Annotated in this window: 440 protein-coding genes, 5 tRNA genes, 1 pseudogene and 2 riboswitches; of the genes and pseudogenes, 223 read left to right on the forward strand and 223 right to left on the reverse strand. The window is 60.3% G+C overall.

Translation table 11 applies throughout. The features are described from left to right. The 3 genes and pseudogenes from AQS8620_RS17175 to AQS8620_RS00015 form a co-directional block, all read right to left on the reverse strand. Window positions 1-583, reverse strand: a pseudogene (locus AQS8620_RS17175) (transposase); the annotation flags it as partial. A gap of 451 nt (window positions 584-1,034) precedes the next feature. After that, window positions 1,035-2,453 (reverse strand): KAP family P-loop NTPase fold protein, encoded by a 1,419-nt coding sequence (locus AQS8620_RS00010; protein ID WP_370737869.1) that lies wholly within the window; start codon window positions 2,451-2,453, stop codon window positions 1,035-1,037. 891 nt (window positions 2,454-3,344) lie between these two features. Continuing rightward, window positions 3,345-3,420, reverse strand: a tRNA-Lys gene (locus tag AQS8620_RS00015). A gap of 145 nt (window positions 3,421-3,565) precedes the next feature. On the opposite strand from AQS8620_RS00015, the gene dapF reads away from it, so the two are divergent. From dapF to AQS8620_RS00030, 3 genes are read left to right on the forward strand one after another with little or no spacing between them, the layout of a single operon-like run. Continuing rightward, on the forward strand, window positions 3,566-4,402 hold the full coding sequence (gene dapF, locus AQS8620_RS00020) for a diaminopimelate epimerase (RefSeq protein WP_085834784.1): 837 nt from the start codon (window positions 3,566-3,568) through the stop codon (window positions 4,400-4,402). Beyond that, the gene (gene mtaB / locus AQS8620_RS00025) at window positions 4,403-5,662 is read left to right on the forward strand and encodes a tRNA (N(6)-L-threonylcarbamoyladenosine(37)-C(2))-methylthiotransferase MtaB (protein WP_085834785.1); all 1,260 of its coding nucleotides are present in this window, start codon (window positions 4,403-4,405) and stop codon (window positions 5,660-5,662) included. Beyond that, window positions 5,659-6,294 carry a glutathione S-transferase gene (locus tag AQS8620_RS00030; protein ID WP_085834786.1) on the forward strand — a complete coding sequence of 212 codons (636 nt, stop codon included), beginning with the start codon at window positions 5,659-5,661 and terminating at the stop codon, window positions 6,292-6,294. The genes mtaB and AQS8620_RS00030 overlap by 4 nt, the downstream gene beginning before the upstream one ends. Here AQS8620_RS00030 and AQS8620_RS00035 read toward each other — a convergent pair. Next, entirely contained in the window at window positions 6,291-6,956 is a 666-nt protein-coding gene (locus tag AQS8620_RS00035) for an outer membrane protein (protein ID WP_085834787.1), read from the reverse strand. The genes AQS8620_RS00030 and AQS8620_RS00035 overlap by 4 nt on opposite strands. Before the next feature lie 379 nt (window positions 6,957-7,335). Here AQS8620_RS00035 and petA point away from each other — a divergent pair, with 379 nt between their 5' ends. The 3 genes from petA to AQS8620_RS00050 are packed head-to-tail and all read left to right on the forward strand — an operon-like array spanning window position 7,336 to window position 10,039. Continuing rightward, window positions 7,336-7,896: a ubiquinol-cytochrome c reductase iron-sulfur subunit gene (petA, locus tag AQS8620_RS00040; RefSeq protein WP_085835319.1), complete on the forward strand. Its 561-nt coding sequence runs from the start codon at window positions 7,336-7,338 to the stop codon at window positions 7,894-7,896. Window positions 7,897-7,907: 11 nt separating this feature from the next. After that, window positions 7,908-9,233, forward strand: coding sequence for a cytochrome b (petB, locus tag AQS8620_RS00045; protein WP_085834788.1), 1,326 nt, complete (start codon window positions 7,908-7,910; stop codon window positions 9,231-9,233). Between the two features lie 17 nt (window positions 9,234-9,250). Continuing rightward, the gene (locus tag AQS8620_RS00050) at window positions 9,251-10,039 is read left to right on the forward strand and encodes a cytochrome c1 (protein ID WP_085834789.1); all 789 of its coding nucleotides are present in this window, start codon (window positions 9,251-9,253) and stop codon (window positions 10,037-10,039) included. A 54-nt stretch (window positions 10,040-10,093) separates the two neighbouring features. Here AQS8620_RS00050 and AQS8620_RS00055 read toward each other — a convergent pair whose 3' ends face one another. From AQS8620_RS00055 to AQS8620_RS00070, 4 genes are all read right to left on the reverse strand, one after another. Further along, window positions 10,094-10,792, reverse strand: coding sequence for a thiamine ABC transporter ATP-binding protein (locus AQS8620_RS00055; protein ID WP_085834790.1), 699 nt, complete (start codon window positions 10,790-10,792; stop codon window positions 10,094-10,096). Continuing rightward, on the reverse strand, window positions 10,779-12,338 hold the full coding sequence (locus AQS8620_RS00060) for a thiamine/thiamine pyrophosphate ABC transporter permease ThiP (RefSeq protein WP_085834791.1): 1,560 nt from the start codon (window positions 12,336-12,338) through the stop codon (window positions 10,779-10,781). Before AQS8620_RS00060 ends, AQS8620_RS00055 begins: the two co-directional genes overlap by 14 nt. After that, on the reverse strand, window positions 12,314-13,297 hold the full coding sequence (thiB, locus tag AQS8620_RS00065) for a thiamine ABC transporter substrate binding subunit (RefSeq protein ID WP_085835320.1): 984 nt from the start codon (window positions 13,295-13,297) through the stop codon (window positions 12,314-12,316). Before thiB ends, AQS8620_RS00060 begins: the two co-directional genes overlap by 25 nt. Window positions 13,298-13,347: 50 nt before the next feature. Then, a riboswitch (TPP riboswitch) is annotated at window positions 13,348-13,446 on the reverse strand. 87 nt (window positions 13,447-13,533) lie between these two features. After that, entirely contained in the window at window positions 13,534-14,910 is a 1,377-nt protein-coding gene (locus tag AQS8620_RS00070) for a dicarboxylate/amino acid:cation symporter (protein ID WP_200809573.1), read from the reverse strand. 159 nt (window positions 14,911-15,069) lie between these two features. Between AQS8620_RS00070 and aroC the strand changes: the two genes are divergently transcribed. Next, a complete protein-coding gene (gene aroC / locus AQS8620_RS00075) occupies window positions 15,070-16,173 on the forward strand; it encodes a chorismate synthase (RefSeq protein WP_085834792.1) in 1,104 nt (367 codons plus the stop codon). A gap of 2 nt (window positions 16,174-16,175) precedes the next feature. Here the strand turns inward: aroC and AQS8620_RS00080 are convergent, their stop codons facing one another. The 7 genes from AQS8620_RS00080 to ade all read right to left on the reverse strand — a co-directional run bounded on the left by AQS8620_RS00080 (window position 16,176) and on the right by ade (window position 24,385). After that, entirely contained in the window at window positions 16,176-18,083 is a 1,908-nt protein-coding gene (locus AQS8620_RS00080) for a nucleoside-diphosphate sugar epimerase/dehydratase (protein ID WP_085834793.1), read from the reverse strand. A 127-nt stretch (window positions 18,084-18,210) separates the two neighbouring features. Continuing rightward, window positions 18,211-18,831 (reverse strand): sugar transferase, encoded by a 621-nt coding sequence (locus AQS8620_RS00085; RefSeq protein WP_085834794.1) that lies wholly within the window; start codon window positions 18,829-18,831, stop codon window positions 18,211-18,213. Further along, window positions 18,828-19,640, reverse strand: a complete 813-nt coding sequence (locus tag AQS8620_RS00090; RefSeq protein ID WP_085834795.1) for an NAD-dependent epimerase/dehydratase family protein — start codon at window positions 19,638-19,640, stop codon at window positions 18,828-18,830. The genes AQS8620_RS00085 and AQS8620_RS00090 overlap by 4 nt, the downstream gene beginning before the upstream one ends. Next, the gene (locus AQS8620_RS00095; protein ID WP_085835322.1) at window positions 19,641-20,507 is read right to left on the reverse strand and encodes a DMT family transporter; all 867 of its coding nucleotides are present in this window, start codon (window positions 20,505-20,507) and stop codon (window positions 19,641-19,643) included. 155 nt (window positions 20,508-20,662) lie between these two features. Then, window positions 20,663-20,950 carry an HU family DNA-binding protein gene (locus tag AQS8620_RS00100; protein ID WP_085834796.1) on the reverse strand — a complete coding sequence of 96 codons (288 nt, stop codon included), beginning with the start codon at window positions 20,948-20,950 and terminating at the stop codon, window positions 20,663-20,665. A gap of 130 nt (window positions 20,951-21,080) precedes the next feature. Next, window positions 21,081-22,565 (reverse strand): AMP nucleosidase, encoded by a 1,485-nt coding sequence (locus AQS8620_RS00105; protein ID WP_085834797.1) that lies wholly within the window; start codon window positions 22,563-22,565, stop codon window positions 21,081-21,083. 2 nt (window positions 22,566-22,567) lie between these two features. Further along, complete coding sequence (ade, locus tag AQS8620_RS00110; RefSeq protein WP_085834798.1) at window positions 22,568-24,385, reverse strand: adenine deaminase; 1,818 nt, start codon at window positions 24,383-24,385, stop codon at window positions 22,568-22,570. A 75-nt stretch (window positions 24,386-24,460) separates the two neighbouring features. On the opposite strand from ade, the gene AQS8620_RS00115 reads away from it, so the two are divergent. Both AQS8620_RS00115 and AQS8620_RS00120 read left to right on the forward strand, forming a co-directional pair. Next, window positions 24,461-25,330, forward strand: coding sequence for an SDR family oxidoreductase (locus AQS8620_RS00115; RefSeq protein ID WP_085834799.1), 870 nt, complete (start codon window positions 24,461-24,463; stop codon window positions 25,328-25,330). Between the two features lie 54 nt (window positions 25,331-25,384). After that, window positions 25,385-25,987: an exopolysaccharide biosynthesis protein gene (locus AQS8620_RS00120; protein WP_085834800.1), complete on the forward strand. Its 603-nt coding sequence runs from the start codon at window positions 25,385-25,387 to the stop codon at window positions 25,985-25,987. Here AQS8620_RS00120 and AQS8620_RS00125 read toward each other — a convergent pair. The 6 genes from AQS8620_RS00125 to AQS8620_RS00150 all read right to left on the reverse strand — a co-directional run bounded on the left by AQS8620_RS00125 (window position 25,980) and on the right by AQS8620_RS00150 (window position 31,693). Further along, the gene (locus AQS8620_RS00125; protein ID WP_085834801.1) at window positions 25,980-27,164 is read right to left on the reverse strand and encodes an MFS transporter; all 1,185 of its coding nucleotides are present in this window, start codon (window positions 27,162-27,164) and stop codon (window positions 25,980-25,982) included. The genes AQS8620_RS00120 and AQS8620_RS00125 overlap by 8 nt on opposite strands. A 160-nt stretch (window positions 27,165-27,324) precedes the next feature. Continuing rightward, entirely contained in the window at window positions 27,325-29,259 is a 1,935-nt protein-coding gene (gene dxs, locus AQS8620_RS00130) for a 1-deoxy-D-xylulose-5-phosphate synthase (RefSeq protein WP_085834802.1), read from the reverse strand. Between the two features lie 18 nt (window positions 29,260-29,277). Continuing rightward, window positions 29,278-30,144: a polyprenyl synthetase family protein gene (locus AQS8620_RS00135; RefSeq protein WP_085834803.1), complete on the reverse strand. Its 867-nt coding sequence runs from the start codon at window positions 30,142-30,144 to the stop codon at window positions 29,278-29,280. A gap of 9 nt (window positions 30,145-30,153) precedes the next feature. Then, window positions 30,154-30,396, reverse strand: coding sequence for an exodeoxyribonuclease VII small subunit (locus AQS8620_RS00140; RefSeq protein ID WP_085834804.1), 243 nt, complete (start codon window positions 30,394-30,396; stop codon window positions 30,154-30,156). A gap of 89 nt (window positions 30,397-30,485) precedes the next feature. Continuing rightward, window positions 30,486-31,184, reverse strand: coding sequence for a response regulator (locus AQS8620_RS00145; RefSeq protein WP_085834805.1), 699 nt, complete (start codon window positions 31,182-31,184; stop codon window positions 30,486-30,488). Then, a complete protein-coding gene (locus AQS8620_RS00150) occupies window positions 31,181-31,693 on the reverse strand; it encodes a MarR family winged helix-turn-helix transcriptional regulator (protein ID WP_085834806.1) in 513 nt (170 codons plus the stop codon). Before AQS8620_RS00150 ends, AQS8620_RS00145 begins: the two co-directional genes overlap by 4 nt. A gap of 203 nt (window positions 31,694-31,896) precedes the next feature. On the opposite strand from AQS8620_RS00150, the gene AQS8620_RS00155 reads away from it, so the two are divergent. Both AQS8620_RS00155 and AQS8620_RS00160 read left to right on the forward strand, forming a co-directional pair. After that, window positions 31,897-32,766: a branched-chain amino acid aminotransferase gene (locus AQS8620_RS00155; protein ID WP_085835323.1), complete on the forward strand. Its 870-nt coding sequence runs from the start codon at window positions 31,897-31,899 to the stop codon at window positions 32,764-32,766. Window positions 32,767-32,913: 147 nt separating this feature from the next. Then, window positions 32,914-33,393, forward strand: a complete 480-nt coding sequence (locus tag AQS8620_RS00160) for a hypothetical protein (RefSeq protein ID WP_085834807.1) — start codon at window positions 32,914-32,916, stop codon at window positions 33,391-33,393. 6 nt (window positions 33,394-33,399) lie between these two features. Here the strand turns inward: AQS8620_RS00160 and AQS8620_RS00165 are convergent, their stop codons facing one another. The 6 genes from AQS8620_RS00165 to AQS8620_RS00190 all read right to left on the reverse strand — a co-directional run bounded on the left by AQS8620_RS00165 (window position 33,400) and on the right by AQS8620_RS00190 (window position 43,151). Further along, complete coding sequence (locus AQS8620_RS00165; protein WP_143267366.1) at window positions 33,400-34,350, reverse strand: DMT family transporter; 951 nt, start codon at window positions 34,348-34,350, stop codon at window positions 33,400-33,402. Window positions 34,351-34,438: 88 nt separating this feature from the next. Continuing rightward, the gene (gene queG, locus AQS8620_RS00170) at window positions 34,439-35,473 is read right to left on the reverse strand and encodes a tRNA epoxyqueuosine(34) reductase QueG (protein ID WP_085834809.1); all 1,035 of its coding nucleotides are present in this window, start codon (window positions 35,471-35,473) and stop codon (window positions 34,439-34,441) included. A 15-nt stretch (window positions 35,474-35,488) separates the two neighbouring features. Then, on the reverse strand, window positions 35,489-36,154 hold the full coding sequence (fzlA, locus tag AQS8620_RS00175; protein WP_085834810.1) for an FtsZ-binding protein FzlA: 666 nt from the start codon (window positions 36,152-36,154) through the stop codon (window positions 35,489-35,491). Between the two features lie 69 nt (window positions 36,155-36,223). Beyond that, window positions 36,224-36,952, reverse strand: coding sequence for a monofunctional biosynthetic peptidoglycan transglycosylase (gene mtgA / locus AQS8620_RS00180; protein WP_085834811.1), 729 nt, complete (start codon window positions 36,950-36,952; stop codon window positions 36,224-36,226). Between the two features lie 99 nt (window positions 36,953-37,051). Further along, window positions 37,052-41,587, reverse strand: a complete 4,536-nt coding sequence (gltB, locus tag AQS8620_RS00185; protein ID WP_085834812.1) for a glutamate synthase large subunit — start codon at window positions 41,585-41,587, stop codon at window positions 37,052-37,054. 124 nt (window positions 41,588-41,711) lie between these two features. Beyond that, window positions 41,712-43,151 (reverse strand): NAD(P)-dependent oxidoreductase, encoded by a 1,440-nt coding sequence (locus AQS8620_RS00190; RefSeq protein ID WP_085834813.1) that lies wholly within the window; start codon window positions 43,149-43,151, stop codon window positions 41,712-41,714. A gap of 215 nt (window positions 43,152-43,366) precedes the next feature. On the opposite strand from AQS8620_RS00190, the gene AQS8620_RS00195 reads away from it, so the two are divergent. Further along, the gene (locus tag AQS8620_RS00195; RefSeq protein WP_085834814.1) at window positions 43,367-44,197 is read left to right on the forward strand and encodes an undecaprenyl-diphosphate phosphatase; all 831 of its coding nucleotides are present in this window, start codon (window positions 43,367-43,369) and stop codon (window positions 44,195-44,197) included. 79 nt (window positions 44,198-44,276) lie between these two features. Here the strand turns inward: AQS8620_RS00195 and AQS8620_RS00200 are convergent, their stop codons facing one another. Continuing rightward, window positions 44,277-45,263 (reverse strand): complex I NDUFA9 subunit family protein, encoded by a 987-nt coding sequence (locus AQS8620_RS00200; RefSeq protein ID WP_085835324.1) that lies wholly within the window; start codon window positions 45,261-45,263, stop codon window positions 44,277-44,279. Between the two features lie 140 nt (window positions 45,264-45,403). Between AQS8620_RS00200 and AQS8620_RS00205 the strand changes: the two genes are divergently transcribed. From AQS8620_RS00205 to AQS8620_RS00235, 7 genes are all read left to right on the forward strand, one after another. Continuing rightward, window positions 45,404-45,488: transfer RNA gene (locus tag AQS8620_RS00205), tRNA-Leu, on the forward strand. A 93-nt stretch (window positions 45,489-45,581) separates the two neighbouring features. Further along, window positions 45,582-46,211 (forward strand): ribonuclease D, encoded by a 630-nt coding sequence (locus tag AQS8620_RS00210; protein ID WP_085834815.1) that lies wholly within the window; start codon window positions 45,582-45,584, stop codon window positions 46,209-46,211. Window positions 46,212-46,247: 36 nt separating this feature from the next. Beyond that, complete coding sequence (lptC, locus tag AQS8620_RS00215) at window positions 46,248-46,853, forward strand: LPS export ABC transporter periplasmic protein LptC (RefSeq protein WP_085834816.1); 606 nt, start codon at window positions 46,248-46,250, stop codon at window positions 46,851-46,853. A gap of 21 nt (window positions 46,854-46,874) precedes the next feature. After that, entirely contained in the window at window positions 46,875-47,354 is a 480-nt protein-coding gene (lptA, locus tag AQS8620_RS00220; RefSeq protein WP_085835325.1) for a lipopolysaccharide transport periplasmic protein LptA, read from the forward strand. Beyond that, window positions 47,351-48,097, forward strand: a complete 747-nt coding sequence (lptB, locus tag AQS8620_RS00225) for an LPS export ABC transporter ATP-binding protein (RefSeq protein WP_085834817.1) — start codon at window positions 47,351-47,353, stop codon at window positions 48,095-48,097. Before lptA ends, lptB begins: the two co-directional genes overlap by 4 nt. 240 nt (window positions 48,098-48,337) lie before the next feature. Continuing rightward, entirely contained in the window at window positions 48,338-48,913 is a 576-nt protein-coding gene (hpf, locus tag AQS8620_RS00230; RefSeq protein ID WP_085834818.1) for a ribosome hibernation-promoting factor, HPF/YfiA family, read from the forward strand. Window positions 48,914-48,955: 42 nt separating this feature from the next. Further along, window positions 48,956-49,420 carry a PTS sugar transporter subunit IIA gene (locus AQS8620_RS00235; RefSeq protein ID WP_085834819.1) on the forward strand — a complete coding sequence of 155 codons (465 nt, stop codon included), beginning with the start codon at window positions 48,956-48,958 and terminating at the stop codon, window positions 49,418-49,420. A gap of 49 nt (window positions 49,421-49,469) precedes the next feature. Here the strand turns inward: AQS8620_RS00235 and AQS8620_RS00240 are convergent, their stop codons facing one another. The 9 genes from AQS8620_RS00240 to cysQ form a co-directional block, all read right to left on the reverse strand. Then, window positions 49,470-50,912 (reverse strand): sulfotransferase family 2 domain-containing protein, encoded by a 1,443-nt coding sequence (locus tag AQS8620_RS00240; protein WP_085834820.1) that lies wholly within the window; start codon window positions 50,910-50,912, stop codon window positions 49,470-49,472. Between the two features lie 6 nt (window positions 50,913-50,918). Next, window positions 50,919-52,616, reverse strand: coding sequence for a DUF5927 domain-containing protein (locus AQS8620_RS00245; protein ID WP_085834821.1), 1,698 nt, complete (start codon window positions 52,614-52,616; stop codon window positions 50,919-50,921). Continuing rightward, on the reverse strand, window positions 52,613-53,599 hold the full coding sequence (locus AQS8620_RS00250; RefSeq protein WP_085834822.1) for a glycosyltransferase family 2 protein: 987 nt from the start codon (window positions 53,597-53,599) through the stop codon (window positions 52,613-52,615). The genes AQS8620_RS00245 and AQS8620_RS00250 overlap by 4 nt, the downstream gene beginning before the upstream one ends. A gap of 68 nt (window positions 53,600-53,667) precedes the next feature. Beyond that, window positions 53,668-54,855, reverse strand: a complete 1,188-nt coding sequence (locus AQS8620_RS00255) for a glycosyltransferase (RefSeq protein WP_085834823.1) — start codon at window positions 54,853-54,855, stop codon at window positions 53,668-53,670. Between the two features lies 1 nt (window position 54,856). Further along, the gene (gene galE, locus AQS8620_RS00260) at window positions 54,857-55,843 is read right to left on the reverse strand and encodes a UDP-glucose 4-epimerase GalE (protein ID WP_085834824.1); all 987 of its coding nucleotides are present in this window, start codon (window positions 55,841-55,843) and stop codon (window positions 54,857-54,859) included. Window positions 55,844-55,867: 24 nt separating this feature from the next. Then, a complete protein-coding gene (gene galU, locus AQS8620_RS00265) occupies window positions 55,868-56,764 on the reverse strand; it encodes a UTP--glucose-1-phosphate uridylyltransferase GalU (protein ID WP_085834825.1) in 897 nt (298 codons plus the stop codon). 89 nt (window positions 56,765-56,853) lie between these two features. Continuing rightward, entirely contained in the window at window positions 56,854-58,104 is a 1,251-nt protein-coding gene (locus AQS8620_RS00270; RefSeq protein ID WP_085834826.1) for a glycosyltransferase family 2 protein, read from the reverse strand. Beyond that, a complete protein-coding gene (locus AQS8620_RS00275) occupies window positions 58,101-58,901 on the reverse strand; it encodes a 3-deoxy-manno-octulosonate cytidylyltransferase (RefSeq protein WP_085834827.1) in 801 nt (266 codons plus the stop codon). Before AQS8620_RS00275 ends, AQS8620_RS00270 begins: the two co-directional genes overlap by 4 nt. A gap of 3 nt (window positions 58,902-58,904) precedes the next feature. Next, window positions 58,905-59,702 carry a 3'(2'),5'-bisphosphate nucleotidase CysQ gene (cysQ, locus tag AQS8620_RS00280; RefSeq protein WP_085834828.1) on the reverse strand — a complete coding sequence of 266 codons (798 nt, stop codon included), beginning with the start codon at window positions 59,700-59,702 and terminating at the stop codon, window positions 58,905-58,907. 165 nt (window positions 59,703-59,867) lie between these two features. Here cysQ and AQS8620_RS00285 point away from each other — a divergent pair, with 165 nt between their 5' ends. Continuing rightward, on the forward strand, window positions 59,868-60,689 hold the full coding sequence (locus AQS8620_RS00285; protein WP_085834829.1) for an ABC transporter permease: 822 nt from the start codon (window positions 59,868-59,870) through the stop codon (window positions 60,687-60,689). Here the strand turns inward: AQS8620_RS00285 and AQS8620_RS00290 are convergent. Further along, on the reverse strand, window positions 60,686-61,348 hold the full coding sequence (locus tag AQS8620_RS00290) for an alpha-ketoglutarate-dependent dioxygenase AlkB family protein (RefSeq protein ID WP_085835326.1): 663 nt from the start codon (window positions 61,346-61,348) through the stop codon (window positions 60,686-60,688). The two genes, AQS8620_RS00285 and AQS8620_RS00290, sit on opposite strands and share 4 nt — an antisense overlap. A gap of 170 nt (window positions 61,349-61,518) precedes the next feature. Between AQS8620_RS00290 and dnaK the strand changes: the two genes are divergently transcribed. The 3 genes from dnaK (at window position 61,519) to radC (ending at window position 65,533) form a co-directional block, all read left to right on the forward strand. Continuing rightward, complete coding sequence (gene dnaK / locus AQS8620_RS00295; RefSeq protein WP_085834830.1) at window positions 61,519-63,441, forward strand: molecular chaperone DnaK; 1,923 nt, start codon at window positions 61,519-61,521, stop codon at window positions 63,439-63,441. 83 nt (window positions 63,442-63,524) lie between these two features. After that, window positions 63,525-64,679 (forward strand): molecular chaperone DnaJ, encoded by a 1,155-nt coding sequence (dnaJ, locus tag AQS8620_RS00300; RefSeq protein ID WP_085834831.1) that lies wholly within the window; start codon window positions 63,525-63,527, stop codon window positions 64,677-64,679. A gap of 92 nt (window positions 64,680-64,771) precedes the next feature. Then, complete coding sequence (gene radC, locus AQS8620_RS00305) at window positions 64,772-65,533, forward strand: RadC family protein (protein ID WP_085834832.1); 762 nt, start codon at window positions 64,772-64,774, stop codon at window positions 65,531-65,533. Window position 65,534: 1 nt separating this feature from the next. Here radC and AQS8620_RS00310 read toward each other — a convergent pair whose 3' ends face one another. The 3 genes from AQS8620_RS00310 to secA all read right to left on the reverse strand — a co-directional run bounded on the left by AQS8620_RS00310 (window position 65,535) and on the right by secA (window position 71,026). Then, the gene (locus AQS8620_RS00310; protein WP_085834833.1) at window positions 65,535-67,091 is read right to left on the reverse strand and encodes a phosphate ABC transporter substrate-binding/OmpA family protein; all 1,557 of its coding nucleotides are present in this window, start codon (window positions 67,089-67,091) and stop codon (window positions 65,535-65,537) included. Between the two features lie 36 nt (window positions 67,092-67,127). Continuing rightward, the gene (locus tag AQS8620_RS00315) at window positions 67,128-68,105 is read right to left on the reverse strand and encodes a hypothetical protein (RefSeq protein ID WP_085834834.1); all 978 of its coding nucleotides are present in this window, start codon (window positions 68,103-68,105) and stop codon (window positions 67,128-67,130) included. A 221-nt stretch (window positions 68,106-68,326) separates the two neighbouring features. Continuing rightward, window positions 68,327-71,026: a preprotein translocase subunit SecA gene (secA, locus tag AQS8620_RS00320; protein WP_085834835.1), complete on the reverse strand. Its 2,700-nt coding sequence runs from the start codon at window positions 71,024-71,026 to the stop codon at window positions 68,327-68,329. A gap of 179 nt (window positions 71,027-71,205) precedes the next feature. On the opposite strand from secA, the gene AQS8620_RS00325 reads away from it, so the two are divergent. The 4 genes from AQS8620_RS00325 (at window position 71,206) to AQS8620_RS17115 (ending at window position 74,073) form a co-directional block, all read left to right on the forward strand. Then, on the forward strand, window positions 71,206-72,108 hold the full coding sequence (locus AQS8620_RS00325; protein WP_085834836.1) for a peptidylprolyl isomerase: 903 nt from the start codon (window positions 71,206-71,208) through the stop codon (window positions 72,106-72,108). A 21-nt stretch (window positions 72,109-72,129) separates the two neighbouring features. Continuing rightward, the gene (gene argJ, locus AQS8620_RS00330) at window positions 72,130-73,371 is read left to right on the forward strand and encodes a bifunctional glutamate N-acetyltransferase/amino-acid acetyltransferase ArgJ (protein ID WP_085834837.1); all 1,242 of its coding nucleotides are present in this window, start codon (window positions 72,130-72,132) and stop codon (window positions 73,369-73,371) included. Between the two features lies 1 nt (window position 73,372). Then, window positions 73,373-73,771, forward strand: coding sequence for an 8-oxo-dGTP diphosphatase MutT (mutT, locus tag AQS8620_RS00335; RefSeq protein ID WP_085834838.1), 399 nt, complete (start codon window positions 73,373-73,375; stop codon window positions 73,769-73,771). Window positions 73,772-73,929: 158 nt separating this feature from the next. Beyond that, on the forward strand, window positions 73,930-74,073 hold the full coding sequence (locus AQS8620_RS17115; protein ID WP_200809574.1) for a hypothetical protein: 144 nt from the start codon (window positions 73,930-73,932) through the stop codon (window positions 74,071-74,073). A 209-nt stretch (window positions 74,074-74,282) separates the two neighbouring features. Here the strand turns inward: AQS8620_RS17115 and infB are convergent, their stop codons facing one another. The 5 genes from infB to pip form a co-directional block, all read right to left on the reverse strand. Further along, window positions 74,283-76,796, reverse strand: coding sequence for a translation initiation factor IF-2 (infB, locus tag AQS8620_RS00340; RefSeq protein ID WP_085834839.1), 2,514 nt, complete (start codon window positions 76,794-76,796; stop codon window positions 74,283-74,285). Then, window positions 76,793-77,425 (reverse strand): RNA-binding protein, encoded by a 633-nt coding sequence (locus AQS8620_RS00345; protein ID WP_085834840.1) that lies wholly within the window; start codon window positions 77,423-77,425, stop codon window positions 76,793-76,795. The genes infB and AQS8620_RS00345 overlap by 4 nt, the downstream gene beginning before the upstream one ends. Before the next feature lie 26 nt (window positions 77,426-77,451). Continuing rightward, window positions 77,452-79,059 (reverse strand): transcription termination factor NusA, encoded by a 1,608-nt coding sequence (gene nusA / locus AQS8620_RS00350; RefSeq protein WP_085835327.1) that lies wholly within the window; start codon window positions 79,057-79,059, stop codon window positions 77,452-77,454. 5 nt (window positions 79,060-79,064) lie between these two features. Continuing rightward, window positions 79,065-79,676 (reverse strand): ribosome maturation factor RimP, encoded by a 612-nt coding sequence (gene rimP, locus AQS8620_RS00355; RefSeq protein WP_085834841.1) that lies wholly within the window; start codon window positions 79,674-79,676, stop codon window positions 79,065-79,067. A 204-nt stretch (window positions 79,677-79,880) separates the two neighbouring features. Next, window positions 79,881-80,858 carry a prolyl aminopeptidase gene (gene pip / locus AQS8620_RS00360; RefSeq protein ID WP_085834842.1) on the reverse strand — a complete coding sequence of 326 codons (978 nt, stop codon included), beginning with the start codon at window positions 80,856-80,858 and terminating at the stop codon, window positions 79,881-79,883. A gap of 63 nt (window positions 80,859-80,921) precedes the next feature. Here pip and ubiG point away from each other — a divergent pair, with 63 nt between their 5' ends. Then, window positions 80,922-81,701, forward strand: a complete 780-nt coding sequence (gene ubiG, locus AQS8620_RS00365) for a bifunctional 2-polyprenyl-6-hydroxyphenol methylase/3-demethylubiquinol 3-O-methyltransferase UbiG (protein WP_085834843.1) — start codon at window positions 80,922-80,924, stop codon at window positions 81,699-81,701. Here ubiG and AQS8620_RS00370 read toward each other — a convergent pair. Genes AQS8620_RS00370 through AQS8620_RS00385 form a run of 4 tightly spaced genes read right to left on the reverse strand, consistent with a single transcriptional unit; the run spans window position 81,698 to window position 84,033 of the window. Next, complete coding sequence (locus tag AQS8620_RS00370; RefSeq protein WP_085834844.1) at window positions 81,698-82,138, reverse strand: MarR family winged helix-turn-helix transcriptional regulator; 441 nt, start codon at window positions 82,136-82,138, stop codon at window positions 81,698-81,700. The genes ubiG and AQS8620_RS00370 overlap by 4 nt on opposite strands. Beyond that, entirely contained in the window at window positions 82,135-82,977 is an 843-nt protein-coding gene (locus tag AQS8620_RS00375) for a carbon-nitrogen hydrolase family protein (RefSeq protein WP_085834845.1), read from the reverse strand. Before AQS8620_RS00375 ends, AQS8620_RS00370 begins: the two co-directional genes overlap by 4 nt. 9 nt (window positions 82,978-82,986) lie before the next feature. Further along, the gene (gene grxC / locus AQS8620_RS00380) at window positions 82,987-83,244 is read right to left on the reverse strand and encodes a glutaredoxin 3 (protein ID WP_085835328.1); all 258 of its coding nucleotides are present in this window, start codon (window positions 83,242-83,244) and stop codon (window positions 82,987-82,989) included. Between the two features lie 60 nt (window positions 83,245-83,304). Continuing rightward, window positions 83,305-84,033 (reverse strand): ComF family protein, encoded by a 729-nt coding sequence (locus tag AQS8620_RS00385; protein WP_085834846.1) that lies wholly within the window; start codon window positions 84,031-84,033, stop codon window positions 83,305-83,307. A gap of 75 nt (window positions 84,034-84,108) precedes the next feature. Here AQS8620_RS00385 and AQS8620_RS00390 point away from each other — a divergent pair, with 75 nt between their 5' ends. Then, on the forward strand, window positions 84,109-84,969 hold the full coding sequence (locus AQS8620_RS00390; protein WP_085834847.1) for a methyltransferase domain-containing protein: 861 nt from the start codon (window positions 84,109-84,111) through the stop codon (window positions 84,967-84,969). Window positions 84,970-85,006: 37 nt separating this feature from the next. Beyond that, entirely contained in the window at window positions 85,007-86,092 is a 1,086-nt protein-coding gene (gene hemH, locus AQS8620_RS00395; RefSeq protein ID WP_085834848.1) for a ferrochelatase, read from the forward strand. Window positions 86,093-86,182: 90 nt separating this feature from the next. Here the strand turns inward: hemH and AQS8620_RS00400 are convergent, their stop codons facing one another. Both AQS8620_RS00400 and AQS8620_RS00405 read right to left on the reverse strand, forming a co-directional pair. Next, on the reverse strand, window positions 86,183-86,365 hold the full coding sequence (locus AQS8620_RS00400; protein ID WP_085834849.1) for a hypothetical protein: 183 nt from the start codon (window positions 86,363-86,365) through the stop codon (window positions 86,183-86,185). 135 nt (window positions 86,366-86,500) lie between these two features. Then, window positions 86,501-87,118, reverse strand: a complete 618-nt coding sequence (locus AQS8620_RS00405; protein ID WP_085834850.1) for a L,D-transpeptidase — start codon at window positions 87,116-87,118, stop codon at window positions 86,501-86,503. Window positions 87,119-87,289: 171 nt separating this feature from the next. Here AQS8620_RS00405 and dalA point away from each other — a divergent pair, with 171 nt between their 5' ends. Next, entirely contained in the window at window positions 87,290-87,838 is a 549-nt protein-coding gene (dalA, locus tag AQS8620_RS00410; protein WP_085834851.1) for a divisome-associated lipoprotein DalA, read from the forward strand. A gap of 57 nt (window positions 87,839-87,895) precedes the next feature. Here dalA and AQS8620_RS00415 read toward each other — a convergent pair whose 3' ends face one another. The 6 genes from AQS8620_RS00415 to hslO all read right to left on the reverse strand — a co-directional run bounded on the left by AQS8620_RS00415 (window position 87,896) and on the right by hslO (window position 94,330). Beyond that, window positions 87,896-88,390: a L,D-transpeptidase family protein gene (locus tag AQS8620_RS00415; RefSeq protein ID WP_085834852.1), complete on the reverse strand. Its 495-nt coding sequence runs from the start codon at window positions 88,388-88,390 to the stop codon at window positions 87,896-87,898. Window positions 88,391-88,482: 92 nt separating this feature from the next. After that, window positions 88,483-89,697, reverse strand: coding sequence for a class I SAM-dependent RNA methyltransferase (locus AQS8620_RS00420; RefSeq protein ID WP_085834853.1), 1,215 nt, complete (start codon window positions 89,695-89,697; stop codon window positions 88,483-88,485). Then, window positions 89,694-91,544 carry an ABC transporter ATP-binding protein gene (locus AQS8620_RS00425; RefSeq protein WP_085834854.1) on the reverse strand — a complete coding sequence of 617 codons (1,851 nt, stop codon included), beginning with the start codon at window positions 91,542-91,544 and terminating at the stop codon, window positions 89,694-89,696. The genes AQS8620_RS00420 and AQS8620_RS00425 overlap by 4 nt, the downstream gene beginning before the upstream one ends. Window positions 91,545-91,604: 60 nt before the next feature. Continuing rightward, window positions 91,605-92,729 carry a CCA tRNA nucleotidyltransferase gene (locus AQS8620_RS00430; protein WP_085835329.1) on the reverse strand — a complete coding sequence of 375 codons (1,125 nt, stop codon included), beginning with the start codon at window positions 92,727-92,729 and terminating at the stop codon, window positions 91,605-91,607. Continuing rightward, window positions 92,719-93,327 (reverse strand): CoA pyrophosphatase, encoded by a 609-nt coding sequence (locus AQS8620_RS00435; protein ID WP_085834855.1) that lies wholly within the window; start codon window positions 93,325-93,327, stop codon window positions 92,719-92,721. The genes AQS8620_RS00430 and AQS8620_RS00435 overlap by 11 nt, the downstream gene beginning before the upstream one ends. Then, on the reverse strand, window positions 93,311-94,330 hold the full coding sequence (gene hslO / locus AQS8620_RS00440) for an Hsp33 family molecular chaperone HslO (protein ID WP_085835330.1): 1,020 nt from the start codon (window positions 94,328-94,330) through the stop codon (window positions 93,311-93,313). Before hslO ends, AQS8620_RS00435 begins: the two co-directional genes overlap by 17 nt. Window positions 94,331-94,408: 78 nt before the next feature. On the opposite strand from hslO, the gene AQS8620_RS00445 reads away from it, so the two are divergent. Beyond that, window positions 94,409-94,858: an NUDIX domain-containing protein gene (locus tag AQS8620_RS00445; RefSeq protein ID WP_085834856.1), complete on the forward strand. Its 450-nt coding sequence runs from the start codon at window positions 94,409-94,411 to the stop codon at window positions 94,856-94,858. Window positions 94,859-94,861: 3 nt separating this feature from the next. Here AQS8620_RS00445 and AQS8620_RS00450 read toward each other — a convergent pair whose 3' ends face one another. Beyond that, window positions 94,862-96,088: a PP2C family protein-serine/threonine phosphatase gene (locus AQS8620_RS00450; protein ID WP_085835331.1), complete on the reverse strand. Its 1,227-nt coding sequence runs from the start codon at window positions 96,086-96,088 to the stop codon at window positions 94,862-94,864. A gap of 210 nt (window positions 96,089-96,298) precedes the next feature. Here AQS8620_RS00450 and AQS8620_RS00455 point away from each other — a divergent pair, with 210 nt between their 5' ends. Further along, window positions 96,299-96,631: an Hpt domain-containing protein gene (locus AQS8620_RS00455; protein ID WP_085834857.1), complete on the forward strand. Its 333-nt coding sequence runs from the start codon at window positions 96,299-96,301 to the stop codon at window positions 96,629-96,631. A 13-nt stretch (window positions 96,632-96,644) separates the two neighbouring features. Here the strand turns inward: AQS8620_RS00455 and ilvA are convergent, their stop codons facing one another. Continuing rightward, window positions 96,645-97,892, reverse strand: a complete 1,248-nt coding sequence (gene ilvA, locus AQS8620_RS00460) for a threonine ammonia-lyase IlvA (RefSeq protein ID WP_085834858.1) — start codon at window positions 97,890-97,892, stop codon at window positions 96,645-96,647. Beyond that, the gene (locus AQS8620_RS00465) at window positions 97,885-98,655 is read right to left on the reverse strand and encodes a hypothetical protein (protein WP_085834859.1); all 771 of its coding nucleotides are present in this window, start codon (window positions 98,653-98,655) and stop codon (window positions 97,885-97,887) included. Before AQS8620_RS00465 ends, ilvA begins: the two co-directional genes overlap by 8 nt. A gap of 137 nt (window positions 98,656-98,792) precedes the next feature. On the opposite strand from AQS8620_RS00465, the gene AQS8620_RS00470 reads away from it, so the two are divergent. After that, window positions 98,793-100,028: an argininosuccinate synthase gene (locus tag AQS8620_RS00470; RefSeq protein ID WP_085834860.1), complete on the forward strand. Its 1,236-nt coding sequence runs from the start codon at window positions 98,793-98,795 to the stop codon at window positions 100,026-100,028. Between the two features lie 76 nt (window positions 100,029-100,104). Here AQS8620_RS00470 and AQS8620_RS00475 read toward each other — a convergent pair whose 3' ends face one another. Together AQS8620_RS00475 and AQS8620_RS00480 are read right to left on the reverse strand one after the other, a co-directional pair. After that, on the reverse strand, window positions 100,105-100,980 hold the full coding sequence (locus AQS8620_RS00475; protein WP_085834861.1) for a ribokinase: 876 nt from the start codon (window positions 100,978-100,980) through the stop codon (window positions 100,105-100,107). A 38-nt stretch (window positions 100,981-101,018) separates the two neighbouring features. Beyond that, window positions 101,019-103,283: an NADP-dependent malic enzyme gene (locus tag AQS8620_RS00480; protein WP_085834862.1), complete on the reverse strand. Its 2,265-nt coding sequence runs from the start codon at window positions 103,281-103,283 to the stop codon at window positions 101,019-101,021. 174 nt (window positions 103,284-103,457) lie between these two features. Between AQS8620_RS00480 and mutS the strand changes: the two genes are divergently transcribed. Next, window positions 103,458-106,082 carry a DNA mismatch repair protein MutS gene (gene mutS / locus AQS8620_RS00485; RefSeq protein ID WP_085835332.1) on the forward strand — a complete coding sequence of 875 codons (2,625 nt, stop codon included), beginning with the start codon at window positions 103,458-103,460 and terminating at the stop codon, window positions 106,080-106,082. A gap of 5 nt (window positions 106,083-106,087) precedes the next feature. Here mutS and AQS8620_RS00490 read toward each other — a convergent pair whose 3' ends face one another. After that, window positions 106,088-106,639 (reverse strand): nucleotide exchange factor GrpE, encoded by a 552-nt coding sequence (locus tag AQS8620_RS00490; RefSeq protein WP_085834863.1) that lies wholly within the window; start codon window positions 106,637-106,639, stop codon window positions 106,088-106,090. Window positions 106,640-106,652: 13 nt separating this feature from the next. Next, window positions 106,653-107,714: a heat-inducible transcriptional repressor HrcA gene (gene hrcA / locus AQS8620_RS00495; protein ID WP_085835333.1), complete on the reverse strand. Its 1,062-nt coding sequence runs from the start codon at window positions 107,712-107,714 to the stop codon at window positions 106,653-106,655. Window positions 107,715-107,834: 120 nt separating this feature from the next. Between hrcA and rph the strand changes: the two genes are divergently transcribed. From rph to hemW, 4 genes are read left to right on the forward strand one after another with little or no spacing between them, the layout of a single operon-like run. Continuing rightward, entirely contained in the window at window positions 107,835-108,548 is a 714-nt protein-coding gene (rph, locus tag AQS8620_RS00500) for a ribonuclease PH (protein ID WP_085834864.1), read from the forward strand. Further along, window positions 108,548-109,168: an RdgB/HAM1 family non-canonical purine NTP pyrophosphatase gene (rdgB, locus tag AQS8620_RS00505; protein ID WP_085834865.1), complete on the forward strand. Its 621-nt coding sequence runs from the start codon at window positions 108,548-108,550 to the stop codon at window positions 109,166-109,168. Before rph ends, rdgB begins: the two co-directional genes overlap by 1 nt. After that, window positions 109,165-109,551, forward strand: coding sequence for a RidA family protein (locus tag AQS8620_RS00510; RefSeq protein WP_085834866.1), 387 nt, complete (start codon window positions 109,165-109,167; stop codon window positions 109,549-109,551). Before rdgB ends, AQS8620_RS00510 begins: the two co-directional genes overlap by 4 nt. Continuing rightward, a complete protein-coding gene (gene hemW, locus AQS8620_RS00515) occupies window positions 109,551-110,702 on the forward strand; it encodes a radical SAM family heme chaperone HemW (protein WP_085834867.1) in 1,152 nt (383 codons plus the stop codon). Before AQS8620_RS00510 ends, hemW begins: the two co-directional genes overlap by 1 nt. On the opposite strand, the gene AQS8620_RS00520 is transcribed toward hemW, so the two are convergent. From AQS8620_RS00520 to hemJ, 7 genes are all read right to left on the reverse strand, one after another. Continuing rightward, window positions 110,694-111,617, reverse strand: a complete 924-nt coding sequence (locus AQS8620_RS00520; protein ID WP_085834868.1) for a ParB/RepB/Spo0J family partition protein — start codon at window positions 111,615-111,617, stop codon at window positions 110,694-110,696. The genes hemW and AQS8620_RS00520 overlap by 9 nt on opposite strands. Continuing rightward, a complete protein-coding gene (locus AQS8620_RS00525; RefSeq protein WP_085834869.1) occupies window positions 111,614-112,429 on the reverse strand; it encodes a ParA family protein in 816 nt (271 codons plus the stop codon). Before AQS8620_RS00525 ends, AQS8620_RS00520 begins: the two co-directional genes overlap by 4 nt. Beyond that, window positions 112,422-113,036 carry a 16S rRNA (guanine(527)-N(7))-methyltransferase RsmG gene (gene rsmG / locus AQS8620_RS00530; protein WP_085834870.1) on the reverse strand — a complete coding sequence of 205 codons (615 nt, stop codon included), beginning with the start codon at window positions 113,034-113,036 and terminating at the stop codon, window positions 112,422-112,424. The genes AQS8620_RS00525 and rsmG overlap by 8 nt, the downstream gene beginning before the upstream one ends. Beyond that, a complete protein-coding gene (gene mnmG, locus AQS8620_RS00535) occupies window positions 113,036-114,913 on the reverse strand; it encodes a tRNA uridine-5-carboxymethylaminomethyl(34) synthesis enzyme MnmG (RefSeq protein ID WP_085834871.1) in 1,878 nt (625 codons plus the stop codon). The genes rsmG and mnmG overlap by 1 nt, the downstream gene beginning before the upstream one ends. A gap of 3 nt (window positions 114,914-114,916) precedes the next feature. Beyond that, window positions 114,917-116,206, reverse strand: a complete 1,290-nt coding sequence (mnmE, locus tag AQS8620_RS00540; protein ID WP_085834872.1) for a tRNA uridine-5-carboxymethylaminomethyl(34) synthesis GTPase MnmE — start codon at window positions 116,204-116,206, stop codon at window positions 114,917-114,919. Between the two features lie 18 nt (window positions 116,207-116,224). Next, window positions 116,225-117,499, reverse strand: coding sequence for a transcription termination factor Rho (gene rho, locus AQS8620_RS00545; RefSeq protein ID WP_085834873.1), 1,275 nt, complete (start codon window positions 117,497-117,499; stop codon window positions 116,225-116,227). A 130-nt stretch (window positions 117,500-117,629) separates the two neighbouring features. Then, on the reverse strand, window positions 117,630-118,082 hold the full coding sequence (hemJ, locus tag AQS8620_RS00550) for a protoporphyrinogen oxidase HemJ (protein ID WP_085834874.1): 453 nt from the start codon (window positions 118,080-118,082) through the stop codon (window positions 117,630-117,632). Between the two features lie 415 nt (window positions 118,083-118,497). Between hemJ and AQS8620_RS00555 the strand changes: the two genes are divergently transcribed. Genes AQS8620_RS00555 through dnaQ form a run of 4 tightly spaced genes read left to right on the forward strand, consistent with a single transcriptional unit; the run spans window position 118,498 to window position 121,217 of the window. After that, window positions 118,498-119,097, forward strand: a complete 600-nt coding sequence (locus tag AQS8620_RS00555) for a Maf family protein (RefSeq protein ID WP_085834875.1) — start codon at window positions 118,498-118,500, stop codon at window positions 119,095-119,097. Further along, window positions 119,094-119,927 (forward strand): shikimate dehydrogenase, encoded by an 834-nt coding sequence (locus tag AQS8620_RS00560; RefSeq protein WP_085834876.1) that lies wholly within the window; start codon window positions 119,094-119,096, stop codon window positions 119,925-119,927. Before AQS8620_RS00555 ends, AQS8620_RS00560 begins: the two co-directional genes overlap by 4 nt. Beyond that, window positions 119,924-120,532 (forward strand): dephospho-CoA kinase, encoded by a 609-nt coding sequence (gene coaE / locus AQS8620_RS00565; protein ID WP_268805282.1) that lies wholly within the window; start codon window positions 119,924-119,926, stop codon window positions 120,530-120,532. Before AQS8620_RS00560 ends, coaE begins: the two co-directional genes overlap by 4 nt. Beyond that, window positions 120,525-121,217, forward strand: a complete 693-nt coding sequence (dnaQ, locus tag AQS8620_RS00570) for a DNA polymerase III subunit epsilon (RefSeq protein WP_085834877.1) — start codon at window positions 120,525-120,527, stop codon at window positions 121,215-121,217. Before coaE ends, dnaQ begins: the two co-directional genes overlap by 8 nt. A 51-nt stretch (window positions 121,218-121,268) precedes the next feature. On the opposite strand, the gene secB is transcribed toward dnaQ, so the two are convergent. Next, complete coding sequence (gene secB / locus AQS8620_RS00575; protein ID WP_085834878.1) at window positions 121,269-121,787, reverse strand: protein-export chaperone SecB; 519 nt, start codon at window positions 121,785-121,787, stop codon at window positions 121,269-121,271. 97 nt (window positions 121,788-121,884) lie between these two features. Beyond that, window positions 121,885-122,397 carry an FxsA family protein gene (locus tag AQS8620_RS00580; RefSeq protein ID WP_085834879.1) on the reverse strand — a complete coding sequence of 171 codons (513 nt, stop codon included), beginning with the start codon at window positions 122,395-122,397 and terminating at the stop codon, window positions 121,885-121,887. Window positions 122,398-122,550: 153 nt separating this feature from the next. On the opposite strand from AQS8620_RS00580, the gene AQS8620_RS00585 reads away from it, so the two are divergent. From AQS8620_RS00585 to AQS8620_RS00595, 3 genes are read left to right on the forward strand one after another with little or no spacing between them, the layout of a single operon-like run. Then, window positions 122,551-123,210: a Tim44/TimA family putative adaptor protein gene (locus AQS8620_RS00585; protein WP_085834880.1), complete on the forward strand. Its 660-nt coding sequence runs from the start codon at window positions 122,551-122,553 to the stop codon at window positions 123,208-123,210. Further along, entirely contained in the window at window positions 123,207-124,253 is a 1,047-nt protein-coding gene (gene mltA / locus AQS8620_RS00590) for a murein transglycosylase A (RefSeq protein ID WP_085834881.1), read from the forward strand. Before AQS8620_RS00585 ends, mltA begins: the two co-directional genes overlap by 4 nt. After that, the gene (locus AQS8620_RS00595; RefSeq protein ID WP_085834882.1) at window positions 124,250-124,837 is read left to right on the forward strand and encodes a Smr/MutS family protein; all 588 of its coding nucleotides are present in this window, start codon (window positions 124,250-124,252) and stop codon (window positions 124,835-124,837) included. Before mltA ends, AQS8620_RS00595 begins: the two co-directional genes overlap by 4 nt. A 9-nt stretch (window positions 124,838-124,846) precedes the next feature. Here the strand turns inward: AQS8620_RS00595 and hslU are convergent, their stop codons facing one another. Both hslU and hslV read right to left on the reverse strand, forming a co-directional pair. Beyond that, window positions 124,847-126,151, reverse strand: a complete 1,305-nt coding sequence (gene hslU, locus AQS8620_RS00600) for an ATP-dependent protease ATPase subunit HslU (RefSeq protein ID WP_085834883.1) — start codon at window positions 126,149-126,151, stop codon at window positions 124,847-124,849. Next, entirely contained in the window at window positions 126,148-126,705 is a 558-nt protein-coding gene (gene hslV / locus AQS8620_RS00605; protein ID WP_085834884.1) for an ATP-dependent protease subunit HslV, read from the reverse strand. The genes hslU and hslV overlap by 4 nt, the downstream gene beginning before the upstream one ends. Window positions 126,706-126,837: 132 nt before the next feature. Between hslV and AQS8620_RS00610 the strand changes: the two genes are divergently transcribed. After that, window positions 126,838-127,770 carry a hypothetical protein gene (locus AQS8620_RS00610; RefSeq protein ID WP_143267367.1) on the forward strand — a complete coding sequence of 311 codons (933 nt, stop codon included), beginning with the start codon at window positions 126,838-126,840 and terminating at the stop codon, window positions 127,768-127,770. A gap of 59 nt (window positions 127,771-127,829) precedes the next feature. On the opposite strand, the gene trxA is transcribed toward AQS8620_RS00610, so the two are convergent. The 8 genes from trxA to regB form a co-directional block, all read right to left on the reverse strand. Further along, entirely contained in the window at window positions 127,830-128,150 is a 321-nt protein-coding gene (trxA, locus tag AQS8620_RS00615; RefSeq protein WP_085834886.1) for a thioredoxin, read from the reverse strand. Window positions 128,151-128,207: 57 nt separating this feature from the next. Then, a complete protein-coding gene (gene addA, locus AQS8620_RS00620; RefSeq protein WP_085834887.1) occupies window positions 128,208-131,609 on the reverse strand; it encodes a double-strand break repair helicase AddA in 3,402 nt (1,133 codons plus the stop codon). Continuing rightward, window positions 131,606-134,587: a double-strand break repair protein AddB gene (gene addB / locus AQS8620_RS00625; RefSeq protein ID WP_085834888.1), complete on the reverse strand. Its 2,982-nt coding sequence runs from the start codon at window positions 134,585-134,587 to the stop codon at window positions 131,606-131,608. The genes addA and addB overlap by 4 nt, the downstream gene beginning before the upstream one ends. Further along, window positions 134,580-135,269 carry a nucleotidyltransferase family protein gene (locus AQS8620_RS00630; protein WP_085834889.1) on the reverse strand — a complete coding sequence of 230 codons (690 nt, stop codon included), beginning with the start codon at window positions 135,267-135,269 and terminating at the stop codon, window positions 134,580-134,582. Before AQS8620_RS00630 ends, addB begins: the two co-directional genes overlap by 8 nt. Further along, window positions 135,245-136,267, reverse strand: coding sequence for an aminoglycoside phosphotransferase family protein (locus AQS8620_RS00635; protein ID WP_085834890.1), 1,023 nt, complete (start codon window positions 136,265-136,267; stop codon window positions 135,245-135,247). Before AQS8620_RS00635 ends, AQS8620_RS00630 begins: the two co-directional genes overlap by 25 nt. Then, window positions 136,264-136,749: a tRNA (adenosine(37)-N6)-threonylcarbamoyltransferase complex ATPase subunit type 1 TsaE gene (gene tsaE, locus AQS8620_RS00640; protein WP_085834891.1), complete on the reverse strand. Its 486-nt coding sequence runs from the start codon at window positions 136,747-136,749 to the stop codon at window positions 136,264-136,266. Before tsaE ends, AQS8620_RS00635 begins: the two co-directional genes overlap by 4 nt. Window positions 136,750-136,792: 43 nt before the next feature. Further along, window positions 136,793-138,376, reverse strand: a complete 1,584-nt coding sequence (locus tag AQS8620_RS00645) for a PAS-domain containing protein (protein WP_159453175.1) — start codon at window positions 138,374-138,376, stop codon at window positions 136,793-136,795. Window positions 138,377-138,460: 84 nt separating this feature from the next. Beyond that, window positions 138,461-139,873, reverse strand: coding sequence for a sensor histidine kinase RegB (regB, locus tag AQS8620_RS00650; protein WP_085835335.1), 1,413 nt, complete (start codon window positions 139,871-139,873; stop codon window positions 138,461-138,463). Window positions 139,874-140,000: 127 nt separating this feature from the next. Between regB and AQS8620_RS00655 the strand changes: the two genes are divergently transcribed. Together AQS8620_RS00655 and AQS8620_RS00660 are read left to right on the forward strand one after the other, a co-directional pair. Continuing rightward, the gene (locus AQS8620_RS00655) at window positions 140,001-140,633 is read left to right on the forward strand and encodes an SCO family protein (RefSeq protein WP_085834893.1); all 633 of its coding nucleotides are present in this window, start codon (window positions 140,001-140,003) and stop codon (window positions 140,631-140,633) included. Between the two features lie 83 nt (window positions 140,634-140,716). After that, window positions 140,717-141,271: an ActR/PrrA/RegA family redox response regulator transcription factor gene (locus AQS8620_RS00660; RefSeq protein WP_085834894.1), complete on the forward strand. Its 555-nt coding sequence runs from the start codon at window positions 140,717-140,719 to the stop codon at window positions 141,269-141,271. On the opposite strand, the gene AQS8620_RS00665 is transcribed toward AQS8620_RS00660, so the two are convergent. Beyond that, window positions 141,268-141,870, reverse strand: a complete 603-nt coding sequence (locus tag AQS8620_RS00665; RefSeq protein WP_085834895.1) for an HD domain-containing protein — start codon at window positions 141,868-141,870, stop codon at window positions 141,268-141,270. The genes AQS8620_RS00660 and AQS8620_RS00665 overlap by 4 nt on opposite strands. Window positions 141,871-142,027: 157 nt before the next feature. Between AQS8620_RS00665 and ahcY the strand changes: the two genes are divergently transcribed. Together ahcY and AQS8620_RS00675 are read left to right on the forward strand one after the other, a co-directional pair. Further along, a complete protein-coding gene (gene ahcY, locus AQS8620_RS00670; protein WP_085834896.1) occupies window positions 142,028-143,419 on the forward strand; it encodes an adenosylhomocysteinase in 1,392 nt (463 codons plus the stop codon). Window positions 143,420-143,607: 188 nt separating this feature from the next. Further along, entirely contained in the window at window positions 143,608-143,949 is a 342-nt protein-coding gene (locus AQS8620_RS00675; RefSeq protein ID WP_085835336.1) for a DUF2853 family protein, read from the forward strand. 333 nt (window positions 143,950-144,282) lie between these two features. Here the strand turns inward: AQS8620_RS00675 and AQS8620_RS00680 are convergent, their stop codons facing one another. From AQS8620_RS00680 to tsaD, 4 genes are read right to left on the reverse strand one after another with little or no spacing between them, the layout of a single operon-like run. Next, complete coding sequence (locus AQS8620_RS00680) at window positions 144,283-144,705, reverse strand: EVE domain-containing protein (protein ID WP_085834897.1); 423 nt, start codon at window positions 144,703-144,705, stop codon at window positions 144,283-144,285. After that, window positions 144,705-144,977, reverse strand: coding sequence for a YciI family protein (locus AQS8620_RS00685; protein WP_085834898.1), 273 nt, complete (start codon window positions 144,975-144,977; stop codon window positions 144,705-144,707). The genes AQS8620_RS00680 and AQS8620_RS00685 overlap by 1 nt, the downstream gene beginning before the upstream one ends. Window positions 144,978-144,980: 3 nt before the next feature. Beyond that, window positions 144,981-145,940 (reverse strand): NAD(P)H-dependent glycerol-3-phosphate dehydrogenase, encoded by a 960-nt coding sequence (locus tag AQS8620_RS00690; protein WP_085834899.1) that lies wholly within the window; start codon window positions 145,938-145,940, stop codon window positions 144,981-144,983. After that, window positions 145,937-147,031 (reverse strand): tRNA (adenosine(37)-N6)-threonylcarbamoyltransferase complex transferase subunit TsaD, encoded by a 1,095-nt coding sequence (gene tsaD, locus AQS8620_RS00695; protein WP_085834900.1) that lies wholly within the window; start codon window positions 147,029-147,031, stop codon window positions 145,937-145,939. The genes AQS8620_RS00690 and tsaD overlap by 4 nt, the downstream gene beginning before the upstream one ends. Window positions 147,032-147,107: 76 nt before the next feature. Between tsaD and AQS8620_RS00700 the strand changes: the two genes are divergently transcribed. The 3 genes from AQS8620_RS00700 to AQS8620_RS00710 all read left to right on the forward strand — a co-directional run bounded on the left by AQS8620_RS00700 (window position 147,108) and on the right by AQS8620_RS00710 (window position 150,731). After that, window positions 147,108-147,833 (forward strand): uroporphyrinogen-III synthase, encoded by a 726-nt coding sequence (locus AQS8620_RS00700; protein WP_159453176.1) that lies wholly within the window; start codon window positions 147,108-147,110, stop codon window positions 147,831-147,833. 72 nt (window positions 147,834-147,905) lie between these two features. After that, complete coding sequence (locus tag AQS8620_RS00705) at window positions 147,906-149,237, forward strand: COG4223 family protein (RefSeq protein ID WP_143267368.1); 1,332 nt, start codon at window positions 147,906-147,908, stop codon at window positions 149,235-149,237. 12 nt (window positions 149,238-149,249) lie between these two features. Beyond that, entirely contained in the window at window positions 149,250-150,731 is a 1,482-nt protein-coding gene (locus AQS8620_RS00710) for a heme biosynthesis protein HemY (protein ID WP_085834902.1), read from the forward strand. A 43-nt stretch (window positions 150,732-150,774) separates the two neighbouring features. On the opposite strand, the gene AQS8620_RS00715 is transcribed toward AQS8620_RS00710, so the two are convergent. Genes AQS8620_RS00715 through AQS8620_RS00755 form a run of 9 tightly spaced genes read right to left on the reverse strand, consistent with a single transcriptional unit; the run spans window position 150,775 to window position 155,387 of the window. Further along, a complete protein-coding gene (locus tag AQS8620_RS00715; protein WP_085834903.1) occupies window positions 150,775-151,278 on the reverse strand; it encodes a flagellar basal body-associated FliL family protein in 504 nt (167 codons plus the stop codon). A 12-nt stretch (window positions 151,279-151,290) separates the two neighbouring features. Then, window positions 151,291-152,016, reverse strand: coding sequence for a flagellar basal body L-ring protein FlgH (gene flgH / locus AQS8620_RS00720; RefSeq protein WP_085834904.1), 726 nt, complete (start codon window positions 152,014-152,016; stop codon window positions 151,291-151,293). Between the two features lie 10 nt (window positions 152,017-152,026). Continuing rightward, window positions 152,027-152,482, reverse strand: coding sequence for a flagellar basal body P-ring formation chaperone FlgA (flgA, locus tag AQS8620_RS00725; protein WP_085834905.1), 456 nt, complete (start codon window positions 152,480-152,482; stop codon window positions 152,027-152,029). Beyond that, window positions 152,482-153,267, reverse strand: a complete 786-nt coding sequence (flgG, locus tag AQS8620_RS00730; RefSeq protein WP_085834906.1) for a flagellar basal-body rod protein FlgG — start codon at window positions 153,265-153,267, stop codon at window positions 152,482-152,484. The genes flgA and flgG overlap by 1 nt, the downstream gene beginning before the upstream one ends. A 12-nt stretch (window positions 153,268-153,279) precedes the next feature. After that, complete coding sequence (locus tag AQS8620_RS00735; protein ID WP_085834907.1) at window positions 153,280-153,996, reverse strand: flagellar hook-basal body complex protein; 717 nt, start codon at window positions 153,994-153,996, stop codon at window positions 153,280-153,282. Between the two features lies 1 nt (window position 153,997). Beyond that, window positions 153,998-154,264, reverse strand: a complete 267-nt coding sequence (locus AQS8620_RS00740; RefSeq protein ID WP_085834908.1) for a flagellar biosynthetic protein FliQ — start codon at window positions 154,262-154,264, stop codon at window positions 153,998-154,000. 4 nt (window positions 154,265-154,268) lie between these two features. Beyond that, window positions 154,269-154,565 carry a flagellar hook-basal body complex protein FliE gene (fliE, locus tag AQS8620_RS00745; RefSeq protein ID WP_085834909.1) on the reverse strand — a complete coding sequence of 99 codons (297 nt, stop codon included), beginning with the start codon at window positions 154,563-154,565 and terminating at the stop codon, window positions 154,269-154,271. Window positions 154,566-154,577: 12 nt separating this feature from the next. Continuing rightward, window positions 154,578-154,970 (reverse strand): flagellar basal body rod protein FlgC, encoded by a 393-nt coding sequence (flgC, locus tag AQS8620_RS00750; protein ID WP_085834910.1) that lies wholly within the window; start codon window positions 154,968-154,970, stop codon window positions 154,578-154,580. Between the two features lie 12 nt (window positions 154,971-154,982). Then, window positions 154,983-155,387 (reverse strand): FlgB family protein, encoded by a 405-nt coding sequence (locus AQS8620_RS00755; RefSeq protein WP_085834911.1) that lies wholly within the window; start codon window positions 155,385-155,387, stop codon window positions 154,983-154,985. Between the two features lie 88 nt (window positions 155,388-155,475). On the opposite strand from AQS8620_RS00755, the gene AQS8620_RS00760 reads away from it, so the two are divergent. The 3 genes from AQS8620_RS00760 to AQS8620_RS00770 all read left to right on the forward strand — a co-directional run bounded on the left by AQS8620_RS00760 (window position 155,476) and on the right by AQS8620_RS00770 (window position 158,304). Further along, complete coding sequence (locus AQS8620_RS00760; protein WP_085834912.1) at window positions 155,476-156,789, forward strand: FliI/YscN family ATPase; 1,314 nt, start codon at window positions 155,476-155,478, stop codon at window positions 156,787-156,789. A 366-nt stretch (window positions 156,790-157,155) separates the two neighbouring features. Next, a tRNA-Thr gene (locus tag AQS8620_RS00765) sits at window positions 157,156-157,231 on the forward strand. A gap of 302 nt (window positions 157,232-157,533) precedes the next feature. Then, window positions 157,534-158,304 (forward strand): hypothetical protein, encoded by a 771-nt coding sequence (locus tag AQS8620_RS00770; protein WP_143267369.1) that lies wholly within the window; start codon window positions 157,534-157,536, stop codon window positions 158,302-158,304. 243 nt (window positions 158,305-158,547) lie between these two features. On the opposite strand, the gene AQS8620_RS00775 is transcribed toward AQS8620_RS00770, so the two are convergent. The 15 genes from AQS8620_RS00775 to AQS8620_RS00845 form a co-directional block, all read right to left on the reverse strand. After that, window positions 158,548-160,839 carry a virulence-associated E family protein gene (locus AQS8620_RS00775; protein WP_159453177.1) on the reverse strand — a complete coding sequence of 764 codons (2,292 nt, stop codon included), beginning with the start codon at window positions 160,837-160,839 and terminating at the stop codon, window positions 158,548-158,550. Beyond that, the gene (locus tag AQS8620_RS16985) at window positions 160,817-161,089 is read right to left on the reverse strand and encodes a helix-turn-helix transcriptional regulator (RefSeq protein ID WP_159453178.1); all 273 of its coding nucleotides are present in this window, start codon (window positions 161,087-161,089) and stop codon (window positions 160,817-160,819) included. The genes AQS8620_RS00775 and AQS8620_RS16985 overlap by 23 nt, the downstream gene beginning before the upstream one ends. Window positions 161,090-161,525: 436 nt before the next feature. Continuing rightward, entirely contained in the window at window positions 161,526-162,695 is a 1,170-nt protein-coding gene (locus AQS8620_RS00780) for a tyrosine-type recombinase/integrase (protein WP_085835338.1), read from the reverse strand. A gap of 417 nt (window positions 162,696-163,112) precedes the next feature. After that, window positions 163,113-164,183, reverse strand: coding sequence for a DUF262 domain-containing protein (locus tag AQS8620_RS00790; protein WP_085834916.1), 1,071 nt, complete (start codon window positions 164,181-164,183; stop codon window positions 163,113-163,115). A gap of 569 nt (window positions 164,184-164,752) precedes the next feature. Continuing rightward, complete coding sequence (locus AQS8620_RS00795; RefSeq protein ID WP_085834917.1) at window positions 164,753-165,664, reverse strand: NaeI family type II restriction endonuclease; 912 nt, start codon at window positions 165,662-165,664, stop codon at window positions 164,753-164,755. A gap of 66 nt (window positions 165,665-165,730) precedes the next feature. Beyond that, window positions 165,731-166,690, reverse strand: a complete 960-nt coding sequence (locus tag AQS8620_RS00800; protein WP_085835339.1) for a DNA cytosine methyltransferase — start codon at window positions 166,688-166,690, stop codon at window positions 165,731-165,733. 605 nt (window positions 166,691-167,295) lie between these two features. Then, complete coding sequence (locus tag AQS8620_RS00805) at window positions 167,296-167,592, reverse strand: hypothetical protein (protein WP_143267370.1); 297 nt, start codon at window positions 167,590-167,592, stop codon at window positions 167,296-167,298. Between the two features lie 56 nt (window positions 167,593-167,648). After that, window positions 167,649-168,743 (reverse strand): EscU/YscU/HrcU family type III secretion system export apparatus switch protein, encoded by a 1,095-nt coding sequence (locus tag AQS8620_RS00810; RefSeq protein ID WP_085834919.1) that lies wholly within the window; start codon window positions 168,741-168,743, stop codon window positions 167,649-167,651. 2 nt (window positions 168,744-168,745) lie between these two features. Next, the gene (locus AQS8620_RS00815) at window positions 168,746-169,519 is read right to left on the reverse strand and encodes a flagellar biosynthetic protein FliR (RefSeq protein ID WP_085834920.1); all 774 of its coding nucleotides are present in this window, start codon (window positions 169,517-169,519) and stop codon (window positions 168,746-168,748) included. After that, window positions 169,519-171,603: a flagellar biosynthesis protein FlhA gene (flhA, locus tag AQS8620_RS00820; RefSeq protein ID WP_085834921.1), complete on the reverse strand. Its 2,085-nt coding sequence runs from the start codon at window positions 171,601-171,603 to the stop codon at window positions 169,519-169,521. Before flhA ends, AQS8620_RS00815 begins: the two co-directional genes overlap by 1 nt. Before the next feature lie 102 nt (window positions 171,604-171,705). After that, window positions 171,706-173,958: a hypothetical protein gene (locus AQS8620_RS00825; RefSeq protein ID WP_085834922.1), complete on the reverse strand. Its 2,253-nt coding sequence runs from the start codon at window positions 173,956-173,958 to the stop codon at window positions 171,706-171,708. After that, on the reverse strand, window positions 173,955-174,824 hold the full coding sequence (gene motA, locus AQS8620_RS00830) for a flagellar motor stator protein MotA (RefSeq protein ID WP_085834923.1): 870 nt from the start codon (window positions 174,822-174,824) through the stop codon (window positions 173,955-173,957). The genes AQS8620_RS00825 and motA overlap by 4 nt, the downstream gene beginning before the upstream one ends. A gap of 63 nt (window positions 174,825-174,887) precedes the next feature. After that, window positions 174,888-175,445 carry a MotE family protein gene (locus AQS8620_RS00835; RefSeq protein WP_234990339.1) on the reverse strand — a complete coding sequence of 186 codons (558 nt, stop codon included), beginning with the start codon at window positions 175,443-175,445 and terminating at the stop codon, window positions 174,888-174,890. A gap of 89 nt (window positions 175,446-175,534) precedes the next feature. Continuing rightward, entirely contained in the window at window positions 175,535-175,966 is a 432-nt protein-coding gene (locus AQS8620_RS00840) for a hypothetical protein (RefSeq protein WP_085834924.1), read from the reverse strand. Between the two features lie 9 nt (window positions 175,967-175,975). Next, window positions 175,976-176,476 carry a flagellar basal body-associated FliL family protein gene (locus tag AQS8620_RS00845; protein ID WP_085834925.1) on the reverse strand — a complete coding sequence of 167 codons (501 nt, stop codon included), beginning with the start codon at window positions 176,474-176,476 and terminating at the stop codon, window positions 175,976-175,978. A 130-nt stretch (window positions 176,477-176,606) separates the two neighbouring features. On the opposite strand from AQS8620_RS00845, the gene fliF reads away from it, so the two are divergent. Genes fliF through fliP form a run of 4 tightly spaced genes read left to right on the forward strand, consistent with a single transcriptional unit; the run spans window position 176,607 to window position 179,921 of the window. Further along, entirely contained in the window at window positions 176,607-178,289 is a 1,683-nt protein-coding gene (gene fliF / locus AQS8620_RS00850; RefSeq protein WP_085834926.1) for a flagellar basal-body MS-ring/collar protein FliF, read from the forward strand. Beyond that, window positions 178,286-178,909, forward strand: coding sequence for a FliH/SctL family protein (locus AQS8620_RS00855; RefSeq protein WP_085834927.1), 624 nt, complete (start codon window positions 178,286-178,288; stop codon window positions 178,907-178,909). The genes fliF and AQS8620_RS00855 overlap by 4 nt, the downstream gene beginning before the upstream one ends. Then, window positions 178,902-179,177, forward strand: a complete 276-nt coding sequence (locus AQS8620_RS00860) for a FliM/FliN family flagellar motor switch protein (RefSeq protein WP_085834928.1) — start codon at window positions 178,902-178,904, stop codon at window positions 179,175-179,177. Before AQS8620_RS00855 ends, AQS8620_RS00860 begins: the two co-directional genes overlap by 8 nt. Before the next feature lie 6 nt (window positions 179,178-179,183). Then, a complete protein-coding gene (fliP, locus tag AQS8620_RS00865; RefSeq protein WP_085834929.1) occupies window positions 179,184-179,921 on the forward strand; it encodes a flagellar type III secretion system pore protein FliP in 738 nt (245 codons plus the stop codon). A gap of 71 nt (window positions 179,922-179,992) precedes the next feature. Here fliP and AQS8620_RS00870 read toward each other — a convergent pair whose 3' ends face one another. The 3 genes from AQS8620_RS00870 to AQS8620_RS00880 all read right to left on the reverse strand — a co-directional run bounded on the left by AQS8620_RS00870 (window position 179,993) and on the right by AQS8620_RS00880 (window position 184,515). Beyond that, the gene (locus AQS8620_RS00870) at window positions 179,993-182,119 is read right to left on the reverse strand and encodes a GumC family protein (protein ID WP_085834930.1); all 2,127 of its coding nucleotides are present in this window, start codon (window positions 182,117-182,119) and stop codon (window positions 179,993-179,995) included. A gap of 75 nt (window positions 182,120-182,194) precedes the next feature. Next, a complete protein-coding gene (locus tag AQS8620_RS00875; RefSeq protein ID WP_085834931.1) occupies window positions 182,195-183,007 on the reverse strand; it encodes a metallophosphoesterase in 813 nt (270 codons plus the stop codon). Beyond that, entirely contained in the window at window positions 183,004-184,515 is a 1,512-nt protein-coding gene (locus AQS8620_RS00880; RefSeq protein ID WP_085834932.1) for an O-antigen ligase family protein, read from the reverse strand. Before AQS8620_RS00880 ends, AQS8620_RS00875 begins: the two co-directional genes overlap by 4 nt. 326 nt (window positions 184,516-184,841) lie before the next feature. Here AQS8620_RS00880 and AQS8620_RS00885 point away from each other — a divergent pair, with 326 nt between their 5' ends. Next, on the forward strand, window positions 184,842-185,267 hold the full coding sequence (locus AQS8620_RS00885; protein WP_143267372.1) for a hypothetical protein: 426 nt from the start codon (window positions 184,842-184,844) through the stop codon (window positions 185,265-185,267). Window positions 185,268-185,347: 80 nt separating this feature from the next. Here the strand turns inward: AQS8620_RS00885 and AQS8620_RS00890 are convergent, their stop codons facing one another. Then, the gene (locus tag AQS8620_RS00890) at window positions 185,348-185,806 is read right to left on the reverse strand and encodes a hypothetical protein (protein ID WP_143267373.1); all 459 of its coding nucleotides are present in this window, start codon (window positions 185,804-185,806) and stop codon (window positions 185,348-185,350) included. 335 nt (window positions 185,807-186,141) lie between these two features. Here AQS8620_RS00890 and AQS8620_RS00895 point away from each other — a divergent pair, with 335 nt between their 5' ends. The 5 genes from AQS8620_RS00895 to AQS8620_RS00915 all read left to right on the forward strand — a co-directional run bounded on the left by AQS8620_RS00895 (window position 186,142) and on the right by AQS8620_RS00915 (window position 191,949). Then, the gene (locus tag AQS8620_RS00895; RefSeq protein ID WP_085834935.1) at window positions 186,142-186,978 is read left to right on the forward strand and encodes a flagellar motor protein MotB; all 837 of its coding nucleotides are present in this window, start codon (window positions 186,142-186,144) and stop codon (window positions 186,976-186,978) included. A 92-nt stretch (window positions 186,979-187,070) separates the two neighbouring features. Beyond that, window positions 187,071-188,360 (forward strand): flagellar hook protein FlgE, encoded by a 1,290-nt coding sequence (locus tag AQS8620_RS00900; protein WP_085834936.1) that lies wholly within the window; start codon window positions 187,071-187,073, stop codon window positions 188,358-188,360. A gap of 23 nt (window positions 188,361-188,383) precedes the next feature. After that, the gene (gene flgK, locus AQS8620_RS00905) at window positions 188,384-189,838 is read left to right on the forward strand and encodes a flagellar hook-associated protein FlgK (RefSeq protein WP_085834937.1); all 1,455 of its coding nucleotides are present in this window, start codon (window positions 188,384-188,386) and stop codon (window positions 189,836-189,838) included. Window positions 189,839-189,841: 3 nt separating this feature from the next. Next, window positions 189,842-190,849 (forward strand): flagellin, encoded by a 1,008-nt coding sequence (locus AQS8620_RS00910; protein WP_085834938.1) that lies wholly within the window; start codon window positions 189,842-189,844, stop codon window positions 190,847-190,849. Beyond that, window positions 190,849-191,949, forward strand: a complete 1,101-nt coding sequence (locus tag AQS8620_RS00915) for a flagellar basal body P-ring protein FlgI (RefSeq protein WP_085834939.1) — start codon at window positions 190,849-190,851, stop codon at window positions 191,947-191,949. The genes AQS8620_RS00910 and AQS8620_RS00915 overlap by 1 nt, the downstream gene beginning before the upstream one ends. Before the next feature lie 239 nt (window positions 191,950-192,188). Here AQS8620_RS00915 and AQS8620_RS00920 read toward each other — a convergent pair whose 3' ends face one another. The 6 genes from AQS8620_RS00920 to AQS8620_RS00945 form a co-directional block, all read right to left on the reverse strand. Further along, on the reverse strand, window positions 192,189-192,983 hold the full coding sequence (locus AQS8620_RS00920) for a DUF1217 domain-containing protein (protein ID WP_085834940.1): 795 nt from the start codon (window positions 192,981-192,983) through the stop codon (window positions 192,189-192,191). Beyond that, window positions 192,980-193,384 (reverse strand): flagellar biosynthesis repressor FlbT, encoded by a 405-nt coding sequence (gene flbT, locus AQS8620_RS00925; RefSeq protein WP_085834941.1) that lies wholly within the window; start codon window positions 193,382-193,384, stop codon window positions 192,980-192,982. Before flbT ends, AQS8620_RS00920 begins: the two co-directional genes overlap by 4 nt. Further along, the gene (flaF, locus tag AQS8620_RS00930) at window positions 193,381-193,758 is read right to left on the reverse strand and encodes a flagellar biosynthesis regulator FlaF (RefSeq protein ID WP_085834942.1); all 378 of its coding nucleotides are present in this window, start codon (window positions 193,756-193,758) and stop codon (window positions 193,381-193,383) included. The genes flbT and flaF overlap by 4 nt, the downstream gene beginning before the upstream one ends. Window positions 193,759-193,848: 90 nt before the next feature. Next, window positions 193,849-195,378: a flagellin N-terminal helical domain-containing protein gene (locus AQS8620_RS00935; RefSeq protein WP_085834943.1), complete on the reverse strand. Its 1,530-nt coding sequence runs from the start codon at window positions 195,376-195,378 to the stop codon at window positions 193,849-193,851. A gap of 227 nt (window positions 195,379-195,605) precedes the next feature. After that, complete coding sequence (locus tag AQS8620_RS00940; RefSeq protein WP_085834944.1) at window positions 195,606-195,959, reverse strand: hypothetical protein; 354 nt, start codon at window positions 195,957-195,959, stop codon at window positions 195,606-195,608. After that, window positions 195,946-196,236, reverse strand: coding sequence for a rod-binding protein (locus AQS8620_RS00945; protein ID WP_085834945.1), 291 nt, complete (start codon window positions 196,234-196,236; stop codon window positions 195,946-195,948). Before AQS8620_RS00945 ends, AQS8620_RS00940 begins: the two co-directional genes overlap by 14 nt. A gap of 108 nt (window positions 196,237-196,344) precedes the next feature. Between AQS8620_RS00945 and AQS8620_RS00950 the strand changes: the two genes are divergently transcribed. Further along, entirely contained in the window at window positions 196,345-198,588 is a 2,244-nt protein-coding gene (locus AQS8620_RS00950) for a flagellar hook-length control protein FliK (protein WP_085834946.1), read from the forward strand. A 16-nt stretch (window positions 198,589-198,604) separates the two neighbouring features. Next, on the forward strand, window positions 198,605-199,276 hold the full coding sequence (locus AQS8620_RS00955; protein WP_085834947.1) for a flagellar hook capping FlgD N-terminal domain-containing protein: 672 nt from the start codon (window positions 198,605-198,607) through the stop codon (window positions 199,274-199,276). Here AQS8620_RS00955 and ubiB read toward each other — a convergent pair whose 3' ends face one another. Both ubiB and ubiE read right to left on the reverse strand, forming a co-directional pair. After that, on the reverse strand, window positions 199,277-200,812 hold the full coding sequence (gene ubiB / locus AQS8620_RS00960; protein ID WP_085834948.1) for a 2-polyprenylphenol 6-hydroxylase: 1,536 nt from the start codon (window positions 200,810-200,812) through the stop codon (window positions 199,277-199,279). Beyond that, window positions 200,812-201,576, reverse strand: a complete 765-nt coding sequence (ubiE, locus tag AQS8620_RS00965) for a bifunctional demethylmenaquinone methyltransferase/2-methoxy-6-polyprenyl-1,4-benzoquinol methylase UbiE (protein WP_085834949.1) — start codon at window positions 201,574-201,576, stop codon at window positions 200,812-200,814. Before ubiE ends, ubiB begins: the two co-directional genes overlap by 1 nt. Window positions 201,577-201,694: 118 nt before the next feature. On the opposite strand from ubiE, the gene mutM reads away from it, so the two are divergent. From mutM to gyrB, 9 genes are all read left to right on the forward strand, one after another. After that, window positions 201,695-202,567 (forward strand): bifunctional DNA-formamidopyrimidine glycosylase/DNA-(apurinic or apyrimidinic site) lyase, encoded by an 873-nt coding sequence (mutM, locus tag AQS8620_RS00970; RefSeq protein WP_085834950.1) that lies wholly within the window; start codon window positions 201,695-201,697, stop codon window positions 202,565-202,567. Window positions 202,568-202,639: 72 nt separating this feature from the next. Further along, the gene (locus AQS8620_RS00975) at window positions 202,640-203,416 is read left to right on the forward strand and encodes an enoyl-CoA hydratase (RefSeq protein WP_085834951.1); all 777 of its coding nucleotides are present in this window, start codon (window positions 202,640-202,642) and stop codon (window positions 203,414-203,416) included. 202 nt (window positions 203,417-203,618) lie between these two features. Next, window positions 203,619-203,882, forward strand: a complete 264-nt coding sequence (gene rpsT / locus AQS8620_RS00980) for a 30S ribosomal protein S20 (RefSeq protein ID WP_085834952.1) — start codon at window positions 203,619-203,621, stop codon at window positions 203,880-203,882. A 364-nt stretch (window positions 203,883-204,246) separates the two neighbouring features. Continuing rightward, entirely contained in the window at window positions 204,247-204,696 is a 450-nt protein-coding gene (locus AQS8620_RS00985; RefSeq protein WP_085834953.1) for a rhodanese-like domain-containing protein, read from the forward strand. Between the two features lie 30 nt (window positions 204,697-204,726). Further along, window positions 204,727-206,139 carry a chromosomal replication initiator protein DnaA gene (gene dnaA, locus AQS8620_RS00990; RefSeq protein WP_085834954.1) on the forward strand — a complete coding sequence of 471 codons (1,413 nt, stop codon included), beginning with the start codon at window positions 204,727-204,729 and terminating at the stop codon, window positions 206,137-206,139. Between the two features lie 168 nt (window positions 206,140-206,307). After that, window positions 206,308-207,426 carry a DNA polymerase III subunit beta gene (gene dnaN, locus AQS8620_RS00995; protein WP_085834955.1) on the forward strand — a complete coding sequence of 373 codons (1,119 nt, stop codon included), beginning with the start codon at window positions 206,308-206,310 and terminating at the stop codon, window positions 207,424-207,426. 39 nt (window positions 207,427-207,465) lie between these two features. Further along, window positions 207,466-208,575 carry a DNA replication/repair protein RecF gene (recF, locus tag AQS8620_RS01000; protein WP_085834956.1) on the forward strand — a complete coding sequence of 370 codons (1,110 nt, stop codon included), beginning with the start codon at window positions 207,466-207,468 and terminating at the stop codon, window positions 208,573-208,575. After that, on the forward strand, window positions 208,572-209,192 hold the full coding sequence (locus tag AQS8620_RS01005) for a LysE family translocator (protein ID WP_085834957.1): 621 nt from the start codon (window positions 208,572-208,574) through the stop codon (window positions 209,190-209,192). The genes recF and AQS8620_RS01005 overlap by 4 nt, the downstream gene beginning before the upstream one ends. Window positions 209,193-209,297: 105 nt before the next feature. Then, window positions 209,298-211,715 carry a DNA topoisomerase (ATP-hydrolyzing) subunit B gene (gene gyrB / locus AQS8620_RS01010; protein WP_085834958.1) on the forward strand — a complete coding sequence of 806 codons (2,418 nt, stop codon included), beginning with the start codon at window positions 209,298-209,300 and terminating at the stop codon, window positions 211,713-211,715. Window positions 211,716-211,850: 135 nt separating this feature from the next. Here gyrB and AQS8620_RS01015 read toward each other — a convergent pair. Then, window positions 211,851-211,927: transfer RNA gene (locus tag AQS8620_RS01015), tRNA-Pro, on the reverse strand. 44 nt (window positions 211,928-211,971) lie between these two features. Further along, window positions 211,972-212,940 (reverse strand): DMT family transporter, encoded by a 969-nt coding sequence (locus AQS8620_RS01020; RefSeq protein ID WP_085834959.1) that lies wholly within the window; start codon window positions 212,938-212,940, stop codon window positions 211,972-211,974. 127 nt (window positions 212,941-213,067) lie between these two features. Here AQS8620_RS01020 and AQS8620_RS01025 point away from each other — a divergent pair, with 127 nt between their 5' ends. After that, window positions 213,068-213,388 (forward strand): hypothetical protein, encoded by a 321-nt coding sequence (locus tag AQS8620_RS01025; protein ID WP_085834960.1) that lies wholly within the window; start codon window positions 213,068-213,070, stop codon window positions 213,386-213,388. 92 nt (window positions 213,389-213,480) lie between these two features. Here AQS8620_RS01025 and leuB read toward each other — a convergent pair whose 3' ends face one another. The 6 genes from leuB to leuC all read right to left on the reverse strand — a co-directional run bounded on the left by leuB (window position 213,481) and on the right by leuC (window position 219,626). Next, complete coding sequence (gene leuB / locus AQS8620_RS01030; protein WP_085834961.1) at window positions 213,481-214,587, reverse strand: 3-isopropylmalate dehydrogenase; 1,107 nt, start codon at window positions 214,585-214,587, stop codon at window positions 213,481-213,483. A 165-nt stretch (window positions 214,588-214,752) separates the two neighbouring features. Further along, window positions 214,753-215,769: an endonuclease/exonuclease/phosphatase family protein gene (locus AQS8620_RS01035; RefSeq protein ID WP_200809583.1), complete on the reverse strand. Its 1,017-nt coding sequence runs from the start codon at window positions 215,767-215,769 to the stop codon at window positions 214,753-214,755. A gap of 56 nt (window positions 215,770-215,825) precedes the next feature. Further along, window positions 215,826-216,671, reverse strand: coding sequence for a hypothetical protein (locus AQS8620_RS01040; RefSeq protein WP_234990340.1), 846 nt, complete (start codon window positions 216,669-216,671; stop codon window positions 215,826-215,828). Window positions 216,672-216,962: 291 nt separating this feature from the next. After that, window positions 216,963-217,475, reverse strand: coding sequence for an HdeD family acid-resistance protein (locus tag AQS8620_RS01045; protein ID WP_085834963.1), 513 nt, complete (start codon window positions 217,473-217,475; stop codon window positions 216,963-216,965). 123 nt (window positions 217,476-217,598) lie between these two features. Further along, entirely contained in the window at window positions 217,599-218,204 is a 606-nt protein-coding gene (gene leuD, locus AQS8620_RS01050; protein ID WP_085834964.1) for a 3-isopropylmalate dehydratase small subunit, read from the reverse strand. 12 nt (window positions 218,205-218,216) lie between these two features. Further along, a complete protein-coding gene (gene leuC, locus AQS8620_RS01055) occupies window positions 218,217-219,626 on the reverse strand; it encodes a 3-isopropylmalate dehydratase large subunit (protein ID WP_085834965.1) in 1,410 nt (469 codons plus the stop codon). A gap of 272 nt (window positions 219,627-219,898) precedes the next feature. Here leuC and AQS8620_RS01060 point away from each other — a divergent pair, with 272 nt between their 5' ends. From AQS8620_RS01060 to AQS8620_RS01090, 7 genes are all read left to right on the forward strand, one after another. Further along, a complete protein-coding gene (locus AQS8620_RS01060) occupies window positions 219,899-221,248 on the forward strand; it encodes a mechanosensitive ion channel family protein (protein WP_370737870.1) in 1,350 nt (449 codons plus the stop codon). 142 nt (window positions 221,249-221,390) lie between these two features. Continuing rightward, the gene (gene rsfS / locus AQS8620_RS01065) at window positions 221,391-221,762 is read left to right on the forward strand and encodes a ribosome silencing factor (RefSeq protein WP_143267374.1); all 372 of its coding nucleotides are present in this window, start codon (window positions 221,391-221,393) and stop codon (window positions 221,760-221,762) included. Then, window positions 221,762-222,232 carry a 23S rRNA (pseudouridine(1915)-N(3))-methyltransferase RlmH gene (rlmH, locus tag AQS8620_RS01070; protein ID WP_085834967.1) on the forward strand — a complete coding sequence of 157 codons (471 nt, stop codon included), beginning with the start codon at window positions 221,762-221,764 and terminating at the stop codon, window positions 222,230-222,232. Before rsfS ends, rlmH begins: the two co-directional genes overlap by 1 nt. 134 nt (window positions 222,233-222,366) lie before the next feature. Then, on the forward strand, window positions 222,367-223,893 hold the full coding sequence (gene gpmI / locus AQS8620_RS01075) for a 2,3-bisphosphoglycerate-independent phosphoglycerate mutase (protein WP_085834968.1): 1,527 nt from the start codon (window positions 222,367-222,369) through the stop codon (window positions 223,891-223,893). After that, window positions 223,890-225,035 (forward strand): murein hydrolase activator EnvC family protein, encoded by a 1,146-nt coding sequence (locus tag AQS8620_RS01080; protein ID WP_085834969.1) that lies wholly within the window; start codon window positions 223,890-223,892, stop codon window positions 225,033-225,035. The genes gpmI and AQS8620_RS01080 overlap by 4 nt, the downstream gene beginning before the upstream one ends. After that, window positions 225,032-226,366 (forward strand): S41 family peptidase, encoded by a 1,335-nt coding sequence (locus AQS8620_RS01085; protein ID WP_085834970.1) that lies wholly within the window; start codon window positions 225,032-225,034, stop codon window positions 226,364-226,366. The genes AQS8620_RS01080 and AQS8620_RS01085 overlap by 4 nt, the downstream gene beginning before the upstream one ends. A 105-nt stretch (window positions 226,367-226,471) precedes the next feature. Then, window positions 226,472-226,948 carry an RNA pyrophosphohydrolase gene (locus tag AQS8620_RS01090; RefSeq protein ID WP_085834971.1) on the forward strand — a complete coding sequence of 159 codons (477 nt, stop codon included), beginning with the start codon at window positions 226,472-226,474 and terminating at the stop codon, window positions 226,946-226,948. A gap of 23 nt (window positions 226,949-226,971) precedes the next feature. Here AQS8620_RS01090 and AQS8620_RS01095 read toward each other — a convergent pair whose 3' ends face one another. Genes AQS8620_RS01095 through AQS8620_RS16805 form a run of 4 tightly spaced genes read right to left on the reverse strand, consistent with a single transcriptional unit; the run spans window position 226,972 to window position 231,046 of the window. After that, window positions 226,972-228,519: a phospholipase D family protein gene (locus AQS8620_RS01095; protein ID WP_143267375.1), complete on the reverse strand. Its 1,548-nt coding sequence runs from the start codon at window positions 228,517-228,519 to the stop codon at window positions 226,972-226,974. Window positions 228,520-228,549: 30 nt separating this feature from the next. After that, complete coding sequence (locus tag AQS8620_RS01100; RefSeq protein WP_085834973.1) at window positions 228,550-230,301, reverse strand: sensor histidine kinase; 1,752 nt, start codon at window positions 230,299-230,301, stop codon at window positions 228,550-228,552. A 9-nt stretch (window positions 230,302-230,310) separates the two neighbouring features. Beyond that, complete coding sequence (locus tag AQS8620_RS01105) at window positions 230,311-230,904, reverse strand: RNA polymerase sigma factor (protein WP_085834974.1); 594 nt, start codon at window positions 230,902-230,904, stop codon at window positions 230,311-230,313. Then, a complete protein-coding gene (locus tag AQS8620_RS16805; RefSeq protein ID WP_143267376.1) occupies window positions 230,891-231,046 on the reverse strand; it encodes a NepR family anti-sigma factor in 156 nt (51 codons plus the stop codon). The genes AQS8620_RS01105 and AQS8620_RS16805 overlap by 14 nt, the downstream gene beginning before the upstream one ends. Window positions 231,047-231,154: 108 nt before the next feature. On the opposite strand from AQS8620_RS16805, the gene AQS8620_RS01110 reads away from it, so the two are divergent. Then, window positions 231,155-231,970: a response regulator gene (locus AQS8620_RS01110; protein ID WP_085834975.1), complete on the forward strand. Its 816-nt coding sequence runs from the start codon at window positions 231,155-231,157 to the stop codon at window positions 231,968-231,970. Window positions 231,971-232,046: 76 nt separating this feature from the next. Here AQS8620_RS01110 and AQS8620_RS01115 read toward each other — a convergent pair whose 3' ends face one another. Further along, window positions 232,047-232,250, reverse strand: coding sequence for a DUF1328 domain-containing protein (locus AQS8620_RS01115; RefSeq protein ID WP_085834976.1), 204 nt, complete (start codon window positions 232,248-232,250; stop codon window positions 232,047-232,049). Window positions 232,251-232,537: 287 nt separating this feature from the next. Here AQS8620_RS01115 and AQS8620_RS01120 point away from each other — a divergent pair, with 287 nt between their 5' ends. Together AQS8620_RS01120 and AQS8620_RS01125 are read left to right on the forward strand one after the other, a co-directional pair. Further along, entirely contained in the window at window positions 232,538-232,882 is a 345-nt protein-coding gene (locus tag AQS8620_RS01120) for an ElaB/YgaM/YqjD family protein (protein ID WP_085834977.1), read from the forward strand. 3 nt (window positions 232,883-232,885) lie between these two features. Continuing rightward, entirely contained in the window at window positions 232,886-233,230 is a 345-nt protein-coding gene (locus AQS8620_RS01125) for a phage holin family protein (protein WP_085834978.1), read from the forward strand. A 32-nt stretch (window positions 233,231-233,262) separates the two neighbouring features. Here the strand turns inward: AQS8620_RS01125 and AQS8620_RS01130 are convergent, their stop codons facing one another. The 4 genes from AQS8620_RS01130 to dapE form a co-directional block, all read right to left on the reverse strand. Next, window positions 233,263-234,543 carry a lytic murein transglycosylase gene (locus tag AQS8620_RS01130; protein ID WP_085834979.1) on the reverse strand — a complete coding sequence of 427 codons (1,281 nt, stop codon included), beginning with the start codon at window positions 234,541-234,543 and terminating at the stop codon, window positions 233,263-233,265. 108 nt (window positions 234,544-234,651) lie between these two features. After that, window positions 234,652-236,907: a ribonuclease R gene (rnr, locus tag AQS8620_RS01135; RefSeq protein ID WP_085834980.1), complete on the reverse strand. Its 2,256-nt coding sequence runs from the start codon at window positions 236,905-236,907 to the stop codon at window positions 234,652-234,654. 51 nt (window positions 236,908-236,958) lie between these two features. Next, window positions 236,959-237,381: a GNAT family N-acetyltransferase gene (locus tag AQS8620_RS01140; RefSeq protein ID WP_085834981.1), complete on the reverse strand. Its 423-nt coding sequence runs from the start codon at window positions 237,379-237,381 to the stop codon at window positions 236,959-236,961. Then, window positions 237,378-238,517 carry a succinyl-diaminopimelate desuccinylase gene (gene dapE / locus AQS8620_RS01145; protein WP_085834982.1) on the reverse strand — a complete coding sequence of 380 codons (1,140 nt, stop codon included), beginning with the start codon at window positions 238,515-238,517 and terminating at the stop codon, window positions 237,378-237,380. Before dapE ends, AQS8620_RS01140 begins: the two co-directional genes overlap by 4 nt. A gap of 359 nt (window positions 238,518-238,876) precedes the next feature. Between dapE and AQS8620_RS01150 the strand changes: the two genes are divergently transcribed. Beyond that, complete coding sequence (locus AQS8620_RS01150; RefSeq protein WP_085835342.1) at window positions 238,877-240,505, forward strand: Hint domain-containing protein; 1,629 nt, start codon at window positions 238,877-238,879, stop codon at window positions 240,503-240,505. Continuing rightward, window positions 240,502-241,596 (forward strand): Hint domain-containing protein, encoded by a 1,095-nt coding sequence (locus AQS8620_RS01155; RefSeq protein WP_085834983.1) that lies wholly within the window; start codon window positions 240,502-240,504, stop codon window positions 241,594-241,596. The genes AQS8620_RS01150 and AQS8620_RS01155 overlap by 4 nt, the downstream gene beginning before the upstream one ends. Before the next feature lies 1 nt (window position 241,597). Here AQS8620_RS01155 and AQS8620_RS01160 read toward each other — a convergent pair whose 3' ends face one another. Both AQS8620_RS01160 and AQS8620_RS01165 read right to left on the reverse strand, forming a co-directional pair. Next, complete coding sequence (locus AQS8620_RS01160; protein WP_085834984.1) at window positions 241,598-242,614, reverse strand: TIGR00341 family protein; 1,017 nt, start codon at window positions 242,612-242,614, stop codon at window positions 241,598-241,600. A 29-nt stretch (window positions 242,615-242,643) separates the two neighbouring features. Then, on the reverse strand, window positions 242,644-243,021 hold the full coding sequence (locus AQS8620_RS01165) for a DUF8846 family protein (RefSeq protein ID WP_085834985.1): 378 nt from the start codon (window positions 243,019-243,021) through the stop codon (window positions 242,644-242,646). A gap of 112 nt (window positions 243,022-243,133) precedes the next feature. Between AQS8620_RS01165 and AQS8620_RS01170 the strand changes: the two genes are divergently transcribed. Next, the gene (locus tag AQS8620_RS01170; protein WP_085834986.1) at window positions 243,134-243,754 is read left to right on the forward strand and encodes a hypothetical protein; all 621 of its coding nucleotides are present in this window, start codon (window positions 243,134-243,136) and stop codon (window positions 243,752-243,754) included. A 73-nt stretch (window positions 243,755-243,827) separates the two neighbouring features. Here the strand turns inward: AQS8620_RS01170 and AQS8620_RS01175 are convergent, their stop codons facing one another. Further along, window positions 243,828-244,088 (reverse strand): GlsB/YeaQ/YmgE family stress response membrane protein, encoded by a 261-nt coding sequence (locus AQS8620_RS01175; RefSeq protein WP_085834987.1) that lies wholly within the window; start codon window positions 244,086-244,088, stop codon window positions 243,828-243,830. Window positions 244,089-244,229: 141 nt separating this feature from the next. Continuing rightward, entirely contained in the window at window positions 244,230-245,057 is an 828-nt protein-coding gene (dapD, locus tag AQS8620_RS01180; protein ID WP_085834988.1) for a 2,3,4,5-tetrahydropyridine-2,6-dicarboxylate N-succinyltransferase, read from the reverse strand. An 81-nt stretch (window positions 245,058-245,138) separates the two neighbouring features. Here dapD and AQS8620_RS01185 point away from each other — a divergent pair, with 81 nt between their 5' ends. Beyond that, window positions 245,139-245,990: an LOG family protein gene (locus AQS8620_RS01185; protein WP_085834989.1), complete on the forward strand. Its 852-nt coding sequence runs from the start codon at window positions 245,139-245,141 to the stop codon at window positions 245,988-245,990. A 25-nt stretch (window positions 245,991-246,015) separates the two neighbouring features. Here the strand turns inward: AQS8620_RS01185 and AQS8620_RS01190 are convergent, their stop codons facing one another. The 3 genes from AQS8620_RS01190 to AQS8620_RS01200 all read right to left on the reverse strand — a co-directional run bounded on the left by AQS8620_RS01190 (window position 246,016) and on the right by AQS8620_RS01200 (window position 248,171). Then, window positions 246,016-246,219, reverse strand: a complete 204-nt coding sequence (locus AQS8620_RS01190) for a hypothetical protein (RefSeq protein WP_085834990.1) — start codon at window positions 246,217-246,219, stop codon at window positions 246,016-246,018. Between the two features lie 72 nt (window positions 246,220-246,291). Then, the gene (gene rlmN / locus AQS8620_RS01195; protein ID WP_085834991.1) at window positions 246,292-247,500 is read right to left on the reverse strand and encodes a dual-specificity RNA methyltransferase RlmN; all 1,209 of its coding nucleotides are present in this window, start codon (window positions 247,498-247,500) and stop codon (window positions 246,292-246,294) included. A gap of 125 nt (window positions 247,501-247,625) precedes the next feature. Further along, window positions 247,626-248,171: an invasion associated locus B family protein gene (locus tag AQS8620_RS01200; RefSeq protein WP_085834992.1), complete on the reverse strand. Its 546-nt coding sequence runs from the start codon at window positions 248,169-248,171 to the stop codon at window positions 247,626-247,628. 181 nt (window positions 248,172-248,352) lie between these two features. Here AQS8620_RS01200 and AQS8620_RS01205 point away from each other — a divergent pair, with 181 nt between their 5' ends. Next, a complete protein-coding gene (locus tag AQS8620_RS01205) occupies window positions 248,353-249,360 on the forward strand; it encodes an asparaginase (RefSeq protein ID WP_085834993.1) in 1,008 nt (335 codons plus the stop codon). 32 nt (window positions 249,361-249,392) lie between these two features. Here AQS8620_RS01205 and serB read toward each other — a convergent pair whose 3' ends face one another. Then, window positions 249,393-250,265 carry a phosphoserine phosphatase SerB gene (serB, locus tag AQS8620_RS01210; RefSeq protein WP_085835343.1) on the reverse strand — a complete coding sequence of 291 codons (873 nt, stop codon included), beginning with the start codon at window positions 250,263-250,265 and terminating at the stop codon, window positions 249,393-249,395. Window positions 250,266-250,504: 239 nt separating this feature from the next. On the opposite strand from serB, the gene AQS8620_RS01215 reads away from it, so the two are divergent. From AQS8620_RS01215 to AQS8620_RS01230, 4 genes are all read left to right on the forward strand, one after another. Then, the gene (locus AQS8620_RS01215) at window positions 250,505-251,647 is read left to right on the forward strand and encodes a phosphoserine transaminase (protein ID WP_085834994.1); all 1,143 of its coding nucleotides are present in this window, start codon (window positions 250,505-250,507) and stop codon (window positions 251,645-251,647) included. A 105-nt stretch (window positions 251,648-251,752) separates the two neighbouring features. Further along, the gene (gene serA / locus AQS8620_RS01220) at window positions 251,753-253,345 is read left to right on the forward strand and encodes a phosphoglycerate dehydrogenase (protein ID WP_085834995.1); all 1,593 of its coding nucleotides are present in this window, start codon (window positions 251,753-251,755) and stop codon (window positions 253,343-253,345) included. A gap of 87 nt (window positions 253,346-253,432) precedes the next feature. Continuing rightward, window positions 253,433-254,182: a metallophosphoesterase gene (locus tag AQS8620_RS01225; protein WP_085834996.1), complete on the forward strand. Its 750-nt coding sequence runs from the start codon at window positions 253,433-253,435 to the stop codon at window positions 254,180-254,182. Between the two features lie 124 nt (window positions 254,183-254,306). Continuing rightward, on the forward strand, window positions 254,307-256,490 hold the full coding sequence (locus AQS8620_RS01230; protein ID WP_085835344.1) for an ATP-binding protein: 2,184 nt from the start codon (window positions 254,307-254,309) through the stop codon (window positions 256,488-256,490). On the opposite strand, the gene recQ is transcribed toward AQS8620_RS01230, so the two are convergent. Both recQ and AQS8620_RS01240 read right to left on the reverse strand, forming a co-directional pair. Beyond that, window positions 256,487-258,535 (reverse strand): DNA helicase RecQ, encoded by a 2,049-nt coding sequence (gene recQ, locus AQS8620_RS01235; RefSeq protein ID WP_085834997.1) that lies wholly within the window; start codon window positions 258,533-258,535, stop codon window positions 256,487-256,489. The genes AQS8620_RS01230 and recQ overlap by 4 nt on opposite strands. Before the next feature lie 69 nt (window positions 258,536-258,604). Beyond that, entirely contained in the window at window positions 258,605-258,892 is a 288-nt protein-coding gene (locus AQS8620_RS01240) for a YggT family protein (RefSeq protein ID WP_085834998.1), read from the reverse strand. Window positions 258,893-259,012: 120 nt separating this feature from the next. Between AQS8620_RS01240 and AQS8620_RS01245 the strand changes: the two genes are divergently transcribed. The 6 genes from AQS8620_RS01245 to arfB all read left to right on the forward strand — a co-directional run bounded on the left by AQS8620_RS01245 (window position 259,013) and on the right by arfB (window position 264,308). Beyond that, window positions 259,013-259,570 carry an acyl-CoA thioesterase gene (locus AQS8620_RS01245; protein WP_085834999.1) on the forward strand — a complete coding sequence of 186 codons (558 nt, stop codon included), beginning with the start codon at window positions 259,013-259,015 and terminating at the stop codon, window positions 259,568-259,570. A gap of 68 nt (window positions 259,571-259,638) precedes the next feature. After that, complete coding sequence (locus tag AQS8620_RS01250) at window positions 259,639-261,042, forward strand: MFS transporter (protein WP_085835000.1); 1,404 nt, start codon at window positions 259,639-259,641, stop codon at window positions 261,040-261,042. Then, window positions 261,039-261,953, forward strand: a complete 915-nt coding sequence (gene mepA, locus AQS8620_RS01255; protein WP_085835001.1) for a penicillin-insensitive murein endopeptidase — start codon at window positions 261,039-261,041, stop codon at window positions 261,951-261,953. The genes AQS8620_RS01250 and mepA overlap by 4 nt, the downstream gene beginning before the upstream one ends. Beyond that, window positions 261,950-262,819, forward strand: coding sequence for an esterase-like activity of phytase family protein (locus tag AQS8620_RS01260; protein WP_234990342.1), 870 nt, complete (start codon window positions 261,950-261,952; stop codon window positions 262,817-262,819). The genes mepA and AQS8620_RS01260 overlap by 4 nt, the downstream gene beginning before the upstream one ends. Before the next feature lie 90 nt (window positions 262,820-262,909). Continuing rightward, window positions 262,910-263,548 carry a queuosine precursor transporter gene (locus AQS8620_RS01265; RefSeq protein ID WP_085835003.1) on the forward strand — a complete coding sequence of 213 codons (639 nt, stop codon included), beginning with the start codon at window positions 262,910-262,912 and terminating at the stop codon, window positions 263,546-263,548. A 346-nt stretch (window positions 263,549-263,894) separates the two neighbouring features. Continuing rightward, window positions 263,895-264,308: an alternative ribosome rescue aminoacyl-tRNA hydrolase ArfB gene (gene arfB, locus AQS8620_RS01270; RefSeq protein WP_085835004.1), complete on the forward strand. Its 414-nt coding sequence runs from the start codon at window positions 263,895-263,897 to the stop codon at window positions 264,306-264,308. Window positions 264,309-264,325: 17 nt separating this feature from the next. On the opposite strand, the gene pncB is transcribed toward arfB, so the two are convergent. Continuing rightward, window positions 264,326-265,630 carry a nicotinate phosphoribosyltransferase gene (gene pncB / locus AQS8620_RS01275; RefSeq protein ID WP_085835005.1) on the reverse strand — a complete coding sequence of 435 codons (1,305 nt, stop codon included), beginning with the start codon at window positions 265,628-265,630 and terminating at the stop codon, window positions 264,326-264,328. 90 nt (window positions 265,631-265,720) lie between these two features. Continuing rightward, window positions 265,721-266,491 (reverse strand): SDR family NAD(P)-dependent oxidoreductase, encoded by a 771-nt coding sequence (locus AQS8620_RS01280; RefSeq protein WP_085835006.1) that lies wholly within the window; start codon window positions 266,489-266,491, stop codon window positions 265,721-265,723. A gap of 163 nt (window positions 266,492-266,654) precedes the next feature. Between AQS8620_RS01280 and AQS8620_RS01285 the strand changes: the two genes are divergently transcribed. Beyond that, window positions 266,655-267,542 carry an AraC family transcriptional regulator gene (locus tag AQS8620_RS01285; RefSeq protein ID WP_085835007.1) on the forward strand — a complete coding sequence of 296 codons (888 nt, stop codon included), beginning with the start codon at window positions 266,655-266,657 and terminating at the stop codon, window positions 267,540-267,542. Here AQS8620_RS01285 and pncA read toward each other — a convergent pair. Both pncA and AQS8620_RS01295 read right to left on the reverse strand, forming a co-directional pair. After that, window positions 267,539-268,141 (reverse strand): bifunctional nicotinamidase/pyrazinamidase, encoded by a 603-nt coding sequence (pncA, locus tag AQS8620_RS01290; protein ID WP_085835008.1) that lies wholly within the window; start codon window positions 268,139-268,141, stop codon window positions 267,539-267,541. The genes AQS8620_RS01285 and pncA overlap by 4 nt on opposite strands. A 224-nt stretch (window positions 268,142-268,365) precedes the next feature. Then, the gene (locus AQS8620_RS01295; RefSeq protein WP_159453179.1) at window positions 268,366-268,692 is read right to left on the reverse strand and encodes an H-NS histone family protein; all 327 of its coding nucleotides are present in this window, start codon (window positions 268,690-268,692) and stop codon (window positions 268,366-268,368) included. Window positions 268,693-268,943: 251 nt separating this feature from the next. Here AQS8620_RS01295 and trhO point away from each other — a divergent pair, with 251 nt between their 5' ends. Next, the gene (trhO, locus tag AQS8620_RS01300; RefSeq protein ID WP_085835010.1) at window positions 268,944-269,846 is read left to right on the forward strand and encodes an oxygen-dependent tRNA uridine(34) hydroxylase TrhO; all 903 of its coding nucleotides are present in this window, start codon (window positions 268,944-268,946) and stop codon (window positions 269,844-269,846) included. Between the two features lie 30 nt (window positions 269,847-269,876). Here the strand turns inward: trhO and AQS8620_RS17265 are convergent, their stop codons facing one another. After that, on the reverse strand, window positions 269,877-272,741 hold the full coding sequence (locus AQS8620_RS17265) for a DUF4214 domain-containing protein (RefSeq protein WP_159453180.1): 2,865 nt from the start codon (window positions 272,739-272,741) through the stop codon (window positions 269,877-269,879). Window positions 272,742-272,912: 171 nt separating this feature from the next. Between AQS8620_RS17265 and AQS8620_RS01310 the strand changes: the two genes are divergently transcribed. Continuing rightward, window positions 272,913-275,738, forward strand: a complete 2,826-nt coding sequence (locus AQS8620_RS01310) for a DUF4214 domain-containing protein (RefSeq protein WP_143267377.1) — start codon at window positions 272,913-272,915, stop codon at window positions 275,736-275,738. Window positions 275,739-275,753: 15 nt separating this feature from the next. Here AQS8620_RS01310 and AQS8620_RS01315 read toward each other — a convergent pair whose 3' ends face one another. The 5 genes from AQS8620_RS01315 to gmd all read right to left on the reverse strand — a co-directional run bounded on the left by AQS8620_RS01315 (window position 275,754) and on the right by gmd (window position 283,064). Further along, entirely contained in the window at window positions 275,754-276,755 is a 1,002-nt protein-coding gene (locus AQS8620_RS01315) for a sulfotransferase family 2 domain-containing protein (RefSeq protein WP_159453181.1), read from the reverse strand. A gap of 57 nt (window positions 276,756-276,812) precedes the next feature. After that, complete coding sequence (locus AQS8620_RS01320) at window positions 276,813-277,970, reverse strand: glycosyltransferase (protein WP_085835014.1); 1,158 nt, start codon at window positions 277,968-277,970, stop codon at window positions 276,813-276,815. Beyond that, a complete protein-coding gene (locus AQS8620_RS01325; RefSeq protein WP_085835015.1) occupies window positions 277,970-279,532 on the reverse strand; it encodes a glycosyltransferase in 1,563 nt (520 codons plus the stop codon). The genes AQS8620_RS01320 and AQS8620_RS01325 overlap by 1 nt, the downstream gene beginning before the upstream one ends. 44 nt (window positions 279,533-279,576) lie before the next feature. Continuing rightward, window positions 279,577-281,976, reverse strand: coding sequence for a glycosyltransferase (locus AQS8620_RS01330; protein ID WP_085835016.1), 2,400 nt, complete (start codon window positions 281,974-281,976; stop codon window positions 279,577-279,579). A gap of 74 nt (window positions 281,977-282,050) precedes the next feature. Then, window positions 282,051-283,064, reverse strand: coding sequence for a GDP-mannose 4,6-dehydratase (gmd, locus tag AQS8620_RS01335; protein ID WP_085835017.1), 1,014 nt, complete (start codon window positions 283,062-283,064; stop codon window positions 282,051-282,053). A 130-nt stretch (window positions 283,065-283,194) separates the two neighbouring features. Here gmd and AQS8620_RS01340 point away from each other — a divergent pair, with 130 nt between their 5' ends. Further along, window positions 283,195-285,678, forward strand: a complete 2,484-nt coding sequence (locus AQS8620_RS01340; RefSeq protein ID WP_085835018.1) for a glycosyltransferase — start codon at window positions 283,195-283,197, stop codon at window positions 285,676-285,678. A 14-nt stretch (window positions 285,679-285,692) separates the two neighbouring features. Here the strand turns inward: AQS8620_RS01340 and AQS8620_RS01345 are convergent, their stop codons facing one another. Further along, window positions 285,693-286,502, reverse strand: a complete 810-nt coding sequence (locus AQS8620_RS01345; RefSeq protein ID WP_085835019.1) for an ABC transporter permease — start codon at window positions 286,500-286,502, stop codon at window positions 285,693-285,695. A gap of 137 nt (window positions 286,503-286,639) precedes the next feature. On the opposite strand from AQS8620_RS01345, the gene AQS8620_RS01350 reads away from it, so the two are divergent. Together AQS8620_RS01350 and AQS8620_RS01355 are read left to right on the forward strand one after the other, a co-directional pair. Further along, on the forward strand, window positions 286,640-288,019 hold the full coding sequence (locus AQS8620_RS01350; protein ID WP_085835020.1) for a KpsE/RkpR family capsule polysaccharide export protein: 1,380 nt from the start codon (window positions 286,640-286,642) through the stop codon (window positions 288,017-288,019). Between the two features lie 5 nt (window positions 288,020-288,024). Continuing rightward, window positions 288,025-288,684, forward strand: coding sequence for an ABC transporter ATP-binding protein (locus AQS8620_RS01355; RefSeq protein WP_085835021.1), 660 nt, complete (start codon window positions 288,025-288,027; stop codon window positions 288,682-288,684). 13 nt (window positions 288,685-288,697) lie between these two features. Here AQS8620_RS01355 and AQS8620_RS01360 read toward each other — a convergent pair whose 3' ends face one another. From AQS8620_RS01360 to AQS8620_RS01370, 3 genes are all read right to left on the reverse strand, one after another. After that, window positions 288,698-289,681 carry a glycosyltransferase gene (locus tag AQS8620_RS01360; RefSeq protein WP_085835022.1) on the reverse strand — a complete coding sequence of 328 codons (984 nt, stop codon included), beginning with the start codon at window positions 289,679-289,681 and terminating at the stop codon, window positions 288,698-288,700. A 69-nt stretch (window positions 289,682-289,750) separates the two neighbouring features. After that, window positions 289,751-290,419, reverse strand: coding sequence for a ChrR family anti-sigma-E factor (locus tag AQS8620_RS01365; RefSeq protein WP_085835023.1), 669 nt, complete (start codon window positions 290,417-290,419; stop codon window positions 289,751-289,753). Next, on the reverse strand, window positions 290,416-291,006 hold the full coding sequence (locus tag AQS8620_RS01370; RefSeq protein WP_306345898.1) for a sigma-70 family RNA polymerase sigma factor: 591 nt from the start codon (window positions 291,004-291,006) through the stop codon (window positions 290,416-290,418). Before AQS8620_RS01370 ends, AQS8620_RS01365 begins: the two co-directional genes overlap by 4 nt. Window positions 291,007-291,403: 397 nt before the next feature. On the opposite strand from AQS8620_RS01370, the gene AQS8620_RS01375 reads away from it, so the two are divergent. The 11 genes from AQS8620_RS01375 (at window position 291,404) to AQS8620_RS01430 (ending at window position 302,983) form a co-directional block, all read left to right on the forward strand. Then, entirely contained in the window at window positions 291,404-292,720 is a 1,317-nt protein-coding gene (locus AQS8620_RS01375; RefSeq protein WP_234990343.1) for an NAD(P)/FAD-dependent oxidoreductase, read from the forward strand. Next, window positions 292,720-293,499 (forward strand): DUF1365 domain-containing protein, encoded by a 780-nt coding sequence (locus AQS8620_RS01380; RefSeq protein WP_085835025.1) that lies wholly within the window; start codon window positions 292,720-292,722, stop codon window positions 293,497-293,499. Before AQS8620_RS01375 ends, AQS8620_RS01380 begins: the two co-directional genes overlap by 1 nt. Then, window positions 293,496-294,251: an SDR family NAD(P)-dependent oxidoreductase gene (locus AQS8620_RS01385; protein ID WP_085835026.1), complete on the forward strand. Its 756-nt coding sequence runs from the start codon at window positions 293,496-293,498 to the stop codon at window positions 294,249-294,251. The genes AQS8620_RS01380 and AQS8620_RS01385 overlap by 4 nt, the downstream gene beginning before the upstream one ends. A 75-nt stretch (window positions 294,252-294,326) precedes the next feature. Then, window positions 294,327-296,444: a YjbH domain-containing protein gene (locus tag AQS8620_RS01390; RefSeq protein WP_143267379.1), complete on the forward strand. Its 2,118-nt coding sequence runs from the start codon at window positions 294,327-294,329 to the stop codon at window positions 296,442-296,444. After that, window positions 296,441-297,157, forward strand: coding sequence for a YjbF family lipoprotein (locus AQS8620_RS01395; protein ID WP_085835028.1), 717 nt, complete (start codon window positions 296,441-296,443; stop codon window positions 297,155-297,157). The genes AQS8620_RS01390 and AQS8620_RS01395 overlap by 4 nt, the downstream gene beginning before the upstream one ends. 807 nt (window positions 297,158-297,964) lie before the next feature. Then, window positions 297,965-298,621, forward strand: a complete 657-nt coding sequence (locus AQS8620_RS01405; RefSeq protein WP_085835030.1) for a glycosyltransferase family 29 protein — start codon at window positions 297,965-297,967, stop codon at window positions 298,619-298,621. A gap of 83 nt (window positions 298,622-298,704) precedes the next feature. After that, window positions 298,705-299,727, forward strand: a complete 1,023-nt coding sequence (locus AQS8620_RS01410; protein WP_085835031.1) for an aspartate-semialdehyde dehydrogenase — start codon at window positions 298,705-298,707, stop codon at window positions 299,725-299,727. Window positions 299,728-300,089: 362 nt separating this feature from the next. Further along, window positions 300,090-300,338 carry a hypothetical protein gene (locus AQS8620_RS01415; protein WP_085835032.1) on the forward strand — a complete coding sequence of 83 codons (249 nt, stop codon included), beginning with the start codon at window positions 300,090-300,092 and terminating at the stop codon, window positions 300,336-300,338. A gap of 119 nt (window positions 300,339-300,457) precedes the next feature. Next, a complete protein-coding gene (locus AQS8620_RS01420; RefSeq protein ID WP_085835033.1) occupies window positions 300,458-302,137 on the forward strand; it encodes a DUF4139 domain-containing protein in 1,680 nt (559 codons plus the stop codon). A 294-nt stretch (window positions 302,138-302,431) separates the two neighbouring features. Then, window positions 302,432-302,629 (forward strand): hypothetical protein, encoded by a 198-nt coding sequence (locus AQS8620_RS01425; RefSeq protein ID WP_085835034.1) that lies wholly within the window; start codon window positions 302,432-302,434, stop codon window positions 302,627-302,629. A 54-nt stretch (window positions 302,630-302,683) separates the two neighbouring features. Next, a complete protein-coding gene (locus AQS8620_RS01430) occupies window positions 302,684-302,983 on the forward strand; it encodes a hypothetical protein (RefSeq protein ID WP_085835035.1) in 300 nt (99 codons plus the stop codon). A 52-nt stretch (window positions 302,984-303,035) separates the two neighbouring features. Here AQS8620_RS01430 and AQS8620_RS01435 read toward each other — a convergent pair whose 3' ends face one another. After that, window positions 303,036-303,683 carry a carbonic anhydrase gene (locus AQS8620_RS01435; protein ID WP_085835036.1) on the reverse strand — a complete coding sequence of 216 codons (648 nt, stop codon included), beginning with the start codon at window positions 303,681-303,683 and terminating at the stop codon, window positions 303,036-303,038. A 155-nt stretch (window positions 303,684-303,838) separates the two neighbouring features. On the opposite strand from AQS8620_RS01435, the gene AQS8620_RS01440 reads away from it, so the two are divergent. The 3 genes from AQS8620_RS01440 (at window position 303,839) to AQS8620_RS01450 (ending at window position 306,634) form a co-directional block, all read left to right on the forward strand. Continuing rightward, entirely contained in the window at window positions 303,839-304,216 is a 378-nt protein-coding gene (locus AQS8620_RS01440; RefSeq protein ID WP_085835037.1) for a hypothetical protein, read from the forward strand. A 196-nt stretch (window positions 304,217-304,412) separates the two neighbouring features. Next, complete coding sequence (locus tag AQS8620_RS01445; protein WP_085835038.1) at window positions 304,413-305,828, forward strand: leucyl aminopeptidase family protein; 1,416 nt, start codon at window positions 304,413-304,415, stop codon at window positions 305,826-305,828. Next, window positions 305,825-306,634, forward strand: a complete 810-nt coding sequence (locus AQS8620_RS01450; RefSeq protein ID WP_085835039.1) for a C40 family peptidase — start codon at window positions 305,825-305,827, stop codon at window positions 306,632-306,634. The genes AQS8620_RS01445 and AQS8620_RS01450 overlap by 4 nt, the downstream gene beginning before the upstream one ends. Window positions 306,635-306,643: 9 nt before the next feature. Here the strand turns inward: AQS8620_RS01450 and AQS8620_RS01455 are convergent, their stop codons facing one another. Beyond that, window positions 306,644-306,994, reverse strand: a complete 351-nt coding sequence (locus tag AQS8620_RS01455) for a DUF2794 domain-containing protein (RefSeq protein WP_143267380.1) — start codon at window positions 306,992-306,994, stop codon at window positions 306,644-306,646. A gap of 419 nt (window positions 306,995-307,413) precedes the next feature. On the opposite strand from AQS8620_RS01455, the gene AQS8620_RS01460 reads away from it, so the two are divergent. After that, window positions 307,414-307,854, forward strand: coding sequence for a c-type cytochrome (locus tag AQS8620_RS01460; protein ID WP_085835041.1), 441 nt, complete (start codon window positions 307,414-307,416; stop codon window positions 307,852-307,854). A gap of 9 nt (window positions 307,855-307,863) precedes the next feature. Here AQS8620_RS01460 and AQS8620_RS01465 read toward each other — a convergent pair whose 3' ends face one another. Next, a complete protein-coding gene (locus AQS8620_RS01465) occupies window positions 307,864-308,187 on the reverse strand; it encodes an I78 family peptidase inhibitor (RefSeq protein ID WP_085835042.1) in 324 nt (107 codons plus the stop codon). Between the two features lie 113 nt (window positions 308,188-308,300). Here AQS8620_RS01465 and AQS8620_RS01470 point away from each other — a divergent pair, with 113 nt between their 5' ends. Continuing rightward, window positions 308,301-309,431, forward strand: coding sequence for an S-(hydroxymethyl)glutathione dehydrogenase/class III alcohol dehydrogenase (locus AQS8620_RS01470; RefSeq protein ID WP_085835043.1), 1,131 nt, complete (start codon window positions 308,301-308,303; stop codon window positions 309,429-309,431). Window positions 309,432-309,501: 70 nt separating this feature from the next. Here AQS8620_RS01470 and AQS8620_RS01475 read toward each other — a convergent pair whose 3' ends face one another. Both AQS8620_RS01475 and AQS8620_RS01480 read right to left on the reverse strand, forming a co-directional pair. Continuing rightward, the gene (locus AQS8620_RS01475; protein WP_085835044.1) at window positions 309,502-310,122 is read right to left on the reverse strand and encodes a TetR/AcrR family transcriptional regulator; all 621 of its coding nucleotides are present in this window, start codon (window positions 310,120-310,122) and stop codon (window positions 309,502-309,504) included. A 101-nt stretch (window positions 310,123-310,223) separates the two neighbouring features. Then, the gene (locus AQS8620_RS01480; protein ID WP_085835045.1) at window positions 310,224-310,430 is read right to left on the reverse strand and encodes a hypothetical protein; all 207 of its coding nucleotides are present in this window, start codon (window positions 310,428-310,430) and stop codon (window positions 310,224-310,226) included. 202 nt (window positions 310,431-310,632) lie between these two features. On the opposite strand from AQS8620_RS01480, the gene mbfA reads away from it, so the two are divergent. From mbfA to AQS8620_RS01505, 5 genes are all read left to right on the forward strand, one after another. Further along, complete coding sequence (mbfA, locus tag AQS8620_RS01485; RefSeq protein WP_085835046.1) at window positions 310,633-311,610, forward strand: iron exporter MbfA; 978 nt, start codon at window positions 310,633-310,635, stop codon at window positions 311,608-311,610. Window positions 311,611-311,699: 89 nt separating this feature from the next. Next, window positions 311,700-312,533 carry an S-formylglutathione hydrolase gene (fghA, locus tag AQS8620_RS01490; RefSeq protein WP_085835047.1) on the forward strand — a complete coding sequence of 278 codons (834 nt, stop codon included), beginning with the start codon at window positions 311,700-311,702 and terminating at the stop codon, window positions 312,531-312,533. Next, a complete protein-coding gene (locus AQS8620_RS01495) occupies window positions 312,530-312,982 on the forward strand; it encodes a YaiI/YqxD family protein (RefSeq protein WP_085835048.1) in 453 nt (150 codons plus the stop codon). Before fghA ends, AQS8620_RS01495 begins: the two co-directional genes overlap by 4 nt. Continuing rightward, entirely contained in the window at window positions 312,979-313,611 is a 633-nt protein-coding gene (locus AQS8620_RS01500) for an HAD family hydrolase (RefSeq protein ID WP_085835049.1), read from the forward strand. Before AQS8620_RS01495 ends, AQS8620_RS01500 begins: the two co-directional genes overlap by 4 nt. A 1-nt stretch (window position 313,612) precedes the next feature. Continuing rightward, on the forward strand, window positions 313,613-314,530 hold the full coding sequence (locus AQS8620_RS01505) for an alpha/beta fold hydrolase (RefSeq protein WP_085835050.1): 918 nt from the start codon (window positions 313,613-313,615) through the stop codon (window positions 314,528-314,530). On the opposite strand, the gene AQS8620_RS01510 is transcribed toward AQS8620_RS01505, so the two are convergent. Next, a complete protein-coding gene (locus AQS8620_RS01510) occupies window positions 314,527-315,765 on the reverse strand; it encodes an MFS transporter (protein ID WP_085835051.1) in 1,239 nt (412 codons plus the stop codon). The genes AQS8620_RS01505 and AQS8620_RS01510 overlap by 4 nt on opposite strands. Window positions 315,766-315,877: 112 nt before the next feature. On the opposite strand from AQS8620_RS01510, the gene zapE reads away from it, so the two are divergent. Continuing rightward, window positions 315,878-316,969: a cell division protein ZapE gene (gene zapE / locus AQS8620_RS01515; RefSeq protein WP_085835052.1), complete on the forward strand. Its 1,092-nt coding sequence runs from the start codon at window positions 315,878-315,880 to the stop codon at window positions 316,967-316,969. A gap of 155 nt (window positions 316,970-317,124) precedes the next feature. Here zapE and AQS8620_RS01520 read toward each other — a convergent pair whose 3' ends face one another. After that, the gene (locus tag AQS8620_RS01520) at window positions 317,125-318,444 is read right to left on the reverse strand and encodes an ammonium transporter AmtB (RefSeq protein ID WP_085835053.1); all 1,320 of its coding nucleotides are present in this window, start codon (window positions 318,442-318,444) and stop codon (window positions 317,125-317,127) included. A 40-nt stretch (window positions 318,445-318,484) separates the two neighbouring features. Beyond that, the gene (locus AQS8620_RS01525) at window positions 318,485-318,823 is read right to left on the reverse strand and encodes a P-II family nitrogen regulator (protein ID WP_085835054.1); all 339 of its coding nucleotides are present in this window, start codon (window positions 318,821-318,823) and stop codon (window positions 318,485-318,487) included. A gap of 375 nt (window positions 318,824-319,198) precedes the next feature. On the opposite strand from AQS8620_RS01525, the gene AQS8620_RS01530 reads away from it, so the two are divergent. Next, entirely contained in the window at window positions 319,199-321,517 is a 2,319-nt protein-coding gene (locus tag AQS8620_RS01530) for a transglycosylase domain-containing protein (RefSeq protein WP_085835346.1), read from the forward strand. A gap of 55 nt (window positions 321,518-321,572) precedes the next feature. On the opposite strand, the gene AQS8620_RS01535 is transcribed toward AQS8620_RS01530, so the two are convergent. Beyond that, window positions 321,573-322,178 (reverse strand): MlaC/ttg2D family ABC transporter substrate-binding protein, encoded by a 606-nt coding sequence (locus AQS8620_RS01535; protein WP_234990344.1) that lies wholly within the window; start codon window positions 322,176-322,178, stop codon window positions 321,573-321,575. Beyond that, window positions 322,171-322,923: an MlaA family lipoprotein gene (locus AQS8620_RS01540; RefSeq protein ID WP_085835056.1), complete on the reverse strand. Its 753-nt coding sequence runs from the start codon at window positions 322,921-322,923 to the stop codon at window positions 322,171-322,173. The genes AQS8620_RS01535 and AQS8620_RS01540 overlap by 8 nt, the downstream gene beginning before the upstream one ends. Window positions 322,924-323,222: 299 nt before the next feature. Between AQS8620_RS01540 and AQS8620_RS01545 the strand changes: the two genes are divergently transcribed. The 7 genes from AQS8620_RS01545 (at window position 323,223) to AQS8620_RS01575 (ending at window position 330,085) form a co-directional block, all read left to right on the forward strand. Then, window positions 323,223-324,959 carry a type I secretion system permease/ATPase gene (locus AQS8620_RS01545; protein WP_085835347.1) on the forward strand — a complete coding sequence of 579 codons (1,737 nt, stop codon included), beginning with the start codon at window positions 323,223-323,225 and terminating at the stop codon, window positions 324,957-324,959. Beyond that, window positions 324,956-326,320 carry an HlyD family type I secretion periplasmic adaptor subunit gene (locus AQS8620_RS01550; protein WP_085835057.1) on the forward strand — a complete coding sequence of 455 codons (1,365 nt, stop codon included), beginning with the start codon at window positions 324,956-324,958 and terminating at the stop codon, window positions 326,318-326,320. The genes AQS8620_RS01545 and AQS8620_RS01550 overlap by 4 nt, the downstream gene beginning before the upstream one ends. A gap of 63 nt (window positions 326,321-326,383) precedes the next feature. Further along, a complete protein-coding gene (locus AQS8620_RS01555) occupies window positions 326,384-326,851 on the forward strand; it encodes a RidA family protein (protein WP_085835058.1) in 468 nt (155 codons plus the stop codon). A gap of 9 nt (window positions 326,852-326,860) precedes the next feature. Continuing rightward, complete coding sequence (locus tag AQS8620_RS01560; RefSeq protein WP_085835059.1) at window positions 326,861-327,625, forward strand: glycerophosphodiester phosphodiesterase family protein; 765 nt, start codon at window positions 326,861-326,863, stop codon at window positions 327,623-327,625. Window positions 327,626-327,686: 61 nt separating this feature from the next. Continuing rightward, window positions 327,687-328,880 (forward strand): GNAT family N-acetyltransferase, encoded by a 1,194-nt coding sequence (locus AQS8620_RS01565; RefSeq protein ID WP_085835348.1) that lies wholly within the window; start codon window positions 327,687-327,689, stop codon window positions 328,878-328,880. Continuing rightward, the gene (locus tag AQS8620_RS01570) at window positions 328,867-329,136 is read left to right on the forward strand and encodes a 4a-hydroxytetrahydrobiopterin dehydratase (protein WP_085835060.1); all 270 of its coding nucleotides are present in this window, start codon (window positions 328,867-328,869) and stop codon (window positions 329,134-329,136) included. Before AQS8620_RS01565 ends, AQS8620_RS01570 begins: the two co-directional genes overlap by 14 nt. A gap of 7 nt (window positions 329,137-329,143) precedes the next feature. Beyond that, complete coding sequence (locus AQS8620_RS01575; protein ID WP_085835061.1) at window positions 329,144-330,085, forward strand: mechanosensitive ion channel family protein; 942 nt, start codon at window positions 329,144-329,146, stop codon at window positions 330,083-330,085. Between the two features lie 70 nt (window positions 330,086-330,155). On the opposite strand, the gene AQS8620_RS01580 is transcribed toward AQS8620_RS01575, so the two are convergent. Then, on the reverse strand, window positions 330,156-330,644 hold the full coding sequence (locus tag AQS8620_RS01580) for a peroxiredoxin (protein ID WP_085835062.1): 489 nt from the start codon (window positions 330,642-330,644) through the stop codon (window positions 330,156-330,158). A gap of 78 nt (window positions 330,645-330,722) precedes the next feature. Here AQS8620_RS01580 and AQS8620_RS01585 point away from each other — a divergent pair, with 78 nt between their 5' ends. Genes AQS8620_RS01585 through AQS8620_RS01595 form a run of 3 tightly spaced genes read left to right on the forward strand, consistent with a single transcriptional unit; the run spans window position 330,723 to window position 333,156 of the window. Next, window positions 330,723-331,931 carry an NAD(P)/FAD-dependent oxidoreductase gene (locus tag AQS8620_RS01585; RefSeq protein WP_085835063.1) on the forward strand — a complete coding sequence of 403 codons (1,209 nt, stop codon included), beginning with the start codon at window positions 330,723-330,725 and terminating at the stop codon, window positions 331,929-331,931. After that, entirely contained in the window at window positions 331,931-332,491 is a 561-nt protein-coding gene (rsmD, locus tag AQS8620_RS01590; RefSeq protein WP_085835064.1) for a 16S rRNA (guanine(966)-N(2))-methyltransferase RsmD, read from the forward strand. The genes AQS8620_RS01585 and rsmD overlap by 1 nt, the downstream gene beginning before the upstream one ends. Beyond that, window positions 332,488-333,156, forward strand: coding sequence for an HAD family hydrolase (locus AQS8620_RS01595; protein WP_234990345.1), 669 nt, complete (start codon window positions 332,488-332,490; stop codon window positions 333,154-333,156). The genes rsmD and AQS8620_RS01595 overlap by 4 nt, the downstream gene beginning before the upstream one ends. Before the next feature lie 258 nt (window positions 333,157-333,414). On the opposite strand, the gene map is transcribed toward AQS8620_RS01595, so the two are convergent. Both map and sfsA read right to left on the reverse strand, forming a co-directional pair. Continuing rightward, a complete protein-coding gene (map, locus tag AQS8620_RS01600) occupies window positions 333,415-334,233 on the reverse strand; it encodes a type I methionyl aminopeptidase (protein WP_234990346.1) in 819 nt (272 codons plus the stop codon). A 67-nt stretch (window positions 334,234-334,300) separates the two neighbouring features. Further along, window positions 334,301-334,972: a DNA/RNA nuclease SfsA gene (gene sfsA, locus AQS8620_RS01605; protein ID WP_085835066.1), complete on the reverse strand. Its 672-nt coding sequence runs from the start codon at window positions 334,970-334,972 to the stop codon at window positions 334,301-334,303. Window positions 334,973-335,018: 46 nt separating this feature from the next. On the opposite strand from sfsA, the gene AQS8620_RS01610 reads away from it, so the two are divergent. Further along, window positions 335,019-335,753, forward strand: coding sequence for a competence/damage-inducible protein A (locus AQS8620_RS01610; protein ID WP_085835067.1), 735 nt, complete (start codon window positions 335,019-335,021; stop codon window positions 335,751-335,753). Then, window positions 335,750-336,676: an OmpA family protein gene (locus tag AQS8620_RS01615; RefSeq protein ID WP_085835068.1), complete on the forward strand. Its 927-nt coding sequence runs from the start codon at window positions 335,750-335,752 to the stop codon at window positions 336,674-336,676. The genes AQS8620_RS01610 and AQS8620_RS01615 overlap by 4 nt, the downstream gene beginning before the upstream one ends. 39 nt (window positions 336,677-336,715) lie before the next feature. On the opposite strand, the gene AQS8620_RS01620 is transcribed toward AQS8620_RS01615, so the two are convergent. The 4 genes from AQS8620_RS01620 to AQS8620_RS01635 all read right to left on the reverse strand — a co-directional run bounded on the left by AQS8620_RS01620 (window position 336,716) and on the right by AQS8620_RS01635 (window position 341,095). Beyond that, window positions 336,716-337,621 (reverse strand): LysR family transcriptional regulator, encoded by a 906-nt coding sequence (locus AQS8620_RS01620; RefSeq protein ID WP_085835069.1) that lies wholly within the window; start codon window positions 337,619-337,621, stop codon window positions 336,716-336,718. Between the two features lie 190 nt (window positions 337,622-337,811). Next, complete coding sequence (locus tag AQS8620_RS01625; RefSeq protein ID WP_085835070.1) at window positions 337,812-339,818, reverse strand: oxidoreductase; 2,007 nt, start codon at window positions 339,816-339,818, stop codon at window positions 337,812-337,814. A 78-nt stretch (window positions 339,819-339,896) separates the two neighbouring features. Beyond that, window positions 339,897-340,283, reverse strand: a complete 387-nt coding sequence (locus AQS8620_RS01630; protein ID WP_085835071.1) for a hypothetical protein — start codon at window positions 340,281-340,283, stop codon at window positions 339,897-339,899. Window positions 340,284-340,321: 38 nt separating this feature from the next. After that, entirely contained in the window at window positions 340,322-341,095 is a 774-nt protein-coding gene (locus AQS8620_RS01635) for a DUF6478 family protein (RefSeq protein ID WP_085835072.1), read from the reverse strand. A gap of 280 nt (window positions 341,096-341,375) precedes the next feature. Between AQS8620_RS01635 and AQS8620_RS01640 the strand changes: the two genes are divergently transcribed. From AQS8620_RS01640 to AQS8620_RS01655, 4 genes are all read left to right on the forward strand, one after another. Beyond that, window positions 341,376-342,350, forward strand: coding sequence for a CPBP family intramembrane glutamic endopeptidase (locus AQS8620_RS01640; RefSeq protein ID WP_085835073.1), 975 nt, complete (start codon window positions 341,376-341,378; stop codon window positions 342,348-342,350). Window positions 342,351-342,448: 98 nt separating this feature from the next. Continuing rightward, on the forward strand, window positions 342,449-343,459 hold the full coding sequence (gene accD / locus AQS8620_RS01645; protein WP_085835074.1) for an acetyl-CoA carboxylase, carboxyltransferase subunit beta: 1,011 nt from the start codon (window positions 342,449-342,451) through the stop codon (window positions 343,457-343,459). A 44-nt stretch (window positions 343,460-343,503) separates the two neighbouring features. Next, complete coding sequence (locus AQS8620_RS01650; protein ID WP_085835350.1) at window positions 343,504-344,736, forward strand: bifunctional folylpolyglutamate synthase/dihydrofolate synthase; 1,233 nt, start codon at window positions 343,504-343,506, stop codon at window positions 344,734-344,736. A gap of 84 nt (window positions 344,737-344,820) precedes the next feature. Next, window positions 344,821-345,858 carry an LLM class flavin-dependent oxidoreductase gene (locus tag AQS8620_RS01655; RefSeq protein WP_085835075.1) on the forward strand — a complete coding sequence of 346 codons (1,038 nt, stop codon included), beginning with the start codon at window positions 344,821-344,823 and terminating at the stop codon, window positions 345,856-345,858. Between the two features lie 72 nt (window positions 345,859-345,930). Here the strand turns inward: AQS8620_RS01655 and AQS8620_RS01660 are convergent, their stop codons facing one another. The 4 genes from AQS8620_RS01660 to smpB all read right to left on the reverse strand — a co-directional run bounded on the left by AQS8620_RS01660 (window position 345,931) and on the right by smpB (window position 349,589). After that, a complete protein-coding gene (locus AQS8620_RS01660; RefSeq protein ID WP_085835076.1) occupies window positions 345,931-347,115 on the reverse strand; it encodes an amino acid aminotransferase in 1,185 nt (394 codons plus the stop codon). Window positions 347,116-347,117: 2 nt separating this feature from the next. Then, window positions 347,118-347,969: a 3-mercaptopyruvate sulfurtransferase gene (sseA, locus tag AQS8620_RS01665; RefSeq protein WP_085835077.1), complete on the reverse strand. Its 852-nt coding sequence runs from the start codon at window positions 347,967-347,969 to the stop codon at window positions 347,118-347,120. Between the two features lie 163 nt (window positions 347,970-348,132). Further along, window positions 348,133-348,855, reverse strand: coding sequence for a MauE/DoxX family redox-associated membrane protein (locus AQS8620_RS01670; protein WP_085835351.1), 723 nt, complete (start codon window positions 348,853-348,855; stop codon window positions 348,133-348,135). A 254-nt stretch (window positions 348,856-349,109) separates the two neighbouring features. After that, window positions 349,110-349,589, reverse strand: a complete 480-nt coding sequence (smpB, locus tag AQS8620_RS01675; protein WP_085835078.1) for an SsrA-binding protein SmpB — start codon at window positions 349,587-349,589, stop codon at window positions 349,110-349,112. A gap of 6 nt (window positions 349,590-349,595) precedes the next feature. On the opposite strand from smpB, the gene AQS8620_RS01680 reads away from it, so the two are divergent. Next, entirely contained in the window at window positions 349,596-349,883 is a 288-nt protein-coding gene (locus AQS8620_RS01680; protein ID WP_085835079.1) for a hypothetical protein, read from the forward strand. Between the two features lie 164 nt (window positions 349,884-350,047). Here AQS8620_RS01680 and dapA read toward each other — a convergent pair whose 3' ends face one another. Continuing rightward, a complete protein-coding gene (dapA, locus tag AQS8620_RS01685) occupies window positions 350,048-350,920 on the reverse strand; it encodes a 4-hydroxy-tetrahydrodipicolinate synthase (RefSeq protein ID WP_085835080.1) in 873 nt (290 codons plus the stop codon). 170 nt (window positions 350,921-351,090) lie between these two features. On the opposite strand from dapA, the gene AQS8620_RS01690 reads away from it, so the two are divergent. Beyond that, a complete protein-coding gene (locus AQS8620_RS01690) occupies window positions 351,091-353,100 on the forward strand; it encodes a lytic transglycosylase domain-containing protein (RefSeq protein WP_143267382.1) in 2,010 nt (669 codons plus the stop codon). Here AQS8620_RS01690 and AQS8620_RS01695 read toward each other — a convergent pair. After that, window positions 353,097-354,038, reverse strand: coding sequence for a DMT family transporter (locus AQS8620_RS01695; RefSeq protein ID WP_085835082.1), 942 nt, complete (start codon window positions 354,036-354,038; stop codon window positions 353,097-353,099). The genes AQS8620_RS01690 and AQS8620_RS01695 overlap by 4 nt on opposite strands. Continuing rightward, on the reverse strand, window positions 354,035-354,721 hold the full coding sequence (gene mnmC2 / locus AQS8620_RS01700) for a tRNA (5-methylaminomethyl-2-thiouridine)(34)-methyltransferase MnmC2 (protein ID WP_085835083.1): 687 nt from the start codon (window positions 354,719-354,721) through the stop codon (window positions 354,035-354,037). The genes AQS8620_RS01695 and mnmC2 overlap by 4 nt, the downstream gene beginning before the upstream one ends. Before the next feature lie 73 nt (window positions 354,722-354,794). On the opposite strand from mnmC2, the gene AQS8620_RS01705 reads away from it, so the two are divergent. After that, the gene (locus AQS8620_RS01705) at window positions 354,795-355,826 is read left to right on the forward strand and encodes an NAD(P)/FAD-dependent oxidoreductase (protein ID WP_085835352.1); all 1,032 of its coding nucleotides are present in this window, start codon (window positions 354,795-354,797) and stop codon (window positions 355,824-355,826) included. A 43-nt stretch (window positions 355,827-355,869) separates the two neighbouring features. Here the strand turns inward: AQS8620_RS01705 and cobO are convergent, their stop codons facing one another. Genes cobO through AQS8620_RS01720 form a run of 3 tightly spaced genes read right to left on the reverse strand, consistent with a single transcriptional unit; the run spans window position 355,870 to window position 357,569 of the window. Then, the gene (gene cobO, locus AQS8620_RS01710; RefSeq protein ID WP_085835084.1) at window positions 355,870-356,478 is read right to left on the reverse strand and encodes a cob(I)yrinic acid a,c-diamide adenosyltransferase; all 609 of its coding nucleotides are present in this window, start codon (window positions 356,476-356,478) and stop codon (window positions 355,870-355,872) included. A gap of 15 nt (window positions 356,479-356,493) precedes the next feature. Next, on the reverse strand, window positions 356,494-357,210 hold the full coding sequence (locus tag AQS8620_RS01715; protein WP_085835085.1) for an LrgB family protein: 717 nt from the start codon (window positions 357,208-357,210) through the stop codon (window positions 356,494-356,496). Beyond that, window positions 357,207-357,569: a CidA/LrgA family protein gene (locus tag AQS8620_RS01720; RefSeq protein ID WP_085835086.1), complete on the reverse strand. Its 363-nt coding sequence runs from the start codon at window positions 357,567-357,569 to the stop codon at window positions 357,207-357,209. Before AQS8620_RS01720 ends, AQS8620_RS01715 begins: the two co-directional genes overlap by 4 nt. Window positions 357,570-357,795: 226 nt before the next feature. Between AQS8620_RS01720 and AQS8620_RS01725 the strand changes: the two genes are divergently transcribed. Further along, entirely contained in the window at window positions 357,796-358,623 is an 828-nt protein-coding gene (locus AQS8620_RS01725) for an MOSC domain-containing protein (RefSeq protein ID WP_085835087.1), read from the forward strand. A 95-nt stretch (window positions 358,624-358,718) separates the two neighbouring features. Continuing rightward, window positions 358,719-359,042, forward strand: coding sequence for a hypothetical protein (locus AQS8620_RS01730; RefSeq protein WP_143267383.1), 324 nt, complete (start codon window positions 358,719-358,721; stop codon window positions 359,040-359,042). Window positions 359,043-359,096: 54 nt separating this feature from the next. Here AQS8620_RS01730 and cobN read toward each other — a convergent pair whose 3' ends face one another. Next, the gene (gene cobN / locus AQS8620_RS01735; protein ID WP_085835353.1) at window positions 359,097-362,762 is read right to left on the reverse strand and encodes a cobaltochelatase subunit CobN; all 3,666 of its coding nucleotides are present in this window, start codon (window positions 362,760-362,762) and stop codon (window positions 359,097-359,099) included. Window positions 362,763-362,831: 69 nt separating this feature from the next. Between cobN and AQS8620_RS17120 the strand changes: the two genes are divergently transcribed. After that, window positions 362,832-363,008: a hypothetical protein gene (locus tag AQS8620_RS17120; RefSeq protein WP_200809575.1), complete on the forward strand. Its 177-nt coding sequence runs from the start codon at window positions 362,832-362,834 to the stop codon at window positions 363,006-363,008. Window positions 363,009-363,011: 3 nt separating this feature from the next. On the opposite strand, the gene AQS8620_RS01740 is transcribed toward AQS8620_RS17120, so the two are convergent. From AQS8620_RS01740 to AQS8620_RS01750, 3 genes are all read right to left on the reverse strand, one after another. Next, the gene (locus AQS8620_RS01740; RefSeq protein WP_085835089.1) at window positions 363,012-363,461 is read right to left on the reverse strand and encodes a GNAT family N-acetyltransferase; all 450 of its coding nucleotides are present in this window, start codon (window positions 363,459-363,461) and stop codon (window positions 363,012-363,014) included. A gap of 6 nt (window positions 363,462-363,467) precedes the next feature. Continuing rightward, complete coding sequence (gene cobW, locus AQS8620_RS01745) at window positions 363,468-364,592, reverse strand: cobalamin biosynthesis protein CobW (RefSeq protein WP_085835090.1); 1,125 nt, start codon at window positions 364,590-364,592, stop codon at window positions 363,468-363,470. A gap of 76 nt (window positions 364,593-364,668) precedes the next feature. Then, on the reverse strand, window positions 364,669-365,337 hold the full coding sequence (locus AQS8620_RS01750; RefSeq protein ID WP_085835091.1) for an energy-coupling factor ABC transporter permease: 669 nt from the start codon (window positions 365,335-365,337) through the stop codon (window positions 364,669-364,671). Between the two features lie 33 nt (window positions 365,338-365,370). After that, window positions 365,371-365,594: riboswitch (cobalamin riboswitch) on the reverse strand. Between the two features lie 189 nt (window positions 365,595-365,783). Between AQS8620_RS01750 and smc the strand changes: the two genes are divergently transcribed. The 4 genes from smc (at window position 365,784) to AQS8620_RS01770 (ending at window position 371,358) form a co-directional block, all read left to right on the forward strand. Then, window positions 365,784-369,239, forward strand: a complete 3,456-nt coding sequence (gene smc / locus AQS8620_RS01755; RefSeq protein WP_085835092.1) for a chromosome segregation protein SMC — start codon at window positions 365,784-365,786, stop codon at window positions 369,237-369,239. Between the two features lie 90 nt (window positions 369,240-369,329). Continuing rightward, window positions 369,330-370,280, forward strand: a complete 951-nt coding sequence (gene ispH / locus AQS8620_RS01760) for a 4-hydroxy-3-methylbut-2-enyl diphosphate reductase (RefSeq protein WP_085835093.1) — start codon at window positions 369,330-369,332, stop codon at window positions 370,278-370,280. Then, window positions 370,280-370,741, forward strand: a complete 462-nt coding sequence (gene rnhA / locus AQS8620_RS01765) for a ribonuclease HI (RefSeq protein WP_085835094.1) — start codon at window positions 370,280-370,282, stop codon at window positions 370,739-370,741. The genes ispH and rnhA overlap by 1 nt, the downstream gene beginning before the upstream one ends. Then, entirely contained in the window at window positions 370,738-371,358 is a 621-nt protein-coding gene (locus tag AQS8620_RS01770; RefSeq protein WP_085835095.1) for a trimeric intracellular cation channel family protein, read from the forward strand. The genes rnhA and AQS8620_RS01770 overlap by 4 nt, the downstream gene beginning before the upstream one ends. Before the next feature lie 23 nt (window positions 371,359-371,381). Here AQS8620_RS01770 and AQS8620_RS16990 read toward each other — a convergent pair whose 3' ends face one another. From AQS8620_RS16990 to def (AQS8620_RS01785), 4 genes are read right to left on the reverse strand one after another with little or no spacing between them, the layout of a single operon-like run. Further along, a complete protein-coding gene (locus tag AQS8620_RS16990) occupies window positions 371,382-371,531 on the reverse strand; it encodes a hypothetical protein (RefSeq protein ID WP_159453182.1) in 150 nt (49 codons plus the stop codon). A 1-nt stretch (window position 371,532) separates the two neighbouring features. Continuing rightward, window positions 371,533-372,429 (reverse strand): methionyl-tRNA formyltransferase, encoded by an 897-nt coding sequence (gene fmt / locus AQS8620_RS01775; RefSeq protein ID WP_085835096.1) that lies wholly within the window; start codon window positions 372,427-372,429, stop codon window positions 371,533-371,535. Between the two features lie 25 nt (window positions 372,430-372,454). Beyond that, the gene (def, locus tag AQS8620_RS01780) at window positions 372,455-372,952 is read right to left on the reverse strand and encodes a peptide deformylase (RefSeq protein WP_085835097.1); all 498 of its coding nucleotides are present in this window, start codon (window positions 372,950-372,952) and stop codon (window positions 372,455-372,457) included. Further along, on the reverse strand, window positions 372,949-373,470 hold the full coding sequence (def, locus tag AQS8620_RS01785) for a peptide deformylase (protein ID WP_085835098.1): 522 nt from the start codon (window positions 373,468-373,470) through the stop codon (window positions 372,949-372,951). The genes def (AQS8620_RS01780) and def (AQS8620_RS01785) overlap by 4 nt, the downstream gene beginning before the upstream one ends. 123 nt (window positions 373,471-373,593) lie before the next feature. On the opposite strand from def (AQS8620_RS01785), the gene AQS8620_RS01790 reads away from it, so the two are divergent. Beyond that, window positions 373,594-374,784 carry a MalY/PatB family protein gene (locus AQS8620_RS01790; RefSeq protein ID WP_085835099.1) on the forward strand — a complete coding sequence of 397 codons (1,191 nt, stop codon included), beginning with the start codon at window positions 373,594-373,596 and terminating at the stop codon, window positions 374,782-374,784. Between the two features lie 3 nt (window positions 374,785-374,787). On the opposite strand, the gene AQS8620_RS01795 is transcribed toward AQS8620_RS01790, so the two are convergent. From AQS8620_RS01795 to AQS8620_RS01830, 8 genes are all read right to left on the reverse strand, one after another. Then, a complete protein-coding gene (locus AQS8620_RS01795) occupies window positions 374,788-375,153 on the reverse strand; it encodes a hypothetical protein (RefSeq protein WP_085835100.1) in 366 nt (121 codons plus the stop codon). Between the two features lie 118 nt (window positions 375,154-375,271). Further along, complete coding sequence (cobM, locus tag AQS8620_RS01800) at window positions 375,272-376,036, reverse strand: precorrin-4 C(11)-methyltransferase (RefSeq protein WP_085835354.1); 765 nt, start codon at window positions 376,034-376,036, stop codon at window positions 375,272-375,274. Further along, window positions 376,033-377,883, reverse strand: coding sequence for a precorrin-3B C(17)-methyltransferase (cobJ, locus tag AQS8620_RS01805; protein WP_085835355.1), 1,851 nt, complete (start codon window positions 377,881-377,883; stop codon window positions 376,033-376,035). The genes cobM and cobJ overlap by 4 nt, the downstream gene beginning before the upstream one ends. 2 nt (window positions 377,884-377,885) lie before the next feature. Continuing rightward, window positions 377,886-378,587, reverse strand: a complete 702-nt coding sequence (cobI, locus tag AQS8620_RS01810; RefSeq protein WP_085835101.1) for a precorrin-2 C(20)-methyltransferase — start codon at window positions 378,585-378,587, stop codon at window positions 377,886-377,888. After that, complete coding sequence (gene cbiE, locus AQS8620_RS01815) at window positions 378,584-379,774, reverse strand: precorrin-6y C5,15-methyltransferase (decarboxylating) subunit CbiE (RefSeq protein WP_085835102.1); 1,191 nt, start codon at window positions 379,772-379,774, stop codon at window positions 378,584-378,586. Before cbiE ends, cobI begins: the two co-directional genes overlap by 4 nt. Then, window positions 379,774-380,202 (reverse strand): CPCC family cysteine-rich protein, encoded by a 429-nt coding sequence (locus AQS8620_RS01820; protein WP_085835103.1) that lies wholly within the window; start codon window positions 380,200-380,202, stop codon window positions 379,774-379,776. The genes cbiE and AQS8620_RS01820 overlap by 1 nt, the downstream gene beginning before the upstream one ends. Further along, window positions 380,199-380,846: a precorrin-8X methylmutase gene (locus AQS8620_RS01825; protein ID WP_085835356.1), complete on the reverse strand. Its 648-nt coding sequence runs from the start codon at window positions 380,844-380,846 to the stop codon at window positions 380,199-380,201. The genes AQS8620_RS01820 and AQS8620_RS01825 overlap by 4 nt, the downstream gene beginning before the upstream one ends. A 74-nt stretch (window positions 380,847-380,920) precedes the next feature. Next, window positions 380,921-382,141: a sirohydrochlorin chelatase gene (locus tag AQS8620_RS01830; RefSeq protein WP_085835357.1), complete on the reverse strand. Its 1,221-nt coding sequence runs from the start codon at window positions 382,139-382,141 to the stop codon at window positions 380,921-380,923. Window positions 382,142-382,525: 384 nt separating this feature from the next. Between AQS8620_RS01830 and AQS8620_RS01835 the strand changes: the two genes are divergently transcribed. After that, the gene (locus tag AQS8620_RS01835) at window positions 382,526-383,500 is read left to right on the forward strand and encodes a glutathione S-transferase family protein (RefSeq protein ID WP_085835104.1); all 975 of its coding nucleotides are present in this window, start codon (window positions 382,526-382,528) and stop codon (window positions 383,498-383,500) included. Between the two features lie 17 nt (window positions 383,501-383,517). On the opposite strand, the gene AQS8620_RS01840 is transcribed toward AQS8620_RS01835, so the two are convergent. Further along, window positions 383,518-383,880 carry a response regulator gene (locus tag AQS8620_RS01840; protein WP_085835105.1) on the reverse strand — a complete coding sequence of 121 codons (363 nt, stop codon included), beginning with the start codon at window positions 383,878-383,880 and terminating at the stop codon, window positions 383,518-383,520. Window positions 383,881-384,186: 306 nt separating this feature from the next. Between AQS8620_RS01840 and AQS8620_RS01845 the strand changes: the two genes are divergently transcribed. The 4 genes from AQS8620_RS01845 (at window position 384,187) to AQS8620_RS01860 (ending at window position 387,759) form a co-directional block, all read left to right on the forward strand. After that, the gene (locus AQS8620_RS01845) at window positions 384,187-384,582 is read left to right on the forward strand and encodes a DUF1636 family protein (protein ID WP_085835106.1); all 396 of its coding nucleotides are present in this window, start codon (window positions 384,187-384,189) and stop codon (window positions 384,580-384,582) included. After that, the gene (locus tag AQS8620_RS01850; RefSeq protein ID WP_085835107.1) at window positions 384,579-385,532 is read left to right on the forward strand and encodes a threonine-phosphate decarboxylase; all 954 of its coding nucleotides are present in this window, start codon (window positions 384,579-384,581) and stop codon (window positions 385,530-385,532) included. The genes AQS8620_RS01845 and AQS8620_RS01850 overlap by 4 nt, the downstream gene beginning before the upstream one ends. Next, window positions 385,529-386,458: an adenosylcobinamide-phosphate synthase CbiB gene (gene cbiB / locus AQS8620_RS01855; protein ID WP_085835108.1), complete on the forward strand. Its 930-nt coding sequence runs from the start codon at window positions 385,529-385,531 to the stop codon at window positions 386,456-386,458. The genes AQS8620_RS01850 and cbiB overlap by 4 nt, the downstream gene beginning before the upstream one ends. A 122-nt stretch (window positions 386,459-386,580) precedes the next feature. Continuing rightward, the gene (locus AQS8620_RS01860; protein ID WP_085835358.1) at window positions 386,581-387,759 is read left to right on the forward strand and encodes a lytic murein transglycosylase; all 1,179 of its coding nucleotides are present in this window, start codon (window positions 386,581-386,583) and stop codon (window positions 387,757-387,759) included. 77 nt (window positions 387,760-387,836) lie between these two features. Here AQS8620_RS01860 and AQS8620_RS01865 read toward each other — a convergent pair whose 3' ends face one another. Next, a complete protein-coding gene (locus AQS8620_RS01865) occupies window positions 387,837-388,397 on the reverse strand; it encodes a LabA-like NYN domain-containing protein (RefSeq protein ID WP_085835109.1) in 561 nt (186 codons plus the stop codon). Between the two features lie 106 nt (window positions 388,398-388,503). Between AQS8620_RS01865 and folK the strand changes: the two genes are divergently transcribed. From folK to recO, 11 genes are all read left to right on the forward strand, one after another. Next, window positions 388,504-389,094, forward strand: a complete 591-nt coding sequence (gene folK / locus AQS8620_RS01870) for a 2-amino-4-hydroxy-6-hydroxymethyldihydropteridine diphosphokinase (protein WP_085835110.1) — start codon at window positions 388,504-388,506, stop codon at window positions 389,092-389,094. A gap of 109 nt (window positions 389,095-389,203) precedes the next feature. Continuing rightward, a complete protein-coding gene (rpoZ, locus tag AQS8620_RS01875; RefSeq protein ID WP_085835111.1) occupies window positions 389,204-389,557 on the forward strand; it encodes a DNA-directed RNA polymerase subunit omega in 354 nt (117 codons plus the stop codon). Between the two features lie 125 nt (window positions 389,558-389,682). Next, a complete protein-coding gene (locus AQS8620_RS01880) occupies window positions 389,683-391,800 on the forward strand; it encodes a RelA/SpoT family protein (RefSeq protein ID WP_085835112.1) in 2,118 nt (705 codons plus the stop codon). 28 nt (window positions 391,801-391,828) lie between these two features. Next, window positions 391,829-392,518 (forward strand): DUF2062 domain-containing protein, encoded by a 690-nt coding sequence (locus AQS8620_RS01885; RefSeq protein WP_268805288.1) that lies wholly within the window; start codon window positions 391,829-391,831, stop codon window positions 392,516-392,518. Between the two features lie 97 nt (window positions 392,519-392,615). Beyond that, a complete protein-coding gene (locus AQS8620_RS01890) occupies window positions 392,616-393,386 on the forward strand; it encodes a pyridoxine 5'-phosphate synthase (RefSeq protein WP_085835359.1) in 771 nt (256 codons plus the stop codon). Continuing rightward, a complete protein-coding gene (acpS, locus tag AQS8620_RS01895) occupies window positions 393,383-393,799 on the forward strand; it encodes a holo-ACP synthase (protein ID WP_085835114.1) in 417 nt (138 codons plus the stop codon). The genes AQS8620_RS01890 and acpS overlap by 4 nt, the downstream gene beginning before the upstream one ends. Window positions 393,800-393,866: 67 nt before the next feature. After that, window positions 393,867-394,640 (forward strand): signal peptidase I, encoded by a 774-nt coding sequence (gene lepB, locus AQS8620_RS01900; protein WP_085835115.1) that lies wholly within the window; start codon window positions 393,867-393,869, stop codon window positions 394,638-394,640. Further along, on the forward strand, window positions 394,637-395,326 hold the full coding sequence (rnc, locus tag AQS8620_RS01905) for a ribonuclease III (RefSeq protein WP_085835116.1): 690 nt from the start codon (window positions 394,637-394,639) through the stop codon (window positions 395,324-395,326). The genes lepB and rnc overlap by 4 nt, the downstream gene beginning before the upstream one ends. Next, window positions 395,319-396,239 (forward strand): GTPase Era, encoded by a 921-nt coding sequence (gene era, locus AQS8620_RS01910; protein ID WP_085835117.1) that lies wholly within the window; start codon window positions 395,319-395,321, stop codon window positions 396,237-396,239. The genes rnc and era overlap by 8 nt, the downstream gene beginning before the upstream one ends. Before the next feature lie 3 nt (window positions 396,240-396,242). Further along, a complete protein-coding gene (locus AQS8620_RS01915) occupies window positions 396,243-396,581 on the forward strand; it encodes a DUF1491 family protein (protein WP_085835118.1) in 339 nt (112 codons plus the stop codon). Window positions 396,582-396,647: 66 nt separating this feature from the next. Next, complete coding sequence (gene recO / locus AQS8620_RS01920; RefSeq protein WP_085835119.1) at window positions 396,648-397,403, forward strand: DNA repair protein RecO; 756 nt, start codon at window positions 396,648-396,650, stop codon at window positions 397,401-397,403. On the opposite strand, the gene AQS8620_RS01925 is transcribed toward recO, so the two are convergent. From AQS8620_RS01925 to AQS8620_RS01935, 3 genes are all read right to left on the reverse strand, one after another. After that, window positions 397,368-398,378 carry an NAD-dependent epimerase/dehydratase family protein gene (locus tag AQS8620_RS01925; RefSeq protein WP_085835120.1) on the reverse strand — a complete coding sequence of 337 codons (1,011 nt, stop codon included), beginning with the start codon at window positions 398,376-398,378 and terminating at the stop codon, window positions 397,368-397,370. The two genes, recO and AQS8620_RS01925, sit on opposite strands and share 36 nt — an antisense overlap. Before the next feature lie 154 nt (window positions 398,379-398,532). Next, window positions 398,533-400,173, reverse strand: a complete 1,641-nt coding sequence (locus AQS8620_RS01930; RefSeq protein ID WP_085835121.1) for an acyl-CoA dehydrogenase family protein — start codon at window positions 400,171-400,173, stop codon at window positions 398,533-398,535. Window positions 400,174-400,417: 244 nt separating this feature from the next. Then, window positions 400,418-402,016 (reverse strand): phosphoenolpyruvate carboxykinase, encoded by a 1,599-nt coding sequence (locus AQS8620_RS01935; RefSeq protein ID WP_085835122.1) that lies wholly within the window; start codon window positions 402,014-402,016, stop codon window positions 400,418-400,420. A 358-nt stretch (window positions 402,017-402,374) separates the two neighbouring features. Here AQS8620_RS01935 and AQS8620_RS01940 point away from each other — a divergent pair, with 358 nt between their 5' ends. From AQS8620_RS01940 to AQS8620_RS01970, 7 genes are read left to right on the forward strand one after another with little or no spacing between them, the layout of a single operon-like run. Beyond that, window positions 402,375-403,076, forward strand: a complete 702-nt coding sequence (locus tag AQS8620_RS01940; protein ID WP_085835123.1) for a response regulator transcription factor — start codon at window positions 402,375-402,377, stop codon at window positions 403,074-403,076. Then, window positions 403,076-404,794 carry a sensor histidine kinase gene (locus AQS8620_RS01945; RefSeq protein WP_085835124.1) on the forward strand — a complete coding sequence of 573 codons (1,719 nt, stop codon included), beginning with the start codon at window positions 403,076-403,078 and terminating at the stop codon, window positions 404,792-404,794. The genes AQS8620_RS01940 and AQS8620_RS01945 overlap by 1 nt, the downstream gene beginning before the upstream one ends. Continuing rightward, on the forward strand, window positions 404,794-405,255 hold the full coding sequence (locus AQS8620_RS01950; RefSeq protein WP_085835125.1) for an HPr kinase/phosphorylase: 462 nt from the start codon (window positions 404,794-404,796) through the stop codon (window positions 405,253-405,255). The genes AQS8620_RS01945 and AQS8620_RS01950 overlap by 1 nt, the downstream gene beginning before the upstream one ends. After that, window positions 405,255-406,172: an RNase adapter RapZ gene (rapZ, locus tag AQS8620_RS01955; protein WP_085835126.1), complete on the forward strand. Its 918-nt coding sequence runs from the start codon at window positions 405,255-405,257 to the stop codon at window positions 406,170-406,172. Before AQS8620_RS01950 ends, rapZ begins: the two co-directional genes overlap by 1 nt. Beyond that, window positions 406,169-406,558, forward strand: a complete 390-nt coding sequence (locus tag AQS8620_RS01960) for a PTS sugar transporter subunit IIA (RefSeq protein WP_085835127.1) — start codon at window positions 406,169-406,171, stop codon at window positions 406,556-406,558. The genes rapZ and AQS8620_RS01960 overlap by 4 nt, the downstream gene beginning before the upstream one ends. A gap of 10 nt (window positions 406,559-406,568) precedes the next feature. Continuing rightward, a complete protein-coding gene (locus AQS8620_RS01965; RefSeq protein ID WP_085835128.1) occupies window positions 406,569-406,847 on the forward strand; it encodes an HPr family phosphocarrier protein in 279 nt (92 codons plus the stop codon). 45 nt (window positions 406,848-406,892) lie between these two features. Next, complete coding sequence (locus tag AQS8620_RS01970; RefSeq protein ID WP_085835129.1) at window positions 406,893-407,771, forward strand: lysophospholipid acyltransferase family protein; 879 nt, start codon at window positions 406,893-406,895, stop codon at window positions 407,769-407,771. 5 nt (window positions 407,772-407,776) lie between these two features. Here AQS8620_RS01970 and AQS8620_RS01975 read toward each other — a convergent pair whose 3' ends face one another. After that, entirely contained in the window at window positions 407,777-408,652 is an 876-nt protein-coding gene (locus AQS8620_RS01975; protein WP_085835130.1) for a 3-hydroxybutyryl-CoA dehydrogenase, read from the reverse strand. Between the two features lie 168 nt (window positions 408,653-408,820). On the opposite strand from AQS8620_RS01975, the gene AQS8620_RS01980 reads away from it, so the two are divergent. Further along, a complete protein-coding gene (locus AQS8620_RS01980; RefSeq protein ID WP_085835131.1) occupies window positions 408,821-409,648 on the forward strand; it encodes a DUF6473 family protein in 828 nt (275 codons plus the stop codon). Window positions 409,649-409,745: 97 nt separating this feature from the next. Here AQS8620_RS01980 and AQS8620_RS01985 read toward each other — a convergent pair whose 3' ends face one another. From AQS8620_RS01985 to AQS8620_RS02010, 6 genes are all read right to left on the reverse strand, one after another. Beyond that, the gene (locus AQS8620_RS01985; protein ID WP_085835132.1) at window positions 409,746-410,666 is read right to left on the reverse strand and encodes an electron transfer flavoprotein subunit alpha/FixB family protein; all 921 of its coding nucleotides are present in this window, start codon (window positions 410,664-410,666) and stop codon (window positions 409,746-409,748) included. Continuing rightward, the gene (locus AQS8620_RS01990; protein ID WP_085835133.1) at window positions 410,666-411,424 is read right to left on the reverse strand and encodes an electron transfer flavoprotein subunit beta/FixA family protein; all 759 of its coding nucleotides are present in this window, start codon (window positions 411,422-411,424) and stop codon (window positions 410,666-410,668) included. The genes AQS8620_RS01985 and AQS8620_RS01990 overlap by 1 nt, the downstream gene beginning before the upstream one ends. 151 nt (window positions 411,425-411,575) lie before the next feature. Then, window positions 411,576-412,148, reverse strand: coding sequence for a cob(I)yrinic acid a,c-diamide adenosyltransferase (locus tag AQS8620_RS01995; RefSeq protein ID WP_085835134.1), 573 nt, complete (start codon window positions 412,146-412,148; stop codon window positions 411,576-411,578). Between the two features lie 21 nt (window positions 412,149-412,169). Next, window positions 412,170-412,376: a twin transmembrane helix small protein gene (locus tag AQS8620_RS02000; protein WP_085835135.1), complete on the reverse strand. Its 207-nt coding sequence runs from the start codon at window positions 412,374-412,376 to the stop codon at window positions 412,170-412,172. Window positions 412,377-412,448: 72 nt separating this feature from the next. Next, entirely contained in the window at window positions 412,449-413,279 is an 831-nt protein-coding gene (locus AQS8620_RS02005) for an SDR family NAD(P)-dependent oxidoreductase (RefSeq protein WP_085835136.1), read from the reverse strand. Window positions 413,280-413,370: 91 nt separating this feature from the next. Next, window positions 413,371-413,916 (reverse strand): SH3 domain-containing protein, encoded by a 546-nt coding sequence (locus tag AQS8620_RS02010; RefSeq protein ID WP_085835137.1) that lies wholly within the window; start codon window positions 413,914-413,916, stop codon window positions 413,371-413,373. Window positions 413,917-414,060: 144 nt separating this feature from the next. Here AQS8620_RS02010 and AQS8620_RS02015 point away from each other — a divergent pair, with 144 nt between their 5' ends. The 17 genes from AQS8620_RS02015 to rpoC all read left to right on the forward strand — a co-directional run bounded on the left by AQS8620_RS02015 (window position 414,061) and on the right by rpoC (window position 436,787). Beyond that, window positions 414,061-416,421, forward strand: a complete 2,361-nt coding sequence (locus AQS8620_RS02015; protein WP_085835138.1) for a DNA topoisomerase IV subunit A — start codon at window positions 414,061-414,063, stop codon at window positions 416,419-416,421. A gap of 31 nt (window positions 416,422-416,452) precedes the next feature. Beyond that, window positions 416,453-417,673: a DUF898 family protein gene (locus AQS8620_RS02020; protein ID WP_234990348.1), complete on the forward strand. Its 1,221-nt coding sequence runs from the start codon at window positions 416,453-416,455 to the stop codon at window positions 417,671-417,673. Continuing rightward, window positions 417,670-418,971: a M48 family metallopeptidase gene (locus AQS8620_RS02025; RefSeq protein WP_085835140.1), complete on the forward strand. Its 1,302-nt coding sequence runs from the start codon at window positions 417,670-417,672 to the stop codon at window positions 418,969-418,971. Before AQS8620_RS02020 ends, AQS8620_RS02025 begins: the two co-directional genes overlap by 4 nt. Before the next feature lie 86 nt (window positions 418,972-419,057). Then, window positions 419,058-419,741, forward strand: coding sequence for a hypothetical protein (locus tag AQS8620_RS02030; RefSeq protein ID WP_234990349.1), 684 nt, complete (start codon window positions 419,058-419,060; stop codon window positions 419,739-419,741). A gap of 121 nt (window positions 419,742-419,862) precedes the next feature. Continuing rightward, the gene (gene tuf / locus AQS8620_RS02035; protein ID WP_085835141.1) at window positions 419,863-421,038 is read left to right on the forward strand and encodes an elongation factor Tu; all 1,176 of its coding nucleotides are present in this window, start codon (window positions 419,863-419,865) and stop codon (window positions 421,036-421,038) included. 287 nt (window positions 421,039-421,325) lie between these two features. After that, window positions 421,326-422,312 (forward strand): zinc transporter ZntB, encoded by a 987-nt coding sequence (locus AQS8620_RS02040; protein WP_085835142.1) that lies wholly within the window; start codon window positions 421,326-421,328, stop codon window positions 422,310-422,312. A 199-nt stretch (window positions 422,313-422,511) separates the two neighbouring features. Next, window positions 422,512-423,591 (forward strand): GSCFA domain-containing protein, encoded by a 1,080-nt coding sequence (locus AQS8620_RS02045; RefSeq protein WP_085835143.1) that lies wholly within the window; start codon window positions 422,512-422,514, stop codon window positions 423,589-423,591. After that, window positions 423,575-424,339 carry a hypothetical protein gene (locus AQS8620_RS02050; protein WP_085835144.1) on the forward strand — a complete coding sequence of 255 codons (765 nt, stop codon included), beginning with the start codon at window positions 423,575-423,577 and terminating at the stop codon, window positions 424,337-424,339. The genes AQS8620_RS02045 and AQS8620_RS02050 overlap by 17 nt, the downstream gene beginning before the upstream one ends. Before the next feature lie 43 nt (window positions 424,340-424,382). Further along, a tRNA-Trp gene (locus AQS8620_RS02055) sits at window positions 424,383-424,458 on the forward strand. 191 nt (window positions 424,459-424,649) lie between these two features. Further along, window positions 424,650-424,862 (forward strand): preprotein translocase subunit SecE, encoded by a 213-nt coding sequence (secE, locus tag AQS8620_RS02060; RefSeq protein WP_085835145.1) that lies wholly within the window; start codon window positions 424,650-424,652, stop codon window positions 424,860-424,862. A 215-nt stretch (window positions 424,863-425,077) separates the two neighbouring features. After that, window positions 425,078-425,611, forward strand: coding sequence for a transcription termination/antitermination protein NusG (gene nusG / locus AQS8620_RS02065; protein WP_085835146.1), 534 nt, complete (start codon window positions 425,078-425,080; stop codon window positions 425,609-425,611). 103 nt (window positions 425,612-425,714) lie between these two features. Next, entirely contained in the window at window positions 425,715-426,164 is a 450-nt protein-coding gene (gene rplK, locus AQS8620_RS02070) for a 50S ribosomal protein L11 (protein WP_085835147.1), read from the forward strand. Continuing rightward, the gene (gene rplA, locus AQS8620_RS02075) at window positions 426,164-426,862 is read left to right on the forward strand and encodes a 50S ribosomal protein L1 (RefSeq protein WP_085835148.1); all 699 of its coding nucleotides are present in this window, start codon (window positions 426,164-426,166) and stop codon (window positions 426,860-426,862) included. The genes rplK and rplA overlap by 1 nt, the downstream gene beginning before the upstream one ends. Window positions 426,863-427,104: 242 nt before the next feature. Continuing rightward, entirely contained in the window at window positions 427,105-427,620 is a 516-nt protein-coding gene (gene rplJ, locus AQS8620_RS02080) for a 50S ribosomal protein L10 (protein WP_085835149.1), read from the forward strand. A gap of 69 nt (window positions 427,621-427,689) precedes the next feature. After that, the gene (rplL, locus tag AQS8620_RS02085; RefSeq protein WP_085835361.1) at window positions 427,690-428,064 is read left to right on the forward strand and encodes a 50S ribosomal protein L7/L12; all 375 of its coding nucleotides are present in this window, start codon (window positions 427,690-427,692) and stop codon (window positions 428,062-428,064) included. Window positions 428,065-428,320: 256 nt separating this feature from the next. Further along, complete coding sequence (gene rpoB, locus AQS8620_RS02090) at window positions 428,321-432,457, forward strand: DNA-directed RNA polymerase subunit beta (RefSeq protein WP_085835150.1); 4,137 nt, start codon at window positions 428,321-428,323, stop codon at window positions 432,455-432,457. An 85-nt stretch (window positions 432,458-432,542) separates the two neighbouring features. Continuing rightward, on the forward strand, window positions 432,543-436,787 hold the full coding sequence (gene rpoC, locus AQS8620_RS02095) for a DNA-directed RNA polymerase subunit beta' (RefSeq protein WP_085835151.1): 4,245 nt from the start codon (window positions 432,543-432,545) through the stop codon (window positions 436,785-436,787). Window positions 436,788-436,880: 93 nt separating this feature from the next. On the opposite strand, the gene AQS8620_RS02100 is transcribed toward rpoC, so the two are convergent. Next, a complete protein-coding gene (locus AQS8620_RS02100; RefSeq protein ID WP_200809576.1) occupies window positions 436,881-438,713 on the reverse strand; it encodes a glycosyltransferase family 92 protein in 1,833 nt (610 codons plus the stop codon). A gap of 405 nt (window positions 438,714-439,118) precedes the next feature. On the opposite strand from AQS8620_RS02100, the gene rpsL reads away from it, so the two are divergent. From rpsL to rplP, 13 genes are all read left to right on the forward strand, one after another. Continuing rightward, window positions 439,119-439,490, forward strand: a complete 372-nt coding sequence (rpsL, locus tag AQS8620_RS02105; protein WP_085835153.1) for a 30S ribosomal protein S12 — start codon at window positions 439,119-439,121, stop codon at window positions 439,488-439,490. Window positions 439,491-439,502: 12 nt separating this feature from the next. Next, the gene (rpsG, locus tag AQS8620_RS02110; protein WP_085835154.1) at window positions 439,503-439,973 is read left to right on the forward strand and encodes a 30S ribosomal protein S7; all 471 of its coding nucleotides are present in this window, start codon (window positions 439,503-439,505) and stop codon (window positions 439,971-439,973) included. Window positions 439,974-440,050: 77 nt separating this feature from the next. Continuing rightward, window positions 440,051-442,174 carry an elongation factor G gene (fusA, locus tag AQS8620_RS02115; protein WP_085835155.1) on the forward strand — a complete coding sequence of 708 codons (2,124 nt, stop codon included), beginning with the start codon at window positions 440,051-440,053 and terminating at the stop codon, window positions 442,172-442,174. A 58-nt stretch (window positions 442,175-442,232) separates the two neighbouring features. Beyond that, window positions 442,233-443,408, forward strand: coding sequence for an elongation factor Tu (gene tuf, locus AQS8620_RS02120; RefSeq protein WP_085835141.1), 1,176 nt, complete (start codon window positions 442,233-442,235; stop codon window positions 443,406-443,408). A gap of 349 nt (window positions 443,409-443,757) precedes the next feature. Beyond that, window positions 443,758-444,066 (forward strand): 30S ribosomal protein S10, encoded by a 309-nt coding sequence (rpsJ, locus tag AQS8620_RS02125; protein ID WP_085835156.1) that lies wholly within the window; start codon window positions 443,758-443,760, stop codon window positions 444,064-444,066. 14 nt (window positions 444,067-444,080) lie between these two features. Continuing rightward, the gene (rplC, locus tag AQS8620_RS02130) at window positions 444,081-444,812 is read left to right on the forward strand and encodes a 50S ribosomal protein L3 (RefSeq protein ID WP_085835157.1); all 732 of its coding nucleotides are present in this window, start codon (window positions 444,081-444,083) and stop codon (window positions 444,810-444,812) included. Then, window positions 444,809-445,429: a 50S ribosomal protein L4 gene (gene rplD, locus AQS8620_RS02135; protein ID WP_085835158.1), complete on the forward strand. Its 621-nt coding sequence runs from the start codon at window positions 444,809-444,811 to the stop codon at window positions 445,427-445,429. Before rplC ends, rplD begins: the two co-directional genes overlap by 4 nt. Beyond that, a complete protein-coding gene (locus AQS8620_RS02140) occupies window positions 445,426-445,722 on the forward strand; it encodes a 50S ribosomal protein L23 (protein ID WP_085835159.1) in 297 nt (98 codons plus the stop codon). The genes rplD and AQS8620_RS02140 overlap by 4 nt, the downstream gene beginning before the upstream one ends. 233 nt (window positions 445,723-445,955) lie before the next feature. Beyond that, window positions 445,956-446,795 carry a 50S ribosomal protein L2 gene (gene rplB / locus AQS8620_RS02145; protein ID WP_085835160.1) on the forward strand — a complete coding sequence of 280 codons (840 nt, stop codon included), beginning with the start codon at window positions 445,956-445,958 and terminating at the stop codon, window positions 446,793-446,795. A gap of 3 nt (window positions 446,796-446,798) precedes the next feature. Further along, window positions 446,799-447,077, forward strand: coding sequence for a 30S ribosomal protein S19 (rpsS, locus tag AQS8620_RS02150; RefSeq protein WP_085835161.1), 279 nt, complete (start codon window positions 446,799-446,801; stop codon window positions 447,075-447,077). Window positions 447,078-447,080: 3 nt separating this feature from the next. Beyond that, window positions 447,081-447,461 carry a 50S ribosomal protein L22 gene (gene rplV / locus AQS8620_RS02155; RefSeq protein WP_085835162.1) on the forward strand — a complete coding sequence of 127 codons (381 nt, stop codon included), beginning with the start codon at window positions 447,081-447,083 and terminating at the stop codon, window positions 447,459-447,461. Continuing rightward, window positions 447,461-448,168, forward strand: coding sequence for a 30S ribosomal protein S3 (gene rpsC, locus AQS8620_RS02160; protein ID WP_085835163.1), 708 nt, complete (start codon window positions 447,461-447,463; stop codon window positions 448,166-448,168). Before rplV ends, rpsC begins: the two co-directional genes overlap by 1 nt. Window positions 448,169-448,181: 13 nt before the next feature. Then, window positions 448,182-448,595 carry a 50S ribosomal protein L16 gene (gene rplP, locus AQS8620_RS02165; protein ID WP_085835164.1) on the forward strand — a complete coding sequence of 138 codons (414 nt, stop codon included), beginning with the start codon at window positions 448,182-448,184 and terminating at the stop codon, window positions 448,593-448,595. 96 nt (window positions 448,596-448,691) lie between these two features. On the opposite strand, the gene AQS8620_RS02170 is transcribed toward rplP, so the two are convergent. After that, on the reverse strand, window positions 448,692-449,312 hold the full coding sequence (locus AQS8620_RS02170; RefSeq protein ID WP_085835165.1) for a TIGR02466 family protein: 621 nt from the start codon (window positions 449,310-449,312) through the stop codon (window positions 448,692-448,694). A 237-nt stretch (window positions 449,313-449,549) separates the two neighbouring features. Between AQS8620_RS02170 and rpmC the strand changes: the two genes are divergently transcribed. The 9 genes from rpmC (at window position 449,550) to rplR (ending at window position 452,953) form a co-directional block, all read left to right on the forward strand. Then, window positions 449,550-449,750, forward strand: coding sequence for a 50S ribosomal protein L29 (gene rpmC, locus AQS8620_RS02175; protein ID WP_085835166.1), 201 nt, complete (start codon window positions 449,550-449,552; stop codon window positions 449,748-449,750). Between the two features lie 12 nt (window positions 449,751-449,762). Continuing rightward, complete coding sequence (gene rpsQ, locus AQS8620_RS02180) at window positions 449,763-449,990, forward strand: 30S ribosomal protein S17 (RefSeq protein WP_085835167.1); 228 nt, start codon at window positions 449,763-449,765, stop codon at window positions 449,988-449,990. A gap of 80 nt (window positions 449,991-450,070) precedes the next feature. After that, a complete protein-coding gene (rplN, locus tag AQS8620_RS02185) occupies window positions 450,071-450,439 on the forward strand; it encodes a 50S ribosomal protein L14 (protein ID WP_038073566.1) in 369 nt (122 codons plus the stop codon). Beyond that, the gene (gene rplX, locus AQS8620_RS02190; protein WP_085835168.1) at window positions 450,439-450,744 is read left to right on the forward strand and encodes a 50S ribosomal protein L24; all 306 of its coding nucleotides are present in this window, start codon (window positions 450,439-450,441) and stop codon (window positions 450,742-450,744) included. Before rplN ends, rplX begins: the two co-directional genes overlap by 1 nt. Then, a complete protein-coding gene (rplE, locus tag AQS8620_RS02195; protein ID WP_085835169.1) occupies window positions 450,744-451,307 on the forward strand; it encodes a 50S ribosomal protein L5 in 564 nt (187 codons plus the stop codon). Before rplX ends, rplE begins: the two co-directional genes overlap by 1 nt. A 20-nt stretch (window positions 451,308-451,327) precedes the next feature. Beyond that, complete coding sequence (rpsN, locus tag AQS8620_RS02200; protein ID WP_085835170.1) at window positions 451,328-451,633, forward strand: 30S ribosomal protein S14; 306 nt, start codon at window positions 451,328-451,330, stop codon at window positions 451,631-451,633. Window positions 451,634-451,645: 12 nt separating this feature from the next. Further along, window positions 451,646-452,038: a 30S ribosomal protein S8 gene (gene rpsH / locus AQS8620_RS02205; RefSeq protein ID WP_085835171.1), complete on the forward strand. Its 393-nt coding sequence runs from the start codon at window positions 451,646-451,648 to the stop codon at window positions 452,036-452,038. A gap of 10 nt (window positions 452,039-452,048) precedes the next feature. Beyond that, window positions 452,049-452,582 carry a 50S ribosomal protein L6 gene (gene rplF / locus AQS8620_RS02210; RefSeq protein ID WP_085835172.1) on the forward strand — a complete coding sequence of 178 codons (534 nt, stop codon included), beginning with the start codon at window positions 452,049-452,051 and terminating at the stop codon, window positions 452,580-452,582. Window positions 452,583-452,593: 11 nt separating this feature from the next. Continuing rightward, a complete protein-coding gene (gene rplR / locus AQS8620_RS02215) occupies window positions 452,594-452,953 on the forward strand; it encodes a 50S ribosomal protein L18 (RefSeq protein WP_085835173.1) in 360 nt (119 codons plus the stop codon). Window positions 452,954-453,001 lie beyond the last annotated feature (48 nt).

Consider the following 453,001-nt stretch of genomic DNA (forward strand, 5'->3'; position numbering starts at 1 on the left):
CCAACTTGAAGACCCAGTTCCTTCAATTCCTGCGTCATGCGCGGACGGCCATAGCTGCCCAAGCTGAGCCGATGTTGTTCGCGGATATATGCCAGAAGGATCATGTCACGACGCTGGCGATGTGAGGGCGGCCTGCGACGCCACGCCCGTAGCCCACGATCTGAAACCTTCATCATGCGGCACAGATACGCACGTGAAAGATCTCCGCGATACTCCGCAATGAATTGAAATCTCATTGGGTCGGGCATGCCCTCGGACCAATGGCGGTCATGCCCTCCATGGCTCGCGAAGAAACCTCTCGGGACATTCTTTCAGAATGCCCTGCCGGTCAGTGGATCGCGGCCTTTTTTAACACCTCCCGCGCCTCCCGCAGAATACGGTTCTCTTTGCGCAAGCGCTCATTCTCGCGGCGCAACTCCGCGTCCTCAGCTGCTGTTGGATCTGTCGAGTACTCTCGCATCCACTTGCCCAAGGTCGAAAAACCAACCCCAAGGTCCGACGCAACCTGTCGCCGTGTCAGGCCGCTGTGCGTCGCGATCCGAACCGCCTCGCGCTTGAAGTCTTCACTATGTTTGGGGGCCATATCCGCTCTCCTTCATGGCGAGCATTGCTCGCAGAAAACCGGAACGGAAGTGATGCAAGTCCACCAGTGCTTCGCTCAGCCTTTGACAGACAACGTCCAGCGGTTGCCCTGTGAGCGATGCCTGCGACAGTCCGCGGCTATCAGCAAAAGTGCCGTCCCCGCCGAGAGAGGAGTGGACGGAGTAAAGATCGCCGCCTGTGTTATATACGCTTCCGAACCTTCGAGGGCCGACCGAGCTTCCGCCCGTGGCGGTGCGCGCATAGTGACCTAACGAGCGCTGGAGGTCGTGCGGATCTCTTGTTCGGAGGTATTTCCCGAAGCTTCGACGAAATGCCTGAAACCGTTTGGGTTCGGCCTGCGGAACCGGCTTTCCGGGCTCGTCGTCTGCCCAAGGGGGCACCAGTGGCTGATTCCGACCTGACCCTTTTGAGGAGGCTGAGGTGCCCATCCTTTATTCCCCCTGCCTCTTATCTTTCATGAGGCTCGCCATCCATGCTGGGACCTTGGGCAGAGCATCAACAAATCGGACCACCCGGGCGTGGGCCTCTTCGGACGACTGTGCGAGAAGAACGGCACCGCAAAAATCTGCGCGGATCTTCGACCAGTCGAGATCCCGTTTCATAGAGGCGCAAAGCTCGTCCATGAGATCGCCCTTTTCGGCCTCTGCAACTGTCGCAATCGCGTCCTTAGAAGCTTTCGAATTTATGGTGGCGGTTTTTCGAAGTATTTCGAGTGCCGCCGCGGCCGCTTGGCTCAGGCCCACAGAGACAGATTGAATGGGTAGGGTTTCACGAGATAGATAGAAGACGGCGCGAAGGTCTACACCGCCGAGAGCCGGCTCGAGGCGAAGCCAGTCTTGGATGAAAGGTCTGTGCTTCTGCCACTCCTTCGGGATCTCGTTTTCTATAGACTCATCGTCATCGTGCGGAATGGCCTCGAGCCGTGTGAGAAGATCAATTTTGCCCTTGTCGGCTTCGTTGACCAGTCGGCCGAATGAGCGGATTGCCTCGCCGTCCATGCAGCGCTCGAACAAAGCCAGCTTGGCGATCAAGCTTTCATCGAATGGCATCTTCCTTCGACGCGCAACCGCGGCCCGCATGCGAATGACGTTTAGAAGCCGCTTTACAATTCGAGGATTGCCTTGCACTCGCTCGGCGTAAGCGAGCTGGTTGGCGACGAGCTCCATCGTATCGAGATTTCCCCGCACTGCATGGCTGGATGAAAGCTTCAGTATCGCCGCCACCTCCTCGACAGTAATCGGCGGCTCGTCGGACCAGCTTCGGCGTAGTTTGGCGATGAGCGTGAGGCGAAGTTCCTCTACATCGTCTTCACCAAGATCACCCTGGGAAGCAGCAAGCATGAAGAGATATGCCCGGACCTCCTGAAGCCCGAGTTTCGGAACCCGAACTGGTACGTTAATCAGTTTGTCCAGATAGTCCGAGACGTGCCTGTCGCCTGGCCCGGAGAAGTGTTTTGCGACTGAATGCCTGATCATGTCTTCGTCGGCCGCAACGATGAAGGCAGTTTTCGGCAAGAACAGGAACAGCCGCATTGCCTCAAGGGTCGCAATTGTATTGGGGGGCAGGCATCGGTCAAGGTTGTCGACGAAAACGACAAGTCGTCGGTCTATCGCGCTCAAGAGACTAGAAAATTTGGCCCTGAAAGCATCGATTTCTTCCGGGGGGGGTGTTTTTCTTTCTCCCGAAGCAAGCCGCCAAGCGCTCTTCCCCGTCCTTGATCCCCTTGCGGGCGTCTCCGACATCCTCAACATCTCCCTCACCGCTAACGATGTTTCCAAGCGCTCCCAATCCCTTGGTAATGCCCCCGAAGGTTGGGATGCCCAGTGCCAACGCCCCCATGTCCATGGCAATCCCCATAACCTTCAGCTTGTCCACTCTGCGATAAAAACTGGCGGCACTTTCCTTCTTGTCTTTAGGGGCTGCCGCATAGAGGCTCTACGCGATCACAGTCATCAGAGCACACTTGGCCTCGTCGAAGTCCTGGTAGAGCCAGGCATCAAAGTCGACAACAACATACCGATCGTCCGACAGTTCCTGAGAGATAAGGCGTAATATGCTGAACTTATCACCCCCCCCAACACCCGTAGACGCCGATGGAGGTTGGCAGCATTGAATCGTCGGATAAGATTTCGGCGATCATTTCCGAAACTTCCGAGTAATTCAGATAGTCGATGCGGCTCTCGCTGTCAGACCACATAGCTGAACGCTCCCGGAAAACGCCGCCCCCCTTAAAAAATAGAATGATACGATATGCGGTGCGGGTCTCCTGCGAGACCGGCCACCAATCGTACAATAATCTCTATTTGAACTGACAAATATGCGCGTGTAAAGCCAGCATCTTGCAACTTATTGGAGATGCAGATGGCCTCGCACAGGAAACTGTTGGCCGCCACAATTAGAACAAGGGGGCAGAATCTCCACTCCGTTCCCAGAGTACACTAGACCATATTTGGGATCCGACAGCAGCTCGCTGACTAAGGCGTAGTGACGGCCTGCGCTTGGGGTAATGTCTGAATCGAGGGGCCGCAGCGCAGCATCTTTAACACCGGCTGGATGTCAGCAAAGGGTCGTAGAGTGAGCTCGAGCCTGTTCACGGACCTCCATCGGAGGTGTGCGAATCTCGCGAAATATCTGCCTGTAATAGGGCTCCTCTAAAAGCAAAAGCGCCAATCGATGTGTCGAAAGGCGCCTAACTTTTGTCGGAAACGACAAACTTACTGTCGTTCGTCAGAGAGGGAGAGTGGTGAGCCGACAGGGGTTCGAACCCTGGACCTACTGATTAAAAGTCAGTTGCTCTACCAGCTGAGCTATCGGCTCTCACCATATCAACATCATCGCGGTGCGGTGACATTGCGTCTGCCTCTTGGCGTGTGGCGGGGAACTAAACCGAGTGGCGCGGACCGTCAAGCAGAAATCTGAACATATCTTTCAAAAACCCGCAGCAGGGTTTATATGCCCGCCCATGCAAGACACCAAAATCGCCCCCCGCCCCCTGCCGTTCGTCAAAATGCACGGTCTGGGCAATGACTTTGTGATCATCGACTCACGCGGCAGGGATGCCCGCGTGACGCCTGCCCTTGCGCGCGCGCTCGGGGATCGCAACCGTGGCGTGGGATTTGACCAGCTCGGTGAAATCCGCGACGGGGACAACAGCGATATCACGCTCGACTTCTGGAATGCAGACGGCAGCCGTGCAGGCGCCTGCGGCAACGCCACCCGCTGTGTGGGGCGGCTGATGCTTGACGAGGCGGGTGTGGATCGCGTGACCATTCGCACCACGCGCGGGCTTTTGGAGGCCGTGCGCGCAGGGGATGAGGTGTCGGTCAATATGGGGCATCCGGTGCTGGACTGGACGCAGGTGCCGCTGTCGCAGGCTGTGGATGTCAAGCACCTGCCACTTCAGGGCGATCCGGTTGCCGTAGGGATGGGAAACCCCCATGCCGTATTTTTTGTCGATGACATCGCGGCGGTGGATGTGGCCGCGCGCGGCGTCAAAGTCGAACATGATCCCCTGTTCCCCGAGCGCACCAATGTCGAATTCGCCCAAGTCCGCTCGCGCAACGAGATTCGCATGCGGGTCTGGGAACGCGGCACGGGCATCACGCTGGCCTGCGGGTCGGGGGCCTGCGCCACCGCTGTGGCGGCCTCCCTGCGTGGCCTGACCGAGCGGCAGGTCCGCATGGAGGTCGACGGCGGCTGGCTGACGCTGGAGTGGCGCGAGGACGGGGTCTGGATGACAGGCCCGACCGCCCTGGTCTTCGCGGCCGAATTGTCGCCCGCCTTTCTGGAGGCCCTGTAAATGAGCACGCCGCCGATCTTTGCGACGCTGGGCTGTCGTCTGAATTCCTACGAAACCGAAGCCATGAAAGACCTTGCTGCCAAGGCAGGCGTCGAGGGGGCGGTGGTGGTCAACACCTGCGCCGTCACCGCCGAAGCCGTGCGCAAGGCACGTCAGGAAATCCGCAAGCTGCGGCGCGAAAACCCAGACGCCAAGATCATCGTTACCGGCTGCGCCGCGCAGACCGAACCGGACACTTTTGTGGCGATGTCCGAGGTTGATCTCGTGATCGGCAACTCCGAGAAAATGCAACCCGAGACATGGACCGCGCTGGGGCCGAATTTCATCGGTGACACCGAGCGCGTGCAGGTCGATGACATCATGTCCGTGACCGAAACTGCGGGCCATCTGATCGACGGGTTCGGCACCCGCAGCCGCGCCTATGTGCAGGTGCAAAACGGCTGCGACCACCGCTGCACCTTTTGCATCATTCCCTACGGGCGGGGCAATTCGCGCTCGGTTCCGGCGGGCGTGGTGGTCGACCAGATCAAGCGGCTTGTGGACAAGGGCTACAACGAGGTGGTGCTGACGGGGGTCGATTTGACAAGCTGGGGGGCGGACCTTCCGGCGCAACCCCATCTGGGCGATCTGGTGCTGCGCATCCTGAAACTGGTGCCCGACCTGCCCCGCCTGCGCATTTCCTCGATTGATTCGATTGAGGCGGATGAGGCGTTGATGCAGGCGATCGCGACCGAGCCGCGTCTGATGCCGCATCTGCATCTGAGCCTGCAAGCGGGCGATGACATGATTCTCAAACGGATGAAGCGGCGCCATCTGCGCGACGATGCCATCCGTTTTTGCGAAGAGGCGCGCAAGCTGCGCCCCGACATGACCTATGGCGCGGATATCATCGCCGGTTTTCCGACCGAAACCGAGGCGATGTTCGACAACTCGCTCAAACTCGTGGCGGACTGCGATCTGACGTGGCTGCACGTCTTTCCCTATTCGAAACGCGAAGGCACGCCTGCGGCGAAAATCCCGAGCCAGGTGAATGGCAAGGCGATCAAGGAGCGCGCCGCGCGTCTGCGCGCCGCCGGCGAGGCGCAGGTGCAAAAGCATCTGGCCGCGCAAGTCGGGCGCTCCCATCACATCCTGATGGAAAACCCGCTGATGGGGCGCACCGAGCAATTTACCGAAGTGGCTTTCGACACGCCGCGAATCGAGGGGTCTGTGGTCCGGGCCGCCATCATCGGCCTGCGCGGCAACCAGTTGCTGGCGTGAGCACTCTGCCGATTCTCTATTCCTTTCGCCGCTGCCCTTACGCGATGCGTGCGCGTCTGGCGTTGGCAAGCGCGGGTGTTGCGGTCGAGCTGCGCGAGGTGGTCTTGCGCGACAAACCCGCCGAATTGATCGCCGCCTCGCCAAAAGCCACGGTGCCGGTTCTGGTCATCGGCCCGCAAGTGATCGACGAAAGTCGCGACATCATGGATTGGGCGCTGGCCCAAAACGACCCCGAAGGATGGCGCGACATGCCTGCCGCAGGCCACGACTGGATTGCGCAGATCGACGGCCCGTTCAAACAGGCCCTTGATCGCTACAAATACGAAACCCGCTACGAGGGCGTCATCGCCTTGGACGAGCGCGCGAAAGCTGTTGATATTTTGCAACAGGTTGATGCCGCTCTGCGCGACAGCGACTGGCTGTTTGGCGCGCGACCCTGCCTTGCCGACATGGCCACGCTCACCTTCGTGCGCCAATTCGCCCAGGTGGATCGCGCTTGGTTCGACGCGCAGGGTTGGGATGGCGTCAAGCGCTGGCTGGACGCCTTTGTGACCTCCGAACGCTTTGCCGCGATCATGGGAAAATACCCGAAATGGCAGGCGGGCGATGCACCCACCCGCTTTGGCCCTTAAAAACGGTAGCTGACGCCGAAATTCAGCGCGTTGGTGATGATGTTGGTTTCCAACGTATCCCCCGCCCCGGAGTCCAGATCGGCCTTGTTCATCGAATAGGTGCCCTGGTACTCGCCAAACACGCCCCAAGTTTCGGTAATGTCATATTTGACACCTGCTGTCAGGCGCACTGCGGGGCCGGTGTACTGATAGCCGTATGTTTTCACACCGCCGGTCTTCTGCACCTCGACATGCGGCACCGCGATGCCCAGACCGGCGCCGACATAGGGCGTGAGGCCCATGAACGCATCCGTCCAGCGGCGCATGACATTGGCGGTCAGAATGTTCAGACCATCGGTGAATTCCAGCACGTCATAGCCATTGGCGGCGCGGGTGTCGTCATTGGCATAGACTTTGTCATGGGTAAATTCGGCCCCGAACCCCCATTCATTGGGCAACCAGTATGTGGCGCGAAGCCCGTAGTAGGGGGGCATTTCGAAGGATTTTCCATCCCAGCCAGCGGTGAATTCCGTGGACCCGCTGCTGTCATCCACCGTCACGACCGAATGTGGCGCGGTTTGATAGCCGGTGTAGACGCTCAACTCGGTTTCAGCCGTGGCAACAAGCGGCGTGCAAAGGGCAAGGACGGCGGCAGCACCAAGGGTGCGCAGGGTGGCGGACATTTCAAACTCCTGAAACGGATTAACTCTCTCTTGATTGCGAGTAAGTATGAGCGGCGGTGACGGGACAGGCAACCCCGCACCCGACACCGCCCCTGCGCGAAAGCGTCACATAGATGCAGGGGCGCAAGTTTGACAAAACGGGCAAGACGTTCTGAATTACTACCCAAGGGCAGGTTCCCCTTGCTCTGGGCGCTCTCATCGCGGCTAATCGGACAAAGACCGACTGTCACCCCGCGACAACGCGCCCCAGTTGAAGATCAATGTTCGCTGGACGTGAAGCATGTGCCTCGCTAAAAGCGCCTGCGAAGGGCTGCATAAAACTGCGGCCCATCACCTATTTCGCCGGGGCCCCGGCCCGAAGACAATGGAGAATACGCTCGTGTCGCACGCTGAAGAACACGAAGGCACCCGCCGCGACTTTCTGTACTACGCCACTGGCGGTGCAGGCGTCGTTGTTGCCGGTGCCGCCGTCTGGCCGCTGGTCAATCAGATGAACCCCTCTGCCGATGTGCAAGCTATGTCGTCGATCCGCGTCGATATTAGCGGCATCGAAACCGGCACGCAGCTGACGGTCAAATGGCTCGGCAAGCCCGTGTTCATCCGTCGCCGCACGCAGACCGAAATCGACGAAGGCCGCGCAGTGCCGCTGTCGGATCTGGTCGATACCGGTGCCGAAAACGCCAACCTCGCCGCAACGGCCGAAGCCACCGACGAAAACCGCACCCTCGACGAGGCCGGTGAATGGCTGGTGATGATGGGCGTGTGTACGCACCTTGGCTGTGTGCCCTTGGGTGACGGCGCTGGCGATTTCGACGGCTGGTTCTGCCCCTGCCACGGCTCGCACTACGATACCGCCGGTCGCATCCGCAAGGGTCCGGCACCGCGCAACCTGCCTATTCCGGTCGCCGCCTTTGACGGCACCGAACTGATTCTGGGCTGAGGGAGGAACTGATGTCTGGTATTCCGCACGACCATTACGAACCCAAGACCGGCGGCGAAAAGTGGGTCCACAAACGCCTGCCCATCGTGGGTCTCGTCTATGACACCCTGATGATTCCCACCCCCAAGAACCTGAACTGGTGGTGGATCTGGGGGATCGTCCTCGCCTATTGCCTCGTCCATATGATCGTCACCGGCATCGTGCTCGTCATGCACTACACGCCGCATGTCGATTACGCCTTTGCCTCCGTCGAACACATCATGCGCGACGTGAATGGCGGGCATTTCATCCGCTACATGCATGCCAATGGCGCTTCGCTGTTCTTCTTTGCGGTCTACATCCACATTTTCCGTGGCCTGTTCTTTGGTTCGTACAAAGCGCCGCGCGAAATCACATGGATCGTCGGCATGATCATCTACCTCCTGATGATGGCCACCGGTTTCATGGGCTACGTGCTTCCCTGGGGTCAGATGTCCTTCTGGGGCGCCACCGTGATCACCGGCCTGTTTGGCGCGATTCCCTTTATTGGCGAACCGATCCAGATGTGGCTGCTTGGCGGACCTGCTGTGGATAACGCCACGCTGAACCGCTTCTTCTCGCTGCACTACTTGCTGCCCTTCGTCATCGCAGGTCTTGTGATTGTCCACATCTGGGCCTTCCACAACACCGGCAACAACAACCCCACGGGTGTTGACGTGCGCACGGGCTCCAAAGAAGAGGCCAAGAAAGACACGCTGCCCTTCTGGCCCTACTTCGTGATCAAGGATGTGTTTGCCCTGGCCGTTGTTCTGGCGGTTTTCTTTGCCATCGTCGGCTTCATGCCCAACTATCTTGGTCACCCCGACAACTACATCATGGCCAACCCGCTTGCGACGCCTGCGCATATCGTGCCCGAATGGTACTTCCTGCCGTTCTACGCGATCCTGCGCGCCTTCACGGCGGATGTCTGGCTGGTGCAACTGGTGTCCTTCTTTACCGGCGGGATCGTCGATGCGAAGTTCTTCGGTGTGGTTGCCATGTTCGGTGCCATCGCGGTTATGGCGCTCGTGCCGTGGCTCGACACATCTTCGGTGCGCTCGGGTCGCTATCGCCCCGTGTTCAAATGGTTCTTCGTGGTGCTGGTGATCGACTTCCTCGGCCTGATGTGGGTCGGTTCGCAAACGCCGACGACCTTCACCTCGTGGTTCTCGCTGATCGCCTCGGCCTACTGGTTCGGCTATTTCCTCGTCATCCTGCCGCTGCTTGGCCTGATCGAGAAACCGCTGACCCCGCCCGCCACGATCGAAGACGACTTCATTTCCCACTATCCCGACGCTGCAAAAGCGCCGGCAGAGTGAGAAAGGGAACAGGGACAATGATCAAGAAACTTACCCTCTCCGCCCTCGCGGCACTGGTTCTCTCGGTTGGCAGCGCTGCTGCTGCCGAGTCCGAAGCCCATATCCACGACGTGGACTTCTCCTTCGAAGGGCCCTTCGGCAAATTCGACCAGTTCCAGTTGCAGCGCGGCCTTCAGGTCTACACCGAAGTCTGTTCGGCCTGCCATGGTATGAAGTTCGTGCCGATCCGCACCATCGGTGACGCGGGCGGCCCCGGCCTTCCCGAGGATCAGGTGCGCGCTTTTGCCTCGAACTGGGAAGTCTGGGACCCCGAGCTGCGCGACACCCGCACCGCTCTGGCCAACGACCACTTTCCCGAAAGCGCTCTGCCCAACGCACCTGACCTGTCTTTGATGGCAAAGGCGCGTGCGGGGTTCCACGGCCCCTTCGGCCTCGGGATCAACCAGTTCGTCAAAGGCATCGGTGGCCCCGAGTACATCACCAACCTGCTGACCGCCTACACGGGTGAAACCACCGAAATGGCCGGCACGACTCTTTATGAGAACCCCGTGTTTGCTTCGGGCTACATCGCCATGACGCCGCCGCTGTCCGAGGATATCGTGGAATATGCCGATGGCACCCCCGCTACGGTCGAACAGATGGCTGAAGATGTCTCTGCCTTCCTGATGTGGGCGGCGGAACCGAAAATGATGGCCCGCAAGCAGGCCGGTTTTGTCGGGGTGACCTTCCTCGCCTTGTTGGCGGTGCTGCTGTACCTGACCAACAAACGCCTCTGGGCGCCGCATAAAGGCAAAGAGCAGCACTAAGCCGCTCTTTAAAATATCCGAATGTAGAAACGCGGCCCCTCGGGGTCGCGTTTTTTATGTCGATGCGCCAATGTAGTCGCGCAGCCCCTGCGGGGGATCGGCCAGCAAGGCCCGCGTCGCGGCAGGCGCCTGCGCCACACCGTTTTCCACCCAGACAAGCTGCTCCGCAAAACGCTCGGCGTCGCCAATTGTGTGGGTCACCATCAAGACCGTCGCGCCCAGATCCGCCGCGACATCCCCCACCAGATCGAGCATCTCGTGGCGCAGCGCGGGGCCAAGAGCGGCGAAAGGTTCATCCAGCAAAATCAGCGGCTTGACCTGCACAAGCAATCGGGCAATCGCCACGCGGCTTTGCTGCCCTCCCGACAAAGCGGCGGGTTTGCGCGCGCCCATCCCCGCCAAGCCCACGCGCGCCAAGGCTGACGTCACGCGGGCGGCGTCTTCATCCTTCAGCCGCAGCGAGGGTGTGATCCCCAAGCCGACATTCTGGGCGGCGGTCATGTGGGGAAACAGGTTGTTGTCCTGAAACACCATCGCCACAGGGCGCTGCGCAGGCGCGCGCGCACCAAGGTCCTCGCCCTGCCACAGCACCCGCCCGGACGTGCGCAAATACCCGGCAATAGCACCGAGCAGCGTCGATTTCCCCGCTCCCGAGGGACCGACAACCGCGACACGCGCGCCCCTTGGCACGGAAAAATCCGCGCCGAGCCGGAAATCGCCCTGCGCAATGACAAGATCCTCAAGCGTCAGCATCCGCGCGCCCTCCCCGATCAAAACCGTAAAAAAGACCCAGCGATAGCGCGAGCAAGACAAGGGCCGCGCCCATCGCCTGATCCATCCGGTAGGCCCCCATGAGTTGGTACAGCTGCAAGGGCAGGGTCGCCGCCTTGGGATCCGCAAACAGGGTAATGACCCCCAGATCCCCCATCGACAGCGCCGCCGACAGGCCCGCAGCAAAGCCCAAGGGACGCTTGAGCCGGGGCAGAAGCACCATTCGAACGCGCGCCCAGCCTGTGAGCCCCAATTGGTCGGCCAGCGGTCCGAATCGCGCCTCGATCCCGCGCAATTCAGGCAGGATCGCGCGCAGCACAAACGGCAACGACAAGGTCGCATTGACCAATGCCGTCACCGGCAGGGCAAAATCGGAGGGCTTGGCAAAAGGAAAGATCACAATGAACAGCCCCGTTCCCATGACCAGCGGTGAGGCAGCGATCACCACCAGCCCCAGCGCCTCGATCCAGCCTGCACGCAGGCAGGCAAGCGCAACCGACAGACCGATGGCCATCGTGACAGCCGTAGACGCCAGCGCGACCATCACCGACCGGCCTGCCGCCTGCCAGACACTTGCGGGCAAGCTAAAGAGTTCCGGCGCGCCGCGCGCGATCAACACGGCCAGCGGCGTGAGCAGAAAAAGAGCCGCGAAGGCGATCCAGAACGTGTCTAGCGCGCCGGTTAGGGTCGATGTTTTACCAAAGCGCTGCACGGTGCGATCCAATCCGCCGCCACCGATCTGGGGCACTTGCACCCGCAGGGCCACCAAAGCCGCGATGACGCAGATTGCAACCTGAACCCCCGACAGAAGCGCGGCTTTTGCGAGATCGAAATCAAAGCGGAAAGCTTGGTATATCGCCAGCTCAACGGTGGTCGCCTTGGGGCCGCCGCCCAGCGCAAGGGCAACCGCGAAGGAGGTGGTGCAGATCACAAAGATCACCACAAACGCGCCGGGCAGGACTTCGCGCAGCATCGGGCGTTCGAGGTGGGCGAAGATATCGCGCGGGGTGAACCCCAACCCCGCCGCAAGACGAAACCTTTCGGCAGGAATGGCCAACCAGCCATGCAGGATCAGCCGCACCGCGAGCGGCAGGTTGAAAAACACATGCGCAAGGATCACCCCGTGGAACCCGTAGATCGAGACCGGCCCAAACCCCGCGAACGCGAGCGCCTGCGACAACAGGCCGGATTTGCCAAACACCGCGATCAACCCCAGCACCGCGACGATGACCGGCAAGATAAACGGTGCGCCCAGCAGGGTGATCAGCGCGCCGCGCCCGATGAAATCGCGCCGCGCCAGCGCGCGCGCGACGGGCACTGCCAGCGCGCAAGACAGCGCCGCCGACACCAGCGCCTGCACCACCGTAAAGCGCACGGCCAACCAGTCGTAGCGCGTCAGCGCCCCCGCGCCATCGGCACGCAGGGCCACGACCAAGACCGTGCCAAAGGTCAACGCCACAACGAGTGCTGCGGCGCTGATCCCGGGCCAGAACGGCAGGCGTTTTACTGGGTGAAGGCCGACAGCCATGCGTCCAGTGCCTCATCCTTGAGGGCCGCGGCCTCATCTTCGGAATAGAACAGCGCCGTTTCGGGGTAGTTCAGTTGCGAAAAGGCTTCCGGCCACTGATCCATCGGCAACGCAGCGGGATAGGACCAGTTTGCGGTGGCGATGAGCGATTGGAACGGTTCGGAAAGGATGAAATCCATGAACTTCTGCGCGAGTTCAGGCTGATCGGTGCTGGCAAGCTGTGCGGCGGTTTCAGCCATAAAATAGTGACCCTCGCTGAACAGCGCCGCCGATTTCGTGTCGTCCTCTTCCGCGATGATGTGATAGGCGGGCGAGGTTGTATAAGAGAGCACCATGTCCACCTCACCATCGGTGAACAGCCCGTAGGCCTCGGACCAGCCTTGGGTGACGGTGATGATTTTGGGCGCGAACTGTGCCCACATCGCGGGCGTGTCCTCCCCGAAAACCGCTTCGGCCCAAAGGATAAGCGCAAGACCGGACGCCGAGGTGCGCGGGTCCTGGATGGCGATGTTCCAGTCCTCATCGCTTTCGACAAGCGCCTTGAAGGAGGTCGGCGGATTGGCGATTTTCGTGTTGTCATAGACGAAGGCCGTGTAGCCCCAGTTGAACGGCACAAAAATATCGTCGTCCCAAGCGATCGGCAGGGTCAGCCCCGAAAGATCGACGTTCGAGGGGGCGAACAAGCCTGTCTCGCGCGCGTCTTTCATCACGTCGGTGTTAAAGCCGATGGCCACATCCGCATCCGTGCGCGCGCCTTCAAGCTTGAGGCGGGGCAGCAGATCGCCGGTCACATACTCCAATTCACACCCGTCGCACAGCTCGCCAAAGGCAGCGGCAATCGCCGGACCCGGTCCCCATTCGGAGCCGAAATAATCGGGCGCATAAACGGTCAGGGTTTCGGCGCTGGCAAGGGTCGCGGTGCTCCACAGCACGGCACTTAGGGTAAGGGTCGTTTTCATCGTCATCGCTCCAAAAGCTGGGGCGAAGGTAAAAGGCAGCTGTGTCTTGGGGACAAATCTGAAACCTTCCCTCCGCCGGTATTAGCCGGTTCAGGTTCAACGGGTCCGCTGCTGCGTCTCAGCCAATCAAGGCACCCCGAGGTGACGCTGACCATAGGCAGGCTTTGAAAAAGGCGCAAGCACATGCAAAGGGGCACCCTGACGGAGCGCCCCCTTCAGATCGCCCCGCCCGCGCCTTAGCCCGGATGCGCCGCGCGTGCCAGGGCGGCTTCGCCAGCTTCGTCGATGTGCAAATCGTCACTGCCAAGCACCCCCGCGTCGGGATCGTCGAAAATCGCCATATCGACTTTGCCTTCGCCCTTGGCGACAATCGTCGTGACCACGGCATCGCCCGTGATGTTGACCGCGGTGCGAATCATATCCATCAGGCGATCTACCCCAAGGATCAGCGCGATGCCTTCAATCGGCAGGCCCACCTGCCCCAAGACCATCGTCAGCATGACCAAACCCACACCCGGCACACCCGCCGTCCCGATGGAGGCCAGCACCGCCATCGCAATCACCGTCAGATACCCCATGACGCCCAGATCGATGCCATAGACATTGGCCAAAAACACCGTGGCGACCCCCTGCATGATCGCGGTGCCATCCATGTTGATCGTGGCGCCAAAGGGAATGCAAAAGGAGGCCACAGAATTATCCACGCCCATGCGCTCTGTCACCGAACGCAGGGTCACCGGAATCGTGGCATTCGAGGAAGCCGTGGAAAAGGCAAAGATCTGCGCGGGGCGGATTTTGGCCATGAAGGTGAAGGGATTGAGACCGGTGAAGAGCTTGAGCATCACCATCAGGGTGACAAAGAGATGCAAGAACAGCGCCAGTACCAGCGTGACGACATAGGCCGCCACGGGAATGAACAACTCGATCCCCTGCTCGGTAAAGGTCTTGGCGATCAGGCAAAACACGCCGATGGGCGCAAACGACATGACGATGGACACGATTTTCATCATCACTTCGTTCATATAGTCGCAGGCCGCGACAAAGGGGGCCGATTGCGTCCCCAGCATCAACACAGCAACGCCAAGGATGATCGTGTAGAAAATGATTTGCAGCATCTCGCCACTGGCAAAGGCCGCCACCGGATTGGACGGAACAATGGCGGCAAAGACCGACCAGACCGAGGGCGCATCCTTGCCCGCAATGTCGGAGGCCGCGACCCCGGCCATGTCAAACCCTTTGCCCGGGCCGATCAACAGCGCCAGAACGATGGCAATGCCAATCGCGATGCCGGTGGTCATGATGTAAAGGCCAAAGCTTTTTCCGCCGACGCGACCAAGCACACGAATGTCGCCAATGCCCGTCACCCCGCCGATCAGCGAAAAGAACACCAAGGGGACAACCAGCATTTTCAACGCATTGACGAACATGGTGCCAATCATCGCGAACAATCCGCCCGCGATTTGCCCGTTGATGAAGGGACTGTCGATCACGTTGAAAATGACGCCCAAAATGACGCCCGCTACCATCCCGATCAGGATTTTGACCGTCAGCGACATCTTCTTTTCGGGACCATCCGAACCCGTTTGAGGGTCCAGTTGCGCAGGTGCAGACATCGGTTCACTCCTTTTTGAAAGGCCTATCCTGCCAGCGCACCCGTTTTTGACCCCAAAAGCAATCTTGACAGGCCAAATAACATCCTCCCCGCACCGCTTTGCCACAATTGCCCATTAAAGCGACATGGGGTAAAGCGGGGTCAAACTTGGGAGGCTGCCATGAGCATGAATACATTCGGTCATCTTTTCCGTGTGACGACATGGGGCGAAAGCCACGGTCCCGCCCTCGGCGCGACGGTCGATGGCGTGCCTCCGGGGGTACGGGTGGACGCCGAGGCGCTTCAGCACTGGCTGGATCGCCGCAAACCCGGAACGTCCAAATACACCACCCAACGCCAAGAACCCGATGCGGTGGAAATCCTGTCGGGCACTTTCGAAGGGCAATCGACAGGCACGCCGATCCAGTTGATGATCCGCAACACCGATCAACGCTCCAAAGACTACGGCGATATCGTCGAGAAATTCCGCCCCGGACACGCCGATATCACCTATTGGCAAAAATACGGCATCCGCGACTATCGCGGTGGCGGGCGCTCGTCGGCGCGCGAAACCGCCGCGCGGGTTGCGGCGGGCGGTATCGCACGCGCCGCCCTCGCCCAGCTTGCCCCCGAGGTCGAAATTCAAGGCTACATGACCCAAATCGGCCCGCATGGGATTACGGGGCCGCGCGACATGGCCGAAATCGAAAACAACCCCTTCTGGGTGCCCTCGGCCGAAACCGCCGCGCAATGGGCCAGCTACCTCGACGGTCTGCGCAAATCGGGCAACTCCGTCGGAGCCATCATCGAAGTCGTGGCGCGCAACGTCCCTGCGGGTCTGGGTGCGCCGATCTACGCCAAGTTGGACACGGATCTGGCCGCTGCGATGATGTCGATCAACGCCGTCAAAGGCGTGGAAATCGGTGAAGGCATGGCGGCGGCAATGCTGACAGGCGAAGAAAACGCCGACGAGATTTTCATGGGCAATGACGGCAAGCCTGCGTTTTCCTCAAACCACGCAGGCGGCATTCTGGGCGGCATTTCGACCGGTCAGGACATCGTTGTGCGCTTTGCGGTCAAACCCACCTCCTCGATCCTGAAAACCCGCCAGACCATCACGAAGTCCGGCCAGCCGACCGAAATCATCACCAAAGGTCGCCACGATCCCTGCGTGGGCATCCGTGCCGTTCCCGTCGGAGAGGCGATGATGGCCTGCGTGGTTCTGGATCACCTGCTGTTGCACCGCGGCCAGATCGGCGCGGGCACGCGCGGCAAGATCGCTTAACGCTACTCCGCAGGGCCTGTCAAAACCGCGCCCTGCGGGTTGCGCTCTGCCTGCACCCCGTAACCGACAACGCGCTGCAACAAAAGCTGGCGCACGGTTGCCTCGTCCTGCGTCGCCGCCGCGGCCTGCAATTCGCGCAGCATATTGGCGACTTCGATTTCGGACAGGTAATCTTCCTGGGCACGCATGATTTTCGGGTGCGGCGTGGTCACACGTCCTTCCCCGATCAGCAGTTCTTCGTATAGCTTTTCCCCCGGACGGATGCCGGTGATGCGGATTTCGATGTCCCCCTCGGGATTGGCCGCGTCGCGCACGCTATAGCCCGCAGCGCGGATCATTTGATCCGCCAGATCGCGGATGCGCACCGGCTCGCCCATATCCAGCACGAACACATCGCCGCCCTTGGCATAGGTTCCCGCCAGCATCACCAATGTCACCGCCTCGGGCACCGACATGAAATAGCGGGTCATATCAGGGTGCGTCAGCGTTACAGGACCGCCGCGCTGGATCTGCCGCTCGAACAGGGGAATAACCGATCCCGACGAGCCAAGCACATTGCCAAAACGCACCATCGAAAAGCGGCATGTTTTGGAACGGGTCGCAAGATCCTGAACCACCAGCTCCGCCATCCGCTTGGATGCGCCCATGACATTTGCAGGGCGCACCGCCTTGTCGGAGGACACAAGGACGAATTGTTCGACCCCCAGTTCCAGCGCGATCTGGGCGACAATCCGCGTCCCAAGAACATTGTTGGACACGCCGCTGACGATGTTTTCCTCGACCAGCGGGACGTGTTTGTACGCCGCCGCGTGATAGATGATCTGCGGCGACCGCTCGGCGATCACGCGGCGCACCAGAGCGGCATCGCAAACCGAGCCAAGCACGCGCGTCACCTTGCATCCGCGCACTTTGATCAGGTCCGACAGTTCCTGATCCAACTGATACAGCGCGTATTCATTCTGGTCGAACATGGTCAAATGACTGACGCCACCGGCAATCAACTGTCGACACAGTTCCGAGCCGATGGACCCGCCCGCCCCCGTCACCAGCGCGCGTTTGCCGTCGAAATCCGACAACGACGCGCGATAGGCCCCGCCCAAGCGGCCGCGATCGACGAACACTTCGGGGTCATTCAGGTTCGAGACCGACAAATCGGTGAAGTCGCCCTGCATTTCTTTGAGCAAGGGCACGGAACGCACGTTCAATCCATAGCCGCGCAGCCGGCGCGAAATCAACGTGGCCTTGGTCGCCGATAGCGAAGGAATGGCCAGAAACACCGTGGTAACGCCATGATCGGCCACCAGTGCTTCGATCTGCGCGGGCGAAATGATCGGCAGGCGCGCAGCGATGGACCCAACCCGCCCCTGATCCTCGTCGATGAAGGCGACGGGCACGAATTTGTCATGGCGCTTGAGATCGGCGGCCAGCCGTGCGCCCGTTGCGCCCGCGCCATAGATCGCGACGGGCCGATGCGTGCGCGCCATTTTATACAAGGTGTACAACAGCTCAAGCGCGACAAAGCGTTGCGCGACCAACAGCACATAGAGTGCCAGCCCGTATAAAACGAAAAAGCCATCGGGGAACGGCAAACCAAAGCCGCGTGCAGCGACGAAAAAACACAGGGCAACGCCTGCGGCGACCATGCCCGAGCGGCCCATCCCGTAAAGCGCAAAATACTTGAGTTTGATTTCATGCAAGCCAAGGCGGTAGCCAAAGAACACGGTCAAAAACGAGGTTCCGGCGATAATCGGCAGAGCTTTGAAGCCGATGTCGACACCCGGCAACCCCAGCGCCCCGATCATCCCCATGGAGAGCGCCAGCGCGATCAGCGCCGCCAGACCGTCCATTCCAAGCAAAATCGCAAACTTATTGCGTCTTCGCAGGCCAATGAGCCACGTGACGATGTTCATAAACTTCAATTGGTCCGTTATCCGACTTCGCGTTAAACTTGCCGAAAGATTACTGTTTTTCCAAGAAAATTCAATCCAGCCGTCGCTGTGTGACCCAGATCGGCGGGTTCCAGCCACAGATTTGGGGTCATCTTCGCGCTGCACGCCCCCGCAGGAGGGTGCGTTTCAAAATTGCGATGTCAAAACACATATCGCGGTGTTGCGCATAGATCAGATCAAGCTGCGCTTTGCGCGGAACGCAGGCGCGACAATAGACGGCATCGGTCTCTTGCGCCGTTGTGCAGCGCGCCAAAAGCTGTTCCTCATGCGCGTGATAGACAAGGGTCGCCAGACCCGTCAGCCCCGGCTTTTCGCGCAAGACCCGGCCATAGAGATCGGGAAAGCGGTCGGTGTAGTCGCGCAACGGCGGGCGCGGTCCGACAAAGCTCATATCGCCGCGCAAGATATTCAACAATTGCGGAATTTCATCCAAGCGTGTGCGCCGCAAGAAGCGCCCCGTCGGGGAAATACGCGCCGATTTATCCCCGCCAGAGACACCGCTATTGGCTGTGCTCTGCGCCATGGTGCGAAATTTATACAGCGCAAAAGGCTGATCGGGCGTTTTCATGCGCTCGGACACGTAAAGCACCGGCCGCCCGTCGCGCAGGGCGAGGGCCGCAGCAATCACCAGCGCCGGCCCCAACAAAATCCCGCCTGCAATCGCCGCGAGCAGGACATCAAAACAGCGTTTCACCCAACGGCTCTTCATGAGGTCGCCCCCAAGGCAGCGGCAAGGCCCGTGAACTGCGTCACCATCTCCAGCGGGAGGTTTTCTTGCGCAGAAAACGAGACTATTGCAGCGATTTTAGACACATCAAGCGCGATCACGGCGGGCCCCGCCCGCAGCGGCCCTGCGTGCCACTGCCCCCCGAATGCGGCAACCAAAGCGCCCATCTCGACGGGAACGGGCGCGGCAAGGTTGTACACCCCCGTCTCCTTAGCGTGCGCGAGCCCCACGAGGACACGGCAAAGCGTCATCGGCCCGATATAGCTGCGGACGGGAAAGCCTTCAGCAAAGCGATCCAGTTGAATCGTTTCACCGCTGCGCAGGTTGCGCCCCAATTGATCAGTGCCCACAACATTCCCGAGCCGCAGGATCAGACAGTCGGGATCAAGCGCTGCTTCCATCGCGGCTTTGGCGCGCCCGTAGTCGTTTTGAGGCGCAATAGGGTCTGTTTCCCGAAAGGCGTGACCGCGCGGCGCCCCGTAAACCGCCTGACTTGACATCACGATCAATCGCGCGCCCAAGGCCTGCGCGACGCTCTGCGCGGCGCAGGCCAAATCGACCGTCTCGCCGTAGTCGCGTACATGGCCTGCGGGCGTCGGTGCGGCCAGATGCACAACAGCGTCGATCGCGCCCAGCGCAGCCATGCCCGCCAAGGGGCGCGCAAGCGTCCAAGCCGTGTGCCGGGTGGCTTTGACCACCTCGACATGCGGAAAAGCAGTCTCTATTACTGCGCAAAAGAGCCTTCCAAGCTGCCCGTTCGCGCCGGTCAAAAGAATGCGGACCCTCGCCATTTACGCGCGCACCTTGCTTAGTTGAACCGCCAAAATCCCCGCCATGATGATCGCCACACCGACCACGTCAAGCATGTGGATACGCTCGCCCAGAAACAGCGCAGCAATAGCCACGCCAAAGAAAGGGTTCAAAAAGTGGAACGTTGCCGCCTTCACCGAGCCGATGCGGTTCACCAGAGCGAACCAGATCCAGGTTGCCAGGACGCCGGGAATCAATGTTGTGTAAATGAAGGCGCCGATGATGCGGCCAGACCAGTCGATGTGCCACACTTCGAACAGGGGGGAGACCACGAAGAGCGCGGCGGCGCCGACGAACATCTGCAATCCCACGATCATCAGGACATTGCCGCCACCGCTGGCGCCGCGCACCGACAAGGTGGCCACAGCCAAGGCCAGCGCGCCAAAGGCGCACATGACAATCCCCGACACATCCGAGCCCTCGGAAATGCGCGTTCCCATGATCAGCGCAACACCGACAAAGCCCACGACCATGCCCAGCACGGCCATCGGCGCCAGACGTTCGCGCAGCACCAAGGCCGAAATCGCAGCCACCAGCAGCGGCATTGACGAGGCCATCACGGAGGCCAGCGATGCCTCGACCGTTTGCATCGCCGAGAAAAACAGACCCAGATACAGCGCGTTCTGGCACAATCCCAAGACCACCACCGCACGCCATTGCGCGCGCGAAAGAGTCCATGTCTGGCCCATCAGCCGCGCCAGCGCCACCGCGATGACGCCCGACACGAGAAAGCGCAATCCAAGCGACATCAGCGGCGGCGCGCCCGCCACGATGATCCGCGCCGAGGTAAAGGCCGAACTCCACATGATGACAAAGGCCAGCCCCATAAAAATTGCGCGAATATCCATGATTTTTCCCATTCTGACTGCCGCCGGACCGTGGCGCGCAGCGGGTCGATGTTCAAGACCCAAGCCGCAGAACCGCACGCATAGCGGTCATGCAAAAACGAAAAAGGGCCGCGCAACTGCACGACCCTTTCGCATAACGGATTACCGAAACCGGATTATTCGTTCACGCTGTCTTTGAGGGCTTTTGCGATCGTCATTTTCACGACTTTATCGGCCTCTTTGGACATCTGTTCGCCCGTGGCGGGGTTGCGCACCATACGTGCGGGGCGCTCGCGGCAGTAGATTTTGCCAACGCCGGGAAGGGTCACAGCACCACCGGCAGCCACTTCTTTGGTGATGATACCGGTGATCGCGTCGAGAGCGACACCAGCAGATTTTTTGTCGGCACCCATCTCTTCGGCGAGAGCGGCAACGAGTTGGGTTTTGGTCATCGGTTTCGACATGTCTATCTCCTCGTACTCCCCCTTTCCATGGGGGTTATGGCGGATTTGTAACCTTATATTGAGGAAAGGCACAACGCTTTGTATGCGCCCAGCGGGCATTTTCGCCTATTTCTGCACGGTTTCCCCGAAGTCAGAGGAAGGCTGTCTCCTCGAAACTGCGCAATTTACGGCTGTGGATGCGTTCAAGGGGCATCTCGCGCAAGGTTTCCATCGCCTTGATGCCGATCAGCAAGTGTCGCGCGACCTGAGTTTTATAGAAATCCGACGCCATCCCGGGCAGTTTCAACTCGCCATGCAACGGCTTGTCAGAGACACATAACAGCGTGCCGTAGGGCACCCGAAAGCGAAACCCGTTGGCCGCAATCGTGGCACTTTCCATATCCAGACCGACCGCACGACTTTGGCTGAGGCGCTGGACAGGACCGGATTGATCGCGCAACTCCCAGTTGCGGTTGTCGATGGTGGCCACAGTGCCGGTGCGCATGATCCGCTTGAGTTCGTAGCCTTCCAGCTCGGTCACCGCCTCGACAGCATCCTCAAGCGAGGTCTGGATTTCTGCCAGCGCCGGAATAGGCACCCACACGGGCAGGTCATCGTCCAGCACATGGTCCTCGCGAAGATAGGCATGGGCGAGCACGAAATCCCCCAGACGTTGGGAATTGCGCAGACCCGCGCAGTGGCCGACCATGATCCACGCATGGGGTCGCAACACCGCGATGTGGTCGGTTGCGGTTTTCGCGTTCGAGGGACCGACGCCGATATTGACCAGGGTGATGCCGCCGCCATCTGCCCGTTTGAGGTGATAGGTCGGCATCTGCGGCATCTTGAGCGTGGGCGGGATCACCGTGTCGGGATCGGTGATCTCGACATTTCCGGTGCTCACGAAACTGGTGTAGCCGCTGTCGGGATCGGCCAGCATCGCGCGGGCATAGGCTTCGAATTCGCTGACGTAGAACTGGTAGTTGGTGAACAGCACATGGTTCTGGAAATGATCGGGATCGGTGGCCGTGTAATGCGTCAGCCGCGCCAAAGAATAGTCGATGCGCTGCGCCGTGAAAGGGGCCAGCGGCGCGGAGCCATCCGGGTGGAGGTAACTTTCGCCGTTCACGATGGCATCATGGGTCACGTTGAGGTCGGGCACGTCAAAAACATCGCGCAGCGGATATTCCATCACCCCCTCTTGGGGCACAACGATATCCGCCTCTCCGGCGACCGCGAAATGCACCGGCATCGGGGTCTCGGACGCACCGATCATCACCGGCACGCCGTGATTTTCGATCAGCAAGGCGATCTGCTGGGTGAGGTAGGATTTGAACAACTCCGGCCGTGTCACCGTTGTGGAATAGGTGCCCGGGGTCGGCACGTGACCAAAAGACAGACGGCTGTCGGTGGCCGCATAGCTTGTCGTGGTAAAGCGGATTTCGGGGTAGAAGGCGCGAAACCGGTGCTCGGGCTTGGTGCCGCCTGCGGTTTGGGAAAATTTCTCGCCCAGAAATTTCGTCGCCTGCGCAAACAGCGCGATCAGTCGCTCCACCGCAGCACCCGCATCGCTAAAGGCTTCATGCGCGGGTGCGTCCGGCGAGACCACGGGCAGGTTTTGACCAAAAGATTTCATCGTTATTCGTATCCTTCAAACAGGCTTGTGACCTCGAAACTGCGCACATCCACCAGACCCTTGTCCGAGATGCGCAATTCGGGAATGACCACAAGCGCGAGCAGCGAGTGCTGCATGTAAGCGTTATTCAAGGTGCATCCGGCGGCCTCCATCGCGCGCCCCAGCGCCTCGGCCTTTTGGGCCACCTCGGCGGCGGGGCGATCCGACATCAGACCGGCGATGGGCAATTCGACCAGCGCCTGTTCCTGACCATCCGCAAACAGCACGACCCCGCCCCCGACCGCGCGCAGACGGTTGGCCGCCAGCGCCATGTTGGCACGATCCGTGCCCACAACGATCATATGGTGGCTGTCATGCGCGACCGTCGAAGCAAGCGCCATCGGCCCCTTGTAGCCGAAGCCCGACACAAAGGCGTTCACAACGCCGCCCGTGGCACGGTGGCGTTCGACCAGCGCAATCTGTGCGATGTCCTGCGCGGCATCGGGTTCAACGCGCCCGTTCGCGACCTCCATGTCGAAGCTCAGCGCCTTTGTCGGTGCCTGGTTTTCAACCATGCCGATGACGCGGGCGGTCACCCGGTTCGCCCCCTCCGGCGCATCGATGACGAAATCATCCGCCGACAGGTCCTTGGCCATATTCACCGTCTCGCGCGCATGCTGCGGCCAGTCGAGAAGCGGGAAATCGACCCTGACCTTGCCATTTTCGGCCACAACAGCGCCGCGCGCGATGACCAGCTCGATCGGCAGGCTGCGCAGATCGGAGGTCAGGATCACATCGGCCCGACGCCCCGGCGTCAGGGACCCCAGTTCGCGTTCCAGACCGAAATGCGTCGCAGTGTTGATCGTGGCCATCTGCAGCGCAACGACCGGATCGCAACCGCAGTCAATGGCGTGACGCACCACGCGGTTCATGTGACCGTCATTGACCAACGTGCCGGAGTGGCAATCGTCTGTGCAGAGGATAAAGTTGCGCGGGTCCAGACCTTTTTGCGTGATCGCCGTGATCTGCGCCTCGACATCGTACCACGCCGAGCCAAGGCGCACCATTGCGCGCATCCCCTGCCGCATCCGCGCAATCGCGTCTGCCTCGCAGGTGCCTTCGTGATCATCCGCCGGACCGCCCGCGACATAGGCACTAAAGGCCGGCCCGAGATCGGGGGAGGCGTAATGCCCGCCCACGGTTTTGCCCGCGTTCTGCGTGGCGGCAATTTCGGCCAGCATCTGCGGATCGCCATTCACCACACCGGGGAAATTCATCATCTCCCCCAGCCCGATGATGCCGGGCCAGTCCATCGCCTCGGCGACATCCTCGGCACTGATTTCAAATCCCGTGGTTTCCAGCCCCGGCGCGGAAGGCGCACAAGAGGGCATCTGGGTGAAAATATTGACCGGCTGCAACAGCGCCTCGTCATGCATCAGGCGCACACCCTCAAGGCCCAGCACATTGGCGATCTCATGGGGATCGGTGAACATGGTGGTGGTGCCATGGGGCGTCACCGCGCGGGCAAATTCCGCCGGTGTCAGCATGCCGCTTTCGATGTGCATATGCCCGTCGAGAAGACCGGGGATCATGTACCGCCCCTTGGCATCGATCACCTGCGTCTCGGGGCCGGTGCAATGCGCCGCAGATGTGCCGACATAGGCGATGCGCCCTTGGGCAATCGCGATGTCATGGCCCTCCAGCACTTCGCGGGTGTGGACGTTGACCCATATGCCGTTCTTGATCACCAGATCGGCGGGGGCGCGGCCAGCGGCCACGGCAACGAGCGTTGGCGCGGTCTCGGCCCAGCTCTTTATCTTTGTGTTTTTCGACTGTTCCATGGCCCAATCTTGTCCCGTTTCGGGCGGTGTTCAAGCCCCCTTGCACCTTTCCTGCACGTCAGGGATGAATCAGATATGACACAGCATCTTTTTTCCTTCGGCCACGGCTATAGCGCCCAAGCCCTCGCCGCGCGCCTTTTGCCCCTTGGCTGGCACATCACCGGCACCACGCGCAGCGCACAAAAGGCTCTGACCCTGCGCGAAACGGGCATCACACCGTTGATCCTTGGGCGCGACGACCTCGCGCCCGCGCTTCACAAAGCCACCCATCTGCTCGTCAGTGCCGCCCCCGACGATGCCGGCGACCCGATGCTGCGCGATTGGGCAGACGCCATCGTACAGGCCCCCAAGCTTGGCTGGATCGGCTATCTGTCGACGACCGGCGTCTACGGCGATCACGCGGGGGGATGGGTGGATGAGAGCACCCCCCTCACCCCCGCCACCAAACGCGGCCGGATGCGCGTCGCGGCTGAGGCAGAGTGGACGGAATTTGCGCAAAAAAAGTCTCTAACCCTGCAGATTTTTCGCCTTGCGGGCATCTACGGCCCAGACCGCGGCCCCTTTGCAAAGGTGCGCGCAGGGACCGCGCGGCGGATCGTAAAACAGGGCCAAGTATTTTCGCGCACCCATGTCGCAGATATTGCGCAGGTGCTTCACGCCTCTATCGCGCGGCCCAACGCGGGCGCGGTCTACAATGTATGCGACGATGACCCCGCGCCCCCGCAAGACGTGATTGCCTATGCCGCCGAATTGCTCGGCCTGCCCCTGCCCCCTCTGGAAGCCTTCGAGACCGCCGACATGACCCCGATGGCGCGCAGTTTTTATGCCGAAAGCAAAAAGGTGCGCAACATGCGGATCAAACACGAGCTTGGCGTCACGCTGATCTATCCCGACTATCGCCGCGGGCTTGAGGCGCTTTTGGCGCTTGAAACCGGTAAGGCGTGAAACCCGCGCGCCGCGCTCTGCGTTGAGATGCTCACAGACAAAGGCCCGCACCCTATGACCGCAGATTCTTCCGCCAAAGCGCAATCGCCCCAAAGCTTGCGCGATATTTTGCGTGCCCTTCATGCGGCCAGCGATGGCGACACGGTTTCGGTCGACGAGATCCTTGATCAAATCGGCCACCGCTCGTTTGCCCCCGCGATCCTGGTGCCTGCGATGATCCTTGTCTCGCCGATTTCCGGAATACCGGGCACGCCCACCATCGGGGCGGTGATCATCCTGCTGATCACCGTGCAAGCAATCTTGGGCGTGGATCACCTGTGGCTTCCGGCCTTTGTGCGCAAGCGGCGGATCAAAGGCGAAAAGCTGGAGAAAGCCGTGACATGGCTGGAGCGTCCCGTCCTGTGGATCGACGATCACACAGAACGCCGCGTGGCCTTTCTGGCGCGCAAACCGTGGTCGCTGGTCGCCCTGATGGCCATTGCCGCGCTGGCCTGCGTCATGCCCTTGCTCGAAGTGCTGCCGCTGGTCACCTCGGTGCTGTGCTTTGCGATATCCCTGCTCGCCATCGGCATGATGGGGCGCGACGGGCTTTTCATGCTGTCAGGCTACGGCTTTATCATTCTGGGCGCGTCGGGCCTTGCGTGGCTGATCAGTTAGGGCGGCGCTTTGCGTCCCAGATCGTCAGGGCAAACATCAAAATCCCCGCCAGCGACAGGCCCGCCCCCACATAGCCCGAGCTTTCAAACCCGTAGCCGCGGGCGATGAAAAACGCCGCGACGATGGGGCCAATGGCATTGGCGGCGTTAAAGGCAGAATGGTTCAGCGCCGCCGCAAGAGACTGGGCTTCATGCGCCACATCCATCAGGCGGGTCTGTAGCAAAATGGGCAGGCCGTTCGAGACCCCGACGACGACCACGATCATCGCGATCAGCGTGGGGCTGGTCGCAACCGAGGGGTAAATCAACAGCACGAGGCCCGACACCGACATCATCACGAAAGTCGAAAGGGTCAGGGACTTGTCCGCGGCCCAGCCTGCAATCAATGTGCCGATCGTCATCGCGACACCGATCAGCATCAGGTACATCGGCACCGTCGCTTCGCTGACCTGTGTCACCTCGATCAAGGTCGAGGCAAGATAGGTGTAAAAGGCAAAAAAGCCGCCAAAACAGATCATCGCAGTGGCAAGCGTCAACAACACCTGACGGTTTTTCAGGGCCGAGAGTTCACGCAGCGGGTTGGACGCCGTTCCCGGTTCAGCGCGCGGCGCGGCCACGGCCAGGGTTACAGCCGTCACAAGGGCGATGACGCCCACAAGTGCAAATCCCCAGCGCCAGCCCAAAGTCTGGCCCAGAACGTTGGAAAACGGCACGCCGATAATGGTCGCGGTGGTAATGCCGAGGAACATGCGCGACACCGCTTTGCCGCGCTGGTTCGGCCCCACGACCGAGGCCGCAAGCAAGGCCCCCGCGCCGAAATAAGCACCATGCGGCAAGCCCGACAAAAAGCGGGTGACCAGCAAGACAGGGTAGGTCGGGGCAATGGCAGAGGCGGTGTTGAACACGGCAAAGGCCACCATCAGGCCGATAAGCAGGACCTTGCGTTCCATTTTGGCAAAAAGCACCGCGATCAGCGGCGCACCAACCACCACACCAAGCGCATAGGCCGAAACCATGCTTGAGATGGCGGCTTCGCTTACGGCAAAGGCGCGCGCGATATAGGGGACCATCGCCATGGCGGAAAATTCGGCTGTACCGATGGCAAAGCCGCCCATCGCAAGGGTGAATAGCACCAGCCAAGGCCGCGCCAAAGGCGCATCGAGTGTCATCGTTGCCATTCTCAAACCTACCTATCGGGAATCTGTGCGATTGGGCGTAAAAACGCCGCCGCTCGCAACCCCTTTTCGGCATCACCGGCCCAGCGTCAACTCAAATGCGGCATTGCAGAAAGAACGGCCCGCTTTCTGCGCAAAAGCGGCCGGTTTGCGGGCTTTTGCGTCACGCCCGCTTGCTGGCGATATCCCCAAGCCCCAGCACCGACAGCACCTTGGCCTCGATATCCGCCGCCGAAAGCGCTGCTGTGCGGTACATATCCTCGGGGCTGGCTTGGTCGATGAAGATATCGGGCAGAACCATGGTGCGGAATTTCAGCCCGTGGTCAAACATCCCCTCATTCGCGAGCAGGTCTGCCACATGGCTGCCAAAACCGCCAATCGCACCTTCCTCGATCGTGATCAGCGCCTCGTGGGTTTGTGCCAGATCCAGAATCATCGCGCGATCCAGCGGCTTGGCAAATCGGGCATCGGCAATCGTGGGCGTGATCCCGCGCGCCGAAAGCGCTTCGGCGGCTTTTTTCACCTCTTCCAGTCGGGTGCCAAAGGACAGGATCGCCACGCGGCTGCCGCTTTGAATCAACCGGCCCTTGCCAATTTCCAGCGGCACGCCTTGTAGCGGCATTTCCACCCCGACACCCTCGCCCCGCGGATAGCGAAACGCGATGGGTCCATCGTCATGGGCAACCGCTGTGGCAACCATATGGACCAATTCGGCCTCATCGGCGGCGGCCATCACCACAAACCCGGGCAGGTTGGCCAGAAAGGCAACATCGAAAGACCCCGCGTGGGTCGCGCCATCGGCCCCGACCAGCCCCGCGCGGTCGATGGCAAAGCGCACCGGCAGGCGCTGGATGGCCACGTCATGCACAACCTGATCGTAGCCGCGCTGCAAAAAGGTGGAATACATCGCGCAAAACGGCTTCATCCCGCCCGCAGCCAAACCAGCGGCAAAGGTCACGCCGTGCTGTTCGGCAATGCCAACGTCAAAACAGCGCGACGGGTAGCGTTCTGCAAACAGGTTCAACCCCGTGCCATCGGGCATCGCGGCCGTCACCGCGACCACCTTGTCGTCGCGGGCGGCGGCGTCCAGCAACGCTTTGGCAAAAACACCGGTGTAGGACGGCGCGTTGGATTTGGCCTTGGCCTGCTTGCCCGTCACCAGATCGAATTTCGCGGTGGCATGGCCACGATCCACCGCCGCCTCGGCAGGCGCGTAGCCCTTCCCCTTTTGGGTGATGGCGTGAATGAGAACCGGTCCGGTGGCGCGGGACTTGACCGTGCGCAACACGCTAAGCAACTGGTCCATGTCGTGCCCGTCAATCGGCCCGATGTAGGAAAACCCGAGTTCCTCAAACAGGGTGCCACCGACCGCCAGGCCTTTGAGCATCTCCTTGGCGCGTTTCGCGCCCTCTTGCAGCGGCGAGGGCAAAAAGGACACAGCGCCCTTCGCGGCCGCTTTCAATTCCTGGAACGGCGCGTTGGCGTAGAGCCGTGACAGGTAGGACGACAGCGCACCGACGGGGGGCGCGATGGACATTTCGTTGTCGTTGAGGATCACGAACAGCCGTTTGCCCAAATGGCCTGCATTGTTCATCGCCTCAAAGGCCATGCCCGCCGACATCGACCCGTCGCCGATCACCGCAATCGCATCCCCCAGGCTCGGATCGGGCGCACCGCCCAGATCGCGCGCGACCGAAAACCCGAGAGCGGCGGAAATCGAGGTCGAGCTATGCGCCGCACCGAAGGGATCGAACGGGCTTTCCGAACGTTTGGTAAAGCCCGACAACCCGCCCTTTTGGCGCAGGGTGCGGATGCGGTCGCGCCGCCCGGTCAGAATTTTATGCGGATAGGTCTGGTGGCTTACGTCCCAGATCAGCCGGTCGCGCGGCGTGTCGAACACCGCGTGCAGTGCCACGGTCAACTCGACCACGCCCAGGCCCGCGCCCAAATGACCGCCCGTTTGCGACACGGCGGAAATTGTCTCGGACCGCAACTCGGACGCCACGCGTTTCAAGTCGCTGTCAGACATGCCCTTGAGGTCGGCAGGCACGGACACGCGGTCGAGCGTCGGGGTCGAGGGGCGTTGAGCGTCAGACATCGGGGGCCGCCTTTGCGATCAGGTTTGTCGGGAAATAACGAAACGGGCCACATCCCGCAAGGCATCGGCGCGCGTGCCGTAGGGCGAGAGCGCGTCGCAGGCGTCCTCGACCAGCGCGGCGGCGCGCGATTTTGCCCCCTCAAGCCCCAGCAAAGACACGAAAGTCGCCTTGCCTGCCTCGGCGTCCTTACCCACGGCTTTGCCCGTCAGAGCGGCATCGCCCGTGACATCCAGAACGTCATCATGGATCTGGAAGGCAAGGCCCAAGGCACGGGCGTAGGCGCCCATCGCAGAGGGGTCCGCGCCCGCAAGGAGCGGCCCCGCTTTGGCCGACCATTCGATCAGCGCGCCGGTTTTGTTGTTTTGCAATTCGGTGATCTGAAAGAGGTCAAGCGGCGCTGCGGCACTTTCAGCAGCAATGTCCTGCGCCTGCCCCAGCACCATGCCCTGCGCCCCGGAGGCCCGCGCTAGGCTCGCCACCAGCGCGATGCGGCGCGCAGGATCGGGCGCGCACTCATCGCGCGCCAGCACTTCGAACGCCATGGTTTGCAGGGCATCGCCCACCAGCACCGCCGTCGCCTCGTCCCATTTCACATGCACCGTCGGCATGCCCCGACGCAGATCATCGTCATCCATGCAGGGCAGATCGTCATGCACGAGGGAATAGGCGTGCAGCGCCTCGACCGCGGTCGCCGCCCAGACGGATTGCACCGGATCAATGCCGTGCAAAGCCGCGCTTTCCATCACCAGAAAGGCGCGCAGCCGCTTGCCCCCGCGCGAGGCGTAGCGCATCCCGGCCACCACGGGCAGATCACCCATCGGCGCAAGCACCGCGTCGAAACAGGCCTGCACCAGACCTGCGCATTGTTCCAATCCGGCTTTCATCGACCTGCCTTACAGACCTTCGACGGGCGTGGTGCCGGTGGGCTGACCATCGCGATCCAGCGTAATTTTCGCGACTTTTTCCTGCGCTTCGGCCAGCTTCGCCTCGCAGCGCGCTTTCAATCGCGCGCCCCGCTCGTAGAGGTCGATGGAGGCATCCAGAGCGACATCACCGCGCTCCAGCTGCCCCACGACGCGCTCCAGCTCTGCCATGGCTTGCTCAAAGGTCATCTGGCTTTCGTCTGTGTCGCTCATAGCTCGTCTCCCGAAATTTTCCTGACAAAAACCACAAGTGTCGCGCCCTGTCGAGGGCGCCACACGTGCGTTTTGTGACCAGAACCCCCTTATTCCGGCGTTAACATATAGCCCGCACCGCGCACGGTCTGCAGGTAGCGCGGCTGTTTGGGGTCACGCTCGATCTTGCGCCGCAGCCGCGTGATTTGCACGTCAACCGCGCGTTCCTGTGCCTGATCCCCGTCGCGTCCAAGACGTTCGACCAGATCACTGCGCGACACGGGTTCGCCAAGTGCGGCCACGAAGATCCGCATCAGCTGGGCTTCGGTGGCGGTCAGACGGACCTGTTCGACACCTTCCCACATTTCCCCGCGCTCCACCTCGTAGCGGATGTTGCCCAGATGCAGGAATTTCGGTCCGTCATCCACGGCTTCGGCCTGAGGCATCCGGCGCAAAATCGCGTTGATGCGCAGCAGCAATTCCTTTGGCTCGAACGGTTTGGACAGGTAGTCGTCCGCCCCCGCCTCAAGACCTGCGATGCGGTTCTCTGTTTCCCCCTTGGCCGTCAGCAGCAGGACGGGGGTTTTCATCTTTGAACGGATGAAGTTGGTCAGGCTCAGCCCGTCCTCGCCGGGCATCATCACATCCAGCACGATCAGGTCGAAATCCAACCCGCCCAACAAGCGGCGGGCATGGGCGGCCTCTTTGGCGACGGTGACCAGATAGCCGTTACGCATCAGGAATTTCTGCAACAGCCCGCGAATGCGCTCGTCATCGTCGACAATCAAAAGATGCGCATCACCGCTCATGCGCCGCCCTCCTTGAAGGCCTGATAATGGGTGCGCAATTCCGGCTCCATCATCGCCTCAAGCACCTGGCGAAACCCCGCCACGGCATCGGGGCCGGCCGCGCGATAGGCCGCACGCACCCGCGCACGCTGCGCTTCGGACACTTCAGCCTCCAAGGCGGCCCCCGCCTCGGTCAGGAAGAGATTGCGCTCGCGCTTGTCGGATGCGCCAACGCGGCTTTCGACCAACCCGTCGTCGATCAAGGTGCGCAGCACCCGGTTGAGCGACTGTTTGGTCACGCCCAACAGCGCGAGCAGATTGTTCACCGTCGTCCCCGGAGAGCGGTTGACGAAATGCAGGGCGCGATGATGGGCGCGCCCGTAGGCATAGTTTTCAAGAATCCGGTCGGGGTCGGCGGTAAAGCCGCGATAGGCAAAATACATCGCCTCGATCCCCTTGCGGATCTGTTCGTCCGTGAGGAACAACAGGCTTTCACCCCCTGCTCCGCCGCTGCCAACATGTTCCGCCATGGTCCTCCTGAGGCCACCTGGGCCAATTCACAATCTGCGTAATATTTGGCCAGTTTATGTCAGCCTTGTTGACATTCCAAGACTCAACTGGTAGCGAAACCACAATTTAGCGCAACTTTATGCATTCAATGCTAAAAATTACGCAACTTTCGCAAACACCCCCTCCGGTGCAACCGCCCGGATCCGAACCAAAGGAAGAGACCATGGAAGGCGCTTACGACGATCGCGACGGCAAAATCTGGATGGATGGCAAACTGGTAGAGTGGCGCGACGCCAACGTCCACATCCTGACCCATGCGCTGCATTACGCCTCCTCCGTGTTCGAAGGCGAACGATGCTACAATGGCAAGATTTTCAAAGGTGTCGAGCATTCGATCCGCCTGCGCAAATCCGCCGAACTCCTGGACATGGAAATCCCCTATTCGGTCGAGGAAATCGAAGCTGCGAAATACGCAATGCTCAAAGCCAACGGCTGGACCGACGCCTATGTCCGCGCGATTGCGTTTCGCGGCGCAGGTCAGGATATGGGTGTGTCCTCAGGCAAAAACCCCGTGCGCCTCGTGATTGCGGGCTGGGAATGGGGCGCCTACTACGGCGACGCCAAGATGAGTGGTGCCAAGCTTGATATCGCCAAGTGGAAACGCCCCTCGCCCGAAACCATCCCCACCGCCGCAAAAGCTGCCGGCCTCTACATGATCTGCACCATGTCCAAACATGCCGCAGAGGCGAAAGGCTGCTCTGACGCGCTGTTTATGGATTATCGCGGCTACGTGGCCGAGGCGACGGGCGCAAACATCTTTTTCGTCAAAGACGGTGAAGTGCACACCCCCGACCCTGACGCGATCCTCAACGGCATCACCCGTCAAACCGTGATCGGGATGCTTCAAGCCAAGGGCGTAAAAGTCAACGTCCGCCGCATCCTGCCCGAAGAACTTGCCGATTTCGAGCAATGCTTCCTCACGGGGACCGCCGCCGAAGTCACCCCCGTGGGCCAGATTGGCGACTACACCTTTGAGGTCGGCCAACTGGTGCGCGATCTGGCGGCGGAATACGAAGCCCTCGTGCGCAGCTAAGCGCCCGCCCTGCGCCAAAATCGTTAAAATCCCGCGCAAGCGCCGGATGTTAATCTTTCTTAAAGTCGCCGCCCCCTTACTGGTTTCCGGTTCGGGGGCGAACTTTTTTGGGGCCTATGAATGGCGCATGCACTACAACGAGAGTCGATGACACTATATCTGGTGGGGGCCGCAATTGTCCTCCCCGCCTTTTTGGCGCTGGCCGCCTATGCCTATACCCGCAACCCGTCTTTGCGCCCCTTGGCCATCACACGCGACAGTTTGGCGGCGGCGGGCCAGTTGGAAACCACCTCGCCGGTTCTGGTGGCCATTTCCGTTGGCACGCAGGCAGAGTTGCCTGTGACAAGCGAGGAATTGCGCAACAAGATCACGGGCGCTTTTCGCACCTATCTGATTGAACCGGACGTGATGTTTCGCCGCGTCGAAGGTTCGGCGGCGATCACCGCGACCTATATCGTGGGCAATAACCAGATCGGCCCCTACGCCTACGAGGACATCGCGCGCGGCATCGCACCTGCGACCGACGCAGTGCGTGTGCAGGCCGCTGCTGCAGCCTCGAAAGCCGCAGCGCTCGCGCGCAATCCTCCGAAATCCTTCTGGGGGCGGCTGTTTTCCGACCGCTATTAGCGCCGCTCAGAACAGCTTGTTGGTCTTGCGCAACCGCTCCGGCGCAAGTCCCAACTTGCGCTCGCGCCAGATGATGAAAATCCCTGCGGCGATGATCACCACCGCGCCGGACATCATCGGAAGGGTGGGCACTTCGCCAAAGGCCACATAGCCAATCCCCAGCGCCAAAATCATCGAGACATATTCAAACGGCGCAATCAGGGACGCATCGGCGTAGCGGTAGCAGGCCGTCAAGAACACCTGCCCGAACCCGCCGATCAGGCCGGACGCCACCAAAAGCGCCATGACTTTGGGCGAGGGAACAACCCAGCCGCCGAAGGGCAGGCTACACAAAGACACCGCGCTGGCCGTCACGAAAAACCAAAAGGCAATCGCGCTGACGCTTTCGCTGCGCACCATGTTGCGCACATGAAGCTGCACGATTGCCGCCAGAACCGCCGCCCCCAGGGCCACGACCGCGCCGAGTTGTTCGGTCACTGTGGGCACCCCGTGGATCACCGTCAGACGCGGTGAGAGCACGATAATCACCCCCACAAGGCCGATTAAAACCGCTGAAAACCGCACCAGACGCACGGTTTCGCCCATGAACATCGCGGCAAAGATTACCAAAAGCAGTGGCGAGGCATAGCCGATCGCAGTGACTTCGGGCAGGGGCAACAGCCCCAGCGAAAAGAACCCCAACATCATTGCAGAGGTGCCAATCACCCCGCGCCAGATGTGGTTGGTGACGGAGTTCACCCGCAGGCCCGCGCCCATATCCCCCTGGATCGCCACCCAGACCAACACAACGGGGATCGCCAAAAGCGAGCGAAAGAACACCGCTTCTCCGGCGGGCACTTCGACTCGCGCAGCCTTGATCATCGAGGCCATGATGACAAACAGGCTGACAGAGGCGACTTTTAACAAAATCCCGCGCAACGGGTTGTGGGACGTCAGGGACGCAGTGGCAGATGTCATCGCTCGTTCCATTTGGCAGCGTTTTCAACGCACCCTAGGGCGCGCGTGTCAAATGGCATAGCGCAAAGCGCGCATACCCGTGCCCCCGCTATTGCGCTTGCGCCAATCGCCCGACAGCCCAGCGCGCAGCTTCGGCCACCACGGGGTCTTCATCGGCCGTCAGGCTCCGGGCCACCTCGCGCAGGGCCGCATCGCCCGAATTCCCGATGGCGTAGAGCACATTGCGCACAAATCGGTCGCGCCCGATCCGCTTGATCGGGGAGCCGGAATATTGCGCCCGAAAGCCAGCGTCATCCAGCCGCGCCAGTTGCGCCAGCGCCGGCGCGTCGGTCGCAGGGCCGCCCGCATAGCGCAGCTCGCGTGCGTCTTGGGCGAATTTGTTCCACGGGCAGGCGGCAAGGCAATCGTCACAGCCGTAAATCCGGTTGCCCAGTTTCGCGCGCAACGCCAGATCCACAGGCCCGTGATGTTCGATCGTCAGATAGGAAATGCAGCGTCGTGCGTCGATCTGGAAGGGCGCGGGGAACGCATCGGTCGGACAGGCGTCCAGACAGGCGGTGCAAGAGCCGCAGTGCTCCGATTCTTCGGGGTCGGGCGCAAAGTCATGCGTGGTGAAAATCGCCCCGAGGAAAAACCAGCTTCCCAAATCGCGCGCCAGGAGATTGGTGTGCTTTCCCTGCCAGCCCAATCCCGCCGCCTGCGCGAGCGGCTTTTCCATCACGGGGGCGGTATCGACGAAGACTTTGATCTCGCCCGCCCCCTGTTCGATCATCCAGCGCCCCACGCGCTTAAGCCGCTTTTTAACCAGATCGTGGTAATCCTTGCCGCGCGCATAGACAGAAATCGCGCCGCGATCCGGCTGGCCGACAACCGCCATCGGATCGACATCGGGGGTATAGACTTCGGCAAGCATCACCACCGATTTGGCCTCGGGCCAAAGTGCGTCGGGCGCGCCGCGCCAGTGCATGCGATCGGCCATCCAGGCCATCTGGCCGTGCCGCCCCTCCTCGACAAAGGTTTTGAGCCGCGCCATCGCATCGGGCAATTGGGGACGCGCAAAGCCGACCTTGGAAAAACCTTCGTCACCTGCGCGCGCTACCAGCGCCTCTTTGGTCAGGGCCATGCGCGCGCCTTTCGCCTAGAAATCGAGGTCGGCGTAATGGGAAGGCTGCGGAAAACCGGGGATCTGGTCAACCAGCAACGAGCGGAAGGCAGGGCGTGATTTGATCTTGGCGTACCAGTCTTTGACGACCGCCGAGCGGTTCCAGTCCACATCCGAGATATAATCCAGCGACGACAAATGCGCCGCAGCCGCGAAATCCGCCAACGACATTTCGTCCCCCGCCAGCCAACGGCGGCGATCCAACAGCCAGGTCATGTAATCGAGGTGCCATTTGATCGCCTTGGCCCCCGCTTTGACATTCTTCGAATCAGGGTAGCCGGTTTTTTGGACCTTGCGGTTCACGCGTTCGTACAAAAGGTTCGAAGTCACCTCGGCATGGAATTTGTCGTCAAACCACGCCACAAGCCTGCGCACCTCGTACCGTCCATCAACATCGCGCGGCATCAGGGGGGGGCTGGGGTAAAGTTCTTCGATCAATTCGCAAATCGCCGCACTATCGGCCAGCAAACGGTCACCCAAACGCAAAACGGGCACTTTGCCCGCCGGATTGCGCCGCAAAAAATCAGGGTCCTGTTCCCAATAGCGCTCCTCGACCAATTCGACCTCAATGCGCTTTTCAGCCAGCACGAGGCGGACCTTGCGACAGAAGGGAGACAGCGGAACGTGGAAAAGTCGGTTCATGATTTGCGCACTAAGGTTGGGTGAGAAAGGAGGGCGTGCTTGGGGTATTGCAGAGAAGCGGGCGGCAATTCAACCGTCGAAACAATCCGCACGCCCGTCTCGCGCGATCAACGCCGCGCCATCGGCAATTTGCGCGGACCTTCGCCGCACAAAGTCGCTCGGATTGGCCGCATCGCGCTCCTTGGGGTTGGGCAAAACGGCCGCAAGACGCGCCGCCTGTGTGGCGCTCAGTTGATCGGGGCCGGTGTTGAAATAGCGCCGCGCCGCTGCATCCACCCCAAACACGCCCTCGTCGAATTCCGCAACGTTCAGATAGACTTCAAGGATGCGCGGCTTGGACCAGACCAGCTCGACCATGGGTGTCAGCACAGCCTCCATCGCCTTGCGCAGCCACGACCGCCCCTGCCACAGGTAGGCGTTTTTGACCGTCTGCTGGGTCAGCGTCGAGGCCCCGCGCGTGCCCCCTGCGGCCACGACCGAGCGGATTGCCGCCATGTCAAACCCCCAGTGCAGGCAATAATTCGCATCCTCGGCGGCCACGACCGAGCGCGCCATCACTGGCGCGATGTCCTCAAGGCGCACCCAGACGTGATCGGTGCCGCCCAACCTGCGCCCCTCGGCCAGAATATAGGGCGTCGTCGGTGGAGGCACGACCGCATAAAGCAGCACCGCAAACCCCCAAAAAGCAACGAACCCGAGCACGAGGCGACCCGCGGTGCGCCGCAGGCGCTGTCGCAGGGGGCGCGCCGCTGCGTTGGTTTTGCGTTTACGCGATTTGGATTTTGATGCTTTGGCCATGGCATAGGGATGCCTGCGCGCGCCCGCGCGGTCAAGCGCACCAAAGCAAAAGGCCCCGCACGCCGTGCAGGGCCTTTCAATTGCGTCACACCGCCCAATTTACTCGGCGGGAATTGCGCCTTTTTCAAGCGTCAGCGGCGCTTTGAGGTTCGCAAGCATTTCCTTCGGGCAGACCTGAAGGAAGTTCGCCTTTTCGACATCCCAATGTTGCAGGATTTCCTTGGCGCGCCGCGAGCCGGTTTCAGCGGCGTGGCGTTCGATCAGCGACTTCAGCTGATGTTCCCAATGATCCACCGTCACGCCACAGGTCACCAGCGTTTCCATGTTCATCAGATGGCCCGACATGCCGTCGGGATCATACAGGTAGGCCATGCCACCCGTCATCCCCGCACCAAAGTTCGCGCCGATTTCACCAAGGATCACCGCGATGCCGCCGGTCATGTATTCACAGCCGTTGGACCCGCAGCCCTCGATCACGGCCGTCGCCCCCGAGTTGCGCACGGCAAACCGTTCGCCCGCCCGCCCCGAGGCAAAGAGGTAGCCGTCGGTCGCGCCGTAGAGCACGGTATTGCCGATGATCGTGTTGTCGGCGGCTTTCAGCGGCGAGTTCATCGGCGGGCGCACCACGATGATACCGCCCGACAGACCCTTGCCGACATAGTCGTTGGAATCGCCGGAGACTTCGATCTTGAGGCCCGGAGCCGCAAAGGCACCAAGCGACTGACCCGCCGATCCCGTCAGCTTCACCGTGAGGTGATCGGGTTGCAGATTGTTGCGCATGCCAAAGCGCGACACGATATGCGACGAGGTGCGCGTGCCGATGGTGCGCAGCGTGTTTTGCACCGCATAGGACAGCTGCATCTTTTCGCCATCGTTGAGGAAGCGCGCCGCATCCGACACGATCTGGGCGTCCAGCGTATCGGGCACCGCATTGCGCGGCTTGGAGCGGTCGTAAACGATCCGGTCCGAGCCATCGACGGTGATCAAAAGCGGGTTGAGGTCGAGGTCATCAAGATGGGCGGAGCCACGGCTGACCTGCGTCAACAGATCGGCACGCCCGATGATTTCGTCCAGCGAACGCGCGCCGATAGAGGCCAGCAATTCACGCACTTCCTGAGCGTAGAAGGTAATGAGGTTCACCACCTTGTCGGCATTGCCCGTGAACTTGTCACGCAGCGCCTCGTCTTGGGTGCAGACACCCACGGGGCAGGTGTTCGACTGGCACTGACGCACCATGATACAGCCCATTGCAATCAGCGCAGCGGTGCCGATGCCGTATTCCTCGGCGCCAAGCATCGCGGCCATGACCACGTCGCGCCCCGTGCGCAGACCACCATCGGTGCGCAGCGTCACGCGTTCGCGCAGGTTGTTCATCGCAAGCACCTGGTGCGCTTCGGTCAAACCCATTTCCCATGGCAGGCCCGCGAATTTGATCGAGGTCGCAGGCGAGGCACCCGTGCCGCCGTTGTGGCCCGAAATCAGAATGATGTCCGCCTTTGCCTTTGCCACACCGGCCGCAATCGTGCCCACGCCCGAGGAGGCCACCAGTTTCACGGTGACTTTGGCCTTGGGGTTGATCTGCTTGAGGTCGTAGATCAGCTGCGCCAGATCCTCGATCGAGTAGATATCGTGGTGCGGCGGCGGTGAAATCAGCGTCACGCCTTTGGTCGAGTGGCGCAGCTTGGCGATCAGGTCCGTGACCTTCATGCCGGGCAGCTGCCCGCCTTCGCCGGGTTTTGCGCCCTGTGCCACTTTGATCTCAAGCTCTTCGCAGTGGATCAGGTATTCGGCGGTCACACCGAAACGACCCGAGGCCACCTGCTTGATCTTGGCCGATGCGTTGTCACCATTGGGTTCGGGCGTGAAGTCATCGGGGCTTTCGCCGCCTTCACCGGAATCCGATTTCGCGCCGATGCGGTTCATCGCGATCGACAGGGTACGGTGCGCTTCGGGCGACAGGGCGCCCAGCGACATCCCCGGCGTCACAAAACGCTTGCGGATCGAGGTGATGCTTTCGACCTCTTCGATGGGCACGGGTTTGCCCATCGGTTTGATGTCGAGCAGATCGCGCAGATGCAACGGTGGATTCGCTTTCATCTTGGCGGAATACTGCTTCCACATCTCGTAGGATGCACGATCACAGGCCGCTTGCAGCATGTGCATCGACTGCGCCTCCCACGCGTGGCTTTCACCCGATTTGCGCGCTTTGTAGAACCCGCCGATGGGCAGCGTGTTGCCGCCAAGGAAACCGGCGTGATGCACGGCCTCGACCTTGCGCTGGATACCGCCGACACCGATGCCGGAAATGCGCGAATGCATTCCGGGGAAATATTCGGCCACCATGGCGCGGCTCAGGCCCACGGCCTCGAAGTTCAACCCGCCACGATAGGAAGAAATCACCGAAATCCCCATCTTGGCCATGATCTTCAGCAGGCCCTGGTCGATGGCGTTGCGAAACCGTGCCGTTGCCTCGGTCAGCGTGCAGTCAAGCAGACCGCGCGAAATGCGGTCGGCAAGGCTGTCCTCGGCCAGATAGGCGTTCACGATTGTCGCGCCACAGCCGATGAGCACGGCAAAATAATGCGGATCGATACATTCCGCCGAACGCACACCGATAGAGCAGAAAGTGCGCAGACCTTTGCGCGTCAGCCACGAGTGAACGGCCGATGTCGCAAGGATCATCGGCATCGCCACTTTGGACTCCGACTGGTGCTGGTCGGTCAGAACGATGTGACCACCGCCCGAACGCACGGCATCCTCGGCCTCGGCGCGGATGCGTGCCAGACCGTCGCGCAGCGCGCCTTCGCCCGCATCCGCCGGGAAGGTACAGTCGATTTCCACCATCGGCGCGTTGAAATGGGTTTTCAGCGCCTCGAATTGAGCATTGCCGACAAAGGGGCTGTCCAGCACGATGATCTCGGTCTGGCTGCTGTCCTCGTCGAGCACGTTCTTGAGGTTGCCGAACCGCGTCTTGAGCGACATCACGCGGAATTCGCGCAACGAGTCGATCGGCGGGTTGGTCACCTGAGAAAAGTTCTGGCGGAAGAAATGCGAGAGCGGGCGGTACTGGTTGGACAGCACGGCAGAGGGCGTATCGTCCCCCATCGACGCCAAAGCCTCTTTGCCATCCTCGGCCATGGGCGCAAGGATTTGCTCAAGTTCTTCAATGGTGTAGCCCGCAGCGATCTGACGCTTTTTCAGCTCTGCACCTTCAAAAAGCGCCTTTTCGGTGAGACCCGAAAGCTCGCTATCGAGATCGTTGATCTTGCCGACCCAGTCCCCGAAGGGCTGGGCATTGGCCAGACGGTCTTTCATCTCGGTGTCGTTGTAGAGTTTGCCGTCTTTCATATCGACAGCAAGCATCTGACCCGGGCCAAGCGCGCCCTTTTCGACGACGGTGGCCTCGTCGGTGGGCACCATGCCCACTTCGGAGCCTGCAATCACAAGGCCGTCGCCGGTCACGACATAGCGCATCGGGCGCAGGCCGTTGCGATCCAGACCCGCACAGACCCAGCGGCCATCGGTCATCGCCAAAGCGGCGGGACCATCCCACGGCTCCATCACGGAGTTCACGTAGGAATACATGTCGCGCCAGCTTTGCGGCAGTTCAATCGCCTGCTGGCTCCAGGATTCGGGGACCAGCATGGTTTTTGCCATCGGCGCCGAACGGCCCGCGCGCACCAGCACTTCGAAGACCGCATCAAGCGCGGCCGAGTCAGAGGCCGACTGCGGGATGATCGGTTTGATGTCTTCGGCCATATCGCCGAAGGTGCCCGAGGCCATGCGGATCTCGTGGCTTTTCATCCAGTTGACGTTGCCCTTGATCGTGTTGATCTCGCCGTTATGCGCCAACATGCGGAAGGGCTGGGCCAGCCACCACTGCGGGAAGGTGTTGGTGGAATAGCGCTGGTGGTAAATCGCAAAAGCGGATTCAAAGCGGTCATCCATCAGGTCGGGATAGAACACCGCGACCTGTTCAGCCAGCATCATGCCCTTGTAGATGATCGAGCGACAGGACAGCGAGCAGAGGTAGAGATCGCGAATCCCCGCGGCAGAGGACGCTTTTTCGATGCGCCGACGGATCACATAAAGTTCGCGCTCAAAAGTTTCCTCGTCCACGCCTTTCGAGTTCGAGATCAGGATCTGCTCGATTTCGGGGCGGGTCGAATTGGCCTTTTCGCCCAGACATTGGGTGTTCACCGGAACGTGGCGCCAGCCGTAGATGTAATAGCCCATCCGCAGGACTTCGCTCTCGACGATGGTCCGGCAGGTTTCCTGTGCGCCAAAATCGGTCCGCGGCAGGAAAATCTGACCCACCGCCAACATTTCACCCTTGCGCGGCTTGTGGCCGGTGCGCGCGATCTGGTCCTCGAAGAAAGCGACGGGAATTTGCACGTGAATGCCCGCGCCATCGCCCGTTTTGCCATCCGCATCGACCGCCCCGCGGTGCCAGATGGCCTTCAGAGCGGCGATGCCGTTTTCAACAACCTTGCGGCTTTTGGAACCATCGACGGAGACGACAAGGCCGACACCACAGTTGGCGCGCTCGTCATCCATTTTGAACAGCGAATTTTCCGCCATCCACTCGCGTTTCGCTTCTTCGCGGGTAGCCCAGCTGTCATCAAATTTGGTCATATGGAAACCCTTCCTTCACTGGATAGGTCAGGGCCGTGGCCCCAATGGAATTCGGTGTGTTCGCACAGGCGGGCGCGTGCCGACGCCTGTGCGGTACGGGGCAATCCTGCCCCGCGCTACATGCCTATTCGGCGGCCACGGAAGCCGCCTGATTGATGTATTCGACCATCGCATCTGCCGCTTCACGACCATCGCGGATCGCCCAGACCACAAGGCTTGCGCCGCGCTGGATATCCCCGCAGGCATAAACACCCTCGATGGCGGTCGCATGGCTGGTAAAGTCGGCTTTGACAGTGCCCCAACGGGTCACGTCCAGCCCCTCGGCCCCCCAAAGGGTCGGCAGATCCTCAGGCTCGAACCCGAGCGCCTTGACCACAAGATCGGCCTCTTCGATGTAATCGGCCCCTTCGATCACTTCGGGGGATTGGCGCCCCGAGGCATCGGGCTGACCCAACCGCATTTTTTGCACCATCACGCCCGAAACGCTATCGCCCGCAGCCGCAAACCCCTTGGGCGCAGCAAGCCAGACGAATTCCACGCCTTCTTCCTCGGCGTTTTGCGTTTCGCGCTGGGAGCCGGGCATGTTGGCACGGTCGCGGCGATAGAGGCATTTGACCGAGGTCGCCCCCTGACGGATTGCCGTGCGCACACAGTCCATCGCCGTGTCACCACCGCCGATCACCACGACTTTTTTGCCCGCAGCGTTCAACTCGCCACTTTCGTATTCCTCGACCGTATCCCCGAATCCGACGCGGTTGGAACAGGTGAGATAGTCGATGGCCTTGACGATCCCGGCAGCGCCGGCACCGGGGCCTTGCAGGTCACGCGATTTGTAGACGCCGGTCGCAATCAGCACAGCGTCATGTTTGCCGCGGATCGCATCAAAGGTGATGTCCTCGCCGACATTGCAATTCAGCACGAACTCGACGCCGGATTTTTCCAACTGCTCGATGCGGCGCAACACCACATCCTTTTCCAGCTTGAAGCCCGGAATGCCGTACATCATCAGCCCGCCGGCGCGATCAGAACGCTCGTAGACCGTCACCTTCAGGCCCGCGCGGCGCAAACGGTCCGCTGCGGCCAGACCGCCGGGACCGGAGCCGATGATGCCCACGGTTTCTTCACGCTCGACGGCGGGTTTGATGACTTCGACCCAGCCTTCTTCCCAGGCGGTGTCGGTGATGTATTTCTCGACCGAGCCGATGGTCACAGTGCCATGGCCGGATTGTTCGATCACGCAATTGCCCTCGCACAGGCGGTCCTGCGGGCAGATGCGGCCGCAGATCTCGGGAAAGGCGTTGGTCGCTTGCGAAATTTCATACGCTTCCTTCAGGCGGCCCGTCGCGGTCAGGCGCAGCCAGTCGGGAATATTGTTGTGCAGCGGGCAGTGCGACTGGCAGTAGGGCACACCACATTGCGAACAACGCGAGGCTTGCTCGTCGGCTTTTTCGCGGGCAAACTCGGCGTAGATTTCATCAAAGTCCTGTTTACGGACATCGGCAGACCGTTTCGTCGGCATGTCCCGACCCACAGTCACAAATTTAAGCATCGGCTCTTTCGCCATAGCACACCTCTCCCATAAACGATTGTCAGCTAGATAAACCGGGTCTGAAAAAATGAAAAGTCATAAGGACTGACCTATTTGCGGATTTTTATAGCCCAGAAACTGAAATGTGGCAATATTCGATGAAAAATAGGTCAGCATAGTTTCCAAACATACCGATTTCCCTGTAGAACCTGAACATATCGTCGCGCTGCGACTCAAAGGACTTTTCGACAATGAGTATTCTCTACCTGCTGTTGGTCGCCATCATCCAAGGCCTTACAGAATTTCTACCGGTCTCCTCTTCAGGCCACCTGATCCTGCTCCCCCTGCTCACCGGAATGCAAGACCAAGGCCAAGCAATTGACGTTGCTGTGCATGTTGGCACGCTGGGTGCCGTTATTTTCTACTTTTGGCGCGAAGTGCGCGTCGGTCTGCTGGGCATTCCGCGCATGTTGACCGGAAGAATCGACACCCCCGGCGCGAAACTGGCGTTCTTGCTGCTGATCGCGACCATCCCTGTCATCATCCTCGGTTTGATCCTCAGCGCAAGCGGCCTTTCGGATGCGCTGCGGTCGGTCAAAGTGATCGGCTGGACCATGCTGATTTTCGGGCTGGTGCTGTATTGGTTCGACCAGAAAGGCCCCGAAGTCAAAGAGGACCGCGACTGGACGCTCCGCGAGGCTGTGATTCTCGGCCTGTGGCAAGCGATTGCCCTGATCCCCGGCACGTCGCGCTCGGGCATCACGATGACGGGCGCGCGCGCGATGGGCTACAAGCGCGAGGATGCGGCGCGGATTTCCATGCTGATGTCGATCCCGACCATTCTGGCCTCCGGCCTTTTGCTTGGTGTCGAAGTTGCCGGTGATGCCAACTGGGCGCTGCTCAAAGATGCGGCGATCGGAGCCGTCTTTGCCTTTGGCGCCGCGCTTTTGGCGCTGACGCTGATGATGCGCCTGCTGCGCTCGATCAGCTTTACGCCCTATGTGGTTTACCGTGTTCTCCTCGGCCTTATCCTGCTTGCGCTGGCCTATAGCGGGCACCTGCCGGATGTCTCGACCGTCTGACCCCACAAAATGCCCCCTCGCAAACATAAAAAAAGCGCCCCCATCGGAGGCGCCTTTTCATCAGTTTCAGGCATTCAGATCAGGACTGGCGCAACCCTTTGGCGCTGTCCTTGATCGCCGCATACTGCCCGGAGGGTCTGTAAACCCACAGGTAGTCGGGCAAAATCGCTTCCATTGCCGTGGGCTTGAGACCAAGTTGCGCAAAGCCCTGCGCACCCTCGGACACCACATTGTCGCGCGACAGGTTTTTCAACTGATCGCCGGTGAGAATGCTGTTATGAAACAGCCCCAAAGACACCGCCTGCAGTGCGCCAAAAGCGCCGGCCAAAATCTTGCCGACAAAAAACGGCTGGTTCATCACGAGGCGCTTGCGCTTGATGACCTTGAGCATCACCTGCATCAGGCTCGAGAGGCTTTCAACGTCGGGACCACCCAGTTCGTAAATCCCCCCCGGCGCATCGCCGGTGATACCCGCAACAGCCGCCTGGGCGACATCATCGACGTAAACCGGCTGGAACTGCGTCTTGCCGCCAAAGATCGGCAGCACGGGGGTCAGCGTGGCCATATGGCCAAAGCGGTTGAAGAATTCATCCTCGGACCCGAAAACAACGGAGGGTCGCAAGATCATCGCACCCGGGAAAGCCGACAGCACAGCCGCCTCGCCTTGCGCCTTGGTGCGCGCATAGTCGCTGTCGCTCTCGGCATCCGCGCCAATGGCCGACAGATGCACCATTTTGGCGACGCCTTCCTCGGTGGCGATCCGCGCGATGCGCCCTGCCCCTTCGGTCTGGACAGCCTCAAAGCTGTTCTTGCCCTTTTCGGTCAGAACGCCGACGCAGTTGACCACCGCATCCGCCCCCTTCATCACCGCACGCACGGAGGCGTCGTCACGAATGTTGCAAAACACCGGCTCGACCTGACCGACCGTCCCGTAGGGTTTGACGAACATGGCAAGGTTGGGGTTGCGCGTCGCCACACGGACCCGCCAACCGGCTTTGGCCATACGGCGCGCAATGTAGCGGCCGACAAATCCGGATCCGCCGTAGATCGTGACAAGCTTGGTCATCTGCATCTCCACGTTCAAATGCTGCTTTTGCATAGCTTTTGCCACGCTTGAGGACAAGCTAGTATCGCCGCGCAAAGAAATCATGAAAAACCTCGTTGACACCCCCCGCCGCTCTGTTTAAACGGCGCTTCACGACATCAGCCCAGATGGCGGAATTGGTAGACGCGCACGGTTCAGGTCCGTGTGCCGCAAGGCGTGGAGGTTCGAGTCCTCTTCTGGGCACCAAGTCTTTCCGACTACCAAAGGAAAGGCGCAGGCGGCAGGCGCAGCAAGATCGCGCCGCGCATCACGGCCCTTCATAGGAGCATTCGCAGCATTATGAAGAAGAGCCCCAAAACCACCAATTTCCTCTATCAAGGCGACCTGCCCGACGATCTCGATCTTGGCCCTGTTGTCGCGATCGATTGCGAGACGATGGGTTTGAACCCGCACCGCGACCGTCTGTGCCTTGTGCAGCTGTCAAGCGGCGATGGTCAGGCCCATATGGTGCAGATCGCGCGCGGACAAACGCAGGCCCCGAATCTGTGCAAACTTCTGCAAGATCCTGATGTATTGAAACTTTTCCATTACGGTCGCTTTGATATCGCCGCGATGTTCAACACCTTTGGCGCTTTGGCACAGCCCGTTTATTGCACCAAGATTGCCGCCAAGCTGGTGCGGACCTTCACCGACCGCCACGGGTTGAAAAACCTCTGCGAAGCGCTGTTGAAGGTCGATATCTCCAAATACCAACAGATGAGCGACTGGGGCGCTGCCGAACTGACCGCGGCGCAGCTCGACTATGCCGCGTCGGATGTGCTGTACCTCCATCGTCTGCGCGCGGCGCTCGATGACATGCTGCTGCGCGAGGATCGCATGGCGCTGGCGCAGTCGTGTTTCGACTTTTTGCCGACGCGCGCGCAACTTGATTTGGCCGGATGGCCCGACGTGGACATCTTTTCGCACTAACCGCCCAACGGGCCGCCCATCGGGAGCACTTGGTACATGGCCGTTTTCGACAACCGTCATTCGCGCGCCGTGGCCTATGCCAAAGTGATCCTGCCCCTCGCGGCTTTGGCGATGCTCGCCACGCTGTTCCTGTTTGATCGCGCCCCCGGCACCGCTGATTCGATCCCCTACGCCCGCGTCGATGTCGAAACATTGGCGCGCGAACAGCGTCTCGGCAATCCGACCTACGGGACCGTGACCGAGGATGGCACCGCCATCACCTTTCGCGCCAATGCGGTGCGCCCCGAAGCGGGTGAAAGCGATGTGGTCAATGCAGCGCGCATGACGGCGCGTTTCGAGACCCCTGACGGGGCCACGCTGGATCTGACTGCGGATGAAGGGGTCATCGACGGGCGGGCGCGGATTGCGGAACTGGGCGGGTCTGTCGACATCGTGACCTCCACTGGTTATCGCATGACCACCGACCGGATCGCCGCCGAACTGGACCGATCCACTGTCGAGACCACCGGCGCGGTGCAGGGCAGTGGCCCGGCTGGCACGCTGGAGGCGGGGCGGATGATTCTGACACAGGATGCCAGTAGCGGTCAGTATCTTCTGGTTTTCAACGCTGGCGTGAAGCTGGTATACGTGCCGCAGAAATAGACAGGACATCCCAGAGTGCCTTTGATCCGCCCCCTTGCCGTTGTCGCCTTCCTCCTGCTTTGCTCAGGCGCGCAGGCGCAGCAGATTGCCTTTGGCGGCTTGCAACAGGACCCGACTGCCCCCGTCGAAGTCACCGCCGACAGCCTTGCGGTCGATCAGGCGACGGGATTGGCCACCTTTTCGGGTAACGTCCTGATTGGACAGGGTGAAATGAGGATGAGCGCGGCGCAGGTCGTGGTCGTCTACGGCACCACCTCCGAGGAAATCGAACGTCTGGAAGCCAGCGGCGGCGTGACCTTGGCCACCCCGAGTGACGCGGCCGAGGCGGACAGCGCCAGCTACACCATCGCCAGCGGCGAAGTGACCTTGACGGGCAATGTTCTGGTAACCCAGGGCGCAAACACCATCGCCGCCGAACGCATGGTCATTGACCTCACCGCCGGGACCGGCCGCATGGACGGGCGGGTGAAAACGACATTCACCCCCTCGGGCGCGCAATGAGCGACACACGCAACAGACCGGGTTTGGGTCTGAAAGTCATCAACCTGCGCAAAAGCTACAAGAAGCGCACGGTGATCCGCGATGTCTCCCTGACGCTCGATCGCGGCGAGGTCGTAGCGCTTTTGGGGCCCAATGGCTCGGGCAAAACCACCTGCTTTTATTCCATCGCCGGACTGGTGCAGCCCGAAGGCGGGCAAGTCATCGTCGACGGGCGCGAAATCACCACGCTGCCGATGTATCGCCGCGCCAAATTGGGCATCGGCTATCTGCCCCAGGAGGCCTCGATTTTTCGCGGGCTCTGCGTCGAGGACAACATCCTCGCGATCCTCGAAATCGCGGTCAAAGATTCGGTGCAGCGCCGCGAGCGGCTGGAAGAATTGCTGTCGGAATTTTCCATCGCCCACCTGCGCCGCGCGCCCTCTGTGTCGCTGTCGGGCGGTGAGCGCCGGCGCGTCGAGATCGCCCGCTGCCTTGCGTCAAACCCCGCCTATGTGCTGCTGGACGAACCCTTTGCCGGCGTGGACCCCATCGCGGTCGGCGAGATCCGCGGCTTGGTGTCCGACCTGAAAAATCGCGGCATCGGCGTGCTGATCACGGATCATAACGTTCAGGAAACATTGGGGATTATTGATCGCGCCTATATCTTGCACGATGGGCATGTTCTCAAATCCGGCACCACGCGCGAAATCGTCGACGACCCCGTCGTGCGCAAGGTTTATCTGGGCGAGAACTTCAGGATTTAGTTACCCTGATCGCAGACCCAGTTGACAATGCATCTGTTTCAGACCCCAATATGACGGATGCATGACGTTGTTTCCATCTGTCGTGCGGCGCCTTTCTTCGGGCTGTCCAGCACTTGCCGCGCTCGACCTATCGCAGGTCGCCCAAGCTCTATGGCATGGCCCGTTTCCTCCCGAATTTCGAAGTACACGCAGGCAGTGACTTTGCCTGCGCGTACATAATCTGCATCAACAGGAGGTGTTATGCGGTACCAAGTCAGTGGCAAACAGATCGACATCGGTGAAGCGCTTCAGGCGCATGTCGAGACCGAACTCGGAGTGGTTTTGGACAAATATGCCCACAGGCCAACCGATGCGCTGATCGTCTTTTCGAAAACCGGCGGCGAATTCCAATGCGAATCCGTCGTCCACCTGTCGACGGGGCTGAACGCACAAGCCAGCGCCCATGCCCATGATATCTATGCCGCCTTCGACGCTTGCGCCGAGAAAATGGAAAAACAACTGCGGCGGTACAAACGCCGTTTGAAAGACCACCATAAGGATCGCGTCGAGCCGGTTGAACTCTTTGGCGCTTCCTCGTATATCCTCGCCGCATCGGACCACGAAGACGAGCAGGAACCCGATACGCTGACCCCGATGATCATCGCGGAGATGGAGACCAAAATCCCCACGCTCTCCGTCGGTGAAGCGGTGATGCAGATGGAACTTGCAGGAGCGCCGGTTCTGGTGTTCCAGAACGAGAAGAAGACCGGAGTAAATGTGGTCTACCGCCGCCCTGACGGGAACATCGGCTGGATAGACCCCCAGATTTCAACTTGAGGATCCCGCGCCTGTAGGCTCGGGGCAGGACTGTGGCAGTTTATGGATCTTACGAGCCTACTCAAGCCCTCGGCCGTCAAGGTCGTGGGCAAGATCACAAGCAAGAAACGTCTGTTTCAGGACTTGGGCGAAATTGCCGCAGCAAGCTATGGGATTGATTTCAACAATGCCATCGATGCCCTGCAAGAACGCGAAAGCCTTGGCCCCACAGGTGTGGGCCATGGCATCGCTTTGCCCCACGCGCGGCTGATCGGGTTGAAAACGGTTGTGGGTGCCTTTGTGCGCATCGAAAGCCCTCTGGATTTTGATGCGGTCGATCGCCAGCCCGTCGATTTGGTTTTTGCGCTATTTGCCCCTGTCGACAGCGGCGTCGAGCACCTCAAGGCCCTCGCCCTGGTGTCGCGCACGATGCGTGACCCCGCGATCTGCGCCAAGCTGCGCTCGAACAGCGATGCGGTGACGCTGCATGCGGTTCTCACCGAAGGTCCGAACACGCAGGCCGCCTGACGCCCCGCCGCGAACACCCTCCCGAATGCCCTTCGACGGCCCGCAGCGCCTAGCGCCAGCGTCCGAAGCCATACATCAGATAATCGCGCTGATAGGCCGCTTTGACCGCCTGCTCGACCTCGTCGGAGTAGACCTCCTCCAGGGAAAAGGGCGCGTCCTCCTCTGCCTGCCCCACAGCAGGAGCCGCGCTTATGCCAGCGCGTTTTGCCAGATAGGCCAAATCCTGGGCCATCTCTTCTTCACGGATCAGCGTGTCAGGTTGGGAAAACTGGCCAAATCCTTGAATCACCTCGCATTGCGACGCCCAATGATGGTCAACACGCACCGAGGTTTGCTGGTTCAAGTTGCCTTTGATGAACTGCGCAAAGGCGATAAATGCTGCACGGTGGGCCTCCAGCGTCCAGCTTTCATCCACCTGCCCCTCAGGGAGCGGCAAGGCGTAGGCTTCGCGCAGCGTGTGGCGGACTTCACCGAAATTCTGCGGCCCCGTGTCCAGAATGTAGCGGCAGAACACCGAATGCAGCCGCGCCACAGGATGGCGCAGCACCGTAAAGCTGCGATGGCCTTTGTGCTGGCGCTTCCATTTCTTCAATGTCTGTTGGGAGAAATTGCGCGCTAGATCCTCGCTTGCAATCCCATCCACGGCCGCCATCCAGTCCTCGATCACCGCAGTCGGTCCGCCCTGCACCGGCTGGAACAGCAGCCCTGCATCGGGGGTCGCAACATAGCTTGGCACCAGAGGCCCGCGCCGAGGCTCGAAACTGGGGGTCTTGGAAAGATTGAAGTAGTCGATGGTCGCCAAATCCGCGACCATTTCGTCGAAATTCTCCACCTTATCTGCCAAGCCTTCGGGATTTTGCACGCGGGTGGTTGTCGCAATCTGATCGCGCGGCTCGTCGTAGCCCAGCCATTTCACCAGCCCGTTAATGACGTTGATGTCCTGCACATCTTCGTAATTCATCCAAAAGGCCGATTGGCCGCTTTCTTGCAGCCCGCGCAAAATACGTTCCTGAAAGGCGACGCGCTGGTCTAGCATCCTGGCAAACTGCGGCGCCTTGTAGGTCGCCTTCACGCCGTCCTTTTTCTCGACAAGATCCTTCATCACCCAATCTTGCGATTCCTCTGCGATGCGCCACGACACGTAGCTTTCGATCGGATTGCGATTGAGAATGACCTTGCCGCAGCGCGGGTCTTTCATGCAGTGGTCAAACATGCGCGGATCGTGATCATGGAAAAACCGAAAGCCCGCCAAACCGTTCTTGGTGCTTTTGGTGCGTTTGCGGATGGCGTTGAGGATGCTCAAAGGATCTTCCTCGCGCATCTCCAGCGTGATGTTTTGCATCACCTGTTGACCACCACCGCCGATGAACCACGGGTTGTAGATTTCACCCCAGACACGGATGGACGGAAATTCGTTCAGATTGGACTGAAGGAAATTCGACCCCGTCCGCATTTCCGCGAAAATCACGAAATAGTCGAATTTATCTGCCATCTGCCGTTACCTCACCAAATAGGGCCGCCGCTGTTCTTTGCGCGGTCGGTCGGGTTCGTTGTTGGTGGGGAAGTCCCCCATCAAATAGGGATGCATCCCCTGATTTTTCAGGTTTTGCAAGAATTGTCCAAAGCCTGTCAAATCCACCATACGCGGCGCTTCGGCCAAACGGCGCACATTGCGCGCGCCGATTTCGTCGATGATCGCTTGCAGCGGCTCCATCGGGCTTTCGATAAAATCGGCCATCGTCCAGATGCGCACCCGTGCCTTGGTGTGGTTCGAGCGCAGAATCTCAAGATGTTCGCTTTCCACCTTTTGCAGCCATGCCGCCTCGCGCCGGATGTCAGCGAAATTGCGATTGGATTTGAACAGCGGCACGGCCCAAGCGCCCGTGATAACGCTGATCTGGGCATTGGGGTCGGTCGCCACCATCCACGAAATATACTGGTTGTCGCGCGGCCCGAACATGAAGCACTGCCGCTCTCCGCGGGTGCTCCACAGCATGGCCGTGAGGTAACCGCAGGGGTTGTAGTCGCGCAGTCGCGCATTGCTGGGCAACGCCCCCGACGAAGTCTCGCCGCCGCCGGAAAACTGGGCACCCTCGGGCGCATAGAGATGCCCGTGCACGCGCGCGCCCACCGCCTGCCCCAGCCAATCCTCGAAATTCTCGAAAATATCCGAAAACCCTTCGAAAATCGAATAGGCCGCGCAGGTTTTCCCGCGGTCCACGCCCGATCCTGGAAACCGGCTTTGCATATATAGCCCGTCGCGCCCCTGTGTGCGCCGCTCCACGGCTTTGGCAAAGATGCGGTCGATCTTGCCCGGGTTGGGTTCCGTGCCCTGCATCAACGTATGGTTCGAGCGCAGGAACGTTGCATAGAGCCGATCCGCGCGCGCCCAGATCTTGCGCGCGACGAAACAATCCGAACGGCGCAGGAGTTGCAGGTGATCGTCGTAAAACGTGTGCGGCTTGCCCTGAAAATCGAACTTGGACAGGGTCAGCGAGCGGCTTTCGACATTGTTGGAATATTTGCGCACGAGCGTTTGAAAGTAGCTCTCGTCGGGAATCCAGACGCGGGCAAAATACCGGTCGTATTCGCGGCGACGGGGGTCAGCGAGGATGGCCGAAAGGGTCTGGCGCGTCAGGCACCACCACTGGCTGCCCATATGGGGCACCAGGCCCTCCGGGATGACGCGCTTGACCTTAAACTTGCGCTGCAACTCCACGTATTTGTCAAACAGCTTGCGATGGCGTTTCCACGAAAACGGAAAGCGCAGCGTGAAGCGTTCCCAATCCAGCCCGCCAACGGTCCAAGGCACATCGTCGGTGGTCACGCTTTCGATGAAATTGGTCTGCGGGCGGGCCGCTAGGTAGCGTTTCAACTCCTCGACGGGCCGCAAGGGCAGGCAAGACCCCGAGGCCATGAAGACATGGCTGACCTGATCAAACGACTCCAGCATCACCTCGCAGGCGTCCTGCGTAGCAGCCACCAAAGACCAGCCCCCCCAATCACAGCGATGGCGACGCGAGAATTTCACGTTGGGCAGATCGGCCAGAGAGGCCACCAACGGGTCGTGCTTGGCGCTTGGCACGCGGCGATCCACGTGGATCACCACCGGACAGTCCTGCGTGGCCCAATGGCGCGCGACCTGTTCGGCGCGGTGCAATTCTTCATGAACCAGCATGACAAAGCCGACTGTCATGCCCAGTTGCCTTTCGACATGAGGCCCAGAATTTCAAGCTGGCGCCAGTTGATGTATTTCTCGGACCACTTGCACCAAAGATCAGGATTGTCGCGCAGGCGGGTGTGATAGGCTTTGTATTCCTGCGAGCCGGAATAGTGCTGGCGGCGGCTCAATTCCTCCGCGGCCTTGGCCGAAAACGTGTCGAGGAATTTCGCATGCAACAGAACGCCGGAGGCCTTTTCGCCGCCGCTCTCGTCGTAGACATGGTTCAGGCTGCGCGGCAAAAGCGAGTGGGTCGAGGAATAATAGGCGTAGCTACGATCCCATTTCACCAACGGAATCTTGTTCAACGCGGGGGCGGCTTCGGGTTTGTCGGCGAAAAAGGCCCGCATGCGCGGCCCGCCCTGAATCCACAGGTTTCCAATCACATCGTTCTTGGAAATCATGTAGTTGCCACTATCGAACCAATGGGCAATTTCCATCGGATCCTGCCCCTCGTGATAGGGCTGCGCATCCAGAGCGCCCTTGGGGTACATATCCAACAACATCGCCGAAAACGAGCGGATCGAAGAGGCATCCAGCCAATCGGTCAGGGCGCGTACCGGCCGTGTGTCGCAAAACGGAAAGACGAAAAATTCATCCGGGTCAACGACCAGCGTCCAATGGCCATGCGCATATTTGCGCTGCAGCCAGTTCAGCCAGTCAACGCCGAAACGCGCACGCCGATAGCTTGCCTTGGTGGTCCAAAGCGACACATCGTCCTGTTGCAACAGAAACTCGCGCGACCCGTCATCGCTGTCGTTGTCGACAAAGAAAAAATGGTTCACCCCGAGGTCGCGGTAATATTTCAGAAAATAGGCAAGGCGGATTTTTTCATTGCGCATCGTGCAAAACAGCAAAATGTCGCCCTTGCGGACCTGTTTGGTGCGGTTTTGAACGGACGTAAGTTCACGACGACGCCGGAACGCGCGAAACAGGCGGTACTTGCGCCGCCAACGCATCCGATACTTGTCTCTCCACGCGCCCAAAGGCTTTCCCCATTTTGCCCGATTTTACCGACTTCGGGCGGTCAGATCAGCGGCAAAACACGCGCGAAATGATCGTCCCAATCCGGCAAGTTGCGCAAGGCTCGCGCCTCACAGCTTGCATTGTAGTCGGCTTCGCTTAAATCCGCGAAATTCTTCAGCTTTGTTTCCCATAAATACATATCAGTTAAGGGCGCGTAAACGGGATAGTCACCTAATGTTTCAGCGTAGATCGCCAAATCGTTGCAAATCACCGGAACGCCCAGCGCCGCGGCCTCCATCGGGGGCAGGCCGAACCCCTCGGCAAAGCTTGGCATCAGCAAGCCGCGCGACGATATGAGCATCTGCGCGACCTGCGCATCCTCCAGCCCGTGCCACAGAAAAATATCACGCTCGAACAGGGGCGATGCGTGCAAACGGTCGAAAAAGGGCGCCATGTCCCAGCCTCTTGCGCCGATGATGTGCAGAATGGGGCGCGGAGCACTCATGCGCTCCCATAGGTCGAGCAAAAAAGCGTGATTTTTGCGCGGCTCGATCGTGCCCAGAACCACAAACGCGGGCCTTGGGGACGGGGCGCGCCCGCCCGTGGGCACAGCGATCCGCACCCCGTTGTGGGCAACGGTGATGGGCGGGCTGTCGGGCAGATGCGCCGTGATACGGGCGGCGGTATCATGGGACACCGCGATGATCCGGTCGGCAAACGCCCCCACTGTGGCCATGCGGATCGCAAAGGCCTCTGCCACGCCCGCGCGCGTGAATTGCGGAAAATCCAGGGGAATCATGTCGTGGACCAGCACGGTAATCTGCGCCCCACCTGCGCGCAGCGCCACCATGACCTCGCGGCGCAGGTTGGAATGGCCGACGTTGATATAGCTGACACCGCGCGGCACATGTCGGCGCAACATCCGCCCAAGCCCGCGCGGACGTGAGCGCGCCAGACACCAGCGGCGCAAATCGCTTTCGGCCCGGGCGCGCCGCGAGGGCGTGCGATGGGAAAGGCGCGCAAGCAGGTCGCGCGGCCCCCATTCCCCCCTCTGCAGCGCATCATGGACCCGCGCAACGCCCGCGCGATCCAACAGCACGTAGCCCAAAGTTGTGCGCACCAAAGCAAAAAGCGGCCCCTGCTCTCGCAAAAGCCGCTCCAGATATTCAAACTCGACCCGCTCGACACCAGAGCGCGCCGCGGCATCCGCGCGCGCGATCAGCCGTGTCAGGTCCAGCAGCCGCGCCATGTCAGCGGTCGTAATGCCCGCTTTGATGCCAACGCCACGCGTCGGCAATCATCGTCGGCATGTCGGATTTGTCCGGCGCCCAGCCAAGCTCGACCATGGCCCGCTCCGACCCTGACACCAGCTTGGTACAATCGCCCGCGCGCCGCGCGCCCTCGATGATCGGCACTTCCATATTGGTCACGGCACGGCTTTGATCGACGACCTCGCGCACGGAAAACCCCTTGCCGGTCCCGAGGTTGAAAACGCGGCTTCCCTTGCCTTGTGACAACCATTTGAGGCCCAGAACATGCGCATCCACAAGGTCGCAGACATGCACGTAGTCGCGGATGCAGGTGCCATCGGGCGTGTCGTAATCCGACCCGAAAACCGTCAGCGCATCCCGCTTTCCGGCAATCGCATCCAGCATGAGCGGGATCAAATGGGTTTCAGGTTGGTGGAATTCACCCACTTCGGCCTCGGGATCACATCCCGCAACGTTGAAGTAGCGGAAGATAACAGACCGTAGCCCGTGGCTTTGTTCGAAATTCTCCAGAATATCCTCAATCGCGCGTTTGGATGCGCCGTAGGAATTGATCGGAAGTTGCACGGAGTTTTCATCCAGCACCACACCATCCTGATCGCCATAGGTCGCGCAGGTCGAGGAAAAGACGAAATCCAGACAGCCCGCCGCAACCGCCGCCTCGATCAATGTCAGCGACCCGATCACGTTGTTTCGCCAGTATTTTCCGGGGTCCTTCATGCTTTCGCCAACCTGGCTGAAGGCTGCGAAATGCATCACGGCGACAGGTTTATACTGCGCGAACACCGCATCCAACCGCTCGCGGTCCAGCAAATCGCCCTTGGCAAGAGGACCGAATTTCACGGCCTCTTCCCAACCGGTCGAAATATTGTCGAAAGTGACGGGCGTATAGCCCGCCGCCTTCAACGCTTTACAGGCGTGCGAGCCGATATAGCCCGCACCGCCGGTCACCAATACATTCTGCGTCACACCGCGTCCCTTTATTCAGGCGCGTTACTGCGCCGCAGCCTTCATGGCGACGGTTTCTTCAAGATAGCCCATCAGTTCGTCACGCAGTTCTTCGCGCGCAAGGCCAAAGGCCACGGTGGCCTGCAACATGCCCGCCTTGGAACCGCAATCGAACCGCTGGCCGCGGAAGCGGAAGCCATAGACGCCACGCTCGGTTTCGATCTCGTCGGCAATCGCATCGGTCAGCTGGATTTCACCACCCGCGCCTTGCTTCATCTTGTTGAGGTTCTTCATCACATTGGGGTCAAGGATGTAGCGCCCGATCACGGCAAGGTTGGACGGCTCCTCGCCTGCGGGGGGTTTTTCGACCATCCCTTTGACGGAGACCGACGACCCCATGTCTTCCTTGATGTCGAGAACGCCATAGGAGGACACTTTGTCTGCGGGCACTTCCATTGCCGCAACCATCGAGCCGCCGGTTTGCGCATAGGCTTCGACCATCTGCTGCAAACAGGGCGTCTCGGCGGCGATCACGTCATCGGGCAGGATGACCGCAAAGGGTTCCTTGGGATCGAGGAGGCGCCGTGCGCACCACACCGCATGTCCCAGACCCAGCGCCTTGTGCTGACGGATATAGGCGATCTGGCCGCTATCCATGTTGGTCATCTTCATTTCTTCGAGCAGCTTGTCCTTGCCCTTCTTGCGCAGTTCCTGTTCCAGAACCGGCGAATGGTCAAAGTAGTCCTCAAGCGCGCCCTTGCCGCGCGAGGTGACGAAGATGAATTCCTTGATCCCCGCAGCGCGGGCTTCGTCAATCGCATACTGAATGAGCGGACGGTCAACGAGAGTCATGATCTCCTTGGGGATGGATTTGGTCGCGGGCAAAAACCGCGTCCCCAGACCCGCCACCGGAAAAATCGCCTTCGTTACTTTACGCTTCATCTTAAAAGTCCTTTCTTGCATCCGGTGTAAATCCACCGTGCAACTTCACAATGTCCATATGGATAGCGGAACGGTGATTTGACGTCATCTCAATTTCCAAGATCATCCGTCAAATTGCGTACTACCGCCACTCGGTCCACTTCCATTTTCACGCGCGCGGTCGGTTTCATCACCTTTTCGGGAGAATGCGCGCGCTCACTTCTACTCCAAACGCCACCGGTTTGTTCCCAAAAACCTGCCCTAGTGTACCGAATTCGGTGACGCTTTGGTGAAAGGTGCAACAAAAACAGGCTAACCGAGTCGCCTTTCGCCGCCAAGGCCGCTGCCTGAGCCCGCAGGGTTCGTCGCGCCAACCAGCCTCCCGCCACAACGACATCGCGGCGCGGCGTCACCGTCGGGAATCGCAAGAAAGCCACCCCGGCAACGGGCAGAGGCTGCTCCTTGCCCAGCGCGCGCTCTTGCCCTGCCGCAAGTCCGCGTCGAAAACTGTCCAACACAGGCGCGACATCGCCCGGGGCACAGCTTCCGGCGACCATATGGCGCACCAGCCTGCGCCGCTGCGCTGCGACATGTGCGGATAGAACCGGCTCGAAACGGGTGGTTTCGGGGGCGTGACGGCGCAGGAACAACACCGTACTCGCCCCCACTTCGAACAGATCCGTTGGCATCCGTGACCCCTTGCGCCGCTCGGAGGCCGCAAACCCGTGATGAACCTGCGCCAAAGGCACAAGGGCGGCGCTATGACCCCGTCGCGCAAGCCGCATCGCCAGATCGGTCTCGTCGTGGAAAAATCGGAACGCGGGATCAAACCCGCCCACCTCAAGCAGCGCGGCACGGCGAAAGGCGCAATTGGTGCCATGGGTTTTCAACACCCCCTCCCGCGATCCGGCTGCAACCAGCATTTCCTGCCCCCTGTGCGCCACGGGGTGGGTATCGCCCAGCGAATCAACCCGTTCGGCGCGGTATTGGAAACTGATGCCGTTGCGCCCGATGACATAGCCGCCCGCCATTGCGACCTCGGGGTGCACAAACGCGCCAACCAGAAACCGCGCCCAAGTCGGCTCTGCGACGGCGTCGTCGTCGATGAATGCAATCACTGCGCCGCCAGCCTGCGCGATCCCAAGGTTGCGCGCGACGGAGATATTGGCCTCGTCATAGGCCACGGTTTTCAGATTGCGCGCAAAGGGCAGCGCCGCAACAGCCGCCAGCCCCTGCGGGTCCGCGACGACGATGATTTCGAAATTATCGTGGGTTTGCCGCGTCAGGCTGGTGAGACAGCGACACAGGGCCTGCGGCCTTGCGCGACTGACCACCACAACGCTGAGCGGCGCATCGATCATTCGATACCGAGGTCTTTCAAAATACCCTCGATGCGCGGCACGTCCTCGGGGTTGTTCAATTCCCAGAATGCCCGCCCCTGTCCATCGACCTCGACACAAAGCACAGGGCGGTTTTGCTCCAGAAAGCGCAACTGCTCCAATCCCTCGAGGGTCTCCAGCGGCCCGATCGGCCAACCGGGGTAGTCGCCCAGCGCCTCGGGGCGGTAGGCATAGACCCCCACGTGGTGGAACACGGGCGTCTCGTCCGTGTCGGCGTAGGGTTTGCCGGTGTAGGGGATGACCTCTTTGGAAAAATAGAGCGCCTTTCGATCGGCGCCGAACACGGCGGTGGTGCCGCCAACGCGCCCCGCTTTGCGATCCTCCAGAAAGCCGTTGAGCGCCCGCCCGTCGCAACGCAACACGGGCGTTGCGATCACCGTGTCGGGGTTGGCACGCAGGCCAGCCACCAGATCCTCGACGAACCATGCAGGCGTCAGCGGCGCATCCCCCTGCAGGTTCACCACGATGTCAAAGCCCCCGCCCAGATTGGCGAAAGCCTCCGCGCAGCGCTCGGTGCCGTTGAAGCAGGCCTCGGAGGTCATCACAACCTCCGCGCCGAAGGCTTCGCAGGCCTCTTTGATCCGCACATCATCCGTGGCCACCACAACGCGGTCCACCCCTTTGACCGCCATCGCCGCATCCCAGCTGCGCCGGATCAGCGATTTGGCCTCACCCGATGCCCCCTTCAGCACCGCAAGCGGTTTGGCGGGATAGCGGGTCGAGGCGTAACGGGCGGGGATGACGACGAGAACGGACATGGTTCAGGCTTTCTTCAGATCAACGCCCGGAGCATAGGCGATGAAGAACGGGTTGGCGTAATCGGCTTTGCCGTAGGTTAGCGGGCTGTGATCGTCAAAGCGGATCACATCGCCGCCCGCCCCCAGCAACACGGCGTGACCGGCGGCCGTGTCCCATTCCATCGTGCGGCCCACGCGGGGGTAAAGATCCGCCTCGCCCGTGGCCACCAGACAGAACTTCAGCGAGGAGCCCGCGCTTTTCATGTCCTTGACGTTATATTTGCCGATGTAGTCGTCGGTTGCCTGATCGCGGTGCGATTTGGACGCCACGACCAACAGCGCAGCATTGTCTGGCGTGGTCACCGACATCGGGGTCATCGCGCCGACGGTGTCTTTGTGAAACGGCGCGGTTTCCTCATAGGATTTGCCGCTCGCATCCGTGATGAACAGGCGGTCTTTAGCGGGCGCATAAACCACGCCGCGCGTCGGCTTGCCGTCCTCGACATAGGCGATATTCACCGTGAAATCGCCGCGACGGTTGATGAATTCCTTGGTGCCGTCGAGCGGGTCGACAATGAGGAAGGTCGATGCTTTTTCGGAATGCGAGTCCGATTGTTCCTCGGTGATCAAGGTTACATCGGGGAAAGCGGCGCGCAGGCCTGCGGAAATCAAGGCATCGGCATTTTCATCGGCTGCCGTCACGGGGCTTTCGTCGGATTTGGATTTTACCTCGAAATCATCGGAGTTGTAGATCTCCATAATGACATCCCCTGCCTCGAGGGCCAGTTTGCGCATGACTTGGGCAAGTTTTTCGTAATCCAAAGGGTCTCTCCGTCCGATAATAACCGCGCCGTGATCAAACGATGTGGCGCGTTGAAATGAAAACACGCCTCCCTTATGATCACTCGTAAAGGGATCGGCAAGAATTCCCTGTCACAAATGGTCCCCACGCCCCACTTGGGCACTAATGCGCAACGCGGCAGGTCAATGTTTCAATATTCCCAACGCCAAAGCGGCTGGACGGCGGCGTTTTCCATCCTGACGCTGATCTTCCACAACACGGTGCGCCACCTGCGCAAAAGCCATGGCAACCCGTTGCTCGGGCTTGCCAACAACCTGATGCAGAACGTGATCCTCGTGCTCACCTTCTACTTCATGTTCTCGATCCTCGGCCTCAAAAGCAGCGCCATTCGCGGCGACTTCATGCTTTATATCATGTCGGGGATTTTCCTGTTCATCTGCCACAATAAATCCATTTCCTCGGTGTTTGGCACCGAAGGCCCCGCCTCGCCGATGATGCAGCACGCGCCGATGAACACCGCCATCGCCATCGTGTCCTCGGCGCTCTCGGTGCTCTACACACAGGTTCTGTCGATCTTTGTCATCCTGTTTGCCTATGATGTCGGCTGGCATCCGGTCACCTTCCAGCATCCGTTGTCCGCCTTTGGCATGCTGCTTTTGGCGTGGTTTTCGGGCTGTTCCATCGGGATGGTGTTTCTGGCGGTCAAGCCGTGGTTCCCCAAGCTTACCGGCATCGTGTCCAACGTGTACACCCGCGCCAATATGATCACCTCGGGCAAGATGTTCGTCGCGAACCAGACGCCCGGGTATCTTTTGGCAATGTTTTCGTGGAACCCGCTGTTTCACACGATTGATCAGGCGCGCGGCTTTACCTTTGTGAACTACACGCCGCACCATTCGAACTGGCAATATGCGGTCTATTTTTCGCTTACGCTGTTCACCCTTGGGCTTTTGGGCGAATTCTTTACCCGGAAACGCGTTTCGGCCAGCTGGTCTGCGGGCCGCTAATCCGCCCCCACGACACGCAGCGTCAAGTTGATGCGTCCCCCTTTGGGCAGCAAGCTGCTGGAGCCAAAGCGGATACGATCAACCCCGTGATAGGCAAGGCGCGCAGCCCCGCCCATCACCACCACATCGCCCGAGGTCAGCCAGTGACGTGCCGTTTTTCCACCGCGCGCAAGTCCGCCCACGCACAAGAGTCCGTCGTCTCCGAGTGATATCGACACAACCGGATAGGAATAGGCCGCCTCATCCGCATCGCGGTGCATCCCCATACGCGCGCCTTCCCCGTAAAAGTTGAGCAAACAACAATCCGGCAGGCGATTCCCGCCAACAAGATCGCGCCAGATGGACAGCACCGCCTCGGGGATGGCAGGCCACGGCGTGCCGCGTGGGTGGGTCGGGCTATAGCGATACCCGCGCGCATCCGCGATCCAGCCCAAACGCCCCGCCGAGGTCATGCGCACCGACATGGATTTGCCCGACGGGGTGATCGGTGAGAACAGCGGCGCGGCGCGAATGACATCGCGCAACTGCGCCACAAGCGACTGACACGCGGGTTTTGCAAGATATCCGCGATGCACCAAAAGCCCGCCAAGATCCAAAATAGCGCCACTTTGCTGTTCATTTTCCACCTTCATCCCCTCTTTCTGCACAAAACCAGCCATTTTTCGCAAATCCATTTGCCTCACGCGGCTTGCAGGGGCAAATCCCCCTCCTTATATACGCTCCGAAGCGCGGTTCAGGTCAGTCGGCTTGAACCATTCAACATTGGGATCCAGGGCGGGTGCCTGAACGGGCCCGTCTTTACAACATCGCCTAAGAGAGGATTTTGAGCATGGCCAAAGTCATCGGTATCGACCTCGGGACCACCAACTCCTGCGTTGCCATCATGGATGGTTCGCAGCCGCGTGTGCTCGAGAACGCCGAAGGAGCGCGCACGACGCCCTCCATCGTCGGGTTCACCGACAACGAACGTCTGGTCGGTCAAGCTGCCAAACGGCAAGCTGTCACCAACCCCGACAACACTGTTTTCGCAGTAAAACGCTTGATTGGCCGTCGTTCCGACGATGCGCACATCGCGAAAGACAAAAAGAACCTGCCCTACGACGTGGTCGATGGCGGCAATGGCGACGCTTGGGTGCAGGTGCGCGGCGAGAAATATTCGCCCTCGCAAATTTCTGCCTTCATCCTGGGCAAAATGAAAGAAACCGCTGAGTCCTACCTGGGCGAGGAAGTGACGCAGGCCGTGATCACGGTGCCCGCCTACTTCAACGATGCCCAGCGTCAGGCCACCAAAGACGCTGGCAAAATCGCCGGCCTCGAAGTGCTGCGGATCCTCAACGAGCCGACCGCTGCCGCACTGGCCTACGGTCTGGACAAATCCGACACGAAAACCATCGCCGTCTATGACCTTGGCGGCGGGACCTTCGATGTGACCATCCTCGAGCTTGGCGATGGCGTTTTCGAAGTGCAATCGACCAACGGGGATACGTTCCTTGGCGGCGAAGACTTCGACATGCGCATCGTGAACTACCTCGCGGACGAATTCAAAAAAGAGCATGGCGTCGATCTGACCAAAGACAAAATGGCCCTTCAGCGCCTCAAGGAAGCTGCTGAAAAAGCCAAGATCGAACTGTCCTCCTCGCAGCAGACCGAAATCAACCAGCCGTTCATTTCGATGAACGCCGCGACCGGCCAGCCGCTGCACATGGTGATGAAACTCACCCGTGCCAAGCTGGAAAGCCTTGTGGGCGATCTGATCAAGAACTCGATCAAACCCTGCTCGGCCGCGTTGAAAGATGCCGGTCTGAGCACCTCGGACATCGACGAGGTCGTTCTGGTCGGCGGTATGACCCGCATGCCCAAAGTGATCGAGGAAGTGACGAAATTCTTCGGCAAAGAGCCCCACAAGGGCGTGAACCCCGATGAAGTCGTGGCCATGGGTGCTGCGATCCAGGCCGGTGTTTTGCAGGGCGATGTCAAAGACGTTCTGCTGCTCGACGTGACGCCGCTCAGCCTGGGTATCGAAACGCTCGGTGGCGTGTTCACCCGTCTGATCGACCGCAATACGACGATCCCGACGAAAAAGAGCCAGGTTTTCTCGACTGCGGAAGACAACCAGAACGCCGTGACACTGCGCGTCTTCCAGGGCGAGCGTGAAATGGCGGCAGACAACAAGATGCTCGGCCAGTTCAACCTGGAAGGCATTCCGCCCGCACCGCGCGGCCTGCCCCAGATCGAAGTGACCTTTGACATCAACGCCGACGGTATCGTCGAAGTGGGTGCCAAGGACAAAGGCACGGGTAAAGAGCACCGGATCACGATCCAGGCCTCCGGTGGTCTGTCGGATGCCGACATCGAGAAAATGGTGAAAGACGCCGAAGAAAACGCCGAAGCCGATAAGGACCGCAAGGACCTCGTCGAGGCGAAAAACCAGGCCGAGAGCCTCATCCACTCGACCGAAAAGTCGATGGAAGAGCACAACGACAAGGTGGACCCGACCACCATCGAAGCGATCGAACTGGCCATCGCCGCGCTGAAGGATCAACTGGAAACCGAAGACGCGGGCAAAATCCGCTCGGGCATCCAGAACGTGACCGAAGCGGCCATGCGTTTGGGTGAGGCGATCTACAAAGCCGAGCAAGACAAAGCCGAGGGCGCGCCCGAGGATGTCGATGCGGAAGGGTCTTCTGCGGGTCATGGCGACGATGACATCGTCGATGCCGACTTCGAAGATCTCGACGACAACAAGCGCTAAGGCGCTGCTTGGCTTGAGGAAAAACGCGTTGGCGGGGGTTTTTCCCGCCTGCGCGACTTTTCCCGGAAGGGTACCGAACAACCATGGCTAAACGTGATTTCTACGAGGTTCTGGGAACATCGAAGGGCGCGTCTGCGGATGAGCTCAAGAAAGCCTATCGCAAAAAGGCGATGGAGTTTCACCCCGACCGCAACAAGGACAACCCCGACGCAGAAGCCAAGTTCAAAGAGGTGAACGAGGCCTACGACACGCTTAAAGACGGCGACAAGAAAGCCGCCTATGATCGTTTCGGCCACGCCGCTTTTGAACAGGGCGGCATGGGTGGCGGGCGGCCCGGTGGCGGCTACGGTGGCCAGCAGGGGGATTTCTCCTCTGCGTTCTCCGATGTGTTCGACGACCTCTTTGGCGACTTTATGGGCGGTCAACGGGGCGGCGGTGCGCGCTCGCGTGCTGTGCGGGGATCCGACCTGCGCTACAATCTGCGCATCGACCTCGAAGAAGCCTACACCGGCATCCAGAAATCGCTCAACGTGCCCACGGCTGTGTCCTGTGACAAATGCTCAGGCACGGGGGCGGCGAACGGGGCCGAACCGCAAACCTGCCCGACCTGTTCAGGCATGGGCAAGGTGCGCACGCAACAAGGCTTTTTCACCACAGAGCGCACCTGTCCGACCTGTTCGGGCATGGGGCAGATCATCAAAGACCCCTGCACCAAATGTGGTGGCGCGGGACGGATCGAAAAAGATCGCGCGCTCAGCGTGAACATCCCCGCCGGCGTTGAAACCGGCACGCGCATCCGTCTTGCTGGCGAAGGCGAAGCGGGCATGCGCGGCGGTCCCACGGGTGATCTCTACATCTTTATCGAAGTTGCGCCCCATGCGCTCTTTGAACGCGAAGGCCCGCATCTGCACTGCACGGTGCCCGTGTCGATGGTGTCCGCCGCTTTGGGTGGGGACATCGAGGTGCCGACGATTGATGGCGGTCGCAGCCGTGTGAAAATCCCTGCCGGGTCGCAATCGGGACGTCAAATGCGCCTGCGCGGCAAGGGGATGCCTGCGCTGCGGGGCGGTTCGGTGGGCGATATGTTCATCGAACTGTCGGTGGAAACGCCCGTTAACCTCACGGCAAAGCAAAAAGAATTGCTGCGCACCTTCGAGGAAATCGACGCCGACAATAACCCCGAAAGCTCCACTTTCTTCAGGAAAGTGAAAAGCTTTTGGGATGGCATGAAGAGTTAAGGGCGCGAGAGCGCCCTTTTTCACACCCGTTTCTGCAAAAATCTTAGCTCATCGTTAACACTTGATTCATTAGAATCGGGTGACGCTAAGGCATGACAGTCCGCACCTCACATTTCGCTGAAATGCCGCAATGGCTCTTTGATCTGGATAACGCGCGCCCCATCTCGATGCCTCCGCGCGCACCTTCCATCATCAAAGATCACCGCAAGCGGCTAAAAGAGCGCTTTTCAACCTCTGGCGCCGCTTCGGTGCCGGATGTCGAGCTTTTGGAACTGGTCCTGTTCCGTGCGATCCCCAAAGCGGAGGTTACGGTGCTGGCGGAAAAATTGATGCAGCGCTTTGGCGACTTCAATCGCGTTGTCTCTGCCCCTGAAAGCCGGTTGCGCGAGGTCGAGAATGTCTGCCCGGCAGTCATCCACGAACTCAAGCTGATCGAAGCCGCAGCTCAAAGACTGGCGCGGGCCAAAGTCATGCAGCAACATGTCATCTCCAGCTGGGATGCCGTGCTCGACTATTGCCACACAACGATGGCCCACCGCGAAACCGAACAGTTTCGGGTGCTGTTTCTGGACCGGAAAAACGTGTTGATCGCCGATGAGGAACAGGCGCGCGGCACCGTCGATCATGTGCCCGTCTATCCACGCGAAATCGTCAAACGGGCGCTGGAACTCAACGCCTCTGCGCTGATCCTTGTACATAACCACCCCTCCGGCGATCCCACACCGTCAGACACCGATATCACGATGACCTGCCAGATCCGCGATGCGGCTGAGGCTCTGGATATCGTGCTGCACGACCATCTAATTATCGGGAAATCGCGCGAACTCAGCTTTCAAGCGCAGGGGTATCTGTAGATCAGCGCAGCCAAACTTCGACGCGCCGATTGAGATCGCGACCCCACGCCGCATCGTCACAGGCGATCGGCAGCGCCTCACCATACCCGCTGACGCTCAGGGAGACCCGAGACGGGTCATAGGTGACCGCCAGCCGCTCAACAAGGCGCGCAACCGCCTGTGCGCGCCGCTCGGAGAGTTGACGATTCAGCGATGCCGCCCCTGCCCCGTCGGAAAACCCGACAAAGATCACGCTGCGGCCATCGAATGCGCCGGTTTCTATCGCACGCGCCAAGGCACTTGCGTTCGAACGCGACTGCGCATCCAGTTCACTCGATCCGCCCGTAAAGCGAAAGCTCATCGACAGCCGCTCTGCCCCCTCAAGCGCCGCAACCACCCCCTGAAGGGTGCTTAAGGACACGTCCGGCCCGGCAGCGCGAATGGCATTGGACAGGCGCGCGCCCTGATCACGCATTGGAATGGTCACGAGCCCCTGATCCACAAACCCCTGCGCACGGGTGACTTCCTGTGCCGCTGGCGCGGCGATGAAATCAAGAAAGTCGCTCGCGATTTTTGGCAAAATCCGGGCGGGTGTGAACGCATAGAGCGGCGCGAAAAGCGGGTAATCCTCGGCCTTGACCAGCGGCGCCGTGGCATAGGCGTGGAACCCGCACGCCCCCGTGAGCGATAAGGGTTTCGCGCCCATCGGGGCCGACAGGCTACCCAAACCCAAGGCATAGGGGTCCTGGCGCAGAGCCGTGGTCACACCGGCTTGGGTCGAATGCGCAATCACCGATCCGCCCAAGGACTTGCCAAACGGCGCAAGCACAGTGGCCGTTGCATCCAGTGCCAAGGCATCGCCATCGACACCGACATGGACCGAAATCGGCGCCTCCGCGCCCCCAAGATCGGCCCAATTGGTGATCTCACCGGCCAGAACCCCCGAGAGATCGCGCAAGGAAATCGCGGACACCGGATTGGCAGGCGCGACATAGGGCACCAGCGCATCCAGCGCCAACACGCGGCTGCGGCGCGCGTCATGCAGGCGCCCGATCCCCGCCGCAAGCCCGGCGGACACCTCGTCACGTGTAGCGTCACGCAGCGACAGGGCGATATCGGCCTCATCGGCAGCCAAGGCTGCGAACCCTGCGGCACTGGTCGAGAGGGTGATGGTAAAATCCGCCACCGGCGTGTCATCGTCCCTCTTGCGCAATTCCAAAAGAATGGTTTGTGGCGAGAGGGTGCGACGGTTGACCAGCAGGCCTTGCTCCTGGGCAAAGCCGCTTACCAGCGCGGGCAGCAAGCGATCCCCGATCGCGGTCGCCCCAACAAGGCGCACATCGGCGACATAGGACCCGACGTCGACACAGGCCGGCCCGTCGCAATCGACGCCCGCGCTGTCCACCGTCAAAATTCCGAATTCGGTTTCAACGCGATAAAACTGTCCGTCGAAGCTGCGAAAATCACCGTCGATCCGCACCGCGCCGTCACGCGACACCAGCGAAATATCCTGCGCCTGTGCCACCGACAGCGTCAGCCCCCAAAGAGCGACACCCAGAACCGCCTTGATTATTCGCATGAAACGCGCCCCGCCGTCAGATCCGTTCTGACTACGTTAGTTTTGCGCGAATGTCAGGTCGTCAAAGAGGTTTTTCAAGCTGATGAAACCACCGGAGGTGTCGCAGACAGGCATGGGCAGGCTAACGGGCAACATTTGCCGGCTGCCATCCTCGTTCATCACAAGCGCCTGCGCCGCAAGCGTGCGCCCGCAGGTCGTCGCACTGACGTCCACCTCGGCCTCGACACGCACGTCGAGATCGGCAGGCGCGCGATCTGCGGGGAAAGAATAGACCTGCGCGTGCAGCGCATCCGCGCCCGTTGCGCTGCCAAGGAGGGTCAAAAACCCACCCGTCGCCGCCACGCCGGTTTGCGGATCGCGCGGCATCTGGGGCGACACATGCCCGTCTTGCCCATAGGCGGCTCCCCCTTCAAAGGCATTCAGGCGAAAGCCCGCGTCGCCCGACCATTGCAGCACCGAGCGGCGATATCCCGCCAGGGTGAACATCTCGGTCTTGGTCACGACCTCAGTGCCGTCAAGAAACCGGAATGTTACCTCGCCCGCGCTTTCGAGCGCGGGCATCACGAGCGCCAATGAGCCGTTTTCGTCCAGGGTCTCGCTAAAGCGCATCCCGGCGTGGCTGATCTGGACGGGCGCATGGGCGTGGCACAGCGCGCGAAGCGACAGGGCAATCATCGCGCCATCCGAGGGCAAAGCGCTGGCCTGTGGCGCACAGCGTGGCGCGAGCGGGGAAAAACCGGGCGCGTCGGACAGCAGGCGCGGCACAGATCCCGTGTCGTTCAGCGCGATCAAACGCGGCGACAAGGCCGGCGGAATATCGGGGGGCGGCGCAAGATCCGCGAGCACAGCAGGCGGCAAAGGCACACCGGAGGCCAGCGAGGGCGTCTGTGGAACAACCGCGCGCGCAGATTGCAGATGTCCCGCCGTTGCATAGCCATCGCCCATAAACTGCCCGACGGCATAGACGATGCCACTGATCGCGATGACCGCGAAAACCCTGTTGCGCGTATTCATACCCAAACCCCTAACGAGACAAAACCTTGGGATAAGGTGCAGGATGCGTCGGGCAATTCTGTGGCTTTGGTCGGGCGAGACTGTGGTCGGACCCCGTCGCCTGAGCGGCCCGTCAATTTATCCTTAATTTTCGATGTATCTTAGCAAAGCGAATTTGGCCGCTGAACGACAAAAGGCCCCGCAGTGTGCACTGCGAGGCCCTTTGAGGCATGTCAAACCGCTTAGTGACGGCCGTGGCAGTTTTTGAACCGCTCGCCCGACCCGCAGGGGCAGGGATCATTCCGGCTCGGATTGCCCCAGGTTGCCGGATCGGCCTCGTCGAATCCGTCCAAACGCGCTTCGTTTTGGTCCTCGGAGCGATCCGCAGCTGCATCCACCGCCTGCTGCGCGGCCTGTTGTTGCTGCATAATCTGCTGCATCATCTGGTTGCGCTCTTCTTCGCTCAAGGGGCGCACGCGCGACAGTTTTTGCGTGACCTCCTGGCGCAGACCGTTGAGCAGGCTTTCGAACAGCTGGAAGGCTTCGTTCTTGTACTCGTTCAGCGGATCGCGTTGCGCATAGCCCCGAAAGCCCACAACCGAGCGCAAATGATCCAGCGTCAACAGGTGCTCGCGCCATTTGCCATCGATGGTTTGCAACAGGAACTGCTTTTCGATCTGGCGCATCTGCTCGGGACCGAAAGCGGCGGCTTTTTCGACCATCAGCTTGTCGGAAGCCGCTTCGATCCGCTCGCGGATCTGCTCTTCGTCAACGCCTTCTTCTTCGGCCCAATCCTTGATCGGCAAGTCCATCGCCAGGGTGTCAACCACGGCGGCATGCAACCCCTCGACATCCCATTGTTCGGGGTAGGAGCGCGGCGGAATGGCGGCATCGACCAGATCATCGATCACCTCGTGGCGCATATCGGCAACGATTTCCGCCAGATCCTGCGCTTCCATGATTTCGCGGCGCTGTTTGAAGATCACCTTGCGCTGGTCGTTCATCACATCGTCGAACTTCAGCAACTGCTTGCGGATGTCGAAATTGCGCCCCTCGACCTTGGCTTGTGCCTTTTCGAGCGACTTGTTCACCCAAGGGTGCACGATGGCCTCGCCCTCTTTCATGCCCAGCGAGGACAGCATTTTGTCCAACCGCTCGGACCCGAAGATCCGCATCAAGTCGTCGTCCAGCGACAGGAAGAACAAAGATTTCCCCGGGTCGCCCTGACGGCCCGAGCGTCCGCGCAGCTGGTTGTCGATCCGGCGGCTTTCGTGGCGTTCGGTGGCCAGAACATAGAGGCCGCCCGCATCAAGCACGCGCTGTTTTTCGCCCGCGTGATCGGCTTCGATCTTGCTGCGCAACGCATCGGGATCGGCGGAAGGATCGGCGGCAAGCGCCTGCATCACCTTCATATCGACATTGCCGCCCAGCTGGATGTCCGTGCCGCGACCCGCCATGTTGGTGGCGATGGTCACTGCACCGAACTTGCCCGCATCGGACACGATTTCGGCTTCTTGTTCGTGATGACGGGCATTGAGCACATTATGCGCAACGCCTGCGGATTTCAGGATTTCCGACAGCATCTCGGATTTCTCGATCGACGTGGTGCCCACAAGCACCGGCTGGCCCTTTTCGTGCGCCTTCTGGATCGCCTTGACGACTGCATCGAATTTCTCTTTGGCAGAGCGATAGACGCGGTCATGTCCGTCTTCGCGCTGGATCGGGCGGTTGGTCGGCACTTCAACCACGCCCAGTTTGTAGATTTCCATGAACTCTTCGGCTTCGGTGGTGGCCGTACCGGTCATGCCCGACAGGGTTTCGTACAAGCGGAAATAGTTCTGGAAGGTCACCGAGGCGAGGGTGATGTTTTCGGGCTGGATCGAAACGCCTTCTTTGGCTTCAATCGCCTGATGCAACCCCTCGGACAGGCGGCGCCCGCTCATCATCCGGCCGGTGTGCTCGTCGATCAGCATGATTTCATCGTCGCGCACGATATAGTGCTGACCGTTCTGGAACAGCGTATGCGCACGCAGCGCCTGGTTCACGTGATGCACCATGGACGTGCTTTCAGGATCGTAAAGCGTCTGACCCTCGGGCAGCAAATCCTGTTGGCGCAGCAGGCCCTCGATGAATTCGTTCCCCTCTTCGGTAATCGTGACCTGACGGGTCTTTTCGTCGATCTCGTAATGCTCCGGCTGGAACAGCGGGATCAGCTTGTCGATGGTGAGATACAGGTCCGAGCGGTCTTCGGAAGGGCCGGAAATGATCAGCGGCGTGCGCGCCTCGTCGATCAGGATCGAGTCGACCTCATCGACAATCGCAAAATTGTGCCCGCGCTGCATCATCTGATTTAGCTCGGACTTCATGTTGTCGCGCAGGTAGTCAAAACCCAGCTCGTTGTTCGTGGCATAGGTCACGTCGCTGGCATAGGCCGCGCGCTTTTCGCTCTCGGGCTGGTGAGGGTAGATCGCCGAACAGGTCATGCCCAGCATGTTGAACACCTTGGCCATCCATTCCGCATCGCGGCGCGCAAGGTAGTCGTTCACCGTGACGACATGCACACCTTTTTCGGTCAGCGCGTTGAGATAGGCCGGGAAGGTCGCGACCAGCGTTTTGCCCTCACCGGTCTTCATCTCGGCAATGTTACCCTGATGCAGGAAAATCCCGCCCATCAGCTGCGTATCAAAGGCCCGCAACCCCAGCGCACGGCGCGCGGCTTCGCGGCAGTTGGCAAAGGCTTCCGGCAACAGCGCATCCAGACTTTCGCCTGCCGCGAGTCGGGTTTTGAATTCGACCGTCTTTTCCTTCAGTTGCTCATCGGAGAGTGGGCTGAACACGGACTCCAAGGCGTTGATTTTGGCCACGATCGGCCTTGTGGCTTTGACTTTCCGATCATTCGGCGTGCCAAAGACCTTCTTGGCGAGTGTTCCAATGCCCAGCATGTTTTCTCCGCTCGGTGCTATTTGACGGGATCGTGTGTCGGTGGGGATTGCCCCCTTGCCGGTCTCCCCATACAAACAGGCGCGATCGGCTCCTTTTCTCGGTCCACTGAGCGATTTAAGGGTCCCAGCATATACTGTCAACTTTGGGCACTAAATGAAGTGCCGGGAAGGACCATTCGATGTTGAACCGCTTTGCACAGGGCACAGTTCTTGCAGCCTCTCTGATTGCCGCTGCCATGCCCGCGTTTGCACAAGACGCCGCAACTCCCGAGACCACAACTGAAACTGCCCCGCAGACCCGCCCCGCCCCCAGCGCCGACACGGTCGTCGCCTCGGTCAACGGCACGGATATCACCTTTGGCAACCTGATCGTCGCGCGTCTGGCCCTGCCCGCGCAGTATCAAACCCTGCCCGAAGATGTTCTGTACGACGGTATCTTGCAGCAACTCATCCAGCAAACCCTGCTGGAACAGTCGCTGGGCGATGATCTGAGCGCACGCTTGCAACTCCAGCTTGAAAATACCCGCCGCTCGGAAATCGCCGCCGCTACGCTTGAACAGATTGCGACCGCCGGTGTGACAGACGACGCCCTGAGCGCCGCCTATGATGCGAAATACGCCGAATTCGAAGCGGGCCGCGAATATCACGCCGCCCATATTCTGGTCGAAACCGAAGAAGAAGCCGCCAAGCTGAGCCAGGAAGCTCGCGACGGGGCCGATTTCGGGGACCTTGCGAAAGACAATTCCACTGGCCCGACCGGACCCAACGGCGGCGACCTTGGCTGGTTTGGCGCAGGCATGATGGTCGAACCCTTCGAGGCGGCTGTTGTCGACATGGAGGAGGGCGATATTTCCGACCCCGTCCAGACCCAGTTCGGCTGGCATGTGATCAAGCTGCTCGAAACCCGCCTTGCCGAGGCGCCCACGCTGGACGATGTGCGCGACGAATTGACGGCTGAGGTGCAAACGCAGGTGATCGAAGACCGTCTCGCCGCGCTGGAAGCGGACGCGACCATCACCCAGACCGCCGCAAGCGAGGTTGACACCTCCAAGCTGACCGACACCGACCTGCTCGACAACTGATCGCTACAGAAAGCGCATATCATGGCTAAAATCACCTCCGTATCCCCGCTCGCGCCCAAATCGGGCTTTCCGAAGATGCCGGTGATCGAGGGGGTGCGTTTTTGCGCCCTTGAGGCAGGTGTGCGCTATAAAGGCCGCGTCGATGTGATGCTGGCCGAATTATGCGAAGGCACCGTGATGGCGGGGGTGTTTACCACCTCCGCCACGCGCTCTGCGGCGGTTCTGGACTGTCAGGACAAGATCAACGGCCCGACGGACGGTGGTGCTGCGATTCTTGTCAACGCTGGCAATTCCAACGCCTTTACCGGCAAGAACGGCTTTGATGCTGTCGCGGCGATCACCAAAGCCACGGCGGATGCCATGGGGCTGGACGCGCAGCGGGTGTTTACCTCTTCCACCGGTGTCATCGGTGAGCCGATGAAATGGGAGCGCATCACAGCCAAGCTTGAGGATCTCAACGCCGGGCTTGAGGCGGACGCGCTCGAAGCAGCCGCCCGCGCCATCATGACCACCGACACCTTTGCCAAAGGCGCGACCACAACCGTGGATATCGACGGCAGCGCCGTCAAAATTGCCGGCATCGCCAAAGGCTCAGGGATGATCGCCCCCGACATGGCCACGATGCTTGTCTATATTTTCTCCGATGCCAAAATCGCGCAGCCCTTGCTGCAAAAAATGGTCAGCCGCGCCTCTGACACGACGTTCAACTGCATCACCGTCGACAGCGACACCTCCACTTCGGACACCTTGCTGATGGCGGCCACGGGCAAAGCCGGCAGTGAAATCCTTGAGGGCACCGCCCAGGCGCAGGCCTTTGAAACCGCGCTGCACGGTGTGATGCTGGACCTGTCCCATCAGGTGGTCAAAGACGGCGAGGGCGCGACCAAATTCGTCGAGGTACGCGTCAGCGGCGCAGACAGCGATGCGGATGCACGCAAGGTTGCGATGGCGATTGCCAATTCCCCGCTGATCAAGACCGCCGTCGCGGGCGAAGATCCCAACTGGGGCCGCGTGGTGATGGCTGTGGGCAAGTCGGGCGCAAAGGCCGAACGCGACCTGCTGACCATCCGCTTTGGCGACATTCTTGTGGCGGAAAACGGCTGGGTCTCGCCCGAGTATTCCGAGGATGCCGGTGCGGCCTATATGAAGGGCGAGGAACTGGTCATCGGGCTGGATATGGGGCTTGGTGGCGGGGCGGCAACTGTCTGGACCTGCGATCTGACCCATGGCTACATCTCCATCAACGCCGACTACCGGTCCTAAGATGAAGACGCTTCTGGTATCCGCCGTCGCGTTGATCGACATCGAGGGGCGCGTGCTGCTTGCGCAGCGCCCCGAAGGCAAATCCCTCGCCGGTCTGTGGGAATTTCCCGGCGGCAAGGTAGAAGAGGGCGAGACGCCGGAATCAGCCCTGGTGCGCGAGCTCCATGAGGAACTTGGCATCGAAACCTGGAACTCCTGCCTTGCGCCGCTGACCTTCGCTTCGCACAGCTACGAGGAATTCCACCTGCTGATGCCGCTGTTTGCCTGCCGCAAATGGAACGGTATCCCCCAGCCCAAAGAAGGGCAGGTCCTCAAATGGGTGCGCCCGCTTGATTTGCGCGACTATCGCATGCCCCCCGCCGATATTCCGCTGATTCCGATCCTGCGGGAATGGCTCTAGCGAAATCGGCGCCTGGTGCCATCTTAAGCGTTGATTATTACGTATTGCTCAACATTTGCGCAATTATGACGGAAATGTGTCGTTTTTTTTGGTGATTTGTTAAGGATTTCGCCGTATAAATACTTAACGCAGCCAAAACACTCTGAGGAGATAACGACATGATGCGCACGATCACACTCGGTAATTACATCTCCGTTCAGGGGACGTTTGTGTCCGAAGCAAGCAACGGCAAAGTTGTCGTTCGCGTCGGCGACCGCACCTTTGAAGGCAAACCGGTCTCTTACGAACGTAAAGTCGCCTAAGACTTACCAGCGATCCAGATTTCGAAAAGGCAGGGATTTTTCCCTGCCTTTTTTATTGCCCAAGTTCAAGCTTACCCAAGTTCAGGCTTACCTAAGTTCAGCCCCCCAAACCATAGCGTCGCGCTGGATCGCCGGATCAGCCTCTGTCGCAAACAAAAAGCGGCAGGGACCAGCCCTGCCGCTTTAATTTCTTCAGATCCGGATGACGGTTACGTCAGGGAGCGTTCAACTTCCTCGCGCTCGAAGATCTCGATCACATCGTCGGGGCGAATGTCGTCATAGGCTTCGAAGGCCATACCGCATTCCTGACCAGACTGGACCTCTTTGACTTCGTCTTTGAAGCGCTTGAGCGTTTTCAGCGTGCCTTCGTGGATCACAACGTTGTCGCGCAGCAAGCGCACACCCGCAGAGCGGCGCGCCACACCTTCGGTGACCAAGCAACCTGCAACCTTGCCGACACCGGTAACCTTGAACACCTCTTTGATGTTCGCATAGCCGATGAAGTTCTCGCGGATTTCCGCAGAGAGCAGGCCGGACGCAGCCGCCTTGATGTCATCCACAAGGTCGTAAATCACCGAATAGTAGCGAATTTCGACGCCCTTCTGGTTGGCGGCATTGCGCGCCGGTGCGTTCGCACGGACGTTAAAGCCGATAACCGGACAGCCCGACGCTTCGGCAAGGCCGATGTCGCTTTCGGTGATCGCGCCCACGCCGTAGTGCAGCACGCGCACGCGCACCTCGTCGTTGCCGATTTTCTCGACCGCCTGCACGATCGCTTCGGCAGAGCCCTGCACGTCGGCTTTCATCACGATGGGCAGCTCGGCGACCGTCTGGTCGGCTTTCGCTTTTGCCATCATCTGATCCAGCGTGGTCGCGGCACCGGCCGCGGCGCGTTTGTCTTTGGCGGCTTGTTCACGGTATTCCGCGATTTCACGCGCCTGCGCTTCGGTTTCAACCACGTTCAGCACATCGCCCGCTTCGGGGGTGCCGTTGAGGCCAAGAACCTCGACAGGCACCGAGGGGCCAGCTTCGTCGACACGCTCGCCACGGTCGTTGACCAAGGCACGGACTTTCCCCCACTGCTCGCCCACAACGAAAATATCGCCGCGCTTGAGCGTACCGGTTTGCACCAGAACGGTTGCCACAGGGCCACGTCCCACATCCAGCTGGGCTTCGATCACCGCACCCTGCGCTGCGCGCTTGGGGTTGGCTTTCAATTCGAGGATCTCGGACTGAAGCGCGATGGCTTCGAGCAGTTCATCCAGGCCCTTGCCGGTTTTGGCAGAGACTTCAACGTCCTGAACGTCACCCGACATTTCCTCAACGATCACCTCGTGTTGAAGAAGATCGGTGCGCACTTTCTGCGCATCCGCATCGGGTTTGTCGCATTTGTTGATCGCCACGATCATCGGCACTTTCGCCGCTTTCGCGTGAGCGATTGCTTCGATCGTTTGCGGCATGACCGCATCGTCGGCAGCAACCACCAGCACCACGATGTCCGTCACCTGCGCACCACGGGCACGCATCGATGTGAACGCCGCGTGACCGGGCGTGTCGAGGAAGGACAGCACGGCACCGCTTTCGGTCGTGACCTGATAGGCCCCGATGTGCTGCGTGATGCCGCCCGCTTCGCCGGAGACCACTTTTGTCTTGCGGATCGCATCCAGCAGCGAGGTTTTGCCGTGGTCAACGTGGCCCATGATGGTGATCACCGGCGGGCGCGACACAAGATCTTCGGGCGCATCGGCGTCCTGTTCGATCACTTGTTCAACGTCGGCATCCGACACGCGCTGCATGCGGTGACCGAACTCCTCGACGATCAGTTCTGCAGTATCGGCGTCGATGGATTGGTTCTGCGTGACCATCATGCCCATTTTCATGAGCGCTTTGACCACATCCGCCGAGCGTTCGGCCATCCGGTTGGCCAGTTCGCCGACCAAAATGGTTTCGGGAACCTGCACGTCGCGCACAACCTTTTCGCGCTCTTGCGTGCCACCCATGGCTTTCTGACGCATGCGTTCCTGTTTGCGCTTCATCGCGGCCATCGAGCGCTGACGCCCGCCTTCACCACCGTTGAGCGCCTGGTTCACAGTCAGCTTGCCGGAGCGACGGTTATCGCCCCCTGCATTGCGTTTCTTGTTGTCATCGTCGCGGTCGCGGCGCGCGGGAGTCGCGGTTTTCGACGGCGCACGGTCGACCTTGCCCGAGGGCTGGTCGGACCCGGGTGCCGGGGCCTCGGGCGCGGCGGCGGCGGCAGGTTTGCTGCGCGCCTGTGCTTCGCGTTTTTTCGCGTCTTCCGCTTCTTGCTTGGCGCGTGCTTCTTCTTCAGCTTTCGCCTTCAAAGCTTCTTCGCGCTCACGCTCTTCGCGTTCTTTTGCTTCAAGGTCAGCCCGACGTTGCGCACGCTCTTCTTCGCGTTGCTTTTCGTCGGCAGCCCGTTTCGCAGCTTCCTCGGCCTCGTTGGCTTTGGCCGCTTGCAGCGCCTTCAGGCGGCGCTCCATTTCCGCGTCGGAAATGCCTGCGGGACGTTTCGAGGGGTCGCCAAGGGCCGCGGAAGTTCCGCCGCCGGCTTTGGAGGCACCCGGCTTGGGAACGACAACGCGCTTGCGTTTCGTTTCCACAACAACACTCTTCGTCCGCCCGTGGGAGAAGCTCTGCTTCACGGAACCCGACCGGTTTCCGCCACCAAGGCCGAGAGGTTTTTTGCCGTCTGTATCGCTCATCTGGTCGTCTTACCCTTTCCGGCGGGCTTATCCCCACCGCTCATCTCTCGCACGCCTGTCAAACGCGAGGCTTCCTCTACAACACGGTTGCCGAGTCCACCAGCGCGGAGCGCGCCATGTATCACACTTTCGCGGCCGAAAGCCAAACCCAATTCAGCGCCCGTGAGGCAGCCGAACCAGCGACCGCCCTCAGGCGTCCACAATTTGCCCTTGCCGCGTTCCGACCCGTCAGAGGCCTGTAGCAACACTTTCGCGTAGCCATCCGCCAACCAGCCCTTCACCTTTTCGAACCCGCATACAGCGTCACCGGCCTTGCGCGCCAGTGACACCAGATGCACGAGACGATCCGCAATCCCCGCCTCGACGAGGTTGACGAAATCGTCCGCAATCTTCACATCGGTTCGCGCCACTTTGGAAAAGAGGTTCTTTTTGACCGCCTCTTCCAATGCACCGCGATCCGCAGATACCCAGATCCCACGTCCGGGCAGTTTCTCATTCAGATCGGGGACCAACTGGCCCTCCGGTCCGACCACAAAGCGGATGAGACCCCGCTTGGGTTCGGCATCGCGCGTCACAATGCAACGACGCTCTGCCTCATCCTCGTTTTTCGTCCGGCCACCACGGGTCATCGGACCACCTTACCCGAGCCCTGAAATCAGGCCTCGGCCTCTTCTTCGCCGGTGTCTTCGGCTTCGGTTTCAAGTTCGGCCGGATCGACCCAGCCCAGCTGGATGCGTGCGGTCATGACAAGCTGTTGGGCTTCTTCAAGGGACACTTCGAATTTCTCAAGCACACCTTCGTCCTTGATGCGCTCGCCATTCACCGTGGTCCAGCCACCGGCCAATTCCCAGTCGGCGCAGGTGGCGAAATCTTCAAGCGATTTCACCCCATCCAGCGCGAGGGCCTCGATCATTTGGGGTGTCAGCCCGTCGAATTCAACCAGACTGTCAACAACACCCAATTCGCGGGCATGTTCCATCGCCTTGCGGTTGGCTTCTTCGAGAACATCGCGGGCGCGGGCCTGCAATTCGCCAGCCGTATCCGCATCGACACCGTCGATCACCAGCAATTCCTCGACATCGACATAGGCGACTTCTTCGAGGTTGGTGAAGCCTTCGGACACCAGAAGCTGGGCAAAGAATTCGTCCAGATCCAGCTTGTCCATGAACAATTGCGTGCGGGCCGCGAATTCTTTCTGGCGACGCTCGGATTCTTCGGATTCCGTCAGGATGTCGATGTCCAGACCCGTCAACTGCGACGCAAGGCGCACGTTCTGACCACGACGGCCAATCGCCAGCGACAGTTGCTCGTCGGGCACCACAACCTCGATGCGCTCGGCGTCGTCGTCAAGCACGACCTTGGTCACCTCGGCGGGCTGCAACGCGTTCACGAGGAAAGTCGGCATGTCCTCATTCCACGGAATGATGTCGATTTTCTCGCCCTGAAGTTCGTTGACAACAGCCTGAACACGGCTGCCGCGCATCCCGACGCAGGCGCCGACCGGATCAATCGAGTTGTCGTTGGAGATCACCGCGATCTTGGCACGCGAGCCGGGATCACGGGCGACCGCCTTGATTTCGATGATGCCATCGTAAATCTCGGGCACTTCCATCTTGAACAGCTCGGCCATGAACTGCGGATCGGTACGCGACAGGAAAATCTGCGGGCCCCGGGCTTCGCGGCGCACGTCCTTGATATAGCAGCGCACACGATCGTTGGGACGGTAGCTTTCGCGACCGATCTTTTCGTTGCGGCGCAAAATGCCCTCGCCGCGACCGATATCGACGATGAGATTACCGTATTCTTCGCGCTTGATCGTGCCGTTGATGATCGTGCCGGCACGGTCCTGGAATTCTTCGAACTGGCGGTCGCGTTCGGCTTCACGCACCTTTTGCAAGATAACCTGCTTGGCGGATTGCGCGGCGATGCGGCCCATTTCAACGGGGGGCACCTCGTCGGTGATCTCGTCACCAACGGCAGGCTCTGCAAGGTATTGCTTGGCCTGTTCGACAGTCAATTCGGCCTGATAGTTTTCCAGCAGGTCATCCTCGACGACGGTGCGCACACGGGTGAAGGTGGCGCGACCGGTTTTGCGGTCGATGTGGACGCGAATGTCCATTTCCGAGCCGTAGCGCGACTTGGCGGCGCGCGCGAGGCTTTCCTCCATCGCTTCGACAACCAGACCGGGGTCGATCATCTTCTCGCGGGCAACAGCCTCGGCGGTTTGCAGCAGCTCGAGCTGGTTTGCAGACGTGATTGCCATTGTCATCAGTCCTTTTGGGATTCGTTTTTGGTGTCAGAGTCATCGGACTCATCGCTATCAAGTTCCTCTTCGACAGCGTCGAATTGGCTTTCGTCGATCTGACCGTTGTCCTTGCGCTGCTTGAGCATCTCGCGGATCAGATCGTCGGTCAGAATAAGTTTGGCGTCGGACAGCCAGTCGAAATGCAGCCCGACCGTGCCCTCTTCGATGTTGATCAACACCTCGTCGCCCTCAACGCCCGCAAGTTCGCCTTTGAAGCGGCGACGGCCATCAATCATCTCGGTCGTTTCGATGCGGGCCTCGTAGCCTTCGAAGGTTGCGAAATCTTTCATGCGCGTCAGCGGACGGTCGATCCCGGGGCTGGACACTTCAAGCGTATATTCGTCTTCAACGGGGTCTTCCACGTCGAGAATAGCAGAGACGGCGGTAGAAATCTCGGCGCATTCATCGACTTCGATGCCGCCATCGGGGCGTTCGGCCATGATTTGCAGCGTCTTGGACTTCGTCGAGGACATCAGGCGCACACGCACCAACTCGAACCCCATGTCCTCAATGACTGGGCCGACGATTTCCGCGAGGCGGCGGTCGATAGCGGTTTTAGCGATCAGCTCGGACATGCAGGGCCTATGGTTCAGAATTCGATCAATTCCGTGCTCTGGAAAAAGCACAAAAAAACGGGCGCGCGGCCCGTTGATATTTCCCGGTGGGCTTCGGTGTTACACCGACGCGCCGCTGTTGAGAGGCGATATAGGCGGTTTCGCCTGAGTCTGCAAGGTCTTTGCGACAGGCAGCGCGCAGAGCGGGTCCTGCCAGGAAAACCCCTAGACCAGCGCGCGCGCAAAACGGTCGGTCGCGGCCACCAGCTCGCGGGTGATCCCCACCTCCGACAGGGCATGGCCCGCACGCCCCACCATGCGCAACTCCGAGCGCGCCCAGGCCTTGTGCAGGCGATAGGCCGACAGCGGCGGGCAGATCATATCATAGCGCCCCTGCACGATCAGCCCCGGCACATGCGCGATCCTGTCGATATCGCGCAAGATCTGGCCGTCGACCTCCAGAAACCCCTTGTGGGTGAAATAGTGGTTCTCCAGCCGCGCAAAGGTGCGCGCGTAATCGGCGGGAGCTTCGCCGCCCAGACCGTCACTTTCAATCGAGGCAAGCCCGTTTTCCCAGCTCGCCCAAGCCCGCCCGAACCGGATTTCTTGCGACAGATCGCCCGAGAACAGCCGCTTGTGATAGGCTGCGATCAGGTCGTCCTGCTCGTCCTGGGGCACCAGACGGGTGAAATTTCCCCACGTGTCGGGCCAGAACCGCCCTGCGCCACCGCCATAGAACCAATCCAGCTCGCTCTGCGTCATCAAGAAGACGCCGCGCAGGATCAGGCCCAGCGCCCGCTCGGGATGGGTTTGCGCATAGATCAGCGACAGGGTTGCCCCCCAGCTTCCGCCAAACACCAGCCATTTGGCGATTCCCAGCGTCTCGCGGATGGTTTCGATATCCCCCACAAGGTGCCACGTTGTGTTGGCCTCGACACTGGCCGTCGGGCGCGAGCGCCCGCAGCCGCGCTGGTCAAACAGGATGACACGATATTTTTCGGGATCAAAATAGCGCCGCATTGACGGGCTGCATCCGCCTCCGGGGCCACCATGCAGCACGACCACCGGCAGACCCTCGGGGTTGCCGCATTGCTCGACATAAATCGAGTGGCCGTCACCCACATCCAGCATACGGCTGTCATATGCCGCGATTTGCGGATAGAGAAATTGCGATGCGCTTTTTTGACCCGAGACCTTGTCCATACCGATCCTATATAGGGGCGACAGGGCCCATTTCATCGGGGAATTGACCACAGGGGAAAGAAAATGGAAACCGCTCAAACGACTGCCCAGACCACAATCGACCCCGCCGAAGTCGCAAAATTCGAAGCGATGGCGGCGGAATGGTGGGACCCGAAGGGCAAATTCAAGCCGCTGCACATGCTCAATCCCTGCCGTCTGGATTACATCTGCGCCCAGATCGCGACGGAATTCGCACGGGATCTGAGCGATGACACCCCCTTCAGCGGCCTGCGCCTGCTGGATATCGGCTGTGGCGGGGGGCTTTTGTCCGAGCCGATGGCGCGCTTGGGCGCGACCGTGGTTGGCGCGGATGCAGCGGCGGGCAATATTCCCGTGGCGCAGGTTCACGCCGATCAATCGGGCCTGACCATCGACTACCGTCACACCACCGCCGAGGCGCTGGCCGAAGCAGGCGAGCAATTCGATGTCGTGCTGAACATGGAAGTGGTCGAACATGTCGCCGATCCGCAGGCCTATCTGACCGCCTGCCAGCAGCTTTTGAAACCCGGCGGGCTGATGGTCTGCTCGACGCTCAATCGCACCGCCAAAAGCTATGGCATGGCGATTTTCGGGGCCGAAGTGGTCATGCGCTGGCTGCCGCGCGGCACGCATGAGTGGTCGAAATTCATCACGCCCGACGAATTGTTCGCCCTGATCGAGACGGCCGGCCTTACGCCTGTCGATCGCAAGGGGTTTGTGTTCAATCCGCTGGGCTGGTCGTGGTCGCTGTCGGCGCGCGATCTCAGTGTGAACTATGTCACAGCCTCGACCAAACCGGCTCAAGAGCGGCCCGAAAGCGCCTAATCGCTTTCCAGTCGCATCCGCAACTCGCGCAGCACGGGCAGCACCGCGCGCACACGTTCGCTGCCCAGCGCATCCACGGTTTCACCGATGATCGGCGCGATGGCTTCAAGGGCCAGATCACGCGCGCGCCGCCCCGCGGGCGAAATCGACACGAATTTGCGCCGCGCGTCGTCCCAATCGGGACGCACGTGGATATGGCCGGCCCATTCCAGCTTGCTGAGCGTGTTGGTCATCGCGCCGCGTGTCACGTGAAACGCGCGCGCCAATTGCGCCGGAGCGCGCTCTTCACCAGCGCGCGCCAGATGGTTCAAAACCGAGAAATGGCTGATCTCCATGCCCTTGGGCAGGGCCTTGCTCAGGCGGTTGCGTGCCAATTGATCCGCCATGAAAATCTCGGAAAACAGCGCAATCGCCAGCGGGTCGTTGGAAGAGCTCATTGCACGGGCCTTAGGTCAAACGGACGGTCATGGGTCAGCGAGGGCACGCGCGCGCGCGCCTCATCGACAGCGGACAGGTCGTAATCAAACAGGGTGACACCCGTCTGCGTCCCCCCGTCAGCGACCACCTCGCCCCATGGGGCAACCACCAGCGAATGTCCATAGGTGGCACGCGGTTTGCCCGTTGTGATTTTATGCGTGCCGCTTTGCGCTGGTGCAAAGATCCACGTCCCGCATTCGATCGCGCGCGCGCGCAGCAACACCTCCCAATGGGCCGCGCCCGTCACCGGCGAAAAGGCGGCAGGCACGGTGATGATCTGCGCGCCACCCTGCGCCAGGGCGCGATAGAGCGCGGGAAACCGGACGTCGTAGCAAATCGTCATCCCGATCCGCCCCATCGGCGTATTTGTGACGCTGGCCTGCGTGCCCGGACGATAGCCTTTGCTCTCGAAATAGGTTTCCGTTTCGCTGACGCTCACGTCGAACATGTGGATTTTGTCGTAACGCGCCGCGATCTCTCCGTCGGGGGAAATCAGGAAAGAGCGATTGGCAAACCGCCCGTCGGTCTCGCCGGTTTTCAGGGCAAGCGATCCGATCAACAGCCAGATGCCCTGCGCTTGCGCCACCCCTCGCAGCGCTGCAAGCGTGGGGTCCTGCGCCTCCAGGTGCAAGACGGCCTCTTGCCGGGCACGCGCGGTCGATACGCAATTCGTGACCTCGGGGGTGAGCACAAACTGCGCGCCCGCCCCTGCGGCCTGTTCGATCAGATCGCAGGTGACGGGAAGGTTAGCCAACGGGTCATCGCCCGCATTCAGGGTGATCAGCGCAGCCTTGGGCATCGGGCCGCCTTACCCCGCCAACAGCGGATCAAGCTTGCCCGCCTCGTCCAGCGCATAGAGATCATCGCAGCCGCCGACATGGGCGTCACCGATGAAAATCTGCGGCACGGTGCGCACGCCGTTGGCCCGTTTGGTCATGGCGACCCGCAGGTCGGGGTCGGCAGAAACGTCGATTTCGCTGAATTCGACGCCCTTCTTGGCCAAAAGACGTTTCGCAGCCACGCAATAGGGGCAGGTCGGCGTGGTATAAAGAGTGACAGTTTGCATGTTCATATCCTTGTTGCCATCCGCCGCAGTGCGGATCGCCTTGCGCGCAACTATAGGACTTCAGGCGTCCTTCGCAACGCGCGCCAGCACAACAATATCGACACGCGCGGCCCCGCCTTCCAGGCAGACCTGCGTTGCCGCCTCCAAAGTGGCCCCCGAGGTCAAAACATCATCGACCAGCAAAACCGAACGCCCCTTGAGCAGCGCCTTGCGTTTGGGGTGAGCAATGAAGGCACCGCTGACGTTGGTAAAGCGGTCCTGCGCAGACATCCCGTGCATCACCGCCGTGGCACGCGGGCGCTGCAACAGATCGGGACAGAATTGCGCCGCCTCCAGACGGGCCACCTGCTGCGCAAGCAAAGCCGATTGGTTGTAGCCACGCTGTGCAAACCGCACCCAGTGAAGTGGCACGGGCGCCACAAGCGTATCGGGCCGGATCAGCGGTTTGGCCGCGCGGGTCAGCCAGACTCCCGCAGGCACGGCCAGATCCATCCGGTCGCCATGTTTGAGCCGCAGCACCATTTGCCGTCCCAAATCACGGTAGACCAGCGCAGCCCGCCCCCGGCCCCAGTTGCGCGGCGTCTGCAGGCAGGCGTCGCATAGATCCCCCGCGCGGGCCTCCCCGACCAAGGGCACGCCACAGCCCTCACACACCATCCCGTTCACAAAGGGCATCTGCGCCCAACACGCGCCGCAAAGCGCATTGTCTTGCGCGACCACCGCGTCACAGGCAACACAAGCGGGCGGGTAAATAAGTCGCATGAGGGAGGTCAGGCCAAAGCTTTGCATTCCCGCGCTCCTCCTCCTAGATAGGGGGCAAGATGCGACGATGACGCCCCTGCCCTAGCCGATACCTGTGCCATTATGACAACGCGCCCCCCTGACCTGACTGATCGCCCGCGGCTGGAACATGCCCGCAACCGCGCCCGAAAGCGCGGCCTTGCGCTGTTTTTGCACGAGGAGGCGCGCACCGAGGTCGAGGATCGCCTCATGATGGTTAACAAAGCGTTTACCGATGTCGCCATCGTCACCGGTTTTCCCGAAGCATGGCGCGAAAGCTTCCCGAATGCGGTGATTGTCCCCGACGAGGACCATCTGGCGCTGGCGCAGGGACAATTCGATCTGGTGATCCATGCCCTCAGCCTGCATTGGGCAAACGATCCCGTTGGCCAGCTGGTGCAAGCGCGCCGCGCTCTGCGCCCGGACGGTCTGTTGATCGCGGCCTGTTTTGGCGGGCAAACGCTTCACGAGCTGCGCAGCACTCTTGCAGAAACAGAGGTGGCCATCAGCGGCGGGCTTTCGCCGCGCGTTGTGCCGATGGGCGAAATTCGCGACCTTGGCGGCTTGTTGCAGCGTGCGGGCTTTGCCTTGCCCGTGGCTGATCTGTCGCCGCGCAACGTTTCCTATGCCTCGCTGTTCGATCTGATGCGCGACCTGCGCGCGATGGGGGAAACCAATGCGCTGGCGGCCCGCCTGCGCCGCGCGACGCCACGTGCCCTTTTTGCGCAGGCCGCCGCCCTCTACCAAAGCCGCTTCCCCGCGCCAAGCAATCCGGCGCGCATCGCGGCAACCTTTGATCTGGTGTTTCTCACGGCTTGGGCGCCCGACGAGAGCCAGCAAAAACCTCTGCGGCCGGGATCGGCGCAGGCGCGCCTCGCGGATGCACTTGGCACCCGCGAGTTGACCTTGCCCAAAAGTGATCCAAATACCCGCCAAACCCCGTAACAACGCCCACATGCGACGCAAAAGACCGAGGACAACCATGCCCACCACGCCGCCCAAACGCCTCGACTCATCTGCCCTTGATGCGACTTGCCCAGCGCATGCGGCTGATGACCACCCGCGCGTTCCAAAGCAAAAAATCGGGGTTCTTCTGGCAAACCTCGGCACACCCGACGGCACGGATTACTGGTCCATGCGCCGGTATCTTAGCGAATTCCTGTCCGACAAACGGGTGATCGACTATCCCGCGTGGAAATGGCAACCGATTCTGCAAGGCATCATCCTGTCGATCCGCCCGCAAAAATCGGGCAAAGCCTATGCGTCGATCTGGAACAACGAGGCCAACGAAAGCCCGCTTGCCACAATCACGAAAGACCAGACCGCCGCCTTGAGCACCAAGCTGAACGCGGCCTATGGCGGCAAAGTGATGGTTGATTACTGCATGCGTTACGGCAATCCGTCGACCAAATCGAAGGTGCGCAAGATGGTGGAACAGGGCTGCACCAAGATCCTGTTTTTCCCGCTCTATCCGCAATACGCGGGGGCCACGATCGCCACCGCAAACGATGCGTTTTTCCGCGCGCTGATGGACGAAAGCTGGCAACCTGCCGCGCGCACCGTTGCGCCGTATTTTGACGATGCGCAATATATCGACGCGCTGGCGCAAAGCGTCGAGCAGGCCTATGCAAAAACGGCGGATAAACCCGACATTCTGGTGTGTTCCTACCACGGTCTGCCGGAGCGGTATTTGCTGGAAAACGGTGATCCCTATCACTGCCAATGTCACAAAACCACACGTCTTCTCAAAGAACGCCTTGGCTGGGACAACAGCCAGATCATCACGACCTTCCAGTCGAAATTCGGCCCCGAGGACTGGCTTCAGCCCTACACCGTCGAAGAGGTCGCGCGTCAAGCTCAAGCGGGCAACAAGAAGATTGCCGTGATCGCCCCCGCCTTTTCTGCCGATTGCATCGAGACCCTCGAAGAAATCAACGAGGAAATCCGCGAAAGCTTCGAGCACGCGGGCGGCACCCAGTTCACCTATGTGCCCTGCCTCAACGACACCCCCGCCCATATCGACGCCCTGGCGCGGATCATCGACGACAATCTGCGCGGCTGGATCTAGGCCACGGGCCGCAATCCCCCGCAATTCCATAGAAAAAGAGCGGTGTCTTGCGGCACCGCTCTTTTCGATCTTGTCGCTGGAAAGCGTGGCTTAGTTCGACATTGCCGCGGCAACGAGGGCCACGATCAACAGCGGAACAACATAGCCACCTGCGGACGAGGCGGCCGTTTCTTCGATGATAACCGGAGCTTCCATGACAGGTGCTTCATAGCCACCAGCAAAGGCGGACGATGCGGCAACCGAGAACAGAGCGGCGGCGGCGAGCTTTTTCATAATAGTCCTCCAAGACACCCGCACTCGTACGATTCGAGGCGGAAAATGATGAGTTCGTACGATTTTATATGAGCCAGCGAAAAATAATTGCAAACATTTGCACGGGTTTTAGGCGCAACTGCACAGAGGTTGTCGTCAAATTAGCAACACTTGTGTGCCCACTTTGGCCAATCCGAAAAGCTGCGCGATATGCTCGTTATAGAGTCCGATACAGCCGTTGGACGACCGACGCCCGATCTTGCGCGTGTCATGGGTGCCGTGGATTCGGTAATATTGCCAGCTCAGGTAAAGCGCGTGTGTGCCCAACGGATTGTTGGGGCCGGGGCCGACGAATTCCGGCCATTCGGGATTGCGAATGCGCATCGCCGGTGTGGGCGACCAGCTTGGGCCTTCGACCTTGCGGATGATTTCCGTGCGCCCGCGCCGCGTCAGATCATCCGTCAACGGCACAGAGGTCGGGAACAATTTGTAGGTCAGCCCGTCCTCGGACCAGTAGTGCAGCGCGCGCGAGGTGATATCGACCAGCACGGCCCCGTTTTTGAGCGAGCTGAAATAGGGCTGCCATTCGAGCGAGCGAAAGGACGAAATGTTGTGCCGGATCGTCGCGTTCAATTCGGAGTCCATCTCGGTGGAATTGGCGGCGGTGGTTTCGCCGCTGACCTGCGCCAAGGCGGGCGTCGCCAGACCAACACCGGTCAGGGTTGTCGCAGCCAGAAAGGCGCGGCGGTCGAGGGATTTGGGCGCAGGTGCCATTGCGGTAACTCCGATGTAAACTCAGATCACAGATACGTCAGCCTTTACTCCCTTGCAGACCCTCTCGCAAATCAAACTAACGTCAATCCGGCAATTGTGATCCCGATCCCATTTGCTCCGCCGCCACTTTCGCGCTAGGCAAATGGGAAAGTTTTGTCCAAAGGACCCAAGATGACGCGTTTTTCCTATCTGCTTTCGGTTGGCCTCTTGGCGCTTGCGGCCTGTGGCACACCCTCGGCCCCTCTCGTTGGCACCGACGGCAAGCCCCTGCCCAGACTCTACAAAATCAATGATCGTGATTCTGCTGCGATCGAATACCGGATGCTCGATTCGGTGAACGTGTTGCGCCAGTCGGCAGGTGCGCCCCCCGTGCAACTGAACGCGCAACTGAACGCCGCCGCCGCGACCCATTCGCGCGATATGTCGGTGCAAAACCGTCCATGGCACTTTGGCTCTGACGGCTCGTCGCCCATCGATCGCGTGCGCCGCGCAGGCTATGCGGGTGTGATGCTGGGCGAAAATATTTCCGAAACCTACGAGACCGAACTGGAAACGCTATCGGCTTGGATGCAAGCGCCCGATACGCGCTCGATCATCCTGGATCGCAACGCAACCGACCTTGGCTTTGCGTGGTATCAAGAAGCCAGCGGCAAAATCTGGTGGACGCTCGTTCTGGGTGGCCCCTCCGGCGTGACGCAAACCATGGCCCTCGCGCAATAAGCGAAGCCGCTCAAAGCCTCAAAAAAGGGGCCAATCGGCCCCTTTTCGTTTTGCAAGCTACGGCCAGATGTCGATCTGCACGCCCAAAGGCACCATCGCATAGATTTCCTCGATCTCCGCATCGGTCACGGCGATACAGCCCGCTGTCCAGTCGTTGCCCAAACCCAGATGTTTGTTGGCTTGGCCGTGGATGAAAATATCCCCGCCCGGATTTTGACCGAGCGCTGCTGCGCGGGCCACGTCTTCCTTGTTGGGATACGAAATCCCGATCGACAGGTGATAGGCAGAATTGGGATTGCGCCGGTCGATGAAATAGCTGCCCTCGGGCGTTTTGCCATCGCCGACGAACTGCTTGGCGCCCACAGGATTGCCACCCAGACCGATCTTGTATTCCTTGATCACCTCGGCCCCGTGCAGGATGTAAAGCCGACGCTTTTCCTTGTAGATCACCAACCGTGTGACCTGAGGCCCGTAGTAGGGTTTGATCCGCCGCCCACATGCCGAAAGCGCAGCAAGGGCGATCCCCGCAAGAAAGGTCCGTTTGTTCAACATGAAACACTGCCCGTGTTATGACGCCCATTCGGGCTTTGTAGCTCTATACCTCAAATCGGGGCGCTGACGGAAGGAAAACTCTCGCCCCCCGTTCACAGCCTTGTGAACGTCGCTGCCGCCTCGATATGCGGGGACCAGCGGAATTGATCGACGACGATCAGATCCGAGATGCTGTAGCCCGCGTCGATCAGGATCTTGCTGTCGCGCGCGAAGGTCACGGGATTGCAGGACACGGACACGACTTTGGACACCTTGCTGTGCGCCAGCTCTTCGACCTGCGCTTCGCATCCCGCGCGCGGCGGATCAAGAACCACGGCGTTGAATTTATCCAGCTCATCGGGCAGCAGCGGGCGGCGGAACAGATCGCGCGCCTCTGTGGTGACCAGCTTGAGGCCCGGCGCGGCACGCCAACCGCGATCCAGCGCGCTCAACATCGCGGCCTCGCTTTCGACCGCGTGGATTTCGGCGCCCTCGGCCAGAGGCAGGGAAAATGTGCCGCATCCCGCAAACAGATCGGCGATCTTTTTGGATTTGCCCACGGCCTGCCGCACATAGGCCAGCAAAGCCGCCTCGCCCTCATGTGTCGCCTGCAAGAACGCGCCCGCAGGCGGGATCACCGTTGCACGGCCAAACCGCTGGATCGGCGCGTCCTGCGCGATTTGCTCGCCATCCCAATACAGACGCGTAAGGCCGAATGTTCCCACCACTTCCGACAGACCGATGCGCAGCGCCTGATCCAGGGGCTTGCCACCGCGCACAGCCACATCAGCCCCGCGTTCGGTTTCAATCACGGCAAGCGACATTTCCGCCTTGCGCGATGCCCCTGCGGCCACCAGCGCCTCAAGGGCTGGCAAGGCGGCCATGATTGCGGGCGACATGATGCGGCAATCGGGAACCTCCACGATCGTGCCGGACGCACGGCCATGCAGACCAACCAGCACGCCTTTTTTCGTGCGCCGACCGGAAAACACCGCCCGCCGGCGCGACCGCTCTGGCGAGGTGTCGATGCGCGCCACCGCGATGTCGATCCCATGCGCCGAAAGGGCCGCGCGCACCACATCGGATTTCCAGCTGGCGACAAACGGATCGGAGGCATGCTGCAACGAACAGCCCCCGCAGGCGCGAAAATGCCGACACGGCGCGCTGACGCGATCTTCGGAGGGGCGCAGAATCCGCGGAGTCTCCATGCGATCGCCGGTGACCTCGCCCGCGACCAATTCGCCCGGAAGCGTGAGCGGCACAAACACCGGACCTTTCGCAATCCCGTCGCCCAAATGGCCCAGCCGTTCGATCACCAATTCGCTCATTCTGCTGCCTTTTCCTCTGCCGCATCCAATCCGATGAAACCGCCGGACTGGCGTTTCCAGTAGCGGGCGTAGACGCCATCCAGCGCCAAAAGCTCCGCGTGACTGCCCTGCTCTGCGATCCGGCCACGCTCCAGCACGATGATGCGATCCATCTGGATCAGCGTCGACAAGCGGTGCGCGATGGCCAGAACGGTTTTGCCCTGCATCGCCGTCTCAAGCGCGGTCTGTATCTCTGCCTCCACCTCGCTGTCCAGCGCTGACGTTGCCTCGTCGAGCACCAAAATCGGCGCATCCTTGATAAAGGCGCGCGCGATGGCGATGCGCTGGCGCTGGCCGCCGGACAATTTCACCCCCCGCTCCCCCAGCCGCGCCTCATAGCCCAAGCGTCCGCGGTGATCCTCAAGCTCGAGAATAAAATCATGCGCCTCGGCCTGTTTGGCGGCTGCGATAATGCGCGCCTCATCCGCATCCGGCTGCCCGTAGGCGATATTCTCGCGCGCGGTGCGGTTGAACATTGCCGTCTCCTGCGTGACCATCGCGATGGACTGGCGCAGGCTTTCCTGTGTCACGTGACGGATGTCCTGCCCGCCGATGCGAATCACCCCGTTTTCAGGATCGTAGAGACGCAGCAACAGCGCCACGAGGGTCGATTTCCCCGCACCGGAGGCGCCAACAATGCCGATCCGCTCGCCCGCTTTGATGTCGAGGTCGAGGGACTGGATGCCGCCGCTGTCCCGCCCGTAGGCAAAGCTCACGCCCTCAAAGCGGATGCTGTCGGCCCGTTTCAACGCCACGGCATCGGGCGCATCCACCAGCGCATGCGGCACGGCCAGCGTGTCCATACCGTTCTCGACCTCGCCGACAAAACCGGAGATTTGCATCAGCGTCCCCGAAAACCGGCCCGTGAGCTGCGCGATGCGGATGCCGACCGCGCCCGCCGTCGCCACCGCGCCCGCCGTTGCACCGCCCTGCACCCAGACGATGACCGTGCCAAGCACCAGCACGACCGGCAAAATCCCCGCCAGCGACATCAAAAGAAACCGGAAAATCGCGGTGGTTTTTCCGAAATCCACCGCACTGAGGCGAAATTTCTCCATGGATTGAAGGGCCGTGCGATCCTCGAACGCGTCATGAGCGAACAATTTGACCGTTTTGATATTGGTGATCGTATCGACCACCACTCCCGAAATAACCGACCGCGTTTCGGCCCGCGCTTCGGCACGGACCCGAATGCGCGGCAGAAAATAGCGGATCAAAAACACATAGGCGATCAGCCAGATCACCAGCACCGCCGTGATCCGCCCGTCAATCGCCGCGATCAACCCGATGGAGCCAAGCACCGTGGACACGACAAAAACAATGGTTCCCGTGCCTTCGCTACAAATCTCGGTCATCGCGCGGGCAACCTGCATCTGTTTTTGACTGATGCGTCCGGCAAAATCATTGTCGAAGAACGGCACCGATTGCCCCAGGGTGTAGCGGTGCAGCCGCGACAGCACCAAGGGCATCAGATTGGGTTGCAGATACATCGACCCGACAGCGGCATCCCCCGCAATCACGAAGGGGCGCAACAGGATGTAAAACGCCAAAAATCCTGCCGCGACGCCCCAGTGGCTGGTGAAAATCGCAAGCGGACCCTGATCGCTCGCGACGTCGATGATGCGCCCCAAAAGATAGGCCGACAGCACTTCGACCAGCCCGACAGCGGCGGAGGTGGCAATCGACAAGCCCAAAAGCCGCCAGGCCCCCGCAAGGCACCATCTGAAAAACTTCAAAAGGCTGCGGGGCGGGGCGCCGATGGCAGGTTGATAGGGGTCAATAATCTGGAGGTCGGCCATAATTTTCATTCCAAGCGGGCTCTGTCACAAAGGTGCGATCAGAAGGCATCAAGAGAGCCGCATGGCAGATCAGGCGAGCAGCTGCCCTTTGGTAAGGGTGAAACTGCTTTTAATCCAAGCCATTTCAAGATCACGAAGCCGCGCGCCAATCGCAGCGCCGCTAAGAACAGGGTCTAAATCGGCGGCTTTGACCGGAAACCGGGAGGCAGCACCCAATGCAACTGCGTGCCTGTCCGCAGGCAGCGACGGAATTTCCAAAAGCGCACAGCGCAGGTCCAGCGCCACGCGCGCCTGCGCGGCCCCCAAGCGATAGCCCAACTCCCCCGCCGACATCGTGCCCACCGCCGCGTCGCGCAACATGTGCAACCGTTTGCTCTGCGCGCGGCTCAAACGCAACTGCGACACGTCACCGCCCAGCGCCGCCAGCCGCGCCACCGCATCCGGCTGCGACAGATGGCAAAAGCGAAAGAAGGCCTCCAGTGTTGCGCCTGCGAGGACCCGTGTCAAAACGCCGCTTTGCATCATCGCGCCCAGCGCGGTTTGAGGCTGGGGCGCCGCCAGAAGTTTCACAATCTCCGCTGTGACCCGCTCGCTCGAAAGCGTCTCCAACCCGGCGCTATGGGCCGCACAGGCTGCAAGCCCCTCGGCGTCAACGCCCTGCTGGGGGTCGCCATACCAGGCGAAAAACCGGAAAAACCGCAGGATGCGCAGATAGTCCTCGCGGATCCGCCCCGATGGATCGCCCACAAAGCGCACAATCCGCGCCTGCAGATCGTCCAATCCGCCAAGCGGGTCGATCACCTGCCCCTGTGCATCGGCATAAAGCGCGTTCATCGTGAAATCGCGCCGCATCGCGTCCTGCGCAAGACTGTCGCAAAAGGCCACGGTCGCACGCCGCCCGTCGGTATGCACGTCACGCCGGAAGGTGGTCACTTCAAAGGGCTGACCCTCGGAAACGACCGTCACCGTGCCGTGGTCAAGCCCCGTCGGGACGACTTTCAAACCCGCCTTTTGCGCAAGTTGGCACACGGTTTGCGGCACAAGAGACGTGGCAATATCAATATCGCTGACCGGCGCGCCAAGCAGCGCGTTTCGCACGCAGCCCCCGACGAAATAGGCCTGCCCCGCAGGTGCAAGCGCAGCCATCACCGCCATGCTGCGCGGATCGCGAATCCAGTCTGCCTCAATTCTGATCATGCGCGATCAGGTCTGCCAGCCCCTTCAGGATGCGCGCGGTCGCGCCCCAGATGTAATAGGGACCCCAAGGCACGGTGTAATATTCCCGCCGTTGCCCCCGCCACAGGCGGCCTTCGATGCGATAGTTGTCGAGATTGGCAAGATGGGCGAGCGGGACACGGAACACTTCTGCCACTTCCCCCACCTCGGCGCGGCTGTCAAACGCGTCTGCGATCCAGCCCACAACCGGCACCATCCGAAAGCCGGTCACGGTGACATGACTGGCGAGCGTGCCCAGAACTTCAACCTGTCCCAGCGGTAGGCCGATTTCCTCCCATGCCTCGCGCAAGGCAGCGGCGGTGGGGGTCGCGTCTTCGGGATCAACCTTGCCGCCGGGAAAGGCGATCTGACCGGGGTGGTGTTTCAAGGCAGAGGAGCGTTTCGTCAGGATCACGTCGATCCCATCCGCACCGGCAATCAGCGGCACCAGAACCGCCGCCGCGCGCAAATCGGTTTTGGGCGGCGAAACCGCAGGGTTCAGATCAAAATCGGTGGTCTGCGATCCGGCATGTGCAATGGCATGCCGGATCGCGCCAAGATCAACTGTCTGCGTCATCTCCGGCCTTATCCGTTTGGGCCTTATCCGTTTTGGCCTCGAAACCAAGCGTGGCAGGGTCGAAGGCGTAATGCGCGCCGCAGAATTGGCAATCTGCGGTGACCGTGCCTGCTTCGGTCGTCATCGTCTGGATGTCTTTTGCCGAATAGATCGAGAGGCTTTGCTGTACGCGATCCGACGAACAGGTGCATCCGAACTTCACCGGCTGCGCGTCAAACACCCGCGGCTCGTCTTCGTGGAACAGGCGCACCAACAGCTCGGTGGGCTGAACCAGCGGCCCGATCAATTCGAGTTCATCCACGGTATCAAGCAGCACATTGGCGCGGGTCCAACCTTCGGACTCATCGTCACTCAGGATATCCTCAGCCTTCAAAAGACCCTCGTCACCGCTCCCGCCGTCTTGGGCAAAGGGCGACGCCTTGGGCATTTTTTGCAGCATGACACCGCCCGCGCGCCAGCTTTCCGCGGCGCCTGCCAGTTGCGATTTTCCGAATGACAGCTCAAAACGCGTCGGCAGCTGTTCGGACTGGGCGAAATAGGTTTCAGCGCAGGCCGTCAATGAGCCGCCGGCAATCGGCGTGATGCCCTGATAGGGGGCGTTGCCAGCCCCTTGGTCGATCAAAACTGCGAAATACCCGTTGCCGATCTGCGGAAAGGCGTCACCGGTGGGATCAAGGCGCTCTTCGTCAAAAGAGGCATAGGCACGAATGCGGCCCACTTCACCTTCTTTTTGCGGCGCGTAATAGTCGGTTGCAATAAGACGCGCAGCACCACTGCCGCGCACTTGCAGCGACAATTTCCAGCGCAGCTTGATGCTTTGGCCGATCATGGCGGTGAGCAAAGCCATCTCTGCCACCAGCGCCTCGATGGCGGGTGGATAGTCATGTTGTTCGAGAACGCGGTCGAGCACCCCGTCAAGACGGGTGACGCGGCCGCGAATATCGGTACGGTCGAGTTGAAAAGGGAGGACCGTGTCGTCCCAGGCGATTTGAGAACCTAGCATTTGGGGGCTTCCTTGCGCGATGCGGTTTCGCTTATCGACCCCATATAGGAACTTGAACAGAATGCAAAAGGCCAAGCTATGATCCGACGTTACGGGGAGACCCCCAAAAAGGGCCAGATTTACGGACGCAGACCCGGTGCCTACGCCGTTTTACGCCGTGGACCTGACCTTTTGCTGACCTTTCAGGACGGGCCGACCCCCGAATTTCAACTGCCCGGCGGGGGCATCGATCAGGGCGAGCACATCCTGCCCGCCTTGCGTCGCGAAGTTTTTGAGGAAACCGGTTGGGCCATAGGCGCCGCGCAACGCCTTGCTGTGTTTCGCCGCTTTGCCTACCTGCCGGAATATGACCGCTTTGCCGAGAAGATTTGTCATATCTTCCTCGCCACGCCCGCCCTTCGGCGCGGTCCCCCCATCGAACCCCTGCATAGCGCGATCTGGGTGCCAATGGCGCAAGCTCCTGACCTGCTGGGGAATGATGGCGATCGGGCCGTGGTCGAAAATTACCTGAAATTTTGCGCGATTTGAGGCCTAGATCAGCGTCAGCCGACGCGGATATTCAAGCAGGATTGCGGAAATATCATCAGGGAAATCCTGATCTTGGGTGAAGGCGTTGAGATCCCAGATCAGGGTTTCAAAAAACGCCTCGCCACGTTGATGCCTGTTTTTGGAAATGATCGCGCGCAACCCCTCATCCCCCAGCATCCCGTCGTCTCCGTCGGGACACTCGGTGACGCCATCAGAAAGCAGGAACACCCGATCCCCTGCCGAAAGCTGGAAATGCACATCTTCATAGGTCGCATTGGGGATGAGCCCCACGGGTAGACCACCATCACCGAAAAATTCGATGTCGCCTGACGCGCGCTGACACACGGGATGGGGGTGGCCGCATTGGGTCATCACCATTTCGCCTGTTTTCAGGTTGAAATGCGCCAGGAGCATGGTGAAATACAGGTCGGTCTCCATCTCGTCCAGCATCAGCCGGTTCAATTGCGCCGCCACATCGCTGGGGGATTTCGGCACAACCTGCCCGTCTGCTGTCGCCGTCACGGCAAGATTCTGTTCGGGGGCGGTTCCGCTAAGATAGGCCGCCAATCGCGCAGTCATCAGCGCAGAGGCAATGCCGTGCCCCGAAACGTCGATTGAAAAGACGCCGATCTGGTCTTCGTTGATCGGAAACGTGCCGACAAGATCGCCCCCCACATGACCGCAGGGCCGCAGCAACAAGGACACGGTCGCGGCCCCGAAATCGTGAAACCGCTCGCGCACCAGCGATTGCTGCAATTTGCGCGCCTCGACCAAGTCGCGATCAAGCGATTCGTAGAGGGTGGATATTTCCTGCAGGGTCGAGGTGACGAGGCGGTTTTTTTCCGTCAGCTCGCGCTCCATCCGCAAGATGCGCTCTCCGGCGCGGATGCGGGCCAAAAGCTCATCACCCGCCACCGGTTTCGTGAGGAAATCATCGGCCCCGATATCCAGCCCGTGCGCCACCTCGCCTTTCTCGTTTTTCGAGGTCAGCAAAATGAAATACCCGTAGTTTTCGCGATCCAAGTCCCTGAATTCCTGGCAAAATTCCAGACCATCCATCCCCGGCATCATCCAATCGGAAACGACAAGATCAATCTCATGTGTGCGGCAGAGTTCCAGGGCCTCGACGCCTGACCCCGCCTCCACAACACTATAGCCCCAGCGACTAAGGTAAGACGACAGAATCCGGCGCTGTGCCCGACTGTCATCCACAACCAGCACAGATTTCACGACACTAAACTCTGTCGTCACCACCTCACGTGGCTTTGTATTCAGGATAACCGGCACTCAAAACTCCAGCTCGGGGATTCCGCGCATTTCCTTACCCTAGGCCCAGCCAACTTAATGCCAGCTTAAACGTAGAATTTTCAGGAAATTCGCCCCCGCGCTTAGGGGTTCTTAACGAAGTTATTCGACAATGTTTTCAACGGAGGACAGGTCATGACAACAATTGACTGGCGCCAACTTGAACAGTTGCAATCAGAAGTCGGACAAGATGCCTTCCAAGAGGTCGTGGACCTATTTCTGGATGAGGTGGATGAGGTGATCGCGCGGCTTGACGCGGCGCAGCCCGCCCGCGCCCTTGAAGAAGATTTGCATTTTCTCAAAGGAAGTGCCCTGAACCTCGGGTTCAAAGTTCTGTCGACCCTGTGCCAGGCGGGTGAAAAACGCGCCGCACAAGGCCAGACGGCGGACATAGACCTTGGGGAAATTCGCGCGGCCTATCAAACGGGGCGCGACGAGCTTGTCGCGCATTCGGCGTCCGCGTTCTGACACGGCCACGCCGTCAGAGCACAAATTCCGCGATCGCCTTATCTGTCGTGATGTCGCGAAACTCCATATCTGACGCGGAGAGGCGCTCCAGAAAGCTTGCGAAATTCGCAGGGTCCTGGGTTTCGATGCCGATCAGGACCGACCCAAAGTTACGTGCCGATTTTTTGAGATACTCGAAACGCGCGATATCGTCTTGCGGGCCCAGCAGTTCCAGAAAGTCGCGCAGCGCACCGGGGCGCTGGGGCATCCGGATAATGAAATATTTTTTCAGCCCCAAATAGCGCTGCGAACGTTCTTTGACCTCTGGCAGGCGTTCAAAATCAAAATTTCCGCCCGACGTCACACAGACCACCCGCTTGCCGCGAATTTCCGGGCCAAGCTCTGCCAGCGCATCGACGGAGAGCGCGCCTGCGGGTTCCAAAACGATCCCCTCGACGTTGAGCATCTCCAGCATCGTGCCGCAAATGCGATCTTCGGGCGCCGCAAGCACCTGATCACGTTTGACATTTCGCAACAGCTCAAAGGGTTGCGCCCCGATGCGCGCCACAGCCGCCCCGTCAACAAAACTATCGACGCGCGGCAATGTAACGGGGGCACCCGCCGCGACCGCCCCCGCAAGCGACATACCGCCCAAGGGTTCGACGTAACGCAGCGCCACCTGCGGAGCGACCTGCGCAAGGTAGCGTGTCATCCCCGCCGACAGGCCGCCGCCGCCCACCGGCAGGATCACCATATCCGGCAGCTCGGGCATTTGCGCGACCATCTCCACCGCGACCGAGGCCTGCCCTTCGATGACATCCGCATCGTCAAAAGGAGACAGGAAATAACCCCCTTGGGCATCGCAATAGGCCTGCGACGAGGCCAGCGTGTCGTCGAAATAGTCCCCCACCAGTTCGATGCGGATCGCCTCGCCGCCAAAAACCTTGGTCTTGGCGATCTTTTGCTGGGGCGTGGTAACGGGCATGAAAATCACACCCTTCACCCCGAAATGCTTGCAGGCATAGGCGACGCCCTGCGCGTGATTGCCCGCAGAAGCACAAACAAACAGCTTTTGATCGGGAAACTCCGCCAGATATTTGCGCATCGCATTCATCGCGCCGCGAATTTTATAGGATCGCACCGGCGCAAGGTCTTCGCGTTTGAGCCAGATTTCCGCACCATATTTGGCGCTGAGATGCGCGTTCAGCTGACAGGGCGTTGGCGCGAAACTTGCGCGCAACGCGGCCTCTGCGGCTTCGGCGGCACATTTGAAATCAGACATTTGTGCCCCCTTCAATTTTGCGCCCTTCTACGACCATCCCGTAAATGGTGGTCAAAAGGCTGGCCCCGACCATCAAGGTAATCCAACCCGACACCAGCGCATAGACGACGCCGATCACACCCCCGCCAACGAACACGCCGATGGCTTGCAGGGGGATCAACATCATCAAGGCGATCAGCGTGGTTTGAAAAATAGAACTGGCGTAGGGCGCTGTCGCCGCCCAAGCCTGCCCGATACGTATCTCGCGCCCCATCGCGGCGGCCGGCAGGATTGGCGACAAGCGGTAAAAGACAAAGGACAGTGCCAATCCCATCACCACCAGCATCAGAACCGGCAAGAGGGCTCTGGGAACGAAGATGCCAAGCACCCCCACGGCCATCGAGGCCAAAAAGCCGACCCCAAGCAAAATAACGCCGATAATCAGACTTTTCCCCAAGTACGCGCCGATCCTTGCCCCCCGGAAACTGGGCAGCAAACCTGTCGCTGTCTCGCCGAGCAACACGAAGCGATGCCATTCCACCGCAACCCAAAGCCCCACCGCGAAGCTGGCCATGGTCAGAAATAGCGTTGCCAACAGGGTCGTCGGTTGCACCGTACCATTTTCCAGCTGCGCGACATCAACCGGACCGATTGCACCGGAAAACAGCACCTGAAGTGCGGTTATCCCAAGCCAGGGGAGCGCCGAAATCAACAGCGCATCATCAAGGTTTCCGACGACCTGCCGGATCGAATGCTGGACAATCGCCAGACCACTTGCACGCATGGTGCTGTCTCCAATGCTCAATCTCGCCTCCCACATAAGCTCTTTCACGGCAAACGGGAACCTCACAGCGTGCAAACCTTGCGGTTCGCGTGAAAAACCGATAATCGCGCCAGCAAACCGCCGAAAAGGGAAACACCATGTCAGCCGCTAAATTCGCGCCGAAAAAAGTCGTCCTCGCCTATTCGGGCGGCCTCGACACGTCGATCATCCTCAAATGGCTCCAGACCGAATACGGCTGTGAGGTCGTCACCTTCACCGCCGATCTCGGTCAGGGCGAAGAACTCGAGCCCGCCCGCGCCAAGGCCGAACTGATGGGCATCAAGCCCGAGAACATTTTTATCGAAGATGTGCGCGAAGAATTCGTGCGCGATTTCGTTTTCCCGATGTTCCGCGCCAATGCGCTGTATGAGGGGCTTTACCTGCTGGGCACCTCCATCGCGCGCCCGCTGATTTCCAAACGTCTTGTCGAAATCGCGGAAATGACCGGTGCCGACGCTGTGGCCCATGGGGCGACGGGCAAAGGCAACGATCAGGTCCGCTTTGAACTGGCCGCCTATGCGCTGAACCCCGAAATCAAGGTGATCGCGCCGTGGCGCGAGTGGGACCTGTCCTCGCGCACCAAACTTCTGGCCTTTGCCGAAGAAAACCAGATCCCCGTTGCCAAGGACAAACGCGGCGAGGCCCCCTTCTCGGTCGATGCCAACCTGCTGCATACCTCCTCGGAGGGCAAAGTGCTGGAAGACCCCGCGCAGATGGCACCCGATTACGTCTATCAGCGCACCGTCGCCCCCGAAGATGCGCCCAACGAGCCGGAATTCATCGAAATCGGCTTTGAAAAGGGCGATGCGGTGTCGATCAACGGCGAGGCCATGTCGCCCGCGACGATCCTCACCAAACTGAACGAGCTTGGCGGCAAGCACGGCTGTGGCCGTCTGGATTTCGTTGAAAACCGTTTCGTCGGCATGAAGTCGCGCGGCATCTACGAAACCCCCGGTGGTGCCGTGTTGCTGGAAGCCCACCGTGGCATCGAGCAGATCACGCTCGACAGTGGTGCGGGTCATTTGAAAGACAGCCTGATGCCGCGCTACGCCGAGCTGATCTACAACGGTTTCTGGTATTCGCCCGAGCGGGAAATGCTGCAAGCGGCGATCGACAAATCGCAAGAACACGTCACAGGGACGGTTCGCGTGAAACTCTACAAAGGTGCGGCCACCACCGTGGCGCGTTGGTCCGATCACTCGCTCTACTCCGAGGCCCATGTGACCTTTGAAGAAGATGCCGGTGCTTACGATCAAAAGGATGCCGCCGGTTTCATCCAGTTGAACGCGCTGCGCCTGAAACTTTTGGCCGCACGCAACCGCCGCTTCAAATAAGGCTCTAATCCAGCTCAAAATGGAAAAAGGGAGCGGTCCTGCGCTCCCTTTTTGTGTCTTGGGACTGAAATCCGTCTTAGGTCTGTGCGAAGGCGGCAACCTCATCGGCGGTCGGGATAACATCGCCCGTGCCACGGCGCGTGACTTTGAGGGCCGCCGCTTGCGTCGCGCGCAACAGCGCTGCGCGGACCTCCATTCCCTGATCGAGGCTCGCGACGAAATAGCCCAGAAAGGTGTCCCCCGCCGCCGTTGTATCAACCGGCGTGACTTTTGGCGCAGGGACAGCGATCTGCGCACCCGTTTCATTCGAACGCCACAAAGCGCCCTCCGCCCCTTTGGTGACAAGCAGTTCGGGCACCGGAATTTTATCCAGATCCGTCTCTAACGCAGCGCAAAGTTGAGCGGCCTCGACAGCATTCACCGCCAGCAGGGTGATATGGGGCAGGATAGCGCGCACAGCCCCCGCGTCGAAGGGCGCCGCAGAATAGACCACCCGCATACCCTTGTCGCGCGCCAGCTTTGCTGCAGCGACCTGAGCGTTGGTTTCATTCTGCAAGACAAGCACATCACTGCTTTCGGCCTGCTTCAACGCGCGCGCAACGGCATCTTCGGCCAAGGCCACATTCGCGCCGGCATCGATCACGATAGAGTTTTCCCCCGCAGGGTCGAGAAAGATAACCGCATGACCCGTGGGGGCGCCGCTGGCCGCGATCGCGCTGCACTCGACGCCGAAGCTCTCGATCTTTTCGCGCAGCCAAGCATCGCCCGCGCCAATAGCCCCGATGTGATGCACGACCGACCCAGCGCGCGCCACGGCGATGGATTGGTTCAGACCTTTGCCCCCCAGCCCCTCGGTATAGGTCGTGGTGGCCAGGGTTTCGCCGGCCTGCGGAAAATGCGGCAGGGCATAGAAACGGTCAATGTTGACTGACCCCAGATTATAAATCGCCATGCCCTGCTCTCCTGTTTTCAGTCTCTAACCTGGCCAAACTAGCTTGCTTGACCCACCCGACAGGCGGAAATCACCGCCATGTTCAATATGTCGTTCACCGTCGAGACAGTCGAACAGATCTGGATCGGCTTGTCGACGCCCGTCAGGATCGGACCGATCACGGTGGCCCCCGCCATTTCCTGCATCAACTTTACCGAAATAGACGCCGAATGGCGCGCGGGCACGACAAGGATGTTGGCAGGCGCTGTGAGGCGGCAGAAGGGATAGGCCTTCATCGCCGCAGCGTTGAGCGCTACATCAACGGCCATTTCGCCGTCATATTCGAAATCCACCCCGCGCGCGTCGAGCACTTTGGGGGCAAGATGCATCTTCGAGGCGCGCTCGGACACCGGATACCCGAAGGTCGAAAAGCTGACAAAGGCCACGCGCGGTTCGATACCCATTGCGCGTGCGACTTTGGCGGAATGTTCGGCGATATCGGCCAGATCTTCTTCCTCGGGCCATTCGTGCACCAGCGTATCGCTGATAAAAATGATCCGGCCGTTGAGCAACAAAGCGGTGACGCCAACCGCGCCGTCGGTGGCCTTGGCGTCAAACACCGTGTTGATCCGGTCGAGCACATGCGCCGACTTGCGCGTCGCCCCTGTCACCAAACCGTCCGCGTGCCCATGCGCCAGCATAAGGGCGGAAAACACATGTCGATCGCGTGCAGCAAGCCGGTGGATGTCTTTTTGATCCTGCCCAGAGCGCTGCAAGCGGTTGTAAAGATAGTCCTTATACAGATCCAAATGCGGGGTATTGGCCGCATTTACGATCTGCAATTCGGCGGCGGCTTCGGCCAGACCTTCGATCCTCAGCTTGGCTTTAACGTCCTCGTCGCGGCCCACGACCAGCGCACGACCATAGCCGCCACGCTGGTAGGCCACAGCCGCACGCAGCACACGGGGATCATCGCCCTCGGCAAAGACCATCGTCGCCTGCGCGGAACGCGCGCGCGCATACATGCCCTGCAACACCTGCTGCGTCGGGTCCATGCGGGCTTTCAGGTCATTGGTGTAGCCCTCCATATCCACGATCGGACGACGCGCAACGCCCGTGTCCATGCCCGCCTTCGCCACGGCGGGCGGGATGGTGTAGATCAGGCGCGGGTCGAAGGGAGTCGGAATGATGTAGTCGCGGCCAAAGGACAGTTTCTTGCCGTAAGCCAGCGCCACTTCGTCGGGCACATCCTCGCGCGCAAGTTCGGCCAGAGCGCGGGCGCAGGCGATCTTCATCTCGTCGTTGATCGCGCGCGCATGAATGTCGAGCGCCCCGCGGAAAAGATAGGGAAAGCCAAGCACGTTATTGACTTGATTGGGATAATCCGAACGCCCCGTGGCAACGATGGCGTCCTCGCGCACCGCATGGGCCTCTTCGGGGGTGATTTCGGGATCGGGGTTGGCCATCGCGAAAATAACCGGATTGGGCGCCATAGACGCGACCATTTCGGCGGTCACGGCACCCTTGGCGGACACGCCAAGGAACACATCCGCGCCCTGCATTGCCTCCTCCAGCGTCCGCGCGTCAGTGCGCGCCGCATGGGCCGATTTCCACTGGTTCATCCCTTCGGCGCGACCCTGATAGATCACGCCCTTGGTGTCACACATGATGCAGTTGTCGTGCTGGGCCCCCATCGCCTTGATCAACTCAAGACAGGCGATCCCCGCCGCCCCTGCCCCGTTCAACACGATGCGGCAATCCTCGATCTTTTTGCCGGACAGTTCGAGCGCGTTCATCAACCCGGCCGCACAAATCACCGCCGTGCCATGCTGGTCGTCGTGGAACACCGGAATGTCCATTTCTTCCTTCAGCCGCTGTTCAATGATGAAACATTCAGGCGCTTTGATATCTTCCAGATTGATGCCGCCAAAGGTCGGCCCCATCAATTTGACGGCCTGAATGATCTGTTCGGGGTCCTCGGTGTCGAGTTCGATGTCGATGGAATTCACATCGGCAAAGCGTTTGAACAAAACCGCCTTGCCCTCCATCACCGGTTTGGAGGCCAGCGCCCCAAGGTTCCCCAGACCCAGCACCGCCGTGCCGTTGGAAATCACCGCCACAAGGTTGCCCTTGTTGGTGTAATCATAGGCGGTCATCGGGCTGCGGTGGATTTCCTCGCAAGGCACCGCCACACCCGGCGAATAGGCAAGCGACAGGTCGCGCTGTGTGGACATCGGCACAGAGGGCGTGATGTCAAACTTGCCCGGGCTCGGGTGCAGGTGGAACGCGAGCGCTTCGTCGCGGGTGTGCTTGGGTTTCGTCATGTGAGTGGGCCTCCTCATCGCCGTTCAGGCTTCTTACCCAAGGGCATCGCGCCACTCAACCTCGACGATCCGCCACAAAGGCTTTGACCCTTTAAACCGCCCCCGCGGACCGTTACCTTGGGCGCAATCGACAAGGGGACTGATGTGACAACTGCCGCCGCCACTGTGACGCCGATGATGGCGCAATATCTCGACCTCAAAGCCCAGTATCGCGACGCGCTGCTGTTCTACCGGATGGGCGATTTTTACGAGATGTTCTTTGACGATGCCAAAGCCGCCGCCGAAGCGCTGGATATTTCTCTGACCAAGCGCGGCAAACACGACGGCAACGACATCCCGATGTGCGGCGTGCCTGTACATGCCGCCGAGGGCTATTTGCTGACGCTGATCCGCAAAGGCTTTCGCGTTGCGGTCTGCGAACAGATGGAAGACCCCGCAGAAGCCAAAAAGCGCGGATCGAAATCGGTGGTCAAACGCGATGTTGTGCGCCTTGTTACCCCCGGCACATTGACCGAAGACAGTCTGCTCGATGCACGCCGCCACAACTACCTCGCGGCCTTTGCCGAAGTGCGCGATGAAGCCGCCCTTGCGTGGGTGGATATTTCCACGGGCGCGTTTCACGTGATGCCCTGCCCGCCGGTGAAATTGGGGCCGGAACTGGCGCGCCTCAGCCCGCGTGAGGTGGTCATGTCCGAAGCCTCGGAAGCGGATTGGGCTGAAATAGTGTCTGATATGGGTTCTGCACTGACCCCTTTGTCCCGTGGCAGCTTTGACAGTCACGCCGCGGAACGTCGCTTGATTGATCTGTTCAAAATCGGCTCGCTCGACGCCTTTGGCAGCTTCACGCGGTCGGAAGTTGCCGCGATGGGCGCGATCATCGACTACCTCGACATCACCCAGAAAGGCAAATTGCCACTGGTGCGTCCGCCTGTGCGCGAAGGCGTGAACACGGTGATGCAAATCGACGCGGCAACGCGCCGCAATCTGGAACTGACGCATAGTTTGAATGGCGGTCGCGAAGGATCACTGCTGTCCGCCATCGACCGCACCGTGACCGCCGCCGGCGGGCGGCTTCTGGAGCGGCGCCTGTCGAGCCCCTCGCGCGATGTTTCCCTGATTGGCGAGCGTCTGGATGCCATCGAATGGTCGCTTGCCAATCGACGGGTCGCCGAAGATCTCCGCGACGCGCAGCGCCGTGTCCCGGACATGGAACGCGCCCTGTCACGGATCGGTCTAGAGCGTGGAGGGCCGCGCGATCTGGCAGCTATTCGCAACGGTCTGATCCAGTCGACGCAGATCCACGCGATGCTCGAAACAGTCTCTATTCCGGTGCAATTCGCGGTGAATGCCGCCAGTTTGAGGGGCCATGACGCCTTGATCGACCTGTTGGATGCCGCACTTGTGGCCGAGCCGCCGTTGCTGGCACGCGATGGGGGCTTCATCGCGCCGGAGTTCGACGAGGAGCTTGATCAAGCCCGCCAACTGCGCGACGAAGGCCGCGCGGTCATCGCCGCGATGCAGGCCGAGTTCATCACCCAAACCGGGATCAATTCACTGAAGATCAAGCACAACAATGTGCTGGGGTATTTCATCGAAACCACTGCGACTCACGCGGAAAAAATGCTCTCCGCGCCGCTGAGTGAGACCTTTATCCACCGCCAGACCACCGCCAATCAGGTGCGCTTTACCACTGTCGAGCTGTCGGAGATGGAAACGAAAATCCACAATGCCGGCGGGCGTGCCCTTGAGATCGAAAAGCGCCGGTTCGAGGAATTGCGCACCGCCATTCTCGCCCGCGCGTCTGAGGTGACCGAAACCTCCAAAGCGCTGGCCGAAATCGATCTGACCACCGCGCTTGCCGATCTGGCCAGTGCCGAGCAATGGGCGCGCCCACGCGTTGACGACAGCCGCGCTTTCGAGATCGAAAAGGGGCGGCATCCGGTCGTCGAGCGCGCCCTGCGTCGCCAGTCCGGCACGAATTTTGTCGCCAATGACTGCGCTCTGTCGGACGGGCATGACGGCGCTGCGATCTGGCTTTTGACAGGGCCCAACATGGCCGGTAAATCGACCTTCCTACGCCAGAATGCACTCATCGCGCTGCTCGCGCAGGTCGGCTCCTTTGTTCCTGCAAAATCTGCCCATATCGGAACCGTCAGCCAATTGTTCAGCCGCGTCGGTGCCTCCGACGATCTGGCGCGGGGGCGCTCGACCTTCATGGTTGAAATGGTTGAAACGGCAGCCATTTTGAACCAGTCCGACGACCGCGCCCTGGTTATTCTGGACGAAATCGGACGCGGCACTGCCACCTATGACGGTCTGTCCATTGCCTGGGCAACGCTGGAACATCTACATGATGTGAACAAATGCCGCGCGCTCTTTGCGACCCATTACCATGAATTGACACAGCTTTCCGACAAGCTGGCCGGCGCCGAAAACGCCACGGTCGCCGTCAAGGAATGGGACGGCGACGTGATTTTCCTGCATGAGGTCATCAAAGGTCGCGCGGATCGCTCATACGGGGTGCAAGTCGCGCGTCTGGCGGGCTTGCCAGCGGCGGTTGTGTCGCGCGCGCAGGTCGTTTTGGAGGCCCTGGAAAAAGGCCAATCCGAAACCAAAGCCAACCCCAAGGCCATCATCGACGATCTGCCGTTGTTTGCCGCCATCGCGCCGCAAGCGCCGGCCAAGCCGTCGATCACCGCGCCGCTGACAGAAAAACTCGCCGAGGTGTTCCCCGACGAGTTGACGCCCCGAGAGGCGCTACAAGTGCTCTACGAGCTGAAAGGCCTCGCGGACCGATAGGCGCGTTAGGCAGGTGTCGAGCTGACGCCGACCTGTGCGGCGCGCAGCAAGCGGTCGTGGATCAAAAAGCCCGCGTTCATCACCTGAATGATCTGGCCTGCCTGCGTCCCCGGCACGGGGGCTTCGAACATCGCCTCATGTTGCGACGGGTCGAAGACATCGCCCACATCGGGGTTGATGACGGTGATGCCATGTTTGGCGAACACGCTGATCAACTCGCGCATGGTCAGTTCGATGCCCTCGATCAGCGCCGCCTGCGAGGCGCGCTGTTCTTCGGTCACCGCATCGACCGCGCGTTTCATGTTGTCAAACACCGGCAACATGTCGCGCGCCAGTTTCGAGCCACCGTAGTTTTCGGCCTCGCGACGATCCCGATCCGCGCGTTTGCGCGCATTTTCGGCATCTGCCACCGCACGCATAAAGCGGTCGCGGAATTCGTCACGCTCGGCGGTTACTTTCGCCAGCTCCTCGCTGCTCGCCTCATCAGACGGTTCCAGCAAAGGGTCAACCTCTTGGTTGAGCATGTGTTCGAGAGGATCTTTGTTCGCGTCAGTCATTTTTTCACCTACTTCACGACCTGTCGGACAGCACGCGCCCGACAAGCTGCGCCGTGTAATCCACGATCGGCACGATCCGCCCATAATTGAGACGAGTCGGCCCGATCACACCCACGGCTCCGATTATCTTCCGGTCAGCGTTCATATAGGGACTCACCACCAAAGAGGAACCCGAAAGTGAAAAAAGCTTGTTCTCTGACCCGATAAAAATGCGCACCCCTTCGCCTTCCTCGGCGAGTTCTAGAAAATCGGCAATATCGCGCTTTTGTTCGAGGTCGTCGAACAGACTGCGGATGCGTTCCAGTTCCTCCGCTTCGGGGCTGTCTTCCAAAAGATTGGCGCGCCCGCGCACGATCAAGCGCTCGTAGCTCGCCCCCTCGCCCTCCCAGAACGCCAAACCGCCTTCAACCATTTCGGCGGCCAGCGTATCCAGTTCGCGACGGCGGGTTTTGATTTCACGCGCGATGCTGCTGCGCAGATCCGACAGGGTCTTTCCTTCGGCAAGGGAATTGAGAAAATTCGCGGCCTCGCGCAAGGACGCAGGCGTTTGTCCCATTGGCGGGGTAAAGACACGGTTTTCAACATGCCCGTCAGCAAAGACCAGAACCACGAGCGCGCGATCGGACGACAGGCTGACGAATTCGATATGTTTGATCGGTGCTTCATGTTTGGGCGCAAGCACCAGACTGGCCCCCTGCGTCAGCCCCGATAGCGTCGCGCCAACACGATCGAGAATTCCACCAACATCGCGCTGGTTGCCCACGGTGGCCTCGATCTTGGAGCGCTCGTCCTCGCCAACCTGCCCGACCTCAAGCAAGCCATCTACGAACATGCGCAGGCCCATCTGCGTGGGCACGCGCCCTGCCGACACATGAGGGCTGTCCAGCAACCCCATATATTCAAGGTCCTGCATCACATTTCGGATCGTCGCCGCCGACACCTTTTCACTCAGGCTGCGCGTCAGCGTGCGCGACCCCATCGGGCCGCCGGTTTCAAGATAGCCTTCGACAACGCGGCGAAACACTTCGCGCGAGCGGTCGTTCATCTCGGAAATCAAGTTGGAGCGATCAGTCATAAGCGCGATATAAGCCTTGTTTTCGTCATTAAAACCCAAGACACGCGGGCGTCAATCACGCTTGCACCGATGCCCTGCGCTTCGCTATGTCTCGGTCATAAATTAGGTAAAGGAAATCCCATGCGCCCCTCTGGCCGTCAGCTCAATGAAATGCGCCCTGTGTCCATCGAAACCGGCGTCACGATGCATGCCGAAGGGTCCTGCATGATCAAATGCGGTAACACCCATGTGCTGTGCACCGCAACCATCGACGAACGCGTTCCGCCGTTCATGCGCAACTCCGGTCAGGGTTGGGTCACCGCCGAATACGGGATGCTGCCGCGCTCGACCTCGTCGCGGATGCGCCGTGAAGCGTCGCAAGGCAAACAAGGCGGGCGCACGATTGAAATCCAGCGTCTGATCGGCCGCGCCCTGCGTGCGGGTGTGGATCGCCAAGCCTTGGGCGAACGCCAGATCACCATCGATTGCGATGTCATCCAGGCCGATGGCGGAACCCGATGTGCCTCTATCACTGGCGGTTGGGTCGCATTGCGTCTTGCTGTGAACAAGTTGCTCAAATCCGGCGCCTTGGTCAGCGACCCGCTTATTTCCAATGTCGCTGCTGTGTCTTGCGGTCTCTATGCGGGTCAGCCGGTGCTTGATCTCGACTATCCCGAAGATTCCGAAGCGGGGGTTGATGGCAATTTCATCATGCTCGCCAACGGACAGCTCGTGGAAACACAAATGAGCGCAGAGGGCGCGACCTATTCCCGTGCGCAGATGGATGACTTGCTCGATCTTGCACAAAAGGGCATTGCCGAACTGGTCGCTGCCCAGAACGCTGCGGTGGCCTGATGCGACGTTTCACGGGAAACAAATTGGTCCTCGCCTCTCATAACAAGGGCAAGCTGCGCGAAATCTCCGCTTTGCTTGCGCCCTTGGGGATCGAGGTTATCTCCGCGGGCGATCTCGGCCTTGCCGAACCCGAGGAAACCGAAAGCACCTATGCGGGCAACGCACGGATCAAGGCGCATTTCGCAGCCAAGGCTTCGGGGCTTCCTGCCCTGTCCGACGACAGCGGCTTGAGCGTCGATGCGCTTGACGGCACCCCCGGTGTCTTTACCGCCGATTGGGCAGAAACGCCGCAGGGTCGCGACTTTGCGATGGCGATGGGCAAAGTGTGGCACAAGCTGGAGGACGCTCACGCCCCTGCCCCGCGCCGCGCACAGTTCAACTGCACGCTGTGCGTTGCCTGGCCCGATGGCCACGACGAGATTTTTGCAGGCCAGGTGCATGGTCAATTGACGTGGCCGATGCGTGGCACCCTTGGCTTTGGCTTTGACCCCATGTTTGTGCCGGACGGGCACAGCGAGACTTTTGGTGAAATGGACCCCGCCAAAAAGCACGCGATGAGCCATCGCGCCGTCGCCTTTGAAAAACTTATGTCTGACTGTTTTAAGGATCTCGCCAAATGAGCGACCGCAAACTGATTTCTTCCGGCTCGGCCTTCGAGCAAACCATGGGCTACTCGCGCGCTGTCGCGCAGGGCGATTGGTGTTTTGTCTCCGGCACCACCGGATATGATTACGCCACGATGACCATGCCCGATAGCATTGCCGATCAGGCACGCAACTGCTTTGCGACGATTTCCAAAGCACTCCAATCGGCGGGATTTTCGCTCGCTGACGTGATCCGCGTGCAATACACAATCACCGACGCCGCTTTGGTGGATGAACTCGTCCCCGCCCTCGGCGAAGCGCTCGCCGAAATTCGCCCTGCCGCGACAATGGTCGTCGCCGGACTGATCAAGCCCGAGATGAAGGTGGAAATCGAAGTCACGGCGCTGCGGAGCGCATGATGGAAGATTGGCGCAACGGGGGTTTTGGCCTCTATCTCCACTGGCCGTTCTGCCAGGCAAAATGCCCCTATTGCGACTTCAATTCCCATGTTGCCAGCGCCATTGATCAGCGGCGCTGGCAATCCGCCTATCTGACGGAAATCCGGCGTGTCGCGGCCTTGACCAAAGGCCGCGTCCTCAATTCCGTATTCTTTGGCGGCGGCACCCCATCGATGATGGACCCGGAACTGGTCCAAGCCATTCTCGACGAGGTGCGTCAACAATGGGTGCTGGCCAATGATATCGAAATTACATTGGAAGCAAATCCGACCAGCGTTGAAGCCAGCCGGTTTCGCGGCTATAGCGCGGCTGGTGTCAATCGGGTTTCCATGGGGTTTCAGGCCCTCAACGATGCAGATCTGCGCGCACTCGGCCGGTTGCATAGCGTCGAGGAGGCCAAAGCCGCTTTCAATGTTGCACGTGAAACATTCGACCGCGTTTCCTTCGATCTGATCTACGCGCGACAAAAGCAAACAGTCGAGGCATGGCGTCTAGAGCTTCGCGAAGCACTCGATTTTGCCGCCGACCATCTGTCGCTATACCAGCTTACAATCGAACAAGGGACGGCCTTTGGCGATCGCTACAATCGCGGAACATTGCGCGACCTGCCCGATGATGATGCCGCGGCGGATATGTATTTCGTCACCCAGGACGAATGCGAACGCGCGGGCCTGCCCGCTTATGAAATTTCAAATCATGCCCATCGCGGCAATGAATCCCGCCACAATCTGATCTATTGGCGATATGGCGACTACATCGGGATCGGGCCGGGCGCCCATGGTCGGCTCACCTTGAACGGTCAAAAACACGCGACCGAAACGCCCCTTGGTCCCACTCAATGGCTGATGCAGGTCGAACAAGCCGGACACGGCGAACTGCCCACAACCGTTATTCCCGCCGCTGAACAAGCGACGGAAATGATGATGATGGGGCTGCGGTTGCGCGAGGGCATCGACATCGCACGCTACGAAACCCTTCTCGGTGCGCCTATTTCGACGAAAGTTTCTGATATGGAGGCGCTCGGGTTTGTCAAAACCGAAACGGGCCGCCTCATTGTCACAGACAAAGGGCGGCCCGTTCTGAACGGAATTCTGCGGGAAATTCTAACCTAGCGTGCTGGAAAGCCGACGGCAGAGATCGTCAAGCTGGTCCAAGGTCTCGTAGGAAATCGTCATTCGCCCGGCTTCTTGTCCGCCTTGATGATCAATGCTGACACGCATCCCCGTCGCCGCGCTTAGATCAAGTTCGAGCGCCCGCGTATCAGCATCCTTTTCGGACGGATGTGCGCGCGGCCGTGGCGTTTTTGCCTCGCTATCACTTGCAGGCTCACGCTCGGCACGCGCCAGTTTTTCGGTTTCGCGCACCGACAATCCACGGGACACAACCGCTTTTGCCAAAGCTGACGGGTCCCCCGAAGTGATCAAAGCCCGCGCATGGCCTGCAGACAAGGTCCCTTCGACAAGCAATTCCTGCACGTCTTCGGGCAAATTCAACAGGCGCATCAAGTTGGCAATATGGGAGCGGCTTTTTCCCAGCGCTTCGGCAAGCTTTTCCTGCGTGTGACCAAAGCGTTCCATCAACTGCTTGTAGCCTGCTGCCTCCTCCACCGGATTCAGATCAGCGCGCTGGATGTTCTCGATAATGGCGACTTCGAGCACCTCGGTGTCATCGTATTCGCGCACCAGAACCGGTAGTTCGTGCAGCTTGGCCATCTGCGCCGCGCGCCAACGCCGCTCGCCAGCAACGATTTGGTATTGATCGGCGTTTGCGGGATCGCGCCGCACGATAAGCGGCTGAATGACGCCCTTCTCGCGGATCGAATTCGACAGATCGGTCAAATGATCCGGCGTAAACCTGCGGCGCGGCTGATCGGGATTTGGCGCGATTTTCTCAATCGGAACATACATATCCGGCCGACGCGCAGATGCGGCTTCGACGCTTTGCGCTTCTTGCGGGGCAACGTCTGCCATCAGCGCGGACAAGCCACGCCCGAGACCACGGGATTTGATCACTTTACGATCGTTCACTGCTTCACTCCTCCGGTCGTTTGTTTTTCTGCGATTTCCATCGCAAGGGCGCGATAGGCCTGACTGCCCTTCGACGCGGAGTCATACTCCAACACCGGCAAGGCATAGGATGGCGCTTCGGAAATACGCACATTTCGCGGGATCACGGTTCTGAAGACCAGCTCACCAAGGTTTTGGCGCGCATCCTCTTCGACGAGCCGCGACAAGTTATTCCGCTGATCGTACATGGTCAAAACCACGCCCTCGATCCGGAGTTTGGGGTTTGCGCTTTGGCGCACTTCGCGCACTGTCAACATCAGCTGTGAAAGACCTTCCAAAGCGAAAAATTCGCTTTGCAGCGGCACGAGCACAGAATCCGCGGCAACCATCGCGTTTACCGTCAAAAGGCTGAGCGAAGGCGGGCAATCGATCAGAATGAAATCCAACTCGAACGCATCAATCGCCGGTTGGCGCAGCGCATCATGCAACAAAAAGCTGCGCTTTTCGTTGGACACCATTTCCATATCCGCCGAACTCAAATCGGTGGTGGCCGGTGTAATGAGCAGGTCCTGAATCGATGTCGCCTGCACCACCTCGGAAAGCGGTGCCTCATCCAAGAGAAGATCATAGGTCGTAAATGCGCGGTTCTCAGATAGCAGCCCGACACCGGTCGAAGCGTTACCTTGCGGATCAAGGTCCACGATCAAAACGCGGTGGCCAATCTCGACCAGCGCCGCAGCAAGGTTGATCGCTGTCGTTGTCTTACCAACGCCACCCTTCTGGTTCGCGATCGCAATAATTTTCGGCGCTTGCGGGCGGCTTGGATCAAACACGTTCAATATCTCCGATACGCAGGATTACCGACCCCTGCCCCGTTGTACTGTTAATCTCTTCAACTGAAAAACGCCACGATGATTGCGCATCATCCAGCTCGGATTGATAGCGCACGCCTTTCGGGAACAATGCGGTACCGCTTGGCTTAAGATGCATGGACGCAAACGCGAGCAAATTACCGAGCGGTGCCAATGCGCGAGCCGATAGAATATCGGCGTTTGCAGGTGCTATGGCCTCGACCCTTTTTGCGAGGACCTGTGACGTTAACCCTGTCTCTCGAATGACTGTGCGCAAAAACGATACCTTGCGAAGGTCGGATTCGACACATGTGATCTGCAGCGTTGGGCGTAGCTCTTGCGCAAGGATGGCGCATACAAGCCCTGGAAAGCCGCCGCCGGATCCCAGATCGTACCATGTATCGCCCGTTTTGGGCGCTGCGGCGAGAACCTGCGCGGAATCTTCCATGTGGCGTGTCCAAAGATCCGCCAAAGTTGTTGCCGAGACCAAGTTGATCTTCGGGTTCCACTTGCGAAGCAACCCCGCGTAGATTTCCAGTCGTTCACATGTTTCACGTGAAACATCCGGATAGGTCGTCAAACTGTTCATTATGCGGATTTCCGTCCGGCGGCTTGACGAAGTCGCGCCAGAATAAGTGTGAGGGCGGCTGGTGTCATGCCTTCCATGCGGGCTGCATGGGCCACGCTGCTCGGTCGAACGCGATTAAGCTTTGCGCAGAGCTCGTTCGACAAGCCCGGCATGTCTTCGTAGATGAAGTCGTCAGGAATGAGCAGCGCCTCGTCCCGTTTCAGGACATCAACATCGCGTTGCTGACGCTCGATGTAATGCGCATAGAGCGCGTCATTCGCGACTTGGTTCTGGATATCCGGGGCAATCTCTGCAAAGGACGCATCCAGGTTAATCACGTCCTGAAACTGTACCTTTGGAAAGGAAAGAACGTGATAGGCGCTGCGACGCGACCCGTCCGAACTTGCGGCAATGCCCACGGATTTAAGATCGTTTGGAGAATAGGTTTTGGACTTAAGAAGGTCGGTCGCCGCCTTGAGCGCATCCATCTTCGCGGCGAAAACATCTGCCCGCGACGCGCCAACCAAACCGATGTCGATACCAAGGGGGGTGAGGCGCTGATCCGCGTTGTCCGCACGCAGGGACAGTCGGAATTCAGCGCGAGATGTGAACATCCGGTAGGGTTCGGACACACCACTGGTGGTTAAATCGTCAATCATCACACCAATATAGGAGGTCGACCGGCTAAATTCGATGGCAGGCATTTCCAGCGACGCACGCGCGGCATTCATCCCTGCGACAAGACCCTGCGCGCCCGCCTCCTCATACCCCGTTGTACCATTGATCTGACCGGCAAGGTAAAGACCGCCGACATCGCGCAGCTCAAGACTGGAGCGCAACGCACGCGGGTCGACGTAATCATATTCGATCGCATATCCCGGCTGGAGAATTTTGACATTCTCCAGACCTCGAATGGACCGCACGTAGCGTTCTTGCACATCCTGCGGAAGAGAGGTCGAGATCCCGTTCGGATAGATGGTATCGTCGTCCAAACCCTCTGGTTCAAGGAAGATCTGATGCGACGTCTTATCCGCAAAACGGACGACTTTATCCTCGATAGAGGGGCAATATCGGGGCCCAACACCGGAAATATGCCCGCCATACATGGCCGAGCGATCCAGATTCTCGCGAATAACATCGTGGGTTTGTTCGTTTGTATGGGTGATGCCACAGGAAATCTGGCGCAACTTTGGTTTGGAGTTGAGAAAGCTGAACACAACGGGTGACTCGTCAGCAGGCTGACTTTCGAGAATATCCCAATTGATGGTCTTTCCATCCAACCGAGGAGGCGTTCCGGTTTTAAGGCGCCCGAGCGGCAGGCCGAAATCCATCAAACGCGTCGCCAGATCATTGGACGCCTTATCGCCCATCCGCCCGCCCGAATGTTGCTGGTCTCCGATATGGATGATGCCGCGCAGAAACGTGCCGGTCGTTATCACGACCGATTTACAGGATATCTCGGATGCATCCGCAAGCCGAATTCCTACGACACGGGACCCGTCCATAAGCAGATCGGAAACCTCGCCCGCGATGATCTGCAAACTCTCGATCTGCGACAACTCCGCCTGCATGGTCAAGCGGTACGCCTTCCGGTCAGCTTGTGTGCGCGGACCTTGAACAGCCGGCCCCTTTGTTCGATTGAGCAGCCGGAACTGGATGCCCGACGCATCAGCAACACGGCCCATCAAACCGTCCAAAGCGTCGATTTCGCGCACCAGATGACCTTTTCCGAGCCCCCCGATCGCGGGGTTGCAGGACATGACTCCGATGCCATCCAATGTCAGCGTCACAAGTGCGGTTCGCGCACCCATGCGGGCTGACGCGGCCGCCGCCTCCGCCCCTGCGTGACCACCGCCAACGACAACAACATCAAAATCAGTATGTTTCACGTGAAACACTCCTCATTTCCCAATGCAAAAACTGGAGAAGATTTCATCCAGCAAAGTTTCAACGCCGATCCGGCCGACCAGACTTTCCAGAGCACGAATTGCCGTCCGCATCTCGTCGGCGGCCAATTCAATTCGATCTGCCCCCAGCTTTACCTCAGTCACCGCGATTTCCAAAGCCTTCAGCGCAGAAACACAGGCAACGCGGTGCCGTTCTCGGGTCACAGTTGCGGCACCGGAAGCGCGCGCACTTAAGATATCGGTGATCTTCACAATGAGTGCTTCGATCCCATCCCCGGTCTTGGCCGAGATTGCAGGGCCGGTGGTTTCGCGCACATCGCACTTGGCCTGAATCACCAAATCATCATCGATCGGCTCAATATCGGCGGTAAGGCCATCCTCCAGCACCAAAAACAACCTGAGGTCGGCATTCTTGGCGCGCGCGATGGCCCGCTCGATCCCCAGCTTTTCGATGGTATCGCCGGTGTCGCGCAGCCCTGCTGTATCGAGAAACGTCACCGGAAGCCCGTTCAACGCCATGCGAACCTCGATCACATCACGCGTCGTGCCAGCGATATCCGATGTGATCGCAGCGTCGCGACCGGCAAAGGCGTTCAACAACGTCGATTTTCCCGCGTTGGGTCGCCCGATGATCGCCACCTCGAACCCGTCCCGCAGACGCTCGGCAATCGCTGCGCCGCGCACTTCGCGCTCAAGGTCACGCATCACCCCTGCCAACAGGTCAAGCACCTCGGGCGACACGTCAACGGGCACTTCTTCATCGGCAAAGTCGATGGTCACTTCCAAAAGCGCCGCAGCGCGGATCAAATCTGCGCGCCAGCTTTCGACCTTTTGCCCGATCGCGCCCGAAAGCACCCGATGCGCCTGTTTGCGCTGCGCTTCGGTTTCCGCATCAATGAGATCCGCGAGCCCCTCAACTTGCGTGAGGTCAAGGCAACCATTCTCCAGAGCACGACGCGTGAATTCACCGGCCTCAGCGCTACGAAGACCGTCGATCTCACTCAGAACCCGCAACACAGCCGACACGACAGCCGTGCTGCCATGCAGATGCAGCTCTGCGACGTCTTCTCCGGTAAAGGAGGCGCCGGCCGCGAAACAAAGCACAAGCGCTTGATCAAGTGGCTCCCCCGCAGGATCACGCAGAATGCGCAACGACGCCTGGCGGGGCGCGGGTAAGCCCCCCGTCAGTTGACGGACGACCAAAAACGAAAGTGGCCCGGAAATCCGGACCACTGCAACACCCGCTTTGCCACGGGCGGTTGCCAATGCATAAATCGTATCCATCGATCACTCCAAAGAGCGTCAGGCGTTCATCGAGTCGAAGAACTCTGCGTTTGATTTGGTTTGCTTCAATTTCGAAATCAGGAACTCGATCGCATCGGTTGTGCCCATCGGGTTCAGAATGCGGCGCAGCACATAGGTCTTTTGCAGATCCTTGGCTTCGACCAACAGCTCTTCCTTACGGGTGCCGGATTTCAGAATATCCATCGCAGGGAAGACACGCTTGTCGGCAATCTTACGATCCAGAACGATCTCGGCGTTCCCCGTACCTTTGAATTCTTCAAAGATGACTTCGTCCATCCGCGAACCGGTGTCAATCAACGCCGTTGCGATGATGGTAAGCGAGCCGCCCTCTTCGATATTCCGCGCCGCGCCGAAGAACCGTTTGGGGCGCTGGAGAGCATTCGCGTCAACACCACCGGTCAACACTTTACCCGAAGACGGCACGACAGTGTTGAAGGCCCTACCAAGTCTTGTGATCGAGTCGAGAAGAATTACAACATCTCGTTTATGCTCGACAAGTCGCTTGGCTTTTTCGATCACCATTTCCGATACGGCAACGTGGCGCGTGGCGGGTTCGTCGAAGGTGGATGAAATCACTTCGCCCTTCACGGAGCGCTGCATATCGGTGACTTCCTCGGGGCGTTCGTCGATGAGAAGAACGATGAGGTAACACTCGGGATGGTTGGTTTCGATCGAATTGGCGATGTTTTGCAGCAGCACGGTTTTACCCGTCCGCGGTGGCGCCACGATCAGGGCACGCTGACCTTTGCCGATGGGCGCGACCAGGTCGATGATCCGCGCAGAACGATCTTTCAGCGTCGGGTCCTCGACTTCCATTTTGAAGCGCTCATCGGGATAGAGCGGCGTCAGGTTGTCGAAGTTCACTTTGTGGCGCGCTTTTTCAGGCTCCTCAAAGTTGATCATCGTGACTTTGGTGATGGCAAAATAGCGCTCGGTGTCATTGGGAGCCGCAATCACGCCCTCAACAGTATCCCCCGTGCGCATCCCGAACTGGCGGATCACCTCGGGCGACACGTAGATGTCATCAGGCCCCGGCAAATAGTTTGCTTCGGGCGAGCGCAGAAAGCCGAAGCCGTCCTGCAAGACTTCCAGAACGCCATCACCGGCGATTTCCCAGCCATCTTCCGCGCGCTCTTTGAGGATCGAGAACATCATCTCGCCCTTGCGCATCGTGGAAGCGTTTTCAATCTCCAGATCTTCGGCCAGCGACAGGAGATCCTTGGGGCTCTGGCGCTTGAGGTCCGCGAGATTGAGTGTTTCTTGATCGGTCATGCAAATATCCCGTACCCGCGCAAGCGGTGTGCGTGTCGTTTTAAGGGGAATCCTGTCAGCCGGACGGCCTAGGTTTAATCGTCACATAGCTGTGGCGGGCTTTGGAGTCAATCATACTCACTGCGTGACCTCAAAAGGGCCGCGCAATGACCATGACCACGATGACCATCATCAAAAGCGTCGGAAGCTCGTTCCACATGCGAAACTGTCGCCCTGTGAGGGTATTTTCCCCGGCGACGAAATCTTTGCGCCGCGCGCCGAGCCAATGGTGGAACCACGTCATCACCAGGACCATCACAGCCTTCACCCAAGGCCAGCCCTGCGTCCAGTCAATCACCCCGGGCGTGAAGGCTACCAAAAGACCAAAGACCCACGTAGCGGTCATCGCTGGGCCCATGATGATGCGATAGAGTTTCAACTCCATGTCCTGGAACAGCCTATCTGTCTCGGTGCCGGCGCGAACGCTTTCCACGTGGCGCACAAACAATCTTGGCAAATAAAAAATTCCAGCCATCCACGCGATGACGGAAATCACGTGCAGTGACTTTGTCCAAGGGTAGATCGCGCTGAGAATGTCACTCATGGGAGCCTCCGGTTTTGGACTCTTAATAAATAATAAAAGAAAGAAATAAAGATGAAGTGGTTTGTAGGACCGGTGGATAGTGTGGATTATCGAGTTGCCCGTAGAGTTATCCCTGATCCTCCCAGATGTGCATGAATTTTTTCATAGGTTAACGCAGGATCAAAAAGGCCGCATAAATACTATATTTCATTGGGTTAAAATCAATGCGAGGTCTGTGGATAAATCTGGGGAAGGCTGTGGATTTTCGCCCGTTTTGAAAGTTTTCCCACGCTTTGAAGCTTTGCCCATCCCCGCAGGATAAATGCGTGCTGGAATCATCTGTAAGGGGCAGGTTATCCATAGGACGGCTGGCAGGCGGGCTTATCCCCCTATCCGTCCAGTGCAACGCACAGAGTTTGTCCACAGAGGTTTCCCCATGGCACATAGGATCGTTCTTGCGTCCGGTTCCGCGATCCGCGCAACGCTGTTGGGCAATGCAGGCGTAGACTTCGATGTCACAATCGCACGAATTGATGAACAAGCGGTTAAAGACTCCCTTGTGGGGGAGGGCGCGAGCCCGCGCGAGGTCGCGGATGCGCTTGCCGAGGGCAAGGCGCGCAAAATAGGGCTGAAAGAGCCCGAGGCTCTTGTGATCGGCTGCGATCAGGTGCTCGGATTTCGCGGTCAGCTGTTTTCCAAGCCCCGATCCCCCGAAGAGGCCCGCGCCCAGCTTGGCCAATTGAACGGCGAGCGGCACATGTTGTTATCGGCGGCGGTGATCTACCATGAGGGCAAGCCGGTTTGGCGTCACGTTGGCGAGGTGCGACTGACCATGAAGACCAACAGTGATGCCTATCTTGATGCGTATGTTTCACGCAACTGGCACAGTATCCGCGACGCCGTGGGCGCTTACAAGCTTGAAGAAGAAGGCGTTCGCCTGTTTTCGCGTATCGACGGCGAATATTTCAACGTGTTGGGTTTGCCCCTGCTTGAGCTTCTGGCATACCTCGCACAAAGAGGAGCGATCGCAGCATGACGACAGGCAAAATCCCCCTCGCGGGGGTCATCGGATCGCCGGTGGCGCATAGCAAATCGCCGGTGGTTCACAATTACTGGCTAAAGAAATACGGGCTTCCCGGCCATTACATGCATCTCGACATTGCGCAGGACGATCTGCGTGACGTGTTGCGGATGATGCCGCGCATGGGGTTTGTCGGGGCGAATGTGACGATCCCCCATAAGGAAACCGTCCTGCAAATCGCGGATGTCGTCAGCGATCGCGCGGCTTTGATCGGGGCGGCGAATACGTTGATCTTTCGCGCCGATGGAAAAATCCACGCCGATAACACCGATGGTTACGGCTTTATCGAAAACCTGCGTGCCAATGCCGTCTGGTCGCCCGATGCGGGCCCTGCTGCCGTCTTTGGGGCAGGTGGCGCGGCGCGGGCTGTGATTGCGTCACTGTTGGATGCGGGTGTTCCTGAGGTGCGTCTTACCAATCGTACCCGCAACCGCGCGGACGGGTTGAAGGCGGAATTCGGCTCCAAAATCAACGTGTTCGAATGGGTTCAGGCCGGAAGTATGTTGGAAGGTGCGGCCACGGTGGTCAACACAACCTCGCTTGGCATGGTCGGAAAATCCGAGTTTCGCGTGCCGCTTGGCGGGCTGGAACCCTCGGCCGTGGTGTCCGATCTGGTCTATGTGCCGTTGGAAACCGATTTTCTTGCGGCTGCCCGCGCCAGGGGCTGTCAGGTTGTTGATGGTTTGGGCATGTTGTTGTTTCAGGCTGTTCCGGGATTCGAGCGCTGGTTTGGCCAACGTCCCGAGGTTGACGAAGCCCTGCGTCAGGCGGTTTTGACCTCGTGAGCCGGCGTCCCCCCTATGTCATCGGGCTGACCGGCTCGATCGGGATGGGCAAAAGCACCACGGCCCGGATGTTTGCGGCGCGTGGTGTTGCCGTTTGGGATGCGGATGCGGCGGTGCACAGGCTATATGCGCAGGGCGGCGCCGCGGTTGCCCCCCTTGGCGCGGTGTTTCCCGATGCGATCATCGACAAAGCGGTGAGCCGCCCTGCCCTTAAAGAAATCATCGCGAAGGACACCGGGGCGCTGCGAAAAATCGAAGCCGTGGTGCATCCTCTCGTGGTTGCGGACCGTGCGGCTTTCATCGCCGCCGCTGATGGCGATCTTGTGCTTCTCGACATTCCGCTTTTGTTTGAAACCGGCGCACAAAATCAGGTCGATGCGGTTGTCGTTGTTTCGGTGCCCAGCGACATTCAACAGGCGCGTGTGATGGCGCGGGGAACGATGACACAGGCGCAATTCGATACTATTCTGGCCAAACAGATGCCAGATGCCGAAAAACGCGCCCGCGCCGATTATGTGATCGAAACGCGGGATCTGGACAGCGCCGCGCGGCAAGTGGCGCAGGTTCTGGCCGATATCGAGAGGAAAAGGACAGCCCATGCGTGAAATCGTAATGGATACGGAAACCACGGGTTTCGATGCCGAGGGCAGTGACCGTATTGTTGAAATCGGCTGTGTCGAGTTGATCAATCACATGGCCACGGGTGAAACCTTTCATGTCTACATCGATCCCGAACGCTCGATGCCGCAAGGGGCCTTTGAGGTTCACGGGCTGGGCGATGATTTTCTGCGCGGAAAGCCGAAATTTGCGGAGGTCGGTCAGTCGTTTCTCGATTTTATCGGCGACAGCAAACTGGTGATCCACAACGCAAGCTTTGACATCAAATTCCTCAATGCCGAACTCAAACGGATGCGCGCGCCGCTTATCCCGTGGGAGCAGGCGATCGATACGCTGGCAATGGCGCGCAAGAAATTTCCCGGCTCGCCCGCAACGCTGGACGCCTTGTGCCGCCGCTTTGGCATCGACAATTCCAACCGGACATTGCACGGCGCGCTGTTGGATAGTGAAATTCTGGCGGAAGTCTATCTGGAACTGATCGGCGGGCGCCAACCCGATCTTGTGCTTGCCCCGGTGGCCGATAAATCCGCCATTGGCGACGATGGCGCGGCTTGGCGGCCCCGTCCGCGCCCGACCCCCCTGCCCGCACGGCTGCATGAGGATGAACGCGCCGCCCATGCGGCTTTTGTCGAGACGCTGGGTGAAAGCGCGCTTTGGAAGAAGCTGACATAAAAAAGCGGGCAGCACTGCCGCCCGCTTTTAATCTTGTCCGAACTTGGGGTCTTAGTTGACCGCAGTCGCCTCGGGCGCGGCTTGTTGCTGCTGACGCAAGGCCATGTTCTGGCGGTAGATTGCCACGAAATCGATGCCATCGAGGGAGGGCGGCGGAAAGCCACCGTCGCGGGTCATGTCGTGCACGATGCGGCGCAGGAACGGGAACAGCTGGCGCGGGCACTCGATCATCAAGAAGGGCGAAAGCTGCGCTTCGGGGACGTTTTCGACCTGGAACAGACCCACATAGTCCAGCTCAAGCACGTAGAGCACCGGACCGTCGTTCTCAGTCGCTGCGTTGATCTTGAGCTTGATTGCGACTTCGTACTGGTTCTCAGCGGCGCGTTTTTTCGCGTCCAGACCGACTTGAATTTGGATCGCAGGCTTGCCTTCAGGGGTTTGGCCCTTTTGGAACAGCACGTTTTCAAACGACATGTCGCGGATGAATTGCGCGAGCAATTGCATTTTCACGGGGGCAGCAGCGCCCGCATCGGTTGGGGCTGCGCTTGGTGTTTCGGAAGCCTCGGCCATCGGTTTTCTCCTCAAGTGTCAAAGTTGCGGGCGTTTTACCAGCTTGTGCGCCGCTTCTCAATGCTCGCCGCGCCCCTCTCTGCTTGCCCTGCCCTGCTTAGTGACGTGTCCAGCCCGAGGGCCCGGACTTCGGGTCATGGGTGGGGGATTTGGCCGGTTCGATTTCCTCGAATTCACCGTCGATGACCGTGCCTTGCGCGGGGTTCTCGCGAAACGGATCGCCCGTATGATAGGTCGTTTGCTGCCCCATCGCAAAGCTCTGGACCTTCACGCGCTTGCGCAGAAATTGGAACACTGCGCTGCGCACCGGCGGGATCAGCAGGGCAAATCCGACCGCGTCGGTGAAAAATCCGGGGGTGAGAAGCAAGACGCCCGACACAAGGACCATGGCCCCATGCGCCAGCGGTTCAGTGGGGTCTTGGAGGGTGTTGAGCGATCCGCGCAATTGAGCCAACGCAAGAGCGCCCTGCTGGCGTACCATGTAAGTCCCTAAAATTGCGGTCAAAATAACAATGGCAAGCGTTGGGCCAAGCCCGATCAGCCCGCCAACCTGAACAAACAGCGCGATTTCGATGACGGGAACGGCGACGAACGCCAAAAAGAGCCACATGTTGATCCTTTCTCCTCCCTCAAAGCGGCGCAATTTCAACGATATAGAATAGCAGAATTGCCTGTCGCCCTGCGGTGGACTTGATGCCTTCGCTCGCCTACATATGTTCAGTGCACCCGTGTTGCTACCCGAACCGCCCGAAAAGAGGTCCAGATGAACCAATCCCTACTGTCGTTGATCGTGCTTGCAGGCATTGCGATCTTTCTGGTCGTTCGCTTGCGCAATGTACTGGGGACGCGCGAAGGCTTTGAAAAGCCGCCTGTTTCCGGTGCGGCGAGCGAGACATCGACACCCGCGCGCTTCGAGGTGATCGAAAACGAACCCGACCGTGATATCGTCGACAATGTCGAGGCCGGCACGCAAGTTGCCCAGACCTTGACCGCGATGAAGCTGGTCGAGCCGTCATTTTCAGTGAATGAATTCCTGCGCGGCGCGCGCGGGGCCTATGAAATGATCCTCATGGCCTTCGAGCGCGGCGATATGGACAGCGTCAAACCCTTCCTGTCCGAAGATGTGTTCGAGGCTTTCAGCGGTGTGGTGGATGATCGCAAGGCCAAAGGTCTGCGCGTTGAGGCCGAATTTGTCGGGCTGCGCGAATTGCAGATCATCGACGCCGAATTGCATCGTGATAGCCAGGAGGGCGAGATCAAAGTGCGCTTTGTCGGGGAGATCACCTATGCGGTCTACGACAACGCGGGCACTTTGGTGGATGGCTCTGTGCAGGACATCAAACGTCAGAAAGACATCTGGACCTTCGCGCGGGCGATGGGCAAAGACGATCCCAACTGGCAGCTTGTCGCCACTGGCGCATGACGGCGCGGCGCGCTCTTGCCTGTTTGGTCCTATGCGTCAGTGCGATCGCAGGATTGGGGAGCACCTCTGTGCGCGCGGATGAGCCAAGCTATACACTTTTGAGCTTTGATGACCTGAACGGTTGGGCTGCGGATGATATGTCTGCGGCCCTTGTGGCCTTCAACGGAACCTGTGATCTGATTGAGGGCGCGGAATGGCCGCAGCTTTGTGCGCTGGCCAAAACCGGTATCGAAGCCCGCGCGTTCTTCGAGCTGTTTTTCCGACCCGTTTTGATCGAGGACGGCACGCCGATGCTGTTTACGGGCTATTTTGAACCCGAACTGGATGGATCACGCTTTCGCACCGAGCGCTTTCGCTACCCGCTGTATCGCAAGCCCGCGGATCTTGGCACGCGGGACGGGTATTTCACCCGCCGCGAGATCGAAGCCGGAGCTTTGGCGGGGCGTGGGCTGGAACTGGTTTGGGTCGATGATCCGGTGGAACTGTTCTTTTTACAGGTTCAGGGATCGGGGCGGATCCGGTTTGCCGACGGCAGCGGCATGCGCGTGGGCTATGCCGCGGCGAACGGGCATCCCTATCGCTCGATCGGGCAGGAACTGGTGCGGCGTGGCGTCTTTGATATTCACCAGGTATCAGCGCAAGTGATCCGCACCTGGGTGCGCAACAACCCCTATGAGGGGGCGGAATTGCTGCGCTCCAGCCCCTCTTTCGTGTTTTTTCGCGAATATCGCAACCTCGGGTCCGCAACCGGTCCGATCGGCGCGATGAACCGCCCCGTTAGCGCGATGCGCACCGTGGCGGTCGATCCCGCCTACACGCCGCTTGGCGCACCGGTCTGGATCGAAAAATCCGGTGGTTTGAACCGCCTGATGGTCGCCCAGGACAAAGGCTCCGCGATCAAAGGCGCGCAACGCGCGGATATCTTTTTCGGCTCGGGGGATGCAGCGGGCGAGGCGGCGGGCACAATCAAGGATGGCGGGCGCATGGTTGTGTTGTTGCCGATCCAGACGGCCTATGCGCTATGCGAGGATGTGTCAGGATGACCCGACGGCGCAAACAACTGTCCGAGGAAGATAAGGAATTGTGGGATGCGGTGCGCCGCTCGACCAAGCCTTTGCATCCCGAACGCGCCGCCAGACCCGTGGTCGATCACACGGAATTCGACCCTAAACCGGCCAAAAACAACGTTTCCTTGCCGCGGTTCACGTTGGGCGAAAAGGCGCAAACGCGGGTGCCCCCGCATGATTTCGCCCCCTCTATTTCTGATCATCTCAAATCAGCACCCGTTCAGATGGACCGCAAAAAACACCAGCGGATGACCCGTGGAAAGCTGTCTCCCGAAGCGCGGATCGATTTGCACGGTATGACGATGGATGCCGCGCACCCTGCCCTGACGCGTTTTATCCTGTCGGCCCATGCGGACGACAAACGTCTGGTTCTGGTGATCACCGGCAAGGGAAAGCACCGCGATGAACCGGGTCCTATTCCGGTGCGGCGCGGCGTGTTGAAAAATCAGGTGCCGCACTGGCTGTCGCTTGCGCCGCTGCGGGCAGTGGTTTTGCAAGTCACCGAAGCTCACCTGAAACATGGCGGCTCCGGTGCCTATTACGTCTATCTGCGGCGTTAGACACGCAACCTACAGCATATAGCGGCTGACATCGGTGCTTTTGGCCATCTGCCCCAGGTTGGCTTCAACGAAGGTCTGGTCAACGGTTATCGCCTCGCCGCCGCGATCGGGCGCGGTAAAGCTGAGTTCTTCGAACACCCGTTCGATCACCGTGTAAAGCCGCCGCGCGCCGATATTTTCGACGCTGGAATTGACCTCGGCGGCGATACGCGCAAGTGCGGCGATCCCATCCTCGGTGAAGGTGACGCTGACCTCCTCCGTTTGCATCAAGGCGCGGTATTGCAACGTCAGCGCATTGTCGGTTTCCGTCAAAATACGCACAAAATCACTTTCGCTCAGCGCATTTAGCTCCACGCGGATCGGCAGCCGCCCCTGCAATTCCGGCAACAGATCGGACGGTTTGGCGATGTGAAACGCTCCAGAGGCAATGAAAAGGATGTGGTCGGTTTTCACTGCACCATGTTTTGTCGATACCGTCGTGCCCTCGATCAGGGGCAACAGGTCGCGCTGCACGCCTTCGCGGCTGACATCGCCGCCACGCGCATCCTGACGGGCGCAAACTTTGTCGATCTCGTCGATGAACACGATGCCGTTCTGTTCAACCGCCTCGACGGCGGCACGGGTCAGGGTCTCGTCATCCAAAAGCTTGTCAGCTTCCTCCGAAATCAGCACCTCGTAGCTTTCGGCAACGCTGAGGCGTTTGCGCAGCTTGCGCCCGCCAAAGGCTTTGCCGAACAGGTCGCCAAGGTTCATCATGCCGCCCATTTGTGGCTGTCCCGGTACCTCCATGCCGCCCAGGGGGTTGGAGGTATCCAAGACCTCCAATTCGATCATAGTAGAGTCTAATTCGCCGCTTTTAAGATTTTTGCGGAACATTTCGCGGGTCTGTTCGCGCGCATCGGTGCCTGCCAGCGCTTCGATCACGCGGTCCTCTGCGGCCTGATGCGCGGCCGCCTTGACGTCTTCGCGCATGTAGTCGCGCGTGTCGGCAATGGCAGTATCGACAAGGTCACGGATGATCTGTTCGACATCGCGACCGACATAGCCGACTTCGGTAAATTTGGTGGCTTCGACCTTGATGAACGGCGCGCGCGCAAGTTTGGCAAGGCGGCGCGAAATTTCGGTTTTGCCGACGCCCGTCGGCCCGATCATCAGGATATTTTTCGGATATACCTCGTCGCGCAGATCATCATTCAGTTTTTTGCGCCGCCAGCGGTTGCGCAGCGCGACCGCAACGGCGCGTTTGGCGTCTTTCTGACCGATGATGAAGCGGTCGAGTTCGGAGACGATTTCACGGGGCGTAAGGTCGGTCATTTGGAAATTTTCTCCACGGTAAGGTTGCCGTTTGTGTAGACGCAAATGTCAGAGGCAATCGCCATGGCTTTGCGGGCGATGGTTTCGGCGTCGAAATCGGTGTGCGAGAGGCCACGCGCGGCGGCGAGGGCAAAGTTCCCGCCCGATCCGATCGCCGCCACGTCATGTTCGGGTTCCAGAACATCGCCCGCGCCGGTGATCACCAAAAGGTCCGTGCCGTCAGTCACGATCAGCATCGCTTCCAGTTTTGACAGGTACTTGTCGGTGCGCCAGTCTTTGGCCAGTTCAACCGAGGCCCGCGCCAACTGACCGGGGGTTGCTTCCAATTTGGCTTCAAGGCGTTCAAGCAGCGTGAAGGCATCGGCGGTCGACCCTGCAAAGCCCGCGACAACCTCATGACCACCCGGGGACAGGCGCCGCACCTTGCGCGCTGTGCCTTTGATCACGGTCTGGCCTAGGCTAACTTGCCCGTCGCCCGCGATGACAACCTCATCGCCTTTGCGCACGCCAATAATGGTGGTGCCGTGCCAGCCTGGAAAATCGCTTTGGGACATGGGTCTCTCCTTGCTCGTGCCGTATCAGGGCCGCTCGGGGCCGTGTGTAGCTTTTGCCCTATATGGTCCTCACAAGCGGGTTCGACAACCATCGCGCTTGAGCAGCCTTTGAGCGCGCGGTAGCTTTTGCCCATGTCAGAGCGATCTTCTCATTCTACGGCGCATATTTTCCTGTCCGGTCCGCAACATGCGCGCGCGGTGAAGGGCAACCACCGTTTTGTCGCGCAAATCCGCACCGCTTTGCACAGCGTTGGTTGGGATAGCCAGTTGCGCGTCTCGGCCCTGTCTGATGTGTTGCAGGCCGCCGATGACAACCTGCATTCGCTGCACTACCGCGAAGAACCGCATCATCCGCGCGGCCTCAGTTTCCGCACCGCCTATTTCACGCCGTTCTGGAATATCGAGCGCACGAACGAGCGGTGGAACTACGCGATTGCCCATGAAGATTTCGACCCGAATGGCGTTGATCGGGACGATGCACAGCGGTTTTTGCAGCGCTGGAAACGCGAGGCATTCGGCTCTTTGGCGCTTGGGCAGGGGCAGGGGCAGGGTGGTTTTGTCTACGTGCCGCTGCAAGGCGTCCTGTTGAACCATCGGAGTTTTCAAAGCACGAGCCCCATCGACATGCTGCGCGCAGTGTTGAAACACGAGAAAACCCGCAAGGTGATCGCTGCGTTTCATCCGCGGGAATTCTACTCCGAGGAGGAACGGCGCGCCGTCGAGGCGCTGGCGCGCGCCGAGCCGCGTTTGGACCTGCGCGTGGGTCAGCGCGATGCGCTTTTGGCGGGCTGCGACTATATCGTGACCGAAAATTCATCTGTGGGCTTTGCGGGGTTGTTTTTCCACAAGCCGGTGGTGCTTTTTGCGCAGATCGATTTTCACCACATTTGCCTCAACGTGCGCGATCTTGGTGCCGAGGAAGCCATTCGCTTGGCTCCCGATCACGCGCCTGATTTTGCGGCCTATGTGACCTGGTTCTTGCGCCGACATGCGGTAAATGCCCGCCACCCAAGGGTCAGCGAATTGATTTTGAACCGTTTGCGGGCGGGAGGCTGGGCGCTGTAAGCGACCACGAAAAAGGGCGCCCCGCAGGACGCCCGATTTTCAGAACTTTGTACAAGAAATCAGATGACTTCTTCGATCCAGCTTTGCAGAGCCGCTTTGGGCGCCGCGCCGACTTTGTTGGAGACGACTTCACCATCTTTGAACATGAAGAGCGCCGGAATGCCGCGCACACCCATTTGGGCGGGGGAGTTCGGGTTTTCATCGACGTTCACTTTGACGATCTTGATCTTGCCTTCATAGGTCGCGCTCAGTTCTTCGAGAGCGGGGCCGATTTGTTTACACGGGCCGCACCATTCGGCCCAGAAATCCACAACGACCGGAATATCGGACTGGCGGACTTCGGTGTCGAAGGTGTCATCGGTGACGGGAACAGTTGCCATGATGGAACTCCTTGCTTGCTTGCGTTGACGGGAACGTATGTGCGCCTAGGGGCAGGGTCAATATGTGGCGGTGGAATGCAGGGCCTGCATCACCATGTCGTGGGGCAGCGACATCAACTTTCCTGTGCGAGTCCAAAGGATTGCCAGTTCGATATTTTTTGTCGGGTAAAGAGCGCCTAAGGCTTCGGCATATGCCCCCATTTGTCGCAACAGCCCGACGGGAGTCTGCGCCGCCAGATCGGGGACCACGGCGTTGGACTTGAAATCAACGACAAGCACCCGATCCGCTTCGACCAGAAGGCAGTCGACTTTCCCAAGCATTTGCCGCCCTTGCAGACTGGGCAGCGGGGCTGTGATCTCGGCTTCTGACAGGGCATTCTCGCCAAACAGAAAGGCCAGATCGGGGTTTTCCAGCACCGCGCTTGCCTCATCGAGCAATTCGATGACAGTTGCGTCCTCGGCCGTATCCGTGTCGCTCGACAGCAGGCTTTGAGCGATCTCGGGCCAGTCCTCGATCGGGTAGAGCGGCAGATGTTCGAGCAGCAGGTGCAGTTGCGACCCGCGCGCCATGGCGTCCTCGTCGTCAAGCGCGCCCGCACCGCCCAGGGCCTTGGCCCCGCCAAGTTTCGAGGGTGACACAAGCGGCGCGCCGGGTTGCGGCGAGGCGGCGGGCCGACGTAGCCAATCGGGGAGGGCAGCGGCCTGATGCGCGGGCGCGGGGGCATCGGCTGCGCCCGCCGCGCTTGCGGGCAGGGGCCATGTCCCGTGCTCAAAGCGGTGCAGCGTGCCAACGGGCGTGTTGATCGCCCTGGCCCCCGACGCCACCATCGCGCTGCGCAAAATATTGTACCAACTCGAGGTGTCATCCCCGCCCAGATCCCCCGCGCCCGCCACGATCAGCCATTTCTCGGCGCGCGAGGCGGCCACATAGAGCAGGCGGCGGCGTTCATCGTCCAGCTGCTGTTTCGCGGCGGCCAGACTTTCGACGGTTTGATCGGGTTGGTCTTCGCTGCGCGGCGTCCAGATTGCCTGACCTGCCCCGAGTTCGCTGACTTTGCCCAGCGTCAGCGCGCGCGGTTTATGCGTGTCGGGCATGAAAACAATCGGCGCTTCCAAACCTTTGGACCCGTGCACGGTCATCACCCGCACCTGATCGGAGGCGGTGTCCGGCTGGCGCTTGATTTTCACCTCTTCGGAGGCGAGCCAGCCCAGAAACCCGGCCAGACTTGGCACTTCGCCCATTTCGTAGGTCAGCGCCTGATCCAGCAAAGCATCAATCCCGTCCTCTGCCTCGATGCCGAGGCGGGCGATCAATTTGCGCCGCCCGTCAAAGCGCGTGAGGATCATTTCGATCAACTCGAACGGACGCAGGTAGTCGGCGTTGTCACGCAGGGTATTCAGCACCTCAAAGGTTTCGGGAAATTCGGCGCGGCGTTCGTAAAGTTCGCGCCACAACTGGCTGCGCCCGCGTTCGTGCGCCAGATCGTAGAGCTGTGCTTCGGACCAGCCAAACAGCGGCGACCGCAGCGCGCTGGCCAGCGACAGATCGTCGTCCGAGGTGTTGAGAAAGGCCAGAACGGCGAGAATGTCACGCACGCCCAGCTCGTCATTCATCACCAGAACGTCCGCACCGGCGATCTCGACCCCCTCTTGTTTGCAGGCGCGGATCAGATGTTTGAAAATGCCCTGCCGTCCGCGCACGAGGATCAAAATGTCGCCAAAGCGCACCGGACGCGCGGCCGCGTTGGACCCGATCCATTCCTCCTTCGTCATCCGCTTGATTTCGCGGGCAATGTCACGGGCAAGGCGGGGAAAATGGTGGTTTGCGGCGGGCGCGTCGACGGGATCGCTCCAGTCCTTGGGGTCTTCGCTTTCTTCCTTTTCCACGGGGGACCACAGGTCGACACGTCCGGGCATCGCATCGTGAAAGGCGAGGTGTTTGGTCGGGCCGCCGACACCGCCGCCTTTGGTTACGTCAAAGACCTGATCGATGAAGCGCAAAATGGCGGGGGAGGAGCGGAAGGAAAAGTCGAGCGACAGTTCCTGAAACGTCTTGCCGATGGCCTCAAGCCGCTCTTTGAACAGAGCGCTCATATCGGTAAAGCCCGATGGATCGGCCCCCTGAAAGGAATAGATCGATTGTTTGACATCCCCGACGACAAAAATCGTGCGATCGACTTCGCGCGCGCCTTCGCCAGAGGTAAATTCCTGCGCCAAAAGCTGGATCACGCGCCACTGGTCTGGGCTGGTGTCCTGCGCCTCGTCGAGCAGGATGTGGTCGATGCCGCCATCCAGCCGGTACAGGACCCATTGCGCCACGTTAGGGTCTGTTAGCAACAAGCGTGCGCGGTGGATAAGGTCGTCAAAATCAAGCACGCCAAGCAGTTGTTTGCGGGCCTCGAATGCAGGGATAAACGCGCGGGCGAAATGGTGCAGCGCTTGGGTGCGACGCGCCAATGTCAGCCCGTTGCGCAGATTGCGCGCGGCTTCGACGCGCTGCATCAGGCTTTCGAGGCGTCGCAGCGCATCACCCTGTTGCGTCACCAGTTTTTTGGTCGGCAAGCCACTATGGGTTGCACCGAATTTGCTCGAAAAGGGGGACTTGGACCCTGATCCGCTTAACAGCGTGCTGCACATGCTTTCCAAAAGCGCCGAGTTGCGCGGCGCACCGATCCACTGATGCAGCACATCGGCAGCTTTGACATCGGTTTTATTATCGGAACCGGCCATCAGCGTGACGGCTTCGCTCAAAGCTGCATCCTCGTCGCCCAGAAAGACGCTATCCATCAACGCCTGTTCGTCGAACCCTTCGCCAAGCTCGAACCAGCTCCAGATGTCGCCTTGCGTGGGCATCGCCATGAAGGCATCGCGGTATTTCAGGATGTTTGCGATCAGCCCGACCAGATCCTCTTCGGTGTAATATTTCACCAATCCGTCAAAAGCATCGCGATCCGGCCCCTGCGCGATCAGCTCCAGCACGTCGCGGATCAACAGGTTGCTCGCGCGTTCATCCAGCTCGCGAAACTGCGGCGAAACACCGGCCTCAAGCGGAAAACGCCGCAATAGAGACGCACAAAACGAGTGAATGGTCTGAATTTTCAAACCGCCGGGGGTCTCGATGGCGCGGGCGAACAGGGTGCGGGCATTGGCGAGGTCGTCATCGCTTAGGGCATGACCCGCGCCCAGATCGTCCAGTTCGGCGCGCAGGGCATCGTTGGACTTCATCGCCCAAGACCCGAGCCGTTTGAACAGGCGGTTCTGCATCTCGCTTGCGGCGGCCTTGGTGTAGGTCAGGCACAGGATGCGTTGGGGCATGACCCGATCCAGCAGCAACCGCGCGACGCGATCGGTGAGCACGCGGGTCTTGCCCGATCCGGCATTGGCCGAGAGCCAGGTCGAGGCCTGGGGATTGGCCGCCTCGATCTGGCGGCGCGTGGCGTCATTCACGGGGCTGGTCATGGGAGATCCTCCGGCACGGCGTCATCGCTGTCTTCCCATTCCCCGAACCGCGCAAGATGATCATAGCCGAAATCATACCCCATCTGCTCCATCGCACGTCGGGCGGTATAGCCTTTGTCGAGCGCGTCATAAGCAGAGATCAGTGCGATGAGTTCGTGTCGGGTTGTGTGGACATGATCACGGTCAAACACGATTTCTGTTGTCTTTGGAATTGACCCTAACCCAAGGTATTGGGCGTGGGTGACACGTCCTGCGGGCAGCTTTTCAAAATGACCGTCCTCGACCATCATCGCTTCAAGATGCAGCTGCACATTGAATTTTTTTAACTGGCTTTTGCTGGGCGGTGATGAGGCCTTGTAGTCGTAGATCAGGTAACTGCCATCCTCGGCGCGATCAATCCGGTCGGCTTTTCCGCGCAGCGAAAAGTCGATTTCTGGCAGATGCATCTCGCCTTTGTCCTCGATGGCAACCGGCGTGCCCCGCGCGCGGCGCGCATTTTCCGTTGCGATGAAATAGTCGGCGATGCGCGCGATCCGCGCAAGCCAGATGCGTTGCGCGCTGGGCCATGGTACATCTTCTTCCAGCACTTTCTGGGCGATGCCAAGCAGGCGCGCGCGGGCTTGCGCCAAGGGTTCATCGCGGTGAACCTCGACATATTCTTCGACAATGCGGTGGATCACGATGCCCCGCAGGCGGGGATCGGGATCTTTGGCCAGCGCGTTGAGCGGCTCGAGTTTCAGCACACGTTCGGCGTAAATCGCATAAGGGTCGCGGATCAGGCGCTCGACCTTGGTCACCGACAGTTGGCGCGGGCGCGCCGCCAGTGGCGGGCGCGGGGAGGGGCGTGTTGCACGTGGAACACTTGCATCCGGCTTTTCCAACCGTTCGGCCATTTCGACCCAAACGCGGCCCTTTTCCTCGATCTCGACCAGCGTCTCGCGCCCTGCCTGCGACATGCCTTCCATCAGGTTGGTGAGCCGGTTCACCCAGCGCGATGCCACGGTTTCGGCCTCGGCATTGCGGATGGCGCGGCTCAGGACCACTTCGTTGCTGCCCATGGCTTGCTGGAAATCATGCGCGGCAAGACCCACGCGCTGCTCGGGCGAAACAAGGCCGCAAGCTGTGCGCATCTGTCGGCTCAACCAGGGATCGGGGGGCGGCAGAGAGGGCCAGGTGCCGTCGTTCAACCCGCCAAGCACCACAAGGTCGCACCCGCCAACCCGCGCTTCCAGGGTTCCCAGAATGCGGACTTTGGGGTGGGGTTCGTTGGGATCACGCGCCTCGGCGCGCGCCAAAAGAGCGCGGATCATCGCGCTGAAATCTGACGGGGACAAGGTGCCGCCATAAGGCGCTTCACGGGTCAGCTCGGTGATGACTTTCCGGGCTTCGTGACCGGCCTTTTTCGACCAGAGTTCACGGTCATCATGGCCATCGGCCCCCCCCACGAGGCTGCGGGATGCGGCAAGAAGGTGATCAAGATGGGCACTGAGGCTGCGATCTGTGACGGGTTCGAACCCCTCGATCACATCGCTGATCCACCGGACCCACGCCATGCGCCCGTCATCGACCTCGCGCTGTGCGGCCCAATGCACCAGCGCCGTGCGGTCGGGAAACGCGGGGCCGTTGCGCCGCAACGCCCCTTCAAGCTGGCGCACCCACAGCATGTGATAGCCGCGGCCCTCCTGCTTGGGCCCTTGAAGTTCGGCTTCGCGTTCGGCCGCGCGTGTCACCCCGGCGACCAGCGGGTGTTTCAACAGGGACAAAAGGTCTTCAGCGGTCAATTTTCGCCCGAATAGGGTCGAAATCTGACGAAACAACCGACCCGGCGCGGTCTGACCCAAGGGGACACCGCCACTGTCATCCGGTTCGATATTCCAGCGGTGCAGCGCGGCTGTGACACGCCGCGCGAGCGTGCGATCGGGGGTGATCAGGGCAGAGGTTTTTCCGCGTTCCAGCGCATCGCGCAAAACGCAGGCAATCGAGAGGGCTTCGATCCTCGGGGAAGGCGCTTTAAGCAGCGTTAGACCCTGTGTCGCGGCATCAAGACCTGAAAATTTCGGCCCTTCAATCATCCATTGATCCGTGACGGGCGCGGGCCGTAGCGCAAGCGAAACAAGGGCGTTTCGTGCCGGTTGTGTTTCACTGTCCTGCCACAGCGCAATTTGTGTCGGCGCGATAGTCAGGGCGCGGCAGAGTGTGACGAAGCGGTATTGCGGATGGTCGTGAGTCTCATCCGCCGCCATCCGGTCCCACACCGCGCGCGGCAGATGGGGATCAAAGCCGGGTAAAACCACCGCGCCCTGAGGCAAGCGCGCGACCGCCTGCATCAACAGGGCGGTGGCACCGCGCGAGCCCGTGGAGCCCGCGATGATAATCGGGTGTTGGGGCGGGGTGCTCTGCCATAGCTCGACAAGGGTTTCGACAACGCGGCGAAAGCGCGCTTCGGCCATGGGGGGCTGGGCGCTGTCATCTCCGAAAAACTGTTCGACGATTTGCAAAAACTTGCGCGCGCGATCCCAATGGCCTGATTGATCCGGCACGTCGAGCGTTTGCAGGACCGAGGGGGCGATCCCTTCGTCGTGCATTTCCGCGAGTAAACCGGCAAGGCTGTTGGCAAGGTCGAAAATCGACGCCCGCGCCGCCAGATCCGGTTCGCGGTCCAGCAGCGCGGTGACCAGTTGCGAAAGTTCCAAGCGGCGACGCAGGCTGGAGACCGCCGGTTCGATATGGCGAAACGGCAAATCGCGCGCGAGTTGGGTCACAAGGCGGATGCGCGGCAACAGGCGCGCGCCGTTTTGGGAAAAACACTCTTTGAGGCGCCGCTCCATCCGTGTGGTGTTCACGTAAATTTCGACCCGCGCGAGGGCCTCGGGCGCCAGATCCGCCGTGCGCGCCAGCACGCCTTGGGCAAGCTGCGACGGGAAATCGGCACCCGCGGTCAGACCAAAGACCCGTGGCGTGTCGCTGGCGCTAAACATGCCGCTGCCCCGCCAGCATGTCTTCCGCAATCGCGAGTCCTTTCGGGTGGCCCACATCGCACCAAAGCCCGTCGTGGTAGGTCCCAAACAGGCGCCCGCGCGCAATCATCTTTTCCCACAGCAGGTTGAGCGAAAACGCGGGCTCGGCAATTTGGTCAATCCCGATGGGGTTGATGATCTGCGCACCGGTGTAAACGGCCCCCCGCCCGCGCGTGAGCCGTCCAGATGTGTCCATTTCGAAATCGCCCCCGCCGGTATGGCCACGGGTCTGCGACGGGCGCGCGAGCAACAAGAGCGCATCCATTTTTTCAGGATCCCAGGCGCGCAAAAGCTGCGTCGCAGCCGCTGTCCCCGTCCAGACGGCGTCGGTGTTCATCGTAAAAACCGGCCCATCGCCAAGGATCGGCAGCGCATTTCGCAATCCTCCTCCGGTTTCCAGAATGTCGGGAAATTCGCGTATCGTTTGAACGCCGCGCGCATGAAGATGGGTCTCCAGCGCGTCGGGGCGGTAGTGCAGGTTGGCAAGCTTGCGATCGACCTGCGCCATTTGGGCGATGGCATGGTCGATCAGAGGTTGCCCTGCGACCGGGATCATCGGCTTGGGCTGACTGTTTGTCAAAGCGCCCATGCGCGTGCCAAAACCAGCGGCGAAAAACATTACGGATGAGGGACTGTTGCGCATTTTTCTTTCAATTTTGTAAGGGCATCAGGGGTCGGTGGGGGCAGGTCACGCAACACGATCCTGTGCAGGTCCCCAAGGGCCGGATGCGAGAGGTCCTGCATCAAAAGCGCCCAGGTGCGGGGGATGAAATCGACGTAATGCGGTTTGCCGAAATGCATGGAAAGCCGCGCAAACACAAACAAAATCCGCAAATTGCGCTGGGCTGCACATAGATGCGCGGCAAGGCGGAACTCCTGCAGGTTCGCGCCGGAAATATCGCAGTAATGCACAATCATTTCGTCGCGAAGCGCCGGGGTAACGTCACGCCGGACATCTTCGGAAAGCGACACAAGATCATAGGCAGGGTGGCCGACCATCGCGTCCTGAAAGTCGAGCAGCCCGACTTTGGCAACACCGTCACGTTCGGGAAGCCAGAGCAGGTTCTCTGCATGAAAATCACGCAAAATAGTAACCTTGTGATCGGAAATTCGCGCCAGCGCGGTCTGCATGGCGTCGTGCAATTCGGCCTGCCCGTCCGGAGCAGCAGTGTCGAGAATGCCGGCGCGATACCAGGGGTAGGTCTGTGCGGCGAGATCGGCCATGACGCTGGCGTAGGGGTGCAACATGGCGGGAGGGTTTGCCTGATGCAATCTGTAGAGCGCCTCGGTCGCGGCCAGATAGAGCGGGCGTTCAAGCGCTTTGTCGCGGCTCACCTCGCGGGCAAAAAGCGCATCGCCGAGGTCCTCGAGGATTAAAAACCCGTTTTCGAGGTCCTGCGCGAAGATGTCTGGCGCCGACAGGCCGATGCCTTTGAGAAACTGCGCCATTTCGATGAAACTATCGGTCTTTTCGCCCTTTCCGGGCGCAGCGTTCATCAAGATGACGGAGGCGCCGGTTGTCGGGTGGATCAGTCGCTCGTAGCTGCGGGTGGAGGCGTCCGCCGTCATGGGGTGGCGTGTAAAATCGGCCCAGTCGCTGTGGGCAAGGAAGTGATCGGCAAGCATGGCGCGGGTGGTCATGGGGCAAAGCTTTGCAGTTGGGCGCGCAGCTGTTTTGCGCGCGGGCCTGTGGCGTGAATGTCGAGGATACGGTCGCTTTCCCCGGAGCCCTGCCTGAAATCGAGCAAAAGCGCGTCCGGCGGGGTGAGGTCGCCAAGGCGATCAGGCCATTCAATCAGGCACAGGCCCGTCTCAAAGGCGTCGGTCAGGCCAAGTTCGCCCGCCTCGTCAGGATGGCTGAGGCGGTAGAGATCGGCATGCCAGATTTCGAAATCCGGCGCGTCATAGGTTTGCACAAGCGTGAAGGTCGGGGAGGGGACCTCTTGGGCCTCATGGGTCAGAGCGCGGATCAAGCATCTGGAAAAGAAAGATTTTCCGGCACCAATCTCCCCCTGTAGCAGCAGGATGTCCCCCACCTCAAGCAGCGGTGCAAGGGATTGGGCGAGCGCGCGCGTGTCGTGCTCGCTTGAGAGAATGAGGGGAGGGCTTGGCGCGCGTTGCATGGGTGCAGTTTTGACCTAGCGCGCCAGTCGGGGCAAGCGCCTTTCAAAAGGCGACGAAGCGCGGTCCTGCTTGTGGGGAGGTATTCTGGTCTTGGGTCAGAGAACTTGCCATCGGTGAAAAGCCGACAAGCGTTGCGCCACGTGGCAACGCCGTGATGCGGCAACTCAAAGCGCGCCCGTCCCACAACCGCGTCGAGGCGGTCCAGCTTTCGCGCTCGCCCGGTTGATGGATAAAGTCGCGGATGTCGTTCCAGAGTCCGCTGGGCGCGGATTTGGAGTGCCATAGCCGCGTGGCGTCCCGCGCGTCGGTTTGGGCAAGGCTGTCCATTCGATCTGTGCCCCAAAGGCTGGCATAGGCGGTGTTGGACATGGTCAGAATGCCGTCACTGGAAAACACGGCGATTGCTTCGTCCAGCGTGTCCAGCACTGCTTGGCCGGTTTCGATTTCGGCGCGAAAATTCCGCGTCAGGGCCATTTCCGCTGAAATATCCTGAAACAAAAATCCGATAGCGCCGTCAGCATGCGGCCGACCTGTGACGCGGTAGATCTTTCCCCCTGCAAGCGACCACGTTTCTTCGTAGCGCCCTTCGACGGCGGCGGTTTCCAGTTCGGAGATCTGGTGACGCCACGAGGTGTAATCTTTGGGTTCCGGCATCATTTTCTTGTCGCGCAGCATATCGAGGACAGCACCAAGCGTCGGGCCCGTCAGCAAAAATTCGGGCGAGAGCGTGGTGAGATCGCCAAACGCGGGGTTGAAAAGCATCACTTTGCGGTCCTTGTCAAAGACGATGAGCCCGAATGTCAGATGCGAAAAGGTTTTCGTCAGGGTCTGGACGACTTCGCGGCGCGCGGCTTCGGCTTTGACGGTGCGATCCGCCACGACAGCCGTATAAAGGGTGTCATGGCCCAAGGTGGCGCGATGCAGGTCAAACCAGCGCGGTCCGCTGGGGGTTTCCACCGCGACAAAGGGGTTTGCGTTCGGGCGCATGCGCAACAATGTATCGCGGTTGAACAATCGCTTGGGCGGCCAGGTGGTGTGGTCGTTGCCGGCGCTGATGTCGTCAACCAAGGCCAGATAGGCGGCATTTGCCCAGGTGATCGTGCCATCCGCCAGTTCGCGCCACACCAGAAACGGCGCGTGTTCTGCGGTCTCGCGCAGCGTTTCGAGTTCGCGTTCCATCGCGTCGAGCGTGTAGCGGTCGATGAGGGCATTTTCCTGCGTGGCATCGTGATCGACGAGGGTCACACGCGCAAGGCCGCGGTGCCATTCCGCCTTCAGCAGCGCCGCGCCGGTATGGGCCGAAAGTTCGACCCGACCGAGATCGGCGAGGTCGCGCATGGCCCGCGAGAGGTCGGGAAAGCGGGGTAACAACAGGCTGAGCAGGCGCGCCCAGTCGCTGCCACCCTCATCGGGCGCGGCACTCAGGAGGGCCTGCGCCTGGGGACTGGCATTGACCATATCGACATCGTCAAAGAGAAAAACGATGTCGTCTTTGGTTTCATCCAGCGCGATGCGATTGCGACGGGTCGAGCGCGATTCAGAGGCCCCAAGAAGGGCCAGAACCCCCAAAGTCACAAGAAAGGTCCCAAGTCCGAGGCCCAAAAAGGGAAATATACTTGCGTTCATCATCATTCGCGCTTTCGACCCAGTAAGGTACTGCCAATTCACTCTCCGAGAAATTGGTTAATGGGTCGTAAAGATCGCCTTAGATCATGGATTAAAGGGGATATTTTCGCCCAAGGGGCCGCTTTGACCGGTTGAAGGCGCGCAAATTGCCGCATGGGGCCACGTCACTTTGACAATCGCGCCACTGGGGCCGGCGCTGCGCCTCAAAGCGTCGGTTTTTGCAAGGACATTGGCAAATTCGATGTCCGCGCCGGTGCGCTCCAGCAGGGTTTTGGCAATGAACAGCCCAAGGCCCATGCCTTCGTAATCGGGGCGCAGGGGGCTGTCTTCGGGCGCGGCGCGGCGTTTCAGAAACGGATCACCGATGCGCCCGATGAGCTGCTGGGGGTATCCCGGACCATCGTCGCGGATGCGGATACTGACATGGGTGTCCGACCATTCGGCCTCGACCCACACTTTCTGGCTGGCGAAATCCACAGCATTCTGAACGAGGTTGCGCAGACCGTGGATAATTTCGGGGCGCCGGAAGACTTCGGGCTGGCGCAGGGTGGTGTCGAGGGCCGGACGGGTGTCGATGAGCAGGGTTTTGCCGCGCTGGGCGTGGGGTTCTGCGGCCTCGTGGATCACGGCGTCCAGCGGCGCCGTGCGCATGTGCAGGTCGTCTTTTCCCGCACGCCCCATCGAACGCAAAATATCGCGGCAGCGGTCGGCCTGTTCGTTGATCAGGCGCGCATCCTCTTGCTGTTCGCCGCTCAGATCGTCGATCAATTCGCTCGACACCAGTTTGATCGTGGCCAGAGGCGTGCCAAGTTCATGCGCGGCGGCGGCAACGACTCCGCCCAGATCAGTCAGTTTCTGTTCGCGCGACAGGGCCATCTGCGTGGCCAGCAAGGCCTCCGACATCGAGTGGATTTCTGAGGCGACACGCCAGGCAAACACCCCCAAAAAGGCAATGCCGATGACAATTGCGATCCAGGCGCCAAATACAAACAGGCGTGGCATGGTGATCGGCAGGCCCGCAAGGCTGTGCAAGGGGATGTAATAGGCGGCCAGAAGCGTGACAAAAAGGATCGCGATGCCGCCGATCAGCGCCGTGGATTGCGGTCGGAGCGCGGTGGCGGAAATCGTCACCGGCGCCAGGATCAACAGCGCAAACGGGTTGTGCAGCCCGCCGGTCAGATAGAGCATCGCACAGAGCTGGGCGAGGTCAAACAGCAGCATCAGCGTCGCGGCGCGTTCGGGCAGGCGGGTGGTTTCGGGAAACACCAGACCGGCCACGAGATTGACCAGAACAGAGGCGCCGATCACCAAGGCGCAGGCGCCGATGTCGAGCCGGATGTCAAAGAGCAGGCTGGCAACGACGATGGCGGTGACCTGCCCCAAAATGGCAATCCAGCGCAACACGACAAGCGTGCGCAAGCGGACCCAATCGGCGCGGCGTTCTTCGCTCAGGGGCGCATTGTCGCGCTTGGGACCGGGGGGGGCTGTGTCGGTCATTGACATCCTTTTGAACGCGGTTTTGATCACGGTGCGTCAATTAGACCCTTGTTAGTCTGCCCCGCGCAGTCGATCAATGCCCCCACTGTCCGATCGACTTTGACGACCACGCAAAAGGAAGCCGACCATGAACCGCTCTACGACCCGAACCATTGCCATCCTGTCGACCTGCGTTCTGGCCGCTGTGGTCGGGTTGACGGCTTGGGCCGCGTTTGGCCCCAAATCCGAAACCCAATGCGCGGGCACGAATGTCGCGGGGGGCACATCGACCATCGGCGGGCCGTTCGAACTTGTGAATGAAGCAGGGGTGAGCGTGACGGACGCGGATGTTTTCACCAAGCCGACGATCCTTTATTTCGGCTATACGTTCTGCCCCGATGTCTGCCCGATGGACAGTCTGCGCAACGCCGAGGCGCTGTATCTGCTGCAAGAGCAGGGCTATGACGCGCAGGCTGCGTTTATCACCGTGGATCCCGCGCGCGACACGCCCGAAGTGGTCGCGCAATTCACCGAATTGTTCCACCCCGATATGATTGGTCTCACGGGCAGCGAAGCCCAGGTCAAAGCGGCGTCGCAGGCCTATAAGACCTACTACAAGTTGAACAAAGAAACGCCCGATGACGAATTTTACCTCGTCGATCATTCCACTTTCACCTATTTTGTCATGCCCGAAACCGGCTTTGTCGACTTTTTCAAACGCGACGACACTCCCGAACAAATGGCCGAGCGTGTGGGCTGCTTTATTGACAGTGCGACCTAAGCCGCACGATATTTAGGTGAAATTGGTCCGATCTGTCGGCCCATGCGTACCTTGAAATACAGGTAACTCAGGAAGGAAAAGCGATGTCCGAAGGTGAACTCCTCGATCTTGGTGAAGATCGCTCGCTTTTGTTGGTCGACGATGACGAGCCGTTTCTCAAACGTCTGGCCCGGGCAATGGAAAAACGCGGCTTTGATGTGGAGACGGCGGAAACGGTCGTTGCCGGGAAAGCCATCGGCATGGCGCGCCCGCCGGCCTATGCGGTGGTTGACCTGCGGCTTGGGGATGGCAACGGTTTGGATGTGGTCGAAGTCATCCGCGACAAGCGGCCCGATGCGCGCATCGTGGTGCTGACGGGATACGGCGCGATTGCGACAGCGGTGGCAGCGGTGAAAATCGGTGCAACGGACTACCTGTCCAAACCCGCAGACGCCAATGACATCACCAACGCGCTGCTGGCCACAGGCGATGCGCTGCCCGAGCCGCCCGAAAACCCGATGTCAGCGGATCGCGTGCGCTGGGAACATATCCAGCGCGTTTTCGAGCTGTGCGACCGCAATGTGTCCGAAACGGCGCGCAGGTTGAACATGCACCGCCGGACATTGCAGCGCATTCTTGCGAAACGCTCGCCGCGCTAAAGCTGGGCGATCAGCGTGTTGTGCCGCTCGGTAAACGCTTTGCGGCTTTCCTTGGGCGCGCGCAGCACAATGGACAAACCATGGACCACCGAGGCACTCGGTTTGCCAAAAATCTTGTCGCTTTCTTGCGTTGAAAACCCTGCAATTTGAGTGGCTTCCAGCCAGGCAGACACACGATCTGCGGCTTTGATCCGCTTTTTGACATCAAGCGGAAGCTTGGCTGGCAAGCCAAAGCGCAGGTGAATTGCCGCCGTGAGACGGTCATCCAGCGTGCCGTAGTCGGGGCCGATGGCGGCTTTGACGGGCGAAATCATATCCCCGATGACATATTCCGGCGCATCGTGCAGCAGCGCGGCCAGCAGCCATTTGACAGGCTCGTTGGGATAGAGACGGCGATAGATTTCTTCGACCAGGACGGAATGCTCGGCCACCGAGTAGGCGAAATCCCCGCGCGTCTGACCGTTCCAGCGCGCCACAAAGGCCAAACCATGCGCGATGTCTTCGATTTCGATATCCATCGGCGTCGGATCGAGCAAATCAAGCCGGCGTCCTGACAGCATCCTCTGCCAAGCGCGCGGCGGGTGAGCTGTGCGTGCCATATCTGCTCCTTTTTGCGAGGTTTAGCTTTCGCGGCGGATAAATTCCAGTCCCCGTTCATCGGCTCTTAAGGTGCAGCGCGTTGAATGCGCGCAACCAAGGTGTTACCTCATGCAGGTAATGCGCTCGGACGCAGCGTTGGATTTATCGGAGCACTTCATGGCCCAAGACTACATCATCAAGGATATCGCGCTGGCTGACTACGGCCGCAAGGAATTGGACATTGCCGAAACGGAAATGCCCGGCCTGATGGCGCTGCGCGAAGAATTCGGCGCGAAAAAGCCGCTCGCCGGGGCGCGGATCGTCGGCTCCTTGCACATGACGATCCAGACAGCCGTGCTGATCGAAACGCTGGTGGCGCTGGGCGCCGATGTGCGCTGGGCCTCGTGCAACATTTTCTCGACCCAAGACCACGCGGCCGCCGCGATTGCCGCAGGCGGGACGCCGGTTTTCGCGATCAAGGGTCAATCCCTCGTTGAGCATTGGGACTATCTCGACCGCTCGTTCCAATTCCCCGAGGGCGCAAACATGATCCTCGACGATGGCGGCGACGCCACGTTGTACATCTTGTTGGGCGCACGGGTCGAGGCGGGCGAAACGGGCCTGCTTGACGTGCCGACCTCCGAGGAAGAAGTCGCCGTGTTCGACCAGATCAAAAAGCGTCTGGCCCAAAGCCCCGGTTGGTTCACCAAAACCCGCGAGGCCATTCTGGGCGTCTCCGAAGAAACCACCACTGGCGTCCACCGCCTTTACGATCTGCACAAGAAAGGCCAGCTGCCTTTCCCTGCGATCAACGTGAATGACTCGGTCACCAAGTCGAAATTTGACAACAAATATGGCTGTAAAGAGAGCCTTGTGGACGGTATCCGCCGTGCGACGGACACGATGATGGCCGGCAAAGTCGCGGTTGTCTGCGGTTACGGCGATGTGGGCAAAGGCTGTGCGGCCTCGCTGAGCGGCGCGGGCGCGCGGGTGAAAGTGACCGAAGTCGATCCGATCTGCGCCTTGCAGGCCGCGATGGACGGCTATGAAGTCGTCGTGCTTGAAGATGTCGCCAGCACGGCGGATATTTTCGTCACGACCACGGGCAACAAGGACGTGATCCGCATCGAACATATGCGCGCGATGAAAGACATGGCGATTGTCGGCAATATCGGCCACTTCGACAATGAAATTCAGGTCGCGGCGCTGAAAAACCACAAGTGGACCAACATCAAGGATCAGGTGGATATGATCGAGATGCCGTCAGGCGCGCGGATCATTTTGCTGTCTGAGGGGCGTTTGTTGAACCTTGGCAATGCCACCGGCCACCCTTCTTTCGTGATGTCGGCGTCCTTTACCAACCAGGTGCTTGCGCAGATCGAACTTTGGGCAAACCACAAGGACTACGCGCCCGGCGTGTATATCCTGCCCAAACATCTGGACGAAAAAGTTGCCCGCCTTCACCTCGCACGGATCGGCGTGAAGCTGTCCCAGCTGAGCAAAGAGCAGGCGGATTACATCGGCGTCACCGTCGAGGGGCCGTTTAAACCGGAACATTACCGCTATTGATCCGTGTTCCATGTGAAACAATTTACGCCGTCCCGATCGGGGCGGCGTTTTCATGCGGCAGGTTCAGGGGTGCGAAGAATTTGCAGAAAATTCTTTGTTTCAGCCCCTTTGCGTTTTAGGCTTTGCCCGAACTGCACAGGGTGGTTCAAAACTGGCCAATGCGCCCCAATAAAATGGTGGGAGAGATTATGGGAAAGCGTGACGATCTGATCGCGAAATATGCCGACGACCTGAAAGCGAAATGCGGTATGGAGCCGGATATGGCGCTGCTCACGAAGGTGACAATCGGGTGCGGCCCGTCGATCTACAACGCAGATGCCTCGACCGTTGCGGGAAGAGATTCCGCCGAGCTTGAGACGGTCAAAGTGAATTTCTTGATGAAAAAGCTGGGTCTTGCCGATGGCCCGAACCTGATGGATGCGATCAATTCCGTAATCGATACCTACGGGCGGTCCGAGCGCAGCAAGTACCGTGCGGTGGTCTATTACATGCTGGTGAAACACTTCGGCAAAGAAGCTGTCTACGCTTAGAACTGCTGACGAGTGGACGAGAAAACCGGCACTTACCTTGCCGGTTTTCCCTTTTCAAACGCTGCGTTCGTCCTGCTCAGCGCAGGTTAACGCCAACTTGCCAAAATGACGGGCAGGTTGATTGAAATGCGCCATACTTGCCGTTTGCCTCGCCGCCGCATTTTGCGTAGGGTAGTGAAACGGACCAGGATGGGCCGGACCTGAAATTCAAGAACACGTGTGGTGCTTAGGTGCACGTGGGGTGGAGGAGGGTCTCGGGGGGTCGAGACCCTCCATTTTTTCCAAACATCAACGATTATCCAGACATCGAAGACCCGCGACCAAAGCGCGACCTCAGGTTGGGTCGGTGTTTCCAAGCTCGCAGAGAACTGCCCATTCAGCCTCGGTCACGGGCTGCACCGACAGGCGCGAGTTATTGACCAAAACCATGTCCGACAGCCGCGGGTCTTGCTTGCACATTGCCAAGGTCACGGGGGTTGCGAAGGGGCGGACGGCTTTGATGTCGACGCATTCCCAACGTAGATCATCGGTGGTGCTATCGGGGTGGGCCTCGGCGCAGACTTCGACAATCCCGACCACCTCTTTTTCCGCCCGCGAGTGGTAGAAAAAGCCGCGATCTCCAATCTTCATCGCGCGCATGTTGTTGCGTGCCTGATAGTTGCGCACGCCATTCCATTCCTCGCCCTCTTCGGCTTTTGCGACTTGCTGATCCCAAGACCAGACCTCTGCTTCGGATTTGAAAAGCCAGTATGCCATCAGCCGATCACCTGCTTCCACGCTTGAATAGAGACTGAGTCAAAGAGGCCTGCCTTGGCATAGGGATCATTTTGCGCCCATGTTTCTGCCTGCTCTTTGGTTTGGACATCCAGCACGACGAGCGAACCGCTCATCTGGCCATCGTCATCCAGAAAGGGACCGGCGATCCGTACCACGCCCGTTTGCGCGATGTAGTCGAGATGGGCCTCTCGGTTGGCTTTGCGGATCTCCAGCGCGCCGGCTTTATCGCGGCAAATGAGGGCGTAGGTCATAGATTACTCCGGTTTCAGGGGGCGAGACAAAAGCGCATCCATCGCTTGGGCGACGGTCGCTTTGCGATCAAGGATTGCTGCAATCATATGGACGATTGGTAGGTCAATTTGGGCCGATTGGGCCATGTTAGAGACTGCTTTTGCCGTGGCAACCCCTTCGACGGTGATGTGGTCCGGCATTTTTTCGCCCGCGCCCAAGGCAAGGCCAAGTGTGAAGTTACGCGATTTTTGCGAGGTGCAGGTCAGCACCAGATCGCCAAAACCCGACAGACCCGCCAGCGTTGCAGGATCAGCGCCCAGATGCTGCGCCAGGCGTGTCACCTCGGCAAAGCCCCGTGTCATAAGCGCCGCGCGCGCGCTATCGCCAAGTCCGGCACCGATCGCAAGGCCTGCGGCAATGGCGATGACGTTTTTCAGGGCACCGCCCAGCTCGACTCCGGTGCAATCCACGCTGGAATAGAGCCTGATATTCTGGGTCGACAGCAAGTCGCGCAGGCGTTGCGCATCCTTTGGTTCAGGGCTTGCCAGGGTCAGCGCCGTGGGAAGATTTGCGGCAATATCGACCGCAAAACTGGGGCCGGACAGCACGGCATGGGTCGCGTCAGGGATAATGCGACGCATAAGCGCAACCGGACCAAGCTGCGTGGCCAGATCAATGCCCTTGCAGCAGGCCACAAGGTCGCGCCCGCGCAGCAGATCGACGTTCTGGTGGCAAAATTGCCCGAGTTGCTGCATCGGCACGGCCAAAAGCCAAGTTTGCGCTGAAATCGTCTCTAAACCATCGGAAATCATGAGGGTGTCGGGGAGCCGAACGCCCGCAAGGCGGCGCGTGTTTTCGCGTTCGGCTTGCATCTGCGCGCCGCCCGTGCGGGCCCAAAGCGTGACGGGCTTGCCGGTCTTTGCAAGGGAAATGGCAAGGGCAGTGCCAAACGCACCGGCGCCCAGAACGGCAATGCTGTTCATGCTTTTGCACCTTTTTTACCAGAGCCGATCAACACGGGCGCGCGATCGTCCAGCGGCCAGCGCGGGCGGGCGGTCAGCGTCGCCGGGTCGACGGCTTGCGCGGTTAACAATTCGATCCCAGCCCAAGCGATCATGGCTGCATTATCCGTACAAAGTCGCAACGGGGGCGCGGTGAATGCGACACCCAAACTGTCGCAAAGCGTCTCTAATCCAGTGCGAATGGCGGTATTTGCGGCAACTCCTCCGGCAACGGCCAATGTTGGTGCCGCCGGAGACATCTCTAGGTACTGCTGGAGTGCGCGGCGGGATTTTTCGATCAAGACATCCCGCACGGCGCGTTGAAACCCTGCGCACAGGTCGTCACGATCCGTTACCGTCAGCCCGCCACAGTCGGAAATCCGTGCGTCACGCGCCCTCAAAAGCGCGGTTTTCAGGCCGGAAAAGGACATATCGCACCCCGCGCGATCAAGAAGCGGGCGCGGAAAGCGGAACCGCTCGGGATCGCCGCGGGTGGCGGCGTCCTCGACCGCCGGACCGCCGGGCTGTGGCAGTCCCAGCAGCTTGGCTGTTTTGTCAAAGGCCTCGCCGGGCGCATCGTCGATGGTGCCGCCGAGCCGCTCGAACCGCGTGGCACTATGGGCGATGAGAAACTGGCAATGCCCGCCCGAGACCAACAGCATCAGATAGGGAAAGGCGAGGCCATCGGTCAGGCGCGGCGTCAGCGCATGACCGGCAAGGTGGTTCACGCCGATCAAGGGCAAGCCGGTCGCCGCAGAGAGGCCTTTGGCGCACATCACACCCGCCACGACCCCCCCGATCAGCCCCGGCCCTGCGGTAACGGCGATGGCGTCCAGATCGCCAAACCCGAGTTGCGCCGCGTCCAGCGCCGACTGGATGGATGTGTCGAGTTTTTCGGTATGCGCCCGCGCCGCGATTTCCGGCACGACGCCGCCAAACGCCGCATGCAGTTCGGTCTGGCTTGCGACGATAGAGGACAGCACGCGGCCTTTGCCATCTTTCAGGCGGACGACCGCTGCCGCCGTGTCGTCGCAGCTGCTTTCGATGCCAAGAAGGGTGCGTGTCAAAGTCATGGGTCTGCCGAATTGTCTCACGTGCTCTAGGCAGGTATCACCGTGCAATGCATCGCACAATCCCGAGGCCCCCCGCGTGACCGATTCCCGCCCCCTTGTTCTGGTGACCCGCCCCGCCCCGCAAGCGCAGCGGTTTGGTCGGGCTTTGCGTGCGGTGTCGCAGAATTTCGAGGTCCTGGAAGCGCCGGTGATGAAAATCGTTCCGGTTTTGCCGCAAAATGCACCGATGGGCCAATTCGATGTCATTTTAACCTCTGCCCATGCGGTGTTCGCAGCTGCCCGTTTGGCCCCCGAGGGCACGGCGTGGTGCGTGGGGGCGCGCACGGCGCAGGCCGCCCGCGCGGCGGGGTTGCGGGCGGTCGATTGCGGGGGAACGGCGCAGGCGCTGGTGACATATTTGCGCACCCATCAGCGCGGTCCCTGTCTGTATCTGCACGGCGAACACCGCGCCGTCGACATCGCAGAGCAGCTCAATAGTGCCGCAATAGAGACGCATGACGTGATGTGTTATCGACAGATCGCGCTGGACTGGCCGAAGGAGGTCACGCAACGCATCAAGGCCGCTCATCCTTTGGTCCTGCCCCTCTTTTCGGCACGATCCGCTCAACTTGTGAGCGCAAGAATGCCCGATGGTGTGCCGATTGCCCTTGTTTCCTTGTCGCAATCGGTCGATGCCGCTTGGCGGGGGCCTGCGCCGATTGCGCGATTTGTTGCGGGTGCGCCGACGCAAGACAGCCTGATCGCGACGCTGATGTCGCCTGCGGTGGGAACATTGCTTGAGGGCGGTGGGTTAGCACACTAAGGTTTATTCAAAGCGACGCCGCCAAGGCTGCGTCCTGTTCATTTTATTGAAGATATTCGAGGGGTTTCTTCCGTGGCACGTTCCAAAAAATCGTCTGATTTGCCTGCGTCGAGTGTTCCACCCGAACAGCCGGAGGTGGAGGAAACCCTAAGCGCGCCGCATGAGAAAGTGCCTGGCGTGGAGGGGGATGCGGTGATTTTGTCCGAGCCCGACGACGCCCCCCAGACTCCGGAGGACGCGGTTGAGAGCGGTGAGGACGCCGGCGCCGCGGAGGTGACTGTCGAACTTGAAACAGCGCCATTGACCGCGGATGACACAGGGGACGATCCCGTTGTGATCGTTGAAACTTCCCAAGATCCGCTTGCGGGTGATGCGCAAAATGCCGATGAGGCGCCTTTGGAGAACGACGCTGTCGAAGAGCCGGTCACCGCTGCGCCTGCGCCAATGGCAACGGAAGTTCCCAAGCGCTCCTCCGGCTTTGCACCGCTGTTTGTCGGCGGCCTCGTCGCGGCATGTTTGGGGTTCGCAGCGGCGGTGATGTTGCCCGAGGGTAGCTTGTCCTTCCTCAGGTCCAGCACTGCGCCCGCGCCGCAAAGCAGCCCGGAGACGGAGGCGTTCAGCAACGGCTTGTCGGATGTCCAGACAAGTTTGCAGGCGCAAAACGCAACCATCGCCGAGCTACAAGAGACGATCAGCGCGTTGAGTGCCACGCCCGTGGTTGCGGCTGTGCCCTTTGATACAGCACAGTTTGACGCGCAAATCAGTGCTTTGTCCGACAAGATCGACGGGTTCGATGCGCGGATCACCGCGCTCGAAGCGGCCCCGACCGCCACCGCCGCGACATCGGATCTGAGCGAAGAATACGCCGCGCAACTGGCGCAGATGAAAGAAACGCTCGCCAGCGAAATGCAAAAGCTCGAATCCGAGAAACTTGCCGCTGCGCAGGCCAGCGATGGCGCGGTCTTGCGCGATGCGGTCCTGTCGGGCGCGCCCTTCGCACAGCTCCTGCCCGAGCTGACGATCACCGTACCGGACGTGCTTGTCGCAGAGGCCGAGAGCGGCGTGCCGACGCTGTCCGATCTGGAAACGGCCTTTCCGGATGCGGCGCGTACCGCGCTTGAGGTCTCGATCCGCGCGACCACGAGCGATGCTGCGCAGGACCGGATTGGCGCTTTCTTTAAAACCCAACTGGGTGTTCGGTCGCTGACACCCAAAGAGGGCAGCGATCCCGATGCGATTTTGTCGCGCGCCGAGGCGAAATTGAAGTCTGCCGATCTCGACGGTGCCATTTCCGAAATTTCTGCGTTGCCCCAAGCAGGGCAGGCCGCGATGGCCGATTGGGTCGCGATGGCTCAAAAACGCAGTGACGCTGTGGCCGCGCTTGCCACACTTGAAAACAAGTAAGGAACGATCGACATGTTGTGGTCCTTGATCAAGATTATCCTTTTTGTCGTGATCGTCGCGGCTTTGGCTTTTGGTGGCGGTTCGTTGCTGGAGATGGATGGGGGCATCCGCATTGTGCTGCCCAATGTCGAGTTGAACCTCGGTCCGCTTGAGGCCGTGATTGGCCTTGTGCTTTTGATTGCGGCGCTTTGGGTGGTGGCAAAACTTGTCGGGTTGCTTGTGGCTTTCGTGCGGTTTCTCCTTGGGGATGAGACGGCTCTGTCGCGCTATTTCGACCGCAATCGCGAACGGCGCGGTTTTCAGGCGCTCACCGATGCGATGATGGCTTTGGCCTCGGGCGAGGGGAAAACCGCCCTCGCCAAAGCGCAAAAAGCCGAACGCTATTTAGGGCGTCCCGAGATCACCACGGTTGTTGCAGCGCAGGCGGCGGAAATGTCTGGCGATAAAAGCAAGGCCGAAGGGTTCTACAAACGGTTGTTGCAAGACGATCGGACCCGCTTTGTGGGGGTGCGCGGGATCATGAAGCAGCGCCTTGATGCGGGCGATACCGACACTGCGTTGAAATTGGCGGAAAAAGCATTCGCGCTAAAGCCCAAACACGCCGAAACCCAAGATGTGCTTTTGAAACTTCAGGCCGAGAAACACGACTGGGCTGGTGCGCGTAAAACTCTGGCTGCAAAGGCGAAATTCGGTCAGCTGCCCAAGGATGTGCACAAGCGGCGCGATGCGGTTCTGGCCCTGTCCGAAGCGGCGGAACTGATCAGTGATGACAGCTCGATCACCCAGCGCGAAGCGGCGATTGATGCGAACAAAATGTCGCCTGACCTGATCCCGGCGGCTGTGATGGCCGCACGCAGCTATATCAAGCAGGACAACCCGAAATACGCGACGCGCGTACTGAAAAAAGCATGGGCGGCGCAACCGCATCCCGATCTTGCAGCCGCTTTTGCGGAAATCAAACCCGGTGAGGAACCGCATGCGCGGCTCAAACGCTTTGCAACGCTGACAAAAGTGCGGCCCGAGCATTCCGAGACCAAGATGCTGCTGGCTGAATTGAACATTGCCGCCGGCGAGTTTCCTCCAGCACGCCGCGCCTTGAGCGACCTGCCGGAAACCGACCCGACGGCCCGGGTTCTGACACTTATGGCGGCCATCGAACGTGGCGAAGGCGCGGATGATGTCGTCGTGCGGGGCTGGTTGGCGCGGGCGCTGACGGCGTCGCGCGGGCCGCAGTGGATTTGCGACAATTGCCAGACCATTCATACCCAATGGGGACCGATGTGCTCTAATTGCGGTGGGTTTGATACGCTCTCCTGGCGCCGCCCGACGCAGGGAGAAGTGGCGATGCCTGCCGGAACCGAGATGTTGCCCCTGATCGTTGGCGCAGGGGTGGCGACGCCGAGTGTGGTTCCCCAAGAGGACGCGGTCGCGCCGGAAATCATCGATATTCCCGATGCCGAAGTGAGCGAGCCAGAAGACAAGCCCGCCCCCTAGAGGGGGGGGCTTGCGGAGGATGGGGCGATGAGCAAAGGCCGCTTTATCCCATGTCTTGGCGCACAATGTCGGTGAGCAGCACGTCGTTCACCGCTTTGCCGCCCAGCTTCTGACCAACCTCAAGCAGCGTTTTTCGCAGTTTGTCCATATTGGTGCTTTCGGTGAAATCGCCTTTGAAGCCGCCAAGATTTGCGTGGTCGAAGAACACCTGAAGGAAAGCATCGCGCAGCTTGGGCTCCATCGCATAAATGGCCTCACGCGAGCCGACGGTGACTTCAAGGCTGAGGGAAAGTACCACCATCGAGACAACTTTGCCGTTGTCCACATCCGGAATCACGAACTGATTGTTGAGCTTGACGTATTCGAACTGGGGGTCTTCGGTGTCTTCTTCGGGGGCCTGCGTGTCGGCGGGCACGTCGTGCATCTCCAGATCCCCGCAGGGGTTCAACACGACCGGTTGGGGGGCGGGGCGCAAGGCTATGCCGCCGCCGATTCCCGCGCCAAGACCGACAATCGCAAGTAGAATAGGAAGAATCTTCCCCAGCATGGTACAAATTCCTTAGAAAGGGAGAACAATATCAGCGATCTGCTGGCCATAGCGGGGTTGCTGAACCTGACTGATCTGGCCGCGCCCCCCGTAGGAAATCCGCGCCGATGCAATTTTGTCATAGGTGATTTCGTTCTGCCGAGAGATGTCTTCAGGCCGCACGTAGCCCTCGACAAGCAGCTCGCGGACCTCGAAGTTCACACGAACTTCCTGGGCACCGGAAATTTGCAAAACCCCGTTTGGCAGCACGCCGATGATGGTTGCGGCGACCTTGAGTTGCAGTTTCTCGTTGCGCGACACCGAGCCGTTCCCAGAAAAGTTGCTTGCGGAATTTGTGCCCACGGCACTTCCCATGCTTGCGCCATCGGGCAGGGTCTCGTTGATCCTTTCGGGCAGGCCGAACAGGCCGGTGACGCCCATGCTTTCGGTCCCGCTGCGGGAGCGACCGGAGGTATTGTTCATCTGCGCACTATCGTCGATTTCGATAACCACGGTCAGGATATCGCCCCTTTGGATCGCGCGCCGATCCCCGAGCAAGGAGGTTCGATTGGCCGTCCACAGGGAGGCGGGCGAAAACGGTGTTTGGCGCGGCAAGTCCTCGGGCAATCCGGGCGAGGTCATCGCGCGGGTTTCGACCGATTCCTGAAGCGGCGTCATGGCCGGAAGCCGCCCGACAGTATCAAGTTTCGTGCAAGCCATGAGGGCGAGCGGGAGGGTGAGAGCTAGCATGAAACGCATGGGGATTTCCTTAGAAAAGGCTGGGGTCGAGGCCGCCGACGATGACCGAGCCCTGTTCGGTGACCTGACCGGAAACGATTGTTTTAGAAGTTAAATTCATCGCGCGAAGCGTGTCACCGACACCAGCCCGCGCCAGGGAGCGGCCTTCACTGACCATGGTCAGATTGCCCGAACGATAGACAAGCGTGACCATCTGGTTTCTATCAATGATGGCCGCGGGCCCGATGTCTTCGGGACGGATCGGGCGACCGGCATAGAGAGCGACACGGGCCTCGAAACCGACGAGTTCCTCAATGGCCACGAACATGCCCGGCATGTCTTCGGCAATCAGCGCAAGATCGCTGGCCGAAAGGATGGTCTGCGCGCGCAATGTGCGTGCGGCGACGACCGTCTCGGCCTGCAACGGTTGTGCAAAAACACACAGAGCCAGAGCCCCCGCGCGAACATATGTCCAAAGCCGGCGCATTAGCGGATCTGCGTCGTTGCCGACAGCATCTGATCGGCTGCAGTGATCACCTTGGCGTTCAGTTCGTAGCCGCGTTGCGCCTGAATCAGTTCTGTTACTTCGCGCACGGCATCCACTGAACTTTCCTCAAGGTAGCCTTGGCGCAGGGTGCCAAGCCCGTCTGTCCCCGGGGTATTGACGATTGAGGCCCCACTGGCCGCTGTTTCCAAAAACAGGTTCGATCCGATCGCTTCGAGACCCTTGGGGTTCGAAAAATCGGCCAGCGTAAATTGGCCAAGCAATTGCGGCTCGACCTGATTTTGGAAATAGGCATAGACTTCGCCCTGGGCGTTGATCGCGATGGAGCGCGCGTCGTCGGGCACGGTGATGTCGGGAACGACCGAAAACCCGTCCGATGTCACGATCAGACCTTCAGCGGAGCGCTTCAGGGCACCGTCGCGGGTATAGGCGGCAGCGCCGGAGGGCAATGTCACCTCGAGGTAGCCCTCGCCCTCGATTGCCAGATCAAGATCACCACCGGTGGCGGCAATCGCGCCCTGCGCAATCTGGATCGAGACCGACGAGGGGCGCACACCGAGACCAAGTTGGATACCGGTCGGAAGAACGGTTCCGTCCGACGCGTTGATGGTGCCCGGGCGGGCCATCTGTTGATAATGCAGGTCGGTGAATTCGGCCCGACGGGCGCTGTAGCCCGTGGTGCTCATGTTGGCGAGGTTTTGGGAAATGGTCTCGACCCGCATGGATTGGGCCGCCATCCCTGTCGCTGCAATACTCAGTGCGCGCATGGTTTATTCCTTTCAGCGTCCGAGAGTGGAAAGGACGGAGCGGATGCGCTCGTCCTCTTTGTCGAGGAAATTCTGGCCCATTTCGTAGGCCCGCTGGACCTGGATCATGCGGGAAATTTCGCTGACCGCGTTGACGTTTGAGCCCTCGACAAACCCTTGCAGGATCTTGCCGTCCTCATAGGGTTCGATGCCCCCTTCGGTTTGAAACCGCACGCCATCCGCGCGGTTCATCGACGTGGGATCGGTTGGCAGAAAAAGCCCGACCTGAGCCAGCGGCAACCCGTCGGCCGAGAGGGTGCCATCCGCGGCCATAGATACGCCGGTGGCATTCGTCGGGATAAAAATCGGCGTGCCCCCATTGTCCAAAAGGCGATAGCCGTCCAGCGTGACCAATTCGCCTTCCTCATTGGGCGTAAAGGCACCGCCGCGTGTCAATGACGGGCCGTTGGGCGTGTCGATCTGAAAGAAACCGTCACCCTCGATGGCAAAATCGAAGGTGCCGCCCGTGGCCGTCAACGGGCCCTGGGAGTCATCGGTCAGGCGCACGTCAGCGGTGGCCATCGACAGGGAGGCCTCGTCGGGCTCGAGTGCTGCGATGAATTCCGAGAAAATCATCCCCTCGCGACGAAACCCGGTTGTCGACATGTTGGCGATGTTGTTCGCGATCGCCGTCATTTCGTTCTTGAGACCCGACATGCGGGTCAGGGAGGCGTAGCCTGCTGAATCCATTTTATAATCCTCCGATCATCGGGATAATCCGGTCGGTGAAAAATGCGGTCAGAGTTTCGGTCATAAAGCCCATAGTGGCCCAGAAAACGATCAAGATTGCGCCCACTTTGGGGACGAAGGTCAGGGTCATTTCCTGGATTGAGGTCAGAGCCTGAAACAGGCCGACGGTCAGGCCGGCGACAAGTGCGACCAGCAAAATCGGCGTGGAAATCATGACCGAAATCCACAAGGCCTGACGCAACGTGTCGTAAAAAACCAACTCATCCACGGCGCTAGACCGGCATCCGCAGAATTTCCTGATAGGCCTCGACGACCTTGTCGCGCACCGTGACAGCCGCCTCGACGGCGAGTTCGGTTTGCGCCAGGGCCTGGACCAGGGAATGCGCGTCGGCCCCTCCGGTCATCGCCTGTTCTGCGGTCTCTTCCGAGCTGCGCAGGGTCTGGGCGAAATCCTTGAGGATAGTGCCGAACGACTCGCCGATTCCGGCCCCCTCCTGCGCGGGATCGGGGGCGGTTGCGGGGCGCGTGGATGTGTAGCCTTGGGCGGCATAGGTAGAAAGGATGTCCATTCTGGTCTCCTGTTAACGACGTAGAAGGTCGAGCAGGGAAGACGACATTTGCCGCACCTGATCGAACATTTTCAGATTTGCTTCGTAGCTGCGCTGCGCTTCGCGCGCGTCAGCGATTTCGACAACGAGATCGACGTTTGACCCGTCATAGTAGCCGGACTCTTTTGCCAGCGGATGGCCGGGGTCATAGATTTGGGCGAGGTCGCTTTTATCCAGCTTGACCGGACCGGTTTGCACGGATCCAGTTTTGGTGCCGCCGACGACTTCCGCCTCGAAAGTCGCCGTTTTGCGGCGATAGCCGGGGGTGTCGGCATTCGCGATATTTTCAGAGGAAAAGCGCAGCCGATCCGCTTGCGCGCGCATGCCCGAGGCGGACAGAACAAGACTTTGCATAAGGTCAGACATTCGGATTCTCCGTTACCTGCGACCGATGGACGTGCGTAAAATTGTCATTGAGCTTTTGTAGATCGACAGCGCGAGGTCGTGCTGATGGCGCACTTCTGTGGCCTTCATCATTTCCGTTTCAAGCGCGACCGTATTGCCGTTGGGGGAAGATCGATCCGGCGTATCGACCTGCGAAAACGCGATCTGTTGGGCCGGCGCGCCGCTGTCTTGGGCGCTCAGACGATGGCCGGCGCGTGTGGCGCGCATGGCACCACCGTCAGCGGCGCGCTGATAGCTGTCGGCAAAGGGCACGAGGTCCTTGGCGCGGTAGCCCGGCGTATCCGCATTCGCGATATTTTCAGCGACGGCACCCTGGCGCGCACTGGCATGCTGCGCGAGGCCCTGCGCCATTTTAAACATTTCTAGTTTCTCAAACATCGGGGCTTCTCCCTCGAGTAATCTCAACCAAGGCTTAACCCTGATTCCTTTAGAAAGGGTTTCAGAGTTCCAGAAGGAGTGGCCAAAAATGCACACAGTAGGCTTTGACGTACTGACCGCGGAAATTGCAGCGGTGAAACCCGTCCGCACGATCGGGCGGGTGATCGAGGCGTCAAAGGGCGTGCTTCAGGTGAGCGGCTTGTCCGATATTGCCTCGCTCGGGGATATGGTCGAAATCGGCCACAAAGGCGCGATCCGGCGTGGCGAAGTGCTGCAACTTAACCCTCAGGCGGTCACGGTTTTGCCGGATGGCGGCGCGGATGGGTTGTCCATCGGCGATCCGGTGGCGCATATCGGCAACAACGAAATCGCGCCCCATGAAAGCTGGATCGGGCGGGTGATCGATCCGTTTGGTCAATCCCTGGACGGCACACCTGTCTTGCGCGGCCCCAAAGCCCTGCCGTTACGCGGTCAGCCGATGAACCCGACCGAACGGCGCGGTCTTGGGGGGCGGCTTGAGACCGGGCTTGCGGTTTTCAATACGCTTCTGCCGATCGTGCGCGGCCAAAGGATCGGTCTCTTTGCCGGTTCGGGGGTCGGAAAATCCACCTTGATGGCCAAGCTTGCGCGCGGCTTGGCAGCCGATGTTGTGGTGATCGCGATGGTCGGTGAACGCGGCCGCGAAGTGCGTGAATTCATCGAACGTGTGTTGGGGCCCCAAGGAATGAAGCGCGCGGTGATCGTTGCAGCGACGTCGGACCAATCGCCGCTCGTGCGACGGCGCTGCGCGTGGACGGCGATGGCCGTGGCGGAATATTTTCGCGATCAGGGGCGGCATGTCTTGTTCATGGCGGATTCGGTGACCCGCTTTGCCGAAGCTCACCGTGAAGTCGCCTTGGCCACAGGTGAAAGCAGCTCTTTGCGTGGCTTTCCGCCCTCGACCTCGCACCTTATTACCTCTTTGTGTGAACGCGCAGGTCCGGGGATCGGCACGGCGGGCGATATAACGGCTGTCTTTAGTGTGCTTGTCGCAGGCTCGGACATGGATGAGCCCGTGGCCGATATTTTGCGCGGGGTCTTGGACGGTCACGTGGTTTTGGACCGCCGGATCGCGGAACGCGGGCGTTTTCCGGCCATTGATTTGCTGCGCTCTGTGTCGCGCGCCCTGCCCGAAGCGGCGAGCGCGCAGGAAAACGAGGTGATTGCCCTCGCGCGCCAGCGTCTGGGCACGTATGACCGCTCCGAGATGATGATCCAGGCGGGGCTCTATGCCAAGGGGACAGACCCGTTGATCGATGCGGCGATCGCATCCTGGCCAAGCCTTGATGCGTTTCTGGCCGAGGATGAGCCTGGCGCCACGGCCCAAAGCTTTGAGCGGTTGAGCAAAAGCCTGGGGGCGTAAGCGGCGCAAAGTCCTGCCCGTTGGCGCCTCTATCAACGGGCAGGAAACCCCAGCGCCGCAATTTTCGCACCTATCCATGATGGTCTGCAAGCGTCTCAGGGGGCGGGGCGATCCTTCGTCTTGATCGGGCAAAAATTGCTTTGCAACCGTCGGGCTTGTGCGATAATAGCACCTCGAAACCAACATGTTCGAAGCGCTGCATCGCGCAGGTTGGATCAAAAATGGCTAAATGCCTCAATAGCTCAGCTGGTAGAGCAGGTCCTTCGTAAGTAGCGGGTCCGCCCGCAAATCGCGCGCAAAACCAGTCGCTTAAAAGCGGCGCTAAGTAACTAGTAGGGCCATAGTAGGGCCTGCAAATGGAAGCGTGCCGCTGTAGCTCAGCTGGTAGAGCACGTCATTCGTAATGATGGGGTCGGGGGTTCGAGTCCCTTCAGCGGCACCACGCTTCCTTCCTAATGATCCAAGAATTTAGCATCAAAATCAGCACCTTCCGCAAGTCGGTAGGGTTACGTTTGCGCTTTCGATTTCTTCAGGCTTCCCGCTAGGCTATGCTCAGGATTGGCAAAAAGAACCGATCCCGGGGCTTAGTAACCCCTCCGCAAGCGGCCGGTGTCGGCCGTAATGACACCTCCTCGAACCCTATGGTCGGGGAGGCACTGGCGTATGTCCAGGGCTCCGGCCTAAAGGCCAGCGCGGTCGTCTTGCGGCGGCTTACTAACTCCCCGGCTGCCAGAGGAAACTCTGGTGGCCGATTTCGTTAGTAGAGGAACCATTATGAACCCCAAAAATCATAAGACTGAGCCATCACCAGACGCAAAGCCGACGATCCTGCGCCGCTATGTTCGCTTCCAAGTCGTTCTGATTGAACTCGCCCTTCTGGGCTATGCCCTGCACCTCCTGCAAAAGGCGAACGCCAGCGCCCAGACGCTCGTGGCGACGGCGCTGTTTCTAATCGCGATGTTCACGCTGATCACGGGCAAAGGCTTCCCGCATTTTCGGCGGCGGGGCAAAGCCCTGTTGTTCGTGCTGCTGTCCGGATTTTTCGTGATGTCTGGTGCTGTCGTTTTCGACCAGGAGCGTGAGGCTCATCTTGCAGAGCTGCGCGAAACGGACCCGGTGTCCTACCTGACAGAGCTGCGCGAGTTTGACGAGGAGCGCTGGCTTGCGGCCCTGCAAGAGATTGACCCGGACGCCTATGCACAGGAGGTGGAGCACCGTGCCGCCGAGGCTGAGGCTCAGCGCCTTGATGCCTGCTCCAAGGCGAGCGTCAGCTTGGCCTATGTTATGATACAGTCGGACGTCAAAATTCGACTACGCGCACCTTCGACAGCGAAGTTTCCGGGCCGGTATGGGGCCGGGACAGGATACTTGGGCAACTGTATTTTTCAGGTCGTGGGCTCGTTCGATGCTCAAAACGGCTTCGGGGCGATGATCAGGGGCGATTTCCACGGAACGATAGAGTACTACCCCGAGACCCAGAGCTGGCGCACACAAGCGCTTGAGGTGCAGGGGTAGCCCAACACCCCGCCTTGGCCCGGCGTGGGGCCTCTGCGGCGCTGCTGGGGGCGCTGGGGGGGTGGGCGCGGTGCAGGTGGAGGTGGTGGAGGCCCAATTGGGGGCAAGCCCGTAACCTGTAACCGTAACTTTGGTCGAATAGCAGAAATAAAAAAGGGGGGTAGTACACCCCCCGGTGGTAGTAATGTAAAGTAGCTTGGTTAGGTGCGGGTAACGGGTAACATCACCCGCACCAATCATATGTTAAAATGGCGGCTCTTGCGACGGGCCGTGTGGCTTGATGGTGATTGCGCCTCCCTGTTCTTGGCTGACAATCAGTTCAACGCCGCTTTCTCCCTCGACGAGCCGAGCGAAGCCTTTGCGGGGACGCTGATCGTGCCCGGAAAGATCATGAAGACGATGGGTTCCGTAATCCCACCCAAGGGCTGCCATCGCTGCCTTGATGCGTTTTGAATCACCAGAGAACATGCGCTGCGGATCGAGGTGCAGCCGCCGCTTGATGCTGTCCATCGACACTTTTCCCACGCGCCCTGCAAAGTTATCCGAAAGCACATCGGCATAATCGTCCTCGACCATCCGATCGCCTTGCAGGCGGGCCGCATCTGCCCAAAGATGCTTTGATAGGGTGATCGACTCGCCTTGGCTATCCCGGACAGCGGCTTCGGCCCATAGCTGGGTCATATCCGCTTCGAGCCTATGAAGCTCAATCCGGTTGACCTTAACGGGCCAAAAGCGCCGATTACCCGTAAGGTCGCGCAAATAGGACGCCTCGTTGGTGGTGCCGAGGATGATGCAGTGACGCTTGAACTCCGTAGCGTTGCGCGCATAGGCCGGGCGATACAAATCCACCGCAGTGCTGAGGAACTTCTTGAGAGCTTGGCTGGTGGTCTTGTTCATACCATCCATTTCTTGCCACTCGACGATCCATGCACGGGCGAGAAGCTCGGCCTTGGTCTTGTCGTCGCTCTTCAGATCAAGGCTGCCGCAGAACCATTCCCCCTTGACCGCGAGCAGAGCCGCCAGTTGTGACTTTCCTGCGCCTTGCGCCCCTTCCAGCACCAGCATCGTGTCGAACTTGACGCCGGGCTGCCGGATTCTGCGAACACCCGCGATCAGGAATTTGCTTCCGAACTCACGGTTCAGCTCTGTGTCATCGGCTCCGGCGTAGTTCGCCAGCCAGGTATCCATACGAGGCACGCCGTCCCAAGTGAGACCGTCGAGGAAGTCTCGCACAGGATGGTACTGGGCTTCGTGAGCGAGGGCGATCAGTTCTCGTTTGATCTTGTCCGGGCTGGCGCTGAACCGAAGCTCCCGGCTGAATACGCTCCAGAGGATATCCCCGATCTCGTTGAGATCTCGACCATCCAGCTGATACCCCGCCACCTCGTTTGTCTGGGTGAAAAGGTTGCGCTGCGCATAGATACCCAGCTGGGCGAATGCATAGCGGATATTTTCTGGTACGCCCGGTACAGGCCCCCCTTCGTCCGTTACAGCGGGCCAGCCGTTACGCTTCATCTCAAGCAGCTCGATCGCCCTCTGAATCTGACGTTTGCCGTATTTCAGTGGGCTGGGGTTATCGAGAACATGAGCGCTGATACCAATTTCGGGATCAGTGATGACGGAAAGCACATGTCCGGGTGCCATCCCCTTGCCAAGCATCCACAGTGTGGCAGCGAACATGACTTCAGACCGGGAGCCATAATTCCTGTCTGGGGGGTTTTTGCCCGTCATGATCACCTCCGACCATTTCGGATCAAGCGGAATGATGTCGCTAAGGTCATCCGGCAGTGGAAGTGGCTCGATGTCCTGAAGGTTGTCAGCCTTAGTGCCGGGAACAGTGGGAAGCTTCATTTCCGGCTTGGCGCGTCGCATCTTGAAGTCTTCAACCGCATACGAGACCGGAGGCGCGTTGAAGTCCATTGGGTGGATGAGATGGGCAAGCTTTGGCTCCCGACCTGCTGCACGCTTCTTGTCGTTCAGCCAGTTCACGGAATAGGGCATGCGCAGCAGACGCGAAGCGTCGTGAGTGCCCTCTCCTCCTTGGAGCGCGATCAGAAGAGAAAGGTTGAGTTCTTCTGCCGACTCGACGCTGATCGGTTCTGCGAGCCGCCAGACAGCCTGAAACCCGCCCCCGGTGAACCAGATCATTGTTGGCAGGGGAATGCCCTTGGGGCGGACAGCGGCCTCATACAGAAGATCAATGATGCGTTCCTCTTGCTGCTTTTCGTCGCCGGAATAGTCTTTGCAATCAAGGTCCACGTGGAGGAAGCGCACGGCGCTCAGGTTGGCCTTGTTGCGTTTCCCAGAGAGAAATTCTGCGTTCGGAAGAAAGTAGAGGTTCCTTTGGTAGTCGTCCCCATTGTTGCCAGCGACAAAGCGCGCGGCGTTGGCGACTTCATTTGCCGGGTAGATCTTGGGCTTGGGATTCGCGTTCTCCCGGCTGCTCATCTGCTCCACATAGATGGGGGCGCCTGGGTTCAGCCAACTTATTGTTTCGATTGCGCGTTTGGGATTAGGAACGAAGGGAGCGGACATCCTCGCCTCCTTTCGCAGTGCATTCATGGGCAGTGAGCCATGCTTCGACGGCCGATCGCCGGTACAGAACCTTGCCACGGATTTTTAGGAAGTCCGGGCCATACCCATAGACGCGGCCCTTCTCAAAGAACGAGGTACTAAAACCAGTGATGGTAGCGACCTCTTTGGTGGCAAGCAGGTCGCGAATATTGCGGTGAATGGGGGAGTGATTGTGCGCCGACTGTTCGCGCATAGCATCGCTATAAGGCATGATGGAGCCCTTTCCGTTAGAAACTTAAATTTCGGAAAACGCCGAAGAAACGCGCGCCATTGCGCTTGCTTCTTCATATGGGCCATCGGCCTTGGACAGGACTACCTGTTTGTGAGGGCTAACCTAATAGTGACCCCATACCTGCGTATGGTTCCCCACCCAAATTTGCGGACTTTCACCGCCCTGCGGTTGCCACGCCGCTTCGGTAATTTCCTTCAATCATGCTGACAACGGATGCGTCAAGAAAAGTTTGTTGTGATTCCAACGCTGTACAAAACCATCCAATGCGCGCACGCGTGAGGGATGCCAACTCCGATCAGGGGTTAAACACATAGACACGGGCAGCGATTGCAGAGTGACCAGTGTTGCGCGCCAGGACAGTCGGAGCGAGCTAAGCCCTCCCCAGCGACTGCTGAGTCCCGTCGATGGGGCGGGGTCACACGCACTCACCTGCCTCTTTCAGTTCAAGGATGCGCTTAGCCACCAGTTCCACCGGCTCACGCAGGCGCTCGGCATTCACCACGATATAGCCGCCGGTCACGTCGCCATTGGTGCGGTGGTTCAGCGGGCGTTTGAGCGCGTAGTAGGGTACATCAAGGCTTTCCGCGATGGTGATGAAGGTCCGTCGCAGATCGTGCAGGGTGAAGCTGACGCCAGACCCGGTGGACACACGCAACAGAAACTTCTTGGTCTCGACCAAATGGCCGCTCTTGCCCGGACCGGGGAACACCCAAGGAGAGGTCGGGTTGGCTTCGCGCTGTCGGGTCAGGAGGTCTGCCAGAAACGCCGACAGCGGGAGGTGCAGTGGGTCACCGTTCTTCGTGGTGGGCAGGTGCAGCACCTTGCCTTTCAGGTCCACATTCTCCCAGCGAAGCGTGGTCAGCTCGCCCCGCCGCATGCCTGTGAACAGCGCGGTCAGCAGGAAGTCGCGTGAATACTCAGGCTCTGCCATCACCGCTTTCCACCATGCAGGCAAGTCCAACGCGGTGATCACGGTCTGACGCCGCCGCTCCTTATACCATGCGCGTGCCTGCGTCAGGATTTGCACCGGGTTTGGCGGGAAGTCGTCTTGGGTAGCGGCAACGAAGTTGTAGATCGACCGGAAATGCCGCATCACGTTGTTGGCCGTTGTCCCGCCATGCTTTTTGCCTATGTCCTGATGCTTTTTCAGCACCATCTGGCGGGTGATCTCGTTCATCGGCTTCTTGCGCCACGCCTTGAGGTACAGGCGTTCAGTGCGTTTATAGTGGCTGACCGTGTGTGCAGACAGGGTGCGGACTTCAAGGAAGCGTTGCAGCGCCAGCTCCAGCGTGACCTTCTCGGCGGCCTCTTGGCGTTTCTCGGCGTTGGCGTCATGCCCCTCTGCCATATCGCCCAGAATGGTCAGTGCCTTCTTGCGGGCAACTTCGGGCGCGAAAACGTCTGCTCGGCCAATGGTTACACGCCGCGTGCGGCGGTTCACCTGCCCTTCGGCAAAATACACCTTGGATTGCGCGCCGACACGCAGCCCAAAGCCGGGCAGCATCGTGTCCCGGTAAAGGACTTGCCCCTTCTGAGCATAGGGGATTTCATCAACCGCACGGCGGGTAAGACGTAGATTTGGCATCGTGACCTCCTTCTGGCCACGCTCCATTATAGGCGCACGTCGAGAAAAAGCTCGACATTTCATCATGTTATAAGTCAGTATCGCACTGCGTCCAGAAAGATAAAAGACGGTACAATGCTATGCGGATAGAGACCACGCCCGTAGGTTCATCAGCCCCACCGGCCATTTGTCGTTGTCATCTAAGAAGTCGCCGGGCCGTGCTCGTACGGAAAAGTTCCGCAACATGACGGGTTCGTCCGACGGCTCCATCACTCCGAGCAGGCGGCTCTTCATGTCGTCCGTAGCCTGGTCACCCATGGTACCCACTAGCACATCGGTCACCTTGCTCTAACTGCCGCAACGCATTGTCTCGCCAGCCGCTCGTACTAAATTGCAGCGGCCCCACGGGCACGCCCCAGACTTTGGTGATAAATAGGGTCAATTCAGGTCGGGATAGTTGGCTTCAATCCAGTTTTTGAGGCCAAAAAGCCTTTGTGTTCTGCTGGTTTTGCTGCGGGTCCGCGAAATTGCACCTTTTCGGAATTCACTGATGTTTACGTCAATCTGTGAGCTGGGATCATCATCTTTAGGTGCCGCTTGGTACGCTTCAATGAACTCGGCCAAAGGCTTGCGCCAAGAGGCTGGAGGTATAACACCTTGCTCGGTATCAAGCAAAGTGTGAAGTGTGTAGACATAATTCTGTGTCGCAAAGAAGTTTCTTACTTTATGATCAAGGAATATTTCACTTATTTTCAGAAGAGATGACTTCACCTTACTAGTATCAGTCGCTGCGCTTGAATATTCGGAGCTGAATTCATCGTATAGCTCGTTCATACTTCTCGGCGTGTCATTCACGATACCTTTTCGTTCGTAGCCGAGAAGTTGACTGGCAAATTCAACGTCTGCCATGCGACGGATATTGTCTTTTGTAAAAATTTCTAGCTGCTTCATCTCTTCACTATCGGCGATATCAAGGGAAGCCGTTAAAAATGCGCCGTTCAGTGTTGCATGTCGCATTTCCTGAGGATTGAGTGACCTGTCAGTTTCGTTCAATCGAGAAAATATCTTTCTAATTTCGGCTTGAGTCACTGCACTGGGAATTCGACGCGCATTGATATTATATTGGAAGAAAGCTGCCCGCTGATCGGTGCTCAAGTCCTTCCAAAACTTGCCCGCATAATCTGCGTTTTGATGTTCAAGGTCGAGAAAGGCGGCTTTTAAAGGCCACTCGTTACTCGTAAACTCACGTAGTGTTGAAAGACGTTGCTGGCCATCAACTATACTAAAATTCTGTTGACCCGTTTCTGCGTCTGGAACCTGCTCCCAAAGATAGATCTCTGGCATTGGATATTCCATTAGAACAGTTTCGATGAGGCGAACCTTCTGTTTGTCGGTCCAAACTAGCCTTCGTTGGAATGACTGATCTACAAAATACTCCGATGATCGCATTTTGGTAAGAATTTCGGTGACGTTTGGTCGAGATGGTTGAATCTCGTTATTGAATCCCATGCTGCTCTCCTAACTTCTGCAGGCTCCAAACATGATAAGATTTCGCATCCGTCCAAGTACAGTATACCCGTAGCTTGATCGTCTGCGTTATGCCAAATCTACTCGTTGCGGCCTTGCGAATCTTGTCTAATAGCTTTGCCAAATCTCGTAGATATATTGTATTGTTCGTATGGTCGGTGCCTACAGTAATGAACCTGCGAAATATATCCTCCTGAAAGTACCGACGTGCATTGACCGCACCGTTGTAGTGTGCCCGTCTTAAGTGCCGCCAAGTCTCGTTGAAGATCGGTCGCGAAATCACTACTAGGTCGATATCTGATACATTGGGTTCGCTTTCATCGCTTTGAAACGGCCGAAAGTCTTTACTTGGCGAAAGACTGTACCCATACTTTCCACTCCCTACAATTGCTATATCCGTAGGGCTGTTCCCAAATATGTCGCTGAAACCAGTGCGTAGATCTACATATTCTGCGCGGCTTCGAGTGGGGCAAATCCATGCAAAGTCATCAAACAAACATGTATTCACAAAGTCTACGTAGCCTGAGGTGCGAAGGCGCTGCAAAAGCTGATCACTGTCCATTTTCCGCGCCCCACTCTATTACTATACCGTGCTGCGATGCCAAATTCGCCTCTGGCTGCGACACAGGCCGATAGGACACAAACTCACTTCCCGTACAGTGAGGTAGACCCAGCGCCTCGATAAGCGGTGCATCATAGTGCCCAGACAGGAGCAGGATACCTTCGCGCGCTAATTGGTCACGCGTGCCTCTGCCATTGTCCGATCGGATGCGCCGCATGAAGTCCTGTTGCTGCGCCACCGCCTCTACCACATCGCGGGTGATCGGCTCGCGCTGTACTTCACGGAACAGGTTGGCCATGCGCTGATTGCCAGATTTGCCTGCGAAGATGCGTTCGATCACATCGGGTGGCACTGTGCGCCAGAAGTTCGGCGGATAGGGGTGATCTAGCAGAAGCCACATTATGTTAGCGAACCCCAGCGCTGATATGCTCTTCTTCGAGTCCTTGTTCTGGCCTAGCGTCAGATAGTCAGGGCGGGCCACGACCAGCCCGAGATAGCAGGCCGCGCGGACCTCGTCGGCAGCCACCAGAATACAGGGGTGGTCAACTGCTTCCGTTGGGATCATCCAGTTACTGCCCATTGTGTTCTTGATGTCTACGTCGTGCCCAAGGATCAAAGTATCGAGTTTGCCTTTGGGCAGGCGCAACATGGCCCGCAACTCAATCTCGACGCGGGTGCCGATATAGGTCTTTTCGGTTTTCTCAAGTTCATCATAGGAGCGCCGCCCTGTTTTGGGCGTCATAATCACGTCATCTACGCATTGGCGAAGCATCGCGGAAAACTTGGTTGCCAAGGTATCTTCGCCGCCAGCGCGAGCTATAATGTCGTCCGAGATGGAGGCGAGCAATTCGTAGTCACGATGGCCTGCTACGACTATGCTTTCTGGAATTGTCTTTTTCAAACGACTGCCATTCTGAGAATCCGGTAATTCTCAGTAGGCTGTCATATTTCCAAGGCGGTTGGAAGATCAGGCGGTAACGGCGTGCAGGATACGCTTGCGCAAAGTCTTCGCGATTTGATTGGAAACGGCCTGCGCGACCGGCGGGGGAAAGGCGTTGCCGACTTGCCGATAGGCGTTGGTCTTCGCCCCTGTAAAGTGCCAATCGTCTGGGAAGCCCTGGATGCGGGCCACCATTGGTACGGTTAGGCGCGGCATACCACTGTGGAAAGGGTCGGGCGCTTCGGGCGCTATGGTTCTGCCTTCGACGCCCAATGTGGCCCACGCAGCGCGTGCACGAGTCGGGCCGAGATCTGGCCCGCCGTGTTTCTTGGAGCCTCCAACAATCGTCGGCGCAATCTCGTTTGCTTTTGTCGCCCAATCTTCGGCACCGTGCCAGCCGCGTGCTGCCATCAAGTCGCGCAACGTCTCGCCAACGGTTGGCGGGTTCTGCGGGTTGGGTTCTGGCCAGTCGAAAAAGTCCGCGCGCTCTTTTTGCACCGCTACGATCACAACGCGCGGCCGGAGTTGTGGTACACCGTAATCGGATGCGTTGAGAAGTCGCCAATCAGTCTTGTATCCTAACTTTTCCAGCTGTGTCTTTAAGCGCTCCCTATAGTCATGAAACACCGCATCGAGGAACCCGCGTACGTTCTCAATCATCACCGCACGGGGGCGGGCCGCGTCAATAATATCGACTGCGTCATTGAACAGGTTGCGTTCATCCTGTTCGCCAAGCTGTTTCCCAGCAACGGAGAAAGGTGGGCACGGAAGGCCACCGGCCAGAAGGTCCATCCCTCTGTAAGCGGCAGCTTTTTCTTTAAAAATTCGCATGTCTTGTTCGAGGACGTTCCACTCAGGCCGATTGTGGCGCAGAGTGTTGCAACAATGCTTGTCTATCTCGACAAGCGCAGTGTGGGCGAAGCCTGCCTTTTCTAGTCCGAGTGCTTGGCCGCCCGCACCGGCGCAAAGTTCTACAGATGTCAGCATGCTGCTCTTCCTCTTTTTCGCACATACAACATGTTGAAACCGCATAGATCAACAGCTGACGCTATGCCACTCGAATGTTCCATATATGTTCTTACTCGTATTAGGCGGATCGGGCAAGTCCAGCAATGGCATGAAAGATCCTACAACTTCTATCGCCTCAACAAAGAGAAGCCCGGCGTTAGGGCCGCTATACAGTCCAAATCGCCACCTTACCCACATCAGGTACAGGCTGAACTCATTCAAAAGAAGGTCCCTTGCTCCAGAGTACCCCGCGAGTTTGCCTACCCCGCCTTGCCTCGTTGTCGCCGTGCTTGGGGTTGTAGGGGGTGCCTAAGCGGTTTGGGCTGGAGCTGACCAGACGGCATTTGTACGATTAGTAGGGCAAACCGAAATCTGTAGGGGTTTAGTAGGGGAGAGGAGTACAACCGGTGATGGCCGGGTGCGAGGCCGTGCAAGATCAAGACTAGAAAATTGCATTTTGTAACAGAGTGTTGTAAGGATTCAGCAGGTACAGTACACCCGTATGCAACTCGGCCCACAAAAAACGCAAAACAATTCGTAAGGACAAGGTCGGGGGTTCGAGTCCCTCTTGAGGCACCATTTTCTTACCGCTTCCTGCCCGCGCAAAGCTTTCCCATCACCTCGTCCCGACCAAAGGCTGTGCGCACCCGTTCGGTTTGATCTTCGCGCAGCGCGGCGAGCTGTGACAGTTTGCGCATTTCCTGACGGCGTTGCTGCGTAAGCCAAAGTCGAAAATTGGCGTCTGTTCCCGAAATCTGAAACGCCTCGATGTCTGTCGCAGCCTCCAGCGCAGCCTGGCATTGCGCGAGCTGCGCGTCGAGGTCGTCCAGAATTGCGCGCTGGGCCTGCTCTTTTTGCGCCACCCGGGAGAGGGCGGCCATTTCGCGATCCAGCACAAGTTGAGCTAAGGCCTGAAGGCGTTGAAGATCTTTTTGGGTCATGGCGTCCGGTGGATTTTGCGTTTCACTTTGGCGCGCATTGCCTCGGCAAACCGGATCGAGGCGGCAACGGCACGGTAATGTTCGGGAAGAATTTCCGCGCCGATGTCGACCGTTGCATAGAGCGCGCGGGCGGTGGGCGGGTCGCGGTGGATCGGAATCCGGCTGTCATTCGCGATCTCGCGGATCTTGGCCGCGATTTCATCCACCCCTTTGGCCACACAAACCGGCGCCCCGCCGCTCCTGCGGTCCCATTTGAGCGCGACCGCGTAGTGCGTCGGGTTCACGACGATGACGTCGGCTTTGGGAACCTCCGCGAGCATCTGGTTCATGGCAATGTCATAGCCCCGCTGGCGGCGTTTTTGTTTGGTGTGCGGGTCGCCTTCCTGATTTTTGGACTCATCGACCATTTCCTTCCGGCTCATCCGGTTTTTGCGCAGGAAGTCATTGTATTGAAAAAGATAGTCGACTCCGCTGATCACCAGCGCGACAACCAGCACGAGGCCGAAAAAATCCAGACACATGGTCAATAGTTCGACGGTGATCATCGCGGGCGAAAGCGCGAGGGTCATCAGGATATCGGGCAGCTTTTTACTGAGAAAATAGCCGAGGATGATCGAGTAAATCGTAAGTTTTGTCGCGCTTTTCGCAAATTCAAACAGACCGGACCGTCCGAATTTGTTCTTGGCGTTGCTGATCGGAGAGATCTTGCTCAGTTTGGGTTCAAGTTTCGTGGGCGCAAAAACGAAGGACCGTGTCGCGATCAGGGACAGGATGGCGCAGAGCGCGGGGATCGTGAGCCACGGAATCAACGGCTTGAGAAGGGCAAGGCCCATGCCGCCCGCCATCGGGGCTGCGGGGCCGGCGAACATCACGGCGGACCAGGTGTCGGCATTGGCGATAAACCCCTCAAGAACCGTTGCGATTTGGTTCAGGCTGGCCCCCCCGAACACAAGCCCGACGAGGAGAAAACCCGCGTAGCTTGCCACGGTTGTCAGATCGGCAGAGCGCGGGATTTCCCCGCGTTTGCGCGCATCGTCAAGCTTCTTGGCAGAGGCCTCATATTGCTTGTCGCCATCATCTTCCTCGGACATGGCTATGGGCCTGCGAAGGGGTTGCTGAGAAAGAGATCAAAGCTTGAGCTCCAGATTCCAAGCAGGATCGGCACGGCGACGAACATCAACATCAAGCTGCCCCAAGTGATCGCGGGAGCGCCGACCATCGCGACCATCAGCTGAGGCATCGCGCGGTTTATGACCCCGAGCGCGACGTTGTAGATAAGGGAGGCGACCACGAACGGGGCCGACAGGGTGAAGGCCAGCGAAAAGCATTTTGAAATGGTTTGCATGCCCAGCGCAGAGATATCCATCGGGTCTGGAAACGCGCCCACGGGCAGCACCTCGTAGGACAGGATCAACGCCTCTGCGATGCGCACGTGAAGGCCCATCATCGTTGCAAGTGCGAGGCCGGAGATTAAAAAAAGGTGACCGATGGCAGGCTGTGCGTCGACCGCACCTCCCCCGAACAACTGGCTCAAGGAGGTGGATTGCGCGGCAATGCTGCCGGCCATTTGCAAGACCATGACAAAAAGCCGAAGCAGCAGGCCCAGCAGCAAACCGGAAATGACTTCGGTAAATATATAGGTGCCGACAGTGGCTCCTGCGCGGGTGAGTGTGGCGGTGTGATGCAGCACGGCCGGGGCAACGGCAACGGTAAAGGCCAGCGCAAGCAACAGGCGCACGCGCTCGGGAATGGAGCGTTCGCCAAAGGCGGGAAGGATCGCCATAGCCGCGCCAACCCGCAGGAACACAACGAAATTCGCAAAGAGCATATCTTGGCTCAAGTCGGAGAGGCGGGCGAACTCTTCCATTATGCGCTGACAAGCCCCACGAGGGAGGGACGCGCGTCTACCCCCAATTCGTCGAAGGAAAATACGGGATTCTGAATGCCTTTTGCGGAAAGAACGGTGCGGATGAAGCGTCTGCGGCGGGTTGACGTTACAAGCGCAGGGTAGATGCCCTTTTCGCCCGCGCTTGCGACCTTATCTGCGACCGCATTGGCGAGGCGGTTGAAATCTTCGGGGGGGAGGGCAACATCTCCCGCGTTTCGGTCGTTTTCAAGCTGGTATTTTTCGAACTTTGCCTCCCATTCCGGTGCGAGCTGCAACAGCGGAACAGTGCCATCTTCACGGCGCAACTCGGCCACGATCTGAAAGCCAAGGCGCTGGCGCACATGTTCGCAAATGGTCTCGGGAGTCGCATTTGGATTGCGCGCTTCGGCGATCGCTTCGAGAATGAGGGGCATGTTGCGAATGGACACGCGTTCTTCCAACAGCAGGCGCAGCACGGCCAGCAGCAGGTCGAGGGGCACCTTGTCGGGCATGAGTTCTTCGAGGAGGCGGCGGTTCGCCTCGGCGCGCGCGCCATCCGAAAGGTTGGTCATTTCGTCGAGCAGACGGCGCAAGGTTTTGAGCGACATCAACCGCCCAAAATTGCGCTTCATCACCTCCAGAAGATGCGTGGCCAGAACTTCGGTGGCGCTGACCACAGTGACGCCGCGCACGGTAAGATTTTCGCGATCCGAGGGGCGCACCCAGCGCGCAGGCGCACCGTAGACAGGTTCGCGCACATCCTCGCCGGCGGGAAGGTCGTCGGAATCATTGCCCAGCAGCGCAAGAGAGAAATCCGGGCGCAGCTTGTCGCGGGCCTGTTCGACCCCCTGGATGCGCACAACGTAGCTGCCCGGAGGCAGGGTCGGGTCATCTGTCAGGCGAATTTCGGGTAGCACGAGGCCGAAAACGGTCGCGACATGATTGCGCATGTTGGAAATACGCACATCAAGTCCGGTTTGCGGATCGAGAACCATGGCGATCAGATCGGGCGCGAATTCGACATGAATATCGTCCAGATCCAAGATATCCCCGATCGATTCCGATTTTTCGACAGGTTTAACGTCCGCAGCGGTTTTCGCTTCGCGCACCTCTTGTTTGTTTTTGCGATCAACACGATAGGCGGTGTACCCAAGGCAGCCTGCCCCCAAAATAAAGGGCACGAAGGGCAAGCCCGGGACAAAGGCAAACAGTGCCAGAAGGACAGCAACCGTGCCCAGGGCGGAGGGGTATTTTCCAAGTTGTTTGAAAATGGCCAAATCGACCGAGCCGGTTGCCCCCCCCTTTGCCAGCAACAGCGCCGAAGCGATGGAAATGATGACGGAGGGAATCTGGCTGACAAGCCCGTCGCCGACCGTGAGGATGGAATAGGTTTTGAAGGCGTCCGAGAGGGGCATGCCTTTGATCGCCACGCCCATGATCAGACCCATGACGATATTCATCATGGTGATCAACAAACCGGCGACAGCGTCCCCTTTCACAAACTTTGACGCACCATCCAGCGATCCGAAGAACGTCGTTTCGGCAAGTTCGGTTTCGCGGCGTGCCTTGGCTTCTTCGTGGGTGATTGCGCCGGCCGACATATCCGCGTCGATGGCCAGCTGTTTGCCCGGCATCCCGTCGAGAGCAAAGCGCGCGCCGACCTCTGCCATGCGCCCTGCGCCTTTGGTGATGACCATGAAGTTCACGATCAGCAGGACGCAAAAGACGACCAACCCGAGGAAGATCGACCCCCCCATGACAAAATTGGCAAATCCCTCGATCACATGACCCGCAGCAGCGGTGCCGGTGTGGCCCTGACCGATGATGAGCTTCGTCGAAGAGATGTTCATCGACAGACGCAGCATCAGAGAGGCCAAGAGCACTGTCGGGAAGGCCGAAAAGTCCAACGGGCGTTCAATGAACAGCGTCACGGTGAACATCAAAATCGCAAGGGCGAAACTGGCGGCGAGCCCTATGTCCATCACCCAGGCGGGCATGGGAAGAATCATCATCACGATCACCGCCATCAACGCGAGGGCGAGAAGAACTGTCGGTTTGAAGATTTCGGCTTGAAGAGATTTCATCTTTCAACTGCCCAATAGGCGGGTCACGTTCAGAGCAAGGGACTGAAAGGACCGATGTGAACCATCCGCGTGCATTCTGCGCGCGGTCTTATACGTGGCGCTTTATTCGAGGGCGGAGAGCGCCTTGTCGCGCCAGCTTTCCGCCTGCTCCAGGAGTGTTCCGGCGACTTCGACCGTTACGGGACTATCCGGAAGCGCAAGGAGCGTTGGTTGCGCGCGCGGGGGGGGCGCGACCTGTGCTGCCTGTTGGTCCAACAAGGCCTGCGCCAAGGTGCGAAGCTGATCCGCATCGTCCCCCGCAAGGGTCGCAAGAAGGCCAAGCGCTTGGGCCGGTTCGTCCCGATCGATGTAGGTCTGGGACATCGCGAGTGTCGCGACCCTGTTCGCACTGCCGCCCGACTTTTGATAAAAGCTGCGCGCGGCGGCATCGAATTCCAGTCGGGCAAGTTGCACAGCAGCGGCCCCCAAAGCGTCCTGCGAGAAGCGTCTTGCCTCCGGTGTTCGCGAAATTTGGCCGGTCGCTTTCAGGAATTCCTGCGTGTCGCCATTTTCAGCCAGTGTTTTCAAAGCGTCTGACGCCAATTCATCCTTCGTCGCAGGAGCCATTTCGATGTCATCTTTCGTAAGAAGCTGCGTGAGGACCGCCGCGCCGTCGCCCGCTGCGATCATTGCCTGAAAGGCGCGGGTATTTAGCGTTTGCGCCATGGGCGTCCCTGTGTAGGTGCGCGCCATAGATTGCGCGTCGACGATCCGCTGGGGCGAAACGGGGATGCCAGAGGCAAGTTGCGCCGCCATGAGGTCCGCAAGGGCCTCTGCCGCCAAAGTGCCATCCTCTGCGACAATCGTCTCTAGACGGGCTATGGCATCGTTGGCGTTCTGGTCTGCAAGATCAATGCGCGCATCAAGCAGATCCATGGCTTCAACGGCGCGCTCTTCGCCGCGGTTGAGCACGTTCTTAATCCGGTCTGCCTGTGGCAGGGCACCGTTTTTGACATAGATTTCGGCGAGGCGTGGCCCGATATGCCAACGCAAATGCGAGGGTAGCGCACTGAAGGCGTCGAGAATTGCGGTGTCGTTGCGATTGGCGTCGCGTGGAAAGCGGTCAGACGCGAGCAAAGCCCAAAGCGCGGAGGCGGAGTCGCAGGCGTAACTGTCGGCAAATGGATTGGGGTCCGTCACGGGATCCCCATCCATGATGGCGGCGACCGTGTCGATCAGGGCCATGTCCTCAACGATGACGCCGAAGTCACGCAAAGCCGCGCGTGCTTCCGCCCCGAAGGTCAAATAGGCATAGTATTTCGCGAGGGCGGCGACTTGTTCGGGGTTGGGGGTGTCAAACTCCTGAGTCAGACCATTGCGGTAGGTGGCAAACATCAGCCCCTCTTCAGGGGGCTCCCCCCATGTCGCGATATTCACGATATCGCCGTCAAGACATGCGTGTTCGGCCATCTGTGGCGCCGGGCTTTGGCCGCGCCCGCCGCGCGCGCGATCAATGGCGGTTTCCAGCCGGATGTGGTTTTCAGGGGTGCGCTTTACTTCCGGCGCGGGGGGCACGGCCTGCGGCGTTTGCGGGGGCATTGCGTCCTCTGCGGCATTCGGTTGCGTGGACGTGGCGGGCGCTGCGGCGGGGCTAGACGGGGCTGGAAGGTTGAAACTGGGAACCGGTGTCGTGTCGGCGGACAGAAGGCCCTGCGAGACAGCGCGCGACAGGCTTGCGATAACCTGCTGCTCGGTTTCAAGGGTCCGCGTTTGCAGGTCAAAGAGGTCCTGTTGCGCCTGTTCCGCTGCGGCATCGTCCTCTTCGGGGTCGGCGAAGGTCACAGGAAATAGGGGCGCTGCGATTTGCGGTTTGGGCGCGGGGAGGTCAATCAGGTCCGCAGGAATCGGCGCTTTTTTCTCTGCCACTGGCGTCTCCTGCGGCGTCACGACAATTTCGCGCGACTCCTGAGACGCCAGCGGGCGTTCAAAGACCGAATTTTGACGCGGCGCTTCATCCTTGATGTCGATAACGACCCGTCCCGCACGTATTTCAAAAGCATCGGCGCTAAAATTTTCGGGAACGGTAAGAAAGAGCGACCCATCCTTAAGATCTTCGACGCTTTTGATACGTTTTTTAGGGATCAGGGTGAAAATCGAATCGAGGCGGTAGCGCACCTCTGCGCGTGCGGGACGAAATTCATATCCGGTTTGCGTGCGCCCCAACGTCCAGTTGGTCGGTTGGGCAAACTGGATCACCAGACGCGAGAAATCTGCGTGTTCTCCCGATTTTACATCAATGGTCTCTGCGCGAAGGGCGGATATCGAAAAACACAGAGCGCCCAATGCACCGGTGGCTGCGCGAAAGAAAGGCATCATGCGGCCTCCGTTTTCACGTCCTTCAGGGCCTCTTCGAGATCGCTAAAGGAGGGGCGGTAATGGCCGGGTGTATTCTGGCGACCGACCTCGATGCAGATATTCGTCGCGTGATTGTGCAGGTTGGCGACAAGGACTTCGCGGATAAGTTGATAAAAATGCGCGTCTTCTTCGATCACGCTTTTCATCTTTGCCGCAAAGGGACCCACCAGGCCATAGGCCAGAAACACGCCCAGAAATGTCCCGACAAGAGCGCCGCCGATCATTTTCCCCAAGATTTCAGGGGGCTGGTCAATGGCTGCCATCGTTTTAATAACACCAAGCACCGCCGCAACGATGCCAAGCGCCGGAAGACCGTCGCCCACAGCGGCCATCGCGTGAGAGGAATGCATCGCATGGTGAAGGTTCGCTTCCATCCGCTTTTCGAGCACTTCCTCGACCTGATGGGGGTCATCGTAGTTCATGGAAGCCGAGCGCAGCGTGTCACAAATCAGCGCGATGGCCTCTTTGTCCGCGATGATTTTCGGGTATTTGGAGAAGATTGACGAATTCTCCGGCGCCTCGATATGTTCTTCAAGGCCGACAGGGTTTTGACGCGCAAGCCGGATCAATTCGAACAAAAGGCACAAGAGATCGCGATAGTCATCCGGTTTCCAAGAAGGGCCTTTAAAGACCTTTCCCAAGTCTTTCATCGTATGCTTGATGCCGCCCATGTCGTTGGAGATCACGAAGGCCCCGGCGGCCGCGCCCCCAATCATCATGAATTCGAAAGGCAGGGCCTTTAGAATGATGCCCATCTTCCCGCCAGCGGCAATGTAGCCGCCGAAAACCATGACGAAAATGATGAGAATTCCGATGATGCCGATCATAGCGTGTTCCGATTCAAACCCTTGTTCGCTCTAGCTTCACAGAAATTAGTTAACACTTTCGGTTCATTTCAGAGGAATTCCGGCATTCCGGCCGGCAAGGACGACAGATATCGAATAGGCCTTTTCCGGCGTGAGACCGGCCATGATGGCCGCAGCGGCTTCGGGACGCATCCGGGACAGAAAACCGGCGGCAAAGTCGGGCTCCATCGCATCAAAGAGGGGGGCCGCATCCTTTGATTTCATGTTTTCATAGACGGTTGTCAGTTTCCCGAGGTCGTCTTCGGCTGCGACGCTGGCGCTTGCCATCGTTGCCGCAAGCTTTTGTTCCACTGCTTCGAGCTGGGCGAGCCTTTCGAGAACTTCGGTGCGGGTCGCGTCGAGGACGGCCTCGCGTTCGCTGGCTGCCTGTTCGCGGGCGGCCACCTCGGCTTCGCGCGCGTTCAAAACATCGATGTAGGTCGCAAGATCGGGATCGACGGAACAGCTTTGGGGTGTGCTCGCGGCGGCCTGCGCAGGCATGTCGTCTTTCTTTGCGACGACTTCCAAGGCGATTGCCGCGCCGGTTCCCGAGGCTAGACGGATCACCGAGGAGCCGAGGAACAGCATTGCAATGATCGCCAAAGCGCCGCCGCCGGATCGAAATTTTCGCCGCGGCAAAGCAGATGATTTGGCAGATTTGGTGTTTTGTTTTCGAGCGGCGCGGCGAAGGGTCATTGCGCGGCCTCCGCGCGGGTGCGGTGGCTGAGAAAGAGCGCTTCAAGTGCTTCTTTCTCGGGCTTGGCTTCGCCGGGGTTGGAAAGGCTCCCCTGCGCTTCGGGTTTGGCGGAGGGTGTTGCCGCACCCGTTGGTTTGGGATCGTCGGGCAGGTCGTGCATCGACGCGATGAGCAGTTCCAGGCGTTTTGCAACGGCTTCTGAGCGCCCGGTCAATTCCTCAAGATGGGCCGCAGAGCCTGCCGCCGTCGTCTGCGCGCTTGAGAGGGTTTTGGTCATGTCGTCGACCTGCGCGGAAAGGACGGCAATAGCCCCGCCAACCCCTTGTTCAAGGTCGGTAAATCGGCGCAAGCGCCGCGCAAGTACGAAACAATACAGCCCAGCCGCAATGGCGCCGGCCGTCATCAAAATATCTGCAATGAACTGCATCTGGGCCTCCTAATTGATTACAAATTCCATAATAAGCACGTCACGCACGCGTCCTTCTCCGGCGACGATTTGCACGCGGCGCAGCATCTGTGCCCGCAAGCGGATCAGCGCAGCGGGGTCCTCAAGCTCGCGCGGGTCGACCGCGCGCAGGTAGCCGTTAAAGACATCCACGATGCGCGGAAGCAACGTTTCGATCTCGCCCTGATGGGTGTTCGAAACCTCAAGCTGGGCCTGAAATCGCAAGTGGCGTGCATTCGCGCCGGTGCCCACATTGATGATCAGCGGGTCAATCGGCACGAAAACAACATCGGGCATCGGGGTGATCGGGATCTCCTCGGGCAGGATCTCGGCCTGAGCGTCTTCCGCGGGCGGTTGCGCGAACAACAGGCCGGAATAGACCGCGAAAAACCCCCCGCCGCCCAAAAGCAACATCAGGACAAGCCCGATCAGCATCGGCTTCTTGGAACCCTTCTTAGGGGCCTCTTCTTGGGGGGCTTCTTCTTCTGCCATGTTCGGCTCCGACAAATATTCGACGAATCCGTTTTAAACCGAACTTAGCTAACCGATTGTTAAGGCTCCCCGATCAATAGTCATTCTTAACGACGGCGGCGAAGCCCGCAGTGACATCAGGAGAGTCGTTTTGCAGCAGATTTTAGGCGTATGGGAATCCCTCGACCCCAAAAAGCGGATCATTGTGGTTGTTGCCACCGTGATGATGTTCGCGGCGATTCTGGGTGTTTCCTCCCTTGCCTCGCGTCCCACGATGGTTTTGCTCTATTCCGGGCTGGAGGCTGACGCAGCAGGCGAAGTCGTCCAAGCATTGGAACAGCGCGGCGTTGATTATGATGTCAAAGCGGGGTCGATTTTTGTGCCTTCGGGCCTGCGCGACGAATTGCGCCTGACGCTTGCGTCTGACGGTTTGCCCGCGAATTCCGCCAAAGGCTATGAGCTGCTGGATGCCCTGTCGGGCTTTGGAACAACCTCCCAGATGTTTGACGCGGCCTATTGGCGCGCCAAAGAAGGCGAACTTGCCCGCACCATCACTGCAAATCAGCAATTTCGCACCGCGCGTGTACATATCGCGAATCCCTCGTCACAACCGTTTCGCCGCCAGATGAGGTCCACAGCCTCGGTCACGGTCACGGCGAATTCCGGAACGGTTTCGGGCGCGCAGTCCAAAGCTTTGCAATACCTGATTGCCTCAGCGGTCGCGGGACTTGCGCCGGAGGATGTGTCGATCATTGACGGGCGGAGCGGCACGGTGGTCTCGGGAAACGAGGGCGCTGGCCTGCCCAGCGAGAGCGGCGATCGAGAGGAGGTGCTGCGCCAAAGTGTGCAGAACCTGCTGGAGGCACGGGTGGGCTACGGGAATGCAGTGGTTGAAGTGAGTCTGGACACTGCGACCGACCACGAGCAAATCACCGAACGCACATTTGATCCAAGCAGCCGGGTGGCGATCAGTTCGGAAACCGAAGAGCGGACGAATTCCTCCACCGACACGCGTCCTGGTGATGTCACGGTTGCCTCGAACCTGCCCAACGGGGCCGCGGCAGGTGGGGGCGATTCCAGCGCCAACACCTCTGAAACTCGTGAACGGATCAACTACGAGGTTTCCGAAGTCACCCGCGAGGTCATCCGCGCGCCCGGGACGATCAAACGCATGACCGTTGCGGTGCTGGTCAACGGGTTGCCAAGCGTGGATGCCGACACCGGAGAGACGGTCTGGGCACCGCGCCCCGAAGAAGAGTTGCAAGCATTGCAAGCACTTGTATCCTCTGCTGTCGGGCTGGATGTCGCGCGGGGCGATGAGATTACGATCCGCTCCATGCAATTCGAAATCCTGCCGCAAGAGGGCGAAGCGGTCCAAAGTTCGTTCCTCAATTCCTTGCATCTGGACGTGATGTCCTTGATCCAGCTGGCGGTGCTGGCGATCGTTGCCTTGGCGCTTGGCATGTTTGTCGTGCGTCCGATCCTGTCCAAGCCGCCGTTGGCCGCTGCATTGCCGCCACCGCCGCGCGACGGCGCGACGGCGGATGCGATGGGCGCGGGCGTCAGTGGCGCGAACGGCAATCTGCCTGCAGCGATCTCGGGACCGACGGCGCAGGATTCCGGGGCACCCAGCTTGCCGGCGCTCACCGGAGAGATCGATGACGGAAGCTTCGGAGCGCCCCAGATGAATATGGTCGCGGATTTCGATCTCGATTCGGATGACTTCGGTGGCTCCTCGGATCCGGTAAAACGGCTCAAACATCTGATTGAAGAGCGGCAGGAAGAAACCGTCGAAATCCTTCGCAGTTGGATGGAAGATAAGGAGCGCGCATGAGCAAGCCTCTGTTATCATTTGAAGATTTTGGCCAGCCGGGCGCGTTGCAGACGCAGGTTGCCCCAGCGCCCGACCCTGCACCGATGCCCTCTGCTGAAGAGCTGGAGAGCCAGAGAATGGCCTCTTATGAACAGGGATATAAGGCGGGCTGGGACGATGCTGTGCGCTCGCATGCCGAAGAGCAAAGCCGGATTAGCGCGGATTTCGCGCGTAATCTTGAAGACCTCGGCTTCACCTTTCACGAAGCCCGCTCGCATGTGATGAGCGCGATGGAGCCGCTTTTGCAGCAGATCACGGCAAAGGTTCTGCCGCAGCTGGTATCGGAAACCTTGGGACAGACGATCATGGAAGAGCTGATGCCCTTGGCAGAAAAAGCATCGGATCATCCAATCCAGGTGGTGATTCCACCGCAGTCTCGCGCGGCGATAGAAAAGCTGGCGGCCAATATCGCGACGGTGCCTTTGGACATCGTGGAAGAGCCGTCTTTGGCGGAGGGGCAGGTGTATCTGCGCCTCGGGACGATTGAAAAACACATCGACATGAGCAGCGCTGTTGACCGGATCGGTCAAGCCATCAGTGCCATATTCGAGATTAATGAGAAGGCCTTGACCCATGGATGATACTGAAACGGCTGCCAAAAATCCCTTTACGCAGGTTCCGATTGAAATCACGATTTCAGTGGGACGCGCGCGCCCCCTGGTGAAGGATTTGCTGAAGCTACAAAATGATTCTGTCCTGCCGTTGGATCGCCGGATTGATGATCCGGTTGAGCTGTATATCGGCGATAAGCTGATTGCGCGCGGCGAGTTGCAGGAAATGGAGGGAGATAGCGCGGGGCAGCTGGCAGTCCGGCTGACCGAGGTCGCAGACCTGAAGAACGGGCTTTAAGTCGTGATGAGCAACGCCAGAAGGCTTGCGATTCTGTTGGTCGCATTTACCATGATTTCGCTTCCCGCCTTTGGGCAGGATATCTCGATCGACCTTGGCGATGATGGATCGCTGGCAACGCGCTCGATCCAGATGATGGTCTTGATCACCCTGCTGAGCCTGGTTCCGGGCTTGGCGATCATGATCACCTGCTTTCCCTTTATCGTCACCGTTTTGTCGATCCTGCGGCAGGCGCTCGGGCTTCAACAGTCACCCCCCAACATGCTGATCGTCAGCCTTGCGCTGTTCCTGACCTATTTCGTTATGGATCCGGTGTTTACCGAAAGTTGGGAAACGGGCATCCAGCCGATTATGGATGGGACGCTGCAACTTGAGGAAGGGCTGCCGATCGCCTTGCAGCCATTTCGCGGCTTCATGGCGAATCGTCTTGATCTTGAGACTTTCGAAAGCCTTGCGACCCTGCGACCCGACCCGCCACTTTACGAGGATCTTGCGACGGACGCGCCGATGTCATTGCTGGTGCCATCCTTTCTGCTCTCGGAGATCGAGCGGGCCTTTCAGATCGGGTTTCTCGTCTTTTTGCCCTTTCTGATCATCGATCTCGTTGTCGCCGCGATTTTGATGTCGATGGGGATGATGATGGTGCCACCGGCCATTGTGTCGCTGCCGTTCAAACTTGCTTTTTTCGTCGTGGCGAATGGGTGGACCCTGATTTCGGGCGCGCTCGTGCGAAGCTACTTCTGAGAGACACAGGCGAAAACACCCCCGCGTCCGGTTGGAGGCGGGGGTGTTGTTGTTCTGGGCTTTGTGACAGATCAGGACGTTGTGTAATCCGCGTAATAACCGTCGTAGCGGTAGCCGCGTGTTGTCCCCTCATCAAGGTTCAATACCGTCAGCACGGGCACACCGGGGCGGACACTTTCGGTGATCTGGGTGTAGGAATTGCGCAAATCACCTTGACCGGTCACACCAAAGCGAACCACCTCCAGGGCGATGTCCGCATAGGGCGCGATGTAGCGGGCATCAACGACCGGAACGAGGGGCGATGTATCGACGATCACGACATCCATCGCCGAGCGCGAGTTGCGCATCAGGGACTCAAATGTATTGCTGAGCAGCAATTGGTCCGTTGGCACATCGGCGCGTTGCCGCCCCAAAATCGTTCCCAGATGCGATTTTGGATCGGCATCGTAGAAACTTTCGTCATCTCCGACATTTTGGGGGTCGCGTAGATATTCGAGAAAGCCACGTTGCGGTTCGAGACCAAGTTGGCGGTGGATCATCGGTTTGCGTAGGTCGGCGTCGATCAACAGTGTCGATTTGCCCGCAAGTGCGTAAGTCCGCGCCAAAGCGAGCGACAAGCTGGTTTTACCTTCTGCAGGGATCGACGAGGTGATCATGATCACCAAGGCACCTTCGGTTTTGCGATCCATTGCCGCGCGGTCAATCACGGCGCGCAATTTGCGCACGCTTTCGGCATAGACCGACAGGGGCTCGTCGATGATATTATCCGCGATGCTCAGCTGCTCGGGTTTGAGTTCGATCAGCGGGATGGCGCCCGCAACACGCGCCGGTACGACGTTGCCAAGCTGGCTTGTCGATGTGATTCCGCCAAGAAAATACTCGTTCAGGAGCGCAAGGCCGACGCCCACGGCAAGCGCAAGAATAAGCGCTGCGGAGAGGATAAGCTTGCGGTTGGGAAAGCTGGCTGCGCGCGGCGCAATCGCTTCCGACACGATGCGGCTGTCCGCAACCTGAACCAAGGCCTGTGCCTCCAGATCGCGCATGCGCGAGAGCAGGGTCGAATACTGGCGCTGTGCGATGTCCGCTTCTTGTTGCAGGGCAAAAATTTCTGCCAAAGTCGCCGAAGACAGGTCACCCGACAGCAATTCGGTACGGATCGTGTCGCGCACGGCGCTGGTTTGCGTCTCGATCTGCGAAATCTCGGCCTGAAGCCCCGATACGCTGGCTTGGCCACGTTCCGCGAGAGATTGCGTCAGGCGGTCTAGCCCGTTTTGCAGGTCGATGCCGGTTTGAGATTGCGGGTCTGCGTCGCTGAGGCGGGCCGCAAGTTGTGCGCGCTGCGCATTGAGCGCCGTTAGCGCCTGATCGTTGAGTTCATCGGCCAAAGACGACCAGTCCCCCGAGACCAGCAGAGCCTGTGCCTGGGACTGGCGGTCCTCGATCTGGGCGATGCGGGAGCTTGAGTCTGCAAGCGTTTCACGCAGTTGAGCAATGGCGGTGGAACCGCTTTCGCGCTCGAGGCGCTCGAGGTTGGTATCGATATAGGTATCAAGTTGATCTTCCGAGGCGGCAAGCCTGTCGCGCGCGGCTTCAAGTTGATTTTGCAGCACGTCACGCGACCCCAGCGCCGCGTTGACTTTGGATTGCACCTGCAAATCGATATAGGTTTTGGACAGCCCGTTTGCGATGACGGCGGCTTTGTCGCGATCTGCCGATGTCGCCGAAATCGCCAGCACATAGGTCAGGCCGCGACGGCGGACGCTGACAGAATTGCGAAACCGCGACAGGGCATCGTTGACCATCGCAGGGGCGCTTGAGCTGCTTGATGACAGGCCCAGCGCGACTTTGAGCTTTCCAACCGTGCCCAGTTTGGGCCCAAACTCCGGATCCTGGATCAATCCCAGCCGCCGGATCGTCTCAAGGGCGACCGCATCGGATTTAAGAATTTCCACTTCGCTTTCCAGACGCGCGTTATCGGTGCTGGAATTCGTTGCAAAGGTGTCCTCGTCCAGGATGTTCTTGCGCGAGGTATCAACGATCACGAGCGTCGAGGCCGTGTAGGTCGGTGTCGTAATGAAAATGTATCCCAATGCGACGACGAGAAAGAGGACGATGGTCGCAAAAAGAAGACGTGACTGGCGTTTGAAGATGCTGAAAAGGCTTTTGAGGTCGATCGTTTCGAAATCAGAATTGTTCATCAGTTTTCCAAAAGGGGCGTTGTGGAATGAGAAATGTCTTATCAGCCGCGCTGTGGCTTCGCTACACGTTTCTAGCTAGTTGGTTTTTGAATTGGTTAACGTGCCGGAAAATGCACCGTCTTTGAGTTTGATCGCTGACAGCCGATGGGTCGAATAGGCTCCGGTATCGACGCAAATGCGATGGGGAAGGACCAAAACCTGCGGTTCGGGCGTGTGCCCGTGCACCACTGTGGTGTTTGCGACGCGATGCTGGTCGAGGACAGCGGGATCACTCCAGACCAGATCGTCTTTCGATTGTTGGTCGAGCGCAAGATCCGGGTTCACACCCGCGTGGCAAAAGAACCATTCGGGCAGGGAAAGCGAGACGGGAAGGTTTGCGATATAATCGAGGTGGTTGCGCGGCACATGGGCGGCGATGATTTGCTTCATGCGCGTATTGCTCGACCTGCTCGCGTCGATCAGGTCGGAAGGCACGCCATAGCTGATCAGCGTTTCGCGGCCACCAAAGTCGAGCCATTGCGCGTTTTCGACGGGCGCTTGGGCAAACATGGTAAACATGTCTTCGTGGTTACCCATCAGGCAGACACGATCAAACCCCACCGGCGGCTTCGTCAAAAGATGATCGATCAGGGCGCCGCTTTGCGGGCCACGATCCACGAGGTCACCGAGCAGAACCAGCAGGCGCTGGTTGGGCGCCGGATCGGCGGCGGCATCGGCAGTGATCTTTTGCTCGAGATCGCAATAGGCGTTGAAGCACCCGTGTACGTCGCCCACCGCATAGACAAGCTTTGGCATGTTTGGCAACGACAGGCGTCGAAACTGACGGTGGGGGTCCTGCGCGTGGCTGGTCTGCGTGCGCCGCTTTTGGAACAGGCTGGGCAGTTTCATTCGGGGCTGACTTTTGTGCTACGCGATGGTCGCAGGTTTGCGACCCCAAGTCCGCAAATGGCGATCAAAAGGAACACGTTGGCTTCCATTTCGAGCGAAAAATCGACCGTCGAATGCAGCGCGGCAACAACAATAGCCCCCAAAGTCGCAACAGGGGCGACAAAGTCGGTGGTCCGGTTGAGGTAGGATTTGAAGCTGCGCACAAAGACCATGCCCACGGCGATCATCGGCAGGGTTCCCGCGACAAGGCCCAACTCGACCCACAGCGCCAGATAGGTCGAATGCGCGAGGGACCAGGTAAAGGCGGTGGAGACAGGGAGCTCGTGGAACAACTCGTAGGCGATGCGGAAGCTGTCGAGCCCATAGCCCGAAAGCGGGCGCATCGCGATCATGCCGATGACTTGCTTGTAGAGATCAAGGCGCGTTCCTGCGGCGCTGTCGATGGTGAGGGAGCGATCGAGAAGGTCGCTTCCGAAGGTTGCAAAGGCGACGAGTGTCAGAACAGCAATCGCGCCGCCGCCGCGCAACAGGGGGCGCAGGATCGATCCGCGCGCTTTTGCCGACATCAACACATAGACCACCCAAAGCCCCACCAGCGTCGAGGCCGTTGCCGCCCGCGACGCGGTGAAAACCTGGGCGATGAAGACAATGCCAAGCGCGCTTGCAAACATCAAAAGTTCGATTCGCTCCGGCGACAAAAGCGACAGCTTTCCGGGACGGCGCATGCGACGCCGGTTCGCGCGATCCATCAACAAGGCCATGCCGCAAACGAGTCCCATGCCGAGGAAGGTCGCGAAAGAATTGCGGTTCACGAATGTCCCTGTGGCGAATCCCTCGTAGCTTTCCTTGGGCCCGAGGATCGAAATATCCCCCAGCACCGTCAACATCACGAGGCCGAGCACCGCGTGGGCGAAGACCGCATAAAAGATGTAGTGAAGGCGGCTTTTGACGCGATCCGGTCGCAAGGAGGTTGCGACAACGATGACGAAAAGGGCGATGTAGGACAGGATGCGCAACGCGGCCATCAGCGAGGATGAGGCCGAAAGTGACATGCGCCGCGGCACCAGATCTGGCGGGATATGTGCCGGTAAACTATTGAGAATTCCAAGCGGAACGAGTTGGACGAGCCCTGCGAGGGGAATGCAAAGGCCAATGGCGATCAACCCGCGCAGCGAGGATACGCGGATAGAGCGACCGGGGTCGCGCGCGGCAACCGCCCCGGCAAAGATCGCGAGCGCAAGGAACAGGACGACGCACCAGAACATCCACAAAACAGGGCGGTTCGACCCGAAGGGGATCGGTGCCAGCAAAACCAATGCCGGACCGAGCCATGAGAAACTGTTGGTAATCCGGCGTGCTGCACTTGAGCGACTGCGGGCCGTTTCCGATAGCTTTTCCTCGAAAATGTCTTCTTCGAACTGCAAGCCACTGTCGGGCGGGTTCAGCGAGACATCTTGACGGTCGAGCGCGCGTTCAGAAACCTTCTGCTTTAACTTGTCAAAATCCATTCGGCAGCTTTAGCCTATTTTCATTGCCTTGAGCGTTCTTACTGACGGGCAATCTGCTTCAAGACAAGATGAAACCCTTGGGAAAGGGACGAATCTATGCCCCTGTGGCCCGAGCTTGGCCCCCAAGCGCGATGCGGTGCCCCATAGGCGTGCGCGCGAATGCGGCACTGCGGCATCGGGGGCGCCCATATGTTGCGCATAGTCCACAGCTCGGGGTGTGATTTTTGCGCAGACCTGCCGATTTACGGCTTTTGCGGATGTTTTCTTGCGCGAAGTCGTGATAAGCGTCAACTAGATAGAGAATTCGATTCATTTGGGGATTTACCGTGAAAAACTTTGTTCTTGCTCTCGCAACATCCGCCGCACTTGTCGCACCGCAATTCGCAGCAGCCGAAGCGCAATTTGACGTTGCGGCATTGCAAACAGGTTGCACTACTGCACCCGCTTCCTGCGTGACGCTCGTTGGTGGCCTGATCGCATCGCTGAAAGCCGCTGGTTACACCGGCGCGGCGCTCGACGAACAGCTCGCTGAAATCGCAGGTGCCGTTATCGGTGCCGCAAAAGCGTCGGGTAAAAACGACCTCAACAACGCTTCCTTCGCCTCGGCTTTGAACGCTGCGGCTGAAAGCGCCAGCGAAGGCACCCGTACGGGCATCTCGAGCGCGGCAAACGTTGTTGCTTCGGGCGAAGCCGATAACATCGGCGGCACCGGCTTTGGTAGCGTTGCAGACGACGGCGCCAGCGTTTCCTAAGATCTGCTTGGCAGTTTCAGATATCGAAAAAGGCGCCCGTTGAGGCGCCTTTTTTGTGTCCAAGTCCCTGCGCTCCGCTCTTAAGCGCATTCACGAACGCCCATCCGGATCAGATCGGCTCCGCGCATTTCAAAATGTCCGACAACGATCTTGCGTCCCTTTTGCATATACCAGTTGCGCAGTTGCGACGGATAGTAAGAGGCCATCAGGGTCGACCAATATTCAAATTCGCGCGGCGGGAGTGCGACCCCGTGAAATTCCGTGCTCGGGCCGTGAAAACCGAAAATCGCGTTGCGACCCACGCAGGTATTCGCCAGGCCGAGATACATCGTGCAGGCCGACATGCAGTGCCCGCGCGGAATCTCCACACGCGATCCGCTGGCGCGCAGCGCGTTTATTTCGGCGACGCGGTGACTTAGGTTGCCGCCAAAGTCTCTGGTGACAACGAGGCGTCGCGGTTGGGCAGAACTGGCCGGTTCCGGCAGCGTCGCGCCCAGTGCAAACACGATCAAACTTGCCGTGCCGATCATTGTCGTCACAGATTTTCTTTCAGGCCCGCGCAAAGCTTTCGGGCCCGTACGTTTCGTACGGAACAGTTTCATAAATCACCCCACTTGGTTTCCGGCTTGGTGCCGGTTGAACGTCAAGCCCACCTCGCGTTCTTGGGTGATTAGACGGCAGCGAAGTGAAAGAACCCTTTACGGCCAGCGCCGCGATACCGCATATTCGAGGCAGGTTTTCATAGGTTTTCGTTCAATTCTTGCGCATTTGTGCGCCCTTAGTTTGGGGAATTAAGGGCCTATCTTCCCATGGGTTAAGCGCACGTTCACCTCCGTCCCGTAGGTCTGGTTTCGGGTGAAATGTGAGGTGGGCTATGAGCGGAAAAGGTAACGCGCCAGTCATCATAAAACGCAAGAAGGTCGTCGCAGGCGACGGGCACCACGGCGGGGCATGGAAAGTGGCATACGCCGATTTCGTGACCGCCATGATGGCATTCTTTCTTTTGATGTGGCTGTTGAACGCGACGACAGAAAAGCAGCGCAAGGGGATCGCGGATTTTTTCAATCCCACAATCCCCGTGAACCGGATCTCCGGGGGCGGTGACGGATCTTTCGGGGGGGATAGTGTCTTTACCGAGGAAACGCTGGCCCAAAACGGGACGGGCGCACCGGAGGGGCAATCTGCTTCGAATCAAGAGGGCAGTGGCGCATCCAGCGGTGCCTCGGATGCGCAGAGCTACACCGAGGTTAAAGAAATGCTATCCGCCTTTTCAGGGGAAAGCATGGCGGCCGATAGCGCGCTGCGCCACATCGTGACGAAAGTCACGGATGAGGGGTTGATCATCGAGCTACACGATCTTGAGGACGAGCCGCTCTTTGCCAAGGGCAGCGATGTGCCCGAGCCCGTCCTCGAACTGTTGGTCGACATGATGGCCGAGGTCTTTTCCATCGTGACGAACAAGGTCGCGTTGAATGGCTTTATGGCCTCGCAACCCGTTGTTGTTGCACGAAACCCCGTGTGGAACCTGTCCTCGCAGCGCGCTGACAGGCTGCGGGTCATGCTTGAAGAGGCCGCCTTTCCTGCCAGTCGAATCCAGCGGGTTAGCGGCTATGCCGACAGGCGCCCTGTCGTGAGCAACCCTGTGTCGTTTCGCAATAACCGCGTGGAACTGATCTTGCTGCGCAGTGATATTTCGGCGGCGCAAAATTAGTTAGAATTGCGGATATTAGGGGCGCGTTAAGGTGAACGGGGTAGACCAGAGGCAACCTTTTCAGGGTTGAAGCAGCAGAAAGGCGCTCCTCAATGACTATTTCCTCTTCGCTTAACGCGGGCGTTGCCGGTCTTAACGCAAATGCGACCAAACTTGCGACGATTTCCGACAATATCGCGAACTCCGGCACCTATGGCTACAAACGCGCGACGGCCGATTTCGAATCCTTCGTGATTGCGAATAACCAAGGGGCGGGCGTGTATTCGGCAGGGGGTGTGCGCGCCTCCACCTCACGCCAGATCGAAGAACGCGGCGCGCTCGTGTCGACGTCGAATGCCATGGATATCGCGGTGGCAGGGCGCGGCATGTTGCCGGTCACAACCGAAGTGTCCCTGGCCGCCGATGGCGAACAGCCCTTGATGATGACCACGACCGGATCGTTTCACACCGACGCTGACGGGGTCTTGAAAACCGCCTCGGGCCTTGTGCTTTTGGGCTGGCCTGCGGATGCGGACGGAACCATTGCGACATTCCCGCGTGACACGGTGACCGGGCTGGAGCCGATTGTGATTAATTCCAACCAGACAGCCGGTGATCCGACGACGCAAATGAACCTCGGGGTGAATCTTCCGGCGGAGAATGCGACCTCGCAGAGCCTCGCTGTGGAGTATTTCGGGAACCTCGGCACCTCCGAAGCTTTGGATGTCGCCTTTGAACCGGATGCTGCGAACGATAACACTTGGACTGTGACGATCCGCGACTCCGCCTCAGCGAATGCAATTGTCGGCGAATATACGGTGGTCTTTGACGCCAGCCGGACACAGGGTGGGACGATCGACACGGTGACGCCGACGGCAAACAACCCTGTTGGGGCGGATTACAACGCAACGACCGGGACGCTGGCGTTGACCGTTGCAGGCGGTCCGCTGACTGTCACGGTCGGCAAGCCGGGTGATACCAATGGTCTGACCCAATTGTCCGACGGGTTCTCTCCGACCCAGATCACCAAGGACGGTTCACCAGTTGGTAACCTTACGGCCGTAGAAATTGACGACAACGGCTATATCACGGCGACCTATGACACCGGCTTTACCCGCCGGATTTACCAGATCCCCTTGATTGATGTGCCCAATCCAAATGGTCTGACCGCCCTCAATTCGCAAACCTATCAGGTTTCACCTGACTCTGGATCGTTCTTCCTCTGGGACGCTGGCGAGGGACCAACAGGGGCAATTGCGGGCTATGCCCGTGAGGGATCGACAACCGATGTCGCTGCGGAGCTGACGGATCTCATCCAGACCCAGCGGGCCTATTCGTCAAATGCGAAGGTCATCCAGACGGTTGATGAGATGCTCCAGGAGACCACGAACATCAAACGGTAATTCTTTAGCGCGGGAGATCTCACATGAGTATCACGAATGCACTTTCCAACTCTCTTTCGGGCCTCAACGCGGCCTCCCGCGCTGCAGATGTCGTGTCTGCGAATGTCGCAAACGCGATGACCGAAGGCTACGGCCGCCGCGACATCGAACTCAGCTCCCATGTTCTCGGGCGCGACGGTGCCGGCGTGCAGGTCGTCGGGGTCACCCGCAATGTCGATGCCTCGGTTATCGGTGCCCGCCGCCTTGCGGACGCCAGTGTCGGCCTTGCCTCGACGCGCGTCGATTTCTTCGAGCAGATCGAAACGGCGATCGGCTTGCCTACGGAAGAGGGATCACTCACCGCGAAAATTGCCCTCTTTGAGGGGGCGTTGATCGAAGCGGGGAGCACACCGGATTCGGGCGCGCGCCTCCGCTCGGCGGTCGATGCTGCTACGACGGTGGCCAACCATATCAACACTGTCGCGGATGTCATTTCCGAGGCCCGCACCTCTGCGGACGCCCAGATTAGCAGCAGCGTTGATTTCCTGAATGATGCGTTGAAGAAAGTTGTCGATCTGAATGTGACGATTCAGCACGCAATGACGTCGGGCTATGACGCCAACGGTTTGGTGGATCAGCGTCAGGTCTTGATTGACCAGATTTCTGAAATGATCCCCGTTCGCGAAATGCCGCGCAGCAACGGGATGGTCGCGCTCTATACCGCCGGCGGCGGCATGTTGGTGGATAGCAAGGCAGCCGAACTGGGGTTCTCGCGTGTGAACACGATTGATCCGGCGATGACCCTGGAAGGCGGTGGATTGTCGGGCCTGACATTGAACGGGCGCGAGATTTCCACATCTGCGACAGGGCCGATTTCTGGCGGAATACTGGCCGGATTGTTCGAAATCCGCGATATTCTGGCGCCGCAGGCGCAGGCCCAGATTGACTCCGTGGCCCGCGACATGATTGAGCGGTTCGAGGACGCCGGTGTCGATCCAACGCTTGCGTCCGGCGGCCCCGGACTGTTCACCGACAATGGGTCTGCGCTTGATCCGGCAAATGAGGTCGGATTGTCGAACCGGCTTTCTCTCAATAGCCTCGTGGTGCCCGAAGAGGGCGGCGCGCTATGGCGTCTTCGTGACGGTTTGGGCGCGACCAGCGAAGGGCCAAGTGGCAACGCCAGCCTGCTACAGGCGATGTCGGATGCGCTGTCGCAATCGCGCCAGCCCTCAAGCGGGGCCTTTACCAACCTCGCGCGCAACGCTGTGGGATTTTCGGCGGATATGGTGTCTGACGTTTCGTCGCGCCGCCTTAGCAACGAATCCGACCTTGGCTACAGTGCTGCGCGTGTCGATAGCTTGCGCACTGCCGAGCTCGCGGATGGCGTGGATACGGATTACGAAATGCAACGGTTGTTGATGATCGAGCAGGCGTATTCCGCGAACGCAAAGGTGATCCAAACGATCGACACGTTGATCAAAACATTGTTGGGGATGTAAGAGATGGCACAGGTAACTTTTGGCGATCGCGCGACACAATACCGAACCATCCGCGTGACGCATCAGGTCAAAACCAACCTTGACCGTCTCACACAAGAGGTCGCAACCGGCCACACAACCGACACCGCCAAAGCCGTCGCGGGGAACCTGACACCCTTGGCCGGAATGAAGCGCGCGCTCTCTACTTTGTCGTCCTATGCCATCGCCAATACCGAAGCGGAACTGGCGGCAACCTCGATGCAAAGCGTGCTCTCGACCATTTCCGACTATAGCTCGGAAATGGGCACGACGCTGTTGACCGCAAGTCAGGTCAGCCAATCCGTCACGACCAACGCTACCGCGAGCCAGGCACGCGGCCAGTTTGATGCCATCGTTTCGGCGATAAACACGCGTGTGGCCAGCAGGTCCTTGTTTGCAGGGGTGGCCACAGATGCCAACCCGCTTGCGGATACGGACACGCTGATCGCGGACCTGCGCGTTGCAACCGCAGCGGCAACGACAGCGAGCGAGGTTGTCGCGGCTGTCACGGCCTGGTTCGATGATAGCGGCGGTGGCTTTGAAACCAGCGGTTACCTTGGCTCGACCACGCCCGCCTCGGCGTTTCGCCTGTCGGACCGTGAGCGCACAACACTGGCAATCACCGCGCATGATCAGGAGTTTCGGGATGTCTTGAAAGGCTTTGCCATTGCTGCCCTGGTCGATGATGGCGTTCTGTCTGGCGATGAACCCGAGCGCGCTCAACTTCTGTCGCTCGCGGGGCAGCAGATTTTGACGGGGGAGGGGGCCCTTGCCAACCTGCGCTCTCGGATCGGCGCCGCAGAGCAGCAAATCGAACTTGCGAAAACCCATAATGCGGCTGAAATCGCCTCTTACGAAACCGCCATTGGCGGGATGTTGGAAATCGATACGTTCGCATCGGCTTCCGCATTGACGCAGGTGCAAACGCAGCTCGAGACAATTTACACGATCACGGCGCGTCTTTCGAACCTCAACCTGTCGGATTATTTGTAATGATCAGAACAATTTGCCTTATTCTTTGCCTCGTGTTTCCGGTCCTCGCCACGGCAGGAACCGTGCGGATCAAAGATCTCGTGGAATTCGACGGCGTTCGTGGCAATGACCTTGTGGGGTATGGCCTTGTCGTGGGGCTGAATGGCACGGGGGACGGGTTGCGCAACGCGCCGTTTACCGAAGAAATCATGTCGAACATTCTGGAGCGGTTGGGCGTAAACGTCACGGGCGAACAGTTTCGCCCCAAAAACGTTGCAGCGGTCTTTGTGACCGCTACTTTGCCGCCATTTTCGCGCGCGGGAAGCAAAATCGACATCACAATTTCCGCGATTGGCGATGCCAAAAGCCTGCTGGGGGGGACTTTGGTCATGACGCCCCTGAACGCAGCTGATGGTGAAATTTACGCGGTTGCCCAAGGTACGATCATTGCGGGCGGGGCAACGGCAGGTGGAGACGGCGCGACCGTGACGCAAGGGGTTCCGACAGCCGGTGTTATCCCGTCGGGAGCGCGGGTCGAGCGCGAAATCGAATTTGATTTTACACAAATGAAGTCCATCCGGCTCGCCTTACGCAGCCCCGATTTTACCACCGCGGAACGGATCGAGCGCGCGATCAATCGCGATTTCGGTCGCGTGGTGTCGCGGATGCTCGACAGTGGCACTGTTGTGCTCGACATCGCGGCGACACGCGCGCTTTCGCCCGCGCATGCGCTTGGCCGTGTGGAAAATATCAACGTTGAACCCCAGCGCAAGGCGCGGGTGGTGGTGGACCAAGCCTCCGGCACGATCGTCATGGGGGAAGATGTGCGCATTTCGCGCGTGGCCGTGAGCCAGGGGAATCTGACCCTGCGCGTTGCTGAAGACCCTGTTGTCGTCCAGCCAAATCCCTTTGCCGAGGGGCAGACGATTGTCGTGCCGCGGACCAATGCCGCCATTCAGGAAGAGCCGGGAATCGGATTGGCAGAAGTCGCGGATGGCACCTCGCTATCTGAGGTTGTGTCCGGTTTGAACGCCTTGGGTGTCTCGCCGCGCGACATGATTGATATCCTCAAAAGCATCAATGCCGCCGGGGCGCTGCACGCCGAGTTCTTGGTGCGCTAGAGCATCAAAGGCGACGACGGATTTATGAAATGGCGCGGGGCCCTCGCGCCATTTTCGTTTGGCCGGTGCGCGCCGCGCCCTGACTTTGCCACACAGGGCGGGCGCGTCGAGCGATCGCGCCGCAAGGCCGGCGCGGCAAGATCAAAGCGATCTGCGATCGGCGCAAAAAGTGACCGGCCTGGGGGATCCCCCGAGGCCGGTCACATGTCTATCGCGTTGGACAGTGAGGTTTGTGGACCTTAGCCGCCGCTCAGCAGTGTCAGGGCAGCCTGGGCTGGCGAGTAACTGTTTGCGGTTGAATTCACCTCCGTCATAAGCAGAAACCGCTGCACAAGAGCCGTGCGTTTTTCCGGGTCCGTGAACTGAGAAATGCCGTCGTCACCAAACATCGACTCGGCGCGCTGGCGGAACTCTTTGACCTGTTGATCCAGATCGATCGATCCGATCGAGGAGGGCAGATTGAGCGCGGTTTCAAACACCTCGCGCACGGCCGTATTGCCGAGTACAGAATACCACTTTCCATTCTCGGAGGTGGATTTTGCGGCAATCGCGGAAAGGTCGCGATCAAGGTTGGACGCAAGGCGCATGTTTTCATCGACCTCACCGATGGCAATTTCAAACTGCCGATTTTGATAGGAGGTGATGATTTCATCCGCGAAGGTGCTGAGAACCGTGTTGGGCGTTGCAAAATCGCCAAAGCCAAAGGCCTTGGCGAATTCGTAGTACCGTTTGTCGGACAGTTTGTTCGACAGATCTGTTGCGTCGAGTGTGCCGTCTTCCAACACCTTCTGGACAAAGTATTTGGAGTCTATGTCATCGTCCAGACCGAAGGCCCCCAGCGCGACAGACAGCAGACGACGATCGTCCATCAGGTCTTGCGCGCTGGTGACACTGTTGATCTTTTCCCGGAAATAGTCCGCGTTGCGTGCCACTTCGCCAGAGTTGTTGAAGGCCTCTTGTTGCTTGTCGCGTGTTCTTTCGAGAAAGGACCAGCCGGCCAAACCCGACATCGGTATGACGGGTTGAAAGCTCATTGCGGACGCGCTGCCATCAGGCGCTCTTCACGCGGCAAAAGGGAGCGCAGTGCCTTGAGGGTCTGATAGAACTGCCCTGTCAAAACGCCTTCGGTCGCGGAGGCCAGCAACAGGCGGCTATCGGCGTCCGACAGCACCTGGCTGAGCTGTTCAATCCCGCGCAGCAACTGCATTTTGGCGTCTTCTTCTTCGGCATCCCCCGACAATACCAGCTGCGCGATATAGCAGACGCGGCGAACCGGGGTGTTTACCTCTTCGGGGTGGATCGCGTCACGTAGCCGCAAAATGTTGGCATTCGGGCTGACAATCGACAGGCGGGACCGGCGGTCTCCGTTTTCGATGACAGCGCCATTGATCAAGACCCGTTCCTTTGGGCCAAGTTTGAGGACAAGGCCGCTCACTGGGCGCCACCTTCGCGGCTGAGACCGCGCATTACGGAGGTGTTGATATCAATCAGGGGTTCGACCGTTGCATGGCCTTTGAGAATTTTGCTTGTCTGCGCAGCGGTGAATTCCGCGAGGTAGAAAATCTGGCTGCGAAGATCGCGCGACAGCGCGTTTTGCGGGTCGCTGACATCGCTGGCGAGCAGGGTCCATAGGCGGCGGTTATCAAATAACGCGCGGGCGAAGCTCGGGAAATCTTTGTCTTTGGTGCGCTGGGTTGCGCTCATTTTCTGCGTGATGCGCGCGAAGGCATCGTATTCGATAGCGCGCGATGTTTTGATAGGTGTTGCGGCTGAACCATAGGCCGTTCGGGCCAGATCGAGAGCGTTCACGTCGTTTCCTTCCAATGACGGAGCAATCAGAGACGCGGCATTTTGGCCGCGAGGGTGGGAGCGCGCCTTTCAGCGCGCTCCGTTGCCGCGTTAGCGGAAGAGCGACAGGATGGTCTGCGGCGCTTGGTTCGCGATGGACAGCGATTGAACCGCGAGCTGCTGCTGCACCTGAAGGGCTTGCAGTTTGGCGGAGGTTTCTTCCATATCGGCGTCAACCATTCCCCCGATGCCAGATTTGAGCGCGTCCGACAGGTTACTGATAAAGGTGCCCTGCGTTTCAACACGCCCTTGTGCAGAACCAAAGTTCGCTGCGGCGTCAATCGCGGTGCTGATCAGCGTCTCGATATTGCTGAGGGCCGCATCCGCACCGGCGTCAGTGGTCACGTCGATATTGTCGAGACCAAAGAGACCGCCCGAGGCCGTCCCGCCTTCTTGACCAGTGTCAGACAAAGAGATCGAACCCGCGCCAGAATAGTCGACGCTGACAACCCAGTCGCCATCGTCATTCTGGGACACTTGTGTCGAAACGTCGTCCTCGTTGCCCGCATCGACAGCCGTTTTAAGGCCCCGCGCAACGTCTTCCATGTTCTCGCCTTTACCGGCAATGTAATCATAGTCGTTGCCGTTGACGGAAATCCGGTAAGAGTCACCGTCTTTGACGGTCGCAGCGGAGTTCAGAACAACTTCTTCTGCGCGCTTAAAGAGTGTGTCGGACCCTGGACCTGCTGCTGCGCCTTGGGTGGTGCCAGCGGCTCCGTCACCATTGTTCGCGACTGCGACAGTGTTAGCACCATTCGAATCCCAGGTGACATCAAAGCTTTCAAACGAGTTCGTATTGATCAGTGCGAGCGTTCCCGAACCCTCGTCAGAGGCCGAGATCCCCGTCAAGCCCAGGGCATTGATGGCGACCGCAGCGTTTGCCATCGTTGTCGCTGCATCGGTGTCGAAGGCAATCGACAGTGTGGTGTTGTTGATCGTGATGTCAAAGTTGTCAGTTGCGGTCCCGGACAGTGTCAACTCGAGCTGGTTTGCGGTGCCGTCGCCGGTGACTGCCGTATCGCCCGAGGTGATGTTTGCAGCGATTGCGGTGCTGCCGGTGCCAAAGGAACCCGCGGAAGTGGACAGATCCTGGCGGCGAACCGTGATATCGGAGGCAGTCACGCTGCCATCGGATTTGCGGTCGAGCGACGACAGAATATTGACGTCGTCGGTGCCTTCCACAAGCGACAGGCCGTTAAACTGAGCGGCGCCAATCACCGAATTGATCTGATCGCGCAGCGCGGAAATATCCGTCTGGATTTTTTCGCGATCAACGTTGGATTCTTGGGCTGCGACGATCTTGCCTTTGATGTCGGTCAGCAGGTCGGTGACTGTCTCGGAGGCCTGCGCCGCGACGGCAAGAGTTGATTCCCCCAGAGCAAGGCTATCTGCGATGCCTTTAAACCCTTTTACGTCGGATTCCATCACCTTGGAAATGGCCCAAACAGAGGCGTTGTCTTTCGCTGAAGCAATATCCTTACCGGTCGAGATCGCGCTTTGAGTGCCGCCGAGATCGGAATTGATGGTTCTGAGAGTTTGAAGCGCAATCATTGCGCCATTGTTTGTCAGAATGCTGGACATATGTGTGTTCCTTAAAGTCGAGCGACGCATTTTGCGTCGGATGATTTACGTGGTCTGCGGTAAAGCAGATTCAGCTTTGTCATTCTGACGTTTACGGAAAATCCTGTTCTGGATAACCGTGCCATCCGTTGGGATGCATGGCTGTACAATGCGCTGCGAGTTCCTAATTCTTCGCTAATCCGCAGATGCTTTTTTGACTTTCTTTGAGGCGAAAATGGGGCAAACCCCTAGACTTTTGATTTCATGGTTAAGCGAGTGTTTCCAACCTGAGAGGTCGTCCCTGTCGGGCCGTAGGTTGTCATCGCCTCCGGACCTTTATGAAATTGAGATATTTGAATCTGTGCTGACTTTATTCCGTCCGTGCAGGCCTTGAGCAGGGCTTCATTGCGAATTGCTTTGGATTTTATTCTTTCAAATCCATCGGATTTTTTTAAATATCCTTGAAGAGATTCGGCGATCTTTGTTTTGCTTTGAATAAGCTCCTTGAGTGTAGAAAAATCCCCCGACATCAGGGCAGCATGTTCTTTGTCAAGCAGGTGTTCCAATTGCTTGGATTTTGATTTCCGTTCAAATATCGCCATTGTTGCGACCTTTCAGTGATTCAAAAATATGTTCCGCCAAGCCGATTCCACCTGATTCGACCATTTTTTCGGCCTGCGCCTCGCGCAAGAATGAAGAAAATTGGTCTTCTCCCTCGCCGCCGCCAAAAGAATCGGGCGTCTTCCCGAGGCCCGAACTTTTCAACATCTCAGAGAGAAAGCTGGCCTCTAGTTTCCGGGCGACGCCCATCAGGGCTGCGTCGTCGCGTTTTGCGGGGGACGGGCCGGTACTTGTGTTTCCAACTGCGTGGACATCCATCGGAATTCTCCTCGGTGGCTGCGATGCGGTGAAAAAAACACAAAGCGGTAAACATACGGTAACTCCTTTCGGGCATACCGATCTGTAACGAGACAGAAGGCTCCCAATATGCAGATCACTCAAGCTTTGCTCTCCATGACGGCGAATCGCACTGCCGAGACCCCTCAGGGCGACACGGAAAACGGTACCTTCGGGGCGCTGTTTGCGGCGGTTGCTGCGGGGGGGAAGGCGGCCGATAGCGTCGATGCGGCCCAGCTGACCTTTGATCAGGGCACGCCCGCGCCGCTTTTGACGGCCAAGGGCGATACTGTGCCCGTGGCCATGATCCCCTTTGGCGACATTCCCGCGCCCAAGGATGTCGAGCTGGCGGATGCCGATCTGACGCCCGACATGCCCATGCTTTTGCGCGCGGCAGTACCTCAGCCTGTGGTGGTTCACGATAATCATCGCCGTGCGCCCGAGGTGCGGGATGCCCAGAACGATGCCACCCAGAGCGATGCCACCCAGAGCGATGCAAAGGCGGCGACTGAAACGGATGTGCTGGCGGGCATTGACGCAGGCCAGCCTCCGCTTCAAGCGCTTCCCGTTTCATCCGTGAGTCCAAGCCCAGCAATCACAAGTGAGCGTGTAGATGCGGGGCAGGTGGAAAGCGCCGCCGAGGGGGAGGCTGTCACCGAGCCGTCGAAAAAAATCCGCGCAACGGCGTCTCTCGCAGAGGCATTCTTTGCGGTGCCCGAGGCGAATACCGCGCCATCAACCGCGCCCATTGTCCCTCGGGAAGCCGCCTATAGCCGCGCGGCGCCCGTCACCGTTGCGTTGGAAATGCGCAGCGTTCAGGTCGACGCAGTCAAAGAGGCGGGTGCGACAGTGGCATCCGGCCCTCACCCCGAGCCGCCTCTCGCAAAACCGGCAGCGATCGCGGAAAAACCGCCGGTATTTGACACCGTTCCAGAGACCTTGCCTGCCACGGAGCAGACCTCAACCCATGCCACAGAGACGAGGGTACCCGCTGGCGCCACCGTTGCAGCCGTGACGCCCGCAGCGCAGCTCGCGTCCGCCGCGATACCGTCTGTGACCACCCCCGTTGAAGCGCGCGCGCCTGCGGAAATGTCCCAGCAAAAGCCCCCAAAATCGGCACTGGCGCACCAGAGCGAGGCGGCAGTCACCAGCGCCCCGCCCGTCGCGCCCGCAGCGCACACCGCCATGCAAACCGCGCCAAAGCTGGCGACTCCAAGCGCTGGGCCCGTTTTGCAGGACGGCGTGGCGCCCCCCCCCGAGATTGGAACGCGGTCCGTTGCGGTGGAACCGCCGGCACGCGTGGGGCAAGGCCCAGCCGCTATGCCTGCGACGGCCCCAGCACCCGTTTCCGCGCAAGGGCTGCAACAGGCGGCAACGATCGCCGAGATGCCGCAGGCTGGCGCGCGCGGCGCGGACAGGCCAGGGGAGCGACCACAAAACACAGCGCCCCGCATCGAGGGGTCGCGAAGCGAGCGCGCGTCTGAAACTGCGGCGGCTCCCGCGCAAACTGTGCTTGCTGCCGCCATGCCCGCCGTAAAGCCACGCACGGGGGGCACGGCTCATCCGATGCCCGGCGCGCAGGGTGACGCGTCCGTGGCGCAAGCTGGCCAAGGGCCCGCTGATGCAGGAGAGAGCGCTGTTGCGGGCCGTTTGGACGCACCGGCGGATCTGGCCCGCGCCCAAAGCGCTTCGCCACTGCGTGAAGCACCGCCAAGCGAGACACAGGTCGAGCGGCCCGTTGCCAGCAACACTGCGCCAGCGCCGGAGGCATCTGTGCAGGCGGGCGCTGACAGCCTTGTGGGGGAGATCGCAAAGCCCCTTGAGCGGGGTAACATCGAAGCGCTGGCCAATGTCATCCCGTCCGAGCGCACCGCCTTGGGCGACAGAGTTTCCAGCCAATTGATCCATGCGGCACAATCGATGTCGGATGGCCCCTTGGAAATTCGGCTCGATCCCGAAGAGCTGGGAAAAGTGCGGATGACCCTTCACGCACAGGACCAAGAAATCCGTGTCGTTCTAGCAGCCGAGCGGGGCGAAACCATGGAACTCATGCGACGCCATATCGAGACTTTGACAAGTGACTTCAAAGCGTTGGGGTACAAGGATATTTCCTTTACCTTCCAAAGCTCCGCTGAGAACGGCGCCCAGAACTTTACCGGCGGCGCGCGCGACCAAGCGTCGGGCGGGTCCGATGGCGCGGGTGATCAGCCCCGCGGTGAACAGCATGGGCAGAACGGGCAGCCAGGCGGAGAAGGGCGGCACCGCGATGCAGACCCCGACGCGCTTGCGCGGCTCGATTTGACGGGCCGCTCCGGCATGGATCTCAGACTTTAATTCGAGAGGAACTACGATGGTAACGTCCGTCACGAGTGCAACGACAGCCACTACCGCGCAAAGCAGCACGACCCCCCCGGCGTCGGCGAGTGTGATCAGCTCGGATTTCGAAACCTTCTTGCTGATGCTGACCACACAGATGCAAAACCAGGACCCGTTGAATCCGATTGATAGTTCGGATTACGCCGTGCAATTGGCAACCTTTTCCAGCGTCGAGCAGCAGGTGCGCACGAACGATCTATTGACCTCGCTTGGGGCGCAAATGGGCGTGATGGGCATGGCGCAGCTTGCAGGCTGGGTTGGCATGGAGGCCCGCGCGACGGTGCCCGCGTATTTCGACGGGGACCCGATCACCGTCTCGACCGATCCGGCGCTCACTGCGGATGAAGCCTATCTTGTGGTGCGCGACGCGAGTGGCAATGAGGTCGAGCGGCGATCCTTGTCGCTCTCGGCGGAGAGCTATGACTGGACAGGCCTCAAAGCGGACGGCACGTCCTATGCGCACGCAAACTACACCTTCGAGGTCGAAAGCTATGGCTACGGCGATCTGATCTCGACAAAGCAGGCCGAGGTCTACGGCAAAATCGTCGAAGCCAAGGGGCAAAACGGGGCGACCGTTCTTGTCCTTGAAGGGGGGGCACAGGTAAACGCAAGTGCGGTGACCGCTCTGCGCGATCCCGATGCGTGATCAGGTGACAAGCAGCGTTACAGCCGCACCCAGCCCCCCCGCGACAAGAGCCAGCGCCGCGTAGCCAAGGCCTCTGCGCCAGCCGGATGCGGTTTCTTCGGAGGCGGTTTTGCGCGATTGCTGGATCAACAATTGTTCCGCCAGTTCCGGAAGGCGGGGGCCAAACCGTGCGAGCACCCGCGCAGACTTCGCCAAATCGCGGGCCAAAGCGCGAGGACCCAGATTCTGGGTGATGTAGGATTTCACCACCGGCTCTGCGACATTCCAGATGTTGATATGGGGATCAAGCGAGCGCGAGACCCCCTCGACCACGACCATCGTGCGTTGCAACAAGATAAGCTCGGTGCGGGTTTCCATTCCGAAACGCTCTGTTACATCAAAGAGATAGGTCAAAAGACGCGCCATGGAAATATGGGTCGCATCCATGCCGAAGATCGGTTCGCCCACGGCCCGCAACGCCCGCGCGAATTCGTTGACATCACGATCCGCAGGCACATAACCGGCCTCGAAATGCACTTCGGCAACGCGGCGATAGTCTTTGTTGATGAAGCCGAACAGAATTTCGGCATAGACGCGACGCGTGTAGACATCCAGCGTGCCCATAATGCCGAAATCCAGCGCAACAATGTCACCGTCCGGCGCAATCTTGAGGTTTCCGTGGTGCATGTCTGCGTGGAAAAACCCGTCGCGTAGCGCATGGCTGAGAAACATTTGCAGCACGCGCGCGCCCAAAAGTGCCCGATCAAAGCCCGCCGCGTCGATGGCATCGCTGTCGCTCGCGGACACGCCCTCGACCCAATCCATGGTCATCACACGCTTGCCCGAGTGCCCCCAATGGATCGCGGGGACACGGAAGCCTTCGTCTTTCTCGGTGTTTGCGGCAAATTCGGAGGCGGCAGCGCTTTCAAGCCTGAGGTCCAGTTCGCCCATGACGACCCCCTCGAAATGCTTGATCACATCGGTCGGGCGCAAGCGGCGCGATGCGGGCGAGAGGGCCTCGATCACGCTGGCAGAGAGGTAGAATGCATCGATATCTTTGCGAAACGCCCGCTCGATTCCGGGCCGCAAGACCTTGATCGCGACCCGCGCGCCGCTGGATTTCAAACGGGCGGAATGCACCTGCGCGATGGAGGCGGCAGCGACGGGTTCGGAAACATCGTCAAAGATGTCGTCAACCGGCTGCCCCAGCTCGCTGGCAATCACCTCCATCGCTTTTTCGCGCGAAAATGGTGGCAATTTGTCCTGCAACACCCGCAATTGCCGGGCAAGTTCGGGGCCGACCACGTCGGGTCGGGTGGACAGGATCTGACCGAATTTGATGTAGGCAGGGCCAAGGGCGGTCAGCGCGCGGGTCACGGGCGGCTGCGCGGGGTCGCCTTTGATCCCGAGCCATTGCAACGGCCAGCCGATCACGCGCGCAACGATCCGCAAGGGGCGCGGGGCCTCGAGCGCATCCAGAACCACGCGCATCGCGCCGGTCCGTTCCAGGGTCGCGCCCGTTCGCAGGAGGCGCCAAATGTTGTGCGGACCGCGCATCAGATTTTCCAGCCCGAATGGAGCGCGGCGATGCCAAGCGACAGGTTGCGGTATTTGACCTGCTCGAAACCGGCGTCGCGGATCATCGTCGCGAATGTGTCCTGGTCGGGAAACTTTCGAATGCTTTCAACAAGATACTGATAGCTGTCGCGATCCCCCGCGATCATTTGGCCCATGGGCGGGATGACATTGAAGGAATAGAGGTCGTAGGCTTTCTGCATCATTGGATTGGGAAGTTGCGAGAATTCCAGCACCATCAACCGCCCGCCGGGGCGCAGCACGCGGTAGGCCTCGCGCAGGGCGTCGGGAATGCGGGTCACGTTCCGAATCCCGAAGGAAATCGTGTAAACGTCGAACTGGTTATCGGGAAACGGCAGCTTCATCGCATCGCCCGTCACCCAGGACAGGCGCTCGGACAGTTTTTCCGCATCGGCCCGTTTGCGCCCTGCCACCAGCATGGATTCCGTCATGTCGAGGACAACCGCCTGCGATTGCGGCGCGCGCTCGAGGAAGCGGAAGGACACATCGCCCGTGCCGCCTGCCACATCGAGCAGCCTTTGCCCTGCGCGCGGCGCAAGCCAATCCATCATCGCATCTTTCCACAGACGGTGAATGCCAAGCGACATCACATCGTTCATGATGTCGTATTTGGACGCCACGGAGGTGAAGACCTCATGCACCAACCCCGCTTTCTGGCCTTCTTCGACATCGCGAAAGCCGAAATGGGTGGTTTTGCCGTGGTCTGCGCCGGTCTGGTCGGTCATAGCTCTTGCGTCCTCGATCAATCGTCCCCTTCTTATAGGCCGCTGGGCTGTCGTGACAATGCGACACCCGCACGCGCCGCCCTGACATTTTGTTGCCCCGAGAGTTTCCGGAGAGACCATGCCTGAACTGCCCGAAGTCGAAACCGTGCGCCGCGGTCTGGACCCGTCGATGAGCGGCGCTGTGATCGCGCGCGCCGAGGTGAACCGCCCCGACCTGCGCTGGCCCTTCCCACCCGATATGGCGGCGCGGCTTACGGGGGCGCGGGTGGAGCGGCTGCGCAGGCGGTCCAAATATATTCTGGCGGATCTCGATACGGGCGAAACCCTGTTGATGCATCTGGGCATGTCGGGGCGCATGGTGGTCTCTGGCGATCCGCTGGGGCAGTTTGTCCACGACCATCCGCAGGTCGAAAAACATGACCATGTCGTGTTCCATATGGCAAATGGCGCGCGCATCACCTTCAACGATCCGCGCCGCTTCGGGGCGATGGATCTATTTGCAACCGCCGATGAGGCGCGCCAGCCCTTGATTGCCGCGCTGGGCCCTGAACCTTTGGGCAATGATTTTTCCGCCGCCTATCTGGTGGAAAAGCTCGCCAAGCGGGCCCTGCCGATCAAATCCGCCCTGCTGGACCAGAAAATTGTCGCCGGTCTGGGCAATATCTATGTGTGCGAAGTGCTGTTTCGCGCCAAAGTCGCGCCAACACAGCGCGCAGGTGACCTCGGGGCGGAACGGGTGGCTGGTCTGGTGCCGATCATTCGCGATGTTTTGCTTGAGGCCATCGAGGCGGGCGGCTCGACCTTGCGCGATTTTCGGCAAGCCGACGGCGAACTTGGCTATTTCCAGCACCGGTTTCGCGTCTATGGCCGCGAGGGGGAATCCTGCCTTGCCCCGCAGTGCAGCGCAACCATCGCGCGGGTCGTCCAATCAGGCCGCTCCAGCTTTTATTGTCCAAACTGTCAGGCCGCGCCCCCCGGGAAAGCGCAATGAAGGCTTGCTCCTGCGCGCAGTCTTGATACCAACTTGGGGTGTTGATGACATGTGTCACAGGGAGTTGCCGACATGGCCTATACGACGCTCGTGGTCGAGGTGGACGGGACCGTCCAAACCATCCGGCTGAACCGCCCCGATGCGCTGAACGCGCTGAATTCTACCCTTTTGTCGGAATTGGCCGACGCTTTGCGCGAGGCGGACCAAAACCCCAAAATCCGCGCGATTGTGCTGACAGGCTCGGAAAAGGCCTTTGCCGCGGGCGCTGATATCAAGGAAATGTCCGACAAAAGTTTCGCCGATGTGTTCTCGTCGGACCTGTTTGCGCGGGACGCCCAAGGGATCTGTGCGACCCGCAAGCCCATCATCGCCGCTGTGTCGGGCTATGCGCTGGGGGGCGGCTGTGAACTTGCGATGATGTGCGATTTCATCATCGCCGCCGATACCGCGAAATTCGGCCAGCCGGAAATCAATCTTGGTGTTATGCCGGGGCTGGGCGGAAGCCAGCGCCTGACATTGGCCGTGGGCAAGGCGAAAGCGATGGATATGGTCCTGACGGGCCGTTTCATGGATGCAGAGGAAGCCGAGCGCGCGGGGCTGGTCAGTCGCGTTGTGCCCGCCAAAAACCTGATGCAGGAGGCGACGGCGGCGGCGGTTAAAATCGGCGAGAAAAGTCTGCTCTCCCTCATGGCCGCGAAAGAGGCGGTCAACCGCGCCTTTGAAACCACACTGGCGGAGGGACTTTTGTTCGAGCGGCGCTCGTTTCAGGGCTTGTTCGCCACCGAGGACAAGGTCGAAGGCATGGCGGCCTTCCTTGAAAAGCGCCAGCCGCAGTTTCGCGACAAGTAAAACAGGCGCATCGACCCGAAAAAAGGGCGCTTTCGGGCGCTCTTTTGCTTTTTTGCTTCCCAAGTTGCGGCTTTTGCCCTAAGAGCGGCCCTCACATGCGCGTGCAGCCCGCTCAGGCTAGAATCATCCGGTTCGTGAGATCCGTCCGGGCTTTGTTGCGCAAAGATATTTTGACACAAACCCGAGAAGTGGGAACCGAACCATGGCTAACACGCCCCAGTCCAAAAAACGCGCCCGTCAGGCAGAGCGTCGCACCGACATCAACAAAGCACGTCGTTCGCGCATCCGCACCTTCCTGCGTAAAGTTGAAGAAGCCATCGAATCCGGCGATCAAGCAGCTGCCAAAGCGGCCTTGCAAGCGGCCCAGCCCGAGCTGATGCGCGGCGTGACCAAAGGCGTCGTTCACAAGAACACTGCCGCACGCAAGATTTCCCGTCTGGCATCGCGCGTCAAAGCAATCGCTTAAACCGCAGCCCGTCGAACCATTTGAAAACGCGCTCCTAAATCGGGGGCGCGTTTTTTTATGGTCGCGGTGGTGTCACAGTGTGACAGTCATAACGATCTGTTTTTGCTAATTTTATTTCGCGGCGGATTGCGGTGCCTCGATTCTACCCACAGGCCGGATCGCGCGATTTGCGCAATCGCGCCGATGAAGGAACGGGCGTTTTCAACGCAACCTGCGGCAATTGCGACACGATCTGGCGCTCTGCCAAAGGGCTTTTCGGATTCGACCCGACCAAAGCGTGAGTCAAGTTTGAAGATCGGTTGCGAAGGCCTGTGGACGGTTGCTAATTTGAGCCTGCGATTCACGTCGTCTTGGGGGACATGTTATGAATAAGGGCGCCAGCCCCGTCATCGGTGAGGTTAATCCCTCCGATGCATGGAAGATTTTGTCTGAAGATGCAGACGCAAGGCTGATCGACGTTCGCACGTCGGCGGAATGGGGCTTTGTTGGCGTTCCTGATCTGACCGGACTTGGCCATTCGCTTGTGTGCGTAGAATGGGCGGGGTTTCCGGGGATGTCCAAGAATGCGCGGTTTGCGGCAGAGGTCGAAGAGGCTTTGGCGGGGCATATCCCCTCAAAGTTTCTGTTCCTGTGCCGTTCGGGGGCGCGTTCCCTGAGTGCTGCAGCGCTTGTTCTGGATCACTTCGCTCAGAAGGGGATCGAGGTTGAGTGTCTGAATGTGGCCGAAGGTTTCGAAGGCGATCTTGATGGGCAAAAACATCGGGGCACCACCAACGGTTGGAAGTCCCGCGGGCTGGCTTGGCGTCAGTCCTAAACAATAACGATAATTGGGCCGAAAATTGATATGACGAACGACACCTGGGGACGGGTCAAATCAGAATTGTTGGATACTGTCGGGCGGAACAACTTTTCAAACTGGATTGAACCTCTTGAGTTCATCGAATTAAAACAAGGCGTTGCTACCTTTTCGGTGCCAACGAGCTTTATGGCGAACTGGGTGTCACGCAATTTTTCCGACGTGATCCTGCATCATCTGCACATGAATGATGCGACCGCGAGCCGCCTCAACCTTGTGGTGGCAAACCAGCGCCCTGCGGCACAAGCCGTGGCAGGCGCGGCGCCCCAGGCGCAGGCTCCTGTCGCTCCGGCGCCGCGTGCTGTTGGGGTTGCTGCCAGCGAGCCTGCAAAACCTGTCGCGGGTGCGCTTGACGGCGAGCTGCCCGGTGCGCCGCTTGATGCGCGCTTTACCTTTGACAGCTTCGTCGTCGGCAAGCCCAACGAATTGGCCCATGCTGCGGCGCGTCGCGTTGGCGAGGGCGGTCCTGTGACCTTCAACCCGTTGTTTTTATACGGCGGTGTGGGGTTGGGTAAGACGCACTTGATGCACGCCATTGCCCATGAATTGAAAATCCGCAGCCCCGAGCTGCGCGTCGTCTACCTGTCGGCAGAGCAATTCATGTACCGTTTCGTGCAAGCGCTGCGGGATCGTCAGATGATGGATTTCAAACAGCTCTTTCGCTCGGTCGATGTGCTGATGGTCGATGATGTCCAGTTCATCGCGGGCAAGGATTCCACGCAGGAAGAATTCTTTCATACCTTCAATGCGCTGGTGGATCAGAACAAGCAGATCATCATCTCGGCAGATCGCGCGCCCGGTGAAATCAAGGACCTTGAAGAGCGGATCAAGTCGCGCCTGCAATGCGGTCTGGTGGTTGATTTGCACCCGACCGACTACGAATTGCGCCTCGGAATTTTGCAATCCAAGGCCGACACCTTCCGCCTGCAGTACCCGGGTCTGCAAATCGCTGACGGGGTGCTTGAATTCCTCGCGCAGCGCATTTCCAACAACGTGCGCGTCCTTGAGGGTGCGTTGCAGCGTCTGTTTGCCTTTGCCTCCCTTGTGGGACGTGAAATCACGATGGAGCAAACGCAGGATTGTCTGGCCGATATTCTACGTGCCTCGGATCGCAAGGTGACGGTGGAAGAAATCCAGCGCCGCGTGTCCGAGCATTACAACATCCGCCTCAGCGACATGATCGGTCCCAAGCGGGTGCGCTCGATCGCCCGCCCGCGCCAGATCGCGATGTACCTGAGCAAACATCTGACCTCGCGTTCGCTGCCTGAAATCGGGCGCCGTTTTGGCGGGCGGGATCACACGACGATCATGCATGGTGTGAAAAAGATCGAGGAACTCAAGGGTCTCGACAACCAGATCGCCGAAGATCTGGAAATGCTGCGCCGCGCGCTTGAAGCGTGAGCGATTGCGTGGCCTGCGCAGCACGGTTGTGAGGCGCAACAGCCACGGGCGGGGCGAGGCCTTGACGCTGGTCGCGCGAGCCGTCAACAGTTTTTCGAAACAATGTCTTGCACGGGACGGTGAATGGGGTACCTTCACCGCCCCTGCATGTGTCCAGACGAGGGTGGTATGAAAATCAGCATCGAACGCGCCGCGCTATTGAAAGCGGTCGGCCAAGCACAATCGGTCGTCGAGCGCCGGAACACCATTCCGATCCTCGCCAACGTCCTGATCGAAGCCGAAGGCAACACCGTGTCCTTCCGCGCGACCGATCTCGACATCGAAGTGGTCGACAAGGTCCCCGCGATGGTCGAGCGCGCCGGCGCCACGACGGTTTCTGCGGTGACGCTGCATGAAATCGTGCGCAAGTTGCCCGATGGTGCGCTTGTCGTTCTGAGCGAAGATGGCGCAGCGGGACGTTTGACGGTCGAAGCGGGCCGCTCGGTATTCAACCTTGCAACCCTGCCCAAAGAGGACTTCCCCGTGATGGCCTCGGCGGAATATGCGTCCAATTTTGCGGTGCCCGCCCCTGTGCTGCGCCGCCTGTTCGACAAGTCGAAATTCGCGATTTCCACGGAAGAAACCCGCTACTACCTCAACGGTGTTTACATGCACATCGCCGATGGCGATGGCGGCAAAATGCTGCGTTGTGTGGCCACCGATGGGCACCGCCTTGCGCGGATCGATGCGGCGCTGCCCGATGGGGCACTGGAAATGCCCGGCGTGATCGTGCCGCGCAAAACCGTTGGTGAATTGCGCAAACTGCTGGATGACGACGACATGACCATCGCGGTCTCCGTGTCGGAAACGAAGATCCGCTTTGCGACCCCGAACCTGAATCTGACCTCGAAAGTCATCGACGGCACCTTCCCCGACTACACGCGCGTGATCCCCATGGGCAACACCCGCAAGCTCGAAGTCGACGCCTCGGAATTTGCCAAGGCTGTGGACCGTGTGGCCACCGTGTCGTCGGAACGCTCGCGCGCGGTCAAACTGGTGCTCGACGAGGATAAGTTGACGCTTTCGGTGAATGCGCCCGACAGCGGCGCGGCGGTCGAGGAACTTGCCGTGGCCTACGGTGACGAACATCTCGAAATCGGCTTTAACGCCAAATACTTGCTGGAAATTGCCAGCCAAGTGGACCGCGAAAATGCCGTGTTCCTGTTCAACTCCGCTGGCGATCCGACCCTGATGCGCGAAGGCAATGATACCTCCGCTGTGTACGTCGTGATGCCGATGCGCGTGTAACGCGCCTTTGTTGATACGTCGAAGCCTGAAGGAAACGGCATGGGCCGCCTCTATCTTGAAGAGTTGAGCCTGTCCCATTTCCGCTCACACCGGGCCGCCCGTCTTGAATTGGACGGGCGGCCTGTTGCCATTTGGGGGGCAAACGGGGCGGGCAAAACCAACATTCTCGAAGCGGTGTCGATGCTGTCTCCGGGGCGGGGGATGCGGCGTGCGGGGGCGGATGAAATCGCGCGCCGGCCCGAAGCGCTGGGCTGGAAAGTTGCGGCCTCTCTTGTGTCGCTGCATCAGCACCACGATGTCGATACCCGCGCGGATACGGGCGCCGCGCGCTCTGTGCGGATCGACGGTAAGGCGGCGCCGCAGCTCGCCTTGGCGCGGATTGCGCGGATTGTCTGGCTGATCCCCGCGATGGACCGGCTTTGGATCGAAGCGGCAGAGGGGCGCAGGCGGTTTCTCGACCGGATGGTGATGAGTTTCGAGCCGCGCCATGGGGAGGCAACCGTGGCCTATGAAAAGGCGATGCGCGAACGCAACCGCCTGCTCAAAGACATGGTGCGCGACGCGGCCTGGTATACCGCGCTTGAGGCGCAGATGGCCAAGGAAGGCGCGGCGATCATGGCCAACCGGACAGCCGCGCTTACCCGCTTGTCGCAAGCTCAGGAGGGCGCACAAACCGCCTTTCCGGCGGCCAGCCTGTCGTTGGTGGCTTCCGACGATTTACCCCTGCCCCAAACGGAGGCGGACCTGCTGGTGGCCTACCGCGACATGCGCCCGCGTGATCTGGCAGCAGGGCGCACGCTGATCGGGCCGCATCGCGCGGATCTGGCGGGCACCTACACGGCCAAAGGCGTGGCGGCGGCCCAATGTTCGACCGGCGAGCAAAAAGCACTTCTGGTGTCGCTGATCCTCGCCAACGGGCGGGCACTGGCGCAGGATTTCGGCGCGCCGCCCATTTACCTGCTCGACGAGGTCGCAGCCCATCTTGACGCCGACCGGCGCGCCGCGCTGTATGACGAAATTGTCGCGCTGGGGGCGCAGGCGTTTATGACCGGCACGGGGCCGGAACTTTTTGCGGAATTCGGGACACGTGCCGATGCCTATGCAGTCAGTGAAACGGCGGGCCTGTCCACCATCGGGAAGATTGAATGACCATTTCATGGATTGATGCCGGCCTCTACATGGCGGGTTTGATGGTGCTGTTTCTCACACCGGGGCCGGTGTGGATCGCGATTCTGGCGCGTTCCTTGTCGGGCGGGTTCCAATCCGCGTGGCCCTTGGCCTTGGGGGTCGTGATCGGTGACATCATGTGGCCGCTGCTGGCCATTCTCGGGGTCACATGGCTGGTCAGCACCTTTGACCATTTCCTGTTGATCATGCGCTTCGTGGCGGCGGCAATGTTTCTCTTTATGGGGGTGATGTTGATCCGCAAGGCCGACCGCACCATTTCCTCCGATAGTTCCCTCACACGTCCGGGACGATTGGCGGGATTTCTGGCGGGTTTGGCGGTGATCATCGGCAATCCCAAGGCCATCCTGTTCTACATGGGGATCCTTCCGGGGTTCTTTGATCTGGGCAGTCTCAAAACCCCCGACATTATCGTGATCTGCGCGATTTCGGGCCTTGTCCCGCTAAGTGGCAACCTGATCATTGCAGGCTCTGTGCATCGCGTGCGGCGCATCCTCACGACACCGCGCGCCATGCGCAAAATGAACCTGATTGCGGGCGGTTTGATGATCGCTGTGGGGCTGGTTATTCCCTTCACCTGAGTGTTGGGCGGCAGCCGGCGCAAAACCCCTAAATCTTGTGTCAGAAGCGTGACAATCTCCCCGTAAAGCGGTATAAATCCTGCAAGAATAAGCAGGAAGGCTCCCATGTCCGATACCGCGCAACAGCCCGCTGATTACGGCGCAGATTCCATCAAGGTTCTCAAAGGCTTGGAGGCCGTTCGCAAGCGTCCTGGCATGTATATCGGGGACACGGATGACGGCTCCGGTTTGCACCACATGGTCTATGAGGTCGTGGACAACGGCATCGACGAAGCGCTTGCGGGTCATGCAGACTTTGTCACCGTGAAAATACACTCGGATTCCTCTATCTCCGTGCGCGACAACGGGCGCGGCATTCCCGTGGGCATCCATGAGGAAGAGGGCGTTTCGGCCGCAGAAGTCATCATGACCCAGCTGCATGCGGGTGGGAAATTCGACCAGAATTCCTACAAAGTGTCGGGCGGTTTGCACGGCGTTGGCGTGTCTGTCGTGAATGCGCTGTCGGACTGGCTGGAACTGCGGGTCTGGCGCGAAGGCAAAGAGCACATCGCGCGTTTTGAACGCGGCGACACGGTCAAACATCTTGAGGTCGTGGGCGATGCCAACGGCGAAAAAGGCACCGAGGTGCGGTTTCTCGCCTCGACGACGACCTTTTCGAACCTCGAATACGACTTCCACATTCTGGAAAAACGTCTGCGCGAGCTGGCGTTCCTCAATTCCGGCGTGCGGATCATCCTGATCGACGAACGCCCCGCCGAGCCGCTGAAAACCGAATTGTACTATGACGGCGGCGTGCGCGAGTTCGTCAAATACCTCGATCGCTCCAAATCCCCGATGTTTCCCGATCCGATTTTCGTCACAGGCGAAAAGGACGGTATCGGCGTCGAGGTGGCGATGTGGTGGAACGACAGTTACCACGAAAACGTCCTGCCCTTTACCAACAACATCCCCCAACGCGATGGCGGCACCCATATCGCGGGCTTTCGCGGTGCGCTGACCCGCACCCTGACGCGCTACGCGCAAGAAAGCGGGATCGCCAAGAAGGAAAAGATTTCCTTTACCGGCGACGATGCGCGCGAAGGGCTGACCTGTGTGTTGTCCGTCAAGGTGCCGGACCCGAAGTTTTCCAGCCAGACCAAGGACAAGCTTGTGTCGTCCGAGGTGCGGCCCGCCGTCGAGAACCTTGTGAACGAGAAGCTGACCGAATGGTTCGGAGAGCATCCCAATGAGGCCAAGATGATCGTCGGCAAGATCGTCGAAGCGGCGATGGCGCGTGAGGCTGCGCGCAAGGCGCGTGAATTGACGCGGCGCAAATCGGCGATGGATGTGAATTTTCTCGCGGGCAAGCTCAAGGATTGTTCCGAAAAGAACCCCGAACTGACCGAAGTCTTCCTCGTCGAGGGGGATTCCGCGGGCGGTTCGGCCCAAACGGGGCGCGACCGTCAGACACAGGCGATTTTGCCCCTCAAGGGGAAAATCCTGAACGTCGAGCGCGCGCGGTTTGACCGGATGCTCGGATCGCAGGAAATCGGCAACCTTGTGATGGCGCTGGGCACCGGGATTGGGCGTGACGAGTTCAAGATCGAAAAGCTGCGCTACCACAAGATCGTCATCATGACCGATGCGGATGTCGACGGCGCCCACATCCGCACGCTGTTGCTGACGTTTTTCTTCCGCCAGATGCCGGAATTGATCGAGGGCGGCTATCTCTACATCGCCCAGCCGCCGCTCTACAAGGTGGCGCGGGGCAAATCCGAGGTCTACCTCAAAGACCAGGCCGCGATGGAAGATTATCTGATCGAACAGGGCGTCGATGGCGCGGTGCTGCGTCTGAAAAACGGCGAAGAGATCGCCGGTGCCGATCTGGCCCGTGTGGTCGAGGGTGCGCGGGCATTCCGCCGGATTCTGGACGCTTTCCCAACGCATTACCCCCGTCACATCGTCGAACAAGCTGCACTGTCGGGTGCCTTTGAACCCGGTCGCGTGGATGCGGATTTGCAAGGCACCGCCGATACGATCGCGCAGCGTCTGGATCAAATCGCGGTTGAATACGAACGCGGCTGGGCCGGTCGCCCGACGCAGGACATCGGCATTCGCCTGACCCGCGTGTTGCGCGGCGTGGAAGAGGTCCGCACGCTTGACGGGGCTATTTTGCGCGGCGGGGAAGCCCGCCGGATCAACCGCGAAGTCGAGGCCACGAACGGCATTTACCGTGACCCCGCGAAACTGGTGCGCAAGGATCGCGAAACCCTCATTCACGGCCCTGTCGATCTGTTGGATGCTATTCTGGAAGAGGGCGAAAAAGGCCTTTCCATGCAGCGCTACAAGGGCTTGGGCGAAATGAACCCCGACCAGCTCTGGGAAACCACGCTGGACCCCGAAGCGCGCACGCTGTTGCAGGTGAAGGTCGAGGATATCGCTGAAGCCGATGATATCTTCACCAAGCTGATGGGCGATGTCGTGGAGCCGCGCCGCGAGTTCATTCAGGAAAACGCCCTGAACGTCGAAAACCTCGACGCGTAACGCACCTCGCGACTGCGATGTAAAATGGCGGCCTGCGGGTCGCCATTTTTGTTGCATGGCCCGAGGCACAAGACGCGAAACGCACAAAAGCACCGCGCCCCAAGGGGCGGAGTGCTTGTGCAACTATGATGGAATTGGTCGGGCTGAGAGGATTCGAACCTCCGACCCCCTGCTCCCGAAGCAGGTGCGCTACCAGGCTGCGCTACAGCCCGACCGTGGCGTGGGAATTAAAGCCGCGCATCGCTTTTGGCAAGCGCTATTGCGCCTCACGCCGCTCTTTCTCGCGGCGCAGTCGAACAATTGCGCCGATCCTGAAGCCCGAGGGCGAATAGCCCCGCGACTTTGTGCGCAAAACGGGTGTGTTGGTCGAGGGTCCCGCGCTTTCGCGAAAGACGATGTACATGCCCGAGGCAATGATGACGGCCGCGCCCAGAACAGTCGGCCCGTCCAGCGACTCTCCAAAGAACAAAAACCCGAAGACAGTCGCCCAGATGATCTGCGAATATTGCATCGGTGCGACGATGGCAGCCTCTGCATTCTTGTAGGCCATGATCAGGATCAGACCAGCGGTCAGGCTGAACAGCGCGATCACACCGACGCCGCCCAGATCCAGCAAAGGCATGGGTTCGTACACGAAGGGCAGCACCGCGATCATCAGCAAAAAGTTCGCGGCAAGCGGGTAGAGCATCAGCACCACCGCGCGTTCCTCGCCGCCGATCTTGCGGATGATGATCGCGCCAAGCGCGCCGAAAGCGGCGGCGGCGACCCCTGCGATATGCCCCAGTTCCAGCGCCTGACCGCCCGGGCGCAACACGATGACCACACCGATCAAGCCGACGACGACCGCCCCCCAGCGATGTGCGCCGACCTTTTCGCCCAGCACGGGGATCGAGAGGACGGTGATGATCAGAGGTTGTGCGAACAAAAGCGCATAGGTTTCTGCCAAGGGCAGCACGGAAAATGCGTAAAAGGCACAGACACCCGTGATCACGCCGCAAATCGTGCGCAGGCCGGTCCACCAGGGATGAACAGGGCGCAGGTTGGCCTGTGTCGCATCGCGCATCAGCAGGAAAGTGACCATTGGAAAGGCCAGCAGCGACGAGAAAAAGATGATCTGGAAAGGCGAGTAGCTTGCGCCAAGGAATTTGATTACCGCATCATGGGTCGCGTAAATCGCAAAAGCCAGCAATGCGAGTAGGGCGCCTTTGGCATTCATCGGGGACATCTCCGCTTGTGTTCGGGGTCAGGCAATACTGATTGCGATGGGGGATCAAGCCTTCAATCTGGCACGGGCAGATTAATGTTTTATGGCCAAGATTGAACCTGTCGCGCGCCTCGCCTAGATGTCAGCAATGACCCAGACACACAAGACCGCCCTCTGCTGCTATTGCGGCACCCAGTCCGTTCTCGAATTGCGCGGCACCACGCGCCATAGCCTGTCCTGCGGGACCTGTGGCGCGCCGATCAACATGATGAAGCATCTGCGCAGCGATCATGCCAAAGCGAGCAAGCGCGGGCATGGCGCAGGCACAGGGGCCGAGCATGTGTCTGGTGCGCAGGATCTCAAATCCGCGCTCAAAGCGGCAAAAAAGGCGGGAAAAAAGAAAAAGCGGCCCACAAAAGCGCGCCGCTTCTTTGATCTTGCCGAGGATGTGTTCGACCTGTTCGACTAGGCAGCTGTCTTCGATCAGGCCACTGTCCGTGCGGTCAAGCGGGGCCAAGGCCCCGCCCGTTTTAAAGCGAGGCGTTCAGCGCCCCACCCTATTTAAAGCGAGGCGTTCAGCGCCTCGACGATCTTGTCGCCCATTTCGCTGGTCGACACCGGCGACCCACCTTCGGGGCCAAGCAGGTCTGCCGTGCGCACGCCATCCGCCAGCACTTTTTCGATCGCGCTTTCAAGGCGGGTTGCCTCTTCGCCCTCATCGAAGGAATAGCGCAGCGCCATGGCGAAGGACAGGATGCAGGCGATGGGGTTGGCTTTGCCTTGGCCCGCGATATCGGGCGCAGACCCGTGGACGGGCTCGTAAAGCGCTTTGGGGCGGCCATTGGCCATCGGCGCACCGAGCGAGGCAGAGGGCAACATCCCGAGCGAACCGGTCAACATCGCCGCCGCATCCGACAGAAGGTCGCCGAACAGGTTGTCGGTCACGATCACGTCGAACTGTTTGGGCCAGCGGCACAGCTGCATCGCGCCCGCGTCGGCATACATATGCGACAGCTCGACGTCAGCGTATTCCTTGGCGTGAATTTCCGTGACCACTTCGCGCCACAGAATGCCCGATTCCATCACGTTGGCTTTTTCCATCGAGCAGACTTTGTTGCCGCGCTTGCGGGCCAGTTCGAACGCCGAACGGGCGACGCGGGCGATTTCTGACTCGGTGTAGCGCTGGGTGTTGATCCCGACGCGCTCGTTGCCTTCGGTGAAAATACCGCGCGGTTCCCCGAAATAGACACCCGAGGTCAATTCGCGCACGATCATGATGTCCAGACCGGCAACCACGTCTTTTTTCAGCGACGAAAAATCCGCCAGCGCGTCAAAGCATTGCGCGGGACGCAGGTTGGAAAATAGGTCCATTTCCTTGCGCAGGCGCAGCAGACCGCGCTCGGGCTTTACCGAGAAATCCAGAACGTCGTATTTCGGGCCGCCAACGGCACCCAAAAGCACAGCATCGGCGTCTTGCGCGCGGGCCATGGTTTCGTCGGTCAGCGGCGTGCCGTGCGCGTCATAGGCCGCGCCGCCGACGAGGTCGTGGGACACGTCGAACTTGAGGTCGCGCTTCTCGCCGTACCAGTCGATGATTTTGACGACTTCGCCCATGACTTCGGGGCCGATGCCGTCGCCTGCGAGAATGAGAAGGGAAGGGTTGCTCATGTCAGTCACGTTCCTCGTCTGCGCCCACCCCGCCACGGGGCTTTCGGGCCTTGGAAAAAAGGTTCGAGGTGGCGTAACGGCTTGCGGGCACAGCGTCAAGGTCGCGGCGCGGGGCGCGAGGTCAATGCGGGGCCAATGCTGAAACAGCGCGGGGCAGGTGCGGGGCTAGGGCAGCGGTGCAAGGTCCACCCAGACCAGCGCGTGACGCGAGGCGCGGGTGCCATCCGCACCGATCAATGCGCGCAACGGGTCTTCGGGGGGCGGCCAGAATACCCCCGCGTCGGTCACGCTGAACTGTGCGGCGGGCAGGATATAATCGACCCGCAGGTTGCCGGGGGTGGGCTCGTTCCAATTGGCGGTATCCAGCGCGGGATCGCCGTGCTGGTCGGGATTGGCGGCACGGTGCGCGCCCCGCGAGCGGGGTTCGGGGTCTTGCAGGCGGGGATCGTCCAAAAGCGCGCGCATCACGCCGCGCTGGCCCTCGCCATCAAATGGATCAAGGTTGCTGTCGCCCATCAGGATGAAATTTTGCGGCGGCGCACTGTCGAACCGGCTATCAAGATAGTGCATCCAAAACCGTGTCTCATCGGCATTGCGCTTGCCGTTGCGATCTTCGGGGCCGTCAAAGACCGGCGTTGTGGCGGCATAGGCAAGGATGTGCAGTGGCGTGCCGTTCCAGTCCAGCGGGACATCCCAATGACCGCCGCTCGAAAGCGCAAGAATGTCGAGATCACCCGCATCGTAGAACCCCGCCGGCAGATCGGCCTCGGGCACATCGCGCCACAAAAGCGCGGTAAAGTCGCGCGCCTGCCCGTCGCGGATCGGGAGTTTGGACAGCAGCGCCATGCCGCCTTGCCCTGCGAAGCGCCCGTAGGCCAGCGCATCCTGCGGCTCGCCTGCGCGCCCGTCGTGATCGAGGTCACGGCCCGATGCCACGCCGGTGTTGGGGCGGCGGGCAAACAGATGCGGATAGGACGGACCTTCGCGCGCAATCCGCGCCGCCAGCGCTTGCAGCGCAAACAGGTCGGTGTCGAAATCAATCCCCGTCAGCAGCAACACATCCGGATCAACATGGGCGATCACCGCGGCGACAGCCGCGATCTGGTCGTCATCGTCTTTGAGGATGTCGTTCAAAAGCAACCCCGGCCCGCGCCGCGTCAACTCCACCGTCCACAGCGCCACGCGCAGGTCTTGGGCCTGCGTGCCGCAGGGCAGGAGGCAGAGAGCGCAGAGCGCGATCAGGCGGGATAGACTTCGCGGGGATCGTGTTCGGCGGCGGCATAGGTGGCGCGCCGTTTTTGGGCGATCATATCCGCCACCCGCCTCATTGCGATGCCGCGCATGAATAGGGAGGCAGGAAGAAAGGCCCATGCAGCAACCGTCCAGATCAGGGAATGAGAATTCGTGAGTGTCGTGGTGTCAAAGATGCTTGCAGCCGCCTTCAGAAAGGCCGGCACAAGGAAGGGCAGCAAAAACCCCATGGCAATGTTGAAGCGCGCATCGCGGGTAAGCCGTTGAACCACATCCCCGCCGGCAGTCGGATCGAAGGTCGGGAGGTTGATCCAGACATTGAAGGCCCCCGAACGCGACGGCCACTGGCGCAGCGTGAGCGATGAGACGAAGACGAAGAGCGAGAGCAGGGAAATGATATAGGCCATGCTGGCGGTAATCCGCACCAGCGCGATGTCACCAGCGGGGGCGTTGGCGGGCAAAAGCTGGGTCATCAAACGCACGGGCGAATAGGGGAAATCGCAAATATACCCCACGAGCGCGCCGAAAGCGGTCAGAAATTCCGTAAATCCGGTGGGCTGGGAGATGCCGCGACAGATGGCCGAGAGGATCAACAAGGTGATCAGCAGTGACACATAGCGGATGCGGTTAAAGGGCGGTGCATCGCGAAACTCAACAAGGCTGGGATAGGCGGAGGTATATTCGAAAAAGGTCAGCGCCCCGCCAAACAGGGCGACCAACGCGACAATCTGGCCGCTGTCAGATGTGACATTCGGCAACGCGACCGAAGGGGTCGCGACCAAGAGCATCACCAGGAATGCCCGCACCAATGCGCCGAGATAGCGGTTAAACACTGCAATCGTTTCCTCAACTTGGACGGATGCGATGCGATGCCGCGCCCTTGTTCCAACTTGACCTCGCCAAATGTGACGAGCTGCCTCAATATTGCCCAATTTGTGCCTTCTTTCGGAAATGTCATCAACCATTGCTTAAGGTTAACGCTCCGATTGGGGCGGTTTCGTGGACAAACTGGTGCCACTTTGCATCATTGCAGCCTGCGGACATGGCAGAATAAGGGCTCCACACAATATCTATGTTGTGGGGCCCATCGGGATACTAGAGGCGCAAAGCTGCGGCGTGGTGATTCAGGATTTGCGCAGAGCGACGGCAAGGATGATCAGGCCCGCGCCAGACATCAACAGCTCGATTCCAAACAAGAATCCGATCAATGCGAGCGAGGCCGCGCCAAAATTCGCAGCGAGGTAGCCGCCCAGCAAAACGGTGATCGTGCCTGTGGCAAGCATGCCCCAGAAATAGGGCGTTGTGCGCATCTTCCATGCGATGATCAGCCGGATGACGCCGGAGGCCAGCAGAAAGGCCAGCAACACCACCGTCAGCGACAGCGCGCCTTCGACCGGATTGGCCAGAAACGACACGCCGATGGCCAACATCACAATGCCCCACAGGATCGAGGCCAGGCGGTGCTCGGCGGCATGCCCGCGAAATGCGGCATAGGCCTGCACCGCACCGGCAAAAACAAACAGGACGCCCAAAAAGACCGTGACGGTCAGCGTAGCGGCGACCGAATTGGCGATTGCGGCGACACCAAAGACCAGCGTCAACAGCCCGAGGGCCATAATGAGTGTCCAATTTTTCATATCAAAACCTGCATTTCTTAAAACCTTTGCCCAGTAGATAGGGGCCAGAACACAAACGGCGACCCGTAAAAGGCCGCCGTTTGGATGTTTAACGCGTTTGTGCGCCGAAGTGTCGGGGCCGCTTTAGACCCAGGGACGCGATTGTGCGGCGGCTTCTTCGAACATGTCGATGGAGGCCTCATGCGCCAGCGTCAAACCGATGTCATCGAGACCTTCGAGCAGGCAATGCTTGCGGAACGGATCGACCTCGAATTCGAACACCTGACCGTCAGAGGTGGTGACCTCCTGAGCCTCCAGATTGATGGTCATCCGCGCGTTCGAGCCTTTTTCAGCATCGGCCATCAGCGTGTCGACAACCTCCTGCGGCATCACGATCGGCAGAATGCCGTTCTTGAAGCAGTTGTTGAAAAAGATGTCGGCAAAGCTGGTGGAAATCACGCATTTGATACCGAAATCCCGGATCGCCCAAGGCGCGTGTTCACGCGAGGAGCCACAGCCAAAGTTGTCACCGGCGACGAGAATTTCAGCGTCACGGTACTGCGGCTTGTTGAGGACGAAATCGGGGATCTCGTTGCCCTGACGGTCAAAACGCATCTCGTCAAACAGGTTCGCGCCAAGGCCCGAGCGTTTGATGGTTTTCAAAAACACCTTGGGGATAATCATATCCGTGTCGATGTTCACAAGCGGCATCGGAGCGGCAACGCCGGTGATTTTCTGGAACTTTTCCATTGTCGTCTCTCCTTACATCATCTCGCGCACGTCGGTCAGGTGACCGGTGAGCGCGGCAGCAGCAGCCATAGCCGGCGACACGAGGTGCGTGCGGCCTTTGTAGCCCTGACGGCCTTCGAAGTTGCGGTTGGATGTCGAGGCACAGCGCTCGCCCTCGGCCAATTGGTCGGGGTTCATCGCCAGACACATGGAACAGCCCGCCAGACGCCATTCAAAACCGGCATCGGTAAAGATCTGGGCGAGGCCCTCTTCTTCGGCCTGGGCGCGCACAAGGCCGGACCCCGGGACAACCATCGCCCGCATCCCGTCTTTGACCTTTTTGCCCTTGAGGATCGCCGCCGCGGCGCGCAGATCCTCGATCCGCCCGTTGGTGCAAGAGCCGATGAACACGGTGTCGATTTTGATGTCGGTCAGCTTTTGACCCACTTCGAGACCCATGTAGGCAATCGCGCGTTTCACCGCTTCGACCTTGCCGCCTTCAAAGCTTTCGGGCGCAGGCACGACAGCGCTGATGGGCAGCACGTCCTCGGGGGAGGTGCCCCAGGTCACAACGGGCTGGATGTCTTCGCCCTTGAGGGTGACGACCTTGTCGAAATGCGCGCCTTCGTCGGTGTAGAGCGTTTTCCACCATGCCAGAGCGGCCTCGTATTGCGCGCCTTTGGGGGCGTGCGGGCGACCTTTGACGTAGGCGAATGTGGTTTCATCCGGTGCGATCAGACCTGCGCGCGCGCCGCCTTCGATGGCCATGTTGCAGACGGTCATGCGGCCTTCCATCGACAAATCACGAATGGCTTCGCCGCAATATTCGATGACGTAGCCAGTGCCGCCGCCGGTGCCGGTTTCACCGATCACCGCCAGGGTGATGTCTTTTGCGGTCACGCCAGGTTTCAGCTTGCCGGTGATTTCCACTTTCATGTTCTTGCCCTTGCGCTGGATCAGCGTTTGGGTGGCCAGAACGTGCTCGACTTCGGAGGTGCCGATGCCGTGGGCCAAGGCCCCGAAGGCACCGTGGGTCGCGGTGTGGCTGTCGCCGCACACGACGGTCATGCCGGGCAATGTCCAGCCCTGTTCGGGGCCGACAATATGCACGATGCCCTGACGCACGTCAGAGACGGGGTAGTAGTGGACGCCGAAATCCTTGGCGTTCTTGTCGAGAGCCTCGACCTGAATGCGCGATTCCTCGTTGGCGATCACACCGGACACGCGGTCCAGAGTGGTCGGCACGTTGTGGTCGGGCACGGCAATTGTTTTTTCCGGCGCGCGCACTTTGCGGCCCGCCAGGCGCAGGCCCTCAAAGGCTTGCGGCGATGTCACTTCGTGGACGAGGTGACGGTCGATGTAGAGCAGGCAAGTGCCATCATCGCCTTCATGTGCCACATGGGCGTCCCAGATTTTATCGTAGAGTGTCTTCGGGGCGGTCATTTCGCTCTCCCGTGGATGTTCTGATGAAAGGGTGTCGTGTTTGTGCGGCGGTCCGTACGGGACACGCCAAAAGGGCGCGCGCCGTCAAAGTCGGGCGAGAACCGTCAGCGTCGCACCGAAGAAGCGCCAAGGCAGGCGCGACCGGTCGTCCATATCAAAAACACGTTCCATGCGCTGGATGTAGACCTTTGCAGCGAGTCTGACAAGGTGATTGCGCGGTTGTCGCGGCCCCTGTGGTCGTGCAAATCTAGGCGCAAGCCAAGGAGAACGCCGTGGATCCGACCCAAATAAGCGATGCTTTGACCTCTACCGGAAGTCAGGTCGCGACCCTGTTGTCCAATTTGACCCGCCAGTGGAACCTTTATCAGGTCGCGATCATGGTGCTGTGCCTGCTTGCGGCATTGGGGGCGGGACGTGTGCTGGGGGGCAGGATGCGCGAGTGGATGCGCACGCTGGAGGGGCACCCAAAATGGCAGTTGCGCGTGCTTTTGTCGGTGCAAAAGCGGCTTTGGCTGATTTTCTGGGCCGCGATTTTATGGGCGGTCTGGCTGGTGATGCACGAAACCACATGGCCCTCGCGCTCCTACCTCATCGCCGGGCTGGCCAAGGTGGTGACCGCCTGGGTGGTCGTCAGCTTTGCCGCGCGGCTTGTGCGCAATTCCCTGTTGCGCAAGATCGTGACCTGGGGGCTTTGGGCCTATTTCACCCTCTATTTTCTGGGAGGGCTGGATCAGGGGCTGGCCCTGCTTGACAGCGCGGCGGTTGAATTTGGCGCCTTTCGCCTGTCGCTCCTGTCCGTTGGCAAGGCCCTGGTGGTTACCGGTCTGCTGTTCACGCTGGCGCGGCTGATCTCGGGACAGGCTTCGGCGCAGATTCGCAAAAACGAGGATATTTCCCCCTCGATGCGGGTCCTGATGACCAAAGTGCTTCAGGTCAGCCTCTATGCATCGGCCTTTTTCATCGGCTTGAAGGCGGTGGGCTTCGATTTGACGGGCCTTGCGGTCCTGTCGGGGGCGATTGGTGTCGGTATCGGGTTTGGCCTGCAAAAAGTCGTCTCCAACCTCGTGTCGGGTTTCATCATATTGCTCGATAAATCGGTGAAGCCGGGGGATGTGATTTCGCTGGGCGAAACCTTTGGCTGGATCAATGCGCTGGGCGCGCGCTACGTGTCGGTGGTGACGCGTGACGGCAAGGAATACCTGATTCCGAACGAAGATCTGATCACGTCCCAAGTGGTCAACTGGTCGCATTCAAACAATTATGTGCGCCTCGATATCAATTTCGGCACGGCTTATGGCGATGACCCCCACCTCGTGCGACGGGTGGCGATCGAGGCCACGCAAAGCGTGCGCCGCGTCAGTCAGGACCGCCCGACCGTCTGTCACATTGTCGGCTTTGGCGACAGTTCGGTGGATTACGTCCTGCGGTTCTGGATCACCGACCCCACCGAGGGGCTGACCAACGTGCGTGGCAATGTCTTTCTTGCGCTTTGGGATGCATTTCAGGCGCATGGCATCAACATCCCCTTCCCGCAACGCGAAGTCCGCGTTCTAGGGGACTCGACAGGCGCCGAAGATGCGCCTAAAGACACCGTTTCGCCCGCCGGACCTCGCGAGAGTTGAGTAGGCAGGCCCGAAATGCTATATTCAAGTTGTGCCCGGTGCCGGGGCTGAACGGCGCGTATCGAAGGAGGACTATGTCCTGTCCCAAGTCCAGTCAGCGGTTCAACACGGTGCCGCACAAGCCGCAAGCCGGGGTGTCGCAATGACCGCCGTCTCTGCATATGATGAAGCCCAGCTGCGTGACTTCATCCTCAAATCCCTCGAAGAGGATAAAGCCGAAGAGATCGTGACCATCGACCTCCACGGTAAATCGGAAATCGCTGGCTACATGGTGGTTGCCTCGGGGCGTTCGACCCGTCAGGTCAGCGCGATGGCCGAAAAGCTGTCCGACCAGCTCAAGCGCGATTTCGGCCTGTTTTGCCGCATCGAGGGCAAAGAACAGGGTGATTGGGTGTTGATCGACGCCGGCGACGTGCTTGTGCACATTTTCCGTCCCGAAGTGCGCGAGTTTTATCAACTTGAGCAAATGTGGATGAGCGGCACCGATACGAAAGCCGAAATCCAGAAAATCTGATGCGTGTGCATATTTGCGCCGTGGGCCGGCTTCGTTCCGGCCCCGAAGCGGCGCTGATCGACGATTACACCAAGCGGTTCGACCGGACAGGTCGCGCGCTTGGGCTTGGCCCGCTGAGCGTTACGCAGGTCGAGGACAAGAAAGGCGGCGGCATGGAGGCCGAAGCCGCGCTGCTCGAGCGTGCGATCCCCGGCGGCAGTCTGATCTGTACGATGGACGAACGCGGCGCTGTGCTGACCTCGCCCGAATTTGCCGACCAGCTCGGGCGCTGGCGCGATGCAGGCCGCCAGGATGTCACCTTTTTGATCGGGGGCGCGGACGGTCTTTCGCCCGACTTGCGCGCCCGCGCCGATTTTTCCCTCAGCTTTGGCAAGATGGTGTGGCCCCATATGCTGGCGCGCGCGATGTTGAGCGAGCAGCTCTACCGCGCGGCCTCGATCCTTGCGAAGTCGCCCTATCACCGCGTCTAAGGCCGTTTTGCACGACAAGACTGCTGTTTTTTACGCGACCGGCAATCGCTCACGCGGAATTTCCCGTTAAAGATGTTCACCCTTGCCGCGCGGCGCGTTAGAACGGGCGCAACATGTTATCGAAGGATCCTGTCATGGCTGCGCCCAAACCCGTTGTTCTTTGCATTCTCGATGGCTGGGGGGATCGTGACGAGGTTGAAGGCAATGCGCCCAAACAGGCAAACACCCCGAATTTCGACCGTCTTATGGCCGACTATCCGCGCAGCCAGTTGATCACCCATGGCCCTGACGTGGGGTTGCCGACCGGGCAGATGGGCAACTCCGAAGTGGGGCACACCAATATCGGCGCAGGGCGCGTGGTGGCGATGGACTTGGGGCAAATCGATCTCGCCATCGAAGACGGGTCATTTTTTGACAACGCGGCCATCCTTGCCTTTTGCGACAGGTTGAAAAAAACGGGCGGCACGGCGCATTTGATGGGCGTCATTTCCGATGGCGGTGTGCATGGTCATATCGTTCACACGCTTGCAGCCGCCAAACTGGTCGCCGAGCGCGGCGTTCCGGTTGTCATCCACGCGATTACGGACGGGCGCGACGTTGCCCCGACCTCTGCGGCTACCTTCATTCCCGAACTGGTTGCCAAATTGCCGGATGGCGCACGCGTGGGCACTGTGATCGGGCGCTATTTTGCGATGGATCGCGACAACCGCTGGGATCGCGTCGGGCAGGCCTATGCTGCAATGATCAACGGCACCGGCCAGCAAAACGCACCGGATGCGCAAACGGCGGTCACCGCGGCCTATGCCCGCGGCGAGAATGATGAATTCATCAAGGCGACGGTCATTGGCGACTATCAGGGCGCCAAAGACGGCGACGGGTTCTTTTGCCTGAACTTTCGTGGCGACCGTGCGCGTGAAATTCTGGCGGCGATCGGTGATCCGGCGTTTGACGGATTTGAGACCGGCCCGCGTCCCGAATGGGCGGCGCTGCTGGGCATGGTGGAATATTCCGACCGCCATAACAGCTATATGACCACCGCCTACCCCAAGAGCAAAATCGTCAACACGCTGGGGGCATGGGTCGCGCAGCACGGCAAGACGCAGTTCCGCTTGGCGGAAACCGAAAAATACCCCCATGTGACCTTTTTCCTCAACGGCGGCAAAGAGACCCCCGAAGAGGGCGAAGACCGCTATATGCCCAAATCGCCCAATGTCGCGACCTATGATTTGCAGCCCGAAATGAGCGAACCCGAAGTGGCCGAGCGTTTCGTGGCCGCGATTGAAAAGGGCTACGACCTGATCGTGACCAATTTCGCCAACCCCGATATGGTGGGCCATACCGGCGATCTGGGGGCCGCGATCAAAGCCTGCGAAGCGGTCGATGAGGGCCTTGGGAAAGTCATGGCGGCGCTGGAAAAAGCGGGTGGCGCGATGATCGTCACTGCCGATCACGGCAATTGTGAAACGATGATCGACCCCGTGACCGGCGGTCCTCACACCTCGCATACCACCAACCTAGTGCCTGTGGCCCTGTTCAACTTTCCCGAGACGGTGCGCCTGCGCAGTGGCGGGCGTCTGGGCGATCTTGCGCCGACCTTGCTGGAGATGATGCAGCTTGAGCAACCGGCGGAAATGACCGGAAAGAGCCTGATCCTGCGATGATCCGCGCCGCGCTTTTTTCTGTGATGACCCTGTTTTGCCTGGCGCCTGTGGCGCAGGCGCAAAACGGCACGGCTGCGGTTTTGGCGCGCACGGCCGTCGAACAGTTTTCGCAGGCGATCGAGGGGATGAAAGCGGCGGATGGCTCTCAGGACCGTGTGCGGGCCTTGACCGAAACCATCACCGCCTATGAAAACGGACTTGAGGCGATGCGCGAGGGGCTGCGCGAAGCCTCCCTGCGCGAAACAGCGATTGCGATGGCCTTCAATTCGGAAAGCGCGCGGGTCAGCGAACTTCTGGCCGTCCTCATGAACCTGCCCTCCGGCTCGCCGCTGTCACTTTTGCATCCCTCGGGGCCGGTGGGAACCGCCCGGGCGGGCATGCTGGTGAGCGAGGTGACACCCGCATTCCAGGCGCAGGCCGAGGCGCTGCGCGAGACGCTTGAAGAGGTCCAGATGTTGCGCAGTCTGCAACAGGACGCGGCGCGCCAACTGGCCGAAGGTCTACGGGTGGCGCAGGATGCGCGCACCGAACTCAGTCAGGCCATTTCCGACCGCACCGATCTGCCGCAACGCTTCGCTGCGGATGGGGCGCGGGTGCAGCGGCTGATTTCCAACGCCGAGACGCTCAAAGGCTTTGCCGAAGGATTGACCGACATCGACGAAGCCGAAGGCGTCGCGCCGATGGCGGCCCTGTCAGACCAGATCGGCAGCCTGCCCTTGCCGGTTCATGGCACGCTGTTGCGCGCCTATAACGAAGCCGATGCCGCAGGCATTCGCCGCCCCGGATGGTTGGTCGCGACACGGCCCCTGTCGCTCGTGACCACGCCCTGGCCCGCGACGATCCGCTACTTCGGACCGTTTCTGGACTACGGAAACGTGATGATTCTGGAGCCGGGAAACGACATTCTCATGGTTCTCGCTGGGATGGAGGATGTCTATGGTGAAATCGGATCGGTTATTCCGGCGGGCACCCCGATTGGCGTAATGGGCGGCGCGGCGCTGGATCCGGAGGCTTTTCTCGTGGCGGCGACCCTCGGGACAGGCGACGAGCGCACTCAAACGCTCTATATTGAAATTCGACAAGGGGGTGACCCCGTGGATCCGGCGACATGGTTCGCTGCGAGAGGAGAAGAGACCCAATGAAGAAGTTCGTGATGGCCGCAATCGGCGGAACGCTGGCGGGGGCTGTGCTGACCACGCAGGTTGCAGGCCCGCTGCTGGCGCAAGAAGCGGCCAACGAAGCGTCGGTCTATGATCAGCTCGACCTGTTTGGCGATGTGTTCGAACGAATTCGCGTGCAATACGTCGAGGATGTCAAAGCGCAGGACCTCATCGAAGCTGCTATCGACGGGATGCTGACCTCGCTTGATCCCCATTCCTCCTACCTCTCTCCCGATGATGCCGCCGATATGCGTGTGCAGACCTCCGGCTCGTTTGGCGGGCTGGGCATCGAGGTCACGCAAGAAGAAGGCGTGGTCAAGGTTGTCTCCCCCATGGATGGCACCCCCGCCGATATCGCAGGCGTGCAGGCCGGTGACTTTATTACCTCGGTCGATGGCGAGAGCGTCATGGGCATGACACTGGACGAAACCGTGGACCTGATGCGCGGGCCTGTCGGTTCGGAAATCATCATCACCGTGGTGCGTGAAGGCGTCGATGAACCCTTCGACATTACCATCGTGCGCGATACCATCAAGCTGACGGCCGTGCGCTCGCGCGTCGAGGGCAACACCGTTGTCTTGCGCGTCTCGACCTTCAACGATCAAACCTATCCCAATCTCGAAGCGGGCCTGAGCGAAAGCGTGGAACAGCTCGGCGGTATGGAAAACGTCAACGGCATCGTTGTTGACCTGCGCAACAACCCGGGCGGCTTGCTGGATCAGGCGATCAAAGTGTCGGATGCCTTCCTTGACGAGGGCGAAATCGTTTCCACCCGTGGACGCAACCCCGAAGACAGCGACCGCGTGAATGCCTCTGTCGGTGATTTGGCCGAAGGCAAACCGATTGTCGTTCTGATCAATGGCGGCTCGGCTTCGGCGTCGGAAATCGTGTCCGGCGCGTTGCAAGACCATCACCGCGCGATCATCGTCGGCACGAAATCCTTTGGCAAAGGCTCGGTCCAGACTGTCATGCCCTTGCCCCAGGACGGGGCCATGCGCCTGACCACCGCGCGCTACTACACCCCCTCGGGCCGTTCGATCCAATCGCTCGGTATTTCGCCCGATATCGTGGTTGAACAGCCCGCCGTTCATCCTGATGATGCCAGCGAAGAGGACGCGCCCGCCATGCGCTCCGAGGCCGATCTGCGCGGCGCGATTTCCAACGACAGTCTGACCGAAGACGAGCGCAACCAGATCATCGAAGAACAGGCCGCCGCCGAAGAGGCTGCCAAGCTGCGCGACGAAGATTATCAGCTCGCCTATGCCATCGATCTGCTCAAGGGTCTGAGCACGATCTCGCGCACCGGCGAGTAGCCTTCGCGCTGCCTTGTGCCTGAAACCAAGCGGGCCGGTGCAGTGCACGGGCCCGTTTTTCCGACCCAATCTTTGCGATTCCGTTTCGCCACAGAGGACTTGAGCATGAGCGTGAGTGCCACCGATTTACCCTATCGCCCCTGTGTGGGGGTGATGTTGGTCAATGCCGCAGGCAGGGTTTTTGTGGGGGAACGGATCGACACGCCCGGGGCGTGGCAAATGCCCCAAGGCGGGGTCGATGCGGGGGAGGACCCGCGCGCTGCGGCGCTGCGCGAACTGTGGGAAGAAACCGGCGTGAACCCCGATCACGTGACCGTCGAGGCCCGGACCGAAGACTGGCTGACCTATGATTTGCCGCCCGAATTGCTTGGAAAAGTCTGGAAGGGCAAATATCGCGGGCAAAAGCAGCTGTGGTTCTTGCTGCGCTTTTCCGGTGAGGACAGCGAGATCAATATCGACAGCGAGCACCCTGAATTTTCACGCTGGGAATGGGCAACGCCCGACACGCTGGTCACGCGGATTGTCCCCTTCAAGCGCGATATTTACGAGGCAGTCGTCGCGGCGTTTTCGCACAAACTCTAATCCGCCTTAAATCCGCGTTCGCTTTAGACCAGCGCCTTGGGCGCAAAGGGGATGGGCAGACCAAATCGTCGTGCGGGCCGTGCCACATAGGGCATCAGAAATCCGCGTCGGTGTGGCGGGTCCAACAGAGCATTTTGCGCGGCGATGTCGGCCCAGGCACGCGTGGCTGTGGCCGGTTCAAAACAGTCGGCGGGCGCATGTTCGGGAAGCCAATGCGCCATCAAACGGTGCTGAAGATCGCCAACGACACCGGCATCTGTCAGGCGCACGCCGACTTCGGAATCCCAGCGCATCGAGCGGCCGTTCAGGTTGCCAGAGGCGACGATCGCCTCGCGCCCGTCGAAAATCGACACTTTTGCGTGGACATAGACAATCGGCGCGTCCTGTAGCTGCGCGCGTTCAAAATCGTTGTCGTGCTCTTGGACGTTGCGCGGTTGCACAGGGCTCAGGATCGCCGCACGCTTGCCGAATGCGGCGCGGACATCGCCCGTGCAGCGGGCCATCAGATGCTCCCCGAACCGCGCATCGGGACCGCTGTTGTCCTCAAAGGCAACATCTTCGGGAGCGGCGGGCACGATCATCACGAGGTGCAGATCCGGTTTGCTCTGCGCCGCTTTGACCAAGGCTCGGGCAATAGCGGCTTCGCGAAAGAACTGGGTTTCGATGTAGATAAACTGTTCGGCACGCGCGATGGCGGCAAGATGGGCGTCCAGCAATTCGCGCGTGCAACTGTGCGGGGACAAGGCCATGGCCAGCCGGTTGTGGCGCGGGCGCGATTGCGTGCGCAGCAGGCCCGTCAGCGCAGTGGGGCGCTTTTTCCCCGATGTAACGGGGACGACATCTTCAAGATACTGACGCGCCGATGTCGCCAGAGCGGGGTCATGGATCATCAGCTGCACATCATGCCAGGTTTGTTGCGCGGCTTGGTCGTGCTGCTTGGTATCATAGCGCCGCTCATCCAGATCAAGCCCGCCGATATAGGTGACAGCGTCGTCGATGACGGCCAGTTTGTGATGGTTGCTGACGGGGTGAAGCTGCGGGATCACGCCGCGTTTCATCGCCAGTCCGCCGTCCTCATCGCGCGCCAGATAGGGGCGCAAGCCAGGGGAATGGGAAAGAACGCGGGCTTGATCGCGCGGTGCCAGCTGCGCGATTTCTTCGATTTGATGGCGCAGCTTCGCACGGGTCGCGGGGGCGAAAAACAGGCGCGGATAGAGGCCGACCTTGGCCGGATGCAGCAACGCGCGCAGATGCAGGCGCGTGGTCCGGCTGTCGGTATATTCGGTCAGGGAGGTCAGCCTGCGGATCGCGGCCCATGTGCTTTGGTGCAAATCACGCGCCATGATGGGGTCGAAATCGCTGATCGCAAGCGAGATTTCGACGCCCTGTTCCAGTTTGGCCGCCAGCAAATCATACCATGTGTCGCCATGGACGCGGGCCTCGTCGCTGCGCAGCCTGGTCATCGGGTCAAAGACGCGAAACCCGGCGTCGATGCGGTGCCTGGCGGCGACAACGGCGCGCTCGAAGGCCGGGTAGGCTTCGCCCGCTGTCAGATACGGAGTGATTTTCATCTGGGTCGTATCCTTTTTCACCCGTGGGCGTTAGCCGCCTGCAGAGGCACGGTTTATCACGTCACTGGCGGGGCCGCTGTCAAAATCAAAGATCGGGAAAGTGATGTGGACACGATATTCGTCTTCCTCGTCAAAGACTTCGGAGGAGCCGCGCATCTGGCTGGCAAAGCCCGAAATGAGCGCCGCGCCAAGGCCCGTACCGCGTGCCAATTCCACGGGGGTCACCGGAATGCCTTTGGAATTATGGACACTGAAGGTCGCGTTGCCCTCATCGACCTTTTCCAGATGCACCTCAAGGCAGGGGTTTTCATCAGCCTCGGAGCCAAAGTATTTCAGCGCGTTGGTCACCGCTTCGGCAGCGAGTAGCGACAGGGGCACGGCCTGATCGGGGTAGAGCACCACCTGATCGTATTTAAAGGAAAAATCGACATCGACACCCTTGGGCAGGGTGGCTTCGATGCTTTTGTCGACGATGGTTTTCAGCAATTCGTCGGCCCGCACGCGCCCCTCGGTCGAGGTTTCGTAGAGCGCTCGGTGCACGGTAGCGATAGACATCACCCGCGTCTGGACTTCGCGCAAGGCAACTTTTGCCTCGGGCGAGCGCGCTTTGCGGATTTTCATGTTCACGATCGAGGCAATGAGTTGCAGGTTGTTTTTGACGCGGTGATGCACCTCTTTAAGGAGCACGGTTTTGTCGTGAATCGTGCCTTCAAGTTCGGCCTCGTCCCGCACCACGGTTTCGGCCAGTTCGTGCCAGGTATTGTCAATGTCGCGCAGTTCGCGCGCCAACATGCGCGTCCCCATCGTGCTATTGATGATTTTGCGATGGCGCATGAAATCGACCATCTCCAGCCGCAAGGCGCGGATGTGTTTGATCACCAGACGATCAACGGCAAAATACGCAACGGCGAGACTGACGAACCACATCACAATCGGGAAGAGCAGCGGCGAGACATCGGGCAGCGGATTGTCGAGCACGCCCTCATCGGGACGCCAGCTTCCCAAAGCATAGAGGCGGTCGGCGACAATCGGCACCACGGCAAAAACACGGCTGCGCCCGTCCACAGTTACGCCGGAAAAGGCGGTGCGCGGTTTGCCGACGAAATCAATCAAGTTGCGGCCAATGGGGAGCGCATCATCGACGCTGTCCAGCCCTCCCTCGGAGGAAATGACCTGCCCCTTGTCGTTGAAGGTCACCAGATCGACAGGGGCGTCGATGCTGAGGTTTTCGAGGGTCTGAAAGATGCGTTTATGCGGCAGCGACAGGGTGATCAGCCCGTTGAACCCGCCGTCGATGGCGTAGACCGGTTCCGAGAGAAGGATCACGGAAGTGCCCGAAATCGGCGCCTCCAGGCTGACGTCGATGCGACGATCCGGTTCGGCCTTCATCGCGGGATAGGAAACCCCTTGCGACAAATCGGTCCCCACACCCTTGGAGCCGCAGGCCACGATACCGTCGGCGTTGATATAGCCGGCAAAAGTAAATTGCGGGTTCGAAAGAGCGAAATCGGTAAAAATCTGCGAGCAGTCGTCTGCACGCGTGTCGATCCCGTCCAGCGCCACGGAAAGCGCACTGAGCGCGCCCAGGCCCTGGCGGATCATGGCTTCCTCGCCGGCTGCGGCCTGCGCCGTCAACGCAAGCAGCGAGCTTTCAAAGCTGCGATCCACCTCTTCGGACACCTGATGGGTGAGCGAAAGGGCAATCAGTCCGATGGGAAAAAGAGCGAGGGCAAGGAGGGCCGCCACGCGGAAAGCCAAACCGTCAAAGAATGCGCGCAGCACGAAGAAGCCTTATTTGTTGAACGAAACCGACATCGACCCGGCATTTACCACAGCCATGGTCGCGCGGTCTGTCATTTCCAAGTTTTCATCATCGCTTAGTTGAAGCAATTCGCCAAGTCGTTTGCGACCGCGATTGGCGCGGGATTTGATCGTCCCGACCGCAACGCCGCAGGTGACGGCGGCCTCTTCGTAGGAAAACCCCGACGCACCCACCAAAATCAGGGCTTCGCGCTGTTCGTCGGGCAGTTCAGCAAAGGCGACCATAAAGTCGTTCATCGCAAGGCGACCGTCATGCGCGGGCTTTTCCGACAGGCCGGCGGCAAAAATACCGTCGACATCCGCGACCTCGCGTTTCGCCTTGCGGCGATCCGAATAGAACGTGTTGCGCAAAATGGTGAACAGCCAAGCCCGCATGTTGGTGCCGACTTCGAATTTCTCGATGTTTTTCCAGGCTTTCACAATGGAATCTTGCACCAGATCGTCTGCGGCGGACCCGTTGCGCGTCAAGCTGAGCGCAAACGCCCGCAACGCCGGAAGGTGCTCTACCAGCTCCTCGCGAGGGTCGGTCGACGCAGCGTGTTGCGCCGTCTCAGGATTTGTCATCAGGGCTGTCCTGCTCTTTGAGCTGCTGGAGCAGGCTTAGGAACCTGTCCGGTACGTCTTCCTCCAGGCGCTGTTGGTAAACGCGTCTCAGATTCTCTTCGATCTGCGACTCGGCGCTGGATTTGGGCTTCTCTTGGTCCATACTGTCTTCCATAAAGGGTGCGCACCCGAAATTTTTTGAACTCATGCGTGGAACCAACGTCGCGATCTGTCGTTTGGTTCCAAGAAAAAGTGAAAAAGGGATATCCGAATGTCAGTTGCAAATGGTCCGCAGTTTCTTTCAGAAGTCGTCGCGGAGCTGTTGCCATCCCTGCGCCGCTACGCGCGGGCGCTCACAGGGAGCCAGCAAACAGGCGACCGTTACGCCGCAGCGACGCTTGAGGCGCTGTTGTCTGATCGCTCCGTGTTCGATCAGGGAATGAGCCACCGTGTCGCTCTCTTCCACGCCTTTCACCAGATCTGGACCTCGCTGGGCGAGCCGATCAGCTCGGGCGACGAAACGGGGATTGCGGCGCGCGCGCAGAGTCACCTGAAAAAACTGACCGCGAACACGCGTGAAGTGTTGCTGTTGAACACCATCGAAGAATTCACCCCGCAGGAAATCGCGTTGATCATGGGGGTCGAGCTGAGCGAGGTGGACCACCTGTTGATGATCGCCAAGCGCGAGATGGAAGACAGCGTCACCGGCCGCATTCTGGTCATCGAAGACGAGGCGATCATCGCCCTCGACCTTCAGGCCATCATTGCCGACATGGGGCATGCGATCACGGGTGTTGCGCGCACGCACGCGGGCGCTGTGTCGCTGGCGGATCAGGAAAAACCCGATCTCATCCTGTCGGACATCCAATTGGCGGATGGGTCGTCGGGCGTCGAGGCCGTGAATGAAATTCTCAAGGCTGCGGGTGACATTCCGGTGATTTTCATCACCGCCTTCCCCGAGCGCTTGTTGACAGGCGAGCGGCCCGAGCCCGCCTTTGTCATCACCAAACCCTACACCGAGGAACAGGTCGTGTCGGCTGTCAGTCAGGCGATGTTCTTTTCCTCGACCGAGACGCTGGTGGGCTAACGCCCCTGTGCATCTGTTGGACATGTGCATCGGTTGGACATCGAAAGGGCGACCCCTCGGGGCCGCCCTTTTTTGATCAATCAGAAAGCGGGCGGGATTTGAATTTCCGCCCGCGGCGATTGCCTCTGATATTCACCACGACCAGCATGACAAGGCTGAGACCGGCGAAGATGAAAAACAGGACCTCTGCGATCCCGCCCAAACTGGCGGCCAAACCACCAAAGCCGAAAAATCCGGCAACCAAGGCAACCGCGAGGAAGGTCAAAGCCCATTGCAACATGGCAGGCTCCTTTCACGGGTTGTCTAAAAGAACCGCACCAGCGGCACGGTTTGCGCGACATGCGCCTTGGATAGACAACCCGTTGCAGGGCCTGCGGTTTCCCCGTTGCACAGCATTGTGAATTTGCTGCCCCCGCTGTGATGGCGGGGCGCGCAGCTCCTTGGGAAGTGCCTTGTAGGCGCGCATGTTTTTCGGGGCGCGGTGCTTTGACGTGGAACCGCATGCGCAGCGCCGCGTTGGGTAGGTGAAAAGACAATTCAGCCTCTCGATCCATAGGAGACCTAAAGATGGCACAGACAGCATCCGATAAAACCGCAGAACTCGAAGCCCAGATCGCAACTCTCAAAGCCGATATCGGCGCGCTCACCAAAACCATCGGTGAATATGGCAAGCTGCAGCAACAGGCGCTGAGCTCGACCGCCAATGCAAAAGTCCACGAATTGCAGTCGCTTGCCAACAGCACCGCGAAAGACCTGCAAGCCAAAGGCGTTGAAGCGGGGCAAGTCGCCCGCGCGTCCGTCGAAAAAGGCTATGCCGACACCGAAGCCGCCGTGCGCGAAAACCCTGCCGCCGCTGTCGGGATTGCGACGGGCCTTGGCTTTCTGGCCGGTCTTTTGGTGGCGCGTAAATAAGACATGTTCGAACGTATCAAACATGATGCTGCCGAGGCTGCGCGCAAGACGGCTCTGACTCTGGTCGGAGCTGTCTTTGGCACCGTCGGGCTGGCCTTTCTGACGGTTGCGGCCTGGCTGGTTCTGGCAGAAATCCAGACCACGCAATTCGCGGCGCTGGTGATCGGTCTTGCCTATCTCGGGGTTGCTGGCGTGTTGATCGCGCTCGCATCCTCCGGCCGCTCCAAACCGCCGGTTCCCGTCGCGCCCGCTGTACCGGAAAACCCGATGGCAAGTGTCATCGCGGCCTTTTTGCAAGGGGCGCAAGCCGGTGCCCAAACCGGGGCAAGCAGCGCGCGCCGTCCCTGAAACTTATGTACCCGAACCGCTTTGGGCCTGCTCTATCTGAGCTGGCCCAAAAGCGTTTGCGAGGGGTAGCCATCGGGCGTAACGCCGATGGAGCGCTGAAAATCGCGGATCGCGTTGACCGTATTCGGACCGATCAACCCGTCGACTTTATCGTTCAAAAACCCCTTGCGCTTCAGGATGCGTTGCATCTGTTCCTTTTGCTTGAAGGACAGGGGCTGATAGCCGCGCGGCCAGCTTGCCTGAATTTCCGGCCCCCCCTTGATGCGATCAGACAGATGCCCGACGCCGATCACATAGGCATCGGCGGCGTTGTAGCGCTCGATGACACGAAAATTGTCAAATACCATAAAGGCCGCGCCCGAGGCGCCGGCGGGCAGGAGGATCGCGCCGGGCCCGTAATTGGGCACAGCACGCCCGTCGAGTCCGGTGACGCCACGGCTGGCCCAAGTGGCGGGGGAGGCCGTATTGCTGCGTTGCGCGGAGGAATAATCAAACCCCTGCGGCAGGCGCACCTCGACTCCCCAAGGCTGGCCTTTGGTCCAGCCGTGCCGCGCAAGATAGGCGGCGGTCGAGGCAAGCGCGTCGGTCGGATCGTTCGACCAGATGTCGCGTTTGCCATCGCCCGTGCCATCGACGGCATAGGCCAGGAAAGAGGTGGGAATGAATTGCGTGTGGCCCATCGCGCCCGCCCAGGAGCCGGTCATATTGCGCGGGCTCACATCGCCCGCTTGCAGGATTTGCAGCGCCGCAACCAACTGGCTTTCAAAGAAGTCTCCGCGCCGCCCGTCATAGGCAAGCGTGGCCAGTGCTTCGATCACCGGAATATCGCCGCGTGTCTCGCCGTAGGAACTTTCCATGCCCCAAACAGCCAGAACGACTTCTTTGTCGACACCATAGGCGCGCTCGATGGCATCCAACGTCGGTCCATATTTGCGGAGCATTTTCTGACCGTTGGACACGCGCACCGGCGAGGCGGCACTGTCAAGATAGTCCCAGATTTCCTTGGTGAATTCCGATTGGTTGCGATCCTTGGCGATGATGCTGTCGTTGAAGCGCACGCCCTGAAAGGCCGCATCGACCACCCGTGGCGAAATACCTTTTGCGACCGCACGGGCCTTGAACCCGGAAATCCACTGGTCAAAACCTGCCTGAGATGCGGTTTGTTCGATCATCAATCCACCTGTTGCGATGTGGCCTTGGGTCGCGACCTGTTGGCGCGTTTGGGCGATATGTTGCGCCGAGGCAGGGAGGCTTCCAAGCACAAGGGTTGCGCCAAATCCGGCCAAAGCGAGAGAAAATCCGGTTCTGTCCATTGTGCTGTCCTGCTCGTTAAAAATGAAACTTGTTGCGTGAGTTAACCACGAATGGCGCGCCGCCTGAATCGGATTTGACACAGGGCGGGGCAGATGCGCGGGGTTTTGCTACTTGCGTTTGCGCTGAACCGTTTTGCGCTTCGCCGCCGCACGCGCCTTGCTTGCGCCGATCTTGCGTTTCACCGGTTTGCCGCGGTGCTGGCGCGGTCCGCGTGGCAGGCTGGCCCCGTCGATTTCAAGCAGCTCCAATTGCACGCCGCCGGTCACGGGCACCGCTTCGGACAGGCGCACGGTCACCCGCGCGCCGATGCCGATTTTCAAACCCGTGTCAGACCCCATCAGCGTTTGTTCATCCGCATCAAAATGGAAAAACTCGCGCCCCATCGTGCGCACGGGGATCAGCCCGTCGGCACCGGTTTCATCCAGTTTGACGAAAGCGCCGAATTTCTGGATGCCCGACACGCGCCCGGTAAATTCGTCTCCGACGCGTTGCGACAAAAACGACGCCAGATAGCGGTCGGTGGTGTCGCGCTCGGCGGCCATCGACCGGCGTTCGGTTTCTGAAATATGCTTGGCGGTTTCTTCCAGTCGCTCTTCTTCGGCCTTGCTTAACCCGTCCTTGCCCCAGCCGTGGGCCGAAATCAGGGCGCGGTGAACGACCAGATCGGCGTAGCGCCGGATCGGAGAGGTGAAATGCGCGTAGGAGCGCAGCGCGAGGCCGAAATGGCCGAAGTTTTGCGGGAAATAATAGGCCTGAGTCATGGACCGCAGCGTCGAGATATTGATCAACTCGTCATGCTCGGTGCCCTCGGCTTGCGACAGCAGGCGGTTGAGATGTTTGGTGTGCAGCACCTGACCCTTGGCCAGATTGAAACCCGAGGCCTGCGCCACCTCGCGCAGGCTGTCCATTTTCACCTCGCTGGGTTCTTCGTGAACGCGATACAGCAGCGGGCGCTGGCGGTGGAACAATTCCTCGGCGGCAGCGACATTCGCCAGCACCATGAATTCCTCGATCAGCTTCATCGCATCCAGCCGCTCGGCAAAGGCAACCGAGGACACGCGCCCGTCGTCGCCCAGCACGATCTTGCGTTCGGGCAGATCCAGTTCCAGCGGCTCGCGGGCTTTGCGGGCTTTGAGAAGGGCCTCGTAGGCGCCATAGAGCGGCGTGATCACAGTCTCCATCAAAGGAGCGCATTGATCGTCCGGCGCGCCGTCGCGGGCGGCTTGCACCTGTTGGTAGGTCAGCGAGGCGGCAGAGGTCATCAGCCCGCGCACGAATTCCTGCGACAGTTTTTCGCCCTCGGCGTTGATGCGCATTTTGACGGCGATACAGGCGCGCGGCACCCCTTCGTGCAGCGAACACAGATCCCCCGACAGGCGGTCGGGCAGCATCGGCACGACACGGTCGGGGAAATAGCTGGAATTGCCGCGCTTCCACGCCTCGCGGTCCAGTTCCGAGCCCGGGGTGACGTAATGCGCGACATCGGCAATCGCGACCCAAAGCACGAAACCGCCTTTGTTTTTAGGGTCTTCATCGGTTTCGGCAAAGACGGCATCATCGTGATCGCGCGCGTCATGCGGGTCAATCGTGACAAGGGGCACATCGCGCAGATCGGTGCGGCCCTTCAGCCCTGCAGGTTTCTGCGCATCGGCCTCTGCGACCACCGCGTCGGGGAAATCATCGGGGATGCCGTGCTGGTGTATGGCAATCAGGGACACGGCGCGCGGGCCGCTGGGGTCGCCCAAACGCGAAATGATCCGCGCCATCGGCAGGCCCATCCGGGCGCGCGATCCAACCAGTTCCGCTTCGACCAATTCGCCGTCCTTGGCGCCGTGCACTTCGGCGGCGCGCACGATCCATTCCTTGTCGGAGCCTTTGTCGATGGGCACAACGCGCCCGCCCTCGGAGCCTGTGCGATAGACGCCGAGGATCTTTTTGGCATTCGATCCGATTTTACGGATCAGGCGGGCGTCGTAATCGTGATCGTCGCCGCGCACCTCATGGACTTTCGCCAGAATCCGGTCGCCAGCGCCAAGCGCCGTGTCGGCTTGGCGTTCGATCACGATCACCCGTGGCGCCGGGCCATCGCCCGCCCATTCCAGCGGCTTGGCGATCAGGTCGCCGTCCTTGTCGGGGCCGATGATTTGCAGGATCGTGATCGGGGGCAGCTTGTCTTTGTCGCGGTAGGTCTTGCCGCGCTTTTGCAGATGTCCCTCGCCCTCAAGGTCCTTGAGAACACGTTTCAACTCGATGCGTTGCGCGCCTTTGATGCCAAAAGCCTTGGCAATGTCGCGCTTTGCGGTCTGGGTCGGGTGGTCGGAAATCCACTGGAGAATTTCGGCCTTGGAGGGGATCTTGCTCATGACTGGAACGCTACCACGCAGCGTCGCCCCGCACCATCGGATTTGCGCGCCTTAATAGGGGCGCGTCATGTCGCGGTGGGGAATGCCGGCATCGTCATAGAGCGGCCCGCTGATTTCAAAGCCGAGCTTTTCGTAAAACCCGATGGCCTGTACCTGCGCACCGAGTTTGGCGGCGGTGACGTCGGGCAGCGTCTTGCCAAGCTCCAGCGCCGCGACGATCAGTTTCGCCCCAAGGCCGGTGCCGCGATGACCGGGCAGGACGCAGACCCGCCCGATTTTGGCATAGGGGCCGGATTTGAAGACGCGCGCGGTGCCAACCGGAACGCCAGCTTCAGTGGCCAAAAGATGGGTCGAAACGGCGTCCAGATCATCGAGTTCCAGCGACCAATCCACGCCTTGTTCCTCGCAAAACACTGTAAAACGCAACTTGTGGCAGGCGTCGATATCATCGGTTGGGCTGATCAAGACTGTCATGCGAAATAGTCTTTCAAAATGCGGGCATAAACCGCTTTGAGTGTGGTGATTTGATCGACCGGCACGCATTCGTCGATCTTGTGCATGGTCTCGCCCACAAGGCCGAATTCGACCACGGGGCAGTGATTTTTGACAAAGCGCGCATCGGAGGTGCCGCCTGAGGTCGAAAGTTCCGGCGTGACGCCTGTTTCGGCCTTGATCGACCGCGCGACCAGATCGACGAAGTCCCCCGGCGGCGTGAGGAAACTTTCGCCCGAAATGCGGCACTCAACCTCGATATCGACACCGGCCCGTGCGCCGGCCTGTGCGGCCATTGCCTTGAGCCAGGCGGTCAGGCTGGCGCCGGTGTGCAGATCGTTGAACCGGATGTTCACGGTCGCGCGCCCTTCGGCGGGGATCAGGTTGGTGGTGGGATTGGCGACATCGATCGTCGTCACGGCCAGCGTCGAGGGGTCGAAATGCGCCGAGCCCTGATCGAGGCTATGGGCCGAAAGATCGGCCATCAGACCCGCCAGCGCGGGCAGGGGGTTTTTGGCGCGGTGCGGATAGGCCACATGGCCTTGCACGCCGCGCGCGACAAAATAGGCATTGATCGAGCCGCGCCGCCCGATTTTCATCATCTCGCCCATGGTTTTGGGGCAGGTCGGCTCCCCGACAAGGCAGACATCCATCCGCTCGTGATGGGTGTCCATCCAGTCCAGCAGCGCAACAGTGCCATCGCTGGCCTCGCCTTCTTCGTCGCCGGTCAGCGTCAGGATGATCGCGCCTTGAGGGGGCGTGTCGCGCACGAAATCAATGGCGGCGGCGGCAAAGGCGGCCACGGCGGATTTCATATCCGTTGCTCCGCGCCCGTACATGACCCCACCGCGAATTTCCCCGCCAAAGGGATCAGCCGACCAATCGTCGGGGTTGCCGGCCGGCACGACATCGGTGTGCCCGTTGAAGCCAAAGGTTTTTTCGCCCTTCCCGCCCCAGCGCGCAAAAAGATTGGGCGTGCCGTTGCGATCCACGCGGGTGCAATGAAATCCCGCCTGTTCGAGCAGCGCCTCAAGCATCAGCAGCGCGCCGCCCTCCTGAGGAGTTACGGTGGGGCAGCGAATTAAATCGGCGGTCAGACCTACGGGATCAATCGACATTCAGCATTCCTTTCGCAGGGCCTGTACGCCAAGGACGGCAGGCACGGGCAAACTTGAAATAGGGGATAGCGCGCTGTGCTCCAGCCTGCAATCTATGCAGTGGCGTCATTGCTTTGTTGCATCAACGCTACATTCCAGAGGCAGGTATCGGCCATTCCTGCGGAAATAGTTAACAGAACGGCTTTGCTGTGTTCATTTGACGGCAATGATAAAAACGATCCACGAGGCAGGATCTTCGAGTCGACACCGAAAAATCGGGCGGTTCGAACTACGAGCAGAGCGCGCAGACCAAGACGGAAGACTTCCGTCCGGGCTGTCCCTCCTTTCCTGCCTCAATGATCACAATCGAGGCGGGATATATGGCAAAGGGACCTTGGGGCGGTTGGTTTAACAACAACAACGAATTGTCGATCAACGAGGGCGCATCGGCCATGCAAATGGCCAATACGATTTTCGGCGATGGCGTGGACGTGCGCGGGGCGACCTATTTCGGGGCGAGCAATTCCTCCGGGGTCTATACTGGCGCCAACGAGACCATGCCCGGCGTTGCACCCTCGGACACCGGCGTGATTTTCTCGACCGGCAACGCGGCCTCGATCACCAATGGTTCGGGGGCGCACAACACGTCGACGTCAACCTCGGCCAACACCTCTGGCATTGATAACAACGCTGCCTTCAACGCGCTGGCGGGCACGAATACCTATGATGCCTCCTATCTGACCGTCAATTTCGTGCCGACCGGCGACGTGATGACGCTACAATTCGTCTTCTCTTCCGAAGAATATCCCGAATATTCGGGCTCCATCTTTAACGATGCCGTGGGCGTCTGGATCAACGACGAGTTGGTGCCGATTGAGGTTGGCAATGGCGCGACTTCCGTCACCAACATCAACCAGAACAGCAACATCAACCTGTTCACCAGCAATGCAAACGGCGCGTATAATACGGAAATGGACGGGTTTACCGTGACCATGACCGTTACGATTCCGGTCAACAGCGGTGTGATGAACAAGATCACCATCGGCATCGCCGATACCGCGGACAGCTCGTATGATTCCAACCTGATGGTGGCGGGCGGCAGCGGGCAGACAGCGCTTGTTGCGCTGGGCGATGAGGTCGAAATCGGGCAGGGCGGCTCCAAAACGCTGGATGTGCTTGGCAATGACATCGGTTCGGGCACGATCACGGTCACCCATATCAACGGCAACGCGGTGGTGGCGGGCGACACGATCACGCTGGCGACGGGGCAGGACATCACGTTGAACGCCGATGGCACCTTCACCATCCAGGCAGACGATGACATCGAAGACATCAATTTCACCTATGGCATCTCTGACGGCGCGGGCCACAGCGACACGGGGATGGTCAGCGTTTCGACCGTGCCCTGTTTCGTTGCGGGGACGCGCATCCGCACGCCTGAGGGCGAGGTCGCCGTCGAAGACCTCTGTGCTGGCGATATCGTTATGACCCGCGACGATGGCCCGCAAATCCTGCGCTGGGCAGGGTCGCGCAGGGTGGCTGCCAAAGGCGATCACGCGCCGATCCGTATCCTGGCAGGGACTTTCGGGGCGCATGGCACTTTGATGATTTCGCCCCAGCACCGTGTCTTGATTGCGGACGAACTGGCCGAGGTGCTGTTTGGCGAACCCGAAGTTCTGGTCGCCGCCAAAGACCTGATCAACGACAGCACGGTGCGCCGGATCGAGGGCGGGCATGTCACCTATTGCCACCTGCTGTTCGATTCGCATCAGGTGGTGTGGTCCCAAGGGCTGGCGACCGAAAGTTTCCTGCCCGGCCCGCAGGTTCTGAACGATCTCGATCAGGCGGTGGTGGACGAAATCTGCACGATTTTCCCCGAGCTGGACCCCAAAAGCGGCAAGGGGGGGCCCGTTGCGGCGCGGCAATTGCTCAAGAGTTACGAAGCGAAATTATGGGCCTGCGCGCGAAACGGTGCGCAGGGGTCGACGCATAGAGGAGTGGCAGCATGAGCTGGATCGGCATCAACGACACCAAACGGCTTCCGTCGTTTCACCCGTCCGGTTTGACGGCGTCCGGCTCGGCTCCGGCGCTGGATGATACGGTTTTGATGCGCGGCACGGTTTTGCTTGAGGCCGAAGTGCAAGATTACCGCGCCGAGCCGCAGACATTGCTGTCCTACTGGCTGTGGGACGAGGGTGGGCGCGAGCTTTTGGTGCGCATCGAACGCAATGGCACGCTGTTGCTGAAGGTCATGCAAGGCGACACGATTACGGCGGTGGGCCTGCCCTTGCCGGTGATGGAAATGCAGACGCGCATCCGCGTGAGCTATTCATGGGACGTGCCGGCGCGCATCGCCAGCTTGACGGTCGAGAATCTCGACACGCATAAAACCTGCCACAAAGTGTTTCCCGATCCCGTGCCATTTGCGGTGGCCGATGCGGCGCGCGCGGTGCTGGGGATCGGCACGGAGTGGCCTGCCGTCCAGGAAAACACCACGCTTTTGGCCTTTTCGGATGCGTTCGAACCGGTCACCTGCGGCGACGGGATGGCCGGCAACGCCTTGGTGGCAACGGAATTCGGCCCGCGTCCGATTTCCAGCCTGCGCAAAGGCGATCTGGTGCGGGTTGGCGAGGGTGGTCTTGCGCCTGTGCGTGCGATTGTGGCGCGCGAAGTTCCAAACGCGGGCTGGTTTGCGCCTGTGACGCTGCTGCGCCCTTTGTTCGATCTGAAAGAGGATTTGACCTGCGCGCCGGAGCTTTCGGTCGTCTTTAGCGGGTCGGAAGCGGAATATCTGTTTGGCGCGGGATCGGTGCTGATCCCTGCCCGCAGCCTGCGTAACATGGGCACGTCGCGCCGCGTGAGTTCGGCTTCGGTTGTGCGCTACTACCAGATTTTGCTCGATATCCCGCAAACGGTGCAAGTGAACGGTGCCGCAGTGCGCACGCTGGATGCAGGCGAATTGGTCGGGCGTCCGGCCCTGCGCGCCACCACGCCGCTTGCGGGCGTGTCCGAAGCGGCAATCGTCGGCCACAGCCATGCGCAGGCCGTCACCCTGTCGACCTTTGAGACGCAGACCCTTCTGGCCGCACTCACCAGCTAGGCTACAGCCCGAAAATCTGCGGGTGGCCAAAGCCCCAAAGCGCGGCGGCCACCAGCGCGACCAGCGCCGCCGAGACCATCAGCGAGGTGCGCACCGACGTGGCGTGATCGGCGGAATTCCAGCGACGCGGGCGGATGCCTTTGACGTAAAACACGACCTGCGCGGCAAGGTTGATCGCCACAATATTGGCAATCACCGAGGCCAGGGCGCGCAGGCCCATGGTGAAATTCCCCGATCCCAGCAGCAGGCCAAAGCCTGCAAGCGGGGGCAAAAGCGCTGCGGCGACCATCACGCCGACAAGCCCTGATTGTTTGTTTCCTGCCACCATCAGCGCCGCTGCCGCACCCGAGGCCAGCGGCAAGATCACCGTGTGCAGACCCAGCACGCCGGAATAATCCATCATTCCCGAATCCATCGCATTGGACCCTGCGGGATAAATCTGCCCCAACAGCGTGCCGACCGCGACCGACACACCAAGCCCCGCAAGTAAGGAGCGCGCCGAGACTTTCAGCAGGGCAAGGTTGCCCAAAGTGGTCCCAAAGGCAAAGGCCAGGATCGGCCCGAGCAGCGGGGCAATCACCATCGCGCCGATGACCACGGCGACCTGTCCGGTATTCAACCCGATCGCCGCCACACAGGTCGCAAGCGCCGTCATCAGCAGATAATCGGTGGTCAGAGATGCGCCGTCGCGAATGTCGCCGTAGATTTCTTCGCGCGTGGCGGAGGTTTCCTGCTGGGCGAGTCGCTCGACCTCTTCTTCGTCGACGATTTCGGGCAGATTTGCCTCCGTGGCCAGCGAATAGAGCCGCCAGTTTTCGCGGTCTTCCATCGCTTCGGAAATCGCATCAATTGTCGCCTGCGCATCGGCTTTGTGCAGGGCGATGTAGAACACCTGCCGGTCCAGATCGCCGACGCAATCGGTCCGCCACCAATCCTGTGCGTGCAAATCGCCAAGGCAGTCGCAAATGGTTTGCGAGTCGTCTTTGCGCACGACAAGCTGGATCAGGCGGTCAGGCATTCAAATGTCCTCTCTTGGGGGAAGCGGTGTCAGTGATCGTCGGGATCGGCGTCTTCGGGGTCGTCATCACCGTCAAAAAACGGTGTCAGCTGCGCAACGACCACTGAATTCTCATCGAGGGCCCGTTGCATCAAGTCGCGTTCGGCGTCGGAAATGTCATGGCCTTCGGCAAGGCGTTCTTCCAGAGTGCCATAGCCCGTGACATCCAGCGGGTTCAATTCGGCGACTTTGAGCACGGCCACGGTTTCACGCACGGCTTCGGCCTCGTCAACGCCGGAGGCATAGATCATCAGCGCACCGCCCGTGGCCCCATCCGGCAGGCCATCGCCATCACGCCGCCCCACTTCCACAAGCAGGGTGAATACTTTTTGTTTCGAGATTTTCTTTTTCTTCGGCTCGTCAGTCATCGGCGGATTCCTCGCTGGTTTTGGACGAGGTGTGCCAGCGCGCTTGCAAAGTCAAGGAAGGGAACGCAGGCTGGGGAAAAAGCGGCTGATGGACAGTCCGGTGAGGCAGAGCATGAAACAGATTTTTGCGCGGATGACGCGCGGCGCGGTTGTGGTGGCGCTTGTGGCGCTGTCGGGCTGTATCGACGCCGAAGTGGGCATGGAGTTCGAGACAGGCAACCGGATTGTTGCGCGCATGGATATGCTCATGGAGCGCCAGCTGTTCGACATGGCGGGGGAAGCCCCCGATACGGCCTGCGCGCAGGGGCGCTGGAACCTCACGGACAGCTATTTTTCCTGCTCGGGCGAACGCGTGCTGACGATGGCCGAGGCAACCAAACCCGCGCCAATCCAGACCCAGCGCGCCACGATTGATCCCGCGCAGGCCGTTCAGGTGGAACAGCTGAGTCCCACGCAGGCGCGCGTCACGGTCGATTTTGCCCGCATTCTGTCCGAACGTCCCGAGGTGCTGATGCCTCCCGCGTCCGGCGACATGCGCGCCACGATTCATCAACGGTTGCTGGGGCATGCTTTCGTGTTTCAAGTGCGCGGATCGCGGGTCGTGCAAACCAGCGGCGAGATATCCGCCGATGGCCGCTCGGCGCGCTATACTTTCCCGGCCGAGCGGCTTTTGGACAGGGCGGGGACGCCAATTGCCCCCTTTGTCACCGTGATTGAATTTCCACCGGCTTGAGGCCGCTTTCGGGGCGGGTACACATGCCAAAAGCCCCGCCCAAGGGCGAGGCTTTTCGTTTCTTGTGCAACGGTTAGACAGCGCGGCTACCGCGGATCGCACGCACGATCCAGATCAGCAGGCAAGCACCGATGACGCCGACGATCAGCTGACCGATCCAGCCGCCAAGCGTGGCGCCAAGCAAGGTCACAAGGAGGAAGTTTGCGACCAGCGCGCCGACGATCCCCAAAACGATGTTCATCAGCAGGCCCATGTTGGCCTTCATGATCTTTTCGGCGATCCACCCTGCGAGTGCGCCGACGATAATTGCTGCGAGCCAACCAAGACCTTGCATGAGATATTCCTCTTTTTAATTCTGTATGTTGTCAAACGTATGACTGTTGGAATGTGAACGCGCCCTGACGCGGAAAAGTTCCAAACAAAAAGAGCGCCCCGCGGGGGGACGCTCTTTGGAAACCGGTCGGTTTTGGCAGGGTCAGTCGCGCAGCAGCTCGTTGATGCCGGTTTTCGAGCGGGTCTTGGCGTCCACCCGTTTCACGATCACGGCGCAATACAGGTTCACGCCGTTTTTCGAGGGCATGGAGCCGGAGACGACAACGGAATAGGGCGGCACTTCGCCATACATTACTTCACCGGTTTCGCGGTCGACGATTTTGGTCGACTGGCCGATGAACACACCCATGCCCAGAACGGCGCCCTCGCGCACGATGCAACCTTCAACGACCTCCGAACGTGCGCCGATGAAGCAGTTGTCCTCGATGATCGTCGGACCCGCTTGCATGGGTTCCAACACGCCACCAATGCCAACACCGCCCGACAGATGGACGTTCTTGCCGATCTGCGCGCAGGAGCCAACGGTGGCCCAGGTATCGACCATCGTGCCCTCACCGACATAGGCGCCAAGGTTGGTAAAGGAGGGCATCAACACCACACCGGGGGCGATGTAGGCGGACTTGCGCACGATGGCGTTCGGCACGGCGCGGAAACCGGCGGCTTTCCATTCGGCTTCGCCCCAGCCTTTGAATTTGCTGTCGACCTTGTCCCACCAGCCAGAGCCTTGCGGCCCGCCTGCGTGTTCCTCCATGTCTTTGATACGAAAGCCCAGAAGAACGGCCTTTTTCGCCCATTGGTTGACGTGCCAATCGCCGTTTTCCAATTTCTCGGCGACGCGCAGACTACCGCTGTCGAGGGCGTTCAAAGTGTCTTCGATGGCCTCGCGAGTCTCGCCGGTGGTGGCGGACGTGATGGTGTCGCGGGCGTCCCAAGCGGCTTCAATCGCGGCTTCGAGCTTTGCGTTGGACATGGTTCTCTCCCGATGGATCATGGTAACTTGTCGGGGACAGGCTATATTCCCTGAAAGACCAACGCGCAATCAGGAGCCGCAATGAACAGTGACGTCCGCAGCCACACCCTTCGCGATAGCCATCAGGATATGGAGACTGCGCGCCAAATTCCCGACACGCCCCAGACCCGCGCCCCGTCCTACAAGCTGGCGTTCACCGACACCGAGTTTCTGACGCGCGAAGACCTGCGGCCGGTACGCTTGCAGCTGGAACTGCTCAAGCCGGAAGTCATGATGGCCGAATACGGGATCGAAAGCACCGTCGTGCTGTTTGGTGGCGCACGGATTCCCGAGCCTGCGAAAAAGGACACCGCACGGACGCAAACCCTGCGCGGTCTGACCAAATATTATGACGAGGCGCGCGAATTCGCGCGTCTGGTGACCGCGCGCTCGGTGCGCGAGGGCACCCAACATACCGATGTGATCGTCACGGGCGGTGGGCCGGGTGTGATGGAAGCGGGCAATCGCGGCGCGCAGGACGCGGGCGGGATTTCCATCGGCCTCAACATCGTTTTGCCGCATGAACAGGCGCCCAATGAATATGTGACACCGGATTTATGCTTTAATTTCCACTATTTCGCGATTCGAAAGATGCATTTTATGATGCGTGCCAGTGCCATCGCGGTATTCCCCGGCGGCTTTGGAACGCTTGATGAAATGTTCGAGGCCCTGACCCTGATCCAGACAGGGCGCATGAAGCGGGTGCCGTTCTTGTTGTTTGGCGGCGATTTTTGGCGATCCATCATCAATTGGGACGCGCTGTCGGAGGCGGGCACAATTTCAGCGCAGGACCTCGACCTGTTCCGCTTTGTCGAAACGGCCCAAGAAGCGATCGAGGTGATAGACGGTTGGGAACATCGCGGTGAAAAACGCGAAAACATTCCCGGCCGCTGAACGGGCCCGATGGGCGGGCGGCGGATCAGCCGCTCGCAAATTCGCTGTCATCCAGATCCAGATAGGGGGCGCTGGCGGCAGAACTGTGCAGGCCTTCGACCGCGCGTCGCATGTAGCGGTCCAGCGCGGCCTCTTGAACAATTTTGCCGATGGTCTGGCCGCTATCGCGGGCCAGCAGGTGCAACATTTGCACAGTTGATTCGTCGAGGTAGAGCGTGATTTTTTCCATGTCCCCACCCTATGCGCGGTGACATTTTCAATCTGGTTAACGGCGCCGGATTAATGCAGATGTATCGCCCCCTTAGCCGCGCGTGTCCGCTTCGATCTGGGCTTTGGATTTGCGCGCGCGCTCGGTTGCGGACTTCAGCTGCCCACAGGCGGCCATGATGTCCTCGCCGCGCGGTTTGCGCACGGGGGAGGCATAGCCTGCGTTGTAAACGATGTCTGAAAAGGCGCGGATCCGGTTGTTCGAGGACCGTTTATAGGGCGCACCGGGCCATTCGTTGAAGGGGATCAGGTTGATCTTGGCGGGGATGCCTTTGATCAATTCAACCAGACGATGCGCATCCTCGTCGCTATCGTTGATGCCGGCAAGCATCACATATTCAAAGGTAATCCGCTCGGAATTGGAGACTTTGGGATAGGTGCGCAGCACATCCAGCAGCGCTTCGATATTCCAGCGCTTGTTGATCGGCACCAGCAGATTGCGGGTCTCGTCCGTGGTCGCGTGAAACGACACGGCCAGCTGACAGCCGATTTCCTCGGCGCAGCGCGCGATTTCCGGCACAACCCCAGACGTCGACAGGGTGATGCGGCGACGCGAAAGCTGGATGCCCTCGGGGTCCATCGCAATTTTCATCGCATCTCGCACATTGTCGAAATTATACAGCGGCTCGCCCATGCCCATCAAAACGATGTTGGACAACAGCCGCGCTTCGGGCTCACCGCGCGTGCCGCGTTCGGGCCATTCGTCCAGATCGTCGCGCGCCACCATCACCTGACCGATGATTTCGCTCGCCGTGAGGTTGCGCACCAGCTTTTGCGTACCCGTGTGGCAGAACGAACAGGTCAGCGTGCAGCCCACTTGCGACGACACACACAGCGTGCCGCGCCCCTCTTCGGGGATATAGACCACCTCGACCTCATGCCCGCCCGCAATGCGCACAAGATACTTGCGGGTGCCATCCTCGGACACGAGTTTGGACACCACTTCGGGCACCCGCAGCACGAATTTTTCCGCCAGTCCCGCACGCAGGTCCTTGGACAGATTGGTCATATTGGCAAAGTCGCGCTCGCCCCATTGGTAAATCCATTGCCAGATCTGGCCGACCCGCATCTTGGCCTGTTTTTCGCTCGCAAGTCCGGCCTCGATCAGGGCCTCACGCATTTGCACGCGCGTCAAACCGACAAGGTTCACCGGCCCGTCCTCGGCCTTGCGCGGAAGTGTCATCACGTCCTGCGTGATGGGCGCGGCGGGCTTGGCGCCGTTAAGCGGGGCACTGGCGGTCATGGGGTCTCTCCGAATATCACAAGCGGCGGTTCTACAGGAAAATGCCGCTTCGATAAAGCCTCAAGAAAAAAGCCCCGCTGGATCAGCAGGGCTCTGTGGGGATGTCTCACGCAGATGTGCGCGGATCAGGCACCGCAGCGCTGGGCGGCATCATCGACCGAGGCGGTAAAGCCGGACAGCGAAAACGTGTCCTTGGTCACGGTGTCGCGCGCGGAGCGGCCCGTCAACGTGGCCTCTGCGCCGCGCTTCATCGCCGCAACGATGCGGGCGTCGTCCTGCGGAGAGGTCGACCAAGCGGTCTCACCCTCGGTAAACAGCGCATAGTTGGTGCCGCCGATGGAGAGGGTGACTTCCGAACCGGGGGCAAAGGGATACCCGCCGGCAAAGGAGACCTGCCCGTTCATGCCCGACGCTGGCGCATAGGATACGAAAAACAGGATCTCGCCGCGCGAGACGTTCTTGGTGCGGCCCGCAGTGTCGGTGTTGACCGTCTGCTTGGGTTTGGACACCACCCAGCATTGCTTGCCCGAGGCGTTTTCCTCAAAGACATACCAGTCGGTGTTATTGGCGACCTGATTGGTCGATTCCTGTGCGAATGCGGTCGTTGCCGCGAGCGCAAATATTGCGCCTGCAACCATGCGCGAAAAAGGGCGCGTAAGTGCGAATGTCATTGTGGTCCAGCCTCCAGCCGTCACTGCCTCTGCGGGTCTGTGCCATCCCGTCTCAAGCGGTATTTCAATGCACAGGCCGTTTTTCAAGTTCCTGCGTGCACAGTAGCGCAAAATCCGGCATTTGTGAAAGTGTGCTCGGCGGGAAATCGCTGAATCGTGAGCGAAACGCGGAGGAAATGAGATGGCACAACCCGAAACACTGGTGGAAATCTGGCGCGGCCCCTTTGCCGAAAGCCTGCACGCGGGCCACGCCGTGGTCTGCGATGCCTCGGGGATTCTGGCAAGTTGGGGGGATCCCGACACCGTGATCCTGCCGCGATCCTCGGTCAAAATGATCCAGGCGCTGCCCTTCATTTCCTCTGGCGCGGCCGATGCGATCGGCGCAAGCGAGGCCGATGTCGCCTTTTCCTGCGCCTCCCATCAGGGCGCGGCGATCCACACCCGCCGCGCGGCAGCCTGGCTGGAAACATTGGGCTACAGCGAGGCCGATCTCATCTGCGGCCCCCAAATGCCCGATGATCGCGCGGCAAAGACAGCCCTGATCAAATCGGACGACAGTCCTTGCCGCCTGCACAACAATTGCTCGGGAAAACATGCGGGCTTTTTGTCCTACGTGAAACACACGGGCGCGAGCCTGGATTACGTCGAGCCCGACCACCCGCTGCAACGCGACATTCTGGAAGCCTTCGAAACCGTGACCGGCGTCACATCGCCCGGTTTTGGCGTGGATGGTTGCTCGGCGCCCAACTTTGCGACGACAATCGCCGGCTTGGGGCGGGCGATGGCCTTTTACGCAAATGCCCGCGAAGACGGACCGGGTTACGAGGCCGCCGCGCATCGCCTCGCGCGTGCCATGCCGGCGTTTCCCGAACTGGTCGCTGGTGAAGGGCGCGCCTGCACCGAACTGATGATGGCGGGCAAAGGCAAAGTCGCGATCAAAACCGGCGCCGAAGGCCTCTTTACCGCGATCTGGCCCCAAAAAGGGATCGGCGTCGGGCTCAAGATCACCGACGGCGGCACCCGCGCCGCCGAATGCGCCATCGCGACGATTCTGGTCGGCATCGGCGCGCTCGACGGGGAACACCCTGCGGTCAGAAAACGGATGAATCCGCGCATCGCGAATTTCGCCGGAATCGACACAGGCGAAATCAAAGCCGCGCCTGCGCTGGCCGGATTTACCCTGGCCTAAGCCTTCTTTCGGACAAAAATACCCAAAAGGATTTAGGCAAACGCGTCTGCCGCGTAGCCCTGAATGTAGAGCAATGCACTGAGGTCGCCGTGGTTGATGCGGATATCGCATTCTGCGGCGACCGAAGGTTTCGCGTGCAACGCAACGCCTGCGCCCGCAAGGCCAAGCATCCCCAAATCATTCGCCCCGTCACCAACGGCCATCACATCGTCCTGTGAAATCCCGAGGCGGGCGGTGATCTCCTTGAGCGCCTGCACCTTTGCTTCGCGGCCCAAAATCGGCAGGCCGACTTTTCCGGTGAGCGTCCCGTCTTCAACCAAAAGCGTGTTGGCGCGATTCTCGTCAAAGCCCAGCGTTTGGGCCACAAATCCGGTAAAGGCCGTAAAGCCACCCGACACCAGCGCGGCATAGGCTCCGTCGCGCTTCATCGTGGCCAAGAGGTCGCGCCCCCCCGGCATGAACGTGATGCGCGTGTCGATGACCTGTTGGATGACATCCGCGCCCAGTCCGGCCAGCAGCCCCACGCGTTCGTTCAGCGCGCCCTCGAAATCCAATTCGCCGTTCATGGCCCGCGCGGTGATCTCCTTTACCCTCTCGCCCACGCCGGCCACATCGGCCAGCTCGTCGATGCATTCCTGCTGGATCATCGTGCTGTCCATATCCGCCAACAGCATCTTCTTGCGGCGCCCCTGTGTAGGTTGCACCACCAGATCAACGCCGGTTTTTTGCAAGTCAGACCAGATATCCCAGCGGTTGGACGGAATTTCGGGGATCTCGAATTCCGCGGCAATGCCATCGGCCAGCACCCGCATCCGGTCACCGCCCCAAGCGCCGCGCAGCGCGTCCACGAGAGCATATTCAAGCGAAGGATTGGTGGGCGCAGTCAAAAGCGTGACGGTAAACATGGGGCAGGCTCCGGTAATGTTGCGCAAGCCCATACCCTACCTGCACGCAGATTTCCAATCGTCCGTGCTGCCCTTTGGGAAAGTTTCTTCACCGGATCGTTACGAATGCGCCCCAAGAAAAGCACGCGCGCCGAAAGTCGCATAAGAATCCCTCTTGTCAGACTTCGGCAAAGGCACTACCTCCGTCGGCGGGACACCTCTCCCCAACGAGAGGCATCATATCTGGAAGGATACCAGCAATGGCTATCGAAGCACCGGCAACGCGTCCGGCAAACCCGCGTTTTTCGTCCGGCCCCTGTGCCAAAATCCCCACATTCTCGCTCGACTTGCTGGCTGACGCCCCCCTGGGCCGTTCGCACCGTGCTGCCATCGGCAAGGAAAAGCTGAAAGCCGCGATCGAAACGACCCGCGACGTGCTGGGCATCCCCGCAGACTACCGCATCGGCATCGTTCCGGCCTCCGACACGGGTGCCGTTGAAATGGCCATGTGGTCGCTGCTGGGCGCGCGTAAAGCCACCATGGTTGCCTGGGAATCCTTTGGCGCTGGCTGGGTCACCGATGTGGTCAAACAGCTGAAAATCGACGCCGAGGTGAAAACCGCCGACTACGGCCAGATCGTCGATTTCGCGACCATCGATTTCAACACCGACGTTGTGTTCACATGGAACGGCACCACCTCGGGTGTGCGTCTGGCCAATGGCGATGCGATCCCTGCGGATCGCGAAGGCCTGACCATCTGCGACGCCACCTCGGCGGCCTTTGCGATGGACCTGCCGTGGGACAAGCTCGATGTGACGACGTTCTCTTGGCAAAAAGTGCTGGGCGGTGAAGCGGCGCATGGCATTCTTGTGCTCTCCCCGCGTGCGGTCGAGCGCCTCGAAAGCTACACGCCCGCATGGCCCCTGCCCAAGATTTTCCGCATGACCAAGGGCGGCAAGCTGATCGAAGGTATCTTTGTCGGCGAGACCATCAACACCCCCTCCATGCTTGCGGTCGAGGATTATCTCGTTGCGCTGGATTGGGCAAAATCCATCGGCGGTCTCAAAGGCCTGATCGCCCGCGCCGATGCCAACACCAAAGTCATTGCCGATTTCGTCGACAGCCACGACTGGATTGATTTCCTGGCTGCCGATCCTGCGATCCGCTCCAACACCTCTGTCTGTCTGAAATTCTCGGATGACCGGATCAAAGACGGCGCTGCTTTTGCCAAGGCTGTTGCAAAACGTCTGGAAAAAGAAGGCGTTGCGCTGGATATCGGCGCTTATCGTGACGCGCCTGCCGGTCTTCGGATCTGGTGTGGCGGCACGGTTGAAACGGCAGATGTTGCCGCGCTGATGCCTTGGCTCGACTACGCGTTCAACGCCGAAATCGCCGCTCAATAAGCCCTTAGGTTCACCGCCATAGTCCCGCGCTTGCAGGACTTGCGGTGGCCCGATGGCCCCGGGTCACCGCACCATTCTTTCCATCTTTCAGAGGAGCCTTTTCACATGGCACCCAAAGTTCTCGTTTCTGACGCCCTGTCGCCCGCTGCTGTCCAGATTTTCAAGGACAACGGCATCGAAGTCGATTTCCGCCCCGAGCTGGGCAAAGACAAAGACGCTCTGGCTGCGGCCATCGGCGCGTATGACGGTCTTGCGATCCGCTCGGCCACGAAAGTGACCGAAAAGCTGCTTGAATCCGCGACCAACCTCAAAGTGGTGGCGCGCGCCGGTATCGGTGTGGACAACGTCGACATTCCCGCCGCTTCGAAAAAAGGCGTGATCGTGATGAACACGCCGTTTGGCAACATGATCACCACCGCCGAGCACGCGATTGCGATGATGTTTGCCGTCGCACGTCAATTGCCCGAGGCCTCTGCCTCCACTCATGCCGGCAAATGGGAAAAGTCCAAATTCATGGGCGTTGAGCTGACCAACAAGGTGCTCGGTGTCATCGGGGCCGGCAACATCGGCGGGATCGTTTGCGACCGCGCCAATGGCCTCAAGATGAAAGTGATCGCCTATGACCCCTTCCTGTCGCAAGAGCGCGCCGATAAGATCGGTGTGACCAAGGTCGAGTTGGACGAATTGCTTGCCAAGGCCGATTTCATCACCCTTCACGTGCCGCTCACCGACAAGACCCGCAACATCCTCTCGGCTGAAAACATCGCCAAAACCAAAAAAGGCGTGCGCATCATCAACTGTGCGCGTGGCGGTCTGGTCGATGAAGCTGCTTTGGCCGAAGCGTTGAAATCCGGTCACGTTGCGGGTGCCGCGCTTGACGTGTTCGAAGTTGAACCCGCCAAGGACAGCCCCGTTTTCGGTCTGCCCAACGTTGTCTGCACGCCCCACCTCGGCGCCTCCACCTCGGAAGCCCAGGAAAACGTGGCGCTTCAGGTTGCCGAACAGATGTCGGCCTATCTCAACAGCGGCGAAGTCACCAATGCGCTCAACATGCCGTCCGTGACCGCCGAAGAAGCCAAGATCATGGGCCCTTGGGTGAAACTGGCCGAAAACCTCGGCTCCTTCATCGGTCAGGTGACCGACGAGGTGATCGAAACGGTCAACATCACCTTCAACGGCTACGCCTCCGAGCTGAACACCAAAGCGCTGGAAGCGGCGGTGATCGCCGGCATCATGCAGGCGTCCAACCCCGATGTGAACATGGTCTCCGCGCCGGTGATCGCCAAAGAACGTGGCATGAAAATTTCCAAAACCACCGAGGATGCGACGGGCTCGTTTGATGGCTACATCAAGCTCGACATCCAGACGGTCGAGAAATACCGCACCATCGCGGGCACGGTTTTCTCCGATGGCAAGCCGCGCTTCATCCAGATCAAAGGCATCACCATCGACGCCGAAGTCGGCGAGCACATGCTCTACACGACCAACACCGACACGCCCGGTATCTTGGGCAAGCTCGGCTCCATGCTGGGTGAGCACGGCGAAAACATCGCCAACTTCACCCTTGGTCGCGAAAAAGCCGGTGGGGAAGCCATCGCCGTCACCCTTCTGGACACGCCGCTGAAAGCCTCGACAGCCGATGCGCTGAAAGAAACCAAGCTGTTCCGTCAGGTGCGCCCGCTGGTTTTCAACGTCTAACGTAACAGGTTAGCGAAAACATCACTGGGGCCGCTGGACATTCCGGCGGCCCTTCGCTTTTGTGGCCCCGCGAACAGGAGGACCCCAATGCGCATCTATGCTATCGGTGATATTCACGGCCAAATCGACATGCTTCATGCCGCCCACGCGCGGATCGAGGCAGATAAGAAACGCGTCGGCGATCCTGATGCGCTGATCGTGCACTTGGGCGATTACACTGACCGTGGCCCGGATAGCGCCGCAGTGGTGCAACTGTTGATCGACGGGTTGGCCGAGGGCAAACCGTGGATCGTGTTGCGTGGCAACCATGACCGCATGTTCTGCCGCTTTGTGCGCAATGGCGATGCCTTTGACAACGATCATATCCTGTCGGGGAAAAGCTGGTTGAACAAATCGCTCGGGGGCAAGGAAACGCTGGCCTCTTACGGGGTTGAGGCGACAGATTTCGAATTCGAGGCCGGTTGGGAGGCCGCCAGGAAAGGCGTGCCGATGGCGCATATCGAGTTCCTCGAAAACTGCCCCATGAGCTATGAATTCGACGGCTGCCTTTATGTGCACGCCGGTGTGCGCCCCGGCGTCGCGCTTGAGGATCAGTCGGAAGAGGACCTTTTGTGGATTCGCAACGGCTGGCTTGATTACGAGGGTGAGTTGCCCTGGCTTGTCATCCACGGCCACACCGCGCTGGAAGAAGCGACACATTTCGGCAACCGCGTCGATCTGGACACCGGTGCGGGCTATGGTCGCCCGCTGACGGCGGCAGTGATCGAGAACGGCGAGGTGGAAATCCTGACCGACGACGGGCGCAAACCCATCACCCGCGCAGAGCCGCGCAGCTAAACGCATCTGTGCAAACGCCGTGCGGGTAAATTCCGGCACGGCGTTAAGTTTCTATTCATTTGCATCCGTCACACTCGGGCCAAGACGCTTTTCAGAAGGGAAAGCGCTTTGCTCGGAGATGGATATGAGCCAGTTGGATATTCTCGCGCAGGAACGCCGCGCGCGGTTAGCGGCGGAACGCTTGTTGGAATTGAAACAGGCCGAATTATTTGCCGCCAACAAGAAACTCTCCAGCCACGCGCGCAACCTCTCCGACGAAATTATCGTCACACGCGAGGAAACCCAGACGCTGAAGGTGCGCAACGAAGAAACCCTGCAAGACCTTGAAAAGGCGCATCATGCGGTTGATATCGCCGAGCGCCGCTTGTGGGACTCTTTGGAAACCATTCACGACGGATTTGCGGTGTACGATCCCGACGATGTGTTGATCGCGGCCAATTCCGCCTATTTGCAGGTCTTTGACGGGCTCGCGGATGTGCGTCCGGGCGCGCATTACCGTGATATTATCACCCTCGCCGTCGAAGAGGGGCTGGTGGATACGGGCGATCTGACGCGGATGGGGTTTGTCGAGGCGGCGATGGCGCGCTGGAACGCCCCGCACCGCGAACCCCATGTGATGCGTTTGTGGAACAACCAGTTCGTCAAACTGGTCGACCAGCGGTCGCGCGACGGCGATACCGTGTCGCTCGGCCTCAATATTACCGCAACCGTGCGCTCGGAAACCCGCCTCAAGAAGGCGCGCTCCAAGGCGGAAAGTGCGAACCGCGCGAAATCGGCCTTTCTGGCAAATATGACCCATGAAATCCGAACGCCGATGAATGGTGTCGTGGGCATGGCCGAATTATTGGCCGATACCGCGCTGTCGGACGAGCAAAAGCTCTATGTCGATACGATCAAAAGCTCCGGCGAGGCGTTGCTTTTGCTGATCAACGATGTGCTCGACTATTCCAAGATCGAAGCCTCGAAACTGTCACTTCATTATGAACCTTTCGACTTTGAAAAAACCGTGCATGAGGTGGTGACCCTGCTGCAACCCTCTGCGGCTCATAAGAAAATCGACCTGATCATTGACTATGATATGTTCCTGCCGACCCGCTATGTCGGGGATCGCGGCCGCTTGCGCCAGGTGTTGATGAACCTTGTGGGCAATGCAGTGAAATTTACCCGCGATGGCCATGTCGTGATCCGTGTCGTCGGCTTGCCCGATGGTGACAAAGCGCAACGCGTTCATGTGTCGGTCGAAGACACGGGGATCGGCATCGCCCCGGATATGGTTGACCATATTTTCGGGGAATTCAATCAGGTCGAGGACGAGCGCAACCGCAAATTCGAAGGCACGGGCCTCGGTCTTGCGATCACGCGCCAGCTGGTGTCGCTGATGGGGGGCGAGATTTGGGTTGATAGCGATCTGGGGCAGGGCTCTGTGTTCGGCTTTCACATCACGATGGATATGGCCGAGGATGCGGTCGTCGCCACGGCCTTGCCAAGCTGGATGCATTCAGCAGTTCTGATTGATCCGCAAGCAACCGGAAGCAGCATTCTGGCCAAGCAATTGGATACATTGGGCTTTGCTGTCAGCGCATTCGCCAGTGCCACAGAAATGTTGGCCTCTCGCGCCTTTACCGCTGATATTTATCTCGTCGATTCTGCGCTGCCCGACCGCGATGTGGTCAGCTTTATTCGCGAGCTGCGCAGCAACGGCGTCGAGGCGCCGGTTCTGGTGATGACCTCGGGGCCGATATCTGCGGGATTGCTGGCCGCAGAGCGCGCGCATTTGTTGCACAAGCCGCTGTTGCGGGCCGATTTTCTGGGGGCCTTGGCACGGGTCGCGCCGGAGGCGACGGTTCGGACCTCCAGCTCAGGTCAGCCAAGAAAGATGCGGGTTCTTGCTGCCGAGGACAATAAAACCAACCAGCTTGTGTTCGGCAAGATGTTGAAATCCATAGATATCGAGTTGAAATTTGCTGAAAATGGCCGCGAAGCAATCGCCTTGTACCAAAGCTTTGAGCCCGACCTCATCTTTATGGATATTTCGATGCCCGACATCGATGGCAAAGAGGCGACACGCGCGATCCGCGCGCTCGAAGAGGCCACGGGCACCCATGTCCCGATCGTCGCGCTGACGGCCCATGCGATGGCGGGGGACGATGCTGCGATCATGGACGCGGGTCTGGACTACTACATGACGAAACCGCTGCGCAAAGCCGCGATCATCGACCGTATTCTCGCGCATCAACCCGCAGATAGTTTTCCGCTTGTCGGGGCGGTTATCGCGCAGGACATGCCGCGCGCAGGCAACGAACCTTAGGTATTTTGCGCCAGGATCGTGAGAAACGCCGCCCCGAAGCGCTCGGTAGCTCCGTCCCCGATGATACGGATCAGCGCCGGAACCGAGCCGGGTTTCTGGTCGGCGACTTTCGCGATCTGCGCGGGTGTCAGGCTCATGGGTTTCAAGGTGCCGCAAGCCCCGCGCGCCAGATCGCGCTGGGCCTGTTGCATCAGGTCGAACATCTCGCCCGAGGCGCGCCCTGACAATTTGCGCCGCATGGGGTGGACCGCGTCGGGCATTGCGCCGGTGATCACCGCCAGAAACAGGGCGCCGTAGCGGTCGAGTTTGGTTGCGCCAACGCCGGAAATCCGCGCCATATCGTCCAGCGAGACCGGGCGTTTTTCAGCCATCTCGATCAGTGTTTTGTCGGTGAAAATCACATAGGCCGGGACGCGGGCCTCCTCGGCCAACGCGCGGCGTTTCGCTTTCAGGGCGGACAAAAGCGGCGCATCCTCCTCGGAAACCAGCGTGCGCACGACCGTGCTTTTGGGCGCATATTTGATGCTGTCGCGGCGCAGGGTTATTTTCTCTTCGCCCTTGAGGATCGGCACCGCCGGTTCGGTCATATACAGCGCACCGTGGCGTTCGGGGTTGGGGCGGATCAAATCCAGCCCCATCATCTGGCGAAAGACGGCATTCCATTGGCGTTTGTCGTAATTCTTGCCCACGCCGAAGGTCGGCAATTGATCATGGCTGCGCTGCTGTACCTTGTCGGTCATCTTGCCCTGCAAAATGTCGATCAGATGCCCCGCGCCAAAACTTTCGTCAGTGCGCAGGATGGCCGAGAGAGCTTTGCGCACGTCATCGGTCGCGTCAAACAGATCGGGGGGGGTATCACAGAGGTCGCAGTGTCCACAGGCGCCCGCCTCTTCACCAAAATACGAAAGCAGGGTCTGGCGGCGACATATCTGGGCCTCTGCCAGACCAAGCAATCCGTTCAGCCGGGCATGATCGGCGGCGCGGCGCTCCAGCGGGGCGGGGCTTTCGTCGATCTGGCTGCGCCGGAAGCGGATGTCATCGGGCCCAAAGAGCGTCAGCGTTTCCGCAGGCGCGCCGTCGCGCCCCGCCCGCCCGATTTCCTGATAGTAGCCTTCGATGGATTTGGGCAGATCGGCATGGGCGACCCAACGGATGTCGGGTTTGTCGATGCCCATGCCAAAGGCCACGGTCGCCACCACGATCAAGCCGTCCTCTTGTTGAAAACGGCGTTCGACCTCGCGGCGCAGCTCGGGGTCCATCCCGCCATGATAGGCGCAGGCGCGATGGCCGGCGTCCTCCAGCGCTTTGGACAGGCTTTCGGTCTTGGCGCGCGTTCCGCAATAGACAATGCCCGACAAGCCTTTGCGCGCGCTGGCAAAGTCCAGAATCTGGCGGCGGGGACTATCCTTGACCGCGAAAGCCAGATGGATATTGGGCCGGTCGAAACCGCGCAGGAAGGTTGCGGGCGCTTCGCCATCAAACAAGCGCGTGACGATTTCGGCGCGGGTTTCCTCGTCGGCGGTGGCGGTAAATGCGGCGAGGGGCACATTCAGCGTGCTGCGCAAGGCGCCGATCCGCAGATAGTCGGGTCGGAAATCATGGCCCCACTGGCTGACGCAATGCGCCTCGTCCACCGCAATGAGCCCGACACCGGCGCGTTGCAAGATCCCCACCATGCCAAAGGCCGCAAGCCGTTCGGGCGCGATATACAGAAGTTTGAGCGTACCGGCGCGCAAAGCATCGAGCACAGCGGCGTTTTCCGCTTCCGAATTGCCCGATGTCAGGGTTCCGGCGGCAACGCCTGCCTCGGTGAGGCCGCGCACCTGATCGCGCATGAGGGCGATAAGCGGGGAAATCACCACGGTAACGCCGTCACGCACCAGCGCCGGCAATTGGAAACACAGGGATTTTCCGCCGCCCGTGGGCATGATCGCCAGAACATTGCGACCCGCGATCACCGCATCAACGATTTCCTCCTGGCCGGGGCGAAATCCGTCAAATCCGAAGGTCGTTTTAAGAATTGAGGACGCGTTGCCGTCTGCCATGGGATCTGTACCGCCTGAATGAGGGCGCAGAATCGCACAGCGGGCTCAGCGCCTCAAGCAGTGATTGCCTTACATGAAGGCGTAGGCATTGTTGCGGATGATGATTTCAATCGCATAGATCGCGATAAAGGCCACCAGCGGCGCAAGGTCGAGACCGCCCATCGGGGGCAGGATTTTGCGGATCGGGCGATAGACCGGCTCCAGCAGACGCGAAAGGCCTTCCCAGATTTGATAGACCAGCGGCTGGCGCAGGTTGAGCACCTGAAAGTTGATCAGCCAGCTCATAATGATCTGCACGATCATGACGAATTTCACGATCCCGAGGATCATCAGGAGAATCTGGAAAAGCGATACCATTGTCAGTCCTTTATCAATCTGTTGCCCGATTAGGTAAGTGGCGCAGCCTGTGCACACAAGAGCGGTTGTGCCGTTACGTCGCAGGTTGACGCAAGCGGGCCACGCGGCATCAATCACGCCATGTATCCATTCATTCGCATCTTTTGGCATCTGCGCCGCGCCCGCTCTCAGCCCAAAACCGGACTTCTCGACGCGTTGGTGTCACATCACTACTGCATGCCATGGGATCTGGACCTGTGGCGTGAACTCAATAACGGGCGCACGTTAACGCTTTATGACCTCGGGCGGGTGCCGATGCTGGTGACGACCGGCATGGCCGACATTTGCCGCGCCAAGCGATGGGGGATGACGGTGGCGGGGGCCAGCGTGCGCTATCGCAAGCGGATCACGATGTTCGAGAGGCTGCAGATGCGCTCTCGTGCTGTCGGCTGGGACGAGAAATTCATCTACGTCGAGCAATCCATGTGGACCGCTCAAGGGGAATGCGCCAACCATGTTCTCTTGCGCATGGCGTTGGTGAGCAAGGCGGGGATTGTGCCGCCGGTGGACATGCTGAATGCGCTTGGCGCGGCTGAGGTCAGCCCCGTTCTGCCGGACTACGTGCAAAACTGGATCGCAGCGGATGCGACACGCCCCTGGCCACCGATGCAAGATCAAGCGGTGTCACCGTTGCCATAGAGAGCGAATGCGGGCATGACTTTGGGCAAACTTGACGCGGCGGCAGTCCGCAAGCGGGGGATCCGATCATGCAGGCGCAGCCAGAACTCACAGCATCCCGATCGCCAGAGCGCGCTTTGCGCAAACGCATTCGGGGCTGGATGATGTACGATTGGGCCAGCCAGCCCTATCACACGCTGATCGTCACCTTCATTTTCGGCCCCTATTTCGCCGAGCAGGTCATCGCCATGCTCATGGCTGGCGGGATGGACGCCGGACTTGCCAAAGCCACAGCGCAAAGCTGGTGGGGCTGGGCGCTGTCGATTGTCGGAGTCCTGATTGCGCTTGGGGCCCCTGTTTTGGGGTCGATTGCCGATGGCACGGGCCGCCGCCTGCCGTGGATCTGGGTCTTTTCCGCCTTTTACGTTGTCGGCGCGGCGGGGCTGTGGATCGCGGTGCCCTCAAGCTTGCCCGTCGTGACAGTTCTGGTGTTTTTCGGCATCGGCATGATCGGGATCGAATTCACCACGATTTTCACCAACGCGCTGCTGCCTGCCTTGGGGCCGCGCGAACAGGTGGGGCGGATTTCGGGGTCCGGCTGGGCCTGGGGCTACGTTGGCGGGCTGATCGCCCTGCTGATCATGCTGTTGTTTTTTGCGGAAAATGCCGCCGGCGTCACGCTTTTGGGGATCGCGCCCTTGTTCGGGTTTGAGGCGGCGGCGCGCGAAGGGACGCGGTTTGTCGGCCCGTTTACGGCGCTTTGGTATGTCGTCGCGATGGTTCCGTTCTACCTTTGGGTCAAGGAGCCGCGCGGCGGGGGCAACGGCTTGTCGGTCCGTGCGGGTCTGCGGGATTTGGGGGAGACCCTGCGCAGCTTGCCCCGGCGGCGCTCGTTGTTCGCCTACCTTGGCTCGTCGATGTTCTACCGCGATGCGCTGAACGGCATGTACACCTTTGGCGGGATTTACGCGATTGGCGTGCTGGACTGGAGTGTCATCGACATCGGTGTCTTCGGTATTCTGGGGCTGGTGACGGGCGCTCTGTTCGCCTGGCTTGGCGGGCGGGCGGATGCGCGCTTTGGGCCGCGCAGCGTCATTATTTTCTGCATTTTTGTCCTGATTGCCACAGCAATTGCTATCGTGCTGATCACCCGCACCAGTGTGTTCGGCATCGCGGTGCCCGCAAGCTCAAGCCTGCCGGATGTGGCCTTTTACGTCTGTGGCGGGCTGATCGGGGCCGCAGGGGGCGCAATCCAGTCTGCAAGCCGTACGATGATGGTCCATCAATCCGACCCCAAGCGCATGACCGAAGCCTTCGGGTTGTTTGCGCTGTCGGGAAAGGCCACGTCTTTTCTTGCACCTGCGCTCATCGCTTTGGTGACGCAGATCAGCGGATCGCAGCGCGCAGGCATCACGCCGCTGATCCTGCTTTTCCTTATCGGCCTCGTGCTGTTACTCTGGGTGAAATCCGACGGGAGCGAGGCGGCAGCATGAGCAAGAAATATCTGATCGCGGTGATGTGTCTGGGGCTGATGGTCGCGGGCTGTGGCCGCTCGACCAGCGAGGTGACGCGCGCCGTTGCCAACCCCAACGATACCCGCATGGCCAAGGCTGTGTTCGGGCCGATGTCGGGACCTGCGAGTGGCCTGTCGCCCGACAGTTTCGGCTCTTATGCCAAGGGCTGTCTGGCAGGGGCAGAGCAGCTTGCCGAAACGGGGCCGACATGGCAGGCCATGCGCCTGTCTCGCAATCGCAACTGGGGCAATCCGGTGCTGATCGACTATCTCGAACGCACTTCGGCCAAAGTGGCCCGCCTGCCCGGTTGGAACGGCTTGTACGTGGGCGACATGAGCCAGCCGCGCGGCGGCCCGATGTCGTCGGGGCATGCCAGCCACCAGATCGGACTGGACGCCGATATCTGGATGCTGCCGCCAACACGGCTGAACCTGAGCGCCTCCGAGCGGGAAAGCCTGTCGTCCATCGACATGCAGCGCGCAGGAGGGGCCTATGTGAATTCGCGCTGGACACCGACCTACACCGAGGTCTTGAAAACCGTGGCCTCCGATCCGGCGGTTGCGCGGATTTTCATCTTTCCCGGCGCAAAAGTGCAGATGTGCAAAGAGGCAACGGGCGATCGGTCGTGGTTGAATAAAATCCGCCCGTGGTATGGCCATAACTACCATTTTCACGTGCGTCTGGCCTGTCCCAAGGGCGATGCCGACTGCGTCGATCAGGCGCCGCCGCCTCCGGGGGACGGCTGCGCCGATGCGCAGGCCTGGGTGAACAACATCATCAACCCGCCGCCACCCAAACCGCGCGACCCCAATGCGCCCAAACCCGTACCAACTCCGCCGCTGACCATGGCCCGCATGCCGGCGCAATGCGGCGCGGTGGCGGCCAATTGAAACAGGTCGCGCTCTTTGCGGCGCTGGCGCTGGCCATGACACTGCGTCTGGCCAGTGCCGAGGCGCATTTTCTCGGGGAGCGGGTGTTTTCAAGCGCTGATGCGGCGCTGGGCGGTCTGTCGGGGATCGAGGTGTCGGAGGATGGCGCAACCTTCACGGTGATTTCGGATCGCGGTGCCATGGGCACCGGACGCTTTTCGCGTGCCTCGGACGGGCGCATTCTGGACATCACATTCGATCGCTTCGCGCCGCTCAAAGGCCGCGATGGCGGCGCCTTGGGGCAATATCAAACCGATGCCGAAGGGCTCGCGCAGGCCCGCGACGGGACGCTGTTTGTGTCCTTTGAAGGGGAGCACCGGATCTGGGCCTATCCGCGCTTTGGGGCCGCTGCACAGGCCCTGCCTGCGCATCCCGATTTCGCGGGTTTGCAAAACAATTCCGCGCTTGAGGCGCTGGCGATTGACGCGGCGGGCGCGCTGTACACCCTGCCCGAACGCTCCGGCGCGATGGAGCGGCCATTCCCGCTTTACCGCTTCAAGGAGGGGGTCTGGTCGCAGCCCTTTGCGGTGCCGCGGCGCGGGGAATTCCTGCCGGTGGGGATGGATTTCGGCCCTGACGGGCGGCTTTATCTGCTGGAACGCTGGTTCACGGGCTTTGCGTTTGCCGCGCGGGTGCGTTCCTTTGCGTTGGGGGATGACCTGCGCGACGAGCGCGAAGAGCTTGTGACCATCAGCGGCACCCATGACAATCTCGAAGGCATTGCCGTCTGGGGCAAAGCGGCGCAAATCCACCTGACGCTGGTGTCGGACGATAATTTCCGCGCCTTCCAGCGGACCGAATTTGTGGACTACCTGCTGTTGCAATGACTTGATTTGCGCCGCCAACCCGCGTAAACGCCGCAAATCGTGCCCGTCAGGGCCAAGTCTCCGCTACCTTGTAAAAACGGATCAACAGATATGACACGTATTCTTCCGGGCGTTCTCGCCATGGCCATCATCGTTGTGGCCTCAAACATCCTTGTGCAACATTTGCTCGGCGATTGGCTGACATGGGGCGCAATCACCTATCCTTTCGCCTTTCTTGTCACCGATGTGATGAACCGCCTCTACGGGGCCGCCTCGGCGCGTAAAGTCGTGATCGCAGGCTTCGTTGTCGGCGTCATCTGTTCGTTGATCGGCACGCAGATCATGGGCGAATATGGGCCGCTGGTGACGCTGCGGGTGGCGGTCGGCTCTGGCACCGCGTTCTTGATTGCCCAGCTCATGGATGTGTTTGTCTTCAACAAGCTGCGCGATGGTGCATGGTGGAAAGCGCCGCTTGGGTCCTCGGTGATCGGTTCGGCGCTGGACACGGCGATTTTCTTCTCTGTGGCATTTGCGGCAAGCTTTACCTTCTTTGGCGCAGGCGAGACAGAAGCCGCTGCCTGGGCCTCGGAAACAGTGCCACTTTTGGGGGTTGGGCCGCTGGCACCGCTCTGGGTGTCGCTGGCTGTGGCGGATTGGGGCTGCAAGCTTGCCCTTTCCTTGATCGCTCTGGTTCCATTCCGCCTCATTATTCAGCGTTTCACCGGAATGAAGGCCACGGCCAACGCATAAATTTACTTGCTCTGCACGAAATATGTGCCACCATAAACCTATCGGCAATTCATCGAAAGGAGGTGGTCCAGTGTCTAGAGTGATGGTGGAATGTGAGGTCAAGACAGTCAGGGGGGCCGTTGTTTCGAGGTAGCACTCGCGACAGAACACCTTTGATTGGGCTTCCCTAACTGGCCCATTTCCTAAGATCTCGACGGGCTGCTCATCTGGCAGCCCGTTTTCGTTTTTGGGTATTTTTATCCGAAAGAAGGCATATGCGGCGCATTGGGGGAAGCGCAAGATGCCCTGTTTTGCGCGGGCGCGATCTGGGCTAGCTATAGGGGTGACGCAACAAACGGATCGAGCCATGCCCCTGACCATCACCGACCGGATTGCCATCGAGGACTGGGAGTTGACCGAGCAGTTCGTGCGCGCCTCCGGGCCGGGCGGGCAGAACGTCAACAAGGTGTCTTCGGCGGTCGAATTGCGCTTTGAGGCCGAGCGCTCTCCCAATCTGCCGGACGCGGTCAAGCGGCGTCTGGCGCGTCTGGCCGGGCGGCGCTGGACCAAAGAGGGGGCGGTGGTGATGTTTTGCGACGAAACCCGCCACCAAGGACGCAACCGCGAGATTGCCCGCGAGCGTTTGGCGGATTTGATCAAGGCGGCAACCGTTGTTCCCAAACGCCGTGTGCCGACAAAGCCGACAAAGGGGTCGGTGCGGCGGCGGCTGGAGGCCAAGAAGCAACGCGGGGAAGTGAAGGCGCTGCGCGGAAAGCTCTAGGGCCTTGGCGGTGGGTTCTAAACCACGACCTCGCGCGTCACCTGTGCGCCAACGCCAAAGACCCGTTTGTAGCGCTCCACCTGATCTTTGGGGCCCATGGCTTTGTTGGGGTTGTCCGACAGTTTTACGGTGGGGTGCCCGTTCGCCTGCACGGCTTTGCAGACCAGTGAAAACGGTGCGAGGGCGTCATTTTTGACCAACCCGCGGAAATCGTTGGTCAGCAACGTGCCCCACCCAAAGCTGGTTTTCACCCGCCCGTGGAAAATCCCGTGCAGGCGCGTGATCTCGTCTACGTCGAGTCCGTCGGAAAAGATGACCAGTTTGCGGGTCGGGTCTTCGCCGCGGGAGGTCCACCATTCGATCGCCGTTTGGGCCGCAGTCACCGGATCGCCGCTATCGATGCGGATGCCGGTCCAGCCGGCCAGCCAGTCGGGCGCGCGCTCCAGAAAGCCTTTGGTGCCGTAGGTGTCGGGCAGGATGATGCGCAGATTTCCCTCATGTTCATCCTGCCAATCGGCCAGCACGTCATAGGGGGCCCGGGCCAAGGCCGTATCGTTTTGAGCGAGTGCGGCATAGACCATGGGCAGTTCATGGGCGTTGGTGCCAACCGCTTCGAGGTCGTGCATCATGGCGATGTGGCAATTCGAGGTGCCGGTGAATTTCCCGCCCGCGCCTTCGCCCAAGCCTTCGACCATGGCCTGCACGCACCAATCCTGCCAGAGGTAGGAATGGCGGCGGCGGGTGCCGAAATCCGCGATCTTGAGGTCATCAAGCGGGCGCAGCGCCTCGATTTTTTCCCAAAGTTTGGTCATCGCGCGGGCGTAGAGCACCTGGAGCTCGAACTTGCCCATGTCCCCGGTGACGGCCCGCGAGCGCAGTTCCATCAGGATCGACAGGGCGGGCACTTCCCAGAGCATGACTTCTGGCCAGCTGCCCTCGAAGGTCAGTTCGTATTGGTCCCCGACGCGCTCGAGCCGGTAGGGCGGCAGGCGCAGGGTTTCGAACCATTCCATGAAATCGGAGCGAAACATCTGGCGCTTGCCGTAAAAGGTATTGCCGCGCAGCCAAGTGCTTTCGCCGCGCGTGAGGGACAGGGAACGGACGTGGTCCAATTGTTCGCGCAATTCGCCCTCGTCGATCATATCCGCCAGCGGAATATGGGTGGCGCGGTTGATGAGCGAAAACGTGACCTGCGTGTCGCGGTGATTGCGAAACACAGATTGGCACATCAGCAGCTTGTAGAAATCCGTGTCGATGAGCGAGCGGACGATCGGGTCGATCTTCCACTTGTGGTTATAGACGCGGGTGGCGATGTCGACCATGGGGGGATCCTCCTGCTTGGGATCGGTTAAAGCAGGGGGATCAGGGGGTTGGCAAGCGTAGACACCCGCGCGTGGTGGATTGGCGGGCGCTTAGATGTTTTGACCGCCGGAGGCCTCGATCCGCTGGGCGGTGACCCAATTTGCCGGACTCATCAAAAGGGCAGTGACCGCGCCCCCGATATCATCCGCAAGTCCGGCGCGCCCCATGGCCGTGCTTTGTGCGACAGCGGCATTTGCAGCGGCATTGTCGCGCACCACGCCGCCGCCAAAATCGGTTTCAATCGCGCCGGGGGCGATGGCGTTCACCGAAATGCCGCGCGGCCCCAATTCGGCAGCGACATAGCGGGTGAGCGTATCGACCGCGCCTTTCATTGTGCCGTAGGCCGAGAAACCCGGACTGGTGAAACGCGACAGGCCGGAGGACACAAACAGGATGCGCCCGCCGTCCTTGAGGCGTGGCAAAAGCGCTTGGATCAGCAGATACGGTCCTTTGACATGCACGGCAAACAGGTCATCAAGTTGCGTGGCTGTCGTCGTGGCAAAGGGGGCATGAACGCCAAAACCGGCGTTGTTCACAAGGCCCGTAAGATGAGTGTGGCCTAGGGCGTTCATCGTGGTTTCCAGTGCTCCGGTAAAGGTCGCAAAGCTTTGATGGGCGGTTGTATCAAGGCACAGGGCCGCCGCCTTTTGGCCAAGCGCCGTGATGTGAGCAACGGTTGCTTGGGCCTCCGTTGCGCCGCTTCGGTAGGTGAGAATGATATCCGCGCCCGCGGCGGCAAGGGCCGTTGCCATCGCTTTGCCAAGGCCGCGATTGCCGCCCGTGATGAGAAAGAGGGGTGAAGGCTGCGTGGTCTGTGTCATGTGAAGACTCCTGTGGTGTACAGGAGAAAGCTAGGGGCGGAGCGTGGCGCTCACATGCCCGATCCTGCGAATGTTTTGCCTGATCCTACAGGATTGCGCGCTCTGACGCGTCAGGAAGCGTCGCGGGCTTGCGCGTCCCTGCGCAAAGAGGGCACATATATTTATGGACCAAAGCGACACATTATATCAGCAGGTTTGCCGCCTTTCACGGCGCGAAAACGTTACCAGTACGCCAAAACAGACCAGCGTCCCGCGCTTGCATCTGGTGTATTGCGAGCAGCCCACGGCCTTGGCGCATGTGGTCTATGACCCCGTGTTTTGCTACGTTCTCGGCGGTGAGAAACTTGCCTATTCCTCTGGACGACAGCTTCCCTTTGCGGCGGGATACGGCGTTGTGGTGTCCATGGATGTTCCTGCGGTCAGCCAGATCACAAAAGCAAGCCTGCGCGCGCCCTATGCGGCGGTCGCTGTTCATCTGGATGTGGCGCTCTTGCGCAGGATCTCGGGCGAAAGTCCTTCTTTTCCCGTCGAGGACGCGCGGGGGGCCTTTGAAACAGCACCGATCTCCCACCGGCTGCATGACGTGATGGCGCGATTGGTCGGGTTGGTGGATCAAGCCGATCTCAGGGCGGGGCTCGCGCCGCTCTATTTGCAGGAGTTGCATCTTCTCTTGTTGCGCTCTGCGCAGGGGCAGCGGTTGCGTGCCATTGCGCGCGCAGACACGAAGAGCGCGAAAATCGCGGAGACCACGGCCTATTTGCGCCATCATATGGCAAAACCGATGCGGGTTGAGGCGCTTGCGCAGCGCGCGGGCATGAGCGTCAGCGCGTTTCACCATAGATTTCGTGAGGCCACAGGCGCAACGCCGGTGCAATTCCTGAAACGACTTCGCCTGCTTGAGGCGCAGCGGATGTTGTTGGCGGGCAATGCGTCGGTGACCCAAGCGAGCTTTGCCGTGGGATACGAAAGCCCGTCGCAATTTTCGCGCGACTTCCGGCGCATGTTTGATGTTGCGCCCAGCCGCGCCCATGTGTTGGCAGCGGATGCCTAAACGAGTGTGACGCCCGCGGCGCGCATGTCACTGCGCGCGGCCTCCAGCGAGCCCGCCATATCGATGGCTTTTGACATGGTGGTGTCGACGGTGACTTGAAACCCGAGGCGCGCGGCATCCTGTGCGGAGAAATTCACGCAGTAATCCAGCGCAAGTCCGACCAGCGTCAGATCGGTGATGCCACGGCTGCGCAAATAGCCGTCAAGCCCTGTCGGTGTCGTGCGGTCGTTCTCGAAAAAGGCGGAATAGCTGTCGATTTCTCGATTGTAGCCTTTGCGCAGGATGAGATCGCCATCGGTGCGCAGATCAGGATGAAATTGGGCGCCGGTGCTGCCCTGCACGCAGTGATCGGGCCAAAGCACCTGAAGTCCGTAGGGGGCCTCGAAGGTGTCAAAGGGCAGTTTGTCCCTATGCGCGGATGCAAAGGAGGAATGCCCGCTCGGATGCCAGTCCTGCGTCAGGATCACGTTCGCAAACTGGGCCATCGCCGCGTTGATTTTGGTCACGATCGACGCGCCGCCCGAGACTGCCAAAGCGCCGCCTTCGCAAAAGTCGTTTTGAACGTCGATGACGAGAAGGGCGTGATGGGCGGGGCGCATAGGAGTCTCCTGCGGGTCTGTCGGATGATATGTGCATACAGCGGGCATGGTCGCAACGCAAAGGCCCGAACCGATGGTGGTTCGGGCCTGCAACGAGGTCAATCCTTTGGACCAATTCCGGTCAGATTGGCTTTGGCCAGTTGAACTTTGACCAGATTGGCCGGACCGCCCGATCACGCGGATCGTTGTCCCCGCAACGTCCAGCGCGATTGATGCGAACCGTCCTAGATTGCCATGTCGTCGAGCGTTTTGCCGGCGTCGAGTGCGGCGATGACCCAATTGGGTTTGCGACCACGACCGGTCCATGTTTGGCTGGAATCCGCGGGGTTGCGGTATTTTGCAGGCGATTTCGGCATATTGCCGCCCCCGCGTTTTTCGAGATAGGGAAGCACTTCGTCAATCTCGACAGTATGTGCATCAAGGACTGCTTTAATTTCCTTCGCAGCAATGGAAACGCGTTCTTTTTCAAGTTTCTTTTTACGTTTCTCGATGTCGGCCTCAAGTTGGGCAAGCTGCGCGGAGTTCAAGTTTTCAATATTCACGTCAGTCATTTTTATTCCATGAGTGTGAGAAGTCCGTCTTGGATATTGGGGGTTATATCGCCGCCAAAATGCAAGTGCAAATTGTATAAAAAGACTGGTTTGTTCCGCCGGTCTTTGGCCGGATTTGACAAGTTTAAACTCGCGCCCTGAATGGGCCTTTTTTGTTCTCATGCGGTCACAGTTTCGCGTCGCGCGCAGAGGCGATGCGGCGTTATGGCGAGCCTCTTGTCTGGCTGCGCATTCGGGCGTATTGAACGCGCATGTTTACTGTCTGCGCCCTCTACCATTTCACCCGTTTCGACGCGCCTGCAGCCCTGCTTGGGCCGTTGCGGACCCTTTGTGCCGAACAGGGCGTGACCGGTTCCTTGCTGATCGCGGGCGAAGGGATCAACGGGACCGTGGCGGGGACACGCGCGGGTATCGACGCATTGGTTGCGCATATCGACAGATTGCCGGGCTGTGCGGGGTTTGAATACAAACTTTCAACCGCGCAAGCGCAGCCATTTGGCAAAATGAAAGTGCGCCTGAAACAAGAGATCGTGACCATGGGGCAACCCGATGTCGATCCTTTGGCGGGCACCGGTCACTACTGTACCCCGGCTGAATGGAATGCCTTGATTGCGTCTCCTGATGTGGCGGTGATTGATACGCGCAACGATTATGAAGTCGCGATCGGTACTTTCAAGGGGGCCGTCGACCCCAAAACAAAATCGTTTCGCGATTTTCCTCAATGGTGGGAAGAGAATAAAGACCGTTTTCACAACAAACGTATTGCGATGTTTTGCACGGGCGGTATTCGCTGTGAAAAATCAACCAATTACTTGATGTCGCAAGGGGTTGAGGACGTGTATCACCTCAAGGGCGGGATTCTGAAATACCTCGAAGAGGTTCCGCAGGAAGACAGCCAATGGGACGGGTCGTGTTTTGTCTTTGACGGGCGGGTGTCCATCGGGCACGGGCTTGAAGAAGGGCCGCATGAAATGTGCCACGCCTGTCGTCGCCCGCTGCTACCCCAGGACAAGGACCGCCCCGAATTCGAAGCGGGTGTGTCCTGTCACCAATGCATCAATGACTATGACGATGCGCGCCGCGAACGGTTTCGCGAACGCCAGCGCCAGATCGCTTTGGCGCAGGCACGTGGCGAGCGTCATATCGGGCGCTAGACCCTTGCCCCGCGCCGCGCTGAGCTGTGGCTAGAGCCACTCAAAGAAATCGGGCGTGCTGAAGTCTAGCGCATCGTCGGTGATCGCGGCCAGGTCCGTATCGGCCAGCGTCACTTGCAATGCCCCTTTCTTGAACACGACATCGTCCCCGTTTTGCGTGCAGAAGGCCAGAAAGCTATCGGCGGTGGTGAAGCCGAAGTTCGCCATTTGCAGCGTGTCATTGGCGTCAAAGTCGACGATAGTTTTGCTACCGGTGTCGCCGGAGACGAAAACAAAGCTGTCGGCAAGCATCCCGCCGATGAGCGTGTCATTTCCATTGCCGCCGTAGAGCGTATCGTCGGCAGCCTGGCTGGCGAGATAGCTGGCGAGAGAAACGGCGGATTTCGCGACGAATTCGGCGGAATTGGAGAAGCCCAATACGACTTCGGCGCGGGTTTTGGCACCACTGTTGATCTGGGAAGACCAGTAGGAGATGCCCGAAGAACTGCCCTCGCGTTCCAGAACATTGAAATATAGGGCGGATACGAAATCCGTATTGTTCATCGCGCCGTATTTGGCCGAAAATTCGGCCGAGCTGGTAAACTGGTTTGACACCTGCAGGGCGGACCCACCCTGCGCGATCTGTTGTGCCCAATATTCGATGCCGGAAATGTCGGGCGTGCGGCCCAGCGCCGCCTGATAGATCCGGAACACATCGTCCAGCGCATCCGTGACACGCAGGCCGGAAGTTGTGCCATAGGCCTCGTGAAAGGTATTGCCGATGTTCTCCGCACTTTCGGCGAATTTCGAGACCACGCTGGCGCGCGAGAGCGTTTCATTGTCCAATTGGTCGGTCCAATAGTCCAGCCCGGACTGTTGGGGGGTGCGGTGAATGACGTTCTGATAGAGCAACTTCACGAAATCTTCGTTCGAGACGCCACCGTATTTCGCAGTAAACTCGCCGCTTTGCATGAAGCTGTTGACCACGGCGCTATAGGTCGTTTTTCCCGACCCCAGCTGCTCGGCCCAGTAGTCCAGCCCGGCAAGGTTGGGGCTGCGGTTCAGAACCGCCTGATAGATGCGATACACAGCGGCATGATGACCATCGCCAAGAGAAATGCCGTCCCCGCTCAGAATGTCATTCCCCTGACCGCCGATCAGGATGTCATGGCCGCCGCCCCCTGCAAGCGTATCGCCGCCGCGACCGCCTGACAGCATGTTGTCCGTCGCGGAGCCAACCGCACGGTCCGCCCCATCGCCCAAGGCGGCAGATTCAATCTGGCCGCCGTTGGCCAAGGTTGCCCAAGCGGCATTATCGACCTTCAGGGCGCCGTTGTTTTTGAGCGCAAGGGCGACATTGCCCGTCACGGCAACAAGGTTGAGCCAGTCGTCGCCGCCATCGGTATCCGTGATCGTCTCGCGGCCGGTTTCGACGCTTGCGAATTCCAGGAAATCATCGGTGATCGTGTGGATGGTGTCGGCGGATATTGCCTGCCCCTCAAAGGTGATCCCGACCGAATAGATTGTGTTCGTTTCAACAGGAACGCTGTCGGAAAACTGCAACTTCCAAATGCCCGCAGACTCGGTGCCGATCAATCCCGCAACGCCGAACGTATAGGTTTGATCAAAGCTTCCCCGACCCTCCTGATCAACAAGAAGATAGGAATTTCCATCTGGATCAACAAGATAGACCGTCACGTCCTGAATGTATTGCGTTTTGCTATCAATCGTCACATAGGCATATTCAACCTCGATATTTTGCGTGATATTCAGGTTGATCGTCTGGCTTTGCGTCCAGTTTTTGGTCGTATTGTTGGATTTTGAAATTGTGACCATATTGTCGGAAGTCTGCACGGCGCCCTGGTGCATCAGGGACCAGACCTCGGCGGTGCGCACGGCGGCAAGCGCGTCGATAAGCCCGTAGCCATAGCTCACGCTATAGCTCATGCCGCCACCGTTCCATGTGCTGGCCCCGTTGGACATCCACGCTGCAACCTCGTCGTAAACGGGGTCTTCCCCGAAATAACTTCCGGTGGCCTGCGCCGTGAGGGCGATGATGTCCTGCACGTCGCGCCAGCCGAGCGTTTCGTTGGCCTCCAGCATAAGCGCAGCAATCCCGCTGACGACCGGTGTCGCCGCAGAGGTGCCGCCGAATTGTTCGGTATAGGATTGGCCGGTTGTCGTCGTCACCGAGGGGGCGGGCGCACTGATGAACACATTCGCGCCCCAGTTCGAGTAATAGGCGACATCGCCCCAATTATCCGTCGCGGCGACGACCATCGCCTCGTGAATGTTGTTCAACCCGTCGCCCTGCGCGTTGCCGTTCAGATTGTATTGCGTTTCAAGCGCGGGATTGTTGTGTTCGTTGCCAGAAGCCTTGGTGATGATGGTCCCAAGCCCGTCGCGCCCGTTCTTGGCTGCGTACTCCAGCGCCCCGGCCGCCTTATAGGTAAAGGTGCCCGCCGTACCGACATCCTGGCTGGTGTCGTAATAGCCGATCAGCCCCCAGCTGTTGTTCATCACATCGAAAGAGGCGGCCCATTTCATGGAATCGATCGCCGCCGCGGTGCTGATGAATTGCACATCGTTCAGAAAATCGATGGAGGTGATCGAGGCGTCATAGGCAACGCCAACCCCGCCGATGCCATTGTTTTCAGACGCCAAAATCCCCGCGACAGAGGTGCCGTGGCTGTCATCGGACGAATTGTTTGCGCCATTGTCCGAGCCATAGGACGAGGACCAGTGAAGCGATGCGTTATAATTGTCGTTCAGGTCGGCATGGTATTTTTCAACGCCGGTATCGTAAATACCGACGGTGATGCCATCGCCCGTATAATCGTTCCAGACAGCTTGGATATTTCCAATCAAGTCAAAGTGCCATTGGGAACTAAAAAGCGGATTGGATGCGACGGCCACCTGACTCTCCATCGTTGCATGGGGGTTCATTGTTTCTACCAGTTAAAGGTTAACGCTCAAACAATAAATTTAAATCGATTTCACCTTTTCGATCACAATCTTGCCCGATTTGCGTAAATGGTTTTTTAGTCTCTTCGCCCAGTCTGCCTGCGTGGTGTGCAGGAGACGGGCGTGGGGATTTCTTTCCAGTTCAAGCAAATTATCGGGGGCGGTGTGCCTGTGGAACTGGCCACGGGGGTGACCGATCTTGAGATCGGGATGCTCGACGGTGAACAGGTCCTGTTTTCCTTGACGCGCGCGGGCGGCGGGGTGGCGATCTATGCGCTCGACGGTGCTGGCGCGCAGTTTCAGGAAGGCTGGAGCACCAACAGCGGCTGGGCCAATGTCGGCACGCCCGAAATCGGCTTTACCGATGTCAAAGGCAATCACTCGCTGGTTGCCGTGGGCTACGGATCCGACCGTTTGCTGGGCTATGCCACCACCCAAAGCGGCCCGGATTCATGGCGCAAGGTTGACGTGGCGGGTCTTGATATGAGCGTTGCAAACAACCTGCTGAGCGTCGAGCGCGGCACGGCGACCTTTTCCTATGCCACGCTGAAAACCGGTGGCATCATGCGGATCGAAACGGCCACGAATGGCGACACCAAAGCCGTTGGCATCGCCTTGCCATCCACGCTGGGCGGGCAGATATCCGATGTTTCCAGCGTCACGATCGGGGCGAAGACCTTTCTGGTGGCGACCTATGGTGCCGAAGATTCCGTCGCTGTTTTCGAGGTCGGCGCGAACGGCGGGTTGACGTTTTGCTCTCTGGTGGGGACGCAAACCGACCTCGCGATCAACCTGCCCAGCGTGGTGCAGGCCTTCGAGGTGGGCGGGCAGGGCTTTGTCGCGGTGGGGTCTTCCTTGTCGAGTTCGGTGACGGTGATGATGCTGTCGAGTGACGGCACATTGGTGCCGACCGATCAGATGAATGATTCACTGACGACACGATTTGCCAATGTCAGCGTGCTCGAGGTTGTCGAGGTGGGGGATCGCGCGTTCCTGATCGCCGGCGGCTCGGATGACGGGCTGACGATCATGGCGGTGACGGCGAGCGGGCGGCTGGTGGTGGTTGGCACGGTCGAGGACACGGTGGCGTCAACGTTGAACAATGTCACCGCGCTGACGACTCTGGTGCAGGGCAATACGCTGCGGGTCTTTGTCGCCGGAGAGGTCGATATCGGCGTCTCCGAATTTGCCATCGACCTGTCGGGGATCGGCGTTGACCTTCAGGCCGCCACGCAGGGCAGCACTTTGACGGGCACCGCACGCAACGATATTTTGGAGGGCGGTGCCGGCGCGGATATTCTGTCAGGCGGCGCGGGCGATGACATCATTTTTGACGGTGCCGGACAGGATCAACTGCGCGGCGGGGCGGGCAGTGACCTGTTCGTGATGGCGCGCGACGACAAAGGCGACACCATTCTCGATTTTGATCCGGCACAGGACCAGATCGACCTGTCGGCCTATGGCATTCACGCGGTGGACAGCGTGTTGATCGTGCCGCGCAGCTACGGCGCGGACGTTATTTTCGGCACCGAAATTCTCAAGGTTCACTCGGCCAATGGTGCGATGATGATGGCGGAAATGGTGCGCGGGGCGCTGGTCACCTCCGAGCATGTTACGGTCAACGGAACGTCGCAACTGAACGCCGGACCCCTCGCGGCCACGGCGTCCGCAGACCAGATTGTCGGAATGGAGGCCGAGGATTTCATTGATGCGGCTGCTGGAAATGACATGGTCTGGGGCCGCGGCGGTGACGATATTGTCTATGCCATGGACGGCGATGACTGTGTCTATGGCGGCGCGGGCAACGACACGATTTTCGGCGGCAGCGGCAATGACACCCTTTGGGGGGAGCGCGGCAGTGACACCCTTCGGGGGGAGGCGGGCAGCGACCTTCTGGTGGGGGGCACCTATCGCGCGGGCTATGACGATTTAATCGATGATGTCTACCGGCTCTATCTGGGGTGCCTTGGCCGCGAGGGCGTAACAGCCGGATTGAATTACTGGACCGGACTTATTGTCGACGGCAAAATGTCAAACCGCGATGTGGTCGAGTCGTTCCTGAAGTCCCCGGAGTTTTCGGCGCGATACGGCACATTGGACAATAGCGACTTCGTTTCCACGCTCTTTCAAAACGTGCTGGGGCGCGCACCGTCGGCGGAGGGTCTGGACTATTGGACCGGACGCCTCGATGCGGGGTTGTCACGCGCCGATTTGATGCTGCCCTTTCTGGATACGCTGGAATTTCGCCTCAACACCGGCGCGGACGCGGCCTCTGAACTGTCTGCGGTGCGCCAGTCCGACCTCGCTGATGATGTGTATCGCTACTACATTGCCATTTTGGGCCGCGAGCCGGGGAAGGAGGGGATCGAATACTGGACCGAAAAAACGGCCAACGGCATGAGCAGCAACGAGCTGGCCACGAGTTTTTTGAACTCTGAGGAATTCAAGCTCCGCTTTGATAGCGCATCGAACGGCGATTTCGTCGATAAACTCTACAATAATATCCTCGGGCGCGACGGGGCAGAGTCGGGGGTGAGCTATTGGACCAATGCGCTGGAAAGCGGGGCCAAATCCCGTGCCGAAGTGGCTGATCTGTTTACCAACTCGCAGGAATTCGTGCAGTCTTCCGAGAGCACATTCAAAAAATGGATCGCCAAGCAGGGCACCGACGATACGCTTGATGGCGGCGAGGGTGCGGATTTCCTTGTCGGGGGGATGTTCTCGGACACATTTGTGTTCGATCCTGCCGATGCAGGCCCCAATACCGTTGTCGATTTCGAGGTCTGGGACAAACTCGACGTAAGCGCCTTCGGCTTTTCCTCAGCGCAGGACGCCCGCAACGCGTTTCAGGAAAGCGAGGCGGGCGCCGTGTTCTCACAGGGCAACGTCAAGATCATCTTGCACGAGTTCAGCGCCCAGGACCTGACGGCGGACATGTTCATCATCTAAGGCCGGTGTATGGCGTCAGATCTTGGTCGCGCGCGCCTTTTCATACAGATCGAAATCCAGCGAATAGTAGTTCTCGATGAACTGCCGGATATCGGGTGTCAAAAAGGCCTCCGCGGGCGGGTTGCCTTGTTCAAGCCAATCGACGGGCCGCACGTCGGACAGATCCTTCGTAACGTTTTGGTGTTGTTTTTGGGCGACATTCTCGGCGCTCAGGCGGATGTGGCGCATCTCTTTGGGCAAACGTTTCAGCACATATTTTTCAAAATCGCCGATGTTCTCGATGGCGAAAAGCTTGTTGAAGCGGGCGTTTTGCAAATAGGTCCATTGCGGCGCCCAATGGCTGTCTTGAACGTCGCGCTTGGTGTGGTTGATGTATTGGCAAAACTGGCGAAAGGTGATGCCGCGCTCGACGAAGGCCGCATTCGGTTCCTTGCCGCCGTTGAAGTAGCGGTAGACGGGCGCTGTGTGGAATTTCACCGTCATCGGATGGTTGCGGGTCCGCCCGAATTTGTCGCAATAGCAACTGACCAGCCGCTCGTAGGGATCGCGCAAAAGGGCAACGTGATCCCATGTGCTCTCTTCCTCAAGGGTGGTCTTGAAGGCATAGCTCCAAAAGCGCGACTGGAGCTTGACCTGACCATTGTCCAGAATCATGTGCACATTGTCACTGCTCTTGGCATCAATTCCGTTCAACCGCAGCGCCCATGTCTTGATGGAGGTATTGGCCACCTTTGCAATGGGGCAATAGACCAGCCGCGCGGCAGGCATATAGATCAGGCGCGCCGCCGTCCCGTGAATGGAGCTATCGGTCATGACCCGCCCTTGCGACAGGTATTCGGGGCTGTCGCGAAGCATGGTTTCAAGCCGCTCGACGGTGAAGTTTTCCGCCAGAACATAGGCGATAAAATCAGTCTGCGGATCGCGGCGCATCATCGTTTTAAAGATCATCTCGGCGCTTTGCGCGGTGACAGGCGCGTCTCGCAGGTGCTCGGCCCAAATGTGTTCGATGTTGGTCATGTTCATTTCCTATGGCCTCGCCCCGCGGATCCTGTCCACGCGCGGCCCGTCAAAGGGTTATACTGTGGCCGTCTGGTAGGCCGCAACCAGTGGGGCAAGCTGGGCGGGCCAGGCATAGCGCGCGACCTCCTGCGCGGTGCGGGCACTGGTCAGCGCACCCGTCATCGCGTCGCGCATGAGGCGTCGGAACGCGCGCGGGGTATCGGCGATATAGACGCCGCTGACGCCTTCCATCGCTTCATACCCGCGCATCGCGGGCCGCATCGCAACCACAGGTTTGAGCCACATCAGCGCTTCGGCTGTCTTGAGGTTGGTGCCGCCGCCTTCGGTGATCGGGAGGGCGATGACCTTTGCGTGCTGAAGCAGGGCGGTCAGCTTTTCCTCGGGCACTTGCCCCATATGCGTCACGAGGTTGGAGTTGAGCAGGCGGAAGAACTGATAGCGGCGATCGGCGCCCAGCAGGTTGTTCATCCCGCCCACGATCACAATCTGGCTGCGCGGCGGCAAAAAGCCCGGAAGCGTGCCAACACAGTCCCAATAGCCCTCGGCGTTTGGCGGATGCGCCGATCCGGCGACAAGCGCGTAGTCCTGGGTTAAAAGATTGCTCATCTGCGGGGCATCAACATCAGGGGCCCAACAGCCGTTGGGGGCCAGGACGGTCGGGCGCGCCGTATCGGGGCGCATCGCGTCAAAGGCTGCAGCATCCGCTGTCGAGACGGCCACAACCAGATCGGCCTTGCGCACCAGATGCCCCTCGATCTCGGCGGTACGGCTGGCAAAGGCGGGATCGATCAGTTGGGATTCAACGTTTTGCGACCCGTAAACCAGCTGCGTTTTGGCCAGCCCGGGATCACTGTCGATCACCGTTTCAAGCAGGCGATAGAGCCAAGGTTGTTCGAAGTGAATGACATCGGGCGCAAAATTGCGCAGTTTCTGCACGGCGCGCTCAAGCGCGGCCGCGCTGTGTTGTGCGCCTTCCACAATGTCGAGATCCTCGCGCAGCTGGTGCTCCGTGAGATGTTTCAAATGCGCAGCATCAAAGGCGGTTTCGCGTTCAAGCGCATTCCCTTCGGGAAAGTATTGCGCAAAGAACAGCGGCACATGCAGCACCTCATGGCCAGCGCTGCGCGTCACCTCGACGATGGCACTCATGCGGCGTTGCCCGCCGTGGAGCGGGGTCGAAATCGGGTATTGGCTGAGGAACGCGATTTTCATCAGACGGCCTTTTCTTCGGAGGGAAGCTCTGCGGCAGGAATGGTGGCGGGGGTGACATCGCGCGGGGCCATTGCCTGTTCGAAACGGTCAAAATCGGCGATCAGATTGGTGCGGAAATCCTGCCAGCGGTAGCCTTTGAACTGCGCGGCGCGGGCGAGGGCTTCGGTGTAGGCGAGCTCGTCGGACATCAGCGCCCAGACCCGATCCAGCCATGTTTCGACCTGTGTGAGCGGGATCGCTTCGCAGGATGTGCCCGCGGCCTCGACGATCGAATCCGCCGTCGAGCAGACGCAGGGCTTGCCGTAATTGAGCGATTCGACCACCGGCAACCCCCAGCCCTCGTAAAGCGAAGGGTACAGCGTAAAGCGGCAATTGCGGTACAACATGTCAAGTTCGGGGTCAGAAATCGCCGTCAGAATGCGGATGGCATCATGGGGCAGGCCGACATCAAGGCTCACCATTTGCAGGAAATGGTCGATGGCCCAGCCCGGCTGCCCGACCCAGACCAGCGGCAGCACCTCGTTGTGGCGCTGGCACAATTCCCGCCACAGACGATAGGAGAATTCATGGTTTTTACGGGCTTCCTGCGTGCCCACCATCAGGACATATTTGCCCGGCTCAAGCTTGTGGCGCGCCAGAACGTTCTGCGCCAGCCCGTCGGGGTCGTCTTTGCGTTCAAGCTCGCATCCCAGATAAATCGGTTTGATCCATGAATCATCGGGGCGCGGATAGCCGTATTCCTCGATATGGGCGATCAGATCGCGGCTTGTCGTCTCGGAAATCGTCCAGATCTGGTCCACGCCCCAAAGCACCCAATGCAAGGAGGCGGGAAAGGTTTCGCGGGTGTGGGGTTCGGCGACGTGACGCCACAGGATCGGGATCAGATCGTAGATCAGATAGTGCGTGCGCCAGCCGTGCGCGTTGCGCATGTCATAGGCATAGATATGACGGGTATCGGACCAGAACGTGCCCGCGCAGATGTAGTTGCCGATCTGCGTCGGGTCGATTTGATTGTCGAGGTCGCGCAAGGACTGGTCGAGCGGCTGCAAGATGCCATGATGGGCGCGGTGGTTGATCTGTTCAAGCTGGTCGCAGCGCCCGTTCAAACGGGGGCGCAGCCGTGCAAGCGCGCGCAACCCCTTGATCAACATGGTGAATTCATCATTGCTCATGCGCAACAATTCATCGGCCAGAATGCGTTCGCGCAGCTTGTGGGTCTGATCGCCTGTGCCGCTGACCTGACGGGATCTGCGCGGGGCTGTCAGGGCAAAACGTGCGACGCGCACCCAGGAACGCCATTTGGCCGTGGCCGTCAAGGCGCGCTCCATCAAGGTGCCCGTCTCTTGTTCATTGCGGAAAATGATCGATTCGACCTTATCCTTGGGAAAGGTGAAATAGGCGTTCTTTGCGGGATCATAGACCCCCAGCACAAGCCGGTCGCCATAGGCTTTGGTAAAGGCGGTGATCAGCTCGTGCTCGACGCGCAAAATACCAACAGGGCGCAGGCTTCTGAAATTATAGCTTGTTGAAATATCGAGTAATATTTTCTTTTCAGAGGGCATGAGACCGGTGCTTTCTAACTGCGGGGAGGCGAGGCGGAAATCGCTCACACCAACTGTGGGTCCGTCGGGGAAGGAGGGGAGAGGACGGGCGATGGTGGGACCAGAAGCGCACGGTAGCGCCGCGCAAGTGTTTCGTCGCTGAACCCTTGGCGGGCAAAATCCTGCGCAGCACGGGCGACTTTGGCACGCGCATCGGGGTTGTCGCGCAGGGCGCGCATCTGGGCGGCGGCGTGATCCAGATCCGGCTCTGCCCAGCGATGCCCTGCCTCGACATAGAGGTAGGCGGCCTTGGGCACCGCCGTGAGGCGGTAGTCCACCAGATAGGCCGTTTGGGGCGTGCTGAACGCAAGGTTGCCCGAATAGGCCGTGCAAATCACCGGACAGCCAAGCGCCATGGCTTCGAGCATTCCAAAGCCCCAGCCCTCTGCGCGGTGTAGCGACACATAGGCGTCACTGCCTGCGATCATCTTGCGGATGGTGTCGCGATCCAGCGTGGCATCGACCAGCGTGATGCGTGGATCCTGGGCAATTTCGGCGTCGATTTGCGCCCAAAGCGCGGCCTGTGCCGGATCAAAAGCCTGCTGGCGGTTGTGAGTTTTGAGCACCAGTCTCTCGGTCCCGCTTGTGTCGCGAAACGCTAGACGGAAGGCGCGGATCGCCGCAAGCGGGTTCTTGCGATCAATGAAGGAGAAACTGTCAAAGGTGACGAGAAAGACAAAATCGCTCGCTTGCACGCTGGTCTGGGCAACAAGCGTTGCGCGCCCGTCATCGAATGCGATTTTTTCAGGCATATCAAAGCCCATGCCGGCAACGCGCACGGGCGTGCGGGTGTGGTTTTCCAAAGCGGTGCGGCCAAAATCGGAGGCGACCCAAAGTTCGTCAACCAGAGCCATGCCAAGGGTCTGGCATCTGGCGGGGGCGTCGAGTTCCCAAAAGACATAGGCGATCGTATGTGCGCCGGAAAATATGTCCGCAGGCGCGGCGTAGAGCAGCGGCAGGAGTTCGGCATTGATGTGTAGCAGATTGACCGGCGCCCGCGCCGCCGTGGCAAAGGAGCGCGGCGCGTCGATTGTCGGCGTCGGGTCATTGGGGGAGCTGTCCACACTGCGCACCGCAAGCCGGGCGCTGTGCAAAATCCGCTCCGACAGGCGCGCGGCCTCGCCAAGTCCGGAGGCCCGCGACAGCGGTCCGACCAGTTGGATGTCGTCGCCACAAGGGGCGAGGTCGCGGCAGGTGGCGGCAGCCAGCCGGTCACCGCGCGCGCTGAATGTCAGCGGTGCCAGCGTGTCGCAATCCACCCCGCCTGCCCGCAGAAGCTGGCGCAGCCGCAGCGCGGTTGCGCTGTGGGGGGGCTGGGCAGGGTCGAGCCTGTCGAGAAACCGGTCGAGCGTGGTGTCGTGCGGTGTCAGGCAGCGCCGCACCAGAGCGCCGGGAAGAAAGCGCAAGCTGTCGGGGCGCACCGCCGCGCGCAGCATCAGCGCCAGCGACAGCGTTTCGCGCCCGCTGACCTGTGTCAGATCCAGCCGTGACAGCGCAGGGGTAGCGGCGTGGCACTCTTGCATGTAGCGGGTGAGCGGCCACTCGGCGCAGGGCCGGACAATCGCGCTTTGGGCCTGCGTCTGCGCATCGGTAACGAGGCAATCCGCCACCCGCAACGCGGGGGCCAGCCGCTCCACCCACTCGAAACAATCGCCGCTTTGGGTGCCGAATTTCGGGGCCAATGCGGCTTGGGCGGCACTTTCGCCGCGCTCTGTGCTCTCGGCATTCAGCGCCGCGATTTCGCCGCTCGCCAAAGGTGCAACGCCGGGCAGGCAGGCCCGCGCCTGCAGGAGGTATTGCGCAAGACCCTCGATCCGCTCGGGCGGGGATGGCAGGCGGTCTTTGTCTTGCAAATAGGCGGCAAAGGCATTGAGGCTGTCGGGGGCCGCGGGGTCACTGGGCGCGACAAGCGGCGCGTGGCGCGGCAAGTCGGGCGCGGCCCCGAGCGGCGCAAGCGGCTGGTCAGCGGCCGCGCGCAGCAGAATGCGGCTGGCACTCAGGCTGCGGGCAAGGGCGGAGTCGCGGCGTCGGGGGCGCTGTTGGCGCGGCGCGGCAAGGCTTCCGAGGGGAAAGGGGACCTTTGCAAGCGTGCGCAGGTGCAACTGGACCTCGCCCCGGGCATAGGCATCGGCAATCGCAGCGGGGATTTCGAAGGAAAATCCGCAGCGCCCGTCCCCGATGCCACGCGCGGCCACATCGGCGCGGCTCTGATTGGCGGGCGCGGCCTCAAGCAGGGCGTCATCGACGAACACTCCGACGATCAGCGTGGTGGCGCTTTGGGTGTCGCAGACCCACCCCCGCAGGCAAAAAGGCGCATTCGGGGTCCTGTTCAACAGGCTTTGCGGTGTTGTTTCGAGGTAGCCGCGCAGCGTGCGGGTCGCGCCGAAGCGAAGCCTGCTGCGCAAAAGGAAGCGCCCGACCTTGCGCGAAAGTCGGGCGTTTCCAGAGTGTGTCAGTCTCCCAAACGGCACGGCGGGAGTTATCCGATCAGGTCGTAGTCGGACTTCGCCATCAGTTCGGCCAATTGGGCGACGGTCATCGTTGCGGTCCAGCCAAGCTTTTCCTTGGCTTTGGTCGCATCGCCGATCAGCAAGTCAACCTCGGCGGGGCGGAAGAACTTTTCGCTTACTTCCACCACGGTCGCACCGGTTTTGGTGTTGATCGCTTTTTCGTCGACGCCTTCGCCGGTCCATTCGAGCGGCAGATCGAGCGCGGCGGCGGCCGATGTCACGAAATCACGGATGGTGGTCGTCACATTGGTCGACAGGACGTAAACGTCGGGTTTGTCCTGTTGCAGCATCCGCCACATGCCATCCACATAATCGCCCGCAAAGCCCCAGTCACGACGCGCATCCATGTTGCCCAGCACCAAAGGTGTGTCGCTGCCGCGCGCGATGGCGGCCAGTGCCAGCGTCGCTTTGCGGGTCACGAATTCTTTGCCCCGCAGCGGGCTTTCGTGGTTGAACAGAATGCCCGAGGAGGCATGCAGATCAAAGCTTTCGGCGTAGTTCATCGTGATGTAGTGGCCGTAGACCTTGGCAACACCATAGGGCGAGCGCGGGTGCAGCAGGGTGGTTTCCTTTTGCGGAACCTCATGCACAAGCCCGAACATTTCCGAGGTGGAGGCCTGATAGAAGCGCGTGTGCGAGGAGAAGGTGCGGATCGCGTCCAGAATGCGCAACACACCCAGACCGTTCACATCGGCGGCGTAATGGGGTTGGTCCCAGGACGAGCCCACAAAGCTTTGAGCGGCAAGGTTGTAGAATTCGTCATACTGGCCGTCGCGCACAAGACGGTTGATGTTGTTGATCTCGCTCAGATCGAATTCGTGCAGCTGGACGTCATCGGTGACCCCCAAGCGGTTGAGACGCTCGGTGAAGGGATGGGAGATGCGACGGACACCCCCGTGGACTTCATACCCTTTTGCGAGTAGCAGCTGCGCGAGATACGCGCCGTCCTGACCCGTAATACCCGAAATAAACGCTTTCTTCACAAGAACGGTCCTTTTGGTTTAGTAAATTTCTTGGTCTCGTCGGGCATCAGGAATACGCAGCGAGCAGAGTTAATGCAACGCGATATTGGTCGTTTGGGGCCTGAGCGTCGAGTTTTGGAAAGACTGTGTCATGGCGTCGATTCCGGTCCTGTTTCGGGCTTATCTGAGATATGAGGGCCTCAACCTCAAGTTGAGCGCCCCGCGGGATTCCAAAGCTCTTGGCGCGCTCCGCGAGAGGGGCGTCACGATCACCTCGATCTGCCTGCAAGACCACCGCACGCAGGTTCAGGGCGTGGTTTCACCTGATGCAGGGGCGGTTTCGATCACCGCACGAGGGGCCGAGGCCTTTCCCCGCCGTTTGGGCGCGGGGGATTTTTCGCTCTCCTTTCCGGGGCGTGTCGCCGCATTTGTCGTCACGGGCGACCCTGCCCAAAACGCCACAGCATTCGCGCTGCGGGGCGTCGCGTGGGGCGGGTTCGCTGTGGCGCGACTGCGTATGATGGGGCAGTTTGCGGGCCGGATGATCGGCGTACTTCCGCAGGTTTGGCACTTCTTGCGCGGCGAAGATCCGCTGATCCGCGAGCGTCTGAAGTTCGCGATGGGGCTTGTGCGCTTTGCCAACGCAAATGCGCTTGATCCACGGGTCCTCATGCGCGGCGACAGCACAGCCGATTGCCCGTTCGATCGGGTGGCGGTCGTGGTGCCCGTCTATAATTCCCTGAGCGATGTCCAGGACTGTCTCCAGCGGCTTCTGGCACACACGGATCTGGCGCTGCGCGTCTGCCTTGTCGAAGATGCCTCAAGCGATCCGCAGGTGCGCCCGTGGTTGCGCGACTGGCATGCGGCGCTGCCTTGCGAGCAGCGCAGGACGGTCGATGTGTTGGAAAATCCGCATAACCTCGGGTTCATCGGGTCGGTCAATCGCGGTATTGCCCATCTGCGCGACACCGCACGCGCGGGTGTCAGCGAGCCGGTGGTGCTGCTCAACACAGATGCGATGGTTCCGCAGAACTGGGCCACGCGCTTGTTGGCCCCATTGGCGGACGAAAATGTGGCCTCCGTCACGCCGTTTTCCAACGATGCCGAACTGATGTCGGTGCCGCTGATTTGTGCGCGCCGCGCTTTGGGCAGTGCGCAGGTCAGTGCCGATGCTGTTGCGCAGGCGGTGGACCTGCGCGCGGCCCAAATCCCGCGCGCCGTGGCCGTGCTTGAGGTGATCACCGGCGTTGGTTTTTGCATGGCGCTCTCGCCGCGGGCGCTGGCGCTGGAACCCGCTTTTGATCCGGCCTTCGGGCGCGGCTATGGGGAGGAAGTGGATTGGTGCCAGAAGCTGCGCGCGCGCGGGCTGCGCCATGTGTCCACCGCCCAGCTTTTTGTGGAACATCGCGGCGGTGCCTCGTTCGGATCGGCGGATAAAGCGGCGCTTTTGGCGCAGAACGGCGCGATCATTGCCAAACGCTACGTCGGGTACGACGCCGAGGTGGCGCGCGCCATTGCCGATGACGCGCAGGCCAGCCAGCGCATGGTTCTGGGATTGGCGATGGCGGCGGCGGAATGCGCCGGACGCGTTGCGGTCTTCGTGGCGCATAGTTTAGGGGGCGGCGCGGAGCACGATCTGCAAAAGCGCCTTGCCCGCTGCATCGCGCGCAGCGGCCATGCGGTGGTGCTGCGCATTGGCGGGCCGACCGCCTGGCGGGTGGAACTGTGTTCGGCGCAGGGACAAGTGGTGGTGCTTTCGCAAGACACCGCGGCGGTGATTGACCTGTTGTCCGATATCACCGCCCCCCAAGTGGTCTATAACTGCGCCGTTGGGGCGACTGCACCCCAAGATGTTGTGGCCTTGATGCGCAGTCTCGGGGCGCGTGGCGATCTTTGCATTTTGATGCATGATTTCTACCCGCTCTCGCCCTCGTTCAATCTTTTGGACAGCGACGGGATATATCGCGGGGTTCCCCTGGTCGGGGGCGCAAGCGACGCGGCGCATGATTTCGACGCCGGTCTGGGGTTGTCAGACTGGCGCGCCCTGTGGGGCGGGTTGTTGGCGCAGGCGCGTGAGATCGAAGTGTTCTCACAGTCCAGCGCTGCGATCGTCGCAGAGGTCTATCCCGACAGTGCCGCGCAGATCGTTGTACGCCCGCACAATTGTGACCAGTTGCCCAAGCGTCTGAGCGCGCCGCGCCGCGCCACGGGGGCACCGCTTGTTGTCGGGGTTCTGGGCAATATCGGCCCGCAAAAAGGCGCGCAGGTCCTGCGTGCGCTTTGCCAACAGATAGCGCTTGCGCAGGTGCCGATGAAGCTGGTGATCATCGGGGATGTCGACCCGCGCTATGATTTACCCGGAGCCAAGGTTCACGGGGCCTATCGTCTGGGCGATATCGAGCAGCTCGTGAACCAGTACGGGATCAGCCGGTGGTTGATGCCCTCGATCTGGCCCGAGACCTTTTGCTTTACGGTCCACGAGATGCTCGCGACGGGTCTGCCTGTGCTGGGCTTTGATTTGGGGGCGCAGGCCGAAGCGCTGCGTGCCTTTGGTCTGGCGGACAATTTGATGCCTGTGCCGCGCAGTGACACGGATGTGCAGCGTCTGATTGCGCGCCTGGAAGTTCTGTCCTGAGGTCTTGCGATGCGTTAGCGTTCGTTGATCAGGAAATGTTCTTCGCGCCGGATCAGCAGAAGGCCGATCAGCAAGGTGGTGAGCGAAAACAGGTACACATAGAGCGGCGAGACGTATTCCCCCGCATAAGAGGCGTAAAACGCCTGGCGCGACATGCCAACCACATGCACCAGCGGGTTGTACCAGAGGATGTTCTGAAAACGGTCGGGGATGGCGTCAAATAAAAACACCGCCCCGCACAGCAGGAACATCGGGCGCATGATGATGGACCAGATGCGTTGATAGATGGGAAACCGCGTCGTGAGATAGCAGTTGAGCGTTCCCATTCCCAAGGCAAGCAGGGCAACAACCGCATAGGTTTCCGTGACCCGCGGCAGGTCGGGGACAAGCTGCGTGTCCCAACACAACATGATGCCGATCAGCAGAATATAGACGACCATCAACTGAGTAATCGTCGCCAGAATAAAACGGGCCAGCAAGGCGTAGACGACATTGACCTTGGGGTAGGTCAGAAGAGGACGCGAAAAGTTGATTGATTGCGACAGTTTGTTGGTGATTTCGACGAACATCAAAAACGGCAACAAACCCGTGGCATAGAAAATTGGAAAATTGCGCCCCAGTGCGGGGGACGCAAAGGTCAGCGAAAACACAAGTGTCAAAAGCGCAATGCCCAGCGCAGGTTCGAGCACCGCCCAGATATAGCCGCCGGGATTGCGACCATAGGTTGTCACCATTTCACGCAAGATCAGCGCGCCGATCCTGCGTCCGCCGGGGAACAGCAGGCGGTGCGGCTTACGAGTGCGCGCTTGTGGCAAAGGGAGCATCGACAACCCAATCTGTGTTCGGCCCAATTCTGACTTCATCGTGTAGCGTGCATGGCGCCGGGGATGCAACTGTTCTGGTATTCGAGCGGTCTAGGCGCTAAGCGGGGGGTGGACCTCGACAGTATAGAGATTGCTTTATGGCGAACGACAATGCGCCCGGCCCAGCCGCACAGCCCGCAAAACCCGCTGCCAAGGCGGCGGCTAAACCTGCGCCTGCACAGGCGGCGGGCGGCGGGGCGCAACCCGCTGGACAGGCTGCGCCTGCACAACAGCCGCCTTCCAACCAACGCCCCAATCCAAACCAGCCGCCCGCGCAAAAAGCCGGTCCCAACGCCGGTCCAAATGCAGGCGCAAATGCAGGCCAGCCCCCCCGTCCGGCCCCATCCGCCGTGGCGCGTTTGAAAATGGCAGGTCCGGCGCAGGTGCGCAGCCGTCACCGCTGGATTTTGGGTAGCTTTCTGGCCATCGTGGCGCTTCCGGCTTTGGTGATCGGACTGTATCTGTGGCTTGTCGCGGAGGATCAATTTGCCTCGACGGTCGGATTTTCGGTGCGAAGCGAGGAATCGACCTCTGCGCTTGATATCCTTGGCGGTCTGACCTCCGTTTCTGGCTCCAGTTCCTCGGACATGGGCATTTTGTATGAATATCTGCGCAGTCAGGAATTGATCGCCGAGATGAATGCGGAAATCGGTATCGCGCAAATGTGGGCCAAACCCGAACATGATTTCTGGTTTGCGTTTCGCATGGGCGGCACCATCGAGGATCTGATGGCCTACTGGCAGCGGATGATCGAGGTGCAATACGACAGCTCGGGCGGGTTGATCGAAGTGCGCGTTCTGGCCTTTGCGCCCGAGGATGCGACGCTCATCGCCCAGACCCTGTTCGAAAAATGTGCGCAGATGGTCAATGAGCTGTCTGCCATCGGGCGCGAGGATTCCGTGCGTTATGCGCGCGAGGATCTGAACCTGTCACTGGACCGCCTCAAAGAAGCACGCAGCGCGATGACGTTGTTTCGCAACGACAATTTGTTGGTCGATCCGACAGCCGATGCCCAGCTTCAGATCAGTGTGATCGCGACCCTCTCCCAACAGTTGACCGAAGCCCGTGTCGAGCTTGAGCTGTTGCGCGATAACTCCAGTGATACCGACCCGCGTGTCGCTTCAGCGCAGCGCCGCGTCGATGTGATCGAGCAGCAGATTGCCGAACAGCGCGGGACCTTCCGTTCAGGGCAAACCGGCGGACGCCCTCTGGCTGATATTATTAACGAATACGAAGGCCTGCAGGTCGATCACGAATTCGCGCAAACCACCTATTTGGCGGCGCTTACCGCCTATGATTCCGCGCTTGCCGAAGCGCAACGCAAAAGCCGCTATCTGGGGGCCTATGTTTTGCCAACGCTGGCCGAGCGCGCACAATTCCCCCAGCGCGGGGTGTTGTTGGCGCTCGCAACGCTGTTCCTGTTCCTGACCTGGTCGATCGGATTGCTGATCAGTTACTCGCTGCGAGACCGAAAGTAGGGGCGATGATCCGTCTTGAAAACCTGACCAAATCCTACCTGCTCAAAGGCCATCGCAAGCTGGTCGCGGACAACATCAACTGTGTCTTTCCAACCGGGGCGTCCGTTGCGCTTTTGGGACGCAACGGGGCAGGGAAATCGACCTTGTTGCGCATGATTGCAGGCACGGAATCGCCCACGTCTGGGCGGATCACCTCAACGGGCACGATTTCATGGCCCGTCGGCTTTGCCGGCTCGTTTCACGGAGATCTGACAGGCGCGCAAAATGCGCGGTTTGTGGCACGGATTTACGATGTGGATACGGATGAGGTCGTCGCCTTTGTGGAGGCCTTTGCCGGTCTGGGCGACCATTTCCATCAACCGTTTCGATCCTATTCCTCGGGCATGCGGTCGCGCCTTGCCTTTGGTGTGTCTATGGCCATTCCCTTTGATACCTATCTGGTGGATGAAATCACCGCTGTGGGCGATGGCAACTTTCGCCATCAAAGTTCGGTGCTGTTTCGCGAGCGGATGAAAACGGCCGGTGCGGTGGTTGTGAGTCACTCGATGGGACAGGTGATGGAGCTTTGCAATGCCGCAGCGGTGCTTGAGGATGGTCATCTGGTCTATTACGAAGACGTGCGTGAAGCGATCCGTCACCACGAGCGCAATATGAAAGCTCTCTAAAGTGGGCGGGGGGCTACAGCCGCCCCGTTGCCGCAGCGAGGCGCAGCGCAAAGGTCCCCGTGGCGCTTTGGCGGTGAACGCCGTGGCGCAACAGGCTGGCCAGCGGTTTCGTGCCGCCCCGTTGAAAGGCTGCGCACAGGTCGCGCACCATGGCCGCGCTTTCGGGGGTTAACAGCGCGCGCGAACGCTCCAGTGCCAGAAGCTGACCGCGCATCCAGCCCCCAAAGCCCGAATTCATCACGATGCGAATCCGTTGCAGCCGCGCGGCAAGGCTGTTGTGCGCCCCGATCCAGTTGCCGCCATGTTGGCGATACAGCAGCATGGCGCGCGGATCGAGCAGCACATCCGCCCCCGTTCCCGTAAAGAGTTGATACAAAAACCAGTCGTGAAAAGCGATGCCCTGCGGCGTGCCCGCGCGGGCAAGTTCCACCGGCGTCAAGGCGCGGCGCACAAGGTCGAGTCCCTTGGCATTCAGGGTCGCGCTGTGACCACTCACGGCATTCTGGCACAGGGCGTGGCGAAAATCGGGCCGTTCGGGGGGCGGGCGCGATGTGCCCAGCTCAACGAGGTTGCGATCCACGTGCAGGCTACCCGCACCGTAGACGGCGGGGCCGGTGCTTGTTTTGAGGGCGGCGATTGCCCGCGCGATTTTGGTGTTCAGCCAAACGTCGTCCTGATCCGACAAGAATGTCGTCTGGCGCGGCAGATCGGGATGGGCAAGCAGGGACAGGTAATTGGCGGCAAAGCCGCGTTTGGGGCCTGCGACCAGATGCACGGCGTTGCGGCCCTGCATCTCGGTTTGAAAGGCGCTTAGGATCGCGCGCGTGTCGTCATCCGACCCGTCGTCCGACACCCAAAGGCTCCAGTCGCGGTGGGTTTGTGCGACGTAGCTGTCAAGCTGTTGACGCAGGTAGGGGGCACCGTTGAACGTGCACAGAAGGATCGTCACCGGCCCTGTGGCTGGCGCGCTCTCGGGGGCAGCCTCCTGATCGGGCATATGTCCTCACGTGTAACCTGATGCGTTCTACCACGGCGCACGCCGGTGCGAAAGCACCGCGCCTGCCGCTTAAATCCCGATGAACGGTTGGATCAGGCGCGGAATGAGCGAGGTGAACTTCAACGGCGCATCGGTCGCCGCGAGGCAAATGCACGGCATGCCCGCTTCAGCGATGGGCGTGTGTTCGAGGTCTTCGTCCCCCGTTTCCACATCCCCGCGCAAAAACCGCCCCGTTTCGTCCGAAAACGCGCCCTGCAGCACCATCGTCAGCTCGAGACCGCCGTGGGTGTGGTCGGGCACGGCCATTCCGGCAGGAATATACAGCAAGCGCACGGACCCTTCGGCGGAATTTTGCAACACGGCCTGCTTGACGCCACCGCCGATCCTTTTCCACTTCACCGCATCGACACCACCGCCGACATAATCGAGCAGGGGGGCGGGAAAGACCGGATCGCTTGCACGCGGTGCCGGGTCGGTGTCCAGCACCATATCGTCCAGCTTCGCCATGACCTGCGCCAAAGCGTCCGGTGACATGGTGATCGCGTCTCCTCCGTCCTCGATCCGGTCGAACACGGTTTCAAGGACGGCCCCGCCGACGGCCTCATATCCGGCCACATCGGCGCGGCAGGCATCGCAAAGCGACACATGGCTTGCGACCACAAGTGCAAAAGGCTCTGGCAGCGTTCCTGCGGCATAGGCGGCAAGGACACTCGGGGTGATGTGATGTTTTACAGTCATGTCGTGTGCTTCGTCATTTCATGGCGCAACCGGTCCAGCCCCAGCCGGATGCGCGATTTTATGGTGCCAAGCGGCAGTCCGGTGACGACTGCAATCTGGGCATGGGTGAGGTCGCCAAAATAGGCGCGTTCGATGATATCGCGCTGGGCGTCGGGCAGGGTGCGCACGGCCTCGCGCAACACTGTTTCTTCCTGGGACATCGCCAGCGAGTCGGCGGCATCCGCTTGCGGTTCCATTCCCCAGGGCAGGTCCTCGGGTTCGGGTCTGCGCGCCTTGCGGATCGCGTCGATCTGCTTGTTGCGCAGGATGGTGAAAATCCATGTCGAGGCCGAGGCACGGCTGCCGTCGAATTTCGCGGCCTTTTGCCAAACCGTCGCGAGCGCCTCTTGTGCGGCCTCTTCTGCAAGCGCCTCCGAGGAGCCGCCGCGCATCAAGAATGCCTTGGCGCGGGGCGCGAAATGCCCGAACAGCGCTGCAAAGCTTTCCGCGCAGCGCTCGTCGCGAATGCGCTCCAAACAATGCGTCCAAGGGTCCACTTTGACGGTGTCGACATCCGCTTTGGTGATCGTTTCAGCTTGATCTTGCACGATATTGCATTGCCCTATCAAATCCCCACGTTGCACGCGCTGCACACGGATCTGATCCCCGAGAGGCGGGGCCAAAGGCGGCGGGGCGGAACGTCTCCGCAGATGATCATAAGGTGTTGTCATGGAATTGATACGCCAGATGCACGGGTTTGGATCACTTGATGGTCACTTTTTCCAAAGCGGCATCAGAGGCGGTGTCAAAACCTGTCGCCGCAGCGCGAGGCTGCGCGCGCATTCAAAGAATTTAAGATAAAATCAGGAAGATAGCGCTAAGAGTGAACCGAATGGCCCTGAGCGACGTAGCAAGGGTGTAAACCAACGGAGCCAGCCCTTGCCCTATGACCGTCTCTCCGCCGATAGCGCGGCATCCTCCTTGTCTGGTTCCTTGTCTGGTTCCTTGACTGGCTCCCAGTCTGGCCCCCTGTCTGGTGCGGGTCGCGGGCGACCGCGCATCGCCATCGTCGGTGCGGGGATTTCCGGCCTTGCGAGCGCCTATGAACTGAGCGCAACCCATGACGTGACCCTCCTCGAAGCGGCTCCGCGACTTGGCGGTCATGCGCGCACGGTTCTGGCGGGCAAGCGCGGCGATGTGCCGGTGGACACGGGGTTTATCGTGTTCAACTACCCCAATTACCCCAACCTCACGCGCATGTTCGATGCGCTCGACGTTCCGGTGAAGGAAAGCAACATGTCCTTTGCGGCCTCCATCGGGGGCGGGGCGCTGGAATACGGCCTGGGCAATCTGCCGGCGATGGTGGCGCAGAAACGCAACCTGCTGCGCCCGTCCTTTTACCGGCTGGCGCGCGACATCCTGCGCTTTAACAAAGGGGCCGAAGCGGCGGCGCAAGATGCCAGTCTGAGCCTTGGGGAGATGCTTGACGCGATGGGCTTGGGCGACTGGTTCCGGCGCTACTACCTGCTGCCGGTGTCCGGTGCGATCTGGTCCTCGACGCCCGAACAAATGAACGATTTCCCCGCCGCCTCCTTGGTGCAGTTCTTCCGCAACCATGCGCTGTTGAGCTATGACAATCACCAATGGCACACGGTTGACGGCGGCTCGATTGAATATGTGACCCGCATTGCGGCAGCGATCGGGGCGGCGGGCGGTGTGATCCGCACAGGCACGCCCGTCGAGGGGGTACTGCGCGATGCGCAGGGGGTGCGCATCCGGATGAAAGGCGATTGGGAGGCCTTTGACGAGGTGATTTTTGCCTGCCATTCCGACGACGCCCTGCGGCTGTTGGGCGATGCCAGCGCCGCCGAGGAACACACGCTGGGCCGGCTGACCTATCAGGACAACCGCGCGGTGCTGCATTGCGATGCACGCCTGATGCCCAAGCGCAAAAAGGTCTGGTCATCGTGGAATTTCCTGTCGCCCGAGGACCAGCCGATGCCAGCGATTGCGCTGACCTACTGGATGAACATGTTGCAAGGCATCGACGAGAGCGATCCGTTGTTCCTGTCGCTCAACCCTTGCCTGCCGATCCGCGACGAGACCATCTTTGACGAGGCCTCCTTTCGGCATCCGGTGTTCGACCGCGCCGCGATTGAAGCCCAGCGTGATCTGCCCGACATTCAGGGGGTCAATCGCACGTGGTTTTGCGGGGCCTATGCGCGCTGGGGGTTTCACGAGGATGGCTATGCCTCGGCGATGACCGTGGTGCAGGCGCTGCGCAGCCGCGCGGCAAACGCGGTATTGGAGGCCGCCGAGTGATGCAAAACTTTGTGCCCGCGCATACGTTTCACAAGCGCCACGGCGCCCCGCGACGCGGGCCTGCGAATGCCTTTCGCTATTCCGTGGATTACGTGCTGGTGGACCTTGCCAAAAGCCATGAATGGCCAAGCCTCCTGCGCCACAACAGCATGGGCCTGTTCCAGATTCGCGACCGTGATCACGGCGGTGTGCGCGGCAACGGGGATGGCTTGGACTGGGTGCACATGGTCCTTGCGGCGCGGGGCTTTGATTTTGACGACGCGCAGATCCTGCTGCTGACCCAACCGCGCATGGCCGGGTATCTGTTCAATCCGGTGTCCTTTTGGCTGGTGATGCAGGAGGGGCTGCGGGTTGTGATCGCCGAGGTGAATAACACCATGGGCGAGCGGCACAGCTACATTTGCCATCATACCGATCTGCGCGCCATCGAGGCGGGCGATACGTTGGTTGCGCAAAAAGTGTTCCACGTCTCACCGTTTCAGGATGTCGCGGGCCACTATGAATTCCGGTTCGATCTGGCCGAGGGGCATGTCGGCGTGCGCATTGATTTTCGCCATGACGTGGACGGTGTGGTTGGTGGTCTGGTGGCGACGCTGGCGGGTCCGCGCGAGGCACTGAGCAACCGCGCCCTGTTGCACTCGATGCTGCGCCGCCCCCTTGGCTCCTTGCGCGCGACTGTGCTGATCCATTGGCAGGCAATTATTCTGGCGCTCAAGGGCGCGCGTTTCTTTCGGCGTCCCGAGCCGCCCGAGGATGAGGTCACAGGAGGCCCTGCATGAGTGCGCATAAAAACCAAGGCCCCACAAAGCTGGCGGGCAAGACCTACTGGATCGTCGGGGCCAGCGAAGGGCTGGGGCGGGCGGTTGCCGAACGTCTTGACCAGGAGGGCGCGCAGCTTGTGCTGTCGGCGCGCTCGACCGAGCGCCTTGTCAGCCTTGCCCGGGATATGGCGCAGGCGCGGGTGGTGCCTGTCGATGTGACCGATCTGGCCAGTGTCGAGGCCGCGGTTCTGGAGGCAGGCACGGTCGACGGGCTGATTTACATGGCCGGCACCTACGAGCCGATGGCGGCGCAAAACTGGGACGCGGCGCAGGTCGAACAAATGGCCGACACCAACTACATGGGTGCTTTGCGCGTCATCGGACGGGTGTTGCCGGCCATGGTCAAGCGCGACGCGGGGCATATCGTGATCACCGGATCGCTGACGGGCTATCGTGGCTTGCCGGGGGAAATCGGATACGGAGCGTCGAAATCGGCCCTGCGCCACCTTGCCGAAGATATGCGCTGCGATCTGTGGCAAACCGGGGTGAAAGTGCAGCTTGTGATGCCCGGTTTCATTCGCACGCGTCTGACCGACAAGAACGACTTTGCCATGCCCGGTCTGATGGACCCCGAAGAGGCGGCGGAAATCATCGTGACGGCGATGAAGGGCCGCGCGTTCAAGCGGGATTTCCCGCGCTGGTTTTCGTGGGTCTTTCGCGCAGGGCGTCTTTTGCCGCAGGGGCTGTATCAGCGTTTGTTTGCTGGCTAGGCAATCGGCGCAATCGGTGCTTTGCACGCGCTGGGAACACGCTATTGTGTGCGCAACGAAAAGAGGGGCGTAGGCGTGAGAGCAAGACATTATCTGGCAGGCGGGGTTTCGTTTCTGGCCGCATTAAGCGCGGTCGGCGTGGACCGTTTGGGCGCGGACCCTTTGACCTCTACGGCGGTCAACACCTATGGCACGCAGGGCATCATCGACATGCCCTCCGCCGAGGTGGCCCCCGATGCGCAGCTTTCGGTTACCTATGCCAAAACCAAAAACGCCGCGCGCACCACGATTACCTTTCAGGCGACAGAGCGGCTGTCTTTGTCCTTTCGCTATGCGGGCATCGAGGATTACGCCGACGATTACGACACCTACACCGACCGCAGTTTCGACCTGCGCTACCAGATTGCGGGCGAAGGCACATATCGCCCCGCCATTGCGATCGGCCTGCAGGACTTCATGGGCACCGGCGTGTATTCGGGCGAATATCTCGCCGCGACCAAAACCCTGGGCGACAAGCTGACTGTCACCGGCGGTTTGGGCTGGGGGCGTCTGGCAAGCCACGGCGCGGTCTTCTCGATGGGCACGCGCGAAACCGATTTCGTTGAAACCGGCGGTGTGCCCAACGTCAAACAATGGTTCACCGGCGATGTCGCGCCCTTCGCGGGGCTGCGCTATCAGTACAACGACAAACTGGCTCTGGTGGCGGAATATTCCTCCGACGCCTATGTGGTCGAGACCCAGCGCGGGCTGGTGGATGTCAACACGCCGCTGAACTTTGGGGCCGAGTATAAGGTCGGGCGCAACTGGACGCTGGCGGGCTATGCGCTTTACGGGGCCGAAGTCGGTGCGCGCCTGAGCTATTCGGTCAACCCCAAGCACCCGCGCATTCCCGGCGGTACGCAAGCGGCGCCAATGCCGGTGGCCCAGCGCCCCGCGCCCGCTGCCGATCCCCTGGGCTGGTCGGGGCGGTGGATCGAGGACGGAACCGACGCCCCCGGAATCCGCAAGGCGCTCAAGACTGCGCTGGCCAAGGAAAGCATCATTCTGGAATCCGCCTCCCTGAGTGCAACGCGCGCCGAAGTGCGCATCCGCAATCAGGGTTTCGGGGCCCCCGCCGAGGCGCTGGGCCGCACAGCGCGCATCATGAGCCGCGCCTATCCGCCGTCGGTCGAGACCTTTGTGATCACCGAAGTGTCAAACGGTGCGCCGCTGCAATCGACGATCATCAACCGCAGCGCGTTGGAGCGGCTTGAAAACCGTCCCGCGGGTGAAATGCTTGCCGCGACACAATTTGCCGACCCCAAGTTGGCCGAACAACTGCCTGTCGCCAATGTCGAGGGTCTTTATCCCGACCTGCAATGGTCGCTGTCGCCCTATATTACTGCCTCGGTCTTTGATCCGGACAGTCCGGTGCGCGCGGATGCGGGGATTGCGGGGCGGGTCAACTACCGTCTCGGACAGGGGCTGTACCTGGGGGGGAGCGTCACGGGGCGGATCACCGGCAACCTCAGCGAGGCCAAGCCTGACCCCAATGACAACCCCGACATCCCGAACGTGCGTTCGGATTCGTCGTTTTACAATCAGGACCGCTTCCACCTCGAAGACCTGACGCTGGCCTGGTACACGCATCCGGCGAAAAACGTTTTTAGCCGCGTGACCATCGGTCAGCTGGAGCGCATGTATGGCGGTGTCTCGACAGAAGTGTTGTGGAAACGCCCTGAAAGCCGTCTCGCGTTCGGGGTCGAGGTGAACTACGCCAAGCAGCGCGATTATTCCGACCCCTTTGCCTTTCGCGATTATGACATCGTGACCGGCCATGCCTCGGCCTACTACGACCTTGGCAACGGCTATCACGGCGAAATCGACGCGGGCCGCTATCTGGCGGGGGATTGGGGCACGACGATTTCGCTCGACCGCGAATTCAACAACGGCTGGCGGATTGGCGGCTATGCGACCTTTACCGATATCTCCTTTGACGATTTCGGCGAGGGCTCGTTTGACAAAGGGTTCCGCATTACGATCCCGACGCAGTTTGTCGCCAATGCTCCGTCCCCCGACCGCACCAACCTGCTGATCAAGTCGCTCACGCGTGACGGTGGCGCGCGCCTCTCTGTGCAAGGGCGGCTGTATGAAACCGTGCGTCAGGCCCAGCAGCCTGAAATTGAAGACCGGTGGGGGAGATTCTGGCGATGAGCATGCTCGGAAAAATACGCGCAGGTGCTGCCCTTGTGATCTGTGGCGGGCTTTTGGCCGCCTGCGGCAATGATCGGGGCGTGTCGCAAAACCGCGAGGCCTTGTTGGAGATCACGGGTCTGGTGAAAACCGCCGTACAAAACAAATTGTCGGGTGCGCCCGAGGCGCCTGCTCCTGACGCGGTTGATCCCGCGCAGGCGGTCGCTGCGGCGATGCAGGCGGTGCCCGATGTGCCGCTGATCCTGGCGATGATGGAAAGCTCCGGCGCGACGAGCGTGATGGGCGTGTACAATGTGAACGGGCGCGATGTCACTTGGGTGACCCAGGCAAAACAGACGCTGACCCTGCGCGACGGTGTGCTTGTGGCGACGCGTGGATTGGGGGGCGATCTGATGTCCCTCGAGGAGGGATCGCTGGTGTCGCTGCTGAAGGCGCGACGTGGCGGGACCGTGCAAAAGACCTATCGTTTCCTCGATGGCGAGGACAATACGGCCCGTTTGCCGCTGACCTGTCAGGTCGAGGTTCAGGGCCGTGAACATGTGGTCAGTGGCGAAGTGTCGGCACAGACAACCGTGATGCGCGAAACCTGTGAGACGGGCGGCGCACCGATCACCAACGTCTATTGGGTCGATGGTGCGGGGCGTGTCGTGCAGTCGTTCCAATGGGCCAGCAGCTATGTGGGAAATGTGATTATCCGACAGCTGCGGTTCTGAGCGCTCGCCGCGACACGGTAAAAAACGGGGCAGCTTTGGCTGCCCTTTTTGCTGCCCTTCTTTGCGGTGTTTGATCGGATCAGGATCTGACCGTCTGGGCAGAGAGGCACCTGCCCAAAGAAAAACGGCGCCCGAAACCGGACGCCGTTTAAAACAACAATAAAGCCGAGGATTAGTCGTCTTTGTTGTTCGAGTACACTGCGTAAGCAATACCAACAGCGCCGAGGCCGAGGAGAGCAGCAGTTGCACCGGAAGTCGCGCCCAGCGAACCGAAGAGGGGAGCCGAGGAGGACGAGGGCCCGGGGTCTACAACAACGGGAGCAACCATAACGGGCTCGGAGTAGCCGCCAGCGAAAGCGGTGGAAGCGGACGCAGCAACGGCAGCAGCGGCGACAAGCGTGGTAAGAGTTTTCATTTTAAGTCTCCATGATCAGAATCGAACCACCATGTGGCTGTTCACGAAGATTCAATCACAAGTGCATGAGAAATAGAAGTGTTTCTTACCCAAATCCGATCGACCTGTGGCAAAAACGGCATGTTTTCGCCGCAACCGCGAATTTCCAGTTATTTTCGAGGGGTCGCTTTTGGCCCTGTGGCGGGGCCGACACGCCTGTAGGGTAAATATTTGATAAACATGCCGTTGTGTGAAGCCTCTCTTGTGCAAAGGAAACCTGTCTCGGCAGACAAGGATTCGGGCGCGGCGGCCTCTTGCTTTGCCTCTTTTGCGGGGGTGCGATAGGACGACAGGGCGTTCTGGGGAGGCACTGAAGCACCTTTTTGCGCAAGGACCAAAGCGGGAGTTTTCGGATGCCATCCGACGGGACAGTTTTACAGCGGCTCCGCACGCAACTGCGGTTTCGCTGGGCAGCGCTGCGCAATGAGGATGACGTGCTCGGGCGCGGAGGCGTCCCGTTGGACGTGCTGGCCCAGCAGCTTGCGGGCAAGCGCGTGGCCCTGGTGGGAAATGCGCGCGCGCTGGAACACAGGGATTTTGGCGCGCAGATCAACGCGGCCGATGTGGTGATCCGCATCAACCGTGCGCCGCGCCCGTCCGTGCGCTCGCATGGGGCGCGCACCGACTGGCTGGCGCTGGCGACCAGCCTGAGCGGCGCGGCCTTTGACGATATCGGGGCGGCGCATCTGATCTGGATGTCGCACAAACGCAAACGTCTGCGGTTGTGGATGGCGCGTCCGGCGCGGTTCACGCTGTTTCCCGCCGATCGCTATCAGGCCCTCAAATCCACGATGGGCGCGCAGCCGACCACCGGCGCCATGCTGGTGGCGTGGCTGAGCGACACCGATCTGGCGCAGCTGGATCTTTGGGGGTTCGACTTTTTCGCCTCTTTGTCGCTGTCGGGCGGGCGCGATGCGGGGCGTGTGCCCCATGATTTTTCCGCCGAGGCAAAGTTCGTCACGGGCGTCTGCGCGCGTGACCCGCGGGTGATCCATCACCCGATGGAATAGGGCAGACCACGCATTTGCACTTTATTTGCCCGCGCTTCTCTTATATGTGCCGCGCTTGTCATTGGACATGAGGAGACACCCAGATGGGCTATAAAGTCGTCGTTGCGGGTGCCACGGGTAACGTGGGCCGCGAAATGCTGAACATCCTCGCCGAGCGCGAGTTCCCTGCGGATGAGGTCGTCGCGCTGGCGTCGCGCCGCTCGCTGGGCACTGAAGTGAGCTATGGCGACAAGACCCTCAAGACCAAGGATCTCGATACTTTCGATTTCACCGGCTACGACATGGCCCTGTTTGCGGTCGGTTCGGAAGCCACGGCAAAATACGCGCCGATCGCTGCGAAGGCGGGCTGCGTGGTCATTGATAACTCGTCGCTCTACCGCTACGACCCGGAAATTCCGTTGATCGTGCCGGAAGTGAACCCCGATGCCATCGAGATGTATTCCAACAAGAATATCATCGCGAACCCCAACTGCTCGACCGCGCAGATGGTTGTGGCGCTCAAGCCGCTGCATGACCGCGCCAAGATCAAACGCGTGGTGGTCTCGACCTACCAGTCGGTGTCGGGATCGGGCAAAGAGGGCATCGACGAGCTTTGGGATCAGACCAAGGGCATGTATGTCCCCGGTCAGGAAAAAGCGCCCGCCAAATTCACCAAACAGATCGCCTTCAACGTGATCCCGCATATCGACGTCTTTATGGACAGCGGCGACACGAAAGAAGAATGGAAGATGATCGTCGAGACGAAAAAGATCATCGATCCCTCGATCAAAGTCACCGCGACCTGCGTACGTGTGCCGGTCTTTGTGGGCCACTCGGAATCGATCAACATCGAAACCGAAGACTTCCTCGACGAGGATGAAGCCCGCGACATCCTGCGCGAAGCCCCCGGCATTCTGGTGGTCGATAAGCGCGAAAATGGCGGCTATGTCACCCCCGTGGAATGCGTGGGCGATTTCGCGACCTTCATTTCGCGTATCCGTCAGGATGTGACCGTCGAAAACGGTCTGAACCTGTGGTGCGTGTCCGACAACCTGCGCAAAGGCGCGGCTTTGAACGCCGTGCAGATCGCAGAGCTTCTGGGCCGCCGCATCCTGAAAAAGGGGTGAATGCGGTCCCGATGACCGCGACCGTGACTGAATTGTGAAAAGGGCGTCCATATGGGCGCCTTTTTTGCATGGTCCTTGCGCTGTGCGATTCGCTTTTTGGCGGCGCGGCATCTGATCTGCCGGAGTTTGTGAGCGCGTTTCGAAGGAAAACGATCACGGTGGTCGGGCGAGGGGGATTTGACAAAAATGCGACAGATGGCGGGTTGAGCCGCTGATCCCGCCTAGCTTTCTGATTTTAGGGGGTTTTCACAGAATGTTCCTCTTTCATTCTTCATTAACCGACAATTTTAACAAAGCTGCGCCCCGTAACGCTTGCGTGATATGGTCTAAATGTCAGTGGGGGCTAACACTGGGGTGACGCAATGTTCCGTATCTCGTTCAATTTCGACGCGCTGATGAAGGAAAATGCGAAGCCTGTCAGGCTTGAGATGACGGTTGAGGGGGATGAGATCGCCCTGTCGAACCATCGTAAAAACATCTCGCGACCTGCGGGTATTCGCGATGACTGGGCCGAAGAACAGGCCAGGGTCGATGCGCAGGTGACGCGCGAAGAGATGATGCAGGTCTTTTCCGAAAAATTCGCAGGCAAGGCTGGCAGCCGCGTGGCGTAAACCCGCCGGTTCGGTGTGTTGGTGGGCGCATCACGCGCTTGTTGGGTGCCACCCGCTTGCCATTCGCCTTGGCTTGCCGCGATGATCCCGACTGTCTTGTGACAGATCGGGAGCCGCAGATGACTATCCACACCACCACATCGCCACGCCGACCCTCAGCTGCCACGGCGCTGCAGCGCGGGTTGATCCTGACGACGGCCCTTTTGGCCCCTGTCGTTGTCGCGGGGATGGCCAGCGCTGACGCCTACGCCGCGCCCACGCAGGTGCAGGAGGTGACGCTCTATCCTCAGGGGGCCACCGTGCAGCGCAGCGGCTCGGTCGACGTGCAAGAGGGCGCGCATGAGCTGGTGATTTCTGATGTGCCTCTCGGCCTCGATCCGCAGAGCCTGCGGGTGACGGTCGCGGGCGCAGGATTGGACACAGTCACGTTTCGCGACACGGATCTGGCGCCCTTCTCCCTTGCCGACACACCCGAACGGGAGGCCGCAGAGGCCCGCGTAGCCGAGGCAGAGCGTCGGATCGCGGCGGTTGAACAAGAGGTCGCTTTGGCCGAAGCCAAGGCCCAATCCGCCCTCGCCAAAGTTGCATTTTACGACAAAATCAGCGCCTCCGACACGCCCGCAGGGGAGCTTGCGCAGGTGGCGGAGGTGATCGGGCGCGAAGGTCTGGCGGCGCGCAACGAGGCCATCGCGGCGCAGGCCGAGGCCGACGCCATCCGCGAAACGCTTGAGCCGCTTGACGATGATCTTGAGCAAGCGCAGGCCGCGCGCGATGCTGTTGTACAGGACACCACCGCGCGTGCGCAGATCAAACTGTCAGTGACCGCGCCTGCAGCGGGGACGCTGAGCTACCGGGTGAGCTATGAGGTGCAGGAGGCGGGCTGGACGCCCGACTATGCGCTGCTTTTGACAACACAGGAATCGCCAAGCCTGACGCTGGATCGCGGGGCGCGGGTCTGGCAGGCCACGGGAGAAACCTGGCGCGATGTGGATGTGGTGCTGTCCACCAGCCGTCCGGGGACGCAAAACGCCCCGAGCGAGGTTTTCCCCTGGGTGCGCCGTCTGGGCGAGACCGATGAGCCGCCGATGCCCGCCCCGCGCGGCCTGAAAATGGCCAGTGGGGCCGAGATGATGATGAGCGACGCCGCGCCTGCCCCGCAGATGGTGGCGCGTGCCGAGATGCAGGGCATCACCCAGATCTATACCCTGCCGCACCCTGTGACGGTGGGGGGCGCTGCGGGCGATCTGCGCTTTGCCCTCGACAGGCTTGATCTTGCGCCGCAGGTGGTTGCGCGCGCTGTCCCGCTCTTTGATGCCAGCGCCTATCTGGTTGCGAAATACACAAATGACAGCGGCGAGGTGATCCTGCCGGGCGCTGTTCGTTTGATGCGCGACGGGGCCTTGATCGGGGAAAGCTGGCTAGATTTGATCACGCCGGCGCAAGAGGTGGAAACGGGTTTTGGCGCGATCGACGGGCTGACGGTGCGCCGGACCTTGCTGGATCGCAATGCGGGGGATCGCGGCGTGATCCGTCGCGACACCGAGGAGGTCGAAGCGTGGCGACTGGAGGTTGAAAACAACACCGACCGGCTTTGGGATGTCGAGCTGCGCGACCGCGTGCCGGTCAGCGAACAGGACGATCTCCAGATCAGCTGGTCTGCTGACCCAGCGCCCCAGGAAAGCGACATCGACGATCTGCGCGGCGTCCTGGGCTGGGCCTTCGACCTTCCGGCGGGGGCCTCCAATACCGTCACTTTGGAGACCACGCTGCGCTGGCCCGAAGGCAAGGTTTTGCGCTGAGCGATTCGCGCGGTCTGTCGCATTTTACAGGTGCGCCACAGGGTTGCCACAGTCCCGACGATGTCCTGCCAGATGTCTGATGCGCGCGCGCATCTGGCGCGCATCCGGCGGGTTTTCGGGGAATTTTAACGATCAAACGACGCGGCGTTTTTTAAAATAACACTTTGTTTTTAAACGCGTTTCTTTTGATTTTGGCGGTTTGATCGAATTGTTGTGAATGTCCCTCTGCACAAAAGCGCAGGGACATGGTTGCCTTGGGGAAGGGCGTGGGGCGCGCACCGAAAGGACCAAAAGATGTTTTCGATCCATCGCAACACTGATGTCGACCAACCGCTTGTTTTGGACTGGGGCTTGCCGATGACACTGGCGCGGCGCGTTCCGGCCAATCTGGATTTGCCGCGCGGTGCCTGTGCCGACAACGTGGTCCCGTTGCACTTGCGGCCCTTTGATCCCGACTTTCGTCCCGACATGGGCGCACGGCTGGTCGGCTGACCTGCCCGCCTCAAAGAGCGCCACAAAAATCAGAAAAAAATGAGGAGAGTTGCCATGACCTGTTTCAAAACCAAAGCCCGCTGCGGTCGTCGCGCAGCCTTGGCCACGAAGGCTGCTTTCGATGTCATGTTGTTTCCGGCATCGACACCCGTGCGCTTTGTGTCGCGCGCCGATGACATTGCGGCGCGCCGCACAATGGAGGCCGCAATGAAACCGGTGTTTGTGCGTCATCAGGCCGAAGAGGCCGTGGCGCAGGTGGATGTGGCGCAGGAGGGTACCCAAAACGACAGCCCGATTTCCTTTGCCGCCATTCTGGCCGCGAGCAGATCAAAGGACGCCAGTCGCGCAGCGTGAGGCGGCTGTGGCGCGGCGGTCGGCCCACCCCGCGCCACAGGCGTTTGAGAGTTTAGATAACGCTGAAGCGGTCATGCTCGGCGTTATATTCGAACAGCGATCCTTCGCCGATGTCGTGCCACAGCCCGTGCAGCGACAGCGCGCCGCTTTCGACGGCGTCTTTCACAAAGGGGAAGGTCATGAGGTTGTCGAGCGAGGTCAGCACGGCCTGATGTTCCAGTGCCAGCACCTGCTCGGCTTCGGGCAGGGATTGCACCTTTTCATAACCGCCGCGCAGCAGATCCATCCAGCGCCCCACGAAGGAGCTGTCCTGTTCCAGCTCGGGCGCTTTGCCAGAACACATATCGTGACAGCCTTTGACGCCGCCGCAGCTTGAGTGGCCCAGCACCACGATATGCGCCACCTTCAGCGCGGTCACCGCATATTCGATGGTTGCCGAGGTGCCGTGTTGCAAGCCGTCGGGCGAATGGGGCGGCACGAGGTTGGCAATATTGCGGTGGATAAAGAATTCGCCCTGATCCGCACCGAAAATCGAGGTGACATGGACGCGGCTGTCACAGCAGGAAATGATCATCGCCCGGGGGCGCTGACCTTCGGTGGCAAGGCGTTTGTACCATGCGCGATTTTCCGAATAGGCAGTCGCACGCCACCCCTGGTAGCGTTGAACGAGGTAGCTGGGCAAAGGCTTGGCAACATGCATTGGGCGCTCTTTCGGTTACTGAATTTCTACCAATCTAGTGCCGATTTGTGCGGAATTCGAGGGACAAACTTCTGCGCGTTAAACCTTTTCTTGAGGACAATCCGGCATCTTTGGAACAACTGCGCGTGGGGGCGTGCTTGACTTGGGGTGAAAAGATGGTGGTGACGAACTTGAAACCGGAGGCCGGTGTTCGTGTGGATCGGGAACGGCTTGAACAACTGTATGTGCAGTTGGGGCATAGCAGCGCGGAAGGCGTGATTGCCCGCGCAATGGAAGAGTTGGCGGTGCGTCTGGCGCGGGTCGAAGCCTGCTATCGCAAGGGCGAGATTGACAAAATGGCGCGCGCCGCCCGCTCGATGGTCGCAATTTCCGAACAGATCGGGCTTGAGACCTTTGCGCAAGTGTCGAGCAATGTTGCCGACCTGTCTACGCGCGGCGATGATACCGCGCTGGCGGCCTGCGTGGCGCGGCTGATGCGGATCGGCGAGGGGTCTTTGATCGCGGTCTGGGATTTGCAGGACATGTCTGTCTGAGGGACCTGTTCGCCTCTCTGGCCGGTGCGCGATCGGGGCGCATTTGCGGGAAGTTTGCAAAGCGGAAGAGAGTGCTGAGGGGCCTCTTTTCCGCTTTTTCGTTGCTCTCGACGGCGGTGCATCGGCGCATATGGGGCAGGGGCTTGTTGCTGCGCACGGGCGCGCTAGGGTGTGGCGCAAGAACAGGAGATTTCCCATGCCATCTGATACGCCCGAAACCCCGTCGTTGCGCTTTGCGCCGGCCAGCGCACCGTCAGTGCCGCTGGCGTTTGTTGCCGCCGAGTCCCTGGAGCAGTGGCTGGCGACTTTGCCTGCCGCGCAGAGCCGCTTCGCCCGCGCCCAAGGTTTTACGGCGGGGATTGGCGCAACGGTGGTCTTTGCCGATGACGAGGGTGCCATGACGGGGGTTGCCGTGGGACGTGGCACCGCGCAGGCGCGCGCGCGCGGGCGCTTTGCCCTGGCTGCCGCGCGCGCGGCCTTGCCCGCGGGGGTCTATCACCTCGACAGCGATCTCGCCGGCTCCGAGCTGGAGGCCGAAGTGCTTGGCTGGCTTTTTGCGGGCTACCGCTTTGACCGCTATCACGCAAATGCGGCACCCAAGGCAGCGCTTTGTGCGCCCGAAGGCGTCGATGCCGCGCGGATCGAGGCGATTGTCGCGGGGGAGTGCCTGACGCGCGATCTCATCAATACGCCAGCAAACGACATGGGCCCCCAAGAGCTGGAAGAGGCCGCGGTCCATCTGGCGAACCACTTCGGAGCCTCGCATCTGGTGGTCAAGGGCGATGACCTTCTGGCGCAGAATTTCCCGATGATCCACGCCGTGGGGCGCGCGGCTGTGCCAGCGCGCGCGCCGCGCCTGATCGAGTTGAACTGGGGCGACACCGGCCCGCTTTTGACGCTGGTTGGCAAAGGCGTGTGTTTTGATACCGGCGGGTTGAACATCAAACCCGGCGCATCGATGGGGCTGATGAAAAAGGACATGGGCGGCGCGGCGACCGTTTTGGGGCTGGCGCAGATGATCATGGCCCTGAAGATGGACATCCGCCTGCGGGTGCTGATTCCGGCCGTGGAAAATGCCATCGCAGGCGATGCATTTCGCCCCGGTGACATTTTGCAATCGCGCAAGGGGTTGACGGTCGAAGTCAACAACACCGACGCAGAAGGCCGTTTGGTTCTGGCCGATGCTCTGGCGCTCGCGGATGCGGGCGAAAGCGATCTGGTCGTGTCTTTTGCAACGCTCACCGGCGCGGCGCGGGTCGCGGTCGGTCCGGATCTTGCCCCGTTTTTTGCCAGTACATCCGCGCTTGTCGCACCTTTGATGCAGGCCGGCGAAACGGTTGCGGACCCGCTGTGGAACCTGCCCTTCTGGGCCCCCTATGAGACGATGATCGAACCGGGCATTGCCGATCTCGACAACGCCCCTGCGGGCGGCATGGCGGGGGCGATCACGGCGGCGCTTTTCCTCAAACGCTTTGTCACCGACACCCCCAAATATGTGCATTTTGACATTTACGGCTGGTGTCCCGCGGCCAAACCGGCGCGCCCCAAAGGGGGCGTCGGCCAAGGGGCACGCGCCCTTCTGGATGCGCTACCGGAGCTGTTGGCGCGATGACGGATCGTCGCAGCACGCCCGCAAATGCCCGCGTCGCCCTGACAGGGTTTGCCAGCGCCGATCAGCGTGAAGTCACCCCCGAGCGTGTCAGCATTTCACGCCCGGTTGCCGATCTGCGCAGGGACAGCGGACAGCGGGACCGCCAGTTGTTGATGGGGGAGGCCTTTGATGTTCTGGAACGCCATGCTGGGCGCGCCTTTGGAATTTCGGCGCGCGATGCCTATGTCGGCTACATCGAGGAGGGCGATCTGGGCCTGCCGGTGGTGCCGACCCATACCATCGGCGTGCGCGCGTCGCATCTGTACCCCGAACCTGACCTGAAATCCGAGGCGTTGCTGTCGGTGTCGTTTGGCACGCGGCTGGTCATCGTGGATGAACGTCATAAATTCATGGAAACCGACACCGGGCTGTTTGTGCCGAAATCGCATTTGCGGCTGGTGGCCAAGCCGTTTTCCGACCCTGTCACGATTGCCCAGCTGTTTTTCGGCACGCCCTACCTGTGGGGCGGTAATTCCGCTTTTGGGATTGATTGCTCGGGACTGGTGCAGGCGGGGCTTCTGGCCTGTGGAGAAGGCTGTCCCGGGGATAGCGATTTGCAAGAATCGCTGGGGGGCGCGGCCACTGGCGCGATGGAGCGTGGGGATCTGATGTTCTGGAAGGGGCATGTCGCCTGGGTGGTGGATGCGGGGACGATCCTGCATGCCAACGCCCATCACATGGCCGTCGCCTACGAGCCGATGGACAAAGCCATCGCGCGGATCGAGGCGCAGGGGGGAGGGCCGGTCACGGCGCGGCGTCGCCTTTAGGGCGGCGCTTTAGTCGATCGGGCGGATCATCTTGCGGTCAAACACCCGCAAAACGGTCGCAAGATCCTGACCACGTTTCAAAATTTGCCCATCCATGCCAACCACGCAATACATCCCCTGTTTGTTGCGCAGGCGGGGACGTTTTTCGATCGTATACATCGGATGCTCGGCGGTGCGGCGAAACACGGAAAACACGGCGACTTCCTTGAGAAAGGACATGCCGTAATCGCGCCATTCGCCTGCCGCGACCATGCGCCCGTACAGCCCCATGATCAGGCCGAGTTCGATGCGGTTGAAGGCCACTTTGTCCATCGCGGTGGAGGCGCCTGAGGCGGGGGGGAAAGGTGTTGGCACTGTCATCCTATAGAAGGTGGCGCGCAGTCGGCCCAAAATCAAGCGCCGCGCGGGCGGGCAGGGCTGGGACTGCGAAATTTGCCTTATTTCTGCCGCGAAAAGACCTATGCGGTTTCGCAATTCGAGCGCGGTTTTGCCGCCTTCGCCCTGCATAAGGGGTAACAGAGCGAAAATGCTTCCCCCGATGGTGTGATTTAACAGCCCCCACCCAGTTCGCATCATCGGGGACTTCGCTCGAACCAAAGGGTCCTGTTGCGCAAGCAGCGGGGCCTTTTTGCTGTGCAGTTTGTGCGCCTTCGGGGAGAGCATGCCGAAAACCGGCGCTGTTCACGGATTCGTTGGATGTTGTGAGGCGCGCTGTCGGGTTAGGCTTGGGGTGGCCGTGGTAAAGGCGGTTGAATGGCACACCCCTGCGGGAGATTTTGATGACACGACTGAATATTTTGATGCGCGCTGTGACGATGGCGGCGGTGCTTGGTGCCGGTTCTGGCGGTGTCGCCCTGGCCCAGGACGATGCGGTGGCAACCCGTCAGGCTGGGATGAAAGCCATCGGCGGCTCGGTGCGGACTTTGGGGAATATGGCCAAAGGCACGGTTGCCTTTGACGCCGCCGCCGCACAGGCCGCGCTTGACAAGATCGCGCAAGAAGCGGCGCTGATTCCCGTGCATTTCGAGGCCGAAGTCATCGAGGGCGATACCGAGGCAAAGCCCGCGATCTGGACCGATTGGGACAGTTTCGTCGCCGATGCGAAGGCGCTTGAAGACGCAGCGGGCACGGCCACTGTCGCCAGCGCCGATGATCTTGCGCCCGCGATGGCCACAATCGGCGCGACCTGCAAAACCTGCCACTCCGAATTTCGCAGCTAGGCGCTGCGCTTAGCCGCACCAGACGCGGGCGATCAGGCCCGCGTCATCCAACTCGACGTTGGTGCGGCTTTCGATGAAATCCATCGTCATCGGCTGGCCGCGCTTGAGAACGCGCAGCGGGCCCGCCAGTGTCAGGGTTTCAAGCACCATCGGCTTCTCGCCAATCTTTGCCTGCACCGCGTCAAGGGCGCAGGCGGTGTTGACACCCTCCGGTGTCGGAGCCGCGACATCGCCCCCACGGCCCATGGCCTGCACCGCGCATAGGCTGAGCAGAACGGCACATGCGGCCAGTGGCACGGCGACGATAAGACGTTTGGAGACAGGGTCGGTCATAGCGGTGTCCTCGGAGTGGCTTGGGGTGACGTGCGGGGGTGGCGCCTGCAAATGAGATTGAACCTCGACGGGATTTCTTTAGTCTACGGCTCTCACATTGAGGGAGGCCGACTATGCGCACAAGAGCCGCTGTTGCCGTTGCACCGGGCAAACCGCTGGAAATTATGGAAGTGAACCTTGAGGGCCCGAAAGCGGGCGAGGTTCTGGTTGAAATCAAGGCGACGGGGATTTGCCACACCGACGAGTTCACCTTGTCGGGCGCCGATCCCGAAGGCTTGTTTCCCGCGATTCTGGGCCACGAGGGCGCGGGTGTCGTTCTGGAGGTGGGGGAAGGCGTCACGACGCTGAAACCGGGCGATCACGTGATCCCGCTCTACACGCCGGAATGCCGCGAATGCCCGTCCTGCCTGTCGCGCAAAACCAACCTTTGCACCTCGATTCGCGCTACGCAGGGCGCGGGCATGATGCCCGATGGCACCACGCGCTTTACCATGCTCGACGGCACTCCGATCCACCACTACATGGGCTGCTCGACCTTTGCCAACCACACGGTCGTGCCCGAAATCGCGCTGGCAAAAGTCCGTCAAGACGCACCTTTTGACAAGATTTGCTACATCGGCTGCGGGGTGACCACCGGCGTGGGCGCGGTGATCAACACCGCCAAGGTCGAAATCGGCGCGACGGCCGTGGTCTTTGGTCTGGGCGGCATCGGGTTGAACGTCATTCAGGGTCTGAAACTGGCCGGTGCCGATATGATCATCGGCGTCGATCTCAACAATGACAAAAAGGAATGGGGCGAGAAATTCGGCATGACCCATTTCGTCAATCCGAAAGAAATCGACGGCGATATCGTGCCTCATATCGTCGAGATGACGAAACGCGGCGCGGACCAGATCGGCGGGGCAGATTACACCTTTGACTGCACGGGCAATACCACCGTGATGCGTCAGGCGCTTGAATGCGCGCACCGCGGCTGGGGCGAAAGCATCGTGATCGGCGTGGCGGCTGCGGGGGCGGAAATTTCGACCCGCCCGTTCCAATTGGTCACGGGGCGCGTCTGGAAAGGCACGGCCTTTGGCGGCGCACGCGGGCGCACCGATGTGCCCAAAATCGTCGATTGGTACATGGATGGCAAGATCGAGATCGATTCGATGATCACCCACACGCTCAAACTCGAAGACATTAACAAAGGCTTTGATTTGATGCATGCGGGCGAAAGCATCCGCTCGGTTGTGCTGTACTGATCCGGCGTCACACAGACGGCTTTGGGGGCTGCCGGAAACGGTGGCCCTTTTGCATTGGGCGCCTGTCGGTTTACCGTTTGGCGTAGCGCGCGAGGAACATCGTGACCGCACCCTCGACGACCCGCGCTTTTTCCGCGTCGGTAATGTCGTCTTTCAACTCGAACAGCGCGCGATCCATCAGGTCGGCTTTGCACAGAACGTGAAACTGATCGGCCGCAAGCGCGACATCCTCGATTTCCAAATCACCCCGCTCGATCGCGGCTTCAAGGAATTTGGAAATCTTGTTGCGCACCATATTGGGGCCGAATTCGTAGAATTGTTTGCCAACCTGTGGAAAACGTTCACTTTCTGCCACACACATTCGGTACATGCGCCGATTGAACGTCGAGGACATGATGTCGATGATCTGCGTGGCTGCAGCGCGCAAAACCTCCGCCAAAGGGGCGGACATATCAATCCGCTCGGACGCGATTTCGGCCTGTCGGACGCATTCGGTGCGCGAGACCTCCATGAACAACAGCCGCTTGTCGGGAAAGTAGCTGTAGAGCGTCGCCTTGGACACGCCCGCTTCGCGCGCGATTTCATCCACGCTTGCCCCGTCAAACCCGTCACGCAAAAAGATCAGGCGCGCCCCGTCGACGACCTGATCATATTTGCGGCCCTTGCGGATCTTTGGGTTCGGCTGGTTCATGCAGGCTCCGATGCTTGGCTGCAGAGTAGGCGAAAACGCGCAGTCTCTACAAGGGCATGCTGGATCGTGGTGCCAGTCGACCCTGCGTTCGGATTTGCGATTTATTTGTCCGCCTGAAGGGCGCAGGCCGAGGTGGCATGCGGGGTGTAGGCGCAGGCGAGCGGTTCGGCGCGCGTGGTGGCGGGACGTTCGGCGGGGAAAACCATGTCCGGCAGGCTGACCCCGTAGTTCGTCGCAAAAGCGGGCAGGGCGGATGTGCTGGCAAGGGCGAGCGTGGCGGCGGCGATGAGGCGCGAGAGAAAGGACATGAGAGGCTCCGTTGAGAGATGTCGTTAAATGGAATGTGCCGTTCAGGTGAGGAATTTAAACTGAACGGTATAGTTTTATTTGGCGCGTCGCGCACCATAAGTCAAGCGTTTCTGAACAGATCGGTTCAGAAAATATGTGCCCTACAACTTGCCACGCCTGAAAGCCCCGCTATTTTAGAATCATTCTAAACTGGAGTTCACCATGTTGCCTGGCCGCCCGACCCGCAAACGTTTCAAAGATCTCACGGAGCAGGAAATCCTCGCGCTCGCAATTTCTTCCGAAGAGGACGACGGACGCATTTATCGCAGCTACGCCGAGCGCCTGCGCGCGGAGTATCCCGACACGGCAGCAATGTTCGACGCGATGGCGCGCGAGGAAGATGTGCATCGCCAGCGTCTGATCGACCGCCACATCGTCCGGTTCGGCACCCATATCCCGCTCGTGCGGCGCGAGCATGTTGCGGGGTTCTATCAACGCAAGCCGCTCTGGCTTGTCGAAAACCTCGGTCTGTCGCGCATCCGCAGCGAGGCCGAAGCGATGGAACGCCAAGCCGAACGCTTTTATCTGAGCGCGGCCGCGCAGACCTCTGATGCAGAGACCCGCAAATTGCTGGGCGATCTGGCGGCGGCCGAGGCGGTGCACACGGCCAAAGCGGTAGACCTGCAAGACAGCCATCTGCCTGCAGAGGCGCGCGATAGCGAAGATCGTGACGCCCATCGCAAATTCGTGCTGACATGGGTCCAGCCGGGGCTTGCGGGGCTGATGGATGGATCGGTGTCAACGCTTGCGCCGATTTTCGCGACGGCTTTCGCCACCCAGGACCCGCATACCACCTTGCTTGTCGGTTTGGCCGCCGCGATTGGCGCGGGGATTTCCATGGGGTTTACCGAGGCCGCGCATGATGATGGCAAGATTTCCGGCCGCGGCTCGCCCCTGAAACGGGGGCTTGCATCGGGGATCATGACGGCTGTCGGCGGGCTGGGTCACGCCCTGCCCTATCTCATCCCCGACTTTTGGACCGCGACGACATTGGCGATGATCGTGGTGTTCATCGAATTGTGGGCCATCGCGTGGATTCAGAACCGCTACATGGAAACCCCGTTCTTTCGCGCCGCGGTTCAGGTCGTTCTGGGCGGTGCGCTGGTCTTTGGCGCCGGGGTGTTGATCGGCGGCGGATGACCGAGCAGCTGCACGCTGGCCCTTGCAACATGGGCGCGAACCCGTGAAAGTCGCGCCAAGCCCTGTGGCCTATGTGCAAGGAGATCCCCATGGACCTGAAATCCCGCAATAGCTGCTTTGGCGGTACGCAAGAGGTCTGGAGCCACGCCTCAAGCGCGACCGGCACCGACATGACCTTTGGCCTGTTTCTGCCCTCCGAAGCAAAAGACGGCCCCGTGCCGGTTTTGTGGTATCTGTCTGGGCTGACCTGTACCCATGAAAACGCCATGACCAAGGCCGGTGCCCAAGCCTGGGCCGCCGAACAGGGCATCGCGCTGGTCTTTCCCGACACATCACCGCGCGGCGCGGGGGTTCCCGATGATGCGGCTTTCGATCTGGGACAGGGGGCGGGATTTTATCTTGATGCCACCGAGGAGCCCTGGGCGAAAAACTTTCGCATGCGCGACTACGTCCTGAACGAATTGCCCGCGCTGTTGTTTGGCACCTTCGCGCTGGATGCCGAGCGCCAATCCATCACCGGCCATTCCATGGGCGGCCATGGTGCGCTGGTGCTGGCCATGACCGCGCCTGAGCGCTTCCTGTCGGTCTCGGCCTTTGCGCCGATCTGCAACCCGACCCAATCGGAATGGGGGCAAAAACAATTTGCCGCCTATCTCGGGGAGGCCGACAAAAAGGTCTGGATGCAAAACGATGCCACCCTTTTGATGGCGGATCGCGGCTTTGACGGGCCGATGCTGATCGACACGGGGACCGAGGATCAGTTCCTTGATCTGCTGATGCCCGAAGCGCTCGCCAGTGCCATCGCCAAGCGCCGCCAACAGGCGATTTTCCGCATGCAGCAGGGCTATGACCACAGCTATTTCTTCGTTTCCACCTTCATTGAGGAACATATCGCCTTTCACGCGGAGGCGCTCTACGCGTGATCTACATCGACGCTGATGCCTGCCCCGTCAAAGCCGAGGCCGAAAAGGTCGCGACCCGTCACGGGCTCAAGATTTTCATTGTCTCCAACGGCGGTTTGCGGCCTTCGCCCAATCCGCTGGTTGAAATGGTCTTTGTCGCAGACGGGCCGGATGTTGCCGATATGTGGATCGCAGACCGCGCAACGCGGGGCGACGTGGTGGTGACGGGAGACATCCCGCTGGCGGCCAAATGCGTCGAAGCCGGCGCACGGGTGATCAAGCACAATGGCGAGCCGCTGACACAGGCCAACATCGGCAATGTGTTGGCAACGCGCGATCTGATGGCGGATCTGCGCTCGGCTGATCCGTTTCGTCAGGGCGGCGGAAAACCCTTCTCCAAAGCGGATCGCTCGCGGTTTCTCGACGGGTTGGAACGCATGGTTCAGGCGGCAAAAAGGGACGCGACATGAGCAAAAGCAGCGTTGATGCGGTGATTTTCGACATCGGCAATGTCCTGATCGAATGGCAACCGGAACGCCATTACGACGCCGTTGTCGGTGAGGCGCGGCGGCGCGAGATGTTTGCCGCCGTCGATCTTCATGCGATGAACGATCGCGTGGATCAGGGGGGGAACTGGCGCGAGACGGTCATGGAATGCGCCCGGGCCTACCCCGAATTCGCGTCCGAAATCCGCATGTGGTATTTTGACTGGATGCAGATGGCTGCCCCCGCGATCCCGCAGTCTGTCGCGCTGCTGCGTGCTTTGCGCGCCAAGGGTGTGCCGGTCTTTGCCCTGACAAATTTCGGCATCGAAAACTTTGAATTTGCGCAGACGCAATATCCGTTCTTGACCGAATTTGACCGCGCCTTTGTGTCGGGGCGGATGGGCTGCGTCAAACCGCATCGCCCGATTTACGAACAGGTCGAATCGGCGTGCAAGATCGACCCCAAGCGCTTGCTGTTTGCCGATGATCGTGCCGAGAACCTTGATGTGCCGCGCAGCCGTGGCTGGCAGGTGCATTTGTTCGACGGCCCGACGCGTTGGGCCGAGCGCTTGGTGGATGCCGGGCTTTTGACGCGTCAGGAGGCGCAGCTCTAAGATGATCGGCCTTGGCGTTGTTGTGCTGGTGGCGGTGCTGGTCGCGCTGCCGTTTCTGATCGAGTGGCGCAGGCCCGGTATCAAACCCCTGCGGGACCGTTTGGGGGTGGATCAACTGGACCTCCCCGCAGGCGTCACCCGCATCAAATGGGTCGGGCCGAATGCCGCAACCGCCAAAGGGCCGATTGCCGTTTGTCTATCGGACAACACCACCCCGTTGATCGCCTTCGAATACCTGAGCGCGGAGCTGGTCGAACAGGGCTACCGTGTGCTGTGCTATGATTATTGGGGGCGCGGCCTGAGTGACACCGTTGATGGTGCCCAAACCACCGAGTTTTTCGTGGATCAACTGGACGGTGTGCTTCAGGCGCTCGGCGTCGAGCGCGACATCACTTTGGTGGGCTACGGGATGGGCGCGGGGATCGCCCTCGCCTTTGCCGCAGAGCGCGCGGAGGATGTCGAGCGGGTGGTCCTGTTGGCCCCGACCGTCCTGGAAACCCATCTGTCGCGCGCAGAGCGGTTTTGCCGCGATGTGCCGGTGTTGGGGGATTGGGCGGCGCTGGTCCTGCCGCTGCTGCTGCCCGCCCAACTCGGAACTGATCGCGACCTTGCCGCGTGGCGGCGTGTGGTTCAACAGCGACGCGGCTATCAGAAATCAGTCCTGTCGGCGCGCCGCCATATTCTGCGGGACGATTTTTCGTTCGATTTGAAGGAGTTGCGCGCGCTCTATGTGCCGGTTCTGGCGATTTGGGGGGGCGTGGACCGCGTGGTGCCGATCCGTGCCCTGGGCCAGATGGCCGAAATCGGGCGGTCGGTTCGACAGGAGGTTGTCGAAACGGCAGGGCATGATTTGCCCCTCAGCCATCCTTCGCAAGTGGCGAAGTTGATTGCGCAGTTCGTCAACGACACGCAGGGCTAGGAGGCGCTGCGCAGGCGCAGCGGCACTTCTCGTACCGGCAGGTGCACCAGCGCCGAAAAGGCCCCGATTCCGACACCGAGCCACCAGACGGCCGTGTAATCGCCGTAGAGGTCGTAAAGCTTTCCGCCCAGCCAGACGCCCATGAAGGCGCCCAGCTGGTGGGAAAAGAACACGATCCCGTAAAGCGTCCCCATGTAGCGCAGCCCGTAAAGATAGGCGACAAGGCCGGAGGTCAGGGGCACCGTTGCCAACCACAAAGCGCCCATGGCGACCGAAAAGACCAACACCGAGGCAGGGGTGATCGGCATCAGGATGAACAGCGCCGCAACCACGGTGCGGGCCACGTAAATCCCGAACAGGAGGTATTTGCGCGGATAGCGTTTGCCCAGATAGCCCGCACAGAGCGTTCCGGCGATATTGGCCAAGCCGATGATCGAAATGGAAATCGCGCCAAGCGTGGCAGTGGAGGCCACGCCAAGGCTTGCGAGCGTGCCCGAGGGGTCAATCGCGCCGCACATTTCGGTCACCAGCGCGGGGAAATGCGCGGTGATGAAGGCAAGTTGATAGCCGCAGGAAAAGAACCCTAGAAAGATCAGGGTAAAGGAGGGATCGCGAAAGGCTTGCCCCAGAATGCTGCGCAGGCTTTCTTCGATCTCGGTTTTGCCGGCCGTTGGCGCGCGCATCAGCGGCAAAACCGCAAGCGACGCCAGAATCAGGGCCGCAAACAGCAAAAACACCTGCTGCCACGCCATCATACCAAGCAACCATTCCGCCACGGGCGCGCCAAAGACCTGCCCTGCAGAGCCTGCGGCGGTGGCAATCGCCAAAGCCATCGAGCGGTTCTCATCCGAGGCGGCGCGGCCCACGACCGCCAAAATCACGCCAAATCCCGTACCGGCGATGCCGAAACCGACCAGAATCTCCAGCATTTGATGCGCTTCGGGTGTCACCGCAAAGGAGGACAGCACCAATCCGGCGGCATAGGTCAAAGCGCCCAGGATGATGGCTTTGCGATCCCCGATCCGTTCGGCCAAAGCGCCAAAGATCGGCTGGCCAAAGCCCCAGGCAAGGTTCTGGATCGCAATGGCGAGGGAAAATTCTGCCCGTGGCCAGTTGAAATCGGTGGCAATCGGGATTTGAAACACGCCAAAGGAGGCGCGGATCGCAAAGCTGGCAAGAATGATGACACATCCGGCCAGCAAAACCGGCGAAAACAGAGGGCTGCGCTGATCCATGAAAGGCTCCTTTGTTGTCGCAATTTGCGCGACCTGCTGCGCCGCGTCAAATGCCCGATTGTGACGGCGCTCATAGGCTTTTCTTATCCTTTCGAGCGCAGTATGCAGGGCTATGGTCACGATTAGCGAAGAATATGAGGCGCGTGTTGCAAACGGCACGCTGACGGCAGACCCCGCCCAGGCGGCGGTTTTGCCGATGTTCGACCGGTTAAAGCGCGAGTTGGAAGCCGCGCCCGCGCAGGCTGCGAAAAAGAGCCTGTTCAGCCGGTTGAAAAAGGCCGATGCACCCGAGCCCGTGCGCGGGCTGTACCTGTGGGGCGGGGTCGGGCGCGGCAAATCCATGTTGATGGACCTATTTGCCGACATGGTCGATGTTCCCAAACGACGCATCCATTTTCACGCCTTCATGCAAGAGGTCCACAACGGGCTGAACGCGGCGCGCGCAAAGGGCATTCAGGACACGCTTGTGCCTGTGGCCGACGATATCGCCGCCGATGTGCGCCTGTTGTGTTTTGACGAAATGCAGATCACCGACATCACCGATGCGATGATTGTCGGGCGCCTGTTCGAACAGCTGTTCGCGCGCGGTGTGACGGTCGTGACCACCTCCAACCGCCTGCCGGACGATCTGTATAAGAACGGGTTGAACCGTCAGTTGTTTGTCCCCTTCATCGAGGTCATCAAACAGCGCCTTGACGTGCACGAACTGGCGTCGCCGCAGGATTATCGCCAAGGCCGCTTGACCGGCGAGCAGGTGTATTTTTCGCCGGTGAACGATGACGCCCGCCGCGCCGTGGATGCGATCTGGGCCGATTTGACGGGCGGCAAAAGCGAGGGGCTGACGCTGACGGTCAAAGGCCGCGAACTGGACCTGCCGCAGTTTCACAACGGCATGGCGCGGGTGCGCTTTTGGGACCTCTGCGCCAAGGCGCTGGGCGCAGCGGATTATCTGGCCCTTGCCGAAGCGGTGAAACTGTTGATCCTGGAAGATGTCCCGAGCTTGGGGCGCAGTAATTTCAACGAAGCCAAGCGGTTCGTGACCCTGATAGATGCGCTTTACGAAGCGGATGTGCGGTTGATCGTGACCGCTGCAGATAGTCCCGAACAGCTTTATCTTGAGGGCGAGGGGACGTTTGAATTCGAACGCACCGCCTCGCGATTGCGCGAAATGCAGGACGCCAATTGGGGCGCTGAACGCGACTGACCTCGGGAGATCATTTTCTTAGCTAAGAAAATGCCGCAGGAAATTCTTCTGCGAAGAATTTTGCCCGCCCGAAGCTTGGAAATGTCGCCGTGGCAAAAGAAAAGGCCCGGATGCGGGTGCATCCGGGCCAAATCGAAAGCTGGGATCGGAAGGGATCAGCCTTTGAACTCGGGGTAGGCTTCCATGCCGAGTTCCGCTTTGTCGAGACCGGTGATTTCGACTTCTTCGGAGACGCGGATGCCCACAGTCACTTTGAGGATGATCCAGAGGATCAGCGACACGATGAAGGTGAAGGCACCGATGGACACCACACCGATGAACTGGGTCACGAAGGAGGTGCCATCATTGGTCAGCGGAACCGCGAGGGTGCCCCAGATACCACAGACAAGGTGAACGGGGATCGCGCCGACAACGTCATCAATTTTGAGTTTGTCGAGCAGCGGCACGGTGAAGACCACGATCACGCCGCCCAGACCACCGATGATCACCGCCATCAGGATAGAGGGGGTGAGGGGTTCTGCGGTGATGGACACGAGACCTGCGAGAGCGCCGTTGAGCACCATGGTGAGGTCGGCTTTGCCGTAGAGGATCTGGGTCAGAACCAGAGCCGCAATCGAACCAGCTGCCGCTGCCATGTTGGTGTTCACAAAGATGCGCGACACGTCGGTGATGTCGCCAACGGTGCCTGCTGCAAGCTGCGAGCCACCGTTAAAGCCGAACCAACCGAGCCACAGGATGAATGTCCCGAGGGTTGCAAGCGCAAGGTTCGAACCGGGCATGGGGACGACTTTGCCGTCTTTGAATTTGCCGATACGCGGCCCCAGAACGATAGCACCGGCGAGAGCGGCAAAACCACCAGCAGCGTGCACGAGGGTCGAGCCTGCGAAGTCGGAGAAGCCCATTTCGCTCAGGAAGCCGCCGCCCCACTGCCAGGAGGCTTCGATCGGGTAGATGATGCCGGTCAGCACGATGGTAAAGAGGAAGAAGGGCCAGATTTTGATGCGTTCCGCCAGCGTACCGGACACGATGGAGGCGGTGGTCGCACAGAACATCAGCTGGAAGAAGAAATCGGAGGCCGTCGACGCGTAGTCGAGAGCGGCTTCGGCCTGGTCCAGACCAACGGGTTCCATCACGGCGGGGGAGAAGCCGCCCAGAACGCCGGGGATGATCCAGTCGCCGGGGTACATCAGGCCGTAGCCGATGAACCAGTAGAGGAGCGACGCGATGGAGAACAGCGCGACGTTCTTGAGAAGCTGGGTCGCAACGTTTTTCGAGCGCACGAGGCCTGCTTCGAGCATGGCGAAACCGGCTGCCATCCAGAACACGAGGAAGCCGCCGATGAGGAAGAGCAACGTGGTAAAGATGTAGGGGTTGATGTCCGGTGCTGCAGCTGCAACCTCGGCGTCCTGGGCAAAGGCGAGCGCGGGGAGGACCGCCGCTACAGCCGAAGCCGAGATAAGCTTGGTGAGTTTCATTTTGAAAAAGTCCCTTTCGTCAGGATCAGGTTCGCAACGCTTAGATGGCGTCGTCGTTGGTCTCGCCGGTGCGGACGCGGACAGCCGCTTCCACGTCGAGAACGAAGATCTTGCCGTCGCCGATCTTGTCGGTCTTGGCGGTGGTGGAGATCGTCTCAACGACCTGGTCTGCCATGGCGTCGGCCACGACCAGCTCGAGCTTCACTTTCGGCACAAAGTTCACGGCGTATTCGGCACCGCGGTAGATTTCGGTGTGGCCGGATTGCGAGCCAAAGCCCTTGATCTCGGTGACCATCATCCCACGCACGCCAATGGCGGTGAGCGCTTCGCGTACTTCTTCAAGCTTGAACGGCTTGATTGCAGCAATAACTAGTTTCACGTTTTTCCCCTTCCGTTAGGCGGGTGATTGCCGATGAAGGCGACCACGACGCCCAGAAAGCGGAAAGCCTCGCCTTGAAACAAGGACGAGCCTCTCCAAGGGGTAACGCATTGGTAACGGTTTCGGCAGTTCGCGCACAAATTAGGCGCATGTGCTTAGTTGTGAGGCGAAATAAAAAGCTTAATTGATGAGCAGATTTGAGGAGGCGTCAGAAAATCCGGCATCTGTGTCTGTCGTGCTCTTTGAGGGTTTACGCTCTCGCGGCGGCGGGCAGAACCGTCTAAACATTCCCGCAGTGCCACGTTATGCTGGCCAGAACAAGATGTGGTACCCATGGGGGGACCGCGTCAAACGCACAACGAAGTTGGCACGATTATGGCAGGAAATTCAGGTGGTTCGCGCAGATTGGTGGCGGACAAGCGCTATCCCGCGGGCAAACCCGCGACGGCAGGCTCCAAGGCCGCATCGACGGCATCGCGGCGTAAAGCGCGTGGGGGGAGTGGCACAGGCGGTGGCGCGGGCAAGCCGCCCCGCAAGCCGCGCAATCGGGCCACAGCCACGCCACGCAAACGGCCCTCGAACCCGATTCTCCGCCTGTTTCATTTCCTGTTCGGTTGGATTTTCCGGCTGATTTTTGCGCTTGCATGGCGCGGCGCGCTGATCGTGGCGCTGCTTTTGGGCGGGGCGGTGTTCTACTTTTACGCGGGTCTTCCGCCACTTCAGGATCAACTCGACGGGCGGCAGCGCGGCTCGGTGACGATGATGGATCGCTCGGGTCAGGTCTTTGCGTGGCGCGGCGAGCAGTTCGGCGGGCAAATTACCGCCGATACCGTGTCGCCCAATCTCAAGAATGCGATTGTCGCCACCGAGGACCGACGCTTTTATCGCCATTTCGGGATCAGCCCGCGCGGCATCGCATCGGCCATTCGCATCAACCTGCGCGAAGGGCGCGGACCATTGTCGGGTCACGGCGGCTCGACGCTGACGCAACAGACAGCGAAACTGCTGTGCCTTGGCGTGCCCTTCGATGCAAGTAAATGGAAAAACCAAACCGAATACGAGGCCGATTGCCGCGAAACCACGCTGGTGCGCAAGATCAAGGAAATGATCTACGCGATGGCGCTGGAGGCGAAATATTCCAAATCCGAGATCCTGACGATCTACATGAACCGCGCCTATCTGGGCGCCGGTGCCAACGGGTTCGAGGCCGCGTCGCAGCGCTATTTCGGCAAATCTGCCGCCGAGGTTGACATCGCCGAGGCGGCCATGCTCGCGGGTCTGCTGAGCGCGCCGTCGCGCTATGCGCCTACCAGCAACCTGCAACGTTCGCAGGACCGCGCGGCGGTGGTCGTCAACCTGATGGACGAGCAGGGATATATCACCGATGCGCAGCGCGACGCCGCCAAGGCAAATCCGGCAGAATTGAGCGAGGCCGCCGAGGCCCGTGCGGGCGGGTATTATGCCGATTGGATCATGTCCTCGGGGCCATCCTTCCTGACATCGGACACCACGGAAGATGTGGTGATCAAAACAACATTCGATTCGCGCATCCAGAAGGCGGCCGAAGATGCGGTGCAGTACATCTTTGACAATAAGGTCAAGGAAGGCTCCGAAGCGCAGGCGGCCATCGTCGTCATGTCGTCGGACGGGGCCGTGCGCGCCATGGTCGGCGGGCGCAAGTTCAAGGGCGTTGCGGGTCAGTTCAACCGCGCCATTCAGGCCAATCGCCAGACGGGGTCGTCCTTCAAGCCCTTCGTCTATGCGGCGGCTTTGGAAATGGGCTGGCGCTACGACAGCGTCATTCTGGATGATCCGCTGACGGTCAATATTCCCGGCTCCGGCCCCTGGTCGCCCAAGAACTACACCAATTCTTTCGTCGGTCCGATGACGCTGACCGATGCTTTGGCCAAGTCCCAAAACATCCCCGCCGTCAAACTGGCGATGGACGTGGGCCTGGACAATGTGCGCACGGTGGCGGAAATGTTCGGGATCAAATCCGACCTTGCCGCCGGTCCGGCGCTGGCACTCGGGGCGTCGGAATCCACATTGATGGAAATGACGGGCGCCTATGCGGGAATCCTCAACGGCGGCACCTCGGTGACCCCCTATGGTTTGCTGGAATTGCGCCTTCAAGGGGACGAGACGCCGCTCATGGGGCAGGAAGGCGGCATGGGCGAACGGGTGATTTCCACCGAAAGCGCCGAGCAGCTTATCTATATGATGTATCAGGGCGTGGAGCGGGGCACGGGCACGCGCGCGCGCATCGACGGGCTTGAAATTGCGGGTAAATCCGGCACCACCTCAGCCGCGCGCGATGCATGGTACATGGGCTTTACCGCCGATTATGTTGTCGGTGTCTGGATGGGCTATGATGACAACCGGCCTCTCACCGGGGTAACGGGGGGCGGTTTGCCCGCAGAAATCTGGCACGAGACCATGGTGCGGGTGCAGGGCGACACGCCGGGCAATCCGCTGCCGATGATCCGCCCTGCAACCCAGCCCAGTGTGACGCCGCAGGTGGCCGGTCAGGACGCGCCTGCCTCCGAGGGGCAGACCTTTGGCGCGGGCCCGCAGTACAACCAGCCGCAAGGCGGCGGGCAGGTCCAAACGCCTGAAGAGGTGATCAAGGGCATCGGCGATGCGGCCGAAAAGGTCTTTGGCGACGTGTTGCGCAATATCTTTGGCGGGAACTAAGCCTGACCTGTGACAGGCGGCGCGCGGGATTACCTGCGCGCCGCTTTTTTTGGCCTCAGGCGTTGGGCTGATAGGCCTCAAGCCGCGCGATCACCGGCGCGATCTGGCCGCCGGCGCTGTCCAGCATGGACCCGATTTCGGCGCGCTCGGATTTGAGCAGGGAAATCCCCTCGACCATAAGGTCGACAAAGCGCCCCGACGCATCCGCGACGATAAAGGCGATTTCGAAGGGGCTTTGTCCCTTGAGAAGCGCCTGACAGCGCACCTCGTAAATCGACTTGATGGCACGGGTTTCGACCACTTCGATCGCCCCGCCGACGAATTCGCGAAAATGGCTGCCGTATTTGCGCGAGATATAGACCTGCAGCGCTTGGGTGAAGGCGGCAAGATCCTTGGCGGGCAGGCTGCGTGCCGTCACCCCAAGGACGCCGCGCGCAATCGTGGGCACATCGGCATAGCGCACGAGGACGGCCTCGAACTTGCGATACATCTGCGCTTCGGAGGGGGCGGTTGCGATGATCGCATTGATTTCGCTGACAACCTTTCCGATGACAACACTGGCTTGGTCCGTCGAAAACGCTGCTGCGCGCCACGGTAAGGCCACTGCGGTCATGCCGCCTGCAAGTCCCGCCAGAAGGCGCCGGCGATCGATCTTACTCATAAAGGTCCTCGTAGATATCATAGGTGCCAGAATCGGGCGCATCGCTCATACCCAATTCGTAGCGGCGTTTTTGCAGGTAGGCGTCGCGCACGACGACATAGGGATCGGCAGACTTGTAGAAGGCCTCGTCGATCGTGCTGGCGTAGGTGTAGCGGTCATCAAAGCGCTCGGTCAGCTTCACGCCGGTGGTGGCGTAGCTGGCGGGGGCGGTGATGACATAGCCAAGCGGGTCCAGAACCATGTCCACGGCTTTTCCGACGAAGTCACGCGTGGTGGTCGGCCCGATACCCGGCGCGACCAGATAGGCCCCTTCGCCAAAGCCCCAGACATGCAGGGTTTCGCCGAAATCGGTGTGTTCAGCGGTGAGTCCACCCTGACCTGCGGGATCAAACAGCCCCCCAAGGCCGAGTGTCGTGTTCACCACGAACCGCGCGGTATTTTGCACCGCATCCCCCAGCTTGACCTGCAGAATGTCGTTCACCACCATGGCGGGCAGCGCAAGGTTGCTTGCGACATTGGACAGCCCTGTGCGCGCGGGGGCGGGGACATGTGTGCCATAGGCCTGCGACACCGGGCGCAGCGTGCGCGTGTCCGAGGCGATCACGGCGCTTAAAACGGAGCGGTTCTGGACCTCGTAGGGGTCGCTCATATCGCGGCCCACCTGGGGCTGGGCGCAGCCCGCAACAAGGGCGCCAAGTCCGGTCAGGCAAAGGACAAGAGCAAAGCGGGCGGGCGTGCGGGTCATGGCAGGGTCCTTTGGGGCACGGCGCAGGGCGCGTGAATTGATGCAAAGCTGCCACGGCGGTATTAATGGTTTGGTGAGGGCCAAAGGTTACGCTGCAGCAGTCGATACCATAGGGTATAGGCTGAAAAAAGGTATACGCATTGTCGGGGTGCACGACAACAGATGCGATGGTCCTTGGCCTGCTATGGTATGAGGCTTGGGAATGAAATGCCTGTGCCACAGGCCCCGTCAGGGGGCATCAGCCAGCGACATCCAGCGCGCTGTGGCCGGTAGGTGTGGGGCAAGGGGACGAGGGCGCGATGAAGCAAAGTCAGACCAGCAGAGGGCGCGAGGAGTTGCGCCGCGCGCGGCGTGAAAATCGCGGGTTGTTCTGGGCTGTCGGGCTTTTTTCCATTTTGATCAATGCCTTGATGCTGACCGGACCGATTTTCATGTTGCAGGTCTATGATCGGGTTCTGGGCAGCCAGTCCGAGGCGACATTGGCGGCGCTCTTTGGCCTTGTGGTGTTTCTATACATGATGATGACCCTGCTGGAGATCGTGCGCTCGCGGCTCTTGTCGCGGGTTGGTGCGAATTTCCAACACGGGCTGGATCAGCGGGTCTTTGCCGCTGCGCTTTTGCGGGCCTCGGGGCCGCGCGCGGCGGTCGAACTGCCAGACCCGCTTGAGGACCTTTCCGCGATCCGCCGCTTTTTGTCGTCGCCCATCGTCTCGGCTCTATACGACCTGCCGTTTACCCCGCTGTTCTTGCTTGGCATTGCCATCTTTCACCCGCTTTTGGGGCTTCTGGCGCTGGGTGGCGGCGCGGTTCTGGTGGGCATTGCGGTGCTGAACCAAACCCAAAGCCGCGGCCCCAACCGCGAAGCGATGCTGTCAAGCGCCCTGTCCAGCCGGATGTCGCAACAGCTGCGCGACGGTGCCGAAAGCGTGCGCTCGCTGGGGATGCAGGGCGCTGCGTTTCGCCGCTGGCAAGGCGCGCGCCACCAGGCGCTGGTCGAGGGCATTCAGGCATCGGACGCCTCGTCGGGCTATTCGTCTGCCTCGCGCGGGATGCGGTTGCTGTTGCAATCGAGCATGCTGGCGCTGGGCGCATTGTTGGTGCTGCGCATGGAGGCGACGGGGGGCGTGATGATCGCCTCGTCCATCCTGATGGGGCGGGCCTTGCAACCGATCGAGGTCGCGATCGGACAATGGGGCGTCTATCAACGCGCCCGCACGGGCTGGGCCGCACTCAGCGACCTTCTGGGCGAGGTCGCGCCGCAGGTGGCGCGGACCTCCCTGCCGCGCCCCGCTGCCAAGCTGAAGGTGGATCAACTTTCCATCGTGCCACCGGGAGAAACCATCGCCAGCCTGCGGATGATTTCCTTTGAGGTGACGCCCGGCGAAGCGGTGGGTGTCATCGGGCCGTCGGGGGCAGGGAAGTCCTCGCTGGCGCGCGCCCTGACGGGGGTCTGGCGCCCTGCAAGCGGCTCGATCCGGCTCGACGGCGCGACATTGGATCAATATGACCCCGATGTTCTGGGGCTTCATATCGGATATCTGCCGCAACGGGTGCAGTTGTTCGAAGGGTCGATTGCCGAAAATATCGCCCGCCTCGCGGAGGTGCGCGACGACGAAAAAATCGTCACTGCCGCCCGCAAAGCCGCCGCGCATGACATGATCCTGTCCTTGCCGCGTGGCTATGACACCATGGTCACTGCTTCTGGCGGGCGCTTGTCGGGCGGGCAGTTGCAGCGGATCGGCCTTGCACGGGCGCTGTATGGCGATCCGGTCCTGCTGATCCTCGACGAACCCAATTCCAACCTCGACAACGAGGGCTCCATGGCGCTCAATGCCTCGATCCGCCGCCTGAAGGCAGAAGGGAGCGCGGTGTTGATCATGGCGCATCGCCCCGCTGCCATTCAGGAATGCGAACGGCTTTTGGTGATCGACGGCGGGCTGCGGCGCGCCTTTGGTCCGCGCGATCAAGTGCTGCGCGACATGGTGCAAAACAGTGCCGAAATTCTGCGCAAACCGGGGCCGGGAGGTGTGCAATGACCAGACCGCCGCATCAGGACATCGGTCTGCGTGCGCCCGACACCGCACCGCAATCCCTTGCAAGTTCCAGCGACTGGTCGCCGCGCGGCGCGTTGATCCTTGGCTGGGTCTGCGTCGCTTTGCTGCTTTTGGGATTTGGCGGCTGGTCGGTTTTCTCCACCATCGCGGGGGCCGTGGTCGCTTCGGGGCAGATCGAGGTCGAGCAGAACCGCCAGGTCGTGCAGCACCCTTACGGCGGGCAGGTGCGCGCGGTGTTGGTCAAGGAGGGCGACCTCGTGCAGGAAGGCCAGCCGGTGATGCGCCTCGATCCGGTCGGGCTGGACAGCCAATTCGCCATCGCCGACGCGCGCTACTATGAATATCTCGCAAGCGAGGCGCGGCTTGAGGCCGAGCGTGACGCGCGCCGCGCGCTGATCGTGCCGCAGGTGCTGGCCGATGCCGCACAGGCGCGCCCCGACGTGCAGCGCATTCTGGACGGGCAGCGCGAATTGCTGGCCGCGCGTCTGGTCACCGCCGAACAGGAGGTCGCGCAGCTGGAAAAGCGGCGCGAGCAGATTCAGGCACAGGTCGTCGGCCTGAAAGCCCAGCAAAGGGCGCTGTCCGAGCAACTGGCGCTTTCCAACGCCGAGATTGCAAACCAGCAAAGCCTGTTTGATCGCGGGTTGGCACAATCCTCGACCATTCTGGCGCTGCGCAGCAATGCGTCCGAAGTGGCGGGCGCCCTTGGCGCGATTTCCGCACAAATTGCGCAGGCCGAACAACAAATTACCGAGGTTGATCTGGTGGTTCTCAAAAACGCCACGGATCGACGCGAAGCCGCCATCACCGAGATGCGCGATGTCAAAAGCGCGCTTTTGCAGGCCGCGCAGGAACGCGCAAGCCTTGCAGACCGGTTGGAGCGTCTTGAATTGCGCGCGCCCGTCAGTGGAATCGTCTACGGGCTGACGGTGTTTGGCGCCGGGGCCGTGGTGCGTGCCGCCGATCCGGTGCTTTACATCGTTCCCCAAGACCGCCCCTTGGTGATCGCAGCAAAAGTCAGCCCGATCCACATCGATCAGGTCTTTCCCGGACAGGCCGTCTCGGTGCGCTTTCCGGCCTTCGACACGCGCACGACGCCGGAAGTGGACGGGACGATCGTGCGCATTTCGCCCGACAGTTTCACCGACGAGCGCACAGGGGCCACCTATTATCGCGCTGAAATCCGCCTGCCACAGGACGAAGTGGCGAAACTGCCCGAGGGCGATGTCCTGATTCCCGGGATGCCCGTGGAAACCTACATGAAGACCTCGGATCGCTCGCCGCTGGCCTATCTTGTGAAGCCGTTTAGCGAATATTTCATGCGCGCCTTTCGCGAGGATTAAGGTTTTCGCGGACACGCCGCTGGGATAGCGTGCGGGCAATCACAGCCGCAAGGAACCCCGCGCATGTCTGATCAAACACCCCTCGACCGCCTGGCCGCTCTTGGCCTGACGCTGCCCGCAGCGCCTGCGCCTGCGGCAAACTACGTGCCCTTCGTCCAGGTCGGCAGTTTGCTGCATGTTTCGGGGCAGATTTCCAACGGGGCAGATGGTTTGGTGACGGGCAAACTCGGGGCCGATCTGGATGTCGCGGCGGGCGCACAGGCCGCGCAGCTTTGCGCCCTTAGCCTTCTGGCCCAGGCCCAAGCGGCTTGCGGCGGTGATCTGTCGGGCATCAAGCGGCTCGTCAAACTTGTGGGTTTCGTGAACTCGACCCCCGATTTCACCGATCAGCCCAAGGTTATCAACGGAGCGTCCGACCTGATGGTTGCGGTGCTGGGCGATGCGGGGCGGCACGCGCGCTCTGCGGTCTCTGCGCCCTCGCTGCCCTTTGGCGTTGCGGTTGAAATCGAAGCCATTTTCGAGCTGGTCTAGGGCGAAAAAATGAAACCTCTGGCCCTGCCTGACAGTTTCCTGCGCCGCCCGATCGCCCATCGTGCGCTGCATGACCGCGACGCGGGGCGGCCCGAAAACAGCCGTGAAGCGGTGCGCGCCGCCGTTGAGCGCGGTTATGGCATCGAAATCGACCTCCAACTGTCGCGCGACGGGGAGGCCATGGTGTTTCACGACTATGATCTGCGGCGGCTCACAGGAAAAAACGGCCCCCTTGCCCAGGAAACAGCCGCCTCGCTGGCCAGTTACACGTTGCTGACCGGCGAAAGCGGCATTCCGAGCTTGCGCGAGGTTCTGGCGCTGGTGAATGGTCGCGTGCCCCTGCTGATCGAGATCAAGGATCAGGACGGAATGATGGGCGAAAACACGGGCGCGCTGGAGGTTGCAACCGCGCGCGCCCTTACCAACTACGCGGGCGACGTTGCGCTGATGTCTTTCAACCCCCATGCGGTTGCCGCTTGCGGGCGGTTGATGCCGACACGCCCGCGTGGCCTGACAACCTGTGCCTATTCAAGCGCGGATTGGCCGTTGTTGCCCGATGCCTTGCGGCGAAAACTGGCGCAAATTCCCGATTTCGAGCGGGTTGGCGCAAGTTTTGTGTCCCATGATCGCAAGGATCTGGACGCCGCACGGGTGCGGGATCTGAAATCCTGCAACACGCCAATTTTGTGCTGGACCATCCGCACGCCCGAGCAAGAGGCAGAGGCGCGCAAAATTGCCGAGAATGTCACCTTTGAGGGCTACCTGCCCGCATGAGCGGCCTGCGCCTTGACCCGCCGCAAGAGTGGACCATGTGATGGAGGCGAAAGAAGGCCCGATGAGCGAGCAGATCGAAATCACGGTCCACACCGCGCTTGACCAAATCGGTCAGGCCGACTGGGACGCCTGCGCCGCGCCGGAATTGGCGGATGGCGGGCGTCCGCATGACCCGTTCACAACCTACCGGTTCTTGCACGCGCTTGAGGTCTCCGGCTCGGTTGGCGGCGATAGCGGCTGGATGCCGCGCTATCTGGCCGCGCGTCAGGGCGGCGTGCTGATCGGCGTTGCCCCGCTTTATGCCAAGGGTCATTCGCAGGGCGAATATGTGTTCGACCATGCATGGGCGCAGGCATGGGATCGTGCGGGCGGGCGCTATTACCCCAAGCTGCAGGTTGCCGTGCCCTTTACCCCCGCCTCGGGGCGGCGTTTGCTGGTCAAATCCGAACATGCGCAGGTGGCGCAATCGGCGCTGGTGCAGGGCATGGTGCAATTGGCGGCGGAAAATCACCTCTCGTCGTTGCATCTGACGTTTTGCACCGAAGCCGAGGCGGATGCGGGCGCGCAAATGGGTCTGATGCGCCGCTTGGGGCAGCAGTTTCACTGGCACAACCACGATTATGCCGATTTTGATGCCTTTTTGGCCGATCTGGCCGCGCGCAAACGCAAAGCGATCAAACGCGAGCGCCGCAGCGCCGCGGCGTTCGATGCCGAGGGTCAGATTGTCACGTTGACCGGTGACCAGATCCGGCCCGAACATTGGGACGCCTTCTGGATGTTTTACCAAGATACCGGCGCGCGCAAATGGGGCGCGCCTTATCTGACGCGTGCGTTTTTTGACGTGGTGCAGGAGCGGATGCGCGAGGATGTTGCACTGGTGCTGGCGCTGCGCGGAGGGGTTCCCGTTGCCGGTGCGCTCAATTTTATCGGGCGCGATGTGCTATATGGCCGCTACTGGGGCTGCGTCGAGGATCATCCGTTTTTGCATTTCGAACTCTGCTACTACCGCGCCATCGACTTTGCGATTGCCCATCGCCTGTCGCGGGTCGAAGCCGGCGCGCAGGGCGAACACAAGCTGGCGCGCGGCTATCTGCCGACCGCCACCCATTCGCTGCACTGGATTGCCGATCCCGATTTCGCGCAGGCGGTGCAGAATTTTTGCGATGCAGAACGCGTGGCCGTGGGGGAAGAAGTCGACATCCTGACCAGCTACGGCCCCTTCAAACACACAGGAGACGAAGATGTCCAAGCCTGATCCCCAAGACCTGTCGGCTCTGACGACAGCGCAGTGGTCCCTGAGCGGCGAGGTCCTGTCTAAGACCTATCGCTTTGACACGTTCCGCCAATCCATGGCCTTTGTGACCCAAGTGGCCGCGCTGGCCGAACAGCGGAACCATCATCCCTCCATCCGCATTGACTATAACAAAGTACATCTGGAACTGACGACACATGACGCCGGGGGCCTGACGGACAAGGACACCGGTCTGGCCCGCAAAATCGAAGGACTCTGAGCGATCTATGGAAGAACTGAACAACCTCATCTCAACGCCGATCTGGAACGGGAATTCGCTGGGCGACTATCTGACGATTGATTTTCTGGCCGGTGTCCTCGGGTCTTTCCTCGGGGCCGTTTTCATCCTGGTGGTCGGGTTCACGCTGGCAGGCTGGGCCAACCGCCGCCTGAGCACCTTGCCCCAAAAGAACGAACGCTTTGATCCCACGCTGTTTGATTTCCTCGGCAATATCCTGCGCTATGCGATCATTGCCTTTACCTTGCTCTTTGTTCTCAACACCTTCGGGGTGCAAACCACCTCTGTGGTTGCCGTTATCGGTGCTGCGGGTCTGGCCATCGGTTTGGCCCTGCAAGGCACGCTGTCGAATGTGGCGGCCGGTGTGATGATCGTGTTTTTTCGCCCCATCAAGCAGGGGGATTTCGTGGTGATCGGCGGGCAGATGGGCACGGTCAAGCATATCTCGCTCAACTTTACCGAGCTTGCGAACCTTGCCAATGTGCAGATCATCATCCCCAATTCCGAGGTTTGGGGGAATACGATCACGAACTATTCGGTGAACAACACCCGCCGGGTGGAATGGACCTTCGGGGTGGGCTACGGCACCAACCTGAAAAAGGCCGAGGATATTATCCGCGCGACCATCATGGGCGATCCGCGGGCCCACACGGACCCCGAACCCTTCATCCAGGTGAACAATCTCGGCGACAGCTCTGTTGATTTTCTCGTGCGCGTCTGGTGCGCGAACTCGGATGCGTTTGCTTTCCAGTGCGACATGACGCGCGCGGTAAAAGAAGCATTCGATGCCGGCGATATCGACATTCCCTTTCCCAATGTCACCGTGTCCTACCTTGACGAAGGCGAGGCCCCCACGGACACAAAACCCGCCAACACCAATGTCAAAGGGCTGGACGGCGACGATGACAATGACGAGGCCCACGTCGGTTAAGCGGCGTGCGGTGTCAGTGGACATGCAAAAGGGCACCCTTGGGTGCCCTTTTTCGTCCTTGCAAGAGGTCTCACATGTCCGCGAGCAGGCCCTCACCGGCGGAAATTTCGCAAGTGCCGGGGCTTTCTTCGACGTTGAGGGTTTTGACCACACCGTCTGTCACGACCATCGCATAGCGCTTGGAGCGCCCGATCAGCCCTGCGGGCGGGGCGGTGAAATCCATGCCGATCGCGGCGGTAAATGCGCCCTCTGCATCGGCCAGCATCGTCAGACCCGCGGCCGTCGCACCGGTGCTTTCGCCCCAGGCGGCCATGACAAAGGGGTCGTTGACGGAAATGCAGATGACCTCATCGACGCCTTTTTCGTCGAACTTGCTTTTGGTGCGGATGAAAGAGGGCACATGCGCGGTGGTGCAGACGCCCGTGTAGGCCCCCGGCACGGCAAAGAGCACAACGGTGCGTCCTGCCAGTTTGTCGGCAAGTGCGACCGATTGCGGCCCCTCGCTGGTGAGGGTCAAAAGGTTCGCGCCCGGAAGGGTGTCGCCGATTTGTACTGCCATTTGTTTTGTCCTTGGTCCGTTGTCATTTCTCCCCCTGACGATATAGGTTTTCGCAAAGGTTGAACCAGAGGTAAAAAGATGCAGCAGTTCGTCATCATCGGCGCAGGGCAGGCCGGGCAAACGGTTGCAACCACGTTGCGCAGCGAAGGCTTTGAGGGGCGGATCACGCTGATTGGGGCGGAAACCGCCGCGCCCTACCAGCGCCCGCCTCTGTCCAAAGCCTATTTGCTGGGCGAGATGTCGCTGGAGCGCCTGTCTTTGCGCCCCGAAAGCTTCTATGCGCAAAACCGGATCGACCTGCGCCTCGGGGCGAGTGTGACGGGCTTGGATACGCAGGAAAAGACGCTTGGTTTGGCGGGGGGAGAACGCCTGTCCTATGATCGGCTGGCGCTGACCACGGGGGCCATCGCGCGCCGCTTGCCTGCCGCTATCGGGGGGCATTTGGCGGGCGTTTTCACGATGCGCACATTGGCGGATGCCGATGCGATCCGCCCGCAGTTTACCGCCGGAAAGCGGCTATTGATCGTTGGCGGGGGCTACATCGGGCTGGAGGCGGCGGCGGTCGCGGCCAAGCTCGGGCTTGAGGTCACTCTGGTTGAAATGTCGGCGCGCATCTTGCAGCGCGTCGCGTCGGTTGAGACCTCGGATTATTTTCGCGACCTGCATCAGCGCCACGGTGTGACCATCCGCGAGTCTTGCGGGCTTGACCACCTTGAGGGCACAGAGGCTGTCGAGCGCGCTGTTCTGAGCGATGGCACCTTGCTGGAGGTGGATTTTGTCATCGTCGGGGTTGGCATCCTGCCCGACACCGATCTGGCAGAAATGGCGGGTCTGACCCTTGAAAACGGTATCCGCACGGACGCGCTTGGCTGTACCTCGGACCCTGCGATTTTCGCGGCGGGCGATTGTGCGTCCTTTCCCTATGGCGGGGAACACATGCGGCTGGAAAGCGTCGGCAACGCGATTGATCAGGGCACGATCGTGGCGAAAAACATGCTGGGCCAAGGTATACCCTACACGCCAAAGCCATGGTTCTGGTCCGATCAGTTCGACTGCAAATTGCAGATTGCGGGTCTGTCGACGGGTCACGATCAGACGGTGGTGCGCGATGGGGGGGCGTCGCGCTCGCATTGGTATTACCGCGACGGACAGTTGATTGCGATCGACGCGATGAACGACCCGCGCGCCTATATGGTCGCAAAACGGTTGATCGAAGCGGGCAAAACTGCCGATCCGCGCCTCGTCGGAGACGCCAGTGCCGACCTCAAGCCGCTGTTGAGCGCCTGATGCGGATCATCGCGGGCCTGCATCGTGGACGCGCCTTGACCCCTGTGGGAAAGGGCGATCCCGCCGCGCATCTGCGCCCTACCACCGACCGCGTGCGCGAAAGCCTGTTCAACGTGCTGAACGGGGGGCGCTTTGGGGCGCCGCTTGAGGGGGCGGTGGTGCTGGACCTGTTCGCGGGCACCGGTGCGCTTGGGCTTGAGGCCCTGTCGCGCGGCGCGGCGCAGGTCACATTCGTTGAGGACGGGCGCAAAGCCCAAAGTCTTGTCAGCGCCAATATCACCCTGCTCAAGGCGCAAACCCAGACCAGCCTGCTGCGCTGCGATGCGACCCGTTTGCCTGCCAATAGCGGCGCGCCCGCCACTTTGGTCTTTCTCGATCCACCCTATGCCAAGGGTTTGGGGGAAAAGGCGGTTGCAAGCGCGCTGGCGGGTGGCTGGGTTGCGCAGGGGGCGCTTGTGGTCTGGGAAGATAGCGCTAACATAGTGCCACCGCCCGAGCTGGACCTGCTCGACGCCCGCCGCTATGGCGACACAACGATTTCGCTATTGGAGCGCCTATGACCCTCTCGACCTCCCTGCCGTCTTTGGTAATTTTTGACTGTGACGGGGTGATCGTGGACAGCGAGCCGGTGCTGCTGGGCTTTTTGCGCGGTGAATTGGCCGAGCGCGGTCTTGATCTGACGATGCACGAGCTGGAAAACGATTACGTCGGCGGCACGATTTACACGCTGGCCGACAAGGCGCGCGCCGCGGGGGCGGATTTGGACGGTGATTGGCCAAGTCGCACCTACGAAAAGGTTTTCGCGCATCTGCGGGGGACGGATGTACCCTTGGTGCGCGGCATCGTTGCTGCCCTGGATGCGCTGGACGGGGCGGGTATTGCCTATGCGGTTGCCTCCAACGGGCCGATGCCAAAAATGGAGATCACGCTCAAGCAAAAGCATCCGGCAGTCTTTGCGCGCCTCGAAGGGCGAATTTTCTCCGCACATGATGTGGGCTATGCCAAGCCCGATCCGCGGCTGGTGCTTGCGGCAGCAGAGCAGGCGGGTGTTGCCCCCGAGGCCTGCCTGTTTGTGGATGACAGTCCGACGGGCGCAACGGCTGGCGTGCGCGCGGGAATGCGGACATTGGGCTATGCGGAGCGGACAGATGCCGCGCGACTGGCGGCTGTGGGGGCAGAACCGTTTCACGACATGTACAAGCTGGCGTCTCTGATCGGTCTCTAGGGCAAGCCTGCGCGCCAGCCGATCATAGAGGGTCACCCTAACAGTCAGCATCAGCGCTGAAGGGAAAGAAAGAGGTCCGAAAGAGGCCAGAAACGGAGAAAGGGCCACCCACCCCGGCCAGCCCTTTCCAAGGAGCGATGCGCCTACCGCTCTTGGCGCGGACATAGGCCTGCGCGGCGCTTTTGTGGCCGAGCGCAGGGGAGCGGTCAAGAAAAACCCGCGTAAAATGCCGCCCATTCGCAGGGGAACGGGGGCGATTTAGGGCTTTTTATAGGTGGGGTGGAAGGTGTTGGTCGGGGACAGCGTAAAGATTTCCGCGCCAGTCGCAGTGACCCCGATTGAATGTTCGTACTGTGCCGACAATGACTTATCGCGCGTGACAGCCGTCCAGTCGTCGCCCAGAACCTTGGTTTCGGGACGCCCGAGGTTGACCATCGGCTCGATGGTAAAAAACATACCCTCCTCAAGCACCGGCCCCGTGCCTTCGCGCCCGTAGTGCAGCACATTGGGCGGGGCGTGAAACACGCGGCCCAAGCCGTGACCGCAAAAATCGCGCACAACGGACATGCGCTGCGCTTCGACATAGGTCTGGATCGCCGCGCCGATATCGCCGAACGTATTGCCCGGTTTGACCGCTTCGATGCCGATCATCAGCGCATCATGGGTCACTTCGATCAAACGCTCTGCCTTGCGCGACAGGGTGCCTGCGACATACATGCGCGAGCTGTCGCCAAACCAGCCGTCCTTGATCACCGTCACATCAATGTTGAGGATGTCACCGTCCTTGAGCTTTTTCGATCCGGGAATGCCGTGACACACCACATGGTTGATCGAAATGCAGGAGGCGTGTTTATAGCCTTTGTAGTCGATGGTGGCGGATTTCGTGCCAAGCTCGACCACGCGCCGCTCGATGAAGGCGTCCAACTCGCCGGTGGTCACACCGGGCACAACAAGCGCCGCGACTTCGTCCAGAATTTGCGCCGTGACCGCGCCGGCATCGCGCATCCCCTGGAAATCCGCGTCCTCGTAGATGCGAATGCCGTTTTTGGTCAGGCGGCTGCGATGTGTTTCTTCCAAGGGATCGATCCTTTCGGCTTTTCCCCCATATAAGCGCGATTTGACCGCTTGGCCAGATGTGCTGACCCTAGGGCAGCTTTGTCCCCAAAGTGATGCTTTGAGGCGTAATATCCACACCGTAGCACAAGATTTCGACCCCCGCCGCGCGCGCAAGGTCATGCGCCTGCCCGTAGGCAGGGTCTATGTCGCGCGCAAGGTCAAATGCGCTGCAATCGTCGCGGCTGATCAGATAGAGCATCACGGCGCGCGTGCCGTTTTGTGCCAGCTTGGCCAGTTCGGCCAGATGTTTTGCGCCGCGTGCCGTCTTGCTGTCGGGAAATTCGGCAAGGCCGGTTTGACGCGACAGGGTGACCGATTTGACCTCCACAAAGGTCTCGTTGACCACGAAGTCCACACGGGATTTTTCGCCATAGGGGACTTCTGCGCGCACGGCGCCCGTCAGCCCGTCGATCTGGCCTGCGCGCAGCGCCGCGCCCACGACCTTATTGGCAAGGCCTGTGTCCACCACCACCATCGCATCCGCGACCTGTGACAAGCGCCAGCCATAGTCGAGTTTCTTGCGCGGATCGTCGTTGGGTTCGACCCAGATCCGGCTCCCCGCCTCGGCCATCCCAAGCATGGAACCCGGGTTGGGGCAATGGGCCGTCACCTCGCGCCCGTCGGGCAAGCGGATGTCGGCGAGAAAGCGTTTGTAGCGGCGTAAAAGCCGCGCTTCGATCAAAGGGGTTTGAAAGCGCATGGTGCAGTTCTATACCTATCATCAACCGTTTAAAAGGAGTGCCCCGATGCCCAACCCGACTGCTGCCATGCTGGTGATTGGCGATGAAATCCTGTCGGGACGCACGCGCGATGCAAATATGCATTTCCTCGCGGGCGAGTTGGTGAAACGGGGCATCGACCTGATCGAAGTGCGCATCGTCTCGGACTCCGGGGATGCGATTGTCGCGGCTGTGAATGACCTGCGCGCCAGCGTCGATCACGTGTTTACCTCCGGGGGCATCGGGCCGACCCACGACGATATCACCGCCGATAACATTGCCCGCGCCTTTGGCGATACGATTGACGTGCGCGATGATGCCCGCGATCTGCTGGCGGCGCATTACGCGCGCACGGGGGCGGAATTCAACGAGGCGCGCAAACGCATGGCCCGCATTCCTTCTACGGCAACGCTGATCGAAAACCCTGTGTCGATTGCGCCCGGTTTCACCATCGGCAATGTGCATGTGATGGCCGGTGTGCCCAATGTGTTTCAGGCCATGGTGGCCTCTGTCTTGCCAGGGTTGACCGGCGGCGCGCCGTTGCTGTCGCAAAGCTACCGCATCGAGCGGGGCGAGGGGCAAGTGGCAGCTCCTTTGGGGGCGCTTGCCGCCGAGTATCCCGACCTGACGATGGGAAGCTACCCGTTCAACCGCAACGGTAGCTACGGCACCAACATTGTGATCCGTGGCACGGATGGCGCGCGGATCGACGCGGCGATGACCAAACTTGCCGCTCTGTTTCCTGCCGACAGCGCTGCATGAGAGACCGCCTGCGCCTGTTTTGCATGGCGGCGCTTTGGGGGCCGCTGCCCGCCTTTGCGCTGGTGCTTCCCGGAGATGTGGAACAGACGGCGCAGGCCAGCCTGCGCGGCGAGGTGATCCTGCCGCGCGTGCCTTTGCGCGGAGCTGTGCCCCAGGAGGCGCGGCAATCGGGCGCGGTGGTGCAAACGGCGTGGCGCGTGACAGGGGCAACGCCGTTCGAACTGACGCAGGCGCTGGAACGCCAGTTCGAGCAGATGGGGTTTTCGGTTGTTTTCACCTGCGACACCGAAGCCTGCGGCGGCTTTGATTTCCGCTTTTCCTACACGGTTTTGCCCGAACCTGACATGCATGTCGATTTGTCGGATTTTCGCTACGTCTTGATGGAAACGGCTGCGGGAGAAACGCGTGCGATCCTTGCAAGCCGGGGGGGCACGCGCAGCTTTGTGCAATTGACCGAAGTGTCCCCTTTGCCCGCCGTGCCGTTGGGCGGGACGCCCATCGACACCGATGTCGCGCAAAGTCAAAGCGTTGCGCCCGACAGCGCCGCGCCGCTTGAGGCGCAGTTTACTGCGCGCGGCGCGGCCGTGCTGGATGACTTGGTCTTTGCAACCGGCGAGGCCGCCTTGGAAAATCGCGATTTTTCGGTGCTGGCGGCGTTGGCGGCGTGGATGGCTGCGCATCCGCAGGCGCGGGTGGTGCTGGTTGGCCATTCCGACAACGATGGCACATTGGCCGCCAACATCCGCCTGTCGCGGGCCCGCGCGCAATCGGTCGCGGCGCGCTTGACGGCGCGCTACGGGATCGCGCCAGACCGGCTGGCGGTGGAGGGCGCGGGATGGCTTGCGCCGCGTGCGCCAAATGCAACGCAAGAGGGGCGCGCGCAAAACAGAAGGGTCGAAGCCATTTTGGCCCCGACCCCCTGAAGGCTGTAATCCCCTGAAGACTGTGACCCCGCCCCGGCCTTACCAGATTTCGGGTCCTTTTTCGGCAAAGGAATTGACCAGAAAGTCGATGAAAGCGCGCACTTTGGGCTGCGTAAAGCGCCCCGGCGGATAGACGGCATAGATCCCTTGGGTTTCAGGCGGCAGATCGGGGATGGCTTCCTCGACAAGGCCTTGCTTCATCGCGTCGGCGTAGAGGAAAGAGGGCAGGTAAGCGATGCCCAGACCCGAAACACAGGCGTTGAGCAGGGATTGCCCGTCGTTCACCGTCAGCCAGCCGGCGGTCCGCACCTGCCGCTTTTCGCCTGAGGGCGCGGTCAGTTTCCACACCGCCGAATTGGCCTGGTTGGAATAGTGCAACAGCTTGTGCTCGTTGAGATCGTCGATCTTTTGCGGACGGCCGTATTTTTGAAAATAGGCGGGGGAGCCGACCATTTTCTTGGTGGTTTCGGTCAGTTTGCGCGCGCGCAGCGTGCTGTCTTCCAGCTCGCCGATGCGCACGGCCATGTCGAACCCTTCGGAAATCAGTTCAACGTAGCGGTTGTTGAGCACCATGTTCACCGTGATGTCGGGAAATTCGGACAGGAACTCGCCCAGCACCGGCGACAGATGGTTCACGCCAAAATCCGTCGCAACCGAGATGCGCAACAGGCCCGACGGCGCGGATTGCATCGAGGTGACAAGCGCGTCCGCTTCACCGGCATCGTTGAGAACGCGACGGGCGCGATCGTAATAGGCCAGCCCGATTTCGGTGGGGCTGACGCGGCGGGTGGTCCGGTTCAACAGCCGCGCGCCGAGACGGGCCTCAAGGGCGGAGACGTGTTTGGAAACAGCGGATTTGGAAATCCCCATTTTCTTTGCGGCGTCTGTAAATCCACCCTGATCCACCACAGTGGCGAAGGCTTCCATTTCGGTTAAACGATCCATGCGCGAACTACCTATATTGAGGTCTTTGTGGCCCTCGGTATGTCGGTGAAATCGGGCAGGAACGCGGCGCGCGGCGGACAATACCGTGATTTTATGGCGGATCGTTTGCGGCGGGGAAACAGGTGTTGGCGCCTGTCGTCTCACCGCACTTCATAGATGTGATGTGTTTTAAGAACGTAAACTCAGCGGGTTACAAGGTGGCCGCCAGGCGTGTGCCCTGGTCTATGGCACGTTTTGCGTCCAGTTCTCCGGCGACATCGGCCCCACCAATCACATGGCAGGGGATATCGAGTGTTTCCAAACTGTCGGCAAGGCCGCGTCGCGACACCTGTCCGGCGCATAGGACAATCGTGTCGGCTTCGATCAGCTCGGGCTGCCCGTCGCGGCGAATCCAAAGACCCTCCTCCGTGACGCGTTCATAGGTTGCGCCGCCCAGCATCTTGACCTCTTTCATCGCCAGCGTGGCGCGGTGAATCCAGCCAGTGGTTTTGCCAAGCGTCTTGCCGGGCTTTTGAGCTTTGCGTTGCAGCAGGGTGACCTGGCGTGTCGGGGCATCGGGCGCAGGTTTGGCAAGACCACCGCGCGTTGCGATGGGATCGCCCACGCCCCATTCGGCTTTCCAGGCTGCGAGGTCCTCGGTGGGGCTTTCATCCGTCGTGAGGAATTCCGCAACGTCAAAGCCGATGCCACCCGCGCCGACGATGGCGACGCGCGGGCCGACCGGCGCGCCTTGCAGCACCTCGATATAGGACAGGACCTGCGGGCTGCTTTGGCCTTCGATTTCGGGGTCGCGCGGCGTGACGCCCGTGGCCACGATCACCGCGTCGAAACCGGCAAGCATCTGTGCGTCCACATCGGTGTTGAGCCGCAGGGTGACGCCGCTTGCCGCCACCTGCGCGGCGAACCAGGCAACCAGACCGTTGAATTCTTCTTTGCCGGGAATGCGGCGCGCGAGGTTCAATTGCCCGCCGATGACATCGCTGCGATCAAAAAGCGTAACGGTATGGCCGCGCCCGGCAGCGGTGATCGCGCAGGACAGCCCCGCAGGCCCCGCGCCGACGACGGCAACGGTTTTGGGCGTTTGTGCCGCTTCGATCACCAGTTCGGTTTCGTGACAGGCGCGTGGATTGACGAGGCAGGAGGTCAGCTTGCCCGAAAACGTGTGATCCAGGCAGGCTTGGTTGCAGGCGATGCAGGGCGCGATATCCTGCGCGCGGTCGGCCGCGGCCTTGGCGACGAAATCGGGATCGGCGAGAAAGGGGCGGGCCATGGACACCATATCCGCCACGCCGCGCGCCAGAAGGTCTTCGGCCACGTCGGGGGCGTTTATGCGGTTGGAGGTGATGACGGGGATCGAGACTTCGCGCCGCAGCCGCTCCGTCAGCCAGGAAAACGCCGCGCGCGGCACCGAGGTCGCGATGGTGGGCACACGGGCCTCGTGCCATCCGATGCCCGAGTTCAAAATAGTGGCCCCTGCCGCCTCAAGGGCGCGCGCGAGGGTGGCAACCTCGTCCCAGTTCGATCCTTCCGGGACCAGATCGATCAGCGAGATGCGGAAGATCACGATAAAATCCGCGCCCACAGCGGCGCGTGTCCGGCGCATGACCTCAAGCGCAAAGCGCATCCGGTTCTCGAAACTGCCGCCCCAGTCGTCTTCGCGCTGGTTGGTGTGCGCGCAGAGGAACTGGTTGATCAGATAGCCCTCCGAGCCCATGATTTCGACGCCATCATAGCCTGCTTCGCGTGCGCGCCTTGCGGCGGTGGCGTAATCGGCGATCTGTTTCTCGATGCCCGCAGCGTCCAGTTCGCGCGGGGCAAAGGGGGAAATCGGTGAGCGGATCGGCGAGGGGGCCACGCAGTCTTTGGAATAGGCATAGCGGCCTGCGTTGAGGATTTGCATCGCGATCTTGCCGCCCGCCTCATGCACCGCGTCGGTGACGTGGCGATGGTTGGCAATGTCGGTATCGGTGTAAAGCCCCGCCGCGCCGGGGAACACGCCGCCCTCGGGGTTCGGGGCCATGCCGCCCGTCACGATCAACCCCACGCCGCCCCGCGCACGGGCCGCGTAAAAGGCCGCGACCGCGTTCCAGTCGCCGCGCTCCTCCAGCCCCGTGTGCATCGACCCCATGAGAACGCGGTTGCGCAGGGTCGTAAACCCCAGATCGAGCGGGGCAAGCATATGCGGATAGCGGGTCATCGTGTCCTCCCAGACTGTCCTCCCAGACGTGAGGGAAGGATGCCCAAGCCCATTGGCTCTGTCACCCGCAACGTGGCGTTAGTTCGCGCCGGTTTCCACGCAGTGACGGCGAAAGGCGCGTTTCAAAAGGTCCAGTTCCGCCCGCAACAGATCGATTTCTGCGCGCAAGTCCTCGGCCAGAGGCGCCCCTGCGAGAATGGCAAAGCTCGACAGTTTTCTGCCGGTGTTGCGGTCGGAAATGACAAAGGTTTGCAACCCGTCCGCGATCAGGTCGGGCGGGATTGCCACGCGCAACAGCCAGTGGCCCTCCTGTTCGTCATCGCGGGTCAGCTGGGTTTCATGCACCTTGTGCTCAAGATGCGTGACCTCGATTTCGGGCATCTGGTCCACGTCTTCGGGGACCACAAGCACGCCTTCCCAGATTCCGGCGGTGATGCGCAGTTGGGTCAGGGTGACATCGGCCATGGCGGGTTTCCTTGCAAGCGGGCGAGAGGGGCGGGCGGTTAAAGTTCAGCGCGCGGGCGGCGCGAGAGGGTGATGTCACGCAGCACGATCTGGTTCATCTCGGCCCCTTCGAGAATCAATTCGACCCACATGCGCTCGACGCGTTTTTCGTTCAACTTGGTGTAGGCCAGATCGAATTCGACCCAGACTTCGTCCTCCGAGAGGGGCAATTCGCGCACCACCTGTTCGGTATTGGGGCCGTGGCGAATGTTGAGCCGCGCAAAGATTTCCAGCGGCTTTTCCATTTCTGCAACGCAAGACAGGCGCAAAATGTGACGCCGTTGCAGACCTTCGACCGCATCCACCGGCAATTCGATCGAGAGGGCCAGAAACGATCCGTCAAAGCGAAACACGTCCAGCCGCAAGCCGAAGGGCGCAAGGTCATCCTCGCGCGTGTTTCTGATCTGGCGCAGGGTCAGTTCGGAAATTTTGCAATCGTGGTGCAGGACGACCTCTTCACCCAGTTGGGAGCGCGAGCGCACCGCGACCAGGCCCTGCTGGGCAAGCGGGCCGCGCCAGACTTCGGGGCGATAGCTCCAGTCGGTGTGCAGCGGCGTTTGAATGGCATTGGGGCCGATCATCGGCAGGGTCAGCCGCGCGTCGGCAGCAAAGAGAAACCGGTCCAGCTGGTGGCGCAAGGCGCGTGCGCGATTGCGCAGCTGGCGCAACATCGACATGCGCATTGTCGGCGCGTCATCCGCAAGGGTGGACCAGCGCTGCGTCGCACGTTTCAGAGCGCGCGTGCGAAGATTTTTACCGATGCGTGACGCCATAGGATGTCCCTGTCTGCACTTTCGGCTTACGTTTCAGGGCAGGGTGCGCTTGAAACCTTAAAATTCAACAAACTTTGCGAAATCCTTAAACTGGATCGCAGACGGAAACAATCGTTTCACTGCTTCAAGTATTTACCGCGCCGCGGCAGGATGCAACGCCACCAGCGCAAAATCGCTGCGTTATGGGCGGGTTGCACCGTTTTTAGCCGACGCCTGCCTGAACGGAACTGGCGCGACCTGCCCAATTGCAGGCGCGCGGCATCCTCGCTAGGGTCCGCGTATGACAGGGTACCCCAGGCCAACTTCCAAGCGATTTGCCCCCGACCTGCCGCGCGCCTACGCGGCCTACGGCGCGATGCTGCAGGCTGCGCGGCCGCGCAACGCCCTGTGGCGGCTGGTCGTCGGGGTGGTGGCAAGTTTCGTGCTCTACATGGTGTTCAACGCCGTATGGCTGGGCGCCGCCGCGATCTTGGGGCCGATCTTTGCGCCGCTGCAGCTTGGCCTTGAGGGGCCAGAGTTGGGGCGAACGCCGGGGGGATTGCTTGTCGTGCTCTTTGGCTTTGCGGGGCTGACGCTGGCGACCGCCGCGATCACGCGCGTCCTGCACCGGATGCCCGTTGCGGGGTTGCTTGGGCCGCTGCCTGCGTTGCGTGTCGATCTGCGCCGCACGGTGGTATGGGTGCTGGGGCTTTATGTGGTGATCGCGGTTTTGTCGGCGGTTTTGCCGACCGTGTCGTCCACCGGCAGCTCGGGAGAGGGGGAGACCAGCATCGCCGGCCTTGCGCCGCGCTTGTGGCTGGCGCTGTTGCCGCTCTCGTTGCTGGCGGTTTTCATCCAGACCTCTGCCGAGGAAGTGTTTTTTCGCGGGTATCTCCAGACCCGTCTGGCCGCGCGCGGCCTGCCTGTCGTTGTGTGGCTGGCTGGGCCATCGGCGCTGTTTGCGCTTGGGCATCTTGATTTTACCGCCACGCCACAGGCCAATGTGTTCGGCGTCTTATGGGCCTTTGTCTATGGCATCGTCGCCGGGGATTTGGTGGCGCGGGCGGGCAATCTGGGCCCTGCCATCGGCGTTCATTTTGTCAATAATCTCGGGCCGTTGCTCGTGGTGGGTTTGCAGGGTGATTTGTCTGGCCTCGCGCTGCGACTATACCCTTTCGATAAATCCGGTCTGGTGCTTGAGCCGACCCTTTTGGGGGTCGAGATCGCCATGCTGGGGGTGATGTGGTTGGCGGCGCGTGTGGCTTTGCGCCGCTAGGTGCCTCTTTTGCTGCGGTCGATTGCATTCCGACAGCAGCTCTTTTAAATGAGACCTCAGAAAAACACTTGCCAAACTCACGCCAAGCGGGGCCGCCGATGAACTGGATTTCGAACTACGTCCGTCCGACGATCAACTCGATCTTCAAGCGCAGCGATGTGCCGGACAATCTTTGGACGAAATGCCCCGAATGCGGGACCATGCTGTTCCACCGTGAATTGTCCGAAAACCAGCAGGTCTGCTCCAATTGCGACCATCACATGAACATCACGCCGCGCGACCGATTTGCGGCGCTGTTTGACGGCGGCATTTTCACCGAGGTGAAGGTCAAGGATCCGATCAGCGATCCGCTGCAGTTTCGCGATCAGAAAAAATACCCCGACCGCATGCGTGCTGCGCAAAAGGCGACGGGCGAAAAAGAAGCCATGCTGGTGGCCGAGGGCGAAATCGGGCGCACGTCTATCGTGGCCGCCGCGCAGGATTTTTCCTTTATGGCGGGGTCGATGGGCATGTATGTGGGCAACGCGTTTATCGCCGGTGTCGAGCGCGCGATTGCCAAGAAATGCCCCTTTGTGATGTTCTCGGCGGCGGGTGGCGCGCGGATGCAGGAGGGCATTTTGTCCCTCATGCAGATGCCGCGCACGACCGTGGCGATCGAGATGCTGCGCGAGGCGAATCTGCCCTATGTTGTCGTTCTCACCCATCCGACCACGGGCGGCGTTACCGCGTCCTATGCGATGCTTGGCGATGTGCAGATCGCCGAACCCAATGCCCTGATCTGCTTTGCAGGCCCGCGCGTGATCGAACAGACGATCCGCGAGAAATTGCCCGAAGGGTTCCAGCGCGCGGAATATCTGCTGGATCACGGGATGCTCGACCGCGTCACGGACCGGCGCAAAATGAAGGACGAGCTGGTGACCATCTTGCGGATGCTCGGCGGCCTGCCCCCCGCCGTCGCGGGTGAATTGCCGCCGCCCGCCGGTCTCGACACGGAGTTCGTCGAAGAGGCACCCGTCAGCAAAACCCCCGCGACGGCGGCCCCCAAGGGCGCGGTGGCCGACAGCCAAAAGAGCGCAAAACCTGTCGCTGCAGCGGCTGCGAAAAAGTGAGCCTTTCGACAGGCGTGCGTTCGGATGTCGTGCTTGCGCGGTTGATGGCGCTGCACCCGAAGGTCATCGACCTTGTGCTGGATCGCGTCTGGCGCTTGCTGGAGGCGCTCGAAAATCCGCAAGCCAAGCTGCCGCCGGTGATCCACATCGCGGGCACGAATGGCAAGGGCTCGACGCAGGCGATGATCCGCGCGGGGCTTGAGGCGATAGGCAAATCCGTCCACGCCTACACCTCGCCGCATCTGGCCTATTTCAACGAACGCATCCGGCTGGCGGGGGATCTGATTTCCGAAGAGGCGCTGACGGCGGTGCTTGAGGAATGCGAGGTAGCCAACGGCGGCGAGCCGATCACCTATTTCGAGATAACGACTGTCGCGGCACTGCTGGCCTTTTCGCGGGTGCCCGCCGATTTCACCCTGCTGGAAGTAGGGCTGGGCGGACGGCTGGACGCCACGAATGTGGTCACGCCACAGATCAGCGTGATTACCCCTGTGTCTATCGACCACACACAGTTCCTCGGCGATACGATTGAAAAGATTGCCGCCGAGAAGGCGGGGATCATCAAACCACGCATTCCGGTCGTGGTCGGTCCTCAGGCCGATGCCGCGCTTGAGGTCATTGAACACACCGCGGCGCGCAATTTCGCGCCCCTCCTTGCCTATGGCCAACAGTGGCATGTCTGGGAGGAAGCGGGGCGCTTGGTCTATCAGGACGAGCGCGGGTTGCTCGACCTTCCGCTGCCCAAGCTGATCGGCAAGCATCAGGTGCAAAACGCCGGTGCTGCCTTGGCTGTTTTGCGCCATCTGGGCGCGGATGAGGCCGCTTGCGAAGCGGCGCTTAGTAAAGCCGAATGGCCCGCGCGGATGCAGCGCTTGCGCCACGGGCCTCTGGTTTCCTCTGCGCCTGAGGCTGAAATCTGGCTGGATGGCGGGCATAATCCGGCGGCGGGCCTTGCGCTCGCCGAGGCGCTGGGCCGTTTGCCCGCGCGCCCCACGCATCTGATTTGCGGCATGCTCAACACCAAGGATATTGCCGGATACCTGCGCCCGCTTGCGGGTGTTGCGAGGTCGCTGCACGCGGTTTCGATCCCGGATGAGGCGAACACGCTGCCCGCAAGTGCCACCGCCCAAGTGGCGCGCGAGGTGGGACTGTCTGCGGTTGAGGCCCTTGGCGTGCAGGCCGCGCTCGACACCATTGTGGCGCAGGACCCCCATGCGCGGGTGTTGATCTGTGGCTCGCTCTATCTGGCGGGCAGCGTTTTGCGCGAGAACGGCTAGACCTCACAGAGACTGTGCGCCCATGCGGGTATCGTTTGTGCGCGCTCGCGCCTATATCTGCCTCAACCTCTTTTGGAGAAGCAGATGACCCATCCTATCGAACTTGGCCTCGACACTTTCGGGGATATCACGGTGCGCGACGGCAAACCCAATTCCCATGCGCAGGTGCTGCGCGATCTGGTCGAGGAAGCCAAACTGGCCGATGTGTCAGGCGTCGATTTCCTCGGGCTTGGCGAACACCACCGCGCCGATTACGCGGTTTCAGCGATCGAACCGATCCTGGGCGCGATTGCGGCCCAGACCACGCGGCTGCGGTTCGGTTCGGCGGTGACGGTGCTGTCCTCGGACGACCCCATTCGCCTGTTCCAGCGCTTTGCCACGCTGGCGGCGCTGTCGGACAATCGTGCGGAAATTATCCTTGGGCGCGGGTCCTTTACCGAAAGCTTCCCGCTGTTCGGCTTTGACCTCAGCGATTATGAAAAGCTGTTCGAGGAAAAACTGGACCTTTTTGCCAAGCTTCTGGCGTCCGATACCGTGTCCTGGTCCGGGTCGATCCGCCCGCCGCTGAAAAAGCAAGGCATCTGGCCGCAGCCCGAAAAGCCCCTGCGCACCTGGATCGGAGTCGGCGGCTCGCCGGACTCGGTGGTGCGCGCGGCGACGTTCAACATGCCGATGCTGATGGCGATCATTGGCGGCAATCCCGCACGCTTTCGCCCCTATGCCCAGCTCTACCGCGAAGCCCATGAAAGCATGGATCAAGCGGTGCTGCCGATTGGCGTGCATTCGATGGGCCATGTGGCGATGAGCGACAAAGAGGCGCAGGAACGTTATTTCGCGCCCTATTGCGAGATGCACGATCTGATCGGCAAGCAGCGCGGCTGGCCGCGGCAAACCCGTGCGCAGTTCGATCAGGAAATTGCGCATGGCTCGCTCTACGTCGGGTCGCCCACGACCGTTGCGACCAAGATCGCCGCGACCCTCAAAGTGCTCGGCGCATCGCGTTTCCAGCTTAAATATTCCGCCGGCCCGATGGAGGTGGATCATATCCTCGACCACATCAAACTCTACGGCGAGGAGGTCATCCCCCGTGTGCGCGAGATGATGGCCAAACAAGACGCCTGAGGGCGCGCCCAAGCCGATACCTAACGAAAAGGGCGCCTCGAGGGGCGCCCTTTTTGCTATTTTATCAGGTGCTTATTTGCAGGTGGTGGCAATCGCCTGGGCCAAAATCGGCACTGTCACTGAGTTGAGGCCCGCGATGTTCATGCGGCTGTCGCCCACCATGTAAATCCCGAATTTCTCGCGCATCTCCAGCACTTCCTCGGGGCTTGCCCCGATGCGCGAGAACATGCCGCGGTGACGGGCGATGAAATCGAAGCGATCCGAATTGGTCCGCTCGCGCAGCTCTTTGGCCAGTTGCTCGCGCAGGCCAAGCATGCCCAGACGCACCTCTTCGAGTTCCGCCATCCAGTCGGCTTTCAGCGCGGGATCGGTCAGGATCATCGTCACCAGACGCGGGCCGTGATCGGGGGGGAAAGAAAAGTTCTGGCGGTTGAGATAGTTCATCGACCCTTGGGCGAGCGGCGTGGTTTCGGCTTTTTCGGAAATCGCCATCAACACGCCCGCGCGTTCGCGGTAGATACCGAAGTTCTTGGAACAGGACGCCGCAACCAGCATTTCGGGCAGTTTGGACGCGAGCAGGCGGGTCGCTGCCGCATCGTCGTCCAGACCGTCCCCAAAGCCCTGGTAGGCGATGTCGACCAGCGCGGTTGCGCCTTTTTCGAGCAGCAGATCAGCGACCTGGCCGAATTGTTCCAGCGTCAGATTCGCACCCGTGGGATTGTGACAGCAGCCGTGCAGCAGCACCAGATCGCCCGCTTTGACCCCCTGCAGCGAGGCGATCATCGCGTCGAAATCGACGACGCAGTTCACCGCGTCGAAATAGGCGTATTCCAGCACGGGCAAGCCCATGAAGTTCAGGATCGACACGTGGTTGGGCCATGTCGGGTTCGACACCCAGACGCGCACATCGGGGTTGGCCATACGCGCAAGTTCAAAGGCCTGACGGATTGCGCCGGTGCCGCCGGGGGTCGCTACGGCAGCGACACGATCCGCGCTGACGCTGTCGGCCAGCACCAGATCGCGCATCGCAGTGCCATAGGCCGGATCGCCCGCAAGCCCTGTGTAGCTTTTGCTGTCCTCGACTTCCCACAGCTTTTTCTCGGCGGCTTTGACCGCGCGCATGATCGGCGTGTGGCCGCTGGCATCCTTGTAGACGCCCACGCCAAGGTCGATCTTGGTGTCGCGCGGGTCTTCTTTGTAGAGGCCCATGAGGGCGAGGATCTTGTCAGCCGGTTGCGGCTTGAGATTGGTCAGCATTCTCAGTCTCCAATCGCGACCTTGAGGTCGCCGTACATGCCCCATTCGGCCCAGCTTCCGTCATAGAGGGAATGCTGCGCACCGATGCGTTCCAGCGCGAGGCTCAGGATTGCCGCTGTCACACCCGACCCGCAGGAGGTGATCACCGGCTTGGAAAGGTCTACGCCCGCACGCTCGAAGATGCCGCGCAATTCAGTGACCGGGCGTAAAGTCCCCTCGGCGGTCAGCAGGTTGGTATAGGGGACGTTGCGCGCGTTGGGGATATGGCCCGAACGCAGTCCGGCGCGCGGTTCGGGAACGTCGCCGCGAAACCGGGCACCGGCGCGCGCATCGACGATGGTGTAATCGCCCAGCTTGGACGCGCGGGCGACCTGCGTCACGTCGCGCACCAGATCGGGCTGGAATTCGGGGACCATATGGCGGTCCTTGATCACCGGCGGTTCCGTGGTGATCGGGCGCTCTTCGTCAAGCCATTTGGGCAAGCCGCCGTCCAGTACGGCGACATTGTTCTGGCCAAAGAGTTTGAACATCCACCACATGCGTGCCGCCGAGAACAGGCCTGCACCGTCATAGATCACGACCTGATGGCCATCACCGATGCCCAGGGCGCGCATCCGGCTCATGAATTTTTCAACGGGGGGCGCCATATGGGGCAGATCGGAGCGCAGATCGGAGAGATCGTCGATATCGACAAAGCGGGCACCGGGAATGTGGCCAGCGGCATATTCCGCCTGTGCGTCGCGCTTGTCGGCGGGCATATACCACGAGGCATCAATCACCCGCAGATCGGGGTTCTTGAGATGCTGGGCCAGCCAGTCGGTCGTAACGAGAGTTTTCGGATCGCTATGGGGCATAACCTGCCTTGTGGGACAAAGGGAGGTGGAAACAAGTGTCCTGCCGCTCTTAGACCTACAGCCCCAACCATGCAAGCCACAGGGCCGCGCAAAGGCGGCCCCGAGCTAAGAAAATTGCGCCCCGAGGGCTTTGGGAGAAATTCACCCTCTGCGCAGGCAGGGGCTAGAGGCCGAAGACATACATCCTGAGGGGCATCCACAGCCCCATGCCGACCATGATCAGGTTTTCGGCCAGCGACACGGGCCCGAGCGGCACATTGGTGCCAGCGCCGACACAGGCGCATTTCAGGCTACGCTTTTCGACATAGACGGCCTGATACACGGACCAGGCGCCGACACCGCCGATGACCAGCGCAATGGGGGCGGAAATCCACGTCAAAATCCCCGCGATCATCAACACAGCCGCAAGCGCTTCGAGAAAGGGATACAGATAGGCGTAGCGCACATGTTTGCGCGCCAGCACATCATAGTTGAGAAACATCGTGGAAAAGGTTTCGATATTTTGCAGCTTCTGCACCGCAAGAAGGGCCATCGCCACAGCAAAGAAACGCTCGATCAGGCGACCGACGAAAACGGCGCGCTCGGTGTCGATGGTCATGGCGAGGGCGATGAAAAACGCCATCGCAAAAATCGCGATGACGGGCGTATAGCTGGGGGCGTCCTTGTCCTGTACCTTTTTGCCAAAGAAGCGGCGCAGATCGTCATAGCCGCCCACTTTGGTGCCATCAATAAAGGTCAGGGGCGTGGTTTTGACATCATGTTCGGCCTTGAAGGCATCGGTGGCCGCGCGGTCGGTGAGGTGGTGATCCTCGACCTCATAGCCTTCGTGTTCCAGCAAATCCTTGGATTTCAGGCCAAAGGGGCAGATGTGTCCGGGAAAGACCATGCGATAGAGCACTGCTTTGCCGCGATAGGCTCCGGTTGTGCCGGTCGTGGCTGTCGTGGTGTCAGTCTGGTCAGGAGCAACCGTTTTGGCCTCGCCTGCGGCGGAGGGGGTCGCGGTATCAAGAGGGGTATCGGCCATGGCGCGCGCCTTTTACTGGGGAACTGACTGGCAAGGTAGCCTTTCCCCGGCGTTGTGCAACCCCGTGCCCGCAGGCCACGCGAAACCGTGAGCGGGGGGGGCTGTTGTGCGCGCGTTCAATCGTGGGTTTTGAGCAGGCGCTGCTTTTGGCGTCCCCAGTCACGCGCGGCATCCGAGGCGCGTTTGTCGTGCAGCTTCTTGCCCTTGGCGACACCCAGTTTGATTTTGACGCGGCCTTTATGGTTGAAATACATCACCAGTGGCACCAGCGTCATGCCCTCGCGCCCCTGCGCTTGCCAAAGGCGCGACAGTTCGCGTTTGGACACCATCAGCTTGCGTTTGCGCCGTTCTTCATGGGGAAACATCGCCTGCTGGTAGGGGGCAATATAGGCGTTGGTCAGCCACAGTTCGCCCTCTTCGACCATTGCGTAGCTGTCGGCGATATTGGTCTGGCCAACGCGCATGGATTTTACCTCCGACCCCATCAGCACGACACCGCATTCGATGTCGCTTTCGATGGCATAGTCAAAGCGGGCGCGCCGGTTTTCGGCGATCACCTTGTAGTTTTTCTCTTCGGGTGTCTGTTTCTTGGCCATAGTCAGATGCAAATAGGGTTTCTTGGGGCTGCTGTCCACTGGTCGCAGGCGGCAATCGTTGCCATTGCGGCCTCAAGAACAGGGGAAATCGGCGCGACCCCGGAGGAAGCTCTGCATTTTTTCTTTATGTCGTTCACCGCGCTGGGGTCTGGCGAAATCATTTTGCCCGCGCATTGGCGCATTCTGTCGGGTATGATGGCCGTCAACGGCTTTCGCAATATCGGGATGATCCGCGGGCTGGTGATCGAGATGATGCGCCAAGTCCGGTTGAGGCAACGGGCATCTGTGGAATAGTTGCGCGCTGGTGGCACAGGGTTAGGGGCACTGCCCCTCTTGCTTAGGGTTAGGGGCGCTGCCCCTCTTGGCCTTCGGCCAATTCACCCCGGGGTAGTTTGGTCCGAAAGAAAGGGCGCAGCCGGTATGCGGCGCGCCCTTGATCGTGATTTATGCGGTTTGGCCTATAGCAGGCCTGCGTGTTCCATGGCCGATTTGATCGCGGTCTTGGTGGCGTCGCCCAGCGGCAGGAGCGGCAGGCGCACCTCATCCGAGCACAGGCCCAACAGCGACATCGCATATTTCGCCCCGCAAACGCCGGGTTCTGCGAAAATGGCGATATGGAGCGGCATCAGTTTGTCGGTGATATCCAGCGCGGTTTTGTAGTCCCCTGCCAGACAGGCGGCCTGCATCTGGGCGCAGAGTTTGGGCGCCACGTTGGCAGTGACCGAAATACAGCCCGTTCCGCCATGGGCGTTGAACCCCAGCGCGGTTGCATCTTCGCCCGAGACCTGAAGGAAGTCGGTGCCGCAGGTGATGCGGGTCTGGGGCACGCGGCTGAGATCGCCGGTGGCATCCTTGACGCCGATGATGCGCGGCAGTTTGGCCAATGTGCCCATGGTCGCGGGCGTCATGTCGACCACTGAGCGGCCGGGGATGTTGTAAATCACGATGGGCAGGTCGCAGCAGTCGTGCAGCGCGGTGAAATGCGCGATCAGCCCTGCTTGGGTCGGCTTGTTGTAGTAGGGTGTCACGATGAGGGCGGCATCGGCGCCGACCGAATGGGCATGTTGCATCAACCCCATCGCCTCGGCGGTGTTGTTGGACCCGGCGCCCGCAATCACCGGAATGCGCCCCGCGACGACTTTGACCACTGTCTCGACGACCAGTTTGTGTTCGTCGTGGCTTAGCGTGGGGCTTTCGCCGGTCGTCCCGACAGGCACAAGGCCGCTGGTGCCCTGTTCGATATGCCACTCGACCAGCTTCTTGAGCGTATCGAGATCCAGTTCACCGTTTTTAAACGGCGTCACCAGGGCTGGAATGGACCCATTGATCATGATGCGCTCCTTTTTCGTCTTGTTTGGCTGACTCGCCGGTTTGAATTCGGGCGGAAACTAGCCGCGAATGCAGCGATTGCCAAGAATGTGTGTTGCGGGTGCGCGCTGCTTTGCTACGCTGGGGAGAAATAAGCCCCTCGGGACCGGTTGAAGCCGGACGTTGGGCGACCTTGAGCCGATTTCGCCCGCAGTTGCTTGCAGCACTTCACGCTGCCCGCCCCAAAGTGATCCTTACCTACATGAAACTCATCCGCGCCCTTGCGGCTCCTTTGATCGTACTGACGCTTGGTTGGACCAGCGCGGCCCATGCCGCCTCTGCGCAGGCCGAAGCCTATCTGCGCGCCGAGGAATTGCGCCGCGCGGGGGATGTTTCGGCTGCGCGCAGCGCCACGCGCGGTGTCGGCGCAGAGATTGTGGAATGGGCGCTCTTGCGCGATGGCAAGGGAAGTTTTGACGACTACCGCCGTTTTCTGGCACGCAATGCCGATTGGCCGGGCCTGCCGCTTTTGGCGCAAAAGGGCGAGGCGGCGATTGGTCCTGCGGATGATCCCGCCGCCGTTATCGACTATTTCGCCGCCTATCCGCCGCAAACCGGCGATGGCGTGGTCGCTTTGATGGAGGCCTATGAAGCCAAGGGGCGCACGGTTGACGCCCGTGATCTGGCGGTGTCCGCCTGGCAAAGCCTGACGCTGAATGCCAATGCCGAGGCGCGGCTGGTCACGCGCTATGGCTCGGCGCTTGCGCCCTATCATGATGCGCGTGCCGATGCTCTGGCGTGGGATCACAATTTTATCTCCGCTGCGCGCAATGCGGCCCGCTTGTCGCAGGGCGCGCGCGCACTGCTTGAGGCACGCGAGGCGCTGGCAAGCGATGCAGCCGGTGTTGATGGCGCGATCGCCCGCGTGCCCGAGTCTTTGCAAAACGCCGGTGGGCTGGCCTATGAGCGGTTTTTGTGGCGCATGCGCAAGGGGCGTTACGCCGATGCATCGGCGTTGATCATTGCCCAGTCTTCCTCGGCCAAAGCGCTGGGCAACCCCGAGGCCTGGGCCGACAAACGCCGTGCGCTGGCGCGTCAGATGATGCGCGATGGCAAGGGGGAAACGGCCTATGCCGTGGCGTCGAAACATTTCCTGAGCGAGGGGGGCAGCTACGCCGATCTGGAATGGCTGGCGGGGTATATTTCGCTGCGGTATCTGAACAATCCCGCCCAAGCGCTGGATCATTTCAACCGCCTGCGCATGGGGGTCGCCACGCCGATCTCGCTGGGACGTGCGGGCTATTGGGAGGGGCGTGCGCTGGAAGCCTTGGGCGCAACGGCCGATGCCAAGGCGGCCTATGCTTTTGCGGCGCGCTACCAGACCTCGTTTTACGGGCTTTTGGCGGCCGAGCGTGCGGGGCTGCCCTTTGATCCGCAGCTTACGGGGGAGGGCAGTTTCCCCGACTATCGGGGGGCGGCGTTCATGAATTCCTCCGTCACGCAGGCGGCCTTGCTGCTGCATGATGCGGGCGATTTGCCACAATCGGCGCGCTTTTTGCGGCATCTGGGCGAAAGTCTGAGTCCCGATGCGTTGCGACAGCTTGGGGATCTGGGTCTGTCCTTGGACCCCTACACGGCGCTTTTGGTGGCAAAATTTGCCGCCGATCAGGGCATCGTCTTGAACCGCGCTTACTACCCGCTGCACCCCGTTGGCGACACAAAACTGCCAGTCGAACCGGCGCTAACACTGGCGATTTCGCGCCGCGAAAGCGAATTCTACGCCGCCGCGCAATCGGGTGTCGGCGCGCGCGGCTTGATGCAGCTTATGCCGGGCACAGCGGAAATGATGGCCAAGGAATTGGGGATTTCGGATTTTTCTGTCGGGCAATTGACGCGCGATACGGCGCTGAATGCGCGGCTTGGCTCGGCCTATCTTGCGCATCTGATCGAGGAGTTCGGCAACAACCCCGTGCTGGTTGCGGCGGCATATAACGCGGGTCCGTCGCGGGTGCGTTCGTGGATTGAAACCTACGGCGATCCGCGCGGGGCCACGGTTGATCCCATCGACTGGATCGAACATATTCCCTTCCGCGAAACCCGCAACTACGTGCAGCGGGTGGTCGAAAGCCTGCCCGTCTACCGCGCGCGGCTGTCGGGGCAGGCGGGCGTGCTCGACCTCACGCGCGAAATGGCCGCGCGTTAAAGCCGCGAAACGGGGGCGGCGGCTGCCTGCGCGGCTTGCGCTTGGGCGGCTTTGTTGGCGCGGGCTTGGCGGTTGGCGTTGATGCGCGCGCGCAGCAGGGCAAAGACGCCCGCACTTACGACGATCACCGCGCCGATGGCCACATTCGGGCGGATCACATCGCCAAAGATCGCAACGCCAAACATCGCCCCGAACACCAGTTGGAAATAGGCAAATGGCTGGATGGCGGAGGCTTCGGCAATGGCATAGGCCTTGGTCATCAGGTAGTGGCCGAGCACGGCGGTAAAACACAACCCGATCATCCAGAGCCAGTCCACCGAAGCCATCGGTTCCCAATACCACATGCCCACCAGCGTCATCACCACCACGCCGGAAATTCCCGTCCACAAAAAGGTGGTGGGGGCGTCATCCTTGAGCGAGACGTAGCGGATCAACACGCCGTAGACCGCGAACATTGCCGCCGAGACAAGCGGATAGAAGGCTGCGGTGGAAAAGACGCCGCCTTGCGGTTTGAGGATCACCAGCACGCCGATAAAGCCCACGCCGACCGACAGCCAGCGCCGCCAGCCGATCTTTTCGCCCAGAACCGGCCCCGACAGGGCCATGACGATCAGCGGATAGATCGCGAAAATCGCGTGGCTTTCGACCAGCCCGAGTTTGACGAAGGCGATGATCATCACCACCACTTCCAGCGCCAAAAGGGTGCCGCGGGCAAATTGCAACACCGGCTGGGTCGTATGGAGCGCCCGCTTGATGCCCCCCGGCGCGCGATGGGCAATTGCGAAGGCAAAGGCGCAAAAGAACCAGTAGCGGATCATGATGATCATTTGCACGTTGTAGGCTTCGGCCAGATGGCGCGAGATCCCGTCTTGTGCGGCGAAAATAAACGTCACCGCGATCATCAGCCAGATGCCGAGTTTGGTGTTTTGTTCGGTCATGGTGTGACTGCCTTTTTGATGCCGCGCGCCATATGTCGTTTGCGCCCGAAGCCTGAAATCCGCTCGACGTTAAATCCGGCCGCCTCAAGCCCGCGCCGCACGTGGCCTGCGGCGGTATAGGTGGCAAATGTGCCCCCCGCTTTTGTGTGCCGCGCAACCTCTGCCATCAATGCCTCGCCCCAGAGTTCGGGGTTTTTGGCGGGGGAAAACCCGTCCAGAAACCATGCATCCGCGGCGCCCTCCCATGCGGCAACGGCCTTGCGCGCATCGCCCTCGATCACCTCGACATCCAGCGCCCCCAGTTGAAAGCGGCGCGCGCCGCGCTCCCATGCCGCGAGATAGGGATCGGCGATGGCCCGCGCTTGGGGGAAGGCGTCCAGAGCGCGGGCGATTTGTGCGCCGCTCATCGGGTAGGCCTCGAACGAGGTGTAGGTCACGCGCGCCGGACCGCTATAGGCCAGCGCGGTGGCCAGCATATTCAAGCCGGTGCCAAACCCAAGCTCTGCGATTGCAAAACCGTTTTGCGCGGTTTCCAGCCGTTCGGGCAGGCCGTTGCCGGTCAGAAAAACATAGCGGGTTTCCTCCAGCCCGTTGTCGAGGCTGAAGTAGGGGTCGTCAAAGCGGGTTGAAACGGGAATCACCCCGTCGCGCCAATCAAGGTTGGCCCTGTGGTCTTGGGTCATGGGGTCTCGTAAAAGAGCAGGCGATAGACGCGCAAATTCGCGGCGACCATGTCGCTCGCAAGGGGAAATGGCAATGTCGAAAGCTGCAATGACGATCCTTGGCGCGGGGGCCTTTGGCCTGTCTTGCGCCTTTGAGGCGGCACGGCGCGGTGTCGCGGTGCGCGTCATCGACCCGTTCGGGGTGGGCGCGGGCAGTTCGGGCGGCATCGTCGGGGCGCTCGCCCCGCATACGCCGGAAAACTGGAACGACAAAAAGGCGTTTCAATTCGAGAGTTTGATTTTAGCGCGTCACTTCTGGCCAGAGGTCGAGGCGATTGGCGGGCTCTCGTCGGGCTATGGCGCGACGGGGCGCGTGCAGGCGGTGCAGGATGCGCGCCAATTGGACCTGGCTCATGCCCGGGCGCTGTCTGCACGCGCGTTGTGGCAGGGCAAGGCGCGCTGGGAGGTGCGCGCGGATGCGCCTGACGGCCTTCCCAGTCCCACGGGGTTTTACATCCACGACACGCTCTCGGCGCGGCTTCATCCTGCGCAGGCCTGCGCCGCCCTAGCCGCAGCGGTTCGAGCGCTGGGCGGCGAAATCGTGCCCGAGGGCACGCGCGAGGGGGTGGTGATCCACGCAACGGGGTGGCAGGGGTTGCAGGCGTTGAGCGCGCAGACCGGCACGCCCGTGGGGGCAGGGGTGAAAGGACAGGCGCTTTTGTTCGATCTTGATCTGCGCGATCTGCCCCAGATTTACGCCCAAAGCCTGCACATCATTCCCCACCGCGATGGCACGACCGCCGTGGGATCGACCTCCGAGCGCGACTTTGACAGTCCGTTCGAGACGGATGATCTGGCGGAGGATCTGAAAGCGCGCGCCATTGCGGCCTTTGCGCCTTTGGGGCGCGCGCGCGAACTGCGGCGTTGGGCAGGGGTGCGGCCCCGCGCGAAATCCCGCGCCCCGATGCTGGGGGGGCATCCGTTGCGCGCGGGCGAATTCATAGCCAATGGCGGGTTCAAGATCGGTTTCGGCATGGCGCCGCTCGCGGCCAGGGCTTTGGTCGATCTGGCGCTGGACGGCGTGGATGCGATCCCGCCTGCCTTCAAACCCGAGGCCAGTTTCTAGCGCCGGATTTGGGTATTTTTATCCGAAAGAAGCAGAGGGTCGCTTAGAACTCGACCCCTTTCTGGGCTTTGATGCCGGAGCGGAACGGGTGTTTGACCAGTTCCATTTCCGTGACCAGATCGGCGAGATCGATCAGCTCGTCCTTGGCATTGCGGCCCGTCAGGACCACGTGGGTTGTGTCGGGCTTTTCGTCCCGCAGGAAGGCCACGACCTCGGTCACGTCGAGGTAGTCATAGCGCAGGGCGATGTTGATTTCATCAAGCAAAACCATGCGGTTGGCAGGGTCTCGAATCAATTCTTTGGATTTTTCCCAAGCGGCTTGTGCCATTTCGATGTCGCGGGTGCGGTCCTGGGTTTCCCAAGTAAAGCCTTCGCCCATCGTGTGGAATTCGCAGATATCGGCAAAACGGGCGGTGATCAGATCGCGTTCGCCGCAGTCCATGCCACCTTTGATGTACTGCACCACGGCGCATTTCATGTCATGGGCGATGCAGCGGAAAATCATGCCGAATGCGGCGGAGCTTTTGCCTTTTCCCTTGCCGGTATGGACGATCACAAGGCCCTTTTCGCCGGTTTTCGTCGCCATGATTTTATCGCGCGCGGCTTTTTTCTTGGCCATCTTGCTCGCGTGGCGGTCGGGATCGTCGATCATGGCAGGCTCCTGTTGTCAGAAAAACAGCCCTACCACGAGCGGCGCGGCAATGGCAGTCAGAATTGCGTTCAAGACCATGCCGATGGAGGCAAAAGCGCCAGACATGGGATGTACCTGGAACGCGCGCGCGGTGCCGATGCCATGCGCGGCCACCCCGGTGGCAAAGCCGCGCGCGCGCCAGTCGCGCACGCCCAGCGCGTTGAGCAAGGGGGTTGCGATGATCGCACCGATGATGCCGGTCATGAGCACCATGACGGCCGTGAGGGTGGGCGAGCCGCCGATTTCTTCGGCCACGCCGATGGCGACGGGGGCGGTCGCGGATTTGGGCACGAGCGAGAGCAGGAACATCCGGTCCAGTCCGAAGGCCCATGCAAGGCCAAGCGCCGATCCCATTGCGACGAAAGAGCCGACGAAGAGGGCGCAGGCGAGGGGCACAAGAGCGGTTCGGATGCGTTTGAGGTTGTCGTAGAGCGGCAAGGCAAGGCCGACCGTGGCGGGGCCGAGCATGAAATGGACGAATTTTGCGCCCTCGAAATAGGTTTGGTAGTCGGTGCGGGTGATCAGCAGGAGGGTCGAGAGCAGGATCACCGCGATCATCACCGGATTGGCAAAGGGAGAGCGGCGCGCGGCGCGAAACAGTGCATCTCCGGCGGCATAGGCAAAGAGCGTGGCGGTAAGCCAGATCAGCGGGCCGGAGGAAAGATAGGACCAGATGTCGGCATAGTCGCTCATTCGGGGGCCTCATCGGCATACCCGAGGGCGCGGTTCACGGCCTTGAAGGTCAGCGCACCTGCGGTAATCGCGCCGGCGACGGAGAGGATCAGAACACCGCCAAGGGAGAGGGCGTGGGCTTCGAACTTATCCCAGTGTTGGACCACGCCGACGCCTGCGGGGACAAAGAGGAGCGACAGATGGGCGAGCAGGCCCGAGACGGTCGTGCGCATCCAGGCGGCAAAGGCCGGAAACAGGGCGAAAGCCGCTGCGATCAGCGCCATGCCCACCACAGGCCCGGGCAGGCCGAGGTGGAGCCAACGGGTTATCACTTCGCCCATCAGTTGGAAGAGCAGCAGGGTTGCGAGGGTCAGGATCATGCCGGTTTCCTTTCAGCGCGCAGTGGTTACTCAATTCGAGGCGTCGCGCAAGACCGTGAGGTGACGGCGGCGCAGGAGAGTGCCGCGTCGTGCCGGGGTTTTGCATTTCGCAATATTTTTTCGCAAATTGGAAACAATTTTGCCGGAACTGTCGTTTTGTCAGTCTTGAATGCACTTGCCCCACAGCGTACCTCAAGGGCTAAACCTTTGGGCAATGGGACTTTAAATGGCATTTACCGTCAGTCAAATCGTGACCTATCCGGTCAAAAGCCTGCGCGCGCAGCCCGTCAGCGAAGCGCGGGTCGAACGGCGCGGCATGGTCGGGGATCGTCGCTGGATGGTGGTGAGCCCTGCCGGCGATTTCCTGACATTTCGCGATGTGCCCGCGATGGCTGGCGTCGAGGCCGAGATTACCCCCGAAGGATTGCGGTTGACGGCTGACGAAGAAGTTGCCGAGTTCGAGACCCCCAGCGGCGCGGAATTCGAGGTCAGGATCTGGCGCAGCCGCGTGCTGGCGCAGGATGCGGGCAATGTTGCGGCGTCGTTTTTGACAACGGCATTGGGCCGGTCTGCGCGCCTTGTCTACATGCCGGATGCGGTGATCCGGCCTGCCGATCCGGAGTATAGTCGCGAGGGCGATCAGGTCAGCTTTGCTGACGGGTTTCCGTTGCTATTGGCCTCCGGCGGGTCGCTTGATGCGTTGAATGCGCAGCTTGAGGAACCGATGGACATGCGCCGTTTTCGCCCCAACCTGGTCGTCGAGGGAGCAGAGCCCTGGATCGAGGACACCTGGCGGCGCATTCGTGTCGGCGAGGTGGTGTTTCGCATCGTGAAACCCTGTGAGCGCTGTATCATGACCACCCGTGACCCCGATACGGGCGAGCGGACCGGCGCGGGCGAGCCGCTGCGCAGTTTGGGGAAAATCCACCGCGCCGGAAGTGGCAAAATCATGTTTGGTCAAAATATGATTCCGGAAAACGAAGGCATGATCCGCATGTTCGATGCGGTCGAAGTGTTGGAAACGGGGCCGTCGAACCTTTTGCGGATGAACTAGTCGAAATCTGCCAGTGCGGGTGTGCAGGCGGGAAGTGTTAAGTCGATGTTAACATGTCTGCGCTCAGACTGGGGACAGTTGAACGGAGTGTTCCGGTGTCGCGCAGTCTGTCTATCACGGTAATTTTGGGTCTGCTTGCGAGTTTGGCGGGCTGCGCGGCGACGACGCCTTCTGTCAGCATGATCACCGCCGCCCCTGTGTTGCGCGTGGTCGAGGGGGATCGTTTCCAGGTCTATGTCGACGCCGCGCGTGAGCGTGCAGAAGCGCATCGCACCAATGTGGTGTTTCCGCCGCCGTCGAAGTTCGAGGTCTTGCAACATGGCGCGATTGCCATTCGCGAGGCAACGGGCTGCGCGATTGCAGAGGGAGGATTGCAAGGCGATCAAGCGATTATCAAGGCGCGGCTGGATTGCCCGTGATCCTTTGTCGTGAGAGCTTTTAGCGACGTTTGGGTATTTTTATCCGAAAGAAGCCTAAAGCAGCGCCTCGATAAGTCCGCGCGCCGCGTTGGAGCGCGGAGACCAGAGGCCCCGGATGATCGCTTCGTTCAGACGCTCGGCGATTTCGCGCAGGGCGGGCGCGTTGTTGTCGGCGATGAAGGTGCGGGTGTCTTCGTCTTCTAAAAATGCGGCGTGGACAAGGTCGAAATGGTGGTTGCCCACGGCGCGGGTTGTTGCGGCAAAAGCGAAGAGGTAATCGACCGTCGCTGCGATTTCGAACGCGCCTTTGTAGCCGTGGCGTTTCACGCCCTCGATCCATTTCGGGTTGACGACGCGGCTGCGGATCACCCGCCCGATTTCCTCGTCAAGCGTGCGGATGACGGGGCGCTCGGGGCGTGAATGGTCGTTGTGATAGATCGGGCGGGCACGGCCTTGCAGGTGTTCGATGGCTGCGGCGGCGCCGCCCTCGAACTGGTAGTAGTCGTCGCTGTCGAGCAGGTCGTGTTCGCGGTTGTCCTGGTTTTGCACGACGGCCTCGACCTGACTGAGGCGTGCGGTGAAGGCCTCTTTGGCGCGCTGACCTTCGGTGCCGGCGCCATAGGCGTAGCCGCCCCATTCAAGGTAGGCTTCGCCAAGATCCGCGCGCGCGCTCCAGAGTTTTTCGTCGATCATCGCCTGTAGGCCTGCGCCGTAGGCACCGGGTTTGGCACCAAATACCCGCGCCATGTCTTCGCCCCGGCGCGCGCGTGCCGCGGCGGGGTTGTCTGTTTCGGCTTCGTCCAATGCCTGCACCGCGCGCGCGGCGCTATCGACGAGGGCGATGAGTTGCGGGAAGGCGTCGCGGAAAAACCCCGACACCCGCAGCGTGACATCGACACGGGGGCGGCCCAGCACCGAGGCCGGCAGCACCTCAAATCCTGTGACGCGGCGACTCATGCTGTCCCACGTCGGCTTTACCCCCATCAGCGCCAGCGCCTGCGCGATATCGTCGCCGCCTGTGCGCATGTTGGCGGTGCCCCATGCGGTGATCAGCAGGGTGCGGGGCCAGTCGCCTTCGTCTTGCAAATGGCGTTCGATCAACAGGTTGGCGGATTTCCAGCCCAAGGCCCAGGCGCTTTGCGTGGGCACGGCGCGGGCGTCGACGGAGAAAAAGTTGCGCCCGGTGGGCAGCACGTCCAACCGTCCGCGCGTCGGAGCGCCCGACGGGCCAGCGGGCACGAACCGGCCCGCGAGACCGTCGAGCAAGCCGTCAATTTCAGCGGGTCCGCAGGCGGTGACGGTGGGCAGGATCGTGTCGCGCAGCTGGTCCAGAACCGCGCGCGAGGCAGGCCCGGCATCGCCCTTTGCAATGAGGGTTTGTGACAGCAGTTCCAGCCGCTCGACCGTGTCGCCCGCAGTACGCCATATGTCTGCGCAGAGGTTCAGCGCCTCGGGGCGGGGGCCATTCCAGGCGGCGGCCATGTCGCAGTCGAGCGGATCGAACCCGAGGTCCAGATCGGCGGCCAGCGCGCGGATCAGCGAGGCATCGCTCCCTGTGCCATCCCCGCGCGGCACCCGCACCAGTGCGAGCGCCAGATCGCGCGCCAGACGGCCCTGCGGCGCTTGGCCGAAAATATGCAGCCCGTCGCGGATCTGGGCCTCTTTGAGCTCGCACAGATAGGCATCAAGCTTGGCCAGATCGCCGTCCGCGTCGCCCGTCATCCCGACATCGCGGTCGAGGCCGGTCACCGATGACAGGCTCAGGATTTCGCGGCGCAAATGGGCGATGCGGCGCGGATCGACACCGGCGGCTTCGAAATACTCGTCCACCAGCGCTTCGAGATCGCGCAGGGGGCCGTAGGTTTCGGCGCGGGTGAGCGGGGGGGTCAGGTGGTCGATGATCACCGCCTGCGCGCGGCGCTTGGCCTGTGTGCCCTCGCCGGGGTCGTTGACGATGAAGGGATAGAGATGGGGCATGGGGCCAAAGACCGCTTCGGGATAACAGTCCTCGGACAGGGCGAGTGCCTTGCCGGGCAGCCATTCGAGGTTGCCGTGTTTGCCCATATGCACGATCGCCTGCGCACCAAAGGCATGGCGCAGCCAGAAATAGAAGGCCAGATAGTTGTGCGGGGGAACCAGATCGGGGGCGTGGTAGGTTTCTGTGGGGTCGATGTTGTAGCCGCGCGCGGGCTGGATGCCGACGACCGCATTGCCAAAGGTCAGCACCGATAGGGCAAAGCCGTCCTCGCCAACGAAAGGATCGGCCTCAGGCGCGCCCCAGCGGTCTTCGATCCGGGTGCGCACGGCGAGGGGCAGGGTGGCATAGCTGTCGCGGTAGGCCTGCATCGACAGGCGCACCCCACCGCTGCGCGTGCTGCGGTCCGTGAGCCAATTGGTCGGCCCGCTCAGGATCTGGCGCATCAGGTCGGCGCTGTCGGCAGGGGCGTTTTCGACCGCGTAGCCCTCGGTTTTTAGCCGCTGCAACACACCGGTCGTGGCGGCGGGGGTGTCGAGGCCGACACCATTGGCAAGCCGCCCGTCCTTGTTGGGATAGTTCGCCAGCACCAGCGCCACCTTGCGTTCCGGCGTCGGGGTGTGGCGCAGGCGTGCCCAATGGGCAGCAAGGTCGGCCACAAAGCGCACACGGGTGCCTTCAGCGCGGTAGCTGGCGATGGCGCATTCGGTGTCCGCGTCGAAATAGGCTTCCCCTTTGAAGGAAATCGCGCGGCTCAGCACCCGTCCGTCCACCTCCGGCAGGGCCACGTTCATCGCGATGTCGCGTGCAGACAGGCCCGCCGTGCCCTTTGTCCACGTTTCTTCGGTCGATCCGGCAAGGACGACCTGAAACACGGGGGCCGCGTTGGCGCAGGGCGCGGCAAGCGGGTTCTGCCCGCCTTTGCCTTCTGGGGTGCCGACCGCAAAGGCGGTGCAGTTGAGGATAACGCTGGGCGGGGCCTGTGTGAACAGCGCGTCCAGCGTGGCCACCGACACGGGGTCTTTGAGCGAGGCGACAAAGACCGGCAGGGGGTTCAACCCTGCGCGCAGGAGCGCCTTGACCAGGTGGTTCACCGGCATCAGCCCCGCCCCTTGCACCAGCGCACGGTAGAACACGATGGGCACAACGGGGGCGCCTGTGGTCCATGCGGCTTGCACCGTATCGAGGTCGGCGACGCCTGTCGCGGGCCAGTAGACACCCGCGCGTAGCAACGGCTGGGCGGCGTGCGGTTTCTCGCCGCCGTGGATCATCGCGCGCGCGTAGGTCAGAAAGCCGGCGGCGTTCTGCGCGCCGCCTTCGACCAGATAGGACCACAGGGCATGATAGTCTTCGCGCGGCACGGTCGACAGGGCGGCAAGTTCGGGGTCGGGTTTGTCATCGCCGGGCAGGGCGACGAATGCCACGCCCGCCGCGTGCAGCCGCGCGGCATATTGGGTGAGGCCATATTTCCAGTAGCCCGCGCCGCCCAGAATGCGCGCGACGACAAGCTTTGATTGCGTGGCGCAGTCGTCCAGATGCAAATCGACCGACATCGGGTGGCGCAGGTGCATGAGCGAGGCGAGGCGCAGGCTGGGCGGTGTTTCCATCGCGGCGCGCGCTTCTGACAGGATCGCAAGTTCGGTATCGGCGGCGGAAATGACGACCAGATCGGCAGGGGTTTGGCCCAGATCGACCGCATCGGTCCCGTCTTCGATCGCGCCGGGGGTGGCTGCCAGAAGGTGCATCGTCTTCTCCGACTTGTTTTGTGCCGCGCTTTGCGGCATCAGCGGGCAATCCCTGTGAAAGGTCATCCCATGGACTATGGTAAAACCGGCGCGCCCAAAAAGGGCAACAACACGCCGAAACATTCTGAACACAACGCCTTTGGTACGTCAAAAACGCCCTATGGGCGCAAAGAAACCAAAGCCGAACTGCTGGCGCGCATGAAAGCGGCTGCCCAAGCCCTAAAGGCCCAGACGCGCGACGAATGACGCCTAAAGCGGTTTCGTCATGAAAACGCTGACGCCGTTGTCTTCGTAAGCGCCAAAAGCGGTGCTGCGGGTAAAGCCGTGGCGCTCGTACAGCCGACAGGCGGCGGCAAGTTCGTCGCCTGTTTCCAGTTTCAGCGCCGCTTTGCCTTCGTCGCGCGCGGCATCTTCCAGCGCGCGTAGCAGCGCGGCGGCAACGCCTTTGCCGCGACCGCTTTGGGCGGTGAACATGGACTTCACCTCGGCGTAGTCGCTGTGCAGTTTGATCGCCCCGACCCCCAGCACCTCTGTCCCCCAGCGCGCCTGGAAAAAGCGGATATCGCTTTGTGCAAGCGCCTCTGTTGGCAGGGCGTGATTGTGCTCGGCGGGGTAGATTTCCGCCTGCAAGGCCTGCGCCTGCGCCAGCAAAGCGGCGGGCGCAGGGTCGCGCGGATCAGCCAGTTCGACGATCAGCATGGGAGCTCAAGCGGTTTCACGTGCAACAGGACCGCGCACGGCAGCGGCGAGAGCGGTTTCAATCGCTCCGCGCGCGAGGCCTGCCTCCCCGATCACCACCAGACGGGTCGCGCGCGCGGCGCTGCCAAAGGGCTGGTCGAAATAGGTGTCCACGCGGGGGCCGACAGCCTGCAACGTCAGGCGCATCGGCTTGCCCGCAACGGCGACGAACCCTTTGAGGCGCAGGATGTTATGGGCGCGGATCACCTCGGCCACCTGCGTGGCAAAGGCTTTGGGGTCGTTGATTTCGCCAAGCTCGACGACGAAGCTTTCGAATTCGTCGTGGCCATGTTCATGGTGGTGGTCGTGGTGGTGGTCATCGCCCTCGTGATCCCCCGCGTGAGCGTCCTCATGATCATCGTGGTGATGGTGGTGTACCTCGCCGCGCGCGTCCATGTCGCCTTCGGCGCCCGCTCCCTGTCCCAACAATACCTCGACAGGCAGCGCGCCCATCGTGGCTTTGACCACTTGCACGCCGCTGCGCGCCTCGGATTTGAGGTGGGCAACCAGCGCTTCGGCCTCGTCGCCGCTCAGCAGGTCGGCCTTGTTGACCACGATCATATCGGCGCAGGCGATCTGGTCATCAAACAGCTCGGACAGCGGTGTTTCGTGGTCGAGGTTTTCATCGAGTTTGCGCTGGGCATCGACGGCAGCCACGTTGTGGGCGAATTGCCCGTCCTTGACCGCGCGGCCATCAACCACGGTCACAACACCGTCCACGGTGACGCGGGTGGAAATCTCGGGCCAGCCAAAGGCGCGCACCAGCGGTTGGGGCAGCGCAAGACCGGAGGTTTCGATAACGATGTGTTCGGGGGGCAGGTCACGATCCAGCAGCTTTTCGAGGGTCGGGATGAAATCTTCGGCCACGGTGCAGCAGATGCAGCCGTTCGACAGTTCCATCACGTCGTCCTCGGTGCAGGTTTCGATCCCGCAGCCCTTGAGAATGTCGCCATCCACGCCAAGATCACCGAATTCGTTGATGATCAACGCGATGCGCTTGCCGTTGGCGTTTTGCAGCATGTTACGGATCAATGTGGTCTTTCCCGCGCCGAGAAAGCCGGTGACGACCGTTGCTGGGATTTTGGCAGCCATGAAAATATCCTGTGCGAAAATGAGAAAACGCCAAGGCTTGCGGGCCTTGGCGTCGAATTTAGCCAGCCGGTGGTGCTTAGGCGTTCAGCAGACGTGTGGCCACGAGGCCGCTGTCTTTGAGGCCTTTGAGGGATTTTGCGCCAGCGAGCACGGCCAGATCCACCAGAGGCTCGATCAGAACAACCATCATGTAGGCGACGCCGAAGGTGGCAACACCGGATGTGGCGGCAAACCCGTCGGCGTAAAATGCCCAGAAGGCCACCCAGGCGACGATGCCGCCCTGGTACACAGCGGAGAGTTTCGCAACCTGCATGTAGGTGACATCGACATAGGCGGTGCCCGCGGGAATGATGCGGTCCGCAACCATCTTGAGGCCAAACAGCGGGATCAACAGCGTGGTGACGTTCATGCCGTATTGCGGCAGATCGAAGGGCGCAAAGAACAGACCCTGGGCAAGCAAACCCAGCGCCAGACCCAGCGCAGCAGGCGCCGCGCCGAACAGCAAGAACAGGGTCGAGCCAAAGATGAAGTGGACCTCCGACACGCCAACGGGCGGATGCGGCAACATTTGAAAGGCGACCAGCGTGCCGAGCATGGCAACGACAGCGCGCGCCCCAAAGGAGGCAACGCCACGCGCGCGCAGGTCGGGCAGGGCGGATTTCACCGTCAAGCCTGCTGCACCGGCAGCGGTTACCACGGAAAGCGCAAGTTTGGCGCCTGTCACAAGACCGGGTTCGATATGCATATTTCTTCTCCTAGACCGTCATCCCCGACGGTTGGTTGATGTCTTGCCACGGCTGGTCTCCTGGCTCGCGGGTCAGGGCACCTTGTCACCTTCCCGGGGCATCTGGCCCCAGTGGCAAACCGACAAAGCACTCTCCGCTTACAGTCGCGGGGGCGGCTGCGGCATCAGGCCCCGAATTGGGTCACCCTCACCGCATTCCCATTTCTCCCCCTGAAGCTTGGCATCAGTGCGGGGGAACCATAGCCTCCCCATTTGGACCGCAGCCCCCCTGTGCGTCAAGGTCAGAACCGCGCAGCGGGGCGCGACCAAAGGCCAAGCTTCGCAATTGCAGGGGCAAAGGGGGCGGTTTCGGGCGCGCCGCCTTGTCTGGTGTCGAGGGTGCGTTGACAGCACCCTGCCCAAACTGGACAATTGGCGCCCAATAAGAATCGACATGAGGCAAACCCGTGCGCTTTACAAAACTCCGTCTCAATGGCTTCAAAAGCTTCGTAGACCCGACCGATCTGGTGATCGGTGACGGGCTGACGGGGGTTGTCGGCCCCAACGGCTGCGGCAAATCCAACCTTCTTGAAGCGCTGCGCTGGGTGATGGGCGAAACGCGCCCCTCCGCGATGCGCGGCGGGGGCATGGAGGATGTGATCTTCGCCGGTGCGGCCTCGCGCCCTGCGCGCAACTTTGCCGAAGTGGCGCTTGTCATCGACAATTCCGAACGGCTTGCGCCCTCTGGCTTTAACGAGGCGGATGCGCTGGAAATCATCCGCCGGATCACCCGCGACGCGGGATCGGCCTATAAGGTCAACACCAAGGATGTGCGCGCGCGCGATGTGTCGATGCTGTTTGCTGATGCATCGACCGGCGCGCATAGTCCCGCGCTGGTGCGCCAAGGCCAGATCAGCGAGTTGATCAACGCCAAACCCAAAAACCGTCGCCGCATTCTGGAGGAAGCCGCCGGGATTTCCGGTCTGTACCAGCGCCGCCACGAGGCCGAGTTAAAACTGAAAGGCGCCGAGACCAATCTGGCGCGGGTCGACGATGTGATCGAACAGCTTGCAGGGCAGCTCGCGTCACTGGCCCGTCAGGCCCGCCAGGCGGCGCGGTATCGCGAAATCGGCACCGAATTGCGCCAAGCCGAGGGCCTGTTGCTGTATCGCAAGTGGCGCGAGGCCGACGATCACCGCGCGCAGGCCGATGAGGCATTGCGCCAGCGCGTGCGCCAGGCGGGCGAGGCGGAAAAAATTGCCCGCGACGCAGGGGCACGGCGCAGCGCACAAGAGGAGATGTTGCCGCCTCTGCGCGAGGAAGAAGCGATTGCGACGGCGGTTTTGCAGCGGCTTGTCGTGCAGCGCGACGCTTTGGGAGAAGAGGAAGCACGCGCGCGCGACCTGATCGCAACGCTCACGGGGCGCGTCGATCAATTGACGCGCGACATCGAACGCGAGGAGGTGCTCAACCGCGATGCCAACGACACGATCGCGCGGCTCGATTGGGAAAAGATAGAATTGGGCAAAGCCGCAGAAGGCCACGCGGGCAAGTTGGAAGCGGCGCAGGATGTGGCCTCGGAGGCCTCGGATGTGTTGAGCGAACGCGAGGCGCTGTTGTCGGAACTGACCGAAGATGTGGCGCGGCTTGCCGCGCGCCACCAATCCGCGAGCCGTCTGTGCGATGAAAACCGCCGCGGCTGGGAGACCTCGCAAGCCGAGGCCAGCGCGGCGCGCGATGCGGTGGATGCGGCGCGCGCGACCCTGGCTCAGGCCGCCGACAAACAGGCCGAGGCCGAAGACCAGCAAGATGCCGCGCGTGATGCCGCGCAAGAGGCCGAGGATCGCTTGGCAAGCGCCGAAGACGCGCGGGCCCAATTTCAGGCCCGCGAGCAGGAGGCCCGCGCGGCGCGCTCGCAGTCCGAGGGTGAAGTGGGGGCGTTGCGGGCCGAGGTCGGCGCGCTGGCAAAATTGCTCGAACGGGATCGCGGTGAAGGTACGGCGATGCTCGACCTGATCCGCGTCGTCGCGGGCTTTGAGCAGGCGTTGGGCGCGGCCCTGTCGGACGATTTGCGCCAGCCGCTGACCAGTGACACAACCGCCTCGGGTTGGGCGCAACTGACCCCCTTTGACGCCAGCGCGCCCTTGCCCGCACAGGCCCGCGCGCTCAGCGAGGTGGTGAGCGGGCCTGCCGCCCTGTCGCGCCGCTTGAGTCAGGTCGGGATCGTGGATGCCGCCGCGGGGGCCGACTTGCAAGACAGCCTGACGGCGGGACAGTGTCTGGTCTCTGTTTCAGGGGATTTCTGGCGTTGGGACGGGCTGCGCGCCTCTGCTGCCGATGCGCCCTCCGCCGCCGCCTTGCGCTTGCAGCAACTCAACCGGTTGGAAGATTTAAAGCAGGAACTGGCCCGCGCCGAGGCCCAGGCACAGGGCACGATCCAGGCCCACGAACACCTGAAATCCGCGCTGGCGGATGCAACCGAGGCAGATCGCCAGGCGCGCGAAGCACGCCGCGACGCGGATCGCGCCTTGTCCGAGGCCGCGCGGACCCTGTCGCGCGTTGAGGCCGAACGCGCGATGGCCGCAGGGCGGGTTGAAACCCTCGGATTGTCGGTGACACGCCATAGCGCAGACGCACAGGCGGCAGAGCAGCGGCTGCGCGAGGCCGAAGCGACGCGCGCGGCCCTGCCCGATCTCGAGGGCGCGCGCAGCGAAGTGGATCAGGTCAAGATGACGGTGGAAGCCGCGCGGATTACGATGATGACCCGCCGTTCCGCCTTTGACGAAATCCGGCGCGAAGGCGATGCGCGCACCCGCCGCTCGCAAGAGGTGACCAAGGAACTGAGCGGTTGGCGCCATCGTCTGGACACCGCAACGACGCGGATTGGCGAACTGGCCGAACGCAAGGAGGTCTCCGTCGAGCAGTTGGAAGAGGCGCGGGCCCTGCCCGAAGACATCGAGGACAAGCGCGCCGATCTGCAAGAGCGGATCGACGCCGCCCAAGCGCGGCGCGCGGCAGCGGCCGACAAGCTGGCGCTGGCCGAAACCGCCTTGCGCGAGTCTGCCCAGCTTGAGCGCGAGGCCGAGCGTCTGGCGGGCGAAGCCCGTGAAACCCGTGCCGCCGCCGAGGCCCGCGCCAGCGCCGCGCGCGACACGGTGCAAGCCGCAGTGGACCGGATTCGCGAAGATCTGGACCTCAGTCCAAAGGCGCTGGTCGACAGCCTGACCGGCGATCCGGATGCCTTCAGCGATAGCGAGGCGATCGAGACCGAGGTGAACCGCCTCAAGCGGCTGCGCGACAGCCTCGGGGCGGTGAACCTGCGCGCCGAAGATGACGCCCGCGAGGTCCAGAGCGAGCATGACACGCTCAAAACCGAAAAGCTGGATCTGGAAGAGGCGATCAAGACGCTGCGCGCGGGCATTGCCTCTTTGAACCGTGAAGGGCGCGAGCGGTTGCTGACGGCTTTTGAACAGGTGAACACCAATTTTGCGATGTTGTTCACCCATCTGTTTAACGGCGGGGAGGCCAAGCTGGCGTTGGTGGAATCCGACGATCCCCTCGACGCGGGTCTCGAAATCCTGTGCCAACCGCCGGGCAAAAAACTCTCGACCCTTTCGTTGTTGTCGGGGGGCGAACAGACGCTGACCGCGCTGGCCCTGATTTTTGCGGTGTTCCTTGCCAATCCCGCGCCGATCTGTGTGCTCGACGAGGTGGACGCACCGCTTGACGATGCCAATGTGACGCGGTTTTGTGACATGCTGGACGAAATGACCAAACAGACCGACACGCGGTTTCTGGTCATCACCCACCACGCGGTCACCATGGCGCGGATGGATCGTCTGTTCGGTGTGACAATGCAGGAACAGGGCGTAAGCCAGCTTGTGTCGGTGGATTTGAAACGGGCCGAAGCGATGGTGGCGTGAGGCAGGCCGGGTCCGGGGGGTGGCACGGGGCCGCTTGGGGCTGGACGCGCGCGGCCACAATCCTTACCTCTGCCTGCAAGGAGACTGCTCATGACCAAACCCGCCTTGACCCTCTATCTGGCCGCGCCGCGCGGATTTTGCGCCGGTGTGGACCGTGCGATCAAGATCGTCGAACTGGCGATTGAAAAATGGGGTGCGCCGGTCTTTGTGCGCCACGAGATCGTGCACAACAAATATGTGGTCGACAGTCTGCGCGACAAAGGCGCGGTGTTTGTCGAGGAGCTCGACGACTGCCCGCCGGATCGTCCGGTTATTTTCTCCGCCCATGGCGTGCCGAAATCCGTGCCGCAAGCCGCCGCCGCGCGCGAGATGGTCTATGTCGATGCGACCTGCCCGCTGGTGTCCAAAGTGCATATCGAAGCCGAGCGCCACCACGCAGAGGGGTTGCAAATGGTGATGATCGGCCACGCGGGGCACCCCGAAACGGTCGGCACGATGGGGCAGCTTCCCGAGGGGGAGGTCCTGCTGGTCGAAACGCCTGAAGATGTAGCGCATCTTGATGTCAGGGATGAAAAGCGCTTGGCTTTCATCACGCAAACAACGTTGTCGATTGATGACACCGCTGAAATCGTCGCTGCCTTGCGCGCGCGGTTCCCCGCGATCATCGGTCCCCATAAAGAAGACATCTGTTACGCGACCACCAACCGACAGCACGCGGTCAAAGCCATCGCGGGCAAGATCGACGCGCTCCTGGTGATCGGTGCGCCCAATTCGTCGAACTCCAAACGCCTGGTCGAGGTCGGGACCGCGAACGGCTGCGCCTATTCGCAACTGGTGCAGCGCGCGCAAAACATCGACTGGCGCGCGATCGAGGGGATCAAAACCGTGGGGATCACGGCAGGCGCGTCGGCCCCCGAAGTGTTGGTGAACGAGGTGCTCGATGCCTTTCGCGAGCGTTTCAACGTGCGTGTTGAACTGGTCGAAACCGCGCAGGAAAATGTCGAATTCAAAGTGCCACGCGTCTTGAGGGAGCCCGCCTGATGCCGGATTTTTTCGCTTATACCGACGGGGCATGTTCGGGCAACCCCGGCCCCGGTGGATGGGGGGCGCTGCTGATTGCGCGCGACGGCGAGACCGTGCTCAAAGAGCGCGAACTCAAGGGCGGCGAGGCCGACACGACGAACAACCGCATGGAATTGCTCGCCTCTATTTCTGCGCTCGAGGCGCTGGGCAAAGCCTCAAAGATCACCGTGGTGACCGATAGCGCCTATGTGAAAAACGGGGTAACTGGCTGGATTCACGGCTGGAAACGGAATGGTTGGAAGACCTCGAACAAAAAGCCGGTCAAGAATGTTGACCTCTGGCAGCGCCTGGATGAAGCCGCCGCGCGTCACAATGTGACGTGGAAATGGGTCAAAGGTCACGCCGGCCATCCCGAAAACGAGCGCGCCGACGAATTGGCGCGCGCAGGCATGGCCCCGTTCAAAAAGAAGACCGCATGACGCTGCTGGGCGGGCTTGATTATGCCTCCGTGCTGGTTTTTGCGGCAGCGGGCAGTCTTGCCGCCTCGCGGGCGCAGCTCGACATCGTCGGCTTTGCCTTTGTTGCCTGTCTGACGGCGGTCGGCGGCGGCACCATCCGCGATCTCTTGCTCGACCGCAGCATCTTCTGGATGGCCAATCCGACGATCATCTTGATCGCGGTTAGCGTGGCTTTGGTCGTTTTCTTCACCGCGCATCTGTTGGAATCGCGGCTGAAAACGCTTGAATGGCTGGATGCTTTGGCGCTATCGGTCGCGGTGTCTGCGGGCACAGGTGTCGCCATTCTGGAAGAGCAACCTGCTGTGATCGTTGTCCTTTTGGGGATTGTGACCGGTGTCATGGGCGGGCTGATGCGCGATGTGGTCTGCAACGAAGTGCCGCTTGTGCTCAAACAGGGCGAACTCTATGCCTCTGCCGCCTTCGCAGGTGCCTGTGCCACGCTTCTTGCGACGCGCTCGGGGCTTTCCCCCCTGCTGACCCTCGCGGCCTGCACGGCGTTAACCTTTGCCTTGCGTGCGGGGTCCATCCGCTTTGGCTGGTCTTTGCCGACCTACAAAAGCCGCCCGCCGCGCTTGTAGCGGCGCGGTGTCGCGAACGAGTCCTAACTTCGCGGCACCAGCTTGACGGCCACCAGCACGAGCACGCAGACCACGGCCCAGCCGCCGGGGCGAAACATCAGCCAGATGCACAGGCCGATAAAGGCGCGCATGACGGCGCGCGGCAGGGCGGCGAGACCTGCCAAGCCAAACATGCTACAGCCGCTCCGGCAGGGTCAGCCCGCGCAGGATGTCGCTTGCGTCCATCGCCCGCTTGCCTTCGCGTTGGGCGCTCAACACGTCAACCGCGCCGTCGCCACACGCGATGGTAAAGCCCGACAAAACGGTGCCCGCAGGCGCGTCACCTTGCGCCAGTTTCGAGCGCATCAGCTTGATCCGCTCGCCCGCCACCTCGGTCCAGGCGCCGGGAAAGGGCGATAGACCCCGAATCTGGCGATCCACTACCGCGGCGGGCCGGGACCAGTCAATTTTCGCTTCTGCCTTGTCGATTTTCTTGGCGTAGGTCACCCCTGCCTCCGGCTGGGGGGCGGGGCGCAGCGTGTCGAGCGTAGCCAGCGCATCGACAATGGCCCGCGCGCCCAGATCCGACAACCGGTCGTGCAGGTCGGCGGTGGTTTCCAGCGGGTCGATGGGGGTTTCGCGGCGCAGCAGCACCGGCCCTGTGTCCAGTCCCGCGTCCATCTGCATGATGCAAACGCCGGTCTCGGCGTCACCGGCAAGGATCGCGCGGTGGATCGGCGCGGCCCCGCGCCAGCGCGGCAAAAGCGAGGCGTGAATGTTCAAACAGCCCTTGGCGGGCGCGTCCAGAACCGCCTGCGGCAGGATCAGCCCATAGGCGACGACCACCGCCACATCGGCGTTCAGCGCGGCAAATTCGGCCTGCGCGGCGTCGGATTTCAGCGAGACGGGATGGCGCACCGGCAAACCAAGCGCCTGCGCGCGGGCATGGACCGGCGTGGGACGTTCTTTCTTGCCGCGCCCTGCAGGGCGTGGGGGCTGGCAGTAAACGCAGGCGACCTCGTGGCCCGCCGCAACCAAAGCGTCGAGGACCGGCACGGAAAAATCCGGCGTGCCCATGAAAATGAGTCTCATTGCCGCTCTCCTGCTTGGCTGCGCCTCAGTTGATGCGCTTTTGCGCCTTCTTGATCAACATCTGCCGCTTTACGGGTTTGAGGTGATCGAAATACATTTTGCCGTTCAAATGGTCGATCTGGTGCTGCACCGAGGTCGCCCAAAGCCCGACAAAATCGCGCTCCTCGATCTCGCCCGCGGCGTTCAGGAACCGGACCGTGACAGCGCGGGGGCGCTCAATCTTGGCCGAGACGCCGACCAAATTAGGAGACGCTTCTTCGTGTTCGCGCAGCTTCACCGAGGCATGGAGCACCTCGGGATTGGCCATGCGCACGACCTGTCCGCGCTCGGTCGAGCAATCGACAACCGCCAGACGCAGGCTGACACCGATTTGCGGCGCGCCCATCCCGTAGCCGGGCATGGCCTCCATCGTGTCGATCATGTCCTGCCAAACCGCTTCCACCTCGGGGGTGATGGCGCTGACCTCTTTGGCGGGGGTGCGCAGCACGCGGTCGGGCCAAGGGATACATTTGCGCAGGCTCATCCGCGTGCCATTTCACGTTTCAGTTTGACCATTTTGCGGGTGATCATCTGTTTTTTCAACGGCTTGAGATAGTCTATAAACAGTGTCCCGTTGAGGTGGTCGATTTCGTGCTGCACACACGTGGCCCAAAGCGCGTCGAACTCTTCCTCATGCTCCTTGCCCGTCACATCCTGCCAGTGGACGCGCACCATTTTGGGGCGGGTCACTTCGGCGTATTGTTCGGGGATCGACAGACAGCCCTCCTCGTAGACATTGGTTTCGTCCGAGGACCAAGTCACTTGCGGGTTCACCAGAACCATCGGGGCGGGGGCCGCGTCGGGGTCTTTGTTCGCATCCATCACGATGATGCGCGAGGTGATGCCGATTTGTGGAGCGGCAAGGCCGATTCCCGGCGCGTCATACATGGTTTCGAGCATGTCATCGGCAAGCTTGCCCAGATCGCGGTCAAACTCCGCAATCGGTTTGCACAGCTTTTTCAAGCGCGGGTCGGGATGGATCAGGATCGGTCGCAATGTCATTCCCCTCATTTAGGCGATGGGGGGCGTTTTCGCAACGGGACAAACGCCGCTTCGCGATGCGGCTTGGGGGTTGCGCCTGCGGGCCAGCGGCGTAGCTTTGCGCAGCAAAACCGGAGAGAAGTCATGCCGAGCAACCAGCCCACATCGCCCTTTGATGATGTCATCCCACGCAGGGGAACCCATTCGGCAAAATGGGATATGATGGAGGCGATCTATGGCGTCTCTCCCGAGGAAGGCATCGCGATGTGGGTCGCGGATATGGATTTCCGCCCGCCTGCCTGTGTGCAGCAAGCCGTTGAAAACATGGCGGCCCACGGCGTTTACGGCTATTTTGGCGACGAGACCGCCTATCTTGACGCCATCCGCTGGTGGATGAAAAACCGCCACGGCTGGGAGGTCGCGCGCGGCGATATCTTTACCACCCACGGGCTGGTGAACGGCACGGCGATTTGTGTCGATGCCTTTACCAAGGAGGGCGACGGGGTGGTGTTGATGACCCCGGTCTATCACGCGTTTTCGCGGGTAATCAAAGCGGCCGGGCGGCAGGTGGTGGAATGCGAGCTTGCGTTGAAAAACGGTCGCTACGAACTGGATATTGCGGCTTGGGACGCGCAGATGGACGGGTCGCAAACCATGCTGATCCTCTGCTCGCCGCACAATCCCGGCGGGCGGGTCTGGCGCCGCGACGAGTTGGAAGAGGTCGCGGCCTTTGCCAAGCGCCACGATTTGTTTCTGGTCAGCGACGAGATCCATCATGATCTGGTGTTCGCGGGCGCGCATCACACGCCGATGGCGCTGATCGAGGGCATCGCGGATCGGCTGGTCATGATGACGGCGACCACGAAAACCTTCAACATTGCGGGCACACATTCGGGTAATGTGATCATCGCGGACCCGACGCTGCGCCAGCGTTTTGCGCAGCGCATGGCCGCGCTTGGACTTTCGCCCAACAGCTTTGGTCTGTTCATGGCCGAGGCCGCCTATAGTCCTGAAGGCGCGCAATGGGTCGATGAGCTGATGGCCTATTTAGCTGAAAACAAACGTATTTTCGAGGAGGGTCTTGCGCGTATTCCCGGCGTCAAAGTGATGCCTCTGGAGGCGACCTATCTGGCTTGGGTCGATTTTGCGGCGACGGGCATGACCTCTGGCGAGGTCGCGAAACGTATTCAGGAGGACGCCGGCATCGCGGCCAACCACGGGGCGACGTTTGGCAAGGGCGGCGAGAGCTTTATGCGGTTTAACCTTGCGACGCCGCGCAGCCTTGTGGAAGCGGCTGTCGCGCGGCTTCAAGCGGCCTTTGGCGACCTGCAGTAGAGACTAGGCGCGCGGCAGGAGCGCCAAGGGGGCGTTTTCGTCGCGCACAAAATCAAGCGGCGGGGCGTCGTGATGCGAGGTCCCGCGCTTGAAATCAAAGGACATTTCATCGCCGTCCTCGGTCGCCGCGATGATAAGCGCGCGAAACAGATGCCGCCCTCCGTCGTAGAGATCCACAAGCCCGCGCAGATGCGGTGCATCCTTGCGGTCCAGCGCGAAACCGTTGCCTGACAGCTTGAGCACCGGATAGGTTTCGCCACCAACCTTCACCCGCAGGCGCGACCGCTTTTTATGTGCTGTCTTGCGGGCCTGCGCGAGCCCCTCCACGATATTCTGTGGCAAAAAGTCTGTGGTCAGATCGTCGGTCATGGTCGGGCTCCGGTCTGGGTGCCCCAATAGGATGACGCCTTTCCCCTTAAGGTCAAGTTAACCTTGGTCGGATTGCGTCAAGAAAAGCGTCAGGTGTTGCGCTTGGCCGTCTGTACGATCACCTCGCCTTTGGACGCAGCACATGCGGCATGGCCGGATCATAAAGGGCGCTGTCTTTGAAATCGCTGACTTCGCCCAAAGCTGGCCCGACAAGAATCAGCGCGGTGCGGGTGATTTTATGCGCGCGGACCTTTTCGCGGATGTCCGAAAGCGTTCCCCGGATCAGCATCTGATCGGGCCAGCCGACGCGATAGGCGACGACGACGGGGCACTCGGCACCATAGGATGGGGCAAGCTGTCGCTCGATTTCGCGCAGGTTGCGCACCCCGAGGTGAATGGCCAGAGTCGCCCCCGTGCGCGCAAAGTTTTCCAGCGTCTCGCCCGCAGGCATCGAGGTGGACTTCATCGACACGCGGGTCAGAACGATCGACTGGGCCACTTCGGGGATGGTCAGCTCTTGCCCCAACGCCGCAGCAGCAGCGGCATAGGCGGGGACACCGGGAATGATTTCGTAATCGATACCATCCGCGCGCAGGCGGCGGATCTGTTCTGCGATTGCGCCGTAAAGCGAGGGATCGCCGGAATGAACGCGCGCGACATCTTGACCACGCTCATGTGCTGCTTTGATCTGGGCATGGGTTTCGTCAAGGTTCATCGGCGCGGTGTCCATGACAATCGCGCCTTCGGGGGCACCGGCCACGACCTGCTCGGGCACCAGTGACCCCGCAAAGAGACACACGGGGCAGGCCGCAATCAGGCGCTGCGCTTTGAGGGTCAACAATTCGGGATCGCCGGGGCCAGCGCCGATGAAATAGACGGTCATTGCGCCTTCTCCTTTGTAACGGGGGCGCTTGTGGGCGACCACCAGTCGAAACGGTCCTTGTCGACCAGATCACCATCAATGCGACGGGCATAGCCGCGCGGCGTGAACATGCGCGGGCCTTCGCCCAGACGCGCGATGCGCGAATTGGACGACCCCACCAGCACCACCGTCAGCATATCCACCTCGTCTACCTGCAGATCTTCGAGGCGGCGATAGCGGACGTTTTCCGTCGCACGGCCCAAATTGGTCGCCAGCATCACCGGCGTGTCTTTGGGGCGGTGCTCAAGCAGGATATCGCGGGCCTCGGCCAGCAGCGTGCGGCGGGTTTTCGACACCGGATTGTAAAAGGCGATGACGAAATCCCCCTCGGCGGCGGCTTTGAGACGGCGCACAATGTCCTCGCGCGGCGTCAGCAGATCCGACAGGGAAATCGCGCAGAAATCATGCCCCAGAGGCGCACCTGCGCGCGCCGCAGCCCCTTGCAGGGCCGACACGCCGGGGGAGCAGATCACCTCGATGCGATGGGCCGCGTCCGATACGCCATGCTCATCGGGGCCGCGATCCAGCAGTTCAAAGACCAGCGCGCCCATGGCGTAAATCCCCGCATCGCCCGAGCAGACCAGAGCGACATTTTTGCCCTTGGCGGCCTCCTCCAGCGCATAGCGGCAGCGGTCTTCTTCGCCACCTAGGGGAAAGTCGGAGCGGATTTTGCCCGCGGCGAGGGGGCCAAGCAGGTCAATATACAACCCGTAGCCCACCAGTTCATCGGCTTGGGCGACAAGTTGCGATACTTCGGGGGTGCGCCAGCTGGCCTGACCGGGTCCGATGCCGACAACCGACAAGCGGCCGCGCGCGCGGCCTTTGAGCTGCGTCAAGGGTGCATCAGCGCGGGTCAGCGCCACGGTCGTCGCCCCCGTTTTGACCTTTTCCACCGCCAGAGCGCCGCCTGCGGCCAAAGCCGCGCCTTCGGCCACGCCGTGACAGCCGACTTCGGCAAAGACCACCTCGGAGGGGCTCGCAAGTCTGGCGGCCTGTGTTTCCAATTGGGCGGCGGTAAAGAGGCGCAGCGGCACATCGAGTGCTTTTGCCAATTGGTTCATCGCAGGCTCGTCGCCCTTGAGATCAAGGGTGTTGAGGCTGGCAATCGCGCCGCGCGCGATTTTGTGGGTGGCCAGAACGGCGTCGAGATTGGCGGCCAGTTCAACCGGATCGGCGTTGCGCGCACAGCCCGCGCCCAGCGCGAAAACCTGCGGGTGATAGACCAGCCGTGTGGCGCTGCCTTGGACGGGTTCGGTGGTGACGACCAGCTCGACCTCTCCGCCCGTATCCTCAAGCCCAAAGATATTTTCGCCGCTGATGCGCACGCCCGCGCCGGCCAAAAGCGCGGCCATCGCCTCTTTCGCGTCCTCGGGGTTGGCAAGGCGATAGCCCGAAGGCGGTACGTCCAGCGCCGCGCCGATGGCCAGATCACCGGCAGTGGTGACAGCCGCTTTGGCCCCCAGCACTGCGGCAATGTCACGGGCCAGACGGTTCGCGCCGCGATGTCCGCCAAGCAGGGGAATGACGACCTCGCCATCGTCCGAGACCGACAGGACGGGCGGCTCGTGACGTTTGTCGGCCAAAAGCGGGGCCACGGCGCGGATCAGGATGCCAGAGGCGCAGACCCCGATGATCGGGACGCCCGCCGCAAACAGGTCCCGCGCATGCGCCAACGCATTGGCAAATTGCACCGGCGCATCGGTGCGCCCTGCGCGGCCATGCAGCTGCGCGCCCAAGGCATCGGCAATGCGCGCGGCAACAGGCTCGCCCGAGCGGTTAAGGCAGAGCACGACAGGGGTCACGGACAGGTCTACAGCCATGGATCGGCTCCTTTGACGATGAGGATCATGGAAAAATAAGGGGCGGTGTCGGGGGCCTTTGCGAGCGGCAAAACGACCTCGCCCGCGTTGGTTGCCCGCGCGATGTAATGGGCCTGCGCCGTGAGGCCGAGCGCGTCGATCACGGCGCGGATTTTGGGCAGGTGACGACCGACTTTCATGATCGCAACCGAGTCCGAGCCGCTGATCCGCGCGCGCAGTTCGCTGTCCGGCAGAGGGCCGGGAATCACGGTGAGCACTTCGTTGCGGGCCACCAGCGGCAAGGCCGCGGCAGCGGCGCAAGCGGTAATCGAGCTGACGCCGGGAATGATTTCAACGCGATAGTCGGCTTTGAGCCGTGCGAAAAGATACATGAAAGAGCCGTAGAAAAACGGATCGCCCTCACAGAGCACAACCACATCCTCTCCCGCATCCAAAGCGGCGCGGATCGCGGTGGCACCCAGATCATAGGCGGTCTGGGCAGGCGCGCGCTCGGGTGTCATCGGCACATCCATGACGATTTCGCGTGCCTGGGGCGCGATCAGACCGGCGGCAATGCTGCGCGCGAATGATGTGCCGCCCGCAAGCGTCGGATAGGCCACAACGCGCGCCGCCTGGATCAGCCGTGCGGCTTTCAGGGTTATGAGGTCGGGGTCGCCGGGACCAAGTCCGACGCCGTAAAGCGTGCCGCTCATCGTTTGGTCAGGCTCCATTGGGTCACGGTACGGCTGGCGCGCCAGCCGGTGAGGCGACCGATGGGTTCGGCGCGCTCGACGGACAGGCGACTGAGAGTGCCGCCGTATTTCTGGTGCAGCGTCAGCAGGGTGGCTTCGCCCTCGAGCGTCACGGTGTTGGCAACAAAGCGGCCCATCGGGCGCAGGCTGGCATGGGCGATGGCGAACGTGTCGAGCGTCAATCCCCCCCCGACAAAGACCGCATCCGGTGCGGGCAGCCCGTCCAGCGCATCGGGCGCAGTTTCGCCGCGAATGTCGAGGGTGGGCGTGCCAAGGGTCATGGCGTTGCGGGCGCAAAAGGCACGGCGATCCGCGCGCGGCTCGATGGCGATAGCGCGCGCGCCCGATGCGGCGCGCATCCATTCAATCGCCACCGATCCCGCACCCGCGCCGACATCCCAAAGCAATCCGCGCGGGACGGGCACCAATTTTGCCAGCGTGACGGCGCGGATTTCCTGTTTGGTCATCGTGCCATCGGAGGCATAGGCCGCATCGGGCAGCCCTGTGCGCGGCAGCAGGGCGGTGTCTTCGTCTGCGCGGCAGTCAATGGCGAGCGTGTTGAGCGCGGGTGAATCGCCAAATCCTTCGCGGGCTGTGGCAGTTTGGCGGGTTTCGGTCGCGCCCAGATTGCCCAAAACGGTAAGTCGTGACGCGCCGAACCCCGTGTCGCGCAACAAGGCCGCGATGCGGTCGGGCGTCTCGCCATCCGACGTCAGCACAAGCAACTTGGCGCCCTGGGTCACATGCGCGAGCACGGCTTCGCTGGCGCGCCCGTGGGCCGAGAGCGTCTCGCAGTGCTGCAAGGCCCAGCCCATGCGCGCGGCGGCCAGTTGGAAGGCCGACGGATGGGGATGCACGCAGGCCTCGCGCCCGAACTGCGCGGCGAGGGTCGCGCCCGCCGAAAACCACATCGGATCGCCCGAGACCAGCACCACGACGCGTTTGCCGCGATGGGCGGAAATCTGGTCGATCAGATGAGAAAACGGCGAGGGCCAGGGCAGTTTGCTCGCAGGGCTGTCGACGAGCGCCAGATGCCGCGCGCCGCCGACCAGCACCTGAGCGCTGCGCACCAGCGATGCCGCGGCCGGGGACAGCCCCGCGATTCCGTCCGCACCCAGACCGACGATGTTCAGCCAGACCTCGGACATCAGGGGTGCTCCTCGAGCTTTGCGAGGCGCGTATGGAAGGCTTCGATGTCGAAGGGTTTCCCCGCGCGCACCTCCTCGAGATAGCGAAGGGCGGCCTTGCGGGCGGGGGTTTGGACAACGGCGTCACGCGAGGCGTCGGCGGTAAAACGATCCCCGTGATCTGCGAAATTCGCCCGCGCCTGCGTCAGGGTTTGTTCGTTCTCGCTCATGGGCAGCAGATCGTCCGCATCGCCGTCATCCTGACCATCGTCGATCCACAGGCAAAGCGGGCAGGTTTCGTATTCCTCGCGCTCGGTGAGGGTGGGTTGCTGGCAGCAGGGGCAGAGGAACCAGCCGTCGATGTCCTTGGCGCCGGATAGGTCGCGGGCTTCCATTTTCGCAATCAGGGTGACGAACATATCGGAAATATTGGGTTTTTTGTCGCTCATTGCCGCCCCCCCGCGATTTCGGGCAGTCCCGCGGCAAGGGCATTTACAGCGGCAGAAGCGATAGCAGACCCGCCCCGCCGCCCTTTGAGGGCGATGAAATCGCAGCCGCGCGGGTTCGCGGCCAGTTCGGCTTTGGATTCCGCAGCCCCGACAAAGCCCACTGGAAATCCGAGGATCAACGCGGGCTTCGGCGCGCCTTGGTCGATCAACTCCAGAAGGTGGAACAGGGCGGTGGGGGCATTGCCGATGGCGACCACCGCGCCCTCAAGGTGGTCGGCCCAAAGCTCGACTGCTGCGGCCGAGCGCGTGTTGGCGATGGCGGTCGCGCGCGCGGGCACTGTGTCGTCATTGAGCGTCACGATGACCTCGTTGTTGCGCGGCAGGTAGCGGCGGATGATGCCCGCGCCAACCATTTCGCAGTCGCAAAGGACGGGCTTTCCCGCCAGCAATGCCGCATGGCCGCGCGCATAGGCCTCGGGCGAAAAGGCCAGACGATCGGCCACTTCGACCATGCCACAGGCGTGGATCAGACGGATCGCGAGGCTTTGCATCCCCGCGCCGAAGCGGTCCAGCCGCGCTTCTTTGCGCACAGTGGCAAAGCTTTGGGCGTAGATGGCTTTGGGGTCTTTTTCGTAGGGTCTCACGTTTGGCGGGCCTTTGCTCTTGCGGCTTTTGGGGGAGCCTCCGGCGGGGATATTTTTTGACAAAAAAAGCGGGGTCAGGAGGTGCTTTTGCGCGCGCTTTCAGGACCGAGCGGGTGTTTGGCGTGGGGGTATTGGGCATGAACATGGTCGTGTCCATGGTTGTGGCCATGATCATGCGCGTGGTCGTGGTCGTGGCTATGCGCGTGCTGGGGCTCAAGGCGGCACATGCCGGTGCAGAAAGTGTCGCACAGGGTGCAATCGGCCACATTTGATCCGGGTGCGCAGGCGCCCTGTCCTTCGACGTGGTGGTGGTGGCTTTCCTGAATGGCGCCGACTTCGGCCTCAAAGCCCAGCACCTGTGTGCGGTATTTGCACAGCACGCAGGTTGGCGGCGGCAGGGCGGAAAAGGCGGGGTGTTGGCGGTCTTTGGGTTGGATGTGGCGGTGTTCGCCGTCCTCGAGGGCCAGCACCTGTTCGCGATAGGCGCAGATGCCGCAGTTCGGGATCTGTGCGTCGCCCGCTTGTTCGGTGATGCGTTCGGCAAAGGTTTCGATCACCGACGGGTGGTCACGCAGGTAGCCTGCTTTGACGAATTGGATATCGGGGTGGTCGGCGGCGACCTGATCGGTAAAGCCGTAGATGCGGTCGATCAGAATGCCGGTGAACAGGAAGTAGGGAAAGACGATGACCCGCTTGTAGCCGAGTTTCGCGGTGTGTTGCAGGCAGGGTTCAACCAGCGGAAAGGTCACGCCGGAATAGCCGATTTCGCACCAGCCGAACCCGATTCCTTCCCAGAGCATCCGGGCGATTTTGGCGACATTGGCATTGGCATCGGGGTCGGAGGCGCCGCGTCCGATGACCACCAGCGCGGTGTCATGCAGCGGCAGCGCGCCGTGTTCGGCATTGGCCGCCGCCACGGCTTCGCGGATGCGTGCCGCTGCGGCTGCGATCATTTTCGGATCCACGCCCAATTCGCGGCCATAGGAAATGTCGATGCCGTGTTTGGCGGCGTAGGTGTTGAGGACGGTGGGAATGTCGTTTTTGGAGTGCATGGCCGCAAACAGCATTCCGGGCACCGCCAGAATCCGCGCGCAGCCGGCCTCGCGCAAGCGGTCCAACCCGTCGCGGATCACGGGGTTGGCGAATTCGAGGTAACCGTAGTCGACCACCCAGTCGGCGGGCAGATGGGCGGGGACTTTTTGTGCAAGCAGGGCAAATTCGTCAACCGCAGCCTGACTGCGCGAGCCGTGGCCGCAGATCATCACGCCCGTTTTCACAGATGTCGAAGTGCTCATATCCGGTCCCTTTCCGTGGCGCGCCGCAAGGACGCTGTGCATGAGAGGAAAGGCCAAAGCAACGCGCGGCAAGGCTGCCACGGGTGATTTGCAATGACGATGCAGTGTCGCGATCCCCTGTCTGGGTCGATCCCTTCTCTGCCAACCTTTCCGGCCCCTGAGGGCGTCGTCGCGGTTGGGTATAGGCGGGCGGCAGCGGTGAAGCAACGGCAAAGGCGGTGCGCGCGCGCGGCGGCATCGGGCCTTTGGTCGCAGGGCGGGACGGGGGTGCGACGGGCGCGCGGGGTGGATCTGTGCGCGACCGCGCAGGGGCTGCGCCCCGCTACGGATTGGCGCACAGGCAGGGGTGGACTAGGTCTGGGGTAGCAAATTTGGAGAGAGCACATGGGCCAATTGGTCGAGGGCGTCTGGAGCGACGCATGGTATGACACCAAGAGCAGCGGCGGCGCGTTCAAACGCTCCACCGCAGGGTTTCGCAACTGGGTGACGGCGGACGGCAGTGCCGGTCCGAGCGGTGAGGCCGGTTTCAAGGCCGAAAGCGGGCGCTATCACCTGTATGTGTCCTATGCCTGCCCTTGGGCGCATCGCACCTTGATCTTTCGCGCGATCAAGGGGTTGAACGACCATATCGACATTTCCGTGGTCCATCCTGACATGCTCAAGGAGGGCTGGGAATTTCGCACCGATTTCGACGGGGCAACCGGCGACACCCTGTTCGGTCTGCCCTATGCGCGCGATATTTACCTCAAGGCCGATCCGACAATTTCCGGCCGCGTGACGGTTCCGATCCTGTGGGACAAGCAGCGCGCCACCATCGTCTCCAACGAATCGTCCGAGATCATCCGCATGTTCAATTCGGCCTTTGACGGGATCACCGGCAATACGGAGGATTATTGGCCCCAAGAGCTGCGCGGCGAGATCGAAGAGGTCAATGCGCGCATCTATGACACGGTGAATAACGGTGTCTACAAAGCCGGTTTTGCCACGACGCAGGAGGCCTATGACACGGCGGTGCATCCGCTTTTTGACAGCCTTGAGTGGCTGGAAGAGCGGCTGTCCCAGAACCGCTATTTGATGGGAGACCGCCTGACCGAGGCCGATTGGCGTCTGGTGACCACGCTGTTTCGCTTTGATCTGGTCTATCACCAGCACTTCAAATGCAACCGCAAGCGGATCATCGACTACCCCAATCTTTGGGCCTACACGCGCGAACTGTACCAGATCGAGGGGGTTGCGCAGACTGTGCGCGCGGATCATTTCGTGCGCCACTATCACTACAGTCACGATACGATTAACCCCAACCGCATCATTCCGATCAACCCGATTATCGACTGGAATGAACCCCACGGGCGCGGCTGACGCAATTATGGGAAAGGTTAAACCTTGTTGCCGTGGTAGTGTACGATGGCGGCAAGGTCCTTTGGGGCGACCTGCGCTGGCAAAAACGCACAGGCATTGGCCATGTGTTGGAAAATCGAGCCATCCGAAAAGAACGACGTGTTGGTGACAAAGACAACTTTGGTGTCGGGGTGGCGGTAATTGGCGAAATCCGCGATGGCGATGGCGGCGCCTTCCTCAAGGTCGAGGTCGAGCACGATCATCCGAAAGGTGTGGGTTTGCAGCTTGGCGATGGCCTCGCTTTGGCTTGCCACCAGCGTTGTCGTCATCGACAGGCGTTCGAGGTGACGACTCCAGAGCATCCCGAGATCGGCATTGCTTTCGACAATCAGGACATCCAAGGGTTCTAAGGCCTCTTTCTGGCGGGGGACAGGGCATCGCCGCTTCATTGCTTCAGGCTGATAGCGGAGCAGGGGCGCTTAGGGAAAGACAATTCTAAACATTTCCCTAACGCAAGCGTTAACCATTAAGTCCACCGTAAAGCCATCGTGATGTTACCGTGAAACCGTGAAACCGTGAGCGGCGCGCGGTTGCGGCCTTGGCACAGTTGCACAGTCCTGAAATTTGCGGTTTGTGTCGGTCATTCCTGCTCGTCTTGAGCAATCACGGGCAGTTGGGCTGTCCTCTGGTCAAAAGGACCCTGCGCGATGACAACTTGGATCACGATTTGCGAGACCTGCAAACGCGACGACTGGGCCGAACGTGGCATGACGCAAAGCGACGGCGAGCTGCTGGCGGAGGCGATCGAGGCCAGCGTTGCGCAGGACAGCGCCATCCGCACGCGCCGCGTTGCCTGTACGATGGGCTGCGAGCGGGCCTGCAATGTGATCATTCAGGGGGCAGGCAAGATCGGCTATTCGCTGGGCAAATTCGACGGTACGCCCGAGGACGGCGCGGCGATTGCGCAATATGCGCGGTTGCACCTCGCCTCTGAAACCGGCCAGGTGCCGTTTCGGACCTGGCCGCAGGGCGTAAAGGGGCATTTCGTGTCGCGTCATTTGCCTGTGCCGCAGGCTGAGGGCGAGGAGAACGCAACAGCATGAGCGGGCACCGCGACCATGGTGGCGGCATTGATGCGGCCTGCGCGCGCTTTGGCGGCGAGCGCGGTGACTGGCTCGATCTGTCGACGGGGATAAACCCCGTGCCCTATCCCATCCACGCTTTCGCCGCAGATGCCTGGACGGCCCTGCCCGATGCCGCGGCGCGCGATCATCTGGTGCAGGCTGCACGCAGCTTTTGGAACGTTCCGGCGCAGGCAGCGGTGCTGGCTGCCCCCGGTGCTTCCAGCCTGATCGCGCGGCTGCCCGGCGTGTTTGGCGCGCCGGACCGCGTGGACATCGAGACGCCGACCTATAACGAACACGCAGCGGCTTTTCGCGCGCAGGGCTGGCAGGTCGGCACGGGGCAGGTCGGCACGGGGCAGGCGCCGGTGCAGGTTGTGGTGCACCCCAACAACCCCGACGGGCGGCTTTGGCCCGCGCGCGCGCTTAGCGGTGCACATGTCATCATCGACGAAAGCTTTTGTGACATTGCACCCGCGCAGAGTCATATCGCGCGCGCCGCTCGTGAGGACACGGTCATTTTGAAAAGTTTCGGTAAATTCTGGGGCTTGGCGGGGCTGCGGCTTGGGTTTGCCATCGGCGCGCCAAAGGTGATCGACCGTTTGGCGGATCTGATCGGGCCTTGGCCGGTGGCAGGCCCTGCCCTGGACATCGGCGCGCGGGCTTTGTCGGATCAGGGCTGGGCGCAAGACACGCGAGCACGCCTGGGACAGGATGCCGCGCGGCTGGATCGGATGATGGTGGCTAAACGGGCCCTGCCCCTGGGGGGATGCGATCTGTTCCGCCTCTATGAGGTCGAGGATGCGCGTGCGTGGCAGGCGCGTCTGGCGCAGGGGCGCGTCTGGAGCCGGATTTTTCCCTATTCGCAGCGGTGGATCCGCCTTGGATTGCCTGCGCCGCAGCGCTGGGCGCAGCTTGAGGCGGCGCTGTGAGCATGGCGTTTACGGTGTGCCTTGCGTTGCTGCTGGACGCGGCGCTGGGCGAGCCGAAATGGCTCTGGGACCGGCTGCCGCATCCGGCGGTGGTGATGGGGCGCATGATTGCGGCCGCCGACCAACGGTTCAACACCGGCGCGCGGCGCAGGGTCAAAGGCGTGGCGTTGGTCGTGGTGCTTGTGGTAGCGGCGGGCGTTATCGGCGGGGTTTTGGCGCGCATCCCGCTGGTCGAGATCGGGCTGGGCGCCATTCTTTTGGCGCAAAAGTCGCTTGTCGAGCATCTTCGCGCCGTTGCCCGCGGCCTTGATGTGTCTCTGGCGCAGGGGCGCCAGTCCGTGGCGATGATCGTCGGGCGCGATACGGCGGATCTTGATCGGGCGGGGGTGGCGCGGGCGGCGATTGAATCGGGGGCCGAGAATTTTTCCGATGGCGTCATCGCGCCCGCATTCTGGTTTTTGATCGCCGGATTGCCCGGCATTTTGATCTACAAGGTGGTGAATACGGCGGACAGCATGATTGGCTATCGCACCGAACGACATGCCGATTTCGGCTGGGCGGCGGCGCGTCTGGATGATGTGCTCAACCTGATCCCGGCGCGTGTGACGATGGTTTTGCTTGCGCCCTTTCCTCTGCGTCGGGCGGTGCTGTCAGAGATCCGTCAGGACGCGGGGATGCATCGCTCTCCGAATGCCGGCTGGCCCGAAGCGGCCTTGGCGCGCAGCCTCTGCATCGCCGTTTCGGGGCCGCGCTCCTATCATGGCACGGTGCAGGACTACCGCTGGGTGAATGCGGCGGGCCGCCGCGAGGCGGGCGCGCAGGATATCGACGCGGCCTGCCGTCGGCTGTGGCAAGCCTGGGCTGTGACGGTCGCTGTGACCTGTGCGCTTGGCCTGTGCGGCCTTGTGGGGGCTTGGGCCGTTTGACCCTTTGGTAAGCCTTTGGGCGGATCGGCGGGGATGCGCTTGTGCCTTTGCGCGCGCAGGGCGGGGCCTTGCGCATCGGGCGCGACAGGATAACGTCGCCACAACCCCAACACGGAGGCCCCATGCGACTGTCATCATTTCTAGCCCCGCTTGCTTTGCTTGCATCCGCGCAACTGGCCAATGCGGCAAATTGCGGCGGTAATTTCGACACTTTCATCAACAATATGAAAGGCGAAGCGATCTCGCGCGGCCATGCGCCCGCCACGGTGGATGCGTTTTTTGCCAGCGCGCGGCAGGATCCCGCCGTGATCAAGGCCGATCGTGCGCAGGGCGTGTTTCAAAAGAATTTCGTGGATTTCTCGCGCTCGGTGATTTCGCAAAACCGCATGCAGAACGGCGCCGCAAATGCCCAACGCTTTGGTGCGGTGTTTGATCGGATCGAGGCGACATATGGTATTTCGCGCGGTGTGCTTTTGGCCTTCTGGGCGCTGGAAACCGACTACGGGCAGGTGCAGGGCACGTTCAACACGCGCAACGCGCTGGTGACTTTGGCGCATGATTGCCGCCGCCCCGAACTGTTCCAGCCGCAGGTTTTTGCCGCAATCAGCCTGTTCGAGCGGGGGGATTTCGACCCCGACACCACGCAGGGCGCCTGGGCGGGGGAAATCGGCATGGTCCAGATGCTGCCCGAGGATATTCTGGTGAACGGCGTTGACGGCGACGGCGATGGCCATGTCACGCTCAAGACCTCTGCGCCGGATGCGCTGATGTCGGGTGCCAAGGTGCTGTCGTCTCTGGGCTGGCGCGCGGGCGAGCCGTGGTTGCAGGAAATCACCGTTCCGCAAAATCTGGATTGGACCAAAACCGGCCTCAACCACCAGATGTCCGTGTCGCAATGGCAGGCCGCCGGCGTTCAGGCGCGCGGCGGGTCTTTGGGCAATGGCGGCTTGCCGGCAAGCGTATTGCTGCCCATGGGGCGGCATGGGCCCGCCTTTCTCGCCTATCCGAATTTTCGGGTCTATTTCGAATGGAACCAAAGCTTTGTCTATGTGACCACGGCAGCTTATTTTGCCACCCGCCTCAGCGGCGCGCCGGTTTATGATGCGGGGACTCCTGATGCGGGTCTGGGGCCGCAACAGATGGTTGCTTTGCAGCAAAAACTTCAGGCGCGTGGCCATGATGTCGGCGGCGTGGATGGCATTTTGGGGGAGAAAACCCGCGAGGCGGTGCAAGCCGAGCAGGCGCGTCTGGGCCTTCCTGCCGACGCCTGGCCAACCAGCGCACTGCTTTCGGCGCTTTAGAAAACGACAAAAGGCCCGCGAGGATCAGGCGAGTGAAACCTGAACCGCGCGGGCCTTTTGGTGACGCGGGGCTGCGTCTAGTCGCTCGCGCCCTGATCCTCGCGCGGTTCGCGCGGCGGGCGGCCCACAACGTCGCGCAACTCGTCCAGCTCGATAAAATTATCGGCCTGACGACGCAATTCGTCGGCAATCATGGGCGGTTGGCTGCGAATGGTCGAGACAACCGAGACACGCACACCCTGGCGCTGCAGGCTTTCAACCAGCGGGCGGAAATCGCCATCTCCGGAAAAGAGCACGATATGGTCGATGCGCGGCGCAAGTTCCATCGCGTCCACGGCCAGTTCGATGTCCATATTGCCTTTGATCTTGCGGCGCCCTTGGCTGTCGGTAAATTCCTTGGCGGGTTTGGTCACCATTGTGAAGCCGTTGTAATTCAACCAGTCGACGAGGGGGCGAATGGGTGAATAATCATCGTTCTCAAGGAGAGCCGTGTAGTAGAACGCGCGCAACAATTTCCCCCGACGCATGAACTCGGCGCGCAGGAGCTTGTAATCTATGTCAAAACCAAGTGCTTTGGCCGCTGCATAGAGGTTGGATCCGTCGATGAACAGCGCGAGCCGTTCGTCTCGATAAAACATTAAAAATTGTCCTTCCGAAAAACTGTTCTGCGCTTGCGCAGACTGGCGTGTGTATAAAAGAAATAATTTCGACCCGGAACAGGTTTGAAAATATAGGAACTTTCAGATGCTTCAAGAAGATAGCGCCCCGACAATCCCGCAAAGGGCGTTTTTGGCTCTGGGGGCGAATATTCGCTCATCTGTGGGCGGGCCGACGGCAACATTGCGAGCAGCGCTTGAAGAACTGACGCGCTTGGGCTGCACGATTGTCAGCGTAAGCCCTTTTTACACAACGCCAGCTTTTCCTTCCGGCGCAGGGCCGGATTTCGCGAATCTGGTGGCCCAAGCGCACAGCAGCTTGTCGCCCCACGATCTGCTTGCGCTCTTGCACAGGGTCGAAGCGGCTTTCGGGCGCAAGCGGGAGCGGCGCTGGGGGGAACGGTGCCTCGATATTGATCTGCTTGCGGTGGAGGATCAGGTTCTGCCCGACCCGCAAACCCATGCGCACTGGCGAAATTTAAGCGTTGAGGCGCAACAAAGCCACGCACCGCAACAGCTTGTCCTGCCGCACCCGCGGATTCAGGACCGCGGCTTCGTGCTGATTCCCTGGGCCGATATCGCGCCCGACTGGCGGCATCCGGTTTTGGGGCAAACCGTGGCGCAGATGTGTGAGGCCTTGCCGCAGGCTGCAAAATCGGGCATAAATCGCCTCAAATGATGGTGACACAACCGCGGATCGCTTCGATCTGAGGTTGTCAATTGTGTTCTGTGCGCCTAAACAGGCAGTTCAGCACTAAAGCCTGCCCGAGACAAGTATTGGAGTTCCCATGGCCCGCGTGACGGTTGAAGATTGCGTTGACAAGGTCCCGAACCGCTTTGAGTTGGTGATGCTCGCCGCCCATCGCGCGCGCGAAATCGCCGCTGGTGGTGCGATTACGGTCGACCGCGACAACGATAAGAACCCTGTCGTTTCCCTGCGTGAAATCGCCGAGGAAACCCAGTCGGCAAGCGATCTGCGCGAACGCATGATCGAAAGCCACCAGACCCAGATCGAGGTCGACGAGCCCGAGGAAGATTCCATGGCTTTGCTCATGGGCGCCGAGGCGGACAAGCCCGTCGAGGACGATATGTCCGAAGAAAAACTGCTCCGCGCGCTGATGGAAGCGCAAGGCCAGCAGTAAGAGAATTCGGATGCGGGTCGGTGTGTCATCGGCCCGCATTTTCAGTCAGTTTTGCAATCGGGGCTTTGCCTGTTCGTTGAAACAGCCCTTGGCCCGATCTGCCCGCCAAGGAGCTCGCGGAGCGAATGATCGACGTCGAAGACCTGATCGCTCTGGTCCGCAACTACAATCCGCGCACCAATGAGGCCATGATCCGGTCCGCTTACGCCTACGGGCGCGAGATGCACGAAGGCCAGTTTCGCAAATCCGGCGAGCCCTATTTCACCCATCCTGTCGCTGTCGCTGCCATCCTGACCGAGCAGCAGCTGGACGATGCAACGATCATCACCGCGCTGCTGCACGACACGATCGAGGACACGAAATCCACCTATTCCGAGGTTGCGCGCCTGTTCGGCACCGAAGTGGCTGAGCTGGTGGATGGGGTCACCAAGCTGACCAATCTGCAACTGTCCTCCTCCGAGACCAAGCAGGCGGAAAATTTCCGCAAGCTGTTCATGGCAATGTCGAAGGATTTGCGGGTCATTCTGGTCAAACTTGCCGACCGTCTGCACAACATGCGCACGATCAAATCCATGCGTCCCGAAAAGCAGATGCAAAAAGCGCGCGAGACGATGGATATTTTCGCGCCGCTGGCGGGGCGGATGGGGATGCAGTGGATGCGCGAGGAACTGGAAGACCTCAGTTTCCGCGTCATCAACCCCGAGGCGCGCAATTCGATCATCCGCCGCTTTGTGATGTTGCAACGCGAAACCGGCGATGTGATCCACAAGATCACCCATGACATCCGCGCCGAACTGGAAAAAGAGGGCATCGAGGCCGATGTGTTCGGTCGCGCGAAAAAGCCCTATTCGATCTGGCGTAAGATGGAGGAAAAACAGCAAAGTTTTTCCCGCCTCTCCGATATTTACGGCTTTCGGATCATCACGGGGTCCGAGGGGGATTGCTATCGGGTTCTTGGGGTGGTCCACCAGCGCTGGCGCGCGGTGCCGACGCGGTTCAAGGATTACATCAGCCAACCCAAAACCAACGGCTATCGCTCGATCCACACTACGGTGTCGGGGCGCGATGGCAAACGGGTCGAGGTGCAGATCCGCACGCGCCAGATGCACGAAGTCGCCGAAGCGGGCGTTGCGGCGCATTGGTCCTACCGCGACGGCGTGCGCGCCAAAAACCCCTTTGCGGTTGATCCGGCGAAATGGCTCAAACAGCTGACCGAACGGTTCGAGACAGCCGAGGATCACAGCGAATTCCTCGAGCATGTAAAGCTCGAAATGTATTCCGATCAGGTGTTTTGCTTTACCCCCAAGGGCGAGGTGGTCAAACTGCCCAAGGGCGCAACGCCGCTGGACTACGCCTATGGCATCCACACGCGGATCGGCGATAGCTGTGTCGGCGCGAAGGTCGACGGCATTCGCGTGCCTCTTTGGACGCGGCTTAAAAATGGCCAGGCGGTGGAAATTCTGACCGCCGAGGGCCAGCGTCCGCAGGCCACATGGATCGACATTGTGGTGACCGGTCGGGCCAAGGCCGCAATCCGCAAGAAATTGCGCGAGGAAGACCGCGAGCGCTTTATCAAATTGGGACGTGAACTGGCGCGGGTCGCGTTCAATCACGTCGGAAAACGCGTGAACGACAAAGTGCTGCAAACGGCTGCCAAACAGATGCTGCTGGGCTCTTCGGAAGAACTGTTGGCCCGCCTTGGTTCGGCGGAACTGGCGGCGCGTTCGGTCGTGCAGGCGGTCTATCCCGAACTGGTCCAGACGGGCGACGAAGTGTCGGCCGAGCGCGCCGTTGTGGGGTTGTCCGAAGACCAGGAACTCAAGCGGGCGAAATGCTGCCAGCCGGTTCCCGGCGAGCGAATTGTTGGTATTAGCTATCGGGGTCAAGGGGTTATCATCCACGCGATTGACTGTCCCGCGCTTGAGGAAGTCGAAGATCAAACCGACCGCTGGGTGGATTTGCGCTGGCATTCGGGGCGCCACGGCGCGGTGAATACGGTCAGCCTCGATCTGACGATTTCCAACGATGCGGGGGTTTTGGGGCGTATTTGCACCTTGATCGGCGAGCAACGGGCGAATATTTCGGACCTGAGTTTTGTGGACCGTAAACCGGATTTCTTCCGGTTAATCGTTGACGTTGACCTGCGGGACGTTGAGCATCTGCATGCGGTGATGCTCGCGCTTGAGGCGGAAAGTGATGTCGCGCGCGTGCGGCGCTATCGCAACCTCGATCGCAAGCCCTAAACTAAGCCCTGCGGGGCGGGAGACTGGCGTGTTCAAACGCAGGCAAAAGCTGACGCCGCTCCAGACGTTGGGTCGTTTCGTTTGGCCCCGACGGGGCTGGGGGCGGACGGTGCAATACATGCGCCATCGGCTGAACCGTCTCCCTGATACCCCTGAAAAAATCGCGCGCGGTGTGTTCTGCGGCGTCTTGAGCGTCTTTACTCCCTTGTTCGGGCTGCATTTTTTCGTCGCCTATTTTTTGGCCAAGATCATGCGCGCCAATGTTTTGGCCGCTTTGCTGGCGACCTTTGTGGGCAATCCGGTGACCTATGTGCCGATCGCGGTGATCTCGCTCAAGACGGGGCATTTGCTGTTGGGGCGTCATATGCATCCGGGCATTGATCGGTCGGTGGCCGAGTTGTTTTTCGACGCAGCCGAAGATCTGTGGCGCAATGTTTTCGCGCTTTTCACCGACACGGACGCTAATTTTCAGGGGCTTGAGCGCTTCTTCTCGGATGTATTCTATCCTTATTTGATTGGTGGGATCTTGCCCGGATTGTTGTTTGCCACCATCGCCTATGCGCTTACCCTGCCCGTGATCCGCGCGTATCAGCAGCGGCGGCGCGGCAAGTTGAAGGCAAAGATTGACGAGCTGGCGCGCAAGGCAGGGGCGAAAAAACTCGCCGCCAAACGCGCCGAGGAGGGTGTCGTGAAACCAGCGCCCGAAGATAGGCCATAACGCCGCAGCCGTAGTGCGGCTTTGCTCTTTTGCTTGTGCGGTCCGGGGCTTATCTTGCGGCGCAACGACGATGGATTTTGTGACCAAGGACGAGCCGATGTCAGCGACCTCATCACGCCTGTCCCCGCTGCGGCTGGGGCTGAATATCGACCATGTGGCGACGGTGCGTAACGCGCGCGGTTCGGCCTATCCCGACCCTTTGCGCGCGGCGAAACTGGCCGAGGCGGCGGGAGTGGATGGCATCACCGCGCATTTGCGCGAAGACCGTCGCCACATCCGCGACAGCGATATCGACGCGTTGAAGGCGGGGCTGGTGGCACCGCTGAATTTCGAGATGGCTGCGACGGCCGAAATGCAGGCGATTGCGCTGCGCATTCAACCACATGCGGTGTGTCTGGTGCCGGAAAAGCGGCAAGAGCGGACAACCGAAGGCGGGCTGGACGTGGCGGGAGACGCGGCGCATCTGGCCGAATTTATCGCGCCGTTGCGCGCCGCCGGTAGCCGCGTGTCGATGTTCATCGGCCATGATCGTGCCCAGATCGACGCCTCTGCGCAGATTGGCGCGGCGGTGGTCGAGCTTCACACGGGGTTGTATTGCGACCTCCACGCCGAGGGAAAATTTGCGCAGCGTGACGCCGAACTGGCGGCTCTGCGCGCGGGGGCAGCCTATGCGGCCTCTCTCGGGCTTGAGGTGCATGCAGGGCATGGGCTGACCTTTGACACCGTTGGACCGATTGCCAAAATCCCGCAGATCGTCGAGCTGAACATCGGCCATTTTCTTGTTGGTGAGGCACTGTTCCTCGGGCTTGAGGGCAGTATCCGCGAAATGCGCCGCTGCATGGATGAAGCGCGCGGTGCGGTGACATGATCCTTGGGATCGGTTCCGATCTGGCGAATATCGAGCGGATTTCAGGAACGCTTGCGCGGTTCGGGGACCGGTTTAAAAACCGGGTTTTTACCGATATCGAACAAGCCAAAGCTGAAAGTCGCGCCGATGTCGCAGGCACCTATGCCAAACGCTGGGCCGCGAAAGAGGCCTGCTCGAAGGCGCTTGGGACCGGCCTGGCAATGGGAATCGCCTGGAAGGACATGTCGGTAACCAACCTGCCCACCGGCCAACCCGTGATGCAGGTCACAGGCTGGGCGGCAGAGCGTCTGGCGGCGATGACACCTGCGGGGCACTCGGCGGTGATTCATGTCACGCTGACCGACGATCACCCTTGGGCGCAGGCCTTTGTTGTGATCGAAGCGCGCCCGCTCGAACGCAACGCAAACCCGTGAATTGCTTGACTCCGGCGCGTGGCCTAAGCATGTAGCCTGCAACCATTTCAATTTCAGGACGATCCAGATGAGTGATAAAAAAGAGGGCCTCCTCGAGACCGTTAAGACAGTGGTCTATGCGCTCTTGATTGCAGGTGTCTTTCGCACCCTCTTTTTCCAGCCGTTCTGGATTCCCTCCTCGTCCATGAAGGATACGTTGCTGGTCGGTGACTTTCTGTTCGTGAACAAGATGGCCTATGGCTATTCGAAATATTCCTGCCCCTTCGGCATTTGCCCCATCGACGGACGCATTCTGTCCTCTGATCCCGAGCGCGGGGATGTGGTGGTCTTTCGTCACCCCACGCAGGGGCGCGATTTCATCAAGCGCCTGATCGGCCTTCCCGGCGACAAGGTGCAGGTTCAAAATGGTGTGGTCTTCATCAACGGTGAAGAAGCCGTGCAAGTGCCCGACGGCCTCTTTGTGGAAACCTACGAAAAGCAAGGTCCGCAGGGCGGCTATCCCGCCTGCGCCAATGCGCCGGTTGCCGAGGGTGGCGAGTGCATCAAGGAAAAATTCCTCGAAACGCTGCCCGGTGGTGTGACCCATTCGGTTCTCAATATTCGCGACACATCGGTCGATAACACCGGCGTCTACACCGTGCCTGAAGGCCAGTATTTCTTCATGGGCGACAATCGCGACAACTCCGCCGACAGCCGGATCGAGCGCCCGATCGGGGTTGGTTTTGTGCCGGCGGAGTATTTGCTGGGCCGTGCGGATCGTATCGTGTTTTCCTCTGCCGGCCGCTCGCTTTTGTATTTCTGGACGTGGCGCGCCGACCGTTTCTTCAAGGCAATCGAGTGAAGGTCAGTGCGGACATAACGGCGTTTGAACAGCGTCTGGGGCATCAGTTTGCGCATCCCGAAATCTTGCTGCGCGCTTTGACGCATAGCTCGATTTCCGCGCCGATGCGCCCCGACAACCAACGCCTCGAATTCCTCGGGGATCGGGTGCTGGGTCTTGTGATGGCCGAAGCCTTGTTCGAAGCGGATAAGGCCGCCTCCGAAGGGCAGCTTGCGCCGCGGTTTAACGCGCTGGTGCGCAAGGAGACCTGCGCGGATGTCGCGCGCGAGGTCGGTTTGGGCGATGTGCTGAAACTGGGGCGCTCGGAAATGATGTCGGGCGGGCGGCGCAAGGAAGCGCTGTTGGCCGATGCCATGGAAGCGGTGATTGCCGCCGTCTACCGTGACGGCGGGTTCGATGCTGCGCGCAGCCTCGTGCGCAGGCTTTGGGCCGCACGGATTGACCAGGTCGAAGATGACGCGCGCGACCCCAAAACGGCGTTGCAGGAATGGGCGCAGGCGCGTCGCCAACAGCCCCCCCGCTACGTCGAGGTGGCCCGCAGCGGTCCCGATCACGCCCCCGTTTTCACCATCGAGGCCCGCCTGCAAAGCGGCGAGGCCGAACGTGCGACCGCACCTGCCAAACGGCAGGCGGAACAGGCAGCCGCAAAGGCCTTGCTGCAACGGCTGGAGGCCGAAGATGACTGACACACAGCAAGACACCCGCGCGGGCTTTGTCGCCCTGATCGGCGAACCGAACGCCGGTAAATCCACGCTTTTGAACCGGATGGTTGGCGCGAAAGTGTCCATCGTCACCCATAAGGTGCAAACCACGCGTGCGCGCATTCGCGGCGTCGCACTGGCCGGCGCCTCGCAGATCGTTTTTGTCGATACGCCGGGGATTTTCCGACCCAAACGCCGTTTGGACCGTGCGATGGTCTCGGCGGCCTGGGGCGGGGCGGCGGATGCGGATGTGGTTGTGCTGTTGATTGAGGCGCATCGCGGTCTTACCGAAGGTGTCGAGGCGATCCTGACTGCTCTCGAAGAGCGCAGTGGTCCGGCACCCATCGCTTTGGCGATCAACAAGATCGACCGTGTGCCGGCGGAAAGCCTGCTGGCGCTGACCAAGAAAATGAACGACCGCTATGCTTTCACCGAGACCTTTTTGATCTCGGCGGAAAAGGGGCGCGGTGTTGAAGACCTGCGCGACTGGCTGGCAGGGAAATTGCCCGAGGGGCCGTGGCTTTATCCCGAGGATCAGATTGCCGATTTGCCGCTGCGCATGATCGCGGCAGAAATGACGCGCGAGAAACTGACCCTGCGCCTGCATGAGGAACTGCCATACCAGTTGACCGTAGAGACCGAGAAATGGGAAGAGCGCGCGGATGGTTCTGCGCGGATCGACCAGATCGTCTACGTGGCCCGCGATGGCCACAAGGGGATTTTGCTGGGCAAGAAAGGCGAGACGATCAAGGCCGTGGGCCGTGCGTCCCGCGAGGAGCTGGAAAAGTTCCTGGATCGTCGCATCCATTTGTTCCTGCAAGTAAAAGTGCGCCCCAACTGGCTTGAGGAACGGGATCGCTACGGCGAGATGGGCCTTGATTTCAACGACGGAGACTGAGCCATGCCCGAGGCACGGCTTGCGGCGGGTATCTGGGTTTCTGCCTATCTGACGCGGCTGCGACTGGCTGATATTGCGGTCTATGTCCTCAAGCGCGGTGATGATACGGCGGGGGCGGTTTTGGTCAAGGTGAACACGTTGGACGGACGGGCGCGGGCTTTTTCGCGACAGTATGATATGATGGCAGGCAAGCGCGCGTGGGTTGAATTGGCCGTTGGTGCCGAGCGTGAGGTGGACGATGCGATCGCGCGCCAACGCGGATTTGATCCTGACCTTTGGGTCATCGAGATCGAGGATCGCGCGGGGCGCACGCTTTTGGATGAGGCAGGTCTGTCAGAGTAACGTGGTGCTGGTGGGTATGGTGGAAATCGGGTATTTTTGTCCGAAAGAAGCCTGCAGGAGGTCCGCATGATCGAATGGCGCGATGAGGGTGTCGTTCTATCGGTGCGAAAGCATGGCGAAACGTCTGTTTTGCTGGAAGTTTTCACCCAGACCCGTGGGCGTTGCACCGGTATTTTGCGCGGCGGTGTGTCGCGCAAGATGGCGCCCCACATCCAGCCCGGCGCGCAGGTGGCGCTGGTGTGGAAGGCGCGGCTTGAAGACCATTTGGGGCATTTTTCGGTGGAGCCGCTGCGCTCGCGGGCGCAGGTTCTGGAGGATCCGCTGGCGCTTGCCGCGCTGACCTCGATGACCGCGCTTTTGACCCAGCTTTTGCCCGAACGCGAAGCGCATAGTTATCTTTATGTCGATACGCAGAAGGTTCTGGACCGGTTGGGGCGGGATGCCCATTGGCCCTTGTCCTATCTGAACTGGGAAACGGCCTTGCTGGAGGAAATGGGCTATGGGTTGGATCTGTCGCGCTGTGCGGTGACCGGATCGCGCGATGATCTGGCCTTTGTCAGCCCGCGCACGGGGCGTGCGGTCAGTCGCAGAGGTGCGGGCGACTGGGCGGATAAGCTGTTGCCGTTGCCGCAGTGTTTGCTTGGCCAAGCGCCGCTCGATTACATCGACATTGCGCGGGGCTTGAAAACCACCGGACATTTCATCGCGCGACTGGCGGGGGAATTGGGCGACAAGCCGATGCCCGCCGCGCGTGACCGGTTTCTGGACCGCATCACGCGCAAGGGATCAGGGCCGTCGGGCGAGGAAGCGGGCGGTTTTTAGCACCGCTGTATCGGCAGGGGTGAAGGTGACACCCAGATCGCGCGTGGCGGCGGCGTGGCTTAGGGTTGGGGTCCAGCCGAGCCATTTCACCACCAGCTTGATCTGCGGGTCGATGAGGGCCAGAAGTTTGATCATCCAGTCTGGCGCGACGCGCGTGGGGATGCGCCGTTCGGGGAATTCGGCCTTGAGCGCGCGGGTGAGCGTCGGGATGGGCGCGAAACTGTCGCAGGCGATATAGCGTTTGCCGATGCTCGCCGGCGTGGAGAGGGCGCGCACATGCATCAGGGCGACATCGTCGATATCGACAATTGGCAACACCATGTCGGGCACCATCGGGTCCTTGCCGTTGAAAAAACGTTTGATCACATTCACAGAAGACCCTGTGTGGGAATCCATCGGCGTGCCGCAGACCAGACCGGGATTGATCACGGTGAGTTGCATGTCGGGGTGCGCGCGCAGGAAGTCCCATGCCGCGCGTTCGGCAAAGATTTTCGAGCGGGTATAGGCCGAGCAGGTGTCTGCCTCGGGGTCGGAAAAATCGGCTTCGGTGATGGGGTCGGAGAGGACGCCGTGCATCACGGATTCCATCGACGCCGTCAGGACAACGCGCCTTACCCCTGCCGCTTGTGCCGCTTTCAGGGCGCGCAGGGTGCCATCGACGGCAGGTCGGATGATGTCGCTTTCATCCTTGGGCTGGCCCAGCGGGAAGGGAGACGCGGTGTGGATGACCGCATCCACGCCGGACATGGCAGTGTCCCAGCCCCGATCCTGCATGAGGTCAAGTTCGACAAAGCTGAGGCGATCCAGCGCTTTTGCGTCGGTGAGATGTCTGGCCAGCGTATCGCGCACCTCGCTTTCGCGCTTTTGCGAGCGAAGGGAGCCGCGCACCGTGTAGCCTGCGCGCAAGAGGTCCAGCGCGATGCGTTTGGCGATGAAGCCGGTGATGCCAGTCAAAAGAATGGTGCCTTGAGCCATCGGGACGCCTCCTGCCGTTTGTTTCTCTTGGTCAATATGGCGGGCGACAGGATTTAAACAAGTGGGCTATCCAAGGAGGCGCCTTGCGATAACCTGTGCTTGTATTTCCCCGTGCAGGGGAAAGGATCTGTCCCCCAGACAGATCCTGCCCGTGTCAGCCAAGGAGGCGCCGTGCAATAACCTGTGCTTGTATTTCCCCTGCACCTTCAAAGATGTTGAGGATGCGGGCGTCGCAGAGGATGCGGCTGATTTGATATTCGAGTGCAAATCCGTTGCCGCCGTGGATTTGCAGCGCGTTATCCGCCGCCGCCCATGCCACGCGCGCGCCGAGCAGTTTTGCCATCCCTGCCTCGAGGTCGCACCGCTTGTCTTGGTCCTTTTGGTGGGCGGAGAAATAGGTGAGTTGGCGGGCGATCATGATTTCGACCGCCATCATCGCCAATTTGCCAAAGACACGCGGAAAGTCGATCAAGGCTTTGCCGAATTGCTTGCGGTCCTGGGCGTATTGCATGCCGACCTCAAGCGCGTTCTGGGCCACACCGATCGCGCGCGCAGCGGTCTGGATGCGCGCGCTCTCGAAGGTCTGCATGAGTTGCTTGAACCCTTGCCCTTCGACACCGCCCAGCAGGTTTTCTGCCTTTACCTTGAAGCCGTCAAAGCCCAGTTCGTATTCCTTCATGCCGCGATAGCCCAGCACCTCGATTTCGCCGCCGGTCATGCCCTCAGTGGGAAAGGGGTCCGCGTCGGTCCCGGGCGTCTTTTGCGCGAGGAACATCGACAGGCCTTTGTAATCGCTGGTCGTGGGGTCCGTGCGGGCAAGGAGCGTCATCATATGGGTGCGTGCGGCATGGGTGATCCATGTTTTGTTGCCCGTTACCGTGTAGCTGTCACCGTCTTTCACCGCGCGGGTACGCAACGCGCCCAGATCAGAGCCGGTGTTGGGTTCGGTGAACACGGCGGTGGGCAGGATTTCCCCGCTTGAAAGCTTGGGAAGCCAGTGCTGTTTTTGGGCCTGGGTGCCGCCGCACAGGATCAGTTCTGCGGCGATTTCGGAGCGGGTGCCAAGCGAGCCGACCCCGATGTAGCCGCGCGACAGTTCCTCCGACACAACCACCATCGCCGCTTTGGGAAAGCCGAAACCACCGAATTCCTCCGGAATGGTCAGGCCAAAGACCCCGAGTTCGGCCAGCTCTTCGACGATATCCATCGGGATCAACTCGTCTTTGAGGTGCCAGTCATGGGCAAAGGGCGCGACGCGGTCATCGGCGAAGCGGCGAAATTGCTCGCGCACCATTTCCAATTCATCGTCCAGACCGGAGGTGCCGAAGGTTGCATGCCCCGCGTTGTCCTGCATCAGACCCACGAGAGCCCCGCGTGCGGCGGTGGTGTTGCCTTTGGCAATCAGGGTTTGTGCGCTTTGATCGGGCGTTGCCCGAATGCCCAGATCGGCGAGCCGAATGATCTCGCCCTGGTTCATCGGGATGCCGCCAAAGATTTGCGCCAGATATTCGCCAAAGGCGATCTGGTGAAGGAGGGCTTCCATCGGGCCGAATTTTCCTGCGGCGTCGAGCCGCTCTGCCCAATCCTGCATCTGCGCCAAAGCTTCGACATAGGTCGCCAACCACGCCAACCCGTGGGCTGCGGGTTGATCGGCCTCCATGGCGGCTGCGCTCAAGCGGCCATCCTGGGTAAAGCGGTCCTTGAGCGTTGCAGAGGCATCGGCCAAGAGCGCGCGCAGGGCCGGAAGGCTGTCGCGGGTCACTTTCAGCAGGTCAGGCAGCATGGCGTCGGTCATGGTGGGTCCAATCTGTCACGAGGGCAGGTTCGTCGCGAAGGGCAGGCGTGGCTCCCTAGGAATCTCCCGCAGGTTTGTTGTCCCCTGTCTACTCACTTTGCAGGCGCAGCGCAATTATAATTCAACAAATTGTACTTTGGTGTACTTTAATGACTTTTTGGATTTCAACGCGGGCGCATTCAAACGGCAAAAAAAGGCGCACCCAAAAGAGGTGCGCCTTGAATGTCTTTACGTTTTCATCGCCTTAGCCGATGGCGACGGCTTTCACTTCGTCGTCGATGTAGGGCACATATTGCTCGAAGTTATCTGCGAACATCGCAACCAGTTTTTCTGCCTGTGCATCATAGGCGTCCTTGTCGGTCCACGTGCGGCGCGGGTCGAGCAGCACATCGGCCACGCCCGCGACGGACACCGGCACTTCAAAGCCGAAATTCGCATCCTTGCGGAATTCCACTTCGGCGAGGGACCCGTCGAGGGCCGCCGAGAGCAAGGCACGGGTTGCCTTGATCGGCATGCGCGAACCGGTGCCATAAGCGCCGCCGGTCCAGCCGGTGTTCACCAGCCAGCAGGTGGCGCCGTGTTTACCGATTTTTTCCTGCAAAAGCTTGCCGTATTCTTCGGGGCGGCGCGGCATGAAGGGCGCGCCAAAGCAGGTGGAAAAGGTCGGGATCGGCTCGACCACACCGATTTCGGTGCCCGGTGTCTTGGAGGTGAAGCCGGACAGGAAATGATACATTGCCTGCGCCGGTGTCAGCCGCGCGATCGGCGGCAAGACGCCGAAAGCATCGCACGTCAGCATGATAATATGCTTGGGGTGGCCGCCAAGTGCTGTGGCCGACGCGTTGGAAATATACTCCAGCGGGTAGGCGCAGCGCATGTTGTCGGTGATCGAATTGTCTTCGAAATCAAGCGATTTGGTGTGCTCGTCGAACACCATATTCTCGATGACGGTGCCGAATTTCTTGGTGGTTTCGTAGATTTCCGGTTCTGCTTCTGCCGACAGGTTGATCGTCTTGGCGTAGCAGCCGCCTTCGAAGTTGAAGGTGCCGCGCTCGGACCAGCCATGTTCGTCGTCACCGATCAAAATGCGGCTCGGATCGGCCGAGAGGGTTGTTTTCCCGGTGCCCGACAGGCCAAAGAAAATCGCGGTATCGACGGGGTTGTTGGGCGCATGGTTGGCAGAACAGTGCATCGCCATCACGCCTTTGCCCGGCAGGATGTAGTTGAGCAGGGTGAAGACCGATTTTTTGTTCTCGCCCGCGTATTCGGTGCCGCCGATCAGGATCAGCTTTTTCTCGAAATTCAGCGCGATCACGGTCTCGGAACGGCACCCGTGCTTTTGAGGGTCCGCTTTGAAGGTCGGGCAGTTGATGATGGTGAAATCTGCGGTGAAGTCATCCAGTTCTTTCAAGCCGGGACGACGCAACATGGTGCGGATGAACAGCGAGTGCCACGCAAGCTCGGTCACGACCCGCACGTCAAGACGGTGGGCGGCATCCGCGCCGCCAAACAGGTCCTGCACGAAATAGTCGCGCCCCTTCATATGCGCGATCATATCGCCGTAGAGCGCATCGAAGGCGTCGGGGGTCATGGGGGCGTTGTTTTCCCACCAGATGCTGTTTTCGACGCTCGGCGTGCGCACGACGAATTTGTCTTTGGGCGAGCGACCGGTGTGTTTGCCGGTGGTCACAAGCATGGTGCCGCCTTCGCCAAGCGTCCCTTCGGAGCGCTTGAGCGCCTCTTCGATCAGGCCGGGCTCAAGAAGGTTATAATAGACATTGCCAAGCCCCGTGATGCCTTGATCGTCCAGGCGAAATGCCGGGTTCACGCGTCCGGTTGTCATTGTGCAAGCTCCCTCGCCGCGCGGGCGGCGTCTGTATTAAGTTATGTTCGCGCGAAGGGCCGTCCGCGCAGCGCCCCGCAAGCAGGTCGCTTGCACTGCCTATAACATGAGGATTTCAAACGTGAACAGCGCGCTTGCGCAACGTTAGCGCAACCAGTCAAAGTTTAGCGCAATCATCTGTCGTGCGAGTGAGAGGGGGGAGGCAGAGGTGAGGTAAATTAGCCATTAATTACCGATTTTCGGGTGTCATGGATGAAGTCATGGCAAGTGATTCGCGGTTTCGCTTGCTTTGATCCGGTGAAAAACCGAATATGGCCGAAAAAATAATTCTAGGCAGAGCAGTAAAAGGAGCCCGGTTATGTCGCGGATCGCCTTGGTTGATGACGACAGGAATATCCTGACGTCCGTGTCCATGACCCTTGAGGCCGAAGGCTTCGAGGTTGAAACTTACAATGATGGCCAGTCGGCGTTGGATGCGTTTAACAAACGCCTTCCCGATATGGCGGTCTTTGATATCAAAATGCCACGCATGGATGGTATGGATCTGTTGCAGCGTGTGCGTCAGAAAACCAACATGCCGGTGATTTTCCTCACCTCCAAGGATGACGAAATCGACGAGGTGCTCGGCTTGCGGATGGGCGCCGACGATTACGTGAAAAAACCGTTCTCGCAGCGGCTGTTGGTGGAACGTATCCGGGCGCTTTTGCGCCGGCAGGAGGCGCTTGACGGCGTTGAGGTTGCCGAAACCGAAGAGACCAAAGTGCTGGTGCGCGGCGAGTTGAGCATGGACCCCTTGCGCCACGCCGTGACGTGGAAGGGCAATGACGTGTCCCTCACCGTGACGGAATTCTTGCTGCTGCAAGCGCTCGCGCAACGCCCCGGCTTTGTGAAATCGCGCGACCAGCTGATGGATGTGGCCTACGACGATCAGGTCTATGTCGATGACCGCACGATCGACAGCCATATCAAACGCCTGCGCAAGAAAATGCGCACTGCCGATACCGAATTTTCCGCAATCGAAACCCTTTATGGGATCGGCTACCGCTACAACGAGGAATAATGACCCTGACTTCGCATTTCGACAGGACATCCCCGAAACGCTCCAAGGATGCAGATGTCGTCCTTGGAGAGGATTGGGTTGCGCCGCAGACCGCCGATAGCGATCTGCGCGAAACGCGTGAAAAGCGCCGTGTCGTGGCGATCAACCGCTCGCCGCTGGCGCGCAAGATCATCACCTTCAACTTGATGGCGATCATCTTGATGGTCGCGGGGGTCCTCTACCTCAATCCGTTCCGCGACAGCCTTGTGAGCCAGCGCGAAGCCGCCATGGTGACCGAGGCGACATTGATCGCGGATATGTTGGAGGTTGCGGCAGGTCAGGACCAGCTTCTGACGGCTGCGGAAGTCGCGCCGATGATCGCGGTTCTCGAACTGCCCCAGCGCGAACATGTCTATGTGTACGACATGCAGGGCGCGATGATCGGCACGACGCAGGGCACCGAGCGATTGGTCTCTGCGCCGGTCGTCGGACCTGCCGAGGCGCAAAAGACAACCCTCATCACCGATTTTCTCAACATGGCTTGGGAATTTATCACCTTTGGACGGCAGTCGGAACAGGACGAACCTCTCGCGCCGGATGATGTGCAGCTTGCCCCTTTGGTCACGCAGGCGCTCGGGAATGAAATCCACGTGAACACGGCGCAAAACGCGCGGGGCGATACGGTCTTTGCCGTGGCCGCGCCGGTGACCTTGGATGCTGGCGAGCAAACCATCGGGGTTGTCGGCCTGGTGTCCGCTGCGGGCGAGATCAACGATTTGGTCCGCGTCGAACGCGAACAGGTCCTGCAAATGTTTGTCATCGCGATCATCGTTTCGATCGGGTTGAGCCTTGTTCTGGCGTCGACCATTGCCAACCCTCTTGCGGATCTGGCGGCCGCGGCAGAAATCGGACGGGACAAAAACAGCCGCAAGGTGGCGCCGGGTCGGGTGCGCATTCCCGATCTTACCGGACGCCCCGATGAAATCGGGCGCTTGTCGGGCGCGCTGCGCGGGATGGTGACGGCGCTCTATGATCGTATCGACGCGAACGAACAATTTGCCGCGGATGTCGCCCATGAAATCAAGAATCCGCTTGCGTCCCTGCGCTCTGCAGTGGGCTCGCTGCGCTTTGTGAAAAAAGAGGAGCAGCGGGAAAAGCTTCTGGATGTCATCGACCATGACGTGCGCCGTCTTGACCGCTTGGTCAGCGATATTTCCAATGCCTCGCGGCTGGATAGCGAATTGGTCAAAGAGGAAGAAGAAAGCTTCAACCTTCTAAGCACGCTTGGAAACCTGATCACCTATCTGGGACAGGATGCGCAGGCGCGCGGGGTCGAATTCATCTCGGATCTGCCGGCGCAGCCCATCGTGATTTCCGGTCTGGAAGCACGTCTGGCACAGGTTTTTGTCAATCTGATCACCAATGCAATTTCCTTTTGCGAAGATGGCGATGCTATCCGCGTCTGGGTGCGCAAGCGTGAAAACCGGGTGTTGATCGTGGTCGAAGACACAGGGCCGGGCATTCCCGAGCAGGCGCTGACCAAAGTGTTCAAGCGGTTCTATTCCGAACGTCCCGAGGGGCAGTTTGGCAATAACTCCGGCCTTGGTTTGGCCATTTCAAAGCAGATTGTGGAAGCACATGGCGGCGTGATCTGGGCGGAAAATATCCGCCCGACAGATGCGGATATCACATCCGACCCGCTGGGTGCGCGCTTTGTTGTCGGCCTGCCGGTCGAATAATGCCAGCCGCGGCGGTGGCATCGGCGGGCGAAACCGAGGTTCGGCATGCGACCTGCGTCGCGCTTGACGCAGATCGCGGCCTTTTGCTGATCGGTCAATCCGGCAGCGGAAAATCGGGCCTCGCTTTGGAACTGATGGCGATGGGCCTGACGCTGGTGTCGGATGATCGCACGCAGTTGTCGCGCGGCGCGCAGGGCGTGATCGCGCGCTATCCCTCTCTGGCCAACCCCGACCTGCGGGGTGTCATCGAAGCACGAGAGCTCGGCCTGCTGCGGGCGCAGGTTTTGCCGCAGACGCAACTGCGGTTGGTCGTCGATCTTGATCACATCGAAACGGCGCGCTTGCCAGAAATGCGGTTTTTTGAATGCTGCGGGTGCAAACTGCCTCTTGCCCATCGCAGCCGCACACCGCATTTTAACGCTGCACTGCTACAATTCCTCAAGGAGGATCGTTTCGCATAATGACTGTCGAGGATCGCACAACCGGACAGGGCGGCCACCGCCTGATCCTTGTGACCGGCCCCTCCGGTGCGGGGCGCTCGACGGCTGTGCGCGTGCTTGAAGATATCGGTTACGAGGTGATCGACAACCTGCCGCTGTCGCTGCTACCGCGCTTGCTGGAGGCGCCGCTGGATCGCTCGCTGGTGCTTGGCCTGGATGTGCGCAACCGTGATTTTTCGACCAATGCGGTGATTGAGGTGATTGACGGTCTGATTGCCAATCCGGTGCATCGCGTCGAGGTGCTCTATCTGGATTGCTCTGCGGATGTGCTGCAGCGCCGGTATTCCGAAACGCGTCGCCGCCACCCCCTGGCCCCCGCCGAGAATGTGATGGAAGGGATCGGGCGCGAATTTGACCTGCTGACCCCGATCCGCGCGCGGGCCGATATTCTGATTGATACCTCGGAAATGACCCCCCACGATTTGCGTGCTGACATTGATCGGTGGTTCTCGACCGACACGGATGCAGGGCTTGCGGTGTCTGTGCATTCGTTTTCTTATAAACGCGGGCTTCCACGCGGTGTCGATATGGTTTTTGACGTGCGGTTCTTGCAAAACCCCTATTGGGAGGCGCGGTTGCGCGACCTCAACGGGCAGGACGCTGCGGTGCGTGCCTATGTGCGCGCAGATCCGCGCTTTGAGGCGTTTTTTATGCGCGTCCTTGATCTGTCGCTGATGCTGCTTCCGGCGTATACCGATGAGGGCAAGCGGCATTTTTCGATTGGATTCGGCTGTACGGGCGGGCAGCATCGCTCCGTTTCCGTGGCGGAATTCCTGTCCAAAGCCCTTGCAGAGAATGGATGGCAGGTGTCTATAAGGCACAGGGAAATTGAGCGCAGGCGTCGGGAGATGCCTGCCAAGTCGGGGTTGGACGCGTGATCGGGATTGTGATCGTCGCCCATGGTGGTCTGGCGAAGGAATACCTCGCTGCTGTCGAACATGTGGTCGGCAGACAAGATGGTATTGCCGCCATCTCGATTGAGCCGAACCATGATCGCGGGGCCAAACAGGCCGAAATTTGTGGCGCTGCCGACGATGTCGATGGCGGCGATGGTGTGGTCGTGGTCACGGATATGTTCGGCGGCTCGCCGTCGAACCTGTCGCTGCTGGCGTGTCACCAGAGCGATCGCCGTATCATCTATGGTGCCAATCTTCCGATGTTGATAAAACTGGCGAAATCGCGCAACAAATCGGTCGCGGATGCGGTGTCATCCGCGCTGACGGCGGGGCGCAAATACATCGACAGCTTTGATGTGAGTGGGTAAAGAGTACACTATGACCGACCCCTGCGCGCGGCGCCTAGAAATCGTGAATGTGAAAGGCCTGCACGCGCGGGCTTCGGCCAAACTTGTCGAGCTGGTCGAATCTTTTGATGCCGAGGCGGATGTGTCGCGGGCGGGCAATTCGGCCTCCGGCGATAGCATCATGGGCCTGTTGATGCTAGCGGCCTCCAAGGGCACGTTTATCGACGTGAAGACCTCGGGGCCCAAGGCGGAAGAACTGGCGCAGGCGATCGAGACACTCGTAAAGGACCGCTTTGGCGAGGACATGTAGGCATGTTTCCCACCGAGGCCTTTGCTAACCACAGAAAGCACGGTCGTGACAGAATTGTCCGAAACCCAAGGGGATAGCTCCCCGAACAGCGTCCAGCCCTATGACAAGCGCAAGCTGTCCTATGCCACGACGTTCACCAACCCCTACAAGGTTTTCGTGATCCGTACGCTGGAATGGCTGACCGGAAAGCTGCCGCTCTTGTACCGGATCCGCCGCTTCGAGCGCATGGGGGCAAAGCACGGGCAAGCGTTTTGGGCGCAGGCGCTCGATGTCATGGAAATCGACCTGCAGACCTGCGCGGACCAAGTGGCCCATATTCCGCCCACAGGCCCGCTCGTCGTGGTGGCCAATCACCCGCATGGTTTGGTGGACGGGATGGTCATGGCCGAATTGATCGGGCGCGTGCGCACCGATTACAAAATCCTGACCCGCTCGCTGCTGACAGGGGTCAAGGAAATCGAAGAATTCATGCTGCCGGTGCCCTTTCCGCATGAGGAAAACAGCCACCGCTTGAGCATCGAAATGCGCAACAAAGCCATGGCGCACCTCAAGGACGGCGGCGTGATCATCCTGTTTCCCGCGGGCGCAGTGGCATCAAGCGCAACCGCTTTTGGTGATGTCGTTGAAAAGCAGTGGAACCCGTTCACCGCGAAAATGATCCTGAAATCCGGCGCGACGGTAGTGCCGATCTTTTTCCCGGGGCGCAACACGCGGCTGTACCAGATTGCAGACAAGGTCTCAGCGACGATCCGTCAGGGCCTTTTGTTGCATGAAATCGTGAAAAGTCTCGGTAAACCGCAAGCGCCGATCATCGGTGCGCCCATCGAAAAGGCCGAGCTTGAACGCTGGTCCTCCGATCCGCGCGGTTTCATGGCTTGGTTGCGCGAGCACACTTTGGCGCTCGGCGCATCTTCCAAGGCCTAAGGTCGCTAGCGGGTCGGCACCGGCGTTTCCCCGCGGTAGTCGTAGAACCCGCGCTTGGTTTTGCGGCCAAGCCAGCCGGCCTCGACATATTTTGTGAGCAGCGGGCAGGGGCGGTATTTCGTATCCGCCAGACCGTCGTGCAGCACGTTCATAATCGCAAGACAGGTGTCGAGACCGATGAAATCGGCCAGTTCCAAGGGCCCCATCGGATGGTTCGCCCCCAGTTTCATCGACTCGTCGATGGATTTGACCGAGCCGACCCCCTCGTACAGGGTGTAAACCGCTTCGTTGATCATCGGCATCAGAATGCGGTTCACGATGAAGGCGGGGAAATCTTCGGCACTGGCCGAGGTTTTGCCAAGGCGTTCGACCACCTCGACAAGCGCTTTGTAGGTCGGTTCGTCCGTCGCAATTCCGCGAATAAGTTCAACGAGTTGCATGATGGGAACGGGGTTCATGAAATGAAACCCCATGAATTTTTCCGGGCGATCCGTGCGCGAAGCGAGCCGTGTGATCGAAATCGACGACGTGTTCGAGGTCAGGATCGTGGTTGGCTTGAGGTGGGGCAGAAGGTCTTCGAAAATGGCATTCTTCACCGCCTCGCGTTCGGTCGCAGCCTCGATCACCAGATCGGTCTGGCCCAGATCGGCCAAGGTCAATGTGGTGGACACGCGCCCTAGCGCGGCATCCATGTCCTCTTGGCTGATCTTGTCGCGCGACACTTGGCGGGCAAGGTTTTTGGTGATCACCGCGATGCCCTTGTCAAGGGACTCCTGGCTGATGTCATTCAGCAGCACATCGTAGCCTGCGAGGGCGAAAACATGGGCAATTCCGTTGCCCATCTGTCCAGCGCCGACGATTCCCACCTGTTCGATTGTCATGCTTATGCGCTCCTAGGCCCCGAGTTTTGTAAACCTTACGCCCCGTTCGAAGCGGTGTTCAAGGGCGAAAGACCGTTCGAATTTTCAATGAATGCACCGTTTAGCCATTTGGAAACACCTATCTGCGAATCTGCCTGTGGGTGAAATCGAATCCAGTGGGTGGATATTATGGCTTTTCAAAACTCGGGCGACAGTGCCCTGAACTACGTTCCGTGCCGCTATGGCAAATCCAAGATCCTGTTTCGCGGTCCGGCCAAGGCGCTGACTGCGCCCTATGTCGCGATGATCGGCGGGACAGAGACCTATGGCAAATTCACGCAGGCGCCATTTCCGGATCTCGTCGACGATCAGATCGATCAAACGGTGGTTAATCTGGGCTGTGTGAACGCGGGCACGGATGTGTTCATCAATGATCAAAGCATTGCCGACATCTGTACCAAAGCCGAAGTGACGGTGATCCAGATCTCGGGCGCACACAACATGTCGAACCGCTTTTATGCCGTGCATCCGCGCCGCAATGACCGGTTTTTGCGCTCGTCGACCCTGTTGCAGACCATCTACCGTGACATTGATTTCACGGATTTCAACTTTACGCGGCACCTGCTGGGGACGCTTGAAAAAAACTCGGAAGAAAAGTTTTTGATGGTGCGCCAGGAGCTGCGCGATGCGTGGATTGCGCGGATGAAATCCATGCTGACCAAAATCCAGGGCCGTGTCATCTTGCTGTGGCTGTCGGACCATTCGCCTGATGATTTTGAGGCAACCCAAGCGATTGGGAGCGATCCGGTGTTTGTGAACCGCGAGATGCTGGATGCGCTGCGCCCGCATGTGAAAGACATTGTCGAAGTGGTCGCGACCCAGAAGATGATCGAGGCGGGCTATAAGGAATTGATCTATGCGGACCTCGATGCGCCTGCGGCACAGGAGATGCTCGGGCAGGTGGTCCACCGTGAGGTCGCTGACAAGCTGGCGCATGCCATCAAAAAGCTGATCTGAGCCGACGGCCCGAAACACGAAAACGGCCCGCTCAACACGGGCCACCAAAAAAGGCCCACCAGTGATGGCGGGCCTTTGTCGCTTTGGATGGCTGGTTTTACAGCTTGTCGGTCAGTTCGGGCAGGGCCTCGAACAGGTCGGCCACAAGACCAAAATCGGCCACCTGGAAGATCGGCGCCTCTTCGTCCTTGTTGATCGCCACGATGACTTTGCTGTCTTTCATCCCCGCAAGGTGCTGGATCGCGCCGGAAATCCCGACGGCGATGTAAAGCTCGGGGGCGACGACCTTGCCGGTCTGGCCCACCTGCCAGTCGTTGGGGGCAAAGCCGCTGTCAACAGCCGCGCGCGAAGCGCCCACAGCCGCACCAAGTTTGTCGGCGAGCTTTTCGATCAGGGCAAAGTTTTCCTCCGACCCCACACCGCGCCCGCCGGACACGACCACTTTGGCCGAGGTCAGTTCGGGGCGGTCGCTTTCGGCGACTTTATCCGCGACGAAAGACGACAGCCCGCTGTCGGCGGTGGCGGTGGCGGCTTCAACCGGCGCGCTGCCCGAACAGGCGGCAGCGTCGAAGGTCGAGGTGCGGAAGGTGATGACCTTGGTCGCATCCGAGGATTTGACGGTCTGCACCGCGTTGCCCGCGTAGACGGGGCGTTCGAAGGTGTCGCCGTCCACGACGCCGGAGGCATCGGAGATCACCATCACGTCCAGCAATGCCGCCACACGCGGCAGCACGTTTTTTGCGGAAGCGGTCGCGGGGGCGACGATGTGGCTGTAGTCGCCCGCCAGCGAAACGACGAGGTCGGCAAGGTTTTCCGCCAAACCGTTGGCATAGGCGGCATCCTCAGCGACCAGCACTTTGGCAACGCCGGAAATCGTGGCGGCAACATCGGCGGCGGCTTTGGGGCCCGCGACCAGAATGGTCACATCGCCCAGCTTGGCAGCGGCGGTCGCAGCCTTGGCGGTGGCGTCCAGCGCCAGCTCTCCGGCGGAAACTTCAGCAAGCAAAAGTACGGCCATCACACAAGCCCTCCTTCTTTGAGTTTCGCGACAAGTTCGTCCACGGAGCCGACTTTGATGCCCGCCGAGCGCCCTGCCGGCTCAGCCGTGCTGACCACCGTGAGGCGGGGCGTCACATCGACGCCCAGATCGGCGGCGGTTTTGGTGTCGAGCGGTTTCTTCTTGGCCTTCATGATGTTGGGCAAAGAGGCATAGCGCGGCTCGTTGAGGCGCAGGTCGGCGGTGATGATCGCCGGCAGGCCCACAGCGATCGTTTGCAGACCGCCATCGACTTCGCGGGTGACGGTGACAGTGTCGCCCTCGATCGCCACTTCGGAGGCAAAGGTCGCCTGCCCCCAGCCCAGAAGGGCTGCCAGCATCTGGCCGGTCGCATTCATGTCGTTGTCGATGGCCTGTTTGCCCGCGATGACCAGTTTGGGCTGCTCCTCGTCGATCACGGCCTTGAGGATCTTGGCGACTGCGAGCGGCTCGATGTCGTCGTGGATGTCCTCGGCGGCGACGACCAGAATGGCGCGGTCGGCGCCCATGGCAAGCGCGGTGCGCAGGGTGTCCTGCGCCTGTTTCACCCCGATGGAGACGACGACAACCTCATCGGCCACGCCTTTTTCCTTCAGGCGGATCGCCTCTTCGACGGCGATTTCGTCGAAGGGGTTCATCGACATTTTCACGTTCGCCAGATCGACCCCGCTGCCATCCGCTTTCACGCGGACTTTCACGTTGTAATCAATCACGCGCTTCACAGGTACGAGCACCTTCATGCGTAAATCTCCCTATCAGATGGCCCCAAAATGGACGCGTCACGGTCTTCGTGATGTTGTTAACGGGTCAGGGCCGCAGAAAACAGAATAAAAGCGGCAAAAAGGCGGGCGAGACGCCACGTTTTACCCCTCAATTGGTCGTAAGTGGCACCTAGCGGTTCGCACCGGGCACCCAGAGAACATCCTGCGCGCCATTGTCATTGGCGGCACGGGCCGCGACAAAAAACCAGTCCGACAGGCGGTTTAGGTATTTTACAGCGGCGGGGTTCACAGGCTCAAGCGCGGCCAGTTCCACACAGAGGCGTTCGGCGCGCCGTGCGACGGTGCGTGACAGGTGCAACTGCGCAGAGAGGGCGCTGCCGCCGGGCAGGATAAAGCTGCGCAGGGGCGACAGCGCGCTGTTGAGCGCGTCGATTTCCGCCTCGAGCCGTGCCACCTGCGTGTCGGTGACGCGCAGCGGCGGATAGTCGGCCTGTGCATCCTTGTCGTGATCGGGGCGACACAAATCGGCCCCCAGATCGAACAGATCATTCTGGATGCGCGCCAAAGCGGCGTCCATGTCGGCGCTACTGTGCACGCGCGCAAGGCCGACGGTCGCGTTGGTTTCATCGACGGTTCCATAGGCTTCGACGCGGGGGGCGTATTTTTTCACCCGATTGCCGTTGCCAAGCGCGGTGTCACCTGCATCGCCCGTGCGGGTGTAGATTTTGTTCAAAACGACCATGCGGGCCTCCTGAGTTCTGGCTTAGTTGCCGCTGCCGCGCAGGACCATGAAGATCACGATAAGCAGCACCACAAGGGCCTGCGCCCCGACCCGGTAGCGCATGAGCCGGTTGGCATTCTTGCGGTCGAAATCACCGCCTTTGCCAAAGCTGCCCAGCCCGATCATAAGGATCACAAGCACGGCAAGGCCGCCAAGAATGACGATGGTGAAAAGCGACTGGCTGGCCATGGGATGTCCTTTGCAATTTGCTCTCAAATAGCCGGATTCGGCCAAAGGCCCAAGCGGCGCTGTGTCGCGGGTCTATATCCGGCCCATGAGGGCGTCGATAGCGCGTGCCGGCAGTAGGCGTCGCGCAATGCCGGCGATATAGGTCGCGGTGGTAACGTAGTAATGCGGGCGCGGGCGGGGATGGTCCAGCGCGTGAAGCAATTTGGCCGTCACCGCCTCGGGCCCGAGTTCGAAACGGTCGGGCGCAGGGGCTTGGGCATAGAGCCGCTTCATCAGGCTGTCGCGATACTGATCGGCGCGGGGGCTGGCTTGCCAGTCGATCCAGCGTTCGAACATCTTGCGCGCGTTGATGCGGAAATCGGTGCGGATCGGGCCCGGTTCGATGGTGGACACGTGAATGCCCGTGCCGCGCATTTCACAGCGCAGGGTATCCGTCAGTCCCTCAAGCGCGAATTTCGTCGCGTTGTAGGACCCGCGCCACGGCAAGGCGACAAGGCCAAGGACCGAAGAACATTGGATAATGCGCCCATGCCCCTGAGCGCGCATCACGGGAATCACGCGGCGCGTCAAACTGTGCCAGCCAAAGAAATTCGCTTCGAAATTGGCGCGCAATGCGTCGGTGGGGAGATCCTCGACGGCCGCAGGAATGGCGTAAGCACCGTTGTTGAAGAGCGCGTCAAGCGTGCCGCCAGTGCGCTGCAGGACCGCATCAACGGCGGCGTCGATACTTGCGCCCGACTCATAATCCAGAACAAGGCTCTCAAGGCCCAACGCGCGCAACGCCTCGCAATCCGCCTGAGCACGGCAGGTCGCAAAAACGCGCCAGCCCTGTTTGTGCAGGGTCAGCGCGGCGTCTTTGCCGATGCCGCTGGAGCAGCCGGTGATGAGAATGGAACGTTGCATTGGCCCCTCGCGCGTCGCCTTTCGGGCTTTGGTAGCGCGCAGGGCCTGTTTTCACAACAGACTGTCCGCAAGGACCGTGTCCGGCACTAGATCACTCGAACGCGGCGAGGTAGCGCGCGGACATGAACCCCTCGACACCGTCACCCTCGACACGGATTTTCACCCAAGCCTCATCAGGATCGGACACCACGGCGACGATGTCGGCGCGCGCGACCTGTCCGAGCACGTCATAGGCGGTGGAGGGTCCGCCGCGCACATTTACGACATTCGCCGTGACCGTGCGCAGGGTCGGCTCCGGTGCGATCTCAAGGGCCTGCGGCGCGGCGTCGGTCATGGTGACAGCGCTCTCAAGGCTTGCGAGTTGCACAAGATCGCCGTCTGAAGACGCGCGTCCGACATCGGCGGTGGTTCCGCCTGCTTGCTCAAGCGGGTTGATGTCCAGCTCGGCGAGCGTCGGAACATAGTCGCCCTGACGCATACTTTTGGACGTGAACCCTTGGGCAAGTGTTTGCACCATCGGAGAATTTTCTCCGCGGGCCTGCACAAGCGCAAGCTGTTCGGTTTCGGATAGGTCACGGCCGGCAATGGCAAATGTGACGTAGAGACCAGCAATGGTCAGCGCAGTTAGGCGCAGCATAATAAACCCTCCCCACAGGGTACTCGTTACGCCCCTGAGTGTATGGGAATGCAACTCTCAAGGGAATGCTTTTGTTCCCAAAGTTGTGATGAGTGTTGCGATCGCGGCTTTACCGCTCCAAGTCGGGCGGCTATCAGAGGTGCCATGAGCGACATCACCGACGATCCCGATCTTGGCCCCTCCGGCGCCGTGCCCGACCTTGCAGAACCGCTGCGCCGCGCGATTGGCGAGCGCTACCTTCAGTATGCGCTGTCGACGATCATGCACCGCGCGCTGCCCGATGCGCGCGACGGTCTGAAGCCGGTTCACCGCCGCATTCTCTATGCGATGCGCGAGCTGCGGCTCAGCTCGACCGGCGGCTTTCGCAAATCCGCCAAGATTTCCGGCGATGTGATGGGGAACTATCACCCGCATGGCGATAGCGCGATTTACGATGCCATGGCGCGGCTCGCGCAGGATTTCAACGTGCGCTACCCGCTGGTGGATGGTCAGGGAAACTTTGGCAACATCGACGGCGATAACCCCGCGGCCTCGCGCTATACAGAAGCGCGAATGACAGCCGCCGCCGAGGCGCTGTTGGAAGGTTTGGCCGAGGATGCGGTCGATTGGCGTGAAAACTACGATGGCACGCTGCGCGAACCTGTCGTGCTGCCTGCGTCCTTTCCGAACCTGCTGGCCAACGGGTCCAGCGGGATCGCGGTGGGGATGGCCACCAATATTCCGCCGCACAACATCGGCGAGTTGATCGACGCCTGCCAGCATATGATCAAAACGCCCGATGTGCGCGACGAAACCCTTTTGAACTATGTTCCGGGACCGGATTTTCCGACAGGCGGCGTGATCGTCGAACCGCGCGAGAATATCGCGCAGGCCTATCTGACGGGGCGCGGGTCGTTCCGGTTGCGCGCGAAATGGGAGGTCGAGGATCTTGGCCGCGGTCTGTGGCAGATCGTTGTGACCGAGATTCCCTATCAGGTGCAAAAGTCGCGGCTGATCGAGAAGATCGCCGAGCTGATCCAACTGAAAAAAGTGCCGATTTTGGGCGATGTCCGCGATGAGAGCACCGAGGATGTGCGCCTTATTCTGGAACCCAAGACCAAGAATGTTGACCCCGAAATGTTGATGGGTCTGCTGTTTCGCAACTCCGATCTCGAGACGCGCTTTTCGCTGAACATGAACGTGCTGATCGACGGGCGCACGCCCAAGGTCTGTTCGCTCAAAGAAGTGCTGCGTGCCTGGCTTGACCACCGCCGCGAGGTGCTGGTGCGCCGCTCGACGCACCGTGTCGAAAAGATCGACCACCGCCTTGAGGTTCTGAACGGTTTCATCATCGCCTTCCTCAACCTGGACCGCGTGATCGACATCATCCGCTACGACGATGCGCCCAAAGAGGCGCTGATGGCGGAGTATTGGGATGCGAAAACGCCGCGTGCCATGACCGAAGCGGCCTATGTGTCGCCGCTGCCGGATCAGGGCAGGGGTGAATTGAGCGAAGTGCAGGCCGAAGCGATCCTGAACATGCGCCTGCGGTCCTTGCGGCGTCTTGAGGAAATCGAACTGGTGCGCGAGCGCGACGCCTTGCTGGAAGAACGCGCCGGACTGGCCGCGCTTTTGGCGAGCGACGATTTGCAATGGACCAGGATTTCCGAGCAGCTGCGCGACACCAAAAAGGCTTTTGGCAAGGATTACGGTCCGCGCGGCGCGCGTCTGACCCAGTTTGCCGATGCCAAAGAGGTCGAAGACGTGCCGCTGGAAGCGCTGATCGACCGCGAGCCGGTGACCGTGATCCTGTCGAAAATGGGCTGGATTCGCGCGATGAAGAACCACATCGATCTGGGCACGGAGCTGAAATTCAAGGACGGGGACGAGGGGCGGTTTGCCTTCCACGCCGAAACCACCGACCGCTTGCTGGTCGTCGGCTCGAACGGGCGGTTCTACACGCTCGCGGCGGCGAGCCTGCCGGGCGGCCGCGGCATGGGGGAACCTGTGCGCCTGATGATCGACCTGCCCAACGATGTTGAAATTATCGATATTCTGGTCCACCAGCCGGGGGCAAAATTGATCGTGGCGTCCAGTGCGGGCGACGGGTTTGTCGTGCCCGAAGCGGATGTGATTGCACAGACACGCTCGGGCAAGCAGGTGCTGAACGTCAAGGACGGCGCGGTGGCGGCGGTCGTCAAGCGGGTCGCGGGCGACCACGTGGCCATCGTGTCGCAAAACCGCCGCTTCCTCGTGTTCCCCGTGTCCGAAGTGCCGGAAATGGCGCGCGGCAAAGGTGTGCGGTTGCAAAAATACAGCCTCGCCCGGGGCTCTCAGGGGACGTTGGAACTGGACGGCGGCCTGTCTGACCTGACCACCTTCAACATGGCCGACGGGTTGAGCTGGACGATGGGCGGTGGCAACACCCGCACGGAAAAAGACATGGGCCCGTGGCTTGCGAAACGCGCAGGGATTGGCAAGCAGCCCCCGCATGGCTTCCCGCGCGACAACAAATTTTCAAGCTAGGGTGCCGGTGCCGGTGTTGGGATGGTAATCCGTGACGTTTGTTAACGCCCCCGCCGCATCGCGCGGCACCCGTTTCACAGGGACAGGCTTTACCGGCACGCGCGGTGAAATGTTCCGCCTTGCCTTCAAAACGGCACTCTTTACCTTGCTCACGCTTGGTCTGTACCGGTTCTGGGCCAAAACCCGGCTGCGCCGCTATTACTGGTCAGCGGTTCAGCCCTGCGGCGTGCCGTTGGAATATGCGGGGCAGGGGGTAGAAAAACTGCTCGGATTTCTCATCGCAGTGGTTTTTCTGGCGTTTTACATCGGCATCGTGAACCTTGTTTTGATGTTTGCCTCGTTCGCGCTGTTTCAGGGAAACGTGACGGCCTATGCGTTGAGTTTCATCGGGATTTTGCCGCTGTATTTCTTTGCGACCTATCGGGCGCGGCGCTATGTTCTGGCGCGGACCCGTTGGCGTGGCATCCGTTTCGGGCTTGAGGCGGGGGCATGGCGCTATGCCGCGCGCGCCCTGATGCATTGGGCCATCACGATCTGCACCCTTGGCCTGCTGTGGCCGCGCATGACCTTCTACCTTGAAAAGTTCCGCACGGATCGCACAACATTCGGCTCGCACCGTCTGTGCCAGACCGGGCGCTGGCAGATGCTGTTTCCGCTCTGGTTGAACGTCATCTTGCCGGTGGGGATCGGCGCGGGGCTGATCTGGGCCATGATCACCCGGGATCTGCCCGCAAGCGCGGCGGTGTTGGTGGTCGTCATGGTGCTTTGGATGCTGTGGGGGATGCTCCACTACAAGGTTCAAAGCAAACGCCTTTTGGCGAATGCCAAAGAGCTGCGTCTGCAGACGGGAGAAGCCGTCGGTCTGATCGCCAAGCCGCGCACGGGCCGCGTTCTGGGGATATATTTGGGCGGCTACGCCCTGATTTACATGATTTTCGGAGCCGTGTTCGGCGTGATTGGCGGCATGGTCTTTGCATCGGGGCTGACGCTTGACGGGTGGGTGACACCGCAGTCGGGGGGCATCGCGCAGGGCCTTGCGGTAAGCCTCGGGGCGGTGCTCTATTTTGGAGTCTTCCTGTTCTGGATCAGCTTGACGCAGGTTTTTGTAACGCTGCCTTTGTGGCGCCACTACGCCCAAACGCTGGAAATAACGGGGGTGCGCGCGCTTGGTGGCATCCATCAGGCCGCACGGGACGAGGCCCTTGAGGCCGGTGGTTTTGCCGAGGCGCTGGATCTGGGAGCGGCGATATGACCGGCGGCCCCTGGGATCTTCCGCCGCCCGATGCGCCGGCACAGCCTGCCCTGCCGATCGGGATGTTTTGCGACGGGCGTACGGCGGCGCTGCGTGAGGTCACCCTTGTTTTGATCGAGGATTCTCCGGCGAGCCTGTTGATGCGCGAGGTTGCCACGCCCGTGGCACGCAGCGAGGGCACATCGCCCGCCGACGCGGCGGGGCAAGCGGCCTTCTCGATGGAATGGCCATTGGCGCAGCTACGGCGCTTGCCGGATCAGGCGGGCAACAGCGACCCTGACGACATCGGCCATCACCCTACCTTGGTGCTGACCTGCACAAGCGCACCTCTGGCGCGCCTTGTCGTGCATCATCGCGGGGCGATTGCGACGATCCTGGCCCGCGCGCCAGCGCTTGATGCGCGGTTGCCGCTGCGGGGCAAGGGACGAATTGCGGCATGGGCCTGCGCGGCTGTGGCCGCTGTGGCGCTGATCATCTTCGGGCTTGTGCCGCTGATGGCCAACCAGCTTGCGGCCTTCCTGCCGCCCGAGGGGGAGAAGGCGCTCGGGGACAAAACCTACGCGCAAATCCGCACTGCCTTTGGCGACGAATTTTTTCCCTTGCCCGAATGCAGTGACCCTGCCGGGCTGGCGGCGTTCCAGAGCATGACGGAGCGTTTGGTGGCGCAAGCGGAGGTGCCGCTGGACATCACCTTCACGGTGCTGGACTCCGATATCGTCAATGCCTTTGCCCTCCCGGGAGGGCGCATTGTCGTGTTTTCCGGTCTGATTTACGAATCCGAGAGTGCCGATGAGGTCGCTGCCGTGATCGCGCATGAGATCGGCCATGTTGTGCACCGCGACCCCACGCGGGCGGCGCTGCGCACAGCGGGGTCCTTCGGGGTGCTGGGCCTGTTGTTTGGGGATTTTGCGGGCGGGTCGGTTGTCTTGATGCTGGCCAATCAGGTGGTTGAAGCGCGCTATTCGCAAGAGGCCGAGGCGCAGGCTGACGCCTTTGCCCATGCGCTTTTGCCCAAGGTGGGCGTGTCGCCCGCCGAGCTGGCAAAGCTGTTTGAGTATCTGCGCGACGAATACGGCGAGGACAGCGGTATCGTGAAGCATTTCTCTTCTCATCCTGAATTGGGCGACCGGATCGCACAGGCCCGCGCGGCGCAGGCCGCCAATCCTGTGCCGATCCAGCCGCTGCTGAGCCCGTCACAGGAAGACGCTTTTTTCGGGATCTGCGATGAATATGGCGCGGATGATATGCCAGGCGGGGCGTTTTTGCGCCGCATCGACGACTTTTTCGACGAAGACTAGCGGGGCGGCGCACCGACCTGAGGCAGTTTGATTGATCCTTGCTGTCAGGATGGGTAGTTTTGACGCAACGATCAAAAGGATTGCCCATGCGTTTTGCACCCCTGCGCTTTTACCGCCGCTGCGCGCAACGACATCTGACTGTGCCCGTTTTGCACCGTCTGCGCCGGGCCCTCTTGGGGATGGGCGCGCTGGCTCTGGTGGCGGCCTGTACCGATGCCGCGCAGCTGACACCGGACAGCCCGCGCGCGGATCTGGGGGATTTTTCCTTTGGCCACAACGTCGTGGTTGCGGCGGGGATGCAACAGGCACCGTTTTCGCGCACCGTCTCTGAGGCCGAGGTCGAAGCAGCTCTGCAAGCGGCGATGGATGCGCGTTTGGGCGGCTATGCGGGGGACAAGCTGTATCACATCGGGATCAAGGTCGATGCCTATTCTCTGGCGCTGCCCGGGGTGCCGATGGTCTTTACGCCCAAATCGCTTCTGGTGTTGTCGGTGAATGTCTGGGACGACAAAGAAAATCGCAAACTGACTGAAAAGACAAAATTAATTACGGTTTTCGAGGGGCTGTCGGGGGAGACGCTGGTCGGCTCTGGATTGACCCGCACCAAAGCGCAACAACTTGATGTTCTAAGCCGCAATGCCGCTGAAAAGATCGAACAATTCCTGCGCGAAAACGGCCAGTGGTTTGGCATCGCACCGATCGCTCCGCGCGGGGATGAGGCGGCCGATGCGCGCGCCGCTGTGGCCGTTCTGGCACCAGAGGCGCAATAGTCGGGGAAACTTGCCGACAATCGCACCAAGAGGTGCTTGATTTCCCGTCCACAAGCAAATATTTAGCCCGCGATGTTGAAACGGGCCAATAGCGGCCCCCCAAGGCACGAGGCGCCACGACATGGCTAAGGCAAAGTTTGAACGTTCCAAACCGCACGTTAACATCGGCACGATTGGCCACGTTGACCACGGCAAAACCACGCTGACCGCAGCGATCACCAAATACTTTGGTGACTTCCAGGCCTACGACCAGATCGATGGCGCACCGGAAGAGAAAGCGCGCGGGATCACGATCTCGACCGCACACGTCGAGTACGAGACGGAAACCCGTCACTACGCGCACGTTGACTGCCCCGGCCACGCCGACTACGTCAAGAACATGATCACCGGTGCTGCGCAGATGGACGGCGCGATCCTGGTTGTGAACGCGGCTGACGGCCCGATGCCCCAGACCCGCGAGCACATCCTGCTCGGTCGTCAGGTGGGCATCCCCTACATGGTCGTCTACATGAACAAAGTTGACCAGGTGGATGACGAAGAGCTTCTCGAGCTCGTCGAAATGGAAATCCGCGAATTGCTGTCTTCCTACGAGTACCCCGGCGACGACATCCCCGTCATCCCCGGCTCGGCGCTTGCCGCTCTGGAAGGTCGCGACGAGGAAATCGGCGAGAAGTCGATCCGTGCGCTTCTGGAAGCTGTCGACACCTACATCCCGACCCCCGCACGTGCGGTGGACCAGCCCTTCCTGATGCCGATCGAGGACGTGTTCTCGATTTCGGGTCGTGGGACGGTTGTGACCGGTCGTATCGAGCGCGGCGTGTTGAACGTTGGCGAAGAGATCGAAATCGTCGGTATCCGCGACACGAAGAAAACCACCTGTACCGGTGTTGAAATGTTCCGCAAGCTGCTTGATCGCGGTGAAGCTGGCGACAACGTTGGTGCGCTGCTGCGCGGTATCGACCGTGAAGGCGTTGAGCGCGGTCAGATCCTCTGCAAGCCCGGTTCGGTCAAGCCGCACACCGAGTTTGAAGCGGAAGCCTACATCCTCACGAAAGAGGAAGGTGGCCGTCACACGCCGTTCTTCGCGAACTACCGTCCCCAGTTCTACTTCCGCACGACGGACGTCACCGGCACCGTTCAGCTGCCCGAAGGCACTGAAATGGTCATGCCCGGCGATAACCTGAAGTTCGGCGTCGAGCTGATCGCACCGATCGCCATGGAAGAAGGCCTGCGCTTTGCTATCCGCGAAGGCGGCCGCACCGTCGGCGCTGGTGTTGTGTCGAAGATCGTTAAGTAAGAACGATCCCGAGACGCACAGACACGTGTGTCGAAGATCGTTAAGTAAGAACGATCCCGAGACGCACCGATAAGTGTGTCGAAGATCGAAGATGAGAAGGGCTCGCGAAAGCGGGCCCTTTTTGCATGATCCTTTTTGCATGGCCCTTTTAGCATGGCGCGCGGGCCTGTCGCGATGGGCGCGCGGCGGGCTCCTGCGTTGCGGGCGGGCGCTGCAGGCCCTAGATTGCCCAAAGGGCGGTGCATTTTCTGAACGCCTTCTCGCCGGATCAAACGCGGAGACGTCCCATGCCCATCCTGCACGCCCATGACTTGAACGGCCCTCACCCGGGCAAGCCGCTGGACGAACCGCAGGCGATTGAGGCGCTGCGCGACGACAGCTTGGCCTGGGTGCATCTGGACGGGACGAATCATGTCGCGCCGGAGTGGATTGCCACCCATCTCGACTATCTTGATCCGCAAGCCATCGAGGCGCTGACCGAGGAAGAAACCCGTCCGCGTGTCACGATTTTGGGGCATGGGATCCTGATCATTCTGCGGGGCATGAATTTCAACGAGGGCGAAGATCCCGAGGATATGGTGTCGGTGCGGGTCTGGTTGGATGATCACCGGATTGTCACGATTGCGCGCCGCCATGTGCGCGCCATCGAGGATTTGCGCAGTGACATTCGCCACGGCGACGTGCCGGCAGATACGGCTGTGTTCTTGTCGCGTCTCGTCGAGCGGCTGAATATGCGGATCGCGGATTTCCTGCGCGACCTCGATGACCTTGCGGATGACTTGGAGACCGATGTTTTTGCCGAAAAGTCCGGTGGCTTGCGCAAGCGCGTTGTCGACGCACGGCTGCAGGTGATCACTGCACGGCGCTACATCGCACCGCAACGCGATGCGCTTGCCGATTTGACGCGGGCAAAGGTGGCGTTCTTGTCACAGGCGACGCAGCGCGACATGCACGAAGAGCAGGTCGGCCTCACGCGAATCGTTGAGGGGCTGGACGAGCTGCGCGACCGCCTCACGGTGCTGCGCGAGGAATTGTCAGGCCAGACTTCCGACCGGTTGAACGGAAATATGTATGTGATTTCGGTGCTCTCGGCGGTGTTTTTGCCACTGTCGTTTCTGACCGGCCTGTTTGGCGTGAACGTTGGCGGGATGCCCGGTGTTGCGGACGGGCAGGCGTTTTTATGGCTTTGCCTGTGGATGGGGGGCTTGTTTGCGGTGCAAATGGCGCTTTTGGCGGCGATGCGCTGGCTGCGCCGTCCGGGCAAAAGCGACTGAGCGGGGCGTCTGGAGTCGCGTCTGTGGTTGGGCCCGTGGTTGGGGCAGGCATGACTTTTGTGACGCTTGTGCCGACCAGCTATTTAAATTTAGTGATCTTGGGGTAAACTCGACCCGACTCTTTTCGCAACGAAGGGTGTGGTCCGGTTCTGGCGCGACACCGTGACACCCCGGCGCGCAATAAAAAGGTAGCTTGGCCATGACCCATCCCTACATCGGCCTTCCCACGATCGCCTATTGGAAAACCGGCGTCGCGGCATTGAACCCCTTGCAATTGTCGGGGCTTTGGCAGCCGAAATTCCCTGTCACCGGCGAAGATCGCATCGTGACGGCGGGGTCGTGTTTTGCCCAGCATATCGGGCGGGCCTTGTCGGCGCGCGGCTATCGCTGGCTTGATGCCGAACCTGCGCCACCGTTTTTGAAACCCGAGGATGCCAGCGCCTACAACTACGGCATTTTCAGTTTTCGCACCGGCAATATCTACAGCGCGCGCATTTTGCGCCAATGGCTGGAAATGGCCTTTGGCGCAGAGGTGCCTGCCTGTCTGAATTGGGAAACTGAGGGGCGGTTCTTTGATGGTTTGCGCCCTGCAATCGAGCCGAACGGCTTCGAGACGCTGGGCGAAATGATTGCCTCGCGCGAGGCCTGCTTTGCGGCAATCCGCAAGGCGGTGAATCAGGGAAGCGTGTTTGTCTTTACGCTGGGCTTGACCGAAAGCTGGTATGACGCCGAAAGCGATACCGAATTCGCGCTTTGCCCCGGCACGGTGGCAGGCACGTTCGACGCCCAACAGCATAAGTTTCGCAATCACCGCCACGCGGGTATCTTGAAGGACATGAAAGCGGCGATCAAACTGATCCGCCGCAAGAATCCAGAGATGCGCGTATTGCTGACGGTCTCGCCGGTGCCGCTGACGGCGACCGCCTCGGGCGCGCATGTGCTGACGGCCACCAGCCGCTCCAAAAGCACGCTGCGCGCGGTCGCGGCGGAACTGGCGGAGGATTACGACTTTGTCGATTACTTCCCGTCCTACGAAATCATCACCCATCCGGTCTGGCGCGGCATGTTCTATGCGCCCAACCAGCGGTCGGTTGTGAGCGAAGGTGTGGATGTGGTCATGGGGCATTTCTTTGCCGACCAGGATCGCGCCTATCCCGATCGCGCCAAGCCCGATCAGGGCGGCAAGGGAAAAGCGGGCGCGGATACGAAACGCGCGCAAAATCCGGACGCAGGGGACGTTAAATGCGAGGAGGAGTTGCTGAATGCTTTCGCGCGTTGAGGCTCAAAGCCCCCCGACCAAACTGTGTATCTTTGGCGATAGTCATCTAAGTGCGGCCAGCCGCGCGCTGAAAGAAGCGCCGGTCCTGGGCGATTTGGCGTATGAATTCTGGGGCGCAGATGGCCCGAGTTTTCGCGATCTCACCTTGGTCGACGGGCGAATCACGCCGGGAAAAATTGCGAAGGATGTTGTGGCGACGGTGAACGGGCAGGGGCGCGAGACGCTTGGCCCCACCGATTTCGACGCGTTCTTGTTTTACGGCGCACGGCTGCGGATGTCGGAATTCATGCCGCCGATGCTTGACCTTCTGGCGCGCCCCTTTGCCCATGTCAGCGCAGCCGTGGCCCGCAAACAGGTCCGCAGCTTTCTGGGCAAGACGCGATCCTATCGCTTTGCCCAGCATTTTGCGGCGCAGAACCCCAAGGCCAGCGTTGTGTTCACGCCGACCTCGCTGTTGACGGCGGATATTCTGCCGCGGGTTGCGAATGGCTATCGCTATGCCAAAAAGGCGCAAGAACCGCATCGCGCGATCCTGCGCGATCTGCTGGACGAGGCGGGGCGCGAGGATGGCATCACCTTTTTGCACCAGCCCGAAAGGACGATTGTCAAAGGCATGTTTACCGATCCCGCCTATGGCATCGCCGGGGCGCAAGAAGATAAGGACGCTGTCCACAAAGCGCCCGCCTATGCGCGGCTGATCCTCGAAACCTACGCAAAGCAGGTTTGTCTGCCAGTAACCCAAGTTTAGGCTTGATCTTCGGCGGGGGCTGCCGTATCTCCCGCCTCGGTCTAGGGGTATAGCTCAGCTGGTAGAGCGACGGTCTCCAAAACCGTAGGTCCCGGGTTCGAACCCTGGTGCCCCTGCCAGACCATTTTCCCACAGTGCCAGACAGATCCGATTGCCCCGGCGGGGCCTGCGGGTCGGCCTGTGCGTGGGCGACACGCTTGCGATCCCAGTTGGGGCTTTGTGTTCCCAAAGGTTGCGCAGCCGCGAGAGGTCGCGTATTTGCGGCCACGACAGAAATTATCGGGCGGTGCCCGAAGATCGAGGAAGTCCCATGGCCAAGGCGAATTCGACAAAGGCAAATCCGCTTCAGTTCATCCAGCAGGTGCGCTCGGAAGTTTCGAAAGTCGTGTGGCCGGCGCGGCGCGAAGTTGTGCTGACGACCATCATGGTGTTCGTGATGGCCGCGCTGACGGCGGTATTTTTCTTCCTCGTCGATCTTGCGATCCGCTTTGGCTTGCAGGGGCTGCTTGATCTGGTTGGCTAAGACACGATCGCTTTATCGGGCGTCTTTTTGTCAACCAAAGCTCAGGCAAGGGTTGATTGAAAGCGCATCTGGCGGTAGAGCGAGCGCTATTGAAGGTAAGGGGCGTGCATCGATTCGGGTTGCGCGCCGCTTTTCATTCAGGAAAACGGGCTTTTAAACGGGTCCGAGGACAGAAAGTCCGGTGAAAACCGGCGAGATTTGAAGGGCTTAGATAGATGGCATTGCGTTGGTATTCGGTGAGCGTCCTCTCGAACTTCGAGAAGAAGATTGCCGAGCAAATCCGTCTAGCGGTCGAAGAAAAGGGTCTTGAAGACCAAATCGCCGAAGTTCTGGTGCCGACCGAAGAGGTCATCGAGGTGCGCCGCGGGAAGAAGGTTACGACCGAGCGCCGGTTCATGCCCGGCTATGTGCTGGTGCGCATGGACATGACCGATCAGGCCTATCACCTCGTGACGTCGATCAACCGTGTGACCGGTTTCCTCGGAGCATTTGGCAAGCCGATGCCGATGCGCGATCACGAAGTGAATGCGATCCTCAACCGTGTTGAGGAGAACGCCGAAGCGCCGCGTGAATTGATCTCTTTCGAGATCGGCGAAAAGGTTTCCGTGGGCGAAGGCGCCTTCGAAGGCTTCGACGGAATGGTCGAAGACGTGGATTACGACAACAAGCGCCTCAAGGTGGCTGTGTCGATCTTCGGGCGCGCAACGCCCGTGGAACTGGAATTCTCGCAGGTCAACAAACAGGCCTGATCGAGTGTCCGTGGGAGGCGAGGGTCACGCGTGATCCGGACTGTACCACGCAACCAAAAGCCCGCCGTCGCGTCGGGGGAGCTGTTGAAGAAGGAGAGGCCACATGGCCAAGAAAGTCGTCGGGCAGCTCAAGCTGCAAATTAAAGCGGGTGCCGCTAACCCGTCCCCGCCCGTTGGTCCCGCTCTGGGTCAGCGCGGCATCAACATCATGGAATTCTGTAAGGCGTTCAACGCTGCGACGCAGGAGATGGAAGGCGGCGCACCTTGCCCCACCGTCATCACCTACTACGCAGACAAGTCCTTCACTTTCGAAGTGAAGACCCCGCCTGCCTCGTTCTACCTGAAAAAAGCTGCTGGCCTGAAGCCGGTTGGCAAACGTAACCGTCCCCAAGGCTCGCAAGCCCCCGGTCGTACGGTTGCAGGCACGGTTTCCGTGGCTCAGGTTCGCGAAATTGCGGAAGCGAAAATGAAAGATCTCAACGCCAACGACATCGAAGGCGCCATGAAGATCATTCTGGGTTCGGCCCGCTCCATCGGCATCGAGGTGAAGTAATGGCTAAATTTGGTAAACGTACCCGCGCCGCACGCGAAGCATTCGCCGGCAAAGAAGACATCACGGTCGAAGCAGCCGTGGCTCTGATCAAATCCTCGGCCTCCGCGAAATTCGACGAAACCGTTGAAATCGCTCTGAACCTTGGCGTTGACCCCCGTCACGCAGACCAAATGGTCCGTGGCGTTGTGTCCCTGCCCAACGGCACCGGTAAAACCGTGCGCGTTGCTGTGTTTGCCCGTGGCGCGAAGGCTGACGAAGCCACCGCAGCCGGTGCAGACATCGTCGGTGCAGAAGAGCTGATGGAAACCATCCAGTCGGGCAAGATCGAATTCGATCGCTGCATCGCGACTCCGGACATGATGGGGATCGTTGGTCGCCTTGGTAAAATCCTCGGCCCGCGTAACCTGATGCCCAACCCGCGCGTTGGCACCGTGACCATGGACGTGAAAGCGGCCGTGGAAGCAGCCAAAGGCGGCGAAGTCCAGTTCAAAGCCGAGAAAGCCGGCGTTGTGCACGGCGGCATCGGCAAAGTGTCCTTCACCGAAGAACAGCTGACCCAGAACGTTCGCGCGTTCGTGGACGCTGTTCAAAAAGCCAAGCCCACGGGCGCCAAAGGGGCGTACATGCAGAAAGTTTCTCTGTCGTCCACCATGGGCCCGGGCGTGTCGGTTGCTGTCGAGAACGCAATCGAAGGCTAAGAATTTGGTTGCGGTTCATCCGCACCGAATGGCGGGGCATCCGTGCCCCGTCCTGTCCGAGACGGAGGGTTTGCAGCACCTGCTGTGAATAAATCCTTCCTGAGATGGGGAACGTGAGAGATTTACGAGGGAGACCTCGGGCGATCTGGATCGGGACCCTCAAAACGGACCCGAACGCTCTGGACATTCGTTCAGGGCAAATATGAGCCGGAGGGGTGACCCTCCATACTTGGAGTGAAACTGTGGATAGAGCACAAAAAGAGAAGGTGATCGAGGAACTCGGTCAAATCTTTGAAAGCTCTGGCGTTGTAGTGGTTGCTCACTACGCGGGTCTCACGGTTGCGAACATGCAGGATCTTCGGGGGCGCATGCGCGCTGTCGGCGGTTCCGTCCGCGTTGCCAAGAACAAGCTCGCCAAGATCGCCCTTGAAGGCACCCCCAACCAGCCGGTTGCGGATCTGCTGACGGGCATGACCGTTCTCGCCTATTCCGAAGACCCTGTGGCAGCTGCCAAAGTGGTCGTGGATTACGCAAAAACCAACGAGAAGCTTCAAATTCTCGGCGGTGCGATGGGTGGAACTGGTCTCGACGTCGATGGTGTGAAAGCCGTGTCGCAAATGCCGTCTCGCGAGGAGCTTATTGCTTCCATCGTGGGCTGCATCGGCGCCCCCGCTTCGAACATCGCCGGCGCGATTGGCGCGCCCGCTTCGAACATCGCTGGCATCTTGTCGACTATCGAAGACAAAGCTGCTGCATAAAGCAATCTGAGCCGCGTAGGGTTGTAATTGCCCGCGTTGGAACACATCTAAATTTGAATGGATAGCAAAATGGCTGATCTGAAAAAACTCGCCGAAGAGATCGTGGGTCTGACCCTTCTCGAAGCACAAGAACTGAAAACCATCCTCAAAGACGAGTACGGCATCGAGCCCGCTGCTGGCGGCGCTGTCATGATGGCTGGCCCCGCAGGCGACGCAGGTGCTGCTGCTGAGGAAAAAACCGAATTCGACGTCGTCCTGAAAGACGCCGGCGCTTCGAAAATCAACGTCATCAAAGAAGTCCGCGCCATCACCGGCCTGGGCCTCAAAGAAGCCAAAGACCTCGTGGAAGCTGGCGGCAAAGTCAAAGAAGGCGCTGCCAAAGCAGAAGCAGAAGAAGTCAAAGCGAAACTCGAAGCCGCTGGCGCGACTGTCGAGCTGGCCTAATTGGCTTTGGCCCTTTAGGGTCGCACAAAATACAGGCTGGATCCCGAAATTCGGGGTCCAGCCGAACCTGTCTTGGTAAGTGCCTCTTGCGCGATGACGCGTGGGTCGGCTTTTTCCAAGGGTAGGTTTTTGGTCGGGAGCACGCCATTGGGTCGGCGCGCAGGAATAGACCTCTAACCCCCTCTTTCGTAAGGGCGCAGTTGCCGGAACCCAACAGCGGCTGTGCTTGCGAAAATCTGAAAGGTGATGACGCGCAATGGGCTCTACCTTCCTCGGCCAAAAACGCCTCCGCAAATATTACGGTAAAATCCGTGAAGTGCTGGAGATGCCGAACCTCATTGAGGTCCAGAAATCCTCCTACGACCTGTTCCTGAATTCCGGGGACAGCCTTGAGCCGCTCGACGGCGAAGGCATCAAGGGCGTATTCCAATCGGTTTTCCCGATTAAGGATTTCAACGAGACCGCTATTCTCGAATTCGTCAAATACGAACTCGAGTCCCCGAAATATGATGTCGAAGAGTGCATGCAGCGCGACATGACCTATAGCGCGCCGCTCAAGGTGACGCTGCGTCTGATCGTGTTCGATGTGGACGAAGACACGGGCGCCAAGTCGGTGAAAGACATCAAGGAACAAGACGTGTTCATGGGCGACATGCCCCTGATGACGCCCAACGGCACCTTTGTCGTCAATGGCACCGAGCGTGTGATCGTGTCCCAGATGCACCGCTCGCCCGGTGTGTTCTTTGACCACGACAAGGGCAAAACCCATTCGTCGGGTAAATTGCTCTTTGCATGTCGGATCATTCCCTACCGCGGGTCGTGGCTCGACTTCGAATTCGACGCCAAAGACATCGTGTTTGCCCGTATCGACCGTCGTCGTAAGCTGCCCGTGACCACACTGCTCTATGCGCTTGGCATGGATCAGGAAGGCATCATGGACGCCTATTACAACACCGTCGATTACAAGCTCGACAAGAACAAGGGTTGGGTAACCAAGTTCTTCCCCGAGCGTGTGCGCGGCACCCGTCCGCAGTACGACCTTGTGGATGCGGCGACCGGCGAAGTCATCTGCAAAGCTGGCGACAAGATGACGCCGCGCGCGGTGAAAAAGCTGATCGACGAAGGCAATGTGACCGAGCTTTTGGTGCCCTTCGAGCGCATCATGGGCAAATTCGTTGCCAAAGACATCATCAACGAAGAAAACGGCGCAATCTACGTCGAGGCCGGTGACGAACTTACCTGGGAACTCGACAAAGAGGGCGACGTTGTTGGCGGTGCTTTGAAAGACCTGCTCGACGCCGGGATCACCGAGATTCCCGTGCTCGACATCGACAACGTCAACGTGGGCGCCTACATGCGCAACACGATGGCGGCGGATAAAAACATGAACCGCGAAACCGCGCTCATGGATATCTACCGCGTCATGCGTCCGGGTGAGCCGCCGACCGTTGAAGCGGCGTCCGGCCTCTTTGATACGCTGTTCTTCGATAGCGAGCGTTATGACCTTTCGGCTGTTGGTCGCGTGAAAATGAACATGCGTCTTGACCTTGATGCGCCGGATACCCAGCGCACCCTGCGTCATGCGGATATCATTTCCTGCATCAAGGCCCTCGTGGAACTGCGCGACGGTCGTGGCGACATCGACGACATCGACCACCTGGGCAACCGCCGTGTGCGCTCGGTCGGCGAACTCATGGAAAACCAGTACCGCGTCGGGCTGCTTCGTATGGAGCGCGCGATCAAGGAACGTATGTCTTCCGTCGAGATCGACACGGTCATGCCGCAAGACCTCATCAACGCGAAACCGGCTGCTGCTGCGGTGCGTGAATTCTTCGGCTCCTCGCAGCTGTCGCAGTTCATGGACCAAACCAACCCGCTCTCGGAAGTCACGCACAAGCGTCGTCTGTCCGCGCTTGGGCCGGGCGGTTTGACCCGCGAACGTGCCGGTTTCGAAGTCCGCGACGTTCACCCGACCCACTATGGCCGGATGTGCCCGATTGAAACGCCGGAAGGCCCGAACATCGGTCTGATCAACTCGCTGGCAACTTTTGCACGCGTGAACAAATACGGCTTCATCGAAACGCCCTACCGTAAGGTTGTCGACAACAAGGTCACTGACGAAGTGAACTACATGTCCGCGACCGAGGAAATGCGTCACACGGTGGCGCAGGCCAACGCCTCGCTCGATTCCGATGGCAAGTTCACGGATGACCTGATTTCGACCCGCCAGTCGGGCGAATTCATGCTCAACCCGCCGGAAAACGTGGATCTGATCGACGTGTCGCCCAAACAGCTGGTGTCTGTTGCGGCTTCGCTTATTCCGTTCCTCGAAAACGACGATGCTAACCGCGCTCTCATGGGCTCGAACATGCAACGTCAGGCAGTGCCGCTTTTGCGTGCCGAGGCGCCGCTTGTCGGCACCGGTATCGAAGAAGTTGTGGCCCGCGACTCCGGTGCTGCGATCATGGCCAAACGCGCTGGTATCATCGACCAGGTCGATGCGACCCGTATCGTTGTGCGCGCGACCGCAGACATGGAAGTCGGTGATCCCGGCGTGGACATCTACCGTCTGCGTAAATTCCAGCGCTCCAACCAGAACACCTGCATCAACCAGAAACCTCTGGTGAAAGTCGGTGATGTGGTCGGCAAGAACGAAGTCATCGCGGATGGTCCGTCCACCGAGATGGGCGAACTTGCTCTGGGCAAAAACGTGGTCGTCGCGTTCATGCCGTGGAACGGGTACAACTACGAAGACTCCATCCTGATTTCCGAACGCATCTCGCGCGATGACGTGTTCACCTCTGTCCATATCGAGGAATTCGAAGTGGCGGCGCGCGACACGAAACTCGGGCCGGAAGAAATCACCCGCGATATTCCCAACGTCGGCGAGGAAGCCCTGCGCAACCTCGACGAAGCAGGCGTTGTCTACATCGGTGCGCATGTCGAACCGGGTGACATTCTGGTCGGGAAAATCACGCCCAAGGGCGAAAGCCCGATGACGCCGGAAGAAAAACTTCTGCGCGCCATCTTTGGTGAAAAGGCATCGGACGTGCGCGACACCTCGCTGCGCGTGAAACCCGGTGACTACGGGACTGTCGTGGAAGTGCGCGTCTTCAACCGCCACGGTGTCGAAAAAGACGAACGCTCCTTGCAGATCGAGCGCGAAGAAGTCGAAAGCCTGTCGCGCGACCGTGACGACGAGCTCGCGATCCTCGAGCGCAACATCTACCAGCGTCTGAGCGATCTGATCCTGGGCAAAACGGCTGTCAAAGGCCCACGTGGCGTCAAAACGCCGGGCGTGATCACCCAAGAGCTTTTGGGCGAATTGTCCAAAGGCCAGTGGTGGCAGCTTGCCTTGGAAGAAGAGGCCGATGCGCAAATCGTCGAGGCTCTGAACGCCCAGTACGAAGCGCAAAAGCGTGCTCTTGATCACCGTTTCGAAGACAAGGTCGAAAAAGTCCGTCGCGGCGACGATCTGCCCCCGGGCGTGATGAAAATGGTCAAAGTGTTCATCGCGGTGAAGCGCAAGCTGCAGCCGGGTGACAAAATGGCCGGTCGTCACGGCAACAAAGGTGTGATTTCGCGCGTCGTTCCCATGGAAGATATGCCCTTCCTCGCGGACGGCACGCCGGTCGATTTCTGTCTCAACCCGCTCGGCGTGCCGTCGCGGATGAACGTTGGTCAGATTCTCGAGTGTCACATGGGCTGGGCGTCGCGCGGTCTTGGCATCCAGGTGGACGAGGCTCTGCAAGAGTACCGCCGCTCGGGTGACATGACCCCCGTGAAAGACGCGCTGAAATTCGTCTACGGCGAAGAGGTGTACAACGAGGGCTTTGAAGGTCAGGAGGACAGCCTTGTCCTTGATATGGCTGCCAATGTCACCCGTGGTGTGCCGATCGCAACGCCCGTCTTTGACGGTGCGAAAGAGGCGGATGTCAACGATGCGCTCAAACGCGCAGGCTTTGATACCTCGGGCCAATCGGTGCTGTTTGATGGCCGTACAGGCGAACAATTCGCCCGTAAGGTCACCGTCGGCATGAAGTACCTGCTGAAGCTGCATCACCTTGTGGACGACAAAATCCACGCGCGCTCGACCGGTCCGTACTCGCTTGTCACCCAGCAGCCGCTTGGTGGTAAGGCCCAGTTCGGTGGTCAGCGTTTCGGGGAGATGGAAGTCTGGGCGCTCGAAGCTTATGGCGCCGCCTACACGTTGCAGGAAATGCTTACGGTCAAGTCGGACGATGTTGCCGGCCGGACCAAGGTCTACGAGTCGATCGTCAAAGGCGAAGACAACTTCGAGGCCGGTATTCCCGAAAGCTTTAACGTGCTGGTCAAAGAAGTCCGCGGCCTCGGCCTCAACATGGAACTCCTGGATGCGGAGGGGGAAGAGTAAGGGTTTCCTCAAGGAAAGCCCTACTCGGGCGGCGCTGGTCTCTGGTGTCGCCCACCCTTCTTCGGTCTGAAATTAGGAATTCAAGATGAACCAGGAACTAACAGCCAACCCGTTCAACCCGTTGGCCGCTCCCAAGACCTTTGATGAAATCAAGGTCTCTCTGGCGTCTCCCGAGCGGATCCTGTCGTGGTCCTACGGCGAGATCAAAAAGCCGGAAACCATCAACTACCGCACGTTCAAACCCGAGCGTGACGGTCTGTTCTGTGCGCGTATTTTTGGTCCGATCAAGGACTATGAATGCCTGTGCGGCAAATACAAACGCATGAAGTATCGCGGCGTTGTCTGCGAGAAATGCGGTGTTGAAGTCACGCTTCAAAAAGTGCGCCGCGAGCGCATGGGCCACATCGAACTGGCCGCGCCCGTTGCGCATATCTGGTTCCTGAAATCGCTTCCAAGCCGCATCGGCCTCATGCTCGACATGACGCTGCGCGATCTGGAACGTGTGCTCTATTTCGAAAACTACGTTGTGATCGAGCCGGGCCTGACGGACCTCACCTACGGTCAGATGATGACCGAAGAAGAGTTCATGGACGCCCAAGACACCTATGGGATGGATGCGTTTTCGGCCAATATCGGTGCCGAAGCGATCCGTGACATGCTGTCCAACATCGACCTTGAGTCTACCGCAGACCAGCTGCGCGAAGACCTCAAAGAGGCGACTGGCGAGCTGAAGCCCAAGAAGATCATCAAACGTCTGAAGATCGTCGAAAGCTTCCTTGAGTCGGGCAACCGTCCCGAGTGGATGATCCTTACGGTCGTGCCCGTGATCCCGCCCGAGCTGCGCCCGCTGGTGCCGCTGGATGGGGGCCGTTTTGCGACCTCCGATCTCAACGATCTTTACCGTCGTGTGATCAACCGGAACAACCGTCTCAAGCGTCTGATCGAACTGCGTGCGCCCGATATCATCGTGCGCAACGAAAAGCGGATGCTGCAGGAATCCGTGGATGCGCTGTTCGACAACGGTCGTCGTGGCCGCGTCATCACCGGCGCCAACAAACGCCCGCTGAAGTCGCTGTCGGACATGCTGAAAGGTAAACAGGGTCGTTTCCGTCAGAACCTTTTGGGCAAGCGCGTCGACTTCTCGGGTCGTTCGGTCATTGTGACCGGTCCCGAGTTGAAGTTGCACCAGTGCGGTCTGCCCAAGAAGATGGCGCTCGAGCTGTTCAAGCCCTTCATCTACTCGCGTCTGGAGGCCAAAGGTCTGTCCTCCACCGTGAAACAGGCCAAGAAGCTGGTCGAAAAAGAGCGCCCCGAAGTCTGGGATATCCTTGACGAGGTCATCCGCGAGCACCCGGTTCTGTTGAACCGCGCGCCCACGTTGCACCGTCTGGGGATTCAGGCCTTCGAACCCACGCTGGTCGAAGGCAAAGCCATCCAGCTGCACCCGCTTGTGTGTTCGGCATTCAACGCCGACTTCGACGGTGACCAAATGGCTGTGCACGTGCCGCTCTCGCTGGAAGCACAGCTGGAAGCCCGCGTCCTGATGATGTCCACGAACAACGTTCTGTCGCCCGCCAACGGCGCGCCGATCATCGTGCCGTCGCAGGATATGATTTTGGGGATTTACTACCTCACCATGCAGCGTCAGGGCATGAAGGGTGAAGGCATGGTCTTCTCCTCCATCGACGAGGTCGAGCATGCGTTGTCTGCCGGTGAAGTGCATTTGCACGCCAAAATCACCGCGCGGATTCCGCAGATCGACGAGCATGGTCAGGAAGTGATCCAGCGCTTTGAAACGACACCGGGCCGTTTGCGCCTTGGCGGCCTGTTGCCGCTGAACGCAAAAGCGCCGTTTGAACTGGTGAACCGTCTTCTGCGCAAGAAGGAAGTGCAGCAGGTCATCGACACCGTCTACCGTTATTGCGGTCAGAAAGAGTCGGTTATCTTCTGTGACCAGATCATGTCGATGGGCTTTAAAGAGGCGTTCAAGGCCGGCATTTCGTTCGGGAAGGATGACATGGTCATTCCCGACACCAAATGGCCGATCGTGGATGCGACCCGTGAGTTGGTCAAAGACTTCGAACAACAGTACATGGACGGCCTGATCACTCAGGGCGAAAAGTACAACAAAGTTGTCGATGCTTGGGCCAAGTGTAACGACAAGGTCACCGAAGCGATGATGACCACCATTTCGACGGCTGCGATCGACGAAAACGGGGCCGAAGCTGAACCCAACTCGGTTTACATGATGGCGCACTCTGGTGCGCGTGGCTCTGTGACCCAGATGAAACAGCTTGGCGGGATGCGCGGCCTGATGGCCAAACCTTCGGGCGAGATTATCGAAACGCCGATCATCTCGAACTTTAAAGAAGGTCTGACCGTGTTGGAGTACTTCAACTCCACCCACGGTGCGCGTAAGGGTCTGTCCGACACCGCATTGAAAACGGCGAACTCGGGCTATTTGACCCGTCGTCTGGTTGATGTGGCGCAGGACTGCATCGTGCGTATGCACGACTGTGGGACGGATCGTGCAGTGACTGCGGAAGCGGCTGTGAACGACGGCGAAGTTGTGTCGTCGCTGGCGGAGCGCATTCTGGGCCGTGTTGCGGCCGAGGATATCCTCAAGCCGGGCACCGACGAAGTGCTGGTCGCCCATAACGAGCTGATCGACGAACGCAAATCCGACCTCATCGAGGCCTCGGGTGTGCAGTCCATGCGCATCCGCTCGCCGCTGACCTGTGAAGCGGAAGAGGGCGTTTGTGCGGCCTGCTACGGTCGTGACCTCGCACGCGGTACGCTGGTCAACCAAGGTGAGGCCGTCGGCATCATCGCGGCCCAGTCCATCGGCGAACCCGGCACGCAGCTGACGATGCGGACTTTCCACATCGGCGGCGTTGCGCAGGGTGGTCAGCAGTCCTTCCAGGAAGCAAACCAGGAAGGCGTCATCGAGCTTCGCAATGCGAACCTGCTGGAAAACGTTTATGGCGAGTTCATCGTCATGGGCCGCAACATGCAGCTGGTCATTGCCGATGAATCGGGTGTGGAACGCGCTTCGTACAAATTGGGCTACGGCACGAAGGTCTTTGTCAAAGACAAAGAAACCATCGCGCGCGGCACCAAACTGTTCGAATGGGACCCCTACACCCTGCCGATGATCGCCGAGAAATCGGGGAAAGCGAAATTCGTGGACCTCATCTCGGGCTTCTCCGTGCGTGACGTGACCGATGATGCGACCGGCATGAGCCAGAAAATCGTGTCCGATTGGCGTTCTGCGCCAAAAGGCAACGAGCTCAAGCCCGAAATCATCATCGTGGGCGAAGATGGCGAACCGATGCGCAATGATGCAGGCAACCCCGTTGTCTACACCATGTCGGTCGATGCCATTCTGTCCATCGAAGACGGTCAGGAAGTCAAAGCAGGTGACGTTGTTGCCCGTATTCCGCGCGAAGGTGCAAAGACGAAGGACATTACCGGTGGTCTGCCGCGTGTGGCCGAACTCTTTGAAGCACGTCGTCCCAAAGATCACGCGATCATCGCGGAAATCGACGGCTATGTGCGCTTTGGCAAGGACTACAAGAACAAGCGTCGCATTGCGATCGAACCGGCAGACGATAGTCTCGATCAGGTCGAATACATGGTGCCCAAAGGCAAGCACATCCCCGTGGCCGAAGGTGACTTCGTCCAGAAGGGCGATTACATCATGGACGGCAACCCCGCCCCCCACGACATTCTGTCGATCATGGGTGTCGAGGCACTTGCCGATTACATGATTGCCGAGGTGCAGGACGTGTATCGACTGCAGGGCGTGAAGATCAACGACAAGCACATCGAGGTGATCGTTCGCCAGATGCTGCAAAAGTGGGAGATCCAGGAGTCCGGCGATACGGTGCTGCTTAAGGGCGAAACGGTCGACAAGGCGGAGTTCGACGAGGCGAACGCCAAGGCGATTTCGAAAAACGGTCGTCCGGCGAAAGGCGAGCCGATCCTTCTGGGGATCACCAAAGCGTCGCTTCAGACCCGTTCGTTCATCTCGGCGGCCTCGTTCCAGGAGACCACCCGTGTGCTTACCGAGGCCTCTGTTCAGGGCAAACGCGACAAGCTTGTTGGCCTGAAAGAGAACGTCATCGTGGGTCGTCTGATCCCCGCCGGTACGGGTGGGGCAACGGCGATGATCCGCAAGGTCGCGCTCGATCGCGACACGACGGTGATCGAAGAAGCCCGCGCCGAAGCCGAAGCCGCTGCTCTTTTGGCAGCGCCTGCGCCGGATATGATCGGTGGCGACAGCTTCGACACCGCCATGGCGGATGTGCCCGAAAGCCGCGACGAGTAAGCTTCGTCCCTTTGAAACGTGAAAAGGCCCCGCGATGAGCGGGGCCTTTTTTTTGACGCGAGCAGGGCAGGGTGGGGCGGTTTCGCCCAAAGGCTAGGCCGGCAACAAGGCCGCGGCCTGTGCCATATGGTGTTGCCAGCGTTCATCCGCGCGAAAGTCGTCGCCGCGCTTTTCGCACATGGCTTGGACGTAATCGGCGCAGCACAGGTGATGCAGGCGCTCGACATCGGGCACTGCGCGGATCTGGGCGTAAACCGCGTCAAAGCGCTCCTTTTGGGCCAATGCGTCGGTGTTGACCTCGTCGTTGCGATTGTGGCGGCGCAGAAAGTCGTCCGTGTAGCGGTCCACACCCGCCGATGCCGATGCGCGCCCCTGTTTGAAAGCGTAGTTTTCACGGGTGCGGATCACGTAGTGATTCACCTGCGCGGTGTCATGGGTGATATATTGCTCATGGGTCAGGGATTTCGGGTTGGTGTCGGGGTTGTAGCCGGAAATTCTGGCGCCATTCGAGCGGATCCAGCGATTGACGCCCTCGTTCCAGGGGCCTTCGCCCTGCCATCCTTTGGGGGAATGCGCTCCGAGCCGCTTAAAGCGGCGCGGTTGGTAGATGAAACTTTTGAAAAAATGGTTCACCCGCGTGCCCGGGCCACCGGCTTGGGTAAACATGCGGTGGGTGAGCTGATCCTCCCAACGGGTCAGCCCGCTGTCGCCGAAAACTTTCCAGTGGATCGCGATACCGGCAACATTGGGTGTCTCCTCCCCCAAGAAAGACGCAAGCGTGCCGTCTTCGGTGTGTAGCACCAGAAATTCGTCGATATCGCAGAGAAAAAACCAGCCCGCCTTTTGCGTCAGCGGATGGGCATGCCCTGCCTTGTGCAGGCTGAGTTTGGGAGGTTTTCCCACCGTCGGGGTGACTTCCAGCGCGGTGAGCCAACCGGCCTCCTGCAGGCGCGCCATCAGCTCCGGGGAATGGTCGGTGCAATCGTTGTAGCAGATCAGAACATCGTCAAAGCCGAGCATTTTCTGCCACGCGACCCACTCCAGAATGAACGGGCCTTCGTTGCGTGTGCAGGTCATGACCAGACTGTCCTGCACGCCGCCCACGGGCGCAGAGGGGGCGGCTTGGGCAGCGGCGGGGCGGGCTGCGGGCGCATGTTTTGGCAGGCTTTTGGCGCGTTTGCGAAACGGCGCGGCGCGATCCTCGTCGGGCGCGCTGTGGTGGGCTGCAAAATCGGCGCAACATAGAGCGTGCAGCCGCGCAACGCCGGCAATCGCGAGAAGTTTGTCCAATTCGGTTTGAAATCGGGTGTCATAGCGGCGCGCGTCGCTATCGTGCGCGCCCGTTGTCTGGGGCGCAGGCCCGCGTGCGTAGGTGTTGATCCGCGCGCTGTCAGGGGGAAGCGGCGCAGGGTCGCTGGCCGATAGGGCCGCAGCCGTTGAAAACAGGCACGCAGGGACAACGGGTGTCTCGGCGGCCTGCAGCAGGGCCGTTTCGTGATGGAAAACCGGCTCGTCCCATAGCGCCTGCGGTCCTGCAAAACCCTGCGTCGGGATCTGATAGGCGCCCTGGCCTGTGTCCAGTCGCGCCGTCAGATCCTCGATCTGCCCGGCCTCCGCAAAAATCACCAAACGCTGCGCAATGTCCGAAAGCAGCGCCCAGTGCGCCGTCTGCACAATCGGGTGCTTTGCGATACGCCGCACCGCCTGTCCTGTCAGGGCGCGGTCGGGATCGGCGGTAAAGGATTTCTGGCTCAGGACACCCTCGCGTTCGAGCAGGCGCAAAAGCTGGGGAGAGCGGTCGGTGCAATCGTGATGCAGGACGAGAATTTCGTCAAAGCCCAGGGCCTTTTGCCACGCAATCCACTGCAACAGAAACGGGCCGTCGTCTTGCGTGAGTGCGATCGACACACTGGTTTGTCGCGGCATTGACCTCTCCTCGCCATCCCCATACGCAGACGACGTTAGGGTAGCCCCCCGACAGAGAAAAGGAAAATGCGCAGCGCGCCGCAGGGACGCGCGTGCCGCGAATTGCAGCGCAGCGCGAACAGGTGGCTCTGGCGCGCCTCTCTGTGTTGACAAGCTATCCGACTCTCCATATACCGCGCGCATCCGGCTAAAGGGGGCTCCCTCTTTTTTGCCGATCTCTAAATCGTAGTGATCAAGATGCGGGCCATTTTGCGGCCTTCATCCTCTGGGAACTCACCGCGTCGTTCGCCTCGGAATGGGAACGATTGCGGGTTTTTGTGTTATGCGCATGCGTCTGACACTGCACATCGTAATCTTCCCGGTGAAAGCCGTGGTTGCCAAAGTTAGGAAACGGGAAAGAGCCCTATGCCAACGATCCAACAGCTGATCCGCAAGCCGCGTCAGCCCAAAGTAAAACGCTCGAAGTCCCAGCACCTCGAGTCCTGCCCGCAAAAACGTGGCGTTTGCACCCGCGTGTACACGACGACTCCGAAGAAACCGAACTCCGCTATGCGTAAAGTCGCCAAAGTGCGTCTGACCAACGGTTTCGAAGTCATCTCCTACATCCCCGGTGAAAGCCACAACCTTCAGGAACACTCCGTGGTTCTGATCCGTGGCGGCCGTGTAAAAGACCTTCCGGGTGTCCGTTACCACATCCTGCGCGGTGTTCTGGATACCCAAGGTGTTAAAGATCGTCGTCAACGTCGTTCGAAATACGGCGCTAAGCGTCCGAAATAAGGAGAGACCGGTATGTCCCGTCGTCACGCCGCTGAGAAGCGCGAAGTTCTGCCCGACGCCAAATTTGGCGACCGTGTGCTCACCAAGTTCATGAACAACCTCATGATCGATGGCAAGAAATCTGCCGCCGAGAAAATCGTCTACAACGCGTTTGACCGCGTCGAAGACAAGTTGAAAAAAGCGCCCGTCGAAGTCTTCCACGAAGCCCTCGACAACGTGAAGCCTTCCGTCGAAGTGCGCTCGCGTCGCGTCGGTGGTGCAACCTACCAGGTGCCCGTCGAAGTGCGTCCCGAGCGTCGTGAAGCGCTTGCGATCCGTTGGTTGATCAACGCCGCCCGTTCGCGCAACGAAAACACCATGGAAGAACGCCTTGCCGGTGAGCTGCTTGACGCAGTCAACGGCCGCGGTTCTGCTGTGAAAAAGCGTGAAGACACCCACAAGATGGCCGATGCGAACAAAGCATTCAGCCACTATCGTTGGTAATCTGACCGCCGGATAATCTGACGCTGGCGGCCTTCGGGTCGCCAGCCATCTGAACTCAGGCCCTAGGACCCGCACCCATGGCACGCGACTATCCCCTCGAACGTTACCGCAACTTCGGTATCATGGCGCACATCGACGCAGGTAAAACCACCTGCTCCGAGCGTATCCTCTACTACACCGGCAAGTCCCACAACATTGGTGAGGTGCACGATGGTGCGGCCACCATGGACTGGATGGAGCAGGAGCAGGAACGCGGCATCACGATCACCTCGGCTGCGACCACCACTTTCTGGCAACGCCAAGAAGAGCCCACCGAAGAGGGCACATCCGATACCAAATTCCGGATGAACATCATCGACACCCCCGGCCACGTTGACTTCACCATTGAAGTCGAGCGTTCGCTCGCGGTTCTCGATGGTGCTGTTTGCGTTCTGGATGCAAACGCTGGTGTTGAGCCCCAAACCGAAACTGTGTGGCGTCAGGCTGACCGCTACAAAGTTCCGCGTATCGTGTTCGTCAACAAGATGGACAAGATCGGCGCCGACTTCTTTAACTGTGTGAAAATGGTTGCGGACCGTACCGGTGCGCGTCCTGTGCCCGTGTGCCTGCCCATCGGGGCGGAAACCGAGCTGGAAGGTCAAATCGACCTGATCACCATGCAGGAATGGGTCTGGCGCGGTGAAGATCTCGGCGCAAGCTGGGTCAAAGAACCCATCCGTGCAGAGCTTCAGGATCTCGCCAACGAATGGCGCGCCAACATGATCGAAGCCGCCGTCGAGCAAGACGACGACGCGATGATGGAATACCTCGAAGGCAATGAGCCCGATGAGGCGACCCTGCGCAAACTGCTGCGCAAGGGCACGCTGGCGCTGGACTTTGTTCCCGTGCTCGGTGGTTCCGCGTTCAAAAACAAAGGTGTTCAGCCGCTTCTCAACGCTGTGATCGACTTCCTGCCGAGCCCGCTCGACGTTGTTGACTACATGGGTTTCAAACCCGGCGATGAAGAAGAAGTTCGTAACATCCCGCGCCGTGCAGACGACTCCATGCCGTTTGCAGGCCTTGCGTTCAAAATCATGAACGACCCTTTCGTGGGCTCGTTGACCTTCACCCGCGTTTACTCGGGCGTGCTGAAAAAAGGCGACAGCCTTTTGAACTCGACCAAAGGTAAAAAAGAGCGCGTCGGTCGTATGATGATGATGCACTCGAACAACCGTGAAGAAATCGAAGAAGCATTCGCTGGCGACATCATCGCGCTTGCAGGCCTCAAAGACACCACCACGGGTGACACGCTGTGCAACCCGCAGGAGCCGGTCGTTCTTGAAACGATGACCTTCCCCGAGCCTGTGATCGAGATCGCGGTCGAGCCCAAAACCAAGGGTGACCAAGAGAAAATGTCGACGGGCCTTGCACGTCTGGCAGCCGAAGATCCCTCCTTCCGTGTGGAGACCGACATCGAATCCGGTCAGACCATCATGAAAGGCATGGGCGAGCTTCACCTCGACATCCTCGTTGACCGTCTGCGTCGCGAGTTCAAAGTCGAGGCGAACATCGGTGCACCGCAGGTGGCCTACCGTGAAACGATTTCGCATGAAGTCGAGCACACCTACACCCACAAGAAACAGTCGGGTGGTTCGGGTCAGTACGCTGAAGTCAAGATGATCATCACCCCGACCGAGCCCGGCGAAGGTTTCTCCTTCGAGAGCAAGATCGTTGGTGGTGCGGTGCCCAAGGAATACATTCCCGGCGTCGAAAAAGGTGTGCGCTCGGTCATGGACTCCGGTCCGCTGGCTGGCTTCCCCGTCATCGACTTCAAAGTGCAGCTCATCGACGGTAAGTTCCACGACGTGGACTCCTCGGTCCTCGCCTTCGAAATCGCTGCCCGTATGGCGATGCGCGAAGGGATGCGCAAAGCTGGTGCAAAACTTCTCGAGCCGGTCATGAAAGTCGAAGTGATCACGCCCGAAGAGTACACCGGTGGCATCATCGGTGACCTTACCTCCCGCCGGGGTCAGGTTCAGGGTCAGGACACACGCGGTCACGCGATTGCAATCGACGCATTCGTGCCGCTCGCGAACATGTTCGGCTACATCAACACGCTGCGCTCCATGTCCTCGGGCCGCGCGCAGTTCTCGATGGTCTTCGATCACTACGAAGCAGTGCCGCAGAACATCTCGGACGAAATCCAAAAGAAATACGCATAAGCGCTTTTCGGGGATCGGAGCTGCCTCCGGTCCCCACCTAGAATAACAGGAGGCCATTATGGCTAAGGCAAAGTTTGAACGTTCCAAACCGCACGTTAACATCGGCACGATTGGCCACGTTGACCACGGCAAAACCACGCTGACCGCAGCGATCACCAAATACTTTGGTGACTTCCAGGCCTACGACCAGATCGATGGCGCACCGGAAGAGAAAGCGCGCGGGATCACGATCTCGACGGCGCACGTCGAGTACGAGACGGAAACCCGTCACTACGCGCACGTTGACTGCCCCGGCCACGCCGACTACGTCAAGAACATGATCACCGGTGCTGCGCAGATGGACGGCGCGATCCTGGTTGTGAACGCGGCTGACGGCCCGATGCCCCAGACCCGCGAGCACATCCTGCTCGGTCGTCAGGTGGGCATCCCCTACATGGTCGTCTACATGAACAAAGTTGACCAGGTGGATGACGAAGAGCTTCTCGAGCTCGTCGAAATGGAAATCCGCGAATTGCTGTCTTCCTACGAGTACCCCGGCGACGACATCCCCGTCATCCCCGGCTCGGCGCTTGCCGCTCTGGAAGGTCGCGACGAGGAAATCGGCGAGAAGTCGATCCGTGCGCTTCTGGAAGCTGTCGACACCTACATCCCGACCCCCGCACGCGCGGTGGACCAGCCCTTCCTGATGCCGATCGAGGACGTGTTCTCGATTTCCGGTCGTGGGACGGTTGTGACCGGTCGTATCGAGCGCGGCGTGTTGAACGTTGGCGAAGAGATCGAAATCGTCGGTATCCGCGACACGAAGAAAACCACCTGTACCGGTGTTGAAATGTTCCGCAAGCTGCTTGATCGCGGTGAAGCTGGCGACAACGTTGGTGCGCTGCTGCGCGGTATCGACCGTGAAGGCGTTGAGCGCGGTCAGATCCTCTGCAAGCCCGGTTCGGTCAAGCCGCACACCGAGTTCGAAGCGGAAGCCTACATCCTCACGAAAGAGGAAGGTGGCCGTCACACGCCGTTCTTCGCGAACTACCGTCCCCAGTTCTACTTCCGCACGACGGACGTCACTGGCACCGTTCAGCTGCCCGAAGGCACTGAAATGGTCATGCCCGGCGACAACCTGAAGTTCGGCGTTGAGCTGATCGCACCGATCGCCATGGAAGAAGGCCTGCGCTTTGCTATCCGCGAAGGCGGCCGCACCGTCGGCGCTGGTGTTGTGTCGAAGATCGTTAAGTAAGAACGATCCCGAGACGCACAGATACGTGTGTCGAAGATCGTTAAGTAAGAACGATCCCGAGACGCACAGATACGTGTGTCGAAGATCGAAGAAGAGAAGGGCTCGCGAAAGCGGGCCCTTTTTGCATGGCCCTTTTTGCATGGCGCGCGGGCTGTCAGGGATATATTTACGAAAACGGCCAAGGCGTCGGAGTTAAATGTTGAAATGACGGGCGCTGACCTGTATTGGGCACCAATTCGCTTCGTGCGAAGTGAAAGGGTGAGTCGTGACTCGCCCTTTCAGGGTTCGACGTGGGGGGCGCATGGTGCGTCTTCGACCTCTCAACCAGAAGCCGCGAAAGGCACTACCTATGCAGTCGCAAAACATTCGCATCCGGCTGAAGGCTTTCGATTTCCGTGTACTGGACGCCAGCACGCAAGAAATCGTCAACACCGCAAAGCGCACTGGCGCTACTGTGCGTGGCCCGATTCCCCTGCCGAACAAGATTGAAAAGTTCACGGTTCTCCGTGGGCCGCATATTGACAAAAAATCCCGCGACCAGTTCGAGATCCGCACGCACAAGCGTCTGCTCGACATCGTGGATCCGACCCCGCAGACCGTGGACGCGCTGATGAAGCTCGACCTCGCGGCTGGCGTGGATGTCGAGATCAAGGTCTAAGGAGGGTATTCGATATGTTGCGCTCTGGTGTAATCGCCAAGAAAGTGGGCATGACCCGCTTGTTCATGGAAGACGGTAAGCAGATCCCTGTGACCGTTCTTCAACTCGACGGCCTTCAGGTTGTTGCTCAGCGGACCTCCGAAAAGGATGGCTACACAGCCGTTCAGCTCGGTGCAGGGTCTGCAAAAGCAAAACGCACCTCGAAAGCCATGCGCGGCCACTTTGCCGCCGCCAATGTTGCGCCCAAGCGCAAGATTGCAGAATTCCGCGTTGACGCTGAAAACCTCATCGCTGTCGGCGAAGAGCTTTCGGCTGACCACTATTTTGAAGGTCAGTTCGTCGACGTTGCGGGCACCTCGATCGGTAAAGGTTTTGCCGGTGCGATGAAGCGTCACAACTTCGGCGGTCTGCGTGCGTCGCACGGTGTGTCCGTTTCGCACCGTTCGCATGGTTCGACCGGTCAGTGTCAGGATCCGGGCAAGGTTTTCAAAGGCAAGAAGATGGCTGGTCACATGGGTTCCGCCCGCGTCACCACGCAAAACCTTCAAGTCGTCAAAACCGACTTCGACCGTGGCCTGATCATGGTCAAAGGCGCCGTTCCCGGTTCCAAAGGTGGCTGGGTCACGATCAAGGACGCCGTGAAGAAACCGTTCCCCGAGAACGCCGTTCTTCCCGCTGGTCTGAAATCGGCTCAAGCTGCTGCTGCTCCGGCTGAAGAAGCCACCGCTGAAGGGGGTGAAGCATGAAACTTGATGTGATCAAACTCGACGGCGCTGCTGCTGGTACGTTGGACCTCGATGAGGCTCTGTTCGGCCTTGAGCCGCGCGCCGACGTTCTGCACCGTGTTGTCCGCTGGCAGCGTGCACGTGCCCAACAGGGGACGCACAAAACCAAAGGTCGCTCGGAAGTCAGCTACTCCACGAAGAAGATCTACCGCCAAAAAGGCACCGGTGGCGCACGTCACGGGTCCCGCAAGGCGCCGATCTTCCGTAAAGGTGGTATCTACAAAGGCCCGACCCCGCGCAGCCACGCACACGACTTGACGAAAAAGTTCCGTGCGCTCGGCCTCAAGCATGCTCTCTCCGCGAAAGCAACTGCTGGCAACCTCGTGATTGTGGAAGATGCGAAACTCGCAGAAGCCAAAACCGCGTTCCTCGCCAAAGCAGTGAAAGAGCAAGGCTGGAAACGCGTTCTGGTCATCGACGGGACCGACGTTTGCGAGAACTTCAAAGCTGCGGCTGCGAACCTCTCCAACGTGGACATCCTGCCGACCATGGGCGCCAACGTCTATGATATCCTCAAGCGTGACACTCTTGTCATCACGCGCGCGGGTATCGAAGCTCTGGAGGCTCGCCTGAAATGACGACCAAAGCAGAACTCTACGATGTGATCCGCAAGCCGCTCATCACCGAGAAAACCACAATGGCCTCCGAAAACGGTGCCGTGGTTTTCGAAGTGGCGATCGACGCAAACAAACCCCAGATCAAAGAAGCAGTGGAAACACTCTTCGGCGTGAAGGTCAAAGCGGTCAACACCTCGATCACCAAAGGTAAAGTCAAACGCTTCCGCGGTATGCTCGGTAAGCGCAAAGACGTTAAAAAAGCCTATGTCACCCTCGAAGAGGGCAACACTATCGACGTGACCACAGGTCTCTGATAGAAGGCACCGAATCTCCGGCCCCTACCGTTGTGTGGGGGCCGGATTTTATTCTGGAACATGATCTGGTTTGCGGCATCTACCGCGGGAACCACCGGTTCCAGGTCTCGCTCTGCGCACCCTCCGGTGTTCAGATTCAGTGTGGAACGGCGCGAGATCGCCGGTCCTAGACGAAACGGGCTGCACCCAGAAACGGGGGCATATAGCCCAGAAGCTAACGGAAGACAGAAAGCATGGCACTCAAGTCGTACAAACCGACGACGCCTGGCCAGCGTGGGCTGGTTCTGATCGACCGTTCGGAGCTTTGGAAAGGTCGCCCCGTCAAATCCCTCACCGAGGGTCTGACGAAGAACGGCGGTCGGAACAACACCGGACGGATCACGATGCGTCGCATCGGTGGTGGCGCGAAACGCCTCTACCGTATCGTTGATTTCAAACGTAACAAGTTTGACGTCGCAGCAACGGTTGAGCGGATCGAATATGACCCCAACCGCACCGCGTTTATCGCGTTGATCAAATATGAAGATGGCGAGCAGGCTTATATCCTCGCTCCCCAACGTCTCGCCGTTGGCGACAAGGTGATTTCCTCGGCCAAGGCCGACGTGAAACCCGGGAACGCGATGCCCTTCTCCGGCATGCCGATCGGTACCATTGTCCACAACGTCGAAATGAAGCCCGGCAAAGGCGGCCAGATCGCCCGTGCTGCAGGCACCTACGCTCAGTTCGTGGGCCGCGATGGTGGCTACGCACAGATCCGTCTGTCCTCGGGCGAACTGCGTGCGATCCGTCAGGAATGCATGGCCACCGTTGGTGCCGTGTCCAACCCCGACAACTCGAACCAGAACATCGGTAAAGCCGGTCGGAACCGCCACAAAGGCATCCGTCCCTCCGTGCGTGGTGTTGTGATGAACCCGATCGATCACCCCCATGGTGGTGGTGAAGGCCGGACCTCTGGTGGTCGTCACCCTGTGACACCCTGGGGTAAGCCGACGAAGGGTGCGCGCACTCGTAAGAACAAGGCGACGGATAAATACATCATCCGCTCGCGTCACGCTCGGAAGAAGGGTCGCTAAGATATGGCACGTTCTATCTGGAAAGGCCCGTTTGTGGACGCTTACGTCCTCAAGAAGGCCGAAAAGTCTCGCGAGTCGGGCCGTAACGAGGTCATCAAGATCTGGTCGCGCCGCTCCACCATCCTGCCGCAGTTCGTTGGTCTCACCTTTGGTGTGTACAACGGCCACAAGCACGTTCCCGTCAACGTCTCGGAAGACATGATCGGTCAGAAGTTCGGTGAGTATTCGCCGACTCGCACCTATTACGGTCACGCCGCTGACAAAAAAGCGAAGCGGAAGTAAGTCATGAGCAAGGCAGCTAATTCCCGCCGCGTGGCTGACAACGAAGCAATGGCAAAAGCCAAAATGCTTCGCGTTTCGCCGCAGAAATTGAACCTCGTCGCACAGATGATCCGCGGCAAGAAAGTCGGCAAGGCCCTCACGGACCTGACTTTCTCCAACAAGCGGATCGCAGCAGACGTGAAGAAATGTCTTCAGTCCGCAATCGCGAACGCCGAGAACAACCACAACCTCGACGTCGATGAGCTCATCGTCGCCGAAGCTTGGGTTGGCAAAAACCTCGTCATGAAACGTGGGCGTCCGCGCGCACGTGGCCGGTTCGGCAAGATCATGAAGCCGTTCGCGGAAATCACCATCACGGTGCGTCAAGTCGAGGAGCAAAACTAATGGGTCATAAGGTTAACCCGATCGGTATGCGTCTTCAGGTGAACCGCACCTGGGACAGCCGCTGGTACGCCGATTCCAAGGATTACGGTGATCTTCTTCTGGAAGACATCAAGATCCGTGATTTCATCAAGGAAGAGTGCAAAGCCGCCGGCATCGCCCGCGTCATCATCGAGCGTCCGCACAAAAAGTGCCGCGTCACGATCCACACTGCGCGCCCGGGCGTGATCATCGGCAAAAAAGGCGCCGATATCGAAACCCTGCGCAAGAAGATCGCAAAGATGACCGACTCCGAGCTGCACCTCAACATCGTTGAAGTGCGCAAGCCCGAGCTCGACGCGGCCCTCGTGGCCGAGTCCATCGCTCAGCAGCTCGAGCGTCGTGTGTCTTTCCGTCGTGCGATGAAACGCTCGGTGCAAAACGCAATGCGTCTTGGTGCTTTGGGTATTCGTGTGAACGTTGCCGGCCGTCTGGGCGGTGCAGAGATCGCACGGACCGAATGGTACCGCGAAGGCCGCGTGCCGCTGCACACCCTGCGCGCCGACATCGACTACGCACATGCAGAAGCATCGACCGCTTACGGCATCATCGGCATCAAAACCTGGATCTTCAAAGGCGAGATCATGGAGCATGACCCTCAGGCTCATGACCGTCGTCACGCTGAACTCCAGGAAGGTCCGGCGCCCCGCGGCGACCGCGGCCGTCGTTAAGGAGATCTGATCAATGCTTCAGCCAAAACGTACAAAGTTCCGCAAGCTGCACAAAGGCCGTATCCACGGTCAGGCAAAAGGCGGTTCGGATCTGAACTTCGGTGAGTTCGGCCTGAAAGCCGTCCAACCCGAGCGTGTAACCGCACGCCAGATCGAAGCAGCACGTCGTGCCATGACGCGTCACATGAAGCGTCAGGGCCGTGTCTGGATCCGTATTTTCCCCGACACTCCCGTGACCTCGAAACCCACCGAAGTTCGTATGGGTAAAGGTAAAGGGTCCGTGGATTTTTGGGCATGCAAGGTCAAACCCGGCCGTGTGATGTTCGAAATCGACGGTGTGTCCGAAGATGTCGCTCGTGAAGCCCTGCGCCTCGCAGCGATGAAACTTCCGGTGAAAACCCGCACAGTGATGCGCGAAGACTGGTAATTCGGCGCGCCGCCCTTTGCGGGGCGGCCCTCCGGACCAAAAGAAACCCCCGCCGAGCAATCGGCGGGGGTTTTGTTTGTCAGAACACGGGTCCGCTCAGGCCCAGCGGTAGTTGAAGCTGACCGAGATGCGGTTGTCTTCGGCGAAATTCATCGGGACCTCGTGGCGCAGCCAGCTTTCCCACAGCAGCACGTCCCCCACCTTCGGCGCGACGTAGACAAAGGTTTTGAGGTCCGCGCGCACGTCTTTCTTGCGCGGTGGCGCGGCCATCATGGCCCCAAAGCGCGGGTCTTCCAGTTTCAGCGCCGACGTGCCCTCGGGCATCGCCACATAGGTGGTGCCGCTGATGACGCTGTGGGGATGGATGTGGGAGCCGTGCGACCCGCCTTCGGGAAGCACGTTGATCCAGATGTCTTCCAGTTCCAGCTTGCGCCCGTCAAGGTCGAACTCGAGGTCTTCGGCAAAGGCGGCAACGTGTTTGTCGAGCGCTTCGACCACCTGTTTGAAAATCGGAAAGCGCCAGGGAAGGTCGCTCAGGGAGGCGTAGCTGGTGTAACCGGGATAGTTGTTGGCTTCGCACCAGTCGTGGCCCGCATCGTCATCTTCGGCGATAACGAGACAGGAGTTTTCAAGTTCTTGCGCGTCTATCTTGGGGCCGTACTCGGAAAGGGCGGCGCGGTAGAGGCGGGTGACAAAAAGAGATTCGATATGTGCCATGATCCCCTCATAGCGCAGCGGGCGGGACCGCGCGAGGGGGCATCAGTGGCGCGCTTCAACCTTGTTTTGCAGGAAGTTCAGGTTTCCCTTGCTTGATGGGGGAGCGTCCCTTATAGAGCGGCATCTACGGATTCCCGCACGCGGGATTCGTGTGTTTTATCATCCGCTCATCAGGCAAAGGGTGACCCACGATCAAACGTGTTGGGGCTCTCTGGTGATTAGAAAAAGGACAAGGCTATGAACGCTCAAGAATTGCGTGACAAAACGCCGGACCAGCTCCGTGAGGACCTGGCCAACATGAAAAAAGAGGCTTTCAACCTCCGTTTCCAGCAGGCCACCGGCCAGCTCGAAAACACCGCTCAGATGCGTAAAGCACGCCGTAACGCGGCCCGTGTGAAAACCATTCTGAACCAAAAAGCCCAAGCGGCTGCGGAATAAGGAGCGAGACCTATGCCCAAACGTATTCTTCAAGGTACTGTCACCAGCAACCAAAACGCACAAACCGTCACCGTGTCGGTCGAGCGTCGCTTCAAGCACCCGCTGCTGAACAAAACCATCCGTAAGTCCAAAAAATACCGGGCTCACGATGAGAACAACCAATTCAACGTCGGTGACACCGTCCGCATTCAGGAATGTGCGCCGAAGTCGAAGACCAAACGCTGGGAAGTGCTCGTCTAAGTCGACGGTCAAAGCCCAGTTAATCGAAACCCTGGGGGAATGGGCAACTGCAAGCCCCCCCAAAGGTCGGGAGAAACCACATGATCCAGATGCAGACCAATCTGGATGTAGCTGACAACAGCGGCGCTCGCCGTGTTCAGTGCATCAAGGTCCTCGGCGGTTCGCACCGTCGTTACGCGTCCGTGGGTGACATCATCGTCGTATCGGTGAAAGAAGCCATTCCGCGTGGTCGCGTTAAGAAAGGTGATGTCCGCAAGGCCGTCGTCGTTCGCACCGCGAAAGAAGTCCGTCGTGAAGATGGCACCGCGATCCGTTTCGATCGCAACGCTGCCGTTATCCTCAACAACGCAGGCGAGCCTGTCGGTACCCGTATCTTCGGGCCGGTTGTGCGTGAGCTGCGTGCGAAGAACTTCATGAAGATCATCTCGCTTGCTCCGGAGGTGCTGTAATGGCTGCTAAGCTCCGTAAAGGCGACAAGGTCGTCGTATTGTCCGGCAAAGACAAAGGCAAACAGGGCGAAATCGCCACTGTTTTCCCTGCCAAAGGCAAAGCAATCGTTGAAGGCGTGAACGTCGCAGTGCGTCACGTTCGTCAGTCGCAAGCATCGCAGGGTGGCCGCGTGCCGACCGCAATGCCCATCGACCTGTCGAACCTTGCGCTGCTCGACGCAAACGGCAAAGCAACCCGCGTTGGCTTCCGCATGGATGGCGACAACAAGGTCCGTTTTGCAAAGACCACGGGAGACGTGATCTAATGCTCGACGCTGCAACCTACACCCCGCGTCTGAAGGCGCTCTATCAGGACAGCATTCGTGCCGCTCTCAAAGAAGAGTTCGGCTACACCAACGACATGCAGCTCCCGCGCCTCGACAAAATCGTTCTCAACATCGGCTGCGGTGCAGAAGCTGTGCGTGACTCCAAGAAAGCCAAATCGGCTCAGGAAGATCTCACTGCAATCGCCGGCCAAAAGGCACTCGTCACGAAAGCCAAGAAATCCATCGCTGGTTTCCGCGTTCGTGAAGACATGCCCTTGGGCGCGAAGGTTACCCTTCGTGGCGACCGTATGTACGAATTCCTCGACCGTCTGATCACGGTAGCAATGCCCCGTATCCGCGACTTCCGCGGCGTATCGGGCACTTCTTTCGACGGCCGTGGCAACTACGCCATGGGCATGAAAGAGCACATCGTGTTCCCCGAAATCAACTTCGACAAAGTCGATGAGGTTTGGGGTTTGGACATTGTCATCGCGACCACCGCGAAAACCGACGCAGAAGCAAAGAGCCTGTTGAAAGCTTTCAACATGCCCTTCAACAGCTGATCGCGCGAGGAGTTTAGAACATGGCTAAGCAATCCATGATCGCACGTGAGCACAAGCGCGAGAAGCTGGTGGCAAAATATGCTGCCAAGCGCGCTGCTCTCAAAGAGATCATCTACGACCAAGAGAAGCCGATGGAAGAGCGTTTCCGCGCGACCCTGAAGCTTGCTGAACTGCCGCGCAACAGCTCGGCTACCCGTCTTCACAACCGTTGCCAGCTGACGGGCCGTCCCCACGCTTACTACCGTAAGCTGAAGGTGTCGCGGATCATGCTGCGGGAACTGGGCTCTTTCGGCCAGATCCCCGGTTTGGTGAAATCGAGCTGGTAAGGGAGAGACAGTATGAACGATCCTATCGGCGATATGCTCACCCGTATCCGTAACTCTCAAATGCGTGGCAAAGCCAACGTCTCCACACCGGCTTCCAAGCTGCGTGCATGGGTGTTGGACGTGCTGCTCGACGAGGGCTACATCCGCGGCTACGAAAAAGGTTCCGACGCGAACGGTCACCCGACCCTCGAAATCGGCCTGAAATACTTCGAAGGCACCCCGGTCATTCGCGAAGTGAAACGGGTTTCCAAACCCGGTCGTCGCGTTTACCTCGGCGTCAAAGACATTCCTTCGGTCCGTCAAGGTCTGGGTGTGTCGATTGTCTCCACGCCCAAAGGTGTGATGTCTGATGCAAATGCTCGTGCCCAAAACGTGGGTGGCGAAGTACTTTGCACCGTCTTCTAAGGAGGGTCTGATGTCTCGTATTGGGAAAAAACCGGTCGATCTGCCCAGCGGCGTTACTGCCACTGTGTCCGGCCAAAAAGTCGAAGTGAAGGGCCCCAAGGGCGTCCGCACTTTTAACGCCACAGACGATGTGACGATCACGATTGAAGATAACGCTGTTTCGGTGACCCCCCGTGGGAAATCCAAACGCGCGCTTCAACAGTGGGGCATGTCGCGCACGATGGTTGCAAACTGCATCGCGGGCGTGACGGAAGGCTTCAAGAAAGAGCTTGAAATTCAGGGTGTGGGTTACCGCGCTCAGATGCAGGGCAACACCTTGAAACTGTCGCTTGGTTACTCGCACGACGTTAACTTCGAAGTTCCGGCTGGCGTCACCGTCACCGCTCCGAAGCAAACGGAAGTCGTTGTGGAAGGTATCGACCAGCAGCTCGTAGGTCAGGTCGCGGCAAACATCCGCGAATGGCGTGCGCCCGAGCCCTATAAGGGCAAGGGGATCCGCTACAAGGGCGAATATGTCTTCCGCAAAGAAGGCAAGAAGAAGTAAGGACGCAGAAAATGGCAAACAGCAAACGGACTCTGTTCCTCAAGCGCCGCCTGCGCGTCCGGAACAAACTGCGGAAACTGGCAGCGGGCCGCGCCCGTCTGTCCGTGCACCGCTCGAACAAGAACATCAGCGTGCAGCTGATCGACGATGTGAACGGCAAAACGCTCGCATCGGCATCCTCGATGGAAAAAGACCTCGGTGTTGTTGGCAAAAACAACATCGACGCCGCTTCCAAAGTGGGCGCAGCGATCGCAGAACGCGCGAAAAAAGCCGGTGTGGAAGAGTGCTACTTCGACCGCGGTGGCTTCCTCTTTCACGGCAAGGTCAAGGCTCTGGCCGAGGCTGCGCGTGAAGGTGGTCTGAAGTTCTAATTCCATGCGGAGGGCGCGGTCGTTGGATCCTGCCCTCCCGATGATCCG

The sequence above is a fragment of the Aquimixticola soesokkakensis genome (genome assembly GCF_900172375.1).
Lineage (GTDB): Bacteria > Pseudomonadota > Alphaproteobacteria > Rhodobacterales > Rhodobacteraceae > Aquimixticola > Aquimixticola soesokkakensis.

Coding starts and splice junctions, on each gene's coding strand:
- dapF (WP_085834784.1), top strand. CDS start 3,566: ATGCAAGACACCAAAATCGCCCCCCGCCCCCTGCCGTTCGTCAAAATG.
- mtaB (WP_085834785.1), top strand. CDS start 4,403: ATGAGCACGCCGCCGATCTTTGCGACGCTGGGCTGTCGTCTGAATTCC.
- AQS8620_RS00035 (WP_085834787.1), bottom strand. CDS start 6,956: ATGTCCGCCACCCTGCGCACCCTTGGTGCTGCCGCCGTCCTTGCCCTT.
- petB (WP_085834788.1), top strand. CDS start 7,908: ATGTCTGGTATTCCGCACGACCATTACGAACCCAAGACCGGCGGCGAA.
- AQS8620_RS00050 (WP_085834789.1), top strand. CDS start 9,251: ATGATCAAGAAACTTACCCTCTCCGCCCTCGCGGCACTGGTTCTCTCG.
- AQS8620_RS00055 (WP_085834790.1), bottom strand. CDS start 10,792: ATGCTGACGCTTGAGGATCTTGTCATTGCGCAGGGCGATTTCCGGCTC.
- AQS8620_RS00060 (WP_085834791.1), bottom strand. CDS start 12,338: ATGGCTGTCGGCCTTCACCCAGTAAAACGCCTGCCGTTCTGGCCCGGG.
- thiB (WP_085835320.1), bottom strand. CDS start 13,297: ATGAAAACGACCCTTACCCTAAGTGCCGTGCTGTGGAGCACCGCGACC.
- AQS8620_RS00070 (WP_200809573.1), bottom strand. CDS start 14,910: ATGTCTGCACCTGCGCAACTGGACCCTCAAACGGGTTCGGATGGTCCC.
- aroC (WP_085834792.1), top strand. CDS start 15,070: ATGAGCATGAATACATTCGGTCATCTTTTCCGTGTGACGACATGGGGC.
- AQS8620_RS00080 (WP_085834793.1), bottom strand. CDS start 18,083: ATGAACATCGTCACGTGGCTCATTGGCCTGCGAAGACGCAATAAGTTT.
- AQS8620_RS00085 (WP_085834794.1), bottom strand. CDS start 18,831: ATGAAGAGCCGTTGGGTGAAACGCTGTTTTGATGTCCTGCTCGCGGCG.
- AQS8620_RS00090 (WP_085834795.1), bottom strand. CDS start 19,640: ATGGCGAGGGTCCGCATTCTTTTGACCGGCGCGAACGGGCAGCTTGGA.
- AQS8620_RS00095 (WP_085835322.1), bottom strand. CDS start 20,507: ATGGATATTCGCGCAATTTTTATGGGGCTGGCCTTTGTCATCATGTGG.
- AQS8620_RS00100 (WP_085834796.1), bottom strand. CDS start 20,950: ATGTCGAAACCGATGACCAAAACCCAACTCGTTGCCGCTCTCGCCGAA.
- AQS8620_RS00105 (WP_085834797.1), bottom strand. CDS start 22,565: ATGAAATCTTTTGGTCAAAACCTGCCCGTGGTCTCGCCGGACGCACCC.
- ade (WP_085834798.1), bottom strand. CDS start 24,385: ATGGAACAGTCGAAAAACACAAAGATAAAGAGCTGGGCCGAGACCGCG.
- AQS8620_RS00115 (WP_085834799.1), top strand. CDS start 24,461: ATGACACAGCATCTTTTTTCCTTCGGCCACGGCTATAGCGCCCAAGCC.
- AQS8620_RS00120 (WP_085834800.1), top strand. CDS start 25,385: ATGACCGCAGATTCTTCCGCCAAAGCGCAATCGCCCCAAAGCTTGCGC.
- AQS8620_RS00125 (WP_085834801.1), bottom strand. CDS start 27,164: ATGGCAACGATGACACTCGATGCGCCTTTGGCGCGGCCTTGGCTGGTG.
- dxs (WP_085834802.1), bottom strand. CDS start 29,259: ATGTCTGACGCTCAACGCCCCTCGACCCCGACGCTCGACCGCGTGTCC.
- AQS8620_RS00135 (WP_085834803.1), bottom strand. CDS start 30,144: ATGAAAGCCGGATTGGAACAATGCGCAGGTCTGGTGCAGGCCTGTTTC.
- AQS8620_RS00140 (WP_085834804.1), bottom strand. CDS start 30,396: ATGAGCGACACAGACGAAAGCCAGATGACCTTTGAGCAAGCCATGGCA.
- AQS8620_RS00145 (WP_085834805.1), bottom strand. CDS start 31,184: ATGAGCGGTGATGCGCATCTTTTGATTGTCGACGATGACGAGCGCATT.
- AQS8620_RS00150 (WP_085834806.1), bottom strand. CDS start 31,693: ATGGCGGAACATGTTGGCAGCGGCGGAGCAGGGGGTGAAAGCCTGTTG.
- AQS8620_RS00155 (WP_085835323.1), top strand. CDS start 31,897: ATGGAAGGCGCTTACGACGATCGCGACGGCAAAATCTGGATGGATGGC.
- AQS8620_RS00160 (WP_085834807.1), top strand. CDS start 32,914: ATGACACTATATCTGGTGGGGGCCGCAATTGTCCTCCCCGCCTTTTTG.
- AQS8620_RS00165 (WP_143267366.1), bottom strand. CDS start 34,350: ATGACATCTGCCACTGCGTCCCTGACGTCCCACAACCCGTTGCGCGGG.
- queG (WP_085834809.1), bottom strand. CDS start 35,473: ATGGCCCTGACCAAAGAGGCGCTGGTAGCGCGCGCAGGTGACGAAGGT.
- fzlA (WP_085834810.1), bottom strand. CDS start 36,154: ATGAACCGACTTTTCCACGTTCCGCTGTCTCCCTTCTGTCGCAAGGTC.
- mtgA (WP_085834811.1), bottom strand. CDS start 36,952: ATGGCCAAAGCATCAAAATCCAAATCGCGTAAACGCAAAACCAACGCA.
- gltB (WP_085834812.1), bottom strand. CDS start 41,587: ATGACCAAATTTGATGACAGCTGGGCTACCCGCGAAGAAGCGAAACGC.
- AQS8620_RS00190 (WP_085834813.1), bottom strand. CDS start 43,151: ATGGCGAAAGAGCCGATGCTTAAATTTGTGACTGTGGGTCGGGACATG.
- AQS8620_RS00195 (WP_085834814.1), top strand. CDS start 43,367: ATGAGTATTCTCTACCTGCTGTTGGTCGCCATCATCCAAGGCCTTACA.
- AQS8620_RS00200 (WP_085835324.1), bottom strand. CDS start 45,263: ATGACCAAGCTTGTCACGATCTACGGCGGATCCGGATTTGTCGGCCGC.
- AQS8620_RS00210 (WP_085834815.1), top strand. CDS start 45,582: ATGAAGAAGAGCCCCAAAACCACCAATTTCCTCTATCAAGGCGACCTG.
- lptC (WP_085834816.1), top strand. CDS start 46,248: ATGGCCGTTTTCGACAACCGTCATTCGCGCGCCGTGGCCTATGCCAAA.
- lptB (WP_085834817.1), top strand. CDS start 47,351: ATGAGCGACACACGCAACAGACCGGGTTTGGGTCTGAAAGTCATCAAC.
- hpf (WP_085834818.1), top strand. CDS start 48,338: ATGCGGTACCAAGTCAGTGGCAAACAGATCGACATCGGTGAAGCGCTT.
- AQS8620_RS00235 (WP_085834819.1), top strand. CDS start 48,956: ATGGATCTTACGAGCCTACTCAAGCCCTCGGCCGTCAAGGTCGTGGGC.
- AQS8620_RS00240 (WP_085834820.1), bottom strand. CDS start 50,912: ATGGCAGATAAATTCGACTATTTCGTGATTTTCGCGGAAATGCGGACG.
- AQS8620_RS00245 (WP_085834821.1), bottom strand. CDS start 52,616: ATGACAGTCGGCTTTGTCATGCTGGTTCATGAAGAATTGCACCGCGCC.
- AQS8620_RS00250 (WP_085834822.1), bottom strand. CDS start 53,599: ATGCGTTGGCGGCGCAAGTACCGCCTGTTTCGCGCGTTCCGGCGTCGT.
- AQS8620_RS00255 (WP_085834823.1), bottom strand. CDS start 54,855: ATGGCGCGGCTGCTGGACCTGACACGGCTGATCGCGCGCGCGGATGCC.
- galU (WP_085834825.1), bottom strand. CDS start 56,764: ATGAAGCGTAAAGTAACGAAGGCGATTTTTCCGGTGGCGGGTCTGGGG.
- AQS8620_RS00270 (WP_085834826.1), bottom strand. CDS start 58,104: ATGATCGATGCGCCGCTCAGCGTTGTGGTGGTCAGTCGCGCAAGGCCG.
- AQS8620_RS00275 (WP_085834827.1), bottom strand. CDS start 58,901: ATGTCCGTTCTCGTCGTCATCCCCGCCCGTTACGCCTCGACCCGCTAT.
- AQS8620_RS00285 (WP_085834829.1), top strand. CDS start 59,868: ATGTTTCAATATTCCCAACGCCAAAGCGGCTGGACGGCGGCGTTTTCC.
- AQS8620_RS00290 (WP_085835326.1), bottom strand. CDS start 61,348: ATGGCTGGTTTTGTGCAGAAAGAGGGGATGAAGGTGGAAAATGAACAG.
- dnaK (WP_085834830.1), top strand. CDS start 61,519: ATGGCCAAAGTCATCGGTATCGACCTCGGGACCACCAACTCCTGCGTT.
- dnaJ (WP_085834831.1), top strand. CDS start 63,525: ATGGCTAAACGTGATTTCTACGAGGTTCTGGGAACATCGAAGGGCGCG.
- radC (WP_085834832.1), top strand. CDS start 64,772: ATGACAGTCCGCACCTCACATTTCGCTGAAATGCCGCAATGGCTCTTT.
- AQS8620_RS00310 (WP_085834833.1), bottom strand. CDS start 67,091: ATGCGAATAATCAAGGCGGTTCTGGGTGTCGCTCTTTGGGGGCTGACG.
- AQS8620_RS00315 (WP_085834834.1), bottom strand. CDS start 68,105: ATGAATACGCGCAACAGGGTTTTCGCGGTCATCGCGATCAGTGGCATC.
- secA (WP_085834835.1), bottom strand. CDS start 71,026: ATGCTGGGCATTGGAACACTCGCCAAGAAGGTCTTTGGCACGCCGAAT.
- AQS8620_RS00325 (WP_085834836.1), top strand. CDS start 71,206: ATGTTGAACCGCTTTGCACAGGGCACAGTTCTTGCAGCCTCTCTGATT.
- argJ (WP_085834837.1), top strand. CDS start 72,130: ATGGCTAAAATCACCTCCGTATCCCCGCTCGCGCCCAAATCGGGCTTT.
- mutT (WP_085834838.1), top strand. CDS start 73,373: ATGAAGACGCTTCTGGTATCCGCCGTCGCGTTGATCGACATCGAGGGG.
- AQS8620_RS17115 (WP_200809574.1), top strand. CDS start 73,930: ATGATGCGCACGATCACACTCGGTAATTACATCTCCGTTCAGGGGACG.
- infB (WP_085834839.1), bottom strand. CDS start 76,796: ATGAGCGATACAGACGGCAAAAAACCTCTCGGCCTTGGTGGCGGAAAC.
- AQS8620_RS00345 (WP_085834840.1), bottom strand. CDS start 77,425: ATGACCCGTGGTGGCCGGACGAAAAACGAGGATGAGGCAGAGCGTCGT.
- nusA (WP_085835327.1), bottom strand. CDS start 79,059: ATGGCAATCACGTCTGCAAACCAGCTCGAGCTGCTGCAAACCGCCGAG.
- rimP (WP_085834841.1), bottom strand. CDS start 79,676: ATGTCCGAGCTGATCGCTAAAACCGCTATCGACCGCCGCCTCGCGGAA.
- pip (WP_085834842.1), bottom strand. CDS start 80,858: ATGGACAAGGTCTCGGGTCAAAAAAGCGCATCGCAATTTCTCTATCCG.
- ubiG (WP_085834843.1), top strand. CDS start 80,922: ATGGAAACCGCTCAAACGACTGCCCAGACCACAATCGACCCCGCCGAA.
- AQS8620_RS00370 (WP_085834844.1), bottom strand. CDS start 82,138: ATGAGCTCTTCCAACGACCCGCTGGCGATTGCGCTGTTTTCCGAGATT.
- AQS8620_RS00375 (WP_085834845.1), bottom strand. CDS start 82,977: ATGCCCAAGGCTGCGCTGATCACCCTGAATGCGGGCGATGACCCGTTG.
- grxC (WP_085835328.1), bottom strand. CDS start 83,244: ATGCAAACTGTCACTCTTTATACCACGCCGACCTGCCCCTATTGCGTG.
- AQS8620_RS00385 (WP_085834846.1), bottom strand. CDS start 84,033: ATGCAAAGCTTTGGCCTGACCTCCCTCATGCGACTTATTTACCCGCCC.
- AQS8620_RS00390 (WP_085834847.1), top strand. CDS start 84,109: ATGACAACGCGCCCCCCTGACCTGACTGATCGCCCGCGGCTGGAACAT.
- hemH (WP_085834848.1), top strand. CDS start 85,007: ATGCCCACCACGCCGCCCAAACGCCTCGACTCATCTGCCCTTGATGCG.
- AQS8620_RS00400 (WP_085834849.1), bottom strand. CDS start 86,365: ATGAAAAAGCTCGCCGCCGCCGCTCTGTTCTCGGTTGCCGCATCGTCC.
- AQS8620_RS00405 (WP_085834850.1), bottom strand. CDS start 87,118: ATGGCACCTGCGCCCAAATCCCTCGACCGCCGCGCCTTTCTGGCTGCG.
- dalA (WP_085834851.1), top strand. CDS start 87,290: ATGACGCGTTTTTCCTATCTGCTTTCGGTTGGCCTCTTGGCGCTTGCG.
- AQS8620_RS00415 (WP_085834852.1), bottom strand. CDS start 88,390: ATGTTGAACAAACGGACCTTTCTTGCGGGGATCGCCCTTGCTGCGCTT.
- AQS8620_RS00420 (WP_085834853.1), bottom strand. CDS start 89,697: ATGAGCGAATTGGTGATCGAACGGCTGGGCCATTTGGGCGACGGGATT.
- AQS8620_RS00425 (WP_085834854.1), bottom strand. CDS start 91,544: ATGAAAATTATGGCCGACCTCCAGATTATTGACCCCTATCAACCTGCC.
- AQS8620_RS00435 (WP_085834855.1), bottom strand. CDS start 93,327: ATGACGCAGACAGTTGATCTTGGCGCGATCCGGCATGCCATTGCACAT.
- hslO (WP_085835330.1), bottom strand. CDS start 94,330: ATGCTAGGTTCTCAAATCGCCTGGGACGACACGGTCCTCCCTTTTCAA.
- AQS8620_RS00445 (WP_085834856.1), top strand. CDS start 94,409: ATGATCCGACGTTACGGGGAGACCCCCAAAAAGGGCCAGATTTACGGA.
- AQS8620_RS00455 (WP_085834857.1), top strand. CDS start 96,299: ATGACAACAATTGACTGGCGCCAACTTGAACAGTTGCAATCAGAAGTC.
- ilvA (WP_085834858.1), bottom strand. CDS start 97,892: ATGTCTGATTTCAAATGTGCCGCCGAAGCCGCAGAGGCCGCGTTGCGC.
- AQS8620_RS00465 (WP_085834859.1), bottom strand. CDS start 98,655: ATGCGTGCAAGTGGTCTGGCGATTGTCCAGCATTCGATCCGGCAGGTC.
- AQS8620_RS00470 (WP_085834860.1), top strand. CDS start 98,793: ATGTCAGCCGCTAAATTCGCGCCGAAAAAAGTCGTCCTCGCCTATTCG.
- AQS8620_RS00475 (WP_085834861.1), bottom strand. CDS start 100,980: ATGGCGATTTATAATCTGGGGTCAGTCAACATTGACCGTTTCTATGCC.
- AQS8620_RS00480 (WP_085834862.1), bottom strand. CDS start 103,283: ATGACGAAACCCAAGCACACCCGCGACGAAGCGCTCGCGTTCCACCTG.
- mutS (WP_085835332.1), top strand. CDS start 103,458: ATGATGGCGCAATATCTCGACCTCAAAGCCCAGTATCGCGACGCGCTG.
- AQS8620_RS00490 (WP_085834863.1), bottom strand. CDS start 106,639: ATGACTGACGCGAACAAAGATCCTCTCGAACACATGCTCAACCAAGAG.
- hrcA (WP_085835333.1), bottom strand. CDS start 107,714: ATGACTGATCGCTCCAACTTGATTTCCGAGATGAACGACCGCTCGCGC.
- rph (WP_085834864.1), top strand. CDS start 107,835: ATGCGCCCCTCTGGCCGTCAGCTCAATGAAATGCGCCCTGTGTCCATC.
- rdgB (WP_085834865.1), top strand. CDS start 108,548: ATGCGACGTTTCACGGGAAACAAATTGGTCCTCGCCTCTCATAACAAG.
- AQS8620_RS00510 (WP_085834866.1), top strand. CDS start 109,165: ATGAGCGACCGCAAACTGATTTCTTCCGGCTCGGCCTTCGAGCAAACC.
- hemW (WP_085834867.1), top strand. CDS start 109,551: ATGGAAGATTGGCGCAACGGGGGTTTTGGCCTCTATCTCCACTGGCCG.
- rsmG (WP_085834870.1), bottom strand. CDS start 113,036: ATGAACAGTTTGACGACCTATCCGGATGTTTCACGTGAAACATGTGAA.
- mnmE (WP_085834872.1), bottom strand. CDS start 116,206: ATGGATACGATTTATGCATTGGCAACCGCCCGTGGCAAAGCGGGTGTT.
- rho (WP_085834873.1), bottom strand. CDS start 117,499: ATGACCGATCAAGAAACACTCAATCTCGCGGACCTCAAGCGCCAGAGC.
- hemJ (WP_085834874.1), bottom strand. CDS start 118,082: ATGAGTGACATTCTCAGCGCGATCTACCCTTGGACAAAGTCACTGCAC.
- AQS8620_RS00555 (WP_085834875.1), top strand. CDS start 118,498: ATGGCACATAGGATCGTTCTTGCGTCCGGTTCCGCGATCCGCGCAACG.
- AQS8620_RS00560 (WP_085834876.1), top strand. CDS start 119,094: ATGACGACAGGCAAAATCCCCCTCGCGGGGGTCATCGGATCGCCGGTG.
- dnaQ (WP_085834877.1), top strand. CDS start 120,525: ATGCGTGAAATCGTAATGGATACGGAAACCACGGGTTTCGATGCCGAG.
- secB (WP_085834878.1), bottom strand. CDS start 121,787: ATGGCCGAGGCTTCCGAAACACCAAGCGCAGCCCCAACCGATGCGGGC.
- AQS8620_RS00580 (WP_085834879.1), bottom strand. CDS start 122,397: ATGTGGCTCTTTTTGGCGTTCGTCGCCGTTCCCGTCATCGAAATCGCG.
- AQS8620_RS00585 (WP_085834880.1), top strand. CDS start 122,551: ATGAACCAATCCCTACTGTCGTTGATCGTGCTTGCAGGCATTGCGATC.
- mltA (WP_085834881.1), top strand. CDS start 123,207: ATGACGGCGCGGCGCGCTCTTGCCTGTTTGGTCCTATGCGTCAGTGCG.
- AQS8620_RS00595 (WP_085834882.1), top strand. CDS start 124,250: ATGACCCGACGGCGCAAACAACTGTCCGAGGAAGATAAGGAATTGTGG.
- hslU (WP_085834883.1), bottom strand. CDS start 126,151: ATGACCGACCTTACGCCCCGTGAAATCGTCTCCGAACTCGACCGCTTC.
- hslV (WP_085834884.1), bottom strand. CDS start 126,705: ATGTCCCAAAGCGATTTTCCAGGCTGGCACGGCACCACCATTATTGGC.
- AQS8620_RS00610 (WP_143267367.1), top strand. CDS start 126,838: ATGTCAGAGCGATCTTCTCATTCTACGGCGCATATTTTCCTGTCCGGT.
- trxA (WP_085834886.1), bottom strand. CDS start 128,150: ATGGCAACTGTTCCCGTCACCGATGACACCTTCGACACCGAAGTCCGC.
- addA (WP_085834887.1), bottom strand. CDS start 131,609: ATGACCAGCCCCGTGAATGACGCCACGCGCCGCCAGATCGAGGCGGCC.
- addB (WP_085834888.1), bottom strand. CDS start 134,587: ATGTTTAGCGCCAGCGACACGCCACGGGTCTTTGGTCTGACCGCGGGT.
- AQS8620_RS00630 (WP_085834889.1), bottom strand. CDS start 135,269: ATGCGCAACAGTCCCTCATCCGTAATGTTTTTCGCCGCTGGTTTTGGC.
- AQS8620_RS00635 (WP_085834890.1), bottom strand. CDS start 136,267: ATGACCACCCGCGCCATGCTTGCCGATCACTTCCTTGCCCACAGCGAC.
- tsaE (WP_085834891.1), bottom strand. CDS start 136,749: ATGCAACGCGCGCCAAGCCCTCCCCTCATTCTCTCAAGCGAGCACGAC.
- AQS8620_RS00645 (WP_159453175.1), bottom strand. CDS start 138,376: ATGAACGCAAGTATATTTCCCTTTTTGGGCCTCGGACTTGGGACCTTT.
- regB (WP_085835335.1), bottom strand. CDS start 139,873: ATGACCGACACAGCCCCCCCCGGTCCCAAGCGCGACAATGCGCCCCTG.
- AQS8620_RS00655 (WP_085834893.1), top strand. CDS start 140,001: ATGAACCGCTCTACGACCCGAACCATTGCCATCCTGTCGACCTGCGTT.
- AQS8620_RS00660 (WP_085834894.1), top strand. CDS start 140,717: ATGTCCGAAGGTGAACTCCTCGATCTTGGTGAAGATCGCTCGCTTTTG.
- AQS8620_RS00665 (WP_085834895.1), bottom strand. CDS start 141,870: ATGGCACGCACAGCTCACCCGCCGCGCGCTTGGCAGAGGATGCTGTCA.
- ahcY (WP_085834896.1), top strand. CDS start 142,028: ATGGCCCAAGACTACATCATCAAGGATATCGCGCTGGCTGACTACGGC.
- AQS8620_RS00675 (WP_085835336.1), top strand. CDS start 143,608: ATGGGAAAGCGTGACGATCTGATCGCGAAATATGCCGACGACCTGAAA.
- AQS8620_RS00680 (WP_085834897.1), bottom strand. CDS start 144,705: ATGGCATACTGGCTTTTCAAATCCGAAGCAGAGGTCTGGTCTTGGGAT.
- AQS8620_RS00685 (WP_085834898.1), bottom strand. CDS start 144,977: ATGACCTACGCCCTCATTTGCCGCGATAAAGCCGGCGCGCTGGAGATC.
- AQS8620_RS00690 (WP_085834899.1), bottom strand. CDS start 145,940: ATGAACAGCATTGCCGTTCTGGGCGCCGGTGCGTTTGGCACTGCCCTT.
- tsaD (WP_085834900.1), bottom strand. CDS start 147,031: ATGACTTTGACACGCACCCTTCTTGGCATCGAAAGCAGCTGCGACGAC.
- AQS8620_RS00710 (WP_085834902.1), top strand. CDS start 149,250: ATGTTGTGGTCCTTGATCAAGATTATCCTTTTTGTCGTGATCGTCGCG.
- AQS8620_RS00715 (WP_085834903.1), bottom strand. CDS start 151,278: ATGCTGGGGAAGATTCTTCCTATTCTACTTGCGATTGTCGGTCTTGGC.
- flgH (WP_085834904.1), bottom strand. CDS start 152,016: ATGCGTTTCATGCTAGCTCTCACCCTCCCGCTCGCCCTCATGGCTTGC.
- flgA (WP_085834905.1), bottom strand. CDS start 152,482: ATGCGCCGGCTTTGGACATATGTTCGCGCGGGGGCTCTGGCTCTGTGT.
- flgG (WP_085834906.1), bottom strand. CDS start 153,267: ATGCGCGCACTGAGTATTGCAGCGACAGGGATGGCGGCCCAATCCATG.
- AQS8620_RS00735 (WP_085834907.1), bottom strand. CDS start 153,996: ATGGATTCAGCAGGCTACGCCTCCCTGACCCGCATGTCGGGTCTCAAG.
- fliE (WP_085834909.1), bottom strand. CDS start 154,565: ATGGACATCCTTTCTACCTATGCCGCCCAAGGCTACACATCCACGCGC.
- flgC (WP_085834910.1), bottom strand. CDS start 154,970: ATGTCTGACCTTATGCAAAGTCTTGTTCTGTCCGCCTCGGGCATGCGC.
- AQS8620_RS00755 (WP_085834911.1), bottom strand. CDS start 155,387: ATGTTTGAGAAACTAGAAATGTTTAAAATGGCGCAGGGCCTCGCGCAG.
- AQS8620_RS00760 (WP_085834912.1), top strand. CDS start 155,476: ATGCACACAGTAGGCTTTGACGTACTGACCGCGGAAATTGCAGCGGTG.
- AQS8620_RS00775 (WP_159453177.1), bottom strand. CDS start 160,839: ATGTCCGCTCCCTTCGTTCCTAATCCCAAACGCGCAATCGAAACAATA.
- AQS8620_RS16985 (WP_159453178.1), bottom strand. CDS start 161,089: ATGCCTTATAGCGATGCTATGCGCGAACAGTCGGCGCACAATCACTCC.
- AQS8620_RS00780 (WP_085835338.1), bottom strand. CDS start 162,695: ATGCCAAATCTACGTCTTACCCGCCGTGCGGTTGATGAAATCCCCTAT.
- AQS8620_RS00790 (WP_085834916.1), bottom strand. CDS start 164,183: ATGGGATTCAATAACGAGATTCAACCATCTCGACCAAACGTCACCGAA.
- AQS8620_RS00800 (WP_085835339.1), bottom strand. CDS start 166,690: ATGCTGACATCTGTAGAACTTTGCGCCGGTGCGGGCGGCCAAGCACTC.
- AQS8620_RS00805 (WP_143267370.1), bottom strand. CDS start 167,592: ATGGCCGCCCTCTCCCGGGTGGCGCAAAAAGAGCAGGCCCAGCGCGCA.
- AQS8620_RS00810 (WP_085834919.1), bottom strand. CDS start 168,743: ATGTCCGAGGAAGATGATGGCGACAAGCAATATGAGGCCTCTGCCAAG.
- AQS8620_RS00815 (WP_085834920.1), bottom strand. CDS start 169,519: ATGGAAGAGTTCGCCCGCCTCTCCGACTTGAGCCAAGATATGCTCTTT.
- flhA (WP_085834921.1), bottom strand. CDS start 171,603: ATGAAATCTCTTCAAGCCGAAATCTTCAAACCGACAGTTCTTCTCGCC.
- AQS8620_RS00825 (WP_085834922.1), bottom strand. CDS start 173,958: ATGATGCCTTTCTTTCGCGCAGCCACCGGTGCATTGGGCGCTCTGTGT.
- motA (WP_085834923.1), bottom strand. CDS start 174,824: ATGATCGGCATCATCGGAATTCTCATCATTTTCGTCATGGTTTTCGGC.
- AQS8620_RS00840 (WP_085834924.1), bottom strand. CDS start 175,966: ATGCAGTTCATTGCAGATATTTTGATGACGGCCGGCGCCATTGCGGCT.
- AQS8620_RS00845 (WP_085834925.1), bottom strand. CDS start 176,476: ATGGCAGAAGAAGAAGCCCCCCAAGAAGAGGCCCCTAAGAAGGGTTCC.
- AQS8620_RS00855 (WP_085834927.1), top strand. CDS start 178,286: ATGAGCAAGCCTCTGTTATCATTTGAAGATTTTGGCCAGCCGGGCGCG.
- AQS8620_RS00860 (WP_085834928.1), top strand. CDS start 178,902: ATGGATGATACTGAAACGGCTGCCAAAAATCCCTTTACGCAGGTTCCG.
- fliP (WP_085834929.1), top strand. CDS start 179,184: ATGAGCAACGCCAGAAGGCTTGCGATTCTGTTGGTCGCATTTACCATG.
- AQS8620_RS00870 (WP_085834930.1), bottom strand. CDS start 182,119: ATGAACAATTCTGATTTCGAAACGATCGACCTCAAAAGCCTTTTCAGC.
- AQS8620_RS00875 (WP_085834931.1), bottom strand. CDS start 183,007: ATGAAACTGCCCAGCCTGTTCCAAAAGCGGCGCACGCAGACCAGCCAC.
- AQS8620_RS00880 (WP_085834932.1), bottom strand. CDS start 184,515: ATGGATTTTGACAAGTTAAAGCAGAAGGTTTCTGAACGCGCGCTCGAC.
- AQS8620_RS00895 (WP_085834935.1), top strand. CDS start 186,142: ATGAGCGGAAAAGGTAACGCGCCAGTCATCATAAAACGCAAGAAGGTC.
- AQS8620_RS00900 (WP_085834936.1), top strand. CDS start 187,071: ATGACTATTTCCTCTTCGCTTAACGCGGGCGTTGCCGGTCTTAACGCA.
- flgK (WP_085834937.1), top strand. CDS start 188,384: ATGAGTATCACGAATGCACTTTCCAACTCTCTTTCGGGCCTCAACGCG.
- AQS8620_RS00910 (WP_085834938.1), top strand. CDS start 189,842: ATGGCACAGGTAACTTTTGGCGATCGCGCGACACAATACCGAACCATC.
- AQS8620_RS00915 (WP_085834939.1), top strand. CDS start 190,849: ATGATCAGAACAATTTGCCTTATTCTTTGCCTCGTGTTTCCGGTCCTC.
- AQS8620_RS00920 (WP_085834940.1), bottom strand. CDS start 192,983: ATGAGCTTTCAACCCGTCATACCGATGTCGGGTTTGGCCGGCTGGTCC.
- AQS8620_RS00935 (WP_085834943.1), bottom strand. CDS start 195,378: ATGTCCAGCATTCTGACAAACAATGGCGCAATGATTGCGCTTCAAACT.
- AQS8620_RS00940 (WP_085834944.1), bottom strand. CDS start 195,959: ATGGCGATATTTGAACGGAAATCAAAATCCAAGCAATTGGAACACCTG.
- AQS8620_RS00945 (WP_085834945.1), bottom strand. CDS start 196,236: ATGGATGTCCACGCAGTTGGAAACACAAGTACCGGCCCGTCCCCCGCA.
- AQS8620_RS00950 (WP_085834946.1), top strand. CDS start 196,345: ATGCAGATCACTCAAGCTTTGCTCTCCATGACGGCGAATCGCACTGCC.
- AQS8620_RS00955 (WP_085834947.1), top strand. CDS start 198,605: ATGGTAACGTCCGTCACGAGTGCAACGACAGCCACTACCGCGCAAAGC.
- ubiB (WP_085834948.1), bottom strand. CDS start 200,812: ATGCGCGGTCCGCACAACATTTGGCGCCTCCTGCGAACGGGCGCGACC.
- ubiE (WP_085834949.1), bottom strand. CDS start 201,576: ATGACCGACCAGACCGGCGCAGACCACGGCAAAACCACCCATTTCGGC.
- mutM (WP_085834950.1), top strand. CDS start 201,695: ATGCCTGAACTGCCCGAAGTCGAAACCGTGCGCCGCGGTCTGGACCCG.
- AQS8620_RS00975 (WP_085834951.1), top strand. CDS start 202,640: ATGGCCTATACGACGCTCGTGGTCGAGGTGGACGGGACCGTCCAAACC.
- rpsT (WP_085834952.1), top strand. CDS start 203,619: ATGGCTAACACGCCCCAGTCCAAAAAACGCGCCCGTCAGGCAGAGCGT.
- AQS8620_RS00985 (WP_085834953.1), top strand. CDS start 204,247: ATGAATAAGGGCGCCAGCCCCGTCATCGGTGAGGTTAATCCCTCCGAT.
- dnaA (WP_085834954.1), top strand. CDS start 204,727: ATGACGAACGACACCTGGGGACGGGTCAAATCAGAATTGTTGGATACT.
- dnaN (WP_085834955.1), top strand. CDS start 206,308: ATGAAAATCAGCATCGAACGCGCCGCGCTATTGAAAGCGGTCGGCCAA.
- recF (WP_085834956.1), top strand. CDS start 207,466: ATGGGCCGCCTCTATCTTGAAGAGTTGAGCCTGTCCCATTTCCGCTCA.
- AQS8620_RS01005 (WP_085834957.1), top strand. CDS start 208,572: ATGACCATTTCATGGATTGATGCCGGCCTCTACATGGCGGGTTTGATG.
- gyrB (WP_085834958.1), top strand. CDS start 209,298: ATGTCCGATACCGCGCAACAGCCCGCTGATTACGGCGCAGATTCCATC.
- AQS8620_RS01020 (WP_085834959.1), bottom strand. CDS start 212,940: ATGTCCCCGATGAATGCCAAAGGCGCCCTACTCGCATTGCTGGCTTTT.
- AQS8620_RS01025 (WP_085834960.1), top strand. CDS start 213,068: ATGACCCAGACACACAAGACCGCCCTCTGCTGCTATTGCGGCACCCAG.
- leuB (WP_085834961.1), bottom strand. CDS start 214,587: ATGAGCAACCCTTCCCTTCTCATTCTCGCAGGCGACGGCATCGGCCCC.
- AQS8620_RS01045 (WP_085834963.1), bottom strand. CDS start 217,475: ATGAAAAATTGGACACTCATTATGGCCCTCGGGCTGTTGACGCTGGTC.
- leuD (WP_085834964.1), bottom strand. CDS start 218,204: ATGGAAAAGTTCCAGAAAATCACCGGCGTTGCCGCTCCGATGCCGCTT.
- leuC (WP_085834965.1), bottom strand. CDS start 219,626: ATGACCGCCCCGAAGACACTCTACGATAAAATCTGGGACGCCCATGTG.
- rsfS (WP_143267374.1), top strand. CDS start 221,391: ATGACCGCCGTCTCTGCATATGATGAAGCCCAGCTGCGTGACTTCATC.
- rlmH (WP_085834967.1), top strand. CDS start 221,762: ATGCGTGTGCATATTTGCGCCGTGGGCCGGCTTCGTTCCGGCCCCGAA.
- gpmI (WP_085834968.1), top strand. CDS start 222,367: ATGGCTGCGCCCAAACCCGTTGTTCTTTGCATTCTCGATGGCTGGGGG.
- AQS8620_RS01080 (WP_085834969.1), top strand. CDS start 223,890: ATGATCCGCGCCGCGCTTTTTTCTGTGATGACCCTGTTTTGCCTGGCG.
- AQS8620_RS01085 (WP_085834970.1), top strand. CDS start 225,032: ATGAAGAAGTTCGTGATGGCCGCAATCGGCGGAACGCTGGCGGGGGCT.
- AQS8620_RS01090 (WP_085834971.1), top strand. CDS start 226,472: ATGAGCGTGAGTGCCACCGATTTACCCTATCGCCCCTGTGTGGGGGTG.
- AQS8620_RS01095 (WP_143267375.1), bottom strand. CDS start 228,519: ATGAAAATCACTCCGTATCTGACAGCGGGCGAAGCCTACCCGGCCTTC.
- AQS8620_RS01105 (WP_085834974.1), bottom strand. CDS start 230,904: ATGACAAATCCTGAGACGGCGCAACACGCTGCGTCGACCGACCCTCGC.
- AQS8620_RS16805 (WP_143267376.1), bottom strand. CDS start 231,046: ATGGACCAAGAGAAGCCCAAATCCAGCGCCGAGTCGCAGATCGAAGAG.
- AQS8620_RS01110 (WP_085834975.1), top strand. CDS start 231,155: ATGTCAGTTGCAAATGGTCCGCAGTTTCTTTCAGAAGTCGTCGCGGAG.
- AQS8620_RS01115 (WP_085834976.1), bottom strand. CDS start 232,250: ATGTTGCAATGGGCTTTGACCTTCCTCGCGGTTGCCTTGGTTGCCGGA.
- AQS8620_RS01120 (WP_085834977.1), top strand. CDS start 232,538: ATGGCACAGACAGCATCCGATAAAACCGCAGAACTCGAAGCCCAGATC.
- AQS8620_RS01125 (WP_085834978.1), top strand. CDS start 232,886: ATGTTCGAACGTATCAAACATGATGCTGCCGAGGCTGCGCGCAAGACG.
- AQS8620_RS01130 (WP_085834979.1), bottom strand. CDS start 234,543: ATGGACAGAACCGGATTTTCTCTCGCTTTGGCCGGATTTGGCGCAACC.
- rnr (WP_085834980.1), bottom strand. CDS start 236,907: ATGAGCAAGATCCCCTCCAAGGCCGAAATTCTCCAGTGGATTTCCGAC.
- AQS8620_RS01140 (WP_085834981.1), bottom strand. CDS start 237,381: ATGACAGTCTTGATCAGCCCAACCGATGATATCGACGCCTGCCACAAG.
- dapE (WP_085834982.1), bottom strand. CDS start 238,517: ATGTCGATTGATCCCGTAGGTCTGACCGCCGATTTAATTCGCTGCCCC.
- AQS8620_RS01150 (WP_085835342.1), top strand. CDS start 238,877: ATGGCAAAGGGACCTTGGGGCGGTTGGTTTAACAACAACAACGAATTG.
- AQS8620_RS01155 (WP_085834983.1), top strand. CDS start 240,502: ATGAGCTGGATCGGCATCAACGACACCAAACGGCTTCCGTCGTTTCAC.
- AQS8620_RS01160 (WP_085834984.1), bottom strand. CDS start 242,614: ATGCCTGACCGCCTGATCCAGCTTGTCGTGCGCAAAGACGACTCGCAA.
- AQS8620_RS01165 (WP_085834985.1), bottom strand. CDS start 243,021: ATGACTGACGAGCCGAAGAAAAAGAAAATCTCGAAACAAAAAGTATTC.
- AQS8620_RS01170 (WP_085834986.1), top strand. CDS start 243,134: ATGAAACAGATTTTTGCGCGGATGACGCGCGGCGCGGTTGTGGTGGCG.
- AQS8620_RS01175 (WP_085834987.1), bottom strand. CDS start 244,088: ATGCAAGGTCTTGGTTGGCTCGCAGCAATTATCGTCGGCGCACTCGCA.
- dapD (WP_085834988.1), bottom strand. CDS start 245,057: ATGTCCAACGCAAAGCTCGAAGCCGCGATTGAAGCCGCTTGGGACGCC.
- AQS8620_RS01185 (WP_085834989.1), top strand. CDS start 245,139: ATGAACAGTGACGTCCGCAGCCACACCCTTCGCGATAGCCATCAGGAT.
- AQS8620_RS01190 (WP_085834990.1), bottom strand. CDS start 246,219: ATGGAAAAAATCACGCTCTACCTCGACGAATCAACTGTGCAAATGTTG.
- rlmN (WP_085834991.1), bottom strand. CDS start 247,500: ATGACCGCCAGTGCCCCGCTTAACGGCGCCAAGCCCGCCGCGCCCATC.
- AQS8620_RS01200 (WP_085834992.1), bottom strand. CDS start 248,171: ATGACATTCGCACTTACGCGCCCTTTTTCGCGCATGGTTGCAGGCGCA.
- AQS8620_RS01205 (WP_085834993.1), top strand. CDS start 248,353: ATGGCACAACCCGAAACACTGGTGGAAATCTGGCGCGGCCCCTTTGCC.
- serB (WP_085835343.1), bottom strand. CDS start 250,265: ATGTTTACCGTCACGCTTTTGACTGCGCCCACCAATCCTTCGCTTGAA.
- AQS8620_RS01215 (WP_085834994.1), top strand. CDS start 250,505: ATGGCTATCGAAGCACCGGCAACGCGTCCGGCAAACCCGCGTTTTTCG.
- serA (WP_085834995.1), top strand. CDS start 251,753: ATGGCACCCAAAGTTCTCGTTTCTGACGCCCTGTCGCCCGCTGCTGTC.
- AQS8620_RS01225 (WP_085834996.1), top strand. CDS start 253,433: ATGCGCATCTATGCTATCGGTGATATTCACGGCCAAATCGACATGCTT.
- AQS8620_RS01230 (WP_085835344.1), top strand. CDS start 254,307: ATGAGCCAGTTGGATATTCTCGCGCAGGAACGCCGCGCGCGGTTAGCG.
- recQ (WP_085834997.1), bottom strand. CDS start 258,535: ATGGCAGACGGCAACGCGTCCTCAATTCTTAAAACGACCTTCGGATTT.
- AQS8620_RS01240 (WP_085834998.1), bottom strand. CDS start 258,892: ATGGTATCGCTTTTCCAGATTCTCCTGATGATCCTCGGGATCGTGAAA.
- AQS8620_RS01245 (WP_085834999.1), top strand. CDS start 259,013: ATGTATCCATTCATTCGCATCTTTTGGCATCTGCGCCGCGCCCGCTCT.
- AQS8620_RS01250 (WP_085835000.1), top strand. CDS start 259,639: ATGCAGGCGCAGCCAGAACTCACAGCATCCCGATCGCCAGAGCGCGCT.
- mepA (WP_085835001.1), top strand. CDS start 261,039: ATGAGCAAGAAATATCTGATCGCGGTGATGTGTCTGGGGCTGATGGTC.
- AQS8620_RS01265 (WP_085835003.1), top strand. CDS start 262,910: ATGACACGTATTCTTCCGGGCGTTCTCGCCATGGCCATCATCGTTGTG.
- arfB (WP_085835004.1), top strand. CDS start 263,895: ATGCCCCTGACCATCACCGACCGGATTGCCATCGAGGACTGGGAGTTG.
- pncB (WP_085835005.1), bottom strand. CDS start 265,630: ATGGTCGACATCGCCACCCGCGTCTATAACCACAAGTGGAAGATCGAC.
- AQS8620_RS01280 (WP_085835006.1), bottom strand. CDS start 266,491: ATGACACAGACCACGCAGCCTTCACCCCTCTTTCTCATCACGGGCGGC.
- AQS8620_RS01285 (WP_085835007.1), top strand. CDS start 266,655: ATGGACCAAAGCGACACATTATATCAGCAGGTTTGCCGCCTTTCACGG.
- pncA (WP_085835008.1), bottom strand. CDS start 268,141: ATGCGCCCCGCCCATCACGCCCTTCTCGTCATCGACGTTCAAAACGAC.
- AQS8620_RS01295 (WP_159453179.1), bottom strand. CDS start 268,692: ATGACTGACGTGAATATTGAAAACTTGAACTCCGCGCAGCTTGCCCAA.
- trhO (WP_085835010.1), top strand. CDS start 268,944: ATGTTTACTGTCTGCGCCCTCTACCATTTCACCCGTTTCGACGCGCCT.
- AQS8620_RS01315 (WP_159453181.1), bottom strand. CDS start 276,755: ATGACCAACATCGAACACATTTGGGCCGAGCACCTGCGAGACGCGCCT.
- AQS8620_RS01320 (WP_085835014.1), bottom strand. CDS start 277,970: ATGAAAATCGCGTTCCTCAGCCAATACCCGATTTCGACCCCGCTCCAC.
- AQS8620_RS01325 (WP_085835015.1), bottom strand. CDS start 279,532: ATGCCCTCTGAAAAGAAAATATTACTCGATATTTCAACAAGCTATAAT.
- AQS8620_RS01340 (WP_085835018.1), top strand. CDS start 283,195: ATGGCGTCGATTCCGGTCCTGTTTCGGGCTTATCTGAGATATGAGGGC.
- AQS8620_RS01345 (WP_085835019.1), bottom strand. CDS start 286,502: ATGCTCCCTTTGCCACAAGCGCGCACTCGTAAGCCGCACCGCCTGCTG.
- AQS8620_RS01350 (WP_085835020.1), top strand. CDS start 286,640: ATGGCGAACGACAATGCGCCCGGCCCAGCCGCACAGCCCGCAAAACCC.
- AQS8620_RS01355 (WP_085835021.1), top strand. CDS start 288,025: ATGATCCGTCTTGAAAACCTGACCAAATCCTACCTGCTCAAAGGCCAT.
- AQS8620_RS01360 (WP_085835022.1), bottom strand. CDS start 289,681: ATGCCCGATCAGGAGGCTGCCCCCGAGAGCGCGCCAGCCACAGGGCCG.
- AQS8620_RS01365 (WP_085835023.1), bottom strand. CDS start 290,419: ATGACTGTAAAACATCACATCACCCCGAGTGTCCTTGCCGCCTATGCC.
- AQS8620_RS01380 (WP_085835025.1), top strand. CDS start 292,720: ATGCAAAACTTTGTGCCCGCGCATACGTTTCACAAGCGCCACGGCGCC.
- AQS8620_RS01385 (WP_085835026.1), top strand. CDS start 293,496: ATGAGTGCGCATAAAAACCAAGGCCCCACAAAGCTGGCGGGCAAGACC.
- AQS8620_RS01395 (WP_085835028.1), top strand. CDS start 296,441: ATGAGCATGCTCGGAAAAATACGCGCAGGTGCTGCCCTTGTGATCTGT.
- AQS8620_RS01405 (WP_085835030.1), top strand. CDS start 297,965: ATGCCATCCGACGGGACAGTTTTACAGCGGCTCCGCACGCAACTGCGG.
- AQS8620_RS01410 (WP_085835031.1), top strand. CDS start 298,705: ATGGGCTATAAAGTCGTCGTTGCGGGTGCCACGGGTAACGTGGGCCGC.
- AQS8620_RS01415 (WP_085835032.1), top strand. CDS start 300,090: ATGTTCCGTATCTCGTTCAATTTCGACGCGCTGATGAAGGAAAATGCG.
- AQS8620_RS01420 (WP_085835033.1), top strand. CDS start 300,458: ATGACTATCCACACCACCACATCGCCACGCCGACCCTCAGCTGCCACG.
- AQS8620_RS01425 (WP_085835034.1), top strand. CDS start 302,432: ATGTTTTCGATCCATCGCAACACTGATGTCGACCAACCGCTTGTTTTG.
- AQS8620_RS01430 (WP_085835035.1), top strand. CDS start 302,684: ATGACCTGTTTCAAAACCAAAGCCCGCTGCGGTCGTCGCGCAGCCTTG.
- AQS8620_RS01435 (WP_085835036.1), bottom strand. CDS start 303,683: ATGCATGTTGCCAAGCCTTTGCCCAGCTACCTCGTTCAACGCTACCAG.
- AQS8620_RS01440 (WP_085835037.1), top strand. CDS start 303,839: ATGGTGGTGACGAACTTGAAACCGGAGGCCGGTGTTCGTGTGGATCGG.
- AQS8620_RS01445 (WP_085835038.1), top strand. CDS start 304,413: ATGCCATCTGATACGCCCGAAACCCCGTCGTTGCGCTTTGCGCCGGCC.
- AQS8620_RS01450 (WP_085835039.1), top strand. CDS start 305,825: ATGACGGATCGTCGCAGCACGCCCGCAAATGCCCGCGTCGCCCTGACA.
- AQS8620_RS01455 (WP_143267380.1), bottom strand. CDS start 306,994: ATGACAGTGCCAACACCTTTCCCCCCCGCCTCAGGCGCCTCCACCGCG.
- AQS8620_RS01460 (WP_085835041.1), top strand. CDS start 307,414: ATGACACGACTGAATATTTTGATGCGCGCTGTGACGATGGCGGCGGTG.
- AQS8620_RS01465 (WP_085835042.1), bottom strand. CDS start 308,187: ATGACCGACCCTGTCTCCAAACGTCTTATCGTCGCCGTGCCACTGGCC.
- AQS8620_RS01470 (WP_085835043.1), top strand. CDS start 308,301: ATGCGCACAAGAGCCGCTGTTGCCGTTGCACCGGGCAAACCGCTGGAA.
- AQS8620_RS01475 (WP_085835044.1), bottom strand. CDS start 310,122: ATGAACCAGCCGAACCCAAAGATCCGCAAGGGCCGCAAATATGATCAG.
- AQS8620_RS01480 (WP_085835045.1), bottom strand. CDS start 310,430: ATGTCCTTTCTCTCGCGCCTCATCGCCGCCGCCACGCTCGCCCTTGCC.
- mbfA (WP_085835046.1), top strand. CDS start 310,633: ATGTTGCCTGGCCGCCCGACCCGCAAACGTTTCAAAGATCTCACGGAG.
- fghA (WP_085835047.1), top strand. CDS start 311,700: ATGGACCTGAAATCCCGCAATAGCTGCTTTGGCGGTACGCAAGAGGTC.
- AQS8620_RS01500 (WP_085835049.1), top strand. CDS start 312,979: ATGAGCAAAAGCAGCGTTGATGCGGTGATTTTCGACATCGGCAATGTC.
- AQS8620_RS01505 (WP_085835050.1), top strand. CDS start 313,613: ATGATCGGCCTTGGCGTTGTTGTGCTGGTGGCGGTGCTGGTCGCGCTG.
- AQS8620_RS01510 (WP_085835051.1), bottom strand. CDS start 315,765: ATGGATCAGCGCAGCCCTCTGTTTTCGCCGGTTTTGCTGGCCGGATGT.
- zapE (WP_085835052.1), top strand. CDS start 315,878: ATGGTCACGATTAGCGAAGAATATGAGGCGCGTGTTGCAAACGGCACG.
- AQS8620_RS01520 (WP_085835053.1), bottom strand. CDS start 318,444: ATGAAACTCACCAAGCTTATCTCGGCTTCGGCTGTAGCGGCGGTCCTC.
- AQS8620_RS01530 (WP_085835346.1), top strand. CDS start 319,199: ATGGCAGGAAATTCAGGTGGTTCGCGCAGATTGGTGGCGGACAAGCGC.
- AQS8620_RS01535 (WP_234990344.1), bottom strand. CDS start 322,178: ATGAGTAAGATCGATCGCCGGCGCCTTCTGGCGGGACTTGCAGGCGGC.
- AQS8620_RS01540 (WP_085835056.1), bottom strand. CDS start 322,923: ATGACCCGCACGCCCGCCCGCTTTGCTCTTGTCCTTTGCCTGACCGGA.
- AQS8620_RS01545 (WP_085835347.1), top strand. CDS start 323,223: ATGAAGCAAAGTCAGACCAGCAGAGGGCGCGAGGAGTTGCGCCGCGCG.
- AQS8620_RS01550 (WP_085835057.1), top strand. CDS start 324,956: ATGACCAGACCGCCGCATCAGGACATCGGTCTGCGTGCGCCCGACACC.
- AQS8620_RS01555 (WP_085835058.1), top strand. CDS start 326,384: ATGTCTGATCAAACACCCCTCGACCGCCTGGCCGCTCTTGGCCTGACG.
- AQS8620_RS01560 (WP_085835059.1), top strand. CDS start 326,861: ATGAAACCTCTGGCCCTGCCTGACAGTTTCCTGCGCCGCCCGATCGCC.
- AQS8620_RS01565 (WP_085835348.1), top strand. CDS start 327,687: ATGAGCGAGCAGATCGAAATCACGGTCCACACCGCGCTTGACCAAATC.
- AQS8620_RS01570 (WP_085835060.1), top strand. CDS start 328,867: ATGTCCAAGCCTGATCCCCAAGACCTGTCGGCTCTGACGACAGCGCAG.
- AQS8620_RS01575 (WP_085835061.1), top strand. CDS start 329,144: ATGGAAGAACTGAACAACCTCATCTCAACGCCGATCTGGAACGGGAAT.
- AQS8620_RS01580 (WP_085835062.1), bottom strand. CDS start 330,644: ATGGCAGTACAAATCGGCGACACCCTTCCGGGCGCGAACCTTTTGACC.
- AQS8620_RS01585 (WP_085835063.1), top strand. CDS start 330,723: ATGCAGCAGTTCGTCATCATCGGCGCAGGGCAGGCCGGGCAAACGGTT.
- rsmD (WP_085835064.1), top strand. CDS start 331,931: ATGCGGATCATCGCGGGCCTGCATCGTGGACGCGCCTTGACCCCTGTG.
- AQS8620_RS01595 (WP_234990345.1), top strand. CDS start 332,488: ATGACCCTCTCGACCTCCCTGCCGTCTTTGGTAATTTTTGACTGTGAC.
- sfsA (WP_085835066.1), bottom strand. CDS start 334,972: ATGCGCTTTCAAACCCCTTTGATCGAAGCGCGGCTTTTACGCCGCTAC.
- AQS8620_RS01610 (WP_085835067.1), top strand. CDS start 335,019: ATGCCCAACCCGACTGCTGCCATGCTGGTGATTGGCGATGAAATCCTG.
- AQS8620_RS01615 (WP_085835068.1), top strand. CDS start 335,750: ATGAGAGACCGCCTGCGCCTGTTTTGCATGGCGGCGCTTTGGGGGCCG.
- AQS8620_RS01620 (WP_085835069.1), bottom strand. CDS start 337,621: ATGGATCGTTTAACCGAAATGGAAGCCTTCGCCACTGTGGTGGATCAG.
- AQS8620_RS01625 (WP_085835070.1), bottom strand. CDS start 339,818: ATGACCCGCTATCCGCATATGCTTGCCCCGCTCGATCTGGGGTTTACG.
- AQS8620_RS01630 (WP_085835071.1), bottom strand. CDS start 340,283: ATGGCCGATGTCACCCTGACCCAACTGCGCATCACCGCCGGAATCTGG.
- AQS8620_RS01635 (WP_085835072.1), bottom strand. CDS start 341,095: ATGGCGTCACGCATCGGTAAAAATCTTCGCACGCGCGCTCTGAAACGT.
- AQS8620_RS01640 (WP_085835073.1), top strand. CDS start 341,376: ATGACAGGGTACCCCAGGCCAACTTCCAAGCGATTTGCCCCCGACCTG.
- accD (WP_085835074.1), top strand. CDS start 342,449: ATGAACTGGATTTCGAACTACGTCCGTCCGACGATCAACTCGATCTTC.
- AQS8620_RS01650 (WP_085835350.1), top strand. CDS start 343,504: ATGGCGCTGCACCCGAAGGTCATCGACCTTGTGCTGGATCGCGTCTGG.
- AQS8620_RS01655 (WP_085835075.1), top strand. CDS start 344,821: ATGACCCATCCTATCGAACTTGGCCTCGACACTTTCGGGGATATCACG.
- AQS8620_RS01660 (WP_085835076.1), bottom strand. CDS start 347,115: ATGCTGACCAATCTCAAGCCGCAACCGGCTGACAAGATCCTCGCCCTC.
- sseA (WP_085835077.1), bottom strand. CDS start 347,969: ATGCCCCATAGCGATCCGAAAACTCTCGTTACGACCGACTGGCTGGCC.
- AQS8620_RS01670 (WP_085835351.1), bottom strand. CDS start 348,855: ATGGTCTTTCCCGGACACATCTGCCCCTTTGGCCTGAAATCCAAGGAT.
- smpB (WP_085835078.1), bottom strand. CDS start 349,589: ATGGCCAAGAAACAGACACCCGAAGAGAAAAACTACAAGGTGATCGCC.
- AQS8620_RS01680 (WP_085835079.1), top strand. CDS start 349,596: ATGCAAATAGGGTTTCTTGGGGCTGCTGTCCACTGGTCGCAGGCGGCA.
- dapA (WP_085835080.1), bottom strand. CDS start 350,920: ATGATCAATGGGTCCATTCCAGCCCTGGTGACGCCGTTTAAAAACGGT.
- AQS8620_RS01695 (WP_085835082.1), bottom strand. CDS start 354,038: ATGACCGAACAAAACACCAAACTCGGCATCTGGCTGATGATCGCGGTG.
- mnmC2 (WP_085835083.1), bottom strand. CDS start 354,721: ATGACCCAAGACCACAGGGCCAACCTTGATTGGCGCGACGGGGTGATT.
- AQS8620_RS01705 (WP_085835352.1), top strand. CDS start 354,795: ATGTCGAAAGCTGCAATGACGATCCTTGGCGCGGGGGCCTTTGGCCTG.
- cobO (WP_085835084.1), bottom strand. CDS start 356,478: ATGATCGACGATCCCGACCGCCACGCGAGCAAGATGGCCAAGAAAAAA.
- AQS8620_RS01715 (WP_085835085.1), bottom strand. CDS start 357,210: ATGAGCGACTATGCCGACATCTGGTCCTATCTTTCCTCCGGCCCGCTG.
- AQS8620_RS01720 (WP_085835086.1), bottom strand. CDS start 357,569: ATGATCCTGACCCTCGCAACCCTGCTGCTCTTCCAACTGATGGGCGAA.
- AQS8620_RS01725 (WP_085835087.1), top strand. CDS start 357,796: ATGGCATTTACCGTCAGTCAAATCGTGACCTATCCGGTCAAAAGCCTG.
- cobN (WP_085835353.1), bottom strand. CDS start 362,762: ATGCACCTTCTGGCAGCCACCCCCGGCGCGATCGAAGACGGGACCGAT.
- AQS8620_RS17120 (WP_200809575.1), top strand. CDS start 362,832: ATGGACTATGGTAAAACCGGCGCGCCCAAAAAGGGCAACAACACGCCG.
- AQS8620_RS01740 (WP_085835089.1), bottom strand. CDS start 363,461: ATGCTGATCGTCGAACTGGCTGATCCGCGCGACCCTGCGCCCGCCGCT.
- cobW (WP_085835090.1), bottom strand. CDS start 364,592: ATGGCTGCCAAAATCCCAGCAACGGTCGTCACCGGCTTTCTCGGCGCG.
- AQS8620_RS01750 (WP_085835091.1), bottom strand. CDS start 365,337: ATGCATATCGAACCCGGTCTTGTGACAGGCGCCAAACTTGCGCTTTCC.
- ispH (WP_085835093.1), top strand. CDS start 369,330: ATGACCAAACCCGCCTTGACCCTCTATCTGGCCGCGCCGCGCGGATTT.
- rnhA (WP_085835094.1), top strand. CDS start 370,280: ATGCCGGATTTTTTCGCTTATACCGACGGGGCATGTTCGGGCAACCCC.
- AQS8620_RS01770 (WP_085835095.1), top strand. CDS start 370,738: ATGACGCTGCTGGGCGGGCTTGATTATGCCTCCGTGCTGGTTTTTGCG.
- AQS8620_RS16990 (WP_159453182.1), bottom strand. CDS start 371,531: ATGTTTGGCTTGGCAGGTCTCGCCGCCCTGCCGCGCGCCGTCATGCGC.
- fmt (WP_085835096.1), bottom strand. CDS start 372,429: ATGAGACTCATTTTCATGGGCACGCCGGATTTTTCCGTGCCGGTCCTC.
- def (WP_085835097.1), bottom strand. CDS start 372,952: ATGAGCCTGCGCAAATGTATCCCTTGGCCCGACCGCGTGCTGCGCACC.
- def (WP_085835098.1), bottom strand. CDS start 373,470: ATGACATTGCGACCGATCCTGATCCATCCCGACCCGCGCTTGAAAAAG.
- AQS8620_RS01790 (WP_085835099.1), top strand. CDS start 373,594: ATGCCGAGCAACCAGCCCACATCGCCCTTTGATGATGTCATCCCACGC.
- AQS8620_RS01795 (WP_085835100.1), bottom strand. CDS start 375,153: ATGACCGACGATCTGACCACAGACTTTTTGCCACAGAATATCGTGGAG.
- cobM (WP_085835354.1), bottom strand. CDS start 376,036: ATGACCGTCTATTTCATCGGCGCTGGCCCCGGCGATCCCGAATTGTTG.
- cobI (WP_085835101.1), bottom strand. CDS start 378,587: ATGAGCGGCACGCTTTACGGCGTCGGACTTGGTCCCGGCGACCCCGAC.
- cbiE (WP_085835102.1), bottom strand. CDS start 379,774: ATGTCCGAGGTCTGGCTGAACATCGTCGGTCTGGGTGCGGACGGAATC.
- AQS8620_RS01820 (WP_085835103.1), bottom strand. CDS start 380,202: ATGAGCGACAAAAAACCCAATATTTCCGATATGTTCGTCACCCTGATT.
- AQS8620_RS01830 (WP_085835357.1), bottom strand. CDS start 382,141: ATGAGCACTTCGACATCTGTGAAAACGGGCGTGATGATCTGCGGCCAC.
- AQS8620_RS01835 (WP_085835104.1), top strand. CDS start 382,526: ATGGGCCAATTGGTCGAGGGCGTCTGGAGCGACGCATGGTATGACACC.
- AQS8620_RS01845 (WP_085835106.1), top strand. CDS start 384,187: ATGACAACTTGGATCACGATTTGCGAGACCTGCAAACGCGACGACTGG.
- AQS8620_RS01850 (WP_085835107.1), top strand. CDS start 384,579: ATGAGCGGGCACCGCGACCATGGTGGCGGCATTGATGCGGCCTGCGCG.
- AQS8620_RS01860 (WP_085835358.1), top strand. CDS start 386,581: ATGCGACTGTCATCATTTCTAGCCCCGCTTGCTTTGCTTGCATCCGCG.
- AQS8620_RS01865 (WP_085835109.1), bottom strand. CDS start 388,397: ATGTTTTATCGAGACGAACGGCTCGCGCTGTTCATCGACGGATCCAAC.
- folK (WP_085835110.1), top strand. CDS start 388,504: ATGCTTCAAGAAGATAGCGCCCCGACAATCCCGCAAAGGGCGTTTTTG.
- rpoZ (WP_085835111.1), top strand. CDS start 389,204: ATGGCCCGCGTGACGGTTGAAGATTGCGTTGACAAGGTCCCGAACCGC.
- AQS8620_RS01880 (WP_085835112.1), top strand. CDS start 389,683: ATGATCGACGTCGAAGACCTGATCGCTCTGGTCCGCAACTACAATCCG.
- AQS8620_RS01890 (WP_085835359.1), top strand. CDS start 392,616: ATGTCAGCGACCTCATCACGCCTGTCCCCGCTGCGGCTGGGGCTGAAT.
- acpS (WP_085835114.1), top strand. CDS start 393,383: ATGATCCTTGGGATCGGTTCCGATCTGGCGAATATCGAGCGGATTTCA.
- lepB (WP_085835115.1), top strand. CDS start 393,867: ATGAGTGATAAAAAAGAGGGCCTCCTCGAGACCGTTAAGACAGTGGTC.
- era (WP_085835117.1), top strand. CDS start 395,319: ATGACTGACACACAGCAAGACACCCGCGCGGGCTTTGTCGCCCTGATC.
- AQS8620_RS01915 (WP_085835118.1), top strand. CDS start 396,243: ATGCCCGAGGCACGGCTTGCGGCGGGTATCTGGGTTTCTGCCTATCTG.
- recO (WP_085835119.1), top strand. CDS start 396,648: ATGATCGAATGGCGCGATGAGGGTGTCGTTCTATCGGTGCGAAAGCAT.
- AQS8620_RS01925 (WP_085835120.1), bottom strand. CDS start 398,378: ATGGCTCAAGGCACCATTCTTTTGACTGGCATCACCGGCTTCATCGCC.
- AQS8620_RS01930 (WP_085835121.1), bottom strand. CDS start 400,173: ATGACCGACGCCATGCTGCCTGACCTGCTGAAAGTGACCCGCGACAGC.
- AQS8620_RS01935 (WP_085835122.1), bottom strand. CDS start 402,016: ATGACAACCGGACGCGTGAACCCGGCATTTCGCCTGGACGATCAAGGC.
- AQS8620_RS01940 (WP_085835123.1), top strand. CDS start 402,375: ATGTCGCGGATCGCCTTGGTTGATGACGACAGGAATATCCTGACGTCC.
- AQS8620_RS01945 (WP_085835124.1), top strand. CDS start 403,076: ATGACCCTGACTTCGCATTTCGACAGGACATCCCCGAAACGCTCCAAG.
- AQS8620_RS01950 (WP_085835125.1), top strand. CDS start 404,794: ATGCCAGCCGCGGCGGTGGCATCGGCGGGCGAAACCGAGGTTCGGCAT.
- rapZ (WP_085835126.1), top strand. CDS start 405,255: ATGACTGTCGAGGATCGCACAACCGGACAGGGCGGCCACCGCCTGATC.
- AQS8620_RS01965 (WP_085835128.1), top strand. CDS start 406,569: ATGACCGACCCCTGCGCGCGGCGCCTAGAAATCGTGAATGTGAAAGGC.
- AQS8620_RS01975 (WP_085835130.1), bottom strand. CDS start 408,652: ATGACAATCGAACAGGTGGGAATCGTCGGCGCTGGACAGATGGGCAAC.
- AQS8620_RS01980 (WP_085835131.1), top strand. CDS start 408,821: ATGGCTTTTCAAAACTCGGGCGACAGTGCCCTGAACTACGTTCCGTGC.
- AQS8620_RS01985 (WP_085835132.1), bottom strand. CDS start 410,666: ATGGCCGTACTTTTGCTTGCTGAAGTTTCCGCCGGAGAGCTGGCGCTG.
- AQS8620_RS01990 (WP_085835133.1), bottom strand. CDS start 411,424: ATGAAGGTGCTCGTACCTGTGAAGCGCGTGATTGATTACAACGTGAAA.
- AQS8620_RS01995 (WP_085835134.1), bottom strand. CDS start 412,148: ATGGTCGTTTTGAACAAAATCTACACCCGCACGGGCGATGCAGGTGAC.
- AQS8620_RS02000 (WP_085835135.1), bottom strand. CDS start 412,376: ATGGCCAGCCAGTCGCTTTTCACCATCGTCATTCTTGGCGGCCTTGCC.
- AQS8620_RS02005 (WP_085835136.1), bottom strand. CDS start 413,279: ATGCAACGTTCCATTCTCATCACCGGCTGCTCCAGCGGCATCGGCAAA.
- AQS8620_RS02010 (WP_085835137.1), bottom strand. CDS start 413,916: ATGCTGCGCCTAACTGCGCTGACCATTGCTGGTCTCTACGTCACATTT.
- AQS8620_RS02015 (WP_085835138.1), top strand. CDS start 414,061: ATGAGCGACATCACCGACGATCCCGATCTTGGCCCCTCCGGCGCCGTG.
- AQS8620_RS02025 (WP_085835140.1), top strand. CDS start 417,670: ATGACCGGCGGCCCCTGGGATCTTCCGCCGCCCGATGCGCCGGCACAG.
- AQS8620_RS02030 (WP_234990349.1), top strand. CDS start 419,058: ATGCGTTTTGCACCCCTGCGCTTTTACCGCCGCTGCGCGCAACGACAT.
- tuf (WP_085835141.1), top strand. CDS start 419,863: ATGGCTAAGGCAAAGTTTGAACGTTCCAAACCGCACGTTAACATCGGC.
- AQS8620_RS02040 (WP_085835142.1), top strand. CDS start 421,326: ATGCCCATCCTGCACGCCCATGACTTGAACGGCCCTCACCCGGGCAAG.
- AQS8620_RS02045 (WP_085835143.1), top strand. CDS start 422,512: ATGACCCATCCCTACATCGGCCTTCCCACGATCGCCTATTGGAAAACC.
- AQS8620_RS02050 (WP_085835144.1), top strand. CDS start 423,575: ATGCTTTCGCGCGTTGAGGCTCAAAGCCCCCCGACCAAACTGTGTATC.
- secE (WP_085835145.1), top strand. CDS start 424,650: ATGGCCAAGGCGAATTCGACAAAGGCAAATCCGCTTCAGTTCATCCAG.
- nusG (WP_085835146.1), top strand. CDS start 425,078: ATGGCATTGCGTTGGTATTCGGTGAGCGTCCTCTCGAACTTCGAGAAG.
- rplK (WP_085835147.1), top strand. CDS start 425,715: ATGGCCAAGAAAGTCGTCGGGCAGCTCAAGCTGCAAATTAAAGCGGGT.
- rplA (WP_085835148.1), top strand. CDS start 426,164: ATGGCTAAATTTGGTAAACGTACCCGCGCCGCACGCGAAGCATTCGCC.
- rplL (WP_085835361.1), top strand. CDS start 427,690: ATGGCTGATCTGAAAAAACTCGCCGAAGAGATCGTGGGTCTGACCCTT.
- rpoB (WP_085835150.1), top strand. CDS start 428,321: ATGGGCTCTACCTTCCTCGGCCAAAAACGCCTCCGCAAATATTACGGT.
- rpoC (WP_085835151.1), top strand. CDS start 432,543: ATGAACCAGGAACTAACAGCCAACCCGTTCAACCCGTTGGCCGCTCCC.
- AQS8620_RS02100 (WP_200809576.1), bottom strand. CDS start 438,713: ATGCCGCGACAAACCAGTGTGTCGATCGCACTCACGCAAGACGACGGC.
- rpsL (WP_085835153.1), top strand. CDS start 439,119: ATGCCAACGATCCAACAGCTGATCCGCAAGCCGCGTCAGCCCAAAGTA.
- rpsG (WP_085835154.1), top strand. CDS start 439,503: ATGTCCCGTCGTCACGCCGCTGAGAAGCGCGAAGTTCTGCCCGACGCC.
- fusA (WP_085835155.1), top strand. CDS start 440,051: ATGGCACGCGACTATCCCCTCGAACGTTACCGCAACTTCGGTATCATG.
- tuf (WP_085835141.1), top strand. CDS start 442,233: ATGGCTAAGGCAAAGTTTGAACGTTCCAAACCGCACGTTAACATCGGC.
- rpsJ (WP_085835156.1), top strand. CDS start 443,758: ATGCAGTCGCAAAACATTCGCATCCGGCTGAAGGCTTTCGATTTCCGT.
- rplC (WP_085835157.1), top strand. CDS start 444,081: ATGTTGCGCTCTGGTGTAATCGCCAAGAAAGTGGGCATGACCCGCTTG.
- rplD (WP_085835158.1), top strand. CDS start 444,809: ATGAAACTTGATGTGATCAAACTCGACGGCGCTGCTGCTGGTACGTTG.
- AQS8620_RS02140 (WP_085835159.1), top strand. CDS start 445,426: ATGACGACCAAAGCAGAACTCTACGATGTGATCCGCAAGCCGCTCATC.
- rplB (WP_085835160.1), top strand. CDS start 445,956: ATGGCACTCAAGTCGTACAAACCGACGACGCCTGGCCAGCGTGGGCTG.
- rpsS (WP_085835161.1), top strand. CDS start 446,799: ATGGCACGTTCTATCTGGAAAGGCCCGTTTGTGGACGCTTACGTCCTC.
- rplV (WP_085835162.1), top strand. CDS start 447,081: ATGAGCAAGGCAGCTAATTCCCGCCGCGTGGCTGACAACGAAGCAATG.
- rpsC (WP_085835163.1), top strand. CDS start 447,461: ATGGGTCATAAGGTTAACCCGATCGGTATGCGTCTTCAGGTGAACCGC.
- rplP (WP_085835164.1), top strand. CDS start 448,182: ATGCTTCAGCCAAAACGTACAAAGTTCCGCAAGCTGCACAAAGGCCGT.
- AQS8620_RS02170 (WP_085835165.1), bottom strand. CDS start 449,312: ATGGCACATATCGAATCTCTTTTTGTCACCCGCCTCTACCGCGCCGCC.
- rpmC (WP_085835166.1), top strand. CDS start 449,550: ATGAACGCTCAAGAATTGCGTGACAAAACGCCGGACCAGCTCCGTGAG.
- rpsQ (WP_085835167.1), top strand. CDS start 449,763: ATGCCCAAACGTATTCTTCAAGGTACTGTCACCAGCAACCAAAACGCA.
- rplN (WP_038073566.1), top strand. CDS start 450,071: ATGATCCAGATGCAGACCAATCTGGATGTAGCTGACAACAGCGGCGCT.
- rplX (WP_085835168.1), top strand. CDS start 450,439: ATGGCTGCTAAGCTCCGTAAAGGCGACAAGGTCGTCGTATTGTCCGGC.
- rplE (WP_085835169.1), top strand. CDS start 450,744: ATGCTCGACGCTGCAACCTACACCCCGCGTCTGAAGGCGCTCTATCAG.
- rpsN (WP_085835170.1), top strand. CDS start 451,328: ATGGCTAAGCAATCCATGATCGCACGTGAGCACAAGCGCGAGAAGCTG.
- rpsH (WP_085835171.1), top strand. CDS start 451,646: ATGAACGATCCTATCGGCGATATGCTCACCCGTATCCGTAACTCTCAA.
- rplF (WP_085835172.1), top strand. CDS start 452,049: ATGTCTCGTATTGGGAAAAAACCGGTCGATCTGCCCAGCGGCGTTACT.
- rplR (WP_085835173.1), top strand. CDS start 452,594: ATGGCAAACAGCAAACGGACTCTGTTCCTCAAGCGCCGCCTGCGCGTC.